Consider the following 330307-nt stretch of genomic DNA (forward strand, 5'->3'; position numbering starts at 1 on the left):
TCAGGGCGGGATCCCACTTTAAATTGAACTTTTACGGTTGGTCATGATCTGATCTGCCTTGCCCTTAATCCACAGATGACCATGACCCTTTTGAAACAACTAGAACAGATTACCGATCCCCGTAAGGACATCAATCTAAAGCATAATTTAGTGGATGTGGTGTTCCTGACACTCAGTGCTATCCTCAGCGGTGCGACTGGGTGGAAGTCCATTCAGGAATTCGGAGAAGAACAGCTAGATTGGCTCCGTCTGTACCGAAAATTTGAAAATGGCATCCCTAAAAGGCATTGTATCAGTAATATAATCAGAGCATTGGACAGCGAACTGCTCCTTCAAGCCATATTGGGCTGGATCAATGAGCAACGGCAAACGGAAGGGAAAACCGTTATCGCGCTGGATGGAAAAACCCTGCGCGGGGCGTGGAGTGAGGATGCTAAGAATGCACTCCATGTTGTCAGCGCATTTGATGTCGGCAACGGCATTACACTTTACCAAGACAGTTCACATTCTAAAGGGAAAGAAGCTGAAGTCGCCCGCAACATGATTGATGCTATGGCACTGGATAATGCCGTTCTGACGCTGGATGCACTGCATTGTCAGGTGTCTACCATGAACAAAATTAAACAGGGGAACGGTGATTTCATTATTCAGCTCAAGTCGAACCAGCCGGGATTATTTGAAGCAGTCAAAACCAGCTTCAGTAAAGCGTATGAGCAGCCAGAACTGGCTATATTTGAGCAGTTCAACATGGGTCATGGCCGCAGGGAGCGCCGAACAGTCATGCAGATAGAAGCAGAATTATCAGCGGAACTTAAGAAAAAGTGGCCGCACATCACCTCATTTATCGAAGTTGCCAGTGAACGGACAGTCGATGGAATAACATCATGTTCTTCACGCTGGTATGTCAGTTCCTTACCGCTCAATGCCGAAGAGGCCGCGAGGACTATTCGAGAGCATTGGGGGGTAGAAAATCAGCTCCATTGGGTGCTGGATGTGGTCTTCCGCGAAGATGCGCTGAAGGTAACGGATCCTGATGGCGCAAAGCATCTCGCCCTATTTAACCGAGCGGCTCTGAGTGCGATAAGGCAGCACCAAGGCAAAAAAGACAGTCTGGCAGGTAAGCGCCGCCGTGCTGGTTGGAGTCCTACATTTCGCTCAGAGTTGTTATTTGGTTAAGATATAAGCAAAGTGGAATCCCGCCCTGATTGAGTGTTGGAGGTGGAAATAAAGTGGTTAAGTAAAGTGAAGGTAGAAGATCTATTCCCTACAGAGTACGCTTTGGTGGATTCATTTGGGTTGAGCATAATTTTTAAGTTAATCATTTTTGTCGTAGCATTTTCTTGGCTTGGCTTTATTCTTTTTGTTATTGTAAAGTTGTTTTTAAATTAATATGATTACTGCTGAAGTTGGGTTTTGAATTCGCGGTGGGTTCTATCACGAAAGGAAACGCTTATTCTCAGTAATGCAACGATTAAATTAGTTAGCGGAGGAGGACTCTCCTCAGCAGGATATAAGATGTTAAAATTTATTTTAATCGGGTTTGTAGTGGTAGGTTTAACTATAATAGGCTTTGGGCATAAACTAGATTTTAGAACGAACACAAAAGGTTTATTTTTAGGGTTTTTATTTATTTCCATTGGATTAACTTTAATACTAAATAACTGATCCTATTTGTGCTACATCTTGCTGAACCCTTGTGGCGCAAGAGTTTCCGGATATGTGATTCTGAAGCCCACCTCATCAGGCTGGTGTTCTAACTGCGTCAAGTTACTACTTGGAGACGATATCGGTTCAGTGATCTACTTTTGGAGCAGTTATTTAGTTTGTTAGTGTTTTTTCTTTGTGGATTTCTTCATAAATTAACCATCATCTGTTGCCAATAGAAATTCTCGATTTAGGAAAGGGAACAGGCAAAGCTTTGGAGGCAAGTTTGGTTGAACAAATAAGAGAATTTACAGCCCGGCTTTGGCCAGTTCGGCCGCCATCTGTTCAAGGCCGCTCAGGCCCTGGATATCGGTTTCCTTGAGTGGCAGTCGAAAGCGGCGCAGTTTGCTAAAGTTTGCGTCTATCTCTTCGAGGTGCACGGCTTCCTGCTGACGGCGTTTGGCAAGAAAGCTGCCGTCGGCTTCGGGTGGCAGCAACCGATTGATTACCAAACCTGCCAGCGGTAACTGCTCGGCCTGCAAACTGGCCACGGCGCGGCGGGTTTCCAGAATAGGCAGCTTTTCTGCGGTCAGGACAAACAGCAGCCCTGTTTGCTGCGGATCTTTAATCAGCTCACGGGTGCGCTGCAGCAGCCGTTGGCGGGCCAGTAAGGTTTCTGCTATGGCCTTGTTGCGCGGCGCCATTCCGGCGGTGGCGTGCTCGGCCGGATCGTCGAAGGGGTTATCGACATCACGGCCCCGCCCGGGTGTCAGGTGCGACAGCATGGCGCCGAGCTTTTCTGATTTCTGATTGGCGCTCAGCATACCTTGGGTCCAGGCGGCCATCGCCTCAGGAAGGCTCAGTAGCCTAAGCGTATGGCCGGTGGGCGCGGTATCAAAAATGATCAGATCGTATTCACCGAGGCCGCTTTCCAGGGTCTTGGCAATCCGCTCCAGCAAAGCCGCTTCCTGGGCACCGGGAGACTGTCGGGTGAGACGCATCTGCCGCTCAATTTCAGCGAACATCTCCGGGCGGGTAAAACTTTTCAACTGTTGGCTGACCCGGTCGAGATGTTGGCGCACTTCCTCATCCGGGTCGATTTCCAGTGCATCCAGATTGGGTGCCAGCCGGGTGTAGTGATCGCCTATCTGCTTGGCAAAGGCATCGCTCAGGCTGTGGGCCGGATCTGTGGACACCAAAAGGACTTTCTTGCCGCGTCCGGCCGCCAACAGGGCCAGTGAGGAGGAGACAGTGGTCTTGCCGACACCGCCTTTGCCACCCACCCACAGAATACGTTTGTCGGTCAGCTGCGCCATAGCCCGTCCTTAATTAACATCTTGTTTCAACAGCATCTGAACTGATCCAGCGGTGAGTGGGGCATACCCATACGCAGGTGCCAGTCATGGAACTTTTCCAGCATCAAGGGCTGCAGCTCCAGAGTGTAGTAACTGGCCGGGTTGGGTACCCCCATCATTTCGGAGAAGATCAGCAGCATAAAGAGATCGTCCTGCTCCCTGCGGGCGCGGGTGACTGCCGAGCGAAAAGGGGCGTTATACGCCTCTTCCGCCAGGTGGCTCAGGTCTTTGACCAATGCCTTGATCTTCGCCAGCTTCATCAGTCGTTCTCCGCTGCGGTTTTACGCGCCTTGAGCGAGCGGCTCAACGTGGCACTGCACTCCAGTGAAATGACTATGGCGGCGATCAGTACCACCAAGTCCAGAGTGAACAGGAACCAATCCTGCTTGTCGTAGAAGCCCTTGAGCTGAATAAGTAGGCCCATGGTGGTCATCACCAGCAGGAAGATAAGCGGAGCCAGGGTATACCACATGGGGCGACCCAGTTTCACCAGCATCACTGTGATTACCAGCAGTGTCAGGCCAGCCAGCAACTGGTTGGTGGTGCCAAACAGCGGCCAGATCAGCATGCCACCCGAGCCGTCACCGCCGGCACCGAAGGCCAGCAGCAAGCAGGTACCCACGGCCAGCAGAGTGGCGACGGCGCCATTTTGCATCCAGTTGAGGTTATAGATGCTGCCCCATTCCTGGAAGATGTAACGCTGTAGCCGTAAGCCTGTGTCCATAGTGGTACCGGCAAACAGCACTACCATTACCGTCAGCAGGGTTTGCGCCATGGTTTCATCCATGCCTATCCCGGATTCGAGGATATTGGCGCCGCCCTTGATAAAGGCACTGACGCCCCCCTGACCAAAGGCGTGATAGATGGCCTGCCAGTCGGCCAGAGTCGCAAAACCCGCAGTGGCGGCTATGATGGCGGCCAGTGCCAGAGAGCCTTCGCCTATGGCGCCAAAGTAGCCGACAAAACGCACATCCGGCTCTTTATCCAGTTGTTTTGAGGTGGTTCCGCTGGAAACCAGGCCGTGGAAGCCGGAAATCGCACCGCAGGCAATGGTGACGAACAGCAGCGGCACCAAGGATGGAGTGCCTTCGGGTACATCGGTATTAAAGGCCGGCGCCACTATATCAGGCGCGCCCAGAAGCACGGCGCCGTAGAGCAAGCCTAAGCCGATAAACAGCTGAATACCATTGATATAGTCCCGCGGTTGCAGCAGCATCCATACCGGCAGCAGCGAGGCGATGGCGGCATAGACAAACAGCAGGATGATCCAGCTCTGGTTATCCGACAGCGGCCCCAGGGTTTCCGGCAATGCCAGCGGCATGGACGGGCCGATATAAATGAGTGCGTACAGTGCCGCCACGCCGATAATGGACACCACCAAGAGGTTGATAAGACGGCGGTAGATTAGCTGACCTATGATGAGAGCCACCACAATGGCGCCCCAAACCGGCAGGGTGGCGCTGGGGAAGTTGATCAGCTGCTTGGCAATGACAACGGCAAACACGGCGTTAACCATGAGCAACACTAAAAATATCACCACCATAAAGATGCTGCGGGCCCGCTCGCCGATAACATCACCCGTGACCGCACCTATGGATTTGGCCTTGTTGCGGTTACTGGCCCAGATGGCGCCGGCATCGTGCACCCCGGCAAAGAAGATGGTGCCGAACACCACCCAGAGGAAGGCCGGCACCCAGCCCCAGATAACGGCAATGGCCGGGCCGATAATCGGCGCGGCTCCAGCCACAGAGGTAAAGTGGTGGCCCCAGAGTACATATTTATTGGTGGGCACATAGTCGATACCATCCTGCATCTCATGTGCAGGTGTCACGAAGTTGGGATCGACTTTGAAGATTTTTTCGCAGATGAATTTTGAATAGACAAAATAGCCGGCCGCCATCGCGCCCAGGCCCATTAACATCAACAGCACAGCATTCATGGGACACCTCTTGTTGTTGTTTTGATGTGTTGATGTTAATAGAAGGTGGTTGTTGCTGATATCAGACTAAAGTCCTATTTGGTCGCGGCTGTCAATAACAGCATTTTTGCTGTAGGCGTTTGTCTGCAAAGTAATAATTGCCCGTAATATCGCGGTAGTTCTTGTTTCTTTATTGCGTGTTTCGCTGCTTACAAGGACTTTCAAGCTTATCCGGATGAGAGCCAAATAGGGTAGTGATTACCTTAAGTGAACAGATACTGTTCTTTCTCTACCGTTTTTGCTATTTCGCGTGGCATTATGGAGCGCATAGCGCCAGATTTGGCGCTAGAATGGCTCGGTGCTACCGGTTGGTTGTGGCACAGATAATATCAATAACATCGCAAAGGAAGCTGGATTGTGACGAAGAAAATTATCCTGGATACAGATCCCGGTATTGATGATGCTATGGCAATTCTGTTTGCCGAAGGCCATGCAGCTGTGGATCTTATCGGTATCACCACAATATTTGGCAACGCCACCATTGAAAACAGCACTAGTAATGCACTGTATCTGAAACAGAAATATGGCATGAAGGCAGACGTGTCCATGGGAGCGGATAAGCCGTTGTCGCGCCCTCCTGTCGGCCCTACCACTATAGTTCATGGTGAAACCGGTTTTGGCGATCTGCAAGTCAATGCCGCCGATATCAGTCTGAGCGCCGATCCCCGTCCGGCTTGGCAATATATTGTCGAGCAGCTCAAGGCGCAACCGGGGGAGATCACTCTGGTGGCTGTTGGGCCTCTGACCAATCTGGCACTGGCACTGCAGCATGAACCCGGGATCACCAAATTGGTAAAGGAAGTGGTGGTCATGGGGGGAGCCTTCGGGGTTAATGGCCATCAGGGCAATGTCAGTCCTTTTGCCGAAGCCAATATCCATGATGATCCTGAAGCGGCCGATATTGTATTTACCGCCGACTGGCCCGTGGTGATTATCGGTCTGGATGTGACCCATGAGAGTTTCTTTACGCCCGAGTATCTGGATAAGCTGCGCGATGAAGCCGGTGAGCCGGGACGCTTTATTCACCAGATAAGCCGTTTCTATCTCGACTTTTACCAGCGTAGCCTGGGGATTTCCGGCTGTCACGTGCATGACCCCTCGGCCATTGCCTATGTGATTGACCCCAGTCTGTTTACCCTGAGAAAGGGGCCTGTACGGGTGGTTTGCTCCGGACCGGCCATTGGTCACACAATGCAGAAAACCTATGAGCGGCGCCATCCCCACGATGATTGGAGTGATATGCCGTCGCAGAGTGTTGGGGTAGGGGTACGCGATGAGGCTTTGCTTGAGCTTTATCGCAACACTCTGATAGATTTCGGTCGTCGGTCATAGGCCTTGCTGCGACAGTTATTTTTCTGACCTCAGCGGACTTCATCTGATGCAAGAGCCCGGTATTTTACCGGGCTCTTAACCCTTTGAAGGGACTCTTATTTTGCTGTTTATCCGCCTTTTCATTTTATTTATCTGTTACCTGTCCCTGCATGGTTCAGGGTTAGTCGGTTTCTAAGTATCAGTATTCCTCTTTTTAATCATGGCTCCTCTTTTTGGTCATAACTCCCCATGCTAATCACGCTTTCTCATTGTCACGTTATTCTCTGCTTCCCTCTACTCATCGACTTATCCTCAGTCTCAATCTCATTGTCCGGCTTCCAAGCAGCAAGTTTGGTCCGGAGCGACAGGCGTATTTATCTGCGCTTTCGGGTTAAAGAGTTGGTTATAGGTTTTAGCTCTAATCATATCGACTGTAACTATTTGGGATGGTGAACGCTTAAATGGCTTTGCGTTGATTTTTCGGCTAACCCCTCAGAAATAGCGAAGTATTGTCGGAAAATAGAAACTTTTTTAGATAAATTTCAAGTAACGCAACCGCTTGTTGTTGTGAGGTAAATCACTTTTTGATGCCTTGTGTGACATGAGTTGAGCGGTTTTGCGTTATTGATAATTACAGTTCAAATCATTAGGCTTGTTTTTAATTGAACGGTCAATTAATAAAAATATGCCTAAGATTGGAATGAAACCCGTGCGCCGCCAGCAGCTGATCGATGCCACTATGGCCTCGGTGGCCGCCAATGGTTTGCACAATACCACCATCAACAGCATCAGCCGCTTGGCCGGGTTGTCGTCGGGGATTATCAGCCATTATTTCGGTGGCAAGCAGGAGCTGATTGAAGCGACATTGCGACATTTGCTGGAGCAACTGAAGCTGGCTTTGCTGGCCCAAACAGCAGAGCGGCAGCTTTCCCCCAAGGCACGGCTGCACGCCATAGTGGCGGCCAACTTCACCGAGTTTCAACGCTCGGGGGCGGCTACCCGCACCTGGCTTAATTTCTGGGCTCAGTCCATGCATGAGCCCGGGCTTGCCAGGTTGCAGCAGGTCAACAGTGCCAGACTGCAGAGTAACCTGGCCTTCTCTTTCAAACAGTTATTGCCCGGGGAACAGGCGCTCAAGAGTGCCGAGCAGGTGGCCGCCATGATTGACGGTTTTTGGCTGCGCAGTGCTCTCAGTCCTGAGCCTGAGCAGGCGTTTGCTGCCGCAGAATCCTGGTGTATCGATTTCATTGACCAAAGTCTGGCTTATCACGGAGTACATTGATGACACAGCCTGTTTATCAGAATTTTATTGACGGTCGTTATATGGCCAACGCCTCGGGTGAATCCTTTGAGGTGATTAACCCTGGCACCGGCCAGGTGCAATACCGCGTTGAAGTGGCCGATGAGGCCATCAAACAGGCGGCCATTGCCAGTGCCAAACGTGGATTTGCCGCTTGGTCAGCCATGAGCGCCATGGCGCGCAGCCGGGTGCTGTTGAAGGCGGTTGCCCTGTTGCGGCAGCGCAACGATGAGCTGGCCAAAATTGAAGTGCTGGATACGGGTAAACCCTGGCAGGAGGCGTCTGTGTTGGACGTGGTCACAGGGGCCGATGCCATAGAATACTTCGCCGGTATCGTGGTGGGCCTGGAAGGCTCTCAGCAAAGTGTTGGCGATGATTTCTTCTATACCCGCCGTGAACCTCTGGGGATATGCGCCGGTATCGGCGCCTGGAATTATCCTTTGCAGATAGCCTGTTGGAAGTCGGCGCCGGCATTGGCTGCCGGTAACGCGATGATCTTCAAGCCGTCTGAGGAGACCCCGCTCGGCGCTCTGAAGCTGGCGGAAATCTTTCTCGAAGCCGGTGTGCCCGCAGGGGTGTTCAATGTGGTGCAGGGCGCGGCCGAAGTAGGTCAATGGCTGACTCACAGCGAGGATATCGCCAAGGTGTCCTTTACCGGCGAAGTGGGCACAGGCAAGAAGGTGATGGCGGCAGCGGCCTCCAGTCTCAAGGATGTCACCATGGAACTGGGGGGCAAGTCCCCGCTGATCATCTTTGAAGACGCCGAACTGGAGGATGCCGTCAGCGCCGCCATGCTGGGCAACTTTTATACCCAAGGAGAGGTTTGTACCAATGGTACCCGGGTCTATGTCGCCCGCAACCTGTATCCGGCCTTTATCGAACGTTTGCAGCAAAGGATGGCCAATATCAAGGCCGGCGACCCCATGGCGCCGGACACCAATTTCGGCGCCCTGATATCCAGCGCGCACAGAAACAAGGTGCTCGAGTATATCGCCCTTGGGCAGGCCGAAGGAGCGAGGCTCCTTTGCGGTGGCAAGCCTTTGACGCCGGACTCGGCCCCTGAAGGTTTCTTTGTTGAGCCGACCGTATTTGTCGACTGTGATGACAAGATGCGTATCTGCCGTGAAGAGATCTTTGGCCCCGTGATGTCTGTACTGATTTTCGACGATGAAGAGGAAGTGATCCGCCGCGCCAACGATACCGCCCTTGGTCTGGCTGCCGCGGTATTTAGCCGCGATATTCGCCGCGCTCATAGGGTGATTCATTGCCTTCAGGCCGGGATCTGCTGGATCAATGCCTATGGCGCCTCACCCTCGGAGATGCCCGTCGGTGGCTACAAGCTTTCCGGAGTTGGTCGGGAGAACGGTAGTGAAACCCTCAAGGCTTATACCCAGACCAAATCGGTTTATGTCGGCATGCAGCCCCTGGAAAGCCCATTTTAAGGAGCCGTTATGAACCAGAATTTCGACTATATCATTGTCGGTGCCGGCAGCGCGGGTTGTGTGCTGGCCAACCGCCTGAGCGAAGATAAAAACAAACGGGTCTTGTTGCTGGAAACCGGCGGCAGTGATCGCAGCATTTTTATTCAGATGCCAACGGCGTTGTCCATTCCCATGAATACCCAAAAGTATGCCTGGCAGTTTGAAACCGAGCCTGAACCGGGTCTGGACAATCGGCGCATGCATTGTCCAAGGGGCAAGGTGCTCGGCGGTTCGTCATCTATCAACGGCATGGTCTACGTCCGCGGTCACGCCCATGACTTTGATGAGTGGCAGGCCTGTGGCGCAGAGGGCTGGAGCTACGCCGATTGCTTGCCCTATTTCAAAAAGGCCGAGACCTGGGCCTTTGGCGGTGACAGGTATCGAGGCGATAGTGGGCCCTTGGGGGTCAACAACGGCAACCGCATGGTTAACCCCCTGTATCAGGCCTTTGTTGATGCCGGTGTGCAAGCCGGGTACCTGGCCACAGATGATTACAACGGTGCCCAGCAGGAAGGCTTTGGCGCCATGCATATGACAGTGAAAAATGGTGTGCGCTGGTCTACGGCCAATGCCTATCTGCGTCCGGCCATGACACGGAATAATTTAAAAGTGGTGACCGGCGCCTTAGTGCACAAGGTATTGCTGCAGGACAAGGTGGCAACCGGGGTGCGCTATGAATGCGGCGGCAAGTTGCAGCAGGCCATGGTTGGCGTGGGCGGCGAAGTGATTCTTTCAGCAGGTTCAGTGGGCTCCCCCCACCTGCTGCAGCTTTCCGGTATAGGCGCGCCCGAAGTCCTTAAAGCAGCCGGTATTGAGCTGGAGCATGCCTTGCCCGGGGTCGGGGAGAATCTTCAGGATCATCTGGAGTTCTATTTTCAGTTCCGTTGCACCCAGCCTGTGTCCCTTAACCGCAAACTGGATTGGTGGAACAAGTTTCTGATCGGCAGCCGCTGGTTCTTTACCAAGACGGGACTCGGGGCGAGCAACCATTTTGAATCCTGCGGTTTTATCCGCTCCAAGGCGGGCCTGGCCGCACCGGATCTCCAGTATCACTTCCTGCCCGCCGCCATGCGTTATGACGGCCGGGAAGCCTTTGATGGCGATGGTTTTCAGGTGCATATCGGCCACAATAAGCCCAAGAGCCGGGGATGGGTCAGGGCACAGAGCAGCGATCCGCACCGGCATCCGCAGATACGTTTCAACTATTTGCAACACCAGGATGATATCGAAGGTTTTCGCGCCTGCGTGCGCCTGACCCGGGAGATTATTCATCAGCCGGCATTCGATGGCTATCGCGGAGAAGAGATCCAGCCTGGTGCCGAAGTGGAAACCGATGAGCAGATAGATGCCTTTGTTCGTCGCTCGGTAGAGAGTGCTTATCATCCATCCTGTTCCTGCAAGATGGGTACAGATCCCATGGCTGTGGTAGACCCGCAAAACCGGGTGCATGGCATTGAAGGACTGAGAGTCGTGGACTCTTCCGTATTCCCCACCATTCCCAATGGCAACCTCAATGCACCGACCATAATGTTGGCAGAGAAGGCCGCCGATATTATCCGCGGCCGTGAAGCCTTACCGGCCTCTGATGCCACAGTTGTTCTGGCTGACAAGTGGCGAGCGCAGCAGCGCAGCCACGCACCCGAGCGACCTAGCTGATCTTAAAATCCAAGGGGCCAGTCTGCGGTCGGCCCCTTACCCCTGTCAATGCTGTAATCGGTGTAGCCAAGCCGAGGGCGTTTTGTCGGCCAAAATTCGCCATTAGTCAGGGGCTGGAATTAGAAAAATATAATTTAAATCAAAAATAAAGGGAAAAGTTATGGAGCTTTGGCTTTCAGCAGGGATCTTATTTACCTTTGCTATGATAGGGGTGATCCTGTATCGGTGGGGCAACATTCCCTGCGTAGGTGTCACCCCGGTGCGGATCAACACCTTTATCGCTATTTTGTTTACCTCAGGCCTCGATGTTGGCTTGATCATGTTCCCACTCACTGAATTCGACACTTACACAGATACCAACAGCAGCCCCGAATACGCCTTTTCCAATCCCTTGGCGATAGAGTTTGGATTTTGGGCCTTTCTTATCTGGGGTTTTTACTTTGTCACCTGTTTCTATTTCTGCGTTATAGAACCCAGAGTGAAGTTCTTTGAACTCAAGCCGGTAAAATTCATCAACAACATGGTGATTATCGGCACCTGGAGGGTCCGCCGGGATTCTGGAAATTTTCGCCAAATCTGACTTAATCAATTGTTATCATTGGATATCGAACGATTACTACCACCGTTTTCCTTCAACTCGTTAAACCATCTATCCATAATGTCTTTCTGCGTATTAGCAGCAGATTTCAATGAATCTACTTCAGAGATAAGCCCCATGTTCTTGTCTGCCTGCTCGCTAAGTTCAGTTTTTAACAACTTAATTTCAGCGGTAGCCTGTTGATACCTTTCTTGTATTGAGGTTATCTGCTGCTTAAACGCGAGGTTCTCAGTCTCCACTTCTAACTTCATAGCTGTCATTGCAGATAATGAGGTTTCAGCTTTTTGAAGTTGTTTCAATGTACCTTCAAGCTGTGTTTCTAACTTGGCACATTGTTTCTGGAGCGCAGCATTCTCCAACTGTCTTGTGGTCGACTGCTGGCTTAGCTCTCTGATCTCAAGTTGAAGCCGTTGTACTTGTGACTCATGCCGACCTTGTTCTTGTTCTCGTTGCTCCTTAACTGAATTTCGATAGTGTTCCAGTGCCGAGCGTGACTGAGAATGCTTTTCTTCTAACGATGCTATCTGCTGATCTTTATCCGCAAGACGTATTAACATTGCCTCTTCATTCGTTTTCAGTCTTTCGATAGTCAGCTTCTGCGCATCAATATTCGCTTCGAGCGCTTTTAATTCATGTGCTCTTTGGTCGAGCTTAGTCATTAATTCATCTCGATGAGACTGGGTTTCTAGAAGCTCTTGGCGTAGCTGTTCGTAGCGTTCGTCTCTTTCTCGTAACGCTTCGTGATGCTGTTCGCGTTCGTTCTCAATGACCTCGTTTGCTTCTTGCTGCAATCGCCCCGACATCTTTTCTACGATAAAAGTGAGCTCTTCGCTTAACGACGTGGTGATCTGCGCTTTTCCCTCAGCCTCTTCCAACTCCTTGAGGTAGCGATGGATCGTGGTTTTTGAACCGGTATTCCCAAGTTCAATGCGTATAGCGTCAATGGATACTGATTCTCTGCGTGCCAGTATCGCATTTCTTGCCTGTTCAACCGCTTCTTTAGTTATGCCACCACGTGCCATGCTATCACCATTCATACCATATTACGTACCATGTAATTACATACTAATACGTAATATTAAAAACACAAATTTTATTCAATGTATAAGAATAGATAATCCTGAATTATCTATTGTTATCACGAAAAAGCTTGATTTGGTGGGCTTGGTTAGTACGTAATAGCCTTTGTTTAAAAAACAGCCTTTGAAAAATGTGCTAGGCTGATTTCCTTGATGTGTACTAAGCGGTGTACTGAAATAAACTAAGATGAATGAAGTTGAACGCTATATTGATGCGGCCACACGGGACAATACGCGGCGTAGTTACCAAGCGGCGATTGAGCACTTCGAAGTCGATTGGGGCGGTATGCTGCCGACTACATCGGAGCAAGTTGCTCGTTATCTCGCCCATTATGCCAACACACTATCTCATAGCACGTTGCGGCTACGTTTGGCCGCGCTAGGACAATGGCATGTGTCGCAAGGATTTGTGGATCCCACCAAGTCGCCCTTGGTAAGAAAAGTCTTTAAAGGGATCCGCGAGGTTCACCCCGCGAGAACCAAGCAAGCTAAGCCGCTGGCCATCGATGAATTGGCTCAGATTTGTGACTATCTCGAACGAGTACGACAGAGTGACGATCAACTAACCGCCTTAACTGCAACTCGCGACAAGGCATTGTTACTCATAGGCTTTTGGCGGGGCTTTCGCGGTGATGAATTGTGTCGGATGACGATTGACCACATTGAGCTTGTGCCGACGCAAGGGATGATCATTTATTTACCTCGCTCCAAGTCCGATCGTACCAATCAAGGGCGAGAATACCGTGCGCCAGCCTTGCAACGGCTATGCCCCGTCCAAGCTTACCAAGAATGGTTAGCTATTTCTGGCTTGAGCACCGGCCCAGTATTTCGCAGCATCAATCGTTGGGGACAAATGAGCATCGAGAGCTTACGGCCATCCAGTATTCTGCCGCTGATGCGTAAGCTAATGGCGAAAGCGGGACTCAGCAATTCGCATCTTTATAGCAGTCATTCATTGCGACGCGGCTTTGCTTCCTGGGCCACACAGCATCAATGGTCACTGAAGCAACTAATGGAATATGTCGGTTGGCGCGATGCACAATCGGCATTGCGCTACATCGAAGTCAGAGCCCCATTCACGGCAGAACAGTTACAGCCGTCGACTTCGCATGTGGCTATCTCTCCACCGGTGATCAATTTAGACATCCAACTGGACTTAACGCGCTTTCATGATAAAGCGCCAAGTGAAAAATCGGTACGCCTCAAATTAGAACGCTTTGTATTGAAGGCGTTTGGTGAATTGGTAAGTATCGATGAGCAGCTTTATCAGCTGCAATTGCCAATCGGCACTGTCGAGGCTGATCTGGATGAGCTAGCGGATGAAATGTTGAATCGAGCTCACAGTATTGCCAGCGACCATCAATGCATGTTGGAAATGGTGTTGATTGACAGCTCTAGTGGCCAACGTTGGGATTAGCTAGTTAACCGACGAAAGGGAATTTCGGATGAAAATAGCTGAGAGTACTGCCTATCCTCGATTAGAAAATTACTTTTCATATCATCTACTATCACAGCGATATCATCCGACTGAACCTGAGCTCATGTTAAGTCAATCTCAGCAACATCCATTGCATCGGCTGGCCTTGTTAGTGCAGCTTAGATTGTTTGAGCGGCTTGGCTATTTCACCTCGCTGAACGAGTGCCCTCGCCAGATAATCGAACATATTAGAAAAGTGGCTGGCATCGTGTTTGAACCATCTGCTGCGGATTGGGAAAAATATGAAAAATCGGGAACGCGGCAACGACACATTGTCATTATCCGTTCATTCTTTGGCGTAAAGGCCTTTTCCTCAGCAGATAAACCATGGTTAACCGACGTCGCTCGTCGAGCGGCGCAAACTAAAGAAACCGTCAACGACATTATCAATGTGATGTTAGAAGAACTTGCGCACCATTGCTTTGAGTTTCCGGGGTTCACCGTTCTGGAACGGCTCGCACGAGAGGTACGCAAGCAGGTAAATGATGCTTATTTTTGTCAGATCACAAAATCTTTAAGCAAATCTGCGATATCTCAACTAGATCAACTCTGGAGTTCAAATAGTGCTGGCGTTTATACGCACTGGCAGCAATTAAAGCGCGAGCCGAAAAAGCCGACGAGCAAAGAGGTCCGTAGCTATTTGCAGCATGTGGAATGGTTACGCCAATTGGAAAGTCAGATGCCCACTCTCGAACTTCCTGTTGCAAAGTTTCAGCAATTTATGTTGGAAGCACGAGCTCTTGATGCTAACGAAATGCGCGAATTAACACCTAATAAACGGTATGCCTTAGCGGTGATCCTTATCCGTAGCCAGCACGGTAAGGCGCTTGATGATGTAGCAGAACTATTCATCAAGCTAGTACGTGGATTGGAAAATAACGCTCAGCAAAGCTTGCAACAGTACATGTTGCAGAAACAGAAGCAAGCGGATGAACTTATCAGCAATTTCAGAGAGGTGGTATTGGCTTTAGATGAGCCAGGTAGTGCCAGCTGTCGCTTAGCACAGATTGAGCAGTTATTACTCCCGGACAAGGCGTCTGTTGTTGCAAAGTGCGATGAACACCTCGCCTATGCGAGTAATAACTACCTGCCTTTTATGCTCAGACCCTACAGCAATAAGCGATCGTTGCTATTTAATTGCCTGTCTATCCTCACGTTAAAAAGCACGTCAAGTGATAAGACAACAGAACGGTTACTCAAGTGCTTGCTGTCTCTTCAAAATATTCACCAAGAACACATCAGCAAACACTATTTATTGGATCAATTTAACGGGGCTAGAGCCACTAGATGGATACCCAATACATGGAAAAAACTGGTTTTGGTGCAAGCAGACACCGAGGACGAAGTGGTTGTTTTACACAGAAAGTTTCTAGAGCTGTGCATTATGGTGCACATTAAGCAGGAACTCATGTCCGTAGATCTCTTCGTTGCACAAAGTGAACAGTACAAAGATTATCGCGAAGGCATGGTGGATGATGAAACCTTTTCTCGTGAATTGCCACTTTATGCCCAACAAGTTGGGCTCCCGCTGTTAGAGCCAAAAGCGTTTATTAAAGAGTTACAGCAAAAGCTGACCACGCTAGCTCAAGAAGTCGATCGTCGTTTTCCTGAAAATAATCAAGCTAAGATCCGTGATGGAAAATTGAGCCTCACACGTGCTTCAACACCGCGCCCCGCCGATGCTATCCAACGCATCGATGATGCCATTACCGAACGTTTAGAAACCACCAGTATTGTGGATGTGTTAGTGGATGCGGAACATTGGCTAGGACTAAGCAAATTATTCTATCCACATTCGGGGAATGTGAGCAGACTCGACGATCATGCTCAGCGGTTTGTGACAACGCTATTCTGCTATGGGTGTAACTTAGGCCCTACACAAACGGCCCGCTCAATTAAAGGGATCAGTCCCAAACAAGTAGCCTGGCTAAATCTTAAACAAGTGAACGAAGACCGCCTCGATAAGGCGGTAGCCCAAGTCATCAATGCCTACAACAAGTTTGAGCTGCCAAAGTTCTGGGGTAGCGGTAAGCATGCATCCGTGGATGGCTCTAAATGGGATTTGAATGAACAAAATCTGATGTCGGAATACCATATTCGCTATGGTGGTTACGGCGGCATTGGTTATTACCACGTCTCCGATACGTACATAGCTTTGTACAGCCGTTTTATTTCCTGCGGCGCCTATGAAGGTAACTATCTGCTGGATGGGTTGATGAAAAATACATCAGATATCAAACCGGAATTTCTTCATGGCGATACGCAATCACAAAGCTTTCCCGTGTTTGGTCTATCCTACTTGCTCGGTATTGGGCTGATGCCTAGGATACGCAATATCCAAGATCTAAACCTGTACCGCGCTGATAATGGCTGCAAATATCAAAATATCGATCAACTCTTCAACGGCAGTATCGACTTCATCTTGATTGAAAATCTGTTGCCCGACATGCTGAAGCTTATTCTCTCAATCAAATTAGGCAAGATGCCGGCATCATCGTTATTGCGGCGGCTCAATACGTATAGTCGTAAAAACAAGCTCTATAGTGCGTTTCGGGAGCTGGGCAAGGTCATTCGCACATTGTTTTTGCTCAACTACATCGACAATTATGAACTACGCCAAGTGATCCAATCCGAAACCAATAAGTCGGAAGAGTTAAACAATTTCTTAAAATGGTGCTTCTTTGGTGGGGATGGCCTTATCGCTGAAAACATCCGTCACGAACAAAGTAAAGTCGTTAAATACAATCAATTAGTCGCTAACATGTTGATTTTATATAACGCTGATAAGATGACCTGTATCCTGCGGGAGTTGGCTGATAAAGGCATAGAACTGACGCCTGAACTACTTGCGGGGTTGTCTCCCTACAGAACAGCCCATATCAACCGCTTTGGCGACTACCTGTTGGATATGGAAAGAAGCTACAGTCCCTTAAACTTTGCCATGAATATTGATGCACAAATAAACAACGGACAATAATATGTATTAAATTGAGTTCTGCTTAACTGAAGCTCCTAAAGTGGAACCCATACCTCGCTGTATCTCTAAATGTGGGAAAGTTAGGGGCAGTCATACTACGTAAGAAAAACGCATGACGAAAGTAAGGTCTCATTATCTGGCATTCCATGACATCGACTCAAGGGAGATGTTCTCGAATGAGAAATTATACTAGTTCAGACCTGAGGTGACAGACAGTTACCCATTTTTCTGGTACTGCCGTCAGATTAGATTTGTTCAGCGCAAATCGGTTTCCCATCAATCAGTGTCGCCATTGGTGTTCGGCCACAACAATGGCCCGGTTGCCGAGGCTTTGGCGCATGAAAGTGATGAAACGCCATAAGGCTAGGTATGCCGATTCGCCAGAGACTCAGTTAACACCACGATCCATGATAGTAATTGGCTTATCTGCGATTGGTTTGATCAATAACGCCTATGTAATCTACTTGTTTTTAGTTCATAGTTATCGCATAGATATTTTTGTAAAAATAGTGCTATCGAGTTGTGATCTGATAAAATTCATGATAGTTACCATGAAAAACAATGAAACGGAGTTTTGATGTTTTCCATAGCAGATGAATCTTTTCGAGTATTATTGATTGACGATGATGTCAGCCAGATTAAGCTGCTGCATCAGACGCTTAAGCAAATTGGTGAGTTGTTTTTTGAACAAAACAGCCTTTGTTCGCTGGACACAACTATCAATGTAAAACCAGATATCATTTTGCTTGATCTCATAATGCCAAATCTATGTGGTTACGATGTACTTTTGCAACTTAAGCAAAACAAATCTACCGCAACCATTCCCGTTATTGTTATCACCTCTAGTCATGATACAGATGATCAGTTGGATTGCTTACACGCTGGGGCAGTCGATTTTATCGTAAAACCACTTCACCCAAGTATTGTGCTAGCGCGTGTCATGACACATCTTCGATTGTGTCAACGCGAACGTCAGCTAACACGGTTAGCCCACCATGCTCGAGTGACACTAGACTCAATTGGCGATGCTGTGATTACAACGGATAAAGATGGCAACATCTCATACATGAACCCGACTGCGGAATTGTTAACAGGAGTGACATCTGATGATGCGATAAAGCAGCAGATCGAGGACGTAATGCCATTGAAAATTGGAGATGATGGCCCATCACATATCAATCCAATACGTATTGCAATCGCGGAGAATCGTAAGGTGGGTATGGCGCTTAACTGTAAGATGAAAACTCAGAGTGGTCGTTGGATCTCCGTAGAAGATAGTGCAGCACCGCTCTCTAGTGAAGACGGCCATATTTCTGGTGCAGTTATTGTGTTTAAAGACATCAATGAATCGCGGCAAATGGCGATGCAGATGTCGCATGCATTGCAATATGACCAGCTCACTAATCTACCAAATCGTTTCTTGCTAGTCGAATATTTAAAAACGGAATTACACGAATCTAACAGGAAACGAAAAAGCGTTGGATTAATTCTAATTGACATTAATCGGTTCAAGTTGATTAATGAGGAATTTGGTTTCGAATTTGGTGACGAATTATTAAGAAAAGTTTCGCAAAAAATTCAACAACAGCTTTTAAATGGTGAAAAGCTGAGTCGCCATAATGCTGATGAATTTATGGTATTAGCGCCTAATATTTCTCAACCAGGAGAATTGTCGAGTTTAGCTATATTGATTAAAGAAAGCATTATGCAATTCGCCAAGTTGCACGCCGAAATCAATAACTTTTCAATCAGTATGGGATTGAGTATTTACCCTGAAGATGCAAACGATAGTCAGTCTTTAATGTTGCATGCAGATGCAGCCTTACATAAGGCGAAAAAAGAACCTATCCACGACGGTGTGTGTTTTTATTCTGAAGAAATGGACTATCAATTTTCCTCGCGTCGCCACATCTATACTCAAATAAAGAATGCAATTAGTCAATATCGAGTCGTCACATTGTATCAGCCAATCATTGATGCAAAAACAAGGAAGGTAGAGTCGGTAGAGGCATTAATGCGGATTAAAGATGATAATGGCGCCCTCGTGTCGCCAATCCATTTTATTGGACTTGCAGAAGAAACACGTTTGATTATCCAATTGGGAGAACAAATGATCCTGCAGGTGCTTGAACAAATTTGTCTTTGGCAGACTGTTGGGACGTCCTTTCGTGTATGTATAAATATCTCTCCCATTCAATTTATTGATCCGCACTTTATTCCATTTCTGCTGAGCGCGATTGAAAAATATCAATTAACACCAAATGTGCTTGAGTTAGAGGTAACAGAAGGATTAATGCTCGAAGATTCTCAGCAGGTTAAACAAGATATGGTCCATCTTCGTGAGCTTGGAATGACAATTTCAATTGACGATTTTGGTACTGGCTACTCGTGTTTGAGTTATCTCAAGAATTTGCCTGTTGATGTATTAAAAATTGATCGTTCATTTGTATCGCAGATTTCAACATCAAACGCTGAGGAGTCGTTAGTGAGCACTATTACGACACTCGCCAAGTCGACGAAGCTAAACACGGTTGCTGAAGGCGTCGAAACGGTTGACCAAGCGCAGCGATTGCAAGCATTAGGGGTAACATGGTTACAGGGGTACCTGTTCTCACGTCCAGTTAGCGCAGACGAAATTAAGATGGAATATCTATAATGAACGCAGATAAAGCAAGCCAGCTTTCTCCCTTCACATGGTGGTTGCCTGTTGTCATCGGAATAGTTATTACAGTTGTCACGATGATTATCTCACATTTTGATAATCAGGATAAAATCCGTAATTATACCGAGTTGATGGCAAGTAATGCAGCAGCAAGTATTTCTGAACGATTTCATTCATTTGAATACGGTCTGAAAGGCGCCAGAGGCGCCATCGTTGCCGTTGGGATAGAGAATTTAACGCGTGCGAAATTTGTTGATTACATCAACAGTCGAGATCTCGAACAGGAATTTGTCGGGGCGCTCGGTTTTGGTTTTATTCGCCGAGTTCCTATGGACGAAGATGCACAATTTTTGCAGCAAGCACGTTCAGATGGTGCACCAATGTTCAATGTTAGAATGTTATCACCTCATGACGATGACCGATTCATTATCCAATATATTTATCCTGAGGCCCCTAACCTTCAAGCAATCGGACTCGATATTGGGTCAGAAAAAAATCGGAGGCTGGCTGCATTATCGGCAGCAAGAGAAAATCGAGCATTTCTGACTCAACCTATTACTCTTGTGCAGGCCGATAAAAAGGCCCGTCAAGGTGTCTTAATTTTACTCCCCATTTATAAGCGTAACGTTGAACTTCAAACACCAGAGCAACGTTTAAAAGCTGTCGTCGGCTGGTCATATGCACCATTGATTATTGAAGATGTACTAAGTGGAATAGATAACGTTACCAAGCAAGCCGACTTGCAACTAACCAATCTCAATGACGAAAAACCATTTTATACATCTATCAAGAATCATACTGAAGACTATCCTTTGGTGGTAGAACGGCCACTAGAAGTCATGGGGCAGATTTGGCAATTAAGGGTTGGTTTAAATCACAATGGACTGAAAAATATCCATGTTTTGGATCTGCATTGGGTAGCAGCCATCGGGTTTAGCATTACTGCGCTAATGGTATTACTTATCAACTTAGTCCGAACCAACAGTTTGGTAGATGGTAGGCAATATGAAAAGGCCGCGAATATTACGGCATTCTTGAATAGCCGTTTAGTGAAGCGGACTTGGCCACCAGCGGCAATCATTGTTGTGTCGTTATTGATTACCTTTGGCATTATCATTATTGATGACACATTAGATGATGTGAAGCAGTCTATGTTGGCAGAGCTAGAGGCATCAAGCAATACGATAAACAACTTTGTGGAGCGCTTTAAAAAAGATGTTTTATTTCTCTCTAATACTCCACCTGTCAATGCCTTTAAACAACATCATTTAACGCAAAATGTTACTGAACATGTTCATGAAGAGATGCAACAACGTTTTGCTGAAATATTTCGTGCCTATATGGCAGCAACCCCTGAGGTGTTTCAAGTAAGACTCATTGGTGAACAACAACAGTGGCTAGAGCTTGTTAAGGTGCAGAGAGAGGCTCATGAGTTAAAAATCTATGAACCTAGCGAATTACAAAGTAAGCAAAGCGAATCATATATAGCAGAGACGTTGGCTCTACCACCAGGCAGCGTTTATTTATCAGATATAGATTTAAACAGAGAACATGGTGTTATTGAATATCCCTATCGGCCAGTGTGGCGTTTTGCCGTAGCGATATACAACAAAAATAATCAACCGATTGGGATAGTTATCATTAATTACGATGCCAAATCTCTTATACAACAGATTATACCCATCAAAAGAAATGGTATAAAAATATATATAACCGACCAGAATCAAAGATTGCTATATAACTCAGATGCCATTGATCACTTTTTGGGGCTTATTCAAATTCAAAACAATTGGTCGAGTATTTATGCTCCAGTTTCTGGTTTTAATTTTTTTGAATTAAATGGCCTTAAGGTTGTAAAATCATATGCCGGATGGGCTTGGGAAGTGAGCGCCAATTTCCACTTTGATAAACGGCGTTACGTTACCACACACATGATTTTACCTGTATTTCCAGTTGTAAAAGAAATACTAGTTAAAATACTCTTCATCGTCGCTGCATTTATTATCCTGACATTAATTTCTGCTGCTATACAGTATTGGCTTTGGATGACTGCTGTAATTTCTGCAAAAAATGAGTGGAATGCCCAACTTAAAATACAAAATGAAAAAGAAAAGTCGCGTTTTAAAGCCTTGCTTGAAGCATCACCGGAAGCCAACCTTATTATTGATCAACAAAACAAAATAGTGATGGTGAATGCTGAAGCAGAGCGGGTGTTTGGATATCAACGTACAGAACTGGAAGGTTTTGCGATTGATATTTTGCTTCCAAAAGAAATATGCAGTATTCATCTAGAACATGTAAAAGCGTATCTTCTTAAGGCACAGAATCGGCGTTTTTCATCAGATAAAAATATATTTGCGTTACACGCTAACGGTTCAAAGTTTCCTGTAGAAATTAGCTTAAGTGCGGTACAGCTAGAAAATGAAGTTTATGTTTCGGCGACAGTACACAATATTACTGAACGCCTAGCAGCTGAGACACGACTTAAAGAAGCCGTATATGCATCTGAACAGGCAACCAAGGCGAAAAGTACATTCCTTGCCAACACTAGTCACGAAATCCGCACGCCACTCAACGCCATCATCGGATTGACTCATTTGCTTTCAGCAAAGTCGTTAAACTATGAGCAACAACGCTTAGTCGAGAAAATCTCGATTTCTGGCAAATCTCTATTAAATATCGTAAATGATGTTCTCGACCTGTCAAAAATTGAGGCCGGTGAGATGGATATAGAGAAAACACCATTTAATCTGAGAGACTTATTGGACCAGATCAGCAGCGTATATCAGGTTCAAGCCGATGCCAAACATATTGAGTTTGAGTTTTTAATTGATAATGATGTTCCAAACTGGGTTCGAAGCGACAGTGTGCGATTGCGTCAAATCGTGACTAACTTACTTAGCAATGCTTTGAAGTTTACCTCCGTAGGGAAAATCACATTATCTGTTTCGGTTGTAGATAAACAAGCTTCCCTCGCTGGCAAACAGTGGGTTATGTTGACCGTTTCTGACACTGGAATAGGCATACCTAAAGAAGCCCAATCCCGATTATTTACACCGTTTAATCAAGCCGATTCAAGCATAACAAGAAAGTATGGCGGCACGGGTTTAGGGCTTTCGATAGTGATGCGGTTAGTTGAGCTTCTTGGAGGGCATGTTGAACTTAATAGTGTTGAGGGCAAAGGAAGTGCATTTACAATTACATTGCCATTCTCTCTGCAAAGCGAAAAAGATCTCACCGAACAAGAATTAAGCCAAGATACATTATTCGTTCTGATTGCTGAAGATAATCAAGAGGCAGCGATACGGTTAACCACGATGGTCAACAATTTTGGTTGGCGTTCGGCTATCGTCAATGATGGTGAACAACTTGTTAGTATTTTTGAAGATAGAGCAAGTAAGCAGTTACGGCAACCTGATGCGTTAATTGTTGACTGGCAGATGCCTGCTCTCAACGGGATTGAGGCACTTAAAAAAATAAACTCGCTATGTTCTACAAACGACTTACCGAGTATTTTGATGATGTCTATTGAGGAAAAACGGCAGATACTACTACCACCAGATGCAGATTCCATTATTGACAGCTATATAGAGAAACCATTTGAACCATCTACATTATTTAACGCTGTCAATAGTGCTGTTATCGCCAAAACTGGCGATATAACAAAAGTCTTAAACGTAACTCAGGCTGAAACGATAAATGCTAAATGGCTCGCCAGTATGCGAATCATGGTAGTTGATGATAGTGACACAAATTTGGAAGTTGCCGAATATCTTCTCGACCAAAATGGTGCCAGCAGTTTGAAGTTCAATGATGCCAACGAAGCTATCGCGTTTCTCAAATCCAATAACAATGCGTGCGATGCTATATTGATGGATGTGCAAATGCCAGTTCTTGATGGGCTTAAAGCAACGTCCATAATACGCAACGACTTGGGTCTAAAGAAAATTCCAATAATTGCATTAACAGCTGGAGCGTTGGTCGAAGAACGGCGCAAAGCGTTGGATGCTGGAATGAACGACTTTTTGACAAAACCCATTAACCTATCAAAGTTAATCAGCGTATTGAGATCACAGGTGGAGACTTATCGAAATAAACGTTTTCCTGTTGAGTCACTGAAAGATAGCTTTGTGCAAATAGATGACTGGCCACAAATTGAGGGGTTGAACACAGCACAGTCACAACAATTTCTTATGGGAAACAAAGCGTTATTTTTTAATACATTGTCAACACTCATTGAAGATAATAACAACCTATTAGAGATTGATGTCGATGCTATAGTCAGTAATGCCGATAGCAGTACCAGAACTAAATTGGCGGCACAACTGCATAAACTCAGAAGCTCAGCGGGTATGATAGGAGCCACATCTCTTTTTGAAAATGCTTTGGCAGCAGAGAAGGTACTACGCGATAATCGTGCGCCTTTAGGTGCGTCTTTTGCGTCTGTCATAGCTGATTTTAAGCACATAAAAGCAGCTAGTAAGCTAGCACTTTCACAATGGCAAAACGCTCTAGCAACATCTGAAGATAATAGCGTATTACCCTCGGATAGTGATGACATGACACACGAAGATCTCTTGAATATTCAGGGCCTATTGCGTGACCAAAATCTTGAAGTGATTGAACTCGTAGAAGTCAATGCTCAGAGCCTTAAAATTTTAATGGGAGAACAAGTGTTTGCTGAATTCTCAAGTCATTTAAATAAGTTGCAATTCGACCAAGCACTAGTGCTGCTTTTGGGGTATAGTACATAAGTCACACAAAGGGATGCTATGGATGCTTTTATGGAGTCAAATCACAATATTCTGATTGTCGATGATGATAGATCAGTGATATTTGCGTTGAATAGTGTTCTAAGCGAATTAGCTTCAATTCGTTTTGCTGTAAATGCACAGCAAGCATTCACTCTTATCCATGAAAGGAAGCCTGACCTCATATTGTTAGATGTAGAGTTGCCAGATTTGAGTGGTCTAGATGTCTGTAAACAAATCAAAGCGGATCCGCTTACTGGTGATATTCCCATATTGTTTATCACCAGTAATGTTGAGGCCGGATTTGAAGAGAACGTGTTCTCTGCTGGCGCTGCAGATTACATTAGTAAGCCTTTGAATCCCGTAGTTGTCGCCGCTAGAACGAAAACACATTTAGCTTACCGGGATACTTTGAGACAGATGAAGGAGTTAGCGCATTTAGATTCGTTAACTACCTTGTCGAATCGTTTAGCATTTGATGAAAAATTAAAAACAGAATTTTCCCGAGCGCAACGTGAGGGGCAGCCTCTTTCGTTGGTTATGATCGACATCGATGAATTTAAAAAATTCAATGATCACTTCGGCCATTTGGCGGGAGATGATTGTATAAGGGATATTGCAGCAAGACTTAAAAAAGTCATTAAACGCCCAGCTGATCTTGCGGCTCGTTATGGTGGAGAAGAATTTGCATTGATTCTGCCAAATACTAATGAAGCTGGTACTGTTTCCGTTGTTGAGAAATTAATGGAACTCATCGATGCACTTCATATTAAACACGCCCCCGATGCGACGTTTCCTCAAATTACGATTTCAGCCGGATATAGTACCTTACATCCCGAGGGAAATGGTTTTAAGTTAGTTAATGAACGTTCGCTGATAAAATCGGCCGATGATGCATTGTATAAAGCAAAGTTGGCAGGACGTAACTGTATTACTTTCAATTCACTTATTCCTGATACATCTCCGTCACCAAACGTTTAAGAGTGAACCAAATGTATCACCAGATGCACCTGTAAGATGGGAATAAATGGTGAGCCAGTCAACGTCGATATTATGCCATCAAGAGTATTCCTGGTTTTGGTCTTATTTTTAACAGCAGCACTGCTCAGTGAGGTTGGTGACGGGAACCAATTTCAAAATGGGCGGCAGTTGCTCCACGACTCATACTCGATGCGAGATTATGATCTCGCCAAAACCGATGACAGTCATCACTCACGTACTGAGAAACTTGATCAGAGTGAACCATGATGGGTAAGCAGGCTGACAAGAACGTGGCCTCATCTCTGAAGTAGAGTCGTTGAAATCTGCTGCTAATACGCAGAAAGACATCATGGAGCGATGGTTTAACGGGTTGAAGGGAAATGGTGGTAGTAATCGTTCAATATCCAATGATAACAATTGATTAAGTGATATTTGGCGAAAATTTCCAGAATCCCGGCGGCCCCTCACCTGTGCCTTCACCGCTTATTTGCTGCTCAGCAACTTGCCCTGGTATCTGCCGGAGATGGGCGATGGAGAGTCCGTTATAGGCGCCTTCTATCTGATGGTGTTTGCCGTTATCGCCATCGCGGTTTATTCCAGTACCAGTATTAAATACGTCAAGGTACTCAGCCTGGCCAGTACCTGGTTGTTTGTGGCCCTGATAGCTCTGATGTGGAGCGGCGCATTTTTAGGAGAGAACGGCACTGTCGGCGACTTCATTAGCACCTTTTCGTTATTGGGTGATTACTTTGTTGATATCAAACATTTTGTGTTGCCACTTAATGACTATCACGCCTTTTACCTGTTCTGGTGGTTTGCCTGGAGCATAATGATCGGCCAGTTTACCTCGCGTTTTGTCGGTGGGATCAAGACCTGGCAATTGCTGCTGGCCATGATGGTGTTCCCCTCCATTCCGGTCGCGATTTGGTTCAGTGTTCTCTATTTCTACGATACCCAGGCAATCTCCACATCCGGCTTTTATAACTTGGCCATGGTCATGGTGGGCATTACCTTTGTGATCAATTCGTTGGACTCATTGATCCGTCTCTACACGGATAACCTGGGGCTGACGGTTGCCAGACTCGGCAAACGCAACTATCTGCTTGGCAATATCGCCGTGATGGTGTTGCTGACTTTACTGTTCCAACTGGATTTTCTGGAGATCCAATGGGTAGGGGCTCTGGCCATAGGGCTTATCTTAACCTGTGCCGGTTACATGCTGCTGACCAAACTGAAAACCTTGGGCCGGATCCAAGGTTCTCCCAAAGAAAACACCATAGATTTTAATAAAATAAAACTAGCCGACTGATGCAAACTTCAATCCATAAAACCAAAAGAGGAACACAGATGGGTTTAAACGCCATGGCAAACTATCTTAAGTGCGGCGGTTTAGCTGCACTACTGACACTGACATTTGCAGCCCAAGCCGAATGGTCATCGACAGTGACCCTGGTATCGGATTACAGTTTCAACGGGGTCAGTCAGACAGATGAAGGCCCGGCGTTACAGGCCAGCTTGGATTACAGTAGTGAAAGTGGTTGGTATCTTGGCAGTTTTGCTTCCAATGTCGATTTTGGTGGCGCTGATGATACCCGGTTGGAGCTTGATGGTTACGCAGGTTATTTCTACCGGTTCAATGAAAACCTGAGCCTGGATGCCGGGCTTGCCTATTACAGCTATCACGGCGAATCCTTTTCCGATGATTACAACTATCCGGAAGCTTATGCCAAGTGGGGGTATCAGTCGCCATTCGGTCAGTCGGAGTTGAATCTCTGGTACAGCTGGAATTACTTTGGTACCTGTGCCGGCCACAGCATAGTGATGTTGGCCCACAGTTTCGAATTGGCGCCCGGTCACCGGCTGAGGTTGAGTTTTGACCGTTCCACATCGTATGATGCAGACAAGTGGCTGTGGCAGGGAAGCAGAGGCTATCAACACTACCGCATCGCCTATCAGACCCAATATCACGGTATAGATATTGAGCTGGCGGGTGAAGATACCAGCCTAGACTCGGATAACGCCGATGCCAGGTTGGTGTTTAGCCTATCGCACAGGTTTACTTTCTAACTACAAACCTCGATTGCAACAATATTCTTTTATATTTCAATCATTTTTGCAGTTTTTTGGCAATTATTATCTCTGGTGGGGTCTATCATTTGTCATGGATGATAAGGGGGAATGCGGGCCTGAGTGGCGTGACCTCGGGTGAAGAGAAGCCAAGTAGCAGCTCTTCATCAGCAGCGCCTGGGATGCGGCGTACCATGGCAGTGAATTCTTCGACTTAATCAATAAGAACCGGGTAACCCTCGGGCGTATCAAGGTCTAGGGTTTCAAGGTCTGAGGAAGGCCCGGGAAGGGGCAGATAAGCCTGAATCACATCAAGTTATGGCTTGCGGCTCAGGCAGTTTTGCAGCAGTTTGGCGAAGAATTCGCTGCCTTTGCGGCGGGCAAAGGCGATGTTGCGCTCCGGAATTGACTCAGGATCATCATATTCGGCCAGGGCTTGTTCCATACTGGCTTCACGTATGATGTGCAGAGTCGGATAGGGCGCTCTGTTGGTATAGTTGGCGGCATCATCCTGGGCCTCTCCTTCGAAACAATAGTCGGGATGAAAGCTGGCCAACTGGTAAACCCCTTCATACCCTTCTTCGAATAACAGCTGCTCGGCAAAGGCCAACAGATCCAGATAGAGATGAAAACCTTCAAAGCCCCTCGGCAGAATGAACAGGCTGGTTTCCGCTTGTGGGTGCTCATCCAGATATTGGCACTCGTCCAGCAACGCCTGCAAGGCAGTATCCATGCGGCTTTGTTCGCAAACTGTGTAACGAATCGAGTCGCGCTCGACTTCCCGCCTGGCGAAGGGGCAGATGTTGTACTTCATGATCACCTCCTTGACCCAAGCCTGGGTTTGGGCGGCGATAGTCTGGGATCCCATCATGGAGTCTGTGGCCATATTCTGCTCTGTCTCTGTGTAAGGGCGTTATTGGCGGCCATCATAGGCAGCCTCTGGGGTACTGGCAAGCACCAAAGATGTTGAGGGATGAAATACGGCACCCATTCAAGCGGCGCCGTTTGTTTGCTCAAATTAAAAAATCAGTAGCTGACTTCCACTTCATAAGAGGTGAACTTGCGGATATTGATTACGCCGGTATCGAAAAGCAGGTACTGCCCCTTGATGCCCATCAGAGTGCCACTGACAACGGCTTCTTTATCAAAGTTATGGGACTTGATCTTCTTCGGAAACTCACTGACCGGGTAGTGAATTTGCGTCTCTGTCTCGGTCAATCTTTCTATCTTGTAATCACCGCGGCTCATTGCCAGCTCGTGCAGGCGGGTTTCGATACTCGGCAATAGCGTTTCGGCCTTGGCCTTGAGATCTATCTCGTCGTTGTTGCCCTTGAGCATCGCCTGCCAGTTGGTTTTGTCGGCAATCAGTTTGGCCAGTTCGACTTCGATGAGGCCGGAAAGCTGCCTGCTGCTGACTTTGAATATCGGCAGCCCCTGGGTGGCTCCCTGATCCAGCCAGCGGGTGGGCAGCTGGCTGTGGCGGGTAATACCGACCTTTATTCCCGAGGTATTGGACAGGTAAACATAGTGGGGCACCATGCAATGGGTGTCGCCCCATTCGGGTTCGCGGCAGGTTCCCTGATCATAATGACAGGTTTCCGGTTTCATCACGCAGAGATCGCAGCTGGCGAGCTTCTGCATACAGACATAACAGTGGCCCTGTGAGTAACTCTTCTTGGTCTTCTTACCGCAGTTGCAGCAGAAGATGTTACCCGTGTGACTCAGGGTTAAACTCTTGCCAATCAAAGGGTTCAACGCCAGGCGTTGTTCAGCCACTCTGAGGGTGTATTGTGCCAGATGGTTCTCGTCCAGGGCGACGGCCATCTTATTCAGTGTTCCAAGCATAACGACAAAGCTCTGTTCTTGTGATTTTCGCCAGTGTATCAGTTTTCCTAACAGGAATTATCGATTGCACATCGGTTGCTGATTTTGCAGGCGATCAAGAGTCAGAGGTTAGGCAGTTGCAGTATTGAGCTCAAGTCAGATTCAGCTTATCCAATACCAGATCATCACCTATGCTGTAGAGGGATTCAGTCAGGCGTTCCTCCTGCATAGGATCGGTTAATCCCAGGCTGATGGTGGCCCGAAACAAGGCGATGCCGGTATGGCCCGCGGTTTCAAACTTGCTGCTGAATTGCTCGATATTGATCCCAAGGGCATTGATCCTGTTGGAGATATCCAGTACCAGCCCGGGCCTGTCGTAGGCCACCAGGTTGAAACTCAGGCGTTTGATATATTTCTGCTGCTGGCCGGCCCTGGCACTGGTGAGCGCCATACCATCGATGCACTCCAGGGCATCAAGCAGGTCATCCCAGTGTTCGCTGGGAACCTCAAGCAGCAAAATGGCGGCAAAAATCCCGTCGATATGGCGTAATTCCGAGTCGAGCCAGTTGCCGCCGTGGCGGCTGACCGCATGGGCAATCTGCTCAACCAATCCTTTTCTGTCAGGGACTTGCAGTGTGATAAGGTAACGAAGCATGGTAGACAGACTCCTGAATAATGTTAAAAAAAGCTATGTAACACTATTGTCATTTTTGCGTCATATAATCCCAGCCACTCGATAAGGGATGGTCTTACCTGGGTTGGCCGAAACGCAATAACGTACGGTTAATTCGGTAAAAAGCCTAACAGCTATTAATAATAGAGGTTCTTAATGGAAAGTCAGGTCATTCAACCTGCTTCTGCGTCGAAAGATCTGTTGGTGAGCAAAGGCTCCGGCCGCAGAGCCTTCAAGGATAAGGCCGCGCAGATAGGGGTAACAGTGGGTGGAACCATGGTGTTCGTCGCCCTTTTGTTGATCTTTTTCTATCTGCTTTACGTGATTAAACCTGTGTTTGACGGCGCCAGTGTTGAACCCGTCACCGAAGTGAGCCTGCCGGCCAGTTCAGACAAGACGCTGATGGTGGGCAGTGACGAGCAAAATGAACTGCTCTATCGGGTCGGTGACCAGGGCGTGGTGGATTTTTTCAGGGTCAAAGGCGATCAGCTGCATCAGCAGGTGAAACTGCCAGTGCCAGATTCGAGCAAAGTGGTCAGCAGCGCCGTCAGCGCCCCAAGCCAGCAGTTGTTTGCCCTCGGACTGGATAATGGTCAACTCTTGTTGGCCGGGGTGGATTTTGGTGTCAGCTATCCCAATAACCAACGCCTGATCACGCCCAAGGTCAAATATCCACTGGGGGAGTCTGCGCTGACGGTTGCCGAGGATGGCTCGCCGCTCAAGAGTCTCGCCTTTGGCTATAGCTCCGAGAGTATGAGCTTTGCCTATCAGGACAACCAGAATCGCTGGCAACTGACCAAGATGGTCGGCGAAGAGAACATGATGACCGAGGAAGTGGAGTGGACTACACAAACCATGCCGCTGCCGGATGCACCTTCCCGTACTGAACATCAACTCATGACCCCGGATCAGCGCCAACTGCTGCTGCAGTCCGGCAACAAGATTTTTGTCTACAACATTCAGTATGTGGATGAAATCTCGCTGCAACAGGTGATAGATGTCGAGAAAGCCAAGGCCAAGGTCACCAGTTTGAGCCTGTTGGCGGGCGCCAGTTCATTGCTGGTAGGTTACGACAGCGGTGTGGTGGCCCAGTATTTTCAGGTGGCCAGCGACCGCGGACGTGTTTATCAGGAGATCCGCGAGTTTAACGGATTGGGTAAGGTGGACACCATTGCCTCTGAGTTCTATCGCAAGAGCTTTGCCACAGTAAGCCCAGAGGGTGAACTGTCTTTGCTTTACACCACGAGTGAGCGCGAGCTGTTCGACAAGAAGTTCGATCTCAAGGCACCGGGTGTTATGGGCTTCAGCCCCCGCTCCAATGCCTTGATCATTGAAGATGGCAGCAAGCTGCACCTGTACGCGGTTGACAACGACCACCCGGAAGTTTCCTGGAGTGCCCTGTGGAACAAGGTATGGTACGAAGGTTACCCTGAGCCGCAGTTTGTCTGGCAGTCCACTTCCGGCTCGGATGATTTTGAAGCCAAGCTCAGCCTGATGCCGCTGGCATTCGGTACGCTCAAGGCGGCGTTCTATGCCATGCTGTTTGCCGTTCCTCTGGCGATTGCCGGCGCCATCTATACCGCCTATTTCATGTCGCCCAAGGTGCGCAGCGTAGTCAAGCCCACCATTGAAATTATGGAAGCCCTGCCCACAGTGATCCTCGGTTTCCTGGCCGGTCTCTGGCTGGCACCGCTGATTGAAGAGCATCTGCCCGGCATTCTGGCCTTGCTGCTGTTGTTGCCGATAAGCATAGTGACCAGTGCCTATGCCTGGTCCAAGCTGCCGGGGCGCATCAAGGCGATACTGCCGGAAACCTATCAGGAACTGATGCTGATCCCGGTTATCTGTTTTGTCGGTTGGTTCTCTTTTGCCATCAGTCCGGCAATCGAAGTGGCCTTCTTCCACGGCGACACCCGCCAGTTCATCACCAATGAATTGGGGATTACCTTCGATCAGCGTAACGCGCTGGTGGTGGGGATTGCCATGGGCTTTGCCGTCATTCCAACCATCTTCTCCATTGCCGAAGACGCCATCTTCTCTGTGCCGCGTCACCTGTCGAACGGCAGCCTGGCCTTGGGAGCGACCCCCTGGCAGACCCTGACCCGGGTAGTGCTGCTGACCGCAAGCCCGGGGATATTCTCGGCAGTCATGATGGGCCTTGGCCGCGCCGTGGGTGAAACCATGATTGTACTCATGGCCACGGGTAACACCGCCATCATGGAGTGGAGCGTGTTTGAAGGGATGCGGACCCTGGCGGCCAATATCGCGGTGGAAATGCCGGAATCGGCCATTGGCAGCTCCCATTACCGGGTATTGTTCCTCGCAGCCTTTGTACTCTTTATCTTTACCTTCCTGTTCAACACTGTGGCCGAAGTGGTGCGTCAGCGTCTGCGCGACCGCTACAGCTCACTGTAACAGGAGAGAAATTATGAATAGAACACTAGATGTTTCGCCAATCACCTTAAGGGGTTTGTGCAATGGGTAAGTGGTTTAAATCAGGCTCTCCCTGGATCTGGATGACAGGGGGCGCCGTCAGCCTGAGTTTGATTGCGGTGTTGGGGCTATTGTTACTCATCGCCTGGCGTGGCCTGAGCTATTTCTGGCCCGCGGATATCTATCAGTGGGAGATGCAGGATGATAAAGGCCAGCGTTACACCCTGATAGGTGAACTGTACGACAGAGAAGAAGTGCCGACCGAGCGGTTGAAATCCGCCGGTTATCACTTCAACTCAGAGCCGGGTGAGTTTGTGACCCGTTATCTGGTCAAGACGGGTAACCGTGAGTTTGTCGGCCTGGATTTCCGCTGGATTTTGGAGACAGATATTGTGTCGCGCTCCACCCCGGAAGGCTTGGCCATGATAGAGCGTACCAAGAACGGTAACTTCTACGGCTACCCTGTGGCGGTGATTGAGAAGGGCCAGCGGCTGGAGCTCGGCGGCGATGTGCAGAATTCACTCGAGGAGCATATCGAGCGCGCAGTGGACCTGGCCGATCAGGCGATGACACTGCAGAAGCAGGACATAGGCGCGGTTAACTATGAGCTCGAACGTCTGCGCCTCAAAGAACGTGGCTATGAGCTTGACGATGCCCTGACGCCTGAGCGCAAGGCCGAGCTTGAGTCCAAGCGTCAACAACTGGATCAGCATTACCAAGGGTTGGAAAAGCAGCTGTTCTCTCTGCGTGAGCAAGCCGGGCGCGACTCTGTGATAGTACGCGACATGCGCGGCCAAGAAGTGACCCTCAGTCTGGATTCGGTGCTGGATGTCAGCTATGTCAACCGCATGGGCTTTATCGACAAGGTAGGCCACTGGTTTGTTGGCCTGGGACGCTTTATCAGTGACGATCCCCGCGAAGCCAACACAGAGGGCGGGGTGTTCCCGGCGATTTTCGGCACAGTATTCATGGTGTTGCTGATGGCCGTAATAGTGACACCATTCGGTGTGGTGGCCGCCATCTATCTGCACGAATACGCCAAGAAAGGGCCGATCACCAAGATGATACGTATCGCGGTAATCAACCTTGCCGGTGTGCCTTCGATTGTGTACGGGGTGTTTGGTCTGGGCTTCTTTGTCTATATGCTGGGGGGCTCGCTGGATCAGCTGTTCTATCCAGAGGCATTGCCGTCGCCGACCTTCGGCTCTCCCGGGGTTATCTGGTCGGCACTGACTTTGGCGATTCTGACCCTGCCTGTGGTGATTGTTTCCACCGAGGAAGGCTTGTCACGTATTCCAAGCTCAGTGCGTCAGGGCAGCCTGGCTCTGGGGGCCACCAAGGCCGAAACCTTGTGGCGGATTATTATCCCTATGGCCAGCCCGGCGATTATGACAGGGCTTATTCTGGCTGTTGCCCGCGCCGCCGGTGAAGTGGCACCCTTGATGCTGGTGGGGGTGGTCAAGTTGGCGCCTACCTTGCCTGTGGATATGAATTTCCCCTTCGTGCATCTTGAGCGTAAGTTCATGCACCTCGGGTTCCATATTTATGATGTCGGTTTCCAGAGCCCCAACGTAGAAGCTGCCAGGCCTTTGGTCTATGCCACCTCGTTCCTTTTGGTCTCTGTGATCGTGGCACTCAACCTGACGGCTATCAGCGTGCGCAACCATCTGCGTGAAAAGTACCGCTCGCTTGAACACTAATTGACGATTATCCTGAAGTGATAGGACAGAATATGATTTCGATAGACTCATCGGTAATGAATACTGAGACGCTGGATCTGGCGAACCTGCCTGCCGAAGAGACGGCGCTGGAGATCCGTAACCTGGATCTGCGCTATGGTGACAAGCAGGCGTTGTTTGATGTTTCCATGAAGATCCCCAAGAAGAAGGTCACCGCCTTTATCGGCCCCAGTGGTTGCGGTAAGTCCACCTTGCTGCGCTGTATCAACCGGATGAATGATTTGGTTGATAACTGCCATATCGACGGGGAGATCTTGCTCCATGGTCAAAACATCTACGACAAGAAAATCGATGTCGCGGCGCTGAGACGCAATGTGGGCATGGTGTTCCAGCGCCCCAATCCTTTCCCCAAGTCCATTTATGAAAATGTGGTCTATGGTCTGCGCCTACAGGGCGTGAACAATCGCCGTGAGCTGGATGAAGCCTGTGAACGTTCACTGCGTGGCGCCGCCATCTGGGACGAGGTGAAAGACAGATTGCATGACAACGCCTTCGGGCTATCCGGTGGTCAGCAGCAGCGTCTGGTGATTGCCCGGGCGATAGCCATCGAGCCTGAAGTCTTGCTGCTCGATGAGCCGACTTCGGCGCTGGATCCTATCTCGACCCTGACCATTGAAGAGCTGATCACCGAGCTCAAGTCCAAGTACACTGTGGTGATAGTGACCCACAACATGCAGCAGGCTGCCCGGGTATCGGATCAAACCGCCTTTATGTATATGGGTGAGTTGATTGAGTACTCAGATACCAACACTATCTTTACTACGCCAAAACAGAGTAAGACCGAAGATTATATTACCGGCCGCTACGGTTAATAAACGCTGCGTCCGAGCAAGGGGAAGCAAATGGAAAACAAGAACCTGAATAAACATATCTCAGGCCAGTTCAGCGCTGAACTGGAAGATATCCGCAACCGGGTACTGGCCATGGGCGGTATGGTAGAGCGCCAGTTGGAACAGGCGCTGGATGCCCTGGGCAGCCTGGATGCCGAACTGGCACAGAAGGTGATCGAGGGCGATCACAAGGTCAACGGCATGGAGGTGATGATAGACGAAGAGTGTACCCGCATCATTGCCAAGCGCCAGCCGGCGGCCAGCGACTTACGCCTGGTGATAGCTATCTCCAAGACGATTGCCGATCTTGAGCGCATCGGCGATGCCTGCGTGCGTATTGCCAAGGCGGCACAGGAGAAGCGCAGCAATAATCAGCAGCCACTGCTGGTCAGCATTGAGTCCATGGGGCGTCATGCCACCCGCATGTTGAATTCGACCCTGGATGCGCTGGCGCGGATGGACGCCGAGTCGGCGTTGGAGCTGCACAAGGAAGATGCCAAGTTGGACAAGGAATATGAAGGCATCATTCGCCAACTGATGACTTACATGATGGAAGATCCCCGCTCTATCCCCGGCGTGCTGGATGTGCTCTGGGCTGCCCGCGCGGTTGAGCGGGTAGGGGACCGCTGCAAAAACATCTGTGAGTACGTGATTTACTACGTAAAAGGCAAAGACGTACGCCATGTCTCCTACGAGGAGATGGAAAAAGAGCTTTAAGCTCTTATCCGCGAGCCTTAGAGAAAGCCGCTTGCATTCAAGCGGCTTTTTTGTGCCAGTGCAGGCTGGTGCAGCTCGGTAGGCTGCGGCGTTCGGTCAACGGAGCTCTTGGTGAACGGAGCTTTTGGTCTACGGGGGACTTGGTCAACAGAGCACTTAGTCAACATAGGACTTAGTCAAAGCAGTCTCGTCAAAGCCCAGCCTAGTCCACGCGGTATTCTGCCAGCTCGATCAGGTTGCCGTCAGGATCGCGAATATAGACTGAGTCTATCGGGCCGGTGGCGCCGGTACGGGCAACGGGGCCCTCTTCGATGTCGATACCCACGGCACTGAGATGCGCCATAACATCCTCGAGTGAACCACAGGTGATAAAGCACAAGTCCGCCGAACCACTTTGGGCTTTGGTGGCATTGGGGTAATATTCGCGGCCAAGTTGGTGCAGGTTGATTTTCTGATCGCCAAATTGCAGCGCCGTTCTGTTATCGGCAAAGGTTTGGCGTTTCATGCCCAGTTTTTGGTAGAAGGCGACACTCTGCTCTATGTCGCGGACGGTCAACACCAGGTGATCCAGTCGGGTTACGCGCATGCTGCTATTCTCCTTGTCGCACCCGGGAGACCCTGCGGCCTCCCGGGGTAATGCACAACATTTTGCTATCGATTTGCGTCTCTGTCAGGATACAGAGTTGAGCGCCTGTTGGGGAAGGGGCTGCCGAGAAACCTTCCTTTGAGCCTCTGTCCTGCGCCCTATACAGTCTTAAATATCAAGAGGAATTCAATGAAACAAACCCTGATCCGCGGCTTGCTTAATCTGCTGCCCATGGCGCTTAGTCTCTGGCTGTTCTGGTCCTTGTTTGAATCTCTCGACAGCCTGGGCAAGTTACTCTTCTCTCTGGTGGGCATGGACACTGTATTTACCGGAGCCGGTTTTATATTGGTCACAGCCTTGGTATTTGTTGCCGGTTTACTGTTTTCTGTCAGCCCCATCGTTTGGCTCTGGAGCTGGATTGAACGACAGTTGATGCGCTTTCCCCTGTTCAAGTCTGTCTATGGCAGTATCCGCGATATTGCTTCTTTGATGAACCGTGATAGCAGTAAGCCCAAGTCGCAACAGACGGTATTGGTGCGTCAGGCCAACGGCGGTTTTGTGGTCGGCTTTATCATGACAGACAAGCCACCTCAGCCGCTGCTCGATGCCTTGCCCGAAGGGGACTGGGTGCCTGTGCTGTTTCAACTCTCTTACCAGATGGCCGGAGTCACCAGCCTGGTCAAGCGAGAGGATTTGATCATGGTGAATTGGTCATTCGAGGAGGCGATGCGCTTTAATCTGACAGCGGGAATTTCGCAAACCCCCAAGGTCGTGAAGGACTAAAGTGATGATTCTTTGAGCTGGAGTTGCTATAGACTCCCCATTTTATTCATTTTTGTGTATAATCAGCGCCGATTGTTGCCAAAAGTAGCAGTTTGTGTCTGAGTCGATTGCCATTCACTATGCCACGGTAATCTTGTCTGTCCCGCCAACACTTTGATCCCGGTGGGCCCTAACTCTTCCATTTAAATCAAGCCGAGAGCTTGTCCGCGGAAGGGTGTCACATATTGCACATAAACACTCTATAAGCTTTTGGTGTGGCTTTGGATAAGCGTTGTCCCCGGCCGAGTTCCGCTATAATTTAGGAACTTGCTCGCAGGCGGCGCTAATTATCCGTAAAAAGGAGCGCAAAATTTGATTAAGTCGAGTATTAATCCTCCGGTGTTTTTTTCGTCACTGATCTGTATCGCTATTCTGGTGTTTGTCGGCGCGGTTTGGCCGAATGAGGCACAGGAATTGTTCAAGGCAGCTCAATCTTGGCTGGAGTTGAAGGCGGGTTGGCTCTACATCATGGGTGTGGCGATTTTTCTGGTATTCATCATCTTTGTGATGGTGAGTCGCTTCGGTGATATCAAGCTTGGGCCGGATCATGCCGAGCCGGATTACAGCTATAAGAGCTGGATTGCCATGCTGTTCTCTGCCGGTATGGGAATAGGCTTGATGTTCTTTGGGGTCGGTGAGCCTGTGATGCATTATCTGGCGCCGCCGGATGCGGATCCCCATACAGTTGAAGCCGCCAAAGAAGCGATGAAGATCACCTTCTTTCACTGGGGTATTCATGCCTGGGCCATCTATGCGGTAGTGGCCTTGAGTCTGGCCTACTTCAGTTATCGGCATAAGTTGCCACTGCTGCCACGAAGCGCACTTTACCCTCTGATTGGCGAACGTATTTATGGCCCTATAGGTCACTGTGTCGATACTTTTGCCGTATTGGGTACCATGTTTGGTGTGGCTACCTCTTTGGGTTTCGGGGTATTGCAGGTTAACTCGGGGCTTAATTATCTATTGGGTGATATATTCCCTATCAATACCGGGGTGCAGGTGGCACTGATCATAGGTATTACTCTTATCGCCACAGGCTCTGTGTTTTCCGGCCTTGATAAGGGGGTAAAGCGCTTAAGTGAGCTTAACCTTGGGCTGGCTTTTGTGCTGATGATGATAGTGCTGCTGTTTGGTCCAACCGTCGCTCTGCTGCAGTCTTTCGTGCAAAACACAGGTGGTTACCTGAGTGAACTGGTGAGCAAGACCTTCAACCTTTATGCCTACGAGCAGAAGAATGATTGGCTCGGTGGCTGGACTCTGCTTTACTGGGGCTGGTGGATCTCCTGGTCACCTTTTGTCGGTACCTTTATCGCCCGGGTCTCCCGTGGCCGTACCATTCGTGAGTTTCTGGTGGGGATTTTGTTTGTTCCCAGTGGTTTCACCTTCTTGTGGATGACGGTTTTCGGTAATTCGGCGATAGATGCCATCATGAATCATGGCGCAGAATATCTGGCTACTGCGGTTTCCACCGATGTATCGGTCGCCCTGTTTACTTTCTTTGAGCATTTGCCGCTGTCCAATCTGCTGTCCATTATCGCCGTGTGTCTGGTGGTGACTTTCTTTGTGACTTCGTCAGACTCCGGCTCTTTGGTTATCGACAACCTCACCTCAGGCGGTGATGCCGATGCACCTGTATGGCAGCGGATTTTTTGGGCTTTGATGCAGGGTTTAGTGGCTTCTGTACTGCTGCTCGCCGGTGGCTTGCAGGCGCTGCAAACGGCGGCGATTGCCAGTGCCATGCCGTTCTTGTTGGTGATGTTGCTTATCTGCTTTGGCCTGTTCAAGGCGTTGCAGGATGACTGGCTCAAAATCAATAGTGTGCAGCTGCATACCACCAGTGTGCAGTACGCCAGAACCAGCGTGTCCTGGGAAGACAGAATAGATGTGCTGGTGTCGCATCCCTCTTACGAGCAGGCGCGGCGCTTTGTCGACAACGTGGCAACACCGGCGCTGTCCAAGGTCTCTCAGGGATTTTTATCCCGCGGTATCAATGCTGATCTCCAGTACGATGAAGACAGGGTGAGGTTGGTTATCGAAAATGAAGAGGTGCAGACTTTTGTTTATGGCTTGCGGATCCGTGCCTTTACGCTGCCTGTGACCCATCAAACTCAGGAAGAAGGTGAGGATGAATCACAAAATAACTACTTCCGGGTTGAAGTCTTTCTCGAACATGGTGGACAGTATTATGATGTGATGGGTTATACGGAAGAGCAGATCCAGGCAGATGTGGTGACTCAGTATGAGAAATACCTGCACTATCTGCATCTGTCCAGTGCAGAATATGTAGAGGGCCACTAAGCGGCCCGTTCATCGGAAAAGAAAGATGGCAGAACAGAGTAAATTGGATCGGGTGCTGGCACAGGCCCGTGAGTATCAGGCGAGTCGTGAAAAAGGCTATCGGGAGCAGGCGCTCAAGCTGTATCCCTGGGTTTGTGGCCGCTGTGCCAGGGAGTTCACCCACAAGAACTTGCGTGAGTTGACTGTGCATCACAGAGACCACAATCACGACAATAACCCTTCAGATGGCTCTAACTGGGAGCTGTTGTGCCTCTACTGCCATGACAATGAGCATTCCAGGTTTGAAGAGCTGGTGCAGTACGGCGACACCAGTGAAGCCAAACAGGCGCCGGCCACTTTCAATCCGTTTGCCGATCTCAAGGCGAGAATGGCAGCCAAAGATTGACCGCCTATCTTGCTCGGCCTGATAAGGCGTAGGCTACTCAATGGAAACCGTCTATCCAAGGGCGGTTTTTTTATATCAAAGGCGCTGATAAAAGCGGTTCTGACCTTGGCTTTGCGGTGATTTTGATACTGATAAATATTCTCATTAACCAGTAAAAAACCTTGTTACAGCTAGGTTTGCTTCGCTTTACTCTTTTGAATAACCCAGTATTGTTGAAAAAGTCGCCAATGGAATTTGAGCTGAGTAGGAGAATTGCGACAAAGTGTGTTTTGCCCCAGAGTTTGCGTTGGATTGTGCGGCCTGCAGTTTTATACTCGTCTGACAATTATTTCAAATCAAGATGGAAGCAAGCAAAATGACATTAGGGTCTCCTAAGGTAAGTAAGACACATTCTTTTATGACTGTGTCACTTATCGAGCTATGGGAACGTTTCGGTTATTACGGTATGCAGGCGCTTATCGTGTACTTCATGGTACAGCGTCTAGGGTTTGAGGACAGTCGCGCCAACCTGGTATGGAGTGCCTGTGCCGCATTGATTTATGTGTCGCCGGCGATTGGTGGTTGGGTCGGGGATAAGATCCTCGGTACCAAGCGCACCATGTTGCTCGGTGCCGGTATTCTGTCTCTGGGTTATGCCTTGATGACAGTGCCAACCGAAAACACCTGGTTCCTGTTTTCGGCTCTGGGGGTAATTGTTGTCGGTAACGGTTTGTTCAAACCCAATGCCGGTAACCTGGTGCGTAAAATCTATGAGGGGGACGACTCCAAGATAGACAGCGCCTTTACCATCTACTACATGGCGGTGAATGTAGGTTCTACTTTCTCCATGTTGTTGACTCCCTGGATTAAAGATTACGTCAACGCCAACTATGGCAACGAGTTCGGTTGGCACGCGGCTTTTGCCGTCTGCTGCGTGGGCTTACTGGTGGGACTGGGCAACTACGCCATGATGCGTAAAACTCTGGCCAACTATGGCTCAGAGCCGGATACCCGTCCGGTGGAAATGAATAAGCTGTTTGCGGTACTCGGCCTGGCGGCCCTTTCTGTAGTGGCTTCAGCCTTTATCCTTGAATATGAAGATGTGGCCCGCGCCTTTGTTTACACCGCAGGTGCTGCCGTACTCGGTATCTTTATCTACCTGATTAAAAACAGTGAAACCAGTGAGCGTGCCGGTTTGATAGCCGCCTTGGTACTGACGGTACAAACTGTATTCTTCTTTGTGTTCTACCAGCAGATGTCTACCTCGCTGGCGCTGTTTGCCCTGCGTAACGTCGATTGGAACTTCCAGGCCTTCGGTGTCGATCTGTGGACTTGGTCACCGGCGCAGTTCCAGGCCTTGAACCCTATCTGGATCATGTTGCTTAGCCCTGTGCTGGCCTGGGTTTATGCCTCTGCCGGACGTAACAACAAGGATATTTCCATCGCTGCCAAGTTCGCACTGGGTTTTGCCGTAGTGGCGCTGGGTTTCTTCATCTACAGCTTCGCCGGTATGTTCGCCGTCGATGGCAAGACCTCTTCCTGGGTGATGATCTGGGGTTACGGTGCATACTCACTCGGTGAGCTGCTGGTCAGTGGTTTGGGCTTGGCGATGATTGCCCGTTACGTACCTGAGCGCATGGGTGGCTTTATGATGGGGGCTTACTTTGTCGCCTCGGGCATCTCTCAGTATCTGGGTGGTGTGGTGGCCAACTTCGCCAGTGTGCCGAAGAACATTACAGATCCGCTTGAGACTCTGCCTATCTATACTAGCTTGTTCAACAAGTTGGGGATTGCGGCGCTGGTTTGTACCTTTATCGCGCTGGCGGTATTGCCGCTGATGCGTCGTCTTACAGAAACTCACCATTCCCATAACGGTAATGGCGCTGCCGGCTCAGCGCAGTAATGTCTGAGTGACCCATAAATTCCAAAAAGACCGCAATAGCGGTCTTTTTCTTTATTGAAGGCTTGGTTGCCTTGAACGCTTGAAGTTGTATCACGCTTTTTTTGCTTTGCTCTTGTCGCTGCGCCCAAGCCTGGCCTCTGCCTCGAGGTATTTGTCTCTACTGATAATGCCGCTGTTTTCCATGCCCGAAAAAGCGCGTTTTCGCTCCGGGAGTTTGGCAATAATGGCGCGTTTATCTTCGTCCGGGCAGCGGCTCCAATTGACGATTTCATCTATATGGCGCAGGCAGCCCATACAAAAGTCATCTTCATTGAGGCCGCAGCGCGCCACACAGGGAGATTGGATCATTCAACATCCTTTTTATCAATATTCTGTTCAGCGGCCGAATGTAGCGCCGTGAATTGGCGCGATTGATTTCGCTCGACCGATTTCACTCGACCATTTCGTTAGATTGAGTTCGTTAGATTGAGTTCGTTCGATAGTTTTGCCAGCTTGAGGGCACCAGTCTATTGTGGCAGATGCCGCGGTAAAAGCTTTGAGCAAATTTATACCTGAAAACAGCGGCGGCAGCTTTCGTTGCCAGGCCGCCAGGAAAAATGATGACTCGGGCTTTAGGCATAGTTTATTGAAATAATTATCCATTTTTAATCAATTTGTTATGTGAATTTGTCTTTACTGCTGGTTTTTCCTTTGGCTGTAAAGCTATCAGCAAGCGGGAGACTCAACCCCAGCTTGCGCAAAGGCTTTGCCCCCAGTTTGCTGCTTTGGAACGCTATTTTCCTCAAAGGCAGCCAGGGGCTATAATGCAGCCCTTTTAAGTTAATCGGGCCAGTAAAATGTGTGACTGCCAACAGAATTCCTCCCGGCAAGCCGAGCCAGTGGCTTACAGGGTTGAAACCCGGCTGACGGCAGTTGATTGCAGCTTGCCCGAGGTGAAAGCAGAGCTTCAACAGCTCAGCCAATTGTTGCTCTCAAGCCGCGAGCTTTGGAGTGTCAGAAGTTTCGAGCACCACAAGCTTCCCTGGCAGCAGCGCTTTGCCAAGCTGGCCGCAGCGCTCTGGGCTATTGATGACGATGCGCTCGAGACTGTGGATGCCAGTCAGTCATTGTTGTTGGCAACCCTTTGGCCAGCCTTGGCTGCAGGTTTGAGCGAGCATGAATTGGCCCTGTGGGACAAGAGACACTTTGCCTGGCAGCTCTTTGATTATCCGGCACCTGCAAAGGATAACGACCAACCTAAGCTCTGCGCGTCAACCGAGGCTCGGCTCAGCGCCGGTATCAAGGGCCGAAAATGGCAGCAGATAAGCCGCTTTGCCAATACTATAGCCACCCATAACAACCCCTTTCCTTTATTGGAGTGGTGCGCCGGGAAAGGGCATCTCGGGCGCCTGCTCAGCGCCTTGAGCGGCAAGGCGGTATTGAGCCTGGAGTGGCAAGCATCTTTGTGCGAAGCCGGCGAGCTAGCGGCAAAAAAACGTAACTTGCCGCAGCAATTTGTCTGCGCCGATGCCTTTGCTGCCGAGCCTTGTTATCTCAAGCCCAAGCAGCATGCCATTGCGCTGCATGCCTGCGGCGAGCTGCACCTGACGCTGTTGCGCCGCGCGGTTGCAAGTGGTACCGCCGTGGTCTCGGTTTCCCCTTGTTGTTATCACCTCTTGCCCTCCGGCGATATCACCCCCTTGAGTCTAGGTGCCCAAGAGCAGGCGCTGCGATTGGATAAGGCGGCGCTGCAACTGCCGCTTAATCACAGTGTTATTGCCAATCAAAAGGCGCGCGCCGACAGGATCAAAGAGGTCAGTTGGCGGCTCGGATTCGATAGTCTGCAGCGTGAAGTGCGCACTCGGGACACTTATCTACCACTGCCTGCTGTGCGGCAGAGTCAGTTGTCCGGCAGCTTTAAGGAGTTCTGTCTTTGGGCCGCGGCGCAAAAGGGAGTGCTATTGCCTGAGGCGGTGGATTTTGCCGCCTATCAGCACTTGGGGGAGCAAAGGCGCAGATTAACCGCCCGTATTGACTTGGCGGCACATCTGTTTCGGCCGGTTATTGAACGGTACCTGCTGCTTGATAGGGTCTGTTTCCTGTTGGAGGCAGGTTACCGGGTACAGCTCGGCGCCTTTTGCGAACAGGCCACCACGCCGCGCAACGCTTTGATCCATGCCTGGTTGCCTGGTGGCCGATAAATGAAATAACAAGGCCCGCTTGGACAGAGATGTCTCGCAAGCGGGGAATTAGTCGGCGCCAGGTACCGGCTTAATGCGTTTTTTATTGAATACCCCGGCGTTTCTTGGTCAAATGACGCCAGCCTGGGGCATAAGAGTTAATTATCACGACCCCAAAAGATAACAAGGGCACAGAGCGCCCGAGAGAGCGATTGGCTTTTCATGAATTATTCCCGTGTGTATATCAATAGTCTGGCTTATGAGTTGGCGCCGGAAATGGTGTCCAGCCGCGAGTTGGAATCCCGGCTTGCGCCGCTTTATCAAAAGTTTCGTATCCCCATTGGGCAACTCGCTGCCCTGACAGGCATTGAGGAGCGTCGTTGGTGGCCCAAGGGCTTCAAGGTTTCCCAAGGTGCAGTGTGCGCCGCCCAAAAGGCGCTGGCCGAGACTGGGCTGGAGCCCAAAGCACTTGGCGCCTTGGTTTACACCGGCGTGTGCCGTGACCAGCATGAGCCGGCCACGGCTTGCGCTGTGGCTTCTGCCATAGGTATCGGGCGTGACTGCGCCGTTTTTGATATCAGCAACGCCTGCCTGGGAGTCCTGTCCGGTATTCTGGATGTGGCCAACCGTATTGAACTGGGGCAGATCCGCGCCGGTATGGTAGTGTCCTGTGAATCATCCCGGGAGATAGTCGAGGCGTCCATAGAGCAGATGCTGGCCGATCCCAGCATGGCAAACTTTGCGGCGTCTCTGGCCACCCTGACCGGCGGCTCAGGTGCCGTGGCCGTTATCCTCACAGATGGTAGCTTGCCGCTTACCACCTCCCGCAAGCATCAGTTGCTCGGTGCCAGTCAGTTGGCGGCGCCGGAGCATCATCAGATGTGTCAGTGGGGTTTTGTCGAGGTCGGTAACCGCCTCTACCGTGAGGTGATGCGCACAGATGCCGTTGCCCTTTTGAAGGAGGGGGTGGAGCTGGCGCGCCAGACCTGGGAGCAGTTTTTGCAGCAGCGCCAGTGGCTTGCCGGACAGGTGGATAAGGTTATCTGTCATCAGGTGGGTGCTGCCAACCGAAAGCAAGTACTGGGCGCCCTGGGCATTGCCGAGCACAAAGAGTTTCCCACCTTTGCCCGCCTTGGCAATATGGGCACTGTCTCTTTGCCTGTGTCGGCGGCGCTGGCCCATGGTGAAGGCTTTTTGCAGGCAGGCGACCGGGTGAGCTTTCTTGGCATAGGCTCTGGACTCAACTGCATGATGCTGGGGCTGCGCTGGTAAGCTCTTGATATAGGCTTTAGACAATGCCCATTTGACAGAGCCCATTCGACAGAGCCCATTAGAATAGTGCCTAAATAACCAAAATTAACAACAGGATAGCCAATGGCCACCCTAGATACACTCTTCCCGTTCAAGCGTCATTTCATCACGCTCGGCGGCCACAAACTGCATTATGTGCATGAAAAACCCGCCGGAATTAACGGCCGACGCCCCGATGCCGTGGTGATGGTGCACGGTAACCCCAGTTGGTCTTTTTACTACCGTAACCTGGTGCAGGCGTTAAGCGACCAATATGAATGCGTGGTGCCGGATCATATCGGCTGCGGCTTGTCCGACAAACCGGGCGATGATGCCTATGACTATACGCTGGCGCAACGTATCGACGATCTGGAAGCACTGCTGGACAGTCTGGATATTCGCAGCAATATCACGCTGGTGCTGCATGACTGGGGCGGCATGATAGGCATGGGCTATGCCGCTCGCTATCCCGAGAGGATTAAACGCCTGGTGCTGCTCAATACCGCAGCCTTTGGTTTGCCAGAGAGCAAGCCCTTGCCGCTGGCGCTGAAAATCTGCCGCGATACCGCGCTTGGCACCCTGCTGGTGCGGGGCTTCAATGCCTTCTCGTCCGCCGCTTCCTATGTGGGAGTCAAACGTGCGCCCATGGCTGCGGATGTGCGCCGCGCCTACGTGGCACCATTCAACTCTTGGCAAAATCGGATCTCTACTTTGAGGTTTGTACAGGATATTCCGCTCAAGCCCGGTGACAGAAACTGGGAGTTGGTACAGTCGATTGATGCCAGTTTGCAGCAGTTTACCCAGGTGCCGACCATTATTCTTTGGGGCCTCAAGGACTTTGTCTTTGACCGGCACTTCCTTGAAGGTTGGCAGCAGCGCTTGCCCAAAGCCGAGCTGCATGCCTTTGCCGACTGCGGCCATTATATTCTTGAAGACGCCAGTGATGAGGTGATAGCCCATATTCGCCGCTTTATTGCTGAAACGGCAGTGACTAAAAGCGCCGACGAACAAACATCTAACGCTGACGAAAAGGCATCGGCGGAAACCGCCTTAGCCGGGAGCGCTGACTGAGATGCTCCCACCCGCCGAAGACTCGCAAATGGCTGCCAATGAACCGGCCCCGGAGGCAAACTCTGCCAAGGGGCACAACCTGTGTCGCCACCTGAAACAGGCGGCCATCAGCCAGAGCGAGGACCTGGCGGTTGCAGTGCAGCGCCGCCGCGCTGGCAAGTTCAGTTACCAGGAGCTTGATTTCAAGACCCTGGACAGCGACAGCGACCGACTCGCTTGCGCCTTGCTCGACTATGGCTTCAAGCCTGGGATGAAAGCCGTGCTTATGGTGACTCCGGGGATAGAGTTTTTTGTGCTTACCTTTGCCCTGTTCAAGGCGGGGATCATCCCTGTGATGGTGGACCCAGGTATGGGGATCGCCAAGCTCAAGCAGTGTCTGGCCGAAGCCGAACCCGACGCCTTTATCGGGATCCCCAAGGCCCATGTGGCCAGATTGCTGTTCGGTTGGGGCAAACCCAGTATCCGCTTGTTGCTGACGGCAGGTGAAGGCTTTCTTGGCCGTAACCCTCCTTGGGGTGGCAGCAGTGTCAGCCGTTTGCTGGCCAGGGCACCCGAGTCAGCCACATTTCCCATGGCGCAGCTCGGCGCGCAGCAGATGGCGGCCATCTTGTTTACCAGTGGCAGCACCGGCACCCCAAAAGGCGTGGTCTACAGCCACGGCATGTTTGAGGCGCAGATAACCGCGCTGCGAAATGACTATGGCATTCGTCCCGGCGAGCGGGATCTGTCTACCTTCCCGCTATTTGCCCTTTTTGGTCCGGCGCTGGGGATGGCATCAATTGTACCTGAAATGGATGCCAGCAAACCGATAACCGCCAGACCGGAAAACCTGTTTGCTGCCATAGAGCACTATGCCTGCAGCAATATGTTCGTGAATCCCGCCTTGCTCGACCGTTTGGGACAGGGCGGAAACGGGCGCCAGCTGCACAGCCTGAAGCGGGTGATATCGGCCGGCGCGCCGGCCGACCCCAAGGCGATAGCGCGTTTCTCCGCCATGTTGGCCGAGGATGTCGAAGTGCTCAACTCCTATGGCGCCACCGAATCCCTGCCAGTCTCCATGATTGGCAGCAAGGCGCTTGGCGCTACCGCCGCCATCACCGACAAGGGCGGCGGCATCTGTGTCGGTAAGCCGGTATCCGGAATAAGGGTCAGTATCATAGGGATCAGTGAAGATGCCATCGACAGTTGGTCGCCGACTCTCGAGTTGGCGACGGGGGAGATAGGCGAAATCGTCGTTGACGGCGCTGTGGTCAACCAGAGCTACTATCGCCGTGAAGGCGCCAACAAACAGGCCAAGATTGCCTATGAAGGCAGGCAACTGCACCGGATGGGCGATCTCGGTTATCTTGATGCAGAGGGCCGTTTATGGATGTGTGGCCGTAAGGCCCACAGAGTGGATGTCATTGAGGACGGTGAGCTGCAAAAGCGCTATCTGTCTATTCCCTGTGAGCGGATTTTCAATACCCATCCTCAGGTTAAACGTTCGGCATTGGTTGGCGTTGAACTGACGCAGAATAAGCCTGGCGGCGGTGGGAAAGTCCAAGAGAGCACTTTCTCTTATACTACTGGCGCTGATAGCACTTCTCTTGATAGCACTTCCCCTGATAGCACTGTGCCCGAAAAAGCGCCGCTTATCTGCATCGAGCTTGAGCAATCCCTGTCGCCAGTCGAGCAGCAACAGCTGTTTACCGAGTTGCAGGCACTTGCCGACAAGCAGCCACTGACCCGGGGCATCAGGCATTTTATGTTGCATCCGGGGTTTCCCATGGATGTGCGCCACAATGCCAAGATATTTCGCGAGCAACTTGCCGTTTGGGCGCAAAAACAGTTGGATGGAAACGGCTGAAAACCAAAATAGATAACAGAGACAGAAACCCACTATGGCCACATCTGCACCACGATCTCAATCACCTGAGTCAATAGCCTCGTCATCACAGGACTGTTCACCGGCCTCGTCGCAGGATTTGCCAGCGGCTTTGTCACAAGAGACTGCTGCTTTATTACAAGAGACCGCGGCTTTGTCACAAGAGAAAGGGCATGATGAACTTCATCCCGAGCTGTTGGCGCTGGCCCGGGAACTCGCGACCCGAGTCAAGCGGGTATTGGTGACAGGCGCCGGAGGCTTTTTGGGAGCGGCCATATGTCGGCCGCTGCTGGCCGCCGGTATTCAGGTAGTGGGGGTGGCCAGGGGCCATTATCCGGCGCTCGAGGCCATGGGAGCCACCATGGTGCGCGCCGATATTTGCGACAAGCAAGCATTGAAACAAGCCCTCGATGGCTGTGAGCTTATCTTTCACGTTGCCTCCAAGGCTGGAGTCTGGGGTGGCAGAGCAAGCTATTTTCGCCCCAATGTGTTGGGGACAGAAAACATCATCGCCTGCGCCCGTGAATTGGGGATTGGTTATCTGGTCTATACCAGCACGCCGAGTGTCACCTTCGATGGCAAGGATGAGGCCGGTATCGATGAGTCGGTTCCCTATGCCAGGCGTTATCTCAACCATTACGGCGCCTCCAAGTCGGAAGCGGAAGAGTTGGTGCTGGCCGGTGCCAAAGAGGGCTTGAAGACAGTGGCCATTCGGCCGCACCTGATTTGGGGGCCTGGCGATCCTCATTTGGTGCCCCGCGTGCTGGAGCGAGGTCGCAAGGGCCGGCTCAAGTTGGTGGGCCGTGAAGACAAATTGGTGGACACCATCTATATCGACAATGCCGCCTTTGCCCACCTGAGTGCGGCCAGAAGCCTGCTGGCCGAACCTAGCCGCTGCAATGGCAAGGCCTATTTTGTCAGTAACGATCAGCCCCTGACTATGGCGGCCATGCTCGACAGCATTCTTGCCTGTGACAATTTACCCGCGGTGGAAAAGCGGGTGCCGGCCACTTTGGCCTACGCCATTGGCGCCATGCTCGAAGGAATATACCGACTGCTGGCTATCAAGCAGGAGCCACTGATGACCCGCTTTGTCGCCAAACAACTTTCCTGCAGCCATTACTATGACATCTCAGCCGCCAAGCGTGACTTGGATTACAGGGTTATCGTCAGTATGGAACAGGGGATGAGTAAGCTAAGGCGCTCTCTTGGTCACTCGAACTAAGGAAGGTGCGAATAAGTCCTCGTGGCCTTCTCTTTTGTAGAGAGTGGCTACACAGCAATTGGCGTTCAAGGCATCTGACTGAAGGCATGCCGGGGCAAGTCGAAGTCGGCTTCCCTAAGCTCAAGAAAATCATAAGCAAATGATATGTTGCAGCTGTTGTCCGGCACAAAGCCGGCGCTTATTTATATCGAATTCAACGCCAAACGTATCAGACTCACCCTTGCCGACAGTCGCCTTAGCCTGGGACAAGTCAGCCTTGAGCCCTTTCCTGAGGTGGCGCTGCAAAAAAGTGAAATAGTCCAGCCAAGGTACCGCACATAGCATAATCCATCACCGGCGACATTTTTTGGAGCGCGAACCAGGGGGGGCCGCTCAGGATAATCAATGTATCTGCTAATTCTTCTTGATGATGCCTCGAGCCATTGGCAAACGGCACAAGAGAAAGTGTCCAGTAAAAGGTTATCGGTGTTAGCGAACAAAGTATGTTAAATGTATGATTTTTTGTTACAAGTTTTGCGGGTCGCAAGGTTTAAATCATGCTAGCTTGGTCATCATTTATCTCTCCGGCATGAGGAAACTATGCTCAGTATCGAAGCCCTAAGCAAGACCTATGATAACGGTGTTAAGGCACTGGATAATGTAAATCTACAGGTAGAGAAAGGGATGTTTGGTCTGCTCGGTCCCAACGGTGCAGGCAAATCCTCTTTGATGCGCACCATAGCCGCATTGCAAAGTGCCGATAGCGGCAGCATTAGTTTCGACGGCATAGACATTCTCAAACAGCCGCAAAAATTGCGCCAGACCCTGGGGTATCTGCCGCAGGATTTTAATGTTTACCCCAGGATCAGCGCCTGGGACTTGCTCGATCACCTGGCTATTCTCAAAGGGATCAACAACAAGGGTGAACGGCGTGAGATGGTGGATGGCTTACTGGCACACACCAACCTTTATCAACATAAGAATAAGGCGGTCAGCGGTTTTTCCGGCGGTATGCGTCAACGTTTCGGGATTGCGCAGGCGCTGCTTGGCGACCCCAAACTGTTGATTGTCGACGAACCCACTGCCGGCCTGGATCCTGAGGAGCGCAACCGTTTCCACAACCTATTGGTGAGCCTGGGGGAAGAGAAGGTGATTATCCTCTCGACCCATATAGTGGAAGATGTCTCGGAGCTTTGCGCCAATATGGCGGTGCTCGCCGCTGGTCAGATCCTGCTGCAGGGTAATCCCATGGATTTGGTGGCCTCTTTGGAGCAAAAAATTTGGACTCGCACCGTTAGCCAGGCCGAGGTCAGCGAGCTTGAACAACAGCTCAATGTGATTGCCAAACGCCTGTTTGCCGGTCGCACTGTGCTGCATGTCTGGGCCGATTCGGCGCCGGAAGGTTTTACTCAGGCAACGCCGGGGTTGGAAGATCTTTATTTCAGCACCCTGCATCGCCACCGCAACAGCAAGCCGGTTCAGGCTGCCTGAGGAACTGCCCATGTTTGTTTCCATGTTACGCTTTGAATGGCGCTACTATCTGCGGCAGCCATCTTTTTATGTTGTATCTTTGCTGTTGTTTTTAATCAGCTTTCTATCCGTTGTATCCAACAATGTGCAGATAGGTGGTGGCGGAGAGGTGCTGAAGAACAGCCCCTTCAGCATTGCCCAGACCCTGCTGATCATGAGCTTTATCTCCATGTTTGCCGTGGTCAACTTTGTCGGTAGCACAGCGGTGCGCAACCAGCAGCACGGGATGGAGGAACTGATCTATTCCAAACCGCTGACACCGCTGGCCTATCAGTTGGGGCGTTTTTTCGGCAGTTATCTGGTGGTCATGGCGGTGTTTTCCATGGTGCCGCTGGCGATGTGGCTCGGCTCTTTTATGCCTTGGGTCGATGCCAGCCGTTTCGGTGAAAATCGGCTCAGCTATTATCTGCTGCCCTTGCTGCTGTTGGCCGCGCCTAGCCTGTTGCTGATATCGGCGCTGTTTTATGCCATGGCCAGCCGTTTTCGCTCCATGATGGGTTTGTATCTGACCGCCGTAGCACTGCTTATTATCTATAACCTCACCGGCGAACTGGCCAGCCAGCCGCAGTTTCGCACCCTGGCGGCCATGTTGGATCCCTTTGCACTGCGCACCTTTGCCGACCTTACCCGTTACTGGACCATAGCCGAGAAAAACACCCAGTTGGTGGAGCTGACCGGTGTTATGCTCAGCAACCGCGCCATGTGGCTTTCTCTGGCTGTCATCTTGCTGCTTGTAGCCAAGGTTTGGCGCCAACCAACACTTACTCGCAAGAAGGACAAACGCGCCGGCAAGCAGTCTGCAACCCCGACATTGCAGCCTTTGCAGCAACTGAGCCGCGCAAGCTCGCCATCGACTTCGGCGCAGTTCAAGGCTCGAGTCGGCTTTGAAATCCGCCAGGTGCTCTACACAGCACCGTTTGTGATTTTGGGGCTGCTCACCGTCTTTAACCTGGTTGGGCCCATGTTCGGTGATTTTGGTTGGTATGGTACCTCCAACTGGCCGCTGACCCAGGACATGGTCGATAATATTGCCGGGGCCACCGGCTTGTTGATGGTGATAGTACTCATCTACTACAGCGCCGAGATTGTCTGGCGTGAGCGCAACTCCGGAATGGGGGACATAGTCGACAGTCTGCCGGTGCCGAACCTGGTGTTCTGGGCTTCCAAACTGGTGGCTGTGGTGTTGGTGATGGCGCTGCTGTACCTGTTGGCGACCCTGACTACAATTACGTTCCAACTGTTCAAGGGGCAGTACAATCTCGAATTGGCTCAATACGCCATCAGGTTGGGCTTCTACTATCTGTTGCCACTGCTGATGTCGGCGGTTTTGGCGTTCTTCTTTCAGGTACTCAGCCCGAACAAGTATGCCGGTATTGGGCTGTTTGTCGCTTACTACCTGACGACCTTTGTGATGGCAAGTTGGGGATTTGGTCATTCGCTGTATAACTTCGGCGCTTCCCCTTACCTGGTTTATTCGGATATGAATGGTTACGGCTGGGGACTCTTGAGCCACAGCCTGTATATGCTCTATTGGGGCGGTTTCTCACTGCTGCTGTTTGTGCTGGGTTATGGTCTCTATCACAGGGGGCCGAAACAGCCTCTGAAACACAGGTTTGCCCTGCTGGGCGGTCAGCTGGGGGCCAAGGGACGCTTGCTGGCGGCCTTTGGTGTGCTGCTGTTTGTTGCCAGCGGCAGCTATATCTTCTACCAGACCAAGGTGGTCAATCATTACTATACCAATGATGAGGAAACCGACCTGCGTGCCGACTATGAGAAGAAATTCAAGCAGTATGCGTCTTTGCCCGTGCTGACCACCACTGCAGTCAAGGCCGACATTGATATCTATCCCGAGTCACGGCGAATCGAGGCCGATATCAAGCTTGATTGGGTCAACAAACAGGACAAGCCGATAAGCAAATTACTGGTCAGTCTACCGTCCCACACCCGCGCGGAAGATCTTAGTATCACCTTACCGGGGGCGACTCTGGGCGAGTTTGACGATAAGTTCAATATCAGTTGGCTGGTGTTTGACAAGCCGTTGCCGCCGGGGGAGAAAATCAGCGGCCGCATTCATTTGATTCGGGAAACCCAAGGGGTTGAAGAGTCTAACTTTGATCTGTCTGTGGTCGAAAACGGCACCTTTATCAATAATATCGAGCTGCTGCCTCAGTTTGGGTATCAGGAAGGTTATGAACTCAGCGATCGCCACGAGCGTGAGAAACGTGGTCTTGAAGACAAACCAAGAGCCAATAAGCTGGAAGACACGCGCTTTTATCGGCAGAACTTCTTTGGCGTAGACGGCGACTTTATCGACTTTGAAGCCACGGTTTCCACCTCGGGCCAACAGATGGCACTGGTACCTGGATACCTGCAGCGGCAATGGCGTGAAAATGGTCGCAACTTCTTCCATTACAAGATGGACAGCCCCATGGTGAACTTCTATTCGATCCTCTCCGGACGTTTCGAAGTGGACCGGCAGCAGTACAAGGGCATAGTGATCGAGGTGTACTACCATTCGGCCCACTATTGGAACGTGGAGCGAATGATAGAGTCGGTGAAAGACTCTATCGACTATTACACCCAGGCTTTTGGTCCCTATCAACACAAGCAACTGCGTATAGTAGAGTTTCCCGGTTATCGCTCCTTTGCCCAGAGTTTTGCCAACACTGTGCCTTACTCTGAGCGTATCGGCTTTATCACCGACCTGCGCAACTCGGACAATATTGACCCCGTCTATTATGTGACGGCCCACGAAGTGGCACACCAGTGGTGGGGGCATCAGGTTGGTGCTGCCGATGTACAGGGCAGTGCGGTTATCTCCGAGAGCCTGTCACAATACTCGGCGCTGATGGTGATGGAGCACAAGTATGGCCCGCAGATGCTGCGCCGATTCCTCAAGTATGAGCTTGACCGCTACCTGCGAGGTCGCTCATCGGAAAGCAAGGGCGAACAGCCGTTACTGCGCAGTGAAGGGCAGGGTTATATCCATTATCAGAAAGGCTCGGTGATCATGATGGGGATCCGTGACCGCCTGGGGGAAGAACGGCTCAATGCCAATTTGAAGGCATTCCTTGAGCGCTACAAGTTCCGCGGCGATCCTTTCCCGACCACTCTGGACCTGCTCAGCTATCTGAAGCGGGATACGGACGGCGCCGAGGCGCGTTTCATTGAGGACTCCTTCTCTGAAATCAGCCTCTATGACCTGCGTCTGACCGAGGCCAAGGTAACCGAAACGCCGGAAGGCCAGTTTAAAGTCAGTCTGGATATCTATGCCCAGCGCCGGGTCGCTTCAGAGAAGGGCGCTGAGCAGGAGGTACCGCTGGACGAGTGGATTGATATAGGCGCCTTCAAGGTCAACCCGGACAAGCTCAAACAGGATGAACAGGTGCTGTCGCTGCAGAAATACCGGCTCAAGAGCGGCGAGAATCATCTCGAACTGGTGCTGAGCGAAAAGCCTGCCTATGTCGGGGTCGATCCCTTCATCAAGCTGGTAGACAGGGATTCAGGGGATAATATTTTCAAGCTTTAGAAAACCTTATAATAATTTCTTTCGTTTAGCCAAATGCCTCGCAATTAAGTTTGCGAGGCATTTTCTGCTCATGTATTCCCTATCAATTCAGCGGCGCCTTCCGCGCTGACGGCTATTCAACTCCTTAGTTTGCTGTGCTCGACTATAGTTTATGAATATAGCCAGCCGATGATTAATTGACTTGTCTCGTCATAGGCACTCTATACCATCGCCTATCTGGCTGGGTTTCGAACGGCTGACAAAGCTTTGAGTGGCTCAAACTTCTATAAGGAATGGGATTATGTCTATGGTCAGTGCCAAAGAGTTTGCCGACTGGCTTTATAAGCGCTTCGAGCAGGTAGAACACGGGGTCAGCATGAGTCGTGAGGATATCAACCAGCTAACCGGGCGGCAGAATTTTTCCATGGTATTTGTCCATGATATTCACTATGAATTGATGCAGCACGGTATGGCGTTTGTGACAGATACTTCTCGTGAGCAGTTCTTTCTGGTGCGTGTCTGCCCCATGCCTTGGCGGCAGCAACTGGAGCAGCAATTTGACAAGGAGATCTTCAACAATGTCATCTCCATTAATATGTCCCGCTGAAATAGTTGCATCTATCTGTTTGTCAGTCACAGGTGTTATGAAAGCCGAGCGCTCAACCTTCCTTAGTCCTTAATTACCGCTGCCAACACCCCAAACTGACGACAAACAGCTAGCTTAAGCGGGAAGACAGGCGCTAAAGCCTGAGTAAAATCATAAAATTAATGCAAATTCACTTGTCGCGGACCTGAGTTTTTCTTACTTTGGAATGAAACTGATTATCAAAGAGGCCACTTATGAATACTCATCTGGAGCTGCAACTGAAACATTGGCTGGAGATAGATCCCGACCCTAAAACCCGGGATGAGCTGTTGAGTCTTAAAGCCGAAGGCAATGAAACTGAATTGTCAGCTCGCTTTGCCGGCCGTTTGGCCTTCGGCACCGCCGGTCTCAGGGGCGTGGTCGGCGCCGGTCCAATGCGGATGAACCGTTTGGTTATCCGCCAAACCACAGCGGGCCTGGGGCAGTATCTGCTCGCCCAGGTCAAGGATGCCGCCAGCCGCGGTGTGGTGATAGGTTTCGATGGCCGCCATGATTCACGTACCTTCGCCCATGATGCCGCCAGCGTATTGACCGCCATGGGGATTAAGGTGCGGCTCACCGCCAAAGTAGCTGCCACGCCGCTGGTGGCCTTTGGGGTGAAACACTTTGAAGCTGCCGCTGGTATCGTAGTGACCGCAAGCCATAACCCGCCGCAATACAATGGTTACAAGGTCTATTGGGGCAATGGCGCGCAGATCATTCCGCCACACGACTCAGGTATTGCTGCCTGCATCGACAAGGCTGCCAATGAAGAGCTGCCTTGGCTGGAGCAAAGTGAAGCCACCAAGCAGGGGAAACTCATTTGGCTGCAGGATGATTTCTATCAGGATTATCGCCGCGGTGTGTTCCATGCTGATGTGTTGCAGCACAAAACAGCGCCAGAAAGGGTGAGCCTGGCCTATACCGCCATGCATGGTGTTGGCGCAGAAATGGCCAAGACAGTGCTCAAGGATGCCGGATTTACTCAGGTTTATTCTGTCGCCGCCCAGGAAAAACCGGACGGTGACTTCCCAACGGTTAAGTTCCCTAACCCGGAAGAGAAGGGCGCCATGGATCTGGTGATTGCCGAGGCCAAACAGCATCAGGCGCTGCTGGCCTGTGCCAACGATCCGGATGCCGATAGGCTGGCGGTGGCCGTGCGCCGCGATGACGGCGAATATCAAATGCTCACCGGCGATCAGGTGGGAGCCTTGCTGGGCCACTATCTATTGTCCAAGGCGCCGGCCAATCAGCGTTTGCTGGGAACCACTATCGTCTCTTCAACCTTGCTCTCTAAAATCGCCAAGGCCAAGGGCGGTGAGTTTTATACCACGCTCACAGGTTTCAAGTGGCTCACCAATGTTGGTATGCAACGCCAGAGCGACAACAATAAATTCCTGTTCGCCTATGAAGAGGCGCTGGGCTACACAGTGGGCAGTATGGTGTGGGATAAGGACGGCCTGTCGGCGCTGGTGGCTTTTGCCCAGCTGACAGCCGAGCTGGCGGCACAGGACAAAACCATCTGGGACAGACTGGAACAACTCTATCGCGACTATGGCTTGCACCTCAATACTCAAGTGAGCATAGCGCTCAAGCCGGGAACGCCGGATATCGGGGCCCATCTGCGGGCCAATCCCCCCGAGTCCATCGCCGGTATGGCAGTATTGGTGATCGAGGATCTCAAATCGGCCGAGCGACGTTACGCCGATGGGCGGCGGGAGATTATCGAATTACCGGCCAGTGATGTGTTGACCTTCCACCTTGAAGGTGGTGCCCGGGTGATAGTGCGTCCCTCGGGAACCGAGCCCAAGATCAAGTGTTATTACGAGGTGGTTGAGCCTATGCTGGCCAGCGACAGTCTGGCTGATGCCGAAAGCCGCGCTAGAACTGCATTGGATGCCTTCGTCAGTGGCCATCAGGCATCGTTACCCAAGTAGATAATCGGGTCGGTGATATTTGACATAGGAATTGATCCATTTTGAGAGTGAAAGAAAGGCATTGACGAATACAAGCGCCAAATGCGGATTAGTTTGCCACTTTTTTAGATAATCAGGCATGTTTTACTCATTACTTGGCTGAAAAATAAAACGGCGTTTTAATAGACAAAGCATAGAGACAACAAGGGCTGCAGAAGGATGGTTAAAATCTCTCTGAAGCCCTTAATTTTATTGATGTTCGTTTAACTGTTTTGCATCGGGTTTTTTTATCCATAAAAGGCCTGCTAGAATAGCGCAATTTTGTGTGCTTTCTCGCGGTGAAAGGAACCCCTAGTGGAATTTTTATACGAGTACGGACTATTTCTTGCCAAGGCGATTACCCTGGTGGTTGCTATCGGCGCCATAGTGGTGATTGTGGTGGCATCGGCAGTAAAACAAAAGAGTGACAGGGGCGAGTTGAAACTGACTCATCTCAGTGATGAACTCAAATCGCTCAAGCATCATCTCAAGGCTGAGCTCTTGGGCAAAAAGGCGTTCAAGGCCTATGAGAAACAACTCAAAGCTGAGCAAAAAGCCCATGACAAGGCACTGGATGCCGGGGACGTCAAAGATCCCAAGGTATATGTCATCGAGTTCAAAGGCGGCATAGAAGCCGCCGAAGTCGCGTCGCTGCGGGAAGAGATCAGCGCTATTTTGGCTATTGCAGAGGAAGGGGATGAAGTCGTAGCCAGTGTTGAGAGTGGTGGTGGCATGGTTCATGGGTATGGCTTGGCAGCCAGCCAACTGGACAGGATCCGCAGTGCCGGATTGCCGTTGACTATATGCGTGGATAAAGTAGCTGCCAGTGGCGGTTATATGATGGCCTGCGTTGCCGATCGTATTATTGCTGCACCGTTTGCTATCATAGGTTCTATAGGTGTTGTTGCCCAATTACCCAACTTTAATAGGCTGCTGAAGAAGCATGACATTGATTATGAGCAGCATACCGCCGGTGACTTTAAGCGTACTCTGACACTCTTTGGTGAGAATACTGATGAAGGCAGAGCCAAGTTCCAACAGGAACTGGAAGAAACCCATTTGCTGTTCAAAGACTTTGTCGGTCGTTATCGGCCGCAACTGGAGCTGGACAGGGTTGCAACAGGTGAGCATTGGTATGGTCAGCAAGCTATAGAGCTGGGACTCATAGATGAAGTGGGCACCAGTGACGACCTCTTGCTGAAGCTGGCCTCGGATCGGACTGTGATCAAAGTGAAATATCAGCTGCGTAAGAAACTGGCCGACAAGTTGGCTCACAGCGCTTCTTTGATGCTCAACGCCTGCTATAACAAGTTGGCTGAGAAAAATCGACCAATCTAACCTTTGGTATCTCGCTAACTCGATAATCAGACCCCGGCTTCCCGGGGTTTTTTATGCGGTGTGTCTTTAATTCTCTTGCTGGATACGCTAAAACCATTTTTGGTAATTAACAAAAAGACAACAATGGCTATGCAGATCAAATACCGAGCCAATATGATGGTTGGGGATCAGGCGTACCCGGCTTTTGAACTGGCCAACCTTATTCGTTTTATTCAGTCACAATTGGGAACCGAGGCTGCTGAAGAGATATGCCTGCACATAGGTACGGGTATCAATGAGCTCAAGGAGTGCCAATGGGTAAGGGTTTGGCAACTCAGCGCCACGATAGCGTTTCTAATGCAACGCAGTCGACGTGAGGATGTTAGCCTGTTGGCCGGGCTCTACACTCGGGTAACTGATTTGGGTTTTCTGTTGCCTTTGCTTGGAGAATGTCGGAGCCTTGGTGAGTGCCTGGAGTTTGTGCTAAATCATCCCAAGTGGGTGGGCAGCTTTGCTGATCTTTTACTGCTGGAGGATGAGCATCAAATCCGTCTGCGCTGGCTTAATACCGGCCGGGCCGAACCGTTAATCTATCGTGGTGAATTTCTTCACAGTATAGGCGCATTACTGAGTTTGGCGCGGGAGTTGACCGGACAAGAGATAGTTTTTAACGCTATCAGTGTTACCGGCATCTTGATGCAGTCTGCAAGTTTGGTAAAACTGGCCAAGCGGGTGGAGTTCCAGAGTGATTTCAATGAATGGCGCCTCGACAAATCTTGGCTGACGCTTGCGGTGGATCTGACTCAGTTCTCAGGTCGCAGTCAAAGTTTTGAGCAGCAGAGTTCGCTGGTTGAAAAAATTATTGACGAACTTGATGGCGATTTCCCCTTGGTGCCAACGTTGGAAACCATGGCACTCAGGTTACACATGAGCAGTCGTAGTTTGAGGCGCAAGTTGGCGGCCCTTGGCAGCAGTTATCAACGCCTGGTGGATCAGCAAAGGTGTCAGCGAGCGGTAAGCTGGATCCTCGAAGGCCAACTGTCGGTGAGCGAGATTGCCGAGCGTTTGGGGTATAGTGATAGTTGTCACTTTCGTCAAAGTTTCAAGCATTGGCTCGGGTATCCACCCGGTTATTTCAGCCGTTTGGGGCAGCAAAACTAACCAAGGCCAGGTTCATTTTATCCTGACCAGTTTAGTCATAAATAATCTGCTGTTGAGACCTTTGCGATTCTGCGATAAGCCTTTTGCACTGATTCAGTGGATCTCCCTGACGCTGGAAAGCGTGTTGTCTTGCTGTTCCAATTGATGGGTCAGGGTTTCAACATCAATAAACAGGGTTTCGGGTTTCAGTTCTCTGTTGGGTTGGCAAATACAGGCCGCCAGACGGTAGTCCAGCTGCAGGTGATGAAATTTGTTGTATTCTTCGCTGAACTTGTTGATTTTCTCATTAATCCGTTCGATGACCTTTTGGGCTCCCATCTTATCGACGTTGAATAGACCGAGGGCGAACAGTTGGTGGTTGATGCGTCCCAATAGATCAGTATTGCGCAGCAAGGCTTGCTGCACCTGTTTGGCAAAGAATTCCAGCAAGTGAGGTTGGTTAACTGTTTCATGTATGTGAGGGCAAAGATACAATAGCGCCAGACTCTGGTGATCTCGCAGATGGCGATACCATTCACGGTGAAAGACTTCCATAAAATAGGTCCGGTTATAGACCCCGGTTTCCGGATCCCTGAAACCCGAGTTGCTGAAGGAATAAATCATGGGTTGGCTCCGAGCTAGTGACTGCTACAAGTATAGTTAACCAATCCATCTACTGAGTTGTGACAGGAGAATAACGACAATGAAAAAAGGGTTTTTGCTGTGCTCTATTATTTTGGCGTTGAGCGGTTGCTCTAAAGAGGAGAGCAGTTTGGTGACTCAGCCACAGGCGGAGCAACAGCCCGCTGCGGCAATGGTACAAACGGCAGAGCAGGCTTACCTCGCCATGGTGGATCAATTTTTCAAGGATTACCTCAAGCTTGAGCCCATCTACGCCACCTTTGTTGGGGTCAATGACTATAACGATACTTTCGGTGGCGATCTCTCCGAGGCCTACCTCAAGCAGCGCCATGAACTTAACAGTCGCTACGCCGCCCAGGCCAAGACCATAGACAAACAAGCTTTGCCCGAACAGTTGCAACTCAGTTACGACATGTTTGTTTATGACAGGGATATGGCGTTAGTGGATGAAACCTTCCCCAGCCGTTTTATGCCGATAAGCCAGTTCTACAGCACAGTGATTACCATGGTGCAGCTTGGCAGTGGTGAGAGTGCCCAGCCTTTCAATACCCCGCAGGATTACGCCAACTGGCAGCAGAGGGTGAAAGGTTTTGTCAAATGGACAGAGCTGGCGAAACAGCGTATGGATGAAGGCATTGCCAGCAAGGTTGTGCTGCCACGGGTATTGGTCGAGCGGCTTATCCCTCAGTTGCAGGCGCAGTTGGTGGATAAGCCTCAAGATAGCATTTTCTACGCCCCTGTGACCAAGATGCCCGAGAGTTTCAACGCCGCCGAACGCGCCTTGATTGAGCAGGAATACCAGCAGATGATCAGCCAAGAACTGCTGCCGGCTATCGCCTCACTCAAGCAATATTTCGAGCAAACCTATCTGCCGGCCTCGCGGGCCACTGACGGTTGGTGGGCGCTGCCTAACGGTAAAGTTTGGTACCAACATCTGGCCAATGCTCATACCACAACCACTATGGCGGTGGACGATATTCACCAAATCGGCCTCAAGGAAGTGGCGCGGATCCTCGATGAAATGGACAAGGTGCGCCAGCAAGTGGGTTTTGAAGGTGATCTCAAGGCCTTCTTTGCTTCACTGTCATCCGAGCCAGAATACTTCTTCAGTGACAGGCAGGGCTTAATTGACGGCTATATGGTGCTTAAGGATAAAATCAATGCCGTATTGCCCGGTTACTTCAATGTGATGCCCAAGGCCGACTATGTGGTGAAGCCGGTTGAAAGCTTCCGTGAAAAATCGGCTGCGGGAGCTTCCTATGAAGCACCGGCCGTCGATGGCAGTCGTCCAGGGGTGTTTTACATCAACACCTATAATCTGAAAGCTCAGCCCAAGTGGGGCATGACTACCTTGTCATTGCATGAGGCGGCGCCGGGTCACCACTTCCAAATAGCTATCAAGCAAGAGCTGCAGGGCGTGCCTGAGTTCCAACGTTTCAGCGGTTACACCGCCTTTGAAGAGGGCTGGGCCCTCTATGCCGAATATCTTGGAATAGAGATGGGTTTGTTTGAAGATCCGTACCAGTATTTCGGCAAGCTCTCGGATGAAATGCTGCGGGCGATGCGTCTGGTGGTGGATACTGGCCTGCATGCCAAGGGCTGGAGCCGTGAACAGGCGATTCAGTATATGAAAGACAACTCTCCACTGGCGGAAAGCGACATCATCGCCGAGGTGGAGCGCTATATGGCAATTCCTGGTCAGGCACTGTCTTATAAAGTTGGTCAGCTGAAGATCCTGGAGCTCAGAGCCCGGGCCGAGAAAGCCCTGGGGGATAATTTCGACCTCAAGGCCTTCCACGATCAAATCCTTACCACAGGTTCCTTACCCATGGCGGTGATGGAAGCCAAGATAGATCTCTGGATAGAAAAACAGCTGAAGCAAAAAGCATCAGCCTGAGACTGAATTTAAGTCGAGTCTTTGATAAGCAAACTCAAAACGCCGTCATCTGACGGCGTTTTTTAGCTTCGACTCACGGCCTGCCATTATTGTTGTGTCAGTTAACTTCTGACACAGAATGATATTATACTGGCCGGGTTTGTTCGGTGACCGACCGAAAAAAGGCCACTTGGCCAAGATTATTGAGGAGCAAATTATGGTACAGGCAACAGCAAGACATCTACTGGTAAAAACCGAAGCAGAATGCGCCAGCTTGAAACAACAGATTATCGATGGCGCCGATTTTGCCGAGTTGGCCCGTCAACATTCTGCCTGTCCTTCTGGTGCACAAGGCGGCGAGCTGGGCTCATTTGGCCCGGGAATGATGGTGCGTGAGTTTGATGAAGTGGTGTTCAGCGCGCCGCTCAATGAAGTACAGGGGCCGGTGAAAACGGCTTTTGGTTTTCACCTGCTTGAAGTTACCAGTCGCGGTTAAGCTGTAAGAGTTTAAGCAAGTGATAGAAATCTATACCGATAGACTCAGGCTCAGGACTCTGAAGGAGCAAGATTGGCCGGCGTTTCTGGCACTGCATTGCGATCCTGAGGTGGGCCGCTTTGTTAGAGATCCCGAACCCGAACCACTGCTCAAAGCCAAGTTTGAGCAGCGAAGCCAGCCTTGGCGTTATGAGTCCGGCGACTGGCTGACGCTGGTGATTGAAGAATTGGGCAGTGACAGCTTTGTCGGCTTGACCGGCTTTTACTGCGTCGATCCTGAGCTGGCGCAGGCCGAGGTGGGTTACCTGTTGCATCCAGATATGCAGGGGAAGGGCTATGCCACTGAGTCGCTGCGCGGGGTAATAGATTGGGGCTGTTTGAGCTTCAATATTCATAAGTTCATCGGTCACTGCGCCAATGATAATCTGGCTTCGGCCAAGGTCATGGAGAAGTGCGGCTTCGAGCTTGAGGGAATATTGCGGCACAACTTCCGTATCGGCGATCTTTGGGTGGATGACAGGGCCTATGGCCTGCTCAGTGATGAGCGTCGTTGACTTCTCTCCCCCAAGCGGATGCTTGCTGCTATAATCCGCCCCAAATAGAGTCAATTCCAGCAAGGCAAGGTCACAGTGACACAGAAAATGAGCGAATTCACCCTCAATAGCGGCGATGAGTATATTGAGCTTTATAAGGTGCTGAAGGCAGAAGGCATGACCAGTGCCGGCGCTGAGGCCAAGCATGTGATTGCCGAAGGGCTGGTGCTGGTCAATAACGAAGTTGAAACCCGCAAGCGCAAGAAATTGCTGCCGGGCGATCTGGTCAGCTTCAACGGCGAAACGGTTAAAATAGTGGCGGCGCAATAAGCGCAAGGGGAACAGAATGCAATTTCCAGATGATGACAACGGCAAGATGCTGCAGGCAATGCAGGAGTCGGGTATCGACCTGAGCAAGCCTTTGGATGTGGACTTTTTCCTGGTGTTTGATGATCAGCGCGACGCTGAATCGGCATTGGAAGATTTGAGTCAATCCGAGCAGGCCGGCGAAGTTGAGCTGCAGTTCAACGAAGAGATAGAAAAGTGGGAGCTGATTGTCTGCATCAATATGGTGCCCGAGTATCAGGCATTGGTGGCGCGCGAAACCGAGCTGAACAGCTTTGCCGCCGAGTTTGATGGTATGACAGATGGTTGGGGCGTGATGCAGCATCAGGACGGCGATGACGAGTTTGCCGATGATGACCATGAGTGTGATGAGCACTGCCACCACTGAAGATAAGTGAATTTTTCCTGAGCCACCCAAATTTGGGTGGCTTTTTATTCTCTAGCTTTTTATTCTGCCCCCACTGATTGCCAATCTCAGGGAGAGTGATATGGCCAAACACATCAGTTTTGGAACCCCGGTCAACGACGCCGAGCGCTGGGCCTTTGAACTGCTGGGTGATGAGTTACCCAAAGATTATCTGCTGCTGACCAATATTGAGATCCCGACTCAGTCCGGGCAAGCGATGGAGGTGGATGTTCTGGTGGTCGGCGAGTGGGGCGTGTATGTCATCAATACCGCAGCCTGAGCCGCATTTATCACCCCAATGTGGAGCGGGTATTGGCCTTTGGCGAACTTGGCGGCAGCGACCGGGTCTTCATTGCCAGGGCCTGGGAGCGGGGCGTTGCTTTGGATTGCACCGAGATCCAATCGCCGCAACAGGTGATAGGCTGGTTTAGACAGTTGCTGACGGCGCTGCAGTATCTCCACAGATTGGATATCTTCCATCGAGCCATCTGCCCGAAGAATATTATTTGTAATGGCGACAGCGCCGTGCTTTTGAACTTTGGCCTGGGTCAGGACATAGCGGCCAGACACTATGCTGCTCAATATGCCGACCCGGATCTCTGGGCCCTGGAAGGAGATGCTGAACGGGATCTCTACGGTTTGGTGGCCAGTTTTATCGATGTGTTGACCCCTATAGAGCTCAAGGGCGATGCCGGCCCTGCAGGCATGCTCAGGGCCCTCGAGGCTTTTGATCCCCGTTGGTTGGGAGAGTCTTTGTTTGCCATGTGTTACAAGGTGCTGCGCTTAGAGGTCAACCTGGGAGACAATAATGACTATATGCCGCTATTTGGTTTTAACTCATAAGCAGCACAACTACGAGTGACGACTGAATATGAATGCATCATGCACAAACTCACTCGATTTTGGGTAAATGATTATTTTGGGCATGGATGATAAGAAACAAGAAATGTGACGCCTGTGCAATCAAGGTGATTAAGTCATTCAACCAAACTGCATGGTCATAGTGTTGAGCTCCTAATCCAGTCTCTGGCTTTGAGTCTGAGAGGAAGGATGTTTATACCTGTCGTCATTGTAATACCGAAAAATATTGTAATTGGATCTTGAGTTTGCTGATTATCTCGGGAGTTAACATCCACATTACAAATAGCCAAGCTACTACAGGGAGGTTTTATGGCACTTATTTATGAGGTTCAGGTTCGGGGAGCGGCCAAGGTGTTGGTATATGAAGTCAGCTCCCGCGCGGCCGCCGATCTATTGGTTTATCGAGTCGACAGCCGCGGCGCTACGCACAATCGGGATAGTCTCTGGTGTCAGGTGGCGAGCCGCTCAATGGCCACGTCACTGATTCATTGGGTCAGCCATCGCAGCGCCGCTGATCTGCTGGTGTATTTTGTCAGTAGCCGCGGAGCCAGCGGTTGGCAAACTCAGCACCCGCTCAAAGGCCGTTTGTAACCCGGCTGCTTTTAAATCCAGGTAAAGAGGACGCCGGGAAGGTGAATACAGACTTTTGGCAACGACGGATGCCCGCGGTCATCAGCTATTGACCGTCAGCCTTTCATCCCGCGCCGGCCGACCTTTGAAAGCCCGTTAAAGACGTTTTATTGACAAGGATTTCCATGAGATTTGTATTTTTGCTTTGTGCCTTGCTGCCTCTGACTGTATTGGCCGAAGAGCAGCGTTTTACACTTGCGGCCGGGCTTATCGATGAAGCCGTGACAGTTCAGGTTGCTTTGCCCGAGAGTTATCGACATTCAGACAGTTTTCACTACCCCTTGCTGTTGGTACTTGATGGTTCGACCCAGTTCCATCATGTGGCATCCAGCGTCGGCTTTCTGAGCACATACGCCATAGTGTCGGAAATGATAGTGGTGGGCATAAGCACCCGCGACAGACTCAAGTACTTTACTCCCACAGAGCCGGAAGATTTCGCCGCAAGGGCGGGAAAGGCTGATGTTTATAACCGTTTTATCGCAGAGGAACTGCTGCCTGCATTGAGTGAACGTTACCGTCTGGCGCCTTACCGGACGATATTTGGCCACTCTTTGGCCGGGCTTTACAGCAGTTATCAGGCGCTCGGTCCGGCGTCTTCCTTCAATGCCGCGATAGCCATTAGTCCCAGCCTCTGGTGGGACGATGGTGCTTTGATTACAGATTACGACAAATACCAGGCTCGCGAGCGCAAAGCGCCCATGCGCTGGTTTCTCAGTATGGCGAGTGAGCCAGGCGAGATGGCGCAGGCCTTTGACGCCATGCTGCAAAAACTGGAAACCAAGAAGCCGTCAAAGCTACAGGTTTTCAATGCCCGTTTTGCCCGAGAAACCCACGACAGCACTCCCTTGATTGGCAATGTCGAGGGGCTTAAAGCCATCTTCAGTGGCTGGAACGCGGTACCACAAGTCGATGTGATGTCGCTGCAACAACTGCAGGCGTTCTACAGGGGAAAAACTGCCGAGTATGGCTATACCTTTCCGTTGTCGGCACATCAATTCAACGTATACGGCCTAAAGGCCGCCTATGAGGGCCAAACTACCTGGGGCGTTGCCATATTGGAGCAAGGAGTAGAGAAATTCGCTCGCTCGGAAATCCTTTGGGACAGCCTGGCAACGGCCTATACGCTTAACCAACAGCTCGATAAGGCAATGGCGGCCTCTATCAAGGCGCTGCAATTGGCCAGGCTGCATGATTCGGTTTTTCTCGAAGAGATTATGGCTCAGAACCGGGCGCTTGAGCAAAAACTGAGTCAGCCCTAACTCAGGTCTTTTACCTACCTGGCCCGGGATTTCCCGGAGAAGATTTACACCTGTTATGAGAGGAATGCCGTGTTTCGTGGATTAAATGAGATAAAACAACATATTGAAGAAGGCAATCTGGACTATTTGCGCCAGCATATGCCGAAAGCCTGGTCCCAATATATGTTCAGGATAGAGAAAGACCCGGCCGGGCTTGAGATCATCTCTTATCTCAGGGCGAACGCCGTTATCAAGGACTATCAAATCTATTACCTTATGTATTGCCGTGTGACGTATTATTCCGAGCCGAAGCAGTTTACGCCGCTATTTGACATCATCAAAGTCAACGGCCCGGATGGCAGCTTGGTCGAAGACGACCCTGAACATCTTTACCGGCTGTGTCACGATGTTTATCTCGGTTTTATTAGCGCGTTTATTTCAGTGGGTGGCCGCTTGGACCATAACCGGTTGTTGGCATTGGTCTTTGCAGGAGAGTCTGACGCTTACGCCATTTTTAATTTTCTACTGCCCAGATACGCCTTCTCCCATGAGGCACTGGCTACGGCGGCGGCCTGTTTGTTTCACAATGAATACCATTTGAATGGAGCCGGTGAACAGGCTTTGGCAGCCTTGCTGAGTCGGGGCATAGCGTTGGATTACTGCTTTGATGATGACAGTGAATTCGGCGAATATGCTTGCTTGGCGGCATTGATCTTCGGTCACAACCCAAAAAGGTTTAACCAGCTGTATGCCGATGGTGTCGAGCAGGCGCTTGTCGACAGTTTCGATTGGTCGTTCCTGCTTACCGAGCATGAACTGACTCTTGAGCATATTGAAGCCCTTAAGCTGTTGTCCCTCAGCGCTACGTTACCCATAGATGAGATTGGCGAGTGCCTGTTAGAAAGAGAAGATGAAGCACTGCTGGCTGCTTTTGACTCCCTGCGCTGATGTCTTGGGCTGAAGAACTTTATCAATCACGGCGCGAATGGCCGTTGAGGCTGTGAGCGGGAAACTCAGGGTGTTGTAAGAAGTTGCCGACTTTCAAGGAGCGAAAAAGTATGAATCTACTGCTGCTCAGTAATCACCAAAGCGCAAGAGGCCGTGAGGCGCTTGCGTTTGTTATTGAGGCTCTGGGGCTTAAAGGGCAAGCGGGTGGTTACATAGGTTCAGAGCCTGATCCCGAGGGGGATTTCTACCGGCCAACACAGGCGTTTTATCAAGGCCTTGGCATAGGTCTCAACACCTACCTGGATTTTGAACAGGGTTTTAACAACACTGTGATGCAGAGGTTACTGGATAAGCCTTTAGTGCATCTCTCGGGCGGGGATACTTACCGTTTTTTACATGGCTTGCATAGTCGCAATCAACAGCAGAAACTCAAGAGTTATGCTGCATCCGGACATCTCTTGGTTGGTGTCAGTGCCGGCGCCATGCTGCTGACTGCCAACATAGAAACCGCGGCGCTTTGTGGTGACAGCAATACAGTGGGCCTTGAAAACCTGAAGGCGCTGGGCTTGGCCGACCTTTTATTTGTGCCCCATGTGGTTCATTCGCAGAGCCGAGACCAATCCCATGGCCTCAGCCAAAAACGGCGTGCAAAGCAATTGGCAGAGCGGCATGGTTTGCCCGTTTATCTCTGCTCGGATGAAGACGCGCTGGCCATTATTGATGGCTATCTTCACAGTTTTGGCGCGCCGGAGATCATCCTGCCAGAGGCTATCGCCTGAGCCCTGCAGTGCAGCAGTGCCTGTTCATCGGGATGACAAATCCCATTTATTGGGGTAGTTTGAACATTATTGATGGCTTATGCCAACAAGGCCTTAAGGAAGCAAGGCATCACCCAAGAGGAAGCAAGGATGGCAGCAGAACTGATCAAATCGTCAATGACTACAGTGCAGAACGGAGTGGCCAAAGCCGATGGCAAGATTTCTTTGACCGGCAATGAACTCAAGTTTGTGCCTTTCAATCAGCAACTGGGGCTGGGGCCCTACACTCTCAAGCGAGATGATATCTGCGCGGTAGAAAAGTGTCTGGCTACTGGCGGCGGTATTTTTCCTATATCGGCAGATGCGCTGCGGATCATTCTCAATGATGGCAAACGCTATGAGTTTATTCTGGCAGATACCTCAGAGTGGCTTACGCTGCTGTAATTTTGTGCCTCTTTCGGCAAAAGCGGCATAATCGGGAGCTGAGTATGAGAGTACTGGCGATGGCTCAAGGGCAATGGTATTTGTTGGAGCATGAAGGGCAGCTATATCTGGACGTGCTTTGCCGACATAACAACCGCTTTATGGTCCAGCTCAATGAGCGGGAAGTGGCAGAGTATCGCCGCTCCGGCAATGCCTTTCTTAAACAACAAGCCCGTGATATTCAATATGCAGTACCTATTCGCAAGGGGACTCGCTGCGGTTTGCAAGGGCGGGATCAGCGTCGTCAACTGGGGGTGTTGGCCAATACCGCGGAATGTGAATGGCTGGCGGCTAAAGAAGCTGAGCAGTGACCAACGGAGGTACAGCTTCAAAAAAATTTTTATAAGGAAAGCCGTGCAAGCAGTATTTAAGCAAACCGAGGGTGATTACCTCTAAGCCGTTATTGAAGTGGCGGGGCAGCCGCTTATTGTGATGGATGAATTCGGTGGTGACAGCCTGACTTATGGTGGAGGGCTTTGTTATCGGAAGATGTTTCCGGAAAAATACTGATACTGTCGCAGCGATTTTTGGGCTCTGTGTATAGCCGGTGCGTCTCTCGGGATTGCAATCATGCTATCAAAGGCCGCATAATCGAAGCCGGCCTTATCCAGGTCTCATATCTATACCTAGGTGCCTTAAGGCTTTCAAATCAAGGTCACGGAAAACCCAAGGTTTTGTGACAGTTATTCTGATAGGAAAAAGGAATTTTACCTCAATGCTTCTGCAATCTTTTATCGACCATCTGCCACCCGGCGCAGATATCAAATCAGTATCGGCGCCAACTCTTGCCAAATATCAGGACCATTTGCCCGAGTGCTTATTGGAACTGTGGCAACAACATGGCTTTGGCCACTATGGTGATGGTTTAATCCAACTTATTGATCCGGATGAATACCTGGACAATCTCTGGGGCTGGCTGATGTTGGATGAAGACATGAGTCGCATCCCGTTCGCTATCAGCTGTTTTGGCGACATTTTTTATTATCGGCTCCTGAGCGATGAAGGGGATGAAGATATCGCTTTTATCGATCCCCACACTTCACAGACAGATGTGCTCACCTGGAACATGGAAGACTTCTTCAACGACTGGTGTTGTGACGATGAAGTGCAAACCAGCTTCTTCAGGAAGAGGGAACTTCAACAAGTCAGCGACCAGCAAGGCAGGCTGCAGCCAAACCAGATCTACTTTTACACCCCGGCACTGCGTCTCGGGGGTGAACCAGCTATTGATAAGACTCAAAGAGGCGATGCCAGAGTGCAACTGGACTTCTTGCTGCAGTTGGCTCTGGAAGCCTAGCCGCGAAACCAGGATGAGAAATTGAACCGGGCTGTGGTCATAGTTTACTGCCTGGTCTGATACGCTCGGCAAGCTGGTTTTATCGGCGACAAGACGGAGCGCCATGAACGTATGCTGGTTGGCCGCCGGGCTTATCTTTATTTACGGTTTGTTGCGGATTCTGGGACAAGGCTCAGGCGGCGCCGAAACCATCATGACAGGTTTGGGTGTGGCGTTGCTGCTGTTTTATAGCCTGATCATTAACTTATTTGCCGCGCCATATCTGTTTTTTGGTGCCGCTCGGCAAGTGGGATCCAATCAGGCTTTGAGCACAAAGCGGCATATTGGAGAAGTGAGCCAAGCAGAGTGAGTTCTTATGTTTGCCCATCTGTTTCGAAAACAAAAAATAAAGCAATATGCCCGTAGGCTATCCAGGGATTTGCTAAAGCATTATGGCAAGAAGAGATATTACTCCAGAAATCAGCTGGAAAGGGCCTTAATCAGACAAAAGCTCAGGCGTCCTCCCAGAGCCTGTGATAGTCATGGCGGTATTTCGACCAACGAATATTATGCCTATGCCATGTACTGCTCACCGGCCGAATTTTCCCGCATTTCGATGCAAACCTCCATAACTCAAGGTTCCAGTGAGCCGGACTATGGTCAACTGAGAAGGGAAGCTGCGGAGGTTATCTTTGGCCGGCCACAGGATTTTACGGTCGCTAGCCTGCATGAGGCCAGTGCCGGCCATAGTGCAGCGGAAACCGCCGCTGCGGATCCGGGGTGTGATTCTGGCAGTGATTAAGCTGAAAGTGAGCGAGTTGGCCGTGGGTGCTTGACCTTTGTTTCTGCGATGACCACTCCTGGCTGACAGGCGATCTCCGGTCAGCGCTGTAAATCGGGCAAAAGGGTTGGAAGCTTATACTCAGGGAGAGGGAATGCCGGAACTATTGATCCAGTTTGTGCTGGGTTTTGCACTGCTGACGGGCGTTTTGGGCTGGTTTGCCTTGATGTTTGCTTCGCTGCCCGGCGCCGAGCTGCGTCGCAGTTTGTCTATGCGTCTGGTGCGAGGATTGTTCTACAGCTATCCCCTTTGGGTGTTGGTGCCGGTATATCAGCTTAAATACACCATGGTAGCAAGCTTAATGGGTTTGCTTTGGGGGATAGTCCCAATGCTGCCTTTGCTGTTAGTCTGGTTGATATTTACCCTTCAGGGGCGGGAGCTTAAACGGCGGCAACAATTAAAAGCGGTATCAAAGCCCAGAACCAAACAGGAGTAGAAGGGCAAACATGGCTAAACCAGAGGCTGTTAATGCTCAAGTGATACCTATGGCCCATTGATACCGCAAGATTGACCAAATAATCAAGGAGGTTTAGATGGTGACTATCGCTGAGCTGCAAGCTTTTATCGAACGCGAGCTGCCACAGAGCGGTATTGTGGTTGAACATCTGGGAGATAAGTCGGCCAGAGTGCGTAAGCCGATAACTCAGGCGCACCTGCGCCCCGGCGGTACTGTCTCAGGGCCGGCCATGATGGAGTTGGCCGATATTGCCATCTATGTCGCCTTGTTGGGGGAAATAGGTATAGTGCCTCTGGCGGTAACTACCAACCTGAATATCAACTTCCTGCGTAAACCCAGCGCCGAGTGTGACATAGTTGCCGATTGTAGGCTGCTGAAATTGGGTAAATCATTGGCGATTGCCGAAGTGTCTGTGTTTTCAGATGGACACAGCGAAGTTGTGGCTCATGCCGTGGGCACTTATTCCATTCCGCCGACGAACTAGCCCCTAACTCCATTCAAAAATTGTTGCTGCCCTTGTGATTCGATCCTTCCAGGGGCTTGGGCCCTACTCAATGCCGAACTCGGTAACTGTGATGTATCGTTTTTTGGGCCTTCGGCATCCAGGGAGTATCTGCAGCCTGGCCAAGTGCATGCTGTAAAACTATGCCTACTTCATGTGGTTTGCGGCTCAGTCATGAACCGGCTTTGAAGCCGTAACCCTTTGTCAAAGGGGCTTCAATAAAATTAAAAAGGCTCCCTTGGGAGCCTTTGGGCTTATCTAAGGCTAAAACTGGTAGGTGACAGAGGCCCCAAAGTTACGGGGATCGACTATCGCCGCATAGCCATCCGGGTAGTTACGGGCTGCCGGAGAGCGACTCAACACGGCTTTCTCATCAAAGGCGTTGTTGACGAAGGCGTTGAAGATCCAGTTGTCAGTCTCATAATTGAGCGACATACGTGCCAGCACATAGTCACCGGCAACTCGTTCCTCTGTGTTCTCAAAGTCACCATAGTACTCACCGACATAGTTGGCGGAGACACTGAAGGTAAGCTGATCTGTCAGCCAATACTGGGCACCGAGATTGGCGGTCATTGAGGGGGCCGAATCCAGTTCATTGCCCTTGGCAGAGGCATAACCTTCTCCAGGTTCCTTGATTTCCGAACTCAACAGCCCAAGGCCGCCGTGCAGGCGCAGATCCCGGGTTACCATGGCTGAGGCTTCAAACTCGGCACCATAGGTAATCACCTTGTCCATGTTGATAACCCGTCTGGCAGAGCCCGTGGCCTGATATCCGTCGTAGTCGTTGTAGAACAGGTTGGCGCTCAGGTTGATATTACCGCCATCCAGGCTGGTTCTCAGCCCAAGTTCATAGGCGTTAACGTACTCTTCATCGTAGAAGTAGAACTCATTTTCCGGGAAGCCTATCGCCGCACCGGCGGCGTTGTAGCCACGGCGACCGCTTAAGGAGACTGTGGTCTCGGCATTGATATCGTACTGCAATACCAGCTTGGGCAACTTGATGGTCTTACTGTTGTCCAGGGTATCTTCTATGGGCGTTTGCGGCTGCTTCATCCAGAAATTACGCAGCTGGGATTCCCGTTCAACCCTGCCTCCGGCGGTGATCCTGAAGTCATCGGTGACGTTATAGGTAAATTCGCCGAAAACCGCCTTGGAGTCACTATTGTCGTCGCCGCGATAAACCGTACCGCCGCTACTGTTGAAGTCTTGATCGCGCTTGAAATAGTAGAGGCCGATAAAGCCGCTGTAAAGCTCGCTGTTAAGGCCAAAATGCAGCTTGGTTTCAGCCGTGGTGTTGGACTCCTCCATACTCACCACTTGCTCGGTAGCAGGATCCTTGTCATAGGTATCCATCACCCAGTTGTAGTTCATTCTGGCCAGCAAGAAGTCGACCGAAAAATTGTCACCGATCCTGTAGTCCAGCTTGATGCTGCCGGTATCTGATTCAGTGTCCATGTTTCTGGGGTTGATGGGCTGATACTTAAAGGGATCGTCACCACTGAAGTATTGCCGTCCCGTGTTGCCGCGCTCATGGTTTTTGGCATAGCTGAGCATGGCCTTGAGGCCGTCAATGGCTGCGGGCTCCCACAGGAGTTTGGCTCTTATTCTGTCTGTGTTGAGCTTATTCAGATCAAAGCCCGGCGGGTTAGCTTCATGGATAATCGGGTTGGCGTAAGTTTCACCATCGGTATGCTGCGCCGATAGGCGAAAGGCCAGTTCATCCTCAATCAAAGGGCCGGAGATGGCGGCGGCCGAGTCTATATATTGGCTCTCACTGCGGTAACCCACCCGAGCGGCACCCTGCCAGTCAAAAGTCGGATCCTTGGTCTTGATAAACATGGCGCCACCTATGCTGTTGCGGCCATTACTGGTGGATTGGGGACCGCGAAACACTTCAATTTGCTCTATGTCCCACATGCCGGTATCGCCGGTCAAATCCGCCATAAAAGGTTCTGCCACACCATCGGTTATGGTTGATACCCGGGTCTTGGCGCCGCCGGAAACCCCACTAAAGCCGGTGGCGGCGCCGTTACCGGAAATCCCGCGGATATTGGGCATCTGCCCTGACAGCACTACCAGGTTGGGTATTTCTGAGATGGCGTCATGCACCGACAGGTATTGCAGCGTCTTAAGCTGCTCCTCGGTGATGACAGATACAGATGAACTCACGTCTTTCAATGATTTCTCTGTCTTTTCCCCCAAAACGACAATTTTTTCGATTGATTGATTTCCGCGCTCGACAGCATCGTCGGCAAAGGCCGGTGATGCCAGCATAGCGAGCAGCAGGGCATTGAGCTTAAATTTATAGCTAGGCATGAGTATCTGTCCTGATTAACAAATGAAGCGAATGAGCAAATAAGCGTTAAGTGGGGGACAAAGTTATAGACCTATAAATACGATCGCAAGTGATAATTGTTATCATTTGATAAAATGTGATCGAATGCCGGAATACCTTTTGTAACCGGGACAAAATGGATACACCAAATGAGCTGTTGCAGACGAAAGGATAGATGGAGCAAGTATCTGAGCGCTCACAAGGTGAGTTGTCAGAGTTAAGTTTGCTCTTGGAGGGAAAATACGAACAAAAGGCTTGCTGTCGCTTTGATAATCAGGCCTTTGCAATTGTTCGGGCGCAGTTGAAGTTTACGGCTACTTGAAAGCCACACTCCGGATAAGTGAGCATGGCTTACCTGAGGGGTTATAGTCGTTTGGCGCCCGAACTCCATTTCCGGCCAAGCCCAAGGAAAACAGACAGTTATTAAACCGTCTGCTCGGTCTTGGGCGCGAGTTTGTGCCGTTTATGCCTTGATTGTTTATCATTGGGAGGCCGGTTCTTTAACGGTTTTCCCATTGGTCTTTTGGGTGAATGTGTCGCTTTTTTGCCCGTAGCTTGTCTTGGGCTTTTGCCGTCGGCATCCGGTTTTCTTCGTAATCGGCAATGTTTGGGAATTCTGGCTATCACTTCGGCAAACAGGTTTCTGTGTTTCCCGGCGGCGCCCGGGCGACTCAGAAACTCGAGATCGCCGAAGAAGAGCAAGCTTTGCTTGGCGCGGGAGCAGGCCACATTGAGTCGTTTCCAGTCGAGAATAAAACGCAGGTTGCCCTGGGTTCGCACCGTAGAATAACAGACTATCTCATCTTCGCTGCCTTGAAAGCTGTCCACCGTATTGATGCGGATATTGAACTGACCCAACCGATATTCGCCACTTGCCGCGGGCGATGATAACTCGCTCATCAGGGCACGGATCAGTCGTTTCTGGGCGCCATAGGGGGTGATGACGGCGATGCCCAGAGGCGTGGCAGGCTGATGAGTCACCCGGCTCTCAGTGGTGTTCCCCCGGTGGTTATTTTTGTCTGCCAGGTTCTTGATAAAGGTGACTATCGCCTCGGCTTCTTCGCGATTGTACTTACTGGTGCCTTCTTGTTGCTGTTGACCGGCGACATCTTTCCAAATCAAGGTGTGCGGCAGGACGAAGTCTTGTTCATTCAGTTGTCGGCCGTTGAACAGTTGTCGCTCACCATTGGGGCTGTAAAAGAGCTCGGCGACCAGATCGCCTATCTTTTCCGGCATTCGGAACTGTTCAGCCAAAAAGCTTTTGCTTGTGGGCGGCAATTGATCATAGAGGCCTTCAAAGAAACTGGTTTCCAGGAAACATTCGTTCAAAAAGGGCAATTCGTCATTGGCTTCATCTGTCTGCAGTAGCGGCGCAACGCTGGGAGGCAGTTGGAAATGATCGCCTATCAGTATCACCTTGCGGGCTCTGAGCAGAGGGATCATGAGTTCGGGTACCGTGGAGCGACCTGCTTCATCAATGATGACGAGGTCGAACCTGAGCTGATCTATGCTTTGACGTCTGGAGGCGAGCCCAACGCAAGTTGCGCCAACCAGATTATGATCTGCCAGTAACATCCAGTTGAGCTCTTTATCAAGCCTTTGTTGTTCCTGCTCTGTGCCCAAAACGCCGTACAGCCAACGGTGAGCCAGCTCAGGCAAAGGTTCGGCTTCGGTTGTACAGGCCAGGGCACTGCGGCGACTTCGCTGTTCAAAGTCATTCAGTTTTTGTTTAATGGTGTAGTCACTGAGCTTGCCACTGACCTTGTCATCGGCCCCAATTCTCAATAGCCGCACCTCTTGCTTTTCCAGCAAGGCTTGGTGTAAATCAATAAAGCGTGCCAGGGCGTTGTCTACCGCCGCATGTTGCTGCGATACCAATAATACCCGGGTCTCTGGACGATGGTGGAAAATCTGATGCAGCATCTCCACTATGCAAGTGGTCTTGGCGGTACCCGGCGGCCCCTGGATCAGAGCAAGATGCTGCTCACTGAGTGCTGTGCGGATAACCTGTTTCTGGCGTTCGGTCAGTTGGGTATTTTGCCAGCAAAGATCTTCACGCAATCTGTGTTGCCAGAATGGGTCCTGTTGCGGCGTATAGCTGCCCGGTGCCAGAAGTATCTGCTTCAGCCTGGGCTCGACCAAGGCATCGTTACGAAATGCATCCAAAGCCGCTTGTTGTCGCTGCAGCGCTTCGTCAAATAACTTGAGACTGAGCCGCAGGCTGGTTTTTGTTGCACCGACTTGAGTGGATTGCAGCTCTTGTGCCCATTTTTGCGGTAGCCTCAGCTGCAAACTACCGGAATCGATAGTCACTTCCAGGCGGTTTTGTTGCCGGGCGGGAAGGGGATTGAGCCAGACAAATTCGCCTGCAGCGGTTTCGCCCCAGTATTCGAGGGTGCAACGAGGCGAAAAACCACTGCTTTGCTGCGCTTTGAACCCGGCTTTGAAATTTGTCAGCAGCTGGTGCTGACTGTCATCGACTATAAAGTGCAGCAGTAAGTCCTGATCTTGCTCCTGCAGTTTGTCGGCCCGTCCCACCAAGGTGATATCCAACTGCGCCTGCTGATAATCGAGCACGCTTTGCCACTGACCCAGCATCTTCAGTTGTGCCATCCGCGCCTGGCTGTCGGCTTCACTGCTGCTCAAGTGATTGATAAAGGCGACAAGGGCACTGATACCATCCGGATTGGCCAGCACACTGGACTCAAGAGCACTGTCTGCAGGGATCAACATAAAGGGCAGTTCATACCCCTGACCTCTGTCTTCAAAGTCTTCGACATCGCTGACCCGCAAACAGGCTTGCTTGGTATCAATTTGGCAGTTTAGCGCCAGAGTGTGGCGGGCCAGTTGCAAGTCACCACTGTCCTGTTCCATATCTGAATGGAGCAAGCGCCAGGGGGTTGGATCATCCGCCCGCAGCGCCATGAGCTCTTGCTCAGAAAACAGCTCCGAAGGCAGGTAAAGATAGAGTGAGCCTTCATCTGTGCCGCCGAGTTCGGCCGTGTCCAGCATATTGAGTTGAATTCTTCCCCGGGATTGCTGCTGGCCGGGACTGGCATCCAGCGTCAGGTTGTAAAGCTCTGGCCAAGCCTGTATCTGTTGGCCCGGCAACAGTTCCAACATGGGGTTGGGAGTCATTTGCCTTGGCAGAAAGGCGGATATGGCCTTGCCTTGGGTATGGGCCAGATAGCCTTTGGCTACCCGGCGTTCAATTTCAAATGCCATTGGCCTGGCCGCCATTATCGCCTCTACCCAGGCGACACCTCTGGCGACACAGGCATAGAATAACCGGGTGCCATTCTTGCCGCTGCGTTGGTGAGTTATTTGCAATGGAATGGCTTGTGGATCGTCATAGCTGAAAAACAGCTTGCGCTGCAGGTCGTTGCTCCAGCCCTGCAAGCCCAGGTTATTGCCAAGATGCAGCCTGCTGTTGAAGGGCAAGTCTCTATCCAGTTCATCTTGCTCTACCAGCACCACTTTTCCGACATAGAGCCATTCTGCAGGTAAGGTCGGGCTCGGTGGCGTAAGCTCATCCAGGCGTTTTTTGAGTTCAGATACTGAAGGCTCGGTGTCGAGCGTATCCCGCACGGCTTTGAGTTGTGCCAGATACCAGTCGAGATAGTCTTTGTAGGCAACCAGGCGGCTGCGGGCATCTTCTACCTGACAATAACTTTGCTGCAGCGCCCGGCGCCGATAGGGGCTGAGCCCCTCATCATTGAGCTCTGTGGCTATTTGCTCGGGTAACAGTTGGAGTTCGGCGTCTATCAGGCTGACCTTATTCAGCAGCTCATGATGTTGAGCTTCCATTTTGGAGCAGAGTTGCTGCAGCGACTGACTCAACTGTAGAGCTTGCTGCCTGTCGTGCTCTGCCGCCATGCTGTTATAACGCCGATTGAGAGCGTCTATGTCTCCGCGCAACTCGTCGTGGCGCTGATGCTCTTTAGCTGTGGCTCTATCGAACAACCAAGCGGTCGCAGTTGCTGTGACAGTAACCCCTATGCCTATGATGATGGCTGGCAGCACTCAATAAACTCCTGGATTAAAGGTTTGGCAATTTATGCAGCAGTTGCAGCAGCTGATATTCTTCATCGCTGGCTTCACCCAAACTCACCTTACGGCGCAAAATCTCAATCGTCTGCTCGCGACTTTGATGATCCTGCTGCCAGCGTTGGTGGGCCTGTTCATTGAGTTGATGTTCATTGTCGGCCTTGAGCCTGTCGAGGGCGATTTCCTGACAGCGCTCCTGATGTTTGAGTTGTGCCTGACGTAATTCGTTGTCGGACAGCTCTATCTCTTTTAATGCTTCGGCTTTGACTCTTTCAGTTTCCGCTCTGGCAGTTTCCAGTTGGTTGTAACTCTGATAAGCACTGACCGCTTCTTTGGCTAGTGCAACGACTTCTGCGCCGCTTAGCTCCGGGGTTTTGTTTTGTGCTTTGGCTGGGGACTTGGTGCCAATACGGCTGGGAGTTTTCATTTGTGTATGCCCTCTGAACTTCAATAGCCCTGATTTAGGTGGATAGGGTTGATGATAGTGAATCGCAAATCTTTAGCTAAGCTTGGTGTTACTCAAAAGCGCCGACCAAGCACAAGAGTTGTGCCTTCATTAACTCATCGGTCAGTCTGCTGAGTCGTCTGAGCTCTGGGCACTCACGGCGCGCGGTACTTCTCAGGTGCTGCAACTGTCCAAGAAAGATCTCCAGACTCTGGCGGCGACTTTGCAGCTCTGTGACAAGTTGAGTCGTCAGTTGATTGTCGTGCTGTAATCTGTGTTGCAGCAGTGTCATGCGTTCCTCGGCCTCCATTTGCCAGAGCGTTTGCTCCAGTGCCATCTGTTTGCTGAGGTTTTTGAGTTGATGCTGCAACGTACGTTTTTGAGCTTGCAACTGCTCGGTGACTTCTTTGGCGCGCTGTAGCTTAAAATAGGAGTTGAGGCAGTCCAGTACAGAAATGGCGGCATCGACCCACACCAAGACAGGGTTAACCCCTTTAGCGCCGCGCATCAGTTGATAACCTATTCGGCCAGCCTGGTAGAGCCTCGCTTGCCGGGCACTGCCGACTTCCAGGGTCTTACTGGCAAACAGTGAAACAGTTTTCATTGGTTTGGCTCCAACGAGGTTTCAAATTGTGCCTTGAGTGCCGTCATCAACTGCGGCTTGTCGAGTCGCAGCGGGCGCAGGTTCTGGTTCAGAGTGATGTGACGACTAATGCCGGTATCAAGGGGCTGCTCTTTCGCGGCGATGACTTGCAACAGTTCGCTTATGGGCTTTTCAGCGCTCTTGGGCCAACTAGCGTTGCCCTCGACTCGCTCGCTGGTGTTGATAACGGCGCCGCTCAACTGGCACAAGTGGAGTCGACTGGTTGGGGGACTTGCCAGTGCTGAGTCGAGCAGGGGCGGCACTGTGTAATTGGCCTGATATTCGAGCACCGGTGCTTTTAATAGCAGTGTGCCGCGTTTTTCCGAAGTTAATGATGTTTCGCTATCAAGCTCGACCCAGGCATAACGAAGCTCTGTTTCATCGCCGATAATCTCAAGCTGTGGCTGCCAGGCAGTACGCTGCTCCTGCAACATCCTGTGATACTTGGCCGGACAAAGCTGTTGCATCAGCTCGGTTAGCTCCCCTTGATTTTCCAGGCTGGAGGCCAGTCGGCGGTTCAGTCTTTGCTGTTGCAGCACCTGCTGAATATTCCAGTCTGTTTCGTACTCTCTCAAGGTCATCCAGGGTTCGGAGGGGTTGTTTTTCAATAACAGCTGTTCATCGTGGCACCAAACGGGATTGAGTTGTGGATCCATCACATCAAGCCACAGCACAAAGCTCAGCTCAGTCAGTTCACAAGCCAGCGCCATCTGACTCCCTTGTGGGGTTAATTGGCGCAGGTCATCTTCCAGCCAGCCGAGCGCACATAAACGTTCCAGCAGTGGCGTTAGTTGTGAGCTTGTCAGTGCGGTAACTTGCTGGATCTGTTCCTGAGTTACGCCGTATAAGGTAAAAGACTGCAGTAAAAAGCGTGAGACCTTACCCAGGATCTCCAACTGCTGATGACGAAAGCTCAACCGATAACGACGCATGGGCAGCAGAATATTCAAAGGGGCTGGAAGGCTATTTGTATGGGCCACGGTTGGATCTTACTTATCTGTTTAGGCTGGAGGTTTATGTCGTGAAAGACGGCGCAAACCTTAACACGAAAGTTGAGATAAAAAACCAGACATTGAGTGTTTTTTTGAAAAAAATATTAATATATGCAACAGCTTGCATAAAATTGATTCAATATTATTTCAAAGCTTGTCAGCGAGTGTGTTATTGCGCCTACTATGAATCTGTGTCGATAGCAGTTGCCAGTGAGGTGTTAAATAATCATTGAACATTCGTTCTGCCAAGTGCAGCTTTACTCTTTGCCAAAGACAGGGAGAACTGTTGAGTCGCAGTAAGATTTGCTCCTTGAGCCATTGTTCATCGAAGCCCGCCCACTCACCACAGACGTCGAATAAATTGGGGCCACAAACAGGCGCAACTTCCCGATACAGAATATGCTCCAGTTCTTTTAGGGAATAAGGAGAAAGAGCACATACCCGGATAATGCCGGGGTAGTGCAGAGTGACATCGGTATCGAGAAACAAATCCGACATTGCGCTCCATACCGCTTGGCGGATGGGGAGTTTTGCGGTTTCCTCCAGCATGATATGGAAGGGGGATTCAGCCATAGGATCCTTCCTTTAGGGCTGTTATTTATGCACAGAGGGTAACCAAAGGCATCAGAGACATCAAGTTATCAAGCTCTAATTGCTAATTTAGCTGGGTAGATCCAATAAAAAGGCCACGGAAGTGGCCTTAGGGGGATTTATGGATGTGAGTTTATTTGACTCTCATGCCCGGCTGAGCACCTTCATGGGGCTCAAGGATCCACAGTTCTTTACCACCAGGGCCCGCGGCCAGCACCATGCCCTCAGACAGGCCGAAGCGCATCTTGCGAGGAGCCAGGTTGGCCACCATTACTGTCAGTTTGCCTTCGAGATCTTCCGGCGCATAAGCCGACTTGATACCGGCAAATACCTGACGGGTTTCGCCGCCGAGATCTAGCTGTAATTTGAGCAGCTTGTTGGCTTCAGGGACATGCTCGGCCTTCTTGATAAGCGCAATCCGCAGATCCAGCTTGGCAAAGTCGTCAAACTCTATGGTTGGGCTGATAGGGTCATCCGCCAATGGACCACTGGCCTTGGGGGTGTCTTCGGTTGCTTTGAGGCTTTCCTTGGAGGCTTCCACCATGGCGCTCACTTTATCGAGCTCGATACGTTGCATCATAGGCTTGAACGGATTGATTTGGTGACCGGCCATATCCATTGCCAAGCCGCTCCAGCTGAGTTCCAGCTTGAGGAAGGCTTCAACATCGGCGGCCAAGCGCGGCAGTACCGGCTTAAGATAAGTCACCAGAATACGGAACAAATTCAGCGCCACTGAGCATACCTGATGGGCGCGGGCCAAGGTTTCTTCGTTTTTCACCAATTGCCAAGGAGCTTCATCGGCAACGTAAGCGTTGGCGACATCGGCCAGCGCCATGATTTCACGCATCGCCTTGCCGTATTCGCGACCTTCATACAGCTCGGCGATCAGCTCCTGTTTGGCCAGAAAGGATTCGGCCAGGCTGTTGTCTTCCACTTTGGCCAGTTTGGCGTCAAAACGCTTGACGATAAAGCCGGCGGTGCGGCTTGCCAGGTTAACCAGCTTACCGACCAGATCCGAGTTGACTCTGGCGGCAAAGTCTTCCAGGTTCAGGTCCAGATCGTCAATGCGGCTGGAGAGCTTGGCGGCATAGTAGTAGCGCAGATATTCAGGATCCAGATGATCCAGGTAAGTACGGGCCTTGATAAAGGTGCCCTTGGACTTGGACATTTTGGCGCCGTTGACCGTGACATAGCCGTGGGCATAGACACTGCTTGGCTGACGGTAGCCGGCGCCTTTGAGCATGGCCGGCCAGAATAGACTATGGAAATAGACTATGTCTTTGCCGATGAAGTGATACACCTCAGCTTTTGAGTCGGCATTCCAGAACTCGTCAAAGTCCAGCTCCGGGCGCTTGTCGCAGAGGTTCTTGAATGAACCCATGTAGCCCACAGGCGCATCGAGCCAAACGTAGAAGTATTTGCCCGGCGCATCGGGGATCTCAAAGCCAAAGTAGGGCGCATCACGGGTGATATCCCACTGCTGCAGGCCTTGCTCGAACCATTCATCCAGCTTGTTGGCCATTTCACTCTGCAATGACCCTGAATGGGTCCACTCTTTGAGCATGGTTTCAAAGGCAGGCAGATCGAAGAAGAAGTGCTCTGTCTCTTTCATGACCGGGGTGGCACCGGATACCGCAGAGCGCGGATTGATCAGCTCGGTTGGGCTGTAGGTGGCGCCACAGGCGTCGCAGTTGTCGCCGTATTGGTCTTCAGACTTACACTTGGGGCAGGTGCCCTTGACGAATCTGTCCGGCAGGAACATGGACTTTTCCGGATCGAACAGCTGGGAAATAGTCTTGCTCTTGATATAGCCGTTATCGCGCAGTTTGAGGTAGATCTCGTTGGCCAGCTGGCGGTTCTCTTCGCTGTGGGTGCTGTGATAATTGTCAAAGGCAATATTGAACTCGGCAAAATCCTGCTGATGCTCTTGATTGACCTTGGCGATCATCTCTTCGGGTTGGATCCCCATCTGCTGGGCCTTGAGCATGATAGGTGTACCGTGGGCATCATCGGCACAGATATAATGACACTCATGGCCACGAAGTTTTTGAAAGCGGGACCAGATATCTGTCTGTATGTACTCGAGCATGTGGCCCAGGTGAATGGGACCGTTGGCATATGGAAGCGCGCTGGTAACAAGGATTTTACGTTGTGTAGTTGCCATCTTTTCTCTGTTAAATCTAGGCCCTGAAAGAATGGCATAGATACTAACCGATTAATCCGGCTTTTTCATCAAAACCTGACATGAGTGAGTTAATTCTACTCTAATAATCGCATCATTATCTGGTACACTTGGCGAAATTTATCAAAAGGGGATTGCGTTTTGTCTTCTGCTTCTCAGGACTATCGTCTCAGTGACGATCTGCTCGGTCCGGTTCTTGCCATTCTCAATGCGTTTCAGGATCCATACCTGGCCCAGGGTTTAGTCGATGCCGGTTGTATTCGTAAGTTGGATTTGGATGGTAAAAGGCTGCTGCTGACCATCTTGTATCCATATCCTTGTCAGACCCAATATCGCGATACTGTGATTGCGCTGACCAATGAGTTGTCCAAGCTCGATGCCATCGACGAGGTGGAGTGCGAGATTGGCTTTGAGCCTTTCAGCTACTCGGCCCTTGGCAATATTGCCCCTATTCCCAACGTGAAGCAGGTGATTGCCGTTGCTTCCGGTAAGGGTGGTGTGGGTAAGTCTACCACAGCGGTTAACCTGGCCTTGGCCCTGGCGGCAGAAGGCGCCCGGGTGGGTATTTTGGATGCCGATATCTATGGCCCCTCCATTCCATTGATGCTGGGGATCCCGACATTCAGACCTGTATCCCCCGATGGCGTGCATATGACAGCCGCCACGGCTCACGGTATCAGCGCCCAGAGTATTGGTTTCATGCTGACCGATGATCAGGCCGCCGTATGGCGTGGCCCTATGGCCGCTGGCGCTTTGGCGCAACTGCTCAATGAAACCCAATGGCCTGAGCTGGATTACCTGATGATTGACATGCCTCCGGGCACAGGGGATATCCAACTTACCCTGTCGCAGAAAGTGCCGGTCAGCGGCGCCGTGATAGTCACAACGCCTCAGGATATCGCCCTGGCCGATGCCAAGAAAGGTATCACCATGTTCCAGAAGGTGAACATCCCCGTCGTCGGTATTGTGGAAAATATGAGTTTCCATCTGTGTCCTGCCTGTGGTCATAAAGAGCATCCTTTCGGTACTCATGGTGGCAGCAAGATAGCCGAGCGTTATCAAGTGCCTTTGCTGGGTGCCTTACCTCTGCATATCAATATCCGTGAGGATATGGATAACGGTGAGCCGACTGTGGTGGCCGCGCCTGAGGGTGAAGTTGCCGGCATTTACCGGGATATCGCTCGCCGTGTGGGTGCCCAACTGGCAAAACAAAAGAATCACAGCGGTATTTCAATCGCAATAGCAGATGATGAGTAAGGTTTTCGCAGCATGAATTCGCCACAGTGTGTCGTTATCGGGATAGCAGGGGCTTCGGCGTCAGGTAAAAGTTTGATCGCCAAGACCATATTTGAAGAGCTATGCCGAGACTTAGGGACAGATCAGATAGGGGTTATCAATGAGGATGCCTACTATCGGGATCAGAGCCATATGTCCATGGAGGAGAGGGTCAAGACCAACTACGACCATCCCAAGGCGTTGGACCATGAACTGCTCAGCACTCACCTGGTAGCGCTCAAGCAGGGGCAAGCAGTGGACATTCCCTGCTATAGCTACGCCGAGCATACCCGCACCAGCGATACCTTGAAGATGACCCCTAAAAAGGTCATCATTCTCGAAGGTATTCTGCTGTTGACCGACCCTAAGCTGCGTGAACTGATGGATGCCAGCGTGTTTATGGATACACCGCTGGATATCTGTCTGCTGCGACGTCTGACCCGTGATGTGGCCGAGCGAGGCCGCACCATGGAGTCTGTTATCAGCCAGTACCAGAAAACGGTAAGACCCATGTTTCTGCAGTTTATCGAACCCTCAAAGCAGTATGCCGACATCATAGTGCCAAAGGGCGGCAAGAACCGGATTGCCACCGATATTCTCAAGGCCAGAATCCAGCATTTGCTGGCGAAATAACCACAAGTATCCAGGGAGCTAGAAGGCGAGATGCGATTAACTGATATCGAAATTGAACAATGTCTGGACGAGGGCAGCATAGTCATAGATCCCCGTCCCGGCATAGAGGCCATCAGTGGCGTGAGTGTTGATGTGCGTCTGGGTAACCAGTTTCGGGTGTTCAAGGATCACACTGCGCCTTATATAGATCTCAGTGGTCCCAAGGCCGAAGTGCAGGCCGCGCTGGATAGAGTGATGAGCGAGCAGATTGATATCGCCGATGGCGAAGCCTTCTTTCTGCATCCGGGCGAGCTGGCATTGGCGGTGACCTATGAGAGTGTTCACCTGCCTTCCGACATAGTCGGTTGGCTTGATGGTCGTTCATCACTGGCGCGTCTGGGCTTGATGGTGCACGTGACGGCGCACCGTATCGATCCGGGCTGGCAGGGGCGGATTGTGCTTGAGTTTTACAACAGCGGTAAATTACCGCTGGCACTTCGTCCCATGATGACCATAGGGGCACTGAACTTTGAGCGCCTGTCTCGTCCTGTGGCCAGACCCTACAATACCCGCAAGAACGCCAAGTATCGCGATCAGCAGGATGCGGTCGCCAGTCGGATCAGCCAGGACTGAGCCCTGGATTGCGCATGAGTGGTGTCTGGGTTCAGGGAAAAGAGCAGGATAGCGTCTGCGTTCGCGATCGAGGCTTTACCTATGGTGATGGCCTGTTTGCAACCATGGCGGTAGATGGTAAGGGACAGATAGCCTTTCTGAATGAACATCTTGCCCGCTTGACTCAGGGGGCGCTGCGTTTGGGTTTTGTCTGGCAGGCATCGGATGCCTTGCGCTCAAGCCTCAAGCGTATCGCCGCCGCCAATCCCCATAGCTGCCTTAAGTTGCAGCTCACCCGGGGAGAGGGGGGACGTGGTTATACGCCGTCGGCAGACGCTTTAGTCACCGAAGTCATCAGCCTGGCGCCATTGCCGGCGCATTACCCAGATTGGCAGCAAAAAGGGATTGCCCTCAAGACCTCATCCATCAGGCTTGGCAAACAGCCTAGGCTTGCCGGCATTAAACACCTCAACCGTCTGGAACAGGTGCTTATCAAGACGCAGTTATTGCCTGAAGGTTTTGATGATTGGCTGGTACTGGACTGCGACGATTTACTGCTCGAATCCTCGATGGCCAATCTGTTTCTGCTACTACCTAATGAGCAAGGTAAACTGACGGCATATTCACCGGCCATGAATTACTGCGGTGTCTCCGGAGTGATGCGACAGCAGTTGATTGTGGCCTTGCTCGACCAGGGCATAGATGTGCAGTTGTGTCCTATCAACACAGAGATGCTGCAACGGGCGCGGCACCTCTTTATCAGTAACAGTCTGTTGGGTTTGGTCGATGTTATTGCTGTGGATCAGCAAAGCTTTGAACTCTGGCCCGGCAGCACACCTCTTCGCAAGGCACTTGCTATCCAATTATGAAAAAATGCTTAGTTGCGGCCCTGGCCTTTGTGTTTACCCTGATGACTTTGGCACTGGGCGTCGGTTTTTGGGGTTATAGCGAACTCAACCGCTTTGCGGCCACCGAGCTTAAGCTGGATGAACCCAGAGAGCTGCTGCTGAAACGAGGCACCTCCTTTTACCAGTTGGGGCAAGAGTTGCAAAATCAGCAGCTGTTGGAGTTTGACTGGCACTGGAAGCTTTGGGGTAAGCTATACCCGCAGACGACCGCCATTCGCAGCGGTCTTTACCAGATTGAACCCGGCGACACACCTGTGTCTTTGCTGGAGCGGCTGGTGGCCGGTGATGAGAAGACCTTTACCCTGACGCTGGTAGAGGGCAAGACAATTCGTGAGTGGCAAGCGTATCTGCAGACCCTGGTGCATCTAAAAGTCAGCGACGAGCCGTTTATCGATGTGCTCGAAGCCCAAGGGGATAGCAGCGGCTTGCCGGAAGGCAAATTTTTCCCGGATACCTATCAGTATCGTGCCGGCACTGAGCTCAATACCCTGTTGACCCAAAGCTTTATCAAGATGCAGCAACAGTTGGAGAGTATCTGGCAGCAGCGGGATCAGAGTATTCCGCTCAAGAGTCCCTATGAACTCTTGATCCTGGCTTCCATTATAGAAAAGGAAACTGGCCTGGCAGAGGAGCGCGGCAAAATAGCGGCGGTATTTGTCAATCGCTTGAAAAAAGGCATGCGTTTGCAGACAGATCCCACCGTAATTTACGGCATGGGTGAGCGCTTTGATGGCAATATCACCCGTAAAGATCTGCGTGAAGAAACGCCATTTAACACCTATCGTATTTTTGGGCTGCCGCCAACGCCTATTGCCGCGCCCGGGCGGGAAGCCTTGCTGGCGGCCGCACACCCGGAAGCCGTAGAGTACCTCTACTTCGTTTCCCGCAATGACGGCAGTCATATATTTTCCCGTACACTGGCCGAACATAACCGCGCCGTGAACCAGTATCAGAGAAAGAGATAATGCCACAAAAAGCCACTGCAAAATTTATCGTTATCGAGGGCCTGGAAGGCGCCGGTAAGTCCAGCGCCATCGCATTGGTGCGAGACTTTATCGAAAAACATACCGGTAAGGCACCTGTCTGTACCCGTGAGCCGGGCGGTACCCCGTTGGCGGAGAAGATCCGCGACTTGGTGAAGGTGGCCGATGCAAGCGACCCTCTGTGTGATGAATCTGAATGTCTGCTGCTGTATGCCGCCAGGGCGCAACTGGTGGCCCGAGTGATCAAGCCGGCACTGGCCGAGGGCAGTTGGGTACTCGGCGACAGACACAACCTGTCGTCCCTGGCTTATCAGGGCGGTGGTCGAGGTTTGATGCCATTGGTCAGCGCAGTCAGTGCCGCCACCCTTGGGGATTTTAAACCAGACTTGACCCTATATCTCGACATAGAGCCAAGCCTTGGGCTAACCCGCGCCGCCAACCGTGGTGAGCTGGATCGAATCGAGCAGCAGGAACTGGCCTTCTTTGAACGCACCCGTGCCACCTATCTGAGCCTGGCACAACAGGACGACAGCATAGCGGTTATCGACGCCAGTCAGAGCATGGCCGAAGTACATAAAGATATTCTGGCTGTGTTGCAAACCAAAGATTGGTAAGCACGCGGTATAAGGAGTGATGAAAGTGGACATGCCCTGGTTGAGTGACGCCAAAGCCCGTTTTATGCAGCAACTGCACTCGGCTCAGATGCCTCATGCCTTGCTGCTGGGGCTTTCCCAGGGCTATGGCGGCCTGAAGCTTGCCGAAGAGATAGCCGCGGCGGCCCTGTGCAGCGAACCCACAGCTTGGGGAGAGTGCGGTCATTGCAAGAGCTGCCAACTGCTGCTCGCCGGCAATCATCCCGATTTTCATCTTCTCGAAGCCGATGGTAAACAGATTAAAGTGGATCAGGTGCGGACGCTTTGTCAGGATCTGACCTCCACGGCCCAGCAAGGAGGGCAGCGTGTGGCGCTTATCGCCCAAAGCGAGCGCCTCAATCAAGCTGCGGCTAATGCACTGTTGAAAACCCTGGAAGAGCCGGGGCAGGGGACGCTGATTATTCTACAGACCGACAGCACCGCCGGGCTGCTGCCGACCATATCCAGTCGTTGTCAGAGAGTGCAGGTAAAACTGCCGGACAAGAGTGCCATTCAGTCCTGGTTGGCGCAGCAATTGCCGCTGCCGGCCGATGTTACCTGGTGTTTGCCCGTCGTCGGCGGGCCGCTAAAATTGGCAGAGGTTTTGCAATCTGACAGATACCAGACCTTATTGGATTATCGCCGCGATTGGCGCGCCAGTTTGTTAACGGGCCATCTGTGTGCTAGTTTGTTAACAGTAGGTGAGGAACAAATCTCTGATGTACTTAGAGTTTTATACTTGGTGTTGCATAGAGAGCTGTTAACCACCGAAGGGGAGGACCCCTTGCTACGGACGCGAATAGCGACCCTGGCTGCCAAGGTGATGGATACCTGTAATCGTCTGAGCCAGATGCCGAGTGTCAACTACTTGGCGCTTTGCCAGAATTATGTCTTAGAATATAAGAGACTGAAAACTTAAAAAGTATCCTATGGTCGATCTGACAGTGAATTTTGACACCCTGCACCAGTTGTATCGTGCTTACATGCCTTTTATTCAGCCGGCGGGCCTGTTTGTGGCAACGACCGAGGGGCATTTCCTCGGTCAGGAGATCCAGATAGGTTATCGTTTGCCGGGCTCCACTCATGTCAATGAGTTTCAGGGGGTCGTGGTGTGGATCAACCCGCTCGGCGCTTCCGGAGGACGGCCGGCCGGAATAGGGGTTAAAATTCTCTCGGATCCCGAATCACACAAGCATCATATCGAAAAACTCCTCTCCAGAGAGCTGGCCTCGGGCGATTTGACCTGCACTATGTAGGGCGCTATCCTTGCCGTCCTTTTCTATTTTGGGTGGATGTTCAAGTGTTAGTTGATTCCCATTGCCATCTCGATCGCCTCAAAGCCGCGCCGGATCCCGACAGTCTCAGTCAGTTGCTCGATGCCGCCAAGGCTCGGGGGGTAGACTATTTTCTTTGCGTCAATGTCCGGCAAAAAGGTTTTGCAGAGATGAAGGCCAAAGTCGCCGGGTTTGAGCAGGTGTTCCTGTCTTCCGGGGTGCATCCTCTGGATGTGAAAGAGGGATTGGATCTCAACGAACTCAAGCGTTATGCCGCCGACCCGAAAGTTGTGGCCATTGGCGAGACAGGGCTGGATTATTTCTATGCCGATGATACCAAAGCCTTGCAGCAACAATGCTTTGAGCAACAAGTGGCACTGGCCAGAGAAGTGGCCAAGCCTTTGATTGTTCATACCCGGGATGCCAGAGAAGACACCATAGCCATATTGAAGAACGGTGGCGCCGAACAGTGCGGCGGGGTACTGCACTGCTTTACCGAGAACTGGGAAATGGCCAAGGCGGCGATGGATCTGGGCTTTTATATTTCGGTTTCCGGTATCGTCAGCTTTAAAAATGCCGGTGAGCTACGAAGTGTTATCCGTAAAATCCCCAAAGACAGGCTGCTGGTCGAAACCGATTCGCCTTATCTGGCACCCGTGCCTCACCGGGGAAAAGAGAATCAGCCAGCCTTTGTTCGTGATGTCGCCGAGTTTGTTGCCGAGCTCAGAGGTGAGTCCTTTGAAGAGTTGGCCCAATACACCACAGATAACTTTTTTACCTTGTTTAAGGATGCCGCTAAACTAACAGGTAGAAGCTAACTCAATGAAACAGAAAGGCTCTTGCGTATAGCAGGAGCTTCTGTTTTGCGTTGTGAGTAAATGGCCTGTGAGGCAAGGTGGGACAACCTACTCAGATGACGGTCAGATATATTCGCCTTTGTCAGGACAAGAGGCCAGTACTCTGATCTCGCCGTCATCCTCTTTCTGCTCCAGGGTTACATCAAATCCCCACAATCTATGCAGGTGTTTGAGTACTTCCCGGCAACTGTCTGCCAGAGGAATGCCGTTACTGGGGATATACCTCAGTGTCAGCGAGCGATCGCCATTGACCATAACATTGTGTACCTGAATATTGGGCTCATTGTTGGACAGATTATATTGTGAAGACAAAATTTGCCTGATCTCCCGGTATCCCTGTTCATCATGGATGGCAGATACCGACAGATAGTTTTTGCTTTCATCATCGAGTACGCCAAACAACTTGAATTTGCGGATCATGGTGGGGGATAGATACTGGCTGATGAAGCTCTCATCCTTGAAGTTTTCCATGGCGAAATGCACTGTTTTCAACCAATCACTGCCGGCGATATCCGGGAACCAATATCTATCTTCTTCTGTTGGCTGTTCGCAGATACGGCGAATGTCGCAGAACATATTGAATCCCAGGGCATAGGGGTTAATGCCGTTGTAATAAGGGCTGTTGTAGGGGGGCTGAGCCACCACATTGGTGTGACTTTGTAAAAACTCCAACATAAATCTGTCGGTGACCAAGCCTTCGTCATAGAGATGATTGAGCAGGGTGTAATGCCAGAAGGTGGCCCAGCCCTCGTTCATTACCTGGGTTTGACGTTGCGGGTAAAAATACTGCCCCATTTTGCGCACGATACGCACCAGCTCCCGTTGCCAGGGCTCCAGCAATGGAGCATGTTTTTCGATAAAGTAGAGAATGTTTTCCTGTGGCTCTGACGGAAAACGTTTTTGCTGTTTGGCTTCCTCCTTGGTCTGCTGTGAAGGGATGGTGCGCCACAAGTCGTTGACCTGGGTTTGCAGATAGGCCTCGCGCTCTTTCTGGCGCGCCTGCTCTTCACGAAACGAGATTTCTGTTGGGCGCTTGTAGCGGTCGACGCCATAATTCATTAAGGCGTGGCAGGAGTCCAACAAGTTTTCCACCTCATCTATGCCATATTTACGCTCGCATTCACTGATGTATTGCTTGGCAAAGACAAGATAATCAATGATGGAACCGGCATCTGTCCAGGTGCGGAACAGGTAGTTGTTTTTGAAGAAACTGTTGTGGCCAAAGCTGGCGTGAGCTATCACCAAGGCCTGCATGGTGAGGGTGTTTTCTTCCATCAGATAGGCGATACAGGGGTTGGAGTTGATGACTATCTCATAAGCCAGCCCCATCTGGCCGCGCTTATAACCCTGCTCGGTTTCAATAAAACGCTTACCGAAGGACCAGTGAGTGTACCCTATGGGCATCCCAATGCTGGCGTAGGCGTCCATCATCTGCTCGGCGGTGATCACCTCTATCTGATTGGGATAGGTCCCAAGACGATAATGCTCCGCGACCCGGGCGATTTCCTTTTCATAGGTTTCCAGCAGCTCAAAAGTCCATTCAGGCCCGTCGCTCAGTGGCTGGCGTGTTTTCATTTTGCTCATAATCGCTTCCCCTTAAACCGCCTGCTTCTTGAACAATTCGCGGAAGACGGGATAGATATCCTCCGCCTGGCGAATATGTTGTACCGCCATATTATCGAATTGTTTTTGCAGGGTTTCATATTCACGCCAGAGCGTCTGGTGCGCCCTGTTGGTGATTTCTATGTAACTGAAATAGCGTACTACGGGTAGCAGTTGTGTTTCGAGGATCTGATAACAGGTGGGCGAGTCATCGGCCCAGTTGTCGCCATCGGATGCCTGAGCGGCATAGATATTCCATTCATTGGCCGGATAGCGTTCCTGTTGAATTTCGTGCATCAGTTTCAGCGCACTGGAAACTATGGTGCCGCCTGTCTCCTGAGAGTAGAAAAACTCATGTTCATCCACTTCTTTGGCCTGGGTGTGATGACGGATATAGACGACCTCTAGATTCTTGTAAGTGCGGGTTAGAAACAGGTACAGCAATATATAGAAGCGTTTGGCCATATCCTTGGTGGCCTGATCCATGGAGCCGGAGACATCCATAAGACAGAACATCACCGCTTGACTGGTGGGCACTTCCCGTTTCGCAAAGTTGTTGTAGCGCAGATCGAAAGTGTCAATAAAGGGCACCTTGGCGATGCGCTGTTTAAGCTCCTCAATCTCCTCTTTGAGTTGCAAAATCCGCTCGGCACTGGCTCCCGGGGTGTTTTCCAGCTCTGCCAGTTCGTTTTCCAGCTCCAGCAGTCGCCGCTTCTTGTCTGCAGACATGGCGGTGCGCCGCGCCAGAGACGATCTCAAAGACCGGACGATATTGATATTGGAGGGCACACCATCATTGGTGTAACCGGCTCGGTAAGTTTGATATTCCACCAGTTTGTTCAGGCGGTTTTTCTGCAGGTTGGGCAACTCAAGATCTTCAAACAAGAGCTCGAGGTATTCATCTTTGGAGATTTGAAATACAAAGTCATCCTGACCCTCGCCTGAGTTCGAGGCATCGCCCTTGCCGCTGCCACCACCGCCGCCCCCCTGAGGCCTGTCTATCTTGTCGCCGCGGGTAAATTGGTCGTTGCCCGGATGCACTCGCTCACGCACGCCGCCAGGGCCTTGATGGAACACGGGCTCGCTGATGTCCTTGGTGGGGATACTGATCTTTTCTCCCTTGTCGACATCTGTGACGCTGCGGTGAGTGACGGCATCACTGACCGCTTTTTTAATTTGTTGTTTATAGCGGTTAATAAACCGCTGACGGTTAACCGTGCTCTTTCCTTTGGCATTCAACCGCCTGTCGATAAAGTTCGCCATACGCACCTCCCAAAGCAAATACCGGGGCCCGAAGGCCCCGAAAGGGCACAGCTATGAAGACTTACGTACCCGTAAGTACCACTCGGACAACAGGCGCACCTGTTTCTTGGTGTAGCCTTTCTCCATCATACGATTGACGAAATCATCATGTTTGCGCTGATCGTCTGTGGAGGTCTTGGCGTTGAAAGATATGACTGGCAGGAGATCTTCCGTATTTGAGAACATCTTCTTCTCTATCACGGTTCTGAGTTTCTCATAGCTGGTCCATTGCGGGTTGTTGCCATCGTTATTGGCCCTGGCCCTGAGCACAAAGTTGACTATCTCATTGCGGAAGTCTTTGGGATTACTTATCCCGGCCGGCTTTTCTATTTTCTCCAATTCGGCGTTGAGTGCGGCCCGGTCAAACAGTTGGCCGGTTTCCGGATCTCTGTACTCCTGATCCTGGATCCAGAAGTCGGCATAGGTGACATAACGGTCGAAGATGTTCTGACCATATTCCGAGTAAGATTCCAGATAAGCGGTCTGGATCTCCTTGCCGATAAACTCAACATATTTAGGGATCAGATAGCCCTTCAGAAACTCCATATACCTTTCTGCGGTATCGGAAGGGAACTGCTCTTGCTCTATCTGCCGCTCCAGCACATAGAAGAGGTGCACTGGGTTGGCGGCAATTTCAGAATGGTCGAAGTTAAAGACCTTGGAGAGGATCTTGAACGCGAAGCGGGTCGATAGTCCGTGCATACCCTCATCGACCCCGGCATAGTCACGATATTCCTGGTAAGATTTGGCCTTGGGGTCGGTATCCTTGAGGCTTTCACCGTCATAGACCCGCATCTTGGAGTAGACGGAGGAGTTCTCCGGGGTCTTGATCCTTGAGAGCACGCTGAATTGAGCCAAGGTCTCCAGTGTGCCTGGGGCACAGGGCGCCTTGGTCAGTTCTGAATTGGCGATAAGCTTGCGGTAAATCTGCATCTCTTCCGACACCCGCAGGCAGTAGGGCACCTTAACGATATAAACACGGTCGAGGAAGGCTTCATTGTTTTTATTATTTTTAAAGCTGCTCCATTCAGACTCGTTGGAGTGAGCCAGAATAATGCCGTTAAAGGGCAGGGCCGATAAACCTTCGGTACCGTTATAGTTTCCTTCCTGAGTGGCGGTCAGCAGTGGGTGCAGCACCTTGATCGGTGCCTTGAACATCTCCACAAACTCCATCAAGCCTTGGTTGGCACGGCACAATGCTCCTGAATAGGAGTAAGCATCGGCATCATTCTGGGCAAAGTGCTCCAGTTGGCGAATGTCGACCTTGCCCACCAGAGAAGAGATATCCTGGTTGTTGTCATCTCCTGGCTCAGTTTTGGCGATGGCAATTTGATCCAGCACCGAAGGAAACACTTTGACGACTCGGAAGCGAGAGATATCGCCGCCAAATTCATGCAGGCGTTTGACCGCCCAAGGCGACATGATACTGCGCAGATAACGGGTCGGGATCTGGTACTCTTCCTGCAACAACTTGCCATCTTCCTCGGCATCAAACAGGCAGAAAGGGTGGTCGTTGACCGGACTTCTGACTCCATCGGCGCTGAGAATATAGATGGGCACTTGTTGCATCAAGGCCTTGAGCTTCTCTGCCAGCGAAGATTTACCGCCACCGACAGGTCCCAGCAGATAGAGGATCTGCTTGGATTCTTCCAGCCCTTGGGCCGAGTGTTTAAGGTAAGAGACTATCTGCTCTATGGCATCTTCCATACCGTAGAAGTCTTTAAACGCAGGATAGCGAGAGATTAAGCGGTTGGAAAATATCCGGCTCAGAACCTGATTCTTGGAAGTGTCGATCACTTCCGGCTCACCGATGGCGATTAGCAGTCTTTCTGCTGCCGAAGCGTAGGCGCTGCGATCTTGCTTACAGATTTCGAGAAACTCCTGTAATGTGTATTCTTCATCGAGTTTCTTCTCATAGCGCTGTTGGTAGTGCTCAAATATGCCCATGTTAAACCCCCTGAAACGCCAAATATGTCTGGGAAGGGAACTGTCTTTGGCAGTCACCTACCATTAATCTTAGACACTAATTTGTGTTGCATGTCAAAAAAAACATAAATAAAAACAAAGGCAAATAGTTGCAAAAGCAATAGTTGCACTTGTGGCGTGAAGGAGCGTTATGAGCTTACGATGGTTGGATTTGTCGGTGAGGAAGTGTTTGTGAACCATAAAAAAGGAGCCATCAGGCTCCTTTTCAGTGACTCAGTTTGATGAGAATTAACCGGCGAAGTTTTGGTTAACAAAATCCCAGTTAAGCAACTGCCAGAAGTGCGCCATGTAGTCAGGGCGAACGTTACGGTAGTCGATGTAGTAAGCGTGTTCCCAAACGTCAACGGTCAGCAGTGGGGTTACTGAAGCATCAGTCAGCGGAGTAGCTGCGTTGCTGGTGTTAACGATAGCGACAGTGCCATCCGCCTTTTTCACCAGCCAGGTCCAGCCGCTACCAAAGTTGTTGACCGCGGACTCGGTGAACTGAGTCTTGAAGGCTTCAAAAGAACCGAAAGCAGCATTGATGGCTTCGGCTACAGCACCAGTGGCTTCGCCGCCGCCGTTAGGCGCCAGACAATTCCAGTAAAAAGTGTGGTTCCAAACCTGAGCTGCGTTGTTGAAAATACCGCCGCTGGAGGTTTTTACTATCTCTTCCAGGGTCTTGCCGGCGAATTCAGTGCCTTCGATCAGACCGTTCAGCTTAACCACGTAAGTGTTGTGGTGCTTACCGTAGTGGTATTCGATGGTTTCCTGAGAAATGTGGGGTTCCAGTGCGTTCTTGGCATATGGTAATGCGGGTAATTCGAAAGCCATTAGTATCTCTCCATGGACTTGGTTTATCATTTTCAGACTTGCTCACTGCCACCTATTGTACCGATAAAATTTGTGAAGTGAATCATTGTTTGAGTGATTGAGCAGATTGACATCATTGAAAAATCAAATGGCTAAATAACCTTACAAATAGTGTGATTTTGTTCTGCGTTTCTCTCGCGTACAATAGCGAATCAAATATAGTGTCGTACTCAGGAACGTAAATGGAAACTGTTGAAAAAATTAAGCAGCAAATTGCTGAAAACCCCATCATCCTTTACATGAAAGGTTCGCCCAAATTACCCAGCTGCGGTTTTTCCTCTCAGGTGGCTCAGATCATGATCAATATCGGCGAGCAGTTCGCGTTTGTTGATATTCTGCAGCATCCTGATATCCGTGCTGAATTGCCCAAGTATGCCAATTGGCCGACTTTTCCTCAGCTATGGGTAGAAGGTGAGCTGATCGGCGGTTGCGATATCCTGACCGAGATGTACCAAAAAGGGGAGCTACAGACCTTGATCAAGGAAACTGCTGCCAAGTACAAGCAGGATGAAGCCTGAGATTAATCTCAGCGCTTTATAAGCGCATGAGTGCAAGAGGCCGGAGATGTTCCGGCCTTTTCTTTTGTCACACTGAATTCACCTGCTATGGAGGTGAGCGTTTTTCTCGGCTTTACCGTCGCGCTTATGTTAAATATTGCCACCCATTAGCTGATTTTATGAAAGGGGGCAACAATAAAGCGGTTTGTATGAGAACTGGCCAGAAATATCAGCTGCAAGCAGGCTATAACCCTGGTTGGGCGCAGCTAGCTCAATGCTGTTAGGAAGTAGGTCAAAAGCCACCGGCTTTGCCGATGGCTTCTTTACATTTGCGTTGTTAGCCCAAGCCGTTTTCAGCTGAACTCATTTGAATGAGCTCGATTTTGTAACCGTCAGGATCTTCCACAAAAGCGATTTCAGTACTGCCACCGGCCACTGGGCCCGGTGCACGGATAACTTTGCCACCGGCTGCGCTGATGGCTTCACAGCGAGCATAGATATCTTCTTCACCTATGGCGATATGACCAAAGGCATTACCCATATCATATTGCTCTGTACCCCAGTTGTAGGTCAGTTCGATGACGGCCTGACCGCTTGATTCTTCGCCGTAGCCGACAAAGGCCAGAGTGTATTTATATTCAGGATTTTCCGATTGACGCAATAGCTTCATCCCCATGATTTCAGTATAGAAATGGATGCTGCGTTCAAGGTTTCCCACTCTAAGCATGGTATGCAGAACTTGTGACATTACTACCTCTTTTGGTTCTATAGCGGAAACTGAATGAGTTTCCGTAGCGTGGATAATCAAGCAATATTCAGCGAACTGAGAATCTCTCCCAAATGGATTGGCTCTGACCGCTGCGAACTTGATAGCCAGTTCACAAATCCATGAAATAAACATGGTATTTGTGTCTGCTTCATTAATAATGGTGTCAACCCTATCTTAGCTGGATGCAGGAGACAAGCATGACTACAGAATTGAAAATGGCTATTGGATCTACCTTGGTAATTGCAATCGTTTTCGCCGCTATGATTGTACAGATGTTCTGATTGGCGTTGAGCAAGAATACGTAAGACAATGCCGCCTTCGGGCGGCATTGTCGTTTCCGGATCAGTCATCCGGATAGATTTTTTCTTTGAATTCACACAGATCTTCAATCAGACAACTGCCGCAGCGGGGCTTTCTGGCAATGCAGGTATAGCGCCCGTGAAGAATAAGCCAGTGGTGGACGTCAACCTTGAACTCGGCCGGCACCACTTTGAGCAGTTTATCTTCTACTTCCTGAACATTTTTCCCCGGCGCAAAGCGGGTGCGATTGCTGACCCGGAAAATATGAGTGTCGACCGCTATGGTTGGCCAACCAAAGGCGGTGTTGAGCACCACATTGGCCGTCTTACGGCCGACCCCGGGCAGAGACTCCAACGCCTCGCGGTTTTCAGGGACTTCGCCGTTGTACTGCTCGACAAGGATCTTGGACAGTGCCACCACATTGATGGCCTTATTGTTATAAAGCCCTATGGTCTTGATATACTCCTTCAGCCCATCAACCCCAAGGTCTGCGATAGCCTGTGGGGTATTGGCCACCGGAAACAGCTTGTCAGTGGCCTTGTTGACACTGACGTCGGTTGCCTGCGCCGAAAGCGTTACCGCCACCAGTAATTCAAAAGGGCTGGAATAATTCAGCTCTGTCTGGGGATGAGGATTATTGTCCCGCAGGCGTTCGAGTATCGCCCGTCTCTTGTCTTTGTTCACTCAATGACCTCAGTTGACTTTGGTGATCCTGGCGCGTTCCACTGGCGCAGTTTGCTCTCTGGGTTGACGATCGGCGAGTTTCTTGTCGATTGCGTTTTTCAGGGCAATCAGCAGTCCCATACCCAAAAAGGCACCGGGAGGCAACATCGCCAGCAGGAAGGGGGTATCGACTTGCCAAACTTCAATACGCAGGCTCGCAGCCCAAGGCCCAAGAAGCAGATCGGCGCCGTCAAATAGGGTGCCTTGCCCCAGTATTTCCCTGCCGCCACCGAGCACCATCAATACCAAGGTAAAGCCAATACCCATCATCAAGCCGTCAAAGGCGGCATCCATAGGTGAATTACGCGAGGCAAAGGCTTCGGCGCGGCCTATAATGACGCAGTTTGTTACGATAAGCGGCAGGAAAATACCGAGAGACAGGTAGAGGCCGTAGGCGTAGGCATTGATTAGCAACTGCACAGCGGTTACCAGTGCGGCAATGATCATCACAAAGATGGGGATGCGGATCTCTTTGGGGACAAAGTTGCGCACCAGGGATACTGTGGTGTTGGAACCAATTAACACTACTGCGGTAGCGAGTCCAAGCCCCAGGGCGTTGGTAAAGGTAGAGGTCACCGCCAACAGGGGACAGAGTCCCAACATCTGCACCAGTCCGGGGTTATTTTTCCACAAGCCTTGCCAGGCGATATCACGATATAAACTCATTGGCTTGCCTCACATGTCTGTGATTGCGAAAAGAGGGCCTGCTTATTGGCTTCAAAGAAGGCCAGGGTATTTCTTATCGACTTGACGTAAGCCCTGGGGGTAATGGTCGCCCCGGTAAACTGATCGATTTCACCACCGTCTTTTTTCACATGCCAGGCCTTGTCATCACTGCCCTGAAGCTTTCTGCCGATAAAGCTGTCCACCCAATCAGATTTTTTGCGCTCAATCTTGTCACCCAGCCCAGGGGTTTCCTGATGCGACAGGGTACGAACCCCAAGCACAGTGCCGTCAGTCTTGATACCTATGATCAAGCGTATTTCACCATTGTAGCCATCTGGGGCTATGGTTTCGATGGCAATGGCGACTGGCTGGGCATCTTGGGTAGCGATATAGGCCGGCATGGGCTGAGTCGTGCCCAGGGCGTCTCTGTCCTGCAATAGAATGCAGCTTTCCTCGAGCGGATTGTCGTGCAGTTCATTGGGGATGATCTGCTCCAGGGTGCGTTTGAGCTCCAACTTTTGCTGAGCCATAATCGCATCCCGGGTACTGTCATTGACAACCGCCACCACAGCGGTGCATATCAGGGCAAACAGGCCCAAAAGCAGGCCATTTTTCAACATGGATTTTTGCACTGTCTATCTCTCTTGCTATCAATGTCCGGCACGATGGCCATAGGCTCGGGGTTTGACATAGTAGTCGATCAAAGGGGCGCACAGGTTGGCCAGCAGCACCGCAAAAGCAAAGGCGTCAGGGTACCCGCCAAAGCTTCGGATAAGGTAAACCACCAGGCCGATAAGGGCGCCGAAGATCAATCGGCCCCGGTTACTGGCGGGCGCGGTTACAGGATCTGTGGCAATAAAGAAAGCCGCCAGCATGGTGGCGCCACTGAACAGGTGAATAAGCGGGCTGACATGGGTATCTGGCCCAAGCGCATAGGCAAAGCCGCTACAGATAAACAGCGATGCCAATACACCAACACTGATATGCCAGCGGATAAGCTTCATCTTCAACAGCGCCAGGCCGCCGCACAGGTAGGCCAGGTTGACCCAGAACCAGCCACTGTTGATAGTGCCGGCAAAAATCGGTTTTTGCAGGCTCTCGGTGGTGGTCATTCCCATAGAGAGATCCGTCTTCAGCGTATCAAGCGGTGTCGCCATGGTGACACCATCGATACCGAGCTGGAAGTATTCGGCAACGCTGCCTTGGCTGGCGCCGAAAATCACCTGCAAGCTGGTGAGAAAATCCGGAGAGTGCTGGGCAACCGTCGCCGGAGCAACCCAACTGGTCATCTGTACCGGGAAGGCTACCAACAGCAGCACATAGGCGGCCATGGCCGGGTTGAACAGGTTGTTCCCCAAACCGCCATACAGCTGTTTTACCATGATGATGGCAAAACTTGTGCCTATCACCACCATCCACCAAGGGGCGAGCGGCGGTATGGCAATACCGATAAGAACCGCTGTTAGAGCCGCGCTGTTATCCGACAGCGTCGAAAGTACCTTGCGTTTGCGCAACTTGAGGATGGCGGCCTCTGAAATCAAAGCGACCATCACCGCCAGCAGTACCTGAATAAGGCTGCCCCAGCCAAAAAATACACACTGGACTACCAAGCCGGGCAGGGCGCAGAGCAGCACCCTTTGCATCACAGTGCTGGTTTGCAGCGGCCGGCTGACATGGGGGGAGGAGGCTATTTTAAACGCCATATCAATCTTTCTCCTGTGCGCTGAGCGCCTTCTCTTTGGCCTTTTGTTTGGCTTTGGCTACAGCCCTGGCAATACGCGCCTGTTTGCTGTCGTCGTCTGCGGTTTGTTTTGTCGCTTGGCTTGCGACTTGGTTTACTTCGGCGCCTTGCGCTGAACCCACGCCATTATTATCGGTCGCAGTTGATTCAGATGCCGCCGCAGCTTTTTTGGCCTTGGCTTTGGCAACCGCTGCCGCGATACGGGCCTGTTTGCTGTCATCGCTTGCGGTTTGACTTGTAGCTTGACTTGCGACTTGGTTTACTTCGGCGCCTTGCGCTGATCCCACGCCATTATTATCGGTCGCAGTTGATTCAGATGCCGCCGCAGCTTTTTTGGCTTTGGCCTTGGCAACCGCTGCCGCGATACGGGCCTGTTTGCTGTCATCGCTTGCGGTTTGTTTTGTCGCTTGGCTTGCGACTTGGTTTACTTCGGCGCCTTGCGCTGCTCCCACATTATTATCGGTCGCAGTTGATTCAGATGCCGCCGCAGCTTTTTTGGCCTTGGCTTTGGCAACCGCTGCCGCGATACGGGCCTGTTTACTGTCGTCGCCTGCGGTTTGACTTGTTTCGGTGGCAGTAGCTTGAGCTTCGCGAGAGTCAGTATCTGCCTGGCCTGAGGCTGCAGCGGCCTTTTTCGCCTTGGCACGGGCGATAGCCGCTGCTACTTGAGCTTTTTTGTCCGAGCCAGGTGTTGTGCCTTCAGCTTCATTATCTGTCGTCACATCAGCAACTTCTTTGGCAGCTGCAGTGCCTTGTGCTGCGGCCTTTTTGGCCTTGGCCCTGGCAATCGCTGCGGCGACGTCGCTCTTTCTCTTGTCTTCCTTTGGCTGGATAACTGCCGGTTCGGCGGTTTCGGCCGCTTTTTCTACCGGTTTAGCAGCGGTCGCCACAGAGGCTTCGGCGGCTTTTTTCGCCTTGATTCTGGCCATAGCCTCGGCTACGGCATCTTTCTCACCACTGCCCATGGCGGCGCGGCGCTTATCGGCTGCGGCTTTGGCCTTGGCTTCCCGCGCCTGTTTCTCGGCCTCCAGCCGTTTGAGCCTGGCATCGAATCTCTGCTTGGCCTGCTCGGCCAGCTGTTTCTCTTCGTGATTACGCTTAATGGCCGCCTTGGCAATGCGATAATACTCCACCAGAGGAATATCCGATGGGCAAACATAGCTGCAACAACCGCACTCGATACAGTCTCTGAGGTTGTAGGCGCTGGCCTTGTCGTATTCTTCGGCTTTACTGTGCCAATAGAGTTGCTGGGGCAATAGCGACGCCGGGCATACCTGAGCACATTCTCCGCAGCGAATGCAGGCCTTTTCCTCGGCCGGAGGGCTGATTTCGCTGGCCGATGGCACCAAGACACAGTTACTGCCCTTGAGCAGCGGTACTTTGATAAGGGGCAGGGTGTAGCCCATCATGGGGCCGCCTATGATGACGGTATCCTGACCGCTGGCGGTAAAACCGCTTTGCTCCAGTATATGGGCTATGGGCGTGCCCAGTGGCACCCAGTAATTACCCGGCTTGGGAATATTGCCGCCGGTCACAGTGACAACCCGCTCTATGAGAGGCTTGCCCTGGCAAACGGCTTCGCGAATGGCGAAGGCGGTGCCTACGTTGTGCACTACTATTCCCAGTTGCGCCGGAATGGCGCCGGAAGGCACTTCTTGTCCGGTAATGATCTGGATCAGCTGCTTTTCGCCGCCGGAAGGGTATTTGGTCGGGATCACAGTGATCCTGATGCTGCCCTTAGGCAGATGGCAGCTATCCAGCGCCTGCTGCATCGCCTGAACGGCTTCGGGCTTGTTATCCTCAATGGCGATAATCACCCGTTTGGGATTTAGCAGCCCGTGAACAATTTCAATGCCGTCCAGAATTTCGCTGGCGTGTTCGCGCATCAATCTGTCATCGGCGCTGATATAAGGCTCGCATTCCACGCCGTTGATCAACAGCAGTTCAATTTCACTGGCGGGGTTGAGTTTGATGTGAGCCGGAAACATGGCACCGCCCAATCCGGCTATCCCGGCTTGGCGAATGCGGCTGAGGATCTGCTCGCGGCTCAGTGCTGAGACCTCTTGCTGCTCAAAATCTATGGCTTGATCCTGGCCGTCGGCTTCCAGCACACAGGTCAAGACCGGCAGGGTAGAAGGGTGGTTGCTCGGTCTTTGCTCTATGGCGCGAATGATGCCTGAGGTGGGGGCATGCACCGCCAGATACATGGCGCTCAGTCCGCGGGTCAGCGCCTGGCCCTTGAGCACTCTGTCGCCCACTTTGACTTCGAGCACGGCGCTGTCACCAACCTGGGGCACAGGCAATAAGAATTCGCTGGCAAGTGGTAGACGCCCAATAGGACTGCCGTTGGAGAGGTCTTTCATCTGCGGCGGATGAATTCCGCCGGTCAGGCGCCACTGAGTTCCTTTATCCAACTGTTCGAGTAATGTCAGCACGGCTTATCCTCTTCCACCAACTTCACTGGAATTGCGTTAAGCTGCCAGTCCCAGGTTTTCAGATCCTGTTTCACCGGGATCATATCGATACAATCCACAGGGCAGGGTTCAACACAGAGATCGCAGCCGGTGCAGTTGCTGGTCAGGACTGTGTGCATCAGCTTGCCCGTGCCTATGATGGCATCTACCGGACAGGCCTGAATGCACTTGGTACAGCCGATACACTCATCTTCGCGAATATAGGCGACCTTTTTGACCTGGGTTTCAACACTGGCATCGAGAGGCTCGGGATCGACCCCCATAAGATCGGCCAGTTTCTCCATAGTGGCGGTACCACCCGGCGGGCAGCGATTGATCTTCTCGCCGTTGGCTATGGCCTCGGCGTAGGGGCGGCAACCAGGGTAGCCGCATTGACCACATTGGGTTTGTGGCAACAGGGCTTCGACCTGATCCACTATCGGATTGCCCTGAACTTTAAACTTCTCGGCGGCGAAGCCAAGTAAAACGCCGAATACCAGCGCCAGCAGAGACAATAAAATGACTGCAATTAGCATGGAAGACATAACTCTATTTGACTAAACCGGTAAAGCCCATGAAGGCCAGCGACATCAGGCCGGCGGTGATCATGGCGATGGCGCTGCCTTTGAAAGGTGCGGGCACATCAGCCGCCGCCAAACGTTCGCGCATTGCCGAAAACAGGATAAGCACCAATGAAAAGCCCGCGGCAGCGCCGAATCCATAGACAGCACTCTGCATAAAATCGTGGTTTTCATTGATATTCAGTAAGGCTACGCCCAACACGGCACAGTTGGTGGTGATAAGTGGCAGATAGATCCCCAGCGCCCTATGCAGAGTCGCACTGGTTTTCTGCACCACCATTTCGGTGAACTGTACCACCACTGCGATAACCAGAATAAAGCTCATGGTACGCAGGTAGCCGAGCTCGAAGGGCAGCAGCAGATACCGGTTAACCAGGTAGCTGAGAATGGCGGCCAAGGTCATGACAAAGGTAGTTGCCATGGACATGCCTATGGCTGATTCCAGCTTGCTGGATACCCCCATAAATGGGCACAGCCCAAGGAATTTCACTAATACAAAATTGTTGACCAGCACAGTGCCAATCAACAACAGGAGATACTCACTCATCTCATTACAGGTGTTGTGACTTCTTGGCGGTTATTATCAGTGTTTCAGTGGTCATAAACAACATATAGAAAGCAGGGTTTACCTTCTTTGCGCCCTTAATGAGTCATAAACGGCATTAATTTCTGTTCATTTCGGCGAGGTCCAGCTGTTGGGGCCTGGCAATGTAGAAGCCTTGCATACCATCAACCAACAGTTTTTCGACGACCATTTTCTCTTCCTGGCGCTCTATGCCGCAGGCTATCACCTTGACACCACTGCGGCGGGCCACATCGACCAGCATGCGGACAAAGAACTGGTTATTGGTATCTTCATCTATTGCCTGGGTATAGCTGGGATCCAGTTTGATATAGTCGGGGCGCACCTCACGGAAGAATTTGAATGAGGTAAAACTCATGCCGAAACGCTCTACCGATACCCGGCAACCGACGCTATGCATGGCGCGAACAAACTTGTGACTGGCGGCCAGGTTACCTTGCATGCCTGCTTCGTTGATTTCGAACACCAGTCTTGAGGCTAATCTCGGATGTTTGGAGAGCAGATCTTTGGCCCAGGCAATAAAGCTTTCTTTGGAGGCTGAGCCCGGGCTCAGATTGACGCCGATATTACCGCTGAGGTTTGGCAGGCTCTGCAGTAGTTTCAAGGCGCTGAGTAGCACCAGTTTATCCAGCTCTTGGCTCATGCCGTGACGTTCGGCCATGGCAATCACTGTGGCTGTCGGTAGAAACTTGCCTTCACCGTTGTAAAAGCGTGCCAACAGCTCACGGTAGCCATCTACCTCGCTGCGACAGGGTTGAATGGGCTGTTGGTAAAATTTGAGTGCCCGGCGCTTCAGCAAGTCTTCAATGGCCAGTTTCCAGCGGTTATCGCCGAGTGTTTCATTCAGCAAATTTTTATCCTGGAATTGCACTGCATTCGGGCCCAAGGTTTGCGCCACATTGGCGGCGGTATCGGCCATGGCAAGAGTGCTCATGGGATCTTTGTCGCTGGCGTAGGCCACTATGCCGCTATGGGCGATGGAGTCGGTTTGCAGTTCTGCTTGGTATTCTTCCAGCTCACGCTTGAGCTGGGTGGCAAAGGTTTGCGCGTCTTTCAGCACAATTGAGGGGACAAAGATGGCAAAGTCAGTACTGGCAATGCGAAAGCTTTCGCTGTTGTTGTAACCCTGGAGTGCCCGGCGAATACAAACCGCGACGCGGGCAAGATAGTCATCGCCGCCCTGACGGCCGCGCAGTTGATTGATATGGCCAAGCTCGGTGGCTTTTACCAGGATTAGCACCCCAATCTGGGATTTGCCGGAAAGTGATAACTGTTGCAGTTTTTCGGTGAAGTGTTGGCGGGTGCCAAAGCCGGTTATCGGATCTTCGTAGGCGAGTTTTTTCAGCGATAGGTTTTCTGACTCAAGTTTCTCAAACCGCTGCTTTATCAGCTGCCGACTTTGTTCCAATGCTTGCCCCAATGGCTTGAGTTCACCCCGAAAGCGGCTCTGCGCCAGCGCATTGAATTCACCTTGAGACATTTTTGTCAGATACTCGGCTGCATATTTAAGGACACTATTGTGGCGTTTCATCATCAAGGCAAAGATTAACGCCAATACCAAATAAAGGGGTAATAAGCGCAATCCGTCAAGCCAGAGGGTATGGATCCCTTGTTCTCGAAGAGGGCTGAGGTCGGGCTTAAGTAACACTCGCCCGGAAGCGAAGCGGTATTGGGATTCGAGTTGCAATGGCAGTAGATAATATTGCCAGTTCATCTCCGGCAGGAAATGTCCTCGAGTGAGATTATTCTGACCATCGACGTCATCAGTATATTGAAAAAACTGCAATGACACTTTGTCTTGTAATTGCCGGTAAAAGATAGCGGCATCATCTGCGCCCTGGGCTTGCTCCTGCGCTTGTTGTAATCGCTGTAACAGGACATCAGCTTGCTGCTGCAACACCTGTCGTTCCTGTTGCAACAAGACCAAGCCGGTTGCCAGAAAGCTCAATAACAGTAACAGTTGAAAAAAGCGCGAAATGCCCATCTTTTCCAGAATTCAGACCAGGTTAAAGGGATGTCAGAATTGTATACGTATTTGTTATAAATACAAAACGCAGGAAGAGATAAGATAAGGTGGCTCCCCTGACTGGATTCGAACCAGTGACATACGGATTAACAGTCCGCCGTTCTACCGACTGAACTACAGGGGAATTGAAATTTTCAGGGGCAAAATCGAAGTGGCTCCCCTGACTGGATTCGAACCAGTGACATACGGATTAACAGTCCGCCGTTCTACCGACTGAACTACAGGGGAACAGATTTCGCTCAGGTTAATCTTGAAGTGGCTCCCCTGACTGGATTCGAACCAGTGACATACGGATTAACAGTCCGCCGTTCTACCGACTGAACTACAGGGGAACAGATTTCAACTAATTAAATTGGCTCCCCTGACTGGATTCGAACCAGTGACATACGGATTAACAGTCCGCCGTTCTACCGACTGAACTACAGGGGAATAATTTATTTAGCTAGGATTAACCTATTGTTTTCAGATGACTTGCGTAAATTGGCTCCCCTGACTGGATTCGAACCAGTGACATACGGATTAACAGTCCGCCGTTCTACCGACTGAACTACAGGGGAATCGTTATTTATTGCTTGTCTCGCTGAGAACGGAGCGCATAGTAAATCGCTCTGTGGGTAGAGTCAACTCGCAGCCCCAAAAAAAGTGTCATTAAGCTGTTAATTGCTTATCTAATGCTCATAGTGATGGATAAAACTGCTTTGTGGAGATTTTTTGCTTAAAAAATAACGGCTAAACACAGATATTCCGTGTCATTTCAATCAAAGCGGGTTTCATTGGAAGGCCAAGGTGCGTGAGTTTCGGCAGCTTTTGCCTGTCCACAGGGCTGAAATCTGACAAGCAGGAGGTTTTTGAGCAATTTACCTGGAGTCTAACTCGTCATGAAAGCGGCGCAATAAAGGTGCAATTCAGCTGCTTTGAGTTCATTTTGGTGCATCTTATCTTTCAAGGTGAGTGCCACACTTTCATATGTTCTTTTATTACAAAAGATCCAGCAACATGCATTGGCTTACACTGCTTGCCGCAATCCCTCATGGTTACAGGGTTAGACTGACTTATCCACTAAATCTGTGGATAAACCTGTGAGCTTCCCGACTTTATGGGCTGCAAACCCTTGTGGCATCTGCATTGAACTTAAATTGGTCAGTTTGAATGGTTAAAAAATAAATTCAATCAAAACAATTAGATGTGAAAGTCAAGCTGCTTTGGTTTGCTTGGTGTTTTTTGTAACAAAGCTGTAAGGAAGTATCTGCCGATCCTTGTGCATTAAATCTACCTGTTTGACTTATTTGGGTGGAATTCCCGCCTTCGACCGCCACATCTGTCGTCTTGTTGCTGAGTTTCAGCACAAGCTGCTACTGACATCATGTTGGCAGGAGTCTTGTGGCTTTTGGCTTGGCCTTATCTGGCTCAATGGGTAAAATAAACGGCTTAACCGAAGGAGCATTAAAGTGTCAGCTACGCCGTTTCGCTTGGAGTCTCAGTATTCCCCTGCAGGAGATCAGCCCACCGCCATTGCCAAATTGATTGATGGACTGGAATCCGGGCTCGCTAATCAGACTTTGCTGGGGGTAACCGGTTCAGGAAAAACTTTCACTATTGCCAATGTGATTGCCAATCAGGGGCGGCCAACTATCATTATGGCCCCCAACAAGACGTTGGCGGCGCAACTCTACGGCGAGATGAAAGAGTTTTTCCCCCATAATGCGGTGGAATACTTTGTTTCTTACTATGACTACTACCAACCGGAAGCCTATGTGCCTTCGACCAACACCTTTATTGAGAAGGACGCTTCGGTCAACGCTCATATTGAGCAGATGCGACTCTCTGCCACCAAGGCCTTGCTAGAGCGGCGTGATGTGGTGTTGGTGGCCTCGGTCTCAGCCATCTATGGTCTTGGCGATCCCGACTCTTACATGAAGATGCTGCTGCACCTGCGCCAGGGCGACATCATGGGCCAGCGGGATATACTGCAGCGGCTCAGTGAGTTGCAATACAGCCGCAACGATATTGAACTGCAGCGCGGTACCTTCAGGGTGCGCGGTGAAGTAATAGATATCTTCCCGGCCGAATCGGACCGGGATGCTATTCGGATCGAGCTATTCGATGATGAGATAGAGCAGCTGTCGCTATTTGACCCTTTGACCGGCCAGGTACGTAAACGCATTGCCCGGGCCACGGTTTACCCCAAGACTCACTATGTGACCCCGAGAGAAAAAATATTGGCGGCCACAGAGCAGATAAAGGCTGAGCTCAGAGAACGGCGCCAGCAGTTACTGGACGCCAACAAGCTGATTGAGGCACAAAGGATCAGTGAGCGGGTGCAGTACGATGTGGAGATGATGACAGAGCTGGGTTATTGCTCCGGTATCGAAAACTACTCCCGTTATCTCTCCGGGCGTGCACCGGGAGAAGGGCCGCCGACTTTGCTGGATTATCTGCCGCCGGATGGTCTGCTGATCATCGACGAGTCCCATGTAACAGTGCCGCAGATAGGTGCCATGTACAAGGGCGACCGTTCGAGAAAAACCACCCTGGTGGAGTACGGTTTTCGCCTGCCATCGGCACTGGATAACAGACCGCTCAAGTTTGAAGAGTTCGAGTCCTTGATGCCGCAGACGATTTATGTGTCGGCCACACCGGGCAGTTATGAACTTGAACGCAGCGGCGGCGATGTGGCCGAGCAAGTGGTCAGGCCCACAGGTTTGTTAGATCCCGAGCTGGAAGTGCGGCCGGTGGCGATTCAAGTGGATGATCTGCTCTCTGAGGCCAATAAACGCATTGCCGTCAATGAACGTGTGCTGGTGACCACGCTGACCAAGCGGATGGCGGAAGATCTTACCGAATATCTCGATGAACACGGCGTTAAGGTGCGTTACTTGCACTCGGATGTGGATACCGTGGAGCGGGTGGAGATCATTCGCGATTTACGTAAGGGGGTATTCGACGTGCTGGTCGGCATCAACTTGCTCAGGGAAGGGCTGGACATGCCGGAAGTGTCTCTGGTGTGCATTCTCGATGCCGATAAAGAGGGTTTCCTGCGCTCCGAGCGCTCGCTTATCCAGACCATAGGCCGCGCCGCCCGTAACATTAATGGCAAGGTGATCCTTTACGCCGATAAGGTGACCCCTTCAATGGCCAAGGCCATGGATGAAACCAATCGTCGCCGCGAGAAACAGCACGCCTTCAACCTGGCCAATGGCATAGTGCCCAAGGGCTTGGTGAAGAAGATCACAGATGTTATGGATGTGGGAGATTCCCCTTCATCGGCAGCGCCGCAGCCGGGTGCCCGCAAGGTGGCAGAGCGCAAGTCGGCTTATCAGGTGGACGCTGCCAATCTGGCACATGAAATCGACAGGCTGGAAAAACAGATGCACCAGCATGCCAGGGATCTGGAGTTTGAGCAGGCCGCTGCGCTGCGTGATGAAGTGGCAAGGCTCAGAGAGGAGCTTATCAAGGCCTAAATCCCTAAAATTGACCCATTGACAAAGAACCCGGCAAAAGCCGGGTTCTTTGTGCTGTTTATCTATCAACGGCTTTAAAAAGCCTGATTTGAACGCTTGATTTAAAAGCCTAATTTAAAACCCCTATTTAAATGCTTGGGCTTGGCATCAAAGTTTCGGCGTTTTATAAGCACTCAGTCGCCATAAGCCAAACAGTGCGATACCGCCAATCAGGCCAACAAGATGCGCTTCAACCGCGACTCTGGCACCAATCAGGGCGCTGACTTCTGAAGCCGCGCCTTGCCATTGCTCCCAGCCGACTTTGGCAATAACGCCAGCAAGCAGCAGGTAACCTGAGTTTCGACCGCTGCGAATATCGGCCAAGGCGCCGAAGGCAAACAGGCCGTGCAGTATGCCACTTAGGCCCACATACCCCATAAGCTCAGGGTAGCAAAGATAAAGCCCTAAGCCTTCAAACAGACACAGTGCCAGGGTCAATATCAATACGCCCAGGGCGTTATAGTGTTCCTTATGCAGATAAAGGATCACCCAAAACCCGGCGAGGTTCATCAGCAGGTGCCAGAAGTTAGTGTGTAGCAGATTGCCGCTGACAAGCCGCCAAAGCTCACCTTGTTCTATGGCGCTGCGGCGAAAGGCCAATAGCTCAGTGAGCGGCAGAAAATACAGCAGCAGCGCCAGGGCTGTTAACACAACACCTGAAAAATAAGCGGAGCTCGGCTTCACGCTGTCTTGGCCGCCAGTATTGCCTGGATGCTGTCCGGTGTTGCCAGATACTCATCCAGCCCTTTTTGGCGCAGTAAACAGGCGGGGCAGGTGCCACAGCCTTTGCCAAGAATGCCGTTATAGCAGGTAAGGGTTTCATCTCTTACCAGTGGCAGTTGCTGGTATTTATCTGCCAGTGCCCAGGTTTCGGCCTTGTTGAGCCACATGAGTGGCGTAACCAAACGCAGCTGTCTGTCCATGCCTTGTACCAGTGCAGATTCCATTGCCTTGATAAAGTCATTACGACAGTCCGGGTAGCCGGAGAAGTCGGTCTCGCAGACGCCTGTGATGACGGCATCGGCGCCTATTTGATAGGCATAGATCCCCGCCAGGGTCAGAAACAGAATATTGCGTCCGGGAACAAAAGTATTGGGCAGACCATTGTCCATCAAGTCGTTTGATACCGGAATATTGTCGCGGGTCAGGGCCGAGATGGCCAACTCATTGAGCAGAGTAACATCCAGCACCTTGTGACTGGCGGCGCCGAGTTTTTGCGCCAGTTGCTTGGCAACTTCAATCTCCTGGCTGTGGCGCTGGCCATAGTCGAAGGTGATGGCATGTACTTCATCATACTGGGCCAAGGCCTGAATAAGGCAGGTGGTGGAGTCCTGACCGCCGCTGAAAACGACTATCGCCTTGGAAATAGTTGGCTTAGTGCTTTGGGGCGGCTCTGTGGTTTGCGGTGCGTTTGATTCTGATGACATAAGCGATTGATTGGATGAAGACATAAGCGTCTATTCAAAGGGATGACTCAATCGCCACAGTTTACCCTAATTTGGTTGGCTGTCAGCGCCGACTGGATAAAAAACGGAAAATTCGCTCATCCTTGCGCTTGGGGCTAAATTCCTCTATAAATGCCGCCCTGGCAAATATGAGGAACCCCGATGTACTACCCCGTCAACGAAGTCTTTGAAACCCTGCAGGGGGAAGGTGTATTTACCGGCGTTCCGGCCATTTTTGTGCGTTTGCAGGGTTGCCCTGTGGGGTGTCCTTGGTGTGATACCCGCCAGACCTGGGACAAGCTTGAGCACAATCAGGTGAAACCTGCCGATGTGATCCGCACCGATGGCAGTATCGGCCGCTGGGCCGAGCATGATGCCAAGTCGTTACTGGAGGCGTTTAAACTGCAGGGATTCAATGCCAGGCATATAGTGATCACAGGGGGTGAGCCTTGTCTCTATCCGCTCACTGAAATGACAGAAGCATTTAATGCCGCAGGCTTTCGCACTCAAATTGAAACCAGTGGCACCTTTGAGGTGAATTGCAGCGCAGATACCTGGGTCACAGTCTCGCCCAAGGTCGGTATGAAGGGTGGGATGCCGGTGCTGCATCAGGCGCTGGAGCGGGCAAATGAGATTAAGCATCCGGTGGCGACCGAGGCTCATATTGAGGAACTGGATCAACTGCTGCAGGGACTGGATCTCAAAGACAAGACTATCTGCCTGCAGCCCATCAGCCAGAAGAGCCGGGCGACGGCGCTGGCGATGAAAATCTGTATCGAACGCAACTGGCGTTTGTCTATCCAGACTCACAAGTATCTGGATATCGATTAATCTGTAGTGGTAATCGACAAAAAGCCGCATTGATGCGGCTTTTTGTTATCTGAAGCGCGCTCTTAGCAGCAGAGCTCACCTGTGGTTTCAAACAGTTTCAGTTTGTTTTGATACTGGCTGATATCCCCTATATTGGCGGCTATCCACTCGGGGTTGTAATAAGTGTCCAGATAGCGCTCACCGGGATCGCAGATCAGGGTCACTATTGAGCCCTGGCGATTGTCGCGTTTCATTTCGGCCGCCAGCATCAGGGCGCCATAGAGGTTGGTGCCGGTCGAGGCCCCTGTCTTGCGGCCGATGATCTGTTCCAGCCAATGGATTGTCGCCACTGAGGCGGCATCGGGGATCTTCAACATGGAGTCGACTACCCCCGGGATAAAGGAGGGCTCGACTCTGGGCCGGCCTATACCTTCAATCTTGCTGCCTTGCTCACAGGTGATGGCCGCATCTCTTTGTTGAAAATAGTCATAGAACACTGAGTTATCCGGGTCGACCACACACAGCTTGGTGCAAAGCCGTTGATAGCGGATATAACGGCCAATGGTGGCCGAAGTGCCGCCGGTACCCGGGCTCATCACAATCCACTCGGGAATAGGGAAGGGCTCGCGCTGCATCTGATCGAAAATGGCATTGGCAATGTTATTGTTGCCGCGCCAGTCGGTGGCTCGCTCGGCATAGGTGAACTGATCCATATAATGGCCATTCAGCTCCCGCGCCAGCCGTTCAGACTCGGCGTATATTTCGCTGGAGTGATTGACAAAGTGACAACGGCCGCCATAAAACTCTATCTGCTGTATCTTCTTGCGGGCGGTGGACGCCGGCATAACGGCAATAAAGGGTAGTCCCAGCAGTCGGGCAAAGTAGGCCTCGGAGACAGCAGTGCTGCCGGATGAGGATTCAATGACAGGAGTATCCTGTTTGATCCAGCCGTTACACAGGGCGTAGAGAAACAGTGATCTTGCCAAACGGTGTTTGAGGCTTCCGGTTGGATGGGTGCTTTCGTCTTTAAGGTAGATATCCACTCCGGCTACCGCCGGCAGTTCCAGTTTAATCAAATGTGTGTCGGCGCTGCGCTGAAAATCGGCTTCGATTTTGGCAATTGCTTCGTTTACCCAGAGATCGGCCATTGTTGCTGTTCTTTCTTATAACAGGATGGTCTTAATCATAACCAAAGGTAATGACAATGGATAGCGAAAACTCAGGTGCATTCAGGCACAGATACAGGCTAGGCTATTGATTATTGTGGAATTGGATAGTTTAGGCGCAGATAAAACGTTTGCGAGTTTTATTAAAGGATAAAAAGAAATGGTGGAGGGAGAAGGATTCGAACCTTCGAAGGCGGAGCCGTCAGATTTACAGTCTGATCCCTTTGGCCACTCGGGAACCCCTCCACATATTTGGAGCCAGACATTGGAGTGAAAGATGGTGGAGGGAGAAGGATTCGAACCTTCGAAGGCGGAGCCGTCAGATTTACAGTCTGATCCCTTTGGCCACTCGGGAACCCCTCCACGATTTCACTTTCGTGTCTTTTTAAATTGTAGGCAAATGGTGGAGGGAGAAGGATTCGAACCTTCGAAGGCGGAGCCGTCAGATTTACAGTCTGATCCCTTTGGCCACTCGGGAACCCCTCCTCAATTGCGGCCGCCATAGTAGTCAGAAACCTTTTTCATGTAAAGCCCGATTTTAAAAAAAGGGCTAAAGTTCGTGGTCATTTGGTCGATTAACTAACAACGAGTTGTTTTGTTGGTGTTTTTTTATGCGTGCTGATGTTTCCTTAATCAATGAGCTGCAATTGGGCGAACGGTTGAATCTGGCTGTTGAGTCCCATCGCCGGGGTGAGTTTGCCCTGCTTTTGGCATTGCTGTCTCAAGATGTGCGCGATTGGCCTCAGTTTCACCTGCACGACGATATTGAACTAGACACTGTCCTGCGGCAGCAATTTGACTTGCCTGCGCCTCAAGCTTTGCTTGGCGACTTGAGTCAGGAGCCTTTGCCGGTAGACAACAGCTATCATTTTCTCAGTGACGGTGAACGTAGCTTTCAGTTGGCCCAGGCCTTGATGCCTGAACCTGTGGTTATTCGAGGGAAGAGAGACAGCGGGATGCAGGAAGCGCTGAATAATTGTGATTGGCGCACAAGGCTGCGCACGGAAGGTGTCTTGAACCAACCCAAGGTGGCATTGATGGAGTTTGTTGATCAACTATCGGAACAACGTAAACTGGCCTGTCTATATCAAACGGCGTGAGGCTTGCCTCAGTCCAGGGGTCGTCCATGGTTTATACTGTTGCGTGACTCTCACTATCGGAGATAAGAGATGAAGAGTATTGAACAGGCTCAGGCCGCCAATGTGCAGGACACTTGTGCCGAATGTGGCAGCTATGTGGATATAGGAACAGTGGTCGAAGAAGGAGACACCTTGCTTTCGTTGACTTTTCAAGGTGAGTCGGCAATGGTTGATGCCGAGGCTCTCAAGCAATTGGCCACAGACCGCTTCGCCGATGTCAAGGTAGAACTCAGCAACTCAGAGCAGACTGTGACCCTGGCGCTGACTTTTTCCTGCAGTGCCGAGAAAATGATTTTTCAGTTGGAAAACGCTTTGGCATAAGCTGCGCTTTTAGCCAAATGGTCAGTAGTGTTCTGTTCGTAAACCAAAGCCACAAAGCAAGACATAACAAGGTAAATGTAACAAAGTATGAGTTGTCTTGCTGGGTATTATGTAAAAGTGTAATCTCGCGCAGAGATATGATGGCAGGCCCGCGCATTCGGCGCGGGTTTCTTTGAGCCCGAAAGGGAACCTGAGGATATGTGTGAAGCGACGTAGTTATCAGCGATTGCTGGAGTTGTTGACCAACTCGGTTGCCAAGCAACAGGGCGACTTCGCCAAGACGGCTGAACTGGCTACAGAACTCCTGTGTCAATATCTCGATGTGCAACATGCCAGTGTCTGGTCCTGGTCCAGGGATCAGCATGTACAGTTTGAAGTTGCCCGCTTTGGCTCGGGAAAGCCTCTTAAAACGCCGCGTCCATTACACCTCAATCAAATTCCATCTTATATCGACCAACTCAAGCAAAAACGCCATATTGACGCCAATGATGCGGTGGTTGATTGGCGCATGAGCGAACTTGCCGAAATCTATTTTAGCGTCAACGGTATTGCCAGTTCTCTGGATGTTGCTATCAGGATCAATGGTCATATTGAAGGGGTTTTGAGCCTGGAGCGAACCTCTACCGGGCATCACTGGAGTGATTTGGAAATCCATTTGGCATCGCAAGTGGCTGACCAGCTTGCGCTGACTCTGGCGACCCATGACGCCTACCGCAAAGATGAATTGCTGACGCTGTTTCAGTCGGCCGCTGAACAATCGGCCCAGGTCAGTATGCTGATCAATTTGCACACAGAAGCGATTGAATACATCAACAGCGCCCATGAACAGATCACCGGCATCCCAAAAGAGAAAATGCTGGGTGCCAGTCTAAAGCAGTTGTCCTTCTTCAAGCAGCAACCCAAACAGGCTGAAATGACCCTGGCCAAGGTGTTGCGTGGCGAAGTAGCGACGGGCGAAGTGATGCTTAATCGGGAGTCTGGCCAGGAATACTGGCTCAGATACCATGCCAGTCAATTTATTACCCAGCGTGGTAATCACTATGTGTTGGTATCCTGCGAAGATTGTACCGAGCAGCATAACTATCAGGCCGAACTTGAGCGCTTGGCCTGGCGTTGCAGCCTGACCGGGCTATACAACCGTACCCATTTTAATCGTTTACTCGATAGAACCTTTAGCGGGCAGTTGCTGCTGATCGATTTGATTGGTTTTAAACGCTTCAATGATACCTATGGACATGAACAGGGCGACGCCCTGTTGATTGAAGTCGCCCGTCGTCTGAAACATTTTGCTTCTCTTTATCCCGACTGCAGTATTGCCAGAGTAGGCAGCGATGAATTTGCATTGTTGCTTGATGATAGCGGCGATCTCGATATCGATGCCTGCTGTCATCGCCTCTATCAACAACTGCGAAATCCTATCAATATCGGCCGTGAGCAAGTGGATCCCAAGCCGGCACTGGCTGCGGTAGACATTGCCGAAGTCGCCGAGTTGGTCGCGCCGCTGACTTGCGCCGATATTGCGCTGCAATACGCCAAAAAGAAGCAGGGCACGGCCATTCAGTTTTTCAACAGCGCACTGCTCAAGGCGTTCAAGGATGATGCCCAGATAGAAAGAGATCTGCACGCTGCCATTCGGGGTAGGCAGTTTGAACTTTATTATCAACCGCTTAAAGATCTGCAAAGCTGCAGTTACATAGGCGCGGAAGCGCTGATCCGCTGGCATCATCCCAAGCGGGGAGTACTTTATCCCGGCGCCTTTATCGATATTGCCGAACAGTCGGGGCTCATCAATGCCATAGGCACCTGGGTACTGGAGGCTGCCTGTCGCCAGCTTAATTTGTGGCAGCACCACAATATCAATATTGCCATGCATGTGAACGTGTCGGCGCGGCAGTTTTTCGGTAGTAATCTTTATGAACAGGTTTGGCAGTTGCTCAACCGTTACCGCTTGAAACCCGGCACTCTTATTTTGGAGATCACCGAAACCGAATTGATGGAGGATATACGTTATGCCACCAATTTATGCCAGGAACTGGCTGACTTGGGGGTAGGGCTTGCCATTGATGATTTCGGTACGGGTTACAGTTCAATGCGCTATTTGAAACAGTTTCCCATCAGTAAGCTCAAGATCGACAGATCCTTTATCTCTGATCTCAGCATTAGCCGCGAGAGCCGCGAAATCGTCAGTGCGATTATCGCCATGGCCAAGGCGTTGAATATTTCCCTGACAGCTGAAGGGGTTGAAACCGCTGAACAGGAAAGCTTCCTTACTTCATGCATGTGTCATCAGGCCCAGGGGTTCCTGTACAGCCCGGCGCTCAGAGAGGCCGAATTCAATGCTTTTCTGCAACAGAGTCAACCTGCATTGCTGCATTGATCAGCTAGTTTAAGTTTTTTAGGTTCCACACTTAAATCCGGCCTAAGTTAAATCCAGCCTAAGTTAAATTCGTTTCAGGCAGCAGTGTTTGAACTTGTTGCCGCTATTGCAAATGCAAGTGTCGTTGCGCTTGGGATAGCTGACCGCAAACTGCTTGCCCTCGGTGTAAAACCAGCGGCCGCCCTCAAATATAAATTCAGATTCTTCAAAAATAGCGTCCAACTGGCCATCGGCCAGATACCAGGCCTTGAAAGTGACTCTGGCCTTGGTTTGTCCAGCTGTCAAAGGCTCCCGCGCGACAATTTGCAGGCCCAACCACTGGGTCTTTGGCATCTGGGCCAGGGTTTGTGCGCTCAGTCCCTGGCGATAATCCCGGTGATGGGTATCGATAAGATAATCAAATTCTGCTTTAACAAAGGCGGCATAGCGGGAGCGCATCAATTGCTCTGGATTGGCGGCGCTGTGTTGTTTGGTGTGAAGCGGCTGACAACATTCACTATAAGGGAGCTTGGAGTTGCAGGGGCAAAGGAGGTTCGCTGTCATCGAGGTTTTCAGTTTCAATTTGGGGCCGGTTAAACGGCTTGGGTTTGCATTGCCGGAGATCATAGCGCTTTGAGGCCTGGCTTGCATTGAAACAATCAATTTATTCGGGTGAATTTCGCAGTTTTCCGCAAGTGTAGGCAGGAACGGAGTCACTTTATTCGAAGGATAAGTAAACAGATTTGAAGGATAGGGTAAGCGGGAGCATGTATCGATATTCGGGGCTGGAATGGCTTGCAGAAGTGCGTCTGGGTGAAAGCCGCGTACAGGCTACTTCAGGATGAAACGACAGTCATTTCGGTTAAAAAATAGCGAACCTGTTTTATTGAATTGAACAATATGCTTTAGTAATGAGTAATCTAGGGAAGGTGCGAGTAAGTTCTCGTGGCACTATTGCCGTAAGAGCCCCGAAGGGCGTGGCTTATCGGCCTATCTGCTGTGTTGTTCTTGCAAAGGAGTAAGGCTATCTGCTGCAAGCCACGCCTTGCATTCAGGCCGGTAAGCCGATGCAGATCACAGATGGGCTTAATTGCCCTTTCTCTGGCGAAGTGTCTGTTTTTAAACATCTTAAATCCAGGCTCAGTTCACTTTATGCCCTACAAGGAAAAGAATATGCAGAAATGGATCCCTTTATTGGCGCTCGGCGCCTTCAGTAATCTGGCGCTGGCGGCTGACTGGCAGTTGGATAATGCCGATTCCAAGGTCAGTTTTATATCGGTTAAAAAAGGTGACATTGCCGAGGTACATGAGTTTAACCAGTTGAGTGGCACGCTTGCTGATAATGGCGAATTCAAGCTGGAAATTCCGCTAAGCGGGGTCAATACCGGCATAGAGATACGGGATAAACGGATGCAAACCATGTTGTTTGAAGTGGCCAATTTCCCGACCCTTACGCTGACGGCTCAAGTACCCGCTGAGTTGGTGGATAAGCTCAAGCCAGGTGAGTTGTTGAGTACTGAGATAGATGGCGTATTGTCACTGCATGGTAAGACCCAGAACAAACGTTTTGAACTGGTTGTGGCCAGGCTTGGGCCGTCGAGCCTTTTGGTCACTTCACAGAAAGCCGTCATAGTGAATGCCGAAGAGTTTGGTCTGACCGATGGGGTTGAAAAATTACGTGAAATTGCCGGTCTATCCAGCATCAGCAAGGCTGTTCCTGTTTCATTTGTTCTAAGATTAAACAAGTAACGAACGACAGCTTGATTTGAGGCAAGACTCAAGGTGGAATTTGTTTCATAATGTGACTTTCCGGTCGCGGCTTAATAGGCAATTAGACCGGAGAGTGTGCCCCTTATGGGTTGGCCTGAGACGTTGCACGCGGGAAGAAAGATGGTTACAGACAAAGACGGCTATATGCACCTCATTCAATTCCTGACTGAACACCTTGGATTGTTTGAGACCCCTGAGGGGGGATCTTTGAGCGACAGCAGCGTTATGGAGGAGTTCGAAGAGCAGCTGTCGGCACAGATTATTATGGTCTGTGGCCAAAACCCACAACTATCTTTCGTCCAACGCAACACAGTCATCCGTGAAATCGATGCCATAGTGTATGATCTGGAAGAGATCTTGGCCAAGGTGGCCAACCATAAGGCCACGGCAAAACAAACCTTATTTATCAGTGAGTTTGCCGGTTTGATCAAGAATCTGTTCGATCAGGAAATTGCCAAACTCCAGGTTTAATAATGCATAAACTGGAGGCTCAGGATGCTGACACTGCTTTCCGGGTTTGATGACAATACTGTGGCGGTTCGTGCCAGCGGTATTGTCAGTAGTGAAGATTATGATGCTGTCTTGCTACCGGCGGTTGAGTCCAAACTTAGGGAACATGTGCTCATTAAACTCTGGTATGAATACGGCGCCGACTTCGAGGGTATCTCTTTGCAGGCCGTATGGGATGATGCCTGTCTTGGGCTGTTTCATTTGCAAGACTTTTCCCGTATAGCTGTTATTACTGACAGCTCTGTGATTGAAGGAATGGCGCAAACCTTGGCGCTGATGATCCCTTGCCCGGTATTCGTGTTTCCCAGGACGGAATTGACTAAGGCTCGAGCCTGGCTCTCGGGAACCTGAAGCGTTAACATCTGTCTTATCTTTAAGTTCCGGTATTTCTGCCGGATTTTCATCTCGTTAGTTGAAATGAATGGAATAGTCCCATGCTTAAAAAACTTGGTCTTTGTTTTATGTTGCTTTCGACATCCGTGTTTGCCCAGGAAAAAACAGTTATAGGTCAGACTGAAATTATGACGGTCGCCGAAGCCGGACTCAGTTTTGAGGCCCGAATTGATACCGGGGCGGCCAATACTTCTATGCATGCGGTCGGTCTCAAGGTGATAGGCGGCAGCGCCAAAAAGATGCAGGATAACGTGGGTAAAATGCTCAGCTTCACCACTGAGAATGAAAGTGGCGAGAAAAAGCAGCTCAAGGCAAAAATTGTCAAGACATCTACCGTCAGCAACTCTCAAGGGCGGGAGACGCGTTACATGGTGGAGCTGAATATCGCGTTCGGCAAACACAAGCGTAAGGTCAAGGTTAATCTCAGAGACCGCAGCCACATGGATTATAAACTGCTTATCGGCCGCAATTGGCTGGCTGATGACTTTCTGGTGGATGTGGCCGAGAAACGCATTATAGGACCAGTTGCTCCTATCAGTGTGCGGGAATCCGGGCTGATTTTTCAAACCCGTATTGATACCGGCGCGGTAGAAAACTCGTTGCATGCCACAGATCTGAAAGTGGAGAATGGTGACGAGGATATGGAAAAGAATATCGGCAAGCAGCTGAGTTTTACGACAGAAAATGAAAAGGGTGAAAAGCAGCGTCTGCATGCCATGATTACCAATACCTCGTTGATTCGTAATGCTCAGGGCAGTGAAATCCGTTATATGGTGGAACTCAATATTGGTGAGCCGGGAAGGGAGTATCCGGTCAAGGTTAACCTTAAAGACAGAAGCAAGATGACCCACAAACTGTTGATTGGGCGAAACTGGTTGCAGGGCCACTACCTGGTAGATGTCAGCCTTAAAGAAAATGACTGATATGCGTTGCCAATCTTCAATATTATTGATGTTATTTAATGTCGATGCATAAGACAGATACCGAGAGATCGTAACGGCTTTTGTATCAGTGGTGCTTGCCTAAAAGCCGTTGGTTATCGATTCAAGCCATAAATGGGGCTACTGCTACTGAAAGGGCGGTCGGTGGGAGAGTCTTGTTGCCGTCTTAGCTAGTACATCTTAGCCCCGTTTTTTGAACATAGATTGATCTCAAACCCATCAAAGTAAGCCTTTCTGCGAGTTGCTCACTGCCGTTTGCAATATAATCCAGTATTGCTTTGCATGCGCTGGCGCCAGGCTTTAGTGCTTTATGGCTGCTGAAGCTGGCGGTGAATGGTGTCGAGACGATATGTAAGTTCGGTCATATAGTGTTAATTCAAATACTTTAAGATTTGGCAGGCAGCTTTATGATGCAGCTAACTGTCAAGGATGCGCTTTTCCTTTATAATTAATAATTTGATGCTTTGATAGATTTTTGGCTAAGAATGAGGAGTTGAGCTTGTTGACCAAAATCCTGCTGACAGCCCTGGTGTTGGCGCTGGCATGGGCCATGCTCAAACGAAGGTCAAGCCCTGAGGTAAGAAAGAAAGAGGTCGCCGAACCTTTGCCTTTGTTCAAACGCTTTTTGGTTCCTGGAGCCGTGGGTATTACCTTGATACTGGCCTGTGGCTTTTTTGCCTGGCAATGGTTTGATGGTTATCAGGTGGTCTCCGTGACCTTGGTTTCACCCAAGGAAGAACGACGGGAAGTCTATCAGGTGCGTAAGAAAGATATCTCGGCCAATGAACTGGTTACCGTGGACGGACTCAGGATCCGTCTCTCCACCGAGGAGCGTTTGATGATAGCCGAGAAAAGTGTCCCCTGACGCCACTGAACGCTTTTCATTGATGGCTTATCAGGTAAACTAGGCACATTTTTTTGCCGGGCATTTCTTTCTACGGCATTGTTATCTTCAGGAGGACCCATGATTACTGCATACACCTATCAGGATCAGCAGCTTAAAATTATTGAGCTGACCATAGAAGACGGTCTTCCGGAACAGACTCTGTGGCTGGATCTTTACAAGCCGGATGACGATGAGCGGGATTGGTTGAGCCGTTATTCGGTGGAAGAGGTGCCCGACGAGGAAGATATCAATGAGATTGAGGCCTCGGCACGTTTCTATCAAAACAAAGACGGCCTGCATATCAACTCTCTGTTTCCGCAGCGGGTTGGTCAGGATGTACGCGGGGTTAACGTTTCATTCAACCTGCGTAGCCGGTTTTTGGTCACCATACGCGAAGAGGATGTTGGTCTTATTCGCCTATTGCGCAACTATTTGCGCCTTGGGCGTATCATGGTGGCCACGCCTCAGGCACTGTTTATCGAGCTCTTTAACCTCAAGGTAGAGTACCTCTCTGACTTGATTGAAGATGTTTACACTGTGCTGGAAAACGTCGGTGAGCAGGTGTTTGAGAGTAATGAACTCGATGATGTGTTTAAACTGATCACCTTGCAGGAAGACTCCAACGGCAAGATACGTTTGAGTCTGCTCGATACCCAGAGATCGCTGCGTTACATACAGAAGTATTACCGTAAGGAACTGGCTGAAGACGAACTCAAGGAAATTCGCGAGATGTTGTCGGACATCGAATCCCTGATGCCCCATAGTCAGTTTATCTTCGACAAACTCAACTTCTTATTGGATGCTGCCATGGGTTTCAGTGGCTTGCAGCAAAACAAGATCATTAAAATCTTCTCGGTTGCGGCCGTGGTCTTTCTGCCGCCAACCCTGATTGCCAGTAGTTACGGGATGAACTTCAAAGAGATGCCTGAGCTTGAGTGGTACTTTGGTTACCCTATGGCGGTGGTGATGATGTTGGCCAGTGCGGCAGGCACTTACCTGTTTTTCCGCCGCAAAGGTTGGCTGTAAATCTGGTTAAGGACTTTAGTACCTTGGTTACAGGGGCTTGCGCCTTAATGGTATAACTTGAGCCTTGTGATCTCTGTATTGGTCCGGAGCTTCCAACACGCTCGCCAACGCGGCGAACTTGTGGCGCATAATACGGATGCTGACCAGGCATCTGTGATACGGGTTGTTGCAGCGTGCCAGTCTCTGCTGCAGGTGGTGTTTAATGGTTCTGAGCTGGTCCTGGTTGGAGTCGGAACCATTAATCAACTCATTACTCAAACGCTCCTGTAGCTTGTCCAATTCTTCCGGCTGGTTTTGAGCCAGCCACATCAAGGTGTCAAAATCCGGTAGTTCTGTCATTGCCGGCCTCCGCCTGTGAGGGGTGAGCCTGGTTTCAGGCTACCCAAATCCAGGTTGCAACAACAAGATTAGTTCAGTCTAACTATGATGGCGATAATGACTTTGGTTATATAAGCCGAGGGCTCAGCCTTTGCTTTCGCTGCCGAAGTAATAGCTGACCCGCTCTCTGGGATTGAGATACTTGAAGATTTTCTCCGGCAGGGCCGCCGGTGGCAGGCAGCGCACGATAGCAAGGCCTTCGGCTTCCAAGTCGATAATCGGCGCCTGATCTTTGGGCACCAGAGCGTCATATACCAGAATTCGCGGCAGCAGCAGCTTATCCAGGTTGACCGACATTACCAGCCCATATTGGCCGGAAGAAAGTTCGACCACGCTGCCGGGAGGATAGACCCCGAGGATCTTAATCATTTTGCCGACATATTCCTGATTCAGTTTTCCCTTGGAGTATTTATACAGATAGCCCAGAGCAGCATAAGGCGTCTTGGCCTTGGATTGCACTCCTGGATGGCAAAGAGAGTCATATTGGTTCACCACGGCCACCAACTGGGAAGCTTGACTCAGTTCATCGGCTTTCAAGCCTCTTGGGAAACCACTGCCATCGAGTAGTTCATGGTGATTGGTGATAACGTCCCTGGCATTTTCTGGAAATTCGGCTGCCAGCTTGATGAACTCTGCGCCCATCAGCGGGTGCTGGTTCAGCAGGTTTTGCTCGGGTTTAGTCAAGGGAGCCTGCTTGCGCAGTATCTGGCTTGGCAGTTTGAGTTTACCTATGTCGTGGAATAGCGAACCCAGGCCCACGGCCTCAATATCTTCTCTGGGCCATTGCAACTCTTTGGCCACCAACATGGTGAGAATGGCAACGTTGAGTGAGTGAAAATAGATGCCTTCGTTTTTATCCGAATCGGCCATTAAATGCAGGATCAGGTTGTCGGAGGATAAAAGTTGCTCGGCAATGTCCCGCACCAAGTCCTGCGCTTCGGTAACAGCATTCAGAGGGCGGCTGCGCAGTTTGTTGACCAGATTGCGCATCCTTGCCAGTGAACGGTCGAAATGCTCCTCTGTCTTATGCAGTTCGCGACGCATTTTCTTGAGAATTTCGATCCTTTGTTGCTTGTCGCTTTCCATCTGTTGTTGCAGAGAGGTGACTTCCTGTGGATTTTCCACTGGGGCAGCTTGTTGATTGGCAGGCAGCGGCGGAGTATCACTGCGGTCCGGTACCACAAACACACTGTCTATGCCCAGCTTACGGATTAGCTCGATTTGCGCCTGCTGTTTGATACGGAAGCTACTGAAAAGAAAAGGATGATCTTTCCATGCCAGAGGAAGACGGACGAAGTTACCCACCTGCAGTTGTTGGACACTGACTCTACAGCTCTTGTTCATTCAAATCATCTTTTTTAAGCAATCGAATCATTTTATCGCAAAGAGTACGCTTTACAATTAGTTAGCTCACATGTAAGCATGTTTGGATAAAAAATATAAGCAAATCGAGATTTTTATGGACTTTATCGAAGTATATCCCAACGCTATCCCTGATGAGTTATGCGATCGTCTGATTGCCGCCTTTGAAGCTCATCCCGGTGTTACCGAGGGCCGCACAGGCCATGGTGTCGACAAGGAAAAGAAAATCAGCCGCGATCTGACATTGGATCAGTACCCAGAGTTGCAGCCACTGCGTAATGAGCTGCTGGGCCACACACTAAAGCATGCCGGACGATACTTTGATAAGTATGCCATGGCGCTGATGGGAGCCGTGGCCGTGCAGGTGGCTGATGAGTCCGGCAATGCAGTAACCCTGACACCGGATAACTATGCTCGCCTGGGAGCCCCCAGAGCTGAGGCGCTGGTACAATACCTTTATCGTAGTGGTACCATCAATTTGCAAAGGTATCAGCGCGATGTCGGCGGTTATCCCCATTGGCATTCTGAGCAGTTTCCCCAGGCCGGTCACAACGACGCCTTGCACAGAGTGGTGCTTTATATGTTCTATCTCAATGATGTGGCCGAAGGCGGGGAGACGGAATTCTTCTATCAGCAGCGCAAAATTGCGCCGAAGAAGGGCACTATGGTGATAGCGCCGGCGGGATTTACCCATAGTCACAGGGGCAACCGTCCAAAGAGTGGTGACAAGTATATTGCCACTTCCTGGATCATGTTTAATCGCGCCGAGCAGCTTTATGGACCAACCCGGCGCTGAGGCTTATTGCATGGGAATCTGAATACGGAAGCAGGCGCCTTCCAGTGCTGAATCCTCAATGCTGAGGGTGCCGCCGTAACTGCTGACGATTTCATTACACACTGCAAGGCCAATTCCCTGTCCCGGTGACTGGGTATCAGCGCGCACACCGCGCTGGATGATCTTCTGTTTAAGGCTCTCATCAACACCAGGGCCGTCATCTTCCACCTGTATCTGTAGTATGTTGCCTTGATAACCGGCACTGACCCGAACGGTTGAAATACATAGGCGGAACGCATTTTCCATCAGGTTGCCGAACAGCTCCATCAAGTCGCCTTGATTACCGGGAAACTGCAGTTCGTCCTCTATTTTGGCGCTGAACTTCACCTGTTTGTCTCGGTATACCTTGAACAACATCTGTGCCAATTGATCCACCAGAGGGGCAATCGGAGTCTGTTCCTGCTTGAGGCCCTTGCGTCCCAGCATGGCTCGCTTGAGTTGATATTTCACCAGCTGATCCATCTGGCTCACCTGTTCCATGATTTTTTCGCTGCTGGCCTGTTTATCCAGGCTGGCATCATCCGTGATGGCATGTACAGCGGCGAGACGGGTTTTGAGACTGTGGGCCAAGTCATTCATGGCATTTTGATAGCGCTGTTGCTGAGCACTGGATTGCTGCAGCAGTTGGTTGAGCGCCTGGGTGACGCCTTCCAGCTCCACCGGATAACCGCCGGAGAGTGACTTGGACTTGCCGTTGATGATGGATCTCAACTCATTTCGCATCTGTACCAGTGGCCGCATGCCCCAATAAGCGGCGCTGATCAGCAGTACCAGTGCCAGTGCCAACACCAGCGCCAGACGAATATAGGTGCGTTTGGCAAATTGGCTGTATTCCTGTTCCAGCTTGGCCGCATCCTTGAGCACCAACAGGTTGTAGTGAATACCGGCGATATCGACCGACAGCAGATAGGCAAAATAGGCACGATTGTCGGCCATGTTCAGGTAGTAGGGGGGCGCTTCGTTGCGGATTTCATTGAAACGTTCACAGGTATCAAACAGACCTCTGTCCACTGCCAGCGAAGAGGTCCATACCTGTTTGAACTTCTCGTCACAGGAGGCGATAACATAGCGCTCCTGTTTGTTGTTCTCCTCAAGCCAGGAGCTGGTATCCGGGATCAGGTCATGCTCCCTGAGCTCGGCAGCCACCTGAGGGATTTCGGCGATTAGCTGCGCCGTCTCTTCGTTGTAGCTGTTTTGCGCATGCAATATGTTGACCATCCAGGCCAAGCCAAAACCGACCACGGCTATGATAGACAACGAAGTGAGAAACATCCGCGTCAGCAGGCGTTTCTTGGGTTTTATTCTCAATTGCATGGTAGGTTGAATTTGTACCCCTGGCCTCTGATAGTCACTATTGGATTTTCGATGCCGTCACGGGTCAACTTCTTGCGCAGTCGGCTCACCATCACCTCAATGGTGTTGGGATCGCCTTCTTTGTCGCCATAAATAACGTCCAGTAAACGTTGCTTGGCGACCACTTCATGGTTGTGGCGCATCAGATATTCGAGAATTTGATATTCGAAGGCGGTGATCTCCATCGGCTCACCATTCATGGTGACCTGCTTGGCGGCGAGATCCAACGACAGGTCGCCGCTGTTGATCACCGGCTTGACGAAGCCAGCACTGCGGCGGACCAAGGCATCGAGGCGGGCCACCAATTCCTCTTTTTGAAAGGGTTTGACCAAGTAGTCGTCGGCACCGGCGTTGAGTCCTTCAACTTTGTCTTGCCAGTTGACCCGGGCGGTCAGGATCAGAATAGGGGCTTTGACATCTTCATCCCGCAGGCGTTGGATAAGTGCAATGCCGTCTTGATCCGGCAAGCCCAAGTCCACAATGGCGACGTCAATGGGGTAGTTGGTTGCCTGGAAAAATCCCTCTTTGGCGGTTCCCGCCACCTGAACCTGATTTCCCAATTCTCCCAGTTGTACCTTGAGGTGGTGGGAGAGTAAGGGATCGTCTTCAACAACCAAAATTCTCATATTCTTTACGCCTTTAACTGAAATCAGAACAGTGTACGCAGTTCCCAGGAGCAGCTCAAGCCGAGGCTAAAGCAAAGGTATCAGTCATACAAGATTTAAACCTAAGACCTAACTCGCTAAAAAATAGGGCTATACACTGGCTCGAGTGTATAGCCCTATTACTTAACCTACGCTGACCTCTGATGTGGATTGTCGAGTCATTGGCCCAAGATGGAAATGTTGGCGGGTGTGACGACTAGGAGCCCCGGTTACGATTTCTGGCCAGTTTATTACCGCTCCAGGCGCTCAGCAGAGTAAACAGGGTGACCCCGCCCATAATAAATGCCAGCCTGAGCCAAGGGGCATCCATGGCCTGGCGCATAACGACATATTCAAAGCCACTCTTGGCCCATACCAGCACGGCGCCGATCAAGAGACCGATTTGCAGAACGCGAATACCAACAGCGCTTTTCACAAACAGCAATGCCGGTGCCAGCAGGCAGATTGCGGCGGCGATGGTGTGCGAGTATCTGAGGAAATGAGCGCCCAGTAGCCAATAAGCAAGACAGAGTAAAACAACACGCCACCACATAGAGATACCTTGAATCAATTGAATTGAGGTCATTCTAGTCTGAATTTAAGGTGTATTCTATTTACTGCTTCACAATTTATCCCTGTAGTTAAAGGTTATAGCCCGTCTGGCTTAGGGTTTCATATGCAGCTTATTGTTTAATTTTATGGGGTTAAGCCGTTAATAGCCGCAGCAGTATGGCAACCGAGACAGCTAGGAAGATAGCGCCGCAAAGGTAATCTATATAGTGACCAAAGCGTAGCAGGCGTTGCTGCACCCGGGCGTGAGACAGCAGCATGGCCAACATGGCAAACCAGATAACCGAGAGCAGCGGCAGTAATATAGCGGCCAACAGCTTGGTCTGATTGCTGACTTCTGGGGTGATAAGGGTGGAAAACAGCGTTAGAAAGAACACCAACGCCTTGGGGTTGAACAGGTTGGTCGATAACCCAAGCAGCAGCCCGGCAGTAGCCGACATAGTGTTATCGCTGGTGCTTTTGCCAAGGTTATTGTCTACCCTGTTGTTTAACTCCTCGGACTGCATGACTTGTGCATCATTGATTGCTTCCCGGCCGGTTGGTAATTCATTGGTTTGCGCTTCAGCGAGTGACCTTGCCGCCAAGGCGCGTTTAAGCCAGGCCTGAGCACCAAAAGCTCCCAGTCCCATCCAACCCAGATAAAGGGCGCCAAAGAGTTGCACCAGCACAAACAGGGTATGCGAGCTTTGAATGGCCAGGCTGACCCCCGTGAGGCTCAGGACAGTGTGCATCAATATCGCCAGAGAGATGCCAACGGCGGCCGCCAGTGCGGTATTGCGCGGCTCTCGGCTGGCGATTTTCAGGATCAATGCAAAATCCGGCCCCGGGCTCGCTAATGCCAGCAGGTGAATGGTGCCCAGGGTCAGCAAAAGATGCAGATCTGTCATAGTCAAGGTTATCCTGTAGTGCTTCATTGAGCCGAGGCTGAAAGTATTTGGGTATAGGGGGAAATGCTCAGCCATCAGAGAGGCGTATGGCGTTCACAGCATGCGCCGCTGAAATGCCTGCGGAGAAAGCAGGAAGGCACGTTTGAAGGCCTTGTTCAGATGGCTCTGATCGAAGAAGCCGACTTGCTGCGCCACCGAAATCACACTATCTCCCCTGAGCAGAGCTTTCTTGGCATATTCCAGGCGGATCCGCTTTAGGTAGGCATGTGGCGTCATGCCGGTTCTCTGTCGAAACTGCCTAAGCAGTTGGTATTGGCTGAGATCCAGCTCCTTGGCAAGCTGCGGCAACCGAAATGGCGCAGCGGGATCGGCATGAAAGGCTTCTCTTAACCTATCGAGTTGACTCTGACTCAAGGCGTGAGGCTGTCTCTCGGTATTGAGCTGGCGACCGTGCTGGCGCAGCAGCTTTTCCAAAAAGACGATAACCGCGGTTTCGGAAACCAGGAGATCATTGGCGGCTATGGGTTGGGTCAGCAAATGGTGCAGCTGGCAAAATTCCCGATACAGCGCCGGATGATACAACAAAGGCGCGGCAAAACTGAAATATCCCAGGCCGAGATCCCGCGCCAGTTGCTGCAGCCAGTCATGGGGCAGGGACATTACCAGAGCACAATAGCCCTGCTGTTCGCTGCTCTGGCCATCATGGCTGCTGTCGGGATCCAGGGTCGACAGCCAATGGGGTCTCAGGTGCCAGGTTTGGCCACGATAATGAAAGTTCTGGCCGCCGTGATTGACCACGCCGATATGAAAGTCCAGATGAACATGGGGCTCGAAGTGAAAATGTTGAAAACTGGCCCGACTGATCTCCAGTTCGGGATGGGATGGGGCGCGCCAGTAATGGATTTTCTCCTCGTGCATCTTGCTATCCTGGGTAAGAATTTATGTTATCTTAGCGGTCGGTTATCCAGGCCGCCTAGTAAATTATTGCACGGCCGGTATCAAAGTCAGACCTATAAACACCGATAACAGATTGGAGCCCACAGTGAAAGGACAGATCTTAAGAGAAATGAAAGTACTGAGTGCTATTGAACCTGAATATGAGGTGGAAAGACGGGTAGCATTTCTTAAGGCCAAACTGCAGGAGGCTCGCAGCCAGACGCTGGTACTGGGGATCAGTGGCGGGGTCGATTCTTCTCTGGCCGGGCGCTTATGTCAGTTGGCGGTAGATTCGCTCAATCAAGGCAAAGCCGAGGCTGAATACCGTTTTGTGGCCATGCGTCTACCTTATCTTGAGCAGCGTGATGAACATGAGGCGCAGCAGGCGCTGGCATTTATCCGCCCCAGCAAACTGGTGACTGTGAATATTCATGAGGGGGTGAGCGGCATTCATCAGCATGTACTCAGTGGCTTTGACCGCGCCGAGCTGGCGCTACCGGATGCCAAAAAGGTTGATTTTGTGAAGGGTAATGTCAAGGCCAGAATGCGGATGGCGGCCCAATACGAAGTGGCGGGGCTGCTGGGTGGCCTGGTGGTTGGAACAGATCACAGCGCCGAAAATGTTACCGGTTTCTATACCAAGTGGGGCGATGGAGCCTGCGATTTGGCGCCGCTTTTTGGCCTGAATAAGCGTCAGGTACGGCAATTGGCCGCCTTTCTCGGCGCCTCGGAAACCTTGGTATACAAAGCGCCAACGGCGGATCTTGAGTGTGACAACCCGGGTCTTGAAGACGAGGCTGCCCTGGGGTTGAGTTACGATCAGATAGACGACTTCCTTGAGGGGAAGCCGGTTTCTGCCGAGGTGGAAAGCAGGATTATAGCCATTTACAAGGCGACGCAGCATAAGCGCAGGCCTATCCCGACCATTTACGATTAACTGCTCAACTTGAATCGTAAAACGCCGCGTTGATCGCGGCGTTTTTTATGGCTGGCGTAGCGCCTGACGCAGCAGCAGAATACTGGCGTTGGGAAACTGGCGGTAATCCAGATAGGGGACTTTCCAGCGCCACTGATCCAGCCTTTGTATTCCGGGCGCACCGTTAAGACTCTGCCCGGCATCGCTGGCGATATTGAGTTGGCGGGCGGCTTGATTGCCGGCGATAAGTGCTATGCCGCTATCGGTTACCAACTCTGTCGCGCCTATCTCCAGTGCGACCTGGCAAAAGAGCCTCTGCTGCAGAAAACTACGCCAGTCGTCATCCGGGGCAAATATCTTGGCGCAGATCACCAGGATTTTGCGCCAGTGGTTGGAGTTGGCGGCTATCAAGGCCGCGGCGGCATCGTTCTGCTGCCAGTGCCAGTCAAGCGGCAGTGTTGGCGAGTTGGGTAAGTAAACCCGCGCTTTGGCCAGGTCGTTACCAATACGCGAAGGAAATGAAGGCGTTGAGTGTGCGTGCACGTTTGCTCTCTGTTAGACTTTTATGCCAATAGATCTCAGTGAAATGCCGTTTCAGCGCCGCCACTTTGGGGCAGTTCGAGGTAAAGGTCAATGAAAACTCTGCTTATCAGCTCGGGGAAACAGCTTACTATTGCGCTTTTTTATGCTTGTTTCGGTATAGGGCTGGCGCTGACTGTGACCGGGATCTGGTTACTCAATGATCGTGTTGATTTGAGTCCCTGGCATACTCACTTTCTGAGTCATGAGTTTGATCGTCACAAGGGCGTCGAAGACTTTAACGATTATCTCAAGTTGGAGCAGCAACTGTTTGCCGAGCTTGATCAGGAGCTTGGTAAACTTTCCGGTGGCATAAACTCACCGATAAATCGCTATCACAGCGGCAGCATAGCAGATCCCAAGCGCTGGGTTTTTCCCTGGAATCAAAGTTTCGAATGGGCCAATGCCGATGCGCAGTTCGGGCTCTTGCTGCTTCATGGTATGTCAGATTCACCCTACGCCATGCATCAGTTTGCCCAGCAGTTCATGGGGCGCGCTCATGTGTTGGCGCTGAGGTTACCGGGACACGGCACTCTGCCATCCGGCCTGGTGCGCTTGGAATGGCAGGATCTGGCCGCGGCCGTTAAGTTGGCCAGTCGCCATATGAGCCAGGTGCTCAATGGCAAACCTCTCTATGTGATAGGTTATTCCACCGGCGCCAGTCTGGCGCTCAACCATGAGTTGGAAAACCTTCATAAAGGCAGGCCTACTGACTATGAAAAGGTGGTCATGCTGTCGCCGGCCATAGGTTTGGCTCCTATGGCGGTCGGCGCGCAGTGGCAGTCGCAGCTGGGTTATATTTTGGGGCTGGAGAAACTCAGCTGGAATACTATTTCACCCGAATATGATCCCTTTAAATACAGCTCTTTCGCCGTAAATGCCGGTGATGTGGTTTATCGTCTGGCGCAGCACAATAGCCAGCGTTTACTGGCTTTACCTGAAGAGAAAAAACGCCAGTTGCCGCCGATTTTGGCGTTCCAGTCGCTGGTGGATGATTCGGTATCGACGAGAGCTGTGCTGGAGAACCTGTTCCTGCAACTGCCCAAGGGAGCCAATGAACTGGTGATCTATGATATCAACCGTAATCAGGTGAACCTCAGTATGACACCTGTGGATCCTCTGGCGGAGATCAGCGGCATACTGGCGCGAACCAATCTGACTTTCCGGGGAACATTGATTGAGAATCAGGTGGGCTTCAGTCATCTGGTGCAGGCTCGGGAGTTTGGTACTCATTCCGGAGTGGAAAAACTCAACTTTAAATGGCCCGTGTCAGTTTATTCCTTGTCTCATGTAGCCTTGCCGTTTTCTGCCAATGACAGTCTATATGGTAATCAAATGGCCACAAGCATGGACCGCATTCAAATTGGCGCCGCCGCATCCCGTGGCGAGCGCGGTGTCATCAGCATTCCCGCCGCCGATATGCTGCGCCAGCGTTGGAACCCTTTTTTTGATTATCAGATGCAGCGGATTGAAACCTTTTTCAATCAAGATCCTGAGCCGACAAAGTACAGATGACCCGGTTACGGCCCTCGCTTTTGGCTTGGTATAGGTTAGCATCGGCTTTTTTTAACCAAACCTCCAGAGACGGACTGTAGGAGGCATTGGCAATCAGGGCACCGATACTCGCAGTGACGCTGATCCGGCGTTGATCTTCGGGGTTGATGATTTCAAGATCGGTAATGGCCTGACGTATTTCATTCAGATACGGCTCTATCTTGAAAGGGTTGCACATGGGTAGCAGTAGCAATAGTTCTTCACCGCCGTAGCGGCTGATAAGATCCGAGTCGCGCTTGAACTTTGTCTTAAGCAAATCGGCGACTCGTTTCAAGGTTTCATCACCGCCCAAATGACCAAATTCATCATTGATCCGCTTGAAGAAGTCCAGATCCATCAACACCACGGCCATGGCTTCGTTATTGCGTTGGCATAGACCCTGTAAAGTGGCGAAACTCGCTTCGGCGTGGCGCCTGTTGGCAAGCCCTGTGAGCGGATCGGTTTGAGCCAACTGTTTGAGTTTGCGGTTGGCTTGCTCCAGCTCCAGAGTTCGAATAATGACTTTTTCTTCCAGATCCAGCTGGTGGGCCATCAGTTGGCGTTGGTTCTCCTTGAGTTCAGTGTAGAGGTGAGTTACTTCCACGGGCACGTTTTGGTCATTGAGTAACTTATCCTCAGTAAGGCGCTTGCCCTTGTTGAGTTGCTCTGAAATCAATTCCAGCGGTTTGGTCAGCCGTTGCCCAACCACTCTGGCGACCAATAGCGACAGTAACAGGAACAGCAACAACAATGCGAAGGTGAAAATAAACTGGCGCTCCACTTCGTGCAGCAGTGGGGCGTAGGGGTCGAGCACAAAAATTTGCCAGTTGTTTTGCAGGCGATACTGGCTGTAAACATATTCCGGACTGTCGTTATCCAATGCTTTTAGGTTAAGCATGGGCAATAAAGAGCGATAATGTTTACCACTCTGGCGGTAGTTGAGTTGCTCGAGTTTGGGTAAGGCCAACGCCTTGGAGGCGTAAATAAGACGCATATTTTCATCGACAATGAACATCGACTGATTGGTCTGTTCCAGAAAGTCATTATCCAATTCGCTGAAACGATTGAGATTTAGCGAACCTTCTACTATACCGATAACTTGTGGGCCTGTGGCCAGGTACAGTGGGCTGCTGATGGCGACTATGGCATCTGAGCCAAAGCCCCGGCCGAGAAATACGGCGGAAGTGAACAGGCGCTCATTGAAAAATGCCTGCTGAAAATAGTCTCTGTCATTGATCTTCTTATCGCCCCCCTTAAGCTCCTTTAGCCCACTGACAGGGCTTGCTTGCACTATGCTGCCTTCAGAGTTGGCAATCAGCATAGTTAAAAAGCCGGGGTTGAGTTTGTGCAGCCGTGACAGCATCCGCTGCAACTCATCCGGGCTGGGAGAACTATGTTTAATAAGTTCGGCGGCGGTAGCAATGACCGACTGATGCCGCTCGAGATAATGCTCTACCGCCAGGCCGATATTTTTGGCGGTTTCATGTAAGTGTTTACCCAGGATCTGTTGCTGCTTGTTGACCCAGTAATAATTAAATACCAGGGTAGAGAATATCAGGCTCAAGTTTAGCAGCAGCAAAAAACTGTAAAAGAGCTGCTCGCCAAAGCCGCTGCGCTTGGCTGGTAGCTGACGGCCGGTCAGGCGTTTGAGCGCAGGGGTTACCAACACAATCAAGCAGCCCAGGGTGATATAGACCATGGCATTGACCGACTGCTTGATGACGACGAAGGGAATGTATTCAGAAGGTAAATCGCTGAAAAGGTGTAGATAACCATAAATAAGTGGCATGCCCAGCAACAGCCAGAAGCAGACACCGGCGTAAAATACCGGCCAGCGTTTTTTTCTGGCAAATCCCAGGGCCAATGCCTCGAGACAGAAGAGTAGATAAACGTGCGGACTGTCCCATTGCAACATCAAGGAAGTTACACTGATGGTGGCGGCGAGCAAGGCATACCAAGGCCCCAGTAAAATGGCGATTAGTACATAGAAGGTATTACCCAATACCAGCTGCACATTGGCAAACAAGGGGATGGGGAAGCTGTTACAGGCAAAGCCTATCAGGCCAGCCATCAGACTGAGCAACAGCGGTTGTCGATACCAGGGTAAGTGGGTCAAATCAGTTCCAACTCCTGTCTGGAGTTAACAAATGGTTAATGACAAATGCTAGAGCTAAATGGTTTATTTAACAATATTTTTTGAATATTTGTCTTCAGCGCTACCCAATACCTGTTTCGAATCGGTACTCGCCAAGCTTAGTTGTGGTGGTGGTTTTGCATAAAAAGGGATGGTCGGGTGGCTAAAAAGGGCAAGCCGATAAAGATGAATAGTTGAAGATAGCGGCCGGAAAAAGCATCAAGGCGCCTTTGATATCAATGAAAGCGCCTTGATGTGTTTGACAGCCTTATTCGCCCTTGAGCCGTCGGTCCAGTTGATCTTTCAGATTGGCGGGCACGCCTTTGATCAAAATGGTATCCGATACAGGATCGTAAATGACCCGCTCACCCAGATGTGAGCTGTCAAAGCTCAGGGTCAGGCCGCCGCCGGTGCCGGAGAATTTCTTCAACTGCCTCAAGGTGGATTTATCAGCCGGAAACTCTTCTTCCAAACCGTAATCACCGCCAACGGCAAAGTCATAGAAGGAATCCATGCCGGATTCAGCCAGTTCATCGGCCAAGTCCTTAAGCATGACTTCACTGCCGCTGTCGACCTGGGAAGTACAGTATTCAAACACCCGGTCGCGGCAGGTTTGACGCTCTTCTTTGGTTAGTTCACCGCCACCGACAAAGTCTTCCACCGCCTGCATCAGGGTCTTGCTCTGCTGCTTGGGATTAACCCCTTCGACGCAGCCCATAAAGTCGAGGAAGAAGTCAGCCACCTTGCGTCCGGCTCTGCCGCGGATAAAGGAGATATATTTGCGCGACTCACTGTCGGCTTGCCACTCGGTGAGATCGATTCGCGCCGCCAACTGGATATTATTCAGATCCAGATGGTCGTTTTGTGATAACTCCATATCATCCAGCACAGTCATTGATGACTTGGCGTTCAGCAGTGCTACAAACAGGTAGTCGCTGGCCATAAAGGTGTAGCAGGCCAGTAACAAAAAGCCCCCCTGGCTGAAGTCATACTTGGAGAGTTCTTCCTGCAGCAGTTTGCCAGCAGTGGCTGAGAACTCTACAAAGCCTTGCTGCCCATCGCGATAAGACTTGAGTGCTTCCTTGAAGGCGGGGTTGGCCTCGCCATCATCCCCGGGGACGCCAAAATAGCCAAAGCCTTTTCCCGCTTTACTGGAATAGCTCTGATGCAGCTCATCAAGCATGGTCTCAACGGCCTGGCTGTTCAGCAGTGGTTGAGGGCGCAGACGGCAGCTGAGCTGGCCTTCGCCATTTTGGGTGATTGCGTGAATAATCGCTTGTTCGACGTGAATACTCATAAGCCCCGATAGTGATACTCTGTTGTAAATCCGCTATTATATGCCGCTAATCCTTATCTGAGTGAATCATTTTTTATTTATGGCTATCCAATCAAAATATACCAATGTGCAAGTTGAATCCCTGATCGCCGAATTATTGGCCGTGCTGGAAAAACACCAGGCTCCGACCGATCTTGGCCTGATGGCATTGGGAAATGCGGCTTCGCATCTGTTGTCGACCAAGGTGCCCAAGGAAGCCCGTCAGCAGGTGGCAGAGCAATTTGCCAAGGCATTGACACAATCCTTGCGTTGACTTGTAACAACTGAAATGCGCTAAATAGTGGCGTTGTAAGTCAAAAAGCACATAATAGCAAACAATGTAAGATACACAGGCAACTTACAAAAGCGGATCCATATGGTCGAGCGAACAAAGCAGTTGGGCAAGGACAGGGTTTCACGCCTTATCAATTGGGGGCACTGGTTTGCCTTCTTCAATGGCTTTTTGGCCATGATAGTCGGCAGTCGATATCTGGAAAGTGTCGGCTACCCTGAAACCTGGATTGGTTGGGGCTACCTTGGCGTCAGTACCATAGGCCATTTAAGCTTCCTGGCGTTTATTGTCTATCTGGTGTTGCTGTTTCCCGTTACTCTGCTGTTGCCTTACTCGCGTATCCTTCGGGGATACGCGGCTGTGGTGGCCACCCTAGGTCTGTGTATCATGCTGTATGACACCATAGTCTATGACGACTATGGCATGCATTTGAGTCCCTTCGCAGTCGATTTGGCTTGGGCCGACCTCAACAGTCTGCTGCATGGCACTTCTTATATCGTCACTCCCCTTGGGATCTTGGCACTGGAGTTGACCGCCGCCAACTTTATCTGGAAGCGGATTGAGAAAATTCAAAAGCGCAATTATGGCAACAAGGTGGTGGCCTTTATCGGGGTTTGTTTTGTCAGCAGCCATCTTATTCATATTTGGGCTGATGCTGCTGATGTCACTGAAATTACCCGTTTTGATGATGCCTACCCGCTATCTTATCCGGCGACGGCGCGCACCTTTATGGAAAATCACGGTATCGACGGCTCCAGCAGCTTGCAGGTGGATACCGAAACCAGCTTTAAATACCCAAGAACGCCACTGACCTGCAGCGCCGAAGAACATCCCAATGTACTGTTTATTGCCATCGACAGCCTTAGGGCTGATATGGCCGACGAGCAGACCATGCCGTTTTTCAGCCGCTACGGCAAACAAAACCATGCGTTTATGAATCACCTCAGCGGTGGCAATACCTACCGCAGTGGCATGTTTTCCCTGCTTTATGGTCTGCAGGGCAGCTATACGGATGCGGTGGAACTCAATTACACCAGTCCCTTGCTGAGTCAGAGCCTCAAGCAGCAGGGCTACAATCTTGGTCTGTTTATCAGCAGAAGTAATTATGCCGAGGCTCGTCCCCAGGCGATATTCCGCGATTTTGACGCTCATATTGCCGAAGACGATGGCGGCAGTGCCATGGCTGATATCCAGAATATCGATAGTTTCCAGCAGTGGCGAGCCCAGCAACAAGCGCCCTGGTTTGCGCTGCTTAATCTCAAATCGCCGGAAGATTATGACACGCCGGTAGGTTTCCTCGGGGTGCAGACGGTTAAACCCGACAGCGCTCTCAAACCGGCGCAGAAGGTGCTGTTCAATCAATATCGGCAATCGCTGAACTTTATTGACAAACAGCTGGAGCAACTCTTGTCTGCTATGCCGGAAAACACCCTGGTGATCATTACCGGCGTCAATGGCAAGGTGTTCACCAGTAACGCCGATGAGGCCAGACGGGATTTGTCACCGGCCAATGTCAGCGTGCCTTTGGTGATCCATTGGCCCGTCGGTGGCCACGCCCAGGCCAAGTACCGCACCAGCCACTATGGCTTGGTGCCGACCTTGATGAGCCAAGTACTGGGTTGTAGCAATCCGGCCACTGATTACAGTGCCGGCCGCCACCTGCTGCAGCCCGACAGCCTCACATGGGTCTATGTCGGTGACGCTCGGGTGTTTGCTATCTATCAGCAATCGGAGATTACTGTGATTGACCGTCACGGCCAATATCGTATCTATGACAAGGCTTATCAGAACCGCCTGGACAAGAAGATGAGTGCTCCGGAGCTTATCGAAGTGATGCGTGAAGGGCGGCGTTTGTACAACCATTAAGCGCTGCGGATTAAAGACTGTACGATAGAGAAAAAACAGGCCACAAACTAGGCAGTTAAACTAAAAATTCTCAGATGGAGCTTGCACAGCTTCGCGACTGTTGATAAAGTTCTGCCTCGTTGAGACGGCATACTGCGCCAGCCGCTCAAGACAAATATCGGTATGTAGCGCAGCCTGGTAGCGCACTGTCATGGGGTGTCAGGGGTCGGAGGTTCGAATCCTCTCATACCGACCAAATTAAATGCTTGATTACTAATGTAATTTAGCTAAGCCAAAAGCCCGTTATTTAGCCCAGCTAATGCGGGCTTTTGCCTTTTTATAGCAGATCTATAGCATTAGATTTAAAGCCTATGGATTTGTGAATTTACTTCGTAACAGCCTTCTGTATTGACCACGACCGCCGTGATGCTGCGGCAATGCCAAGTGTTAACCGCTGCCTCGTCCAACCAGAAGGTGACTGCGCCACGGTTGACTAATGCCTGATTGTATTGCTTCCAGTTGGTGATATTGCACTTTAACTTGCCCATGACCTTAAACCTGTGATGCAAGATCTGATCATGAAGTGCCAAAAAGATTCCGCTGATTTAGGCAACAACGCCCATTTGGGGAGCCGCCTTGCTGTTTCTGTTGGAGTTGTTTTACTCACTTTCGCATGACTGAATTGCTGACTCCTATTGCGGTTGCAGCCTCTTGTTTAAACTCAGCGCTGAACGTCGGTCTTGTGTTTTTTATGTCTGCCACCTATTTGCGGCGAAGCACGCCTTGCATCCAGGCCCGTAAGCCGACGCAGAGCACACATGGGACTTGTTCGCACCTTCCTTAGGTAACCAAATTCACTATGCCGCTACAGAAATCTATTCGTATCATTCTTATAATAACTGAAAGAAGTAGACTCCATCTGATACTTTTTTGAAAATATCAAATTGTGCGTGTTCTTGGAATGCTTCTATATTCATACTCTCACCAAAAACCAAACCGTTTATTCCTAACATCACAGAGTTCCCCCATTGAATGCGGACTGTATTATATTTGGTGTCGTTAAACACATCAGTAACGCCAATTTCAGCCATGTCTACAAGTATCTCATTTAGATTTTCTTGTGATAACGTTATATTTGGCTGAGTCATGGATAATACTTGGCTCCATTTTTCAATTTTATTCTCGGCAGCTTTTTGGGTATATGTCATCATAAAACCACCGTCCGGACTTTTCCCAAAAGTTTTGGTAATAGGATTAATGACAACTCCATTTAAAACAATTGTTTCTTCAGAAAGGTAAGAGATTTCTTTTATATTATATTGGTTGATTTTGATAATTAATGCCTCTGCATTAATTATCATGTCGGCTTTAGTAATTACATCTTCATTGTAGTTAGGGCTGCAAGCCACTAAAGTAGAGAGTATTGGTAAAACGAAAGCTTTATTTAATTTCATTGTAAGTTACCTAGGTGTATTAATATGGAATTATTTTGTGTGTACAGTTTTTGTTCAGGTAGTAAGAGCCACCAAGACCATTTGGGAATTACCATAATTCACATTGTTACTTTCGCGCCACCGGGTATTCCAGGATTGATCTGATCCGGTAATAATGGACACTTAGCTAAGCACTATTTTTTAATTCAAATTTTTCTGGGCTCAAATACCCAAGAGCACTATGCCGTCTGGTCCGATTGTAATCAACCTCAATATACTCAAATACCGCTTGTCTCATTTGCTCACGTGCCATGAGCGGCTCGTCTTGCAACGCGTCAACTTTTAATGCGTGGAAGAAGTTTTCCACGCAAGCGTTATCCCGGCAATTCCCTTTACGGCTCATGCTTTGTACTAACTGATGTTTCTGAAGCAAAGCACGGTTATCGTTTGCGCAGTATTGGCTTCCTCGGTGGTCGCTATGGACAATCACGTCAGTAGGGAAACCTCAGCGGAATAACGCCATCTTCAATGCGTCACAAGCATGTGCTGATGTCACTCTGCTTGCCATCGACCACCCCATTTCAGGTTGGCCGCATTAGCAGTAAAGTTCTGCTTCCCTAGACGTAGTCTAAGGGGCTTTTAACTCCCTCAGGTAGCGGTAAATGGTGTGCACCGAAATATCCAGCCGCTTGGCGGCCACCTGGGCGCTATCCTTGAGTTCAAAAATGCCGGCATCGAACAGGCGGGTCACGATTTCACGGTTTTTTTTCGATGACGGGATCTGTTGACAATGGCGTACTTCCTGGTTGACCTTGTCTATGGTGCTGTGCAGCGTTTCCTCAATATTGACGGCGAATACTTCTGACGTACCGCAGTGTTCTGTGAGCGGGGATTGTTGCGGCAGCATGGAGCGCAACACAGACATCAAAGGCGCATCCATATCTGTGTTGATACATAAAAGGCCTATGGCCATCTGTTTTTCGTTGCGGATAACCGTGGTGATGGATTTCAGAGTTTTGCCATTACCGCTTTGGCTCAGATAAGTCTCGGAGATATCCTGGCCGCGCTTGAGTTTTTCCAATGCCAGATTGGTAATAGGTGCACCGACACTGCGGCCGGTAATATGGCCGTTGGCTATTTTGATGATTGAAGGGTGGTCTCGGTCCAGGCTGTGTAAAACCACTTCTGTGTGTTGCCCATACATGGTGGCGATACCGTCGACCACATTTTTGATGGCGTTGAGTATCTCCATGTCTTTGGGAGTTAACTTGTGAAGTTTCACCGCTATCCTTGTGTGAAAGCCCGGTTATTGCCGGGCACTGGAGCTTAGGCAGACATGATACTGATAATGGTATTGTCGGTCGACACCATGCCATCACAGATCATCTGCCCCAGATTCTTGATTGTTTGTTCGACATCGGCGGCGACTATGCCTTGCGTCGATACGGCATGTTGGTTGAGCGCCATCAAAAATGCCCGTACAGCCGCGCTGGACGAGGTACTGACCTTCATGGCACAGGAAGCTTTGGCGCCGTCACAGACCATGCCAGTGCTGTCGCTGATAACATTCTGAATGGCGTAACAGCTTTGTTCAAAACTGCCCCCGGCAAGATACACCATGGCCATGGCCGCTGCGGCACTGGTCACCGTATTGCCGCAAAAAGCCGACAGTGGCGGGTAGTGGCACTTAATGTAAATGGCGCCGAGGTGGCTCATGATAAGTGCCCGGGCCAGCTGCTCTTCACTGCAGCAGAACTTCTTGGCGGTGACCACTATCGGTACAGTGGCGGCTATGCCCTGATTGCCGCTGCCAAAATTGCTCATGGCCGGTAGGGTAGCGCCACCCATGCGCGCATCCGAGGCGGCCGCCGTGTACATGACTATCGAGTTGAGCAGGTCGTCACTCAGTAAGCCGATATCGATATTTTTCTTCAGCGTTCGGCCCACTTCCAGACCATAGGCCGAATTCAAGCCTTCGTCGGACAAGCGGGAGTTAAGATCGGACGCCGCCAGAATAAATCTTATTCGGTTAACATCTACCCCGGTGGCAAACTCATAGATTGCGGCAATGCTGATATCGACGCCGTTGCATACCGAAGCAGTACTGCCTTGGGCTGACGCTTCGGCCCGATACAATTGTTGGCCGTCGAGCCATTTCTCGGCAATTCGGGTATGGCTGCCACTGATAACGATTTTAACCTGGTGTTTGTCGTTGGCAGCGGTTACCGCGCAATAAATAAACTCGTCTGCTTGAATACGGGATATCTTGACCATGCCGGCATCAATAAGCGCCTGGGCTTCGGCTACTTGCGCCGGGTTGATATTTGCCAGCACTTCAAGACCGGCATTGGCATCGCCCCCAAGGGCTCCAGCAGCTGCGGCAATGGCCAGGCCTATCTTGCCGGTTCCGGGGACAAATACGCCCATGGCGTTTTTGTAGAGGTTATCCGAAACCTGAACTTCCAGGCTCAAAGGCTTGGTACCCAGCGTTTCAGTGGCGACAGCGGCGGCATAGGCTGCGGCAACAGGCTCAGTGCAGCCCAGCGCAGGGCGAACAACTTGATTGAGGATAGCTATATATTGTTGCCACTGTGGTTTCATGACTGGATTCCGGCGAGTCTGAGTTGGGGATAGGCAAGGGCTTGGATTGCGGTCACTGTACCAATATTGCCCATAATCCCTTGAGACAACTTGCAACTTTTTTTGAATGCGTTTCGGCTTAACGGTGCAATTATTTGCATATCAAGGCTGTGGTGCAAATTTATTTTGCCGTTAATGAGACGGCAATTGTTGCTAGTGTGACCCACATCTTGTAATTGATGGCGTTTTTCATTTAATCCTTTGATATCAACAAAATTGCAAAAAAGAATGGCTGCCCAGATAAAATGGTGCAACTTTTTTTGCAAAAAATAACAAGCAGTATCCAATAATATTTAGGGTCGTTATATGAAAACTGACACTTTGGCACCAGAGTGGGGTGCGGTCATTACTCGGAATGATACGCAGGCATGGAAGGAGGCGACCCGGTTTGACAGTACTGATTGGGGTTGGATCATCATGTCGATCGGCATGGCCATAGGTGCAGGTATCGTCTTTTTACCTGTGCAGGTGGGTTTAATGGGACTGTGGGTGTTTCTCTTGTCTGCCCTTGTCGGTTATCCGGCCATGTATATGTTTCAAAGACTGTTTATCAATACCTTGGCCGAGTCCCGTGAGTGTCGGGATTACCCCAGCGTGATTGGTGATTATCTGGGGAAAAACTGGGGCATATTTCTCGGTGCCCTCTATTTTGTCATGTTGGTGATCTGGGTGTTTGTCTACTCGACGGCGATCACCAATGACAGTGCATCTTTCCTGCAAAGCTTTGGAGCCACCAAGAGTCTGTTGTCTGAAAACCCCTTCTATGGTCTGGGGCTTATTTGTCTTCTGGTTGCACTGGCTTCCCGCGGCGAAAGCCTGCTGTTCAAGATTTCGACCCTTATGGTGCTCACCAAGCTTGGGGTGGTCGCACTGCTTGGGCTGATGATGGTCGACAAGTGGGATATCAATAATATCGGCGCTGTGCCCACTAGCACAGATTGGATCCGCGATGCGGTAGTAATGCTGCCATTTACCTTGACTTCGATCCTGTTTATTCAAAGCCTCAGTCCCATGGTGATCTCTTACCGTGCCAGGGAGAAATCTATCGAGGTGGCGCGCTTCAAAGCGATGCGGGCGATGAACATAGCTTTCGGGATCCTGTTTGTTACTGTGTTCTTTTATGCTGTGTCTTTTACGCTGGCGTTGGGGCATGAGCAGGCGGTAAAAGCCGAGCAGGAAAATATTTCCGCCTTGGCGATAGTGGCGCAGGGGATGCCCGGCCAAACGCTGAAGCTCTTGAGTCTGACACTGAATATCTTTGCGGTGATGACGGCCTATTTCGGGGTCTATTTGGGTTTTCGCGAAGGGTGTCAGGGGATCACCATGAACCTATTGCAGCGGGTTATGCCCAAGGAGAAGATCAACACCAAGCTGGTGGGCTACGGCATCATGGTATTTACCATATTGCTATCCTGGAGTGCCATTGTGTTGAACGCCCCAGTGCTGAGCTTCACCTCTATCTGTAGTCCAATATTCGGCTTGGTTGGCTGTTTGATCCCGGCCTATCTGGTTTATCGGGTGCCGGCGCTACACAAATACAAGGGCGTTGGCCTGTACGTGATTATCGCTACAGGGATCCTACTGTGTATCTCACCCTTCCTGGCATTCAGTTGATTGACTTGAAGTTTGGATGTTAAAGAATCGAGTGAAGAACGCCCCGCAATGCGGGGCGTTGTCAATGGCGCTATAGCAAATTGACGCCGAGGGGTTAGGCCAAAACTTATGTGAAGAGCTCAGGCCTTGTCCTGCTGCTGCAGAAAGTCGTGAAACTCTTCTTCATAGAGATGAAACAGCACTAGGGTAACGGCAAAGATGATAGGGCCGTAGATCAGGCCGATAAGCCCGAAGAGCTGCAGTCCTCCCAGCAAAGAGAAGAAGATCAGTAAGGTACTCATGCCGGCAGAGCCTTGCATCAGAATCGGCCTTAGGAAGTTATCGATAGAACCAACCACCAATATCCCCCAGGCACAGAGGAACAGGCCCCAGCCCCAATCGCCGGTCAAGGCCAGATAAAGCGCGGCTGGCACCCAGATAAGTGCGGTACCCACCACAGGGATAAAAGAGGCGAACGCCATCATGCAGCCGAGGAATAATCCGGGCAGGCCGACTATGGCCATGGCGATACCTCCGGCAAAACCTTGGGCCAGGGCGGTGAGGAAGGAGCCGAGTACTGCCGACTTAGCCACTTTTTCCACCTCATCGAGAATTTTATCCTCCTGGCTGCGGGACAGGGGGATAACGTGTCTGAGGCTGGTAATTATTTGTTCGTTATCCCTGAGGAAGAAAAACAGTACGAACAGCATCAGGGAGAAGTTGACAAAGAAACCAGTGATATTGCCGAGCAATGCTGTACTCAGGCCGACCAGGCGAGTGCTGAGCTCCGTAAGCGCTGCGGTAGCTTTTTGCAATATTTCCTGCGGATCTATGCTATCGAACGGCAACCATTTATTGGTTAGCGCGAGCGACGATTGTACCCAGGGATGCTCCAGCAACTCTTTGGCGCCACCATGAGTCAGCCATTGATAAGCCTGAGTGGCAGAGCTGACCCCTTGCTCAATCACGGAAATCAGCATAAACAGCAGCGGGATAAGTATGATTACCGTCAGCAAAACACAGGAAAGCAGCGCGCTTAGATTGGGGTGATTGGGGAGTTTCGCTTCGATGCGCTTGTGCACGGGTAAAAACAGTAAGGAAACGATAAATCCCAGTAGAATCGCGCCCAGATAGGGAGCGACCAATAGATAACAGGCATAAGCCGCAATGGCCAAAGCGGCGAGGATTAACCAATGGCGGGGTTCGACCCGAAAACGTACGGACACGGGAATTCCTTGTTAATTCAAAAAGTATGTTGAGTTTGCCATCTGTGTGGCGGGGCCACATGCTTGGGCCTGGATTCGAGATGGCGGCAGTTATTAAACCACGGAGCGGCAGTGCAAGAGAAGAACTGCTTGGGCCATATACTCGCTTAAATAGTCAAGCGTCAGTGGTATGTCACACCTGAAAGCCACCTGTTGTGATACAGGTGGCTTTTTCAGTAGCAATAGAATTAGAACTTGTAGTTTACCCCCACGGTGAATCGTTGACCCAGCATGTCGTAGTAAGCACCTTGGTTATACACGCCTGGCTGGCGAGGTGGGGTGCGATCAAACATGTTGAGTATCCCGGCGCGAACCTGCAAGGCATCTGTGATGTTGTAACGGCTGGTCAAATCAAAAGTGGTATAAGACGGGATGTCGTTATAGTTGTTTTGATTGGGTGACCATTCGTTATCCAACACTGTGCTACTGCGATGATTGGCGGTCAGCACGGCAGAAAAGTCATTGTAGGTGTAATCTGTGGTCAGTCGGTGACGCCAGCGTGGACGGGCCTGCTCACCTGCCGATTTAACTTCATCATCGGCGAATCCGGTCGGGTTGAATGAACGCTCTTCCAGATAAGTACTGAATAGGCGGAAGCCCCAGTCACCAAAACCGGTTTCAAGACGATAGTTGACCTCAAAATCAACGCCAGAAGTGATACTGGATGCCGAGTTAAAGGGTTTCTCGAAATAATTGACGATTTCATGAGTGGTGGGATCTCGCCTGAGTAAAGGACAGAATTGATTATTGGTTGAACTGGATTGGTAACAATACTTAACGACTGCGGCACCGCTGAAATTATTGATCACATTCTCCATATCAAACTTCCAGTAGTCCACGGTCAAGCTGAAGTTTTCCAGATAAGATGGCGTGTATATAAAGCCCAGAGTGAAATCATTCGCGACTTCGTTTTTTAACTCAGGGTTACCAACGATAAAGCCTGGTCGGGTTGAACCATACCATTCTTGGGAAGGTTCAAAGGTAGTTGGGATCCCTTGGGCTGCACAGTTAGCCAGCACATTACTTAAATATGTGGGGTTAATTCTATTGCGATAACTGGCCGCGCAATAGTCATTTATTCCTCTGAATGTTTGGCTGGAAGGGTTAAATAATTCGGCTATGTTGGGAGCTCGCACTGACTTGGAACGGTTGGCTCTAATTCGAAAGTCGTCATTGAGCGCCCAGTTGAATCCCACTTTCCAGGCGTTATCTGAGCCGGAGGTAGAGTAGTCCATATAACGAAATGCAGTTTCAAGAGTTAGATCCTGCACTAACATAATGTCTTTTAGCAATGGAACGGACAATTCAGCCGATGCTTTAGTCACATCAAATTCGCCTGACAGAGGTTGAGAGCTGTTGTTAAATATAAGACCTTCTCGCATTGCCGGGTCTGGCAGTGTATCGGCAGTCTCTTTTCGATACTCCAAACTGAATGCGGCAGCGATAAAACCCGCAGGCAGCTCAAACAGATCACCGCTGACAGAGGCGCCGGCAACGTATTGATCGATTGATGAGCGGCGAATGGCATCTGTGCTGACCCAATTGTAAGCGGCTTTATCATAAAGGTCGCGACCAAACACATTCAACGGCTTACAGCCATTGGCTCTGGCATGTTCACTACGACATACCAAGGCACCATTTTTATCGCGGATAACATCGACAGCATCCTTAAAGCGCTGCTCGAACATCTCACCGTACCACTCGGTATCGGCTTGAACATGGCCAACAGTGGCATAAACATTGTATGACCAGGTATCGGAGATTGCGCCTTCAAGCCCCAAAGCTAAGCGGGCTGTGGTTCGCTCTTGACTGTATTTTCGGTTACCAAAGTCGGACGCCAAGTAACCAACTCTGGCACCGTCACCTGGCCGCCTTTCGGCCGCTTTGACCAAACTTGCAGCTTCGGACGAAAGAAAAGCATTATCTACATGAAGCGGAATAGTGAGGAATGCCGGAGAGCTTTCACCATAGGCTTCTGACTTGGCATAGCTGGCTTCCATGGTAAATTTATGATCATCATTAATGTCATAGTTCATGAAAGTAAAGAAGTTAATCCTGTCCAACGGCGTCTTAATAAAGGAGTTTTCGGCAAAGCTGTAGCCTTCGCCTCCAAGGTAATCTATCCGGCCATTAGTGAGTTTGGGCAGAGGTTGCCCCAGCTTCATTGGGCGAATTTTACCGTCATCACTGAAAGTGTACTTTTCTCCGGCTCGGGTGGTGAACGCTCCGGTCTTGGTGTAGGCGGCCAGGACCTGTTGACCATGACCCCACATTATTGCTTGGGGATCATTCGGGCCGCTGGCATTGGGATTTCGCACTACAATCGGCGCTTCGCGCAAAAAGTCCCTGTCCATATGTGCGATCTGCCCCTGACGCGACCAACTTATGTTGGTTACGAAATTGGCTTTGCCAATATCAGAGCCGAAGGTCAGTGAGGCGTATTCCTCTTCACCTCCAGATTGTGTTGGTCTGGTGGTAGAGGCATCCAGCGCCAGCCCATCAAAACTGGTCTTGGTCACTATGTTAACTACACCGGCAATGGCATCAGAACCATATACTGCCGATGCCCCGCCTGTGGTGATTTCGATACGCTCAACTATGGCTGTTGGAATATTATTCAAATCTACAGCACCTGAGCCCGGTGAGCCGGCCACAAAGCGCCGGCCATTCACTAATATCAGAGTTCGATTGGAGCCCAATCCTCTCAGGTCAGTGTTATTTAAACCGCTGGCAAAAACAGAGTTGTTGGTGGTTTCCGGTGACAGCCCAACCAGGGTATTAGGCATCTTATGCAGAAGATCTGCGACGTTGGTAACACCGGCATCAATAAGACCGTCACCAGTGATTACGGTAACAGGGGTCGGGGCCAACTCTCCTATACGTTTAATTTTTGAACCTGTGACTTCGATACGTTCTATGGGTTCATCTTTATCTTTAGCGTAGCTGGTTCCAGAATAAACAGCACAGCCGGCAGTAACTAAAAGACAGAAGCGAATTGCTTTTGCGGTTGTAGATACAGAGGTCATGACTATCTCCTTGAGAAATTATAGTTTTCATATTTCTTCTTGTTTGTCAGATACGGAAATGACCAATTAATGATTCAATTTATTACATGTGTTAGCAATAGATTGGCTTTGGGTGATTTTAAGAGAGTTTATCGTTCACAATTTTGCTACATAAATTTTTTGATTAAAAATTTTGCAACCGGTTAAAATCTGTCTGTATTTTTTGTTAAATGGATTTTCATACGTTATATCTATGTTTATATTTGGTGATTTTTTGTTGATATTTTAAATTGTAAGCAATTATTTTTATTTGTTTTACAGTGTGTTATGCGTTATTTTTTGCGGGTTAGCACTGTCTTTATTGTTTGAAAAGCCATGAGGGGATTTTTCGGTAGGATAGGTATCTTTAATCGGGGGGACTTTGGAGAGGATATACCGGATGTGTTATTGTTAACTTCGAGGTACCGACTTTGATCCAATTTAAAAGAAAGCGCTCTTGAGTAAACAGGAATAACCGGCAGTAACCAAACTTTGCGTGTGGATATAAGCGAAGTGGCTTAAGAGGGAACCCTGATATCCAATCCACATCTATCTAACAGGGTTTTAGTTAATTAGGGAAGGTGCCGATTACTTAAAGCCACTTGCTGTTATGCAAGTGGCTTTTCAGTAACAATAGAATTAGAACTTATAGTTTACCCCCACAGTGAGTCGTTGACCCAGCATGTCGTAGTAAGCACCTTGGTTATACACGCCTGGCTGGCGAGGTGGGGTGCGATCAAACATGTTGAGTATCCCGGCGCGAACCTGCAAGGCATCTGTGATGTTGTAACGGCTGGTCAAATCAAAAGTAGTATAAGACGGGATATCGTTATAGTTGTTTTGATTGGGTGACCATTCGTTATCCCGCACAGTGTCGCTGCGATAGTTGGCAGTCAATACGGCCGAGAAGTCATTGTAGGTGTAGTCTGTGGTCAATCGATGACGCCAGCGTGGGCGAGCCTGCTCACCTGCCGATTTAACTTCATCATCGGCGAATCCGGTCGGGTTGAATGAACGCTCTTCCAGATAAGTGCTGAATAGGCGGAAGCCCCAATCACCGAAACTGGTTTCAAGGCGGTAATTGGCTTCAATATCAAAACCTGAAGTGATACTGGATGCTGAGTTAACCGGCTTCTCGTAGTAGTTCACTATCTCATGGGTATCGGGATCACGTTCCAGCAAAGGACAGAAGTCGTTATCTGTGCTGCTTGACTGATAGCAGTACTTAACGACTTCAGCACCGCTGAAGCTGTTGATCACGTTCTCCATGTCAAATTTCCAGTAATCCACTGTCAAGCTGAAGTTTTCCAGATAAGATGGGGTGTACACAAAGCCCAGAGTGATGTCATCTGCAACTTCGTTCTGCAGGTCCGGGTTACCTACAATAAAGCCTGGACGAGTTGAACCGTACCAGTCCTGGGAAGGTTCAAAGTCGGTCGGGATCCCTTGAGCTGCACAGTTGGCCAATACATTGTCCAGATAGTCCGGGTTGATCCTGTTCCTGAAGCTGGTAGCACAATAATCGTTGATGGTGCGGAAGGTTTGGCTGGATGGGTTGTACAGTTCGGCAATGTTAGGTGCCCGTACAGACTTGGAGCGGTTGGCCCGGATCCGTAAATCGTCATTGAGCGCCCAGTTGATGCCGACTTTCCATGCAGTATCAGAGCCGGAGGAGGAGTAGTCCATATAACGGAACGCGGTTTCCAGCGTCAGATCCTGCACCAACATCACATCCTGCAGCAGCGGGACGGATAATTCGGCTGATGCCTCGGTCACATCGAACTCACCATAAAGTGGTTGAGACTGGTTTCCAAATAATAAACCATCGCGCATTGCCGGATCCGGCAGGGTTTCAGCCGTTTCCTTACGATATTCAACGCTGAATGCAGCAGCGATAAAGCCGGCAGGCAGTTCAAATAGATCGCCGCTGACAGAGGCGCCGGCAACGTATTGATCGATTGATGAACGGCGAATGGCATCTGTGCTGACCCAGTTATAGGCGGCCTCATCATATTGGCCGCGGCCAAATATATTCAAAGGTTTACAGCCATTGGCTCTGGCGTATTCGTCACGACATACCAGATTACCGTCGGCATCTTTGATCACATCGACAGAGTCATAGAAGCGCTGCTCGAATATTTCACCATACCATTCGGTGTCGGCTTGAACATGGCCTACAGTGGCGTAAACATCGTAGGACCAGGTATCGGACAGTGCACCGTCAACACCCAGTGCCAATCTTGCTGTAGTTCTGTCCTGACTGTATTTACGGTTGCCGAAATCAGATGCCAGATAGCCTAAGTTTACCCCTCCACCTGGTTTTTCTTCACCGGCCGTCACCAAAGCCGCCGCTTCAGGAGAGAGCAGGGCATTATCATCATAGAGCTTGAAATTAAGGAAGGCAGGAGAGCTTTCACCATAGGCTTCGGACTTGGTGTAGCTGGCCTCCATGGTAAATTTATGATCATCATTGATGTCATAGTTCATCACAGTAAAGAAATTGATCCTGTCCAGTGGCGTCTTGATGAAAGAGTTCTCAGCAAAGTTGTAGCCTTCACCACCGAGATAGTCCACCCGGCCGCTGGTTAGCGGCGGCAGTGGCTGACCCAGATCCATTGGCCGAATTTGACCGTCATCGCTGAAGGTATAGCGGGTGCCATTGGATTCAAAAGTGCCTGTCTTGCTGTATGAAGCCAGTACCTGTTGACCATGGCCCCACATTATTGCTTGCGGATCATTCGGGCCATTGGCATTGGGATTTCGCACCACAATCGGCGCTTCACGCAGGAATTCTCTGTCCATGTATGAAATCTGCCCCTGACGTGACCAACTGATGTTGGTCACAAAGTTGGCTTTACCCAAGTCAGAGCCAAAAGTCAGCGAGGCATATTCTTCTTCACCCCCATCTTCGGTGGGGCGTGTTGTAGAAGCATCGATAGCCAAGCCATCAAAACTGGTTTTGGTCACTATGTTGACCACCCCGGCAATGGCGTCAGAGCCATAAACAGCAGACGCGCCACCCGTAGTGATTTCGATGCGCTCAACCATGGCGGTAGGGATGTTGTTTAAATCCACGGCGCCTGAGCCTGGCGAACCGGCTACAAAGCGGCGGCCGTTAACCAGCACCAGAGTGCGGTTGGAACCCAATCCTCTCAGGTCAGTGTTATTCAGACCACTGGCAAAAACAGTGTTGTTGGTGGTTTCCGGTGACAGACCAACCAGGGTATTAGGCATCTTGTGCAGCAGATCTGCTACGTTGGTAACACCTGCTTCAATAAGGCCATCGCCTGTGATCACAGTGACCGGTGTTGGTGCTATCTCCCCTATACGCTTGATTTTTGAACCTGTGACTTCAATACGTTCAAATGTTTCAGGTTTATCTTCAGCATAACTGAAACCTGTAAAAGCGATACTGGTAGCAGCAGCCATAAGGCCGAAGCGAACGGCTTTGGCTGTTGTAGATATGGATGTCATATCTCTCTCCTTGATTATTATTGTAAATCGCCATGCTTGGCTGTGTTTTTATTTTGTTTGTCAAATGTTTCAATGACAAAGATATGATTCAATTTAAACCTAGATTTAGCAACACATGATTATGTTTATTAATTTATAATTAATTTATTTTTAACAGTTTGAAAACAAGGTGAGCTGGGTGAGTTAATCGATTAAAATCAATTAATTATATTAAATACTATTGCTGTACAAAAATATTTTGTTGCGTAGATGTTTTAATTTAAACAAATTTGTATCAGTGATAATAGTAAGCAAATGTTTCTATGCCCTTAGTAAGGTGTGTCGTGCGTTAATTAATTGAGCATGTGCATTTTGTTTATTTTTCATACGCCTGAGTTTTTGCTGAACGGAATTAAAATATGGGAACTTTCCGATAGGAACAGGCTCTTTAATAAGGCATGATGTGAGGGGCTCCGGTATATTTAACACCGGATGTATCGTTTAAATTCCGGATTACCGGCTCTGCTCCAAGTGTGCTGGAAGTGCTCTTGAGGAGACGGTAAAGAACCGGCGTGAGGTTAAGGGAAGACCATGTCATTTAATCAATCTTTGAGTAGAGGCAAGAGCGAAGCGGCCCAAGAGGGAACTCTGACATCCAATAACCGGGTCAGTAAAAAAGATATGCGGATAAGCGCGGCTCGCAGGCGAATAGAGGATATTCGAGAACAGATGGCCCTGTCCCGTGAACTGGGAGTGGGAGTGTCGGCAGATGATCTGGACTTTGACTGACAGCCAGGTGAATAAATATTTGGAAAGCCCGCATTTAAGCGGGCTTTTGCTGATTAAGCCTGGATTGCGGCGTGATAACGCTCAAAGGCCCGTTCGAGGTCGGCAATCAAATCGTCCGGATCTTCCAAACCTATATGCAGTCTCACCAGGGGCTTGCTGCTGTCCCACTGGGTTGCCGTGCGCAATTTCTCTATGCCGGATATCGCCAGAATAAGGCTTTCGAAGCCACCCCATGAAAATCCCATCTTGAAGTGCTCCATCCCTTCGACGAAGGCAGTCATCGCCTTGCGGTTACCCTCTTTGAGCACGAAGGAAAACAAGCCGTTGGCCGCGCTGAAGTCACGCAGGAAAAACTCGTGACCCGGGCAACTGGCAAACGCCGGGTGGCGCAGGTGATCCACTTCCGGGCGCTGCGCCAGGAAATTGGCCACTTTGAGAGCATTTTTTTCATGTTGCGCCATTCTCACCCCCAGGGTTCTCAGCCCCCTGGCCGCCAGAAAGATATCGTCTGCAGAGGTGCATTGGCCCATGAGATAGCTGTTCTCCCTCAGGGTATCCCAGTGTGCTTCATTGGCGGTCGCCGTACCCAGCATCACATCCGAGTGACCCACTATGTACTTGGTGGCGGCCTGAATCGAGATATCGACGCCCATCTCAAACGGGCGACAATTGATGGGGGAGGCCCAGGTGTTGTCCAGCATGGTGACCAATTGATGTTCATGGGCGATGCGGCATAGGGTCGGCACATCCTGGACTTCCATGGTGATGGAGCCGGGAGACTCCAGAAACAGCACTTTGGTATTGGGGCGGATAAGATCGCGGATACCGGCACCAATCAAGGGGTCATAGTAACTGGTTTCAATCCCCAGCCCCTTGAGCAGCTTGTCGCACAGATCCCGGGTGGGCTCGTAGACACTGTCTACCATCAGCAAGTGATCGCCGGCCTTCAGAAAAGACAGCAGGGCACCACTGATGGCCGCAGAGCCTGAAGGGTAGAGCGCAGTGCCAACACCGCCTTCGAGTTCGGCAATGGCCGCCTGAAAGGCAAAGTGAGTCGGAGTGCCGCGGCGGCCATAGAACATCTCCCCTTTGGCGCGATTGGCCGTGGCGTGGCGCATCTGTTCCATGCTGTCAAATACGACGGTTGATGCTCGAAACACGGGAGGATTGATCACTCCCTTGCTCCACTTTTTGTCCCGGCCGAGTGAGACCAGCTTGGTGGCTTTCTTCATGGATGCAACTCTTGTTTGTGATGGCGGGGCGGGCGCCCCTTTGAGGCATATTAACATTGAATCTTGTCATTGCCAGTGCGGTGGGCTTGAGACTTGTTCAAGTTGGCCGCGGCTTAAAGCAGCGGCAGGCTGACCCGAATTTCGACACCCGAGCCATCGCTCAGGTTGCTGGCACTGATATGGCCGCCATGGAAGGCGGTGATAAGCCTGGCGATATAAAGTCCCAGTCCCAGATGAGGTTTGGACTGCATCGTTTGCGGCCGCACTGAGACCATGGATTCGAAGATCTGCTCGGCCATGTTTTCCGGCAACAGTGGCCCTTGGTTTTCCACCCTGAGCAGGGCCTGTTTGCCCTGCACCTTGAGGCTGATGCGGATATCGGTATCGGCTTTGCTGAACTCAATGGCGTTGCTGACCAGCTTATCCATCAGCTGGGCGATATATTCAGGCACCCCGCGCATGGTCAAAGGTTCATCCGGTAACACCAGCACGAAACCTTGTTCCTTGTAAGTCATCTGATACCCGGCGACGCAGCCTGCCACTACCTTGGTCAGCGGGAATTCATCTATCTCGGCCTGGGACAGGGACTCCTCGAGCCGGGTGGCTTCGCTCATGTTGGCGAGGATCAGCCATAAGCGGTTGACCCCTTCCTGGGCGCGGTCGACATACTTGGCCGTGTCCTTGTCCAGTTGCTGCAGACTCAAGTGCTCCAATGAGCTGCGCACCACGGCCACCGGGGTTCTCAATTCGTGGGATAGCCGCGAGGACATGTTTTCCAGATAGTGGGTATATTGCCCCAACCGGTTGACGATATTGGCAAAACTGCGCGACAGATCGCCGATTTCATCGCGCACTTTTGAAGGTGGAATGGTGTCGCGAACCCGCCCCTGGCTGTCGATGGCGCGCTCGGCCTGATCCCTGAGTTTGCGAATACGGCTGGAGATCCCCGAGGCAAACACAAACAGTGCCAGGGTTCCCATGGCCATCACAGTCAGGATCACATTGAACAGCTTCTCCAGTGCCCGGTTACGCAGGGTACGGATACCATGGGTGGTTTCCTCGGCAACCACGGCGCCCATCACCTTATCGTCAATCCAGATGGGGCTGGCCGCTGCCAACACTACCGCCTTGTTATCCGGTGTCAGGCGCCAGGTGGAGGCCATCTGGCCATTCAGCGCCCGGCGAATATGGCTGCCGCCGAGTTCAGTCGAATCCTGCAGTGAGTCGATAAAATCCATAGGTGGCTTGGTCAGCACTGTGTAGTAGATGGGGTGTAGATAGTCGTGTTCCAGTTTGCCAAAGAAGCTTTCCGGTTGCCGCTCCTCTTCGACCGAGCGGGTCCAGACACTGGAATCGGCGCGAATATCCCCCGACTTGGCCAGCACCCGGCCATGGACATCCACCACCCAGATCCGCGAGCTGTTATGCCCCATGCCTTTGATAATACTTTCAATTTCCGGTGATGGTACCAGAACCGTCCCCAGCTTGTCGGCGCGGTCTGTGGCCGAGGTACCGACTATGGCTTCCAGCCTACGGTTCTTCTTGTTGTTGACATCATGAATGGCAAAACTGAGTTTACTGCCCACCATCTCCAGCGGCATTCTGAGTTCAATATTGTACCCCTTATCGGTTTTCAACCACTGGCCCTGAATGCGGACCTCTGGTGTCACCGGGGCGCTGAGCGCCGGATTTTCAGGCAACTCGAAGGCGCTGAGCCAGCCATCGCGCTTGTTGGCTATGGTATAGCGGCGAAAACGGCCATCCGGGGCCAGGGTGGCGATAGCCAGATAGTCGTTGCGATCCACACTCAGGCTGTTGCGGCCGCGGTAAATCACCTTTGGATCCGTTACCTCGAAAAAGCCGTAAAGGTAGCCGCCATATTTACCGACCATATGGGTAAAGCTCAGCGTTGATTGGCTGTCACTCAAGCGCATCAGGGTATGTTCTTCGCCATAGGTCATGGCGCGATGGCGGTAGGCCTCCCAATCATTGAGGCGGCCATCCAGCTGAATGGGGCCGTTGAGCGGGTAGGCGTAAAGATCGCGGCCCTTTTCCACTTGATTGAGGAAACTGGCCTGACTGTCGAACAGTCTGGGTCTTTCATGCAGCGCCGTAGCCAGGGCCTGAGTGGTCCCTTCCAGGGTTTTCTCCTGGCCGTGACGCAGATATTTCTCCATCTCCCACACATACTGATAGCCAAGCCAGGGCAGGCACAGCAAAAACAGCGACAGTACCAGAGTCTTGGTTCTGAGGCCTATTGGCGGGTGATAAGAGGGGAACTTCAAGATTCGGGATCCCAGCGATAACCCATGCCATAGACGGTATCTATGCAGTCAAAGGCCGGATCGGCGGCGATAAACTTACGCCGGATCCGCTTTACATGTGAGGTAATGGTGCTGTCATCGACATAAATCTTGGCTTCCTGCATCAACTCGGTGCGGCTGCGCACATGGCCGGGATGTTTGGCCAGGGCGTACACCATCCAGAATTCGGTCACTGTCAATTCAATCGGCTGCTGTTGCCAATATACCTGAATTCGGTTGGCATCTATGGTGAGGGCGCCGCGCTCCATCAGGGTGTCGGCCGGAGCGCTGCTGCCGGCGAGTTCGCAGCGGCGAAACAGCGCCGCCAACCGCGCCAGCAAATGGGGAAAACTGACATCTTTACTCAGGTAGTCATCGGCACCCAGACGCAGACCACAAACCGTATCGAAGTCGCTGTCTCTGGCGGTGAGAAAAATAATCGGCAGGGTGCCCGACATCGCCCGCAGCGACTGGCATAAGGTAAAACCACCGTCGATTTCATGCTCCAGACCTATGTCAATAATGGCCAGATCCGGTAAGCGGGTGTTGAAGGCCTGCATCGCCTCGGGGCGGTTGGCGTAAGTCTGTACAGAGTAACCCTGTGATTGCAGCACATCTTTGTAGTTTTCTCTTATTGCAGCTTCATCTTCCACTATGGCAATGCGTTTCATCTGCCTCTTGTTCCTGCCGAGCCTTGAATAGCCGTGACTATACAGGATTTTAGCCGTGAAAAAAGCGATCGTTTCCGATTGCCATTTTGTTGCCACAATTGATAGCCAAAGTGCCATTTTTGCTCCCCAGACTTGCCATTTCAATGGGGTTTAATCATCTCAACGACGAGGGACGCTGCCAACTTGGCAGCAAGCTCTACAAGACAAAAGGAATCGAGATGATGAAAAAGACCCCCATAGCCTCCCTGCTCATGGCATCACTGTTGCTGACTTCTTCTCTGGCGCACGCCGACAGCCAGCCGAACTTACCGACTCAGGAGAGAGACCACAACGAAGAGTTGGTTGGCTTTGGCGCAGGCGCACTGCTGGGCGCCGTGGTTGGGGGGCCTGTAGGGGCCGTTATCGGTGCCTTCACCGGCGGCATAGTGGGTAAGTCTGTGGGCGATGACGAGCAGCTCAAGAGTCAGCAGCAACAGCTTGCCGAGCAAACCGAACAACTGGCGAGTCTCAGTGAGAAGCAGCGAGCGCTGAAGGAGTTATCGTTGCAATACGCCGATGCCCAGAGCCGCCTCAATGCGCTTTCCCGCGACCGGGCTGCCCAGCTCGAAGAGTTGATAGTGGGTATGAATGTGCAGTTTCGTACCGGCACCGCCGAAATCGAACCCCACTTTGCCCGCCAGTTGGACGATTTGGCTTTTGCCATGAGCCTGTCGCCTGAGCTGATGTTGGATCTGACCGGCTATGCCGATCGCCGCGGTAATTCTGATTACAACCAGACGCTGTCCGAGCAGCGAGTTGAGGCGGTGAAAAGTTATTTGATTAGCCAAGGCGTTGCCGAAGAGCGTTTGCAAACCCAGGCTTTTGGCGCCAGTTCACCCCTCAGTGCCAAACAGAGCCGCGAGAGCGACTTCTTTGACCGTCGGGTCACGCTGAAATTGCAGACTCAGGGCGCTGCCCTGGCAGCCAATCAACAAAGCGGCAATTGAGAGGGAACGATAAAATGAATATGGATATCCCTCGGCAGGAAAACGAGCAGTTTCAGAGAATGCCTGCTGCCAGTCACAGCGATTCGGATACTTATTTATGCCGGGCCGTTAACGCCCTGCAATTTTCAGGCTTTGCCCTGCTGGCACTGCTGGTGTTCAACCTGGTGAGCTCGGTTGAAGCCTGGGCCGAGAATGGCCCCCAACTTGCCGAAGAGCCTGCAAGTGCCCAGGCTCAGGAAGGTACCCTTCAACTGATAGATAATCCGCAGTGGCCCGGTGCCGGGGTGCTCGCCTTTGGCGACACTCAGACCCCGGCACTGGCAACCGACGTCAGTATGAGCATCAGTGGCTGGAGTAACAGAGTCAACGTCACCCAGTCATTCACCAATGATACCCAGGAGTGGATCCACGGCCGTTACCTGTTCCCGCTGCCCAATGAGGCGGCGGTGGACAGCATGCAGCTGAGAATAGGTGAGCGGATCATCGAGGGGGTTATTCAACCAAAGGAAGAGGCCAAGCGCACTTTTGAGCAGGCCAAGGCTCAGGGCAAGCGCGCCAGTTTACTGAGCCAGGAGCGGCCCAACCTGTTCACCACTCAGGTGGCCAATCTGGCCCCGGGGGAAACCCTTAAAGTCAGCTTCAGCTACCAGCAGGCATTGGATTACCGTGATGGTCAGTTTAGCCTGCGCTTTCCCATGACCCACACGCCCCGTTATCTGCCTCAAAGCATGCTGCAAAGCTTCAAAGGCGTGGAAGAGGCGGCGCGGTTGCTGAGCCCTGTGATTGAAGCTGTGGGCCTTGAAAAGATGTTCACCGGCGCTGATGGCGAAAGCTCTGATCTTAAAAGCCCCCATGCGCAAAGCCCCCATGCGCACAGCAGTGGCCAGGATAATCGCCTCAGTTTGGATATTATCCTGGATGCCGGTTTTCCCTTGCTGTCGCTGGAGTCCCCTTATCATGCTGTTTCTCAACAAACCCTGAGTGATGGCCGTATCCGGGTGCAGCTGCAACAAGACAATACCAGGGCCGACAGCGACTTTGTGTTGCAATGGCAAGCGGATCCGGGCGTTAAGCCCGCAGCGGCGCTGTTCAGCCAGCAAGGCCAGACCCATACCCCAGCACCTTCTTTAGCGCAGGCCGAAGGCCAAGCTGCCAGGGATGAATACAGTCTATTGATGTTGATGCCTCCACAGAACAAAGAAGTGGCCAAGCCCTTGCCCAGGGAGCTTATTCTGGTGATAGATACTTCGGGCTCCATGGGGGGAGATGCAATAGTTCAGGCCAAACAGGCACTGCTGTATGCCTTGAGCAGCCTCAAACCGGAGGACAGTTTCAATGTTGTTGAATTTAACTCTGCAGTGCAAACCATGGCGGCAAACTCTTTGCCGGCGACGGCCCACAATATAGGTCGGGCGCAGCAGTTTATTCGCGCCCTGGAAGCCAACGGTGGCACCGAGATGTCCAAGGCGCTGGAGTTGGCATTGAATAATGATTTTGCCGCTCAAAATAAAGTCGGCACGCAAGGTGAGGTTAAGGCGCTCAGGCAAGTGATTTTCATGACAGATGGCGCCGTAGGCAATGAACAGGCGCTGTTTGAACTGATTAAAGACAGGCTCGGCGACAACCGCCTGTTTACCGTAGGCATAGGCAGTGCGCCCAACTCTCACTTTATGCAGCGCGCCGCCGAGCTGGGGCGTGGCAGCTTTACCTATATTGGCAAGATGCAGGAGGTGGAGCAAAAGGTGGTTGCCTTGCTGGAAAAAATCTCCGCTCCCAGGATCACAGATGTGTCGCTGCGCTACCCTGACGGTACAGTGCCGGATTACTGGCCGGCACAAATTCCGGATCTCTATCAGGGTGAGCCGGTATTGGTGAGCATCAAACAGCGTAGTAATGCCCAAAAGGCAGTTATCGTATCCGGTCTTATCGATGGCCAATTCTGGCAGCAGGAGCTGGCGCTCAATGCCAAGACTGAGCCCAAAGGGCTGGATTTTATCTGGGCCAGAAAACAGATAGCCGCGCTGGAGCTGGCCAAAGATGCTGCCAACAGTGAACGCATTGAACGCCAGGTCACAGCGCTGTCGCTTAAGTATCACTTGGTCAGTCCGTACACCAGCCTGGTGGCAGTGGATGTCACCCCGGTCAATCCGGACGCTGCGGCGACCCGGGAAGGGCAAGTGGCCAGTCATGCGCCCAAGGGCTGGCAGGGTAAGTTGCCGCAGACCGCCACCGACAGCCGGCTGATGTTGCTGCTGGGGTTGGCCAGTTTGCTGGCGGCGCTGATGCTGGCGGCTTTCCCCAGGGCCTTTGGCGGCCGTGCTTGTGAGGAGGCGGGGCGATGAGCCAGGCTCATCAGGCCCTGACAGCAGGCGCTATGCCCTCGGTCAATAGGGGGCGCTTTAGCGATATCTGCTCAATAGTGATAGTTGTTCTGGTCGTGGCGGGTTCGGCCATGCTGGTTAAAGGAGGATATATGCAAGCCAAAGCCATGTTCGCCCAGTTTTTGATTGAAAAGGCCTGGGCCAAGAGTCTGACTGACGGTCAGGCACACAAACCCTGGTCCTGGGCCGATACCCACCCAACGGCCAAATTGTGGATAGGCAAGCATGAGCCACTCTATGTGCTGGCCGGGGCCAGTGGCCGTAACCTGGCCTTTGGACCGGCGCAGATGCTCTCGGGAGCCGGTGCCGGAGAGACAGGCAATACAGTGATTGCCGGTCACAGGGATACCCATTTCGCGATTCTGGCCGGGGCCAGGGTGGGGCAGGAGATCCGCTTGCAGGGCATGGATGGCCAGATCCATTTTTATCGAATACGGGCTACCGCAGTTGTGCATGAATCCGAGACACCTTGGTTGATGGGCAGTGATGAGCGGCTATTGACGCTGATCACCTGTTATCCCTTCGACAGCCTGAGTGGCGGTGCCGAGCTTAGATTTGTGGTGCAGGCAGAAGCCTTGCAGACGCTGGCGGTTTCAGCCTGATATCGGCATCACCCGATTGCGGCCCAAACGCTTGGCTTCATAGAGTAAGGTGTCGGCGCGTTCGGTAAGGGATTGACGGGTATCCATTTGCTGCCATTCGGCAACCCCGAAGGAGGCGCTGATATTGCTGATGAGCTGGCCTTTGCGTCTGTCTCTGACGCTAACCTTCTCCAGTGCCCGTCTCATGGCTTCGGCCAGTTGCCGGGCCACTCTCAGCTGACTGGTCGGCACCAGAATAGCGAACTCTTCACCACCGAAACGATACAACTTGGTGCCGTCACGGCAACTATCCTGCAGACGCTTGGCCACCGCCTTGAGCACCTGGTCCCCCAAAAGATGCCCATATTCATCGTTGAAACGCTTGAAGTGATCCACATCCACCAGAATAAGGCAGCAACCCTTCGGTGACTGACTCAACAAGCTATCGAAGTCGGCATCGAAGGCGCGGCGGTTAAGGCAGCCGGTGAGTGCATCAAACAATATGTCTTTTTCGGTGTTTTGCAGCTGTAGCCGCAGGCTGTCTATCTCCAGCTGGGCCTTGCTCAGTTGCGAGCTCAAATAATCCGTGCTGCTGCGAATATCATCCGAGTCTTTCACCAGGGCTCGGACCATGCCCATCACCTGTTCAAGATCCATGGCGTCTTGATCCAAGCGGCTCAGACGGCCGAAATTACGCTCGATTTTGGCGCGAAAGCTGTCGGCATCGCAGCTGGTATCCTTGAGCGACTGCGACAGCTCGGTCGCTATCGCCTCCATACTCTGGCGAATATCTCTGACATCCAGTTCATCTTCCGGGGCCAGATGATAACGGTAGAGAAGTTCCGCAGTGGAGGGCGGACAGGTATTGTACTGGCTGACGGTTTGATCCAGGCTGGCATTGAGTGCCGGATTGCGCTCGCTGACATAGGCATACCAGAGCGCATAGTTGACCGGCGTCGTCGGTATCCGATATTTCAACATCAGCGGTAAGGCTTTTTTCAGGTATTGGGCGGCTTGCTGAAGCAGAGTCATGGCGATGGAGAAGCTCATTGTTGATGCAATTACCTATTCAGCTTGACATAAATCAGGCCGCTTGTGGATCCAAAGGCTCACGGAATGTCACCTTGTTGCGCCGATTGCCGAATGCTGCGCCGCTGTTACAATGGCTGAACAAAATAGATAATAGCAAGGAATGAAGTCGTGAAATTTACCTCTGTGTGTAGCCTGTTGGCCACACTGTTAACGCCCGCTCTGGCGTTGGCTGCTCCCTTTGAACTGGATGAATCCCGCTATCGCCAGGATGTGAAAACCCTTGCCAGCGATGCTTTTGGAGGCCGTGCGCCTTTGTCGACAGGTGAACAGCTGACCTTGGATTACCTTACCGAGGCTTTCAAGGAGATAGGGCTTGAGCCCGGGTTTGGCAACAGTTACCTGCAAGCCGTTCCCATGGCCAGGATCAGCGCAGATCAGAATATGCAGCTTAAGCTGGGTTCAATGAGTTTCAGCAATGGCGAGGAGTTTACCGCCCGCACTCAAAGAGTGACGCCCAAGGTGGAGCTGCAAGACAGCGAAGTGGTATTTGTCGGCTACGGTATCAATGCCCCGGAATACGGCTGGAATGACTTTGAAGGCCTGGATGTTCGTGGTAAGACCCTGATTGTGCTGGTCAATGATCCCGGCTTTGCCACTCAGGATCCCCTGGTATTCAAGGGCAATGCCATGACCTATTACGGTCGCTGGACCTATAAATATGAAGAAGCGGCCCGTCAGGGCGCCGAGGCCGTGTTTATTGTGCATGAAACTGCGCCCGCCGCTTACGGTTGGGGAGTGGTGCGTAACAGTAACACCAATACCAAGTACACCCTGGTGGATAAAGACAACAACGCATCATCGCTTGGCGTGATGGGGTGGATCCAGCACGATAGTGCCAAGAAGCTGTTCAGCCAGGCGGGTCTGGACTTTGACACCTTGAAGCAACAGGCGGTCAATAAAGGCTTCAAGGCGGTGCCGTTGAAACTCAAGGCCAATCTGACCTTGAACAACAAGATAGAACTGGCGCAATCCTACAATGTGGCGGCCCTGTTGCCTGGAACCGAGCGCAAAAATGAATACTTGGTGATGCATGCTCACTGGGATCACCTGGGAAAGACCATTGAAGATGGCAAGGAAATGGTGCTCAACGGCGCTGTGGATAATGCCTCCGGTGTAGCCGGTGTTCTGGCGCTGGCAAAGCATTTCAAACAGCAAAAGGGCTTTGATGCCCCGAAACGCTCGATTCTGTTCAGCGCCTTTACTGCCGAGGAAACCGGACTCATTGGCGCCCAGTACTTTGCTGAAAACCCTCCGGTTCCCACCAAGCAACTGGTGGCATTTCTCAATATAGACGGCATGAATATGGGCAAAGGCGTGGATTATATCCTGCGTTATGGTGAGGGCGTGTCAGAGTTGGAGCAGTATCTGAATGATGCCGCCAAAGGGCAGGGACGCAGTGTCAAGGCCGATCCGCGGCCGCAAAATGGCTTGATGTTCCGCTCGGACCATTTCGCTCTGGCCAAGGAAGGGGTACCCGGCTTGCTGTTTATGAGTTTGGGAGATACAGACCCGGATTATATTGCCCACAAATATCATAAGGCAGCCGATGATTATGACCCTAGCTGGAGTCTGGATGGGGTTCAGCAGGACTTGGCCTTGATAAGCGATATTCTGGCACGGTTGGCCAACAACAATGACTGGCCCCAATGGCTTGAAGATTCGGATTTCAAGAAACGTCGGGCTCAGGATCTGCGCTGAGAAGGATGCTGTAAAGCGTAAACCGGGGTTCTGTCCCCGGTTTTTTACATTGGTCTTAGAAGCGATAGCTGACAGATAACATGGGGCCGATAAAACTATAGTAAATATTGTAGTCGGCCACTTTTACCTCGGCATTGGATGTGCTCTGACGCATATCCACATCTACCTTGTAATAGTTGTACGCCACACTGATGTCCCAGTTGTCACTCAGCGCTGTTTTCATACCGGCTCTGATATCGACCAATGAGCCTTCGAGGTCATCCAGACGCACGGAAAAATATTGGGCATGTAGATTAAGTTGCCAACCTGGCGCCAGTTCATAGTCACCAAAGAGGCCGATATTCGGCAAAGGTGCAGTCACACTTTCATCTACCACTCTGGGAATAGGTTGAGCGCTGCAGATATTGCCGCTGAGTTCTGAAGTGGCACAGGCGCCAATGGAACCCTCAAAACTGCTGTCAATCAACATAGTGTGCAAGCCGACACTGACCCCTATGTTATAACCGTTGCCCTGAAACAGATCATAGCCATAGCCAATACGAACGATATCAATATTAAGGCTTGTGCCTAATTGGCCCCCGGCCTTGACGTCATAAACAGTGTCATCAATCTGGATTTGAAATGGCCTGCTGACGGCTTGAGTTTCGGCGCTGCGATGCAGTTGTTTCCAGTCGATATAGATATGGTGTCTGTCGTTGAAGCGATATCCCAATTCAAACAAGGGCAGAAACTCATTTTCCGCCAACTGCAGATCCGATTCGAAATCCAGTTCGAAATCGTTGCCTAACAAGGGATCTGTGACTTGCATATTGGTGTCGGACTGGGAATAGAAACCACCTATATTCAGACTCCACTCGCCGGCCTGAGCACAGTTGGCCGCGCAGCAGAGCAGGAGTAGTGTCAACACCAGTCTTGAACCCGAAATGTTAATTGAATGTGTTATCAACAATGGGGTGATCTCTTTTTATTACTCAGATAATCCAAGTGCCTTCTCAGAGATTCCTTATCCGGGGTAATTCGGCACATGCGCGGTTTGAGTGCTTTTAGGTTCGCTCTTGGGGCGACACTTCTTGTATTTTCGGATGCTGAAAATCCGCGCGGTTGCAGAGAGTCTAAACCAGAATAGTGCTTTGTGTGAACAAAATGTTTGTAAAGTTATCGATTTTTATGATCCGCAACAAAAAAGCGCTCCGTTAATGGAGCGCTTCAGTCTGATATTAAAGCTCGTGTTCGGATCAGCCCTTGGACTCGCTGCTGTCGCTTTTCTTGGAGTCCTTGTTGAACATGCCCAAACGGATACGGATAAAGTGCAGTATTTGTGCCGCGATATCCAGATTGAGGCAGGATTCCAGTCCTTCAAAGCCCGGCGAGGAGTTGGCCTCGCAAATCTTGTAGTGACCATTATCGAATAGCAGATCGATTCCGGCGACATCCAGATCCAAAATATTGGCGGTCTGGGTTGCCAGCCACTCTATTTCAGGCGTCACCGCAAAGGGGCTGGCGGAGCCACCGGCACTGACATTGGCTTTGAAACTGTCCTCTTGGCCGCGTCTCTCATAGCATCCCGCTACCCGGCCACCTATGGTGAAGACTCGCAAGTCCCGACCGTGACTGTTGGAGATAAACTCCTGCAGAATAATGTTGGCATTCTTGTTGGTGGCCTCGATAAGCTGCATCAGATCATCGAACTCGCGCGCCTTGTGTGACAGAAACACACCGCTGCCTTGCGAGCCGGACAGTGTCTTGATCACTACAGGAAAACCCAAGTGACGTTCAACCAGGTCAACATCCACCGGGAATTTCACCAGCATGGTCTTGGGAGTTGGCAGATTCTTTTCGGCCAATAGTTGCTGGGAAAATAGCTTGTCTTTAACGGTTTCTATCGCCTTGGAAGAGTTAAGGCAATAAACGCCAAGACGTTCCAGGTGGCGGATAATCGCCAAGGCAAAATAGGTGGTACCCGAGCCCATACGGGGAATAATAAAATCGGGCAACTCCACTGGTTGCCCGTTCAGTAAAATACTCTTGTTGTCCTCTCGGGTCACTGTGAGGTCAAACTCATCGGGAGCATAGACCTCAAGTTCGATATTGTCGGCCTTGGCAGCCTCCAACAATCGGTTAATTTCATACAATTCAGGTTTTAGCTGAGTCGCGGTCTCTTTATATAAAATCCAACCACGCATTTAGTCGCAAACCCTAATTTTCATTGGTCATCCTCTAGTTCAGGCTCATCCTGAACATCGTCATCTATCATATCGTCAAGATACTCAGCATCGGCCTTTTTCACCAAATTGGTGCCGACAACTGCGTAGAAAGGCTTCCCAGAAGCCAACTTGACATACTTTACCCAGATCTTTTCCAACAAGCTACCGGGAGCGGAATTTCCGCGGACAACTTCAACAAAATGACTCTCCTCCGGATTTCGGGGGGCTTGGCGTCCTTCCGCCAGAGCCTGCATGGCAACGCCATGTTTTTCGAGTAATTCTGCTTCGTTGTAAGTAAAATCCCCGCTGCGGCGAAAGCCTTTGGGGAAGTTCTTGTCGTCATAGAAACGGCGTTCGCTGACGAAACTCTCATTGGCGGCTTGTTGCATAGATGCACTCTGCAGTGCCGATGGTGAAGGAGTCGTGGTCAACATGGCGATATTCCTTACAAAATGGTTCTTGAGGAGATTTGCAAGCAGAGTATTGGCTAGTATGATTGATTTATAAATCAAAAAAATTTGTCTATGACGATAAAGAATTTTTTATGGACACGGATTTACTCAAAACATTTCTGGAAGTTTCCCATACCCGCCATTTTGGGAAGGCCGCCGAGAACCTCTATCTGACCCGCAGTGCAGTATCTTTCAGGGTAAAGCAGTTGGAGAGTATTCTCGGCGTTGAGCTGTTTGAGCGGCAGCGAAACAACATACAACCGACCCCGGCCGGGGTGCGGATGCTGGCGCATGCCGAAGCGGTACTGACCGCCTGGGAGCGGGCCAAACAGGATATCTCCTTGAGTGAGCACCAGTCGGTACAATTGGTTATCGGCGCGGCGCCCAATATTTGGGACGCATATCTACAGGGATATATGCAGGGTTTACATCAGGGGCTTGCCGGAGTGGCGCTGCGCACCGAAATTCTGGCGTCGGCGGCGATGACCAAACAGCTGATGGACCGGACGCTGGATCTGGCCATTGCCTTTGATCCCCCTAAGCTGGACGAGTTTGAACTGTTGCAGATAGGGGAGGTGTCACTGCATCTGGTGAGCACTGCTGCGGCGCCCTCATTGACTGAGTTGGCAGGCAGGCATTACATCAAGGTCGATTGGGGCACGGCGTTTAATATTCAACATGCCAGAGACTATGCCGAGTTACCCATTCCCGTGCTGCATACCGGCTCGGCCCGTATTGCGCTGGATTTTCTGCTCAATAATGGCGGCAGTGCATTTTTGCCGCAAAACATGATAGAACCTTATCTGGCGAAAGGGGAGCTGTTTGTGATTGATGATAAAACACCGCTCAGACGTAATGTCTATGTAGCCTACTTGCCGGGCAATGACCGCCTGGAGCAGATACTGCAAGCGGTCAACTACCTCAGAAGTCAGTTCTAAATTTGGCTGGGCATTGAGCGTTTTGCCTTGATGCCCGGTTTCCTTACTGAAGCATTCAAAATACCAAAGCGTGCATTCAACATAGTAAAGCGCTTTAGAACACCAGAGGCCAGATAACCACGGCCCAGGTCAGGCCGCATAAACACAAGCTGATAAAGACCGCCGCCGAGGCAATATCTTTGGCCTGGCCGCTCAAGGGATGAATTTCATCACCCACTCTGTCGACCACGGCTTCAATGGCTGAATTCAACAGTTCGGTAATAATGACGATAAATATCGTTGCTATCAGCAGTAATTTTTCTGTCTTGGCCACATCCAGATATAACGCCAATGGGATCATTAACAATGCCAGTACGGCTTCCTGACGAAAGGCGGCTTCATGTTTCCAGGCTGAGTTCAGTCCTTTCATGGAAAAGCCGGTGGCGCGGAAAATGCGTTTCAGTCCGTGGTTGTTGGCGGGTTTCATATTCTCTCAATTCTTGATCTGTGGCTATGGCCGGTTGCTGTATAAAGACCCGCTGAACCGTGAAAGGTTCCTGGGTTAATGGGGTTGCAACTTGTCGCTTCCTTTATTGACCTCACGTTGGTCACTCGTGACTAGTTTGGCTATTAGTGCAGTGGCGCTGAGGTTTCCAAGGTGCGGCGGCATTATAGCAGCTCATCTTGCCGCTGATATAACAGTTACTGCACCTATCAAGGGTGTTTGGCCGTTATTATGCCAAGGCGGAAGGTTTGGCAAAGGGGGAGGGTCGTTTCGATAATCGTTACACTAGTTGTCACCATAACTGCCAAGACTTTCTATACTCTTTATAGTTTTGGTCTTTATAGTTTTGATCCTTGTAGTTATGGTCTCTGCTATAGGATGTAGCAGGCAATTGGCCGACAGCCAGGGAGGGCTTATGCAATATTCGCAATCTTTACCGACAACAGCATACCTTAAGCGTTTTTCGGCCATGCTGTTACTGCTGCAAACCTTTCTGTTGGCCTTGTCTTTTCTGATCTCGTTTCCGGCGGGCGGTGATAGAGAATTACCGGCCCCGGAGCTGGCCGGTCGTTGGCAACAACAAAAGGCCGAAATCAAGGATTTCCTTGTCAGTGAAAAACTCGATGGTGTCCGCGCCAGATGGGACGGCAGGCGTTTGCTGAGCCGCTCGGGCAGAGTGATTCCTGCACCAGTTTGGTTTGTGAAAGACTTTCCTGCAGTGGCACTCGAAGGAGAACTTTGGGGCGGCTATCACAGCTTTGATACTGCATCATTGCTGGCCAGAGGTTTAGGCGAAGCAGACTCCTGGCGCCAGCTGGGCTTTTATCTGTTCGATGCCCCCGGGCTGACAATGGCGTTTGCCGAACGTTATCAGGCGTTCAAGCAGTATCACCAACTGACCCCTTATCTCTATGTCATTGAGCAGCGGCGTCTCAGCAGCACGCAAGAGCTACATCTGTGGTTACAACAGGTGGTGGCCAAAGGGGGCGAAGGCCTGATGGCACACCGCATCGATGCCATGTATCTGGCGGGGCGCAGTGACGCCTTGTTAAAGCTCAAACCTGTGGAAGATGCCGAGGCGAAAGTGCTGGCGATACTTCCGGGAAAGGGCAAGTATCAAGGCATGATGGGCGCCTTGCTGGTGGAAACCGAGGCTGGGGTAAGCTTTCGCTTGGGAACAGGTTTCACCGATGCCGAGAGGGCTTCACCGCCACTTCCCGGAACCTGGGTGACTTTTGCTTTCTCCGGGCTGACCTCGGGCGGCAAGCCTAGGTTTGCCCGCTTCCTTAGGGTAAGATCCGACTATCGACTCAGTTTCCCGGCAGAGGTTATTGAGGCAAAAGTCTCTGTCGCCGACCCGGCTGCGGAACGCAATCCTGCCGAGTCAGCCAATAAGGAACCTTAAGGTGGAATTTCAAAGCGTGCCAAGTGTCAATGAGGGTGAAATCAACCGTATCTTAATGGTTTGTATGGGCAATATCTGCCGTTCACCAAGCGCTGAAGCTGTAGCCCGGGCCAAGGCTCAGGCCATGGGACTGACACTGGAGTTGGATTCTGCCGGCACCATAGGTTATCACTCAGGGGAGTCGCCGGACAGGCGCGCCCGCGCCGCCGGTGAGCGGCGTGGGCTGGACTTTTCAGGGATCAAAGCCCGGCAGGTGTGTGCGCGGGACTTTGCTCATTTCGATCTTATTCTGGCGGCCGATCGTGAGAATCTTCAGGCCCTAGATGAGGCTTGTCCGCAGATTTACAAACACAAGCTGGCCTTGATGCTGGACTTTGCCGATACTCCCATCAGGGAAGTCCCGGATCCTTACTATGGTGGCGACAGCGGATTTGAGCAGGTTTTGGATCTGTTGGAGTTGAGTATTGCCGGGCTGTTTGCCAGGATCCAGGCCGCCAGGCCCAGGAGTATCCCGCCGGCGCGGTGAGCGGTTCTGCAAAGGACTAAAGTCATAGAGCTTATGCGGAATTTAGTCAGATAAGTGACAAACAAAAACAGGCCACGATTTGTGGCCCGTTTCCGTTAAGCTTGCTTCTTGAGGGAAGCTTAACCCTGATGGCGTTTGCCGGCGCGCTTGAGCTTGTCGGCTTCTTTCTTTGCCTGCTTCATGGCCTCTTTCTCCGCCAGCAGCTTGGCCACTTCCGCCTCTTCTGCCTGGGCCATTTCCGGCGTTTCCAGTGACAGCTGGCCGATTTTCCCAGAGCGGAATTCATGCAGCAGCAGTTCCGAGGCCTTGTGCAAATCGATATGACCGCCGCTTTTGAGGGCGCCGCGCCTGCGGCCTATCTCTTCGAGTAATTCGATATCGGTGGCGGGCAGGGAGGTCAGCTTATAACGCTCCATCATCGCCTCCGGGTAAGCATGCAGGAAATAAGCTGCAGCAAACAGGGCCACATCCTCATATTCCATGGCGGTGTCCTTGATGGCACCTGTGACCGCCAGACGATAACCCGAGGCTTCATTGTCCACCTTGGGCCAAAGGATCCCCGGCGTGTCGGACAGCACTATGCCGTTTTTGAGGTTGATCCTTTGCTGCGCCTTGGTCACCGCAGGTTCATTACCTGTTTTGGCAATCACCCGGCCGGCCAGGGTGTTGATGATGGTGGACTTGCCCACATTGGGGATGCCCATGATCATGGTGCGAATATCCTTGAGCGCACCTTCGCTCACGGGAACCAGTTTGCGGCATAGCTCGGGGATCTTTCTGACCATGGCAGGTTGCAGGGTAGTGATGGCTTGTGCCCGCACTCCTTGTTCCTGCTCCAGGTACTCAATCCAACGATTGGTTATCTCGGGATCGGCCAGATCAGACTTATTCAGCAACTTGATACAAGGCTTGTCCTGGCGCAGCTTGGCCACCATGGGGTTTTCACTGCTGTAAGGTATTCGGGCGTCCAGCACTTCGATCACCAGATCTATCTGAGGCATCACCTCTTCTATCTCTTTGCGGGCCTTGTGCATGTGTCCCGGATACCATTGAATCGCCATCTATTGCTTATCCTGCTGAAAACTGAAAAAAGAGCGCTATTGTAGCATTCCGAACTGAAAAAAGCGCCCGTAGGCGCTAGATAACCCCAAGTTCGCGCAGGCGCTCCATCAGGTAGCTGTCGGCGGTATAGCGCTCTGACAGCACAACGTCGGGACGAGGATGCAGGAACAGCGGCAGTGAGATCCGCGACTTGCTCATATCGGCGCCTTCCGGGTTGATCACCCTATGAGTGGTCGATGGGAAGTAACCGGCGGAAGCCTCCTGGAGCATATCGCCTATGTTTATGATAAGGTTGCCAAAATCGCTGGGAACATCCAACCATTCTCCGTCGAGGCTCTTCACTTGCAGCCCGGGCTCGTTGGCGGCGGGCAATACGGTGAGCAGGTTGATATCCTCATGGGCAGCGGCACGAATGGCGCCTGGGGTCTCATCGCCAGTCATCGGCGGATAATGCAGTACCCGCAGCAGCGTCTTGTGGCTATTGGCTATCATTTGCGACAGCGCTGTGCGGTAGTTGGCTGCCACCTCGGCAGGCGAGTGCACCTCGACCCAGTCCAGAAGCTCGGCGGCCAGCGCATTGGCTTCTTGGTAGTAGGTGAGGATATTGTCCTGTAATTGCTCAGGAATGCGGCCCCAGGGGTAGACGTGAAAGTACTCTTTGATGTCTTTGACCGTATGGCCTTTGGCGGTTTCTGAAATGCTCGCCGGAAAGAAACCATCCTGGGTTTCCGGCTTGAACATGAAGGCCTGCTTCTCTTCACTGTTGAAGAACTCCTGCCAGTCGCGGTAGATATCCTGCACCAAGTGTTGTGAAATAGGGTGGTTGCTCAACACGCCAAAGCCGGTGCTGCGCAGGGATTCTACAAAGCGCTCGGCAGCATCTGCGGCGCGATAGTCTATGGTTTCCAGTTTCATCATCATCTTTCTTGGTTATTTTTTATTGACCCGATACTTGTGTCTCTATGGACATTTTGTTGGCAATCGGGTGACCCGGGCGCAAGTCTACCTTGATGTCTTTATAGGGGCAACGTAAAGTGATCCAAGTCACTTTTATGGCTCTGTGTAACTAGAGTGAAGGGTAACCGCTGCAATTTGGGTCTTATGGGTTACGCAGAGTAATCGAGGAGCGTTAAATGAAACCCCTGAACGAGTTTGAGCGTTATGTCATCGAGGAAAAAGGCACAGAGCGCCCTTTCAGTGGAGAGCTGTATCAACACCATGCCAAGGGGCGATATCTTTGCCGCAAATGCGGCGCCCCATTGTATTTGTCCGAGCATAAATTCAATGCCCATTGTGGCTGGCCCGCCTTTGACGATGAAATTTTTGGTGCTGTCACCCGGATACCCGACGCCGATGGTCGCAGAACCGAAATTGTCTGCAGTCAATGTGGTGGTCATCTGGGACATGTGTTTGAAGGAGAGGGGTTAACCGCCAAGAATTTGCGACATTGCGTCAATTCTGTCTCCATGGTCTTTGAGGCCATAGATGATGCCGAGGCTTTGCAGCCGGCAACTGAAAAGCGTTTGGAGACGGCCACCCTGGGCGGCGGCTGTTTTTGGTGTTCAGAGGCGGTTTTTTTAAGCTTGGCCGGGGTTACGCAAGTGACTTCCGGCTATGCCGGCGGCGCGGCAAAAGATGCCAACTACAAGGCGGTATGCAGCGGCGCAACCGGCCATGCCGAAGTGGTGCAGATAGTTTTTGACCCCACTGTCATCAGCTATGCCGAGCTGTTGGAGGTGTTCTTTGCCAGCCATGATCCCACCACCTTGAATCGCCAGGGTAACGACGTGGGGCCTCAGTATCGTTCGGTGATTTTCGCGCACTCGGATAAGCAGCTTGAGGTGGCGTCCTCCATGATTAAAGCGCTGGATGAGGAAGGCTTATTCGGCGCGCCGATAGTGACAGAGTTGACCGCCTTTGATGGTTTCTATCCGGCGGAGGACTATCATAACGACTATTTTGCGCTTCATGGTGAGCAGCCTTATTGTGCCTTGGTGATCAAACCCAAGCTGGATAAGGTGAGGCGGCGTTTCAGTGCCAAGCTGAAGTAGAATAGAAAAAACGGCAAGCCTCAGCTTGCCGTTTTTTTAAGGTCTGGACAGTGTTAAATTATGAGTCCAACTTGTCGTCGGCAATCTTGTATCTGGGATCTTCAATCAGATTGACTTCCACCAGATCGCCGGCCTTGTGCAGCAACTGTTTGCAGTCGTTGGAAAGATGACGAAGATGCAGGCGTTTGCCTTGATTCACATAGCGCTCGGCCAAGGTGTCTATGGCATCCAGAGCCGAGTGGTCACAGACCCGGGATGACTGGAAGTCGACCACGACATCCTTGGGGTCATTGTTGGCATCGAACAACTCAAGGAACGAAGCCGCTGAGCCGAAAAACAGTGGGCCATTGAGACGGTAAACCGCCCAACCGTTGGCATCTATGCTCTTTTGAGCACTGATCTGTTTGGCATGCTCCCAGGCAAATACCAAGGCAGATACTATCACCCCGACAAATACCGCAATCGCCAGATCGGTAAATACCGTCACCACAGTCACCAGCACAATAACAAAGGCATCGTGCTTGGGCACCTTACGCATCACTTTAAAGCTGGCCCACTCAAAGGTTCCCAGCACCACCATAAACATGACCCCGACCAAGGCGGCCAGCGGGATCATCTCGATAAAGGCGGCGGCAAACAGAATAAAGCACAGTAAGGTGAGGGCGGCGGTGATCCCGGAAAGACGACCGCGGCCCCCTGAGTTGATGTTAATCATCGACTGACCAATCATGGCGCAGCCACCCATGGCACCGAAAAAGCCACTGGTGACGTTACCCACGCCTTGGCCGACACATTCCTTGTTGCCACGGCCGCGGGTCTGGGTCATCTCATCGACCACAGTCAGGGTCAGCAGAGATTCAATCAGGCCAACAGCTGCTAGGATAACGGCATAGGGCGCTATGATATAAAGGGTTTCCAGATTGAAGGGCACGGCCGGAATGGCAAAGCTTGGCAGTGTGCCGGCGATAGTTGCCTCAGGATTACCGCTCATATTGCGCAAATAATCGAGCACGTTGCGGGTATCCAAATCCAGGCCCACCACCAGAGCGGTTACTGCCAGTATGGCCACCAGGGATGAAGGCACGGCTGTGGTCAGTTTAGGCAGAAAATGTATGATGGCCATCGTCATGGCTATCAGCGCCAGCATCAGCCAGATATCGGCACCGGGCAACCAGGCCATCTCCTCTTCGCCGACTTTGACTTGAAATTGCCCCAGTTGCGCCAGGAATATCACTATGGCTAGGCCGTTGACGAAGCCTATCATCACAGGATAAGGCACTATGCGGATGAACTTGCCAAGACGCAGTGCTCCGGCGGTAATTTGAATTACCCCGGCCAGCACCACGGCAGCAAACAGATAGCTGACGCCGTGAGACACCACCAGGCTGGTCATGACCACGGCCATCGCGCCGGTGGCGCCTGAGATCATGCCGGGACGGCCGCCGATGAGGGCCGTGATCAGTCCCATGATAAAGGCGGCATAAAGGCCCACCATAGGTTCTACTTTAGCAACGAAGGCAAAGGCTACCGCTTCGGGCACCAGCGCCATAGCAACCGTTAGGCCGGAGAGTATATCCGCCTTGTGACTGCTGGTTTTATGGCGTATCAGTTCAAACATTCAGCTTGGGATCCCATCTTGAGGGTTAAAAACAAAGTTGCGCATACTAGCAAAATTTCTGTTGTGACAGAAGTGTGAAGCAGATCAAAATAAAAAAACCATGCCCGAGGGCATGGTTTTTTCTCAGCAACACTTAGGTTCAGGGACGGGCCATATCTGACTCGGCGCTGTTACCATGGCTCTTGCGTGGCGCGGTTTCGCCATTGGCCAGATACTCTCGGCCTTTGGGCACTTCAACGTGAGCACGTTGATCCACCTGTGGCTTGGTTGTATCTGAGCCAACCATGGTGCTGAAGCGACTGACTCTTGGTGCGGCGCTTGCCTGGGTTGTTGCAGGTGCTGCTGCCGGGCTTTCCTTGGCTTGATTGCTTGCCTGACGCGCAGGGCGGCTGATAGCAGCCGGCTTGGCCATAGGGGCTGAGGCGGCGACGCTTGCCGATGCAGTTTCTGCCTTGGGCTTGGCTGCTGCGACTTCAACAGTTTTAGCCTTGGGTGCTTCGCTCGCTTTCTCTACTGCCTTTGATGGCGCAGCTTCGACGGGCTCAGCTTTCGCAACTTCAGCTTTTTCAGCTTTGGCTTCAGGCGCTGGTTCGGCTTCTGCTGTTTTGGGCTCAGCCTTTACCTCTACTTCGGCGGCTTTTGCATCGGCAACGGCTTCTACCTTGGCAGCGACCTCGGCTTGAGGCTTTGTCTCAACCTGAGCTTCGGCTTTGGTTTCCGCTTTGGCTTCAACCTGAGGAGTCGGCTTGGCAACAACTTGAGGTTCAGCTTGTGCTGGCTCTTGAGCTTTGTCGGCAGGCTTTGCTTGCTCAGCATCGACTTCAACGGCAGCAGCCGGCGCTGATGCCTCGGTAACAACCACTTCTTTAGCGTTATTTGCTGCTTCAGTGGCTGCTTTTTCAGTGCTTACCTTTTCAGGGCTTTCGGACTCTTCGCCTTCCTGTTCGGTACGGCGGCGACGCTGACCGGCAGCACGCAAATGACGAGGGCTGCGGCGGCTACGGCGTTGTCCTTCGCGCTTGGGCTTATCGTCTTCTTCAGCGCTCTCGATGGCTTCGGCATTACTTTGAACACCACTATCTTGAACACTGGTTTCAGCGATTTGCTCAGCATTGACAACAGGGCTGACTTCGGCGCTTGCCTGAATGTCTTGTGAAACCTCTGTACCTTGGGCTTTAGTGGCAACCTGAGTTGACTCTTCACCCTTCAGCTCGGTAGTGGTTTCGCTCTTGGCTTCTGACTTGGCTTCAACTTTGGCCTGAACTTCCATTTCCTTGGACTCAGCCTGAGCTGCGGCAGGCTTACGGCGGCTGCGGCGTGGTTTGTCGGCTTGCTCGGCGTTATCCTTGTTACCTGTCTCTTTGGCGCGAGTCGGCTTGGTCTCGGTTTTTGTCTCGACCTTTACTTCAGGTTTGGCCTGGGCGCTGGCTTTCACTTCGGCGCTGGTTGCCTCTGCTGTGTTATCAACGGCTTCCTGTGCATCGTTGGCCTCAATGCGCACTTTACGACGCAGGTTGCGACGTTGGCGACGCTCACGGGCGGCTTCCTGTTTTGGTTCCTGCTCGCTTTCGTCACGGGCCTTGCTGCGGCTCTTGCGTTCATCCAAAGCTTCAGACTTGGGAGCCTTGTCGCTACGGTCACTACGGGTTGGTTTACCGGAGTCGTTTGCCTGGCGCTTGTTGCCTTGTTCGTCCTTATCACGGGCAGGGCGCTCGTTAGCGGCCGATTTGCGGTTGCGGCTACGTGAATCGCGGTTAGCGTCTTTGTCATCACCACTCTTGCGACGTCTGTCGTTGCGGTCATTGCGACGGTTACGGCGGTTGTTCTGGCCGTTGCTTTCCTGATTGTCTTTAGTGCTCTTTTCCTGCTTCTTGTCGGCTTGTGGCTCGGAAGAGGAGAAGATGGCACCCAAGGCGGCGAAGAAACGGGAAATTATCCCGGGCTTGGCCGCTTCAGTCGCTGCGGCTTTGACCGCTGGTTTGGCTGTCTGCGGTGCTTCGGCAGTTTCCTGCTTGAGAGGTGTAGCAAAACCACTCAGTGCTGGCTTGGGTGCAGCAGCACGTTCCAGTTTACGTGGTTCATACAGTTTGTTCTCCGGCTCTTCCACACGCTGGTAGCTGACTTCAGAGATCTGGTCGTCCTTGCGATGACGCACCACACGGTAGTTCGGGGTCATCATATGTGGATCCGGGATCACATAGACTTCAACTTCATGGCGCTGCTCTGTGATGCGTATGGCCTTGCGCTTTTCGTTCAGCAGGTAAGCTGCGACATCCACGGGCACTATGGCCTCAATCTGAGAGGTGTTTTCCTTGATGGCTTCTTCTTCCATCAGGCGCAGAATCGACAGTGCCAGTGACTCGGTACCACGAATGGTGCCCTGACCGTTACAACGAGGGCAGATGTGAGCGGCTGACTCTTCCAGAGACGGACGCAGACGCTGACGGGACATTTCCATCAGACCGAAGCGGGAAATACGGCCCAATTGCACTCGGGCACGGTCATGGTGAACGGCATCACGCAGACGGTTTTCCACTTCGCGTTGGTGTCTGACCGGAGTCATATCGATGAAGTCGATAACCACCAGGCCGCCCAAGTCGCGCAGACGCAGCTGACGGGCAATCTCGTCGGCGGCTTCCAGATTGGTATTCAGTGCGGTTTCTTCGATATCGCCGCCCTTGGTGGCTCTGGCTGAGTTGATATCGATAGAGGTCAGCGCTTCGGTGGGATCGATAACGATAGAACCGCCGGAAGGCAGTCTGACTTCGCGCTGGAATGCAGATTCTATCTGTGACTCAATCTGATAGTGGGTAAAGAGCGGCACTTCAGATGAGTAGGGTTTGACTCTGTCGACAAAATCAGGACGTACCAGGGCGATATGCTGCTTGGCATCGGCATAAATTTGTGGGTGATCGATTAGAATTTCGCCTACATCACGGCGCAGGTAATCACGGATGGCGCGAACGATAACATTGCTTTCCTGATGAATAAGGAAAGGAGCCGGGCGACTCTCGGCCGCTTCCTGAATCGCTGTCCAATGGTGCAGCAATACCTTCAAGTCCCACTGCAGATCGGCGGCAGCCTTGCCAACACCTGCGGTGCGAACAATCAGCCCCATACCGTTGGGCACTTCCAGGTTTTCCATGGCCGCTTTCAACTCGGTGCGCTCATCACCTTCAATCCGGCGGGAGATACCACCGGCGCGAGGGTTATTGGGCATGAGTACCAGGTACGACCCGGCCAGACTGATAAAGGTGGTCAAGGCAGCGCCTTTGTTGCCACGTTCCTCTTTATCTATCTGAACTATGACTTCCTGGCCTTCGCTGACCACTTCTTTAATACTGGGACGCCCCTGGAAGGAATAACCTTTAGGGAAGTATTCACGGGCGATCTCTTTCAGTGGTAGAAAACCATGACGCTCGGCGCCATAGTCAACAAATGCCGCTTCCAGAGAGGGTTCTACGCGGGTGATTTTACCTTTATAAATATTGGCTTTTTTCTGCTCATGGCCTGGGCTTTCGATATCCAGATCATAAAGCTGTTGCCCATCAACCAGGGCAACGCGCAACTCCTCGGATTGAGTCGCATTGATTAACATCCGTTTCATGATGACGTAATTCTTCTTAATAAGAGGTCATCAAACGTACAGGTCGCTGCATTACGGGCCTGGTCTCATTCGGGCGACGCCTCTCGGCGTTCCTCCAGGCAGGGAGGTGCGCATTGCTGTTAGACGCATTCGCTGCGTGTCGCATCCTATTTATGGCTTATTTTTCAATGATTACAAAAACAAGGAATTCGTTGTAAAACATCAACCAACCCCATAAATTCTTCAATAATAATCCGGTAATGCCGAAGTCGAGCCTTGTCGTTTGATGACGAGTTAACATTAACTTTCGAAAACAGCATAGTGGCGGCTTGAAAGTGGTCTGAATTTCGTGTTTCCGTCCAGGTTTAACCGTAAAAACAATTTTTTCAGTAGTGTTCTTTTATATACAGTTTGCAAATCAATTATTTGCGACCTCGGAGGTCAGACATCGCTCAAGCGCTTTCCACCGTTCGAACCGTTCATAGATTGAGCAAAGGCTCATCAATACGCAGGGTTCGCCGCTGAAATATAGCCGAATTCAAAAAAATCGGCAATCAAAAGCCTCAACATGTTGTACAATAGCGCGCCCCGAACCGCAACATAAGTGTTATGAATACCGAGACGCCATCACCCAATCAGCAAGTTCGCCTGGTGACCATTGATGAAGACAATGTTGGCCAGCGCATTGACAATTTTTTGCTCAGCAAACTCAAGGGCGTGCCCAAGAGCATGATCTATCGCATAGTGCGCAAGGGCGAAGTCAGGGTCAACAAGAAGCGGATAAAGCCCGAATATAAGTTGGCCGAAGGGGACCAGGTACGCATTCCACCGGTTCGGGTCAGTGAAGATAACTATCGCACTGCGCCTTCTGCCAATCTGGAGCGGGTATCGCGTCTAGAAGACAGAATTCTGTTTGAAGACAAGCATATTCTGGTACTGAACAAACCTGCCGGCATCGCCGTACACGGTGGCAGTGGTGTCGATTACGGCGTGATTGAAGCGCTGAGATCGCTGCGACCGCAGCAAAAGTTTCTTGAGTTGGTGCACCGTTTGGATAAAGACACCTCAGGAGTGCTTTTGGTTGCCAAGAAGCGCAGCGCGCTAAAGCACCTGCATGACCAACTCAGACATAAGCAGATGCAAAAAGACTATCAGGCGCTGGTTCGCGGTGAGTGGCAAAAGCACGACAAGGTGGTTAAGGCACCATTGCTGAAGTTGACACTTAAGTCGGGTGAACGCATTGTACGGGTGAATACCGAAGGCAAGGCCTCGGAAACCCGTTTCAAAATTTTGCAGCGTTATGATGGTGCGACACTGGTGCAGGCGAGTCCGGTAACCGGCCGTACTCATCAGATCCGGGTGCACTGCCAGTATGCCGGTCACCCCATCGCCTGTGACGAAAAGTACAGTGAGCAAAAGTTTGATGACAGTATGCGGGCACTTGGGTTGAATCGCCTGTTTCTGCATGCGGCGCAACTTAAGTTCACTCATCCTGACACAGAGACTGAAATGACAGTGCAGGCCCCCCTGGATCCTGTACTGCTTGAGTTGTTGGACAAACTCACTCGGGTATAGAAAGAAATAAGGAAACCGCCCATGAAGGCATATGAGCTACTGATATTCGATTGGGACGGTACCCTGATGGACTCAATAGGCAAGATTGTCCGCTGTATGGAAAATACGGCAAGGGTAATGGCCTTGCCTATCCCCTCGGAGCAGGCAGTACGTGACATTATTGGCCTGTCTATGACAGAGGCCTTACAATGCCTCTATCCAGCAGGAAGTGTTGACGAATATCAGGCGCTCAGAGAGGAATATAAGCAGCAGTTCCTGATGCTTGATACCACGCCGACACCGCTTTTCAGTGAAACACCGGCACTGTTGTCACAGCTTCGCAGTGAGAAGTATCTGCTGGCGGTGGCGACAGGTAAGGCAAGGGCAGGTCTTGAACGTGTACTGCGGGAAACCGGACTTGGAGATTTTTTTCATGCCAGTCGCAGCGCAGATGATGCGAGAAGTAAACCCCACCCGGATATGCTGCAACAGTTATTGGTTGAATTAAAGATAGCGCCTGAAAGGGCCTTGATGGTGGGTGATTCGGTACACGATCTCAATATGGCTACCGGTGCCGGTATGGATGCCATTGGGGTCAGTTATGGCGCCCATAGCCGCGAACGCTTACATGAAGCGGCGCCAAAGGCCATTATCGATAGTCCATTGGGGCTGTTGCACCATCTGTGATTTTCATTGGAACCTTTCCCTAAACACATCCTTGAAAGGCCTGCAGATGCAGGCCTTTTGCTTGCTGTATACTGTTAAAAACGTGGCGTGCAATTTCAGGAATTGGCGGTTTTTAACTCCGGGCATAATTTTGGGCTCAGGCTCTCTGCGTTTAGGTTCTCTGCGTTTAGGTTCTCTGGGCTTAGGTTCTTTGTATTAAGGCTCCCGGTATTAAGGTTCAATGCTTCAGTGCCCAGACTGGACAATGCCAGCGCCGACAGGCGGGTGATGTCGTGGGACGAGACTATGACGCCGCAAATTTCGCCAGCATCATTGATGCAGGGTGAGTGTCGTACACTCATCAGCAGCGGCGCTGTTAGATGCGGTGGATGCAACCAATGATTGGCTTCCGGTGTTTCGCCGTTAAAGGCCCGTTCAAGTAGTGGTCGGATCTTCTTCTCAAATGTCTTTACACCGTGCAGCTCAGCTATCTGCTTACCTATTATCTCCTCTTGGGTGCGGTTGAAAAGCTGCTCATACCCTTTGGAGACCATATGGTAGCAGTAGTCTGTACCGATAAATGCCAGCAGATGATCTGTGGTGGCTATCATCTGCTTGTGCATGGTGAGCTCGCGACTGACCAACATCCTGTGATATTCGAGGCCGATACGTTGGGCCAAGATCCGGAAAAACTCTTTTGACTTTGCACTTTCGGCCTGGGGCAGGGTATCTAGCACAAAAATATGGCCGACCGGTTTGCCATCGCTGCCGAGGATCAGCTCGGCCTGATAACTCTGGGCGCCTATCTCGCGGAACAGGCTAAAGTGGGGAAAACGTTTTTGCAGATCACGGGCGTGGAGTAGATGAGTGCAGATTTCCTGTTGTTGATAGAGAGACTCACAGGGAGAACCCGCCAGTTCATAATCAAACCCAGGGAGGGACTGTTTGTTGTCACAAAAGGCAATGACCTCACCTTGTGCGGCGTTTTTAAGTCGGCCAAAACCTGCCCAGCGGCATTGGGTCACCAAGGCGAGTGCGCGCAGTGCCCGTTGAAAAAAACGCTTATCTGTACAGGGAGCAGCCAGTAGAGCCAAGGCTTCTTCGGTATCTGTCATCTTTTCACTCTACAGGGGGTCATCAAAAGAAATATGTTGATTAATTGTTATTATAGTAGAGTGAAAGCCCCGTGGTCGCACGTAAATTTACCTTGTTGAGATAAGATTCAGACGCATCCGACATCTATATCATATTGTTTCAATATGGCGCATGTATCTTGGCGAGCGAGCTACAAGCAAAGAGAAGCAAGAGTGCAATTCAGTGTTTGAATGCTTTAGCTTCCGGACGATGCAGTATCTCCCAATACTTTAATCCCCTGACGGGAGAGCATTTCGATGAGCAGGATTAAGGGTAAACCTATTAGTGTGTTGGGATCCCGTCCTTCGAGGGCTCGGAACAGGGCGATGCCCAAGCCTTCACACTTAAAGCTGCCGGCACACCAGAGTGGTTGCTCGCGGCGAACATAATCGACGATTTCATCTTGGCTCAGGTTTCTGAAATGCACAATGAAAGGTTCGACTTCCACTTGAGTTCGGTCGCTGCGGCTGTCATAGAGTGCCAGCCCGGTATAAAAGGTAATACTTTTCCCCGAGGCGGCCTGCAATTGCTGGCAGGCTTTCTCTTCAGTCAGTGGCTTGCCGACGATTTGACCATCAATCACGGCAACCTGATCTGAACCTATCACCAGTGCGTTGCTTAGCTGCTTTGCCCCGGCCTGTGCTTTGACTGCTGCCAGACGTCTGACCAAATCAAAGGCGGTTTCATCAGGCCGGGGCGTTTCATCTACTTCGGGAGCCACACACTCAAACGCCAAACCTAATTTTGCCAATAGTGCCTTTCGATAGCTTGAGGTTGAGGCTAAAATCAACTGAGGTTCTGTGGGGGAAACCGCAGCCTTGGTATTGTCATCTTGGTGGGTCATATCTTGGGTTCCAAAGCGTTGTGAGAGCCGGATATTGTCGCCAAATTTGCCAATGCCTGGCAAGAGTGGCTTTGAGATGAGATGACTGGCTTTATTTTGCGCGGCAACGGCTTGTGAAGAGTCCTGTGCTTGGGTAGAATTCGGCGTCCGTCAATTTCGAACCCGTTGGAACAGGCCTATGATGGCGAGGACTGCACAGGTTTTATTTCCTTTGCGAGCCACATCATCATTTTTCCTTTGACTCCGGCGGTTTCAAACTATAATATGCGCGCCTTATGCAAACAGTAAAGATACCGGTTTCAATTGATCCCATTCGTGCTGCGACCAGTCGCCTTAGCTATCAAGGTGTTGTTCCTGGTACGCAACTGAAGCGATTGAATGAATTATGTGCCGGCGACTGTTCCGATGTGACAGTGTCAATTGAGTGTGGTGTGGATTTACAGGGGATAGTCTACCTGAAAGGGAAGGCTGTGACGGAGCTCACTCTGCTATGTCAACGCTGCATGACACTATTTACCACAGAGGTTACGGTCGAGTTTAGTTTCAGTCCTTGCCGGAATGAAGCTGAAATCGATGAGCTCCCGGATGCGTATGACCCTATTGAGTGCAATGAAATTGGCGAAGTTCGTCTGCATCAATTGATTGAAGATGAATTGATACTGGCTATGCCCTTGATACCGACCCATGACATAGATGAATGTCATACAGGTTCCAAGGATGTGGCCATAGGCGAGATTGAAGCCGCTCAAGAGGAGCGTCCAAATCCGTTTGCAGTGTTAGAAAAACTGAAGAGCAAGTAATCCAGGAGACAGATCAATGGCTGTACAACAGAATAAAAAATCTCGTTCAAAGCGCGGTATGCGCCGTTCACACGATGCACTGAGCACTGCTCAGCTGTCTGTAGACGCTACCAGCGGTGAACTGCATCGTCGTCACAATGTGACTGCTGACGGTTTCTACCGTGGCAAAAAGGTAATCAACAAGTAAGTTGTTGATTGTCTTATGACGAGTCTGACGCTTGCGTTAGATGCGATGGGTGGCGACCATGGCCCCCACGTGACTGTGCCTGCAGCCCTGCAGGCACTTAAATTATATCCAGATCTCAGGTTTATTCTGGTTGGTGATCAAGACCAGATACAACCATACCTGGCCCAATGCGGGCAAGACATTACCGATAGAATTGAACTTAGACATACCACTGAAGTGGTCAGTATGTCTGACAGGCCAGTGCATGCTTTGCGTTGTCGGCGTGACAGTTCCATGCGTCGGGCGCTGGATGCTGTGCATAAAGGTGAGGCTCAGGCGTGTGTCAGCGCAGGTAACACCGGCGCGCTGATGGCGATGGCCAAGGTGGTACTAAAGACGCTGCCGGGCATAGACAGACCCGCGTTGGTCAGTTGTCTTCCCACCATCAACCATAAGCCAGTCTATCTACTGGATCTCGGGGCCAATGTGTCTTGTGATTCAGATACTTTGTTCCAGTTTTCCGTCATGGGTTCAGTGCTCTGCGAAGCCGTGACCAAACAACCCAGACCCAAGGTCGCGCTGCTCAATGTCGGCAGCGAAGAGATCAAAGGCAACGACCAGGTGCAGCAGGCTGCCCAGTTGTTGCAACATACTCCTCAAATCAATTATCAAGGTTTTATCGAAGGGGATGAGATTTACCGCGGCAAAGTCGATGTGATTGTCTGCGACGGTTTTGTCGGTAATATTACCCTGAAAACTTCAGAAGGCATTGCCAGACTGTTGATCCATCAGCTTAAGGAAGGGCTGACCCGAGGCTTTTTTGTACGCATGTTGGCCAAATTATTGGCTCCCAGTATTCAAAGCGTGCTCAAACAGATGAACCCCGACCACTATAATGGAGCAAGTCTGATAGGATTGCGCGGAATAGTCGTCAAGAGCCATGGGAATGCGGATGAAACTGCCTATTTACAAGCGATTAGCTTGGCAGTCACTGAAGCAAGACGTCGACTCCCAGAGATGATCAAGCAGCGTCTCGAGTCGATACTTTTAGATATAAACAGCTGATTTCTCCTTATGCATACAAAAATTCTTGGAACTGGCAGTTATCTGCCGGCGCAGGTGCGTAGCAATCAGGATCTGGAAAAAATGGTGGAAACCAGTGACCAGTGGATTGTTGAGCGCACGGGTATTTCTGAGCGTCGGATCGCTGATGCCAGTGAAACGGTTGCCACTATGGGTTATCAGGCGGCGTTGAAGGCCATTGAAATGGCAGGCATCGAAGCCGGCGAACTCGATATGATTATCTGCGGCACCACAAGTGCGGCAAACGCTTTTCCGGCTGCTGCCTGTGAAGTGCAGGCCATGTTGGGGGTTCATACCATCCCCGCATTTGATGTCGCGGCCGCTTGTTCCGGCTTTGTCTACGCGCTGTCGGTTGCCGATCAGTTCGTGAAAACCGGTGCGGCCAAGAAAGTGCTGGTAATAGGCGCCGATGTGCTTTCCAGGCTCTGTGAGCCGGAAGACAGAACCACCATTATTCTCTTTGGTGATGGTGCCGGTGCCGCCGTGGTGGGCGCCAGTGAAGAGCCGGGGATCATCTCTACCCACATCTATGCCGACGGTCGTCATGGTGAACTGCTCAAATGCGCCTTTCCGCCCAGAGCCGGAGAAACCTCCGAGGCTGTAGGCTTTATGACCATGAAGGGCAACGATGTCTTCAAGGTCGCCGTCACTCAGTTATCCCATGTGGTGACAGAAACCCTGAGATTGAATAATGTCGACAAGTCAGAAATAGATTGGTTGGTGCCACACCAGGCCAATTTCCGCATTATTAATGCTACAGCCAAGAAATTGGACATGAGTCTTGATAAAGTGGTGCTGACGCTGGCCAAACATGGCAATACTTCAGCTGCCTCAGTGCCGATTGCACTGGATGAAGCGGTGCGCGATGGCCGCATCAAGCGCGGGCAACTCCTGCTGCTTGAGGCCTTTGGTGCCGGTTTTGCCTGGGGTAGCGCTTTGGTTCGCTTCTGATACTCAGTGCCTACTTGCTTCGCACAAGTGAGTAGGACGTCTCAATGCATACTAGTTGATCTGCCGGGCAGATCAGTAGACTCGGGCAGCGGCATCAGCTTTGCTGCCTGCAATCATAGGTAAATGAATATGGAAAATTTCGCTTTCGTGTTCCCGGGACAAGGTTCTCAGGCTGTAGGCATGCTTGCTGATCTTGCCGAAGGCTATCCGGTCGTGACCGAGACTTTTCGTGAAGCCAGTGAAGTGCTGGGTTACGACTTGTGGCAGCTTGTCCAGCAAGGTCCGGCCGAAACTCTTAACGAGACTGACAAGACCCAGCCTGCCTTGCTGAGTGCCAGTGTCGCTCTGTATCGCGCCTGGCAAGCAGCCGGCAAAGCCGCGCCCAGCGTGATGGCGGGTCATAGCCTAGGTGAATACTCGGCGCTGGTATGTGCCGGGGTGCTCAAGTTTACCGATGCCGTTAAGTTGGTTGAGCTGCGTGGTCAGTTGATGCAACAAGCCGTTCCTGCCGGAACCGGCGCCATGTTTGCCATCATAGGCCTGGATAACGACGCTATTGCCAAGGCCTGTGAAGACAGTGCTGAAGGCGCTGTGGTTAGCCCGGTTAACTACAATAGCCCAGGCCAGGTGGTGATTGCCGGTGAAAAAAACGCAGTTGAGCGCGCCGCCGCAGCCTGCAAGGCTGCAGGCGCCAAAATGGCGGTTGCCTTGCCTGTGAGCGTGCCTTCCCATTGCGCTTTAATGAAGCCCGCTGCCGATAAATTGGCCAGTGCTCTGGGTGATATCGAATTTAGCCAGCCGCAAATCCCCGTAATCAACAATGCGGATGTCGCCCAGCCTCAAGATGCTGCTGATATCCGTGATGCCTTGGTTCGTCAGCTATACAGCCCTGTGCGCTGGACCGAAACCGTGGAAGCCATGGCTGCCATGGGCGTCACCGAGCTCTATGAGGTGGGTCCGGGTAAAGTCTTGACCGGGCTTTGCAAACGCATTAACAAATCCCTTACTGCCAAGGCAGTCAACGATGCCGCTTCTTTAGCTGCATTGATCGAATAAGGAGCTTTTCATGAGCGTAACATTAGACTTAACCGGCAAGATTGCCCTGGTTACCGGCGCCAGCCGTGGTATTGGCAAGTCGATTGCAACGACTCTGGCCGAAGCCGGTGCTACAGTATTCGGTACTGCAACCAGTGAGCGCGGCGCCGAAGCCATCTCGGCTTATTTGGGCGATAAGGGCCAGGGTTTGGTGCTGAATGTCACAGATCCACAATCTGTTGAAAATTTATTTGCCTCGATCAAAGAAAAAGCCGGCGATGTTGATATTCTGGTGAACAACGCTGGCATCACCCGTGACAATTTATTGATGCGGATGAAAGAGGATGAGTGGCAGGATATCCTGGACACCAACCTGACATCTCTTTTCAGGTTATCCAAGCCAGTGATGCGCTCAATGATGAAGAAACGTCATGGCCGTATCATCAATATTGGTTCTGTGGTAGGTACCATGGGCAATGCAGGCCAAGTAAATTACTCTGCGGCCAAAGCGGGTTTGATCGGATTTACAAAATCTCTCGCCAGAGAGGTTGCATCTCGTCAAATTACAGTTAATGCTATTGCTCCTGGTTTTATCCAGACAGATATGACGGATGAGCTGACAGAAGATCAGCAACAGGCCATCATGTCCCAGGTTCCAATGGAGCGCTTGGGTCAGGCACAGGAAATTGCCAACGCCGTGCTCTTTTTGGCCTCTGATGCTGCTGCTTACATCACAGGGGAAACCTTGCATGTAAATGGCGGGATGTATATGGTTTAAGGGCGAATGGCAGGGATACTGTCGCAATTGGGTGGTGATCTGCAGCAATTGAGGGCTTAAAATCGTGGTTAGACCACAAATTCTAGGCTTGCAATGTTGGTCAAATCTAATAAACTACTCGCAATCTTACGCAAGTGCGTAATTTGAATAGGAAAGAAAACTAATGAGCAACATCGAAGAACGTGTAAAGAAAATCATCGTAGAGCAACTGGGCGTTAAAGAAGAAGACGTTAAGCCAGCAGCTTCTTTCGTAGACGATCTGGGTGCAGATTCTCTGGACACTGTTGAGTTGGTTATGGCTCTGGAAGAAGAGTTTGATACCGAGATCCCTGATGAGGAAGCTGAGAAAATCACTACCGTTCAGGCAGCGATCGATTACGTTTCCAAGAATCAGTAATCCAGAATTCCAGAAAACAGGCGGCATAATTGCCGCCTGTTTTTGTTTTCGCCCCGTCAGTTTCTGGTTGTACCAGTATCAGCCGATGCATTATCGTGTCTTGTGACCATTCGGCTGCTGGCCGGAGGCAATGGTAGGCTGCAACAGCCTAGCCTATCATGGTAACTCACCCGTTAATCTAAGGTGGACACAGTGACTAAACGTCGAGTTGTTATCACTGGCCTGGGTCTGGTGACCCCGGTCGGCAACACAGTGGACAGCACCTGGCAAGCCTTGCTGGCAGGTCAGAGCGGTATCGCGCCTATCACCAAGTTTGATGCCAGCGAATTCAGCACCCGTTTTTCAGGCTCAGTCAAAGATTTTGACGTAGAGCAGTATCTGTCCCGTAAAGACGCCCGCAAGATGGACCTCTTTATTCAGTATGGTATGGCTGCCGGCATTCAGGCCATGCGTGACTCCGGATTGGAGATGGATAAAGAAGATCCCAGTCGAGTCGGAACCGCTATCGGCGCCGGTATGGGGGGGATGTGGTTGATTGAACAAAACCACAGCGCCTTGATGGCCGGTGGCCCACGTAAAATTTCCCCCTTCTTTGTGCCCAGCACCATTATCAATATGATTGCCGGTCATTTGTCGATCATGTACGGCATGACTGGTCCTAACTTTGCGGTGACAACCGCCTGTACCACTGGGGTGCACAATATAGGTTTCGCAGCCCGTACCATAGCTTATGGCGATGCCGATGTGATGGTGGCCGGTGGCGCGGAAGATGTCACTTGTCCTCTGGGCGTCGGTGGCTTTGCCGCAGCCAAGGCCTTGTCTACCCGTAATGATGACCCTCAGGCGGCTAGTCGCCCATGGGATAAAGACAGAGACGGCTTTGTTATCGGTGACGGCGCCGGGGTGTTAGTCCTGGAAGAGTATGAGCGCGCCAAGGCTCGCGGTGCCAAGATTTATGCCGAGCTGGTTGGTTTTGGTATGAGCGGCGATGCCTTCCATATGACCTCGCCGCCAGCCGATGGTGCCGGCGCTGCGTCTGCCATGAAAAATGCGCTGAGAGATGCAAACCTGGCCCCCGAAAGCATAGGTTATATCAATGCTCACGGTACTTCTACGCCGGCAGGCGATAAGGCCGAAGCGGCCGCAGTGAAGTCTATCTTTGGCGATCATGCCTACAAGCTGATGGTGAGCTCCACCAAATCAATGACGGGGCATTTGCTCGGTGCTGCCGGGGCAGTGGAAACCATTTTCTCCGCGTTGGCTCTTAAAGATCAGGTGGTTCCGCCTACCATCAACTTGGACAACCCGGACCAAGGTTGCGATCTGGACTTTGTTGCCCATACCGCGCGTCAGGCCAAAGTGGAGCATGTGCTATGTAACTCTTTTGGGTTCGGTGGCACCAATGGCTCCTTGCTACTGAAGCGAGTTTAAGGTTACCACTTGTAAAAGCGCCTGATGGCGCTTTTTTTATCTTTAAAATCAGTTAGTCATATTTTAAAGCTAAATCCAGAATTAACCTTTGTTCATCTCTATTGGCATTCTTTGAATATAGCGCCAGAATCCCGCCAAATAATTCTGGAGTTTTCATTATGCTCAATCCTGCAATGTTTCCTGTTATGGCCATGCTTGGGGCGATTGCTGCCAATTTGACCGAGTTGGTACGGGGTGAAAACAGCCGGTGGCAACCAGCGATGGAGATTGGTGTTCGCACTTTTAGTTTGGCCATAGCCGCCTATACCGTGCTTTGGTTTGCCTTACTGACAGCGGCGGTTTATGCCGGCGGCGATGCCGATGTGATGGCCGGGGTAGAGGTGCTGGGCACCTTCCTGGTGGGGATGGGAATTTACTCACTGTTTCATTTGTCCCGTTTTATCAGCAGCAAATTGCAGCTTTGGATCTATCGGCTGGCTTTACCTCTGGTGATTGGCGGAAGTTTCCTGGTATCTAAGTTTGGGTGATCGCGAAATTTTCGCGTACACTCTCAGCCAAGTGCGGTCAGCAGACCGCCAAGCCTGATGAGAGGATCCCATGGCAGGAACAGAGAGACAGATAACCCTGAGGTTTTTGGCCGAGCCCGCAGACGTCAACTTTGGCGGCAAGGTACATGGCGGCGCCGTAATGAAGTGGATTGACTTGGCTGCCTATGCCTGTGCGGCCGGTTGGAGTGGTAAATACTGCATCACGGTTTACGCCGGGGGGATCAGGTTTGTCAAACCCATACATGTGGGCAATATAGTGGAGGTGAGCGCCAAGGTGATCTATACCGGCAGCACCTCCATGCATATAGGTTTGGATGTCAGAGCCGGCGATCCCAAGGATTCAGAACGTCAGTTGACCACTCACTGTATTGTCATCATGGTGGCGGTAGACGATGAAGGTAAACCAACGCCTGTACCTGAATGGCAGCCGACATCGGCAAGAGACATAGAGCTTAGGGACTCGGCAATCAAGTTGATGGAGATGCGCAAGAAAATCGGCGCGGAAATGGAAGCGCACGTTCATCCTTGAGTGATGATTTCAAGAGCCACATTCGTGGCTCTTTTCTGTATGCGGGATGCTGAGTTTGCCCGTATCAACTTCTCCTTTATGCTGCCTCATGGCAAAATGCGGCTTAAACATCGGCTTGAATTGTCACTCTTGGCTTTACGCCAAAGGCTTTGCAGCATGGTCGGCAATTGGGCCAATCTGTTCCCGCGCATAAATAATCAAGGAAATATCATGGCGAATGTCGCATTTCTCGGTCTAGGTGTTATGGGATATCCCATGGCTGGGCATCTACAAAAACAGGGGCACCAGGTCACTGTTTATAACCGTACTTTCTCCAAGGCTGAAGCCTGGGCGGCAGAGTTTGGCGGGCGCTGCTGCGCGACTCCGGCCCAAGCCGCCGAGGGACAGGATATTGTTTTTGCCTGTGTCGGTAATGATGATGACTTACGCCAGGTCGTACTGGGTGAAGAGGGCGCTGTGCATGGTATGGCTGTGGGCAGTATCTTTGTCGATCACACCACTGCCTCATGCGATGTGGCGCGGGAGTTGGCCGCTTTGCTGGCCGAGAAGGACATCGCTTTTATGGACGCGCCGGTTTCCGGCGGTCAGGCTGGTGCCGAGAATGGAGTGTTGACCATTATGGCCGGCGGCTCTGAGGCGGTATTTGCGCGGGTAAAACCTGTGATGGCTGCCTATGCCCGCTGCGCCGAACTATTGGGAGATGTTGGCGCTGGGCAGTTGACCAAGATGGTCAATCAAATCTGCATCGCCGGGGTGGTACAAGGTTTGGCTGAAGCCATGCATTTTGCCAAGAGCGCCGGGCTAGATGGCGAGAAGGTAGTTGAGGTGATCAGCAAAGGCGCGGCCCAGAGCTGGCAAATGGAAAATCGTCACAAGACCATGCTGAAGGGTGAGTATGATTTTGGATTTGCGGTGGACTGGATGCGCAAAGACTTAGGCATCGCCCTCAATGAAGCTAGACGCAATGGCTCACATCTGCCGCTGACCGCCATGGTCGATCAATTTTACGGTGAAGTACAGGCCATGGGCGGTAACCGCTGGGATACTTCCAGTCTGATGGCTCGTCAGGAAAAGTGTCGCAACAAGTAATCCCCTGATAAGAAAGTCTGAGCTCAGATCCGGGTAAAAAGGCGCGCGTGCGCGCCTGGTTCCGGGGTTATCGCTATTGGTTAATCGGCATTCAGCGACAAAATTGCCTGAGAAGCATCCTGTTTCATCTCTGTCTTGCTGTCCAGCAGGAAGACTCTTTCGGGGGCAACGGCAGCACTGTCTACCAGGAAGGCCTTGATGGCCTGGGCCCTGGCCTGAGCCAGATTGGCCAGCTCATTATTGCTTATCTCTTGGGCGCTGAGCAGTTGGTTGTAAAGGCCCATATGCCATACAGTCAGCAGAGCGTCTTCATCGACTGTTTCACTGCCGGCTTTTTCGGCAAGCTTTTGCTTCACTTTGTCTTTTTCCGCATCGGCATCCTGTTTGAGCTGCTGCTCAAAAAGCGCTACCAGGGTATCAGCAAGCTTACCTTTGGTAGGGAAGCGACTGGCGCTCAGCTCGTCCGGCAGGGCCGCAAGCTTGCTGGCCTTGAGCAGTTGCTGCTGCAGTTTTTGTTCTGCCAGCGCCTCACTGTCTTCCCGCAATGCTACGCCGCCTTCAATGCTCAATTGTAGCTTGGGTCGGTCATCCAGCGCCTTGGCCAGCTTGCTCAGCTTATCTTCGGCGTCAGCGTCCAGCGTGGCTATACCGGGTTGGAAAGCGACCAGATTCAGCTCTTCATCGCTGCCAACCAGACCGGCCAGCAAAGAGAAGGGGGCGGTGACCGCCTTGGTGATGACGTTGGTGATGGCGGTCATCACTATGCTGCCGAAGCTGAAACTTGGACTGTCGAGATCTCCTGAAACCTGTAAGCCAAGATCTATTACCCCATGTCTGTCTTGCAAAAGGGCGATAGCCAAGGTAATCGGCAAACTGGTGGCCAGATCGGAATCACTGGGTTTACCCAGCTTGAGCTGATCTATCACCAGATGATTGTCTCCCTTCAGCTGGTTGTCTTCCAATTGATAGTTGAGCGCCAAAGACAGCTGGCCCTTGTCTATGTAGTAACCGGCATAGGTGCCCGAATAGGGATTCACCGAGGTCAACTCGACACTCTTGAATACTAAATCCAGATCCAGATAGGGTTTTTCCAGCAGCGGATTCACCTCTCCCCTTAGGGTGACTGGAGCATACTTGTCTATCTTGCCCTTGATATCGACACTGGCCTTGGTTCCCGGGGTGGAGGATAGGTGGCTTATCTTGCCTTCCAGCCCTTCGATACCGGAAGCAAAGTTAGGGGTGAGGGAGTTATCGGCAAAATAGGCCGAGCCGCTTTTGATGGCAATGCTGCCGATATCCAGTTTAAATGCCTTATCTGCAGCAGTCTTGGCGGTGTTTTTTTCCTTGGCGGCGGTTTGCTGCGGCGCTTCGTTTGCCTGGCTTTGTTTTGCCTGCGACTGAGCCGCTGAGTTATCACCAAGTGGTTCGGCGCGGATCAGCTCGCCGATATTAGTGCGCTGATCTTCGGTGATCATCACCTTGGCGTATGGCTGTTCCAGCAATATATTGCTGATTTTCAGGCTGTTTGCTTCGGAATCAAAGTTCATCGCATCTATCGTCATATTCTGCCATTTCAGCAGAGGCTCAAATGCCAATCCATCCTTGATAAGCAGTTTGCCAATTGCGGCTTGTCCTTGAAAATGGGCCTTACCCTCGGCGTTGGCAGTGAACTTGCCCTGAGTGCTCAACTTGCCGCTTTCAAGTTGCATATTGAGGTAGGGCGCCAGATAGGGCTGGAACTGTTGCAGCTCCAACTCGGTCAGCGTCAGCTCGGCATTGACAGTACGTGCATTGGCATCTATTGCGCCGGTGGAGCTGAACTGGCCCTGGCTGGTCTCTGGCTGTTTTTGGGCATCAGAACTCAGTGCCAGTTGCACCTGGTAGTCTATGTTTCCTTCGAGATCGGAACGCACAGGACCTGTGGTGATATCCAAAGGGTAAACACGCCAGTGGACACCATTGCTTTGCTGCTGCTCAAACAGATTGAGATCTGTATCCTTGAGACTGATTTTGCCAATACTCAGTAGCCATTGTTTGTCTTGCTCCAGAGTTTTGTTTGGCTCTTTGGCTGTATGCGCTGTGGCCTTATCTTGCACTGTGGCTTTTTCTTTCGCTGTGGCCTTATCTTGCACTGTAGCTTTATTTAGCGCCTCGGTTTCATCTGCCGCCTCTGGTTGGGCTAGTGCTGGTTCCACTTGCGCCTTGGCCGCTATGTCATTCGGCTTGGCATGTGTGGCAGGCAGGGCGGGCATAAAGAGCTGTTGTAGATCCAGGCCTTGCTTATCCAGGCGGGCATAGGCCCACAGGCCTTGCAGCGCCAGTTCGTCGACATTAACACTCTGGTTGTCGCCGTCCACCCGAATGTTATCCAGTGCCAACAGTGGCAGCTTGACTCTGGCTTGCTGTTGGTCGGAGAACAGCAGGTTTTCCAGAATAAACCTGCCCTTGTGGGTACTGTAATGCAGTTGGTCTTGTTGCTGTTTCAACTGGTACTGGCTTTGGAAGCTGAGTTCACCGTCACTGAGTTTGGCGGCAATAAGCCCATCGGCAAACGGCCAGAAGGGCAGCAGGGAAATTTTGGCCAGTTGCAGCTCGCCGGTGATTTCGAGAGGCTGCAGCTGAAACTGGCCTTGAGTCTGTAATTGTCCGTTATCGCCGCCGGTCAACGACAGGGCATAGCGGTTGGCATCTTTCGCCAGTACCGGTTTGTTTTCGTCTTCCGGCAGGCTGAGGCTATAGGCCTTGGTATCCAAAGCTTGCAGGCTGAAATTAAGCTTGTCGTAACTGAGCTCTGTATTGGCGACCTTATCCATATAAGCGAACTTACCCTCTGTCACCCGGATATCCCGGGCAATGACTCTGGGCAGTTCAGAGGCGTCTTCTGTAGCCTCGGCTTGCGGTGTTTGCTTGGCTTCAAGGTGGGCGAGTATATCGCTGAAGTTGAATTGAGCTTGGCCATTCTTTGACGCAAGCCTTTGCAGCTTCACTTGTGGATAAGCGAGGTGGATGTGATCTATGGCTATGGCCCCTTGGGTCAGCGAGCGCCAAAATGCCAGCTCCAACTCAAGCTGCGTGAAAGACATAAATACTTGCTGTGGGTCGCTCTCCTGCAGGGCGAAATTATCCAGGCGGACTCTGAGAAGGAAAGGGTTGATGCTGATATCGCCCAGGCTGGCCTGACGGCCGAGCAGCTGTTGCAATTGCTTTGGGGTTTGCGACTTTATCACCCAGGGAGCAAGCCCACCAAGCAGCAGAGCGTAGAGGCTATACCCGAGGAGCAGATAGACGCTTGTCTTGATGGCGAGTGGTGCCCGGCGAAAGCGGGAAAAGAGCTGAGTCAGCACATTGGGCATAACGGTGTGAGATCCCTTGAAGCAGGTTTGCAGCAAAAAGTTGGCGTTATTCTAACGCGTATTCGGCATGCTTTGTAAGTCACTTCTGAATCTATAATCTCTGTTATCCGGCCTTATACATGCATGATACAAAAAGAAAACATTGCTAATTAAAGCTGCAATAATCAAGAATTTTTCGATGAACATTTCATTCGTAAAAGGGCGATATTCAAGTTTGGAAATATTCGGGATGTTGCGGGTCAACATCGTAAACCTCAAACCATAGCTGCTGTTCGTTACCTATCCTTTGGTGCTGTTGTAAGTGATGGCAGCGATAATGGCGCCGCAGGGATCCTTGATCCAGCAAAATCGGCCTACTTGGGGAATATCTTCCGGACCATAAAGAATATCGCCTCCTAACTCTTTGGCCTTGATGGCGACGGCGTCGACATCTTTCACGGTAATATAGCCGGTCCAGTTGCTTGGCATGGCCGGCGCCGGGCTGTCAGTGATCCCACCTATGCTGATGCCGTCATTTTCTATAATGTGGTAGGGGCCTTGTGGTAACTGCATTTTTTTGAAATTCCATCCAAAAACCTCACCGTAAAACCGCATCGCCTGTTCGGAGTCACTGGCGGTCAGCTCGTGCCAGCTTAAGGCTCCATGGGTGGTAAAAGGGGAGTTCATCGATAGGTTCTCCTGAAGCAGAGAGGCTGAAATCGCGCTTTTTTAGCGATTGAACCTGGTTTATCAAACCTGTGGTGAGTTCAGTTTTGAGTGTAGCCGAATCAACCGTATTTTGTGGTTTTCTTCGATATGACGCCGTAAATGTATTAGGCATCAATGCCTTTAAAGTGAGTAACAGTGGTTGTGATACAAGTCCTGAAAGCAGATTTGAATGTGTTGCTCCTCAGCCTGGGGCTATTTTGAGACTGGTTTGCACCTTCCTTAACCATTTAATAGCGGATAGCTTTTTTGCCTTTGTGAGCATCAACAGGGCCTTGCTCATCAAATAACAGGATTCTTTCTGGTGTCGGTTGGGATAACTAGCGTTTTTGCTGCGCATCTACGCTGGCGGATTCCTGCGCCATTATTCAAAGGCTGATTTAGGCTGTTCCTGGCAAAGGATTGCAACGTTCAGCGCTATAAATAGGGCCGTTAAGTCGGACAAAGTCAGTTATCAATAGGTATTAAGTGGACACTTAGGTATTCTATTATTAACTTTTAAGTTGACTTGATGGCGTTATGGATATCAGTACTGCTTTGCAACGGCTACATCGTTTTGACCTTCAAGGTATCTATGTTTACACCAAAGGGAATCTCAGGCGGGTGTTTTTCGATGATACCCAGGAAGCATTCAAACAAAGCCTGTCGAGGTTGATAAAGCAGGGGATCCTGGAAAGGCCCTGCCGCGGTGTATACCTGTTTGCGCTGAGCCGACGAGATAGTTATGCGGTGGAGCATATCGCCTGTGCACTGCGGCGTGGTGAGTATAACTATGTTTCGCTGGAATCGGCTTTGTCTGAATACGGGGTGATTTCGCAGATCCCCATCAGCTATCTTACTGTGATGACTACGGGGCGAAAGGGTATCTTCAAGACTCCTTATGGCACTATCGAATTTACCCATACCAAGCGCGATGACATGGATATTTTGTACAATACCATCAAAGTTCAGCAAAGGCCGCTGCGTATGGCTACACAAGCAACTGCCCTGAGAGATCTGAAACGAGTTGGCCGAAACTTACATATGTTGATAGATGAGGATTGAACTTCATTTGCTTAGCTGGATATGACACTGTTTTGGGTGGTGTTTCATCGCCTTTGCAAGCAAATTCTTCGGCAACAAAAAACAAGATTGTTGCACACTGATGACAATTGGTACCGATATACGAATGAGTTTCTTTTATAATCATAAAGTTAACTTGCGCTTTTCTATTGTTGGCAGATCGGCTAAATTATCCCAAAGGCTTCGAAGAAACAGAGCTACACGATAAGGCCGACAATAATAAGGTGGGTTGAAGTTGATATCCGTATATTTGGTGGATGACCATGAGTTGGTCAGAACCGGGATCCGCCGGATCCTTGAAGATGAAAAAGGCATTAAAGTTGTAGGAGAAGCCGGTGATGGTGAAGCTGCTGTGCAGTGGAGCAGGCAGAATGAAGCCGATGTGATTTTGATGGATATGAATATGCCCGGAATAGGGGGGCTTGAAGCTACCCGGAAAATTCTGCGTTATCAGCCTCATGCCAGAATCATAGTATTGACTATCCACTCAGAGGATCCTTTCCCGACCAAGGTGATGCAAGCCGGTGCTTCCGGTTATTTGACCAAGGGAGCCAAGCCGCCTGAGGTGATTCAAGCCATTCGGCAAGTTGCTCACGGTCAGCGATATTTGTCACCGGAAATTGCTCAGCAGATGGCCTTGAGCCAGTTTGATCAGACTGATGAGAACCCCTTCAAGTCGCTGTCAGAGCGGGAACTGCAGATCATGATGATGATCACCAATGGTGAGAAGGTCAATGATATCTCCGAGCAGTTGAACCTCAGTCCCAAGACGGTTAACAGCTACCGCTATCGCTTGTTCGCCAAACTGGGGATCAGCGGCGATGTGGAGCTGACCCGATTGGCGATTCGGTATAAAATGCTCGACACCGGGCAGTTCTGATTTACATAGGGAGCCACGGCTCCCTCTTTCTTTGTTGTTTTCTGTCCCTGAAATCTTTATCTCTTCAGCCGTTATTTATAGAGTGGGTTCATGCCGCAGGAATTCAATCCCAAGCTTTTTCTTAAAAATCTGACCTCAGCACCGGGCGTCTATCGTATGTACGACAGCGGCGGTAGCGTGATTTATGTGGGCAAGGCCAAAGATCTCAAGAAACGGCTCGCATCTTATTTTCGCAAGAATCTCCCTAATGTGAAAACTCAGGCGCTGGTGTCCCATATCGCCAATATCGATGTGACACTGACTCACAGTGAAACTGAAGCACTGATACTGGAAAATGATTACATCAAGCAGTACTTGCCGAAATACAATGTGCTGCTAAGAGATGACAAGTCTTATCCCTTTATCTTATTGAGCCAGCACCGGCATCCCAGGCTCGCCTATCACAGGGGGCCACAGCGGGAGAAAGGGCTGTATTTCGGGCCTTATCCCAATGGTGGTGCGGTGCGTGAAAGTCTGCATTTGATGCAGAAGCTGTTTCCTATTCGTCAGTGTGACGATCTCTATTACAAGTCGCGCTCGCGTCCCTGTTTGCAGTACCAGCTCAAGCGTTGCAGTGCCCCTTGTGTCGGCAAGGTCTCTGATGAGGAATATCAGGAGCAGGTCAAGCTGGCGACCCTGTTTCTCAAGGGCAAGGATCAGCAGGTGCTCAGCGCCTTGGTCAAGAAAATGGAACTGGCGGCCGAGTCCATGGCTTACGAGCAGGCGGCACGCTATCGGGATCAGATCATGGCGCTCAGACGAGTGGCCGAGCAGCAGGAAGTATCATCCAGCCATGGTGACCTTGATGTGATTGGGGTGCACTACGCCTCAGGAGTTGCTTGTTTCCACCTGTTGTTCATTCGCGAGGGCAAGATTTTTGGCAGTCGCAGTTATTACCCTAGCGTGCCGGCGCAAACTGAAATGGCCGAGGTACTCAGAGCCTTTATGCTGCAGTTTTATCTCAACGTCGATATTCAACGTACTATCCCGCGGGAAATTCTCCTGAGTGACAGCTACGAGGAGTTGGAAGAGTTGGAACAGGTGCTGATGGAAGCGCTGAACAAGAAAGTGGCCATCCGCACTCGGGTCAGGGGCGACAGAGCCGGTTATCTGCGTCTGGCCAAGACCAATGCGACCAATGCGGTCAATACCAAGCTGGCTCACCGCAATACGGTGGAGCAAAGATTTCTTCTTCTTGAAGAGGCGCTTGAACAAAGCACCCCGATTAAACGTATGGAGTGCTTTGATATCAGTCATACCATGGGGGAGAGCACTGTGGCCTCCTGCGTGGTGTTCAATCGCGAAGGGCCGGACAAGAGCGAGTATCGGCGCTACAACATCAAGGACATAACTCCCGGAGATGATTATGCGGCGATGAAGCAAGCCTTGACTCGCCGGTTTGATAAGGTCAGTGCCCAAGGTAAGATCCCGGATATCGTGTTTATCGATGGCGGCCTTGGACAACTCAGAATGGCTCAGGAAGTGGTCAACGAGAAGTTTGTCGGAATAGAGGCCGTACCCACGCTTATCGGGGTCGCCAAAGGTGAAAGCCGCAAACCCGGGTTGGAAACCCTTATCTTCGGTGATACCGAAGAGAGCTTTTCACTGCCGGATGATTCGCCGGCGCTGCATCTTATTCAACATATTCGCGATGAATCCCACAGGTTTGCGATTACCGGTCATAGGAATAAACGTCAAAAGACCCGCAACACCTCAAGCTTGGAGTCTATTCCTGGGATTGGCCCGAAAAGACGCAAGGCTTTGCTGCAATATCTGGGCGGATTACAACAAGTGAAGGGGGCAAGTGTGGCAGAACTGGCAAAAGTGCCCGGGATCAGTCCAGAAATGGCTCAAACGATACACGATGCATTGCGGGGGTAGTAAAAATCAGGCAAGATTGGCGCTGCTTTTGATTATTTGGTTTTATCATGCCGTTTAATATACCCATCGCCCTTACCTGGTTTAGGTTGTTCTTACTGCCTGTTTTTGTTCTGGTATTTTACTTTCCGTACACTTGGGCACCGTTTGTTGCTGCATTTGTTTTCTGGCTTGCAGCTATTACTGACGCCTTGGATGGGTATGCGGCCCGTAAACTGGAGCAGTCCACTCGTTTCGGCGCCTTCCTTGACCCAGTAGCCGATAAGCTAATGGTGACCACGGCTTTGGTGCTATTGGTCGAAGATTACAACACTATCTGGCTGACCCTGCCGGCGATGTTTATGATAGGACGTGAGTTGGTGATATCGGCACTGCGTGAGTGGATGGCAGAGATAGGTAAACGCGGTGCTGTGGCGGTATCCTGGATTGGCAAGTACAAGACTGCTGCTCAGATGGTGGCAATTATCGGCCTTATCTGGAAGCAGGGTGATTGGATGATATATGCCGCTTACGCCTTGCTGTATGTGGCGGCTTTCTTAACCTTCTGGTCGATGATCAGCTATATCAAGGCCGCCTGGAAGGATCTGATAGCCGGTTAAAAGGCGCTAATTTGTACCTGGTTGCACAATAATGTTTCGATAAGATTATTTAGTGTTCAAGCAAACAGTTAAGCACTAATTCTTCGTTGACAGTCGGGGTTAAAAGCGTAGAATGCCAATCCGTAGTCAGGGCTGGCTCTGAATACAAAGCAAGAAAAGTGATGCGACATTAGCTCAGTTGGTAGAGCGGTACCTTGCCAAGGTACAGGTCATCGGTTCGAACCCGATATGTCGCTCCAATCTTACATGGCACTCAGATGCTGTGATCCCAAGAAGGCGCGATGGCAGAATGGCTATGCTGCGGATTGCAAATCCGTCGATCTCGGTTCGACTCCGGGTCGCGCCTCCAAATTTAGTCCTCCTCATTGAATTCCCTTAAAGTCACTCCAAGCAAACTTATTACTTGTTTTCAAGCCAAGCTTACGTCCGTAATGGCGGCTGACTTATATCAGATCCAATCCCGGCCCAAACTTCAGATACAAGCGTCAGTATCGTTACCTTTGGCTGAAAACAGGCATCGCCTTTTGTGAAGGGGCAGAGATCCTGCCCCGAGAACGGATTAATCTTGCTGTAGTGCCTGTTTCAGTGATGGGGAAGCTTTAAAGCTTGGCTGATTGCTGCCGGCAATCTCCAAGGGTTCGCCTGTTTGTGGGTTACGACCGTTGCGGGGAAGGTGGTATCTGAGTTCGAAAGTGCCGAATTGCGGCAGATAAACCTTTTCACCTTCACTGAGAGCCTGGGTAAGGCTGGCGAAAATATGTTGCAGTTGTACTTTGGCCTGAGCCTTTGAGATCTGTTGTCTTTCGGCCATCTGCCGAATGAGCATTTGTCTGTTCATTATATTGCCTGTTACTACTTTGGCAGGATTTTATATCAGAATAAGCTCTATGATCACAGGCTTGTGCTGATAACTGGTTAATTATCAATCGCTAATAATAAGTTGCCTGTTAATGCTCCATGTTAATCAACGGCTATTCAGCCCGTTGTTTGCAAAATATCATCGAATCACGGCGCATATTTGCCATAATTGAGTTTATGTCCCGGGAGGCCGATATGACAAAGTGCGTGTTAATGCCTTTACTGATCATTGTGCTCCTCTGCAGTGCGGTCTTTACAGTGAAAGCCGATGATGCCGCGCTCAGGACCCTGAATAATCAGTTGCAGTTGCTGGCTCTGCTGCCAGAAGGGCAAGAGTTCGCCGAAGATTTACGTTCCATGAGCCGTGGTGATCTCAATCTACAGTTGGAGTTGCGTGAGGGCATAGAGCAGGATATTGCGTATTTCTGGAAGCGCCGCGGCGTTCCTTTGGCCTTCAACACGCTAGCTTCTGATGCGGATTCGCTCAGCCGAGCGCTGGCGCTGGAACCTCAGGGGGATGATTATCTGGCAACCAGCAGCCGGATACGCTATTTGATCTGGCTCGCAGAGCGGCATCAATGGCCTAGGTTGGATCCCGGAGGTTGGTTACGCCCAGGTGATAGCCATCTGCTGATCCCGACGATTGCCAGGCGTTTATATTGGCTTGGCGATCTTGAGGAGACTCCGGGAGAAAACAAGGTTTATTCACCGCAGTTGGCTTCGGCGGTAGAAGTGTTTCAGTCCCGCCACGGGCTTAAAACCGATGCCATCATAGGACCAGATACACTGCGTTGGCTCAATACTGAACCATTGCAACGTGCCCGCATGCTGGCCAGCAATTTCGTCGCTCGCACCGTTTATAAACAGCAGTTGGGGAAGCGTTACCTGTTGGTGAATATCCCGGCGTTTGAGTTGACTCTGGTGGATGACAACCAGGTGCAACTACGATCCAAGGTCATAGTCGGTAAACCTTATCGTCAAACCCCACTGCTCAGCAGTGAGATATCCAACATTGTTTTGAATCCAACCTGGACTGTGCCAAGGGGCATATTGAGGCGCGACTTACTGCCGCAGATCCGTAAAGACGGTGAATATCTGCAGCAGCGGCATTTCAATGTCTATGATTATCAGGGCAATAAAGTTGAAGAGAGTGCCGAAGCCTGGCAAAAAGAGGCGAGAGGCCGTTTCCCTTATCGGTTGGTGCAGCAACCGGGTGCCGATAATGCCCTGGGGCGTTACAAATTTCATTTCAGCAATGGCTTTAGTGTTTATCTGCATGACACACCGGACAAGCATCTGTTTGCCAGGGCCAATCGCGCCCTATCTTCAGGTTGTATTCGGGTCGACAAGGTGGAAGAGTTGGCGTCCTGGATGGCTAATAATCTGGTACGGGATAAGAGAAGCTGGCAACGGATGCAGAGTGATTATCACACCACTCAATGGTTTGCATTTGAACAGCGCCTGCCTGTTCATCTGGTTTATTGGACAGCCTGGATAGATGAGCGGGAAAGAGCGCAATTTCGCAGCGACATCTATCAGTTGAGCCCGGGGGTTAAGGTGGCTACTGAGGCACAGACGAGATTGGATACTGAATGGGCTAACAAGCCAGAGCTGCGGTCGGGGAGTGAAGCGCATTTGTTAGGCCCTTGAGGTATACCGGCATTATCATTAACTGATTTTTTGCCGCATTGACCGAACGTTAAGCCTGTCGCATTAACTTAATATGGCACAAGGAATTATCCCATTTTTCGCCTGCTCCCCGAGAAAAGTTTACCTGCGCTGGGGCCAAATCGGCGCTTGACCTTGGCGTTAATCCCGTATAATTTGCCGCCTTGTGGTTGTTTTTTGTGCAAGGTGAATAAGTGTCAGTAGTATGTCCTGCCCGTAGGCAGTTGTTGATGGGTCTTGGTGGCGCGGCAATGGTTTCTATGCTTCCTTCAAAAGCGATGGCGAGTCGGTCTACCAAAGGTAGTCGATACCTGAGTTTTTATAATCGCCATACAGGGGAGCGTGGTGATGGGACTTATTGGAAAGACGGTCATTATCAGAGTAGCACTCTGTCTCAGTTCAGCCATCTGCTTAGGGATCATAGGCAGAACCTGGCGGCTCCCATGGATAAACGTCTGTTCGATCTTCTGTTCAATTTGCAGCAGACGTTGTCGATTTCTGAAGAGATCCACGTGATTTCAGGTTATCGTTCGCCTAAAACCAACGCCATGTTGGCCGGTAAGAGTAGCGGTGTAGCCAAGAAGAGTTACCATATGCGGGGTATGGCGATGGATATCGCGATCCCCGGTGTTAAACTTCAGACTTTGCGTGAGGCTGCCCTGTCATTAAAACTAGGGGGAGTCGGTTATTATCCGAAGTCGGGATTTGTCCACATTGACTGCGGGCCGGTGCGCAGTTGGTAGGTTTTTCTACCATAGAAAGATCGGTTTCTGCCCTGCGGATAAAGCTCTGTTCGCGGGGTTTTCTGTCTTCCAGCAGTGCCATCAACTCGCTGAATTGGAATCTGAGACGTAACAGTTCGCGAGTTTGTTGCCAGTCGGCGACCAAGGTGTTGAGTCTGTCATAAAAAAGGGCATCTGAGCTCAATTGCTCGATAAGATCCGGACAACTGCAGGCACGCATCAGGTGTAACAGATGGCCGCTTTTCTGCTGATTACAGGCGAGAAACTCCAATAAAATCAGGTCGAGCTTCTCTTGTTGAAAGGGAGCATGTTCGATCAGGTAATGGAGTTCCGCGGCTAGTTTATAGCACAGGCTATCATCCCGTATCAGTTGCTGCAGATTGGCGTTCATCGGCCTGCTTCATGTAATAAAACCAGATTACTGAAAGCAGGGTAGCAGCAGCTGGATGGAAAAATTGTGATCTCGATCAGGGTAAAACTTCTGCTAAGCAATGGCTTTTCGTAATGATTACAGATGTTACAGATGAGCAACAGCAGGATAGTGGGGAAGTAGGTTTTGCTTTTACCTTTAAAGGCCAAATCAACTTGTTTGTTTTGTTGTCTTTGTGCTAGTATTCGCCCGCTTTATATGAAGGCAGCTATTGGTCGAAAATAGTTGCCAGTTATTGACTATTTAAAGAGTATTATTATGTCTTACACTATTCCAGCACAAACCCGCACTGAGATTGGGAAAGGTTCGAGCCGCCGCCTGCGTCGTGACGGGAAAGTTCCAGGTGTTATCTATGGCGCCGGCAAAGAAGCCGTTGCTATCGTGTTTGAACACAAAGATATCATCAACATCCAAACCAACGAAGACTTCTATACCAGCGATCTGACTATAGTTCTGGACGGTAAAGAAGTTAAAGTACGTGCCCAGGCTATGCAGCGTCACGTATTCAAGCCAATGATTGAGCACGTAGACTTCGTTTACGCTTAATCGATAATTGGATGTTGAAAAAGCGCCCTGAGGGCGCTTTTTTTATGTCTGTATTCTAACTTTTAAGTCAGAATCGCATGTTTATGTCCGGTAAGTCGCCGCGGCCTGCAAGGTTGGTATCTGCTGCCGAGAGGTGTTTACCGCTTAAAGATCAAAGCTGTAGTAGATATCCAGAGACTGGCCCAGAGTGCCGGATACACTTTCCAGATAGAGCTGCGACAACAGATAGTAACGGACTGTCATCTCATAGCCTGGGTTGAATACACCGACACCGTATTTGATCATTAGATCTTTGCCTATATAGCCACTGATGGCAACTTTACCATCATCATTGGTATCCAACTGCACATTGGAGAAACCAAACATCTCCACCAGCCCAGCAGCTGTGTCACCCAAGGTAGAAATGGCGCCACCATCAACCTGGGAGCTCAGCGACAGCGCGGCGCCCATCATCAGTGAGTTGTTCTGTTCGTTTCCTGCACCAAAACCTTTCCCCTGAACGATATAGGAAATGATCTCCGCCTGCTCCTTGGCCGGGTTGGAGAATAGGGTCACTATTGGCTTTTTGGGGGTACCCGTGATCCGTACCCCGGCGGTAATATCTTCATCGCGGATCTCCCGAATGGCTTCGATATTGAGGTTGGGGATCTGCATAGGCCCTACAAACTGTACCGCACCTGTGGCAATTTTCAGCGTCTGACCCATGAATTTATAGCTGCCGTTAACCACCTTGATATCACCAAAGAGTTGCGGCGGCTTTTGGGGCGCTTGTTGCATGCGCAAGGTACCCACCAACATCCCTTTGAGACCCATACCATCGATAGCCAGCTTATCACCGACATCTATGTTCAAATTGGCACTCAGGGCCATTGGCGATGCTTTGACTTCCTGCTCCGAAATGGAGTCACTGAACACCACATCGGATGATACGCTCACTCCGCCGGCTGGCAGTTGCACCACCTTGATGTTGCCGGAAGGTACCTTTATCTCGCCCGAGATATCGAGCGCGTCCGGGCTGAAATGCAGTTGAATATCCGGACTGATATTGACAATGGCCAGCGGCGGTTGAATAACGCCGAGTTCTTGTCCCTTGAGCTGGATATCGCCACTGAATTGACCCTGTGGCCAGCGCAACTGACCACTGAGATTGGCTTGGCCGCTGCCCATCATCCATTGGCCCTGGAGCTCGGCGGTTTGGCCGACAAAAGCCAGGTCCAGGGAGATTTGCTCCAGTTTAGTCGGGTTGGCTGTGCTAGCCAGGGCACCTTCACGCAGACTGAGCTGGCCGCTGAGTTCGGGGTTGTTGAGGCTGCCAGCCAATGTTAAGTTGGCTGCGAGTAAACCCTCAATGGTTTCGAGCTGCGGCATAAACTGACCAAGCAGTTGCAGGTTGACCTGGTCAATATTGACGTAACCACTGAGGCTTCTATCCGGAGTTACCTTGATATCCAACTGGCTTTCCCAGCGGGCTAGAGCATCGGAATTGAACAGAATATGGCTTCTCAGTGCATCATCGTCCAAGGTGGCCTTGAGTGTAAGTGCCTGATAGTCGATGCTGGCGCTGGCTTGCTGTTTGCGTTTAAGGCTTACCGTTCCGGGGGCCAGCTGGAAGTTGAGCTGGCCCTGTGGACGCGCGCCGGGTTTCCAGGCGACGGCGGCATCCATCGAGGCATCGCCCTGCCAAGTGAAGCGCTCGGGTAACAGCTTGGCCAGCAGTTGCCCAGGTTGCCCTTGATAGTGCAACTTGGCTTCCCCCTTGTCGGTCAGGCTGACATTATCGGTCAGGCTGACATTATCGGTCAGGCAGAGTCGGCTGGATGGATGGCTTAAACAAAAGGCGCTGAGCTCGCCTCGGCTTTGCTTGAGATCCCAGTCCAGTGACGCAGTTTGTTCAAGTTGCCAGAGTCCCAGAACGGATCCCAAGTTGAATTTGCTAAGTTCTATGTTGGCCTTTTGTTTGGTGAGATCCAGTTTACTGTGGATGGCAGTATCCAGTTGCAAATCGCCCCGGGTTTCCAGTCCCAGTTTCTGTCGCTGTTCATTGCCCTTGGCCCTGAGAGTGATGCCATCAAGATGAATTCCTGCGCCGTCAAACTCACCTGTTTTCAGCGACAAGGCAAACTCATGCAGATCCAGTGGTGCATAGAGCGCCTTGAGTTGGCTGCCACTGAGGTTGAGATCGCCAAATCTGATGCTCTGGGTCTGGGCCCTTAGCTGTACCTGTGGGTGTTTGGCATCTCCCACCACTTGGATATCGGCAGTTAACGAACCAAACGCATCGGGATGCCAGAGATTGAAATCGGGCACGTCCAATGTGGCACTGAGATCCCATTGCTCTTTGGCGCTGCCGGAAAGGTCCAGGCGGGTATTGAGTGCCCGCAGCGATAATCCCTGGCTGCTGAGCTCAAGCGAATCATCTATCTCCAGATCGCCAGTCAGTTCAAAGGGCAGGCGGTCCAATAAGCCATGAAGTTGAGCCTGTTTGAGACTCACTCGCCATTTGCCGTCCTGCCAACTGCCACGAGTGGCAAGCTGGCCGCTAATATCGCTGGATGGGATCACCGGCGTATCTTCAGCCTGACTTTCATCAGATTTGCTTTCGTCAGCTTGGCTTTGTGCACTGACTGCTTCGCTGTCGCTGGTGTTATTATTTTGGGTGATTTGGCTATTTGCTTCTTTTTCTTTGGCAGCTTCCTTCGCTGTCGGCAGAGTTATCGCGCCGCTGTTGAAATGTGAAAGTTCGAGCTTTGCATCCCAGGCTATGGCTTGGGCATAATCCAGCGTCCCCAGAAGCATTACTTTACCGGCACTGCTGTCACCGCTGAACTCTTCAATCTTGAGTCTTTGGCCTCGATGTACCAGGCGGGTATTGAGGTTTAGTTCGGGGTAGAAGGGGGTACTTAGTTGTGTAACCAGGCTGGCGGTTTGTTGCTTGAGGTCGCCGCGACTTTCCAGCTCTAGTCCGTTGACACTGTACTGAGCAAGGTCAAAGGGCCAGTGCAGTTCTCCTTCTGAGATATTCAGTGAATAGGGCAGTTCCGGTTTGGTGAGGTTGACACTGGCATTGAGCGCCAGGCTCTGCTTGCCACTGAGTTTGGCCTTAAGCTGCAAGTCGCTGAAATCACCTTTGAGGGTGAGATCCAGCTGTTGCTGCTCGAGTCCCGGTAGTTCAGGTAAACGCTGTAACTCCAGTTGCGCCGTCAGTGCCATGGGCCAGTGCTTATCCAGAGTCAGTTCACCTTCCAGCGACAGACTGGCATCAGTGTGTTTGGCATAAAGCTCGTTGACTCGCAGCTCGGCGTCTATGTAGCTGGCGCTGAGACGCAGCTCCTGGAAGTTGTCATCTCTACCCATAATTTGCAGACGCGAGTTCAGCAATTCGGCATGTTTTAAATAGATGGGGAAAGGCATGGCAACCTTTGGCATGTTCGCCAGCACCCATTGTTCAGTCTCGGTTTTTTGCGCCGCTTTTTGTTGCTTAGCCGCGGCGGCTGATTTGTCTTTGTCTGCCGCTTGCGCTTCTGGCGAATTTGACTCCGGGAGCAGCACGCTGAGCCCGCGGCTCTCAAGCTGGATGACTTGTAATCCACTTTCCTGCCAATTGGCTGCGGTATTCAATGCCGCAGCATCAAAGTGCATCTCATCAACCCGCACTTGAATATCCGTGAGGCTTGCTTGTTTCAGGCTGATGCCAAAGGGCAGTATCAGCTCTTCCGAGCTTGGCGTTTCTTCCTCTGCCTCTGAATCTGAGGCTAAGGCCTGGGTGTCTATGTTGACCCGGGTTGTTGTTAACTCCAGGGTGTCGACACATAACTGTTTTTGCAAAAGGCAGGCCGGTTGCCAGGCAAGGGTCAAGGCATCCGCACCGACACTGATACCATCCATCTGCCAATGAAGCTGTTTGAGTTGCAGCTCCCGGTTCAGGGTGCCGGAAGCATATTCCAGCTCCAGATCCGGCACCAGAGCACTGGCAATAAATATTGCCAGATGGCTACCGGGCGCCGTGCCCAGCAAGAGTGCCAATAGCACCAGCAAGCCGAGCGGAATGTACAAGAGGGTACGGGTAGACCACTTCAGCCACTTGAGCCAACGGGGAGACGGTTTCTTTGCCATTTGTTTGTTGCTTGAGTTGGGTTCCTGTTGCATCGGGGGTTGGCTCATAATTCTGTCCCCATGGTAAGGTGAATACGCCAGGGTCTGTCTTCGGCATCGGATTCGTGCAAGCCAAAGCCCACATCCAGTTTGATGGGACCTATGGGGGATATCCAGTGAATACCACCACCTACAGAAACCACAGGATCAAATTGATTGACATCAAAGGCGTTACCTGCGTCGACAAAGGTGCCCACGCGCCAGCTTGGGGTCAGGTAATATTGATACTCCAGGCTGCCGACTGCCAGGTAGCGGCCACCGACAACTTCCCGAGACAGGCCGCCTTTGTCATTGGTGTAATCCAGGTGGGGGCCGAGCTCTTGGTAGCTGTAACCACGAATACTCTGATCGCCACCGGCAAAATAACGCAATGAGGGAGGAATGATGGCCAGATCGCCTTCGGCTGCCAGGTTGACCCCGAGATCGAGCCGGGAGACAAATCTGTGCTTGTCAAAGAAAGTCTCAATCCATTTGAACTTGGCCTGCATCCGGGTCAGGCGAACATCTGAACCCAGCGAAGGATCGGCATATTCAATGCTATAAAGTTGCCTGAAACCCGACTTGGGGTCCAGGCTATTGTCGCCGCGGCTGGTCTTCGATAGCGTGGTGCCAAACAACAGGAATTGTGGGTCATAATCAACGCCTGACTGGGTATAGCTTTCCTGGATTGCCTCCAGCGAGTAATTGAGAAGCCAACCGTTATTGAGCCGCTTGCTGCGGCCAACTCCGAAAAGCTTCTTGGTCGATTCCAACTGACCTGTGTTGCTAAAGTCCCTATCCTCTGGCACATAGTCTTGGGTCACACCGTATTTGTCCCTCAGCAGGCCGACACGGATCTTGAGCTGGTCATCCAAAGGGTGAGTCAGGGGGATGGTATAAGTCGAGAGGAATTTGGGTCTGTCTCTCGACCATTCTATGCTGGTTTCCTGAGAGTGGCCGTAACTGTTGAGCTGCGGAGTACGCCAGGTCACTCTGACTCTGGGATCCAGATTACTGTCTGTACTGGAGCCGATATCGGCACCCAGACCCAGTTCTATAGAATGATCCGGTCTTGGGCTCAGTTCGACCCGCACAGGTATGCTGTCTTCAGTCAACTTGTCAATTTGAGGTAACACTTTGATATTGGAAAAATAGCCGGTATCCAATAATTCTTGATTAAGCTGTGTGACTTTGCGGGTACTGTAGGGGGCGCCGGGTTGGAATGGCACCAAATCTTCGAGCAATTGCGGCTGCAGGCTGTGGCCCTCAAAGCTCACCTCGCCAAACTGGTAACGCTTGCCCGAGTCAAAATACAGGTTGAGTTGTGCCAGATTGAGATCGCGATTCACTCGGATCTCCGATTTCTGATAATGGCCGTCAAAATAGCCGCGAGCCAGCGCCAGCGATATTAGTTGCGATTTTATCTGTTCATAATCGCCGTGGTTGAGGGGATCGCCTGGTTTGATCTTGATCTGGCTGAGCCAGCGATTGATCCAGGGGTCGTTGAGCACTTCACCTTCGAGGCGGATATCGACCCATTGCAAACGGGTGACTTCTCCTGGGGTAATTGTAAGCTTGAGCTCCCACGGCCCTTGTTCGTTTTCCTTGATTTCCTGTTCCAGCCTGCCATGGTAATAGCCCATGGATTCCAGCGCGGCCTCGACACTGTCGCTGACATTAAACAGATAGGCACGGCGTTGCACCTTGGATTCAGGAAAGTTACCCAAGTGTGCGCGGATATTTTTCTCAAGCTCGCCCGATACCCCTTCGATGCGGAGATTAAGCAGAGGATCATCGGCGCCATTTGCCCGGGGGCTGGCCAGCATGATCGACGCAAAACTCAGGATATATGCGGGAAAGCGACTGTTTTTGGTCAAGGAAATCAGAACTTTTGTTTAGCGTTACATTATTGCTATTGTCGCCTCAGATCTCGGCTCAGGCAAGTAACAGATTGCCATCCCGACCTAAAATGGTTACAAAGACAGCAGTCGTTAATATGGAAGCAATACAATGAAAACAAAAATAAAAAATCTAAGTCTGAGCCTGGGACTCCTGCTGGGAGGTATGATGTCGGTTCAGGCTGCAGAGGTGCCGTTTGCAATTGCCATTCACGGCGGCGCCGGCACCATATCCAAGGCGGCTTTGACTGAAGAGCAGCAAAAAGCCTACCGTGACAAACTTACCGAAGCCGTCAATGCCGGTTATAAGGTGTTGGATAAGGGCGGCGCCAGCATGGAAGCGGTGCAGGCCGCCATCAGAGTGCTGGAAGACAGCCCTTTATTCAATGCCGGTATTGGCGCCGTGTATACCTTTGATGGCAGTCATGAACTGGATGCCTCCATCATGGATGGCAAGAGTATGAATGCCGGTGCCGTTGCCGGGGTTAAACATATACTTCATCCAATCGATCTCGCCAGAGCCGTGATGGACAAGTCAGAACATGTGATGCTCTCGGGAGCGGGCGCCGAGGAGTTCGCCTTGACGATGGGAATGGAGCTGGTGCCCGGCAACCGTTTTGACAGCAAGGCGCGCTATCAACAGCTTCTCGATGCCAAGGCCAAAATCAACGCCGCCGAAGCCAATAAAGACTTTCAGGCGCGCCTGAGTCCTCTGGATCTCGATTATAAGTTCGGCACCGTCGGCGCAGTGGCATTGGACAAGCAGGGCAATCTGGCGGCAGGGACCTCGACTGGTGGCATGACAGCCAAACGTTATGGCCGTATCGGTGATTCACCTGTGATAGGTGCCGGCACTTATGCCGAGAATGGGGTCTGCGCCGTTTCGGCGACCGGTCACGGTGAGTACTTTATCCGTTTCCATGTGGCCGGTGATATCTGTGCCAGGGCCAAGTACCAGCAAAAATCGATTCTGCAGGCCGCCGATGAAGTGATCAATCAGCGGCTGATCTCTGCCGGCGGCAGTGGCGGGGTGATAGCCATAGACCAAAGAGGCAATGTGGCAACGCCGTTCAATACCGAAGGCATGTACCGTGCCTGGCGCAAGAGCAATCAAGCGGCGGAAGTGATGATCTGGCGAGATAACTAAGGAAGGTGTGAGCAAGTCCCATCTGTGCACCGCATCGGCTTACAGGCCTGGAAGCAAGGCGTGGTTCGCAGTAAATGGCCCAAGTCCTGTGCAAGAAGCATAAAATTTTGGATTGAGGCAATCGCTGTTGGCTTTAACCCCAAGGGCAAAATATTGGCTACACTGAACAATGAAGCCGTTTTGAACTTGGGGAAAGCTATGGATTCAATAAAAATACGTGATCATATGGACCGTCAGCCAGTGCTGTTGAAGGCGGATATGTCGATAGCCACTGCGGTGGAAAAACTGCTTGAGGCCAATAAGGGCGGGGCGCCCGTGGTGGATGCAGCAGGAAGCCTGGTGGGTTTTTTGTCACAGCAAGACTGCATGGCCGCCATGCTCAAGAGCAGTTATCACTGCGATCTGACCGCCGTGGTGCGCGACTGCATGCGCGCCGATGTCCTTTGGGTCAGGCCGGATGACAGCATGTTGCAGTTGGCCGAGCAGATGCTGGGGCAGAAACCGAAAATATACCCTGTGCTGGAAGATGGTAAGGTGGTGGGCACCATCAACCGTACCAATGTGCTCAAGGCCATGAACAGCTATATGCAGCAGTGTTATTTGACCCCGGCCTGACAACTGCGCTTGATTTGACTGAAATTTGGGCGTTATCAGTCAGTAAGCATACCCAAGACGGCGTATCCTTGTTAGGATCGCCGTTTTTGATCCCCAATGGACACAGGTTTTGAACGCTAAGCTGCACCCTATCTCCCGCGAATATCTGGATCTCTGCTTTCAGGCCGATGCGGCGCGCATTCGCCGCAGCCTGTTCCGCTTGAAAAAAAGCCCCGACTCAGAAGCCAAACAGCAAAAACTCGCCGAGCTCAGTGAAGCTGCGGTGCAGGCTTATGAAAGGGCGCAGCAAAGGCTGGCAGACAGACCTGTCATCGAGTATCCGGATGAGCTGCCGGTGTCACAAAAGCGCGATGAAATCGCCTCGGCCATCATCAATCATCAGGTGGTGATAGTGGCCGGTGAAACCGGCTCGGGCAAGACCACTCAGCTGCCCAAAATCTGTCTCGACTTGGGGCTTGGCAGCCGTGGTCTGATTGGCCACACTCAGCCCAGGCGCCTGGCGGCCCGCAGCGTGGCCAGCCGGGTTGCCGATGAACTCAAGACAGAGCTGGGTCAGGCGGTGGGTTTTAAGGTTCGTTTTGCCGATGCGGTTTCCCAGGACTCCTATATCAAGCTGATGACAGACGGTATCCTGCTGGCAGAACTGGCATCGGATAAATGGCTCAGTCAGTATGATTGCCTCATCATAGACGAGGCCCATGAGCGTAGTCTCAACATCGACTTTATTCTGGGTTATCTGAAGCAAATTTTGCAAAAGCGCCCGGATCTCAAGTTGATCATCACCTCGGCCACCATAGATGTGGAGCGCTTTTCCAAGCATTTTGACAATGCGCCCGTGGTGGAAGTGTCCGGCCGCACTTATCCGGTGGAAACCCGCTATCGCCCCCTGTTGCAGGATGACGACGCCGACTTGGATCTGATGGACGGCATCTTTGCCGCCGTCGATGAGCTCTGTCGCGAAGGCCCGGGGGACATTCTGATTTTCATGAACGGCGAGCGCGAAATCCGCGATACCGCCGAGCAGTTGAAAAAGCGTAACCTGCGCGATACCGAGATCTTGCCGCTTTATGCCCGTTTGTCATACGGCGAGCAGTCCAAGGTATTCAAGCCGCATCCAGGGCGGCGTATTGTACTGGCCACCAACGTGGCCGAAACCTCGCTGACTGTGCCCGGGATCCGCTATGTTATCGACCCGGGTACTGCCAGGATAAGCCGCTACAGCTATCGCACCAAGGTGCAGCGTTTGCCGATTGAGCCCATCTCCCAGGCCAGTGCCAATCAACGCCAGGGACGTTGCGGCCGGGTTGGGCCGGGGATCTGTATTCGCCTCTATGACGAGCAGGACTTTATCAATCGGCCTGAGTTTACCGATCCTGAAATTCTGCGCACCAACCTGGCATCCGTGATCCTGCAGATGCTGGCCATAGGCCTGGGTGACATTGAGGGTTTCCCCTTCATTCAGCCACCGGATCCGCGCCATATCCGCGACGGCTTCCTGCTGCTCGAAGAGTTGCAGGCGGTGAGCAAACACAAAGGGGCGCTGAAACTGACCCCGCTCGGGCGCGATCTGGCGAAGATCCCGGTCGATCCCCGCCTGGCCCGCATGGTGCTTGAAGCCAATAAGCTGGGTTGTCTGCATGAAGTGATGGTGATTGTCGCCGGGTTATCGATTCAGGATCCCCGTGAGCGGCCACATGAGAAGAAACAGGCCGCTGATGAGGCCCACCGCCGTTTTGCCGATAAAGATTCCGACTTTGTTGCCTGGCTCAATCTGTGGCAGTACCTCAAAGAGCAACAGAAGAGCCTGTCATCCAGTCAGTTCCGCAAGCAGGTGAAGGCCGAGTATCTGGCCTATTTGCGTATTCGCGAATGGCAGGATCTCTATGCCCAGCTGCGTCAGAGTGTGCACGACCTCAAGTGGCGCCTCAACAGTCAGGCCGCCGAATATGAGCCACTGCACCAGGCGCTGCTCTCGGGGCTGCTGAGCCATATCGGCTTCAAGGATAAAGACAACGAGTATCTGGGGGCCCGCAACCGACGTTTCTTTGTGTTTCCCGGCTCACCGCTGGCCAAGAAGGGCCCCAAGTGGATTATGGCGGCCGAGCTTACCGAAACATCACGCCTGTTCGCCCGTACCTGCGCCCGCATAGACCCTGTATGGCTCGAGTCTCTGGCGGCGCATCTGGTCAAGAAGCAGCACAATGAGCCCCATTTTGAAGCCAAACAGGGCAGTGTGATCGCCCTGGAAAATCAGGTGCTCTATGGCCTCACCATAGTTAACCGCCGCCGGGTACAATTTGGCCCGCTGGAGCCGGTTAAGGCTCGGGAAATCTTTATTCGCTCGGCTCTGGCCGAGGGTGAGCTGCGCTGCAATGAAGCCTTCTTCAAGGCCAACCAGGCGTTGCTTGAAGAGGTGGAAGATCTCGAACACAAATCGCGGCGGCGCGACATTCTGGTGGATACCGATACCTTGTTCGCCTTCTACGATGAGCGCATTCCACAAGGGATATACAACCAGCCCAAATTCAACACCTGGTGGAAACAGGCCAGGAGAAAGACCCCTGAGCTGCTCAATTTCAGCCGCGAACTCTTGATGCAAAGGGATGACACCCATGTATCGGCATTGGACTTCCCCGACAGCTGGCAGCAGGGCAACCTCAGCCTCAAGCTGAGTTATCATTTTGAACCGGCGGCCGAGGATGATGGCGTCTCTGTGCTTATTCCGGTGGCGCTGCTCAATCAGTTGGATGAAATCGATTTTGACTGGCAGGTGCCGGGGCTCAGGGAAGAGAAGTGTGTTGCCCTGATCAAGTCCTTGCCCAAACCGCTGCGGCGCAATTTTGTGCCGGCGCCGGACTATGCCCGCGCCTGTGTGCAGGCGATGGAACCTTTTGCCCAGCCTTTGTTGCCCTCCCTGTGCAAACAGCTGCTGAGAATGAGTGGCACCCGTGTCAATCCGGAGGATTTCGATCTCAACGCCATTGCCGACCATCTGAAGATGAACTTCAAGGTGGAAGACGATAAGGGCAAACTCCTGGCTCAGAGCCGGGATCTCGACAGCCTCAAGGCATCATTGCAGGGACAGGTGAACCAAGCGATACGCAAGGTTGCAGACAAGGGCATAGAGCAAAACGCCCTGACCGAATGGAGCTTTGGCGACCTGCCGAAAGAATATCAAAGCCGCAAAGGCAGCTATGAGGTGAAGGCGTTCCCCGCCTTGGTGGATGCCGGTGATACAGTTTCCATCAAATTATTTGATGATGAACAACAGGCGCTTTCCCACCACAGACAAGGGCTGAGAAAGCTGCTGCTTATCAATATTCCATCGCCGGTGAAACATCTACAGCAGGCCTTGCCCAACAAGGCCAAACTGGCGATGTATTTCAATCCGTTCGGCCAGGTGCAAATACTGATAGATGACATTATTGCCGCGGCAATTCAGCAGCTTTTGGATGAGCAGCAGTTGGATATCCGAAGCGCCGATGACTTTGCCAAAGCCAAGGAGATTGTCAGGGCCGAACTCAATGAAACCGCAGCGGTTATCGCTCTCAAGGTAGAGCAGATTTTGACCTTGCACCAGAAGATCCGTAAGCGTCTCAAGGGCAAAATCAGCCTGGATATCGCTTTTGCCATGAGTGATATTCAAAGCCAATTAGATGCCCTGGTGTTCAAGGGATTTGTTGAAGTTTCCGGTTGGCGCCGTCTTGGGGATCTGATCCGCTATCTCAAGGCGATTGAGCTGCGCCTGGACAAGCTGCCGGTGGATCCCAACCGTGACCGTTTGCACCTGCACAGCATTCACAACGCCGAAAAAGAGTTCAAGGCCGCGCTTGCCAAGGTGCCACGCAGCCAGGCGGTACCGGAGGCGCTGGCCGAGGTGCGCTGGATGCTGGAAGAGTACAGGGTCAGCTGTTTTGCCCAGAGTCTGGGCACTGCTTATCCGATATCGGAAAAGCGCATCCTTAACCAGTTGCAGCAGTTTTAACTTAAAATCCAACTGACAGCCGCGTTTGGCTCCTAAAGTGGACGTGATAAAAACCAGGCAGGCCCAGAGCACAGCCAGAACACACAGTGCCTGCTGGTGCCCTCCTGGTACGCGGTCATATTTCCCACGGTGGCTATTGTCGAACGCCGCTTATTCCCCAATCAAAATTACATGTTTTGATTAAGGCTTGGCTCTTATTCCGGCTATTGTTCTCCTTGCCTTCAATAGCCGAAGTTTGCAGCCTTGGACCAATGTTTTTTCACTTCAGTCTCGATAAAGGCTTGCTTCTCCTCGGTCAGTTTCTCCAGCTCCACGCCTATGGCTGCCTGCGCCTTGGCCTTGGTGCTGTAGTCCGGATAATCGACTCGGGTGACGCCAAGGTCGGCATTCAGCTTGCTCAATATTTCTCTGGCAGCGCGGATCTGCTCTAAGCCTTTGTCCAGCAGGGCTTCACCCTCTTTGGCGTTGTGAGCGTGAATACCGTGTGATGACATGGCAAAGTCCCAGCGCCACTGTGCATGTCGTATCCCCATGATGGCATACCCTATCTGTTGCCACTGGGTACCGGCCTTCCAGGCGGCGCCGGCTTCATAGTGGGCCTTGATAAGTAATTCCTGTAACTGTTGCGCCTTGGTCTCCAGTAGCGCTTTATTGTCGGCAATCAGCTGGGTAATTTGCTGTTGGCTCTGGTGACAACTGCTGCAATTGGCCGCTTCAAAGTCCGGCAGATGGTTGGTTATCTTGTGGTTGGTGAAAGATTTGCCGTCGGCGCTGGTTTCCTGGGTCATATGACAGGTGACACAACTGATACCAGCCTTGGCGTGGGCGCTGCGATTCCAGTGCTCAAACTCGGGATGGCGCGCCTTCACCAGCGGCGTTCTCGATACCGGGTGCACCCACTCGAAAAACTGCCGGGCATCATAATACTTTTCTATCTCATCGGCGCTGTTGCCGAAGATCCAGGGGATATTGACCTTGTCCTGACGCTCAGGCTGGAAGTAGTAAGTGACATGGCACTGGCCGCAAACCTGTGATTGCTGCATCGACTGATTTTGTTCACCAAAGGGTTTGTGCACTTTTGCCATGGCGTCCTGGGCATGAGGTCTTGGCAGTGCCAGTTCAGTTGAGCCCTGGGTATGGCAATCAGAGCAGTACACAGGGTTCTGGATTTCCGGACCCAGCTCGGCAAAGTTCTTGGCCGAGAAGCCTTCGACGCCCAGCTCTTTCATCAGCCTGGGTGCATCCGGTGTCTTGCAGGTCCAACAGCTGGCCGACAGTCCTCTTTCACCAGCCTTGGGGCTAACACCACTGCGTAGGCTGTGGCTGACATCGGCGACGGCAAAGTGATGCCCTCTGGGGCTATGGTACTCCTTGGCATAAGCCGAGCCTGCCCAGAGGATGATGCTGGCGGGGTTTTTCTCAAGCATATCTTCCCGCTGTTGCTCCTCTGAGGTTTGCGCCCAGGTCTGATATTGCAGGCTTGATGTTTTGTCTGCTGCGACAACGGAAAATGACAGACTCAGACCTAGCACAATGAGTAGTGTAGTAGGGTGGGTAAAGGGGTTCACTAAAGGCTCTCCTAGATTGGGACGACGCACAAACAGGCGTTTGAAGTTTGGTCCCTGAAAACAAAAAAGACACAAATAAAATGCATGATAATGCTAAGGAGCTCTGTTAGTCGTTGCAACCGCAAGATATTGTTTTTACTGAATTCTGTGACCTGAAACAGGATTCAGTTTCTCCTTTTATAGCCGTTTTATCGCTTTAAAGCCCGCCCAGCCTGGGCACTACTCCCTAAGGGATATTTTACTTATTTCGTTGGTTTTTTGACCGTTCTTTATTGGCGAAATGGCCACTTCTTTGCTGTATTTCATGTAAGCCTGAATAGCTAAAAACGGAAAATGTCGAAATTACAATCGATTGAGGCGGTTGAAATGGGTGATATCCGTCTTTTGGCGGCTATTTTTATGATCCAGATCAACGGCATCAGGTGTTTACCAACTTGGGGGTATACAGTTTGTTAACACTTTGGCTTTATGATCAAAACCGAAAACAAGTTGCATTTAAAAGGTGGCTTTAATCTGCCGGGCTTGGCGGCCGTTGCCCTGAAACAGCACAGCAGCAAGCCATCTTCATAGCGCCTAGGGAGGAGCCATGAGTGAGACACCGAATACTGATGAAAAACGTCTGGAGCTGAAGATATTTATCTTCCTGACGGTTTTTTTGGCGCCGCTATTGTCGGTTTTGCTGGTCAGCGGTCTGGGCTTTGCCATCTGGTTCAGCCAAATCTTAACCGGCCCACCGGGAGCCGGTTAACGCCAGCTTAACGAGAGTCCTTAAAACAGGGGAACGAGATGAGTAGGGAATTGCATGTCAGCAGCCTGATCCTTCAGGTGATGCCATCCAAGATGGCCGGCGTTCGTCAGCAAATTCTGTCGTTCGGCAATGCCGAGCTATCGGTTAACGATGAAAGCAAGCTGGTTGTGGTGCTGGAAGGCCCGACCGAACAGGCGATCCTCGCCACCATGGACAGAATCAATGCCCTCAAGGGCGTGATCTCCACCGCTATGGTGTATCACCAGTGTGAACAGCTCGAAGAGGAAGAGCAATGAAAATGAACAGACGCGAATTCATGAAGGCCAATGCCGCCATGGCGGCAGCCGGGGTCGCCGGATTGGCTTTACCTGCCACAGCCAGCAACCTGATCACCAGTTCAGAGCACACCCAGTTAAATTGGAACAAGGCGCCGTGCCGCTTTTGCGGTACAGGCTGCTCTGTGATGGTGGCCACCCGCGAAGGCCGGGTTGTGGCGACCCATGGCGATGCCAACAGTGAGGTCAACCGCGGCCTCAACTGCATTAAAGGCTACTTCCTGTCGAAGATCATGTATGGCCATGACCGGCTGCAGACTCCCATGCTGCGGATGACAGATGGCAAATACGACAAGCACGGTGAATTTACCCCTATCAGTTGGGATCAGGCCTTTGACATCATGGCCGAGAAGTGGAAGCACACCATCAAGACCAAAGGGCCGACGGCGGTGGGCATGTTTGGTTCAGGTCAGTGGACGGTTTGGGAAGGTTATGCCGCTTCCAAGCTGATGAAGGCGGGTTTCGGCTCCAACAATATCGATCCCAACGCCCGTCATTGTATGGCTTCAGCCGTGGGCGGCTTTATGCGTACCTTTGGCATGGACGAGCCCATGGGTTGCTACAACGATATTGAAGCTGCCGATGCCTTTGTGCTTTGGGGCTCCAACATGGCCGAGATGCACCCAATCCTCTGGAGCCGGGTCACAGACAGACGCCTCAGCGCGCCCCATGTAAAAGTCTCTGTGATGTCTACCTTCGAGCACAGAAGCTTTGATTTGGCCGACTTGCCGATTGTCTTCACGCCGCAAACCGATCTGGCCATTCTCAACTATGTCGCCAACTACATCATCAGCAATGACAAGGTTAATTGGGACTTCGTCAACAAGCATGTGAACTTCCGCAGAGGCACAACCGATATCGGCTATGGCCTGCGGCCCTCACATCCGTTGCAGCAAAAAGCCAAGAACGTGGCCACCGCCGGTGAATCGACCCCGATGGACTTTGAGCAGTTCAAGACCTTTGTCGCCGATTACAGCCTGGAGAAGGTCAGCAAGCTCTCGGGCGTACCCGAGCATAAATTGCTGGAGCTGGCGAAACTCTACGCCGATCCCGAGGTGAAGGTGACCTCCTTCTGGACCATGGGCTTTAACCAGCATACTCGCGGGGTTTGGTGTAACAACCTTATCTACAATATCCATTTGCTGACCGGCAAAATAGCTACCCCGGGCAACAGTCCGTTTTCACTCACAGGTCAACCTTCAGCCTGCGGTACTGCGCGGGAAGTGGGCACCTTCTCCCATCGCTTGCCGGCGGATCTGGTGGTGAATAATCCAGAGCACCGCAAGATTGCCGAGACCATCTGGAAAATCCCTTCCGGGATCATTCCGCCCAAGCCAGGCTACCATGCGGTAGAGCAGAACCGGCGATTGAAAGATGGCGATCTCAACTGCTACTGGGTGCAGGTAAACAACAATATGCAGGCCGGCCCCAATATCAACGAAGAGGGCTTGCCCGGATACCGTAACCCGGAAAACTTTATTGTGGTGTCCGATGCTTACCCAACGGTTACCACCCAGGCCGCGGATCTCATTCTTCCCACCGCCATGTGGGTGGAGAAAGAGGGCGCTTATGGTAACGCCGAGCGCCGCACCCAGTTCTGGCACCAGTTGGTGACAGCGCCCGGACAGTCGCGCTCGGATCTCTGGCAGTTGCTGGAGTTCTCCAAGCGCTTTACCACAGACGAAGTCTGGTCCGAGGCTGTATTGGCGGCCAATCCCGAATACAAGGGCAAGACCCTGTATGAAGTGCTGTATCAGAACGGCAATGTTGACAAGTTCCCTCTCAGTGAAAGCGATAACAAGTATCTGAACGACGAAGCCAAGCACTTTGGTTTCTATGTGCAAAAAGGGCTTTTTGAAGAATATGCCACCTTTGGCCGTGGTCACGGTCATGACTTGGCTCCCTTTGAAATGTACCACCAGGCTCATGGTTTGCGCTGGCCTGTGGTTGACGGCAAAGAAACCCTCTGGCGCTACCGTGAGGGCTCGGATCCTTACGTTAAACCCGGCAAAGGCTTTGAGTTTTACGGCAAAAAAGACGGCAAGGCGGTTATCTTCGCGCTGCCATACGAGCCGGCGGCAGAATCCCCGGATGCCGAATATGATCTTTGGCTCTCCACCGGGCGGGTGCTGGAGCATTGGCACTCAGGCTCCATGACCCAGAGGGTACCCGAGCTCTATCGCGCCTTCCCGGATGCCGTGTGCTTTATGCATCCGGATGATGCCAAGAAACGCGGCCTGCGCCGAGGTGATGAGGTCAAGGTGGTGTCCCGCCGCGGCGAGATACTGACCCGGGTGGAAACCCGCGGCCGCAACAAGCCGCCGGTGGGTTTGGTGTTTGTCCCCTGGTTCGATGCCAGTCAGTTGATCAACAAGGTGACTCTGGATGCCACGGATCCGCTGTCCAAGCAGACTGATTTCAAGAAGTGTGCCGTGAAAGTGATGAAGGCCTGAGGAGGATAAGAAGATGAAATCGAATCATACCCTGTTGGCCTTTGCCGCACTGCTGACTGCGCTGTCCGTCAATGCCGCCGGCATTCCCGAGGATAAGGTGGCGACTTTGCGTCAGGCGCCGCTCAATAGCCAGCCGACGCCACCTGTGATGCAGAAGGTGAGAAATACAGATATCAAACAGACCCGTAACTACCCGATGCAGCCGCCGGTTATACCGCACAAGATAGACGGCTACCAGCTGGATCTTAAGGTCAACAAGTGCATGTCCTGTCATGCCCGCAGCCGCACCGGTGAATCGCAGGCGCCTATGGTGAGCGTGACTCACTATATGGACAGAGACAACAACTTCCTGGCCGAGCTGTCACCCAGACGATATTTCTGTACCCAGTGCCATGTGCCGCAACTGGACGCCAGATTGATGGTGGAGAATGACTTTGTCGATATGGATCACTTGCTCAAGTCCGGGGCTGAGAACCCATCCAGCCATTAGGAGTCGCTATGTTTGAGAAACTGAAACAGATATGGCGGGTGCTGAACCGGCCCAGTGTTCACTTCAGTCTGGGTTTTCTGACCCTGGGTGGCTTTGTCGCCGGGATCATCTTCTGGGGTGGTTTCAACACTGCCCTGGAAGCCACCAACCAGGAGGCCTTTTGTATCGGTTGCCACGAGATGGAGAACAACGTCTATCAGGAGCTGAAGACCACCATACATTTCACGAACCGCAGCGGGGTGCGGGCGACCTGTCCGGACTGTCATGTTCCCCATAATTGGACCGACAAGATAGCCCGTAAGATGCAGGCTTCCAAGGAGGTGTGGGGCAAGGTGTTTGGCACCATCAATACCCGGGAGAAGTTTGAGTCCAAGCGGCGCGAACTGGCTGAGCATGAGTGGGCCAGACTCAAGGCCAACGACTCGCTGGAGTGTCGAAACTGCCATAACTTCCAGTATATGGACTTCACTCGTCAGTCACAGCGGGCGGCCAATATGCACTCCACCTCGCTGGCAAGCGGTGAGAAGACCTGTATCGACTGCCACAAGGGGATAGCCCACCACCTGCCGGATATGCAGGGAGTGGAAGGCTTCTGAGCCCAAAGCTCTGGGCATAGCCTGTTGCTTCATGAAAAAGCGCGCCGAACTTTCCCGGCGCGCTTTTTTATCTGTTAAATCACCAGTAAAAATCCACGATTAAGCAACGCGTTATTGGCAGTTTTCCTGTTGCCGACTCAGGAGTTTAAGCTCCACTTGATTGCCGTCGGGATCGTAAATATAGATAGAGCGGCTATAACCCCGGGCGCCGTATTTTTCCGAAAAGCCTTCATGGTGCACGCCGTGTTGCTCCAGGTGTTGCAGCACTGAGGCTTCATCCTTGGCGGCAATATTAAGGCAGAAGTGCGCCATATTGAGGCCTAAAGGTTGATCGCTTCTTGGCACCAGATCGATAAGGGCGCTGCCGAATCTCAGTTGCAGCAGGCTAGGGGAGTCGAGCCGCCGCTCGAAACGAGCCCCCAGCACTTGGGTGTAGAATGCTTGGCTGGTTTCGAGACTGCTGCAGATCAACACCAGATGATCTATATCTATCGCACTGAACATAAGTTCTCCTGCATGCCGTCACACCTATTTTCAGCTTAGCAGGATAAAAAACACCCGCGCGAGTGGCGGGTGTGGTTTTGCTTCGGTCCGGTTGGTGCTTCGGTCCGGTTGGTGCTTGGCTCAGGACGGGTGCTTTACTTGAGCGGAACGCTCAGCTGGCGTCTTATGTTACTCACCAGCCACTCGCTGACATCATGGCCATTGTTGCTGAGCATCTTGGGGAACATGGAGATGGGCGTCATGCCCGGGAAGGTATTGATCTCATTGAGCAGTATCTCGCCTTCATCGGTAAGGAAGAAGTCGATACGCGACAGGTGGGACAGCTTCATGCCCTTAAAGGCACGAATGGCATAATCGCGTATGGTATCGATTTGCGCTTGGCTCAGTTCGGCCTCGACCTTGGTCACCGCCTTGCTCTTGGCATCATACTTCTCATCGAAGCTGTAGAAGGTGTTGTTGGCGCAGATGATTTCACCCGGCACTGTGGCTATCACTTCACCCTGGTATTCATATACGGCCACTTCCAGCTCCCTGGCTTTGATGGTCTTTTCCACCACCACGTAGGGGGAGTAACTAAAGGCCTGCTCCAGCACCGAGGGGATATCATCGCCGTTGTCCACCCGGTAACAGCCGACGGATGACCCCTGGGATGCCGCCTTGATAAACAGTGAGCCCCATTCATTCAAGGCCTCACGGCAGCGGCAGTTGGCCGCTTCACCTGCTTCACTGAGAAATAGATAAGGGGTATTGGGGATGCCGAGCGCACTGAACCACATCTTGGCCGTGACCTTGTTGAAACAGTTGCTGCTGGGTTCGGAGCCGCAACCGAAATAGGGCAGGTTGATCAGATTGAAATAGGACTGAATATCGCCGGTCTCGCCCGGATAGCCGTGAATGCAAGGGATCACATAGTCCACCGGCCAGCTGGGCTCGGCCTCATCGAAGCGCACTTCACGGCGATTGGTCAGCTCGCAAACCTGGCCCTGCTTGGTGTGGTAGTGGCCGGCGGCGTCCAGCTCCAACCTGAGCACTTCCATGTCGGGAATATTTGCCAGGCAGCTTTCGATATAGTCAGCCGACATCAAAGAGATACTGTGCTCGGCGGCCCCGCCGCCACAGAGTAACAAGATATGGGTTTTGCTCATGAATTCTCCTGACTGAGCGGCCTGATAAATAACCTTGGCCGATATTATGCCTGCTTAGACAGGCCTTGAGTATAACGGCAGCTGACGCAGGCTCTCATCTGGTTATTTTGCCGCCAGAGCGAAGCGGGGCCGTATGGCATCTGGCCCGGTTGCTGTTTTCGTTATAGTCCCGGCTACAGCCATAATCTCTGCCACAATCACTGCCACAGCCTATCGGCCAGCCCCGAGGCCCGGCGAGTGAGGCGACGACAGGCACCATCAAACACTGAGCTGTTGCCCAGGCAGCAAAAATGCTGCTTGGCGCGGGTAATGGCGGTGTAGATCAGCTCCTTGGTGAGCAGTTGCAGCTGTGCCGGACTCGGGTTTGGTGGCAACACCAAAGCCACAGAATCAAATTCACTGCCCTGGGACTTGTGCACTGTCATGGCAAAACAGGTCTCGTGGCCGGGGAGACGTGCCGGCAACACCTTGAGCACACTGCCGTCGGCCTGAATAAAGTGCGCCAGCAGCCTGTTGCTGTCTCGGTCGGGCAGAATAACGCCGATATCGCCGTTAAACAGCCCCAGGTTGTAATCGTTGCTTTGGATGATCAGCGGTCGGCCCGGATAAAACTCCTGCTGTGGGGCGATCAGTCCGGCCTGTTTCAGCACTTGTGTCAGTTGCCGATTGATCCCCTCGACACCGAAATCGCCGCCACGGGTGGCGCACAGCAGTCGAAAGCGGTTGTAACGGGCGATGATCTCCTCGGCGCTGATGTCCGGCCTGTGCACCACTTCCAAATAGTCGCGGTAGTGCTCACAGGCCTGGCTGAGAAGCTGAGCCAGCCCCTGCTGCTGTTTACCGATTTCCAGCCACTCAAGCTCCTGATAACCGCCATTCCAGGCCTCAGTTATCGCGGCGCCATCACTGAGGTTGACCGCCTTGGCCAGCACGCCTATGCCGGCATCGCCGCGGAATCTGTGGCTGTGACGCAGCATACAAAGATTGTTGCCTATGCCGGGGGCGAGATTGATGCAATCGCTGAGGTCAAAGCCGGTGAGCCTTGTCAGGGTTGCGGCAAACTCGGCGCTGTAACGCATGCGCCAGTCCTGCTGGTGGCGCAAACCGGCGCAGATATCGGCGAGCACGGCGCCGGCTTCCACCGAGGCCAGTTGATCCTGATCCCCGAGCAGTATCAATCTGGCATTGGCGGGCAGGGCATCGAGCAGCCGGTCCATCATAGGCAAGTCCACCATGGAGGCTTCATCGACAATCAGCAGATCCAGATGCAGCGGGTTGTCTTGGTGATGACGGAATTTGTGCGAGCCGGGGATCACCCCCAGCAGGCGATGCACAGTGGCGGCTTCTTCGGGGATCTTGTCTATGGCGCCAAGGTCAAGCTCGGCGGCAAAGGGCATAAGCTCTTTGGCGAGGCGCTGTTTGGAGGCCTTTATCGATTCGGTCAGGCGCGCCGCCGCCTTACCCGTGGGGGCCACCAGACGTATGTTCATTTCACTGCCGAGACACAGGAGCATCAGTAGCTTGGTGACTGTGGTGGTCTTGCCTGTGCCCGGGCCGCCGGTGATCACCGCCAACTGGCGACAATAGGCGGTGGCGGTGGCGACTTTTTGCCAATCGCGTTTGCCGGAATTTTCATTATCAGTTTGAGCTTCACTATCAGTTTGAGCTGCCTCATTAGTCGCTTGGCCTGTATGGCTGGTGGGCGGCAAAAACAGGCAATCCAGCGCGCGCCGCACCTCGTCGGTGGCGGGGTATTCAATGGCGGCTATGGCGGTGAGGCGCCGGGCGACCCGGCACTCAAAATCATAATAGCGTTTGAGGTAGAGGCGGCCAGCGTCGAGGATCAAGGGTTTGTCTTCACCCGGGGCGCCGACGGCGGCAAAATTGGCCACCGCCAGCTCAAGGCTTGCCGGGTCGGTATTGAGGCGCACACTGGGGTGGGGCTCTGCCAGCGGATTATCAAACGCTATGCTCCCCAGTGGCAGGCAGGCGTGCTGCGATGATAACTGGCGGCTCAGCAGGGCGCACAGCAGCAGAAATAGCGGCGATGGCTCCCGGTGAATGGCGGCCATCTGCAGCGCAAAGTGGCGGTCGAGCGCCGTCAGCAGCCGCTGCTCTTCCCATTGCTTGAGCAGCGCAGTAACAGCTTGGCTGCTGTGCAGTATTGATGGGCTATCTGTCATAGACTCAACTCCAACTGAGGGGCGCTCGAGGGCTGCTCGCCCTTGAGTAAGGCATCCAGGGCCAGGATCACCGCTTCATCCGGTCTGTCCACAAACACCCCGGCGCCGGGATGGGCCGCGGACATGCCCCGTAAAAACAGATAACAGCAGCCGCCGAAATGGCTTTCATAACAATAGTCCGGTAGTTTGAGGCTCAGGTATCTGTGCAGCGCCAGGCTGTAGAGCAGGTACTGCAGATCGTATCTGTGCTCGCTGATGGCGGCGGCCATCTTGTCCTGGCGGTAATCGCTGAAATCATCCCCCAAATGGTTGGATTTATAATCGGCAATGTAGAAACGGCCCTGATATTCAAAGGTAAGATCGATAAACCCCTTGAGCATGCCCTTGAAGGCATCGAAGCGCAGTTCACCGCCATAACCGTGCTTGGCCAGCAAGCGGCTGAGCTCGGTATCGATAAGCTGGGTATCGCCGCCAAGGGGCAGATAAAACTCCATCTCCACCAGCTTTTGGCGCTTGCTGAGGTCGCCCAGGCGCAGACTCTGCCCCTGAGGCAGAGCGATTTCGGCGTTAAGCAGATCCCGATACCAGTCATAAAGCACATCTTGCCAATCGCTGTCGATGCCGTACTGCTGCATCGCCTGGGGCAGATGCAGCAAGAGTTCCTCCTCGGCCTGGGTAAAGTCGATTTTCTCCAGTACCAGGTGCATAAAAGAACCGGCATTGGCGCCGCGCTCGAAGCTGAAGCGGTTGGCCTGCAAGACATCCTGCGGCTCATAGACAGAGGCCAGCTCGATTTCAAACTCCTCATCACCGGCGCCCGGCAACACCCGCTCGTGGGGCAGATGTTTGACCAGGCCGGAATAGCTGCCGACCCGCCAGGGCGCGCCTTGACGCGCCGCCGGCACCTGGGCACAAAGTGGGCTTTGGGAGTGGTTTTCAGTGCCTTGAAGGTGACTTGGATCTGCATCGCCTATCTCGGTCAAGGAGATGGCCTCGCAAGCAAGGGATGCGGCGGCGCTTTGCAACCTATCGCCGTCACAGTCCTTGTCTTCAATGCCGAGCAGATAGCCTATGGCGGTATCTTTCAAAAAGCTGTTGATGCCCGTCTTGTTCATGCGGCAGTGATTGGCCAGCCCCAGATAACAGCGATATACGGGCCGGGTCAGCGCCACATACAAGAGGCGCAGATCTTCGGCCAGCGTCTCGCGTTTACAGGCTTCCCAGCCTTCGTCACTGGCGTCCAGATCCCAGACTAATTGATTGTCCTTGTGGTACAGCATGGGCGAGGGGCGGCGACTGCCGTCGCGGGCCAGGCTGACAAAGGGGATGAAGCACACAGGATATTCCAGCCCCTTACTCTTGTGGATGGTGACTATCTGCACCAGGTTTTGCTCGCTGGCGAGCCTCAGTTGCTGCTCTTCACAGCTCTGGCCGGAGAGCAGTTCCTGCTCAAACCAGTTGACCAGGGCGCTCATGCCTTCGAGCTCGGTGGATTTTTGCTGCAGCAGTTCCGCCAGATGGCGAAAATCGGTGAGACGCCGCTCGGCGTTGGCCTCTCGGCCAAGCCGCTCCAGCAGCTGCCAGTGATCCGCGAGATTGAGCAGCGCCGGCATGATGCCGCGGCGGCTCCAGAGCTCATGCAGCGACATGAAGGTATCGAGCACTTCGGCGCGCAGTGTCTCAGATTGGTTGAACTCATGGATCTTATTGGCGCTGAAGCCCAGCAAGCGGCAGGCCAGTGCCGAGCGAATCGCCCGTTCATCCCTGGGGCTGGCGAGCGCCTTGAGGATGAGGGCGATTTCCCGCGCTTCCTCCGTGACCATTACCGAGTCGCGGCTGAGGAACACGGCGCCGATCTGGCGACTATTGAGCGCTTGTTGCATGACGGCGGCTTCGTTTCTGTCGCGCACCAAAATGGCGATATCCCGGGCGCGCAGCGGCTGCTCATTGCCACTGAGGCGACACTCGCCGCGGTTGGCGGCATTGAGCAGGCGCACGATTTCGGCAGCAGCATCTTCGGCCAGCAGTTTACGGGCCTGGGTCTTGTTGAGGCCCTTGTCCGGATCTTCCTTGAGCAGCCTGAGCTGCAGCGCCGCCGAGTCTGCGCCGGGCGCGAGCAGCTGTTTGCTGCCGGCGTCATTGGCCTTGACCGGCTCGAACGGGATGGCGTCACTGATAAAAGGGTCGTTGCGACCGGCAAACAGGCGATTGACCGCTGCAATCATGTTGCTGGCCGAGCGGTAGTTGGTGTCCAGATTATAGTGATCGGCGGTATTGCGCCTGGCCTCGATATAGGTATAGATATCGGCGCCGCGAAAGGCGTAAATCGCCTGCTTGGGATCGCCTATCATCAACAGAGTTCGACTTGGCTCTGGCTCTGGTTTGGGGTCAGGCTCTGGCTTGGGTTCAGGCTGGGCGCCGGCATCCTGCTGTGGCAATTGCGCCGGGTAGATGCCGGAGAAAATTGCAAACTGCAGCGGATCCGTATCCTGAAATTCGTCGATAAGCGCCACCGGGAAGCGTTTGCCTATTTCCTGCTTGAGCTGCTCGCCGATGGCAAGGCCGCTATCCGGCGCCGTCTGGGTCAGTCCGCCTATGGCCTTGGCCAGGGTCAGCAGCAGATCGTCCGGGCTCAGCAAGTTGCGCTCGGCCTTGAGCTCGGCAAAACGCTCGGCTATCTGGGCTCTTGCCTGATAGAGAAATGCCGGAATAAGCGAGTCTACGCTGTCTCTGAGCGCTTCTATCTGCGCCAGCAGCGGCGCCTGTTGCGCTGTGGGGATTTCGCCGCCTTTTCTCAGTTTCAGTGACCCGAGAGCCAGGCTGTCCAGGAGTTTCGGGGTCGGCAGCCCCTGATGATACTTGGCCCAGTTGTCCATCTGCTCCAGCATGGCCGTGAGCTTGGGATAGCCATCGGCCTGCTTGCCATAGCTGGTGCCGTTGAGCGGCAGGCTGTGGAGCAGGGCCTCGGTGGCGTCCCTTTCTCTTGGCCAGCTCAGTCGCAGCCTTGCGAGCTGAGTCTGCAACTGCTCGGCATATTGGTCGAATTTCCCCGGGTCGCGGTTGGCGCTCGCTTGGCTGGCGCCGAGCAGCGGTCTCAATTCGCGCCCCAGCGCATCCGGAGTGGCGTAATGGGCGGCTATCGCGGTCGCCAGGGCTGTCGGCAGCCGATAACAGACATGGCGCCAGAAATCGCGCACACTCTGGCGCAGATATTCACTGTCATCCAGGGTAAATTCCGACTCGAACAGCAGCGCCGACTCAAAGGCCATATCCGAGAGGATCCGCTGGCAAAAGCCGTGAATGGTAAAAATGGCGGCTTCATCCAGGCTCTTGAGCGCCAGATCCAGCTGCTTGAGGGCGGTTGCGCGCTGCGTTGGCGGGCAGCGCTGATAAAGCTGCTCGATAAAATCGTCTTTGACGCTTAGGCCGATAAAGCGCTGATAACAGCTGCGGATCCTTTTGCGTATTCTGTCGCGTAGCTCTTCGGTGGCGGCGTTGGTAAAGGTGACCACCAGGATCTGCTCACAGCTGAGGCCCGGGCGCTCAAAATCACCCAGCAATAAGCGCAGATAGAGGCCGGAAATGGTGTAGGTCTTGCCGGTTCCGGCACTGGCCTCAATCAGGCGCCGGCCGCTCAGCGGTAAACTCAATGGCTCCAGTGCTTGCATATTATTCCTGCCCCATCTGGGTAAAATCGGCCAGGGCGGCCAGTTTGTCTTTGTGGTAAAGGCTGATAAGCGGCGCCAAAATCCCCTGGGCCAACGCCGGGAAACTCAGGCTCTGCTGGAGTCTGAGTTGCCAACCGCCTGGCAACCCCGCACTCATGTTGCTCAGGGTAAACTCATCTTCACTCAACTCATTTTCACTCAACTCATCTTCACTTAACTTAGGTTCGCAGGCTTTGCGCCCAAAATCCGGCGCTGAGCCAACATCTGCGCTGTCATCAAGGGTTAAACCAAAGTCTTCCGGAAAGCGGAACAGGCGGGCGTTATGGGGATCCTGGCCGTCACCGAACCCGGCATCATCCAACCAGGCGCTTTCGGCCTCAGCAAGCCGCAGCTGATGTTCAGTGTCAACGCTTAAGCCATCTTCAACCTCGGCGCTGAAGTACGCCTGGGAGGTTTGCGCCATAAAGGGCAGCGGCCTATGTTGCCCGAGCTCAAACAAGGCGGCCAACTGACCCAGCAAGGCCTTGGCGGACTCGGCCTTGAGCGGCGCCATGGCGTGGAAGTGACCGGCATCCAGCAGATAGCTGTACCTGTGAATGCCGCTGGCATTGAGGCACAGATGGCGAATATAGAGGCTCAACAGATCCTTGGGCTTGGTGGTACCCGGCCTTAAGTTGACCAGGCCCTTGGGATAGCAGTCATCGATGCGGCCACAGAGCAACAGCTCGCGGCCATTGACCTCAAGCTTGAGCGCTATTTCAACGGCATCCGGCTTGGGCAATTCGGCGCGAAGAAAACGGGTGCGCTCCACCGCCGGGGCGATATCGCGGCGGTATTGATCCAGCAGCAGATCGTCAAACGGCGCCATCGGCAGCAGACCTTCGGCCTTGAGCTTGTCGAGCAGGGTTTCATCCAGCTCTCCGCGCTCGTCTTCCAGCGCATCCTGCATCATCAGCAGCTGCAGCTGATAGCGTTGCAGGGCGCTGAGCTCAAAGGGCTCATCATTGTCCTGACTGTCGATATCCAGCCTCAAGTCCAGCTGCAGCACCCGCTGGCAGAAATACTGCGCCGGGTTGCGGAAAAAGCGGATCAGCGCCGAGAGTTCAAGCTCCGGCTCCTTGAGGCCGGTTTCCTCGCCCAGCTCATGTTCAATAAAGGGCGCCGGGCTTTGGGCGGCAAACATCTCCCGCGGGCACCACTGGGTTGCAAAACTGCCGGGCAGCTCGCTGTCACTGTAGAGCCGGGCGTCGAAGGGTTGCAACGGCTGCTGAATGATGAGGCGCTGCATCAGCGCATCGGCCGCCAGATCGCCAAGGGCGGCAATCTCATCGGCATCTGTGGGCACTGCGGGCGGCGTAAATTGCACCTGGTCCGGGCGGTAACACAGCTGAATGTATTCCAGCAATTCCGATACCAGCATGGAGGGAATACGCTCACTGTTATCGCGCTCGCTGTGGCCTATGTAACTGATATAGAGCTGATCCCGGGCCGACAGCAAGGCTTCGAGAAACAGGTATCTGTCATCCAGGCGTCTTGAGCGGTCGCCGCGTCTTGGTTTTTCATGGGCGGTGAGATCGAATCCCACAGGATGTTGCACTCTGGGGTAGACGCCATCGTTCATCCCCAGCAAACACACCTGGCGGAAGGGGATGGAGCGCATCGGCATCAGGGTACAGAAGTTGACGCTGCCGGCGAGATAACGCTGACCGACCCTGGACTCACTCAAGGTTGAGTTGAACCATTGCCAAACCACTGTCAGCGGCAATACCCCGCTAAAGCCCGACAGTCGCAGCTCCTCGGCGAATCTGTCTATGGCCTGGCGAATGTCGTTGATCTCTTCTCTGGCATCGTCCTCCTGGGCCAGATAAAAGGCATCGAGCAGGGCGTTAAGCTGCGCCACCCGCTCATCAGGCGGGGTTTGCTGCTTGAGCTCTTCCCTGAAGTCATCGAGTGCTTCGATAAAATTCAACAACTTGCCGAGCGCCTGCGCCGACTGGCCTTCAATACCGGCCAGCGGCAGATCGCCCTGATACAGCTCGGCATCATCGCCCAGGGCATAGCCCAGCAGCATGCGACGGATCCCAAAGGCCCAGGAGTGTTTGTCAAACCCGGGCAAGCCCAGCTCTTCACGGTTGTGACTGTCGCGGCCCCAGCGAATACCGGCGGCCTTGAGCCAGCCCTTGAGCTGCTCCAGTTCCTCTTGGGCTATGCCAAAGCGGGCCAGCACAGCGGGCACTTCGAGAATACTGATGATGTCTGTCAGGCCAAAGCGGCTCTTGTCCAGCGCCAGCAGGTTGAGAAAACCGGCAATTAAGGGGGATTCCTGGGCCGCGCCGCGATCGGCTATGGCATAGGGGATGAAATGATCGCCGCTCTTGGCGGAAAACACCGCATCGATATAGGGGGCGTAGGCGGCCACATCGGGCAGCATCACCATGATGTCCTTGGCGGCAAGCGAAGGGTCGCTGCGCAGGCGATGCAGCAGATGATCGTGCAAGGTTTCCACTTCCCGCAGCGGGCTGTGACAGCTTCGCAGGGTGATGGAGTCGTCGGTGGCGGCCAAGGGCCTGCGCCGGGCGATATTCAGGTATTTGCTGACATCCGGTCCAAGGGGCTCGCCTAAGGTTTCCATCTCCAGAATGTCATTTTGAATGCCGCCGAGCAGGGTATTTGTGTTGCCTGGGTGAAACAGCTCTTCCAGTTCCAGCCGCTCGGGTGGCAGCTCCAGCACCATATCCAGCAACTCGCGGCCGAGGCGGCCATTATTGGCCAAAATGGGATTACCCACTTCCAGCTTGTCTTCCCAGAGTTCGGGCAACTGTTTCTTGCCCTCAAAAGCCAGCGCCATTCGCGCCCGCGCCCTGGGCTCTATGATATCGCCCCAATAGTGACGACAGGGGCTGAGGCTCAGCATCACTACCTCGATGCGACTGGCGAGCGCATAGAGTACATCCAGGGTTTGCGGCGCCATCGAGGAGATCCCGAACACGAACAACCTGGGCGGCAGGCCTTCCAAGGCATGATCGCTGCCGCCTGTCAGCGTTTCGATCAGCGCCTGGTGCAGATTGGCCCTGTGATAATGGCTCTGCTGCAACTCCTGATTGTTGTAACGTACCAACTCGCGCCAAAGCTCGGGTTGCCAGGCGTGCTGAGGCGCTATCTCCAGCGGGGATTCATTTTGTTCCCAGCCGAGGATCCATTCCGGACGGTATACCAGATATTGATCGAAAATATCGGCGATACGGCCGCTGAGTTGAAATAGTTTGAGCTCAACATCGTCGCCCAGATAATGTCTGAGCGGTGCAAAATTGTCTCTATCCAGAAGGGAGGGCAACAGCGCCATCAGTTTCCAGGTCATCGCCGCCTTGGTAAAGGGGTTTTCCTTGGGCACGTCATCGAGCAGCAGATAACAGAGCTGCCAGATGAAGCTGGACGGCAGCGGAAACTCCTGCGCCGCCGCCACACCATTGTGGCGCGCCAGCTCCAGGCGGAGCCAGGTGGACATGCCGGGGCTTTGCACCAGAATTTGCTCGCAGCTCAGCGGCGACATGCCGGGCACGCCTTCGCGAAGCCGGTCTGCCAGGGTGGCCGACAGCAATTCCATCTTGTTGGACTGGATAAGAGTAAACATAGGCAGCAGGGTTACCTGGCTTTGGGCCGTTTATTGCTTTGGTGCTCTATTCTAGGTGCTTGATTTATCGGGTTGCAAATCTTGTTTCAGCAGTTTGAACCACAAAGCGCGGGACTGACGGATAAAGCGGCGTTTAAGTCTCGCCGACTCCTTGGAAGCGCCTTGATACTTGAGCTGAATATAGAGTGAGGTCCAGCTCTCGATCTCCTCTGTCAGCGCCGGCCAGCGTGCGGCCAGCGCCGCGGCGTAATCCACAGGCCCCAGAGAGGCTGGCCTTGGCAGCCCGAGCCTGGCAGCCTGGCGGCATACCTTGAGATAGTGACGGTTGATGCTGTCCGGGCCTCTTTTAAGCCGCAGCAGGCCAGTAGTGAACAAAATGACAATAAAGGTGAGAGCCATCACCGCGAGTACCAAGGTTGCCAGACGGCCGATACTCACTTCTCCCAGCAGTTTGGAGAGCACTTCTTGCTGGCGCTCGTTGTCAAAACCCAGCACCCAGACGCTCCAGTAGTAATCCAGGCTGGCGAGCCTGAGTCTCAGGCTGTTGTACCAGTTGCTGGCCCGCACCCCGGCAAAAGAACGGTCGGAAAGGTAGCTTTCTTCCGGGCTGAACAGGGAGTCGAAACCCTGCTCAATTCGTTCGGGCGCTATCATGGCGGTGGGGTCGTAACGTACCCAGCCTTTGCCTTCGAGATAGACCTCACTCCAGGCGTGGGCCATATATTGATACACGCTGAGGTAACCGGCCTGCGGGTTGTATTCGCCGCCCTGATAACCGGTGACAATGCGGGCGGGCAAGCCGGTGGCTCTGGCCATGAAGGTGAATGCCGAGGCGTAGTGAACGCAGAAACCGGCGCGATTTTCAAACAAAAAGTCGTCCAGTTGCTGCGGTCCCACCGGTGGGGGCGTCAAGGTGTAGAAAAAGGGCTGACTGTTGAAATACTGCATCATGGCCGTCAAGCGCTGCTCGGTTTGCGGGTAACGGCGGGCAAAATCGGCGGCAAGTTTGCGGCTGCGGGGGTTGATTTCATCGGGGAGATTCAGGTTGAGCTGCCGCAGTGGCGCTCTCAAGCGGTTATCCAGGGGGGCATTCGGATAGCTCATCACCCGGTATTGCAACCTTTGTTCTACCGGCCTTATGGCATAGAGGCGAAAGTCCGGCAGATTCACCAGGCGCGGATCCATGCTGTAGGCGAGATCCAAGCCGAACAGCCAATGCTGGCCGCTCGGCTCGGCTATGATGCTGTAATCGATAAAAGGCCCTTTGGGGACGCCGGGTTCGGGGCGGCGATTTATGATAAAGCTGTCTTGCTGCAGCGCCTTTATCCCCCGCGACTGCTGCCAGCGTTTGCCGTCATATTCTTCCAACACCAGTGCGCGCCAATACCTGTCTTCGGGAGCCGGTATCTGGCCCTTGAAACTGGCGCGAAATGCCAGCTCGTTGGACTTGGTCAGGCGCGAGATATCTCCAAAGCTAAGTTCATCGGACAGGCCTGTGGTACTGCTTTTCATCTGCGGTACCATCCAAAGCGGGCTGAAACGCGGCAGCACCACAAAAAGCAGCAGCGCCAGCGGCAGACTCTGTGCCAGCAGCACCAGGGTTAGCTTGATCTGGCGATTGAACGAAGCCTGTTCGTGGTAGAGGCTTGCCAACACGCAGGTGTTGAGCGCCGCCACCAGCGAGAGTTGCAGGGCGTTGAGCATCTGCTGATGGTCGATAAAGGTGAGGGCGATAAGAAAGTAGCCCACCAGTACCACGGCTTTGACATCGCGGCGACTGCGCATTTCGATATATTTAAGGGAATAGCCGAGGATCAATAAGTTGACCAAGGCATTGAGCAGGCCAAGTTCGCGACTCACCAGCGCCAGCGTCAGCGCCGCAGCAATGGCCAGCACAGTCACCAGCACTCTGGGGGGCCTGGCGACCTTGCCAAGATAGATCCCCAAGCGCCAGACAAAACAGATGGCGCAGATCCCCAGGGTTCCCAAGGTAATTTTGCCTGCAAGCGGCGCCAGCACTGCCAGATTGGTGAACAGCAGCCAAAGCAAGGTGCGGCGGGCGATGATCTCCTCCGAGGACTCCTTGAGCGCGGTTTGCAAGCGAGCGGCTTTCATCGGCCGGTACCTTCAGCCTTGGCCGGATAGAGTGCCAGGGCTTTGAGGCACTCCTGACGCTGAGCTTCGCCTTGAGAAGGCGCTATGGTTCTGCCCGCTAACTTAAGCCCCCAGGTTTGGCCGGAATGGGCCAATTGATTGACCTGATAGCTCAGCTCACCCAGGCGCTGTTCCAACTCATCGTCGGTTAATTTGCTATCAAGCTCCAGCCACAAAGGCGCCCCCTGAGGCTCGGCAAACTCCTTGCTGAGCATGCCTCGGCCCTGAGCCCACTGTTTCCAGGCCACCTGTTTGAGCGATTCGCCCGGGACATAGCTTTTAAGCCCGGCGTATTCATCGACGCCGCTGAGCCACTCGCCACTATCTTGGGATCCGGGGGCGTGTTCACTGCGCCCCAGTTTAGGCGTGCTGACCACGGGCGTTGGAAACACCCATTGACGGGTGTCGAGATCCAGATGAGACCAGGCACGGCAGAGCCCCAGAGGGTAGCAGGACTCCACCTTGAGTCTACCTGGATGCCATAGGCCCCTGGGCCTTGGCTGCATGGGCACCAAAGCCGTCTGCTCCTGGTTATCGACACGGGAGACAAAGACTTGCCGCTCTCCCGGGTAGCTGAAACCGAGCCGAAACAGGCTTCTGTCGGCGCTGACGGTCACAGGGAAGGAGAGACTGTCGCCGGCATAGGCTTGGGGAGGCTTACGGGCACTGAGTCTCAGTCCCGCCAGATTGCGGTAACTGTGAATGATGCAGGTGTGAAACACGCTGGCCAATACTATGGCCAGGCCTATCACCAGGTTGTTTTGATAGTTGGTGCCGAACAGAAACAGCAGTAGTACCAGCGCCAGCCAGATAACGCCAAAGCCGCTGGGAAGAATAAAGATGCTTCTGTGGCTCAAACGTTGCTCTTTGGCGGCGGGAATACGCCGTGACAACCAGCGGTTGAGCCGGGCAGAGAACAGGGCGGTTACAGAGGCCATCTCGCCGTCACCGAATGGGATTGATGGTGCCGAGTAACCTGGTCGATAACTGCTCGCCCTGAAGTTGGCTCGAATGTCGCAGGCGGTGCTCGGCAACGGCGCCAAACACAGCTTGCACATCTTCGGGCACCAGATATTGACGCCCCTGGATACAGGCCCAGGCCTTGGCCGCCGCCAGCAGCGCCTTGGTGGCTCTGGGGGAAAGGCCATAGCCTTCGTTTTGGCTACGGGAAGCCTCCACCAGCGCCAGAATATAGTTAAGCAGGGCATCGGAAGCCGCCACCTGTTCGCACTCCTGCTGCAGTTGATCCAGCTCGAGCGCGCTCAAACACTGGGGCAGGGGTTGGTTGCGTTCCTGTCCTTTGAGCATGACCAACTCGGCATCCTGGCTGGGATAACCAATGGAGAGGCGCATCATAAAGCGGTCCAGCTGGGATTCCGGCAGTGGAAAGGTGCCTGATTGGTCGGTGGGGTTCTGGGTGGCGACCACGAAAAAAGGATGCGGCAGTCTGTGGGTTATACCATCGATTGTGATCTGTCGCTCTGCCATCGCCTCGAGTAAGGCACTCTGGGTTTTGGGGCTGGCACGGTTGATTTCGTCGGCCAGCACCATCTGTTTGAAGATAGGGCCAGGGTGGAATACAAACTCAGATTGCTGCTTATCAAAGATGGAAACCCCGAGAATATCTGCCGGCAGCATGTCGCTGGTAAACTGTACCCGCTGATAACTCAGGCCTAAGGTTTGCGCCAGTGCATGGGACAAACTGGTTTTGCCCATACCCGGTAGATCTTCAATCAGCAGGTGGCCGCGAGCCAGAATGCAGGCCAGCGCCAGTCGTATTACCCTGGGCTTGCCTATCAAAACTTGCTCGAGTTGCTGCAGTACCTGGATTATCTGGCTCCTGGACACATTGGCTTCCTTGTTAGATGGTCACTGAAATCAGTTCCGGCTCGGTTTGGATGAACTGAGGTCTGAAGTAGAAACCTTGCACCAAATCTACATCCAACGCCAGTGCCTGAGACAGCTGCTGCTCGGTTTCGATTCCTTCGAGTATAGTTATTTTTTGGCAGGACTTGGCAAAATTAAGCAAGTTTTCCAGAAGCTTAGCCATGAGTGGTACCTGGATGGCACTGAGCCAGTGACGGTCGAGCTTGATGCAGTCTACGGCGGTCAGCAGTTGCAGTGATACCATGGCATGGGGTGCGCCGACATCATCAAGCGCTACGGTAATTCCGCGCCGGTGCAGCTCTTTGAGTAATGTTTGTGCCTTGTCGGCATCGTTGACACAGGTGTTTTCTATCAGCTCCACAGTTAAGCCTCCGGTTTGCTGCTGATACTTATCCAGCGCCTGCATCATGCATTGACAATTGGCGCTGTCCAGCGCGTGAGGATCCAGGTTGACGTTGAGTCTGGGGGTCTTGGGCGCTTGACTGAGTTGCAATAATTTGGCCTGCAACTCTACCGCTGCCAGAGCACGGCTGTCTTTATGCAGCCAGTCGAATACAAGATTAGGTGCCAAGGAGGCGCCTTGGTGATCGTAAAAGCGGGCCAGGGCTTCATAACCCTGAATGGCCAAAGTTCGGGGACAGACAAGCGGCTGATATTCACAGGCAATGTGCCGCGGAGGGGAAAGATCCATGCAGTTATCAACGGAGTTAGCTAAATGAATGCTAATTATTCCCATTATGGTGTCAAGATAACAAGTCAATTTACCCCATTAAAGCATCGAGCGCTGAAAAATACGTCTAGGAACAAGCTCTTTAATATCAAAGCGTTGGGAATTTGACTCAGTGCCAATTCACCGCCGCGTCAATAGCGGCGGCCCAGTTCTGTTTCACTGAACTGTGGCAGAGCTTGCTGTTGACGCAGCTCATAAATCTGCCGATAGGTGAACACCGCCTGCACATAGGCGCGGGTTTCGCTGAAGGGGATGGTTTCGATAAAACTCATCACATCCAGTTTGCCGTCGCTCTGCTTTAGCCAACGCTTTACCCTGTGAGGTCCGGCATTGTAAGCGGCAACGGCCAGTACCCGGTTGTTGTCGAACTGTGCCAGCAGCTTGGTGTAGTAGGCGCTGCCCAGCGGCACATTGATGGCCGGGTTGTACAGACTGCGATTGCCATTGAATGTCAATTTAAACTCTTTTGCGGTTTGCTTGGCGGTGGCCGGCATCAATTGCATCAGACCTCTGGCACCCACTGAAGAAGTTGCATAGGGGTAGAAGGCGCTTTCGCGGCGAGATATAGCGCGAATTTCGTTGACATTGACCTTGAACTCTTTACCGGCTTGGGTAAAGAAATTATCGGCAGCATAGGGAAAACGCATCTCCATATCATTCCAGAGCTTGGCCTGAATACTGGCTTCAACCGCCAACGCGTCCCATCCTTGCTGCTGAGCATAGACCCCATACTGGGCGCGCATCTGTTTGTTGTGGCGGGCGAGCATTTGGCTCCATTCGATTCTGGCATCGACCAGTTTATCCAGTGCCAGCAGCTCAGATACCCGGGCAAGCGCCTTGTCATCAGCGAGTCTTGCCTGCATTTGCGCCTGGGGTTGAGTCGGCACATGTGCCAGGTTGGGGGCTAGGCCTAACTCGGCTGCGGCCCAGAAACCATAAAAATTGCGCTCTTGGCTGAGTGCTTCGAGCATAGCATCGTCCCGGCCATTGACCCTCAGGTGCCAGTAGCGCCAGCGCGCATCGTTGCGGCCTTGATCGCTAAGTAAGGGGAGAAAACGGCGGATATCGGCATCATTTTGCTCGGCAATCGCCCAGCGCAAACGGCGCTCGGTCAGATCGTCAGCCTTGAGCAGCGGCAGCATGGTGTCGATATGATCTCTCAGCCCCTCGTCCTCGACGATAAGCGCTCGCCTGACCAGATAACGGTTTAGTTGCCGCCCCTGGAAGTCGCTGAATCTGCCGGCCTTTTCATACTTGACGTACAAACGCACCGCCTGACGCAGATCTCTACGGGCCAGGCGCTTTAGTCCGGCAGAAACGATATCACTGTAGATGGGGGCATCGCCATCAAACTGATTCATGTGCCTGAGGCGGTTGGGATCTTTATAGACCGCCTGCAGCATTTTGGCCTGATTCTGATGTTGGGTAACTTTGCGTCCCAGATACTGCAGCAGACCGCTTTGTCCGGCGTCAAAGGCCAGCATCATCCGCGACCAGATCAACTCCTGAGTGCGGTGCCCGGCCTTGCTCCAGGCATTGAACAGGGGATCGCACTCCTTGGGACGGGAGCGACCATAGAGCCAGAGTTGACGGGCACCGTCCCAGGCTAGCTGTTTATTCCCTTGGCCAAGCTGGGCCCGGTAAAAGTAACATTGCAGCTCAGTGGCTCTGGGCAGTTCCGGGGAAATGGCCAGAAAATCCTGCCAGCGTTTGTCGCCGCCGGCTCGCAGCAGATACCTGTGACGAGCGCTGCCATGCAGGGGCGAATGCTCAAATTTGTCTATTGCCTTTTGTGCCTCTGGGCCTGCAAGCGCCATTATGTCATCCAGTTCGGCGTGAAAATCCAGATAGATATTGAGCGGGTAATCCTTGAGTTGGGCCCTGAGCTTGCGATACTCGTCAAGTTGGCCTTTATCCAGCGCCTCTCTGGCCTTTAGGTAATTTTGGCGTTGTTGTTCCAAAGAGGTAGGCGCCTTGGCCGCATGGCTTATCCCGGGAAACAGTATCCAAGGGGTGGATATTGTCACTGCACTCAAGGCAACGCTGCCGGCGAGGGCTATTCGGGTCAAGGCTTTGCGCATCTAAAACTCCTTGTTGATGGCCTGTTTCACTTGAGAGGCTGAATTCAGGAGGTTAGTTCGCCGTCCTTCTCTGTATTTTCTATGGCATTAACCTCCTTGCCTATTGGCAAGGGCGTTTCTGTCATCGCCTTTTCAAGTAATTGTTTATCCAGTTGTTTACTGGTTTCAACGCCCAACTGTTGCATCTGGTGAGCCTGGCGGATAAGGTTACCCCTGCCGGTAGCCAGTTTATTCATGGCGCCGTTGAAACACTTCTCTGCATTGTCCAGCGCGCGCCCGAGTTTGTCCATATCTTCCAGATAGCCACAGAGTTTATCGTAAATTTTACCGGCTTGCTTGGCGATCCTTTGGGCGTGTTGGTTTTGGTATTCGTAGCGCCAGATGTTATTGATGGTGCGCAGTGCTACCAAAAGATTGGTTGGGCTGACGAGCATGATGTTGTTTTCGAGCGCGAAATTCACCAGCTGCGGCTCTTGTTCCAGTGCCAGCAGGAAGGCGGGTTCCACCGGAATAAACATCAATACATAATCCAGGCTCTTGATGCCGTGCAGTTGCTGGTAGTCCTTTTGGCTCAGGCCTTTGATATGGCCGCGAATAGAGTTGATATGTTCACGCAGCGCCAGGGAGCGCTCTTCATCGGTTTCGGCATTGTAGTAGCGCTCATAGGCTAGCAGTGACATTTTGGCATCTATTACCACATCCTTATTGGCCGGCAGGTGGACTATGACATCGGGTTTAAAGCGCTTGCCGGCATCATTTTTCAGATCCTGCTGCACGTCATACTCATGTCCTTGTCTGAGACCACTTTCCTGCAGTACCCGCTCCAGGATCACTTCGCCCCAGTTGCCTTGCTGTTTGTTGTCGCCCTTGAGCGCTTTGGTGAGATTGACCGCATCCTGACTCATGCGCAGGTTGAGTTGCTTGAGATCTTCCAGTTGGTGTTTCAATGATGAACGTTCACTCTGCTCCTGTGAGTAGGATTCATGAATTTGCCTTCTGAAACCTTCAAGTTGTTGTTTCAGTGGTCCGAGAACACCATCGAGCTGCGATAGGTTTTGGGATTTTAGTCTTTCACTTCTGTCTTCAAAAATCTTGTTGGCGAGATTTTCAAACTGCTCTTTTAAGCGGGCTTCACTGCGCTCAAGCAGTTCGATTTTATCGTTGAGCGCCTGTTGCTCGGCGTCGAAGCGAGCGCTGATTGTCTGCTGCATGGCATTGGACTTTGACAGGTTTAACTGAGTTTCCAACTGCTTGCGCTGAGCATCCTTGAGTTGCTGTTCAAGGTCGGGCACCCGCTCGGCAATGGCTTCTGCTTTACCGAGCTGGGACACCAGCCATTCGGCTTTTTCCTGGCTGCTGCCAAGTTGTTCGTTGAGTTCGCTGCATCTTTGTTCATGTTGCAGCACTAACTGGTCTTTAATCTGTTGCCAACGGCCGCGGGTCATGCGCTGATTAAAGAGGGCGCCAAGCAAGATACCCAGCAGTAATAGGGCCGCGGCGGCAATGAGTTGAGGCGCGGAAATTGTAGTGGCCAAGTCCATATCATGTCCCTTGAGTGCAAAAAAGAGGAGCGGAAAACCCGAATAGAGTCGCAGAATGAGTCAGGGCCTTCAAGGGCTAGGGCGTGTAGACTCAGGATAAATGGCTAAGAGTTGCCCATTTTGTACCTCTTGTCAGTCAAGGTTCAGCCAATGGAGTTGCAGGAATTATTCCAGCAGGAAATTTTTCTTTGCCTGCCTGGGTCTTATAAACTGAATTGACTGCAGCTATTGAGAGGTCACTGTGAGCAATAAAAAATTTAAACTAGGGATTGGCAGGCAAATGCTCTGGGAGTTGCCGGCAACTGAAGTCACGCCGGAAGCCGTATTTCGCGATCGGCGCAACATAGTCAAGGCACTGGGGCTCGGCGTTATAGGTGCCAGTATTCCCGGCCATGTTCAGGCCGGCTTGTTTGACCTTTTCGGTGACAAGCGTGAGAGCGAGGCATTTGTCACCTCAAATCTCAACTATCGCAGCAACCCGGACTTTCAATTACCTGGGAGCCTGACACCCCTTGACAAGGTGATCCGCCATAACAACTTTTACGAGTTTGGCACCGGCAAACAAGATCCCTTCGAAAATAGTCAGAGCCTCAAGGTCAATCCCTGGGTGCTTAAAATCGAAGGCGAGGTCGAGCGCCCCTTAACGCTGGATTATGACGACCTGCTCAAGTTGCTTCCCCTGGAGGAGCGCCACTATCGTTTGCGCTGTGTCGAGGCCTGGTCCATGGTGATCCCCTGGGTTGGCTTTCCGCTGGCGGCTTTGCTGGCCAGGGCCGGAGTCAAATCCTCTGCGACTCATGTGGCCTTTGAAACCCTGTTTGATCCCGAGCAGATGCCGGGGCAACGCAATCGCTTGATGGGCGGCGGCATTCATTATCCCTATGTGGAGGGATTAAGACTCGATGAGGCGATGAACGAGTTGAGCTTCCTGTCGGTCGGCCTCTATGGCAAGACGCTGCCGCCGCAAAATGGGGCTCCTGTGCGTTTGGTGGTGCCCTGGAAATATGGTTTCAAGAGCATTAAATCTATCGTGAAAATTAGGCTTTTGGACAAACAGCCGCCGACCAGTTGGCATCAACTGGCACCCCATGAATACGGTTTTTATGCCAACGTGAACCCAGGAGTGGATCACCCTCGTTGGTCACAGGCGACAGAGCGGCGGATTGCCGAAGGCGGGATCTTCTCTGCCAAACGGATCCCGACCCAGATGTTCAACGGCTATGGTGAGCAGGTCGCGCATCTGTACCGGGATCTGGATTTAAGGAAATACTATTGATGCGTCTAGCTCCCAAGCAACTGCCTTGGTTAAAGGCGTTGCTGCATCTGGCCGCCGGTTTGCCCCTGCTTTATTTGGTCCTGCAAGTGGTGACAGACAGGGCCGGTGGCGATCCTGTGCAATATATTATCCATTTCACCGGCAAGGGGGCGCTCAATGCTTTGGTGGCCACTTTGTTGGTATCGCCAGTTGCCAGAAAATTCAAATTGGGGTTGTTGATGCAGACTCGGCGTTTGCTCGGACTCTGGATATTTGCCTGGGCCTGCTTGCATATTCTCAGCTATTTCAGCCTGGATCTGCTGTTTGCCTGGGAGCTGCTATTCAGTGAAATTATCAAGCGCCCCTATATTTTAGTGGGGGCCAGCGCCTGGTTGTTGCTAGCTGCGCTGGCGCTGACCTCGTTCAAGGCATTGCAGCGCCGGATGGGGCGGCGTTGGCAGCAATTGCACTACAGTATTTATGCCATTGCCCTGTTGGTACCTGTGCATTATTACTGGTCGGTGAAGTCTGAAGTCATTGAGCCCAGCCTTTACCTTGCTGCCATGTTGCTGTTGTTGGCGATAAGACTGCCGAGGTTCAGCTGGTTTAGGCGCCTCTGGCCGACAGTTTGAAGTTCAGGCGTGTGTGGCCGGGCAAGTTAGGCATCGGCACTGGGTGAGGCAAAGCTGTAGCGCTTCTTTAGTGCCAGTTCCATGGAAGCCTGAGGTTGTGCCTGCTTGGCCTGATACATGGCACTGTCGGCAGCGCCGATGAGTTCGGCCAGGGTGTCGCCATGTTCGGGATAGAGACTGATGCCGGTACTCAGGCCAACCTGAAGTTGTTGCCCTTGCCAGGGGATATCGGCACCCAAGGCATGAATCTTTTCCAACACGGCACAGACTTCTTCGCGGCTATTTATCGGCTCCAGCCAGATGATAAATTCATCGCCGCCGATACGGGCCACCAAATCCGAGCGTCTTAATGTCTCCTTCAGCCTTTTGGCAATTTCCACCAGCACTGCGTCACCGGCGCTGTGGCCAAAATTGTCGTTGATGGGTTTGAATTTATCCAGATCAATGAATAGCAACGCAGCCTTAAGCTGTTGACGTTGGCAACGTACTATGGCGTGTTCCAGTTCAGTGGTGGCGGCGCCGCGATTGAGCGCGCCGGTGAGATCGTCATGATCTGCCAGATATCGCAACCTGTCTTGCTGTAGTTGCAACTGCTGGGTTTGCACTTCTACCTCTAATTGCAATTGCTCTTTTCGTTCGGTTGCTTCCATCAATGCCTGTTTCATATTGTTGAATTCATGGGCCAGTTCAGAGAGTTCATCTTGTTGTTCCAGCCTGATACGGCTATGAAGATCGCCCTTGGCCAGATCGCGTATGCCGCGTTTTAAACTGCCCAAATGGCGCCGAAAACGTCTCAGAGTATGCAGGGTAAAGCCTGTCACCAACAGGGCAATGGCCAGCAGCAGGGCACCGTTGAGATAGAGATGGCTGAGCTGCAGCACACGGGCTCTGTCCATAGTGTGATGTTGAAAGCGAAACAGATCTTCGCTCATGGATTGAATGCTCATATTGTATCTTGACAGCAACATACTACTGACCAACTGATCATCTGCTATCAGAGACAGCTTGGGCAGAGAATGCTCCAATAGGGTGCTGATGTTGTTGCTTTGGCGTTTGAGGTTAGCCAATAGCTGTTGTTGCTGTTCATCATCGACCTGAGTGGTAGTCAAGAGGGCGTTTAGGCGCAGCAGATCCCTTTGGGTGTTTTCCACAGCTTGGGTGTCCCGGTATTGTTGCAGCAGCCATAAGTTGGACCTGAGCAGATCCAGGTGTAGTTGCAGTTCAACCAGTTTGTGCATCTGTTGAAACGTCTGCTGGGAGAAATGACGTTGTTGCAACAGTGACAGCGCCAGTACCAGTGTCAGGGTGATGCAGAGAATGACCAGAATGCTGAGGCGGCTGGATAATTTCATCTCTGTTCCACCAATGACATATGTTGTATCTGATCCAGTGCTTTGGGAGCGATAACATTTCTGAAGTCGGGCAACTGCTGGGCTTCTATGGTGCCGCTGGTCATGGCCCAGCGAGCCTGTGATTGCAGATTACTGAGCAGGCTATTACCCAATGACAGACGAAACAGATAGTCCGGCCATAGAGCGACGACTTCTTCAGTGGGTAGGTGCAGATATTCGGCAACCAACTGACGGGCTTCCTGTGGATGCAGGACGATAAATTCACTGGCGAGTTTCAGCGCCTTAAGGATCCGAACATGGTGTTCGTAGTGCGTCTGATTGTCGCCCTTACGACTGATGAGATTAAAAGACAGGCTATACAAACCGCGACTGGGAAATTCGTTTATCTTGCCTGGTTGATGTTGCAATAGCTGAAATCCGTATGGCTCCCAAACCGAAATTGCATCCACATCGCCTGCAAGCAGCGCCGACGCCAAAGCTGACGGGCGGATATCCACCCGAACCGGCGCCAAGGACGGGTGTCCGGCTATGTTGAGTATGGTATCAAGAAAATACTCGCTGGCGCTGCCGGCGACGATGCCAACGCGCTTACCATCCAGCTGGGTCGGAGTGGTGATACCGCTCTTATGTAGGGTTAACAGTTTGATGTCGTTATCCGATTCGGCAAAGCTTGCCAGCACGGTGAAGTCGGTTCGCTTGAAGCTATTAAACATCACTACGGATTCAGAGCTGGTGGCCAGATCAGCCCTGTTATTGAGCAGAGCTTCGAAGCAAAGATCGCCTCCTTGAAGTGGTTGCAGCACTACATAGACGCCTTCGCGGGCAAAGAGTTCGAGCTTGTCGGCAATAATGACAGGAGCTGAAAGCAGTGAGGTGGATACGGCGATGCGAACCGGAGTCTGGTTGAGCAAAATTGGGGAGTTTGGCTGTCTGGGTATGCTGAGCCAGATAAACAAGAATAGCAATAGAGCCAAAGGCACTAGCATTTTTCCCATGGTTATTGCTGTCCTCCATTCGTCATAGTCTGAAGCCCTGGTTTTGTTCAATCAGGTGATTTCAAGTTTCTTAAGTGTAGTGCAAACAGAAGGGCGTGCTATAAAAAGGCTCATATTTTTCATGGGATTATTTGTGGTATTCGGTTGGAAAGTGAAACCGATCGCGGAAGACAGTTATTTCTTTGGTTAAGTGTAGTAAGCGAACAATAACGCGATGGAATTCAAAAAGTGAAATAAGTTGTGAAATATTATTTGGGTTGATAACGCACATCCTTGTCCCATAAAAAGAGAGGCACAGATATTGTCTGCGCCTCTCTGATATCGAACAACTCTGGTATATCGAACAATATTGTAATCGATATTAAACTCACATCCTTACTTACTACCCTGATTGGCCATATAGACCAATACTTCATCATAGGACATGTTGAGTTCGCGGGATAAATTGATGACCTTGGTCTTAAAGGTTTGTACTTGCTCCTGTTTATGCAAGTTGTTTTGCGTATCTTCAACCAATTCATTGACCGCTTCCTGAAGAAGCTTCAGACGCCTAAGGCTAAAGTCCAAAGACTTCAAATAGCGGGTCATCTGCTGTTTGTTTCTGGCTTGCTCAAGATCCGTTGAGTGTTTTTTTTCATATCCATATGCATCGAGTGCCGCAATAGCACTCTGCAAATCGAGATCTTTTGTCATGTATGTTCACTTAAAACGAAGTTTTGCCCGAAAGGGGGGGACAGGATAAAGGGATCGCAAAGCTGTCACCTATAATAGTCTATAGTATATTTCTGAAATTACTCAAGCATTTCACCGTTTATTGGATGAGATAAATCTGGAGACAGCTGTTCTGCTATCATGGAACTTGTGGTGACAGGATAAGGGCGTTAACCTAGAAAGCAGTATTTGCACGGAGGCCTCTATGCTGGATTTGTTACCGGATCTCTTTGATCATTATGAAAATGATCTCACGTTGCTGCCATCTGTCTTTCGTCAGTTTGGTGGCAAATCGATTTTTTGGGGCGAAATCGTTACCGTCAGGTGTTTCGAGGATAATTCCAAGGTGAAACAGCTGTTGGCAACCGATGGTACGGGTAAAGTACTGTTGGTGGACGGTGGCGCTTCTACCGCCAAGGCCCTTATGGGGGATCTCATTGCCCAGAGTGCTGTTGACCATGGTTGGCAGGGAGTGGTGATCTACGGCGCTGTGCGTGATGTTGCCACCTTGGCAACTATGCCGCTAGGGGTAAAGGCTCTGGCGCCAGTCCCCACTAAAACCGAGCGCAAGGGAGCAGGAGAAATAAACTGTGCACTTTACATCGGAGATGTGCATATAACCCCCGGAATGATGCTTTATGCTGACGATAATGGCATCGCAATTAGTCAAAATCCCCTGAATATGGCCTTTATCAGTTGAACAAGTGCCTTAGTCCTTATTGTTGAACAAGGAAACTATTATGAAAGTGGTTAAGTGGATACTGGGTATTTTCGCGGTATTGTTTCTCGGTCTGGTTCTGTATTTGACCTTGTTGTTTGATCCCAACGACTTTAAACCTCAGATTGTCGATGCGGTAAAAAAACAGACAGGGCGTGAATTGGTCATCAGTCAAGATCTAAACTGGACTTTTTTCCCGACTCTGGGAATTGAATTGGGCGGTATCAGCCTGAGTAACCCTGATGGATTTGATGAAAAACAGATGTTGGCGGTCAACCAGGTTGTCGCTGAAGTGGCCTTGATGCCACTGTTTCGTAAAGAAGTGGAAATTGCCCAATTAAACCTCGATGGTTTGAAACTGGATCTCATTACCCAGAAGGACGGCCGTACCAGTCTAGATGGGCTCAGTGGTGACACAGGTACGGCCAAAGAGCAACCCAAGGATACCGAAGGCAGTGCTCAGGGGCTGGCCAGTCTCAATATAGGCGGCATCAATATCACCAATACCCAAATTCATCTGCTCGACAAGCGCAGTGGCAGTGACCAAACCTTTGTACTTGAGTCCCTGACCCTGGGCGAGTTTTCGCTGGGTAAATTTGCCCCTCTGGCCTATAAGTTCAGCGGCAGCATGCCGGAGATGAAAATTGTCAGCGAGGGTAAAGGGCAATTGAAAATCTCAGCGGACATGAAGCAGTTGGAGATCACCGGCTTTGCCATTGACAATCGTGTCGAAGGCAAGAGTATGCCCGGCGGTAAGTTGAGCGCCGCTCTGAATGCTGATGTGAAATTGGATCTCAATCGTCAAAATGCCGAGTTGGTATTGAGTAGCCTCAAGGTGGCTGATATTGAAGGCAAAGGGGATCTCAAAGTGGCTTTCGGCGGCAAGATACCGGATGTGAAAGCCAACTTGGCTTTGGGAGAAATTGATCTCGACAAGTTGCTGCCGGCCAGTGAGGAAGGCAAAGCCGCAGCCAAAACCACTGAATCGGCAACGGCCGCCAAGGCCAGCAGTGAACCTGACTTGAGTGCAATGAAGCAGGTCAACTTCGCCATGGATTTAACGGTTAAGGCCATTAAAGTTGCCGGTTTGACCACTGAAAACTGGCAGATGGATCTGGTACTGAACAATGGCGTGCTGAATATGAAGCAGCTCAGTGCTGACTTGTATCAGGGCAAACTGATGACCAAGGCACAGCTTGACGGTCGCAATAAGGTTGCCAGCTACAATTTTGATACTCAGCTCAATGGCGTCAAAATTCAACCTTTACTCAAGGATGCGGCCGACTTGAAAATTCTGGCGGGGGCCACCGCTTTTAATGTCAAAGGTAAAGGCAAGAGCCTAATTCCGGATAACATCAAGCAGAACCTGGACGCCAACGGCAAGTTTGAAATCAGCGATGGTGCGCTCTATGGGGTGAATATCCCTTATATGATCCGCAGTGCCCAAGCCAAGCTTAAAGGTGATTTGTCGGCTCAGGAAGAGGGCGAACGCAAGACAGATTTCTCCAGCCTGACCGGCAGTTTCAGTCTGAAAAATGGTCTGGCCAATAACCCGGATCTCGCTATGGCATCACCACTCATTCGTTTGGCGGGTGCAGGTAGTGCCAACCTTATCAGTGAGCAGCTGGACTATAAGCTGAAAACCTCAGTAGTCGGCAGCCTCAAGGGCCAGGGCGGTGAAGGCAAGAATGATCTGGCCGGTGTCGAAATTCCGCTGATGATTTCCGGTTCATTCCAGGAACCCAAATTTGCACTCGATACTCAGGCGCTGTTTGATTCCAAGCTCAAGGAAGAGACCGAGAAGGTGAAAGACAAGCTTAAAGACAGCATCTTCAAAAAACTTGGAGGAGGTAATTGATGCGCGCCGTTTTGCCTTTGCTAGCGGTCTTGGCACTCGCTGGTTGCAGCGGCTCCAATGCCGCAACTACTCAGCCTGTGCCTCAAAAGAGCCCGACAGGGATGGAGGAACTCAGAATGCCGACACTGCACTTTGGTACCATCAAGAAAGCGCCTACACCGGCACTGTTTGAAGGTAAGCTGACGTTTAGCGATGTGGTTGATAAGCAACCTTTGCAGGTGATGTTGGAGATCCACAATCCCAAAGCATACGCGATTGGGATCCGCTTCAATTCTGGGATGACAGCTGATCTTTGGTTGGTGGATGATAAGGAACAGCGAGTCTGGGCTTGGTCAGACGAAATGATGTTCACTCAAGCAATCAGAGATACCAGCGTCAAGCCGGGGCAGACACTGAAGGTGATGTTCAAGGTGCCAGCCAAGGCGCTTGAGCGTATTGGTCCTGAGGGGTACAGTTTCCAGGCACGTTTTGAAGGTAAACCTCTGGAATCCAGTATGGCCGCTATGGCTATGTTGGAAGTGCCAGTGGCCAGGCGCTGATCCCCTAGGATAAATCAAATGCAGCTCTGGCAAAGCTGAAACTGAAATCCAAAATCCGATGATACAGACTCATCGGATTTTTTATGGGTGTTGTCGGCCGTTCTCCAAAGTTGCTTTTTACTGAAACCATCATTAAATAGCTTTTTGAGTGGCCTGCAAACAGCGCTTGGCAGAGGGAATTGTATTGGCAATGACCAGATAATAAAATGCCGTCTCTTTACAGAAACGGCATTATTTACATTGGTTTGCCCTTTAATCAGGCGCGTTCCGGCAGTGTCACATTGAGTTCGAGTACCGACAGGTTGTCATCGTTCTGATCCAACTGCACAGATACTTGCTCTTCAGAGATGTGCACATACTTGCGGATCACTTCAATTATCTCCTGCTTCATCTGCGGAAAGTAATCCGGTGCCCCGCGCTCACCGCGTTGATGGGCAACGATGATCTGCAAACGTTCCTTGGCAGTTGCCGCGGTGCTGCTTTTCTTGCTGCTTCTGAAATAATCGAGTAATGACATAATTTAGCTACCAAATATTCGTTTAAGGAATCCTTTCTTTTCTTCCGCGACAAAGCGTAGCGGAAGCTCTTCACCCAGCAGACGAGCCACAGTATCCTCATAGGCCTGCCCTGCATCGCTGTCATGATCTATGATCACCGGCACACCAGAGTTGGAAGCCTTGAGCACTGCCTGGGACTCAGGAATAACTCCAAGCAGATCTATTGCCAAGATCTCCTGCACATCTTCCACACTGAGCATTTCGCCGGTTTTCACCCTGGCAGGGGAGTAGCGGGTCAGCAGCAGATACTCCTTGATAGGCTCAAGCCCTTGTTCGGCACGGCGGCTACGGCTTTGCAGCATGCCTAGAATTCTGTCTGAATCCCTGACCGAACTGACCTCAGGGTTGGTTGTTACTATGGCTATATCGGCAAAATAGAGTGCCATCATAGCGCCGGTTTCGATACCTGCAGGGGAGTCACAGATGATGTAATCAAAGTCTTTGCTCAAATCATCGAGTACCTTGCCGACACCTTCCCGGGTCAGGGCATCCTTGTCCCGGGTTTGGGATGCAGGTAAAACGAACAGTTTATTGCAGCGCTTATCTTTGATAAGTGTTTGATTTAGATTGGATTCACCATTGATGACATTGACAAAGTCGTAAACAACCCTGCGTTCACAGCCCATGACCAAATCCAGATTTCGAAGGCCAATATCAAAATCGATAACGACTGTCTTATGTCCTTTGAGCGCCAAGCCGGTGGCGATAGCCGCGCTCGATGTGGTCTTGCCCACACCGCCTTTACCTGAGGTGACAACAATAATTTGTGCCATGTTCTATTTTATCCTTTCCATCTGCCTTATCCGGGCAGCGATTCAACGATTAATGACTCACCGCTGAGCCTAATACAACCACTCTTGGCGGTACAGTGTTGCTGCAGGTTTTCAGTCAACCAGTACTGTCCCGCAATCGAAACCAGTTCAGCTTCCATGGACTGGGCCAGGATCACGGCATGCTTATCGCCGTTGGCTCCCGCCATAGCTTTACCACGCAGTGCCCCGTATACATGAATGCTACCATCAGCAATGACTTCAGCGCCATTCCCTACTGCACCAAAAACGATTAAATCACCGTCTTTGGCGTAGATTTGTTGCCCTGAACGCACGTTTTGTTTGACGATCTTGGTGACCCTCGGGGGAGGCGGTGGCAGTTCGGATTGCTTTCCTGCCTTGATACTGGCTAACCCCTGGGCTTTGGCGGTTTCATTGAGATCCTTATCGGCTGCAGTTACCCCAACTATCACCAACTGTCTGTCGGTCAGTCCCTGGCGCAGTCCTTGGAGATCTATATCTGTGCCATTAACTTGACTCAGGTTTAGCACCAATGGAGCATTAATAAAAAACTGCGGAGCCTGGGCGAGCTTGCCATCGAGCTCTTTGAAAAGGGCGTCCAGATCAGGGGTGTTGATGTGAAGTACAGAGAGCGTAAAAGAAGAGCCTTTTAGCTCTAGACTAGGTTTTGGCATCCCGGCATCATTCTCCAGAAAATGAGCAGTCAGATTGCGTGACAGCGTTATATTCCAAGGCGTCCATGTTATAGTGTGCCCCGATAAGTGGCAAGTTTGAACCCATGGAAATTGATACAATTATGATCTGTGCTGTCTATAAAAGCCTGAAAAAAGCCGACACCTATTTATTCGTCAACAAGAAAGATCAGTTTGATGATGTACCTGCACCCTTGATGCAGGTATTTGGACCACCACAATTGGTCATGTTGTTACCGTTGCAAAAGAGGCGGCAACTGGGCATCGCTGATATTAACAAGGTAAAAGCAGAACTGGCGGAAAAGGGCTATTATTTGCAATTACCGCCGCCTCCGGTGGATATGCTGAAGGAGCTGAGACTTAGCAAGGGCCTGGATGATCACTCTGCTTAAGGAATAACGCATTTTATGGATAGACTTTCCCTGGTGTTTATTTCGCTGCTGGGCGCGTCGCTGACCAAGGTCTGCGTGGCCACCGAGGGCAGTTTCGAGCAGTATCTTGATATATTAAAACAGGACGCGGCAGCGAAAGGGATAGATCAATTCACCTTGAATAAGGCCTTCAGTCAAATAAAGCTGTTTAAAAAGGCCTCAAATGATGACAAGGCCATTCCAAAGCCTCCACAGGATTTGGAACATTATATCCCCCGGATTATCAATGAAGAGATGGTGGTCAAGGGACGGGTATTGGCTGAAGAGTATCGGCCGCTGTTGCTTGGGCTGGGAAAACAATACCGGGTGCAACCCAGGTTTATTCTGGCCCTTTGGGGACTCGAGTCGGATTTTGGCAATCAGCAGGGTAGTTATCCTGTGCTGTCTGTGACAGCGTCACTGGCCTATGAGGGGCAAGTGGCTTATCGCAAAGAGTTCATCTCGGCATTGAAAATTCTCGCGTCACAATCGGTCGACTTTAACGAGCTTAAGGGCTCGAGTACCGGCGCAATGGGGCCTTTGGGGCTGATGCCAAGTACCTACCTTCAATATGGCAGCGACGGCGATGGCGACGGCAAGGTCGATATCTGGAATAGTTTTGCTGATGGTTTGGCATCTGTGGCTAACTATTTGCGGCAAGCAGGCTGGGATGACACGCAAACCTGGGGACGTCAGGTTAAAGCACCCGAGTCGATAAAGAATGACCAATTGGGTGTAGGTTATCAGGCGAGTTTCAGTCACTGGCAGAAGTTGGGCGTTCGTCGTTACGATGGTGGTGATCTACCAGGCCGAACTGATATGCAGGTGTCACTGATCATGCCTGATGGCAAACGTGGTCGTCACTATCTCGTGTATCAGAATTATCGCGCCTTGCGAAGCTGGCAGGATTCAGATTATTTCGCTTTGGCAGCGGCCTATCTTTCCGAACGGATCAAGTATCCATCCTCAAAATAGTGTAAAATAGCGGTTACGCAAGTTTTCAAGAACGAATCAACAAGTTTATGTCCTTCTGGTTAACCAAGACCCTGGCCGAAATGACTCCCGATGAATGGGAGTCTCTCTGTGATGGCTGTGGCAAATGCTGTCTCAACAAGCTCATTGATGATGAAACCGATGAACTCTACTATACCAATGCGGCTTGTAAGTTATTGTCTGATAAAGATTGCAGCTGTATTCATTATGAAAAGCGCTTTGAATTTGTTCCCCAATGTACTGCGGTGACGGCGAATAATATCGGGGAGCTGGACTGGCTACCGGATAGTTGTGCTTACCGGCGTTTGTATCAGGGACGACCATTACCCGCCTGGCATCCGCTTTTGACCGGTTCCAAGAATGCTATGCATGAAGTGGGGATGTCGGTGAAAGATAAGACATTGAGTGAAACTAAAGTCAGGGATCTGGAAGATCATATTGTGCTTTGGCCGCTGAAAGATTTGGATTAATACTATTTATATAAAAAAGCCAAACAAATCATGTTTGGCTTTTTTATATTTAGAAAGCCTGAAAGCTTGATTGTGGAAGCAATCAGTTGCGTCTTTTGCTCAGAATTGGCATAGCGTAGAGCAGTAGTGCCAACAGGTAGGTGGCAAAAGCAACAATCATCCACTGCGACATAGTGATGCCGATAAAGCTCCAGGGAATATCGGTGCACATGCCTGTTGGCATAAATACCGAAGGGAGCCATTCATGCAGTGGCATCCAGGAAGGGAAGTCCGGCAGAAATGAGCAAGTGGAAAAGGGTGAAGGGTTTTGCTGCATATCATTGAGTTCAATGGCTAACCTCAGTCCCCAACTGGCGCTAAACCCCCATAGCAAGGCGGCAAGCAGTCGTACTGTACGTATTCCCGGCGCCAGAAAACCTATGATGCCGGCCAGCAGTAAACCCAACACCGCCAGGCGCTGGTAGATACACATAACGCAAGGCTCGAGTTGCATTACGTGCTGAAAGTACAGTGCAGCAAGCTCCAGAGACAGGGCGCTGAGCGCCAGAACTCCCCAAGCTATGCGGGAGTGGGCGAAACGTATCATTGCAGTCAAATCTATTCTCCATTGATGACCATCAGTCCGGGGTGAGGTGGGATAATACCTAAGATGGGTGCCAACCCCATAAAAAAACGCCCACCAAGGGGCGTTTTTTGGACTCTACTGAAACCCAAAGGTTCAGTCAATAATCGACTAATGACCTACAGCAGCACCTTTACCCAGCACTTCTTGAGCGCTGTGGTGCAGGATCATACCTGAGTCGTAGAAGTATTGGGTCATCTGCTCCAGGAAGCCTAACTCAATGGTCAGTACACCAACAATGGACAGTACGATAGTGTATGGCAGGGCCATCCAAACCATACGGCCATATGAGAGACGGATGAGCGGAGCCAGAGCTGAGGTCAGCAGGAACAGGAAGGCCGCCTGACCGTTAGGAGTCGCTACAGAGGGCAGGTTGGTCCCAGTGTTGATGGCAACGGCAAGCAGGTCAAACTGATCGCGGGTGATCTGGCCATCAATCAGCGCGGCTTTCACCTCGTTGATATAGACAGTACCCACAAACACGTTATCGCTGACCATGGACAACAAGCCGTTGGCCACATAGAAGATAACCAACTGCATATTGCCTTCAAAGCCGAGAGCCCATTGGATGACAGGGGCAAACAGGCCTTGATCGATAATCACACCTACAATGGCAAAGAATACCGCCAACAGTGCGGTAAATGGCAGGGCTTCTTCAAAGGCTTTACCCAGGGCGTGTTCATCGGTAATACCGTTGAACGCCGTGGTCAGAATTATCACTGACAGACCGATGAGACCAACTGATGCCAGGTGGAACGCCAGACCGACAATCAGCCAAATACCAACCAGAGCTTGGATAACCAGCTTCATCTTATCTTTACTGGTTCTGTGGGCATCTTCGTGGGCCGCAAATTCCACCAGAATTTTGTGCACAGCCTCAGGCAGTTGGGCGCCATAACCACAGATGCGGAATTTTTCTACCAGCATACAGGTAATGATACCGGCAAAGAATACTGGCACAGTCACAGGCGACATCCGCAGGGCGAATTCGGAGAATTGCCAATTGGCCTGAGCGGCTATGATCAGGTTTTGTGGCTCACCCACCATGGTGCACACGCCACCGAGGGCAGTACCAACCCCGGCATGCATCAAGAGGTTACGCAGGAAACCACGAAAGGCCTCCAATTCTTGGGCATTGAGTTGTTCACTACCATCCGAGGTGTGGTCATGATCGGCGCTGAAGTCTTTACCGGACGCCACTTTATGGTAAATGGAGTAGAAGCCTATTGCAACGGCAATGATCACTGCGATAACCGTCAAGGCATCGAGGAACGCCGACAGGAAGGCAGAGGCGACACAGAACATCAAGGATACAACTATTTTGGAACGTACCTTGGTGATCATCTTGGTAAATACATAAAGCAGTAACTGCTTCATGAAGTAGATACCGGCCACCATAAATACCAACAATAGTAATACTTCGAGGTTGGCCTCAATCTCGTGTAACACTTGGCTGGGGCTGGTCATTCCGATGAATACGGCCTCAATCGCCAATAAACCGCCTGGTTGCAGAGGATAGCACTTAAGTGCCATGGCCAGAGTGAAGATAAACTGCACGACCAAAAACCAGCCCGCAACAAAGGGATTGATACTGAAGAGTATCGGGTTGATGACAAGAAAAATCAGTATTGCAAGCTTGTACCACTTGGGTGAGTTACCCAAGAAGTTACTCATAAAAGCCTGAATCGGTGTAGCAGGCATGTCTTCCTCTCTAATCTGTTATAAGTGGTTGTAACGTCATTGTTTGACGAACGGTAAAATTTGCGTAGTTCAGTCTAGCCTAAAGATAAACTCAATGTAATGATTAGGGTATACAGGGATTTCAAAAAGCGGATCTCGAGCGCAAAATTCAGTGACTGCTGATTTGAACTTGGTCACTTTTATAGCAATTATTGAGAACTCTACAGGGCTGGATTTCCCATTTGTGATCTGATGGTTTTCATTTTTCGTCGCTCTGGTATGATCTGTGGCCAGAATAATGCTAACAATCGGAAAACCGGGCTGATGATAATCAATGCCAAAGGACCTGCAAGTTTTGCAGAGAAATATATAGTGCGTTCAATCTGGGAAAATAAGTTTCCCCCCGGCTCCATACTTCCTGCGGAACGGGAATTATCAGAGCTTATTGGCGTTACCCGCACGACTTTAAGAGAAGTGTTACAGCGTTTGGCCCGCGACGGTTGGTTGACTATTCAGCATGGCAAACCCACCCGAGTGAATAATTTCTGGGAAACCTCAGGACTTAACATTTTGGAGACGATTGCCGATCTCAACCCGGAAGGTTTTCCTGTACTGGTTGATCAGCTCTTGTCCGCCAGAACCAATGTCAGTGCCATCTATTTTCGTGGAGCGCTACGGCATAACCCGGATACTGCGGTCGAGGCACTGTCTAAAATCCATGATCTGGAAGATGAAGCAGAGGCTTATGCCGAGTTTGACTACCAGTTGCATCACACCCTAGCGTTTTCATCGGGGAACCCTCTGTATGTGCTTATCCTAAACGGATTCAAAGGGTTGTATGCCAGAGTCGGACGCTACTATTTCAGCAGCTCCGAGGCTCGGGCCTTGGCATTGGCTTTCTATCAAAAACTTGAAACCCTGGCCAAGGACAAAAATTATACTCAAGTACCGGCCTTGATGCGATCTTATGGTATTGATAGCGGCATCATGTGGCAAAAATTACGTGATGCTATGCCGTTGGAAATGGCTCAGGATAACCAATAAATATTTAAAGAAAGTGCGAATAAGCCCCATGTATGCACTGCTTGCAGGGCTGGATGCAAGCAGTGCAAGCAGCAAATGGCCTATCCTTTTCCCTAAGTTTGGGTTCCTGTAAACACTTGCTATGTTACTTGTCTGATATGATAAGTGACCTTTGTTAACTCAGGGTGCTTGGTTAAATACTTTGAGTTAATATCAACTTCTCAATATACAGCTTATGTTTTAGCTCATTGATTCTAAAGGAATAACCAGCCTTATATGGCTGTATTTGTCATCATCGACGCTTATGGTCATCTCCCCAAGCAACTTTAATCTAACGTAATCTTGCAAGTTGACAAGGGAATCTGTTGCGCTGTGTTCTTTCGCTACATGCTCAGGATTTGTTTCCCTTCTGTTGGTTAGCCTAGTCTCGAAATGATGTTCATCTATTTTGGTGGCGTTGAGCGTGATGCATGAACCTTGGGGAGTATCATGTAATATTTGTCTCAACAAAGGGTAGAAGAGCAATAATAATTGCCATGGTTTGGCGCCAGGTAGGAGCTTTTCTTCAATAATTATTCTCATTTCAACATTGGCTTCAGTAAATGCAGATGCCAACAGAGCCTGCATATGGAAGACAAACTCGTCGAAGTAGAGCGCTTTGATTTCTGTTTGAGGATGGTTAACCAAGGCCAAAAGATGGCGTAATCTGGCGGACTCAGCCAAGATAAGCTCTTTGGACTCTTGTTGTATTTCGCCTATGTCAGGCTCGAACAGTCGGGATCCCAAGTGATCAAAAGCGCTAGATAGCTCACAGATGAGCTGACCAAATAAATTGGGGAGTTGTAACTCCTGTTCCTGCATCAATGTTGTGCTGAGGCTGAGTAACTGGGACTTGCTTTGTGCTTGTTGCAACATGGTTTCCAACTGCTCAAGCTGTTGCTGCTGTTGTTGGATGGTACGTTTGTTACGCTTATTGAGATCAACCTGCAATTCCAGGGCCTGTTCCAGTTGTCGCTCTTGTCGTTTGTGACTGGAAAGGTCAAATGCTATGGCGCCTATGCCGCAGATCTCGGCAAATTCATCCCGAATTGGGAAGCGGGTTACTTGAAATGTCACATCTCCCAGAGGGGTTGCTATGGGTTCTTCAGAGCAGAACGGACTGTGATTGTTTATCACTCTTTTATCATTGGCCTGGTATATTTGCGCCAAGCCAAGCGGAAATACCTGAGTATCATTGGCGCCGATAAATTGATTGCGTTCATGGGCGGTTATTTCGCAGTATTTATCATTAACTAGTGTGTATTTACCAGTCAAGTCTTTGATATATATTATATTTTGCGAGTGATTCATTAAGGCGTTCAGCTGCTCGGTACGTATTTTTAGGACTTGTTGGGCCTTATACTGTACTTCCAGCTGTTGCTCCAGCGCCAGGTTACTGGCGTCCAGGCTAGCCATAGTTGTTTCCAACTGCCGGGTACGGGAGATAAAGCTGCCGGCTAATATCCCCAGTTCATCTTCTCTATCTCTGGCATCCAACTCCAAACGGGCAGGGTTGTTTTCTCTGAGCGCCTCGGCCATACGGCTAATAGGTTTAATAAATAACCTGTGTTGAACCAGAAACAGCAGTAACAGCGCCAGCAGTTGAATTGCAACAAGATAGATACCCACTTTACCGGCTATTAAGGTTGCATCTTTCTTGAGCGAGGACAGTGGCGTAACTATTACTATTTTCCAATAGGTCTTTGGCATCAAAAATACTGAAACCAGTGCAGGTTCCTTGAGCAAGGGGTCTTGATTAAGCTCTTGAGTTAACAAAAGTTTGGCATTTGCTGGCCATTCTCTGGCAGAGTTATTGATTATAGTATTGAGTAACGCAGCGTCTGTTTCATCACGGTCCCCCAACAAGGATGCCAATTGTTGATTGCTAAAGGCTTTGTGTTGGTTTGCCTGTTGGATAAGTACTTGATCCGCACTGCGAAGCGCTTCACCAACGAATTGGAATTCTGGGAAAAGGCGTTCCAAACGTTGAAAATCATCTAAACTCAGCGGCTTTTCTCGAGTATTGTCTTGAAACTCATCTTCCCAGGGGGATGCGAGTAAGTGGTTGCGATAATCAAGGGCAAACACATAACCACTAAGATCTTTCAGGGCGCCTCTAAAGAAACGGTTCAGGCCTCCCAGGCTAATGTCTACAGTGGCGGCACCAATAAATTCATGATCTTGCCAAATAGGAACAGACGCTGTGACCATGGCTTCTGCAGTGTAAGGATCACGATAGGCACTTGACCAGAAGGTTCTGTCTGCCGGGAAAAAGCGTGTCGGTTTATACCAATCTTCGTTATGGTAACCTTGTTGGGGTTGTTCATTATAACTGTTGAGTTGCTGCAATTCGCCATAACCGTCTCGATACCAGAAGAGGCTGTCAAGAATTTTTCCCGGTTCAAAAGCTCTTGGTTCGGGCCAAATACCGCCGCCGGTAATCATTTCCTTTTGGGTATCTAATTCCAACACAGATTTGATACTGGCCTGAAGTTCAAATTCGTTGCCACGATACAGAGCTCCGAGGTTCGCCATGGTACTGACCAGGCTTTCTATTTGGGAGGTGACTTCCTGCAGTCTTGCGGTAACGACTTGACCATAACTTTGATTCAATGCTCTTTGTTGGCTAAGCAACTGGTTACGTTGGATGCTGAGCAGTACAAGTACAGTACTGATAACGATAAGAGCGCTGATAATTAACTGGCTGAGGGCAAATTTAACCGGCAGGCGTTTCAACCAGCCGGGAAGCCAAGGTAATGGGTTGGATTGTTGCTTCGCCTGGTTCCCTTGCATATATCCTCAGTAATAAGCCTTTAAATCAGTTGCTTAATATAATTCCTGATGGGAGCTTAGCCTTCCCGGAAACTTGCCCCCAGTTAAATTATATCGTTTAGTGTCTGAGGGTTATAACAAGACTATGGGCGTGTAATCAGACGACTGACGTGTAGCCGACGCGATCTGTAAAAGGTGTATATATGTTCATCATTTTCGTGACTGAATAAACCCTGATATGGAAAGGTATAGTATAACCTATTGAGAAAACCCGCCATTTTTCTATGTCTCATCAGAGCTCTGTTACTTTGATGCGAAAAAGGGTCACCGGCTTTGGTTGTCTCCAAATGGCTGTCAAGGTATCTGAATGAAAGCGAGTTGAGTTCTGCAGCAATGGAACTACCAACTCTTTGGCGGAAGAGGCTGTCCGGCAATTTATTTTACTCGCCGAAGTCTCCCATTTTGTTGAGTTTCTTTAATCAACAGCATAGCTCAGCCTCTAATTTGTTGCGGTTAACTTTGCCCCCCCAAAGCACTTGTTAATCTTAGGTGTAATTTATAACCCAACTCACTGATATGTAGTGGTTAAACCTTGTTTCCTACTTGTTGGGATTTGTTGGGTGGATCACGAAGTTATCATTCGGGGTTAAATTTTACTTGCCTACACTTCATATAGTGTTTATTGTGCAAACAAAAGTTTGTCACGTAAACAAATGTTTGTGCAGGAGCGCGCCAATGACAGAACGTGAACTCGAAATTCTGGCCCTGATTAAAGCTGACCCATTGATCCCACAACAAAAACTAGCTGATCAATTGGGCATAACCCGCTCGGCAGTCGCAGGTCATATCATGAACCTGACTCATAAAGGTGTGATCCGTGGTAAGGGTTATATCCTGGTGGAGAACCCCTATGCTGTCGTGATAGGCGGTGCCAATATGGATATTCTTGGTCGGCCGACTTCCAAGCTAAGGGTAGGGGATTCCAATCCTGGCAGCGTCAGTTGCTCACCCGGCGGTGTTGGGCGCAACATTGCCGAAAACCTGGCGCGCCTGGGTTCAGATACTCGATTGGTGACGGCGATAGGCAAAGACGCTTATGGTGAGATGATTACCGCCCAGTGTCGTCAGGCCGGCGTCGATATGGGCAACAGCTTGCAGTTTGAAGACGCGGTGACCTCCACCTATCTTTCGGTATTGGATGGCGACGCCGATATGCATGTAGCCATCAATGACATGGCCATTCTTGAAAGATTGGGCCCTGAAGTGCTCAAGGGGCTTGAAGATATGCTGCGCCGCGCCGAACTTCTGGTGTTGGATACCAACCTTTCTGAAGCCGCCTTATCCTATCTTTTGAGCAACTTTCCTCAAGTTCCGGTATTTATTGACACGGTTTCCTGTGTCAAGGCGATGAAAATCAAGCCTTATCTCAACGCCATCCACACCCTCAAACCCAACCTCAAGGAAGCCGAACACCTCTCCGGCATCGAAATGCGCAGCAAAGAAGACTTAAGCGCCATCGCTAACTGGTTCCATGAACAGGGCGTCAAGCGGATCTTCCTCAGTATGGGCAGTGAAGGGGTATTTGTCAGTGATGGCGGCGAGTCGCAGATGGTGCCCACCAAGCAGGTGGAAATGGTCAACGCCAATGGCGCCGGAGATGCCTTCCTGGCCGGATTGGCTCACGGTTGGCTCAAGCAGTGGCCATTGCTGGAAACCACAGAATTTGCGATGGCAGCGGCCCGTTTGGCGCTGTCTCATATCGCGACTATCAACCCCAATATGTCTGAAATCTCTGTAAACCGTATTATCAAGGAGTCGTTATGCTGAAGCAGTATCTGGATATTCATCCTGAAGTTCAAGCAGCCCTGGAACAAGGCAAGCCGGTGGTCGCACTGGAGTCGACCATTATTTCTCATGGTATGCCGTATCCGCAGAACGTTGAGACAGCGCTCAAGGTGGAGCAGATCATCCGTGATAATGGCGCTGTGCCTGCAACTATCGCCATTCTCAAGGGCCGCCTTAAAGTGGGCATGAGCCAGGAAGAGATCAATTACCTGGGCAAGGCCGGTGAAGCCGTGATTAAAACCAGTCGCCGCGACATTCCCTTTATTGTCGCCAAAGGTGCAGACGGTGCCACCACGGTTGCTTCTACCATGATCCTGGCCGCAATGGCCGGTATTAAGGTGTTTGCTACCGGTGGTATCGGTGGTGTACACCGCGGTGCTCAGCAAACTTTCGATATCTCTGCCGATTTGCAGGAGCTGGCCAACACAGATGTGGCCGTGGTTTGTGCCGGTGCCAAGTCTATTCTGGATCTGGGCCTGACCCGTGAATATCTGGAAACGCAAGGCGTGCCTGTCGTTGGTTTCCAAACCGATAAACTGCCGGCTTTCTACACTCGCGAGAGTGACTTCGGCGTCGACTATCGCTTGGAGCAGCCGGTAGAGGTCGCTGCTGCCATGAAAGCCAAGTGGGACATGGGGCTTAAGGGCGGTATGGTGATTGCCAACCCAATTCCCCATGAGCATGCGTTGGATAAAGCACTGATCGATGGTGCCATCGCCCGCGCAGTGACTGAAATGGATGAGAAAGGCATAGGCGGCAAGGCTTCAACGCCGTTCCTGTTGGCCAAAGTTGCCGAAATTACCGAAGGTCACAGCCTGACTGCCAACATAGAGCTGGTATACAACAATGCCAAGCTGGCGGCTGAGATTGCCCGCGAGTACGTGGCTCGTTAACAAGACGGCATTCAAGGTTACTTGAGCTAACTCAACCAACCCGGCGATTGCCGGGTTTCTTTTGGGATGACATATCGCCCCTGAGCCAAAGCATGCCAAAGCTCAAATCGGGTAAATAGTGTCTTAAAACGGGATTAATCCGGCCAAAGCCACTCAAGCCCCTTGCAGAGCCGGGGGCGAACTCCTATGATCCAGCGGTTTTCCATCCCGAGGCCCAAATATGCTTAACTCCCCGCTTAGTGAACATGCCAGTGAGCTGGTCATTGCGATTCTCAATCAGGTACTGACTCAAGGTGCGCCACTGGACCGCGCCTACTCAAAGCAGTTTGCACCTGAGCGGCTCAAGCCTTGGGAGCAAGCCAGAATTGCTCTGGTCACCGGGGATATTTTGCGCCGTTTAAGTTATTACAGTTTTTTGGCTGATGTTGCAGCGGAGCAAATTGAGCGTGAAGGCACCAGGCTCATCAACGCCTGGCATATGGCCAATGGCCTTGAGCTGCCGAAAATGCGCTACGCGCTGCAGATGGACAGTGAACTGCTTGAGCAGCGGATGGCGGCGGCCCAAGCACAGCCTGCGCTGCTCGATGGTTGCCCGCAATGGCTCGAAGCGCTAGGGAGTGAACAACTGGGGGACAACTGGCCGGCGGAGCGCCACGCCTTGACTCAGGCCCCCAAACGTTATCTGCGCACCAATTTACTTAAGTGCAGCCGGGAAGAACTCAAGGCTCGTCTTGCCAAGGAAGGGGTGGAGACTTGTGAAGTCCCCGAGGTTGCCAGTGCTCTTGAAGTGATTTCCGATTCAGCGCTGTTTCGCACCGAATGCTTTAAGTCGGGCTGGTTTGAGCAGCAGGATGCCGGCTCGCAACATGTTGCCGAAGCCCTTGGGGTTGAACCCGGGATGCGGGTCATTGATGCCTGCGCCGGTGCCGGCGGCAAGACGCTGCACCTGGCCGCCAAAATGCAGGGCAAGGGACGATTACTGGCGATGGATGTCGAGCAGTGGAAGCTGGATAACCTTAAGCAGCGGGCTCGCCGCGCCGGCGCCCACAATGTGGAAACCCGGCTTATTGCATCCAGCAAGACTATCAAACGTTTGAAACTCAGCGCCGACAGGGTACTTTTGGATGTGCCTTGCTCAGGACTTGGGGTGCTGAAACGCAACCCGGACACCAAATGGCGTGATACCCCTGAGCGCTTGCCGGTGCTGATGGAGCTGCAGGAGCATATTCTCGGCAGTTACAGCCGCATGGTGAAGGTGGGCGGGATCCTGGTTTATGCCACTTGCTCGATTATGCCGCAGGAAAACGAGCAGCAGGTAGCGCGTTTTCTGAAGCAGCAAAGCCATTTCCGCTTACTCGATGAGGAAACCATCAGCCCGGCCAAAACCGGTTTCGATGGCTTCTATCTGGCAAGAATTGAGCGGATAGCCGAGTAACAATCAAGCCTGTTTGAGTCATATTGACTTAAACAGGCGGTTTTACATCCGCCTCAAAAAGCATCTCAACAAAAGCATCTCAACAAAAACCGCGCCGCTCACACTTACCGGTTTGCCTAGTCTTGCCGCTTTATTCCCCCTGCAGGGTCAACAGCAGGCGGCGCCGACCGCCATTGTCTCTGTGCTCGCCAAGATAGATCCCTTGCCAAGTACCCAGTGCCAGTTCTCCGGCGCTGACAGGCAGTAGCAAACTGGTGCCCAGCAGGCTGGATTTAATATGGGCCGGCATATCATCGGCGCCCTCATAGGTGTGGCGAAAGTAAGGAGTATCTTCGGCCACGGCGTGATTGAACCAAGCCTCAAAATCCTGCCGCACCGTGGGATCGGCGTTTTCGTTGAGCGTCAGCGAGGCAGAGGTATGCAGCAGTTGCAGGTGCAACAGGCCGCAACTGACGTAAGGCATATCATCAAGAGCCTTGGCAATATCATCGCTTATTAAATGAAAACCACGTTGCTTGGGGCTTAAGGTCAATTGTTGCTGACGCCACATTGGCACTCCTTAAAACGGTTAACATCAAAAGAAACAGCCTTTAGACAATGCATTGTATCTCTTTCAATGTTGTCACTCCAAGAAGAAGAGGTGCCTGCCCTAACCGCAGAGCAGGATATTAAATGCCCGGGTGATAAGGTGTTTACCTGGTTTGTTGTAACCTTAGTGGCAGTAAATAAAAGTTATGAGCTGTTATTCAGCTGGAAAGTGGGCAAAAAAAGGGTTCATCGCAGATTAGCGTGGACTGGAAATGAAAACGGTTGGAGAGTTATTGTTTAGTCGCCAAACCAAAACAATAACCAACCCCAACCGTTCTCAATGTCGAATATTACTTTTCCCATTGTGCTCTGGGAAGGCTTTGAAGCCGTCCATACCGAGCAAAATCAACAAACCCTCATCATCCACCTAAAGCCGATTGATAACGGCTACTGTGCTTGCGGCAAACCGGCTAAGGCCGTTCACGACGCTTCACTTCGCAGCGTATCGGAACGAACCATACTGGCGTTTCAGGTTCAGTTACGGCTACCTGTCCGCCGTATTCTTTGCCCCGATTGCGGTATCGTTCGGGAACATATCAGCTGGTTAAAGCCCTATGCTCGCCAGACCACACGGCTCATTGAGCATGTCGAGGCGCTACTCAAGCTCTTGCCGATTAAACATATTTCGCAACTCATTGGCCTGCACTGGCATACCATCAAGACTATCGACAAACGTCGGCTGGCAAGGGAGGTCACAGAGCCTGATTGGAGTCGTGTCAAACGCCTGGTCATGGACGAATTTGCCCTGTTCAAAGGCCATCGTTACGCCACCGTGGTGGCCGATGCAGATACTCATCAAGTCCTTTGGATAGGTGAAGGCCGCAGTAGAGAAGCTATCCGGCCGTTTTTCGTTAAGTTGGGTCAGTACTGCCAACAGATTGAAGCCGTTGCTATGGATATGAATACTGCCTTTGACTTGGAGGTACAGATGCACTGTCCCCAAGCCAAAGTGATCTACGACTTGTTCCATGTTGTTGCCAAGTATGGCCGTGAAGTCATCGACCGAGTCAGGGTTGACCAGGCTAATCAACTCAAGCACGACAAACCAGCCCGCAAACGGGTGAAACGGGGGCGCTGGGTCTTACTCAAAAACAGAGATAATTTGACAGACAAACAGGCGGGTTATCTCAACGAGCTGTTGGAGTCGAACAAAAGCTTAATGACAGTTTACCTACTCAGGGAGCAACTCAAGGAGATGTGGTACTGCACAGATGAAGCCGAAGCCATGGCTCAATGGAACCTCTGGTGGCAACAAGTCAGAGAGAGCGGTATCAGGCCGTTACTCCAATTTGGCCAGCGTCTTAAGAACTATCTTCATGGCATAGTTGCTTCAGCGGTTCATCCGTTGCACACCTGCCGACTGGAAGGGATGAACAACAAAATCAAACTGCTGAAGCGAATGGGCTATGGCTACCGGGATACCGAATACTTCTTTCTGAAAGTCAGAGAGGCGTTCCCCGGAGATCCGCGATGAACCAAAAAAAGGCCCAAAACTATTCCAATTGTTTTGGGCCTAGGGGAATGGCTCATGGTTGAGCCGTGCGCTAATGTTGAGATCCGACAGGATTGGCTATCTCTGAATAAATATTAGCCGATAACCGCTGAAAGATGCATTCAGACAGCGGATTTGTTAGCACTAATTATTATAAGGTATAACCAAAATGCGAGCGCTCAAACAGATTGACTGGGTAATCCACTCTTTTTAATGGAATACTAACTATAGCAGCTTAGTGTTTGGGTTCAGGACAGACAAATTTTGTCTTTGACCAGTTCCCGCGGTAGATTGTTTTTCAGCCGGTTGCCCAGATGTTTACCCAGCCCAAGCACTTGCCCGCCCCAGGTCAATACCAGCTCACCTCGGGCCTTTTCACTGCCATCCAGCGCGATATCCCGTCCCATCAGATAAGCCTGAGCCTCAGGCTCTGTAACTTCATAACCCTTGTCGGCGGTTACTCCCAAGGCCATTAAGGCTTCATGGCGCAGTTTCAACCCATGCTTACTGTCATCGGCAAGTTTAAGGCCGATACGTTGATAACGCATCTTGCCGATAAAGGGCTCAAAGTCGCTGGGAAACAGCCAGTACTCCTGATCCCTTATCCAGAGGCTGCCTTCGGGAAGCGTTTTGCCAAGCAACCGCTGCAGCTCGGCGGCGATGGCCTGTTGCTGTTTGGTACTGGCGGGAGTGAAAGGAAACTGCTTTTGCTGTTTGGGTTCATCACTTTCGCGCGCCACTGAACTCAGTTTACGCACCTTGGCAACAAAGAAACCTTCGCTGTCATAGATTTGCGGCCAAATATGCAAGAATCCCTCGGCAGTGCAGGCTTTTTCTGCCCCGGTAAACAGTGAATCAAGTGACTCAAAGACCACGGCAGCGCCATATTTTTGCTTGAGGTGTTGCAGTACGGCCTGGTTTTCCTGGCTGTTGAGGGTACAGGTGGAGTACACCATTACCCCGCCTGGCTTAAGTGCCAGAAAGGCGGAATCTATCAGGTCCCTCTGGGTGGTGGCAATGTCGGCTATCTCCTGTGGATCCCAGTGTTTGAGGGCATCCGGATCCTTACGTACCGTACCTTCACCGCTACAGGGGGCATCGAGCAACACGGCATCCATGGATTCATACTGGTATTGGCCGAACACCCTGGCATCGAAGTGGGTCAGTGCCGTATTGCTGACCCCCATTCTCTGCAGATTGGCATGAAGCACTTTGACGCGGCTGGAGGAGTATTCGTTGGCGATCAGCACGCCTCCATTGGCCATCATGGCCGCCATTTGTGTGGTCTTGGATCCCGGCGCCGAGGCCATATCCAGCACCCGCTCCATTCCCGGTTCAAGCAGCGCCGCGGGTGGCAGCATGGAGCTCGCCTCCTGAATGTAAAACAGCCCTTGCTGATGTTCGATACAGTTTCCGGGTTGGCTATCACCCGCCTGGTACCAAAAGCCTTCTGGGCACCAGGGAATGGTTTCAAACTGCCAGCCTTTGGCTTGCATTCTCGAGAGGAATTCATCGACGCTGATTTTGAGGGTGTTGACCCGCAAGGCGGCTCTCAATGGTAAGCTGCAAAAGTGAATAAAATCCTCGAGCTTGAGATGTTCAGGCAGATCCTTGGCGATACTGTTGATAAAATTCTGATTTAATTGAACCATAAACAAAAAGGGTGACCCCGGGATGGCGGCAGTATAGCACACTCGGGCGCGGCGACTGTGGGGTGTTTTAGGTGTTGAACCGGGTTTGGAGTCTGTTCTTTATTATCGCGCTCGGAGCGATTTTGCTGCGTTTGATGAGCGGCGATGCGACCGTTCTCAATGAGTCTGTCACGGCGATGTTTGACAGCGCCAAACTGGCCGCCGAAATAGCGCTGGGATTGATTGGGGTGTTGACCCTGTGGATGGGGCTGATGCGTCTCGGGGAAAAAGCCGGAGTGGTTGCAGCCATCGCCTGGGTGTTTGAGCCGCTGCTCAGCAAGCTGATGCCGGAGGTACCAAGAGGCCATCCCGCCTATGGCAGCGTCACCATGAACCTGACCGCCAATATGCTGGGGTTGGACAATGCCGCCACGCCATTGGGACTTAAGGCGATGGCGGACCTGCAAAGCCTGAACCCCGACAAGAAGACCGCCACCAACGCCCAGATCCTGTTTTTGGTGCTCAATACCTCTTCCGTGACTTTGGTGCCCGTGACGGTTTTTCTGTACCGGGCGCAGCAAGGGGCGGCTGATCCTGCCGATATTTTCCTGCCTATTTTGCTTTCGACCCTGGGCTCGACCCTGGCAGGTTTGAGTCTGGTGGCGCTGGTGCAAAGGATACGTTTACTGGATTGGGTGGTGCTGGGTTATGGCGCGATACTGCTCGGCGGTCTCAGTGCCGGTGTGATGTACCTGTTGACCCTGGGAGCCGAGCGGATCGGCGAAGTCTCCGCCATGCTGGGGAACGGTTTGCTGCTGGGGATCATCTTTGCCTTTGTGTTGGTGGCGCTGCTTAGGCGGGTGGCGGTTTACGATGAGTTTATCGAAGGTGCCAAGTCGGGGTTTGAACAGTCGGTGCGGCTCATTCCTTATCTGCTGGCCATGTTGTTGGCGATAGCCTTACTGCGCGCCTCCGGCGCGCTGGATTATCTACTCGGGGTTATAGCCGCTTTGGTGAGCCATATGGGGATGGATGGCCGCTTTATCGATGCTTTGCCAACCGCCCTGATGAAGCCTTTGAGCGGCTCAGGCGCCAGAGCCATGATGCTGGAAACCATGGCCCATTACGGCGTCGATTCTTTTGCCGGCAGGCTGGCGGCCATTTTCCAGGGCAGTACAGAAACCACTTTTTACGTGCTGGCGGTGTATTTTGGTGCCGTCGGTATCCGCAATGGCCGCCACGCACTAGCTTGCGGCTTGTTTGCCGATCTGGCGGGTATCTGCACTGCTATTGCGGTGTGTTATTGGTTTTATGGCTGAGGTGAAACATAGGTAGGATTGCAGAGTTAAAAAACGGGGCTCAGATGAGCCCCGTTTGGGTTTTATGGCTGACTGAGTCTTGGACGCCAATCGAGCCAGTCGCGCTCGGGTTTATCATTAAGTGGCATCAGGCTCTGGTTTTCAAGCGGTTTACTGCTTTGGTTGTCGAGTTCAGTGACCACTCCTATGCCGCCGGCGAGTATGGTTTCCAATGAGCCGGTTTCGATTTGGGCTCCGGAAAACAGCCCCAAATCGACCCGAATACCGGACAAGTCGTAGAACCTGCTGCTCTGGTTGATAAGATGCCGATAGGGCGCGGCAATCTGAGTCTGGATCCAGACTTCATCGCCCTTGGGCGCCAACCGGTAACTGGTTACATCGCCAATTTGAATGCCGCGAAAGAAGATCCCTGTGCCTACGTTGACCGAGCCCAGGCTGGGCTTGCTCAGCACCAGTTGCAGCGCATCGGCCTCTGGGGCAACCGCCGTGTGTACTTGGCCATTGAACTGTTGGCTTACTTCGGCGGCTTGGCCCGGCAGGGCACTGATATAGGCGCCGGTCAGCAGGGTTTCCGGTGCCTTTATGCCCTTAAGGGATATTTCGGCGTTGACCAAGCTGTAGCGACTGTCGCTTTTGAGAAACGGCTCGGCATAGCGGCCATAGAGAAAGGCACTGAGTTGCTGGCTGTGGAGATCGTCACTCAAGGTTACCCGGGTGACTTCACCTATCTGATGCCCCTGATAGCGGATAGCGGCACCTGGTTTGATAGTGGCACTGGCCGGGAAACTCAGCCCAATGGCAACGGCCTGATTGCGCGCCAGTGACTCGGAAGCATAAAGCTGCTTATTGTTGGGCTCGCCTTGCTCCAAAAAGCCCAAACTGATACTGCCCTTGATGGCACCGGCCAGCGGCGCGACATCCAGCTTGACTCCCGAAAGTCCGGCATCGATTGACACCGCCTGGTTGCGCCAAAACACGGCATTGGGTTTGAGCAGGGGCGCAAAGGTATGGTCTATGGCGAGCGCAACGGCAAATCTGTCATCCTGGCTCTGCCAACTGACCTGTTTCACCTGACCTATCTGCATCTTCTTGTAGTAGACAGGTGCGCCCGGGCTCAAGTCGGCGCCATCATCGCTGTAGAGTTGCCATTTTAGCTGCTCCATGCCTTGGTAATAGTGACCGGCCTCGGCACTCGAGGCAAACAGCGGCAGCGGTTTGGAAAGATCGGCGCCCTTGCGGCTTTTGCCGCGTCTTAAGCTGACACTGCCCTTGGTGAGGGTTGCAAAATCGCCGCTCTTGAGGCTGACGCCGTCCAGTGAGGCGTTGAAGTCCAGCGCGGCTTCGGCGATGAAGTCACTGCCTTGAGTCAGCAGCGGGGCAAACTCGGGCAACACCTCGGCCTGGTATTCTACCGAGTTAAAGTCCTGACTCAGGGCAACCGAAGTGACCTTGCCTATGGCGATCTTCTTGTACCTCAGCTCGGCATCTGGGCTGATGCCGGGGTTTTCATCGGCTCTAAGCGTTATCTTTAGCGCCTTGGCCTTGCTGAGATCCGGCGCCTGCTCGGCCAAGGCGTAACGGGTTTGGGCCTCGCCCGTACCCGGGAGAAAGGCGATGGCATCGCCGCTCAGCAATCGGCCCGGGTGTTTTATGCCGGACAGTGACAGCTCAGCGCCTTCACGCCAAAACTGCGCCGTGCCGGTCAAAAGACTCGAGTAGGGGGCGTCCAGGCGGGCATGCAGCGCCACGCCGTCATCGGCCAGCACTATCTCTTCGATTTCCCCTATGGGCAAACCGCGGTAGAGAATGGAGCTGCCCTTGTTGAGGCCATCGGCGTTTTTTGCCGACAGAATAAAGCTGGCGCCGCCACTGGCTTCTGTTTCATTGTCATATAGGGTGAAACTATCGCCGTTTACTGCGTTCTTTGAGCTTTCGGGGGAATCAAAGTTGATGCCGCCGGCGAGTATCGCCGCCAGGCTCTCTGCGCTGACCTTAACGCCGGAAAGTGAGGCGTTGATCTCTATGCCGGAGACATTCCAAAAGCGGGAATCCTTTTTGACCAGATAGGCATATTGCTCCTGAATAAAGGCGCTTAGCAGCAATTTGTCGCTGTTGTCGAGTCGATAGCTGACCACACTGCCAACCGGTACCTGGCGATAGAATACCGGAGAGCCCACATCCAGTGAGCCGAGGCGATCGGCGCTCAGTTCAATCACTAAACCATCATTACTGGGCAGCACCGGCGGGGCAGAGCGCTCGGCCTCGTAGCTGTAACGTGAATCTCCGTCTCCGGGTTGAATGCCTATATAGTTCCCTGAGAACAAAGCATCCAAACCTTCGACACCTGTGATGGATGCCTTGGGGGTCACCAGCCAGAACTTGGTTTCATCCCTGAGGAAAGGCTCGGCGCGGTAGTCCATCAATACATCGACGTTAACGCCCTGCAGCTCTTCATCGATGGAGATATCCATCACCTTGCCGACGGTCAGGCCCTGATAGCGCACCAGTGTCTTGCCCACATCCATACCACTGGCACTGGGGAAGTGGATCCGCACCTCAATGCCGGATTCCTTGATGCTCTTCAGCCCCAGCCAAGCGCCTAAAGCCAACGCCACTATAGGTAACAGCCAGATGGGGGAAAAAAGCTTCTTTTTGACTATTTTAGGCTTTTCGATTTGCGTCATCTTCAGTGTCCAGTTGATCCCAAAGTAAACGTGTGTCCAACACCTTGGCCGCAAGTTGGGTAAAGAGGATGACCAAGGCAAACGCAGTTGCTGCCGGCGCCGGCTTGGCGTCCAGCAATTGCCCCATATTAACCAGGGCAACGGTAATGGATATGACAAACAGATCCAGCATAGACCAGCGTCCAATCCATTCTATGATATGAAACCCAGCCATCAGTGGCCGTTTGGGGATAGGCAGGTTGAAACTGATCGCCGTCAGATAGAAAGCCAGGCCGATAATCTTCAGCCAGGGCACCAGAATACTGGCGGTAAAGACTATGATGGCGATGGGTAACATATCCGACTGTACCAGATGGGTGATGCCGGAAAAAATGGTGTCGTAGGTAACCTTGCCCTGTTTGGTGAGCATGGTAATGGGATAGATGTTGGCCGGGATTAACAAGATGGCTGCAGTGATCAGCAAGGCCCAGCTTTTTTGCAGACTGGTTTCGTCCCTTAGCCTGAGTGGGTTTTGGCAGCGGCTGCAGTACTCATCCTCTATCAGGTTGAGTTTCTTGCAGGCAGGGCAGGTGCACATGCCCATGTCTTTGCCCTGGATCTGCTTTCTAGCTTTCATCGAGAAAACTCCACATATGCTCCAGGTTATATTCGCGCTGCAGGAAGAGAGTCACCAAAAACAGCATGGTAAAACAAAAGGTTCCCATGCCAAAGTAAACATCGGAGAAGTCGGACAACTGAAAGGCGGAAACCAGGAAACTGATCACATAAATTTCCAGCATGGTCATTTGCGACAGCAGGCCTTGCTTCTTGAGCAGCCAGGTGAGAACCCCTCGCCAGAAGTGATGCTGCACCAGACCTGCCTTGATGATCAGCACTTGGATAAAAATCGATAGGTTGAGTACTCCGGGGGCGATGACGGCCGCCACCAACACAGCAATCCCCACTATCCAATAACCTTGGTCCATCACCGCCAAGGCGCCCTGGTATGCGGTCGTGGTTCTGACACTGCCGAGAAAGTGCATTTCCAGCACGGGTAGCAGCATGGCGGGCAGATAAAACAGCAGGGCGCTGATACATAGCGCCAGCATGCCATTGATGGAGCAGTAGGGGGCATCATAAAGCGCCGTATGGCATCTTGGACAAAGCGCTCTGACGCCGGAGGGCAGGGCACGTTTGCTCACCGCCAGATCACAGGCGCGGCAGAGCACTATGCTGCAGTCCGGTTTGTTGTCGCTTGGATTATACGCTTTCAAATGCTGGATATGTCCTGTTCTGGCCATGGTGACCCAAGCTTAATCGTCAACACGCTAACAGCGCTGCTTGTGGTCCATTGGAGTGAGTCGACAAAACAAACTCGCAAATACTATCAGAAAGAGCGCGTCTCTTGCATCTATAGCGCATTTTATGTCAATCTATTTACTGTATATTTAAACAGTGTGAGGAAGGTCATGGCCGTTATAACTCAGTACGTTGTGGTCAGAGAAGGGGTTGAGAAGATGACATTTACATCTAAGAAGGAGGCTGACGCCTACGATAAGATGCTCGACATCGCGGATAACTTAATCCCCTTTATCCAAGGTAGTGAATTGGAATTGGATGATAATACAACGGAAAAACTTGCTTTTTATTTAGCTTCTCATAAAGATACATTGGCGAATCTGCTCAAGGGCGCCCCGGTAAAAGCGCCGGCTCCCGCCAAGAGCAGCAAGAAAAAGACGGAATCAGAAAAAGCATAACCCGGAACCCCAGATGAAAGCTCAGTTTTACGATACGCTCAACCGTCAGGTACAGGCACTGTTTGCCGGTGAAGACGATATGATTTGTGCCATGGCCAACTTCTCTGCTTTGTTGAATGAACACCTTGAGGACATCAATTGGGTGGGCTTTTATCTGCTCAAAGGCGAGCAATTGGTGCTTGGGCCGTTTCAAGGCAAACTGGCATGCACCCGAATTCCAATGGGTAAAGGTGTCTGTGGCACCGCGGCTGCCAAGGCCGAGACTCAGTTGGTTGAGGATGTACATCAGTTTGCCGGACATATCGCTTGTGATGCCGCCAGTAACTCGGAAATTGTGATCCCTGTTTACCAAAAGGGTGAGCTGATTGCCGTACTGGATATCGACAGCCCCAGCCTGTCGCGTTTCGATAAAGAGGATCAAACCGGACTGGAGAGCCTGGTGCAGAGTCTGGAAAAGTGCTTATTTGGTTAATTCCCGTACAATCTGCCACAATTGATGGTCGCAATAAGGCGCACGCAGCTTATAATAGGCGGCTGCTCTGAGGGCCAAATGACCGTTTGTGGTGCTTGGTCGTATCAGGCTGAAATGTTAAGTTTTGTGTCATGCCTTTGGCTATGGCTGAATGCATGCTAATTTGTACGTTATCCCCCAAGGGGTTAACGAAGATGAACGACGCCGTGAGTACAGCAGACCTAACTGACCACTGACGTCCCCTGTTAACTGTGGAAGTAATGATGGAATCAACAGAAAAGTTGACCGACACCAACGCTATTCTGGCGTATTTGTATGAAACATTTCCTTTGTGCTTTATCGCTGAAGGAGAAACCAAACCACTGAAGATAGGACTGTTTCAGGATTTGGCTGAAAGGTTGGCTGATGATTCCAAAGTCAGTAAGACCCAACTTAGGGTCGCCCTGAGACGCTACACCAACAGTTGGCGTTATCTTAAGTGCATCAAGGAAGGCGCACAGCGAGTGGATCTCGATGGTAACCCTTGCGGCGAGCTGGACCCGGAGCATATTGAACATGCCAAGGCGACGCTGAAAGAGAGCCAGGAAAAGGCCAAGGCCCGCCGTGCGGCTGAGCCTGCCAAAGAAGGCGAAGCCAAGAAAAACAGGCCTGCGCGCAAGCCACGTCCTCAGGGGGATAAGCCCCGCAACGAGCGTCCTCGTAGTGACAAGAAAGTGGCCCGCAAGCCGAAGCCCGCTGCTCCAGCCGTGGAACTGGTTCCAGCCGTGTTGGAAGAGCTGAAACCTTCACAGCGAGTGAATGTCAAATTGGGTATGACGCCGGTAGCCGGTGTGATCCTCGACATCAATAAAGAAGATGTTCACGTTCAACTGGATTCCGGGCTGTCAGTCAAGGTCCGTGTGGAACATATTCTGCTGTAAAATCATCAAATAGAAAGGAGTAACTTGCTGATGCGAAAATTTATTCTTGCTGCATCGATCGCCAGTGTCTTTATGGGTTCCCAGGCGCTGGCTATCTCACCGGCAGTCCCGGTCAGCGAGTTACCCCATCTGCAACAGGAGCCGCAACACAAGGTTGCCAGTAAAAGGATAACCGGCCTGTTCAGTCGCTCCCATTATCACAGATTCGATCTGGATGATGCTTTTTCTCAGCAGATCTTCAAGCGCTACCTCGAACAGCTTGACTATCGCCGCAATGTATTATTGCAGAGCGATATCGACAGCTTTAAAGTCTATGCCAACCAGTTTGACGATATGGTGCGTAGCGGCGATCTGGAACCTGCGTACAAGATGTACGATCTGGTGCAGCAGCGCCGTTATGAGCGTTTTGTCTATGCCTTGAGTTTGCTCGATAAAGAGATGGACTTTGATCAGGCTGGCGATGCTTATGTCTTTGATCGTAAAGATGCCGCCTGGCCCAAGGACGAGGCAGAGCTCAATGAGCTGTGGCGTCAGCGGGTCAAATACGATGCCCTTAACCTTAAGCTTACCGGTAAAGAGTGGCCGGAGATTGTTGAAATGCTGGGTAAGCGCTACAACAACGCCATCAAACGCCTGAAGCAAACCAACAGCGAAGACGTGTTCCAGGGGCTGATGAATGCCTTTGCCCGCAGTGTCGAGCCGCACACCAGTTATCTGTCTCCCCGTAATGCCGAACGTTTCCAGATGGAGATGAACCTGAGCCTGGAAGGGATAGGTGCCGTGTTGCAGATGGAAGATGACTACACGGTTATCAAGAGTCTGGTGGCTGGTGGCCCGGCAGCGCTGAGTGAGAAGTTGGCGCCGGAAGATAAAATTGTCGGTGTGGGTCAGGAAGGCAAGGAGATGGTCGATGTGATCGGCTGGCGTCTGGATGATGTGGTTGAGCTCATCAAGGGCCCCAAAGGTAGCAAAGTAACCCTGCAGGTGCTGCCCAAAAAAGGCGGCTCCAATGCTAAACCCATCAATGTGACTGTGGTGCGGGACAAAATCCGTCTCGAAGACAGGGCGGCGACTTCCAAGATAGTTGAGCCGGATACCGGTCCTTACGCCCAGCGTAAAATCGGTGTTATTCAGATCCCTGGCTTCTATATGGACTTATCCCGTGATGTGGCCAAAGAGTTACAAACCCTTAATGAAGCTAAGGTTGAAGGTGTGATTGTTGACCTGCGCGGTAACGGTGGTGGCGCCTTGACTGAAGCAACCTTGCTCACTGGGCTGTTTATCGACCAGGGACCTGTGGTGCAAATTCGTGACGCCAATGGTCGCATCAGTGAAAACCGTGACAACGACGGCAAGAGCTATTACGACGGCCCACTCACAGTGATGGTTGACCGTTACTCGGCCTCGGCCTCGGAAATTTTTGCCGCTGCATTGCAGGATTATGGCCGCGCCTTGATTATTGGTGAATCGACATTCGGTAAGGGCACAGTGCAGCAGCACAAGAGCCTTGGCCGTATCTACGACCTGTATGAAAAGCCGGTTGGTCATGTGCAGTACACCATAGCCAAATTCTACCGTATCAATGGTGGCAGCACCCAGTTGAAAGGGGTGACTCCGGATATCCCGTTCCCCAGTGCGTTGGAGCCGGGTGAATACGGTGAAGCGGAAGAAGACAATGCTCTGCCATGGGATAAGGTCCCTGTCGCCAAGTACCAGCCTTTGGGTGAAATTGGCGCAGAGATGGTCAGCAATCTTGCGAAACGCCACCAGAGTAGGATACAGCAGGACGTTGAGTTCGGTTATATACTGCAGGATATAGGCGAGTTCAAGAAACACCATAAAGAGAAGAGTGTTTCTCTGGTGGAAAGCGAGCGTCTGGCCGAACGGGATAAGGACGATCAAAAACAGTTGGCCCGCCTCAACGAACGTCGGGTTGACCATGGTCTCGAGCCCTTGAAGTCTCTGGATGACGATGAAAATGTCTCCGAAGATGAGAAAAAAATCGAGACTCCGGATGCCTTCCTCGATGAAGCCGTCTATATCACTTTGGATATGGTGGACTATCAGAAATTGGCAAAAAACAGCGCAAATTGATGCTGGATCCAGGAAACATAAAAACGCGCTGATTGCGCGTTTTTTGTTTGCTTCCAGCGCTCACAGAGGCAAGATCAGTCAACGAACTCAGCGACTGCCAGTGCCCAACGAATTAAGGATGACCTATGTCTGAAGCACAAAACCTTTCCCCGGACCAACTGCAAGCCAAGCGCCTGGCTGATTATCGTCCACCGGCGTTTTTGATCCCAGAACTGTCCCTCTCATTTCAGCTCGAACCCAAGCAAACCCGGGTGACTGCGGTCAGCCAGGTTAAGCGCAACGGCAATCACAATGAACCTCTGCAGCTTGACGGTGACGAGCTGGAATTGGAACAGCTGTTGGTTAACGGTGAACCGGCCGACTATCGCCTCGAGCCGGGTAAACTGCTGCTTGAAACTGAGCTCAACGAATTTGAATTGACTCTGGTGACTCGTATCAGCCCGGCCGATAACTCGGCACTGGAAGGTCTGTACATGTCTGATGGGGCCTATTGCACCCAGTGTGAGGCGGAAGGTTTCAGACGCATCACCTATTTTCTCGACCGTCCCGATGTGCTGGCCAAATACCAGGTACGTATCGAAGCCGACAAGGCGTTTCCTTTCCTGCTTTCCAACGGCAATCTGCTGGAAAAAGGGGAGATGGACGATGGTCGTCATTTCGCCGTCTGGCAAGACCCTTTCCCTAAACCCGCGTACTTGTTTGCGCTGGTTGCCGGTGATTTTGATCTGTTGGAAGACAGTTTTACCACCCGTTCCGGCAGAGAGGTTAAACTGCAGGTGTTTGTCGACAAGGGCAACCTGCATAAGGCCGGACACGCCATGGCTTCATTGAAAAAGGCGATGGCCTGGGACGAGTCACGCTTTGACCTCGAGTATGATCTCGATATCTACATGGTGGTGGCAGTAGACTTCTTTAACATGGGCGCCATGGAAAACAAGGGCCTGAATGTTTTCAACACCAAGTATGTGTTGGCAGATAATGACACTGCGACCGATGATGACTTCCACGGCATAGAGTCCGTTATTGGTCACGAATATTTTCACAACTGGACCGGCAACCGGGTAACTTGCCGTGACTGGTTCCAGCTGAGCCTGAAAGAGGGGCTGACCGTATTTCGCGATCAGGAATTCAGCTCAGATCTCGGCTCCCGGGCCGTCAACCGTATTCATGCCATTAAGGTTATCAAGAATCAGCAGTTCGCCGAGGACTCGGGGCCGATGTCGCATCCTATTCGCCCCGAAAGCGTGATAGAGATGAATAACTTCTACACAGTCACTGTTTACAACAAGGGCGCCGAAGTGATCCGCATGATGCACACCCTGCTGGGTGAGCAGGCCTTCCAGGCGGGGATGAAGCTTTATTTCGAGCGTCACGACGGCCAGGCGGTTACCTGTGATGACTTTGTCGCTGCTATGGAAGATGCCTCAGGTAAAGATCTGACTCAGTTCCGCCTCTGGTATAGCCAGGCGGGCACCCCTCAGGTGGCAGTGACTGATGAGTATGATGCAAGCACAGAGACTTACCGCCTGCACCTCAAACAGTTCACTCCAGTGCGCGCCGGAGAAGCGGCCAAGGCACCATTGCATATTCCGTTCAGTCTGGAACTGCTGGGCAATGATGGCAGCTCCTTGGTCAACCAAGTGTTTGATTTTACTCAGGCCGAGCAGACATTGGAGTTCAAGGGTATCAGTGCCGGTCCAATTCCTTCGCTGTTGCAGGACTTTTCGGCGCCGGTGAAGCTCAAGTATGACTACAGCACAATGCAGCTGCTCTGCTTACTGCGCCATGCCGGCAGTGAAGTGGCCCGTTGGGAAGCGGCTATGAGCCTCTTCAGCCGCGCCGTGTGGGCCAATGTGACCTTACTTGAACAGGGGCAGGGGATGCATCTGGATCCTCGGGTTGTCGACGGCTTCAGAGGCGTGATGCTGGACGAATCCTTGGATAAGGGCCTTGCGGCCGAAATCCTCAAGCTGCTTTCAGTGTCTTCCTTGATTGAACAGGCCGATAAGGTGGAATTGGATGCCCTGTTGCTGGCACGCGACTTTGTGATTGAAGCCATCGCCAGTGGCTGTGAAGATGAGCTGTTGGCCCGTTATCGTCAATTACTGTCGCTGGATGACGCTGCCGCCCGCAGTTTGAAAAACACTCTGCTTTGGCTGCTGGCCAAAGTCTCTGATGAATATGAGTCCTTGATTGAACAGCAGTTTGCCTCGGCCTCTGGCATGACAGATGCGCTGGGCGCGCTGCTTGCCGCTAACGATGCCGATTGTCAGTGCCGTGATGCCCTGATGCAGACATTCGAGCAGCGCTGGAATAAGACTCCTCTGGTGATGGACAAATGGTTCAGTCTGCAGGCGATGGCGACAGATGATGAGGTGATCGCCAGACTCGAGACCCTGTTGCAACACCCGGCCTTCAGTCTGAATAATCCTAACCGGGTTCGCTCTCTGGTGGGGAGTTTTGCCGCGGCTAATGTGCGCCAATTCCACCGCTTGGACGGCAAGGGATATGCTTTCCTTACCGCCATGCTCAAACAGCTCAATAGCCTCAACCCGCAAGTGGCAGCACGGATCATCACTCCGCTGATCCAGTTTGCCAAGTTTGATGACGAGCGCCAGGCCAAAATGAAGGCTTGTCTGCAGGAGTTGTTGGCCATGCCTGAGTTGTCACGGGATCTTTATGAGAAGGTCAGCCGCGCACTGGAAGACTGAGTACAAAGATGGAATTTTACTTTCGCCTCAATCTGAGTTATCAGGACTTTTTGCCTTACTATCAAGGTATTGCTGAAAATGTTGAGGTCAGGGAAAAGGGTGGCAAGATCCTCTGGATCAACGGCCGCCGCTTACGTCCTTTTCTGACTGCCGATGGTATTTATGGTGAATTCCATCTCAGATTAGACCGGGATGGAAAGTTCATTTCCTTGAAACAAATTTAGAGTAATTACTTAAAACGGCCGACTTAATTAGTCGGCTGTTTTGTATCCAGGTAACAAAGGTTAATCCATTGAAATCAATTGGGTTATATTTGTTAACCTCCGATATCCTTTCCACACTCGATAAAAATTTAAATTTCCACGCCTTTCCTGAATGACGGATCCGTCTTAAGTCCCCAAATCTGCACAATAAATTTCTCCGTCTCTGCCTTGCTCATCAGCATTAATTGCTGTAACAATGGTGTTGCCTGTGAGCTAACAAGATGTTGGTTGAGACTCCTATAACAATTAATCCAGCAGGTTACGGAGAAGCGATAAATGAAAACAGTGATAAACCGTTTTAACAAGTCGGCGCTCGCTTTGGGGGTGGCGTCGGCACTGAGTTTAGGGATGATCCCCAGTGTCGAAGCGGTATCGTTCAAATGGGGCGAAGTGGATGGCTCCTTTGATTCGACCTGGACCTTGGGCGCCAGTTGGCGCGTGGAAGGACGCGACTGGGATGGTCAGATAGGGAAAGTCAACCATCCAAGATTCGATTGGAGCGGCTATTCGGCTTTCACCGATACCAAGTACACGGCCGCCGAGATCTGGGCGCAACCCGGTTCCTATTCCAGTAACAATGACTTGAGTAACCTGCTGTATTCTAAGGGTGATACTACCTCGGAAATTTTCAAGGGATTGCACGAGCTGTCGCTCAAGTATGAGAATTTCGGTATTTTCGCCCGTGGAATGTATTTTTACGATCGTAAATTGAACGACAGAATTTACGATTTTAATGACCCTCTGACCGGCAACCGCTACGACCCTTGCGCCGACAAGCGCGCCAAAGAAGTGCAGTGTAAGGATATCCGTCTGCTGGATGCTTTTGCCTATGCCAACTTTGATTTTAACGATGGCGCCAATCCCTTGACTATCCGTGTGGGTAATCAGGTGGTCTCATGGGGGGAAAGTACGCTTATTTCCCATGGTATTGCGGTAATTAACCCGGTTGATTTGAACATACTCAACGCACCGGGCGCCGAATTGAAAGAGGCCTTCAGGCCGCAAGGTATGGTGTGGGCTTCTTTTGGGGTGACAGAAAACCTGTCGCTGGAAGCTTTCTATCAATATGACTGGGAGCCTATCTGGGTTCCGACTCCCGGGTCGATTTTCGGCACCAACGACTTTGTCGGTTACGGTGGCTACAACCAAAACGCCCAGCTCGGCTTCAACGCCAACCCGGATATCAATCTCGATTTCCTGACCCAGGAATATAACCGCCTGTCCAACATGATAGCCTCAGGGCAGAGCATTCCGACCGAGCAGCTGGTGCAGATGGCGCTGGCTTATCCCACCAAGGTGACATTGGTGGAAGATGAAGCTGCTCCCAGCGATTCCGGTCAGTACGGCATCAAGCTGGGTTACTACGCCCCGGAGCTGGGTGAAACCGAGTTTGGTTTTTATTACATGAATTACCATAGCCGCCGTCCACTCATCAGTGGTACCACGGCGGACTTCAGCACAGGCGCACTGCTGTCTGATATGGCGGTGCTTGGGCAAAACGCCGGCAATATCAACCGCGAATTACTGCTTAGCCTGGATAGCTTCTCCAAGGCCCAGGTGGTTTATCCGGAAGATATCAAACTTTACGGCTTTAGTTTTAATACCTTGATAGGCGATACCTCTGTGGCCGGTGAAATTGCGCACCGCCAGGATGAGCCACTGCAGATTGATGATGTGGAACTCTTGTTTGCCGCTATGCCACAACAGCTGGCCAACGCAGGACTGAGGCCGGATCTTGATGGATTGTCTCAGTACACTTCCCATGTCAAGGATGTCGGTCCGGGTGAATACGCCGAAGGTTATATCCGTCTCGATACTACTCAGGCGCAGATGACCTTTACCCACTTGTTTGGCCCGACGCTGGGTACCGATAACCTGGTGATGCTCGCCGAAGTCGGCGGGGTATGGATCCATGATATGCCGGGTTTCGATGAACTCAGACTCAATGGTCCAGGTACAGGGCGCAGCGGCGGCAATCCGAATATGCCAGGCATCATTGAAGCGTTGCATAATGGTCCTGAAACCAATCCGTTCCCGACAGATTTCGCCTGGGGTTACCGGATTGTCGCCAAGGCCGATTTCAACAACGTGTTCTCCGGCATCAATATGTCACCTCGAGTGATTTTCTCCCATGACGTTGATGGTATCACCCCGGATCCTATGTTTCTGTTTACCGAAGGTCGCAAGTCTGTGGCACTGGGACTCAGCTTTGACTACCAGAGCCGCTGGGGCGCCGATCTTTCCTATAACAGTTTCTTTGGTGGGGTAGGCACAACCAATGCGATGGCCGATCGCGATTATGTGTCTTTCAACGTTAAGTTTTCGATCTGATAAGGACAATAAAATGAGAACGATAGCTATATTGTCTGCTGCTGTAATCCTGGCTTTGGGGGCCACCACAGCTGTAGAAGCCAAGGTTTCCGAGGCCGATGTGGCCAAACTGGGTACCAGCCTGACACCACTCGGGGCTGAAAAGGGCCCCAATGCCGATGGTAGTATTCCGGCTTGGGACGGCGGCATTACCACACCTCCTGCCAGTTATAAAAAAGGCATGCATCACCCCGATCCCTTTCCGGATGACAAGCCGCTGGTGACGGTTACCGCAGCCAATAAGGATCAATACAAGGAGTTCCTGACGCCGGGACAACAGAAGATGTTTGAAACCTATCCTGATAGTTTCAAAATGAACATCTATCAGACCCGGCGTACCGCTTCTGTGCCGCAGTTTATTTATGATGCCACCAAGGCCAATGCGCCGAGAGCGACTCTGGTCTCAGAGGGCAATGGTGTCGATGGCGCGTCTATAGGTATTCCTTTCCCCATTCCTGCCAATGGACTGGAAGCCATCTGGAACCATATTCTCAGATTCCGCGGTGTCGATATCGAAACCGAACGTAATCAGGCGGCGCCTACCGCCAGTGGTGATTACACTCTGGTGGAAATGGCCGAAGAGATACGTTTCGAATACTCTCGCCCTGAAGCAAACTTGGAAGAGCTGAAAAAGAACAACATTCTGTTTGAATTCAAACAGGTGGTGACGCAGCCCGCGCGTTTGGCCGGTACTGCGCTGTTGGTGAAAGAAACCATGGATCAGGAGAAGGAACCCCGCCAGGCCTGGACCTACAACACCGGGCAGCGCCGGGTGAGAAAGGCGCCCAACGTGGCCTTTGACACGCCCGGCACGGTTTCTGATGGTCTGCGTACCACGGATGATTTCGATATGTTCAATGGCTCGCCTTCCCGTTATAACTGGGAGTTGCTGGGCAAGAAAGAGATCTTCATTCCTTACAACGACTACCGTCTGCATTCGGATAAGGTCAAGTACAGTGAGCTACTCAAACCCGGTCACCTAAACCCCGATTATATTCGCTATGAAAAGCACAGAGTCTGGGTGGTCAAGGCCAGCTTGAAAGAGGGCATGCGTCATATCTACAAGACTCGGGTCTTCTATCTGGATGAGGACTCCTGGCAGGTCTCAATCGCCGATCTGTACGACAACCGTGACGAACTGTATCGGGTTGCCATGGCCCATGGTCTGAACTATTACGAGGTGCCGACTCATTGGAGTACTCTCGAGGTGTATTACGATCTGCAGTCTCGTCGTTATATCGCCATAGGTTTGGATAACGAAGGCCGTATGTATGACTTCGATGCCAAGTTATCCGAGGCCAACTTCACCCCGGCCGCGCTGCGCCGCGAGGGAATACGTTAAACCTTCGTTATCTAATGGGAGGCTTAGGTCACCCAGTAGAAAATTCCAGGGGCGCGTGCGCCCCTTTTAACCCTAAGGAAGTCTGTAATGTCGTATCGCATGCTTCAAGCAGCGGCTCTGGGCCTTGGCATACTCACATTTCAGGGCGCGATTTCGCCCCTTCACGCCGAAACGCAATCTGCAACCCGGGCTCTTACCGGTCAGCTGCAGCCTTTGGCGGTTCACTCTTTGATGTTGGATATTGCTCAGGCCGGCAGCACTATGGTGGCGGTCGGTGAGCGCGGTCATATCTTAAGGCTCAGCGCCGATGCCAATCAGTGGCAACAAGTGGCGACACCGAGTCAGGCGCAGTTGACCAAGGTATTTTTTCTCGATGCCAACCATGGCTGGGCAGTGGGCCATGATGCCACCATTCTTGTCACCCAAGATGGCGGGCTCTCCTGGCAGCAACAGTTCAGTTCGCCTGAGCTTGCCCGGCCCTTGCTGGATGTTTGGTTTGCCGACTCGCAAAACGGCATAGCCGTTGGCGCCTATGGTTTATTTCTGCGCACCACAGATGGCGGCCAAAGCTGGCTGAAAGAGTTTCATCCCGAGCTCTTGAGCCAAGATGACGCCGATTATCTGGCGGATCTTAAACAGCAGGATGAAGAGGCCTATCGGGCCGAATCCGACTCAATTTTGCCCCATTTCAATCGGGTCATCGCCCTTGATGATCAGCGTTTACTCATGGTCGGCGAGTTGGGGATGGTAGCCATTTCCGAAGATGGCGGCCGTTTGTGGCAGCGACAGGATTTTATTTATGACGGCTCTTTGTTCAATGCCATAGAAGGGGATAACCAGCTCTATGTGTTTGGTCTGCGAGGGCATGCCTTCAGCGCCCCGAAAGATATGGGTCAGTGGCAGGAGATAAAGATGCCGCTTGAATCGACCCTCAATGCGGCGGTGGCGGTCAAAGGGGGTCTGTTGCTGGTCGGCAATGGCGGCGCCGTTATTCGTCTGGATAACAACTTACACGCTGAGCTGGTAACCCAGCGCAGAGGGGAAAACTTAACGGCAGTTGCTGTTGACCCCAAGGGCCGGTTATGGATAGCCGGGACCAAAGGGCTTTTCGAACTAAAACAACAATAAAGGGCCATTATTATGTTAGACAGATTGGTCAATGGGATTGAGAGTTTTCTCTTTCGCAATCGTATCGGAGTGATACTGCTGTTTGCGCTGACCACGGTATTTTTGGGCTTTCAGGCCAGTCAGCTGAAAATGGATGCGGCATTTGTCAAAAACATTCCGCTGCATCATCCCTATATGCAGACCTACCTCAAACACCAGAAGCAGTTTGGCGGCGCCAACTCAATCATGGTGGCGGTAGAAGACAGCAGCGGTAATATTTTCAATCCGGCGTTTTTCGACACCTTCAAGAATGTGCATGATCAACTGTTCTTTATTCCCGGGGTAGAGCGCTCTCAGGTGAAATCCCTGTTTTCGCCGTCGACACGTTTTACCGAAGTGGTGGAAGACGGCTTTGCCGGAGGGCCGGTGATCCCGGCGGATTTCAGCACCACAGAAGCTGGGCTTGAACGGGTTAGAGGCAATATCGAAAAAGCCGGCATAGTCGGCCGTCTGGTGGCAGAGGATTACAGCGCCGCCATGGTGACAGCGCAACTGATGGATTTTGATCCGCAAACCGGCGAGCCATTGGATACTTTGGCGTTTGCCGCGCAACTGGAAGAGCAACTCAGAGGCCAGTTTGAAAAAGATGGCATAAAGATTCACATCATAGGCTTTGCCAAGATGGCCGGTGATGTGGCAGACGGGGCCAAAGGAGTGCTGCTGTTTTTCCTGATAGCCATTTTGGTCACGGCCCTGATGGTATATCTCTTCTCCCGCTCCATGGTGTTGACCCTGCTGCCTTTGGTGTGCAGCTTGATAGCCGTGGTTTGGCAGCTTGGGCTCTTGACCGTGGTGGGCTTTGGCTTGGATCCCATGTCGATTCTGGTGCCGTTTTTGGTATTTGCCATAGGTGTCAGCCACGGGGTACAGATGATCAACGCCATCCGCAAGCGGGTCGCCGATGGTCTGAGTACCAAGGTGGCCGCGGCTTCGGCGTTTCGTAGCCTCTTGGTACCGGGCGGGGTCGCCTTGCTGTCGGATACCATAGGTTTTATGACCTTGTTGGCAATCGATATCGGCATTATACGTGAGTTGGCGATTTCCGCATCGCTTGGGGTAGCAGTGATCATCCTGACCAACCTGATACTCTTGCCTTTGGTGATCTCCTTCTTCCAGATAAAGGCCGCGAAAGCGAATGCGGTCACCGAGGCCAAGACAGCGGCCTTTTGGCAAAAGCTCACCTGTTTTGCTACGCCCAAATATGCTGTGGTGGTAGTGGCGGCCACCGCGCTGCTTTATCTGGGCGGATTGCAGCAAGCGGGCAAGATGCAAATCGGCGATCTTCAGGGCGGAGCACCGGCGCTGCATCAGGACTCCCGTTATAACCAGGACACCTTCTTTATTACCGATCATTTTTCTATCACCACAGACGTGATGAGCGTGATAGTGGAAGCCTATCCAGAGGCCTGTACCTATCACTCGGCGTTGGAGAAGATTGACAGGTTTGAATGGTTGGCGCGCAACACACCGGGGGTTGAGTTTACCGCCAGTATCGCCTCGGTGGCACGCCAGGTGAATGCCGGTTTCAATGAGGGCAGCCCCAAGTGGCAGGTATTACCAAGAAGCCCGGCGAGCCTGGCGCAACTGGTGTCACAAATTCCTACCAGCACAGGTTTGCTGAATGGCGATTGCTCTGTGATGCCCGTGTATCTGTTCCTTAAAGATCACAAGGCGGAAACCATAGAGCAAGTGGTGAGCAAGGTGAAGCTGCTGGCCGCTGAAATGGACGACGACAAGTTGAGCTTTAAACTCGCCTCCGGCCCGGTGGGGGTGATGGCAGCGACCAACGAGGCGGTCGCCGAAGCGCAATTGCCTATGATGCTGTATGTCTATGGCGCGGTGTTTATCCTCTGTCTGATAAGCTTCCGTTCGCTGAAAGCCACGGTTGCGGTGATCCTGCCTCTGTATGTGGTATCGACATTGGCGCAGGCACTGATGACCTGGCTGGATATCGGCCTGACGGTAAGCACTTTGCCGGTTATTGCCCTCGGGGTGGGTATCGGGGTGGACTATGGCATCTATATCCTGTCGACCATGGCGGTGAAACTGCGCGATGGCATGGCAGTGCAGCAGGCCTATTTCGAAGCCTTGATGGAGCGAGGCAGTGCGGTCATCTTCACCGGTCTGACCTTGGCCATTGGGGTGAGTACTTGGTTCTTCTCTGCTCTTAAGTTCCAGATGGATATGGGAATTTTGCTTACCTTCATGTTTGTGGTCAACATGCTGGGGGCCATAATTATCCTGCCAGCACTGGTGGCACTTTTCTGGCGCAAACACAGCTAGTGATAGGGGCAGGGGAAGAAGTTTCTCCTGCCCCTGCTGAATAGTTAGTCTGTTTATCCGATTACTTCTTCACCACTCCCTTCAATATCCCGTCATTGCTGGATTTGTACAGGATGTACCACTAAAATTTTGCTCGAATTATGGTTTGTTTAGTAATAAACTGCGCGGCATGACCTCGGTCACAAAAATTCAGGCCCGGGTCATTCGACGAAGCATCCATATAATGAAAAAAGCGCTGCCATAGACGCTTAAGGAAACAGCAAAATGGCCTTGAAAGATGCAATGCCTTCAGTACTGCTTGAAAAGGTAGTTAGTTTAATCCACTCCAAAGTCCCTAAAACACAAGCAAATCAGGTGGAACAGTTCGCCACCTGCCTCTACGCTCACATGTCCAAGGACGATCTCCAGGCCCGTAACGATAGCGATCTCTACGGTGCCGTCCTGAGTCTTTGGAATGCTCTGAACAGCACGCCGTGTGGGGAAACTCACTTAAGGGTATTCAACCCAAGCCAAGCCAAGCACGGCTGGCAATCAACCCACTCCATCATCGAAGTTGTGCAGCCCGATATGCCCTTCCTGGTGGATTCTGTGGGGATGGCCCTCAACCGTTTGGGGATCACAGCTCATATGATGTTGCATACGCCTCTGGCCATTGAGCGCCAGGGCAAAGACATCAAGCGGGTCAGCTTTGTTAACGACAGCAAGGAAGACAGCGACAAGGTGGCAGTATTCCTGATTGAAATTGACCGCCAAAGCAGCGACCAGGACATAAAACAACTCGAAAAAGAGATAGAGTCCGTGCTCGGTGATGTCGCCGCCGCCGTCAATGACTGGCGCGCCATGTCCGATAAGCTGGCTGAAGTGGTTGAAGAGTTGCCAAAGCGCCCGTTCCCCGGTGAGAAAGCCGAACTCGAAGAAGCGACTCGCTTCCTTAGTTATTTGAACAACCATCATTTTACTCTGATGGGCTATCGTCGCTACGACCTGCGTAAAGTAGAAGGTGACGTTGAGCTGGTGCCGGATATGGCCAGTAGCCTGGGCCTGATGAACAAACCCGGCAAAGCGCAGCCAGAGCATGGTTTGATGCTGTCTTCTTTTTCTGAATCGGCTCGCCGTGAAGCGCTGGACAACAGCCTGCTGATCCTGACCAAGAGCAGTGCCAAGAGCCGGGTTCACAGACCCGCTTATGTCGACTATATCGGCGTCAAACGTTTCGATGAGGCCGGTAATGTCGTCGGTGAAGACAGATTCATCGGCCTGTATGCTTCCAATCTGTACAACCGTAGTCCGAAAGAGATCCCGCTGTTGGCCGAGAAAGTCCAGCGGGTGATGGACAAGTCAGGTCTGGCACCGCGCTCCCACGACTATAAAGCGTTGATGAATATTCTGGAAAACCTGCCAAGGGACGAGATTATTCAGGCAAGCGTCGACGAGTTGTCGCACATGGCTCACGGCGTGTTGGAGATGCAGGACAGAGATAAACTCAAGCTGTTTGTCCGTAAAGACGGTTTCGGCCGCTTCCTGTCCTGTTTGGTGTATGTCTCTAAAGACAGATACAACACCCGTTTGCGTGAAGATACCCAAAGGATCTTTGCCCAAACCTTTAACAGCAATGAAGAGGTGGAGTTTACCACTTACTTCTCCGAGTCGAGCTTGGCCCGTACCCACTACATAGTTAAAGTCGACAACAACAATAATTTGGAACTTGATGTGGCTGCCATAGAAAACAATCTGATTGAAGCCGCTCGCTCATGGGAAGATAAACTTCAGAGCGCGCTCAACAATTCACTGGGTGAAGAGCAGGGTACTCGCCTGTTCAAGCGTTATCTGACTGCATTCCCACAGAGTTACAAAGACGATGTGTTGCCGACGTCGGCCGTGGTGGATCTGCAACAACTGGAAGCGTTAGATGATGACCATAAGCTGGGCATGTTGTTCTATCAGCCACAGGAAGCGGCGCCTGGCAGCAACAAGGTACGTTTGAAGCTGTTCCACAAGGATGAGCCTATCCATCTGTCGGATGTGCTGCCTATGCTGGAAAACTTCGGTCTCAGGGTGATCAATGAGCGCCCTTATGAAGTGAAGAGCACAGATGGCGCGACCTTCTGGATCCTCGACTTCCTGATGACAGTACAGGGCGGCGCCACTGAAAACCTGGCAGACAGCCAGGATAGATTTCAGACCGCGCTGGCTCAGGTTTGGCAGAAAAAGCTGGAAGACGACGGCTTCAACCGCATGGTACTGGCTACCGGGCTTTCCGGCCGTGAAGTGTCAGTGCTGCGCGCCTATGCCAAGTATATGCGTCAAATAGATGCGACCTTCAGCCAGGCTTACATCGAAGAAACCTTCAGCCGCTATCCGCAGATAGCCGATTCGCTGGTGAAGATGTTTATTCGTAAGTTCAATCCCAAGCTGAAGACCCGCACGCTGGATAAGTTTATCGAGCAGATCAATCTGCGTCTCGATGACGTATCCAGCCTGGATGATGACCGTATCATTCGCCGCTATCTGGATCTTATCAACGCCACGCTGAGAACCAACTTCTATCAGCAAGATGCCGCCGGCCAGCCGAAGGATTATATCTCCTTCAAGTTTGCCCCCAACCAGATCCCTGAAATGCCCAAGCCACTGCCGAAGTTTGAAATCTTCGTCTACAGCCCAAGGGTTGAAGGTGTGCATCTGCGCGGTGGTAAAGTGGCCCGTGGTGGATTGCGCTGGTCTGATCGCCGCGAAGATTTCCGTACCGAAGTACTGGGTCTGGTGAAGGCACAGCAGGTTAAGAACACTGTGATTGTGCCCGTAGGTGCCAAGGGTGGCTTTGTTTGTAAACAGCTGCCGACCGAAGGCGGACGTGAAGCTTTCTTCACCGAAGGTCAGGAATGCTACCGGATCTTTATCCGTGGTTTGCTGGATATCACAGACAATATCGTCAACGGCGACCTGGTTCCCCCTGCGGATGTTGTGCGTCACGATGAAGACGACCCTTACCTGGTGGTCGCCGCTGATAAGGGCACTGCGACCTTCTCTGATACCGCCAACGCCATTGCCACCGAATATGGCTTCTGGCTGGGTGATGCTTTCGCTTCCGGTGGTTCCAACGGTTATGACCACAAGAAGATGGGCATCACCGCCCGCGGCGCTTGGGAGTCAGTAAAACGTCACTTCCGCGAAGTGGGTATCGATTGCCAAACCACAGATTTCACCTGTGTGGGGATAGGCGACATGGCCGGTGACGTATTCGGTAACGGCATGCTCTTGTCTGAGCATACCCAGCTGGTGGCTGCTTTCAACCACATGCATATCTTTATCGACCCAACGCCTGACTCAGCGACCAGCTTTGTCGAGCGTAAGCGTCTGTTTAATCTTCCTCGCTCCAGCTGGGAAGACTATAACAAGGAGCTTATCTCCAAAGGCGGTGGTGTGTTTGCCCGTAGCGCAAAATCCATCAGTTTGACGCCTGAAATCAAGAAGATGCTGGCGACCGACAAGGATGCTATGACGCCGACTGAGCTGATCAAATGCCTGCTGAAAATGCCGGTTGACCTGATCTGGAACGGCGGTATCGGTACTTATGTCAAAGCGAGCAGTGAAACCCATGCCGAAGTCGGCGACCGCGCCAACGACGGTTTGCGGGTCAACGGTGGCGAGCTTAAGGCCAAGATCATAGGTGAAGGCGGTAACCTGGGTTGTACTCAGCTTGGCCGTATCGAATACGCTGCCAATGGTGGCCGTATCAACACCGACTTTGTCGATAACGTGGGTGGTGTGGACTGTTCGGATAACGAAGTTAACATCAAAATTCTGCTCAACGCTCTGGTGGCCGAAGGTGAGATGACCCTCAAGCAGCGTAACCGCCTGCTGGAAGAGATGACTGACGAAGTCGCGCAGATAGTACTGCAGGACTGTAAAGATCAGACTCGCACCATCTCTGTGACTCAGGTGCGCGGCGCCGAACAGCTCAAAGAGCAGATCCGCTTTATCAACTACCTGGAAAAAGAGGGTAAGTTGGATCGCGCTCTGGAATTCCTGCCTACAGAAGAGGAGCTGTCCGAGCGTTTGGCCAACGGCCGAGGTTTGACCCGTCCTGAGCTGTCGGTATTGGTGGCCTACGCCAAAATGGTGCTCAAGGAACAACTGCTGACACCTGTTATCACAGATGACGCCTGGTTGAGCCAACTGCTGGTTGCTTATTTCCCTGGTAAGTTGCAGCAGAAGTATGCCGACAAGATGACTCAACATCCGCTGCGCGGTGAGATCATTGCTACTTCGTTGGCGAACGAACTGGTTAACGATATGGGGCTCAATTTCGTCCAGCGTATGCAGGATGAGACAGGCGCCTCAGTTGCTGATGCCGCCATTTGTTACACTATGGCCCGCGAAGTGTTTGGTTTGGCAGATTTAACCAAAGCCATTACTGATTTGAACGGCATAGTACCCGCGGTTGTTCAGGGCGAGATGCTGCACCAGTTGCGCCGTAACATGCGCCGTGCCTGTCGCTGGTTCCTGCGTAACCGTAGCCGCGCCATGAGCATAGAGCAGGTTGTTGCCTTCTATAAGCCGGTGTTCGACGAGCTGAAAGCCAATATCCGCTCTTACCTGGTAGCTGACGAGTTGGCGGGTATTGAAGAGGATATCGCCGCACTGGAAAAAGAAGCCGTGCCTCATGAGGTCGCCAATCTGGTTGCCAACATGAGTACGCTGTTCTCGGCGCTGGATATTGCTCAGATAGCTCAGCTGGAGTCCAAGCCGGTTTCACTGGTGGCAGAAACTTACTTCAAGTTGGGCGCAAGAATCGATCTGCATTGGTTCCTGGAGCAGATCGGTGGTCAGCCGGTGGCCAACCACTGGCAGGCACTGGCCAGAGCAGCCTTCCGTGAGGAGCTGGATTGGCAGCAAAGAGCGCTGACATCAGCGGTACTGCGCAGCTGTACCGACAGCTGTGAGTCCGATGCTATTATCGAACAATGGGTCGAACTCAATCAGGGCTTGCTGGAGCGCTGGTTCCACATGCTGGCTGACTTCAAGACCTCGCAAACCCATGAATTTGCGAAGTTCTCAGTAGCGCTACGTGAACTGAATCTGCTGATCCTGCACTGCGAAGGGCAGAAGTAAGCTATTATAACAATAAGAGCCCTGGCAAACGCCGGGGCTTTTTTTAGGTCTAGGAGAAACCATGTTTTACAAACTCGCACAAAAAGTCATGTTTCAGATGGATCCTGAGCGCGCCCACAACTTTGCCATCAGTAGTCTCAGAACCACGGGTAACTCACCGCTGAACTGCTTTTATGCGCAGCATCTTGCCCCGGCCCCGGTCGAATTCATGGGGCTGACATTCCCTAATCCCGTCGGTTTGGCCGCCGGTATGGATAAAGACGGTGAATGTATCGATGCCTTTCATGCCATGGGATTCGGTCATGTTGAAGTGGGAACCGTGACTCCAAGGCCGCAACCCGGTAACGATAAACCTCGGCTTTTCCGGATTAAACCGGCCAAGGCGATTATTAATCGTATGGGCTTTAATAATCTCGGCGTGGATAATCTGGTGGCCAATCTCAAGGCTAAAAAATCCAATGCCATGGTCGGTGTCAATATAGGTAAAAATAAAGATACACCGGTAGAGCAAGGGAAAGATGATTATCTGATCTGTATGGATAAGGTTTATGCCTATGCTGATTACATCGCGGTTAATATTTCCTCACCCAATACTCCCGGCCTGCGTACCATGCAATATGGCGAATTACTGGACGACTTGTTATCTAGCTTAAAAAACAAACAAACAGAACTGGCAGAAAAGCATGGCAAGTATGTCCCTATTGCATTAAAAATAGCGCCGGATCTGACTGAAGAAGAGATCGAAAAGATAGCCGAGTCATTATTGAAACATAAGTTTGATGGCGCCATAGCCACTAATACCACTTTGACCCGTGATGGGGTCAGTGGCTTGGCTAACTCCAATGAAACAGGTGGCCTTAGCGGTAAGCCGCTGAACCAGTTGTCGACCAAGGTGATCAAGTATCTCGCGCAATGCTTGAAAGGCGAGATCCCGATCCTGGGGGTAGGTGGTATTAATAGCGCCGAGGATGCTCTGGATAAATTGGATGCAGGAGCAAGCATGGTGCAGATCTATTCCGGTTTTATCTATCAAGGGCCAAAATTAATTAAAGATATTGTCGACGCTTATAGATCTAAATAAGTTAAAAAACACTCAAAGGGATCGCCTTGGCGATCCTTTTTTATTTGAATCGATCGTTTTTTGATCTGAAAGATCTGCCTAAGATATTGTTATCTCAGTCTAATATTTAAAACTTTTTTTGATATTGGGTAAAATATCATCTATTATTCGGTTGGTAATAAATCACAGGTCTTATTGGATTGCGTTATGTTATTAATGCCAAACAGAGATTGGCAATGGAGATATAACGATTCGTACGGTGTCCTTAGCGTATCGTTAGGTTCGGAAATGGAATTTCTGACTCCTTATAAAGCCAAAACTTTGATACCGGATGCAATGAAAGAAGCAGAATTTAGCGTCGAGCACGCCAAGTTCTATATTGACCTGCTTGATCGTCTAACCAAGTCACTATCATTGACGGATGCACAAGTGGTTCAGTTGGCGTTGAACGCCACCGCCGCTCACTTTATGCAAAAACCGCAGATGCCCAAGTCATGGTTTTTTGACACCAGTGCTGTCTGTGTTTACAGTGAGCCGGGAAAGGTATTTGACCTCAAATGTCGTGGAGAACGCGTGCTGGTGATGGTGGTTGAGACCGGGTTGCAGGCTTCTTTGGTGATGATGTTGGCCAACGAATGTCGACTCAGCGATGTCAAAACCCTGACCCGCTTTGAAACCATCAAGGTGATGCACGATCGTCTGCATCCGCTAAGGGCACAGCAACAGATAGTTGCTGCATGACAACTTTGTCAGCGAGTATCAACGGGGCTTATGGCCCCGTTTTTGGTTTTCAGCCCCTAAACCACCTACTTCAGTAGGTGGTTATCATTTGTCTTCAACCTGAGAATGCCTGACTCAAGTGGTTAATCAAGGCCCTCAGCGCCACCGGCATATGCTCTCTGGAGCTATAGAGAGCGTAGGCCGTCATGACTCTCGGTGTCCAATCCGGCAGCAAGCGTTGTAAGCTGCCATTTTTGAGTGCCTCATCCAGCAGATAATCGGGCAGTTGGGCGATACCGCTGCCTGCCTGAGCCGCCCTGAGTAATACTGTCGCTTCATTGGCCACCAGTTGGCAGTTGACCGCCACAGATTCGTTCTGTTCTCCCTTGGAAAGATGCCAAAGATTACGATTGAAATGGCGGTATCCAAGGCACTGGTGGCGGCGAAGATCTCTGGGATGCTGCGGTGCTGGATACTGTTTGAGGTATTCAGGAGAAGCCACCAGCTGCGAATTCACCTTGATAAGCGGCTTGCCAATCAACAGGGGATCCGGGCTTGACGCTATACGGATCACCAGATCGACCCTTTCCGCCACCAGCTCCACAGTGCGATCGCTCACATCCAACTCGATTTCCACTCCGGGATTAAGCCTGATGAATTGCGCGAGGCTCGCTGCCAGCCGTGCGTGTGCGAACGACATGCTACTGCTTATTCTCAGTTTGCCGGTCAATTGTCTGCGTCTCTCGCTTAGGCTGATTTCCAATGCCTCACGGGTCGAGAGTAACTGGCGACAATATGTCAGGCACTGATTCCCGGCATCTGTAAGGGTTACACTGCGGGTGGTGCGATTGAGTAATCTGGCGCCCAACCAATCCTCAAGCGCCTTGATATGGCGGGTTACCATGGCGCGCGACATCTCAAGCCGCTCGGCGGTAGCGGTAAAGCTGCCACTGGCGGCCAGATCCACAAAAACTTCGGCGGCGGTTAATCTGTCCATCTGCGATTACTTGTCCGGATTATGCAACAATATTGCGCAACTTTAGCCGTATATCTGCATTAATTGAAATCATAAACTGGCCAACGTTGAAATTCACCGGAGTAAAACCATGCTTAAATCACTCGTATTGGCTGCCAGTTTAGTGTTGCCATTTTCTTTACACGCCGAATCGGACGCCCTCGACTTCAAAGTCTATAACGCCGACGGTAACAGCTTTCATGTCAACGCCACCCTGATAAGCGGTGACAAGGAAGCTATTTTGGTCGACACAGGCTTCACCCGCGCCGATGCCCTGCGACTGGCCGCCGAGGTTCTGGACAGTGGCAAGCAGTTGACCACTGTATTCGTCAGCCAGGCGGATCCTGACTATTACTTCGGGGTTGCCACACTCAAGCAGTTTTTCCCTAAAGCAAAATATCTGACGACCCCGGCAGTGCATGCACAAATTTCGGCCAAGCTGGAAGACAAGCTGAGCTTTTGGATCCCCAGAATGGGTAGCAATGCCCCCCTCAAGGCGCAGCTGCCAGAGATATTTAAAGGCAGTCAATTAATGCTTGAAGGCAAGGCGATTGAGATAAAAGGTGACCAGGGAATGCTGGCTGACAGGCCATACCTCTGGGTACCTTCCAGCAAAACCATTCTCGGCAATGTGGCCGTCTCCGGAGGCTTGCACCTGTGGATGGCTGATAGTCAGAGCCAGAGTGAGCGAGCGGCCTGGAAGGCACAGCTGGCGGAAATGGCGGCGCTTAACCCTGCCAAGGTGATCCCCGGGCACATGTTGTCTGAATCTTTTCTCGAGCAGGACAATATTGCCGCGACACTCAAGTACCTGCAGGATTTCGAACAAGCCGAAGCCGTCACCCAAACCAGCGCTGAGCTTATTGACACCATGCAGCGTCTGTACCCGAATGCCGGGCTTGCTATGGCATTGGAGATAGCTGCCAAGGTCAGTAAGGGTGAGATGAAATGGTGAGGCTGCACTACTTTTTTGACCCCTTGTGCGGCTGGTGCCATGGTGCGGCGCCCCTCATTCATGCCCTGAGTGCCAGACTCCCGATAGTTTTGCACGCCGGCGGCCTGATGGCGGCAACAAGAATAACGCCCGGGCTCAGGCAACATATCCTCAGCCACGACAGCAAAATTGCCAAGCTGACCGGGCAGCCCTTTGGTGACGGTTACACTCAGGGTTTGCTGCAATGCCCTGACGCTGTGTTGGACTCGGGACCGGCCATTGCCGCTATCCTGCTCGCCGAAAAGGTGGCAGGGCAGGGATTGGCGCTGCTGGAGATATTGCAGGGTGGCCATTATGTTCAAGGTTTAAGGCTTGCCGAGCCTGAAGTGTTACTGCAACTGCTGATGGCGCTGAGAAGTCTCCAGGCACTGGGGCACGAGAAATTGGCTAGCGATCTGACGGCGGTTATGAAAGCAAACTCAGCCGGGCAGATTTCGCCGCTGGCGAGCCATATCACTCAGAGCCGGGCCATGATGGCAAAGCTCGGATTGGCAGGCTTTCCGTCACTGGTTCTGGAAAGCGAAATCGGTGAGTGGCACCCTGTACCTTTGAACCGCTTCTACGGCCAGACAGAGGCAATGCTGGGTTGGTTTGACTCAAGTTTTGCCAAACAGCTCTCTGGGATTGACGCCAAGAGAGATAATCCGAAAGCCGTGCCAAGTGCCCCGGCGGCTTGTATCCGGGGAGGCGACTGCGATTAAGCTTTCCGCATGGATTAGAGAGGGCTTAAGGGCGTTCAAAGGGGCTGCAATCTTAGTCTTGGCTTGAGTAAAATGAGCACTGTAAGATTGCGATAAAAGCTGACAGCAGAAGGGGATGAACACCTGTTAGTTGCATTCATTCCCTTCGCTTTTGCCTTTATTGGTTGCTGCTTTACCACTTCCTTATGTTGGCTTTGTTCTACTCCTGTGCCGCTTTGGCCTGGGCGTGGCGTTTGGCCAGGTTGGCATGGATATCATCGAGGGACAGCTGCTGATCCTCCAGCAGTACCAAGAGGTGATAGAGGAGATCCGAGGCTTCATTCACCAACTCTTCGCGATCATGAGTGGCCGCCGCCAGCGCGGTTTCCAAACCCTCTTCGCCCACCTTCTGGGCAATGCGCTTGGTACCGCGCTGAAACAGCGAAGCGGTATAGCTCTCGTTGGGGTCTTCTTCCTTACGGGAGGCGATAAGGCTTTGCAGGCGATTGATAAAGGGGTGCACTTCGCCGCAGGCCGGATTATCCCAGCAGCTGTCAGTCCCCTTGTGGCAGGTGGGGCCTAAGGGGTTGGCCTGCAGCAGCAGGCTGTCGTTGTCACAGTCCACTCCTATGCTGACCAATTGCAGCAGATTGCCCGAGCTTTCGCCTTTGGTCCACAGCCGCTGTTTGCTGCGGCTGTAAAAGGTCACCAGGCCTTTGCTCAGGGTGACATCCAGGGCTTCGCGGTTCATATAACCCAGCATCAACACCTTGCCGCTGTGAAAGTCCTGCACTACGGCCGGCAGTAATCCCTGTTGTTTATCCCAGTCCAACTGTTTGAGCCAGTCGGCATTGTTTGTCTCGGTTGTCATATCAAATACCTGTATTGGGTTGTGGGGCATTAAGGAAGGTGCGAACAAGTCCCATGTGTGCTCTGCGCCGGCTTACGGGCCTGGATGCAAGGTGTGGTTCGCAGCCAATGGCCCTAGTCCTTTGCAAGAAGCCTTCCTTAGCTGCGAATGGCGACGCCGCTTTGCTTGAGAAAGGCTTTCAGCGCCTGGATCTCTATGATCCCCTTGTGAAATACGCTGGCGGCCAGTGCGGCATCGACCTTGGCCTTGGCGAAGACCTCGAGAAAGTGCGCCATGGTGCCGGCACCGCCGGAGGCGATAAGCGGCACATCGCAGACGGCTCTCACTTTGGCGAGCTGCTCGATATCATAACCCTGGCGCACCCCATCCTGGTTCATCACATTGAGGACGATTTCGCCGCAGCCCTGGCGCTGCACCTCTTCGACCCAATCCAAGGTGTGCCATTGGGTGTCGCGGGTCGCCGCTTCATCGCCGGTAAACTGTTTCACCTTATAGCTGTTGCCATTGGCATCGAAGAAAGAGTCGATACCCACCACTATGCACTGGCGGCCGAATTCATCCTGCAGCCTGCGAATAAGGCTGGGATCCGACAGTGCCGGTGAATTGATGGAGATCTTGTCGGCACCGAATGCCAGCAGCTCGCGTGCCTGGGCCAGGGTCTTGATGCCGCCGGCCACGCAGAAGGGGATGTCTATCTGCTGCGCCACCCGGCTGACCCAGGACTTATCCACCACCCGCGAGTGGGCGCTGGCGGTGATATCATAGAACACCAGTTCATCGGCGCCTTCGGCAGCATATCTGGCCGCCAGCGGCACGATATCGCCTATGGTTTCATGGTTACGAAACTGCACGCCTTTGACCACCTTACCGTCCCGTACATCGAGACAAGGGACTATACGTTTTGCCAGCATGCGATCGCCTCCTCTACGCTGAATTCGCCGGTTAGCAAGGCCTTGCCGATAATCAGGCCGCTGGCGCCGGAATCCCTGACTGCGGCGACATCATCCAGGCTGGCGATACCGCCGGAAGCCTGCCAGGCGATATCGGGAAAGGTCTGCGCCAACTCGCGGTACAGGGCCGTATTGGCCCCCGTCATGGTGCCATCACGGCTGATGTCGGTGACCAGGGCATGTTTAAGGCCCAAAGGGGCAAACTGGGCCACCAGAGATTCCAGGGTTTTACCACCGCCACTCTGCCAGCCGTGAACCGCCACTATTTTCTCGCCCGTGGCATTGATATTGACATCCAGCGCTAGACAGATGGCCTCCGGGCCGTATTGCTCGAGCCAGGCGCCAACCAGTTTGGGCTCACGCACCGCCAATGAACCTATCACTACCCGGGAAACCCCGGCCTTGAATAGTTCATCGAGCTGACGCTGACTGCGTACGCCGCCGCCCACTTGCAGTGGTGTATCCAGGGCGGCTGCGAGCGAAGCTATCAGGCTGCTCTGGCAGCGCTCAGGGTCTTTGGCGCCGGTCAAGTCCACCAGATGCAAGAGTGAAGCGCCCTGGGCCTGATAAGCGAGCAGTTGAGCCTCAGGTTGCAGATTGAAGCGGGTTTCCTGTTGGTAATCGCCCTGAAACAGGCGCACTACCTGACCTTCTATGAGATCGATTGCCGGTATAATCATGCTGCGGCTCCGTTAAAATCATCCTGGGTCAAAGTGAGAAAGTTAGCCAGGATAAGGCTGCCGATAGCGGCGCTCTTTTCCGGGTGAAACTGCACTCCCATAAAGTTGTCTTTGGCAATGGCGGCGCTGAAACGCTCGCCGTAACAGCATTCGGCTATGGTGGCCGCCGAAGGCGCGGCGCAAAAGGAATGAACAAAATAGCAGTAGCTGCCTTCATCGATACCGGTAAACAGCGGGTGCGCTTGGCCGTTTGCATCAAGTACGGGGCTCAGTTGATCCCAGCCCATATGCGGACTGGGCAACCCCTTACAGTCGAGTGAACGTATAGTGCCCGGGATCAGCCCAAGACACTGACATTCATCGGCATCCTCGCCACTTTCCTGCGAGCTGTCACACATGAGCTGCATACCGAGACACACTCCCAGCACCGGCTGTTTCAGCGCCTTGATAACAGGAATTAGCTGTTTTTCAGTGAGCGCCGCCATGGCGGCTCTGGCTGTGCCCACTCCGGGAAGCACCACTCTTTCGGCGCTGCGGATAACCTCGGCATCATCACTGATACAAACGTCGGCGCCGAGACGCTCGAAGGCATATTTCACCGAGCTCAAGTTGGCGCAGCCGGTATCTATTATCACTGTCTTGGCAACGGCTTGGGTCATTACAACACTCCCTTACTGGAAGGCAAGGCATCACCTTCAACCTTGATGGCCTGGCGCAGAGTGCGCCCCAGCACCTTGAACAGCGCTTCTACCTTGTGGTGGTCATTGTCGCCCTCGCAGCCAAGGTGCAGGGTGCAGCGCAGGCCGTCGGCAAAGGAGCGAAAGAAGTGCGCTACCATCTCTGTGGCCAGCTCCCCGACCTTTTCCCGCTCAAATTCGGCGTTGAACTTGAGGAAGGGGCGGCCGGAGAGATCCAGCAGGCAGTCGCCACGGGCTTCATCCATGGGTAGGGAAAAGCCGAAACGGGCAATACCGCGTTTATCGCCCAGCGCCTGACGCAAAGCATCGCCCAGCGCCAGCGCGGTATCTTCCACGCTGTGGTGATCATCTATCTCCAGATCGCCGTCAACCTTGACTGCCAGTTTGAAATTGCCGTGGGTGGCAATCTGATCCAGCATGTGATCGAAAAAGCCTATGCCGGTATTGATGTCGCTGTTGCCGGCGCGGTCGAGATCTACCTCAACCCGAATATCGGTCTCTTTGGTGGTGCGCACCACAGTTGCCTGGCGACCCCGGCTCAAGAGGGCATCACAGATATCGTCCCAGTTGAGCTTTTCCCTGTCATAGCGATAGCCGGTCAAGCCCATGGCCTCGGCCAGGGCAATATCGGTTTGCCGATCACCAATAACTGCCGAGCGGGTGAAATCCACCAGGCCCTGGGTCAGAAACGCTTTTACCAACCCGAGTTTGGGTTTGCGGCAACTGCAGTTTTCATCGTTGAAGTGAGGGCAAATCAACACCTCGCTGAAGTTGACCCCCTGGCTTGAAAAAATCTGCATCATCAGATTGTGGGGCGCATCGAAGTCTTCTTTCGGGAAGGAGGGGGTGCCCAGGCCATCCTGATTGGAGACCATCACCAAGCGGTAACCGGCGCTTTGCAGTTTGAGCAGCGCCGGAATAACGCCGGGTTCAAACACCAGCTTATCCAATCTGTCCACCTGTTTGTCGGTTTGCGGCTCTTCAATAAGGGTGCCGTCGCGATCGATAAAGAGTATTTTCTGGCTCATTGATGTTTCCTTGTGCCGGCCGCTGCCGGGCTGATTATTATCGTTATTGCACCTGGCTCAGGGCGGCGAGCAGCCGCTCGGTATCTGAGTCATCGCTGAAACTGAAACGTATGGCGTCAACAAGACGCGGATCCCGGTAGCTGCGGGCGACTATGCCAAAGCGCTGCAACTGCTCACGCACCTTGGGGGCATCGGCGAAATACGCCAGCAGATAGTTGCCGCCACTTGGCAGTACCCGGGCTCCGAGTCTTTCCAGCGCCGCAGCCACTCTTTGTCCCTGGTTCTTGAGCTGCGCCACATCGGCCTGCATTCTGGCTATGCCCTCAGGGCTTAACGCCAAAGCCGCCAAGCGTGCTACAGGGACAGGTACCGGGTAGGGGGCCAGCACCTGTTTTACCATCTCGATAATGCCTTCATTGGCCAGCATAAAGCCGCAGCGGGCTCCGGCCAGGGCAAACGCCTTGGAGAGGGTGCGCAGTACGACCAGGTTGGGATACTCCTCGAGCAAAGAGGCGGCGCTCAGCTCGGGGCTGAATTCAATATAGGCTTCATCCACTACCACCAGCGTGTCTGGCATGGCCTCGAGCACCCGCAGGATTTCATCCCGGCTTACCCAGGTGCCAGTGGGGTTGTTGGGGTTGCAGATAAACAGCAGTTTGGCGCCTTGGGCCTGGGTTAACGCTTTGGGCAACTGAAAGTTATCATCCAACGACAGCGCCTTGACCTCGACATTGAAGGTCGCGGCGCTGATGGCGTACATGCCGTAGGTGGGGCCAAACAGAGCGATACTGTCTGCCCCCGGGGTGCAAAAGGTGCGGATCAGCAACTCTATCGCTTCATCGGCGCCGCGGCTGCAGATGAGCTGCAAATCCGAGACTCCGGCATAGGCGGCATAGGCGGCTATCACCTCTGGCGGCTGGCACTCTGGATAGCGGTTGACCCGGTCGATATCGGTGTGGTTGAAGGGGGATTCGTTGGCGTTGATCCAGACTTCCCCTTGGCCGCCAAGGCGCCTGGCGCTTTGATAGGGTTCGAGTGCCAAAAGCTCGGGGCGAGCCAGAGCGGCGGCCAGCTCGCGGCTTTGCCGGGTAACGGCAGCTGTAACCTTCTTGAGAGCCGCTGTGGGGCTATTGATGGCTGCAGGCATGGTTGTTATTCCTCTACACTCGCGGACGGCGCGCGCAATGGTGAAGTACTCTCGGACAAAGCACTTGGGGATGAAACACTCTCTGTTGAACCTTCTGCCCCGGATACCCCAAGAGAGGCCAGACGCAGGGCAACGGCATTGCTGTGAGCATCAAGCTGCTCTGCCTGGGCCAGGGTCATTACCGAGGGGCCCAAGGCGCACAGACCTTCGGCGCTCAGCTCCTGCACGGTAAAGCGGCGGCAGAAATCCGCCAGTGACAGGCTGGATACCGAGCGGCTGTAGCCGTAAGTGGGCAGCACATGGTTGGTGCCACTGGCGTAATCACCCACAGATTCCGGGGTGTAGGGGCCGAGAAACACAGAGCCGGCGGCGCGGATTTGTGCCAGCAGCGCTCTTGGGCTACGGGTCTGGATGATAAGGTGCTCGGGGCCATAGCGATTGGAAACGGCTGCAGCCTTATCCAGTGAATCCAGCAGTAAAATACGGCTTTCGGCCAATGCTTGGCGGGCAATGTCGGCGCGGGGCAGGGCCGTAAGCTGTTTGTCCAGCTCTTGGATGACGGCTTTTGCCAGCGATTCACAGCTAGAGAGCAGTATCACCTGAGAGTCGGGACCGTGCTCGGCCTGTGACAGGAGATCGGCCGCCACAAAGGCTGGACTCGCAGTCTCATCGGCGATGACCAGCACTTCGGATGGCCCCGCCGGCATGTCGATACTGACTCGCGCCCTGGGATCCTGGGACAACTGGCGCTTGGCTTCGGTGACATAACGGTTGCCGGGGCCAAATATCTTGTCCACCGGCGCTATGGTTTCCGTGCCCAATGCCAGCGCGGCAATGGCCTGGGCGCCACCGGATTGGTAAATCTCTTCGATGCCGCATTCGCTGGCGGCGTAGATGATGGCGCTGTCTATCGGAGCCGGGCTTATCAAGACTCGGCGGCGACAACCTGCGATTCGGGCCGGCAGCGCCAGCATCAACACAGTGGAGATCAGCGGCGCGCTGCCACCCGGTATATAGAGGCCGACGCTGTCTATGGCCTCACTTCTGAGTTCACAGCGCACTCCGGCCTGGGTATTGATATCCAAAGCCTGAGGTTGCTGCGCGCTGTGGAACACATCTATGTTGGCCATGGCGGTCTTGATGGCGTCTTTGAGCTCAGGGCTAACGTCCTGGGCAGCGGCCTTTATCTGCGCCTGACTGAGGGCGATATTCTCAAGGGGGATATCATCAAAACGCTCGCTGTACTCCCTGAGGGCTTGGTCACCCTTGGCGGCGACGGCCTCAATGATCTCGCTGACGCTCTGCTCAAGCGCTTTGCTGCTCACCAGGGAGGAGCGCTGGAGCGCGGCGGCCTGCTCGCTTTCGCTCAGTTTGTCCCATACCAGATACTGCATGCTTCACCCCATCATCTTTTCAATTGGCATTACCAGAATCGAGCTGGCACCGAGCTTGGTCAGCTCTTCCATTGTGTCCCAGAACAGATCTTCGGTGCTGACCGCGTGGATGGCGACCCGGTTGCTGTCATCGTTGAGCGGCAACACTGTGGGGTTCTCCGCGCCGGGCAGCAGAGCAACAATCTGCTCCAGGGTTTCAGTGGGAGCGTGCAGCAGGATATATTTGCTTTCACGGGCGCGGATGACGCCGTTGACCCGGCTCATCAGCTTGTCGATCAAGGCCTGTTTGGCCGGGGTTTGGGTTTGCTGTGATTGGATGACACAGGCCATAGAGCGAAAGATCACTTCGGTCTCGTACAAGCCATTGGCTTCCAGAGTAGCGCCGGTGGAAACCAGATCGCAGATCCCGTCGGCGAGTCCGGCGCGGGGAGCGACTTCTACTGAGCCCTTGAGCATACAGTCGCGATAACTTATGCCTTTATTTTGCATAAAACGGCGAAGCAGGTTGGGGTAGGAGGTGGCAATTCGCAAGCCTTCCAGTGAGGCGGCGTCCTGATAAGGGAACTCACTGGGTACCGCCAGCGATAAACGGCAGGCGCCGAAGTCCAGTTGTCTGAGTTTGTTACAGGCCGAAGGTTTGCCCAGTGTCTGCCGTTCTATCTGCTCCTCTTCCAGCACATTCTCGCCAATGATCCCCAAATCGACCACGCCATCCATGACCAGGCCGGGAATGTCGTCATCACGCACCCGCAGCAGATCCAGTGGCATATTGTCGGCGTGGGCTATCAGACGCTGTTCGTTGACGGTGAATTTTACGCCGCAGTTTTTCAGCAGTTGTTGTGATTCTTTCGAAAGCCGGCCCGATTTCTGGATGGCGATGCGCAGTCGATTTGAAGTCATAGTGGTCATTCCTGTTGGTCAATTCAATCTTGGTTAAAAAACTCAAATCCGGAAACGAAAAACCCCCGGAATTCCTTCCAGGGGTTTTCAGATCTTATGAATCAACCGCCAGAAGGAATGAACCTTCGGCAGTCAGCTCCGAAGGCTACCGCTCGTGGTGGTGATGATGGATAGCGTTGCGAAGCTGTGTCATGTAATAAATCCTGTGATTTCACGCTGTAATTTGGCAGCGCATAAACATTCAATTCTGAGCCGATTCGGCTGGTGTGTTTTTAAGCTAATCCCTTTGGCAGGAATTTGCAACACCCAAAATCAAAAAATATCTGCTGCTTGAAAAGGATTCATCAAGGGAAGGGGCGAACAAGTCCCATGTGTGCTCTGCGTCGGCTTACGGTCCCGCTTGAGCATAAGTTTGCGAATCCTTAGCCTGAAGAGTTTGGTTTAAGTGGTTATGTTAACTATATCAATGCCAATTCTGTTGGCTAGAGCGGCTTGGCGATAAGGTTTGTCCCTTGTATCCGTCACTCAAATAGTGATAATGCACGCCATACCCCAGGGCAAAATGGAGCACAATGCGTAATCGACTCGTCAGCGAAACGGCACTGGCCTTCGCCCCGGGCGGCCCTTTGGCCTCCAATATCAGGGGCTTCAAGCCCAGAGAACCGCAACTGGAGATGGCCCGCGAAGTGGCCCAGTTACTCCATGGCCCAAGCGGTGCTGCAGTGCCTTTGGTGCTCGAAGCCGGCACCGGGGTTGGCAAAACCTTCGGTTATCTGATCCCGGCGCTGCTCTCCGGTAAGCAGGTGATTGTCTCCACCGGCTCAAAGAACCTGCAAGAACAGCTGTTTTATAAAGATCTGCCGGCCTTGCTGCAGATGCTGGATCTGCAAGTTCGGGTGGCGCTGCTCAAAGGGCGCAACAATTATCTGTGTCAGTTATTGCTGGAGCAGCAGTTGGATGGTGCCCAGAGCCGCAGCCCGGAAGTGCTTGATGATCTGCTCAGGATAAATCAATGGGCCGCGGCCAGCACAGATGGCGATCTTGGCACGCTGGCCACGGTTTCCGAGCAGTCGCCGGCACTGGCGCTGGTGGCTTCTTCGAAAGAGCGCTGCACCGGCAAGCGCTGCGCCTTCTATGACAGCTGCTTTACCCGCAAGGCCAGACAGAAAAGCCTGGAAGCCAGGATTATCGTGGTTAACCATCATCTGTTTTTTGCCGACAGGATCCTCAAGGATACCGGCTTTGCCGAGTTATTGCCCGATGCCGATGCGGTGATTTTCGATGAGGCTCATCTGCTTGCCGATATCGCCGTAACCTACTTTGGGCGCCAGCTGTCGCTCGCGGCCATGCAGCGAGTGCTGGAGCGGGTGGAAGCGGTATATCAACAGGAACTCAGGGATACTTCACAACTGAGCGATCTCGCCAGGCGCTGCGGCTCCCGCCTGGCGGATTGGGCGCAGATGACCCAGGCTTCCGGGCAAAGCGACTGGCGTCCCTTGTTGGCCGATAAAGAACTTGCAAGGCAATGCTGGCAGCTGCTCGAAGAGTTTCGGGCGCTGGAGCGGGTGATGCTGGCCAATATCGGCCGCAGTGATGAACTGGATGATTGCCTGGAAAAATGGCTCGATTACTGCGGGCTGCTGCAGCAGTTTTTCAACTGTGAAGATCAAAGTGCGGCTTACAGCATAGAGCAGGGCAGTCGTCTGCCGACGCTGAGAATGGCGCCTATTGATGTTGCCAAGGCGTGTCAGGCGCTGTTTGAGGTGCAAACCCGTTGGCTATTTACCTCGGCAACGCTACAGGTGAATCGCAGCCTGAGCCATTTTTGCCGGACATTGGGACTTAAGGGGGCCAGGGAGCTTATTCTGGACAGCCCCTTTGACTATCGGCGCCAGGCAATTTTGTGTGTCCCCAGGGAGCTTGGGGATGTGCGCTCTGAAGGGGATTATCAGTTTCGGCGCCTGCTTGAGGTGTGTGAGCAGGCGATTAATGCGGCCAAGGGCCGAACCTTTATTTTGTTTACCAGTCACAGGATGCTCCAACGGGTGGCGCAGGCGCTTCATGGTCGCAGTCGTTATCCACTCCTGGTGCAAGGCAGCGCCGGTAAGCAGACCTTGCTGAAAAAGTTTCGTCAGCTGGGTAATGCCGTGCTGCTGGGCACCGGCAGTTTTTGGGAAGGTGTGGATGTGCGCGGCAAGTTACTCTCTTGCGTGATAATCGACAAACTGCCCTTTGTATCTCCGGACGATAATCTCTATCGCGCCAGAGCCGCAGAGATCAACAAGCGACAGGGTGACCCCTTTGTGGAGTTGGCCTTGCCCCAGGCGGTGATAGCACTCAAGCAGGGTGTTGGACGGCTCATTCGTGACGAGAGCGACCGCGGTGTGCTAATTCTCTGTGATAATCGCATCGTCAATCGCAGCTATGGTCAGGCATTTCTCAACTCCTTGCCGCCCATGTACAGAACCCGAAATTTGCAATCTGCCTTGTCTTTTCTTGAAGGTATAAATTGATTAAAAACAGTTAGATACTGTTGTTGATAGTATTTATCCAATTTTGGGGGCAAATAAATTGATAGCAAAAGGCGCCTACTTTCTGGCGCCTTTTGCTCTCTGTACTAGCGATTAGTCGCGATCTGCGGCCAGCCAGGAAGCAAATTGCTTGGTGTAGTAGCTGACAATCAAGCTGGCACCGGCGCGTTTGAAGCCGACAAAGCTTTCGGTAACCACGGCCCTTTCGTCCAAAGCGCCGGCCAGAGCAGCGAACTTGATCCCGGCATATTCACCGCCCACATGATAAGCCGCCAAAGGTAACTCGGTACGCTCTCTCAATTGTGACAACACATCCAGATAAGGCGTACCTGGCTTAACCATCAGAATATCGGCGCCTTCCTCTTCATCGAGCAGGGCCTCCAACAGCGCTTGCCGGCCATTGGCGCTATCCAGTTGATAACCTTTACGATTGCCGCTGAGTTCACAATCTACCGCCGCCCGGAATGGGCCATAGAAAGAGGAGGCAAACTTGGCCGAGTGGGCCAAAATGGCGACATTTTCAAAACCGGCCGCATCCAGGCCCTCACGTATGGCCCGAATTTGGCCGTCCATCATGGCCGAAGGAGCCAGCATGTCGGCACCGGCGCGGGCAGCGCAGACAGACTGCTTGACCAGGTTTTCCACAGTCGCGTCATTACAAACTTCATTGTGCTCGACCACACCGCAGTGGCCGTGATCTGTGTACTCGCAGAAACAGATATCCGGGATCACCAGCATCTCGGGTGCTTCCTGCTTGATGGTGCGGATCATCCGAGCCAACAGGCCGTCATCGTTCCAGGTATCGCTGCCGATGGCATCTTTATGGTGTGAAATACCAAAGGGCATCACATAGCGAACCCCGAGGGCCTTCAGTTCACGGATCTCTGCTGCGAGCATGCTTTCGGGCAATCTGCTGATCCCGGGAAGGGTGCTGATGGCCACAGGCTCTGTAATGCCTTCTTCGATGAACAGTGGGTGCACCAGATCTGTCAGGGAAACTTGCTGCTCGCGAACCAGATCCCGCATGGCTTCTGAGCTGCGAAGACGGCGAAGACGACGAAGAGGTTTGGTGAAGCTGCCGTGACGGCAATGACTGTCTGACATGAGAGTTCCTTTACTGCTATGGCGGATGCGTGGTTGCCAAATACTGTCTCAAGACTCGGTAACCAGCACTAAGCTATTGAGGTTAAAGGGGCGCAAGCGCCCAAGTGCGCCTAGGATACCCTTTGCAGGAAACGCGATACTATGACGGGGGTCACAGTTCACCCAGGCAGATGTTGGCAGGTGCAATACTGGTCTCACAGGGACTTGTGCCTTGTTGCCATTGCTGCTTGTCGAGCTTGGCGGTGCAGCCACTGTCTTCCATCAATGCCTGTTCACCATCTGCGCTGCACAGCAACAAGAGGGCATGATCTTCGATACGAAACAGGTGCAGTTGGTATTGACTGAATGGCTCGAGCAGGGAGGCGTCATGGGCTGTGGCCAACGCCAATAAAGTTTGGCCGTCGAGATTGGCCGGATGATTTTCATAACGTATGGTGGCTTCGGCGGCGCTGGTTACCTTGGTCAGTGCCGGTGCCAGTTGTTGGTATTCCTGATCATGCCTGTCACCGAGTCCGCAGCCACCAAGTGTCGGTAGCAGCGCCAGCAGCAGGCAGACGATTGGGCCTTGATGGAAAATTGATTTCATCCTTGAATCCTTATCTATAAATAGTAGGTCGGTGCTAGTTCCTGTTAGGTCTGTTCCTGCCAAAACGCCAGCTCACCGGCGGCATTCCGCCCCGTGTCCAAATTCCAGTTTTTGATACTTTCCAGATAGGCGCTGTCTTGCTCAAGCACACCAGTGGCGATAAGTTGCCAAAAGTGTTTGACCTTTTCTCTGGCGCGCAGAAAAATCTCGTCATAATGCATCTCGCCCTCTGGGGTAGCTAGGATTAAATACGCTTTTTCGATCTGCTCCTGCTCCGGGTAGAGGACGGCGAACTTGACGCCCAGGTGGCGGGCAAACGGCAGCAGTCTGTTGCCTTCCTCGGCAATTTTGTCCACCACAGTGATAAAGCCTTTATGCCAGTCATTGATGGCCGGCGGGTTACTGGCCCATTCCTCGATATAAACATCTCTGAAGCAGTTGTCCCACAATTTCTCTATGACAGGATCCAGCTTCTGGCCTGTGGCATCGCAGCAGGCGGCAATGCCGGAGTCCAGGTGTTCGGACAGACCTATTGCCCCGAGATTGAGCTTGGGATAAATATATGCATCCTGATGCATTTCACAATGCCTGTGGGCATCGGCGTTGTCTTCGTAGGGGCCTACCTTCATCTCAATAACCGGATGGACAGTGACATCTGTGATCACATGGGCACAATAGCCCAGCAACCAGGCCAGGCCCTTGTCGCGTTCTTCCCCTTCACTGCAGGCCAGGTGACGCACGCTGGCTTTGAGCATTTCGCCGCTATGATGGTAATGCATCTTGTCGGCCCAGCTTTTGGCCTGTTGGCGATCATTGAGAGCAAGATAGGGATAATCCGGGCTGACCGCCCCAAGCTCGCAGTACTTGAAGTGTTTCAGTAAAGCGCGAATAGCGGCCTTGGGCATATGGGGAACAGCCTCGAGTTCAAGTGGCTGTCTGAGGCTGTTGACCATTGTGAGGTGTGCATAGGCGCCTGGCATTCCCTGGCCTCCAATCCTTTGCTATTGCGTGCTGTTCCTTGGGGTTAACCTTAGCCGCTTAAGGTGACAACGGCCATAGCCCGAAGCTACTATCAAGCACAATTTACTCACGAGTAAATCAGACTGGCCGCTTTCCTTGGTTGATACACGGAAACCTTCCTTAGGAAACGGCCGCTGAAGCCTGTGCTTTACTGCGGCGGATATGGCGCTCCACCAGAGCACCTATCAGGTACATCATCAAGTAACCGCAGCCGAGAGCGAGGATCACCGCCACCACATTGGCCGTCAATTGCCTGAGCAGGAAGAAAGCGCCTATTAGAGTAATGATGCCGGCCAGGCGGATCAGCAAACTGGCATTGAAGTAGCCTTCGGCCTTGATATAGGCCAGTTGATAACCGTTGAGCATCAGAAAGATGAAGAAAATGGCATAGTGCAACAGTACCGGGACGGCGCCGTGATACTGGGGCGGAAACAGCATTCTGAACAGGCTCTCGCCGCCCAGCAGCATGACAACAAAGAAACTGATGCTGACAATCAGCGCCAGCTTGTAGAGCCAGTGTTTGATGGCGCGGATCTGTTCATTGTCCCGGGCGCGAACACATACCGCCAATTCCGGCAATACGAAGCGGTAGATGGGGAATACAAACAGCAAGGTCATATAGGTAAATACCGGCCTGACCACCACTTGGAAATCCCCCAGCTCTTCGACGCTGAAATAACGTATGGTCAGCAGTACGGTAATATAGATCATCAGAATGCTGGAGCCTGCCTCGAGCGAGGCGGTGACACTGCGCTTCATAAAACTTTTCAGCGCCGGCTCCAGATTGACCTTGGCGAGCGGCGCGGTGGCGATTTGACGCCGCCTTCTCAGATACATAAAGGCCGCGATAATCAGAGACGATAGCGTCGTGGCGTAAAAGAGTGCCCCCAGCGGCGCCATACTCAGCCCGTAGTAACAGATGGCAAAGGCCAGCACCAAAGACAGCGGCTCCATCCAGGTTACCTTGTTGCTGATTTCATAGAGACGATACATGGCAACCAGGTTGGTAAAGTACACCTTGAGCCCCATGCTGACTATAATGCCCACCAGTTGCAGGTACTCCACATCTATGGCGAGTTTGTGCTTGATATAGGGCAGTATGATGCCCCAGGTCAGCAGCACTACAAGGATCAGCACATAGCGGAAAATATTGATGATATCCCTGTCGTTGCGGGTCTGGCTGTAAGACACCACCATAGACGAGCGAAAGCCTGTCATCAGGATCAGTGACAACGAGATGATATCGATAACCGTGTGGTAGATAGCCAGATCCGCCTTGGGAACCCAGCTTGCGAGCCAGACTTTAAAGGAAAACCCGATTGCTATGCTGATGAGCGTGGCCCAAATACCGGCGACAAAGGCACGTTTCAACCGCGAAACTGCGGTTTCATTGGAAGACTGAGAGAGGCTGGACATAACAGACGCTAACCGAAAAGGGGACTCTATATTAGTTGAGAACTGTTCTCATTGTCCATGATAAGGATCACAAGGGCAGATCCGGGCTTGGTTTCGGCGTATTTGATGGTATGATCCCGCCGCTATTAACTCGCCGAAGGCTATACCTTCGCTTATCAAGGTTTAAACCATGACATCGACTACACTTGCCAATTCTCCTGTTATTCTGGCTCTGGATACCTGTACCGAACTCTGCTCAGCGGCGCTGGCATGGCAAGGTGGCAGTATTGCCGAATCTGTCGATGCTCCCCGTGAACATAGCCAAAGATTGCTGCCTATGATAGAGAACTTGCTGAGCCAATCCGGGCTCAAGATGCGGGATATCGGCCTTATCGCCTATGGCCGAGGGCCAGGCAGTTTCACCGGTATCCGCATCTGCACCTCTATGACTCAAGGGCTGGCGCTGGGGCTGGATGTACCTGTAATCGGTATCTCTACCTTGGCCGCCATGGCGCAGCAAGCGATAACCGAACATGGTGCGCAGCAGGTGATTTGTGCCATAGATGCCCGCATGGGCGAAATCTATTGGGCGGCGTTTGAACAGGAATCCGGCCTGGCCAAACTGGTGGGCATAGAGCAAGTGAGCGCCCCTGAGACAATGACCTCGCCCTTTGCCAATGCGGATAAGGTGTATTGCTGTGGCACAGGGTTTGACGCCTACCCGGCACTGTTACAACATGCCGAGAACTTGACCTTGCTTGATGCGGTGAAATATCCTCAAGCCAGTGCTATGCTTGCTTTGGCAAGCCTTGGCTGGCAACAAGGACAGGCCACCTCGGTCGATGAGCTGGCGCCTGTGTACTTGCGAGATACAGTTGCCTGGAAAAAACTGCCGGGAAGGGAATAGGGCTTCAGGCGGGTTAACTGCCTCATGGGCTTGGGGCAAACGGAGAGCAAAGCAGTATCATGATGATCAAGCAGACGGGACATCCGGGTGCAGTTCAAAGTCTGTCGCAGGCGGTAGCCGGCAATAGACCTCCGGAGCGTGCCCAGCAAACCGTTGAGACTCAAAATGAAATCCTTGTCAGCCCATCCAGACAGTTGCTCGAGTTTGACAGCCAAGCCCTTAATGACAAATACCAGCAAAGAGGGCAACTGAAGCGGGAAACTGCCGGTCATTCAGACGCAATCGCCCTCTATCTCCATACTCAACACGCCGCGCAGCGTGACGCTATCTCAGCCATGGTGGGCATAGATGTCTACGCCTGATAGCCCCGCCGATAACGCGTTTGTAAAACCTTGCCATTCTGCGCAATTACCGGGAAGAGGCCAGTTTCTGCTGGAACTCTTGCTGGCCTTGATGTTGACTCATTTGCCCTATGTCTCAGTGCCTTTTAAATGGCTGGAAAGCTATTTTCATGAGTTGTCCCATGCGCTGGCAACGCTGTTGAGCGGCGGGATTGTCAGCCATATCCAACTCTTTCCGAATGGCGCCGGTTTCTGTTTCAGTCAGGGCGGTTGGCCGCTCCTTATCGGCTTCAGTGGTTATTTGGGCGCGGCCTTTTGGGGCTGCCTGCTTTACCACCTGGCCACTTGGCCGCGGGGGATCCGTGTAAGTTTTGCCTTTATCGGCGCCTTGGTGCTGCTCACCATACTGCTGTGGGGGCGGGACTTACTTACCCTGAGTATTCTCATTAGTCTGAGTGTATTGTTTCTGCTGCCGTTGAAATTTAGCGGCAACCGACTGCTCAGCGGTAGCCTGCGCCTGGTGGCCTTGATGGTGATGCTCAATGCGCTCGCCAGCCCTGCCGTGTTGCTGGGGCTGGACGACAGGGGGGATGCGGTATTGTTGGCCGAGCACAGTTGGGTGCCTGCGTTCGTCTGGGTATTGCTGTGGTTCGCTTCCGGCTTATTGGCGCTGCTGCTTTGCTGGCGCCGCATAGATGGAAAATCAAACTGATCCTTGGCAAGTCTGCCGCTCACTGTTAGCTTGAACTCCAATCTTATTTGGCACCAGTGCGTGCCAAAAAGTCGTGTCGGCGGGTCTGTTGCCGCAGCATAAGTCCAGATTCAAAGGAGAAGGGAAATGGAATACAAGCAATTCAATCGTAAGCTGGCAACGCCGCTTGGCAAGGCGTGGCTATTGGCTGGCATGCTGCTTGGCAGCGGTGCGGCGCAGGCCGGCGAACAGGCGTTGCTGGAGGCGGTTAACAGTGACTTTCGCCGGGAAGCCAATGTCGAGCGCGACCAATATCGTCATCCAGAACAGACGCTGGCTTTTTTCGGGATCACGGCGGAGCAAACCGTGATTGAACTCTGGCCCGGCGGCGGTTGGTACACAGAAATCCTGGCGCCCATGTTGGCGGATAAGGGGCAGTATATTGCCGCCGGTTTTAACACAGAGCCGCAAGAGGACACCCAGGGCAGCCGTTATCGGGCCAAAGCGGGCAAGCGTTATCTTGAATGGCTGCAAGCTCACCCCAAAGAGCTCGGCAAAATCAAACAGGTGGTTTTGGATCCTCCAGCACAGGTAAAACTGGGAGAAGATGCCAGCGCCGATACGGTACTGACGTTCAGAAACCTGCATAACTGGGCCAGTCAGGGGCAACTGCAAACCGTGTTTCAGGCTGCCTTTAATGTGCTTAAAGATGGCGGCGTCTTTGGAGTGGTTGAGCACAGGGGCAAAGCCGGTAATGGCCCTGACAGCGGTTACATGATGCAGGATGAGATGATAGCACTGGCAGAAAAGGTCGGCTTCACCTTGGAAGCCAGCAGTGAGATCAATGCCAATGCCAAGGACAGTAAGGATTACCCTAAAGGCGTTTGGACCTTACCGCCGACATTGCGATTGGGTGAGCAGGACAGGGACACTTATCTCAAGATAGGAGAAAGTGACCGTATGACACTCAAATTTATCAAAAAAGCGAACTGATACACTGACAACAGAGGCATTATGTGGCAACCTTCCGCCCCCGTAAAAGCACTGAAGCTCCCGCTGCCGCACCTCACGCTGGCGGCACAATGCTGGGGAGCGGAGGATAAGCCGCTGTTACTGGCATTGCATGGATGGCTGGATAACAGTAACAGCTTTGCCCCTTTGGCCGAGAAGCTGATGAATGATTATCGTATTCTTGCCATCGACTGGCCGGGACATGGTTTATCGGATCACAGGCCAGGGCGTTATCCGCTGCACTGGATTGATTATCTGTATGATCTTGAGCTGCTGCTGGGCAGCTTGGCCGGTGATGCGCCAGTCACTTTGTTGGGGCACTCGCTGGGAGGGATTGTCGCCAGTGCTTATGCCGCAGCGTTTCCTGAGCGTGTCGATAAGTTACTGTTGATTGAAGCCTTTGCACCTCTTTATGAGGCGGTGGAGCAGGCTAAACCCAGGCTGAGAAAGAGCTTTGCTGCCCATAAGCGTATGCTCGGCAGCAAACGTAGCCAAGTGGTTTATGACAGTATTGAACCGGCCATCAAAGCCAGAGTGCAGTTGACCGGACTGGCCGAGCCTTGGTCCAGATTATTGGTGACGCGCAATATGCAAATTGATGCATACGGCGCCAGATGGCGCAGCGACCCAAGGCTAAGGCTCGACTCGCCGATGCGACTTTGTTTTGAGCAGGTAGCATCCCTGATGCAGGGAATAGCCATCCCCAGCTTGCTTATCACGGGTGAGCAAGGATTTCCCGGATTGGTGCAGAGTTTACCCCAGGCCCGCGCCTGGTACAGCGAGTTGCAAGTAGTGCAACTCCAAGGGGATCACCATCTGCATATGGAGAATGCCGATGAGGTAGCGCAAACTCTGGCCGGATTTCTCCAAGGTAGAAAATCCAATCCGGGGGACTAGGCAAATAAAAGCTTTTATGTGATGATGATCAAAATTTTAAACGCCCGTATGATTTTTGCGGCGCGAAAGTTAACTACCAAGAGTCGAGGCCCAAGGCCTTAATAAGAACTTTATAAAAATACTCAGTGCTTTGCCCGCAGACGCTGCGGGCTTTAACGACAGAGAGAGTCGTTTCCGCTGAAGACGGAATTTTAGGAGAGATTTGTGGACCAGCCCTGGATTAACAGTTTGCCTGCCGACGTGCCTGCCGAAATTGATACCAGCCGCTATGCTTCCTTGCTGGAGATGTTGGAATCAGCGGTCAATACCTACGCCGATCAACCCGCCTTCGTTAATATGGGCGCAACCCTGACGTACCGAAAACTGGAAGAGCGCAGTCGTGCCTTTGCCGCCTATTTGCAAAATGATCTCAAATTGCAGAAGGGCGATCGGGTGGCGATCATGATGCCAAACCTGCTGCAATACCCCATCGCTCTGTTTGGTGTGTTGCGAGCAGGCATGGTTGTGGTCAATGTCAATCCGCTCTATACCCCGAGAGAACTCAAGCATCAGTTGGTCGATTCTGGCGCCAAGGCGATAGTGGTAGTGTCCAATTTTGCCAGCACGCTGGAGCAAGTGGTCGATCAAACTCCGGTCAAAAACGTGATTATCACTGGGCTTGGCGATCTTTTGAGTACCCCAAAGGGTACCCTGGTTAATTTTGTGGTGAAGTATATTAAGCGCCTGGTGCCCAAATACTCATTGCCACACGCCATATCCATGCGTCGTGCGCTTCGGGCGGGTAAAAAGGCGCAATACGTCAAGCCTGTGGTCAAGAGTGACGATATCGCCTTTTTGCAGTATACCGGTGGTACTACAGGTGTTTCCAAGGGGGCCATGCTCAGCCATGGCAACATAGTTGCCAACGTATTGCAGGCCAACGGTGCCTATGCCCCTTTGCTCAACGACGGCAAGGAGTTTGTGGTAACCGCCTTGCCGCTTTATCATATTTTCGCCTTAACTGTGAACTGTTTGCTGTTCCTGCATAAAGGCGCCAACAACTTACTGATCACTAATCCCAGGGATATCCCGGGATTTGTGGCCGAACTCAAGAAAACACCTTTCACTGCTCTCACTGGGGTAAACACCTTGTTTAACGCCCTGGTCAACAGTGAAGAGTTTGCTGCTTTGGACTTCTCCCGCCTCAAACTCTCGATTGGTGGCGGTATGGCGGTGCAGCGCGCCGTGGCCGACAAATGGCAGAACATCACCAAGACCCGCTTGCTCGAAGGCTATGGCCTGACCGAAGCTTCACCTCTGGTTGCTTGCTGCCCTTATGATTTGGCCGGTTACAACGGCTCTATCGGCTTGCCTGCGCCCTCGACACAAATTCAAGTGCGTAGCGATGATGGTCAGGTGTTGCCTCAGGGGGAGACGGGCGAACTTTTTGCCAAAGGGCCTCAGGTGATGCTTGGCTACTGGCAACGTCCGGAAGAAACGGCCAAGGTGATCGACAAGGATGGTTGGCTGGCCACAGGCGATATCGGCTATATGGATGAAAAAGGCTTTTTCTATATTGTCGATCGCAAGAAGGACATGATCCTGGTTTCCGGCTTCAACGTTTTCCCCAATGAAGTGGAAGAGGTGGTGGCCTTGCATCCCAAGGTGGTTGAAGTAGCCGCCGTGGGTGTGCCACATGAGGTCAGTGGTGAACTGGTGAAGATTTTTGTGGTTGCAAAAGACAAATCTTTGACCGAGAAAGAGCTTATCAAACACTGCCGCCATCATTTAACAGGATATAAGGTGCCGAAGCTGATAGAATTCAGGGACGAATTGCCGAAAACCAATGTAGGAAAGATCCTGCGCAGAGAACTCAGAGATGAGGCCAAATCTGCATAATATAGAGAGCCGGCGCCAGCCGGCTCTTGTGTTTCCGAGACCTGGAAACTCGCGCAGGATGGGAGTTGAAGTTGCAAGATTACCTGTATGTAAAAGATGACGCCACCCTGGCACAGTTGGTAGCTCAATACCGTGAGGCTGAACTGCTGGTGCTGGATACCGAATTTGTACGCACCCGCACTTATTATGCTTGTTTAGGGCTTATTCAGGCCTATGACGGCAAGACTCTGGCGCTGATAGACCCTTTGGCCATCTCGGATCTGTCGGGCTTCTGGGCCTTGTTGACCGATGAGAAAATCACCAAGTTGTTGCACTCCTGCAGTGAAGACTTGGAAGTGTTTGCCCGCCAGGGCTTGTGCCAGCCCAAGCCTTTGTTTGACAGCCAATTGGCGGCGGCCATTGCCGGCCTGGGTCATGGCCTGGGTTATGCCAAGCTGGTACATGAATGTCTGGGAGTGGAGCTTGACAAGGGCGAGTCCCGTACTGACTGGCTAAAAAGGCCGTTATCAGAGGCGCAGCTCAGCTACGCCGCCAATGATGTCTATTATCTTTACCAACTCTATCCCCAGTTGCAGCAGAAACTGCAGCAGCAGGGCAGGATTGAGTGGGCATTGGAAGAGAGTCAACGCATGACCGAAGGGCGTCTGGATCCGCCGGATGAAGACACGGCCTATCTTAGGGTCAAGAACGCCTTTCAGTTGAGTACACCCCAATTGGCTGTGCTCAAGGTACTGGCGGCCTGGCGTTTGCGTAAGGCGTTGGCAAAGGATATGGCGCTGGGTTTTGTCATGAAAGATCATGCCCTTATCGGTTTGGCCAAACGTCAGCCCAGAGGGATCAATGACGTGCTTGCCATGAAAGAGCTGACGGATCATGAAAAGCGTCTCTACGCCAAAGACGTGCTCAAGGTTATGGCCAAGGCGGATATGAGTAATCTACCTGAGCCCTTGGATGTGCTGGCGCTCAAACCAGGGTACAAGAGCGCTTTCAAGAGCATTAAGCAGTGCTTGAGCGAGGTTGCAGAATCCGAAAGTGTGCCTATGGAGTTGCTTGGCTCCAAGCGCCATATTCATGAATATCTTGAGTGGATATGGGACGGTAAACAGGGACCCACTCCCTTGGTGTTGCTGGGATGGCGCGGCCAACTTGTAGCTGATAAATTGGCGAAATTGGCTCTCTGATCCAGGTTTGACTTATATTACTTTGGTACTTAGATACACTTGACTGGTAAATTTTTGGCATTCCCTTCAGGGAGCCGCGTTGTATGTTTTAGCGCGGTTTCCATGAGGGGAATGCCATAGATAAACACAGGTGTTTTTACACGCTTTGGCAAATGGCGCCTACCTGGAAAAATAACGCCGTTGCTTTGTTGTCAAAACTGGGCGATGAGCTCTTTTTGACGTTCGCTTTGCCTGGTGAGTTCCTTTCCGTGATGGCTTGCGGCTTCACTGTTATCGGTTAAACAGCCAACGCCCTGTTGTAACTGTTCTGAATGGCGGTGTAACTGTTCTACCACACAGGCTTGCTGCTCGGTGGCAACGGCTATTTGCTGGCTATGGGCGGCAATTCGGCCCAGTGCACTGGTGGCTTCGTCCAACCGTTGCGCCAACTTTTGCTCCAGTTGCAGACTTTCTTTGGTCAGTTGCTGGCTGCGCTCCATCTCGGTCACTGTCTGGCGACTTTGCAGACTGAGCTCGGCAATAATTTGATGTATTTCACCGGCGGATTCAGCGGAGCGCATTGCAAGGTTACGTACCTCATCGGCCACTACGGCAAATCCGCGCCCGGCTTCACCGGCTCGGGCCGCTTCGATAGCCGCATTGAGCGCCAGCAGATTGGTTTGATCAGAAAGTTGTTCAATCACTTCCAGCACAGTGTTTATACTACTGCAGCGTTTGTCCAATGCCAGCAACTGTGCTTCAACCTTCGCAAGCAGAGCGGTGACTTCGCTGTTGGCGGCGCGGCTGGCGACCAGAGCTTCTAGAGTGTGGCGGTTGCTTTGTTCAAGTTCAGTCACCTCGTTGGCCGTTTCGGCTGATGTATCAGCAATCTCGGTCACGGCACCTCTGAGCTCGTTGATGGCATCACCTTGCTGTTTCAGGGCGCCGGTTTGCTGTGCCAGTTCGCGGTAGTTGGCATCGACGGCGGCCTGATGGGCACTTAAACTGTTATCGAGGATCTCACCGCTGTCTTTTATCCGTCCTGTGATGGCGAATATCTCGGCCTGCTGCATTCTCAAACTCAATTCCAGCTCGGCGAGTTCATCTGTGCTGTTGCAGTAAATAGCCTGCATCAGTGGATTATTCTGTACTCCGCGGCTGAGTTGACTGACATTATTTAACCTTTGTTTGAGCCTGAAAAGACTCCAGCCCATCAAAGTTGCCGCTGCGCTGACCGGCACAAGTAGCCAGAGACCGCTTAGCCAGGGCAGGGTCACCAGGGATAGCAGTGATGCGCCCCAACAGAGCGCTAGCTTTGCCGTTAGCCCTATTCGAAAGCGTGGCAGTATCGATTTTCCTTGATTGATGGCCTGGTAGCAGTTTTCGGCTCTGGCGATAAGCTCAGGGCTCGCCTTGGTACGTACTGATTGATACTCAACTATTTTACCCTTGCGGCGAATCGGGGTGACGTAGGCGTTGACCCAGTAGTGACCGCCGTCTTTGCGGCGATTTTTAACCAAGCCCATCCAGCTGTTGCCATTTTTGACTTGATGCCAGAGATCGGCAAACGCCGCCTTGGGCATATGAGGATGGCGCACTATGTTGTGACCATGCCCCAAGAGTTCCTCACGAGAAAAGCCGCAAAGATCAATAAATTCTTGATTGATATGGGTGATGCGCCCTTTGAGATCTGTGGTGGATAGAATGCGGGCATCTTCCGTCACAGGTGTTTCAATGTCGGTAATGGGCAAATCTCTGTTCATCGTGTTTGTTTAAGCTGGATTAATACAGCGGACGATTATCAACAAAGAGAAGTGTCAAATTTGTGACAGGGCACGAATGGATTATGATTGTAATATAATAACTTGCAAAAGTTTGAACAGGATCATAAGCGGCACCTTGGGTGCCGCTTGAGTAGGAGTTTTTATCAGGTCTTGACCCGGGTCACGTCCACGAATAGGGTCAACATCTGTCCGGGTTGCAGGTACTTACTGGCTTTGAGCTGGTTCCATTCCAGCAGATCATTCACACTGACATTGAACTTGCTGGCGATTCTTGCCAACGAATCACCGGAGCGAACCTTATACTTCACGGTGCGCATTACGGCGTTGGCACTCTGGGATTTGCCGGAAGCTTTAGTCCAGATGGTCAGTTGTTTGCCGGGACGCAGCGGCGTTTTGGTCGAGATCCCGTTCCATTTCACCAGCTCGTTGACACTGACGCCATTATCCTTGGCTATCTGCCACAGGGAATCACCGGACTTGACCAGGTAGCTGCGTTTGCTCTTGCCGGACTTATTCTGACCCAGGCGTTGCTCCTTGGAGAGCGGGTAGGCCGATGCGTCCTTGAGGGCGACCGGGATCAACAGGTGCTTGCCAGCGACAATATTGTTGCCACTAATGCCGTTGACCGAACGAATAACATCGATACTGGTATGATGCTTCTTGGCTATTACTCCAAGAGAGTCACCCTTGCGGATCTTGTATCTGAGCCAGTTGAGGCGCTCGCTTGGCGCTGTACTGGCCAGGGCGATTTCAAACTCTTTGGCTTTGTCCAGCGGCAGTACCAGCTTGTGTGGCCCTTCCGGCGCTGTGGCCCAGCGATTGAAGCCTGGGTTGAACTGTTGCAGTTCATTGACTTCCATACCGGCAAGGCGCGCTGCCAGGGCCAAGTCTATCTGGCTGCCGACATCGACCACTTCCAACTTCTGTTCGTTGGCGATCGGTGTCAGTTGGATACCATATTTATCGGCATTTTTGACGACATCTGCCAGTGCCAGCAATTGCGGAACATAACGCTCGGTTTCCTTGGGCAGCGACAGCGACCAGAAGTCGGTAGGCTGTCCCTTTTGGCGGTTGCGCTTGACCGCATTCAACACCCGACCTTCGCCTGTGTTATATGCAGCTATGGCATAGAGCCAGTTCTCGCCGGTCTTGTCGTAGAGGTATTCCATCATATTCAGCGCTGCGGTTGTGGCTGCCGGAACGTCGCGGCGTCCGTCATACCACCAGTTGATCTCCAGGCCAAAATGCAGCGCCATGGGCGAGGTAAACTGCCATAATCCTGAGGCGGCACCATGGGAGTAGGCGAAAGGATCGAAGGCACTTTCCACTATCGGCAGCAGTGCCAGCTCCATCGGCAGTTTGCGCTCTTCTATCTGCTCGACGATCAAATACATAAAGGGAGCAGCCCGTTCAGAGATCTGCTCCAGGTGTCTTGGATTATCTATGTACCATTGACGGTATTGGCGCACCAGCTTCTCATCGGGAACCGACATATTGAGTTGGTTGCGGATCCGCTGCCACACGTCAGTGACAACAACTTCCGGCTCGCTGATGACTTGTGGAGCCTGAGTAATGATCGGAGCCGGGGTGGCCTTAACCGGCGTTTTGGCAGTAGACTCCGGCGCTTGAGACAGCAGCTGACAGCCGCCAAGCAGGGAGAGGCTCCCCGCCAATATAAAAAATCTGATTTGCTTCAAAAACAGCAATCCTCGAATGATGGCCTGAACAGACAGGCAAACGCACATCAAACGGAAACCCGGGATAGGCCTGGTCCCTTGGCCCGGGATTGTACCTTGGGTGATACTTTTACCCTGGTTTGGTTTCCGTGGTGAAAAAGAAGCGCCGTTACTGAAAGCCAAGTATTGTTATTTAAAACAATTAGATAAATATATCTTGGCTGAGCGTTGTCATAATAACGACACAAAAAAGCGGCTTATTGTAACCCGGTTTTCAGAAATTGTCTTTCCATTGCCTGAGAACTGCAAAGCGGCTCACGGGATCATGGCAGGGCTGACCGCTGTGGGATTCGAGCCTGCTCTGCAGAGTGTTCTTTTGGCAGCGCATAAAGGGGTTGATGGCCTTTTCACGACCAATAGTGGAGGGGAGTGTAGGCTCTTGCTGCTCGCGCAGCGCTTCGGCGGCAAGTTGGTAGTCAGCCAGTGCCTGGTTGTCCGGCTCAACGGCTTTGGCAAAACGCAGATTGGCCAGAGTATACTCATGGGTGCAATACACCTTGGTGCTGTCATCGAGGGCAGCAAACTGACTCAAAGAATGGTACATCTGCTCGGCGCTGCCTTCAAACAGGCGACCGCAGCCGGCGCAGAATAGGGTATCGCCGCAAAACAGCGCATCGTCAATCAAATAAGCGATATGATCCAGCGTGTGCCCGGGAACCTTAAATACCCGGCATTCAAGAGCAAATCTACCTTGCCCTGGCTCAAGCCGATATTCACCTTCCTCTGTTAGTGGCTGGGTAATGCCTTTGATGGCCGGATTGGCTGGTCCGTAAACCGGGAGCGAGTCAAAAGTTTCCGTCAATGCCGGAATGCCACCGGTATGGTCGCTGTGGTGGTGAGTTATCAGTACTCCGGCTAAAGTCAGGTTATTTCGCGCCAAAAAAGCCAATACCGGCACGGCATCACCCGGGTCGACCACCCAACAACTATCACCTTGGGGCGCCACTATGGCCCAGATATAGTTGTCATCGAAGGCGGCTATGGGCGTTATCTGAGGCTGGGGATGGGTGATATGGACGTTGGACATAAGCTCAAGGCTCCTTTAAGTCGGCGGGATCAGTTTCAATTTTACTGAGCCTCATACTTGCTTGTATAGGGGATTCGTTATTAAGCTGAGGCTAGAATGGCTTAACCGGAGTATCTATGCCTCTCTCGTCTGAGTCCAGACCCAGTTCCTGGGATAGTTTGCCCGCCGGTGAGACTATCAAACGTGAACTGGAAAGCAAACTGGCCTATTGGTGGCCCAGGGTGTTTGGTTATCATCTGTTGCGCCTGGGTGCCTTAAGCCGCGAACTCGAGATCAAAAACTGTCCGGTCTGGCATCAGTTCTCCCTCTTCCCTGATAAAGGTGCTTCGATAGTTGCCGATTTTGCCTCGCTACCGTTGGCGCCGGCCAGCATAGATGCAGTAGTGATGAACCTGGTGCTGGAGTTTGAGGCAAACCCTTACCGGATTTTGCGTGAAGCCGACAGGGTGCTGGTCAGCGGCGGCTATCTTTTTATAGTAGGAATTAACCCCTTCAGCTGTGCCTTTTTTGGCAAGTTGCTGCCCAGATTTCAGCAGGCCTTACCCTGGAGCGGCCATTTCTTTATGCCGGCCAGGATTAAAGATTGGCTCGGGCTCCTGGGGTATCAGGTGGTGCATGACGAGCGGCTCTTATACCATTCGCTGCTCAGCGAATCCGCGCCGTTGAAAATATGGCATCATTGGCAGCAAAAATGGCTGCCGGGTACCGGCTCTCTGTATCTGTTGGTGGCCCGCAAGCTGGATTCGCCGTTAACCCCCTTGGGGGATAAACGCCGCCAGCGGATCCCAGGTTGGCAACCCACGCCGACGCCGGGATTCTCCGGCAGACAATTGGAGCGCGACACTAAAGAAGAGCAATAATTTTAATGCGTATTACCCTGAAACAGTTGATGATTTTTGAAGCCGTGGCTCGCAGTGGTCAGGTAGTTAAAGCGGCCGAGCGGGTTAACCTCTCCGCGCCGGCCACATCTATGGCGTTGTCGGAACTTGAAAAGCAGCTCGATACCCGCTTATTCGAGCGTATAGGCAACCGCTTGCAACTTAACTCTCAAGGCAGCCTACTGCTGCCTCTGGCCAGCGATGTACTGCAGCGCATCGAGCGCATAGAGCAGGCGTTTACCCCGAATAATCACGAATTGGCCGGTATGTTGAATGTCAGCGCCAGCTCTACCATAGGTAATTTTCTGCTGGCCAAGGCGGCGGTGGCATTCAGCCAGCAACATCTTCAGACTCAGGTCGACTTGGCGATAGACAATACCCGCAAGGTTATTCGCGATGTGGCCGAGTTTCGCGCCGAGTTGGGCTTCATTGAAGGTTACTGCCTCGATAGTCGTATCGCCGTATTGCCCTGGCATCAGGACTGTCTCAAGGTATTCTGCCATCCGGCGCATCCGCTGGCGGGAAGCAAGGTCTCGCCAAGCGAGCTCAAGGGGCTCTCCTGGGTATTAAGAGAAGAGGGCTCAGGCACCCGGGAGTACTTTGTCGATGCTGCCAACCGCCTTGACCTGCAGCCAGAGGCCCGTTTCTGTTTTCCAACTCCCGATGCCATCAAACAGGCGGTGAAGCAGGGCGCCGGGCTCGGAGTTTTGTCCGAGCTGACACTGGATAAAGAGCTGGCCCGTAGAGAACTGGCGTTGGTTGAGGTGGAGGGGCTGGCGCTTGAGCGGCCGTTTTACCTTATTCGCCACAAGAGCCACAGCCTGACGCCATTGGCGCAGGCCTTTATCGACTTTTGCGGCAAATTTTTGAAACTCAAGACAGTCGCGGACAAAAGGATTTAGAGGCTGGCCTGATAACCCTTATCGATTGTGGCAGGGTTGGCCTCGGCGGCTTCGCGGGCCAGGGCATCGCAACGCTCGTTCTCCGGGTGTCCGGCGTGGCCCTTGACCCAGCGCCAGTCTATCTGGTGTTGTTGCGTGGCCTTATCCAGCCGCTGCCAGAGATCGACATTTTTCACCGGCGTCTTGTTGGAAGTGACCCAGCCTTTTTTCTTCCAGCCGTGGATCCATTGGGTGATCCCCTGGCGCATATATTGGCTGTCGCTGGTCAGCACGATTTTACAAGGCTCTTTCAGGCTTTCCAGCGCGATAATGGGGGCCAGCAACTCCATGCGGTTGTTGGTTGTCAGGGCAAAGCCACCGGAGAGTTCTTTGGTATGTTGTTTATAACGCATGACGACACCATAGCCGCCGGGGCCGGGGTTGCCCAGGCAAGAGCCATCGGTGTATATCTGGATCTGTTTCAGTTCGCTCATCAAGTTGTTACCATATCCGGCAAATGCGGGCGAGTATACCCGTAAATTCACTCAGGAAGCTGCAAAAAATAGATGAATATCATATCGAATGCCAGTCGGCAGATCATTCTTGATACCGAAACCACAGGTATGAACCAGGGCGCAGGCCCCGTCTATCAGGGCCACAGGATCATTGAGATAGGTTGCGTGGAAGTGATTAACCGCCGCCTGACAGGTCGCACTTTCCACCAATACATCAACCCTGGCCAACCCATTGATGAAGAAGCGATTGCGGTTCATGGTATTACCAATGAGAGAGTGGCCAACGAGCCAAGATTCCATGAAATTGCCGCCGACTTTATCGCCTTTATTCAAGGGGCTGAGATTGTTGCGCACAACGCCTCGTTTGACGTGAGCTTTATGGATCATGAGTTTTCCATGACCAATCCCAGGGGGCCGGTGACGGCGGATATTTGTCAGATCCTCGACTCCCTGGCCATTGCCAAGTTTTTACACCCGGGGCAAAAGAACAATCTGGACGCCCTGTGTAAGCGCTACCATATAGACAACTCCCGTCGTGAATATCACGGCGCTTTGCTCGATGCCGAGATCCTTGCCGATGTATATCTGGCGATGACAGGTGGCCAGACCAAGTTCAACCTTTCCAGCGATCAAGCAGGGCAGGAAGCCGGTGGCATCATGCGTCTCGATACCAATCGCGCAAAACTTAAAGTGATCGCCGCATCGGCCGATGAACTGAATATGCATGAGCAAAGGCTCGATTTAGTTGCAAAATCAGGCAAGTGCCTCTGGCGCGACGAGCCACAACCTATGGATTGAAGCAAATAATGGGATTGAGACCAGCGCTGGGCCTCATGGCGTGTCTGCTGCTTGGCTTCGGGGGGGCGACAGCTGCCGAGATTGTCCCCAAGGAACAGGCTTCAGAGCTTAAGAATCGTTTTCGGATCGATCATATGGTCGACAGAATCGTACTGCTGGTGCAGCGGGAATACGGCTCCGCCCCTGTGGTGGTGGTCTTGCCCGATGGCAGTAAATGGTATGCCTCGCGCCACCCGGAGAATGTCAAGTGGACCGATGGGGTTACAGGCGACATGATTTCGGTGGAAAACCCTGTGCCCGGCCCTTGGCAGCTCATTGGTAAAGTCGTGCCCGGCTCGCAAATTACCCGGGTGTCAGAGTTGGGTATTGAGGTGGATGAGCTGCCTCAACCTCTTTATCAAGGTGAGCGGCTTAAATTGACCGCCCATCTCACCGGTGATTCGCTGAGAATGCGGCTGCCTGGGCTTGAATATCTATTGAGATGGACCGCGCGTTTTGCCTCTTCCCATCAACCTGGAGATGAAAACTTTGCTGCCGGTACCCTGATTGTCGGCAGTTATCAGGATAATGGTGAAGCGCTGGATGAAAGGCCTGATGATGGCACTTTCACTGCAAACATTAACCTCGACCAGCCCTGGGGGGATTACACCCTGCAGGTCAATGTGCAAAACGATGTGTTTGAACGGGAGTTTAAACAGGCATTTAGGCTGGAGCCTAGTCCTGTGGATATCAAGGTGCTGGAGCCGGACGATCCTCTGACTCAGCCCTGGGGCCTAATGCTGAGGGCCAACCCTGATATTCTGCGCCTTGAGGAAACCTATTTTGATATTGAACTCTTGGGACCGGCCGGGTTGCAATTACCGCTTACTGTACGTCAGCCCAAGGAAGGTAGCACACAGCTTGTGTTGCCCCAAGTGAGTGATTTTGGCAGTTACCGCATCAAGGGTACTGTCTTCAGTACAGATAAACAGGGAAGGGAACTGGTATTGAGCCTGCCGGAGCGTTTCTTCAATTTCGTTGAGCCTCCCAAGCCGCCACCGAGCGCCGAAGAGATGGCCGCCAGGGCTGCAGTAATAGCAGCCAAAGAAGAGGCGGCAGCCAAAGAAAATGCCCTTTACCTGATCATAGGCGGTAACGTTTTGCTACTGCTGTTTGGGGTCGGCGCCATTCTGTTTTGGCGCAAGCGCCAGAGTTTGAAACAGGCCTTGGCTGTGGCTGAGGCCCAAATGCTGGAACAGCAGCAGTCCAGGCCTGAGGTTGATACTTTACCGGAGATCGATTTGACCTTGCCGGATGAAGATGAACAAAAATCAAACAGAACACTTTGATTATTAGTAGTTTGCTGTTTTTTTGGCTGCTTGAGAGCCGATTAAAGAAAAAGTTGTTGACGCTGGCATAGGCTCTACGTATTATTCCCGGCAACTTGAGTGGAGCGGTAGTTCAGTTGGTTAGAATACCGGCCTGTCACGCCGGGGGTCGCGGGTTCGAGTCCCGTCCGCTCCGCCAATCAAGTCAGCCAGTTAAAACTTTATTGCCCAGGTGATAAAGCAGAATTTTGGAGCGGTAGTTCAGTTGGTTAGAATACCGGCCTGTCACGCCGGGGGTCGCGGGTTCGAGTCCCGTCCGCTCCGCCAACATTCATCAAGCCTAAGCTTTTAAATAGCTTGGGCTTTTTGATTTTTACGCTTTCCACTTCCTCATGTCGCGGTTTGTGACCGTGACCAATTCGTGACCATTCGGTGACCCAATCCCAGTTTTGGCCGAGTGTCATTTCCTTAGCGCTTGCCTCTTTCAACATCAGCGATTTTGCCAGTTTTGCGCCGGTCGCATTGCCTTCCTTTGAAATGTGAACAAGATATTTCGAGTACCTTGTCATCAAGCTAGTTTATTGCGACACATGTTGACGCATAGGCATGTATACTTAATCCGTAAAATGAATAAGGAGCAGGCTATGTGCGGTTTATGTTTGGAGCAGGGGTTTGTCTATCGCTTCGTCACCGAAGGGTTCGATGCGGTTGAGAAGGCAGACCCAGAGTTTCCGCATTACTGGTTTGAGTTCAGCAATGATTGGGTTGCCATTATCGAACGATTCAAGAAGCAACCTGACTCCGCTCTGGATAATCGAGTGCTGTGGGCCAGGCTCTTTATCACTTGTTTTGAAAAACCGCTGAGTGAAAGACAACGGGCCCTTTGGCACCATCTTTCAGAAGATCTTGCAGGAGATTTACCCGAATATCCCACACTGTCGTTTCAGCTTGATGAGGCGAGTCAATTCCCGCTCGGGATCGCGGCTTACATCGGTCAGCAAGGGCTTAATCATACGGCCTTGCTTGCCGAGGCGACCGCTCTGCTGGAGCGCCATCTTCTGCGTGCCCATTTCTGTGTCACCATGCTTAATTGCCTGGGTGTCAACAGTGGTTGGGAACTTGGCGATAAGGAGTATGGCAAAAATCGAGATATATTCCTGGATTCTTGCTGGCATGAGTTTCGTCACCGGCTGTTTGCCTGCGCTCTGCTGCTTACCTGGGCGCCAGAAAGCAGCACTCTCCAACGTTTTGCCGTTGCCTCGCCTCACTATGTGGTGGATTTTCTCGCGCTGGAATACCGACTGCAGCGTTGGCTGCTGCAGCTTTGCTATCGCGTAAAGGGCGCGGCCTTTTTAGCCGACAATGCGGCGTCCTTGTTGCCGGAGCATCTGCTTTATTTACTGCAAACTTCCTTAGCCAATGTGAGCGAAATCAGTGCGGTCAGTCAGGCTTACCTCACTGCGTTAGAAGGGCAAATGGTTTTGCATCCTCCGCACTATGGTGAGCAGGCCTTAAGGGAGGCATTTGAGATGCTTTCACAACGTGCCTTGAGCCGGTAATCACAATTCATTCCCCATAAGCAGCCCCCATAAGCAGCTTGGCGAATTCGCTATGGCAAACTTTCAGAAGGAAGAGAAAATGCGGTCAAAAACCTCATCACAGTATGCTACGGCATTGCGCGACTATCTGCTGGCTAAGCACAGGGTTGGCAGGCTTGAAACTGCCTATCGCAATCACGAAAGCCTGTGGGTGCAGGAGTGCGTCGATTTGGCTGAACTCGCCGACTGGCTTAGGGATGAAGACTACAATCCCTGGGGCGACTTTTGGGATGTCACTGCGCTTGGCCGGACGGTATTTGAGTGCTGGGACAATCCGCCTTGCCAGGGGGCGCGAGAAATTCTGATGCTTTGCAGCACTCGAAGAGGTAAAGAGAGTATCAGCAAAGACTCGCCTTTTTATCCATGGTGGAAACGCTTTGTTGAAGGGCGCCAAAGTCTGCTGAGCTGGCTTTGCGAAGATAAAGGGGCAGATTTTAATCCGGCTGAACTGCTCTTTCATGCCGAAGCGCTGCTCGACAAGCATTGGCGACGCACCGAAAAGCGTTGCAAAAGGTACTCAGGCGATCCGCGGCTCTTATTAGCAACGCCGTGGTTTTTGACCAAGCAACATCAAAGCAGCTTAACACTTCCTAAAAAGCCATCACGCTCGCAGATGCCGAATAAGGCATTTGCAAAAGACTTTTTGCCGCTGATGCTGGCGGCAAGGCTGGTGATGCACTTTTTTCCGCAAAGCGGCTTGCTGCAAGGGCTTGCGCTGCAAAGTCAGTATCAGCCTAAAACCAACGAGGAGTATGAGTTGTACTTAAGGCGCTTGCTGCTCAAACATCAGGTCACACGGGATGGTGCGGGCTTTATCAAACGGCATCTGCTGGCCTTTAGCGGCGAAGAACTCTTGTATCTGTGCGATGTTGCCAAGCTCGCTGACGATGAGCTTAAGCAGATTGTGACGCTGTTTGATGCAATGCACGATCCCGACCTACATTGGGATGAATATCTTGATAAATCAGAATATCTTGAGTACTTTCAGCGCTTGTTTCCAGCGGCATTTCAGCACAGGGATGAGGTGAGTCATGTCATCGAATAAAGCCGGCGATACGGCGAACAGAATGCTTTGCTTGTGGCAATTGTTGCCCGAAAAGGGCAACGGTGTGGATGTTGCCGGCTTGATTGCCAAGCTTGGCGCCATGGGTATTGAAGCGCAAACGCGCACAGTGCAGCGGGATCTGAATGCGTTGGCGCAGCGCAATTTGGCACTCTCAACACAAGATGGCCGTAAGTTTCTTTGGCATCGCCGTGAGCCTCCAAAGCCGATGACACAGGCGGAAGCCCTGACTCTGATGCTGTTTGAGCCCATGCTGGCCGTGATGCCCAAGCAGATGAAGCAAGGGCTTTTGGATAAATCCGCCGAGGCGAAGGCGCTGCTTGCCAAGGCAAAAGTCCCGTACAGCAATAAAATAGCCTGCTACTCGGGGGACAACGTATATCAATCGCCGGAAGTTGCCGATTCGCTGCTTACGGTTATTCAGGAAGCACTGCTTGCTGACCACTGCATTGAGGCCAGTTATCAGGCAACCCAAAAGGCGGAAGCCAAAACCTACCTGCTTGTCCCTTTGGCGCTGGTGCTGCGCGGTCGGGTACTGTATCTGGTGGCTAGTGAAGCAGACCAGGACCGCAGCGATACAAAAAGGGCGTTAGGCAGTGAACGCCGCGCTCAACCCAGTGCGCCAAAACTCTTTGCCATACACAGATTTAAGCAGGTTGAACGCAGTTTTGAGCGCTACCCGCGGCCAGCGAATTTTTCGTTGAGTGAATACCTCGATTCCGGTGCCATGCAGTTTTCTGATGGTGGCCGTATTCACCTCGAAGCCAATATTCAACCGCAGTTGCAATTCTATCTCAACGAAACGCCGCTCAGTGACGATCAAACTCTCACGCCCCTTGAGGATGGTCGCTGGCGCCTCTCCGCCACGGTATTTGATGGCTGGCAGCTTAAATGGTGGCTTAAAGGGCAGGGGGCCAATATCGAAGTGATATCCCCCGAGCCACTGAGAGCAAGTATGATTGCGTCCCTTGAGAAGGCGCTGATGGCCTACAAAATGACAACGCTGTAAAAAATGTTTGATGGCCGTTTTTCTGCGACACAAGTTGACGCAAAGCTTTGCACAACAACAGGCGGAAGTCGCTTTTCGTCCTTGTTCATTGTGTGGAGCACCTTATGCCTCAATCGACTTTAACGGATACCGAGCCGGTATTTTTATCCGCGGATAATCTCGCCACCACAATTAATGCGCCGCAGATCCTGGTGATAGGGGTGGGCGATCTGGGTTGTTACATAGGCGCGCATCTGGTCAAACAACATCAGGCGGGAGTGGGTGGACTGCTGGTCAGTCGCAAGCCAAGCCTGCTGAGTACCAACGCCAGCTTTCTGCCAGGCTTTGCAGTTCCAATTCCAGCCGTTGCAAGCGCTCATAGCGCTCGGTAACGATATTAATGTAATGCTGAAAGGTGATTTTAGTAGCACTTTGAGGAAAGCTGATATCAGCCAGGTGGCGTCGATAGGCCTCGGTCCAGTTTTGCCGACCAGTGCAGGGATGACCATGACGCAGCAGAAAGGATTTCAGCCGTTGCCGTGCCTGGCGCAAATCGAGCATGGCACCTTCCCGACAGCGGATAAGGTCGCGGATAGCTTCATCCCGCTCATCCGGAACATAAATAGAGTGCAAATCGCCGCTACGCGCTAACCTGGCCAATGTCATGGCATCGCGTTTATCGGTTTTGACCCGGTCGCCCGGAGCTTTGGGGATGAGTGCCGGCGCTACCACCCAACATTCAATGCCACGGCGCAACAGATGACGATAGAGCCAGAAGCCACAGGGACCAGCCTCATAGATAACACAGAGCTTACTGGTCTTGGCTGTTTGATTCTTAATGAGTTTATCGAATGAACGCAGGTTGGTTGGGATTGTGCCATGGTAATGCACGGTCTCAGCAGACTTATCAGAAACCCAGGCCACGTCAGTGGTCTCCTTGTGTACGTCCAACCCGATAAAAAGTGTGTTAGCTTTAGACATGTCGGCCTCCTGTGATTGTTTGCCTATTGGATCAACAAACAGTGTGGCTCTGGTTTAACTAATCCACGAGAAAACACGGAGGCCGACACCTGCACAGGGAATCATTATGTCTA

Annotated in this window: 271 protein-coding genes, 13 tRNA genes and 6 pseudogenes; 165 read left to right on the forward strand and 125 right to left on the reverse strand. The window is 51.8% G+C overall.

What is annotated here, in order from left to right:
• Positions 1 to 81 precede the first annotated feature (81 nt).
• The gene (locus AYI96_RS06470; RefSeq protein WP_144361248.1) at positions 82 to 1176 is read left to right on the forward strand and encodes an ISAs1 family transposase; all 1095 of its coding nucleotides are present in this window, start codon (positions 82 to 84) and stop codon (positions 1174 to 1176) included.
• Positions 1177 to 1952: 776 nt separating this feature from the next.
• On the opposite strand, the gene AYI96_RS06475 is transcribed toward AYI96_RS06470, so the two are convergent.
• Genes AYI96_RS06475 through AYI96_RS06485 form a run of 3 tightly spaced genes read right to left on the reverse strand, consistent with a single transcriptional unit; the run spans position 1953 to position 4938 of the window.
• Positions 1953 to 2960, reverse strand: a complete 1008-nt coding sequence (locus AYI96_RS06475; protein WP_071476212.1) for an ArsA family ATPase — start codon at positions 2958 to 2960, stop codon at positions 1953 to 1955.
• 26 nt (positions 2961 to 2986) lie between these two features.
• Positions 2987 to 3259, reverse strand: a complete 273-nt coding sequence (locus tag AYI96_RS06480; protein WP_144361249.1) for a cory-CC-star protein — start codon at positions 3257 to 3259, stop codon at positions 2987 to 2989.
• Complete coding sequence (locus tag AYI96_RS06485; protein ID WP_039033918.1) at positions 3259 to 4938, reverse strand: carbon starvation protein A; 1680 nt, start codon at positions 4936 to 4938, stop codon at positions 3259 to 3261. Before AYI96_RS06485 ends, AYI96_RS06480 begins: the two co-directional genes overlap by 1 nt.
• Positions 4939 to 5334: 396 nt before the next feature.
• Between AYI96_RS06485 and AYI96_RS06490 the strand changes: the two genes are divergently transcribed.
• The 5 genes and pseudogenes from AYI96_RS06490 to AYI96_RS06510 all read left to right on the forward strand — a co-directional run.
• On the forward strand, positions 5335 to 6309 hold the full coding sequence (locus AYI96_RS06490) for a nucleoside hydrolase (protein ID WP_144361250.1): 975 nt from the start codon (positions 5335 to 5337) through the stop codon (positions 6307 to 6309).
• 664 nt (positions 6310 to 6973) lie between these two features.
• Complete coding sequence (gene betI, locus AYI96_RS06495; protein WP_071476213.1) at positions 6974 to 7570, forward strand: transcriptional regulator BetI; 597 nt, start codon at positions 6974 to 6976, stop codon at positions 7568 to 7570.
• A complete protein-coding gene (gene betB / locus AYI96_RS06500) occupies positions 7570 to 9030 on the forward strand; it encodes a betaine-aldehyde dehydrogenase (protein ID WP_144361251.1) in 1461 nt (486 codons plus the stop codon). Before betI ends, betB begins: the two co-directional genes overlap by 1 nt.
• A gap of 9 nt (positions 9031 to 9039) precedes the next feature.
• Complete coding sequence (gene betA / locus AYI96_RS06505; protein WP_144361252.1) at positions 9040 to 10725, forward strand: choline dehydrogenase; 1686 nt, start codon at positions 9040 to 9042, stop codon at positions 10723 to 10725.
• Between the two features lie 160 nt (positions 10726 to 10885).
• Positions 10886 to 11263, forward strand: a pseudogene (locus tag AYI96_RS06510) (BCCT family transporter); the annotation flags it as partial.
• A gap of 47 nt (positions 11264 to 11310) precedes the next feature.
• On the opposite strand, the gene AYI96_RS06515 reads toward AYI96_RS06510, so the two are convergent.
• Entirely contained in the window at positions 11311 to 12345 is a 1035-nt protein-coding gene (locus AYI96_RS06515) for a DNA-binding protein (protein ID WP_186300031.1), read from the reverse strand.
• A gap of 244 nt (positions 12346 to 12589) precedes the next feature.
• On the opposite strand from AYI96_RS06515, the gene AYI96_RS06520 reads away from it, so the two are divergent.
• The 8 genes and pseudogenes from AYI96_RS06520 to AYI96_RS06555 all read left to right on the forward strand — a co-directional run bounded on the left by AYI96_RS06520 (position 12590) and on the right by AYI96_RS06555 (position 27317).
• The gene (locus AYI96_RS06520) at positions 12590 to 13819 is read left to right on the forward strand and encodes a site-specific integrase (protein WP_144361254.1); all 1230 of its coding nucleotides are present in this window, start codon (positions 12590 to 12592) and stop codon (positions 13817 to 13819) included.
• Positions 13820 to 13847: 28 nt separating this feature from the next.
• A complete protein-coding gene (locus AYI96_RS06525; protein WP_144361255.1) occupies positions 13848 to 16856 on the forward strand; it encodes a Tn3 family transposase in 3009 nt (1002 codons plus the stop codon).
• A gap of 577 nt (positions 16857 to 17433) precedes the next feature.
• Positions 17434 to 19512 carry an EAL domain-containing protein gene (locus tag AYI96_RS06530; protein WP_144361256.1) on the forward strand — a complete coding sequence of 693 codons (2079 nt, stop codon included), beginning with the start codon at positions 17434 to 17436 and terminating at the stop codon, positions 19510 to 19512.
• The gene (locus tag AYI96_RS06535) at positions 19512 to 24272 is read left to right on the forward strand and encodes a CHASE domain-containing protein (RefSeq protein WP_144361257.1); all 4761 of its coding nucleotides are present in this window, start codon (positions 19512 to 19514) and stop codon (positions 24270 to 24272) included. The genes AYI96_RS06530 and AYI96_RS06535 overlap by 1 nt, the downstream gene beginning before the upstream one ends.
• Positions 24273 to 24290: 18 nt before the next feature.
• A complete protein-coding gene (locus tag AYI96_RS06540) occupies positions 24291 to 25250 on the forward strand; it encodes a diguanylate cyclase (protein WP_144361258.1) in 960 nt (319 codons plus the stop codon).
• Positions 25251 to 25265: 15 nt separating this feature from the next.
• A pseudogene (locus AYI96_RS06545) lies at positions 25266 to 25418 on the forward strand (transposase); the annotation flags it as partial.
• Positions 25419 to 25716: 298 nt separating this feature from the next.
• Positions 25717 to 26559 (forward strand): annotated as a pseudogene (locus AYI96_RS06550) (BCCT family transporter); the annotation flags it as partial.
• 53 nt (positions 26560 to 26612) lie between these two features.
• Entirely contained in the window at positions 26613 to 27317 is a 705-nt protein-coding gene (locus AYI96_RS06555) for a TorF family putative porin (RefSeq protein WP_039034008.1), read from the forward strand.
• 316 nt (positions 27318 to 27633) lie between these two features.
• Here AYI96_RS06555 and AYI96_RS06560 read toward each other — a convergent pair whose 3' ends face one another.
• The 3 genes from AYI96_RS06560 to AYI96_RS06570 all read right to left on the reverse strand — a co-directional run bounded on the left by AYI96_RS06560 (position 27634) and on the right by AYI96_RS06570 (position 29796).
• Positions 27634 to 28203, reverse strand: a complete 570-nt coding sequence (locus tag AYI96_RS06560) for a DUF1415 domain-containing protein (protein ID WP_143078384.1) — start codon at positions 28201 to 28203, stop codon at positions 27634 to 27636.
• Positions 28204 to 28343: 140 nt separating this feature from the next.
• Positions 28344 to 29162, reverse strand: coding sequence for a DUF2797 domain-containing protein (locus AYI96_RS06565; protein WP_144361259.1), 819 nt, complete (start codon positions 29160 to 29162; stop codon positions 28344 to 28346).
• A gap of 130 nt (positions 29163 to 29292) precedes the next feature.
• Positions 29293 to 29796, reverse strand: a complete 504-nt coding sequence (locus tag AYI96_RS06570) for a glycine cleavage system protein R (protein ID WP_025009810.1) — start codon at positions 29794 to 29796, stop codon at positions 29293 to 29295.
• Between the two features lie 174 nt (positions 29797 to 29970).
• On the opposite strand from AYI96_RS06570, the gene AYI96_RS06575 reads away from it, so the two are divergent.
• The 4 genes from AYI96_RS06575 (at position 29971) to phoU (ending at position 35533) form a co-directional block, all read left to right on the forward strand.
• Positions 29971 to 32229, forward strand: a complete 2259-nt coding sequence (locus tag AYI96_RS06575; protein ID WP_144361260.1) for an ABC transporter permease subunit — start codon at positions 29971 to 29973, stop codon at positions 32227 to 32229.
• Between the two features lie 62 nt (positions 32230 to 32291).
• Positions 32292 to 33947, forward strand: coding sequence for a phosphate ABC transporter permease PstA (gene pstA, locus AYI96_RS06580; RefSeq protein WP_144361261.1), 1656 nt, complete (start codon positions 32292 to 32294; stop codon positions 33945 to 33947).
• A gap of 32 nt (positions 33948 to 33979) precedes the next feature.
• Positions 33980 to 34798, forward strand: coding sequence for a phosphate ABC transporter ATP-binding protein PstB (gene pstB, locus AYI96_RS06585; RefSeq protein WP_144361262.1), 819 nt, complete (start codon positions 33980 to 33982; stop codon positions 34796 to 34798).
• A gap of 30 nt (positions 34799 to 34828) precedes the next feature.
• The gene (gene phoU, locus AYI96_RS06590) at positions 34829 to 35533 is read left to right on the forward strand and encodes a phosphate signaling complex protein PhoU (RefSeq protein ID WP_039033928.1); all 705 of its coding nucleotides are present in this window, start codon (positions 34829 to 34831) and stop codon (positions 35531 to 35533) included.
• A gap of 202 nt (positions 35534 to 35735) precedes the next feature.
• Here phoU and AYI96_RS06595 read toward each other — a convergent pair whose 3' ends face one another.
• Entirely contained in the window at positions 35736 to 36119 is a 384-nt protein-coding gene (locus AYI96_RS06595; RefSeq protein ID WP_144361263.1) for a VOC family protein, read from the reverse strand.
• A 189-nt stretch (positions 36120 to 36308) separates the two neighbouring features.
• Here AYI96_RS06595 and AYI96_RS06600 point away from each other — a divergent pair, with 189 nt between their 5' ends.
• From AYI96_RS06600 to AYI96_RS06615, 4 genes are all read left to right on the forward strand, one after another.
• Positions 36309 to 36902, forward strand: coding sequence for a DUF502 domain-containing protein (locus AYI96_RS06600; protein WP_144361264.1), 594 nt, complete (start codon positions 36309 to 36311; stop codon positions 36900 to 36902).
• A gap of 351 nt (positions 36903 to 37253) precedes the next feature.
• The gene (locus AYI96_RS06605) at positions 37254 to 39239 is read left to right on the forward strand and encodes a BCCT family transporter (RefSeq protein ID WP_039033931.1); all 1986 of its coding nucleotides are present in this window, start codon (positions 37254 to 37256) and stop codon (positions 39237 to 39239) included.
• Between the two features lie 25 nt (positions 39240 to 39264).
• Positions 39265 to 39624: a YajD family HNH nuclease gene (locus AYI96_RS06610; protein WP_025009816.1), complete on the forward strand. Its 360-nt coding sequence runs from the start codon at positions 39265 to 39267 to the stop codon at positions 39622 to 39624.
• A gap of 355 nt (positions 39625 to 39979) precedes the next feature.
• The gene (locus tag AYI96_RS06615) at positions 39980 to 41506 is read left to right on the forward strand and encodes a peptide MFS transporter (protein ID WP_039033932.1); all 1527 of its coding nucleotides are present in this window, start codon (positions 39980 to 39982) and stop codon (positions 41504 to 41506) included.
• A 90-nt stretch (positions 41507 to 41596) separates the two neighbouring features.
• Here the strand turns inward: AYI96_RS06615 and AYI96_RS06620 are convergent, their stop codons facing one another.
• Positions 41597 to 41851, reverse strand: a complete 255-nt coding sequence (locus AYI96_RS06620; protein WP_039034010.1) for a DUF1289 domain-containing protein — start codon at positions 41849 to 41851, stop codon at positions 41597 to 41599.
• 311 nt (positions 41852 to 42162) lie between these two features.
• Positions 42163 to 42357 (reverse strand): hypothetical protein, encoded by a 195-nt coding sequence (locus tag AYI96_RS06625; protein WP_039033934.1) that lies wholly within the window; start codon positions 42355 to 42357, stop codon positions 42163 to 42165.
• Between the two features lie 27 nt (positions 42358 to 42384).
• On the opposite strand from AYI96_RS06625, the gene AYI96_RS06630 reads away from it, so the two are divergent.
• The 12 genes from AYI96_RS06630 to AYI96_RS06680 all read left to right on the forward strand — a co-directional run bounded on the left by AYI96_RS06630 (position 42385) and on the right by AYI96_RS06680 (position 59190).
• Positions 42385 to 43686 carry a class I SAM-dependent methyltransferase gene (locus AYI96_RS06630; protein WP_260852960.1) on the forward strand — a complete coding sequence of 434 codons (1302 nt, stop codon included), beginning with the start codon at positions 42385 to 42387 and terminating at the stop codon, positions 43684 to 43686.
• A gap of 201 nt (positions 43687 to 43887) precedes the next feature.
• On the forward strand, positions 43888 to 44937 hold the full coding sequence (locus AYI96_RS06635; RefSeq protein WP_039033935.1) for a 3-oxoacyl-ACP synthase III: 1050 nt from the start codon (positions 43888 to 43890) through the stop codon (positions 44935 to 44937).
• Between the two features lie 102 nt (positions 44938 to 45039).
• Positions 45040 to 46026 (forward strand): alpha/beta fold hydrolase, encoded by a 987-nt coding sequence (locus tag AYI96_RS06640; RefSeq protein WP_144361266.1) that lies wholly within the window; start codon positions 45040 to 45042, stop codon positions 46024 to 46026.
• Between the two features lies 1 nt (position 46027).
• The gene (locus tag AYI96_RS06645; protein WP_409928938.1) at positions 46028 to 47872 is read left to right on the forward strand and encodes a fatty acid CoA ligase family protein; all 1845 of its coding nucleotides are present in this window, start codon (positions 46028 to 46030) and stop codon (positions 47870 to 47872) included.
• A 172-nt stretch (positions 47873 to 48044) separates the two neighbouring features.
• Complete coding sequence (gene oleD, locus AYI96_RS06650; RefSeq protein WP_409928939.1) at positions 48045 to 49115, forward strand: 2-alkyl-3-oxoalkanoate reductase; 1071 nt, start codon at positions 48045 to 48047, stop codon at positions 49113 to 49115.
• Positions 49116 to 49259: 144 nt separating this feature from the next.
• The gene (locus tag AYI96_RS20290; RefSeq protein ID WP_186300033.1) at positions 49260 to 49436 is read left to right on the forward strand and encodes a hypothetical protein; all 177 of its coding nucleotides are present in this window, start codon (positions 49260 to 49262) and stop codon (positions 49434 to 49436) included.
• Positions 49437 to 49694: 258 nt separating this feature from the next.
• Positions 49695 to 50585, forward strand: coding sequence for an ABC transporter ATP-binding protein (locus tag AYI96_RS06655; protein WP_144361268.1), 891 nt, complete (start codon positions 49695 to 49697; stop codon positions 50583 to 50585).
• A gap of 10 nt (positions 50586 to 50595) precedes the next feature.
• Positions 50596 to 54153: an ABC transporter permease/M1 family aminopeptidase gene (locus tag AYI96_RS06660; protein ID WP_144361269.1), complete on the forward strand. Its 3558-nt coding sequence runs from the start codon at positions 50596 to 50598 to the stop codon at positions 54151 to 54153.
• 280 nt (positions 54154 to 54433) lie between these two features.
• Positions 54434 to 54739, forward strand: a complete 306-nt coding sequence (locus tag AYI96_RS06665; RefSeq protein ID WP_025009827.1) for a hypothetical protein — start codon at positions 54434 to 54436, stop codon at positions 54737 to 54739.
• A 233-nt stretch (positions 54740 to 54972) separates the two neighbouring features.
• Positions 54973 to 56694, forward strand: a complete 1722-nt coding sequence (locus AYI96_RS06670; protein ID WP_144361270.1) for a phospho-sugar mutase — start codon at positions 54973 to 54975, stop codon at positions 56692 to 56694.
• Positions 56695 to 57027: 333 nt separating this feature from the next.
• On the forward strand, positions 57028 to 58050 hold the full coding sequence (gene sohB / locus AYI96_RS06675; protein ID WP_039033942.1) for a protease SohB: 1023 nt from the start codon (positions 57028 to 57030) through the stop codon (positions 58048 to 58050).
• 129 nt (positions 58051 to 58179) lie between these two features.
• Positions 58180 to 59190 (forward strand): AraC family transcriptional regulator, encoded by a 1011-nt coding sequence (locus tag AYI96_RS06680; protein WP_186300035.1) that lies wholly within the window; start codon positions 58180 to 58182, stop codon positions 59188 to 59190.
• 93 nt (positions 59191 to 59283) lie between these two features.
• Here AYI96_RS06680 and AYI96_RS06685 read toward each other — a convergent pair whose 3' ends face one another.
• Complete coding sequence (locus tag AYI96_RS06685; protein ID WP_071476226.1) at positions 59284 to 59793, reverse strand: diguanylate cyclase domain-containing protein; 510 nt, start codon at positions 59791 to 59793, stop codon at positions 59284 to 59286.
• Between the two features lie 79 nt (positions 59794 to 59872).
• Between AYI96_RS06685 and AYI96_RS06690 the strand changes: the two genes are divergently transcribed.
• The 18 genes from AYI96_RS06690 (at position 59873) to AYI96_RS06775 (ending at position 71442) form a co-directional block, all read left to right on the forward strand.
• Positions 59873 to 61708: a DUF885 domain-containing protein gene (locus AYI96_RS06690; protein ID WP_071476227.1), complete on the forward strand. Its 1836-nt coding sequence runs from the start codon at positions 59873 to 59875 to the stop codon at positions 61706 to 61708.
• 196 nt (positions 61709 to 61904) lie between these two features.
• Positions 61905 to 62183: a peptidylprolyl isomerase gene (locus tag AYI96_RS06695; RefSeq protein WP_071476228.1), complete on the forward strand. Its 279-nt coding sequence runs from the start codon at positions 61905 to 61907 to the stop codon at positions 62181 to 62183.
• A 19-nt stretch (positions 62184 to 62202) separates the two neighbouring features.
• Entirely contained in the window at positions 62203 to 62736 is a 534-nt protein-coding gene (locus AYI96_RS06700; RefSeq protein ID WP_039033946.1) for a GNAT family N-acetyltransferase, read from the forward strand.
• Between the two features lie 87 nt (positions 62737 to 62823).
• Positions 62824 to 63045 carry an RNA-binding S4 domain-containing protein gene (locus AYI96_RS06705; protein ID WP_037475159.1) on the forward strand — a complete coding sequence of 74 codons (222 nt, stop codon included), beginning with the start codon at positions 62824 to 62826 and terminating at the stop codon, positions 63043 to 63045.
• A gap of 16 nt (positions 63046 to 63061) precedes the next feature.
• Positions 63062 to 63448 (forward strand): ribonuclease E inhibitor RraB, encoded by a 387-nt coding sequence (locus AYI96_RS06710; protein ID WP_025011246.1) that lies wholly within the window; start codon positions 63062 to 63064, stop codon positions 63446 to 63448.
• A 100-nt stretch (positions 63449 to 63548) separates the two neighbouring features.
• Positions 63549 to 63746, forward strand: a complete 198-nt coding sequence (locus AYI96_RS06715) for a nuclease-related domain-containing protein (RefSeq protein ID WP_101096647.1) — start codon at positions 63549 to 63551, stop codon at positions 63744 to 63746.
• A complete protein-coding gene (locus tag AYI96_RS06720; protein WP_143078385.1) occupies positions 63713 to 64309 on the forward strand; it encodes a protein kinase in 597 nt (198 codons plus the stop codon). Before AYI96_RS06715 ends, AYI96_RS06720 begins: the two co-directional genes overlap by 34 nt.
• A gap of 327 nt (positions 64310 to 64636) precedes the next feature.
• Positions 64637 to 64918 carry a DUF6150 family protein gene (locus AYI96_RS06725; protein ID WP_144361271.1) on the forward strand — a complete coding sequence of 94 codons (282 nt, stop codon included), beginning with the start codon at positions 64637 to 64639 and terminating at the stop codon, positions 64916 to 64918.
• Between the two features lie 164 nt (positions 64919 to 65082).
• Positions 65083 to 66216, forward strand: a complete 1134-nt coding sequence (locus tag AYI96_RS06730; RefSeq protein WP_144361272.1) for an alpha/beta hydrolase — start codon at positions 65083 to 65085, stop codon at positions 66214 to 66216.
• Between the two features lie 69 nt (positions 66217 to 66285).
• On the forward strand, positions 66286 to 67143 hold the full coding sequence (locus AYI96_RS06735) for a hypothetical protein (protein WP_144361273.1): 858 nt from the start codon (positions 66286 to 66288) through the stop codon (positions 67141 to 67143).
• 110 nt (positions 67144 to 67253) lie between these two features.
• The gene (locus AYI96_RS06740; RefSeq protein ID WP_071476234.1) at positions 67254 to 67922 is read left to right on the forward strand and encodes a Type 1 glutamine amidotransferase-like domain-containing protein; all 669 of its coding nucleotides are present in this window, start codon (positions 67254 to 67256) and stop codon (positions 67920 to 67922) included.
• 129 nt (positions 67923 to 68051) lie between these two features.
• Positions 68052 to 68345, forward strand: coding sequence for a hypothetical protein (locus AYI96_RS06745; RefSeq protein ID WP_039034013.1), 294 nt, complete (start codon positions 68052 to 68054; stop codon positions 68343 to 68345).
• 44 nt (positions 68346 to 68389) lie between these two features.
• On the forward strand, positions 68390 to 68695 hold the full coding sequence (locus tag AYI96_RS06750; protein ID WP_144361274.1) for a hypothetical protein: 306 nt from the start codon (positions 68390 to 68392) through the stop codon (positions 68693 to 68695).
• A 404-nt stretch (positions 68696 to 69099) separates the two neighbouring features.
• Entirely contained in the window at positions 69100 to 69681 is a 582-nt protein-coding gene (locus AYI96_RS06755; RefSeq protein WP_039033953.1) for a GAD-like domain-containing protein, read from the forward strand.
• Positions 69682 to 69784: 103 nt separating this feature from the next.
• On the forward strand, positions 69785 to 70030 hold the full coding sequence (locus AYI96_RS06760; RefSeq protein WP_039033954.1) for a hypothetical protein: 246 nt from the start codon (positions 69785 to 69787) through the stop codon (positions 70028 to 70030).
• Positions 70031 to 70036: 6 nt separating this feature from the next.
• Positions 70037 to 70462, forward strand: a complete 426-nt coding sequence (locus AYI96_RS06765; RefSeq protein WP_039033955.1) for a DUF6559 family protein — start codon at positions 70037 to 70039, stop codon at positions 70460 to 70462.
• Positions 70463 to 70595: 133 nt separating this feature from the next.
• Positions 70596 to 70937, forward strand: coding sequence for a hypothetical protein (locus AYI96_RS06770; protein WP_144361275.1), 342 nt, complete (start codon positions 70596 to 70598; stop codon positions 70935 to 70937).
• Between the two features lie 97 nt (positions 70938 to 71034).
• A complete protein-coding gene (locus tag AYI96_RS06775) occupies positions 71035 to 71442 on the forward strand; it encodes a PaaI family thioesterase (protein ID WP_071476239.1) in 408 nt (135 codons plus the stop codon).
• 282 nt (positions 71443 to 71724) lie between these two features.
• On the opposite strand, the gene AYI96_RS06780 is transcribed toward AYI96_RS06775, so the two are convergent.
• The 7 genes from AYI96_RS06780 to metG all read right to left on the reverse strand — a co-directional run bounded on the left by AYI96_RS06780 (position 71725) and on the right by metG (position 82677).
• Positions 71725 to 73776, reverse strand: coding sequence for a TonB-dependent receptor (locus tag AYI96_RS06780; protein WP_144361276.1), 2052 nt, complete (start codon positions 73774 to 73776; stop codon positions 71725 to 71727).
• Between the two features lie 442 nt (positions 73777 to 74218).
• On the reverse strand, positions 74219 to 77818 hold the full coding sequence (locus AYI96_RS06785; protein WP_144361277.1) for a DEAD/DEAH box helicase: 3600 nt from the start codon (positions 77816 to 77818) through the stop codon (positions 74219 to 74221).
• 16 nt (positions 77819 to 77834) lie between these two features.
• Positions 77835 to 78269 carry a hypothetical protein gene (locus tag AYI96_RS06790; protein WP_144361278.1) on the reverse strand — a complete coding sequence of 145 codons (435 nt, stop codon included), beginning with the start codon at positions 78267 to 78269 and terminating at the stop codon, positions 77835 to 77837.
• Positions 78270 to 78357: 88 nt separating this feature from the next.
• Entirely contained in the window at positions 78358 to 78891 is a 534-nt protein-coding gene (locus AYI96_RS06795) for a hypothetical protein (protein ID WP_039033960.1), read from the reverse strand.
• Positions 78888 to 79910 carry a hypothetical protein gene (locus AYI96_RS06800; protein ID WP_039033961.1) on the reverse strand — a complete coding sequence of 341 codons (1023 nt, stop codon included), beginning with the start codon at positions 79908 to 79910 and terminating at the stop codon, positions 78888 to 78890. Before AYI96_RS06800 ends, AYI96_RS06795 begins: the two co-directional genes overlap by 4 nt.
• Positions 79911 to 80069: 159 nt before the next feature.
• Positions 80070 to 80495, reverse strand: a complete 426-nt coding sequence (locus tag AYI96_RS06805) for a hypothetical protein (RefSeq protein ID WP_071477179.1) — start codon at positions 80493 to 80495, stop codon at positions 80070 to 80072.
• Positions 80496 to 80646: 151 nt separating this feature from the next.
• Positions 80647 to 82677, reverse strand: coding sequence for a methionine--tRNA ligase (gene metG, locus AYI96_RS06810; RefSeq protein ID WP_039033962.1), 2031 nt, complete (start codon positions 82675 to 82677; stop codon positions 80647 to 80649).
• Positions 82678 to 82836: 159 nt separating this feature from the next.
• Here metG and apbC point away from each other — a divergent pair, with 159 nt between their 5' ends.
• Genes apbC through AYI96_RS06855 form a run of 9 tightly spaced genes read left to right on the forward strand, consistent with a single transcriptional unit; the run spans position 82837 to position 89809 of the window.
• Positions 82837 to 83952 (forward strand): iron-sulfur cluster carrier protein ApbC, encoded by a 1116-nt coding sequence (gene apbC, locus AYI96_RS06815; RefSeq protein ID WP_039033963.1) that lies wholly within the window; start codon positions 82837 to 82839, stop codon positions 83950 to 83952.
• 12 nt (positions 83953 to 83964) lie between these two features.
• Positions 83965 to 84603, forward strand: a complete 639-nt coding sequence (udk, locus tag AYI96_RS06820; protein WP_039033964.1) for a uridine kinase — start codon at positions 83965 to 83967, stop codon at positions 84601 to 84603.
• Positions 84604 to 84633: 30 nt separating this feature from the next.
• Positions 84634 to 85215 (forward strand): dCTP deaminase, encoded by a 582-nt coding sequence (dcd, locus tag AYI96_RS06825; RefSeq protein WP_071477180.1) that lies wholly within the window; start codon positions 84634 to 84636, stop codon positions 85213 to 85215.
• A 14-nt stretch (positions 85216 to 85229) separates the two neighbouring features.
• Positions 85230 to 86063, forward strand: coding sequence for an aminodeoxychorismate lyase (pabC, locus tag AYI96_RS06830; RefSeq protein ID WP_144361279.1), 834 nt, complete (start codon positions 85230 to 85232; stop codon positions 86061 to 86063).
• Entirely contained in the window at positions 86060 to 87067 is a 1008-nt protein-coding gene (gene mltG / locus AYI96_RS06835; protein ID WP_144361280.1) for an endolytic transglycosylase MltG, read from the forward strand. The genes pabC and mltG overlap by 4 nt, the downstream gene beginning before the upstream one ends.
• Complete coding sequence (tmk, locus tag AYI96_RS06840) at positions 87067 to 87699, forward strand: dTMP kinase (protein WP_025887713.1); 633 nt, start codon at positions 87067 to 87069, stop codon at positions 87697 to 87699. Before mltG ends, tmk begins: the two co-directional genes overlap by 1 nt.
• A 19-nt stretch (positions 87700 to 87718) precedes the next feature.
• The gene (gene holB, locus AYI96_RS06845; protein WP_144361281.1) at positions 87719 to 88636 is read left to right on the forward strand and encodes a DNA polymerase III subunit delta'; all 918 of its coding nucleotides are present in this window, start codon (positions 87719 to 87721) and stop codon (positions 88634 to 88636) included.
• A gap of 10 nt (positions 88637 to 88646) precedes the next feature.
• Entirely contained in the window at positions 88647 to 88973 is a 327-nt protein-coding gene (locus tag AYI96_RS06850; RefSeq protein ID WP_025011164.1) for a PilZ domain-containing protein, read from the forward strand.
• Positions 88974 to 89017: 44 nt separating this feature from the next.
• Positions 89018 to 89809 (forward strand): TatD family hydrolase, encoded by a 792-nt coding sequence (locus AYI96_RS06855; protein WP_039034016.1) that lies wholly within the window; start codon positions 89018 to 89020, stop codon positions 89807 to 89809.
• Between the two features lie 102 nt (positions 89810 to 89911).
• On the opposite strand, the gene AYI96_RS06860 is transcribed toward AYI96_RS06855, so the two are convergent.
• The 4 genes from AYI96_RS06860 to sodB all read right to left on the reverse strand — a co-directional run bounded on the left by AYI96_RS06860 (position 89912) and on the right by sodB (position 95551).
• Positions 89912 to 91432, reverse strand: coding sequence for a SpoVR family protein (locus AYI96_RS06860; protein ID WP_144361282.1), 1521 nt, complete (start codon positions 91430 to 91432; stop codon positions 89912 to 89914).
• Between the two features lie 12 nt (positions 91433 to 91444).
• Positions 91445 to 92713 carry a YeaH/YhbH family protein gene (locus AYI96_RS06865; RefSeq protein WP_039033971.1) on the reverse strand — a complete coding sequence of 423 codons (1269 nt, stop codon included), beginning with the start codon at positions 92711 to 92713 and terminating at the stop codon, positions 91445 to 91447.
• A 51-nt stretch (positions 92714 to 92764) separates the two neighbouring features.
• A complete protein-coding gene (locus tag AYI96_RS06870; RefSeq protein ID WP_039033972.1) occupies positions 92765 to 94699 on the reverse strand; it encodes a PrkA family serine protein kinase in 1935 nt (644 codons plus the stop codon).
• Positions 94700 to 94966: 267 nt separating this feature from the next.
• Entirely contained in the window at positions 94967 to 95551 is a 585-nt protein-coding gene (sodB, locus tag AYI96_RS06875; protein WP_025011619.1) for a superoxide dismutase [Fe], read from the reverse strand.
• Positions 95552 to 95772: 221 nt separating this feature from the next.
• Here sodB and AYI96_RS06880 point away from each other — a divergent pair, with 221 nt between their 5' ends.
• The gene (locus AYI96_RS06880) at positions 95773 to 96108 is read left to right on the forward strand and encodes a Grx4 family monothiol glutaredoxin (protein ID WP_039033973.1); all 336 of its coding nucleotides are present in this window, start codon (positions 95773 to 95775) and stop codon (positions 96106 to 96108) included.
• Positions 96109 to 96424: 316 nt separating this feature from the next.
• Here AYI96_RS06880 and gloA read toward each other — a convergent pair whose 3' ends face one another.
• From gloA to AYI96_RS06950, 14 genes are all read right to left on the reverse strand, one after another.
• Positions 96425 to 96835 carry a lactoylglutathione lyase gene (gloA, locus tag AYI96_RS06885; protein WP_039033974.1) on the reverse strand — a complete coding sequence of 137 codons (411 nt, stop codon included), beginning with the start codon at positions 96833 to 96835 and terminating at the stop codon, positions 96425 to 96427.
• A 363-nt stretch (positions 96836 to 97198) separates the two neighbouring features.
• Positions 97199 to 97840 (reverse strand): endonuclease III, encoded by a 642-nt coding sequence (gene nth, locus AYI96_RS06890; RefSeq protein WP_039033975.1) that lies wholly within the window; start codon positions 97838 to 97840, stop codon positions 97199 to 97201.
• Between the two features lie 9 nt (positions 97841 to 97849).
• Positions 97850 to 98545 carry an electron transport complex subunit E gene (locus AYI96_RS06895; RefSeq protein WP_039033976.1) on the reverse strand — a complete coding sequence of 232 codons (696 nt, stop codon included), beginning with the start codon at positions 98543 to 98545 and terminating at the stop codon, positions 97850 to 97852.
• Positions 98542 to 99177, reverse strand: a complete 636-nt coding sequence (rsxG, locus tag AYI96_RS06900; RefSeq protein WP_177192620.1) for an electron transport complex subunit RsxG — start codon at positions 99175 to 99177, stop codon at positions 98542 to 98544. Before rsxG ends, AYI96_RS06895 begins: the two co-directional genes overlap by 4 nt.
• 18 nt (positions 99178 to 99195) lie before the next feature.
• The gene (gene rsxD, locus AYI96_RS06905) at positions 99196 to 100248 is read right to left on the reverse strand and encodes an electron transport complex subunit RsxD (protein WP_039033978.1); all 1053 of its coding nucleotides are present in this window, start codon (positions 100246 to 100248) and stop codon (positions 99196 to 99198) included.
• Between the two features lies 1 nt (position 100249).
• The gene (gene rsxC / locus AYI96_RS06910; RefSeq protein WP_144361283.1) at positions 100250 to 102721 is read right to left on the reverse strand and encodes an electron transport complex subunit RsxC; all 2472 of its coding nucleotides are present in this window, start codon (positions 102719 to 102721) and stop codon (positions 100250 to 100252) included.
• The gene (gene rsxB, locus AYI96_RS06915) at positions 102715 to 103284 is read right to left on the reverse strand and encodes an electron transport complex subunit RsxB (protein WP_039033980.1); all 570 of its coding nucleotides are present in this window, start codon (positions 103282 to 103284) and stop codon (positions 102715 to 102717) included. Before rsxB ends, rsxC begins: the two co-directional genes overlap by 7 nt.
• Positions 103285 to 103288: 4 nt before the next feature.
• A complete protein-coding gene (gene rsxA / locus AYI96_RS06920) occupies positions 103289 to 103867 on the reverse strand; it encodes an electron transport complex subunit RsxA (RefSeq protein WP_039033981.1) in 579 nt (192 codons plus the stop codon).
• 115 nt (positions 103868 to 103982) lie between these two features.
• The gene (locus tag AYI96_RS06925) at positions 103983 to 105887 is read right to left on the reverse strand and encodes an EAL domain-containing protein (protein WP_144361284.1); all 1905 of its coding nucleotides are present in this window, start codon (positions 105885 to 105887) and stop codon (positions 103983 to 103985) included.
• A 90-nt stretch (positions 105888 to 105977) separates the two neighbouring features.
• Positions 105978 to 106053 (reverse strand) — tRNA-Asn (locus AYI96_RS06930).
• 28 nt (positions 106054 to 106081) lie between these two features.
• A tRNA-Asn gene (locus tag AYI96_RS06935) sits at positions 106082 to 106157 on the reverse strand.
• A gap of 28 nt (positions 106158 to 106185) precedes the next feature.
• Positions 106186 to 106261: transfer RNA gene (locus AYI96_RS06940), tRNA-Asn, on the reverse strand.
• A 21-nt stretch (positions 106262 to 106282) separates the two neighbouring features.
• Positions 106283 to 106358, reverse strand: a tRNA-Asn gene (locus tag AYI96_RS06945).
• A gap of 52 nt (positions 106359 to 106410) precedes the next feature.
• A tRNA-Asn gene (locus AYI96_RS06950) sits at positions 106411 to 106486 on the reverse strand.
• Between the two features lie 891 nt (positions 106487 to 107377).
• Between AYI96_RS06950 and uvrB the strand changes: the two genes are divergently transcribed.
• A complete protein-coding gene (uvrB, locus tag AYI96_RS06955; protein WP_071476211.1) occupies positions 107378 to 109390 on the forward strand; it encodes an excinuclease ABC subunit UvrB in 2013 nt (670 codons plus the stop codon).
• A 147-nt stretch (positions 109391 to 109537) separates the two neighbouring features.
• Here uvrB and rrtA read toward each other — a convergent pair whose 3' ends face one another.
• Positions 109538 to 110080, reverse strand: coding sequence for a rhombosortase (rrtA, locus tag AYI96_RS06960; RefSeq protein ID WP_260852961.1), 543 nt, complete (start codon positions 110078 to 110080; stop codon positions 109538 to 109540).
• A gap of 29 nt (positions 110081 to 110109) precedes the next feature.
• Positions 110110 to 110856, reverse strand: coding sequence for a 7-cyano-7-deazaguanine synthase QueC (queC, locus tag AYI96_RS06965; protein WP_144361286.1), 747 nt, complete (start codon positions 110854 to 110856; stop codon positions 110110 to 110112).
• 180 nt (positions 110857 to 111036) lie between these two features.
• Between queC and queE the strand changes: the two genes are divergently transcribed.
• A complete protein-coding gene (gene queE, locus AYI96_RS06970; protein ID WP_144361287.1) occupies positions 111037 to 111705 on the forward strand; it encodes a 7-carboxy-7-deazaguanine synthase QueE in 669 nt (222 codons plus the stop codon).
• A 62-nt stretch (positions 111706 to 111767) separates the two neighbouring features.
• Here the strand turns inward: queE and AYI96_RS06975 are convergent, their stop codons facing one another.
• From AYI96_RS06975 to AYI96_RS06990, 4 genes are all read right to left on the reverse strand, one after another.
• Positions 111768 to 112832: a PLP-dependent cysteine synthase family protein gene (locus tag AYI96_RS06975; RefSeq protein ID WP_101055947.1), complete on the reverse strand. Its 1065-nt coding sequence runs from the start codon at positions 112830 to 112832 to the stop codon at positions 111768 to 111770.
• A gap of 179 nt (positions 112833 to 113011) precedes the next feature.
• Positions 113012 to 113096 (reverse strand) — tRNA-Tyr (locus AYI96_RS06980).
• A gap of 32 nt (positions 113097 to 113128) precedes the next feature.
• Positions 113129 to 113213 (reverse strand) — tRNA-Tyr (locus tag AYI96_RS06985).
• A gap of 38 nt (positions 113214 to 113251) precedes the next feature.
• Positions 113252 to 113336: transfer RNA gene (locus AYI96_RS06990), tRNA-Tyr, on the reverse strand.
• Positions 113337 to 113461: 125 nt separating this feature from the next.
• Between AYI96_RS06990 and AYI96_RS06995 the strand changes: the two genes are divergently transcribed.
• The 3 genes from AYI96_RS06995 to AYI96_RS07005 all read left to right on the forward strand — a co-directional run bounded on the left by AYI96_RS06995 (position 113462) and on the right by AYI96_RS07005 (position 116687).
• A complete protein-coding gene (locus AYI96_RS06995) occupies positions 113462 to 113950 on the forward strand; it encodes a VC2046/SO_2500 family protein (protein WP_144361288.1) in 489 nt (162 codons plus the stop codon).
• A 69-nt stretch (positions 113951 to 114019) separates the two neighbouring features.
• Positions 114020 to 114310: a DUF406 family protein gene (locus tag AYI96_RS07000; RefSeq protein ID WP_039033988.1), complete on the forward strand. Its 291-nt coding sequence runs from the start codon at positions 114020 to 114022 to the stop codon at positions 114308 to 114310.
• 202 nt (positions 114311 to 114512) lie between these two features.
• Positions 114513 to 116687, forward strand: a complete 2175-nt coding sequence (locus AYI96_RS07005) for a putative bifunctional diguanylate cyclase/phosphodiesterase (protein WP_039033989.1) — start codon at positions 114513 to 114515, stop codon at positions 116685 to 116687.
• Between the two features lie 63 nt (positions 116688 to 116750).
• On the opposite strand, the gene AYI96_RS07010 is transcribed toward AYI96_RS07005, so the two are convergent.
• Positions 116751 to 117230 (reverse strand): YchJ family protein, encoded by a 480-nt coding sequence (locus AYI96_RS07010; protein WP_144361289.1) that lies wholly within the window; start codon positions 117228 to 117230, stop codon positions 116751 to 116753.
• A 609-nt stretch (positions 117231 to 117839) separates the two neighbouring features.
• Here AYI96_RS07010 and AYI96_RS07015 point away from each other — a divergent pair.
• The 6 genes from AYI96_RS07015 (at position 117840) to corA (ending at position 122192) form a co-directional block, all read left to right on the forward strand.
• A complete protein-coding gene (locus AYI96_RS07015; RefSeq protein WP_039033990.1) occupies positions 117840 to 118415 on the forward strand; it encodes a YceI family protein in 576 nt (191 codons plus the stop codon).
• Between the two features lie 141 nt (positions 118416 to 118556).
• The gene (locus AYI96_RS07020) at positions 118557 to 118907 is read left to right on the forward strand and encodes a DUF3802 family protein (protein ID WP_039033991.1); all 351 of its coding nucleotides are present in this window, start codon (positions 118557 to 118559) and stop codon (positions 118905 to 118907) included.
• 24 nt (positions 118908 to 118931) lie between these two features.
• Entirely contained in the window at positions 118932 to 119297 is a 366-nt protein-coding gene (locus AYI96_RS07025) for an STAS/SEC14 domain-containing protein (RefSeq protein ID WP_039033992.1), read from the forward strand.
• 83 nt (positions 119298 to 119380) lie between these two features.
• Positions 119381 to 120262 carry a RimK/LysX family protein gene (locus AYI96_RS07030; protein WP_071476198.1) on the forward strand — a complete coding sequence of 294 codons (882 nt, stop codon included), beginning with the start codon at positions 119381 to 119383 and terminating at the stop codon, positions 120260 to 120262.
• 517 nt (positions 120263 to 120779) lie between these two features.
• Positions 120780 to 121145: a hypothetical protein gene (locus AYI96_RS07035; RefSeq protein WP_039033994.1), complete on the forward strand. Its 366-nt coding sequence runs from the start codon at positions 120780 to 120782 to the stop codon at positions 121143 to 121145.
• A 99-nt stretch (positions 121146 to 121244) separates the two neighbouring features.
• A complete protein-coding gene (corA, locus tag AYI96_RS07040) occupies positions 121245 to 122192 on the forward strand; it encodes a magnesium/cobalt transporter CorA (protein WP_039033995.1) in 948 nt (315 codons plus the stop codon).
• Positions 122193 to 122219: 27 nt separating this feature from the next.
• Here the strand turns inward: corA and AYI96_RS07045 are convergent, their stop codons facing one another.
• Positions 122220 to 122531, reverse strand: coding sequence for a DUF3135 domain-containing protein (locus tag AYI96_RS07045; RefSeq protein WP_039033996.1), 312 nt, complete (start codon positions 122529 to 122531; stop codon positions 122220 to 122222).
• Positions 122532 to 122654: 123 nt separating this feature from the next.
• Positions 122655 to 123914, reverse strand: coding sequence for an HD-GYP domain-containing protein (locus tag AYI96_RS07050; RefSeq protein ID WP_144361290.1), 1260 nt, complete (start codon positions 123912 to 123914; stop codon positions 122655 to 122657).
• A 115-nt stretch (positions 123915 to 124029) separates the two neighbouring features.
• Between AYI96_RS07050 and AYI96_RS07055 the strand changes: the two genes are divergently transcribed.
• Positions 124030 to 124728 carry a 2OG-Fe(II) oxygenase gene (locus AYI96_RS07055; RefSeq protein WP_039034019.1) on the forward strand — a complete coding sequence of 233 codons (699 nt, stop codon included), beginning with the start codon at positions 124030 to 124032 and terminating at the stop codon, positions 124726 to 124728.
• A 3-nt stretch (positions 124729 to 124731) separates the two neighbouring features.
• Here AYI96_RS07055 and AYI96_RS07060 read toward each other — a convergent pair whose 3' ends face one another.
• The 5 genes from AYI96_RS07060 to AYI96_RS07080 all read right to left on the reverse strand — a co-directional run bounded on the left by AYI96_RS07060 (position 124732) and on the right by AYI96_RS07080 (position 129139).
• Positions 124732 to 126081, reverse strand: coding sequence for a sensor histidine kinase (locus AYI96_RS07060; protein ID WP_039033998.1), 1350 nt, complete (start codon positions 126079 to 126081; stop codon positions 124732 to 124734).
• Positions 126072 to 126746: a response regulator gene (locus tag AYI96_RS07065; protein ID WP_025011466.1), complete on the reverse strand. Its 675-nt coding sequence runs from the start codon at positions 126744 to 126746 to the stop codon at positions 126072 to 126074. Before AYI96_RS07065 ends, AYI96_RS07060 begins: the two co-directional genes overlap by 10 nt.
• 235 nt (positions 126747 to 126981) lie before the next feature.
• Positions 126982 to 127317: a hypothetical protein gene (locus tag AYI96_RS07070; protein WP_144361291.1), complete on the reverse strand. Its 336-nt coding sequence runs from the start codon at positions 127315 to 127317 to the stop codon at positions 126982 to 126984.
• 151 nt (positions 127318 to 127468) lie between these two features.
• Entirely contained in the window at positions 127469 to 128221 is a 753-nt protein-coding gene (locus tag AYI96_RS07075; RefSeq protein ID WP_144361292.1) for a LysE family translocator, read from the reverse strand.
• Positions 128222 to 128314: 93 nt separating this feature from the next.
• On the reverse strand, positions 128315 to 129139 hold the full coding sequence (locus tag AYI96_RS07080; RefSeq protein ID WP_144361293.1) for an AraC family transcriptional regulator: 825 nt from the start codon (positions 129137 to 129139) through the stop codon (positions 128315 to 128317).
• A 124-nt stretch (positions 129140 to 129263) separates the two neighbouring features.
• Here AYI96_RS07080 and nadE point away from each other — a divergent pair, with 124 nt between their 5' ends.
• Positions 129264 to 130094 carry an ammonia-dependent NAD(+) synthetase gene (gene nadE / locus AYI96_RS07085; RefSeq protein WP_039034002.1) on the forward strand — a complete coding sequence of 277 codons (831 nt, stop codon included), beginning with the start codon at positions 129264 to 129266 and terminating at the stop codon, positions 130092 to 130094.
• A gap of 45 nt (positions 130095 to 130139) precedes the next feature.
• Here nadE and AYI96_RS07090 read toward each other — a convergent pair whose 3' ends face one another.
• Entirely contained in the window at positions 130140 to 130616 is a 477-nt protein-coding gene (locus AYI96_RS07090; RefSeq protein WP_144361294.1) for a DUF6942 family protein, read from the reverse strand.
• Positions 130617 to 130706: 90 nt separating this feature from the next.
• Between AYI96_RS07090 and AYI96_RS07095 the strand changes: the two genes are divergently transcribed.
• Positions 130707 to 132167, forward strand: coding sequence for an alpha/beta hydrolase (locus tag AYI96_RS07095; protein ID WP_144361295.1), 1461 nt, complete (start codon positions 130707 to 130709; stop codon positions 132165 to 132167).
• Here the strand turns inward: AYI96_RS07095 and AYI96_RS07100 are convergent.
• Both AYI96_RS07100 and yejK read right to left on the reverse strand, forming a co-directional pair.
• Positions 132133 to 134301 carry a diguanylate cyclase gene (locus tag AYI96_RS07100; RefSeq protein WP_144361296.1) on the reverse strand — a complete coding sequence of 723 codons (2169 nt, stop codon included), beginning with the start codon at positions 134299 to 134301 and terminating at the stop codon, positions 132133 to 132135. The genes AYI96_RS07095 and AYI96_RS07100 overlap by 35 nt on opposite strands.
• Before the next feature lie 286 nt (positions 134302 to 134587).
• On the reverse strand, positions 134588 to 135616 hold the full coding sequence (yejK, locus tag AYI96_RS07105) for a nucleoid-associated protein YejK (protein WP_039034005.1): 1029 nt from the start codon (positions 135614 to 135616) through the stop codon (positions 134588 to 134590).
• Between the two features lie 79 nt (positions 135617 to 135695).
• Between yejK and AYI96_RS07110 the strand changes: the two genes are divergently transcribed.
• From AYI96_RS07110 to AYI96_RS07120, 3 genes are all read left to right on the forward strand, one after another.
• Positions 135696 to 135908, forward strand: coding sequence for a YejL family protein (locus AYI96_RS07110; RefSeq protein WP_039034006.1), 213 nt, complete (start codon positions 135696 to 135698; stop codon positions 135906 to 135908).
• A 102-nt stretch (positions 135909 to 136010) separates the two neighbouring features.
• Positions 136011 to 137792, forward strand: coding sequence for a DUF3413 domain-containing protein (locus AYI96_RS07115; RefSeq protein WP_144361297.1), 1782 nt, complete (start codon positions 136011 to 136013; stop codon positions 137790 to 137792).
• A gap of 158 nt (positions 137793 to 137950) precedes the next feature.
• A tRNA-Pro gene (locus tag AYI96_RS07120) sits at positions 137951 to 138027 on the forward strand.
• A gap of 152 nt (positions 138028 to 138179) precedes the next feature.
• Here the strand turns inward: AYI96_RS07120 and AYI96_RS07125 are convergent.
• The 5 genes and pseudogenes from AYI96_RS07125 to AYI96_RS07145 all read right to left on the reverse strand — a co-directional run.
• Positions 138180 to 138319, reverse strand: a pseudogene (locus tag AYI96_RS07125) (IS5/IS1182 family transposase); the annotation flags it as partial.
• 342 nt (positions 138320 to 138661) lie between these two features.
• The gene (locus AYI96_RS07130) at positions 138662 to 139225 is read right to left on the reverse strand and encodes a hypothetical protein (RefSeq protein ID WP_144361298.1); all 564 of its coding nucleotides are present in this window, start codon (positions 139223 to 139225) and stop codon (positions 138662 to 138664) included.
• Positions 139226 to 139391: 166 nt separating this feature from the next.
• Positions 139392 to 139784, reverse strand: a pseudogene (locus AYI96_RS07135) (IS3 family transposase); the annotation flags it as partial.
• Between the two features lie 48 nt (positions 139785 to 139832).
• Positions 139833 to 140486: a transcriptional regulator gene (locus AYI96_RS07140; RefSeq protein ID WP_039036134.1), complete on the reverse strand. Its 654-nt coding sequence runs from the start codon at positions 140484 to 140486 to the stop codon at positions 139833 to 139835.
• Between the two features lie 44 nt (positions 140487 to 140530).
• On the reverse strand, positions 140531 to 141805 hold the full coding sequence (locus AYI96_RS07145) for a serine dehydratase subunit alpha family protein (RefSeq protein WP_144361299.1): 1275 nt from the start codon (positions 141803 to 141805) through the stop codon (positions 140531 to 140533).
• A gap of 345 nt (positions 141806 to 142150) precedes the next feature.
• Between AYI96_RS07145 and AYI96_RS07150 the strand changes: the two genes are divergently transcribed.
• Positions 142151 to 143458, forward strand: coding sequence for an amino acid permease (locus AYI96_RS07150; protein ID WP_260852962.1), 1308 nt, complete (start codon positions 142151 to 142153; stop codon positions 143456 to 143458).
• Positions 143459 to 143577: 119 nt separating this feature from the next.
• On the opposite strand, the gene AYI96_RS07155 is transcribed toward AYI96_RS07150, so the two are convergent.
• The 3 genes from AYI96_RS07155 to AYI96_RS07165 all read right to left on the reverse strand — a co-directional run bounded on the left by AYI96_RS07155 (position 143578) and on the right by AYI96_RS07165 (position 151220).
• On the reverse strand, positions 143578 to 144663 hold the full coding sequence (locus AYI96_RS07155; protein WP_039036131.1) for an AI-2E family transporter: 1086 nt from the start codon (positions 144661 to 144663) through the stop codon (positions 143578 to 143580).
• A 227-nt stretch (positions 144664 to 144890) separates the two neighbouring features.
• Complete coding sequence (locus AYI96_RS07160; protein ID WP_144361300.1) at positions 144891 to 147728, reverse strand: TonB-dependent receptor domain-containing protein; 2838 nt, start codon at positions 147726 to 147728, stop codon at positions 144891 to 144893.
• A gap of 657 nt (positions 147729 to 148385) precedes the next feature.
• Complete coding sequence (locus tag AYI96_RS07165) at positions 148386 to 151220, reverse strand: TonB-dependent receptor domain-containing protein (RefSeq protein WP_144361301.1); 2835 nt, start codon at positions 151218 to 151220, stop codon at positions 148386 to 148388.
• 570 nt (positions 151221 to 151790) lie between these two features.
• Between AYI96_RS07165 and AYI96_RS07170 the strand changes: the two genes are divergently transcribed.
• Positions 151791 to 151988 (forward strand): hypothetical protein, encoded by a 198-nt coding sequence (locus AYI96_RS07170; protein WP_039033344.1) that lies wholly within the window; start codon positions 151791 to 151793, stop codon positions 151986 to 151988.
• Positions 151989 to 152041: 53 nt separating this feature from the next.
• On the opposite strand, the gene AYI96_RS07175 is transcribed toward AYI96_RS07170, so the two are convergent.
• The 3 genes from AYI96_RS07175 to pdsR all read right to left on the reverse strand — a co-directional run bounded on the left by AYI96_RS07175 (position 152042) and on the right by pdsR (position 156194).
• On the reverse strand, positions 152042 to 153220 hold the full coding sequence (locus AYI96_RS07175; protein ID WP_144361302.1) for a cystathionine beta-lyase: 1179 nt from the start codon (positions 153218 to 153220) through the stop codon (positions 152042 to 152044).
• Between the two features lie 113 nt (positions 153221 to 153333).
• Positions 153334 to 155505 carry a proteobacterial dedicated sortase system histidine kinase gene (pdsS, locus tag AYI96_RS07180; RefSeq protein WP_144361303.1) on the reverse strand — a complete coding sequence of 724 codons (2172 nt, stop codon included), beginning with the start codon at positions 155503 to 155505 and terminating at the stop codon, positions 153334 to 153336.
• Positions 155502 to 156194, reverse strand: coding sequence for a proteobacterial dedicated sortase system response regulator (pdsR, locus tag AYI96_RS07185; protein ID WP_025009526.1), 693 nt, complete (start codon positions 156192 to 156194; stop codon positions 155502 to 155504). Before pdsR ends, pdsS begins: the two co-directional genes overlap by 4 nt.
• 218 nt (positions 156195 to 156412) lie before the next feature.
• Here pdsR and pdsO point away from each other — a divergent pair, with 218 nt between their 5' ends.
• The 3 genes from pdsO to AYI96_RS07200 are packed head-to-tail and all read left to right on the forward strand — an operon-like array spanning position 156413 to position 160163.
• Positions 156413 to 157180 (forward strand): sortase-associated OmpA-like protein PdsO, encoded by a 768-nt coding sequence (gene pdsO / locus AYI96_RS07190; protein ID WP_144361304.1) that lies wholly within the window; start codon positions 156413 to 156415, stop codon positions 157178 to 157180.
• Positions 157181 to 157194: 14 nt separating this feature from the next.
• Complete coding sequence (locus AYI96_RS07195; protein WP_144361305.1) at positions 157195 to 159522, forward strand: marine proteobacterial sortase target protein; 2328 nt, start codon at positions 157195 to 157197, stop codon at positions 159520 to 159522.
• A 32-nt stretch (positions 159523 to 159554) separates the two neighbouring features.
• On the forward strand, positions 159555 to 160163 hold the full coding sequence (locus tag AYI96_RS07200; protein WP_052247971.1) for a class GN sortase: 609 nt from the start codon (positions 159555 to 159557) through the stop codon (positions 160161 to 160163).
• Here the strand turns inward: AYI96_RS07200 and AYI96_RS07205 are convergent.
• Positions 160155 to 161180 (reverse strand): GGDEF domain-containing protein, encoded by a 1026-nt coding sequence (locus AYI96_RS07205; protein ID WP_144361365.1) that lies wholly within the window; start codon positions 161178 to 161180, stop codon positions 160155 to 160157. The genes AYI96_RS07200 and AYI96_RS07205 overlap by 9 nt on opposite strands.
• A 162-nt stretch (positions 161181 to 161342) precedes the next feature.
• Here AYI96_RS07205 and AYI96_RS07210 point away from each other — a divergent pair, with 162 nt between their 5' ends.
• On the forward strand, positions 161343 to 162932 hold the full coding sequence (locus tag AYI96_RS07210; RefSeq protein ID WP_144361306.1) for a M28 family metallopeptidase: 1590 nt from the start codon (positions 161343 to 161345) through the stop codon (positions 162930 to 162932).
• A 55-nt stretch (positions 162933 to 162987) separates the two neighbouring features.
• On the opposite strand, the gene AYI96_RS07215 is transcribed toward AYI96_RS07210, so the two are convergent.
• The 3 genes from AYI96_RS07215 to AYI96_RS07225 all read right to left on the reverse strand — a co-directional run bounded on the left by AYI96_RS07215 (position 162988) and on the right by AYI96_RS07225 (position 165570).
• Positions 162988 to 163839 carry an outer membrane beta-barrel protein gene (locus tag AYI96_RS07215; protein WP_260852963.1) on the reverse strand — a complete coding sequence of 284 codons (852 nt, stop codon included), beginning with the start codon at positions 163837 to 163839 and terminating at the stop codon, positions 162988 to 162990.
• A gap of 328 nt (positions 163840 to 164167) precedes the next feature.
• On the reverse strand, positions 164168 to 165115 hold the full coding sequence (locus tag AYI96_RS07220; protein WP_144361308.1) for a RimK family alpha-L-glutamate ligase: 948 nt from the start codon (positions 165113 to 165115) through the stop codon (positions 164168 to 164170).
• A 20-nt stretch (positions 165116 to 165135) separates the two neighbouring features.
• Positions 165136 to 165570, reverse strand: a complete 435-nt coding sequence (locus tag AYI96_RS07225) for a DUF413 domain-containing protein (RefSeq protein WP_039033298.1) — start codon at positions 165568 to 165570, stop codon at positions 165136 to 165138.
• Between the two features lie 110 nt (positions 165571 to 165680).
• On the opposite strand from AYI96_RS07225, the gene hdfR reads away from it, so the two are divergent.
• A complete protein-coding gene (hdfR, locus tag AYI96_RS07230; RefSeq protein ID WP_144361309.1) occupies positions 165681 to 166526 on the forward strand; it encodes an HTH-type transcriptional regulator HdfR in 846 nt (281 codons plus the stop codon).
• A 94-nt stretch (positions 166527 to 166620) separates the two neighbouring features.
• Here hdfR and AYI96_RS07235 read toward each other — a convergent pair whose 3' ends face one another.
• Positions 166621 to 166992 carry a diacylglycerol kinase gene (locus AYI96_RS07235; protein WP_039033297.1) on the reverse strand — a complete coding sequence of 124 codons (372 nt, stop codon included), beginning with the start codon at positions 166990 to 166992 and terminating at the stop codon, positions 166621 to 166623.
• 433 nt (positions 166993 to 167425) lie between these two features.
• Here AYI96_RS07235 and AYI96_RS07240 point away from each other — a divergent pair, with 433 nt between their 5' ends.
• Together AYI96_RS07240 and AYI96_RS07245 are read left to right on the forward strand one after the other, a co-directional pair.
• Positions 167426 to 168415, forward strand: coding sequence for a DNA ligase (locus AYI96_RS07240; protein ID WP_260852964.1), 990 nt, complete (start codon positions 167426 to 167428; stop codon positions 168413 to 168415).
• Between the two features lie 55 nt (positions 168416 to 168470).
• Complete coding sequence (locus tag AYI96_RS07245; protein ID WP_144361368.1) at positions 168471 to 168941, forward strand: low molecular weight protein-tyrosine-phosphatase; 471 nt, start codon at positions 168471 to 168473, stop codon at positions 168939 to 168941.
• Positions 168942 to 169060: 119 nt separating this feature from the next.
• On the opposite strand, the gene ylqF is transcribed toward AYI96_RS07245, so the two are convergent.
• Both ylqF and AYI96_RS07255 read right to left on the reverse strand, forming a co-directional pair.
• Positions 169061 to 170002: a ribosome biogenesis GTPase YlqF gene (gene ylqF, locus AYI96_RS07250; protein ID WP_144361310.1), complete on the reverse strand. Its 942-nt coding sequence runs from the start codon at positions 170000 to 170002 to the stop codon at positions 169061 to 169063.
• Between the two features lie 76 nt (positions 170003 to 170078).
• A complete protein-coding gene (locus AYI96_RS07255) occupies positions 170079 to 170918 on the reverse strand; it encodes an isopenicillin N synthase family dioxygenase (RefSeq protein WP_039033333.1) in 840 nt (279 codons plus the stop codon).
• A 218-nt stretch (positions 170919 to 171136) separates the two neighbouring features.
• On the opposite strand from AYI96_RS07255, the gene AYI96_RS07260 reads away from it, so the two are divergent.
• Positions 171137 to 172054, forward strand: coding sequence for a bifunctional methionine sulfoxide reductase B/A protein (locus AYI96_RS07260; protein WP_144361311.1), 918 nt, complete (start codon positions 171137 to 171139; stop codon positions 172052 to 172054).
• 58 nt (positions 172055 to 172112) lie between these two features.
• On the opposite strand, the gene AYI96_RS07265 is transcribed toward AYI96_RS07260, so the two are convergent.
• Together AYI96_RS07265 and rne are read right to left on the reverse strand one after the other, a co-directional pair.
• Positions 172113 to 173672, reverse strand: coding sequence for a SulP family inorganic anion transporter (locus AYI96_RS07265; RefSeq protein ID WP_039033294.1), 1560 nt, complete (start codon positions 173670 to 173672; stop codon positions 172113 to 172115).
• 139 nt (positions 173673 to 173811) lie between these two features.
• Positions 173812 to 177279 carry a ribonuclease E gene (gene rne / locus AYI96_RS07270; protein ID WP_144361312.1) on the reverse strand — a complete coding sequence of 1156 codons (3468 nt, stop codon included), beginning with the start codon at positions 177277 to 177279 and terminating at the stop codon, positions 173812 to 173814.
• Positions 177280 to 177867: 588 nt separating this feature from the next.
• Here rne and rluC point away from each other — a divergent pair.
• Both rluC and AYI96_RS07280 read left to right on the forward strand, forming a co-directional pair.
• Positions 177868 to 178833: a 23S rRNA pseudouridine(955/2504/2580) synthase RluC gene (rluC, locus tag AYI96_RS07275; RefSeq protein WP_039033292.1), complete on the forward strand. Its 966-nt coding sequence runs from the start codon at positions 177868 to 177870 to the stop codon at positions 178831 to 178833.
• A 21-nt stretch (positions 178834 to 178854) separates the two neighbouring features.
• Positions 178855 to 179499, forward strand: a complete 645-nt coding sequence (locus tag AYI96_RS07280) for an HAD-IA family hydrolase (RefSeq protein WP_144361313.1) — start codon at positions 178855 to 178857, stop codon at positions 179497 to 179499.
• 95 nt (positions 179500 to 179594) lie between these two features.
• Here the strand turns inward: AYI96_RS07280 and AYI96_RS07285 are convergent, their stop codons facing one another.
• Together AYI96_RS07285 and AYI96_RS07290 are read right to left on the reverse strand one after the other, a co-directional pair.
• Positions 179595 to 180593, reverse strand: a complete 999-nt coding sequence (locus tag AYI96_RS07285) for a PAS domain-containing protein (RefSeq protein WP_144361314.1) — start codon at positions 180591 to 180593, stop codon at positions 179595 to 179597.
• A gap of 215 nt (positions 180594 to 180808) precedes the next feature.
• Positions 180809 to 181456 (reverse strand): Maf family protein, encoded by a 648-nt coding sequence (locus AYI96_RS07290; RefSeq protein WP_052247969.1) that lies wholly within the window; start codon positions 181454 to 181456, stop codon positions 180809 to 180811.
• Positions 181457 to 181731: 275 nt separating this feature from the next.
• On the opposite strand from AYI96_RS07290, the gene yceD reads away from it, so the two are divergent.
• The 11 genes from yceD (at position 181732) to AYI96_RS07345 (ending at position 190263) form a co-directional block, all read left to right on the forward strand.
• Entirely contained in the window at positions 181732 to 182256 is a 525-nt protein-coding gene (yceD, locus tag AYI96_RS07295) for a 23S rRNA accumulation protein YceD (RefSeq protein ID WP_123116233.1), read from the forward strand.
• 16 nt (positions 182257 to 182272) lie between these two features.
• Positions 182273 to 182443 (forward strand): 50S ribosomal protein L32, encoded by a 171-nt coding sequence (gene rpmF / locus AYI96_RS07300; RefSeq protein ID WP_025009546.1) that lies wholly within the window; start codon positions 182273 to 182275, stop codon positions 182441 to 182443.
• Positions 182444 to 182458: 15 nt separating this feature from the next.
• Positions 182459 to 183487 (forward strand): phosphate acyltransferase PlsX, encoded by a 1029-nt coding sequence (plsX, locus tag AYI96_RS07305; protein WP_039033289.1) that lies wholly within the window; start codon positions 182459 to 182461, stop codon positions 183485 to 183487.
• Positions 183488 to 183496: 9 nt separating this feature from the next.
• Complete coding sequence (locus AYI96_RS07310; RefSeq protein ID WP_039033288.1) at positions 183497 to 184456, forward strand: beta-ketoacyl-ACP synthase III; 960 nt, start codon at positions 183497 to 183499, stop codon at positions 184454 to 184456.
• A 129-nt stretch (positions 184457 to 184585) separates the two neighbouring features.
• A complete protein-coding gene (fabD, locus tag AYI96_RS07315; RefSeq protein ID WP_107004981.1) occupies positions 184586 to 185512 on the forward strand; it encodes an ACP S-malonyltransferase in 927 nt (308 codons plus the stop codon).
• A gap of 10 nt (positions 185513 to 185522) precedes the next feature.
• Positions 185523 to 186269 (forward strand): 3-oxoacyl-ACP reductase FabG, encoded by a 747-nt coding sequence (gene fabG, locus AYI96_RS07320; RefSeq protein ID WP_039033287.1) that lies wholly within the window; start codon positions 185523 to 185525, stop codon positions 186267 to 186269.
• A gap of 163 nt (positions 186270 to 186432) precedes the next feature.
• On the forward strand, positions 186433 to 186666 hold the full coding sequence (gene acpP / locus AYI96_RS07325; RefSeq protein ID WP_006081231.1) for an acyl carrier protein: 234 nt from the start codon (positions 186433 to 186435) through the stop codon (positions 186664 to 186666).
• Between the two features lie 192 nt (positions 186667 to 186858).
• On the forward strand, positions 186859 to 188097 hold the full coding sequence (gene fabF, locus AYI96_RS07330) for a beta-ketoacyl-ACP synthase II (protein WP_039033286.1): 1239 nt from the start codon (positions 186859 to 186861) through the stop codon (positions 188095 to 188097).
• Between the two features lie 158 nt (positions 188098 to 188255).
• Positions 188256 to 188624, forward strand: coding sequence for a hypothetical protein (locus AYI96_RS07335; RefSeq protein WP_071476174.1), 369 nt, complete (start codon positions 188256 to 188258; stop codon positions 188622 to 188624).
• A 70-nt stretch (positions 188625 to 188694) separates the two neighbouring features.
• The gene (locus AYI96_RS07340; protein WP_039033284.1) at positions 188695 to 189174 is read left to right on the forward strand and encodes an acyl-CoA thioesterase; all 480 of its coding nucleotides are present in this window, start codon (positions 188695 to 188697) and stop codon (positions 189172 to 189174) included.
• A 210-nt stretch (positions 189175 to 189384) separates the two neighbouring features.
• Entirely contained in the window at positions 189385 to 190263 is an 879-nt protein-coding gene (locus AYI96_RS07345; protein ID WP_101094914.1) for an NAD(P)-dependent oxidoreductase, read from the forward strand.
• Between the two features lie 80 nt (positions 190264 to 190343).
• Here the strand turns inward: AYI96_RS07345 and AYI96_RS07350 are convergent, their stop codons facing one another.
• Positions 190344 to 193616, reverse strand: coding sequence for a DUF748 domain-containing protein (locus AYI96_RS07350; RefSeq protein WP_144361315.1), 3273 nt, complete (start codon positions 193614 to 193616; stop codon positions 190344 to 190346).
• A 279-nt stretch (positions 193617 to 193895) separates the two neighbouring features.
• The gene (locus tag AYI96_RS07355; protein ID WP_071476173.1) at positions 193896 to 194282 is read right to left on the reverse strand and encodes a VOC family protein; all 387 of its coding nucleotides are present in this window, start codon (positions 194280 to 194282) and stop codon (positions 193896 to 193898) included.
• Between the two features lie 558 nt (positions 194283 to 194840).
• On the opposite strand from AYI96_RS07355, the gene abiEi reads away from it, so the two are divergent.
• From abiEi to AYI96_RS07385, 6 genes are all read left to right on the forward strand, one after another.
• On the forward strand, positions 194841 to 195365 hold the full coding sequence (abiEi, locus tag AYI96_RS07360) for a type IV toxin-antitoxin system AbiEi family antitoxin (RefSeq protein ID WP_039033282.1): 525 nt from the start codon (positions 194841 to 194843) through the stop codon (positions 195363 to 195365).
• A 253-nt stretch (positions 195366 to 195618) separates the two neighbouring features.
• Entirely contained in the window at positions 195619 to 196263 is a 645-nt protein-coding gene (gene uvrY / locus AYI96_RS07365) for a UvrY/SirA/GacA family response regulator transcription factor (protein ID WP_025009635.1), read from the forward strand.
• Positions 196264 to 196353: 90 nt separating this feature from the next.
• Positions 196354 to 198183, forward strand: coding sequence for an excinuclease ABC subunit UvrC (uvrC, locus tag AYI96_RS07370; protein WP_039033281.1), 1830 nt, complete (start codon positions 196354 to 196356; stop codon positions 198181 to 198183).
• A gap of 47 nt (positions 198184 to 198230) precedes the next feature.
• Positions 198231 to 198779 carry a CDP-diacylglycerol--glycerol-3-phosphate 3-phosphatidyltransferase gene (gene pgsA, locus AYI96_RS07375; RefSeq protein WP_039033280.1) on the forward strand — a complete coding sequence of 183 codons (549 nt, stop codon included), beginning with the start codon at positions 198231 to 198233 and terminating at the stop codon, positions 198777 to 198779.
• Between the two features lie 163 nt (positions 198780 to 198942).
• Positions 198943 to 199018: transfer RNA gene (locus AYI96_RS07380), tRNA-Gly, on the forward strand.
• A gap of 36 nt (positions 199019 to 199054) precedes the next feature.
• Positions 199055 to 199128: transfer RNA gene (locus AYI96_RS07385), tRNA-Cys, on the forward strand.
• A gap of 210 nt (positions 199129 to 199338) precedes the next feature.
• Here the strand turns inward: AYI96_RS07385 and AYI96_RS07390 are convergent.
• Positions 199339 to 199629, reverse strand: a pseudogene (locus AYI96_RS07390) (HU family DNA-binding protein); the annotation flags it as partial.
• Positions 199630 to 199832: 203 nt separating this feature from the next.
• Here AYI96_RS07390 and AYI96_RS07395 point away from each other — a divergent pair.
• Both AYI96_RS07395 and AYI96_RS07400 read left to right on the forward strand, forming a co-directional pair.
• Positions 199833 to 201287, forward strand: a complete 1455-nt coding sequence (locus AYI96_RS07395) for a murein L,D-transpeptidase (protein ID WP_082014235.1) — start codon at positions 199833 to 199835, stop codon at positions 201285 to 201287.
• Between the two features lie 212 nt (positions 201288 to 201499).
• Positions 201500 to 202048: a DUF882 domain-containing protein gene (locus AYI96_RS07400; RefSeq protein ID WP_082014233.1), complete on the forward strand. Its 549-nt coding sequence runs from the start codon at positions 201500 to 201502 to the stop codon at positions 202046 to 202048.
• Here AYI96_RS07400 and AYI96_RS20295 read toward each other — a convergent pair.
• A complete protein-coding gene (locus AYI96_RS20295) occupies positions 201936 to 202439 on the reverse strand; it encodes a hypothetical protein (RefSeq protein WP_039033278.1) in 504 nt (167 codons plus the stop codon). The genes AYI96_RS07400 and AYI96_RS20295 overlap by 113 nt on opposite strands.
• A 297-nt stretch (positions 202440 to 202736) precedes the next feature.
• Between AYI96_RS20295 and rplY the strand changes: the two genes are divergently transcribed.
• A complete protein-coding gene (rplY, locus tag AYI96_RS07405; RefSeq protein ID WP_039033277.1) occupies positions 202737 to 203024 on the forward strand; it encodes a 50S ribosomal protein L25 in 288 nt (95 codons plus the stop codon).
• Positions 203025 to 203168: 144 nt separating this feature from the next.
• On the opposite strand, the gene AYI96_RS07410 is transcribed toward rplY, so the two are convergent.
• Together AYI96_RS07410 and AYI96_RS07415 are read right to left on the reverse strand one after the other, a co-directional pair.
• On the reverse strand, positions 203169 to 207137 hold the full coding sequence (locus AYI96_RS07410; protein ID WP_186300037.1) for a translocation/assembly module TamB domain-containing protein: 3969 nt from the start codon (positions 207135 to 207137) through the stop codon (positions 203169 to 203171).
• Between the two features lie 44 nt (positions 207138 to 207181).
• A complete protein-coding gene (locus AYI96_RS07415; protein WP_144361318.1) occupies positions 207182 to 208981 on the reverse strand; it encodes an autotransporter assembly complex protein TamA in 1800 nt (599 codons plus the stop codon).
• A gap of 184 nt (positions 208982 to 209165) precedes the next feature.
• Here AYI96_RS07415 and AYI96_RS07420 point away from each other — a divergent pair, with 184 nt between their 5' ends.
• From AYI96_RS07420 to hrpA, 3 genes are all read left to right on the forward strand, one after another.
• Positions 209166 to 210200: an isoaspartyl peptidase/L-asparaginase family protein gene (locus AYI96_RS07420; protein WP_144361319.1), complete on the forward strand. Its 1035-nt coding sequence runs from the start codon at positions 209166 to 209168 to the stop codon at positions 210198 to 210200.
• Between the two features lie 198 nt (positions 210201 to 210398).
• Positions 210399 to 210815, forward strand: a complete 417-nt coding sequence (locus AYI96_RS07425; RefSeq protein ID WP_039033326.1) for a CBS domain-containing protein — start codon at positions 210399 to 210401, stop codon at positions 210813 to 210815.
• Between the two features lie 109 nt (positions 210816 to 210924).
• Positions 210925 to 214800, forward strand: coding sequence for an ATP-dependent RNA helicase HrpA (hrpA, locus tag AYI96_RS07430; RefSeq protein ID WP_144361320.1), 3876 nt, complete (start codon positions 210925 to 210927; stop codon positions 214798 to 214800).
• Between the two features lie 221 nt (positions 214801 to 215021).
• Here the strand turns inward: hrpA and AYI96_RS07435 are convergent, their stop codons facing one another.
• Positions 215022 to 216368, reverse strand: coding sequence for an ammonia-forming cytochrome c nitrite reductase subunit c552 (locus AYI96_RS07435; RefSeq protein WP_144361321.1), 1347 nt, complete (start codon positions 216366 to 216368; stop codon positions 215022 to 215024).
• A 586-nt stretch (positions 216369 to 216954) separates the two neighbouring features.
• On the opposite strand from AYI96_RS07435, the gene AYI96_RS07440 reads away from it, so the two are divergent.
• The 5 genes from AYI96_RS07440 to AYI96_RS07460 are packed head-to-tail and all read left to right on the forward strand — an operon-like array spanning position 216955 to position 220990.
• Complete coding sequence (locus AYI96_RS07440) at positions 216955 to 217116, forward strand: nitrate reductase (protein WP_039033272.1); 162 nt, start codon at positions 216955 to 216957, stop codon at positions 217114 to 217116.
• 38 nt (positions 217117 to 217154) lie between these two features.
• A complete protein-coding gene (locus tag AYI96_RS07445; protein WP_039033271.1) occupies positions 217155 to 217412 on the forward strand; it encodes a chaperone NapD in 258 nt (85 codons plus the stop codon).
• Between the two features lie 2 nt (positions 217413 to 217414).
• Positions 217415 to 219904, forward strand: a complete 2490-nt coding sequence (gene napA / locus AYI96_RS07450) for a nitrate reductase catalytic subunit NapA (protein ID WP_071476126.1) — start codon at positions 217415 to 217417, stop codon at positions 219902 to 219904.
• 13 nt (positions 219905 to 219917) lie between these two features.
• Positions 219918 to 220394 carry a nitrate reductase cytochrome c-type subunit gene (locus tag AYI96_RS07455; protein WP_062793459.1) on the forward strand — a complete coding sequence of 159 codons (477 nt, stop codon included), beginning with the start codon at positions 219918 to 219920 and terminating at the stop codon, positions 220392 to 220394.
• An 8-nt stretch (positions 220395 to 220402) separates the two neighbouring features.
• Positions 220403 to 220990: a cytochrome c3 family protein gene (locus AYI96_RS07460; protein ID WP_025009645.1), complete on the forward strand. Its 588-nt coding sequence runs from the start codon at positions 220403 to 220405 to the stop codon at positions 220988 to 220990.
• 111 nt (positions 220991 to 221101) lie between these two features.
• Here the strand turns inward: AYI96_RS07460 and AYI96_RS07465 are convergent, their stop codons facing one another.
• The 11 genes from AYI96_RS07465 to rmuC form a co-directional block, all read right to left on the reverse strand.
• Positions 221102 to 221494: a VOC family protein gene (locus AYI96_RS07465; RefSeq protein ID WP_144361322.1), complete on the reverse strand. Its 393-nt coding sequence runs from the start codon at positions 221492 to 221494 to the stop codon at positions 221102 to 221104.
• A gap of 134 nt (positions 221495 to 221628) precedes the next feature.
• A complete protein-coding gene (locus tag AYI96_RS07470; RefSeq protein WP_144361323.1) occupies positions 221629 to 222639 on the reverse strand; it encodes a D-alanine--D-alanine ligase in 1011 nt (336 codons plus the stop codon).
• A gap of 197 nt (positions 222640 to 222836) precedes the next feature.
• The gene (gene recD / locus AYI96_RS07475; RefSeq protein ID WP_144361324.1) at positions 222837 to 224822 is read right to left on the reverse strand and encodes an exodeoxyribonuclease V subunit alpha; all 1986 of its coding nucleotides are present in this window, start codon (positions 224820 to 224822) and stop codon (positions 222837 to 222839) included.
• On the reverse strand, positions 224819 to 228490 hold the full coding sequence (gene recB / locus AYI96_RS07480) for an exodeoxyribonuclease V subunit beta (RefSeq protein WP_144361325.1): 3672 nt from the start codon (positions 228488 to 228490) through the stop codon (positions 224819 to 224821). The genes recD and recB overlap by 4 nt, the downstream gene beginning before the upstream one ends.
• A 1-nt stretch (position 228491) precedes the next feature.
• Positions 228492 to 232121, reverse strand: coding sequence for an exodeoxyribonuclease V subunit gamma (recC, locus tag AYI96_RS07485; protein ID WP_144361326.1), 3630 nt, complete (start codon positions 232119 to 232121; stop codon positions 228492 to 228494).
• A gap of 51 nt (positions 232122 to 232172) precedes the next feature.
• Positions 232173 to 234236: a DUF3488 and DUF4129 domain-containing transglutaminase family protein gene (locus AYI96_RS07490; protein WP_144361327.1), complete on the reverse strand. Its 2064-nt coding sequence runs from the start codon at positions 234234 to 234236 to the stop codon at positions 232173 to 232175.
• Positions 234233 to 235333 carry a DUF58 domain-containing protein gene (locus tag AYI96_RS07495; RefSeq protein WP_256213889.1) on the reverse strand — a complete coding sequence of 367 codons (1101 nt, stop codon included), beginning with the start codon at positions 235331 to 235333 and terminating at the stop codon, positions 234233 to 234235. Before AYI96_RS07495 ends, AYI96_RS07490 begins: the two co-directional genes overlap by 4 nt.
• Entirely contained in the window at positions 235221 to 236123 is a 903-nt protein-coding gene (locus AYI96_RS07500) for an AAA family ATPase (RefSeq protein ID WP_071476065.1), read from the reverse strand. Before AYI96_RS07500 ends, AYI96_RS07495 begins: the two co-directional genes overlap by 113 nt.
• A 13-nt stretch (positions 236124 to 236136) precedes the next feature.
• Positions 236137 to 236853 (reverse strand): EAL domain-containing protein, encoded by a 717-nt coding sequence (locus AYI96_RS07505; protein WP_039033267.1) that lies wholly within the window; start codon positions 236851 to 236853, stop codon positions 236137 to 236139.
• Between the two features lie 170 nt (positions 236854 to 237023).
• Entirely contained in the window at positions 237024 to 238973 is a 1950-nt protein-coding gene (locus tag AYI96_RS07510) for a transglycosylase SLT domain-containing protein (RefSeq protein ID WP_039033266.1), read from the reverse strand.
• A 44-nt stretch (positions 238974 to 239017) separates the two neighbouring features.
• The gene (rmuC, locus tag AYI96_RS07515) at positions 239018 to 240514 is read right to left on the reverse strand and encodes a DNA recombination protein RmuC (RefSeq protein ID WP_144361328.1); all 1497 of its coding nucleotides are present in this window, start codon (positions 240512 to 240514) and stop codon (positions 239018 to 239020) included.
• 280 nt (positions 240515 to 240794) lie between these two features.
• Between rmuC and msrP the strand changes: the two genes are divergently transcribed.
• Positions 240795 to 241790 carry a protein-methionine-sulfoxide reductase catalytic subunit MsrP gene (msrP, locus tag AYI96_RS07520; RefSeq protein ID WP_144361329.1) on the forward strand — a complete coding sequence of 332 codons (996 nt, stop codon included), beginning with the start codon at positions 240795 to 240797 and terminating at the stop codon, positions 241788 to 241790.
• On the forward strand, positions 241787 to 242401 hold the full coding sequence (gene msrQ / locus AYI96_RS07525) for a protein-methionine-sulfoxide reductase heme-binding subunit MsrQ (RefSeq protein WP_039033263.1): 615 nt from the start codon (positions 241787 to 241789) through the stop codon (positions 242399 to 242401). Before msrP ends, msrQ begins: the two co-directional genes overlap by 4 nt.
• 26 nt (positions 242402 to 242427) lie before the next feature.
• Here msrQ and AYI96_RS07530 read toward each other — a convergent pair whose 3' ends face one another.
• The 3 genes from AYI96_RS07530 to AYI96_RS07540 all read right to left on the reverse strand — a co-directional run bounded on the left by AYI96_RS07530 (position 242428) and on the right by AYI96_RS07540 (position 245441).
• Positions 242428 to 243753, reverse strand: coding sequence for a GGDEF domain-containing protein (locus AYI96_RS07530; RefSeq protein WP_071476060.1), 1326 nt, complete (start codon positions 243751 to 243753; stop codon positions 242428 to 242430).
• Positions 243750 to 244748: an ABC transporter substrate-binding protein gene (locus AYI96_RS07535; protein ID WP_039033262.1), complete on the reverse strand. Its 999-nt coding sequence runs from the start codon at positions 244746 to 244748 to the stop codon at positions 243750 to 243752. Before AYI96_RS07535 ends, AYI96_RS07530 begins: the two co-directional genes overlap by 4 nt.
• Before the next feature lie 375 nt (positions 244749 to 245123).
• Complete coding sequence (locus AYI96_RS07540) at positions 245124 to 245441, reverse strand: hypothetical protein (RefSeq protein ID WP_039033261.1); 318 nt, start codon at positions 245439 to 245441, stop codon at positions 245124 to 245126.
• Between the two features lie 223 nt (positions 245442 to 245664).
• Between AYI96_RS07540 and AYI96_RS07545 the strand changes: the two genes are divergently transcribed.
• Genes AYI96_RS07545 through AYI96_RS07555 form a run of 3 tightly spaced genes read left to right on the forward strand, consistent with a single transcriptional unit; the run spans position 245665 to position 248574 of the window.
• Positions 245665 to 246159: a putative 4-hydroxy-4-methyl-2-oxoglutarate aldolase gene (locus AYI96_RS07545; RefSeq protein ID WP_144361330.1), complete on the forward strand. Its 495-nt coding sequence runs from the start codon at positions 245665 to 245667 to the stop codon at positions 246157 to 246159.
• Positions 246160 to 246199: 40 nt separating this feature from the next.
• Positions 246200 to 248035 carry an AsmA family protein gene (locus AYI96_RS07550; protein ID WP_039033259.1) on the forward strand — a complete coding sequence of 612 codons (1836 nt, stop codon included), beginning with the start codon at positions 246200 to 246202 and terminating at the stop codon, positions 248033 to 248035.
• Positions 248035 to 248574 (forward strand): BsuPI-related putative proteinase inhibitor, encoded by a 540-nt coding sequence (locus AYI96_RS07555; protein ID WP_144361331.1) that lies wholly within the window; start codon positions 248035 to 248037, stop codon positions 248572 to 248574. Before AYI96_RS07550 ends, AYI96_RS07555 begins: the two co-directional genes overlap by 1 nt.
• Before the next feature lie 256 nt (positions 248575 to 248830).
• On the opposite strand, the gene minE is transcribed toward AYI96_RS07555, so the two are convergent.
• The 3 genes from minE to minC are packed head-to-tail and all read right to left on the reverse strand — an operon-like array spanning position 248831 to position 250596.
• Positions 248831 to 249091 (reverse strand): cell division topological specificity factor MinE, encoded by a 261-nt coding sequence (gene minE, locus AYI96_RS07560; RefSeq protein ID WP_144361332.1) that lies wholly within the window; start codon positions 249089 to 249091, stop codon positions 248831 to 248833.
• A 3-nt stretch (positions 249092 to 249094) separates the two neighbouring features.
• Entirely contained in the window at positions 249095 to 249904 is an 810-nt protein-coding gene (gene minD / locus AYI96_RS07565; protein WP_039033257.1) for a septum site-determining protein MinD, read from the reverse strand.
• Between the two features lie 26 nt (positions 249905 to 249930).
• On the reverse strand, positions 249931 to 250596 hold the full coding sequence (gene minC, locus AYI96_RS07570) for a septum site-determining protein MinC (protein WP_039033256.1): 666 nt from the start codon (positions 250594 to 250596) through the stop codon (positions 249931 to 249933).
• A gap of 122 nt (positions 250597 to 250718) precedes the next feature.
• On the opposite strand from minC, the gene AYI96_RS07575 reads away from it, so the two are divergent.
• Genes AYI96_RS07575 through AYI96_RS07585 form a run of 3 tightly spaced genes read left to right on the forward strand, consistent with a single transcriptional unit; the run spans position 250719 to position 252487 of the window.
• Positions 250719 to 251006: a YcgL domain-containing protein gene (locus AYI96_RS07575; protein WP_039033317.1), complete on the forward strand. Its 288-nt coding sequence runs from the start codon at positions 250719 to 250721 to the stop codon at positions 251004 to 251006.
• 15 nt (positions 251007 to 251021) lie between these two features.
• On the forward strand, positions 251022 to 251999 hold the full coding sequence (locus AYI96_RS07580; protein ID WP_144361333.1) for a lytic transglycosylase domain-containing protein: 978 nt from the start codon (positions 251022 to 251024) through the stop codon (positions 251997 to 251999).
• Positions 252000 to 252046: 47 nt separating this feature from the next.
• The gene (locus AYI96_RS07585; protein WP_039033254.1) at positions 252047 to 252487 is read left to right on the forward strand and encodes a YcgN family cysteine cluster protein; all 441 of its coding nucleotides are present in this window, start codon (positions 252047 to 252049) and stop codon (positions 252485 to 252487) included.
• An 82-nt stretch (positions 252488 to 252569) separates the two neighbouring features.
• Here AYI96_RS07585 and dsbB read toward each other — a convergent pair whose 3' ends face one another.
• Both dsbB and nhaB read right to left on the reverse strand, forming a co-directional pair.
• On the reverse strand, positions 252570 to 253082 hold the full coding sequence (dsbB, locus tag AYI96_RS07590) for a disulfide bond formation protein DsbB (RefSeq protein ID WP_039033253.1): 513 nt from the start codon (positions 253080 to 253082) through the stop codon (positions 252570 to 252572).
• A 138-nt stretch (positions 253083 to 253220) separates the two neighbouring features.
• Entirely contained in the window at positions 253221 to 254810 is a 1590-nt protein-coding gene (gene nhaB / locus AYI96_RS07595; RefSeq protein ID WP_039033252.1) for a sodium/proton antiporter NhaB, read from the reverse strand.
• 303 nt (positions 254811 to 255113) lie between these two features.
• Between nhaB and fadR the strand changes: the two genes are divergently transcribed.
• Positions 255114 to 255833 carry a fatty acid metabolism transcriptional regulator FadR gene (gene fadR, locus AYI96_RS07600; RefSeq protein WP_039033316.1) on the forward strand — a complete coding sequence of 240 codons (720 nt, stop codon included), beginning with the start codon at positions 255114 to 255116 and terminating at the stop codon, positions 255831 to 255833.
• 219 nt (positions 255834 to 256052) lie between these two features.
• Here fadR and AYI96_RS07605 read toward each other — a convergent pair whose 3' ends face one another.
• Positions 256053 to 258644, reverse strand: a complete 2592-nt coding sequence (locus AYI96_RS07605; RefSeq protein ID WP_144361334.1) for a PAS domain-containing protein — start codon at positions 258642 to 258644, stop codon at positions 256053 to 256055.
• Positions 258645 to 259358: 714 nt separating this feature from the next.
• Here AYI96_RS07605 and AYI96_RS07610 point away from each other — a divergent pair.
• The 3 genes from AYI96_RS07610 to AYI96_RS07620 all read left to right on the forward strand — a co-directional run bounded on the left by AYI96_RS07610 (position 259359) and on the right by AYI96_RS07620 (position 262796).
• A complete protein-coding gene (locus AYI96_RS07610; RefSeq protein WP_039033251.1) occupies positions 259359 to 260450 on the forward strand; it encodes a PfkB family carbohydrate kinase in 1092 nt (363 codons plus the stop codon).
• On the forward strand, positions 260444 to 261361 hold the full coding sequence (locus AYI96_RS07615) for a pseudouridine-5'-phosphate glycosidase (protein ID WP_039033250.1): 918 nt from the start codon (positions 260444 to 260446) through the stop codon (positions 261359 to 261361). Before AYI96_RS07610 ends, AYI96_RS07615 begins: the two co-directional genes overlap by 7 nt.
• A gap of 220 nt (positions 261362 to 261581) precedes the next feature.
• Complete coding sequence (locus AYI96_RS07620) at positions 261582 to 262796, forward strand: RsmB/NOP family class I SAM-dependent RNA methyltransferase (RefSeq protein ID WP_039033249.1); 1215 nt, start codon at positions 261582 to 261584, stop codon at positions 262794 to 262796.
• A gap of 130 nt (positions 262797 to 262926) precedes the next feature.
• Here the strand turns inward: AYI96_RS07620 and AYI96_RS07625 are convergent, their stop codons facing one another.
• The gene (locus AYI96_RS07625) at positions 262927 to 263346 is read right to left on the reverse strand and encodes a secondary thiamine-phosphate synthase enzyme YjbQ (RefSeq protein WP_144361335.1); all 420 of its coding nucleotides are present in this window, start codon (positions 263344 to 263346) and stop codon (positions 262927 to 262929) included.
• Positions 263347 to 263664: 318 nt separating this feature from the next.
• Here AYI96_RS07625 and AYI96_RS07630 point away from each other — a divergent pair, with 318 nt between their 5' ends.
• Entirely contained in the window at positions 263665 to 264858 is a 1194-nt protein-coding gene (locus tag AYI96_RS07630; protein ID WP_144361336.1) for an ISL3 family transposase, read from the forward strand.
• Between the two features lie 266 nt (positions 264859 to 265124).
• Here AYI96_RS07630 and rsmF read toward each other — a convergent pair whose 3' ends face one another.
• Positions 265125 to 266528, reverse strand: coding sequence for a 16S rRNA (cytosine(1407)-C(5))-methyltransferase RsmF (rsmF, locus tag AYI96_RS07635; RefSeq protein ID WP_144361337.1), 1404 nt, complete (start codon positions 266526 to 266528; stop codon positions 265125 to 265127).
• A gap of 71 nt (positions 266529 to 266599) precedes the next feature.
• Between rsmF and AYI96_RS07640 the strand changes: the two genes are divergently transcribed.
• Entirely contained in the window at positions 266600 to 267826 is a 1227-nt protein-coding gene (locus tag AYI96_RS07640; RefSeq protein ID WP_144361338.1) for a nucleoside recognition domain-containing protein, read from the forward strand.
• A gap of 62 nt (positions 267827 to 267888) precedes the next feature.
• Here AYI96_RS07640 and AYI96_RS07645 read toward each other — a convergent pair whose 3' ends face one another.
• The 3 genes from AYI96_RS07645 to AYI96_RS07655 are packed head-to-tail and all read right to left on the reverse strand — an operon-like array spanning position 267889 to position 271763.
• Positions 267889 to 270510, reverse strand: coding sequence for a PqiB family protein (locus tag AYI96_RS07645; protein ID WP_144361339.1), 2622 nt, complete (start codon positions 270508 to 270510; stop codon positions 267889 to 267891).
• Positions 270488 to 271126, reverse strand: a complete 639-nt coding sequence (locus AYI96_RS07650; protein ID WP_039033244.1) for a paraquat-inducible protein A — start codon at positions 271124 to 271126, stop codon at positions 270488 to 270490. Before AYI96_RS07650 ends, AYI96_RS07645 begins: the two co-directional genes overlap by 23 nt.
• Positions 271116 to 271763, reverse strand: a complete 648-nt coding sequence (locus AYI96_RS07655; protein WP_039033313.1) for a paraquat-inducible protein A — start codon at positions 271761 to 271763, stop codon at positions 271116 to 271118. Before AYI96_RS07655 ends, AYI96_RS07650 begins: the two co-directional genes overlap by 11 nt.
• A 195-nt stretch (positions 271764 to 271958) precedes the next feature.
• Between AYI96_RS07655 and AYI96_RS07660 the strand changes: the two genes are divergently transcribed.
• From AYI96_RS07660 to AYI96_RS07720, 13 genes are all read left to right on the forward strand, one after another.
• The gene (locus tag AYI96_RS07660) at positions 271959 to 272246 is read left to right on the forward strand and encodes a YebG family protein (RefSeq protein ID WP_039033243.1); all 288 of its coding nucleotides are present in this window, start codon (positions 271959 to 271961) and stop codon (positions 272244 to 272246) included.
• Between the two features lie 13 nt (positions 272247 to 272259).
• On the forward strand, positions 272260 to 272718 hold the full coding sequence (locus AYI96_RS07665) for a GAF domain-containing protein (RefSeq protein WP_039033242.1): 459 nt from the start codon (positions 272260 to 272262) through the stop codon (positions 272716 to 272718).
• Positions 272719 to 272981: 263 nt separating this feature from the next.
• Positions 272982 to 273638 carry an RNA chaperone ProQ gene (gene proQ, locus AYI96_RS07670; RefSeq protein WP_039033241.1) on the forward strand — a complete coding sequence of 219 codons (657 nt, stop codon included), beginning with the start codon at positions 272982 to 272984 and terminating at the stop codon, positions 273636 to 273638.
• Positions 273639 to 273668: 30 nt separating this feature from the next.
• Positions 273669 to 275732 (forward strand): carboxy terminal-processing peptidase, encoded by a 2064-nt coding sequence (gene prc / locus AYI96_RS07675; RefSeq protein ID WP_039033240.1) that lies wholly within the window; start codon positions 273669 to 273671, stop codon positions 275730 to 275732.
• Positions 275733 to 275857: 125 nt separating this feature from the next.
• Complete coding sequence (pepN, locus tag AYI96_RS07680) at positions 275858 to 278443, forward strand: aminopeptidase N (RefSeq protein ID WP_144361340.1); 2586 nt, start codon at positions 275858 to 275860, stop codon at positions 278441 to 278443.
• Between the two features lie 8 nt (positions 278444 to 278451).
• Positions 278452 to 278667, forward strand: coding sequence for a DUF2835 domain-containing protein (locus AYI96_RS07685; protein WP_039033238.1), 216 nt, complete (start codon positions 278452 to 278454; stop codon positions 278665 to 278667).
• A 315-nt stretch (positions 278668 to 278982) separates the two neighbouring features.
• Positions 278983 to 281037 (forward strand): DUF1302 domain-containing protein, encoded by a 2055-nt coding sequence (locus AYI96_RS07690; RefSeq protein ID WP_071476581.1) that lies wholly within the window; start codon positions 278983 to 278985, stop codon positions 281035 to 281037.
• Between the two features lie 13 nt (positions 281038 to 281050).
• Positions 281051 to 282418 (forward strand): DUF1329 domain-containing protein, encoded by a 1368-nt coding sequence (locus AYI96_RS07695; protein WP_039033236.1) that lies wholly within the window; start codon positions 281051 to 281053, stop codon positions 282416 to 282418.
• Between the two features lie 87 nt (positions 282419 to 282505).
• Positions 282506 to 283546, forward strand: coding sequence for a WD40/YVTN/BNR-like repeat-containing protein (locus AYI96_RS07700; RefSeq protein ID WP_144361341.1), 1041 nt, complete (start codon positions 282506 to 282508; stop codon positions 283544 to 283546).
• A 12-nt stretch (positions 283547 to 283558) separates the two neighbouring features.
• On the forward strand, positions 283559 to 285868 hold the full coding sequence (locus AYI96_RS07705; protein ID WP_039033234.1) for an efflux RND transporter permease subunit: 2310 nt from the start codon (positions 283559 to 283561) through the stop codon (positions 285866 to 285868).
• A 264-nt stretch (positions 285869 to 286132) separates the two neighbouring features.
• Positions 286133 to 290980: an NAD-glutamate dehydrogenase gene (locus AYI96_RS07710; protein ID WP_101096409.1), complete on the forward strand. Its 4848-nt coding sequence runs from the start codon at positions 286133 to 286135 to the stop codon at positions 290978 to 290980.
• Between the two features lie 61 nt (positions 290981 to 291041).
• Positions 291042 to 292061, forward strand: coding sequence for a quinone-dependent dihydroorotate dehydrogenase (gene pyrD / locus AYI96_RS07715; RefSeq protein ID WP_039033232.1), 1020 nt, complete (start codon positions 291042 to 291044; stop codon positions 292059 to 292061).
• A 186-nt stretch (positions 292062 to 292247) separates the two neighbouring features.
• Positions 292248 to 292781, forward strand: coding sequence for a cell division protein ZapC (locus tag AYI96_RS07720; RefSeq protein ID WP_039033231.1), 534 nt, complete (start codon positions 292248 to 292250; stop codon positions 292779 to 292781).
• A 94-nt stretch (positions 292782 to 292875) separates the two neighbouring features.
• Here the strand turns inward: AYI96_RS07720 and AYI96_RS07725 are convergent, their stop codons facing one another.
• Complete coding sequence (locus tag AYI96_RS07725; protein WP_144361342.1) at positions 292876 to 293757, reverse strand: LysR family transcriptional regulator; 882 nt, start codon at positions 293755 to 293757, stop codon at positions 292876 to 292878.
• Between the two features lie 109 nt (positions 293758 to 293866).
• On the opposite strand from AYI96_RS07725, the gene AYI96_RS07730 reads away from it, so the two are divergent.
• On the forward strand, positions 293867 to 294730 hold the full coding sequence (locus AYI96_RS07730) for an MBL fold metallo-hydrolase (RefSeq protein ID WP_101096411.1): 864 nt from the start codon (positions 293867 to 293869) through the stop codon (positions 294728 to 294730).
• On the forward strand, positions 294724 to 295470 hold the full coding sequence (locus AYI96_RS07735) for a DsbA family protein (RefSeq protein ID WP_144361343.1): 747 nt from the start codon (positions 294724 to 294726) through the stop codon (positions 295468 to 295470). The genes AYI96_RS07730 and AYI96_RS07735 overlap by 7 nt, the downstream gene beginning before the upstream one ends.
• 199 nt (positions 295471 to 295669) lie before the next feature.
• Here AYI96_RS07735 and hisIE read toward each other — a convergent pair whose 3' ends face one another.
• From hisIE to hisG, 8 genes are all read right to left on the reverse strand, one after another.
• Positions 295670 to 296320, reverse strand: coding sequence for a bifunctional phosphoribosyl-AMP cyclohydrolase/phosphoribosyl-ATP diphosphatase HisIE (gene hisIE / locus AYI96_RS07740; RefSeq protein WP_144361344.1), 651 nt, complete (start codon positions 296318 to 296320; stop codon positions 295670 to 295672).
• A gap of 137 nt (positions 296321 to 296457) precedes the next feature.
• Positions 296458 to 297231 (reverse strand): imidazole glycerol phosphate synthase subunit HisF, encoded by a 774-nt coding sequence (hisF, locus tag AYI96_RS07745; protein WP_144361345.1) that lies wholly within the window; start codon positions 297229 to 297231, stop codon positions 296458 to 296460.
• On the reverse strand, positions 297213 to 297950 hold the full coding sequence (hisA, locus tag AYI96_RS07750; RefSeq protein WP_039033226.1) for a 1-(5-phosphoribosyl)-5-[(5-phosphoribosylamino)methylideneamino]imidazole-4-carboxamide isomerase: 738 nt from the start codon (positions 297948 to 297950) through the stop codon (positions 297213 to 297215). Before hisA ends, hisF begins: the two co-directional genes overlap by 19 nt.
• Positions 297947 to 298609 (reverse strand): imidazole glycerol phosphate synthase subunit HisH, encoded by a 663-nt coding sequence (hisH, locus tag AYI96_RS07755; protein ID WP_101096414.1) that lies wholly within the window; start codon positions 298607 to 298609, stop codon positions 297947 to 297949. Before hisH ends, hisA begins: the two co-directional genes overlap by 4 nt.
• Positions 298609 to 299676, reverse strand: coding sequence for a bifunctional histidinol-phosphatase/imidazoleglycerol-phosphate dehydratase HisB (gene hisB / locus AYI96_RS07760; protein ID WP_039033224.1), 1068 nt, complete (start codon positions 299674 to 299676; stop codon positions 298609 to 298611). The genes hisH and hisB overlap by 1 nt, the downstream gene beginning before the upstream one ends.
• Before the next feature lie 43 nt (positions 299677 to 299719).
• Positions 299720 to 300823, reverse strand: coding sequence for a histidinol-phosphate transaminase (gene hisC / locus AYI96_RS07765; protein WP_144361346.1), 1104 nt, complete (start codon positions 300821 to 300823; stop codon positions 299720 to 299722).
• A gap of 5 nt (positions 300824 to 300828) precedes the next feature.
• Positions 300829 to 302217 (reverse strand): histidinol dehydrogenase, encoded by a 1389-nt coding sequence (gene hisD, locus AYI96_RS07770; RefSeq protein WP_144361347.1) that lies wholly within the window; start codon positions 302215 to 302217, stop codon positions 300829 to 300831.
• A 3-nt stretch (positions 302218 to 302220) separates the two neighbouring features.
• Entirely contained in the window at positions 302221 to 303117 is an 897-nt protein-coding gene (gene hisG, locus AYI96_RS07775; RefSeq protein WP_025011635.1) for an ATP phosphoribosyltransferase, read from the reverse strand.
• A gap of 572 nt (positions 303118 to 303689) precedes the next feature.
• Between hisG and AYI96_RS07780 the strand changes: the two genes are divergently transcribed.
• Complete coding sequence (locus tag AYI96_RS07780) at positions 303690 to 305630, forward strand: ATP-dependent DNA helicase (protein ID WP_101096419.1); 1941 nt, start codon at positions 303690 to 303692, stop codon at positions 305628 to 305630.
• 111 nt (positions 305631 to 305741) lie between these two features.
• Here AYI96_RS07780 and hemB read toward each other — a convergent pair whose 3' ends face one another.
• The 4 genes from hemB to AYI96_RS07800 all read right to left on the reverse strand — a co-directional run bounded on the left by hemB (position 305742) and on the right by AYI96_RS07800 (position 309774).
• Positions 305742 to 306752 carry a porphobilinogen synthase gene (hemB, locus tag AYI96_RS07785; RefSeq protein WP_144361348.1) on the reverse strand — a complete coding sequence of 337 codons (1011 nt, stop codon included), beginning with the start codon at positions 306750 to 306752 and terminating at the stop codon, positions 305742 to 305744.
• 151 nt (positions 306753 to 306903) lie between these two features.
• Positions 306904 to 307338 (reverse strand): hypothetical protein, encoded by a 435-nt coding sequence (locus AYI96_RS07790; protein WP_144361349.1) that lies wholly within the window; start codon positions 307336 to 307338, stop codon positions 306904 to 306906.
• 44 nt (positions 307339 to 307382) lie between these two features.
• Complete coding sequence (locus AYI96_RS07795) at positions 307383 to 308318, reverse strand: zinc dependent phospholipase C family protein (RefSeq protein ID WP_071476592.1); 936 nt, start codon at positions 308316 to 308318, stop codon at positions 307383 to 307385.
• Between the two features lie 160 nt (positions 308319 to 308478).
• Positions 308479 to 309774 carry a hypothetical protein gene (locus AYI96_RS07800; protein ID WP_144361350.1) on the reverse strand — a complete coding sequence of 432 codons (1296 nt, stop codon included), beginning with the start codon at positions 309772 to 309774 and terminating at the stop codon, positions 308479 to 308481.
• A 169-nt stretch (positions 309775 to 309943) separates the two neighbouring features.
• Between AYI96_RS07800 and tsaB the strand changes: the two genes are divergently transcribed.
• From tsaB to rnd, 7 genes are all read left to right on the forward strand, one after another.
• Positions 309944 to 310660 (forward strand): tRNA (adenosine(37)-N6)-threonylcarbamoyltransferase complex dimerization subunit type 1 TsaB, encoded by a 717-nt coding sequence (gene tsaB / locus AYI96_RS07805; protein ID WP_144361351.1) that lies wholly within the window; start codon positions 309944 to 309946, stop codon positions 310658 to 310660.
• Between the two features lie 59 nt (positions 310661 to 310719).
• Positions 310720 to 311022 (forward strand): hypothetical protein, encoded by a 303-nt coding sequence (locus tag AYI96_RS07810; protein WP_144361352.1) that lies wholly within the window; start codon positions 310720 to 310722, stop codon positions 311020 to 311022.
• Positions 311009 to 311713, forward strand: a complete 705-nt coding sequence (locus AYI96_RS07815; RefSeq protein ID WP_144361353.1) for a M50 family metallopeptidase — start codon at positions 311009 to 311011, stop codon at positions 311711 to 311713. The genes AYI96_RS07810 and AYI96_RS07815 overlap by 14 nt, the downstream gene beginning before the upstream one ends.
• Positions 311714 to 311839: 126 nt before the next feature.
• Positions 311840 to 312685, forward strand: a complete 846-nt coding sequence (locus AYI96_RS07820; protein WP_144361354.1) for a class I SAM-dependent methyltransferase — start codon at positions 311840 to 311842, stop codon at positions 312683 to 312685.
• 21 nt (positions 312686 to 312706) lie between these two features.
• A complete protein-coding gene (locus AYI96_RS07825) occupies positions 312707 to 313600 on the forward strand; it encodes an alpha/beta fold hydrolase (protein ID WP_039033215.1) in 894 nt (297 codons plus the stop codon).
• 204 nt (positions 313601 to 313804) lie between these two features.
• Complete coding sequence (fadD, locus tag AYI96_RS07830) at positions 313805 to 315478, forward strand: long-chain-fatty-acid--CoA ligase FadD (protein ID WP_039033214.1); 1674 nt, start codon at positions 313805 to 313807, stop codon at positions 315476 to 315478.
• A 71-nt stretch (positions 315479 to 315549) separates the two neighbouring features.
• On the forward strand, positions 315550 to 316659 hold the full coding sequence (rnd, locus tag AYI96_RS07835) for a ribonuclease D (protein ID WP_071476600.1): 1110 nt from the start codon (positions 315550 to 315552) through the stop codon (positions 316657 to 316659).
• Between the two features lie 191 nt (positions 316660 to 316850).
• Here rnd and AYI96_RS07840 read toward each other — a convergent pair whose 3' ends face one another.
• From AYI96_RS07840 to gloB, 3 genes are all read right to left on the reverse strand, one after another.
• Positions 316851 to 318401: a methyl-accepting chemotaxis protein gene (locus AYI96_RS07840; RefSeq protein ID WP_144361355.1), complete on the reverse strand. Its 1551-nt coding sequence runs from the start codon at positions 318399 to 318401 to the stop codon at positions 316851 to 316853.
• 164 nt (positions 318402 to 318565) lie between these two features.
• On the reverse strand, positions 318566 to 320119 hold the full coding sequence (locus AYI96_RS07845; RefSeq protein WP_234501033.1) for a LysM peptidoglycan-binding domain-containing protein: 1554 nt from the start codon (positions 320117 to 320119) through the stop codon (positions 318566 to 318568).
• Between the two features lie 253 nt (positions 320120 to 320372).
• Positions 320373 to 321185 (reverse strand): hydroxyacylglutathione hydrolase, encoded by an 813-nt coding sequence (gene gloB, locus AYI96_RS07850; RefSeq protein ID WP_039033213.1) that lies wholly within the window; start codon positions 321183 to 321185, stop codon positions 320373 to 320375.
• A 116-nt stretch (positions 321186 to 321301) separates the two neighbouring features.
• On the opposite strand from gloB, the gene AYI96_RS07855 reads away from it, so the two are divergent.
• Positions 321302 to 322045 (forward strand): class I SAM-dependent methyltransferase, encoded by a 744-nt coding sequence (locus AYI96_RS07855; RefSeq protein WP_039033212.1) that lies wholly within the window; start codon positions 321302 to 321304, stop codon positions 322043 to 322045.
• Positions 322046 to 322050: 5 nt separating this feature from the next.
• Positions 322051 to 322965, forward strand: coding sequence for a LysR substrate-binding domain-containing protein (locus AYI96_RS07860; protein ID WP_144361357.1), 915 nt, complete (start codon positions 322051 to 322053; stop codon positions 322963 to 322965).
• Here AYI96_RS07860 and rnhA read toward each other — a convergent pair.
• Complete coding sequence (rnhA, locus tag AYI96_RS07865; protein ID WP_071476599.1) at positions 322962 to 323438, reverse strand: ribonuclease HI; 477 nt, start codon at positions 323436 to 323438, stop codon at positions 322962 to 322964. The two genes, AYI96_RS07860 and rnhA, sit on opposite strands and share 4 nt — an antisense overlap.
• Positions 323439 to 323510: 72 nt before the next feature.
• On the opposite strand from rnhA, the gene dnaQ reads away from it, so the two are divergent.
• From dnaQ to AYI96_RS07900, 7 genes are all read left to right on the forward strand, one after another.
• The gene (gene dnaQ, locus AYI96_RS07870; protein WP_039033209.1) at positions 323511 to 324257 is read left to right on the forward strand and encodes a DNA polymerase III subunit epsilon; all 747 of its coding nucleotides are present in this window, start codon (positions 323511 to 323513) and stop codon (positions 324255 to 324257) included.
• 35 nt (positions 324258 to 324292) lie between these two features.
• Positions 324293 to 325585, forward strand: coding sequence for a TIGR03503 family protein (locus tag AYI96_RS07875; protein WP_409928940.1), 1293 nt, complete (start codon positions 324293 to 324295; stop codon positions 325583 to 325585).
• A gap of 101 nt (positions 325586 to 325686) precedes the next feature.
• A tRNA-Asp gene (locus AYI96_RS07880) sits at positions 325687 to 325763 on the forward strand.
• Positions 325764 to 325814: 51 nt separating this feature from the next.
• Positions 325815 to 325891, forward strand: a tRNA-Asp gene (locus tag AYI96_RS07885).
• A 317-nt stretch (positions 325892 to 326208) separates the two neighbouring features.
• Positions 326209 to 327123, forward strand: coding sequence for a hypothetical protein (locus tag AYI96_RS07890; protein ID WP_144361359.1), 915 nt, complete (start codon positions 326209 to 326211; stop codon positions 327121 to 327123).
• A gap of 79 nt (positions 327124 to 327202) precedes the next feature.
• Positions 327203 to 328207, forward strand: coding sequence for a hypothetical protein (locus AYI96_RS07895; protein ID WP_144361360.1), 1005 nt, complete (start codon positions 327203 to 327205; stop codon positions 328205 to 328207).
• Positions 328194 to 329234: a helix-turn-helix transcriptional regulator gene (locus AYI96_RS07900; RefSeq protein WP_144361361.1), complete on the forward strand. Its 1041-nt coding sequence runs from the start codon at positions 328194 to 328196 to the stop codon at positions 329232 to 329234. Before AYI96_RS07895 ends, AYI96_RS07900 begins: the two co-directional genes overlap by 14 nt.
• Before the next feature lie 273 nt (positions 329235 to 329507).
• Here AYI96_RS07900 and AYI96_RS07905 read toward each other — a convergent pair whose 3' ends face one another.
• Positions 329508 to 330194 (reverse strand): transposase, encoded by a 687-nt coding sequence (locus tag AYI96_RS07905; protein WP_144361362.1) that lies wholly within the window; start codon positions 330192 to 330194, stop codon positions 329508 to 329510.
• Between the last annotated feature and the right edge of the window lie 113 nt (positions 330195 to 330307).

It is taken from the genome of Shewanella sp. MSW, from assembly GCF_007636515.1.
GTDB lineage: Bacteria > Pseudomonadota > Gammaproteobacteria > Enterobacterales > Shewanellaceae > Shewanella > Shewanella indica.

Excerpts from the sequence above, each read along its gene's own strand:
- AYI96_RS07660 (WP_039033243.1), top strand. The coding sequence starts at position 271,959 with ATGGCCGTTATAACTCAGTACGTTGTGGTCAGAGAAGGGGTTGAGAAG.
- AYI96_RS07020 (WP_039033991.1), top strand. The coding sequence starts at position 118,557 with ATGGTTACAGACAAAGACGGCTATATGCACCTCATTCAATTCCTGACT.
- AYI96_RS07505 (WP_039033267.1), bottom strand. The coding sequence starts at position 236,853 with ATGGATCTTTCCCCTCCGCGGCACATTGCCTGTGAATATCAGCCGCTT.
- AYI96_RS06655 (WP_144361268.1), top strand. The coding sequence starts at position 49,695 with ATGCTCAGTATCGAAGCCCTAAGCAAGACCTATGATAACGGTGTTAAG.
- recC (WP_144361326.1), bottom strand. The coding sequence starts at position 232,121 with ATGTTTACTCTTATCCAGTCCAACAAGATGGAATTGCTGTCGGCCACC.
- AYI96_RS06635 (WP_039033935.1), top strand. The coding sequence starts at position 43,888 with ATGAATTATTCCCGTGTGTATATCAATAGTCTGGCTTATGAGTTGGCG.
- proQ (WP_039033241.1), top strand. The coding sequence starts at position 272,982 with ATGGAATCAACAGAAAAGTTGACCGACACCAACGCTATTCTGGCGTAT.
- AYI96_RS07610 (WP_039033251.1), top strand. The coding sequence starts at position 259,359 with ATGACAGAACGTGAACTCGAAATTCTGGCCCTGATTAAAGCTGACCCA.
- AYI96_RS06665 (WP_025009827.1), top strand. The coding sequence starts at position 54,434 with ATGTCTATGGTCAGTGCCAAAGAGTTTGCCGACTGGCTTTATAAGCGC.
- AYI96_RS06740 (WP_071476234.1), top strand. The coding sequence starts at position 67,254 with ATGAATCTACTGCTGCTCAGTAATCACCAAAGCGCAAGAGGCCGTGAG.
- AYI96_RS07050 (WP_144361290.1), bottom strand. The coding sequence starts at position 123,914 with ATGAACAAGAGCTGTAGAGTCAGTGTCCAACAACTGCAGGTGGGTAAC.
- AYI96_RS07900 (WP_144361361.1), top strand. The coding sequence starts at position 328,194 with ATGTCATCGAATAAAGCCGGCGATACGGCGAACAGAATGCTTTGCTTG.
- rsxD (WP_039033978.1), bottom strand. The coding sequence starts at position 100,248 with ATGGCGTTTAAAATAGCCTCCTCCCCCCATGTCAGCCGGCCGCTGCAA.
- AYI96_RS07265 (WP_039033294.1), bottom strand. The coding sequence starts at position 173,672 with ATGTTTGAACTGATACGCCATAAAACCAGCAGTCACAAGGCGGATATA.
- betB (WP_144361251.1), top strand. The coding sequence starts at position 7,570 with ATGACACAGCCTGTTTATCAGAATTTTATTGACGGTCGTTATATGGCC.
- AYI96_RS07495 (WP_256213889.1), bottom strand. The coding sequence starts at position 235,333 with ATGTGCAAGCTGTGTTTGGCGCCGTTGCCGAGCACCGCCTGCGACATT.
- AYI96_RS07000 (WP_039033988.1), top strand. The coding sequence starts at position 114,020 with ATGAAGAGTATTGAACAGGCTCAGGCCGCCAATGTGCAGGACACTTGT.
- AYI96_RS07240 (WP_260852964.1), top strand. The coding sequence starts at position 167,426 with ATGCAATATTCGCAATCTTTACCGACAACAGCATACCTTAAGCGTTTT.
- rsxA (WP_039033981.1), bottom strand. The coding sequence starts at position 103,867 with ATGAGTGAGTATCTCCTGTTGTTGATTGGCACTGTGCTGGTCAACAAT.
- AYI96_RS06995 (WP_144361288.1), top strand. The coding sequence starts at position 113,462 with ATGCGTGCTGATGTTTCCTTAATCAATGAGCTGCAATTGGGCGAACGG.
- AYI96_RS07825 (WP_039033215.1), top strand. The coding sequence starts at position 312,707 with ATGTGGCAACCTTCCGCCCCCGTAAAAGCACTGAAGCTCCCGCTGCCG.
- AYI96_RS07905 (WP_144361362.1), bottom strand. The coding sequence starts at position 330,194 with ATGTCTAAAGCTAACACACTTTTTATCGGGTTGGACGTACACAAGGAG.
- AYI96_RS07290 (WP_052247969.1), bottom strand. The coding sequence starts at position 181,456 with ATGACCCACCAAGATGACAATACCAAGGCTGCGGTTTCCCCCACAGAA.
- pabC (WP_144361279.1), top strand. The coding sequence starts at position 85,230 with ATGAGTGGTGTCTGGGTTCAGGGAAAAGAGCAGGATAGCGTCTGCGTT.
- AYI96_RS06805 (WP_071477179.1), bottom strand. The coding sequence starts at position 80,495 with ATGGCTGAATCCCCCTTCCATATCATGCTGGAGGAAACCGCAAAACTC.
- queE (WP_144361287.1), top strand. The coding sequence starts at position 111,037 with ATGTACTACCCCGTCAACGAAGTCTTTGAAACCCTGCAGGGGGAAGGT.
- minE (WP_144361332.1), bottom strand. The coding sequence starts at position 249,091 with ATGTCATTACTCGATTATTTCAGAAGCAGCAAGAAAAGCAGCACCGCG.
- hisH (WP_101096414.1), bottom strand. The coding sequence starts at position 298,609 with ATGACCCAAGCCGTTGCCAAGACAGTGATAATAGATACCGGCTGCGCC.
- recD (WP_144361324.1), bottom strand. The coding sequence starts at position 224,822 with ATGACAGATAGCCCATCAATACTGCACAGCAGCCAAGCTGTTACTGCG.
- AYI96_RS07200 (WP_052247971.1), top strand. The coding sequence starts at position 159,555 with ATGCCCTCGGTCAATAGGGGGCGCTTTAGCGATATCTGCTCAATAGTG.
- minD (WP_039033257.1), bottom strand. The coding sequence starts at position 249,904 with ATGGCACAAATTATTGTTGTCACCTCAGGTAAAGGCGGTGTGGGCAAG.
- AYI96_RS07245 (WP_144361368.1), top strand. The coding sequence starts at position 168,471 with ATGGTTTGTATGGGCAATATCTGCCGTTCACCAAGCGCTGAAGCTGTA.
- AYI96_RS07095 (WP_144361295.1), top strand. The coding sequence starts at position 130,707 with ATGAAAACTCTGCTTATCAGCTCGGGGAAACAGCTTACTATTGCGCTT.
- pdsO (WP_144361304.1), top strand. The coding sequence starts at position 156,413 with ATGATGAAAAAGACCCCCATAGCCTCCCTGCTCATGGCATCACTGTTG.
- AYI96_RS06555 (WP_039034008.1), top strand. The coding sequence starts at position 26,613 with ATGGCAAACTATCTTAAGTGCGGCGGTTTAGCTGCACTACTGACACTG.
- AYI96_RS07465 (WP_144361322.1), bottom strand. The coding sequence starts at position 221,494 with ATGTTCAGTGCGATAGATATAGATCATCTGGTGTTGATCTGCAGCAGT.
- AYI96_RS07585 (WP_039033254.1), top strand. The coding sequence starts at position 252,047 with ATGTCCTTCTGGTTAACCAAGACCCTGGCCGAAATGACTCCCGATGAA.
- AYI96_RS07605 (WP_144361334.1), bottom strand. The coding sequence starts at position 258,644 with ATGCAAGGGAACCAGGCGAAGCAACAATCCAACCCATTACCTTGGCTT.
- AYI96_RS06695 (WP_071476228.1), top strand. The coding sequence starts at position 61,905 with ATGGTACAGGCAACAGCAAGACATCTACTGGTAAAAACCGAAGCAGAA.
- AYI96_RS07045 (WP_039033996.1), bottom strand. The coding sequence starts at position 122,531 with ATGACAGAACTACCGGATTTTGACACCTTGATGTGGCTGGCTCAAAAC.
- AYI96_RS07580 (WP_144361333.1), top strand. The coding sequence starts at position 251,022 with ATGGATAGACTTTCCCTGGTGTTTATTTCGCTGCTGGGCGCGTCGCTG.
- AYI96_RS06515 (WP_186300031.1), bottom strand. The coding sequence starts at position 12,345 with ATGGCACGTGGTGGCATAACTAAAGAAGCGGTTGAACAGGCAAGAAAT.
- rluC (WP_039033292.1), top strand. The coding sequence starts at position 177,868 with ATGAATACCGAGACGCCATCACCCAATCAGCAAGTTCGCCTGGTGACC.
- dnaQ (WP_039033209.1), top strand. The coding sequence starts at position 323,511 with ATGAATATCATATCGAATGCCAGTCGGCAGATCATTCTTGATACCGAA.
- AYI96_RS06670 (WP_144361270.1), top strand. The coding sequence starts at position 54,973 with ATGAATACTCATCTGGAGCTGCAACTGAAACATTGGCTGGAGATAGAT.
- fabD (WP_107004981.1), top strand. The coding sequence starts at position 184,586 with ATGGAAAATTTCGCTTTCGTGTTCCCGGGACAAGGTTCTCAGGCTGTA.
- fabG (WP_039033287.1), top strand. The coding sequence starts at position 185,523 with ATGAGCGTAACATTAGACTTAACCGGCAAGATTGCCCTGGTTACCGGC.
- metG (WP_039033962.1), bottom strand. The coding sequence starts at position 82,677 with ATGGCAACTACACAACGTAAAATCCTTGTTACCAGCGCGCTTCCATAT.
- AYI96_RS06560 (WP_143078384.1), bottom strand. The coding sequence starts at position 28,203 with ATGGCCACAGACTCCATGATGGGATCCCAGACTATCGCCGCCCAAACC.
- AYI96_RS06640 (WP_144361266.1), top strand. The coding sequence starts at position 45,040 with ATGGCCACCCTAGATACACTCTTCCCGTTCAAGCGTCATTTCATCACG.
- gloA (WP_039033974.1), bottom strand. The coding sequence starts at position 96,835 with ATGTCACAAGTTCTGCATACCATGCTTAGAGTGGGAAACCTTGAACGC.
- AYI96_RS07420 (WP_144361319.1), top strand. The coding sequence starts at position 209,166 with ATGAAAACAAAAATAAAAAATCTAAGTCTGAGCCTGGGACTCCTGCTG.
- acpP (WP_006081231.1), top strand. The coding sequence starts at position 186,433 with ATGAGCAACATCGAAGAACGTGTAAAGAAAATCATCGTAGAGCAACTG.
- AYI96_RS07445 (WP_039033271.1), top strand. The coding sequence starts at position 217,155 with ATGAGTAGGGAATTGCATGTCAGCAGCCTGATCCTTCAGGTGATGCCA.
- hisG (WP_025011635.1), bottom strand. The coding sequence starts at position 303,117 with ATGACTTCAAATCGACTGCGCATCGCCATCCAGAAATCGGGCCGGCTT.
- AYI96_RS07260 (WP_144361311.1), top strand. The coding sequence starts at position 171,137 with ATGAAACCCCTGAACGAGTTTGAGCGTTATGTCATCGAGGAAAAAGGC.
- AYI96_RS07630 (WP_144361336.1), top strand. The coding sequence starts at position 263,665 with ATGTCGAATATTACTTTTCCCATTGTGCTCTGGGAAGGCTTTGAAGCC.
- AYI96_RS07795 (WP_071476592.1), bottom strand. The coding sequence starts at position 308,318 with ATGCCAGGCGCCTATGCACACCTCACAATGGTCAACAGCCTCAGACAG.
- gloB (WP_039033213.1), bottom strand. The coding sequence starts at position 321,185 with ATGTCCAACGTCCATATCACCCATCCCCAGCCTCAGATAACGCCCATA.
- AYI96_RS06685 (WP_071476226.1), bottom strand. The coding sequence starts at position 59,793 with ATGATTTATTCCTTCAGCAACTCGGGTTTCAGGGATCCGGAAACCGGG.
- AYI96_RS07255 (WP_039033333.1), bottom strand. The coding sequence starts at position 170,918 with ATGAAACTGGAAACCATAGACTATCGCGCCGCAGATGCTGCCGAGCGC.
- AYI96_RS07080 (WP_144361293.1), bottom strand. The coding sequence starts at position 129,139 with ATGCACGAGGAGAAAATCCATTACTGGCGCGCCCCATCCCATCCCGAA.
- AYI96_RS07070 (WP_144361291.1), bottom strand. The coding sequence starts at position 127,317 with ATGTGGTGGCGTGTTGTTTTACTCTGTCTTGCTTATTGGCTACTGGGC.
- AYI96_RS06755 (WP_039033953.1), top strand. The coding sequence starts at position 69,100 with ATGCTTCTGCAATCTTTTATCGACCATCTGCCACCCGGCGCAGATATC.
- dcd (WP_071477180.1), top strand. The coding sequence starts at position 84,634 with ATGCGATTAACTGATATCGAAATTGAACAATGTCTGGACGAGGGCAGC.
- AYI96_RS07340 (WP_039033284.1), top strand. The coding sequence starts at position 188,695 with ATGGCAGGAACAGAGAGACAGATAACCCTGAGGTTTTTGGCCGAGCCC.
- AYI96_RS07710 (WP_101096409.1), top strand. The coding sequence starts at position 286,133 with ATGGCCTTGAAAGATGCAATGCCTTCAGTACTGCTTGAAAAGGTAGTT.
- AYI96_RS06480 (WP_144361249.1), bottom strand. The coding sequence starts at position 3,259 with ATGAAGCTGGCGAAGATCAAGGCATTGGTCAAAGACCTGAGCCACCTG.
- AYI96_RS06765 (WP_039033955.1), top strand. The coding sequence starts at position 70,037 with ATGTTTGCCCATCTGTTTCGAAAACAAAAAATAAAGCAATATGCCCGT.
- hisF (WP_144361345.1), bottom strand. The coding sequence starts at position 297,231 with ATGCTGGCAAAACGTATAGTCCCTTGTCTCGATGTACGGGACGGTAAG.
- hisD (WP_144361347.1), bottom strand. The coding sequence starts at position 302,217 with ATGCAGTATCTGGTATGGGACAAACTGAGCGAAAGCGAGCAGGCCGCC.
- AYI96_RS07735 (WP_144361343.1), top strand. The coding sequence starts at position 294,724 with ATGGTGAGGCTGCACTACTTTTTTGACCCCTTGTGCGGCTGGTGCCAT.
- AYI96_RS07145 (WP_144361299.1), bottom strand. The coding sequence starts at position 141,805 with ATGAAACCACAGTGGCAACAATATATAGCTATCCTCAATCAAGTTGTT.
- AYI96_RS06860 (WP_144361282.1), bottom strand. The coding sequence starts at position 91,432 with ATGAGCAAAATGAAAACACGCCAGCCACTGAGCGACGGGCCTGAATGG.
- pyrD (WP_039033232.1), top strand. The coding sequence starts at position 291,042 with ATGTTTTACAAACTCGCACAAAAAGTCATGTTTCAGATGGATCCTGAG.
- AYI96_RS07235 (WP_039033297.1), bottom strand. The coding sequence starts at position 166,992 with ATGAAACCCGCCAACAACCACGGACTGAAACGCATTTTCCGCGCCACC.
- AYI96_RS06540 (WP_144361258.1), top strand. The coding sequence starts at position 24,291 with ATGGATGCTTTTATGGAGTCAAATCACAATATTCTGATTGTCGATGAT.
- AYI96_RS07395 (WP_082014235.1), top strand. The coding sequence starts at position 199,833 with ATGACAAAGTGCGTGTTAATGCCTTTACTGATCATTGTGCTCCTCTGC.
- AYI96_RS06595 (WP_144361263.1), bottom strand. The coding sequence starts at position 36,119 with ATGCGCGTAACCCGACTGGATCACCTGGTGTTGACCGTCCGCGACATA.
- AYI96_RS06525 (WP_144361255.1), top strand. The coding sequence starts at position 13,848 with ATGAAAATAGCTGAGAGTACTGCCTATCCTCGATTAGAAAATTACTTT.
- AYI96_RS07510 (WP_039033266.1), bottom strand. The coding sequence starts at position 238,973 with ATGCGCAAAGCCTTGACCCGAATAGCCCTCGCCGGCAGCGTTGCCTTG.
- AYI96_RS07075 (WP_144361292.1), bottom strand. The coding sequence starts at position 128,221 with ATGACAGATCTGCATCTTTTGCTGACCCTGGGCACCATTCACCTGCTG.
- AYI96_RS06780 (WP_144361276.1), bottom strand. The coding sequence starts at position 73,776 with ATGCCTAGCTATAAATTTAAGCTCAATGCCCTGCTGCTCGCTATGCTG.
- hisB (WP_039033224.1), bottom strand. The coding sequence starts at position 299,676 with ATGAGCCAGAAAATACTCTTTATCGATCGCGACGGCACCCTTATTGAA.
- AYI96_RS07115 (WP_144361297.1), top strand. The coding sequence starts at position 136,011 with ATGGTCGAGCGAACAAAGCAGTTGGGCAAGGACAGGGTTTCACGCCTT.
- betA (WP_144361252.1), top strand. The coding sequence starts at position 9,040 with ATGAACCAGAATTTCGACTATATCATTGTCGGTGCCGGCAGCGCGGGT.
- rmuC (WP_144361328.1), bottom strand. The coding sequence starts at position 240,514 with ATGGACTTGGCCACTACAATTTCCGCGCCTCAACTCATTGCCGCCGCG.
- AYI96_RS06870 (WP_039033972.1), bottom strand. The coding sequence starts at position 94,699 with ATGGGCATATTTGAGCACTACCAACAGCGCTATGAGAAGAAACTCGAT.
- AYI96_RS07335 (WP_071476174.1), top strand. The coding sequence starts at position 188,256 with ATGCTCAATCCTGCAATGTTTCCTGTTATGGCCATGCTTGGGGCGATT.
- yceD (WP_123116233.1), top strand. The coding sequence starts at position 181,732 with ATGCAAACAGTAAAGATACCGGTTTCAATTGATCCCATTCGTGCTGCG.
- AYI96_RS07010 (WP_144361289.1), bottom strand. The coding sequence starts at position 117,230 with ATGACAGCGAACCTCCTTTGCCCCTGCAACTCCAAGCTCCCTTATAGT.
- AYI96_RS07415 (WP_144361318.1), bottom strand. The coding sequence starts at position 208,981 with ATGCTGGCCAGCCCCCGGGCAAATGGCGCCGATGATCCTCTGCTTAAT.
- AYI96_RS07725 (WP_144361342.1), bottom strand. The coding sequence starts at position 293,757 with ATGGACAGATTAACCGCCGCCGAAGTTTTTGTGGATCTGGCCGCCAGT.
- AYI96_RS07800 (WP_144361350.1), bottom strand. The coding sequence starts at position 309,774 with ATGTCCAGCCTCTCTCAGTCTTCCAATGAAACCGCAGTTTCGCGGTTG.
- AYI96_RS06725 (WP_144361271.1), top strand. The coding sequence starts at position 64,637 with ATGGCACTTATTTATGAGGTTCAGGTTCGGGGAGCGGCCAAGGTGTTG.
- AYI96_RS06795 (WP_039033960.1), bottom strand. The coding sequence starts at position 78,891 with ATGAAAACTGTTTCACTGTTTGCCAGTAAGACCCTGGAAGTCGGCAGT.
- AYI96_RS06565 (WP_144361259.1), bottom strand. The coding sequence starts at position 29,162 with ATGCTTGGAACACTGAATAAGATGGCCGTCGCCCTGGACGAGAACCAT.
- AYI96_RS07345 (WP_101094914.1), top strand. The coding sequence starts at position 189,385 with ATGGCGAATGTCGCATTTCTCGGTCTAGGTGTTATGGGATATCCCATG.
- AYI96_RS07810 (WP_144361352.1), top strand. The coding sequence starts at position 310,720 with ATGATGATCAAGCAGACGGGACATCCGGGTGCAGTTCAAAGTCTGTCG.
- AYI96_RS06895 (WP_039033976.1), bottom strand. The coding sequence starts at position 98,545 with ATGAGTTTATATCGTGATATCGCCTGGCAAGGCTTGTGGAAAAATAAC.
- AYI96_RS07310 (WP_039033288.1), top strand. The coding sequence starts at position 183,497 with ATGCATACAAAAATTCTTGGAACTGGCAGTTATCTGCCGGCGCAGGTG.
- AYI96_RS06645 (WP_409928938.1), top strand. The coding sequence starts at position 46,028 with ATGCTCCCACCCGCCGAAGACTCGCAAATGGCTGCCAATGAACCGGCC.
- AYI96_RS07280 (WP_144361313.1), top strand. The coding sequence starts at position 178,855 with ATGAAGGCATATGAGCTACTGATATTCGATTGGGACGGTACCCTGATG.
- AYI96_RS07460 (WP_025009645.1), top strand. The coding sequence starts at position 220,403 with ATGTTTGAGAAACTGAAACAGATATGGCGGGTGCTGAACCGGCCCAGT.
- AYI96_RS07730 (WP_101096411.1), top strand. The coding sequence starts at position 293,867 with ATGCTTAAATCACTCGTATTGGCTGCCAGTTTAGTGTTGCCATTTTCT.
- AYI96_RS07530 (WP_071476060.1), bottom strand. The coding sequence starts at position 243,753 with ATGAAATTATCCAGCCGCCTCAGCATTCTGGTCATTCTCTGCATCACC.
- AYI96_RS06925 (WP_144361284.1), bottom strand. The coding sequence starts at position 105,887 with ATGGGCATTTCGCGCTTTTTTCAACTGTTACTGTTATTGAGCTTTCTG.
- AYI96_RS07625 (WP_144361335.1), bottom strand. The coding sequence starts at position 263,346 with ATGTGGCGTCAGCAACAATTGACCTTAAGCCCCAAGCAACGTGGTTTT.
- AYI96_RS07030 (WP_071476198.1), top strand. The coding sequence starts at position 119,381 with ATGCTTAAAAAACTTGGTCTTTGTTTTATGTTGCTTTCGACATCCGTG.
- minC (WP_039033256.1), bottom strand. The coding sequence starts at position 250,596 with ATGCCAAAACCTAGTCTAGAGCTAAAAGGCTCTTCTTTTACGCTCTCT.
- AYI96_RS07350 (WP_144361315.1), bottom strand. The coding sequence starts at position 193,616 with ATGCCCAATGTGCTGACTCAGCTCTTTTCCCGCTTTCGCCGGGCACCA.
- AYI96_RS06485 (WP_039033918.1), bottom strand. The coding sequence starts at position 4,938 with ATGAATGCTGTGCTGTTGATGTTAATGGGCCTGGGCGCGATGGCGGCC.
- rsmF (WP_144361337.1), bottom strand. The coding sequence starts at position 266,528 with ATGGTTCAATTAAATCAGAATTTTATCAACAGTATCGCCAAGGATCTG.
- mltG (WP_144361280.1), top strand. The coding sequence starts at position 86,060 with ATGAAAAAATGCTTAGTTGCGGCCCTGGCCTTTGTGTTTACCCTGATG.
- pgsA (WP_039033280.1), top strand. The coding sequence starts at position 198,231 with ATGCCGTTTAATATACCCATCGCCCTTACCTGGTTTAGGTTGTTCTTA.
- AYI96_RS07470 (WP_144361323.1), bottom strand. The coding sequence starts at position 222,639 with ATGAGCAAAACCCATATCTTGTTACTCTGTGGCGGCGGGGCCGCCGAG.
- AYI96_RS07645 (WP_144361339.1), bottom strand. The coding sequence starts at position 270,510 with ATGACGCAAATCGAAAAGCCTAAAATAGTCAAAAAGAAGCTTTTTTCC.
- prc (WP_039033240.1), top strand. The coding sequence starts at position 273,669 with ATGCGAAAATTTATTCTTGCTGCATCGATCGCCAGTGTCTTTATGGGT.
- AYI96_RS06530 (WP_144361256.1), top strand. The coding sequence starts at position 17,434 with ATGTTTTCCATAGCAGATGAATCTTTTCGAGTATTATTGATTGACGAT.
- hisC (WP_144361346.1), bottom strand. The coding sequence starts at position 300,823 with ATGCCTGCAGCCATCAATAGCCCCACAGCGGCTCTCAAGAAGGTTACA.
- AYI96_RS06690 (WP_071476227.1), top strand. The coding sequence starts at position 59,873 with ATGAAAAAAGGGTTTTTGCTGTGCTCTATTATTTTGGCGTTGAGCGGT.
- AYI96_RS07130 (WP_144361298.1), bottom strand. The coding sequence starts at position 139,225 with ATGAAATTAAATAAAGCTTTCGTTTTACCAATACTCTCTACTTTAGTG.
- AYI96_RS06770 (WP_144361275.1), top strand. The coding sequence starts at position 70,596 with ATGCCGGAACTATTGATCCAGTTTGTGCTGGGTTTTGCACTGCTGACG.
- AYI96_RS06660 (WP_144361269.1), top strand. The coding sequence starts at position 50,596 with ATGTTTGTTTCCATGTTACGCTTTGAATGGCGCTACTATCTGCGGCAG.
- AYI96_RS07700 (WP_144361341.1), top strand. The coding sequence starts at position 282,506 with ATGTCGTATCGCATGCTTCAAGCAGCGGCTCTGGGCCTTGGCATACTC.
- AYI96_RS07780 (WP_101096419.1), top strand. The coding sequence starts at position 303,690 with ATGCGTAATCGACTCGTCAGCGAAACGGCACTGGCCTTCGCCCCGGGC.
- recB (WP_144361325.1), bottom strand. The coding sequence starts at position 228,490 with ATGCAAGCACTGGAGCCATTGAGTTTACCGCTGAGCGGCCGGCGCCTG.
- AYI96_RS06730 (WP_144361272.1), top strand. The coding sequence starts at position 65,083 with ATGAGATTTGTATTTTTGCTTTGTGCCTTGCTGCCTCTGACTGTATTG.
- AYI96_RS06535 (WP_144361257.1), top strand. The coding sequence starts at position 19,512 with ATGAACGCAGATAAAGCAAGCCAGCTTTCTCCCTTCACATGGTGGTTG.
- AYI96_RS06790 (WP_144361278.1), bottom strand. The coding sequence starts at position 78,269 with ATGAAAACTCCCAGCCGTATTGGCACCAAGTCCCCAGCCAAAGCACAA.
- AYI96_RS07695 (WP_039033236.1), top strand. The coding sequence starts at position 281,051 with ATGAGAACGATAGCTATATTGTCTGCTGCTGTAATCCTGGCTTTGGGG.
- phoU (WP_039033928.1), top strand. The coding sequence starts at position 34,829 with ATGGAAAACAAGAACCTGAATAAACATATCTCAGGCCAGTTCAGCGCT.
- hemB (WP_144361348.1), bottom strand. The coding sequence starts at position 306,752 with ATGTCAGACAGTCATTGCCGTCACGGCAGCTTCACCAAACCTCTTCGT.
- AYI96_RS07065 (WP_025011466.1), bottom strand. The coding sequence starts at position 126,746 with ATGAGAATTTTGGTTGTTGAAGACGATCCCTTACTCTCCCACCACCTC.
- AYI96_RS06575 (WP_144361260.1), top strand. The coding sequence starts at position 29,971 with ATGGAAAGTCAGGTCATTCAACCTGCTTCTGCGTCGAAAGATCTGTTG.
- AYI96_RS07860 (WP_144361357.1), top strand. The coding sequence starts at position 322,051 with ATGCGTATTACCCTGAAACAGTTGATGATTTTTGAAGCCGTGGCTCGC.
- nhaB (WP_039033252.1), bottom strand. The coding sequence starts at position 254,810 with ATGCCTGCTACACCGATTCAGGCTTTTATGAGTAACTTCTTGGGTAAC.
- AYI96_RS06705 (WP_037475159.1), top strand. The coding sequence starts at position 62,824 with ATGAGCGAATTCACCCTCAATAGCGGCGATGAGTATATTGAGCTTTAT.
- AYI96_RS07165 (WP_144361301.1), bottom strand. The coding sequence starts at position 151,220 with ATGACATCCATATCTACAACAGCCAAAGCCGTTCGCTTCGGCCTTATG.
- AYI96_RS06850 (WP_025011164.1), top strand. The coding sequence starts at position 88,647 with ATGGTCGATCTGACAGTGAATTTTGACACCCTGCACCAGTTGTATCGT.
- AYI96_RS07150 (WP_260852962.1), top strand. The coding sequence starts at position 142,151 with ATGAAAACTGACACTTTGGCACCAGAGTGGGGTGCGGTCATTACTCGG.
- AYI96_RS07160 (WP_144361300.1), bottom strand. The coding sequence starts at position 147,728 with ATGACCTCTGTATCTACAACCGCAAAAGCAATTCGCTTCTGTCTTTTA.
- AYI96_RS07545 (WP_144361330.1), top strand. The coding sequence starts at position 245,665 with ATGCTGGATTTGTTACCGGATCTCTTTGATCATTATGAAAATGATCTC.
- pstB (WP_144361262.1), top strand. The coding sequence starts at position 33,980 with ATGATTTCGATAGACTCATCGGTAATGAATACTGAGACGCTGGATCTG.
- AYI96_RS06470 (WP_144361248.1), top strand. The coding sequence starts at position 82 with ATGACCCTTTTGAAACAACTAGAACAGATTACCGATCCCCGTAAGGAC.
- queC (WP_144361286.1), bottom strand. The coding sequence starts at position 110,856 with ATGTCATCAGAATCAAACGCACCGCAAACCACAGAGCCGCCCCAAAGC.
- sodB (WP_025011619.1), bottom strand. The coding sequence starts at position 95,551 with ATGGCTTTCGAATTACCCGCATTACCATATGCCAAGAACGCACTGGAA.
- AYI96_RS07620 (WP_039033249.1), top strand. The coding sequence starts at position 261,582 with ATGCTTAACTCCCCGCTTAGTGAACATGCCAGTGAGCTGGTCATTGCG.
- AYI96_RS07540 (WP_039033261.1), bottom strand. The coding sequence starts at position 245,441 with ATGACAAAAGATCTCGATTTGCAGAGTGCTATTGCGGCACTCGATGCA.
- AYI96_RS07425 (WP_039033326.1), top strand. The coding sequence starts at position 210,399 with ATGGATTCAATAAAAATACGTGATCATATGGACCGTCAGCCAGTGCTG.
- AYI96_RS06600 (WP_144361264.1), top strand. The coding sequence starts at position 36,309 with ATGAAACAAACCCTGATCCGCGGCTTGCTTAATCTGCTGCCCATGGCG.
- AYI96_RS06610 (WP_025009816.1), top strand. The coding sequence starts at position 39,265 with ATGGCAGAACAGAGTAAATTGGATCGGGTGCTGGCACAGGCCCGTGAG.
- AYI96_RS07025 (WP_039033992.1), top strand. The coding sequence starts at position 118,932 with ATGCTGACACTGCTTTCCGGGTTTGATGACAATACTGTGGCGGTTCGT.
- AYI96_RS07815 (WP_144361353.1), top strand. The coding sequence starts at position 311,009 with ATGTCTACGCCTGATAGCCCCGCCGATAACGCGTTTGTAAAACCTTGC.
- AYI96_RS07170 (WP_039033344.1), top strand. The coding sequence starts at position 151,791 with ATGTCATTTAATCAATCTTTGAGTAGAGGCAAGAGCGAAGCGGCCCAA.
- AYI96_RS07855 (WP_039033212.1), top strand. The coding sequence starts at position 321,302 with ATGCCTCTCTCGTCTGAGTCCAGACCCAGTTCCTGGGATAGTTTGCCC.
- AYI96_RS07690 (WP_071476581.1), top strand. The coding sequence starts at position 278,983 with ATGAAAACAGTGATAAACCGTTTTAACAAGTCGGCGCTCGCTTTGGGG.
- AYI96_RS20290 (WP_186300033.1), top strand. The coding sequence starts at position 49,260 with ATGTTGCAGCTGTTGTCCGGCACAAAGCCGGCGCTTATTTATATCGAA.
- AYI96_RS07455 (WP_062793459.1), top strand. The coding sequence starts at position 219,918 with ATGAAATCGAATCATACCCTGTTGGCCTTTGCCGCACTGCTGACTGCG.
- AYI96_RS07285 (WP_144361314.1), bottom strand. The coding sequence starts at position 180,593 with ATGACAGATACCGAAGAAGCCTTGGCTCTACTGGCTGCTCCCTGTACA.
- msrP (WP_144361329.1), top strand. The coding sequence starts at position 240,795 with ATGCTCTGGGAGTTGCCGGCAACTGAAGTCACGCCGGAAGCCGTATTT.
- AYI96_RS06715 (WP_101096647.1), top strand. The coding sequence starts at position 63,549 with ATGGCCAAACACATCAGTTTTGGAACCCCGGTCAACGACGCCGAGCGC.
- AYI96_RS07875 (WP_409928940.1), top strand. The coding sequence starts at position 324,293 with ATGGCGTGTCTGCTGCTTGGCTTCGGGGGGGCGACAGCTGCCGAGATT.
- AYI96_RS07355 (WP_071476173.1), bottom strand. The coding sequence starts at position 194,282 with ATGAACTCCCCTTTTACCACCCATGGAGCCTTAAGCTGGCACGAGCTG.
- AYI96_RS07440 (WP_039033272.1), top strand. The coding sequence starts at position 216,955 with ATGAGTGAGACACCGAATACTGATGAAAAACGTCTGGAGCTGAAGATA.
- AYI96_RS06680 (WP_186300035.1), top strand. The coding sequence starts at position 58,180 with ATGCAGATCAAATACCGAGCCAATATGATGGTTGGGGATCAGGCGTAC.
- AYI96_RS07110 (WP_039034006.1), top strand. The coding sequence starts at position 135,696 with ATGGCTATCCAATCAAAATATACCAATGTGCAAGTTGAATCCCTGATC.
- AYI96_RS06615 (WP_039033932.1), top strand. The coding sequence starts at position 39,980 with ATGACATTAGGGTCTCCTAAGGTAAGTAAGACACATTCTTTTATGACT.
- AYI96_RS07490 (WP_144361327.1), bottom strand. The coding sequence starts at position 234,236 with ATGAAAGCCGCTCGCTTGCAAACCGCGCTCAAGGAGTCCTCGGAGGAG.
- AYI96_RS07615 (WP_039033250.1), top strand. The coding sequence starts at position 260,444 with ATGCTGAAGCAGTATCTGGATATTCATCCTGAAGTTCAAGCAGCCCTG.
- AYI96_RS07650 (WP_039033244.1), bottom strand. The coding sequence starts at position 271,126 with ATGAAAGCTAGAAAGCAGATCCAGGGCAAAGACATGGGCATGTGCACC.
- AYI96_RS07060 (WP_039033998.1), bottom strand. The coding sequence starts at position 126,081 with ATGCAATTGAGAATAAAACCCAAGAAACGCCTGCTGACGCGGATGTTT.
- AYI96_RS20295 (WP_039033278.1), bottom strand. The coding sequence starts at position 202,439 with ATGAACGCCAATCTGCAGCAACTGATACGGGATGATAGCCTGTGCTAT.
- rne (WP_144361312.1), bottom strand. The coding sequence starts at position 177,279 with ATGAAACGGATGTTAATCAATGCGACTCAATCCGAGGAGTTGCGCGTT.
- AYI96_RS07055 (WP_039034019.1), top strand. The coding sequence starts at position 124,030 with ATGGACTTTATCGAAGTATATCCCAACGCTATCCCTGATGAGTTATGC.
- AYI96_RS06750 (WP_144361274.1), top strand. The coding sequence starts at position 68,390 with ATGAGAGTACTGGCGATGGCTCAAGGGCAATGGTATTTGTTGGAGCAT.
- AYI96_RS06880 (WP_039033973.1), top strand. The coding sequence starts at position 95,773 with ATGGAAACTGTTGAAAAAATTAAGCAGCAAATTGCTGAAAACCCCATC.
- AYI96_RS06775 (WP_071476239.1), top strand. The coding sequence starts at position 71,035 with ATGGTGACTATCGCTGAGCTGCAAGCTTTTATCGAACGCGAGCTGCCA.
- hdfR (WP_144361309.1), top strand. The coding sequence starts at position 165,681 with ATGGACACGGATTTACTCAAAACATTTCTGGAAGTTTCCCATACCCGC.
- rnhA (WP_071476599.1), bottom strand. The coding sequence starts at position 323,438 with ATGAGCGAACTGAAACAGATCCAGATATACACCGATGGCTCTTGCCTG.
- betI (WP_071476213.1), top strand. The coding sequence starts at position 6,974 with ATGCCTAAGATTGGAATGAAACCCGTGCGCCGCCAGCAGCTGATCGAT.
- plsX (WP_039033289.1), top strand. The coding sequence starts at position 182,459 with ATGACGAGTCTGACGCTTGCGTTAGATGCGATGGGTGGCGACCATGGC.
- AYI96_RS07220 (WP_144361308.1), bottom strand. The coding sequence starts at position 165,115 with ATGCGTGGTTGGATTTTATATAAAGAGACCGCGACTCAGCTAAAACCT.
- AYI96_RS06760 (WP_039033954.1), top strand. The coding sequence starts at position 69,785 with ATGAACGTATGCTGGTTGGCCGCCGGGCTTATCTTTATTTACGGTTTG.
- AYI96_RS07705 (WP_039033234.1), top strand. The coding sequence starts at position 283,559 with ATGTTAGACAGATTGGTCAATGGGATTGAGAGTTTTCTCTTTCGCAAT.
- AYI96_RS07555 (WP_144361331.1), top strand. The coding sequence starts at position 248,035 with ATGCGCGCCGTTTTGCCTTTGCTAGCGGTCTTGGCACTCGCTGGTTGC.
- yejK (WP_039034005.1), bottom strand. The coding sequence starts at position 135,616 with ATGAGTATTCACGTCGAACAAGCGATTATTCACGCAATCACCCAAAAT.
- AYI96_RS07890 (WP_144361359.1), top strand. The coding sequence starts at position 326,209 with ATGTGCGGTTTATGTTTGGAGCAGGGGTTTGTCTATCGCTTCGTCACC.
- rplY (WP_039033277.1), top strand. The coding sequence starts at position 202,737 with ATGTCTTACACTATTCCAGCACAAACCCGCACTGAGATTGGGAAAGGT.
- fadR (WP_039033316.1), top strand. The coding sequence starts at position 255,114 with ATGATAATCAATGCCAAAGGACCTGCAAGTTTTGCAGAGAAATATATA.
- AYI96_RS07575 (WP_039033317.1), top strand. The coding sequence starts at position 250,719 with ATGATCTGTGCTGTCTATAAAAGCCTGAAAAAAGCCGACACCTATTTA.
- AYI96_RS07665 (WP_039033242.1), top strand. The coding sequence starts at position 272,260 with ATGAAAGCTCAGTTTTACGATACGCTCAACCGTCAGGTACAGGCACTG.
- udk (WP_039033964.1), top strand. The coding sequence starts at position 83,965 with ATGAATTCGCCACAGTGTGTCGTTATCGGGATAGCAGGGGCTTCGGCG.
- AYI96_RS07410 (WP_186300037.1), bottom strand. The coding sequence starts at position 207,137 with ATGGCAAAGAAACCGTCTCCCCGTTGGCTCAAGTGGCTGAAGTGGTCT.
- tmk (WP_025887713.1), top strand. The coding sequence starts at position 87,067 with ATGCCACAAAAAGCCACTGCAAAATTTATCGTTATCGAGGGCCTGGAA.
- AYI96_RS07685 (WP_039033238.1), top strand. The coding sequence starts at position 278,452 with ATGGAATTTTACTTTCGCCTCAATCTGAGTTATCAGGACTTTTTGCCT.
- napA (WP_071476126.1), top strand. The coding sequence starts at position 217,415 with ATGAACAGACGCGAATTCATGAAGGCCAATGCCGCCATGGCGGCAGCC.
- AYI96_RS06710 (WP_025011246.1), top strand. The coding sequence starts at position 63,062 with ATGCAATTTCCAGATGATGACAACGGCAAGATGCTGCAGGCAATGCAG.
- AYI96_RS07195 (WP_144361305.1), top strand. The coding sequence starts at position 157,195 with ATGAATATGGATATCCCTCGGCAGGAAAACGAGCAGTTTCAGAGAATG.
- pstA (WP_144361261.1), top strand. The coding sequence starts at position 32,292 with ATGGGTAAGTGGTTTAAATCAGGCTCTCCCTGGATCTGGATGACAGGG.
- ylqF (WP_144361310.1), bottom strand. The coding sequence starts at position 170,002 with ATGGCGATTCAATGGTATCCGGGACACATGCACAAGGCCCGCAAAGAG.
- rpmF (WP_025009546.1), top strand. The coding sequence starts at position 182,273 with ATGGCTGTACAACAGAATAAAAAATCTCGTTCAAAGCGCGGTATGCGC.
- hisA (WP_039033226.1), bottom strand. The coding sequence starts at position 297,950 with ATGATTATACCGGCAATCGATCTCATAGAAGGTCAGGTAGTGCGCCTG.
- rsxB (WP_039033980.1), bottom strand. The coding sequence starts at position 103,284 with ATGTCTTCCATGCTAATTGCAGTCATTTTATTGTCTCTGCTGGCGCTG.
- AYI96_RS07820 (WP_144361354.1), top strand. The coding sequence starts at position 311,840 with ATGGAATACAAGCAATTCAATCGTAAGCTGGCAACGCCGCTTGGCAAG.
- pdsR (WP_025009526.1), bottom strand. The coding sequence starts at position 156,194 with ATGAAACGCATTGCCATAGTGGAAGATGAAGCTGCAATAAGAGAAAAC.
- AYI96_RS06745 (WP_039034013.1), top strand. The coding sequence starts at position 68,052 with ATGGCAGCAGAACTGATCAAATCGTCAATGACTACAGTGCAGAACGGA.
- pepN (WP_144361340.1), top strand. The coding sequence starts at position 275,858 with ATGTCTGAAGCACAAAACCTTTCCCCGGACCAACTGCAAGCCAAGCGC.
- abiEi (WP_039033282.1), top strand. The coding sequence starts at position 194,841 with ATGGATATCAGTACTGCTTTGCAACGGCTACATCGTTTTGACCTTCAA.
- AYI96_RS07535 (WP_039033262.1), bottom strand. The coding sequence starts at position 244,748 with ATGGGAAAAATGCTAGTGCCTTTGGCTCTATTGCTATTCTTGTTTATC.
- AYI96_RS06570 (WP_025009810.1), bottom strand. The coding sequence starts at position 29,796 with ATGCTTCGTTACCTTATCACACTGCAAGTCCCTGACAGAAAAGGATTG.
- AYI96_RS07840 (WP_144361355.1), bottom strand. The coding sequence starts at position 318,401 with ATGAACAGAGATTTGCCCATTACCGACATTGAAACACCTGTGACGGAA.
- holB (WP_144361281.1), top strand. The coding sequence starts at position 87,719 with ATGAAAGTGGACATGCCCTGGTTGAGTGACGCCAAAGCCCGTTTTATG.
- hisIE (WP_144361344.1), bottom strand. The coding sequence starts at position 296,320 with ATGACAACCGAGACAAACAATGCCGACTGGCTCAAACAGTTGGACTGG.
- corA (WP_039033995.1), top strand. The coding sequence starts at position 121,245 with ATGATTACTGCATACACCTATCAGGATCAGCAGCTTAAAATTATTGAG.
- AYI96_RS07720 (WP_039033231.1), top strand. The coding sequence starts at position 292,248 with ATGTTATTAATGCCAAACAGAGATTGGCAATGGAGATATAACGATTCG.
- tsaB (WP_144361351.1), top strand. The coding sequence starts at position 309,944 with ATGACATCGACTACACTTGCCAATTCTCCTGTTATTCTGGCTCTGGAT.
- AYI96_RS06520 (WP_144361254.1), top strand. The coding sequence starts at position 12,590 with ATGAATGAAGTTGAACGCTATATTGATGCGGCCACACGGGACAATACG.
- AYI96_RS07895 (WP_144361360.1), top strand. The coding sequence starts at position 327,203 with ATGCGGTCAAAAACCTCATCACAGTATGCTACGGCATTGCGCGACTAT.
- AYI96_RS06475 (WP_071476212.1), bottom strand. The coding sequence starts at position 2,960 with ATGGCGCAGCTGACCGACAAACGTATTCTGTGGGTGGGTGGCAAAGGC.
- AYI96_RS07175 (WP_144361302.1), bottom strand. The coding sequence starts at position 153,220 with ATGAAGAAAGCCACCAAGCTGGTCTCACTCGGCCGGGACAAAAAGTGG.
- AYI96_RS07550 (WP_039033259.1), top strand. The coding sequence starts at position 246,200 with ATGAAAGTGGTTAAGTGGATACTGGGTATTTTCGCGGTATTGTTTCTC.
- AYI96_RS07225 (WP_039033298.1), bottom strand. The coding sequence starts at position 165,570 with ATGTTGACCACGACTCCTTCACCATCGGCACTGCAGAGTGCATCTATG.
- AYI96_RS06975 (WP_101055947.1), bottom strand. The coding sequence starts at position 112,832 with ATGGCCGATCTCTGGGTAAACGAAGCAATTGCCAAAATCGAAGCCGAT.
- AYI96_RS07790 (WP_144361349.1), bottom strand. The coding sequence starts at position 307,338 with ATGAAATCAATTTTCCATCAAGGCCCAATCGTCTGCCTGCTGCTGGCG.
- AYI96_RS07015 (WP_039033990.1), top strand. The coding sequence starts at position 117,840 with ATGCAGAAATGGATCCCTTTATTGGCGCTCGGCGCCTTCAGTAATCTG.
- uvrC (WP_039033281.1), top strand. The coding sequence starts at position 196,354 with ATGCCGCAGGAATTCAATCCCAAGCTTTTTCTTAAAAATCTGACCTCA.
- AYI96_RS06865 (WP_039033971.1), bottom strand. The coding sequence starts at position 92,713 with ATGGCGAACTTTATCGACAGGCGGTTGAATGCCAAAGGAAAGAGCACG.